350 protein-coding genes and 1 tRNA gene (1 of these 351 cut by a window edge) are annotated in these 427,043 nt (G+C 53.3%); 162 read left to right on the top strand and 189 right to left on the bottom strand.

All coding sequences use genetic code 11. The features are described 5' to 3' along the window. Positions 1-123 precede the first annotated feature (123 nt). Positions 124-1,461, bottom strand: coding sequence for a DNA phosphorothioation system sulfurtransferase DndC (gene dndC, locus ACYVHB_RS12115; protein ID WP_461051992.1), 1,338 nt, complete (start codon positions 1,459-1,461; stop codon positions 124-126). A gap of 196 nt (positions 1,462-1,657) precedes the next feature. On the opposite strand from dndC, the gene ACYVHB_RS12110 reads away from it, so the two are divergent. Both ACYVHB_RS12110 and ACYVHB_RS12105 read left to right on the top strand, forming a co-directional pair. Beyond that, positions 1,658-1,900, top strand: coding sequence for a hypothetical protein (locus ACYVHB_RS12110; RefSeq protein ID WP_461051991.1), 243 nt, complete (start codon positions 1,658-1,660; stop codon positions 1,898-1,900). Positions 1,901-1,942: 42 nt separating this feature from the next. Further along, complete coding sequence (locus tag ACYVHB_RS12105) at positions 1,943-3,421, top strand: amidohydrolase (RefSeq protein ID WP_461051990.1); 1,479 nt, start codon at positions 1,943-1,945, stop codon at positions 3,419-3,421. A 58-nt stretch (positions 3,422-3,479) separates the two neighbouring features. Here ACYVHB_RS12105 and ACYVHB_RS12100 read toward each other — a convergent pair whose 3' ends face one another. The 11 genes from ACYVHB_RS12100 to ACYVHB_RS12050 form a co-directional block, all read right to left on the bottom strand. Next, entirely contained in the window at positions 3,480-4,595 is a 1,116-nt protein-coding gene (locus ACYVHB_RS12100) for a hypothetical protein (protein WP_461051989.1), read from the bottom strand. 2 nt (positions 4,596-4,597) lie between these two features. Further along, positions 4,598-5,302, bottom strand: a complete 705-nt coding sequence (locus ACYVHB_RS12095) for a hypothetical protein (RefSeq protein ID WP_461051988.1) — start codon at positions 5,300-5,302, stop codon at positions 4,598-4,600. Continuing rightward, on the bottom strand, positions 5,274-5,846 hold the full coding sequence (locus tag ACYVHB_RS12090; protein ID WP_461051987.1) for an RNA polymerase sigma factor: 573 nt from the start codon (positions 5,844-5,846) through the stop codon (positions 5,274-5,276). Before ACYVHB_RS12090 ends, ACYVHB_RS12095 begins: the two co-directional genes overlap by 29 nt. Before the next feature lie 133 nt (positions 5,847-5,979). Beyond that, positions 5,980-6,561 carry a Uma2 family endonuclease gene (locus tag ACYVHB_RS12085; RefSeq protein ID WP_461051986.1) on the bottom strand — a complete coding sequence of 194 codons (582 nt, stop codon included), beginning with the start codon at positions 6,559-6,561 and terminating at the stop codon, positions 5,980-5,982. Positions 6,562-6,771: 210 nt separating this feature from the next. Next, positions 6,772-7,086 carry a PIN domain-containing protein gene (locus ACYVHB_RS12080; protein WP_461051985.1) on the bottom strand — a complete coding sequence of 105 codons (315 nt, stop codon included), beginning with the start codon at positions 7,084-7,086 and terminating at the stop codon, positions 6,772-6,774. Then, the gene (locus ACYVHB_RS12075; protein ID WP_461051984.1) at positions 7,067-7,309 is read right to left on the bottom strand and encodes a hypothetical protein; all 243 of its coding nucleotides are present in this window, start codon (positions 7,307-7,309) and stop codon (positions 7,067-7,069) included. The genes ACYVHB_RS12080 and ACYVHB_RS12075 overlap by 20 nt, the downstream gene beginning before the upstream one ends. A gap of 65 nt (positions 7,310-7,374) precedes the next feature. Next, entirely contained in the window at positions 7,375-7,773 is a 399-nt protein-coding gene (locus ACYVHB_RS12070) for a type II toxin-antitoxin system VapC family toxin (protein ID WP_461051983.1), read from the bottom strand. Then, positions 7,770-8,030: a type II toxin-antitoxin system Phd/YefM family antitoxin gene (locus ACYVHB_RS12065; RefSeq protein ID WP_461051982.1), complete on the bottom strand. Its 261-nt coding sequence runs from the start codon at positions 8,028-8,030 to the stop codon at positions 7,770-7,772. The genes ACYVHB_RS12070 and ACYVHB_RS12065 overlap by 4 nt, the downstream gene beginning before the upstream one ends. Positions 8,031-8,142: 112 nt before the next feature. Then, positions 8,143-9,984 carry a glutamine--fructose-6-phosphate transaminase (isomerizing) gene (glmS, locus tag ACYVHB_RS12060; protein WP_461051981.1) on the bottom strand — a complete coding sequence of 614 codons (1,842 nt, stop codon included), beginning with the start codon at positions 9,982-9,984 and terminating at the stop codon, positions 8,143-8,145. 94 nt (positions 9,985-10,078) lie between these two features. Further along, entirely contained in the window at positions 10,079-11,482 is a 1,404-nt protein-coding gene (locus ACYVHB_RS12055; RefSeq protein ID WP_461051980.1) for a DUF4270 family protein, read from the bottom strand. Then, on the bottom strand, positions 11,436-12,242 hold the full coding sequence (locus tag ACYVHB_RS12050) for a glycogen/starch synthase (RefSeq protein ID WP_461051979.1): 807 nt from the start codon (positions 12,240-12,242) through the stop codon (positions 11,436-11,438). The genes ACYVHB_RS12055 and ACYVHB_RS12050 overlap by 47 nt, the downstream gene beginning before the upstream one ends. A 137-nt stretch (positions 12,243-12,379) precedes the next feature. Here ACYVHB_RS12050 and panC point away from each other — a divergent pair, with 137 nt between their 5' ends. Continuing rightward, a complete protein-coding gene (gene panC, locus ACYVHB_RS12045) occupies positions 12,380-13,219 on the top strand; it encodes a pantoate--beta-alanine ligase (protein ID WP_461051978.1) in 840 nt (279 codons plus the stop codon). A 27-nt stretch (positions 13,220-13,246) separates the two neighbouring features. Then, a complete protein-coding gene (locus ACYVHB_RS12040) occupies positions 13,247-13,372 on the top strand; it encodes a hypothetical protein (RefSeq protein WP_461051977.1) in 126 nt (41 codons plus the stop codon). A 78-nt stretch (positions 13,373-13,450) separates the two neighbouring features. On the opposite strand, the gene ACYVHB_RS12035 is transcribed toward ACYVHB_RS12040, so the two are convergent. Both ACYVHB_RS12035 and ACYVHB_RS12030 read right to left on the bottom strand, forming a co-directional pair. Beyond that, entirely contained in the window at positions 13,451-14,533 is a 1,083-nt protein-coding gene (locus tag ACYVHB_RS12035) for a M28 family metallopeptidase (protein WP_461051976.1), read from the bottom strand. Positions 14,534-14,598: 65 nt separating this feature from the next. After that, complete coding sequence (locus tag ACYVHB_RS12030; RefSeq protein ID WP_461051975.1) at positions 14,599-15,303, bottom strand: M15 family metallopeptidase; 705 nt, start codon at positions 15,301-15,303, stop codon at positions 14,599-14,601. Between the two features lie 113 nt (positions 15,304-15,416). On the opposite strand from ACYVHB_RS12030, the gene ACYVHB_RS12025 reads away from it, so the two are divergent. Further along, complete coding sequence (locus ACYVHB_RS12025; protein ID WP_461051974.1) at positions 15,417-16,652, top strand: nucleoside recognition domain-containing protein; 1,236 nt, start codon at positions 15,417-15,419, stop codon at positions 16,650-16,652. A gap of 6 nt (positions 16,653-16,658) precedes the next feature. On the opposite strand, the gene ACYVHB_RS12020 is transcribed toward ACYVHB_RS12025, so the two are convergent. Continuing rightward, the gene (locus ACYVHB_RS12020) at positions 16,659-18,347 is read right to left on the bottom strand and encodes an amino acid permease (RefSeq protein WP_461051973.1); all 1,689 of its coding nucleotides are present in this window, start codon (positions 18,345-18,347) and stop codon (positions 16,659-16,661) included. Between the two features lie 118 nt (positions 18,348-18,465). On the opposite strand from ACYVHB_RS12020, the gene gldA reads away from it, so the two are divergent. After that, positions 18,466-19,419, top strand: coding sequence for a gliding motility-associated ABC transporter ATP-binding subunit GldA (gene gldA / locus ACYVHB_RS12015; RefSeq protein ID WP_461051972.1), 954 nt, complete (start codon positions 18,466-18,468; stop codon positions 19,417-19,419). Positions 19,420-19,498: 79 nt separating this feature from the next. Here gldA and ACYVHB_RS12010 read toward each other — a convergent pair whose 3' ends face one another. The 5 genes from ACYVHB_RS12010 to aroB form a co-directional block, all read right to left on the bottom strand. Then, on the bottom strand, positions 19,499-20,911 hold the full coding sequence (locus ACYVHB_RS12010; protein WP_461051971.1) for a SusD/RagB family nutrient-binding outer membrane lipoprotein: 1,413 nt from the start codon (positions 20,909-20,911) through the stop codon (positions 19,499-19,501). Between the two features lie 35 nt (positions 20,912-20,946). Then, the gene (locus tag ACYVHB_RS12005; protein WP_461051970.1) at positions 20,947-24,117 is read right to left on the bottom strand and encodes a SusC/RagA family TonB-linked outer membrane protein; all 3,171 of its coding nucleotides are present in this window, start codon (positions 24,115-24,117) and stop codon (positions 20,947-20,949) included. A gap of 122 nt (positions 24,118-24,239) precedes the next feature. Then, positions 24,240-24,842 carry a peptidylprolyl isomerase gene (locus tag ACYVHB_RS12000; RefSeq protein WP_461051969.1) on the bottom strand — a complete coding sequence of 201 codons (603 nt, stop codon included), beginning with the start codon at positions 24,840-24,842 and terminating at the stop codon, positions 24,240-24,242. A 229-nt stretch (positions 24,843-25,071) separates the two neighbouring features. Then, entirely contained in the window at positions 25,072-25,605 is a 534-nt protein-coding gene (locus ACYVHB_RS11995; protein ID WP_461051968.1) for a DUF4136 domain-containing protein, read from the bottom strand. Positions 25,606-25,734: 129 nt separating this feature from the next. Next, positions 25,735-26,781, bottom strand: a complete 1,047-nt coding sequence (aroB, locus tag ACYVHB_RS11990; protein WP_461051967.1) for a 3-dehydroquinate synthase — start codon at positions 26,779-26,781, stop codon at positions 25,735-25,737. A 113-nt stretch (positions 26,782-26,894) separates the two neighbouring features. Here aroB and ACYVHB_RS11985 point away from each other — a divergent pair, with 113 nt between their 5' ends. Together ACYVHB_RS11985 and ACYVHB_RS11980 are read left to right on the top strand one after the other, a co-directional pair. After that, a complete protein-coding gene (locus ACYVHB_RS11985) occupies positions 26,895-28,136 on the top strand; it encodes an MFS transporter (protein ID WP_461051966.1) in 1,242 nt (413 codons plus the stop codon). A gap of 115 nt (positions 28,137-28,251) precedes the next feature. After that, on the top strand, positions 28,252-29,160 hold the full coding sequence (locus ACYVHB_RS11980) for a manganese catalase family protein (protein WP_461051965.1): 909 nt from the start codon (positions 28,252-28,254) through the stop codon (positions 29,158-29,160). A 106-nt stretch (positions 29,161-29,266) separates the two neighbouring features. Here the strand turns inward: ACYVHB_RS11980 and ACYVHB_RS11975 are convergent, their stop codons facing one another. The 4 genes from ACYVHB_RS11975 to ACYVHB_RS11960 form a co-directional block, all read right to left on the bottom strand. Beyond that, the gene (locus ACYVHB_RS11975) at positions 29,267-30,421 is read right to left on the bottom strand and encodes a pyridoxal phosphate-dependent aminotransferase (RefSeq protein ID WP_461051964.1); all 1,155 of its coding nucleotides are present in this window, start codon (positions 30,419-30,421) and stop codon (positions 29,267-29,269) included. A gap of 93 nt (positions 30,422-30,514) precedes the next feature. Then, a complete protein-coding gene (locus ACYVHB_RS11970; RefSeq protein ID WP_461051963.1) occupies positions 30,515-30,991 on the bottom strand; it encodes a hypothetical protein in 477 nt (158 codons plus the stop codon). Between the two features lie 52 nt (positions 30,992-31,043). Continuing rightward, positions 31,044-32,501 carry a SusD/RagB family nutrient-binding outer membrane lipoprotein gene (locus ACYVHB_RS11965; protein ID WP_461051962.1) on the bottom strand — a complete coding sequence of 486 codons (1,458 nt, stop codon included), beginning with the start codon at positions 32,499-32,501 and terminating at the stop codon, positions 31,044-31,046. A 104-nt stretch (positions 32,502-32,605) separates the two neighbouring features. Continuing rightward, a complete protein-coding gene (locus ACYVHB_RS11960) occupies positions 32,606-35,794 on the bottom strand; it encodes a SusC/RagA family TonB-linked outer membrane protein (protein ID WP_461051961.1) in 3,189 nt (1,062 codons plus the stop codon). Here ACYVHB_RS11960 and ACYVHB_RS11955 point away from each other — a divergent pair. The 9 genes from ACYVHB_RS11955 to ACYVHB_RS11915 all read left to right on the top strand — a co-directional run bounded on the left by ACYVHB_RS11955 (position 35,793) and on the right by ACYVHB_RS11915 (position 46,247). Beyond that, positions 35,793-35,933 (top strand): hypothetical protein, encoded by a 141-nt coding sequence (locus ACYVHB_RS11955; protein WP_461051960.1) that lies wholly within the window; start codon positions 35,793-35,795, stop codon positions 35,931-35,933. The genes ACYVHB_RS11960 and ACYVHB_RS11955 overlap by 2 nt on opposite strands. Positions 35,934-36,419: 486 nt before the next feature. Beyond that, positions 36,420-39,479 carry a SusC/RagA family TonB-linked outer membrane protein gene (locus ACYVHB_RS11950; protein WP_461051959.1) on the top strand — a complete coding sequence of 1,020 codons (3,060 nt, stop codon included), beginning with the start codon at positions 36,420-36,422 and terminating at the stop codon, positions 39,477-39,479. Between the two features lie 107 nt (positions 39,480-39,586). Beyond that, positions 39,587-41,107, top strand: coding sequence for a SusD/RagB family nutrient-binding outer membrane lipoprotein (locus ACYVHB_RS11945; RefSeq protein WP_461051958.1), 1,521 nt, complete (start codon positions 39,587-39,589; stop codon positions 41,105-41,107). Between the two features lie 63 nt (positions 41,108-41,170). Continuing rightward, a complete protein-coding gene (locus ACYVHB_RS11940) occupies positions 41,171-41,896 on the top strand; it encodes a DUF4397 domain-containing protein (RefSeq protein ID WP_461051957.1) in 726 nt (241 codons plus the stop codon). A 13-nt stretch (positions 41,897-41,909) separates the two neighbouring features. Next, positions 41,910-43,148, top strand: coding sequence for a BamA/TamA family outer membrane protein (locus tag ACYVHB_RS11935; RefSeq protein WP_461051956.1), 1,239 nt, complete (start codon positions 41,910-41,912; stop codon positions 43,146-43,148). A gap of 112 nt (positions 43,149-43,260) precedes the next feature. After that, positions 43,261-43,959, top strand: coding sequence for a TIGR04283 family arsenosugar biosynthesis glycosyltransferase (locus ACYVHB_RS11930; RefSeq protein ID WP_461051955.1), 699 nt, complete (start codon positions 43,261-43,263; stop codon positions 43,957-43,959). A 3-nt stretch (positions 43,960-43,962) separates the two neighbouring features. After that, positions 43,963-44,949, top strand: a complete 987-nt coding sequence (locus tag ACYVHB_RS11925; protein ID WP_461051954.1) for an NAD-dependent epimerase/dehydratase family protein — start codon at positions 43,963-43,965, stop codon at positions 44,947-44,949. A 31-nt stretch (positions 44,950-44,980) separates the two neighbouring features. Next, complete coding sequence (locus ACYVHB_RS11920) at positions 44,981-45,844, top strand: SDR family oxidoreductase (protein WP_461051953.1); 864 nt, start codon at positions 44,981-44,983, stop codon at positions 45,842-45,844. Positions 45,845-45,950: 106 nt separating this feature from the next. Beyond that, positions 45,951-46,247, top strand: a complete 297-nt coding sequence (locus tag ACYVHB_RS11915; RefSeq protein WP_461051952.1) for a hypothetical protein — start codon at positions 45,951-45,953, stop codon at positions 46,245-46,247. Here ACYVHB_RS11915 and ACYVHB_RS11910 read toward each other — a convergent pair. Then, positions 46,242-47,258 (bottom strand): glycosyltransferase family 9 protein, encoded by a 1,017-nt coding sequence (locus ACYVHB_RS11910; protein WP_461051951.1) that lies wholly within the window; start codon positions 47,256-47,258, stop codon positions 46,242-46,244. The two genes, ACYVHB_RS11915 and ACYVHB_RS11910, sit on opposite strands and share 6 nt — an antisense overlap. Before the next feature lie 44 nt (positions 47,259-47,302). On the opposite strand from ACYVHB_RS11910, the gene ACYVHB_RS11905 reads away from it, so the two are divergent. Beyond that, positions 47,303-48,541 carry a M16 family metallopeptidase gene (locus ACYVHB_RS11905; RefSeq protein WP_461051950.1) on the top strand — a complete coding sequence of 413 codons (1,239 nt, stop codon included), beginning with the start codon at positions 47,303-47,305 and terminating at the stop codon, positions 48,539-48,541. A 105-nt stretch (positions 48,542-48,646) separates the two neighbouring features. After that, on the top strand, positions 48,647-48,973 hold the full coding sequence (locus ACYVHB_RS11900; protein WP_461051949.1) for a nucleotide pyrophosphohydrolase: 327 nt from the start codon (positions 48,647-48,649) through the stop codon (positions 48,971-48,973). Between the two features lie 107 nt (positions 48,974-49,080). Here the strand turns inward: ACYVHB_RS11900 and ACYVHB_RS11895 are convergent, their stop codons facing one another. Continuing rightward, positions 49,081-52,674, bottom strand: a complete 3,594-nt coding sequence (locus tag ACYVHB_RS11895; RefSeq protein WP_461051948.1) for a VCBS repeat-containing protein — start codon at positions 52,672-52,674, stop codon at positions 49,081-49,083. A gap of 125 nt (positions 52,675-52,799) precedes the next feature. Between ACYVHB_RS11895 and ACYVHB_RS11890 the strand changes: the two genes are divergently transcribed. From ACYVHB_RS11890 to ACYVHB_RS11870, 5 genes are all read left to right on the top strand, one after another. After that, complete coding sequence (locus ACYVHB_RS11890; RefSeq protein ID WP_461051947.1) at positions 52,800-53,420, top strand: RNA polymerase sigma factor; 621 nt, start codon at positions 52,800-52,802, stop codon at positions 53,418-53,420. A gap of 141 nt (positions 53,421-53,561) precedes the next feature. Next, complete coding sequence (locus tag ACYVHB_RS11885; protein ID WP_461051946.1) at positions 53,562-54,614, top strand: FecR family protein; 1,053 nt, start codon at positions 53,562-53,564, stop codon at positions 54,612-54,614. 11 nt (positions 54,615-54,625) lie between these two features. Further along, on the top strand, positions 54,626-58,072 hold the full coding sequence (locus tag ACYVHB_RS11880; RefSeq protein ID WP_461051945.1) for a SusC/RagA family TonB-linked outer membrane protein: 3,447 nt from the start codon (positions 54,626-54,628) through the stop codon (positions 58,070-58,072). A gap of 104 nt (positions 58,073-58,176) precedes the next feature. Continuing rightward, positions 58,177-59,751: a RagB/SusD family nutrient uptake outer membrane protein gene (locus tag ACYVHB_RS11875; RefSeq protein ID WP_461051944.1), complete on the top strand. Its 1,575-nt coding sequence runs from the start codon at positions 58,177-58,179 to the stop codon at positions 59,749-59,751. A 161-nt stretch (positions 59,752-59,912) separates the two neighbouring features. Continuing rightward, the gene (locus ACYVHB_RS11870; RefSeq protein ID WP_461051943.1) at positions 59,913-60,989 is read left to right on the top strand and encodes a glycoside hydrolase family 43 protein; all 1,077 of its coding nucleotides are present in this window, start codon (positions 59,913-59,915) and stop codon (positions 60,987-60,989) included. 136 nt (positions 60,990-61,125) lie between these two features. Here ACYVHB_RS11870 and ACYVHB_RS11865 read toward each other — a convergent pair whose 3' ends face one another. From ACYVHB_RS11865 to bshA, 3 genes are all read right to left on the bottom strand, one after another. After that, positions 61,126-61,773, bottom strand: a complete 648-nt coding sequence (locus ACYVHB_RS11865) for a sterol desaturase family protein (RefSeq protein WP_461051942.1) — start codon at positions 61,771-61,773, stop codon at positions 61,126-61,128. A gap of 85 nt (positions 61,774-61,858) precedes the next feature. Beyond that, positions 61,859-63,196, bottom strand: a complete 1,338-nt coding sequence (locus ACYVHB_RS11860) for an NAD(P)/FAD-dependent oxidoreductase (protein WP_461051941.1) — start codon at positions 63,194-63,196, stop codon at positions 61,859-61,861. Positions 63,197-63,365: 169 nt separating this feature from the next. After that, positions 63,366-64,502, bottom strand: a complete 1,137-nt coding sequence (bshA, locus tag ACYVHB_RS11855) for an N-acetyl-alpha-D-glucosaminyl L-malate synthase BshA (protein WP_461051940.1) — start codon at positions 64,500-64,502, stop codon at positions 63,366-63,368. A 203-nt stretch (positions 64,503-64,705) separates the two neighbouring features. Here bshA and ACYVHB_RS11850 point away from each other — a divergent pair, with 203 nt between their 5' ends. The 3 genes from ACYVHB_RS11850 (at position 64,706) to ACYVHB_RS11840 (ending at position 66,956) form a co-directional block, all read left to right on the top strand. Continuing rightward, positions 64,706-65,596 carry a geranylgeranylglycerol-phosphate geranylgeranyltransferase gene (locus tag ACYVHB_RS11850; protein ID WP_461051939.1) on the top strand — a complete coding sequence of 297 codons (891 nt, stop codon included), beginning with the start codon at positions 64,706-64,708 and terminating at the stop codon, positions 65,594-65,596. Between the two features lie 174 nt (positions 65,597-65,770). After that, positions 65,771-66,469 (top strand): TapB family protein, encoded by a 699-nt coding sequence (locus ACYVHB_RS11845; RefSeq protein ID WP_461051938.1) that lies wholly within the window; start codon positions 65,771-65,773, stop codon positions 66,467-66,469. A gap of 100 nt (positions 66,470-66,569) precedes the next feature. Continuing rightward, positions 66,570-66,956 (top strand): MerC domain-containing protein, encoded by a 387-nt coding sequence (locus tag ACYVHB_RS11840; RefSeq protein WP_461051937.1) that lies wholly within the window; start codon positions 66,570-66,572, stop codon positions 66,954-66,956. A gap of 167 nt (positions 66,957-67,123) precedes the next feature. Here ACYVHB_RS11840 and ACYVHB_RS11835 read toward each other — a convergent pair whose 3' ends face one another. Then, positions 67,124-70,591 carry a ThuA domain-containing protein gene (locus tag ACYVHB_RS11835; RefSeq protein ID WP_461051936.1) on the bottom strand — a complete coding sequence of 1,156 codons (3,468 nt, stop codon included), beginning with the start codon at positions 70,589-70,591 and terminating at the stop codon, positions 67,124-67,126. Positions 70,592-70,759: 168 nt separating this feature from the next. Here ACYVHB_RS11835 and ACYVHB_RS11830 point away from each other — a divergent pair, with 168 nt between their 5' ends. Beyond that, positions 70,760-71,491 (top strand): NUDIX hydrolase, encoded by a 732-nt coding sequence (locus ACYVHB_RS11830; RefSeq protein WP_461051935.1) that lies wholly within the window; start codon positions 70,760-70,762, stop codon positions 71,489-71,491. Positions 71,492-71,561: 70 nt separating this feature from the next. Here ACYVHB_RS11830 and ACYVHB_RS11825 read toward each other — a convergent pair whose 3' ends face one another. From ACYVHB_RS11825 to ACYVHB_RS11770, 12 genes are all read right to left on the bottom strand, one after another. Further along, complete coding sequence (locus ACYVHB_RS11825; RefSeq protein ID WP_461051934.1) at positions 71,562-72,656, bottom strand: cytochrome-c peroxidase; 1,095 nt, start codon at positions 72,654-72,656, stop codon at positions 71,562-71,564. A gap of 3 nt (positions 72,657-72,659) precedes the next feature. Further along, on the bottom strand, positions 72,660-73,511 hold the full coding sequence (locus ACYVHB_RS11820) for an MbnP family protein (RefSeq protein WP_461051933.1): 852 nt from the start codon (positions 73,509-73,511) through the stop codon (positions 72,660-72,662). A gap of 21 nt (positions 73,512-73,532) precedes the next feature. Continuing rightward, positions 73,533-73,736, bottom strand: a complete 204-nt coding sequence (locus ACYVHB_RS11815; protein WP_461051932.1) for a hypothetical protein — start codon at positions 73,734-73,736, stop codon at positions 73,533-73,535. 89 nt (positions 73,737-73,825) lie between these two features. Beyond that, positions 73,826-74,746: a DJ-1/PfpI family protein gene (locus ACYVHB_RS11810; protein WP_461051931.1), complete on the bottom strand. Its 921-nt coding sequence runs from the start codon at positions 74,744-74,746 to the stop codon at positions 73,826-73,828. 13 nt (positions 74,747-74,759) lie between these two features. Further along, positions 74,760-75,665, bottom strand: coding sequence for a hypothetical protein (locus tag ACYVHB_RS11805; RefSeq protein ID WP_461051930.1), 906 nt, complete (start codon positions 75,663-75,665; stop codon positions 74,760-74,762). Positions 75,666-75,673: 8 nt separating this feature from the next. Next, complete coding sequence (locus ACYVHB_RS11800) at positions 75,674-76,762, bottom strand: cytochrome-c peroxidase (RefSeq protein ID WP_461051929.1); 1,089 nt, start codon at positions 76,760-76,762, stop codon at positions 75,674-75,676. Positions 76,763-76,783: 21 nt separating this feature from the next. Next, a complete protein-coding gene (locus tag ACYVHB_RS11795; RefSeq protein WP_461051928.1) occupies positions 76,784-77,602 on the bottom strand; it encodes an MbnP family protein in 819 nt (272 codons plus the stop codon). A gap of 53 nt (positions 77,603-77,655) precedes the next feature. Beyond that, positions 77,656-77,898 (bottom strand): hypothetical protein, encoded by a 243-nt coding sequence (locus tag ACYVHB_RS11790; protein WP_461051927.1) that lies wholly within the window; start codon positions 77,896-77,898, stop codon positions 77,656-77,658. A gap of 35 nt (positions 77,899-77,933) precedes the next feature. Then, complete coding sequence (locus ACYVHB_RS11785; RefSeq protein WP_461051926.1) at positions 77,934-78,314, bottom strand: hypothetical protein; 381 nt, start codon at positions 78,312-78,314, stop codon at positions 77,934-77,936. Positions 78,315-78,418: 104 nt separating this feature from the next. Continuing rightward, entirely contained in the window at positions 78,419-78,898 is a 480-nt protein-coding gene (locus tag ACYVHB_RS11780) for a hypothetical protein (RefSeq protein WP_461051925.1), read from the bottom strand. Beyond that, on the bottom strand, positions 78,891-79,328 hold the full coding sequence (locus ACYVHB_RS11775; protein WP_461051924.1) for a DUF6010 family protein: 438 nt from the start codon (positions 79,326-79,328) through the stop codon (positions 78,891-78,893). The genes ACYVHB_RS11780 and ACYVHB_RS11775 overlap by 8 nt, the downstream gene beginning before the upstream one ends. Before the next feature lie 68 nt (positions 79,329-79,396). Then, positions 79,397-80,311, bottom strand: coding sequence for a helix-turn-helix domain-containing protein (locus ACYVHB_RS11770; RefSeq protein WP_461051923.1), 915 nt, complete (start codon positions 80,309-80,311; stop codon positions 79,397-79,399). Positions 80,312-80,384: 73 nt separating this feature from the next. On the opposite strand from ACYVHB_RS11770, the gene ACYVHB_RS11765 reads away from it, so the two are divergent. From ACYVHB_RS11765 to ACYVHB_RS11725, 9 genes are all read left to right on the top strand, one after another. Continuing rightward, positions 80,385-80,699, top strand: a complete 315-nt coding sequence (locus tag ACYVHB_RS11765) for a DUF6660 family protein (RefSeq protein WP_461051922.1) — start codon at positions 80,385-80,387, stop codon at positions 80,697-80,699. A 71-nt stretch (positions 80,700-80,770) separates the two neighbouring features. After that, positions 80,771-82,999 (top strand): TonB-dependent receptor, encoded by a 2,229-nt coding sequence (locus ACYVHB_RS11760; RefSeq protein WP_461051921.1) that lies wholly within the window; start codon positions 80,771-80,773, stop codon positions 82,997-82,999. A 2-nt stretch (positions 83,000-83,001) separates the two neighbouring features. After that, positions 83,002-83,946, top strand: coding sequence for a cation diffusion facilitator family transporter (locus ACYVHB_RS11755; RefSeq protein ID WP_461051920.1), 945 nt, complete (start codon positions 83,002-83,004; stop codon positions 83,944-83,946). 107 nt (positions 83,947-84,053) lie between these two features. After that, on the top strand, positions 84,054-84,974 hold the full coding sequence (locus ACYVHB_RS11750; protein WP_461051919.1) for a carbon-nitrogen hydrolase family protein: 921 nt from the start codon (positions 84,054-84,056) through the stop codon (positions 84,972-84,974). Positions 84,975-85,047: 73 nt separating this feature from the next. Beyond that, the gene (locus ACYVHB_RS11745; protein ID WP_461051918.1) at positions 85,048-85,587 is read left to right on the top strand and encodes a TetR/AcrR family transcriptional regulator; all 540 of its coding nucleotides are present in this window, start codon (positions 85,048-85,050) and stop codon (positions 85,585-85,587) included. A 41-nt stretch (positions 85,588-85,628) separates the two neighbouring features. After that, entirely contained in the window at positions 85,629-86,498 is an 870-nt protein-coding gene (locus ACYVHB_RS11740; RefSeq protein ID WP_461051917.1) for an SDR family NAD(P)-dependent oxidoreductase, read from the top strand. An 88-nt stretch (positions 86,499-86,586) separates the two neighbouring features. Next, entirely contained in the window at positions 86,587-87,048 is a 462-nt protein-coding gene (locus tag ACYVHB_RS11735; protein ID WP_461051916.1) for a Crp/Fnr family transcriptional regulator, read from the top strand. Positions 87,049-87,228: 180 nt separating this feature from the next. Next, positions 87,229-87,999, top strand: a complete 771-nt coding sequence (locus ACYVHB_RS11730; RefSeq protein ID WP_461051915.1) for an SDR family oxidoreductase — start codon at positions 87,229-87,231, stop codon at positions 87,997-87,999. A 183-nt stretch (positions 88,000-88,182) separates the two neighbouring features. Then, positions 88,183-89,958 carry an ABC transporter ATP-binding protein gene (locus tag ACYVHB_RS11725; protein WP_461051914.1) on the top strand — a complete coding sequence of 592 codons (1,776 nt, stop codon included), beginning with the start codon at positions 88,183-88,185 and terminating at the stop codon, positions 89,956-89,958. A gap of 4 nt (positions 89,959-89,962) precedes the next feature. Here the strand turns inward: ACYVHB_RS11725 and ACYVHB_RS11720 are convergent, their stop codons facing one another. Further along, positions 89,963-90,931 carry a quinone oxidoreductase family protein gene (locus ACYVHB_RS11720; protein ID WP_461051913.1) on the bottom strand — a complete coding sequence of 323 codons (969 nt, stop codon included), beginning with the start codon at positions 90,929-90,931 and terminating at the stop codon, positions 89,963-89,965. A gap of 134 nt (positions 90,932-91,065) precedes the next feature. Between ACYVHB_RS11720 and ACYVHB_RS11715 the strand changes: the two genes are divergently transcribed. From ACYVHB_RS11715 to ACYVHB_RS11705, 3 genes are all read left to right on the top strand, one after another. After that, a complete protein-coding gene (locus tag ACYVHB_RS11715) occupies positions 91,066-91,359 on the top strand; it encodes a putative quinol monooxygenase (RefSeq protein WP_461051912.1) in 294 nt (97 codons plus the stop codon). A 231-nt stretch (positions 91,360-91,590) separates the two neighbouring features. Further along, positions 91,591-92,364 carry a glucose 1-dehydrogenase gene (locus tag ACYVHB_RS11710; protein ID WP_461051911.1) on the top strand — a complete coding sequence of 258 codons (774 nt, stop codon included), beginning with the start codon at positions 91,591-91,593 and terminating at the stop codon, positions 92,362-92,364. Positions 92,365-92,452: 88 nt separating this feature from the next. Then, positions 92,453-93,037 carry a TetR/AcrR family transcriptional regulator gene (locus ACYVHB_RS11705; RefSeq protein WP_461051910.1) on the top strand — a complete coding sequence of 195 codons (585 nt, stop codon included), beginning with the start codon at positions 92,453-92,455 and terminating at the stop codon, positions 93,035-93,037. Between the two features lies 1 nt (position 93,038). Here ACYVHB_RS11705 and ACYVHB_RS11700 read toward each other — a convergent pair whose 3' ends face one another. The 4 genes from ACYVHB_RS11700 to ACYVHB_RS11685 form a co-directional block, all read right to left on the bottom strand. Beyond that, complete coding sequence (locus ACYVHB_RS11700; protein ID WP_461051909.1) at positions 93,039-93,452, bottom strand: DUF6069 family protein; 414 nt, start codon at positions 93,450-93,452, stop codon at positions 93,039-93,041. Positions 93,453-93,591: 139 nt separating this feature from the next. Further along, positions 93,592-94,161 (bottom strand): TetR/AcrR family transcriptional regulator, encoded by a 570-nt coding sequence (locus ACYVHB_RS11695; RefSeq protein WP_461051908.1) that lies wholly within the window; start codon positions 94,159-94,161, stop codon positions 93,592-93,594. Positions 94,162-94,191: 30 nt separating this feature from the next. Beyond that, positions 94,192-94,527, bottom strand: coding sequence for an antibiotic biosynthesis monooxygenase family protein (locus ACYVHB_RS11690; protein WP_461051907.1), 336 nt, complete (start codon positions 94,525-94,527; stop codon positions 94,192-94,194). Between the two features lie 58 nt (positions 94,528-94,585). Next, positions 94,586-95,383, bottom strand: a complete 798-nt coding sequence (locus ACYVHB_RS11685; protein WP_461051906.1) for an SDR family oxidoreductase — start codon at positions 95,381-95,383, stop codon at positions 94,586-94,588. A 160-nt stretch (positions 95,384-95,543) separates the two neighbouring features. Between ACYVHB_RS11685 and ACYVHB_RS11680 the strand changes: the two genes are divergently transcribed. Further along, positions 95,544-97,358, top strand: a complete 1,815-nt coding sequence (locus ACYVHB_RS11680) for a family 43 glycosylhydrolase (protein ID WP_461051998.1) — start codon at positions 95,544-95,546, stop codon at positions 97,356-97,358. Between the two features lie 2 nt (positions 97,359-97,360). Here ACYVHB_RS11680 and ACYVHB_RS11675 read toward each other — a convergent pair whose 3' ends face one another. Continuing rightward, positions 97,361-98,239: a bestrophin family protein gene (locus ACYVHB_RS11675; RefSeq protein ID WP_461051905.1), complete on the bottom strand. Its 879-nt coding sequence runs from the start codon at positions 98,237-98,239 to the stop codon at positions 97,361-97,363. 35 nt (positions 98,240-98,274) lie between these two features. On the opposite strand from ACYVHB_RS11675, the gene ACYVHB_RS11670 reads away from it, so the two are divergent. Next, a complete protein-coding gene (locus ACYVHB_RS11670; RefSeq protein ID WP_461051904.1) occupies positions 98,275-98,784 on the top strand; it encodes a GNAT family N-acetyltransferase in 510 nt (169 codons plus the stop codon). A 72-nt stretch (positions 98,785-98,856) separates the two neighbouring features. After that, entirely contained in the window at positions 98,857-99,936 is a 1,080-nt protein-coding gene (locus tag ACYVHB_RS11665) for a serine hydrolase domain-containing protein (protein ID WP_461051903.1), read from the top strand. 70 nt (positions 99,937-100,006) lie between these two features. Here the strand turns inward: ACYVHB_RS11665 and ACYVHB_RS11660 are convergent, their stop codons facing one another. Next, positions 100,007-100,468, bottom strand: a complete 462-nt coding sequence (locus ACYVHB_RS11660; RefSeq protein ID WP_461051902.1) for an RES family NAD+ phosphorylase — start codon at positions 100,466-100,468, stop codon at positions 100,007-100,009. Then, a complete protein-coding gene (locus ACYVHB_RS11655; RefSeq protein ID WP_461051901.1) occupies positions 100,468-100,698 on the bottom strand; it encodes an antitoxin Xre/MbcA/ParS toxin-binding domain-containing protein in 231 nt (76 codons plus the stop codon). Before ACYVHB_RS11655 ends, ACYVHB_RS11660 begins: the two co-directional genes overlap by 1 nt. 209 nt (positions 100,699-100,907) lie before the next feature. Between ACYVHB_RS11655 and ACYVHB_RS11650 the strand changes: the two genes are divergently transcribed. From ACYVHB_RS11650 to ACYVHB_RS11635, 4 genes are all read left to right on the top strand, one after another. Further along, the gene (locus ACYVHB_RS11650; protein WP_461051900.1) at positions 100,908-102,140 is read left to right on the top strand and encodes an MFS transporter; all 1,233 of its coding nucleotides are present in this window, start codon (positions 100,908-100,910) and stop codon (positions 102,138-102,140) included. Continuing rightward, the gene (locus ACYVHB_RS11645; RefSeq protein WP_461051899.1) at positions 102,124-102,687 is read left to right on the top strand and encodes a Crp/Fnr family transcriptional regulator; all 564 of its coding nucleotides are present in this window, start codon (positions 102,124-102,126) and stop codon (positions 102,685-102,687) included. The genes ACYVHB_RS11650 and ACYVHB_RS11645 overlap by 17 nt, the downstream gene beginning before the upstream one ends. A gap of 71 nt (positions 102,688-102,758) precedes the next feature. Then, the gene (locus tag ACYVHB_RS11640) at positions 102,759-103,271 is read left to right on the top strand and encodes a hypothetical protein (RefSeq protein ID WP_461051898.1); all 513 of its coding nucleotides are present in this window, start codon (positions 102,759-102,761) and stop codon (positions 103,269-103,271) included. A 59-nt stretch (positions 103,272-103,330) separates the two neighbouring features. Further along, on the top strand, positions 103,331-103,867 hold the full coding sequence (locus ACYVHB_RS11635) for a hypothetical protein (RefSeq protein ID WP_461051897.1): 537 nt from the start codon (positions 103,331-103,333) through the stop codon (positions 103,865-103,867). Here the strand turns inward: ACYVHB_RS11635 and ACYVHB_RS11630 are convergent. The 3 genes from ACYVHB_RS11630 to ACYVHB_RS11620 all read right to left on the bottom strand — a co-directional run bounded on the left by ACYVHB_RS11630 (position 103,813) and on the right by ACYVHB_RS11620 (position 112,522). Next, positions 103,813-105,963, bottom strand: coding sequence for a PAS domain-containing sensor histidine kinase (locus ACYVHB_RS11630; protein ID WP_461051997.1), 2,151 nt, complete (start codon positions 105,961-105,963; stop codon positions 103,813-103,815). The two genes, ACYVHB_RS11635 and ACYVHB_RS11630, sit on opposite strands and share 55 nt — an antisense overlap. A 142-nt stretch (positions 105,964-106,105) precedes the next feature. Beyond that, entirely contained in the window at positions 106,106-108,886 is a 2,781-nt protein-coding gene (locus ACYVHB_RS11625; protein ID WP_461051896.1) for a DNA methyltransferase, read from the bottom strand. A gap of 81 nt (positions 108,887-108,967) precedes the next feature. Further along, the gene (locus ACYVHB_RS11620) at positions 108,968-112,522 is read right to left on the bottom strand and encodes a carboxypeptidase-like regulatory domain-containing protein (RefSeq protein WP_461051895.1); all 3,555 of its coding nucleotides are present in this window, start codon (positions 112,520-112,522) and stop codon (positions 108,968-108,970) included. A gap of 243 nt (positions 112,523-112,765) precedes the next feature. Here ACYVHB_RS11620 and ACYVHB_RS11615 point away from each other — a divergent pair, with 243 nt between their 5' ends. Both ACYVHB_RS11615 and ACYVHB_RS11610 read left to right on the top strand, forming a co-directional pair. Further along, complete coding sequence (locus ACYVHB_RS11615; RefSeq protein WP_461051894.1) at positions 112,766-113,056, top strand: hypothetical protein; 291 nt, start codon at positions 112,766-112,768, stop codon at positions 113,054-113,056. After that, positions 113,053-113,547, top strand: coding sequence for a PIN domain-containing protein (locus tag ACYVHB_RS11610; RefSeq protein ID WP_461051893.1), 495 nt, complete (start codon positions 113,053-113,055; stop codon positions 113,545-113,547). The genes ACYVHB_RS11615 and ACYVHB_RS11610 overlap by 4 nt, the downstream gene beginning before the upstream one ends. On the opposite strand, the gene ACYVHB_RS11605 is transcribed toward ACYVHB_RS11610, so the two are convergent. Next, positions 113,531-113,836, bottom strand: coding sequence for a putative quinol monooxygenase (locus ACYVHB_RS11605; protein ID WP_461051892.1), 306 nt, complete (start codon positions 113,834-113,836; stop codon positions 113,531-113,533). The genes ACYVHB_RS11610 and ACYVHB_RS11605 overlap by 17 nt on opposite strands. A 65-nt stretch (positions 113,837-113,901) precedes the next feature. On the opposite strand from ACYVHB_RS11605, the gene ACYVHB_RS11600 reads away from it, so the two are divergent. Both ACYVHB_RS11600 and ACYVHB_RS11595 read left to right on the top strand, forming a co-directional pair. Then, positions 113,902-116,487: a M14 family zinc carboxypeptidase gene (locus tag ACYVHB_RS11600; protein WP_461051891.1), complete on the top strand. Its 2,586-nt coding sequence runs from the start codon at positions 113,902-113,904 to the stop codon at positions 116,485-116,487. Between the two features lie 126 nt (positions 116,488-116,613). Then, positions 116,614-117,585: an aldo/keto reductase gene (locus ACYVHB_RS11595; RefSeq protein ID WP_461051890.1), complete on the top strand. Its 972-nt coding sequence runs from the start codon at positions 116,614-116,616 to the stop codon at positions 117,583-117,585. Between the two features lie 98 nt (positions 117,586-117,683). Here the strand turns inward: ACYVHB_RS11595 and ACYVHB_RS11590 are convergent, their stop codons facing one another. Continuing rightward, positions 117,684-118,391 carry an SDR family oxidoreductase gene (locus tag ACYVHB_RS11590; RefSeq protein ID WP_461051889.1) on the bottom strand — a complete coding sequence of 236 codons (708 nt, stop codon included), beginning with the start codon at positions 118,389-118,391 and terminating at the stop codon, positions 117,684-117,686. Positions 118,392-118,527: 136 nt separating this feature from the next. Between ACYVHB_RS11590 and ACYVHB_RS11585 the strand changes: the two genes are divergently transcribed. The 5 genes from ACYVHB_RS11585 (at position 118,528) to ACYVHB_RS11565 (ending at position 122,967) form a co-directional block, all read left to right on the top strand. Continuing rightward, positions 118,528-119,262, top strand: a complete 735-nt coding sequence (locus ACYVHB_RS11585; RefSeq protein WP_461051888.1) for a fatty acid desaturase — start codon at positions 118,528-118,530, stop codon at positions 119,260-119,262. A gap of 73 nt (positions 119,263-119,335) precedes the next feature. After that, positions 119,336-119,791: a sterol desaturase family protein gene (locus tag ACYVHB_RS11580; protein WP_461051887.1), complete on the top strand. Its 456-nt coding sequence runs from the start codon at positions 119,336-119,338 to the stop codon at positions 119,789-119,791. Positions 119,792-120,201: 410 nt separating this feature from the next. Continuing rightward, positions 120,202-120,735, top strand: coding sequence for an MjaI family restriction endonuclease (locus ACYVHB_RS11575; protein ID WP_461051886.1), 534 nt, complete (start codon positions 120,202-120,204; stop codon positions 120,733-120,735). Between the two features lie 14 nt (positions 120,736-120,749). Beyond that, positions 120,750-121,676, top strand: a complete 927-nt coding sequence (locus tag ACYVHB_RS11570; protein ID WP_461051885.1) for a tryptophan 2,3-dioxygenase family protein — start codon at positions 120,750-120,752, stop codon at positions 121,674-121,676. A 106-nt stretch (positions 121,677-121,782) separates the two neighbouring features. Next, entirely contained in the window at positions 121,783-122,967 is a 1,185-nt protein-coding gene (locus tag ACYVHB_RS11565; RefSeq protein WP_461051884.1) for an ATP-binding protein, read from the top strand. Here ACYVHB_RS11565 and ACYVHB_RS11560 read toward each other — a convergent pair. Together ACYVHB_RS11560 and ACYVHB_RS11555 are read right to left on the bottom strand one after the other, a co-directional pair. Continuing rightward, positions 122,964-123,500 carry a DUF1905 domain-containing protein gene (locus ACYVHB_RS11560; RefSeq protein WP_461051883.1) on the bottom strand — a complete coding sequence of 179 codons (537 nt, stop codon included), beginning with the start codon at positions 123,498-123,500 and terminating at the stop codon, positions 122,964-122,966. The genes ACYVHB_RS11565 and ACYVHB_RS11560 overlap by 4 nt on opposite strands. 55 nt (positions 123,501-123,555) lie before the next feature. Then, positions 123,556-124,572, bottom strand: coding sequence for a helix-turn-helix transcriptional regulator (locus ACYVHB_RS11555; protein ID WP_461051882.1), 1,017 nt, complete (start codon positions 124,570-124,572; stop codon positions 123,556-123,558). A gap of 175 nt (positions 124,573-124,747) precedes the next feature. Here ACYVHB_RS11555 and ACYVHB_RS11550 point away from each other — a divergent pair, with 175 nt between their 5' ends. Together ACYVHB_RS11550 and ACYVHB_RS11545 are read left to right on the top strand one after the other, a co-directional pair. Then, entirely contained in the window at positions 124,748-125,179 is a 432-nt protein-coding gene (locus ACYVHB_RS11550) for a pPIWI_RE_Z domain-containing protein (protein ID WP_461051881.1), read from the top strand. A gap of 136 nt (positions 125,180-125,315) precedes the next feature. Next, entirely contained in the window at positions 125,316-125,777 is a 462-nt protein-coding gene (locus ACYVHB_RS11545) for a pPIWI_RE_Z domain-containing protein (protein WP_461051880.1), read from the top strand. Positions 125,778-125,872: 95 nt separating this feature from the next. Here ACYVHB_RS11545 and ACYVHB_RS11540 read toward each other — a convergent pair whose 3' ends face one another. From ACYVHB_RS11540 to ACYVHB_RS11510, 7 genes are all read right to left on the bottom strand, one after another. Then, positions 125,873-126,223: a hypothetical protein gene (locus ACYVHB_RS11540; protein WP_461051879.1), complete on the bottom strand. Its 351-nt coding sequence runs from the start codon at positions 126,221-126,223 to the stop codon at positions 125,873-125,875. 1 nt (position 126,224) lies between these two features. Further along, the gene (locus ACYVHB_RS11535; RefSeq protein WP_461051878.1) at positions 126,225-126,569 is read right to left on the bottom strand and encodes a hypothetical protein; all 345 of its coding nucleotides are present in this window, start codon (positions 126,567-126,569) and stop codon (positions 126,225-126,227) included. Positions 126,570-126,655: 86 nt separating this feature from the next. Next, on the bottom strand, positions 126,656-127,000 hold the full coding sequence (locus ACYVHB_RS11530) for a hypothetical protein (RefSeq protein WP_461051877.1): 345 nt from the start codon (positions 126,998-127,000) through the stop codon (positions 126,656-126,658). 10 nt (positions 127,001-127,010) lie between these two features. Further along, the gene (locus tag ACYVHB_RS11525) at positions 127,011-127,349 is read right to left on the bottom strand and encodes a hypothetical protein (protein ID WP_461051876.1); all 339 of its coding nucleotides are present in this window, start codon (positions 127,347-127,349) and stop codon (positions 127,011-127,013) included. A 27-nt stretch (positions 127,350-127,376) separates the two neighbouring features. Beyond that, on the bottom strand, positions 127,377-127,739 hold the full coding sequence (locus ACYVHB_RS11520) for a hypothetical protein (RefSeq protein WP_461051875.1): 363 nt from the start codon (positions 127,737-127,739) through the stop codon (positions 127,377-127,379). A gap of 221 nt (positions 127,740-127,960) precedes the next feature. After that, positions 127,961-128,686, bottom strand: coding sequence for a hypothetical protein (locus ACYVHB_RS11515; RefSeq protein ID WP_461051874.1), 726 nt, complete (start codon positions 128,684-128,686; stop codon positions 127,961-127,963). 87 nt (positions 128,687-128,773) lie between these two features. After that, complete coding sequence (locus tag ACYVHB_RS11510; RefSeq protein WP_461051873.1) at positions 128,774-129,142, bottom strand: hypothetical protein; 369 nt, start codon at positions 129,140-129,142, stop codon at positions 128,774-128,776. A 217-nt stretch (positions 129,143-129,359) separates the two neighbouring features. Between ACYVHB_RS11510 and arfB the strand changes: the two genes are divergently transcribed. Further along, on the top strand, positions 129,360-129,761 hold the full coding sequence (gene arfB / locus ACYVHB_RS11505; protein ID WP_461051872.1) for an alternative ribosome rescue aminoacyl-tRNA hydrolase ArfB: 402 nt from the start codon (positions 129,360-129,362) through the stop codon (positions 129,759-129,761). Between the two features lie 43 nt (positions 129,762-129,804). On the opposite strand, the gene ACYVHB_RS11500 is transcribed toward arfB, so the two are convergent. The 4 genes from ACYVHB_RS11500 to ACYVHB_RS11485 all read right to left on the bottom strand — a co-directional run bounded on the left by ACYVHB_RS11500 (position 129,805) and on the right by ACYVHB_RS11485 (position 135,443). Next, entirely contained in the window at positions 129,805-130,497 is a 693-nt protein-coding gene (locus tag ACYVHB_RS11500) for a 3-keto-disaccharide hydrolase (RefSeq protein ID WP_461051871.1), read from the bottom strand. A 128-nt stretch (positions 130,498-130,625) separates the two neighbouring features. Next, positions 130,626-131,621 (bottom strand): hypothetical protein, encoded by a 996-nt coding sequence (locus ACYVHB_RS11495; protein WP_461051870.1) that lies wholly within the window; start codon positions 131,619-131,621, stop codon positions 130,626-130,628. A gap of 88 nt (positions 131,622-131,709) precedes the next feature. Continuing rightward, positions 131,710-134,934, bottom strand: coding sequence for an FAD-binding and (Fe-S)-binding domain-containing protein (locus tag ACYVHB_RS11490; protein ID WP_461051869.1), 3,225 nt, complete (start codon positions 134,932-134,934; stop codon positions 131,710-131,712). Between the two features lie 230 nt (positions 134,935-135,164). Beyond that, positions 135,165-135,443 (bottom strand): hypothetical protein, encoded by a 279-nt coding sequence (locus ACYVHB_RS11485; protein WP_461051868.1) that lies wholly within the window; start codon positions 135,441-135,443, stop codon positions 135,165-135,167. Between the two features lie 105 nt (positions 135,444-135,548). Between ACYVHB_RS11485 and ACYVHB_RS11480 the strand changes: the two genes are divergently transcribed. Then, the gene (locus tag ACYVHB_RS11480; RefSeq protein ID WP_461051867.1) at positions 135,549-136,052 is read left to right on the top strand and encodes a biopolymer transporter ExbD; all 504 of its coding nucleotides are present in this window, start codon (positions 135,549-135,551) and stop codon (positions 136,050-136,052) included. On the opposite strand, the gene ACYVHB_RS11475 is transcribed toward ACYVHB_RS11480, so the two are convergent. After that, a complete protein-coding gene (locus ACYVHB_RS11475; RefSeq protein WP_461051866.1) occupies positions 136,012-136,350 on the bottom strand; it encodes a hypothetical protein in 339 nt (112 codons plus the stop codon). The genes ACYVHB_RS11480 and ACYVHB_RS11475 overlap by 41 nt on opposite strands. 97 nt (positions 136,351-136,447) lie before the next feature. Next, on the bottom strand, positions 136,448-137,524 hold the full coding sequence (locus ACYVHB_RS11470; protein WP_461051865.1) for a DUF4097 family beta strand repeat-containing protein: 1,077 nt from the start codon (positions 137,522-137,524) through the stop codon (positions 136,448-136,450). A 319-nt stretch (positions 137,525-137,843) separates the two neighbouring features. On the opposite strand from ACYVHB_RS11470, the gene ACYVHB_RS11465 reads away from it, so the two are divergent. Beyond that, on the top strand, positions 137,844-138,323 hold the full coding sequence (locus ACYVHB_RS11465; protein WP_461051864.1) for a hypothetical protein: 480 nt from the start codon (positions 137,844-137,846) through the stop codon (positions 138,321-138,323). A gap of 55 nt (positions 138,324-138,378) precedes the next feature. Here ACYVHB_RS11465 and ACYVHB_RS11460 read toward each other — a convergent pair whose 3' ends face one another. Then, complete coding sequence (locus tag ACYVHB_RS11460) at positions 138,379-139,740, bottom strand: amidohydrolase family protein (protein WP_461051863.1); 1,362 nt, start codon at positions 139,738-139,740, stop codon at positions 138,379-138,381. A gap of 234 nt (positions 139,741-139,974) precedes the next feature. Between ACYVHB_RS11460 and ACYVHB_RS11455 the strand changes: the two genes are divergently transcribed. Next, the gene (locus tag ACYVHB_RS11455; protein WP_461051862.1) at positions 139,975-140,637 is read left to right on the top strand and encodes a Rossmann-fold NAD(P)-binding domain-containing protein; all 663 of its coding nucleotides are present in this window, start codon (positions 139,975-139,977) and stop codon (positions 140,635-140,637) included. Between the two features lie 42 nt (positions 140,638-140,679). Here the strand turns inward: ACYVHB_RS11455 and ACYVHB_RS11450 are convergent, their stop codons facing one another. Beyond that, positions 140,680-143,913, bottom strand: a complete 3,234-nt coding sequence (locus ACYVHB_RS11450; RefSeq protein WP_461051861.1) for a PQQ-dependent sugar dehydrogenase — start codon at positions 143,911-143,913, stop codon at positions 140,680-140,682. Between the two features lie 359 nt (positions 143,914-144,272). Here ACYVHB_RS11450 and ACYVHB_RS11445 point away from each other — a divergent pair, with 359 nt between their 5' ends. Further along, a complete protein-coding gene (locus tag ACYVHB_RS11445; protein WP_461051860.1) occupies positions 144,273-145,382 on the top strand; it encodes a Fic family protein in 1,110 nt (369 codons plus the stop codon). 207 nt (positions 145,383-145,589) lie between these two features. Here the strand turns inward: ACYVHB_RS11445 and ACYVHB_RS11440 are convergent, their stop codons facing one another. From ACYVHB_RS11440 to ACYVHB_RS11430, 3 genes are all read right to left on the bottom strand, one after another. After that, positions 145,590-146,234, bottom strand: a complete 645-nt coding sequence (locus ACYVHB_RS11440) for an MAE_28990/MAE_18760 family HEPN-like nuclease (protein ID WP_461051859.1) — start codon at positions 146,232-146,234, stop codon at positions 145,590-145,592. Then, positions 146,231-147,334, bottom strand: coding sequence for a DUF262 domain-containing protein (locus ACYVHB_RS11435; RefSeq protein WP_461051858.1), 1,104 nt, complete (start codon positions 147,332-147,334; stop codon positions 146,231-146,233). Before ACYVHB_RS11435 ends, ACYVHB_RS11440 begins: the two co-directional genes overlap by 4 nt. A 205-nt stretch (positions 147,335-147,539) precedes the next feature. After that, the gene (locus ACYVHB_RS11430; RefSeq protein ID WP_461051857.1) at positions 147,540-149,150 is read right to left on the bottom strand and encodes a serine hydrolase domain-containing protein; all 1,611 of its coding nucleotides are present in this window, start codon (positions 149,148-149,150) and stop codon (positions 147,540-147,542) included. A 163-nt stretch (positions 149,151-149,313) separates the two neighbouring features. Between ACYVHB_RS11430 and ACYVHB_RS11425 the strand changes: the two genes are divergently transcribed. Further along, entirely contained in the window at positions 149,314-150,249 is a 936-nt protein-coding gene (locus ACYVHB_RS11425) for a sugar phosphate isomerase/epimerase family protein (protein ID WP_461051856.1), read from the top strand. Positions 150,250-150,330: 81 nt separating this feature from the next. Here the strand turns inward: ACYVHB_RS11425 and ACYVHB_RS11420 are convergent, their stop codons facing one another. The 3 genes from ACYVHB_RS11420 to ACYVHB_RS11410 all read right to left on the bottom strand — a co-directional run bounded on the left by ACYVHB_RS11420 (position 150,331) and on the right by ACYVHB_RS11410 (position 153,894). Then, a complete protein-coding gene (locus tag ACYVHB_RS11420; protein ID WP_461051855.1) occupies positions 150,331-151,632 on the bottom strand; it encodes a DUF6600 domain-containing protein in 1,302 nt (433 codons plus the stop codon). Between the two features lie 408 nt (positions 151,633-152,040). After that, complete coding sequence (locus ACYVHB_RS11415) at positions 152,041-153,060, bottom strand: N-acyl homoserine lactonase family protein (protein WP_461051854.1); 1,020 nt, start codon at positions 153,058-153,060, stop codon at positions 152,041-152,043. A gap of 42 nt (positions 153,061-153,102) precedes the next feature. Beyond that, entirely contained in the window at positions 153,103-153,894 is a 792-nt protein-coding gene (locus ACYVHB_RS11410) for a helix-turn-helix transcriptional regulator (RefSeq protein ID WP_461051853.1), read from the bottom strand. Between the two features lie 212 nt (positions 153,895-154,106). On the opposite strand from ACYVHB_RS11410, the gene ACYVHB_RS11405 reads away from it, so the two are divergent. The 13 genes from ACYVHB_RS11405 to ACYVHB_RS11345 all read left to right on the top strand — a co-directional run bounded on the left by ACYVHB_RS11405 (position 154,107) and on the right by ACYVHB_RS11345 (position 174,448). Then, on the top strand, positions 154,107-154,727 hold the full coding sequence (locus tag ACYVHB_RS11405) for a sigma-70 family RNA polymerase sigma factor (protein WP_461051852.1): 621 nt from the start codon (positions 154,107-154,109) through the stop codon (positions 154,725-154,727). A 59-nt stretch (positions 154,728-154,786) separates the two neighbouring features. Next, complete coding sequence (locus ACYVHB_RS11400; RefSeq protein ID WP_461051851.1) at positions 154,787-155,839, top strand: FecR family protein; 1,053 nt, start codon at positions 154,787-154,789, stop codon at positions 155,837-155,839. An 8-nt stretch (positions 155,840-155,847) separates the two neighbouring features. After that, on the top strand, positions 155,848-159,435 hold the full coding sequence (locus tag ACYVHB_RS11395; protein ID WP_461051850.1) for a SusC/RagA family TonB-linked outer membrane protein: 3,588 nt from the start codon (positions 155,848-155,850) through the stop codon (positions 159,433-159,435). A 20-nt stretch (positions 159,436-159,455) separates the two neighbouring features. Continuing rightward, positions 159,456-160,886 carry a RagB/SusD family nutrient uptake outer membrane protein gene (locus ACYVHB_RS11390; protein WP_461051849.1) on the top strand — a complete coding sequence of 477 codons (1,431 nt, stop codon included), beginning with the start codon at positions 159,456-159,458 and terminating at the stop codon, positions 160,884-160,886. Between the two features lie 99 nt (positions 160,887-160,985). Further along, a complete protein-coding gene (locus ACYVHB_RS11385; RefSeq protein WP_461051848.1) occupies positions 160,986-162,647 on the top strand; it encodes an FAD-dependent oxidoreductase in 1,662 nt (553 codons plus the stop codon). Between the two features lie 38 nt (positions 162,648-162,685). Next, the gene (locus ACYVHB_RS11380) at positions 162,686-166,582 is read left to right on the top strand and encodes a PVC-type heme-binding CxxCH protein (RefSeq protein ID WP_461051847.1); all 3,897 of its coding nucleotides are present in this window, start codon (positions 162,686-162,688) and stop codon (positions 166,580-166,582) included. Positions 166,583-166,640: 58 nt separating this feature from the next. Next, complete coding sequence (locus ACYVHB_RS11375) at positions 166,641-167,774, top strand: alpha/beta hydrolase family protein (RefSeq protein WP_461051846.1); 1,134 nt, start codon at positions 166,641-166,643, stop codon at positions 167,772-167,774. Positions 167,775-167,832: 58 nt separating this feature from the next. Further along, entirely contained in the window at positions 167,833-169,557 is a 1,725-nt protein-coding gene (locus ACYVHB_RS11370) for a GMC oxidoreductase (protein ID WP_461051845.1), read from the top strand. Positions 169,558-169,676: 119 nt separating this feature from the next. Further along, positions 169,677-170,867, top strand: a complete 1,191-nt coding sequence (locus ACYVHB_RS11365; protein WP_461051844.1) for an alpha/beta hydrolase family protein — start codon at positions 169,677-169,679, stop codon at positions 170,865-170,867. Between the two features lie 137 nt (positions 170,868-171,004). Beyond that, the gene (locus ACYVHB_RS11360; protein ID WP_461051843.1) at positions 171,005-172,279 is read left to right on the top strand and encodes a hypothetical protein; all 1,275 of its coding nucleotides are present in this window, start codon (positions 171,005-171,007) and stop codon (positions 172,277-172,279) included. 14 nt (positions 172,280-172,293) lie between these two features. Next, a complete protein-coding gene (locus ACYVHB_RS11355; protein WP_461051842.1) occupies positions 172,294-172,929 on the top strand; it encodes an MFS transporter in 636 nt (211 codons plus the stop codon). 19 nt (positions 172,930-172,948) lie between these two features. Further along, positions 172,949-173,824: a helix-turn-helix domain-containing protein gene (locus tag ACYVHB_RS11350; RefSeq protein WP_461051841.1), complete on the top strand. Its 876-nt coding sequence runs from the start codon at positions 172,949-172,951 to the stop codon at positions 173,822-173,824. An 87-nt stretch (positions 173,825-173,911) separates the two neighbouring features. Continuing rightward, on the top strand, positions 173,912-174,448 hold the full coding sequence (locus tag ACYVHB_RS11345) for a YceI family protein (protein ID WP_461051840.1): 537 nt from the start codon (positions 173,912-173,914) through the stop codon (positions 174,446-174,448). A gap of 626 nt (positions 174,449-175,074) precedes the next feature. Here the strand turns inward: ACYVHB_RS11345 and ACYVHB_RS11340 are convergent. The 3 genes from ACYVHB_RS11340 to ACYVHB_RS11330 all read right to left on the bottom strand — a co-directional run bounded on the left by ACYVHB_RS11340 (position 175,075) and on the right by ACYVHB_RS11330 (position 177,228). After that, positions 175,075-175,854 carry a DUF4386 domain-containing protein gene (locus tag ACYVHB_RS11340; protein ID WP_461051839.1) on the bottom strand — a complete coding sequence of 260 codons (780 nt, stop codon included), beginning with the start codon at positions 175,852-175,854 and terminating at the stop codon, positions 175,075-175,077. Between the two features lie 10 nt (positions 175,855-175,864). Beyond that, positions 175,865-176,524 (bottom strand): hypothetical protein, encoded by a 660-nt coding sequence (locus ACYVHB_RS11335; protein WP_461051838.1) that lies wholly within the window; start codon positions 176,522-176,524, stop codon positions 175,865-175,867. A gap of 125 nt (positions 176,525-176,649) precedes the next feature. Further along, positions 176,650-177,228 (bottom strand): Crp/Fnr family transcriptional regulator, encoded by a 579-nt coding sequence (locus tag ACYVHB_RS11330; RefSeq protein ID WP_461051837.1) that lies wholly within the window; start codon positions 177,226-177,228, stop codon positions 176,650-176,652. 277 nt (positions 177,229-177,505) lie between these two features. Here ACYVHB_RS11330 and ACYVHB_RS11325 point away from each other — a divergent pair, with 277 nt between their 5' ends. The 6 genes from ACYVHB_RS11325 (at position 177,506) to ACYVHB_RS11300 (ending at position 181,006) form a co-directional block, all read left to right on the top strand. Next, the gene (locus ACYVHB_RS11325; protein WP_461051836.1) at positions 177,506-178,210 is read left to right on the top strand and encodes a hypothetical protein; all 705 of its coding nucleotides are present in this window, start codon (positions 177,506-177,508) and stop codon (positions 178,208-178,210) included. A 40-nt stretch (positions 178,211-178,250) separates the two neighbouring features. Continuing rightward, positions 178,251-178,919: a hypothetical protein gene (locus ACYVHB_RS11320; protein WP_461051835.1), complete on the top strand. Its 669-nt coding sequence runs from the start codon at positions 178,251-178,253 to the stop codon at positions 178,917-178,919. A gap of 97 nt (positions 178,920-179,016) precedes the next feature. Next, complete coding sequence (locus ACYVHB_RS11315; RefSeq protein WP_461051834.1) at positions 179,017-179,451, top strand: DUF6640 family protein; 435 nt, start codon at positions 179,017-179,019, stop codon at positions 179,449-179,451. Between the two features lie 19 nt (positions 179,452-179,470). Then, positions 179,471-179,902, top strand: coding sequence for a nuclear transport factor 2 family protein (locus ACYVHB_RS11310; protein WP_461051833.1), 432 nt, complete (start codon positions 179,471-179,473; stop codon positions 179,900-179,902). Between the two features lie 57 nt (positions 179,903-179,959). Then, positions 179,960-180,397, top strand: coding sequence for a nuclear transport factor 2 family protein (locus tag ACYVHB_RS11305; protein ID WP_461051832.1), 438 nt, complete (start codon positions 179,960-179,962; stop codon positions 180,395-180,397). Positions 180,398-180,847: 450 nt separating this feature from the next. Then, positions 180,848-181,006, top strand: coding sequence for a hypothetical protein (locus tag ACYVHB_RS11300; RefSeq protein WP_461051831.1), 159 nt, complete (start codon positions 180,848-180,850; stop codon positions 181,004-181,006). A gap of 13 nt (positions 181,007-181,019) precedes the next feature. On the opposite strand, the gene ACYVHB_RS11295 is transcribed toward ACYVHB_RS11300, so the two are convergent. After that, positions 181,020-181,655 (bottom strand): IS630 family transposase, encoded by a 636-nt coding sequence (locus ACYVHB_RS11295; protein ID WP_461051830.1) that lies wholly within the window; start codon positions 181,653-181,655, stop codon positions 181,020-181,022. Positions 181,656-181,693: 38 nt separating this feature from the next. Further along, entirely contained in the window at positions 181,694-182,158 is a 465-nt protein-coding gene (locus tag ACYVHB_RS11290; protein ID WP_461051829.1) for a helix-turn-helix domain-containing protein, read from the bottom strand. A 237-nt stretch (positions 182,159-182,395) separates the two neighbouring features. Between ACYVHB_RS11290 and ACYVHB_RS11285 the strand changes: the two genes are divergently transcribed. From ACYVHB_RS11285 to ACYVHB_RS11235, 11 genes are all read left to right on the top strand, one after another. Then, a complete protein-coding gene (locus tag ACYVHB_RS11285; RefSeq protein WP_461051996.1) occupies positions 182,396-182,698 on the top strand; it encodes an NmrA family NAD(P)-binding protein in 303 nt (100 codons plus the stop codon). 6 nt (positions 182,699-182,704) lie between these two features. Then, entirely contained in the window at positions 182,705-183,214 is a 510-nt protein-coding gene (locus tag ACYVHB_RS11280; RefSeq protein ID WP_461051995.1) for an NmrA family NAD(P)-binding protein, read from the top strand. A 230-nt stretch (positions 183,215-183,444) separates the two neighbouring features. Further along, positions 183,445-184,041, top strand: a complete 597-nt coding sequence (locus ACYVHB_RS11275; protein WP_461051828.1) for a Crp/Fnr family transcriptional regulator — start codon at positions 183,445-183,447, stop codon at positions 184,039-184,041. A gap of 95 nt (positions 184,042-184,136) precedes the next feature. Further along, entirely contained in the window at positions 184,137-184,367 is a 231-nt protein-coding gene (locus ACYVHB_RS11270; protein WP_461051827.1) for a hypothetical protein, read from the top strand. A gap of 40 nt (positions 184,368-184,407) precedes the next feature. Continuing rightward, positions 184,408-184,860, top strand: coding sequence for a nuclear transport factor 2 family protein (locus ACYVHB_RS11265; RefSeq protein ID WP_461051826.1), 453 nt, complete (start codon positions 184,408-184,410; stop codon positions 184,858-184,860). Positions 184,861-185,007: 147 nt separating this feature from the next. Further along, positions 185,008-186,363, top strand: a complete 1,356-nt coding sequence (locus ACYVHB_RS11260) for an aldehyde dehydrogenase (protein WP_461051825.1) — start codon at positions 185,008-185,010, stop codon at positions 186,361-186,363. Positions 186,364-186,556: 193 nt separating this feature from the next. Then, positions 186,557-186,742, top strand: a complete 186-nt coding sequence (locus tag ACYVHB_RS11255) for a hypothetical protein (RefSeq protein ID WP_461051824.1) — start codon at positions 186,557-186,559, stop codon at positions 186,740-186,742. Positions 186,743-186,751: 9 nt separating this feature from the next. Continuing rightward, the gene (locus tag ACYVHB_RS11250) at positions 186,752-187,021 is read left to right on the top strand and encodes an ArsR/SmtB family transcription factor (RefSeq protein WP_461051823.1); all 270 of its coding nucleotides are present in this window, start codon (positions 186,752-186,754) and stop codon (positions 187,019-187,021) included. A 22-nt stretch (positions 187,022-187,043) separates the two neighbouring features. Then, positions 187,044-187,802: an FAD-binding oxidoreductase gene (locus ACYVHB_RS11245; RefSeq protein ID WP_461051822.1), complete on the top strand. Its 759-nt coding sequence runs from the start codon at positions 187,044-187,046 to the stop codon at positions 187,800-187,802. 522 nt (positions 187,803-188,324) lie between these two features. Further along, the gene (locus ACYVHB_RS11240; protein WP_461051821.1) at positions 188,325-188,537 is read left to right on the top strand and encodes a hypothetical protein; all 213 of its coding nucleotides are present in this window, start codon (positions 188,325-188,327) and stop codon (positions 188,535-188,537) included. 6 nt (positions 188,538-188,543) lie between these two features. Next, on the top strand, positions 188,544-189,023 hold the full coding sequence (locus ACYVHB_RS11235; RefSeq protein ID WP_461051820.1) for a helix-turn-helix domain-containing protein: 480 nt from the start codon (positions 188,544-188,546) through the stop codon (positions 189,021-189,023). A gap of 56 nt (positions 189,024-189,079) precedes the next feature. Here the strand turns inward: ACYVHB_RS11235 and ACYVHB_RS11230 are convergent, their stop codons facing one another. The 4 genes from ACYVHB_RS11230 to ACYVHB_RS11215 form a co-directional block, all read right to left on the bottom strand. Then, the gene (locus tag ACYVHB_RS11230; protein WP_461051819.1) at positions 189,080-189,436 is read right to left on the bottom strand and encodes a helix-turn-helix domain-containing protein; all 357 of its coding nucleotides are present in this window, start codon (positions 189,434-189,436) and stop codon (positions 189,080-189,082) included. A 47-nt stretch (positions 189,437-189,483) separates the two neighbouring features. Further along, positions 189,484-190,896 (bottom strand): Gfo/Idh/MocA family protein, encoded by a 1,413-nt coding sequence (locus tag ACYVHB_RS11225; RefSeq protein ID WP_461051818.1) that lies wholly within the window; start codon positions 190,894-190,896, stop codon positions 189,484-189,486. Positions 190,897-190,927: 31 nt separating this feature from the next. Next, complete coding sequence (locus ACYVHB_RS11220) at positions 190,928-192,229, bottom strand: alpha/beta hydrolase family protein (protein WP_461051817.1); 1,302 nt, start codon at positions 192,227-192,229, stop codon at positions 190,928-190,930. A 74-nt stretch (positions 192,230-192,303) separates the two neighbouring features. Further along, the gene (locus ACYVHB_RS11215) at positions 192,304-193,053 is read right to left on the bottom strand and encodes a 3-keto-disaccharide hydrolase (protein WP_461051994.1); all 750 of its coding nucleotides are present in this window, start codon (positions 193,051-193,053) and stop codon (positions 192,304-192,306) included. Between the two features lie 244 nt (positions 193,054-193,297). Between ACYVHB_RS11215 and ACYVHB_RS11210 the strand changes: the two genes are divergently transcribed. Further along, positions 193,298-193,891, top strand: a complete 594-nt coding sequence (locus ACYVHB_RS11210) for a hypothetical protein (RefSeq protein ID WP_461051816.1) — start codon at positions 193,298-193,300, stop codon at positions 193,889-193,891. Between the two features lie 68 nt (positions 193,892-193,959). On the opposite strand, the gene ACYVHB_RS11205 is transcribed toward ACYVHB_RS11210, so the two are convergent. The 4 genes from ACYVHB_RS11205 to ACYVHB_RS11190 form a co-directional block, all read right to left on the bottom strand. Then, on the bottom strand, positions 193,960-194,349 hold the full coding sequence (locus ACYVHB_RS11205) for a DUF4870 domain-containing protein (RefSeq protein WP_461051815.1): 390 nt from the start codon (positions 194,347-194,349) through the stop codon (positions 193,960-193,962). A 37-nt stretch (positions 194,350-194,386) separates the two neighbouring features. Further along, the gene (locus tag ACYVHB_RS11200; protein WP_461051814.1) at positions 194,387-194,740 is read right to left on the bottom strand and encodes a hypothetical protein; all 354 of its coding nucleotides are present in this window, start codon (positions 194,738-194,740) and stop codon (positions 194,387-194,389) included. Continuing rightward, on the bottom strand, positions 194,737-194,916 hold the full coding sequence (locus ACYVHB_RS11195) for a DUF4160 domain-containing protein (protein WP_461051813.1): 180 nt from the start codon (positions 194,914-194,916) through the stop codon (positions 194,737-194,739). The genes ACYVHB_RS11200 and ACYVHB_RS11195 overlap by 4 nt, the downstream gene beginning before the upstream one ends. A 78-nt stretch (positions 194,917-194,994) precedes the next feature. Continuing rightward, entirely contained in the window at positions 194,995-198,447 is a 3,453-nt protein-coding gene (locus ACYVHB_RS11190) for a pyruvate carboxylase (RefSeq protein WP_461051812.1), read from the bottom strand. A 246-nt stretch (positions 198,448-198,693) separates the two neighbouring features. Here ACYVHB_RS11190 and ACYVHB_RS11185 point away from each other — a divergent pair, with 246 nt between their 5' ends. The 3 genes from ACYVHB_RS11185 to ACYVHB_RS11175 all read left to right on the top strand — a co-directional run bounded on the left by ACYVHB_RS11185 (position 198,694) and on the right by ACYVHB_RS11175 (position 200,627). Further along, positions 198,694-198,909 carry a type II toxin-antitoxin system HicB family antitoxin gene (locus ACYVHB_RS11185; RefSeq protein ID WP_461051811.1) on the top strand — a complete coding sequence of 72 codons (216 nt, stop codon included), beginning with the start codon at positions 198,694-198,696 and terminating at the stop codon, positions 198,907-198,909. Next, positions 198,909-199,094, top strand: coding sequence for a type II toxin-antitoxin system HicA family toxin (locus tag ACYVHB_RS11180; protein ID WP_461051810.1), 186 nt, complete (start codon positions 198,909-198,911; stop codon positions 199,092-199,094). Before ACYVHB_RS11185 ends, ACYVHB_RS11180 begins: the two co-directional genes overlap by 1 nt. A gap of 159 nt (positions 199,095-199,253) precedes the next feature. Then, positions 199,254-200,627 carry an AGE family epimerase/isomerase gene (locus ACYVHB_RS11175; protein ID WP_461051809.1) on the top strand — a complete coding sequence of 458 codons (1,374 nt, stop codon included), beginning with the start codon at positions 199,254-199,256 and terminating at the stop codon, positions 200,625-200,627. Positions 200,628-200,807: 180 nt separating this feature from the next. Here ACYVHB_RS11175 and ACYVHB_RS11170 read toward each other — a convergent pair whose 3' ends face one another. The 4 genes from ACYVHB_RS11170 to ACYVHB_RS11155 form a co-directional block, all read right to left on the bottom strand. Next, positions 200,808-202,556: an alkaline phosphatase D family protein gene (locus ACYVHB_RS11170; protein WP_461051808.1), complete on the bottom strand. Its 1,749-nt coding sequence runs from the start codon at positions 202,554-202,556 to the stop codon at positions 200,808-200,810. A gap of 365 nt (positions 202,557-202,921) precedes the next feature. Further along, complete coding sequence (locus ACYVHB_RS11165) at positions 202,922-204,055, bottom strand: Fic family protein (protein WP_461051807.1); 1,134 nt, start codon at positions 204,053-204,055, stop codon at positions 202,922-202,924. 110 nt (positions 204,056-204,165) lie between these two features. After that, a complete protein-coding gene (locus tag ACYVHB_RS11160) occupies positions 204,166-204,567 on the bottom strand; it encodes a hypothetical protein (RefSeq protein WP_461051806.1) in 402 nt (133 codons plus the stop codon). A gap of 290 nt (positions 204,568-204,857) precedes the next feature. Next, the gene (locus tag ACYVHB_RS11155) at positions 204,858-205,001 is read right to left on the bottom strand and encodes a hypothetical protein (protein WP_461051805.1); all 144 of its coding nucleotides are present in this window, start codon (positions 204,999-205,001) and stop codon (positions 204,858-204,860) included. Positions 205,002-205,140: 139 nt separating this feature from the next. Between ACYVHB_RS11155 and ACYVHB_RS11150 the strand changes: the two genes are divergently transcribed. Both ACYVHB_RS11150 and ACYVHB_RS11145 read left to right on the top strand, forming a co-directional pair. Then, positions 205,141-208,317, top strand: coding sequence for an N-6 DNA methylase (locus ACYVHB_RS11150; protein ID WP_461051804.1), 3,177 nt, complete (start codon positions 205,141-205,143; stop codon positions 208,315-208,317). 285 nt (positions 208,318-208,602) lie between these two features. Beyond that, a complete protein-coding gene (locus tag ACYVHB_RS11145; RefSeq protein WP_461051803.1) occupies positions 208,603-209,532 on the top strand; it encodes a zeta toxin family protein in 930 nt (309 codons plus the stop codon). A 446-nt stretch (positions 209,533-209,978) separates the two neighbouring features. Here the strand turns inward: ACYVHB_RS11145 and ACYVHB_RS11140 are convergent, their stop codons facing one another. Continuing rightward, positions 209,979-210,560, bottom strand: coding sequence for a Uma2 family endonuclease (locus ACYVHB_RS11140; RefSeq protein ID WP_461051802.1), 582 nt, complete (start codon positions 210,558-210,560; stop codon positions 209,979-209,981). An 81-nt stretch (positions 210,561-210,641) separates the two neighbouring features. Next, positions 210,642-211,250 (bottom strand): hypothetical protein, encoded by a 609-nt coding sequence (locus tag ACYVHB_RS11135; protein WP_461051801.1) that lies wholly within the window; start codon positions 211,248-211,250, stop codon positions 210,642-210,644. A gap of 182 nt (positions 211,251-211,432) precedes the next feature. Here ACYVHB_RS11135 and ACYVHB_RS11130 point away from each other — a divergent pair, with 182 nt between their 5' ends. Then, complete coding sequence (locus tag ACYVHB_RS11130; RefSeq protein ID WP_461051800.1) at positions 211,433-212,614, top strand: DUF819 family protein; 1,182 nt, start codon at positions 211,433-211,435, stop codon at positions 212,612-212,614. A gap of 26 nt (positions 212,615-212,640) precedes the next feature. Here ACYVHB_RS11130 and ACYVHB_RS11125 read toward each other — a convergent pair whose 3' ends face one another. From ACYVHB_RS11125 to ACYVHB_RS11110, 4 genes are all read right to left on the bottom strand, one after another. Next, on the bottom strand, positions 212,641-214,467 hold the full coding sequence (locus ACYVHB_RS11125) for a sodium:solute symporter family transporter (protein WP_461051799.1): 1,827 nt from the start codon (positions 214,465-214,467) through the stop codon (positions 212,641-212,643). Between the two features lie 53 nt (positions 214,468-214,520). Beyond that, a complete protein-coding gene (locus tag ACYVHB_RS11120; RefSeq protein WP_461051798.1) occupies positions 214,521-217,397 on the bottom strand; it encodes a TonB-dependent receptor domain-containing protein in 2,877 nt (958 codons plus the stop codon). A 117-nt stretch (positions 217,398-217,514) separates the two neighbouring features. After that, complete coding sequence (locus tag ACYVHB_RS11115) at positions 217,515-218,111, bottom strand: beta-class carbonic anhydrase (protein WP_461051797.1); 597 nt, start codon at positions 218,109-218,111, stop codon at positions 217,515-217,517. A 46-nt stretch (positions 218,112-218,157) separates the two neighbouring features. Beyond that, positions 218,158-220,758, bottom strand: coding sequence for a TonB-dependent receptor (locus tag ACYVHB_RS11110; RefSeq protein WP_461051796.1), 2,601 nt, complete (start codon positions 220,756-220,758; stop codon positions 218,158-218,160). 220 nt (positions 220,759-220,978) lie between these two features. Between ACYVHB_RS11110 and ACYVHB_RS11105 the strand changes: the two genes are divergently transcribed. Then, complete coding sequence (locus ACYVHB_RS11105; protein ID WP_461051795.1) at positions 220,979-221,716, top strand: DUF2490 domain-containing protein; 738 nt, start codon at positions 220,979-220,981, stop codon at positions 221,714-221,716. Between the two features lie 34 nt (positions 221,717-221,750). Here the strand turns inward: ACYVHB_RS11105 and ACYVHB_RS11100 are convergent, their stop codons facing one another. Continuing rightward, positions 221,751-222,344 (bottom strand): YbhB/YbcL family Raf kinase inhibitor-like protein, encoded by a 594-nt coding sequence (locus ACYVHB_RS11100; RefSeq protein ID WP_461051794.1) that lies wholly within the window; start codon positions 222,342-222,344, stop codon positions 221,751-221,753. 165 nt (positions 222,345-222,509) lie between these two features. Continuing rightward, the gene (locus tag ACYVHB_RS11095; RefSeq protein ID WP_461051793.1) at positions 222,510-223,196 is read right to left on the bottom strand and encodes a hypothetical protein; all 687 of its coding nucleotides are present in this window, start codon (positions 223,194-223,196) and stop codon (positions 222,510-222,512) included. A 278-nt stretch (positions 223,197-223,474) separates the two neighbouring features. Between ACYVHB_RS11095 and aspS the strand changes: the two genes are divergently transcribed. From aspS to ACYVHB_RS11060, 7 genes are all read left to right on the top strand, one after another. After that, positions 223,475-225,241 carry an aspartate--tRNA ligase gene (aspS, locus tag ACYVHB_RS11090; protein WP_461051792.1) on the top strand — a complete coding sequence of 589 codons (1,767 nt, stop codon included), beginning with the start codon at positions 223,475-223,477 and terminating at the stop codon, positions 225,239-225,241. A gap of 260 nt (positions 225,242-225,501) precedes the next feature. Next, on the top strand, positions 225,502-228,489 hold the full coding sequence (locus tag ACYVHB_RS11085) for a sialate O-acetylesterase (RefSeq protein WP_461051791.1): 2,988 nt from the start codon (positions 225,502-225,504) through the stop codon (positions 228,487-228,489). Between the two features lie 135 nt (positions 228,490-228,624). After that, positions 228,625-229,764 carry a molybdopterin-synthase adenylyltransferase MoeB gene (moeB, locus tag ACYVHB_RS11080; protein WP_461051790.1) on the top strand — a complete coding sequence of 380 codons (1,140 nt, stop codon included), beginning with the start codon at positions 228,625-228,627 and terminating at the stop codon, positions 229,762-229,764. A 51-nt stretch (positions 229,765-229,815) separates the two neighbouring features. Then, a complete protein-coding gene (gene panD / locus ACYVHB_RS11075) occupies positions 229,816-230,169 on the top strand; it encodes an aspartate 1-decarboxylase (RefSeq protein ID WP_461051789.1) in 354 nt (117 codons plus the stop codon). Positions 230,170-230,292: 123 nt separating this feature from the next. Further along, entirely contained in the window at positions 230,293-231,354 is a 1,062-nt protein-coding gene (locus tag ACYVHB_RS11070) for a lysylphosphatidylglycerol synthase transmembrane domain-containing protein (RefSeq protein ID WP_461051788.1), read from the top strand. Positions 231,355-231,383: 29 nt separating this feature from the next. Beyond that, positions 231,384-231,863 carry a D-glycero-beta-D-manno-heptose 1-phosphate adenylyltransferase gene (gene rfaE2, locus ACYVHB_RS11065; protein WP_461051787.1) on the top strand — a complete coding sequence of 160 codons (480 nt, stop codon included), beginning with the start codon at positions 231,384-231,386 and terminating at the stop codon, positions 231,861-231,863. 164 nt (positions 231,864-232,027) lie between these two features. Next, positions 232,028-232,690: a zinc metallopeptidase gene (locus ACYVHB_RS11060; RefSeq protein ID WP_461051786.1), complete on the top strand. Its 663-nt coding sequence runs from the start codon at positions 232,028-232,030 to the stop codon at positions 232,688-232,690. 91 nt (positions 232,691-232,781) lie between these two features. Here ACYVHB_RS11060 and ACYVHB_RS11055 read toward each other — a convergent pair whose 3' ends face one another. Beyond that, on the bottom strand, positions 232,782-233,192 hold the full coding sequence (locus ACYVHB_RS11055; protein WP_461051785.1) for a phage holin family protein: 411 nt from the start codon (positions 233,190-233,192) through the stop codon (positions 232,782-232,784). An 83-nt stretch (positions 233,193-233,275) separates the two neighbouring features. On the opposite strand from ACYVHB_RS11055, the gene ACYVHB_RS11050 reads away from it, so the two are divergent. Both ACYVHB_RS11050 and ACYVHB_RS11045 read left to right on the top strand, forming a co-directional pair. Then, positions 233,276-234,004 carry a class I SAM-dependent methyltransferase gene (locus ACYVHB_RS11050; RefSeq protein WP_461051784.1) on the top strand — a complete coding sequence of 243 codons (729 nt, stop codon included), beginning with the start codon at positions 233,276-233,278 and terminating at the stop codon, positions 234,002-234,004. Positions 234,005-234,031: 27 nt separating this feature from the next. After that, positions 234,032-234,226: a hypothetical protein gene (locus tag ACYVHB_RS11045; protein WP_461051783.1), complete on the top strand. Its 195-nt coding sequence runs from the start codon at positions 234,032-234,034 to the stop codon at positions 234,224-234,226. Here ACYVHB_RS11045 and ACYVHB_RS11040 read toward each other — a convergent pair. Continuing rightward, positions 234,201-234,860 carry a DUF1345 domain-containing protein gene (locus tag ACYVHB_RS11040; RefSeq protein ID WP_461051782.1) on the bottom strand — a complete coding sequence of 220 codons (660 nt, stop codon included), beginning with the start codon at positions 234,858-234,860 and terminating at the stop codon, positions 234,201-234,203. The two genes, ACYVHB_RS11045 and ACYVHB_RS11040, sit on opposite strands and share 26 nt — an antisense overlap. A gap of 86 nt (positions 234,861-234,946) precedes the next feature. Between ACYVHB_RS11040 and ACYVHB_RS11035 the strand changes: the two genes are divergently transcribed. The 4 genes from ACYVHB_RS11035 to ACYVHB_RS11020 all read left to right on the top strand — a co-directional run bounded on the left by ACYVHB_RS11035 (position 234,947) and on the right by ACYVHB_RS11020 (position 239,761). Next, positions 234,947-237,967 (top strand): glycoside hydrolase family 3 N-terminal domain-containing protein, encoded by a 3,021-nt coding sequence (locus tag ACYVHB_RS11035; protein WP_461051781.1) that lies wholly within the window; start codon positions 234,947-234,949, stop codon positions 237,965-237,967. Then, positions 237,964-238,419, top strand: coding sequence for a DinB family protein (locus tag ACYVHB_RS11030; protein WP_461051780.1), 456 nt, complete (start codon positions 237,964-237,966; stop codon positions 238,417-238,419). Before ACYVHB_RS11035 ends, ACYVHB_RS11030 begins: the two co-directional genes overlap by 4 nt. A 184-nt stretch (positions 238,420-238,603) precedes the next feature. Then, positions 238,604-239,173: a hypothetical protein gene (locus ACYVHB_RS11025; protein ID WP_461051779.1), complete on the top strand. Its 570-nt coding sequence runs from the start codon at positions 238,604-238,606 to the stop codon at positions 239,171-239,173. Between the two features lie 81 nt (positions 239,174-239,254). Then, positions 239,255-239,761: a hypothetical protein gene (locus tag ACYVHB_RS11020; RefSeq protein ID WP_461051778.1), complete on the top strand. Its 507-nt coding sequence runs from the start codon at positions 239,255-239,257 to the stop codon at positions 239,759-239,761. A 187-nt stretch (positions 239,762-239,948) separates the two neighbouring features. Here the strand turns inward: ACYVHB_RS11020 and ACYVHB_RS11015 are convergent, their stop codons facing one another. From ACYVHB_RS11015 to ACYVHB_RS11005, 3 genes are read right to left on the bottom strand one after another with little or no spacing between them, the layout of a single operon-like run. Continuing rightward, the gene (locus ACYVHB_RS11015; protein WP_461051777.1) at positions 239,949-241,157 is read right to left on the bottom strand and encodes an FG-GAP repeat domain-containing protein; all 1,209 of its coding nucleotides are present in this window, start codon (positions 241,155-241,157) and stop codon (positions 239,949-239,951) included. Between the two features lie 55 nt (positions 241,158-241,212). Further along, positions 241,213-242,055, bottom strand: a complete 843-nt coding sequence (locus ACYVHB_RS11010) for an MBL fold metallo-hydrolase (protein WP_461051776.1) — start codon at positions 242,053-242,055, stop codon at positions 241,213-241,215. Then, positions 242,052-242,912 (bottom strand): SDR family NAD(P)-dependent oxidoreductase, encoded by an 861-nt coding sequence (locus tag ACYVHB_RS11005; protein ID WP_461051775.1) that lies wholly within the window; start codon positions 242,910-242,912, stop codon positions 242,052-242,054. Before ACYVHB_RS11005 ends, ACYVHB_RS11010 begins: the two co-directional genes overlap by 4 nt. A 131-nt stretch (positions 242,913-243,043) precedes the next feature. On the opposite strand from ACYVHB_RS11005, the gene ACYVHB_RS11000 reads away from it, so the two are divergent. Together ACYVHB_RS11000 and ACYVHB_RS10995 are read left to right on the top strand one after the other, a co-directional pair. Further along, positions 243,044-243,610 (top strand): hypothetical protein, encoded by a 567-nt coding sequence (locus tag ACYVHB_RS11000; protein WP_461051774.1) that lies wholly within the window; start codon positions 243,044-243,046, stop codon positions 243,608-243,610. Positions 243,611-243,773: 163 nt separating this feature from the next. After that, positions 243,774-244,406: a hypothetical protein gene (locus ACYVHB_RS10995; RefSeq protein WP_461051773.1), complete on the top strand. Its 633-nt coding sequence runs from the start codon at positions 243,774-243,776 to the stop codon at positions 244,404-244,406. 221 nt (positions 244,407-244,627) lie between these two features. Here the strand turns inward: ACYVHB_RS10995 and ACYVHB_RS10990 are convergent, their stop codons facing one another. The 21 genes from ACYVHB_RS10990 to ACYVHB_RS10890 form a co-directional block, all read right to left on the bottom strand. Continuing rightward, on the bottom strand, positions 244,628-245,728 hold the full coding sequence (locus ACYVHB_RS10990; RefSeq protein ID WP_461051772.1) for an ABC transporter permease: 1,101 nt from the start codon (positions 245,726-245,728) through the stop codon (positions 244,628-244,630). Between the two features lie 6 nt (positions 245,729-245,734). Then, on the bottom strand, positions 245,735-247,012 hold the full coding sequence (locus tag ACYVHB_RS10985) for an ABC transporter permease (protein WP_461051771.1): 1,278 nt from the start codon (positions 247,010-247,012) through the stop codon (positions 245,735-245,737). 105 nt (positions 247,013-247,117) lie between these two features. Further along, the gene (locus tag ACYVHB_RS10980; RefSeq protein WP_461051770.1) at positions 247,118-249,544 is read right to left on the bottom strand and encodes an ABC transporter permease; all 2,427 of its coding nucleotides are present in this window, start codon (positions 249,542-249,544) and stop codon (positions 247,118-247,120) included. 103 nt (positions 249,545-249,647) lie between these two features. Continuing rightward, a complete protein-coding gene (locus ACYVHB_RS10975) occupies positions 249,648-252,083 on the bottom strand; it encodes an ABC transporter permease (protein ID WP_461051769.1) in 2,436 nt (811 codons plus the stop codon). Between the two features lie 11 nt (positions 252,084-252,094). Further along, positions 252,095-254,584 (bottom strand): ABC transporter permease, encoded by a 2,490-nt coding sequence (locus ACYVHB_RS10970; protein WP_461051768.1) that lies wholly within the window; start codon positions 254,582-254,584, stop codon positions 252,095-252,097. Positions 254,585-254,596: 12 nt separating this feature from the next. Beyond that, the gene (locus ACYVHB_RS10965; RefSeq protein WP_461051767.1) at positions 254,597-255,229 is read right to left on the bottom strand and encodes a hypothetical protein; all 633 of its coding nucleotides are present in this window, start codon (positions 255,227-255,229) and stop codon (positions 254,597-254,599) included. 163 nt (positions 255,230-255,392) lie between these two features. Further along, positions 255,393-256,427, bottom strand: a complete 1,035-nt coding sequence (locus ACYVHB_RS10960) for an OmpA family protein (RefSeq protein ID WP_461051766.1) — start codon at positions 256,425-256,427, stop codon at positions 255,393-255,395. 127 nt (positions 256,428-256,554) lie between these two features. Next, positions 256,555-256,848 (bottom strand): hypothetical protein, encoded by a 294-nt coding sequence (locus ACYVHB_RS10955; RefSeq protein ID WP_461051765.1) that lies wholly within the window; start codon positions 256,846-256,848, stop codon positions 256,555-256,557. A gap of 12 nt (positions 256,849-256,860) precedes the next feature. Further along, a complete protein-coding gene (locus ACYVHB_RS10950; RefSeq protein ID WP_461051764.1) occupies positions 256,861-259,230 on the bottom strand; it encodes an ABC transporter permease in 2,370 nt (789 codons plus the stop codon). Positions 259,231-259,274: 44 nt separating this feature from the next. After that, positions 259,275-260,024: a GIN domain-containing protein gene (locus ACYVHB_RS10945; RefSeq protein ID WP_461051763.1), complete on the bottom strand. Its 750-nt coding sequence runs from the start codon at positions 260,022-260,024 to the stop codon at positions 259,275-259,277. A 35-nt stretch (positions 260,025-260,059) separates the two neighbouring features. Beyond that, positions 260,060-262,411: an ABC transporter permease gene (locus tag ACYVHB_RS10940; protein WP_461051762.1), complete on the bottom strand. Its 2,352-nt coding sequence runs from the start codon at positions 262,409-262,411 to the stop codon at positions 260,060-260,062. 42 nt (positions 262,412-262,453) lie between these two features. After that, complete coding sequence (locus ACYVHB_RS10935; RefSeq protein WP_461051761.1) at positions 262,454-263,323, bottom strand: alpha/beta hydrolase; 870 nt, start codon at positions 263,321-263,323, stop codon at positions 262,454-262,456. A 140-nt stretch (positions 263,324-263,463) separates the two neighbouring features. Beyond that, positions 263,464-266,103, bottom strand: a complete 2,640-nt coding sequence (locus ACYVHB_RS10930; protein WP_461051760.1) for an ABC transporter permease — start codon at positions 266,101-266,103, stop codon at positions 263,464-263,466. Positions 266,104-266,106: 3 nt separating this feature from the next. Next, positions 266,107-268,794 carry an ABC transporter permease gene (locus ACYVHB_RS10925; protein WP_461051759.1) on the bottom strand — a complete coding sequence of 896 codons (2,688 nt, stop codon included), beginning with the start codon at positions 268,792-268,794 and terminating at the stop codon, positions 266,107-266,109. Positions 268,795-268,805: 11 nt separating this feature from the next. Beyond that, positions 268,806-269,144 carry a PadR family transcriptional regulator gene (locus ACYVHB_RS10920; protein ID WP_461051758.1) on the bottom strand — a complete coding sequence of 113 codons (339 nt, stop codon included), beginning with the start codon at positions 269,142-269,144 and terminating at the stop codon, positions 268,806-268,808. Between the two features lie 197 nt (positions 269,145-269,341). Next, a complete protein-coding gene (locus ACYVHB_RS10915; RefSeq protein ID WP_461051757.1) occupies positions 269,342-271,780 on the bottom strand; it encodes an ABC transporter permease in 2,439 nt (812 codons plus the stop codon). An 11-nt stretch (positions 271,781-271,791) separates the two neighbouring features. Further along, positions 271,792-274,200 carry an ABC transporter permease gene (locus ACYVHB_RS10910; protein WP_461051756.1) on the bottom strand — a complete coding sequence of 803 codons (2,409 nt, stop codon included), beginning with the start codon at positions 274,198-274,200 and terminating at the stop codon, positions 271,792-271,794. A gap of 12 nt (positions 274,201-274,212) precedes the next feature. Continuing rightward, positions 274,213-276,630: an ABC transporter permease gene (locus tag ACYVHB_RS10905; protein WP_461051755.1), complete on the bottom strand. Its 2,418-nt coding sequence runs from the start codon at positions 276,628-276,630 to the stop codon at positions 274,213-274,215. Between the two features lie 12 nt (positions 276,631-276,642). Continuing rightward, the gene (locus ACYVHB_RS10900; protein WP_461051754.1) at positions 276,643-279,033 is read right to left on the bottom strand and encodes an ABC transporter permease; all 2,391 of its coding nucleotides are present in this window, start codon (positions 279,031-279,033) and stop codon (positions 276,643-276,645) included. A gap of 40 nt (positions 279,034-279,073) precedes the next feature. Then, positions 279,074-279,619, bottom strand: a complete 546-nt coding sequence (locus tag ACYVHB_RS10895) for a GIN domain-containing protein (RefSeq protein ID WP_461051753.1) — start codon at positions 279,617-279,619, stop codon at positions 279,074-279,076. A gap of 27 nt (positions 279,620-279,646) precedes the next feature. Then, positions 279,647-282,052: an ABC transporter permease gene (locus ACYVHB_RS10890; RefSeq protein WP_461051752.1), complete on the bottom strand. Its 2,406-nt coding sequence runs from the start codon at positions 282,050-282,052 to the stop codon at positions 279,647-279,649. Between the two features lie 36 nt (positions 282,053-282,088). Between ACYVHB_RS10890 and ACYVHB_RS10885 the strand changes: the two genes are divergently transcribed. Then, entirely contained in the window at positions 282,089-282,496 is a 408-nt protein-coding gene (locus ACYVHB_RS10885; RefSeq protein ID WP_461051751.1) for a hypothetical protein, read from the top strand. A gap of 34 nt (positions 282,497-282,530) precedes the next feature. Here ACYVHB_RS10885 and ACYVHB_RS10880 read toward each other — a convergent pair whose 3' ends face one another. The 5 genes from ACYVHB_RS10880 to ACYVHB_RS10860 all read right to left on the bottom strand — a co-directional run bounded on the left by ACYVHB_RS10880 (position 282,531) and on the right by ACYVHB_RS10860 (position 290,035). Next, positions 282,531-284,909, bottom strand: coding sequence for an ABC transporter permease (locus tag ACYVHB_RS10880; RefSeq protein WP_461051750.1), 2,379 nt, complete (start codon positions 284,907-284,909; stop codon positions 282,531-282,533). Between the two features lie 56 nt (positions 284,910-284,965). After that, the gene (locus tag ACYVHB_RS10875; protein WP_461051749.1) at positions 284,966-285,940 is read right to left on the bottom strand and encodes a gliding motility protein GldB-related protein; all 975 of its coding nucleotides are present in this window, start codon (positions 285,938-285,940) and stop codon (positions 284,966-284,968) included. Positions 285,941-286,041: 101 nt separating this feature from the next. Next, positions 286,042-286,719, bottom strand: a complete 678-nt coding sequence (locus ACYVHB_RS10870) for an ABC transporter ATP-binding protein (protein WP_461051748.1) — start codon at positions 286,717-286,719, stop codon at positions 286,042-286,044. Between the two features lie 95 nt (positions 286,720-286,814). Then, the gene (locus ACYVHB_RS10865; protein ID WP_461051747.1) at positions 286,815-288,065 is read right to left on the bottom strand and encodes an efflux RND transporter periplasmic adaptor subunit; all 1,251 of its coding nucleotides are present in this window, start codon (positions 288,063-288,065) and stop codon (positions 286,815-286,817) included. Between the two features lie 176 nt (positions 288,066-288,241). Further along, positions 288,242-290,035 carry an ArnT family glycosyltransferase gene (locus ACYVHB_RS10860; protein WP_461051746.1) on the bottom strand — a complete coding sequence of 598 codons (1,794 nt, stop codon included), beginning with the start codon at positions 290,033-290,035 and terminating at the stop codon, positions 288,242-288,244. Positions 290,036-290,147: 112 nt separating this feature from the next. Between ACYVHB_RS10860 and ACYVHB_RS10855 the strand changes: the two genes are divergently transcribed. Both ACYVHB_RS10855 and rhaM read left to right on the top strand, forming a co-directional pair. Further along, positions 290,148-291,512: a sigma-54-dependent transcriptional regulator gene (locus ACYVHB_RS10855; protein WP_461051745.1), complete on the top strand. Its 1,365-nt coding sequence runs from the start codon at positions 290,148-290,150 to the stop codon at positions 291,510-291,512. 72 nt (positions 291,513-291,584) lie between these two features. Further along, on the top strand, positions 291,585-291,899 hold the full coding sequence (gene rhaM / locus ACYVHB_RS10850; protein ID WP_461051744.1) for an L-rhamnose mutarotase: 315 nt from the start codon (positions 291,585-291,587) through the stop codon (positions 291,897-291,899). A gap of 11 nt (positions 291,900-291,910) precedes the next feature. On the opposite strand, the gene ACYVHB_RS10845 is transcribed toward rhaM, so the two are convergent. Next, complete coding sequence (locus ACYVHB_RS10845; RefSeq protein WP_461051743.1) at positions 291,911-292,651, bottom strand: lysophospholipid acyltransferase family protein; 741 nt, start codon at positions 292,649-292,651, stop codon at positions 291,911-291,913. Positions 292,652-292,811: 160 nt separating this feature from the next. On the opposite strand from ACYVHB_RS10845, the gene ACYVHB_RS10840 reads away from it, so the two are divergent. The 4 genes from ACYVHB_RS10840 to ACYVHB_RS10825 are packed head-to-tail and all read left to right on the top strand — an operon-like array spanning position 292,812 to position 295,817. Next, positions 292,812-293,786 (top strand): acyl-ACP desaturase, encoded by a 975-nt coding sequence (locus ACYVHB_RS10840; protein ID WP_461051742.1) that lies wholly within the window; start codon positions 292,812-292,814, stop codon positions 293,784-293,786. A gap of 16 nt (positions 293,787-293,802) precedes the next feature. Beyond that, entirely contained in the window at positions 293,803-295,140 is a 1,338-nt protein-coding gene (locus ACYVHB_RS10835; protein ID WP_461051741.1) for a sensor histidine kinase, read from the top strand. 37 nt (positions 295,141-295,177) lie between these two features. Beyond that, positions 295,178-295,486, top strand: a complete 309-nt coding sequence (locus ACYVHB_RS10830) for a nucleotidyltransferase family protein (protein WP_461051740.1) — start codon at positions 295,178-295,180, stop codon at positions 295,484-295,486. Further along, complete coding sequence (locus ACYVHB_RS10825) at positions 295,479-295,817, top strand: HepT-like ribonuclease domain-containing protein (RefSeq protein ID WP_461051739.1); 339 nt, start codon at positions 295,479-295,481, stop codon at positions 295,815-295,817. The genes ACYVHB_RS10830 and ACYVHB_RS10825 overlap by 8 nt, the downstream gene beginning before the upstream one ends. Here the strand turns inward: ACYVHB_RS10825 and ACYVHB_RS10820 are convergent, their stop codons facing one another. Next, entirely contained in the window at positions 295,818-296,564 is a 747-nt protein-coding gene (locus tag ACYVHB_RS10820; protein ID WP_461051738.1) for a Nif3-like dinuclear metal center hexameric protein, read from the bottom strand. Between the two features lie 314 nt (positions 296,565-296,878). Here ACYVHB_RS10820 and ACYVHB_RS10815 point away from each other — a divergent pair, with 314 nt between their 5' ends. From ACYVHB_RS10815 to ACYVHB_RS10795, 5 genes are all read left to right on the top strand, one after another. Beyond that, positions 296,879-298,264 carry an MATE family efflux transporter gene (locus ACYVHB_RS10815; protein ID WP_461051737.1) on the top strand — a complete coding sequence of 462 codons (1,386 nt, stop codon included), beginning with the start codon at positions 296,879-296,881 and terminating at the stop codon, positions 298,262-298,264. Positions 298,265-298,419: 155 nt separating this feature from the next. Then, positions 298,420-299,715, top strand: a complete 1,296-nt coding sequence (gene hflX / locus ACYVHB_RS10810; RefSeq protein ID WP_461051736.1) for a GTPase HflX — start codon at positions 298,420-298,422, stop codon at positions 299,713-299,715. A 64-nt stretch (positions 299,716-299,779) separates the two neighbouring features. Continuing rightward, positions 299,780-299,851 (top strand) — tRNA-Arg (locus tag ACYVHB_RS10805). 17 nt (positions 299,852-299,868) lie between these two features. Beyond that, positions 299,869-300,177 carry a hypothetical protein gene (locus ACYVHB_RS10800; protein WP_461051735.1) on the top strand — a complete coding sequence of 103 codons (309 nt, stop codon included), beginning with the start codon at positions 299,869-299,871 and terminating at the stop codon, positions 300,175-300,177. 37 nt (positions 300,178-300,214) lie between these two features. Continuing rightward, the gene (locus ACYVHB_RS10795) at positions 300,215-300,760 is read left to right on the top strand and encodes a hypothetical protein (protein ID WP_461051734.1); all 546 of its coding nucleotides are present in this window, start codon (positions 300,215-300,217) and stop codon (positions 300,758-300,760) included. 59 nt (positions 300,761-300,819) lie between these two features. Here ACYVHB_RS10795 and ACYVHB_RS10790 read toward each other — a convergent pair whose 3' ends face one another. The 4 genes from ACYVHB_RS10790 to ACYVHB_RS10775 are packed head-to-tail and all read right to left on the bottom strand — an operon-like array spanning position 300,820 to position 303,846. After that, positions 300,820-301,482: an endonuclease III domain-containing protein gene (locus ACYVHB_RS10790; protein ID WP_461051733.1), complete on the bottom strand. Its 663-nt coding sequence runs from the start codon at positions 301,480-301,482 to the stop codon at positions 300,820-300,822. A 38-nt stretch (positions 301,483-301,520) separates the two neighbouring features. Next, positions 301,521-302,258 (bottom strand): DUF1223 domain-containing protein, encoded by a 738-nt coding sequence (locus ACYVHB_RS10785; RefSeq protein WP_461051732.1) that lies wholly within the window; start codon positions 302,256-302,258, stop codon positions 301,521-301,523. 32 nt (positions 302,259-302,290) lie between these two features. Then, positions 302,291-303,103: a molybdopterin-dependent oxidoreductase gene (locus ACYVHB_RS10780; protein ID WP_461051731.1), complete on the bottom strand. Its 813-nt coding sequence runs from the start codon at positions 303,101-303,103 to the stop codon at positions 302,291-302,293. Continuing rightward, complete coding sequence (locus tag ACYVHB_RS10775) at positions 303,100-303,846, bottom strand: cytochrome b/b6 domain-containing protein (protein WP_461051730.1); 747 nt, start codon at positions 303,844-303,846, stop codon at positions 303,100-303,102. The genes ACYVHB_RS10780 and ACYVHB_RS10775 overlap by 4 nt, the downstream gene beginning before the upstream one ends. Before the next feature lie 180 nt (positions 303,847-304,026). On the opposite strand from ACYVHB_RS10775, the gene ACYVHB_RS10770 reads away from it, so the two are divergent. From ACYVHB_RS10770 to ACYVHB_RS10730, 9 genes are all read left to right on the top strand, one after another. After that, a complete protein-coding gene (locus ACYVHB_RS10770) occupies positions 304,027-304,611 on the top strand; it encodes a Crp/Fnr family transcriptional regulator (RefSeq protein ID WP_461051729.1) in 585 nt (194 codons plus the stop codon). A gap of 75 nt (positions 304,612-304,686) precedes the next feature. After that, positions 304,687-305,097 carry a DUF4267 domain-containing protein gene (locus tag ACYVHB_RS10765; protein ID WP_461051728.1) on the top strand — a complete coding sequence of 137 codons (411 nt, stop codon included), beginning with the start codon at positions 304,687-304,689 and terminating at the stop codon, positions 305,095-305,097. Further along, the gene (locus ACYVHB_RS10760) at positions 305,081-305,416 is read left to right on the top strand and encodes a hypothetical protein (RefSeq protein WP_461051727.1); all 336 of its coding nucleotides are present in this window, start codon (positions 305,081-305,083) and stop codon (positions 305,414-305,416) included. Before ACYVHB_RS10765 ends, ACYVHB_RS10760 begins: the two co-directional genes overlap by 17 nt. Before the next feature lie 50 nt (positions 305,417-305,466). Beyond that, the gene (locus tag ACYVHB_RS10755) at positions 305,467-306,345 is read left to right on the top strand and encodes an MBL fold metallo-hydrolase (RefSeq protein ID WP_461051726.1); all 879 of its coding nucleotides are present in this window, start codon (positions 305,467-305,469) and stop codon (positions 306,343-306,345) included. A 109-nt stretch (positions 306,346-306,454) separates the two neighbouring features. Continuing rightward, positions 306,455-307,234, top strand: coding sequence for a patatin-like phospholipase family protein (locus ACYVHB_RS10750; protein WP_461051725.1), 780 nt, complete (start codon positions 306,455-306,457; stop codon positions 307,232-307,234). Between the two features lie 392 nt (positions 307,235-307,626). Beyond that, complete coding sequence (locus ACYVHB_RS10745; RefSeq protein WP_461051724.1) at positions 307,627-310,929, top strand: SusC/RagA family TonB-linked outer membrane protein; 3,303 nt, start codon at positions 307,627-307,629, stop codon at positions 310,927-310,929. 42 nt (positions 310,930-310,971) lie between these two features. Next, positions 310,972-312,741, top strand: coding sequence for a SusD/RagB family nutrient-binding outer membrane lipoprotein (locus ACYVHB_RS10740; protein WP_461051723.1), 1,770 nt, complete (start codon positions 310,972-310,974; stop codon positions 312,739-312,741). A gap of 95 nt (positions 312,742-312,836) precedes the next feature. Then, entirely contained in the window at positions 312,837-313,541 is a 705-nt protein-coding gene (locus ACYVHB_RS10735) for a hypothetical protein (protein WP_461051722.1), read from the top strand. A gap of 71 nt (positions 313,542-313,612) precedes the next feature. After that, on the top strand, positions 313,613-314,854 hold the full coding sequence (locus ACYVHB_RS10730; RefSeq protein WP_461051721.1) for a monooxygenase: 1,242 nt from the start codon (positions 313,613-313,615) through the stop codon (positions 314,852-314,854). 120 nt (positions 314,855-314,974) lie between these two features. Here ACYVHB_RS10730 and ACYVHB_RS10725 read toward each other — a convergent pair whose 3' ends face one another. After that, positions 314,975-315,496, bottom strand: a complete 522-nt coding sequence (locus tag ACYVHB_RS10725; RefSeq protein ID WP_461051720.1) for a thioredoxin domain-containing protein — start codon at positions 315,494-315,496, stop codon at positions 314,975-314,977. A 281-nt stretch (positions 315,497-315,777) separates the two neighbouring features. On the opposite strand from ACYVHB_RS10725, the gene ACYVHB_RS10720 reads away from it, so the two are divergent. The 9 genes from ACYVHB_RS10720 (at position 315,778) to ACYVHB_RS10680 (ending at position 331,548) form a co-directional block, all read left to right on the top strand. Continuing rightward, on the top strand, positions 315,778-318,822 hold the full coding sequence (locus tag ACYVHB_RS10720) for a SusC/RagA family TonB-linked outer membrane protein (RefSeq protein WP_461051719.1): 3,045 nt from the start codon (positions 315,778-315,780) through the stop codon (positions 318,820-318,822). A 37-nt stretch (positions 318,823-318,859) separates the two neighbouring features. Further along, on the top strand, positions 318,860-320,230 hold the full coding sequence (locus ACYVHB_RS10715; RefSeq protein ID WP_461051718.1) for a RagB/SusD family nutrient uptake outer membrane protein: 1,371 nt from the start codon (positions 318,860-318,862) through the stop codon (positions 320,228-320,230). Positions 320,231-320,391: 161 nt separating this feature from the next. Continuing rightward, a complete protein-coding gene (locus ACYVHB_RS10710; RefSeq protein ID WP_461051717.1) occupies positions 320,392-321,291 on the top strand; it encodes a hypothetical protein in 900 nt (299 codons plus the stop codon). After that, positions 321,288-321,785: a hypothetical protein gene (locus tag ACYVHB_RS10705; protein ID WP_461051716.1), complete on the top strand. Its 498-nt coding sequence runs from the start codon at positions 321,288-321,290 to the stop codon at positions 321,783-321,785. Before ACYVHB_RS10710 ends, ACYVHB_RS10705 begins: the two co-directional genes overlap by 4 nt. Positions 321,786-321,788: 3 nt before the next feature. Further along, on the top strand, positions 321,789-324,149 hold the full coding sequence (locus ACYVHB_RS10700) for a M43 family zinc metalloprotease (RefSeq protein WP_461051715.1): 2,361 nt from the start codon (positions 321,789-321,791) through the stop codon (positions 324,147-324,149). 397 nt (positions 324,150-324,546) lie between these two features. Beyond that, positions 324,547-327,615, top strand: coding sequence for a SusC/RagA family TonB-linked outer membrane protein (locus tag ACYVHB_RS10695; protein WP_461051714.1), 3,069 nt, complete (start codon positions 324,547-324,549; stop codon positions 327,613-327,615). Positions 327,616-327,628: 13 nt separating this feature from the next. Beyond that, a complete protein-coding gene (locus tag ACYVHB_RS10690; protein ID WP_461051713.1) occupies positions 327,629-329,002 on the top strand; it encodes a RagB/SusD family nutrient uptake outer membrane protein in 1,374 nt (457 codons plus the stop codon). A gap of 110 nt (positions 329,003-329,112) precedes the next feature. After that, complete coding sequence (locus tag ACYVHB_RS10685) at positions 329,113-330,153, top strand: cyanophycinase (protein ID WP_461051712.1); 1,041 nt, start codon at positions 329,113-329,115, stop codon at positions 330,151-330,153. A gap of 126 nt (positions 330,154-330,279) precedes the next feature. After that, positions 330,280-331,548, top strand: coding sequence for an OmpA family protein (locus tag ACYVHB_RS10680; protein ID WP_461051711.1), 1,269 nt, complete (start codon positions 330,280-330,282; stop codon positions 331,546-331,548). A gap of 12 nt (positions 331,549-331,560) precedes the next feature. Here the strand turns inward: ACYVHB_RS10680 and ACYVHB_RS10675 are convergent, their stop codons facing one another. Further along, complete coding sequence (locus ACYVHB_RS10675; protein WP_461051710.1) at positions 331,561-333,990, bottom strand: family 78 glycoside hydrolase catalytic domain; 2,430 nt, start codon at positions 333,988-333,990, stop codon at positions 331,561-331,563. Positions 333,991-334,198: 208 nt separating this feature from the next. Here ACYVHB_RS10675 and ACYVHB_RS10670 point away from each other — a divergent pair, with 208 nt between their 5' ends. The 7 genes from ACYVHB_RS10670 to ACYVHB_RS10640 all read left to right on the top strand — a co-directional run bounded on the left by ACYVHB_RS10670 (position 334,199) and on the right by ACYVHB_RS10640 (position 339,521). Continuing rightward, positions 334,199-334,903, top strand: a complete 705-nt coding sequence (locus tag ACYVHB_RS10670; RefSeq protein WP_461051709.1) for a fasciclin domain-containing protein — start codon at positions 334,199-334,201, stop codon at positions 334,901-334,903. Between the two features lie 245 nt (positions 334,904-335,148). Then, on the top strand, positions 335,149-336,639 hold the full coding sequence (locus tag ACYVHB_RS10665; protein ID WP_461051708.1) for a xylulokinase: 1,491 nt from the start codon (positions 335,149-335,151) through the stop codon (positions 336,637-336,639). 39 nt (positions 336,640-336,678) lie between these two features. Further along, positions 336,679-336,924, top strand: coding sequence for a DUF433 domain-containing protein (locus ACYVHB_RS10660; protein WP_461051707.1), 246 nt, complete (start codon positions 336,679-336,681; stop codon positions 336,922-336,924). Then, positions 336,924-337,295: a DUF5615 family PIN-like protein gene (locus ACYVHB_RS10655; protein WP_461051706.1), complete on the top strand. Its 372-nt coding sequence runs from the start codon at positions 336,924-336,926 to the stop codon at positions 337,293-337,295. The genes ACYVHB_RS10660 and ACYVHB_RS10655 overlap by 1 nt, the downstream gene beginning before the upstream one ends. A 161-nt stretch (positions 337,296-337,456) precedes the next feature. Beyond that, a complete protein-coding gene (gene xylA, locus ACYVHB_RS10650) occupies positions 337,457-338,803 on the top strand; it encodes a xylose isomerase (RefSeq protein WP_461051705.1) in 1,347 nt (448 codons plus the stop codon). Positions 338,804-338,856: 53 nt separating this feature from the next. Next, positions 338,857-339,075, top strand: a complete 219-nt coding sequence (locus ACYVHB_RS10645) for a PLD nuclease N-terminal domain-containing protein (RefSeq protein ID WP_461051704.1) — start codon at positions 338,857-338,859, stop codon at positions 339,073-339,075. Then, on the top strand, positions 339,072-339,521 hold the full coding sequence (locus ACYVHB_RS10640; protein ID WP_461051703.1) for a nuclear transport factor 2 family protein: 450 nt from the start codon (positions 339,072-339,074) through the stop codon (positions 339,519-339,521). The genes ACYVHB_RS10645 and ACYVHB_RS10640 overlap by 4 nt, the downstream gene beginning before the upstream one ends. A gap of 54 nt (positions 339,522-339,575) precedes the next feature. Here ACYVHB_RS10640 and ACYVHB_RS10635 read toward each other — a convergent pair whose 3' ends face one another. Further along, complete coding sequence (locus ACYVHB_RS10635) at positions 339,576-340,409, bottom strand: enoyl-CoA hydratase/isomerase family protein (protein ID WP_461051702.1); 834 nt, start codon at positions 340,407-340,409, stop codon at positions 339,576-339,578. 109 nt (positions 340,410-340,518) lie between these two features. Between ACYVHB_RS10635 and ACYVHB_RS10630 the strand changes: the two genes are divergently transcribed. Beyond that, positions 340,519-341,628, top strand: coding sequence for a T9SS type A sorting domain-containing protein (locus tag ACYVHB_RS10630; RefSeq protein ID WP_461051701.1), 1,110 nt, complete (start codon positions 340,519-340,521; stop codon positions 341,626-341,628). A 31-nt stretch (positions 341,629-341,659) separates the two neighbouring features. Here the strand turns inward: ACYVHB_RS10630 and accD are convergent, their stop codons facing one another. Next, entirely contained in the window at positions 341,660-342,502 is an 843-nt protein-coding gene (gene accD / locus ACYVHB_RS10625; protein WP_461051700.1) for an acetyl-CoA carboxylase, carboxyltransferase subunit beta, read from the bottom strand. 98 nt (positions 342,503-342,600) lie between these two features. After that, positions 342,601-343,341 (bottom strand): DNA alkylation repair protein, encoded by a 741-nt coding sequence (locus ACYVHB_RS10620; protein WP_461051699.1) that lies wholly within the window; start codon positions 343,339-343,341, stop codon positions 342,601-342,603. Positions 343,342-343,853: 512 nt separating this feature from the next. On the opposite strand from ACYVHB_RS10620, the gene ACYVHB_RS10615 reads away from it, so the two are divergent. Both ACYVHB_RS10615 and ACYVHB_RS10610 read left to right on the top strand, forming a co-directional pair. After that, positions 343,854-355,760 carry an amino acid adenylation domain-containing protein gene (locus ACYVHB_RS10615; RefSeq protein WP_461051698.1) on the top strand — a complete coding sequence of 3,969 codons (11,907 nt, stop codon included), beginning with the start codon at positions 343,854-343,856 and terminating at the stop codon, positions 355,758-355,760. Between the two features lie 399 nt (positions 355,761-356,159). Next, the gene (locus ACYVHB_RS10610; protein ID WP_461051697.1) at positions 356,160-359,657 is read left to right on the top strand and encodes an RICIN domain-containing protein; all 3,498 of its coding nucleotides are present in this window, start codon (positions 356,160-356,162) and stop codon (positions 359,655-359,657) included. Between the two features lie 89 nt (positions 359,658-359,746). On the opposite strand, the gene ACYVHB_RS10605 is transcribed toward ACYVHB_RS10610, so the two are convergent. Then, positions 359,747-361,252, bottom strand: a complete 1,506-nt coding sequence (locus tag ACYVHB_RS10605; RefSeq protein WP_461051696.1) for a DUF1501 domain-containing protein — start codon at positions 361,250-361,252, stop codon at positions 359,747-359,749. A gap of 10 nt (positions 361,253-361,262) precedes the next feature. Continuing rightward, entirely contained in the window at positions 361,263-362,855 is a 1,593-nt protein-coding gene (locus ACYVHB_RS10600) for a DUF1800 domain-containing protein (RefSeq protein ID WP_461051695.1), read from the bottom strand. Positions 362,856-363,353: 498 nt separating this feature from the next. On the opposite strand from ACYVHB_RS10600, the gene ACYVHB_RS10595 reads away from it, so the two are divergent. Further along, entirely contained in the window at positions 363,354-365,717 is a 2,364-nt protein-coding gene (locus tag ACYVHB_RS10595; RefSeq protein ID WP_461051694.1) for a glycosyl hydrolase family 28-related protein, read from the top strand. A 137-nt stretch (positions 365,718-365,854) separates the two neighbouring features. Further along, positions 365,855-366,760 carry a hypothetical protein gene (locus tag ACYVHB_RS10590; protein WP_461051693.1) on the top strand — a complete coding sequence of 302 codons (906 nt, stop codon included), beginning with the start codon at positions 365,855-365,857 and terminating at the stop codon, positions 366,758-366,760. A gap of 69 nt (positions 366,761-366,829) precedes the next feature. Here ACYVHB_RS10590 and ACYVHB_RS10585 read toward each other — a convergent pair whose 3' ends face one another. The 13 genes from ACYVHB_RS10585 to ACYVHB_RS10525 all read right to left on the bottom strand — a co-directional run bounded on the left by ACYVHB_RS10585 (position 366,830) and on the right by ACYVHB_RS10525 (position 386,176). Then, positions 366,830-368,062, bottom strand: coding sequence for a glycosyltransferase family 4 protein (locus tag ACYVHB_RS10585; RefSeq protein WP_461051692.1), 1,233 nt, complete (start codon positions 368,060-368,062; stop codon positions 366,830-366,832). Positions 368,063-368,265: 203 nt separating this feature from the next. Further along, a complete protein-coding gene (locus ACYVHB_RS10580) occupies positions 368,266-369,096 on the bottom strand; it encodes a glycosyltransferase family 2 protein (protein WP_461051691.1) in 831 nt (276 codons plus the stop codon). A gap of 114 nt (positions 369,097-369,210) precedes the next feature. After that, on the bottom strand, positions 369,211-369,774 hold the full coding sequence (locus ACYVHB_RS10575; RefSeq protein ID WP_461051690.1) for a DapH/DapD/GlmU-related protein: 564 nt from the start codon (positions 369,772-369,774) through the stop codon (positions 369,211-369,213). Next, positions 369,771-370,907: a glycosyltransferase family 4 protein gene (locus ACYVHB_RS10570; protein WP_461051689.1), complete on the bottom strand. Its 1,137-nt coding sequence runs from the start codon at positions 370,905-370,907 to the stop codon at positions 369,771-369,773. Before ACYVHB_RS10570 ends, ACYVHB_RS10575 begins: the two co-directional genes overlap by 4 nt. 19 nt (positions 370,908-370,926) lie before the next feature. Then, positions 370,927-372,204 carry a glycosyltransferase gene (locus tag ACYVHB_RS10565; RefSeq protein WP_461051688.1) on the bottom strand — a complete coding sequence of 426 codons (1,278 nt, stop codon included), beginning with the start codon at positions 372,202-372,204 and terminating at the stop codon, positions 370,927-370,929. Between the two features lie 143 nt (positions 372,205-372,347). Then, positions 372,348-373,514 carry a glycosyltransferase gene (locus ACYVHB_RS10560; protein WP_461051687.1) on the bottom strand — a complete coding sequence of 389 codons (1,167 nt, stop codon included), beginning with the start codon at positions 373,512-373,514 and terminating at the stop codon, positions 372,348-372,350. Positions 373,515-373,585: 71 nt separating this feature from the next. After that, positions 373,586-374,794 carry a glycosyltransferase family 4 protein gene (locus ACYVHB_RS10555; RefSeq protein WP_461051686.1) on the bottom strand — a complete coding sequence of 403 codons (1,209 nt, stop codon included), beginning with the start codon at positions 374,792-374,794 and terminating at the stop codon, positions 373,586-373,588. A 31-nt stretch (positions 374,795-374,825) separates the two neighbouring features. Further along, a complete protein-coding gene (locus ACYVHB_RS10550; protein ID WP_461051685.1) occupies positions 374,826-375,896 on the bottom strand; it encodes a CgeB family protein in 1,071 nt (356 codons plus the stop codon). Positions 375,897-375,937: 41 nt separating this feature from the next. After that, positions 375,938-377,494 carry a hypothetical protein gene (locus tag ACYVHB_RS10545; RefSeq protein ID WP_461051684.1) on the bottom strand — a complete coding sequence of 519 codons (1,557 nt, stop codon included), beginning with the start codon at positions 377,492-377,494 and terminating at the stop codon, positions 375,938-375,940. A gap of 198 nt (positions 377,495-377,692) precedes the next feature. After that, positions 377,693-379,231 carry an MATE family efflux transporter gene (locus ACYVHB_RS10540; RefSeq protein ID WP_461051999.1) on the bottom strand — a complete coding sequence of 513 codons (1,539 nt, stop codon included), beginning with the start codon at positions 379,229-379,231 and terminating at the stop codon, positions 377,693-377,695. A 124-nt stretch (positions 379,232-379,355) separates the two neighbouring features. Beyond that, entirely contained in the window at positions 379,356-380,021 is a 666-nt protein-coding gene (locus ACYVHB_RS10535; protein ID WP_461051683.1) for a sugar transferase, read from the bottom strand. A 50-nt stretch (positions 380,022-380,071) separates the two neighbouring features. Then, entirely contained in the window at positions 380,072-382,402 is a 2,331-nt protein-coding gene (locus ACYVHB_RS10530) for a GumC family protein (RefSeq protein WP_461051682.1), read from the bottom strand. An 846-nt stretch (positions 382,403-383,248) separates the two neighbouring features. Beyond that, the gene (locus ACYVHB_RS10525; RefSeq protein ID WP_461051681.1) at positions 383,249-386,176 is read right to left on the bottom strand and encodes an ATP-binding protein; all 2,928 of its coding nucleotides are present in this window, start codon (positions 386,174-386,176) and stop codon (positions 383,249-383,251) included. A gap of 681 nt (positions 386,177-386,857) precedes the next feature. On the opposite strand from ACYVHB_RS10525, the gene ACYVHB_RS10520 reads away from it, so the two are divergent. Then, positions 386,858-388,237, top strand: coding sequence for a sigma 54-interacting transcriptional regulator (locus ACYVHB_RS10520; RefSeq protein ID WP_461051680.1), 1,380 nt, complete (start codon positions 386,858-386,860; stop codon positions 388,235-388,237). 104 nt (positions 388,238-388,341) lie between these two features. On the opposite strand, the gene ACYVHB_RS10515 is transcribed toward ACYVHB_RS10520, so the two are convergent. The 29 genes from ACYVHB_RS10515 to ACYVHB_RS10375 all read right to left on the bottom strand — a co-directional run bounded on the left by ACYVHB_RS10515 (position 388,342) and on the right by ACYVHB_RS10375 (position 424,378). Beyond that, on the bottom strand, positions 388,342-389,169 hold the full coding sequence (locus ACYVHB_RS10515; RefSeq protein WP_461051679.1) for an amidohydrolase family protein: 828 nt from the start codon (positions 389,167-389,169) through the stop codon (positions 388,342-388,344). Positions 389,170-389,181: 12 nt separating this feature from the next. Beyond that, positions 389,182-390,570 (bottom strand): dipeptidase, encoded by a 1,389-nt coding sequence (locus ACYVHB_RS10510; RefSeq protein ID WP_461051678.1) that lies wholly within the window; start codon positions 390,568-390,570, stop codon positions 389,182-389,184. 366 nt (positions 390,571-390,936) lie between these two features. After that, positions 390,937-392,022, bottom strand: coding sequence for a hypothetical protein (locus tag ACYVHB_RS10505; protein WP_461051677.1), 1,086 nt, complete (start codon positions 392,020-392,022; stop codon positions 390,937-390,939). Continuing rightward, the gene (locus ACYVHB_RS10500) at positions 392,000-393,121 is read right to left on the bottom strand and encodes a PLP-dependent aminotransferase family protein (RefSeq protein WP_461051676.1); all 1,122 of its coding nucleotides are present in this window, start codon (positions 393,119-393,121) and stop codon (positions 392,000-392,002) included. The genes ACYVHB_RS10505 and ACYVHB_RS10500 overlap by 23 nt, the downstream gene beginning before the upstream one ends. Continuing rightward, on the bottom strand, positions 393,114-395,237 hold the full coding sequence (locus ACYVHB_RS10495; protein WP_461051675.1) for a hypothetical protein: 2,124 nt from the start codon (positions 395,235-395,237) through the stop codon (positions 393,114-393,116). Before ACYVHB_RS10495 ends, ACYVHB_RS10500 begins: the two co-directional genes overlap by 8 nt. A gap of 5 nt (positions 395,238-395,242) precedes the next feature. Next, positions 395,243-396,559, bottom strand: a complete 1,317-nt coding sequence (locus tag ACYVHB_RS10490; RefSeq protein ID WP_461051674.1) for a hypothetical protein — start codon at positions 396,557-396,559, stop codon at positions 395,243-395,245. A gap of 4 nt (positions 396,560-396,563) precedes the next feature. After that, complete coding sequence (locus ACYVHB_RS10485; protein WP_461051673.1) at positions 396,564-397,244, bottom strand: hypothetical protein; 681 nt, start codon at positions 397,242-397,244, stop codon at positions 396,564-396,566. A gap of 57 nt (positions 397,245-397,301) precedes the next feature. Then, entirely contained in the window at positions 397,302-398,156 is an 855-nt protein-coding gene (locus ACYVHB_RS10480) for a hypothetical protein (RefSeq protein WP_461051672.1), read from the bottom strand. Between the two features lie 489 nt (positions 398,157-398,645). Then, positions 398,646-400,253 (bottom strand): hypothetical protein, encoded by a 1,608-nt coding sequence (locus tag ACYVHB_RS10475; protein ID WP_461051671.1) that lies wholly within the window; start codon positions 400,251-400,253, stop codon positions 398,646-398,648. 228 nt (positions 400,254-400,481) lie between these two features. Continuing rightward, positions 400,482-402,197, bottom strand: coding sequence for an IPT/TIG domain-containing protein (locus tag ACYVHB_RS10470; protein WP_461051670.1), 1,716 nt, complete (start codon positions 402,195-402,197; stop codon positions 400,482-400,484). Between the two features lie 31 nt (positions 402,198-402,228). Further along, positions 402,229-403,497: a glycosyltransferase family 4 protein gene (locus ACYVHB_RS10465; protein WP_461051669.1), complete on the bottom strand. Its 1,269-nt coding sequence runs from the start codon at positions 403,495-403,497 to the stop codon at positions 402,229-402,231. Next, entirely contained in the window at positions 403,494-404,771 is a 1,278-nt protein-coding gene (locus ACYVHB_RS10460; protein ID WP_461051668.1) for a glycosyltransferase family 4 protein, read from the bottom strand. The genes ACYVHB_RS10465 and ACYVHB_RS10460 overlap by 4 nt, the downstream gene beginning before the upstream one ends. 50 nt (positions 404,772-404,821) lie before the next feature. Continuing rightward, entirely contained in the window at positions 404,822-406,519 is a 1,698-nt protein-coding gene (locus tag ACYVHB_RS10455; RefSeq protein WP_461051667.1) for a GMC oxidoreductase, read from the bottom strand. Next, a complete protein-coding gene (locus ACYVHB_RS10450; RefSeq protein WP_461051666.1) occupies positions 406,516-407,397 on the bottom strand; it encodes an aldo/keto reductase in 882 nt (293 codons plus the stop codon). Before ACYVHB_RS10450 ends, ACYVHB_RS10455 begins: the two co-directional genes overlap by 4 nt. 42 nt (positions 407,398-407,439) lie before the next feature. Further along, on the bottom strand, positions 407,440-408,720 hold the full coding sequence (locus ACYVHB_RS10445; RefSeq protein ID WP_461051665.1) for a glycosyltransferase family 4 protein: 1,281 nt from the start codon (positions 408,718-408,720) through the stop codon (positions 407,440-407,442). Between the two features lie 4 nt (positions 408,721-408,724). Further along, the gene (locus tag ACYVHB_RS10440; protein ID WP_461051664.1) at positions 408,725-409,609 is read right to left on the bottom strand and encodes a glycosyltransferase family 2 protein; all 885 of its coding nucleotides are present in this window, start codon (positions 409,607-409,609) and stop codon (positions 408,725-408,727) included. Continuing rightward, entirely contained in the window at positions 409,606-410,865 is a 1,260-nt protein-coding gene (locus ACYVHB_RS10435; protein ID WP_461051663.1) for an O-antigen ligase family protein, read from the bottom strand. The genes ACYVHB_RS10440 and ACYVHB_RS10435 overlap by 4 nt, the downstream gene beginning before the upstream one ends. A gap of 4 nt (positions 410,866-410,869) precedes the next feature. Further along, entirely contained in the window at positions 410,870-412,036 is a 1,167-nt protein-coding gene (locus ACYVHB_RS10430; protein WP_461051662.1) for a glycosyltransferase family 4 protein, read from the bottom strand. Positions 412,037-412,069: 33 nt separating this feature from the next. Further along, positions 412,070-412,978, bottom strand: a complete 909-nt coding sequence (locus ACYVHB_RS10425; protein WP_461051661.1) for a glycosyltransferase family 2 protein — start codon at positions 412,976-412,978, stop codon at positions 412,070-412,072. A gap of 10 nt (positions 412,979-412,988) precedes the next feature. Continuing rightward, entirely contained in the window at positions 412,989-414,395 is a 1,407-nt protein-coding gene (locus tag ACYVHB_RS10420; RefSeq protein WP_461051660.1) for a flippase, read from the bottom strand. A gap of 16 nt (positions 414,396-414,411) precedes the next feature. Then, positions 414,412-414,756: a cupin domain-containing protein gene (locus ACYVHB_RS10415; protein ID WP_461051659.1), complete on the bottom strand. Its 345-nt coding sequence runs from the start codon at positions 414,754-414,756 to the stop codon at positions 414,412-414,414. Beyond that, positions 414,756-415,739 carry an NAD-dependent epimerase/dehydratase family protein gene (locus ACYVHB_RS10410; protein ID WP_461051658.1) on the bottom strand — a complete coding sequence of 328 codons (984 nt, stop codon included), beginning with the start codon at positions 415,737-415,739 and terminating at the stop codon, positions 414,756-414,758. Before ACYVHB_RS10410 ends, ACYVHB_RS10415 begins: the two co-directional genes overlap by 1 nt. Continuing rightward, positions 415,736-416,518, bottom strand: a complete 783-nt coding sequence (locus tag ACYVHB_RS10405) for a WecB/TagA/CpsF family glycosyltransferase (RefSeq protein WP_461051657.1) — start codon at positions 416,516-416,518, stop codon at positions 415,736-415,738. Before ACYVHB_RS10405 ends, ACYVHB_RS10410 begins: the two co-directional genes overlap by 4 nt. Positions 416,519-416,551: 33 nt before the next feature. Next, the gene (locus ACYVHB_RS10400) at positions 416,552-417,250 is read right to left on the bottom strand and encodes a sugar transferase (protein WP_461051656.1); all 699 of its coding nucleotides are present in this window, start codon (positions 417,248-417,250) and stop codon (positions 416,552-416,554) included. Positions 417,251-417,306: 56 nt separating this feature from the next. Then, positions 417,307-419,604, bottom strand: a complete 2,298-nt coding sequence (locus ACYVHB_RS10395; RefSeq protein ID WP_461051655.1) for a GumC family protein — start codon at positions 419,602-419,604, stop codon at positions 417,307-417,309. A gap of 47 nt (positions 419,605-419,651) precedes the next feature. Further along, positions 419,652-420,440 (bottom strand): polysaccharide biosynthesis/export family protein, encoded by a 789-nt coding sequence (locus ACYVHB_RS10390; protein ID WP_461051654.1) that lies wholly within the window; start codon positions 420,438-420,440, stop codon positions 419,652-419,654. Positions 420,441-421,083: 643 nt separating this feature from the next. Beyond that, positions 421,084-422,538, bottom strand: coding sequence for a right-handed parallel beta-helix repeat-containing protein (locus ACYVHB_RS10385; protein WP_461051653.1), 1,455 nt, complete (start codon positions 422,536-422,538; stop codon positions 421,084-421,086). A gap of 83 nt (positions 422,539-422,621) precedes the next feature. Next, positions 422,622-423,518 (bottom strand): glycosyltransferase, encoded by an 897-nt coding sequence (locus ACYVHB_RS10380; protein WP_461051652.1) that lies wholly within the window; start codon positions 423,516-423,518, stop codon positions 422,622-422,624. Between the two features lie 464 nt (positions 423,519-423,982). Beyond that, on the bottom strand, positions 423,983-424,378 hold the full coding sequence (locus tag ACYVHB_RS10375; RefSeq protein WP_461051651.1) for a LytR/AlgR family response regulator transcription factor: 396 nt from the start codon (positions 424,376-424,378) through the stop codon (positions 423,983-423,985). Positions 424,379-424,611: 233 nt separating this feature from the next. Here ACYVHB_RS10375 and ACYVHB_RS10370 point away from each other — a divergent pair, with 233 nt between their 5' ends. After that, positions 424,612-425,829 carry a hypothetical protein gene (locus ACYVHB_RS10370; RefSeq protein ID WP_461051650.1) on the top strand — a complete coding sequence of 406 codons (1,218 nt, stop codon included), beginning with the start codon at positions 424,612-424,614 and terminating at the stop codon, positions 425,827-425,829. A 22-nt stretch (positions 425,830-425,851) separates the two neighbouring features. Beyond that, on the top strand, positions 425,852-427,043 hold the 5' portion of the coding sequence (locus tag ACYVHB_RS10365) for a tetratricopeptide repeat protein (RefSeq protein WP_461051649.1). Its footprint extends 266 nt past the window's final position; only the first 1,192 of its 1,458 coding nucleotides appear in the window; its start codon is at positions 425,852-425,854; the stop codon falls past the right edge of the window.

Genomic DNA, 427,043 nt, shown 5'->3' with positions numbered 1-427,043 from the left:
TTAAAGAGTATGGTTCAACGTACACCATCAATTTCACAAAACTCATCATGAAAAATACTCAAACTAATATCAAACTTAATTCTGCTTGATTACTTAAAACTGATTTGGCAATTATACTGTACTTTAAGCCGGCTGCTTTGCAACTTCCTCTTTTGTAAACCGCTCAATCTTTTTATGAATATCATCAAAGATGTTTCGGCGACGCAGGAACGTAACAAAGTCCCGTTCGGTCATCATCAATTCGCGGATGTGGTCCGGGTTGAAGCCGTGTTCAGCAGCTACTTCGCGCAACAGGTCCAACTCCTCCCGTTCGCGCTCAGCCCCCAGCGAGTGGTCGAGCATAATTCGTTGGTTTTTAACCTGAAAGTAAATATCATCGACTGAATAATCAAAACATCCATCATAATTCCATTGCATCTGAATAGCTGCCAATTCATTGCGGCTAATCAGTTGAAGCCCGGCCTTGGTTTCAGCCTGTAACAGTCGAGCCAATAATTCGGCCCGAACGTCGTAGCGAAACGGTCCCATGTGATCTTTCCCGGCCCGGCTAACCTCCATTCGCTTAGTTGTGTCATTGCGATAATCGGCCAGCAGATTACGTAATTCCAGCAGAGGTAGCATCCATTCTTCACCGTTGTCAATCAAGTTTTCCATCGACTTGTCCCGGTCCACAACCGTACAAACCCAACACCCAAACCGGCTGCTGCCACAACTTGACGTGGATGTGTCAATTACCAATGGACACTCATTCGCGCCATCTGACGCGTTTCTGTACATAGCAATCAACCGTTTGTTATCTCCACCCCAAAAGTTGGGCACCTGCATTAGATACCCCCATACCTCCTGCGTTGTCAAATCTGAAATGGGTCCATACACCCAAGCGTTGGCCAGCGTGTGCTTACGCAACCGCTGGTTCTCGTTAATTGACTTCAGATCATATTTGTCAATCGACTGCGCCCGATTAGTCGATTCCTCCCTACGCGCTCCTAATACAATGATAGCCTTACCGTGTTTACTGACGGTTTGCAAGATGTAGTCATTTGTTGGATTAATTTTCATCCGTTCGGTACACCAACGGAACCAACGATTTGGGGCGGGGTAGCCTTTACCAATCAAATTAATCCAGAACCGGTCTTCTATTTTAGGAACCGACTTAAACACTTGAAACAAGTCTGGGCGGTGGCCAAACAACTTACTACGGCCAATGCGCTCAATCAGTTTCAGTTGCTGGTCAATGTAAGCTACCACGGCAGGGTTCTCAACCAGCGTGTCGTTCGACAGGACATGTATTTCTTTGGTAAGCTGCTCAGGGGGCAGTTTAGCCAGCGCGTACATAATCAGTTGCAATACAGCCGTTGAGTCTTTGCCTCCTGAATAACCAACAACCCACGGGGTATCATCAGAAAGGTATTGCTCACGAATCTCGTGCTGAATTGATTTTATCTTATCTACTAATGTCATGGGGACTGCTTTTGACAAAGCTATCCTGAAAGCAAGCAATTAACAAACCCTTAATTTCGTAAAAACCCCTTTTGAAGCGGGACTTTTCTGTGCTTTAGAAATAACACTTGACAGTCAGTGACTATTGATGAGCCACAAATTCTTTATTTTGCCAACTATATTCACTGACTGTCAAACGACACCAAACTAACCCAACATGTCCGAACACGATAAGGAACGCTTAGACCGGCTGGAGATGAAGCTGACCGATCTGATGATTAAGGTTGACCGTCATGAAGAGTTGTTGCAGGAACTTACGGCCCGCATTTCCCGGCAGGACCAACTACTCAGTCGCCTGCTGAATCTGCTCGGCCTGCTGCTGCCCGCCCTCGAAGCCGAAGACGGCACCCCCGCAAAGCCCCATTCGCTCCTCCTGCTGATGCGCCGAACGCTCAATTGACAACCCAAAATCTATCTCATAACCCTTCGATATCCAAACTGCATGACCACACGTCTCCTATTGCTTGCGTTATTACTACCCCATCTGCTCGTTGCGCAGAAGGCGAAAAAAAACCCCTCTGCACCCGACAAAGCTGACCGCAGCCCCGACAAACAAACGATCATCGCGAACCTCGACGGGCGGTTTGCCGAATACGCGGCCCTCTCGAAGCAAATCTGGGACTTTGCCGAACTCGGTTATCAGGAAGAAAAAAGCTCGCTACTGTTGCAGGAACAACTTCGCAAAGAAGGCTTTACCGTCACGGCGGGCGTAGCGGGCATTCCTACGGCCTTCGTTGCGCAGTATGGTGCGGGCAAGCCGGTAATCGGTATCCTCGGCGAATATGACGCGCTGCCCGGTCTGGCCACGGAAGCCAAACCCGAATTCACGCCCATTGCCGGACAGAAAGGCGGGCACGGCTGCGGGCATAACCTGTTCGGGACGGCGTCGGTGGCGGCAGCGGTCGAAGTCAAAAACTGGCTTAAGTCGTCGGGTCACGCTGGAACGGTCAAAATCTACGGATGCCCCGCCGAAGAAGGGGGCGCGGGCAAGGTCTACATGGTACGCGAAGGTTTGTTTAACGATGTAGACGTGGTGCTGCACTGGCACCCTGGTTCGCAGAATTCGGCTGATGCGGGTACGTCGTTGGCTAATAAGAACGCCAAATTCCGGTTTCGGGGTATTGCCGCCCACGCGGCAGCTTCGCCCGAGCGCGGCCGGTCGGCGCTGGACGGCGTGGAAGCCATGAACTACATGGTCAACATGATGCGCGAACACGTGCCGCAGGATACCCGCATTCACTACGTCATCACCAAAGGGGGCGATGCGCCCAACGTGGTACCGGCCTTCGCCGAAGTGTATTTCTACGCCCGCCATAAAGACCGCGACATTCTGCAAAGTGTCTGGAAACGGATCGAAAACGCGGCCGAGGGCGCGGCTAAAGGAACAGGAACTAAAGTCGACTGGGAAATTCTGGGGGGCGTGTTCAACATCCTGCCAAACGTGGCGCTGGCTGAAGTGATGCATCAGAACCTCAAAACCGTTGGCGGCATCACCTACACGCCCGAAGAAACAGCCTTCGCCGGAAAAATCAGCGAGACCCTGGGCGAGCAGAAAGTGCCCATTACCAACGCGGGGTTGGTTAAAGACTTCCGCGACGCGTCGGAAAGCGCGACCAGTGGCGGCTCCACCGACGTGGGCGACGTAAGCTGGGCCGTGCCGACCGTAGGTCTGCAAACCGCAACGTGGGTGCCGGGGTCATCGGCGCATAGCTGGCAGTCGACGGCCGCCAGTGGCATGAGCATCGGGCAGAAGGGCATGATCGTGGCGGCCAAAACGCTGGCTCTGACGGCGCTGGATTTGTACAAAACGCCCGCGCTTATCGAGAAGGCCCGCGCTGAATGGACGCAGAAACGCGGGGCTAATTTCAAGTACGAAGCCCTCCTCGGCGACCGCAAACCCGCGCTGGATTACCGGAAATAGGAAGTCGTAAGTCGAAGGAGCAAGTGAGTGGACAGCCATCGCTCATTTGCTCTTAATTTCACAGCCCCACCACTAATTTCAATCCAGGATACACTTTTTTGAAGAACCCGTTCATGTAAAGTTCGGGCTGCACCTTAAATAATCCCTTTTGGTAGGCTGTGCCGCCCAGTCGGATCGTGTTCCGGTCGACGTATAGCCCGCTGCGGTGCACGGGTACGCCAATGGTGAAGGCGGCAATCTGGCGGCTGAACGATGCGGCTTTGTCGTTTTTCTCTAAGTTGTAGAAGGCGACGCCCACGGTCAGAAAGTCGTTTCTGAATGATTGAAACCGTCCATCGCCGAGCGATTGCGAAAAGAAGAAATTAGACACGTAACCGATGCCGTAGCTAACGCTCCGATTTCGGTTAGGAATGAACTGGATATCAAGATTGAGCGACGGCACCCACTGATTGCGCACTAACCCAACACCAATTCCCGGTTGAATACTGATGAACGGAGCACGCGCCAGACCCGGCCCGATGAACTGCGCTTTCTGATCGGCTCCCTGCGTCATATCGAACGACATTTTCGGGTCCGTCAGGTCATGGCCTTTGTACTGCCGCACCGATTCGAGCGCCGTTTGCAGAGTACCATTAATACCGCCCCGCTTCAGCAACGCGTCAATCTCATCTACGCTGTTGACGAACAGATACAGGCTGAATTGCTCCGGCAAATCAACTTTCCTATTCTGTCTGTCAATTTGTGAATCGGACGCCCAAACGATCTGCACCGTATCCTGCTGGGTTTTCACTGCAAGCGGAGCGTTTTGGTTGCGAAACCGAAACGACTCGGTCAATTGTGGCGTGAAGCGGAGATCAAGCGTTCGGTCGGTTTCGCCCAGTCGAAATAAGGCGTGGGTTGTGCGCGTTGGGTTCTGCGTTGTGTCGGCTATTTTTCGGTAATCAGTTACGAACAGCCGGAGCACGGAATCCACGTTCTGCCGCGCCCGAACCTGCGCATACCGGTCTAAGCCGACGAGCAGCGCATTGCGTTGACCCAGATCAATTTCAATGTGACTCAGACCCTGAAACTTGTGTTTATGACCCGGAATGAGCAGGTGAGATCCCGATTGTTGGGCGATAGTAGTTCCGGTTACGCTCAACACGAGCATAACAATCTGATGGAGAATGCGCATGATTATTGGTTTGTATTGGTTAATGGCCAGGTAATTGTGGGATGAGCGGCTTCCGGCACAGGTTGCCCATTGTCTCCGATTCCCAGCCGAACAAAACGATCCGTCCGGTGCGGACTGGGGCGTATGGCTTCTTCGGCCTGTAGTTCGTTGAGATGCACCACCCGAAAACGGCGCTTCGGCGCAATGGCGGTGCTGGCAGCGGTTTCCGTTTGCGTCACCACCGGTAATTTCGTGTCCGCAATCATCGGTGAATCTGTCACGGCAGCTATCGACCCGGCCGATTCGTTGGCGGGTATAACAGTGGGCAAGGCCTTTACCATCCGCTCCGAATGCCGGGCAGATGGACGGAAAGACCGGCGGACATTTGTTGGGGGTACCGATTCAGATAGATCAGTTTTGGCCGTAGCGCCTTGTTCCGACCTGATCGACACCGGTGTGTTTAGGCGTGCAACGCTGGCCACCGTGCGACGCGTTGATTCTGGTTGCTGCTTCATCCACAACCAACCCAGCAGCACACTAACGAGGCAGGCCGCAGCCGCCCAGCCAACCCAGCCACGCCGATGGGTAGCCGGGTTTTGCAGTTCGGGCTGTAGCTGATTCCAAAGCCGCCCAGCGTCGAAGGTGGTACCGGGCGGGGGGGCGTCGGGCAGCCGGTCGAGCGATTGCCGCACCCATTGGTCAAGAGGTTCGTCGGGTTTCCCGTTCATAGCCGTTGGCGATTAATCGTTCCTGCAACAAAGCCCGCGCTTTGCTCAACTGTGATTTCGATGTGTTTTCGGAGATGCCCAACTGATCGGCGATTTCCCGGTGCGTGTATCCCTCAATGGCGTACAGATTGAATACCGTTCGGTAACCGGGTGGCAATTCACGAATCAGCGCGTAGATGCATTCTGCGTCCAGACCGGCGTCGGGCAGCGGGGCTGGATCGGGCCAGTCCAAGCCGGGTTGCCCATCGGCAGCGTCATCGGTTTGAAACACCGGCAGGCTCCGGTTAGCCCGCAGGTGTTGCAACGCTTCGTTGACAACGATCCGCCGAAGCCAGGCTTCCAGTCCGTTGCCGTCGCGGTACGTAAAGTCGCCGATGGCCCGAAACGCCTTCAGAAAGCCATTCATCAGCACCTCCTCCGCGTCCGGCTCATGGCTGACGTAGCGCAGGCTCACCCGAAACAACCGGTTAGCATACTGATCGAACAGCCGTTTCTGGGCGAAGGCGTTGCCCCGCTGGCACTGTTCGACAAGTTGCTGGAGCATGGTGGTGGCTGGTGGAATGGGATCGTTTCAATGACAGAAATGCCAACTCCGGCGAAAGGGTTGCCTGAGCCACAAAAAAAGACCACCGCTGCGTGGCGGTGGCGTGGTTCATGGTTTGTCTGAACGACTGCTCTTACAAGGCGAATAACTGGCTGACCGTCATTTCTAAACCCGGAACAGCCGGATCTGCACTGAACGCGTCGTCTTCAAAGTAGCTGGCGGCTGACCGAACGGAGGTAAACACCCGAATCATGCGCAGGGCCGGATGCACATGCCAGACTACCTGTACGCCCGCCGTGAAATACTCAATAATTTTCGTTTCGATCTTGTCGGATTTGTCGCCCGGCGAAATCAACTCTACGACAAACGAAGGGATCGGTTCCACGTCATCATTCAGCGATTCTTTGATTTGAGCATCCGTAAAAAACGCCATGTCCAGGATTCGTTTCTGGCTTTCTGTTACCCAAACGTCATTTTCTTCGTACAGATATGCGTCTTCTGCGAAAGCCGACGTTTTTCGAAATGCTTTCTGAATATTGCGAATGATGTACCGCTCTTTTTTCTTCATGCCTGTCGCCTGTACGGCAAAGCCGTTGTCATATTCGTATAAGAATCCCTCATCAGGATTCCATTGCAGGAACTGCTCTTTGGTCATTGAAATTCGCACTTCCCCGGTCTCGACAACGTCCTTCTTTTCCAGCACCGTCGCTTCCATAGTACTCGTCTTTTTTGTAAAGCTACACCACAAGGCTCTGAACAACAAAACGCCCAGCCACAGCAGCCGGGCGTTTACTGACTAACGACTGTAAACGATCTATTTTCTTGTTCCACCATCACTGACTTGGCTAAGTTCCTCGGCTGATCCACGTTGCGGCCCCGCATCACGGCTACGTCGTAGGCCAGCAGTTGCAACGGCACAGTTCGGTCAAATCGAGTCCAGAAACTCGTCGAACAATAGAATATTTCGGAAGCCTTTTCGGCGCACGCCCGTGTGCAACGGCTTATAAGAAACAACCGTTATCATGCCAAATATGTCGAAAACAAACCGTTGTAAGTCTCTTTCCGACAATTTGGCTTTAGCCCGAATAACTGCTTCATATTTCTTTATCTCATCATAAACGAAATCTATGGAACAGCAATTCGTATTCGATAGTACCTCACGATGATAGGCTTTACCACTAATGAGAATAGCCATTACTACATTGGCATCCAGCACGTAATTAACCCTGTCGGCTTCCATCAGCGGCTAATTTATGGCGCTGACGATAATCGCTCCAGGCTTCTTCGCGGGCTTTTTGCCAGTCAGGGTCATTCGTCAGGTCAATGTCTTTGAGGTCATCGGCCATTTGCCGGGCTAATTTGCGGAGTTCCAGCCGTTCAATGGTCTTTTTAAACTCCCGCTCAACCTCATCCCGGCCCAGGTCGGCCAGTAGCTGCTCGTCAATGTCGATGGTAATGCTCATGGTCGTATCAACTTATTTGCCCAAACATAACAACTTTCGGGCTGCTCAATGAAAGTGAAAACGAATTACCAGACTACCCGCAGGCCCTCACTTTTGTATTTCTTAACGGTTGAATCCTTACTGATTAGCCGAAAATCATGCTGAATGGCTTGCCAGATTAACATGCGGTCGAACGGGTCGCGGTGATGCGTGGCCGAAAGCTGGTGGTATGACCCGGCCGTTGTTCCATCCAAATTCAGTAAACGAAACCCAGTGTCAACGGCTGCTTTCGGAAAATCTTCGGGTGTCAAGCCCTCCAGCGTTAGTTTCTGAATACTGAACTTGAGTGAAATCTCCCAAAAACTAATTGCGCTTACCACAACGTCATTTGTGGTGTTCTCCAGAATAGTCTTCACCGTATCAGACAATTTCTGAGGCTTCGTAACTGCCCAGATCAGCGTGTGCGTATCAAGCAAATACTTCATACGCCCAGAAATTCATCTTCGGTAAGTTTGAAGTCAGGCGCAAACGTTACCTTTCCCGTCCCCGCCAACAGACCCAGTTTACGTTTGGCGGGTTGCCGGGCTGATCTGGGAATCAGATAGGCCACAATTTCCTTTTTTTTCCCAAAAGTGACAGCGATTTCTTCACCCGCTTTTATTCTCTCAAGAACCTCCGAAAAGTGGGACTTCAAATCCCCTACGGTCATTACTTCCATAATTCTCTGTCGTAATTTCATCATCAAACTTACTGTTTTCCTGACAACTTGTCAAGAAAATAGCGAATCGAGTAAGTGTACAGATAGGGTAAATTGGAAAAACTGGGTAAGAATCCCCCACTCACCCGCTGATCGTCTACTCCACCGTTACCGACTTGGCTAAGTTCCGCGGCTGATCGACGTTGCGGCCGCGCATCACAGCCACGTCGTATGCCAACAGTTGCAGCGGCACCACCGAAATCAGCGGCATCAGGATCTCGTGAACTTTCGGAATCTCAATCGTGAAGTCGACCATGCCGGGCAGGTTCGTGTCGCCCTCGGTCGTGATGGCGATGACGCGGCCTTTGCGGGCTTTCACCTCCTGAATATTGGAAACGACTTTTTCGTAGGACGAGTCTTTCGTGGCAATCACCACCACCGGCATGTCCTCGTCGATGAGGGCAATGGGGCCGTGCTTCATTTCGGCGGCCGGGTAACCCTCGGCGTGGATGTAGCTGATTTCTTTCAGTTTCAGCGCCCCTTCCAGCGCCACGGGGAAATTCAGGCCCCGACCGAGGTAAATGAAGTTTCGGGCGTAGGTGAAAATGTAGGCAATCTCTTTAATCTTATCAGCGGCCTGCAACACCCGCTCCACTTTCGCCGGAATGCTCTCCAACTCGGCCAGCAACAGCCGGAACAGCGAGTCGGAAATGGTGCCTTTACGTTGCGCTGTTGCCAGCGCTATCAGCGTCAGCACCGTTACCTGTGCCGTAAATGCTTTTGTACTGGCCACGCCAATCTCCGGCCCGGCGTGGGTATACGCTCCTGCATGAGTAGCGCGGGCAATGGACGAACCCACCACGTTGCAGACACCAAAGATGGTAGCGCCTTTGGATTTCGCCAGTTCAATAGCGGCCAGCGTATCGGCCGTTTCGCCCGACTGCGAAATGGCAATGACAATATCGCCTTCTTTGATGATTGGGTTGCGGTACCGGAACTCGGATGCGTACTCCACCTCGACGGGAATCCGGGCCAGTTCCTCAAAAATGTATTCGGCTACCAAGCCCGCGTGCCAAGACGTACCGCAGCCAACAATCACGATCCGCTCGGATTTGGCTAATTTATCCATGTAGTCCCGCAGACCGCCCAGTTGCACCATAGCGTCGTCGGCGTTGACGCGCCCGCGCATGGAATCGGCAATGGAGCGGGGCTGCTCAAAGATTTCCTTGAGCATGAAGTGGTCAAAACCACCCTTTTCGATGGCGGCCAACTCCATCTCAATCGTCTGGACGTAGGGCGTGGTAGTCGCGTTATCCAGCGTCACCACGGTCAGTTCGCCGTTTTTGATTACGGCAATCTCCAAATCATTCAGGTAGATTACGTCTTTAGTGTACTCCACGATGGGCGTAGCATCCGATGCCAGGAAGAACTCGTTCTCTCCCACCCCAATCACCAGCGGTGAGCCTTTACGGGCCGCAATGAGCTGGGTAGGTTCGGCCGCATTCATAACCACGATGGCATAGGCACCAACGACTTCCTGAAGGGCCAGCCGCACGGCTTCTTCGAGCGTACCGCCCGCGCTGTTCTCCCAGATATCCTCAATAAACTGGCCCAGCACCTCCGTGTCGGTCTCGCTCTCGAACGTATGCCCTTTCTTGAGCAGCGCCTGCTTAATGGCCGCGTAGTTCTCGATGATGCCATTATGGATAATGGCTAACTTCCGGTGAAACGAGTAGTGCGGGTGGGCGTTTACGTCGTTGGGTTCGCCGTGGGTGGCCCAGCGGGTGTGACCCATGCCGATGGTGGCATGCGTCTCACGACCCGCCAATTCAGCTTCCAGCGCAGCAACTTTGCCCTTCTTCTTGTAAACTTTCAGGTTCCCTTCATGCATCAGGGCAACACCAGCGCTGTCGTAGCCCCGGTATTCGAGTCGCTTCAAGCCTTTTATCACCAACGGACACGCTTCCCGGTGCCCCACGTATGCCACAATTCCGCACATAATTTTACTGATCGAATACAGTTTATTCAGAAAGTAAAGTAAACGTAAAAAGCCGGAATCTCCGGCTTTTTACGTTCATGCTGGGCTGGTTAACCTATTTAGAGGTCGTGTAAAACACCACTAATTTCACACTGGCATCGCCGTCGAGCACCGCCTGAAACACCCGGTCTGTCATGAAGTAATCAGGTGAAGGACTATTCTGCGAAATGCCTAATTGAGGAGAGCTTGCCGTTACGATAGCCAATCCATTGTTGGGCGTTAAGCCCGACAAAATGGACTGAAAATACCCACTCAACTCAAACGTGTATGATTTCGTACGGGCATCATACGGTGCCGCCTGGGGCGTGTTGAATGAACCTTCAGCCCGGTCAAACAGCGTTTGGGACTGGGGCACCAACTGCACCAGCCGACTTGGATTGGTACGCAGGATTCGGTTCTGCGCCGTAACCTCCGAGAGAGCTAAGTAGAACGGCAACGAGTAGCGGTTATCGGTTGTCGGTTTCGGCGTAATAATCAGGTCGGCCCGGTTGATGGCTACCCGGCTGTTTTTGCGGAGTTGATCCAGTCCTGGAAACATCAGTTTTGTTGTGACGCCCGCTGTCGACTGAATAACGGACTGCCCCTTTAATGCCGTCGCTGACAGTTCCTGATTAGCCGCAAGGCCAGCTAATGCCGTTCCGGTTCGGTCGGACAAAATCTGGTTGAACCGGCCCGCTTCAAAACTAAAATCTCTGAGTCGGGCGGTTGTCTCGCCCTCAACGTGGTAATACACGCCCACAAACGAGTTTGGCACAATACCAAACAAGGCTGCGTTGCTCACCAGCGCCGTTCTGAACGCCAGCCCTTTCATCTTTGCCTGAAACAGCGCCTGCGTTTTGCCGGTGTCGGTGTTAGCCAGCGCCAGCAGCTCGCGGCCAAAAGCGTCAGGTAGCCGTAGCCGCAACCCCCGCGTCGAGTCCTGCGTAATGGGTCTGGGCTGGATCGAAGCCCGCAGTAGTGGCTCACTCGCATACGCCACCGAGCTGTTGATGTCGTAATTTTTAGCCGCGTCGATTGCTTCCGTAAGCCGGTACACCTGTAACTCCTGGGTCTTCAGCGTATCGCCGTAGAAATAGCCGGAATAACCCGTAATCAGACGCGTTGAATCATAAATAATTCTTGCTGTTGGAATATCCTTCTTATCAGCATCCTGCACCGTAAACGGAACGCCTGCCAATGTCAACTGTGCATAGGCCGACGCTTTTACATTGCCAAAATACGGATCGGTATAGCTACCAATCAGCAGTTGACTGGTGTTGTAGGTGCGGACAGAGTCCAGTAGCACCGTCGACCGAAACGCACGCAGTGTATCGCTGTAGGATATCTCGACCGGTGTGGTGGGTGGTAAGCCAATTTCTTTGGGTTCTTCGCAGGCCAGTACGCCTGCTACCGTCCCAGCCAGCAGACAGAGTCTACCCAGCCAGTTGCGTGTAGAGGTTGTAATAGCGTACGGCAACATCTTCATCTTCGGCAGCATCAAATTTGTGTTCGGGTAAATCCGTTAAAATGGCATTTAAACTCTCACTGTACTCCTCCTCAGCCCGCACAACGGCATCGGCGTAGGTGCAGCCAATGCGGATGAAGCCGGGAAAATCGGCGGTTTTCAATTCGTTGAGCATCGAATCGTCGATGTCCATCATCCGGGCCTTCTCGATGATGTCGCCCTGAAAGCGGTGCTCAAATGAGTTGTTGTACACGGTGAACACCGACTTAGCGTCCTTAAACATTGGGTCATTCTTATAGGTCGTTTTGAGATACAGCGGAATCAGGGCCGTCATCCAATCATTGCAGTGGACGATGTCCGGCGCCCAACCGAGTTTCTTGACCGTTTCCAGCACCCCTTTGCAGAAGAAGATCGCCCGCTCGTCGTTATCGTCGTAGAACCGGTTCTCTTTGTCATGAAAAACGTACTTCCGCTGGAAATAGTCTTCGTTGTCAATGAAATAGACTTGTAGTTTAGCCGTGGGAATGGAGGCTACCTTGATTATCAGCGGTTTTTCTTCATCACCCACCGCGATGTTGATACCCGACAACCGGACTACTTCGTGCAACCGGTTTTTACGCTCATTGATCAATCCGAAACGTGGCACTAAAATGCGGATTTCCATACCCCGCTCCTGCATAGCCTGGGGCAGTTTGCGGACAAAATCGGCGACATCAGACGTTTTTAGAAACGGATTAATCTCGCTGGCAACGTAGAGGATACGTAGTTTGCTCATAGAAACGGGCGTAGTGCGTGTTTGAGTGACCTAAAAAATTTACAAAATTAGGCAATTTTTTCCCGCATTTCAATACATTTTGTCCAGAAAAGATACTGATCCCGTATCATTGCAGCCGGAAATAAAGCCGCTCCCCTATGACCCGCTTCGACACCATATCCGCGCTGCGCCAACACCTCGACACAGTCCGCTCCGGCAACACTATTGGTTTCGTTCCCACGATGGGGGCGTTGCACGAAGGCCACACAACGCTGATCGAAACGGCTAAGCAAGCGGGTGATCTGGTGGTTGCCAGCGTTTTTGTTAACCCGGTGCAATTCAACAATCCCGACGACCTCGCCCGCTACCCGCGCATGATAGACGACGACTGCCGGATGCTCGAAGCGGCTGGCTGCGACATGGTGTTTGTGCCTTCGGTGAGCGAGATGTACCCCGAACCGCCCGCGCTGCGGCTGAGTTTCGGTGAACTGGAAACGGTGATGGAGGGGGCGTTCCGGCCGGGTCATTTTAACGGCGTGGGCATTGTAGTGGCTAAACTGTTCAACATCGTGCAGCCCCATCGGGCGTATTTTGGGCAAAAGGACCTGCAACAGGTGGCGGTGGTTCGGCGGCTGATCGGCAACCTCAGTTTCCCCGTCGAGCTAATTCGGTGCCCCACCATCCGCGAGACCGATGGCCTGGCCATGTCTTCGCGCAACCGCAACCTCACGCCCGACGAGCGCGAACTGGCTCCGGCGCTTCATCAGGCCCTTACCCTCGCTCACGACCTGCTCACCGAAGGGCAGAGTCCCGCTCAGGCGAAAGCGGCCGTAACGGGTTTTTTCAGCAGCCGTTCCGGTTTTCGCTTAGAATACGTGGAAATCACGAACGCTGATACGCTTCAGCCCGCTGGCGAGGTGCTGGCTCCGGGCCAAACGGCCATCTGTTTAGCCGTGCAGTTAGGCACCGTGCGACTGATTGACAACGTGGTGTTTTAGGTATCTTCGTGTAAACCAACCGATAGTATGAAACCGACTAATCCGGAAGAAGCTCCCAACGCAACCATTTTGCTACTACGTCGGCTGGCTGCGGAGAAACGCGAAACGCAACGCCAGATACCTGAGTCGTTCAAAACCAACCCAGAAGTGTAAAAGGCTATAAAGGAGTTGGACGGACGTAATGCTAAAAGAAGAGATTGAAAGACTCAAGTTTGCGTTATTGTCTTAACTTTACTGAGTCGAATTAGCCACACTCCAGGCCGTTTGGAAAACCAGCGTTGCGCGTTTTTGCAATACGTCATAGTTTATTTTGTCGGCGGTATCAGACGGCCGGTGATAATCGGGGTGTTGCCCACTGGTGAATAACAAGGAAGGGATGCCTAATTTGGCGAAATTGTAATGGTCGGAGCGGAAAAAGTGCTGGTCCGGGTCGTTTTTAGTATCATATCCGCCCTCATTTAAGGTCAGATTAACTGACTGCCGATTGACGGTTTCAGCGATAAGTTGAAGCTCACTGCCCTGATTGCCCCTAATCAGGTAACAGTAGTCAGGTTTCCGGCGATGTGCCTCATCTACGCGACCGATCATGTCGACGTTAAGATCACACACGAACTGATTCAGCGGAATAGGACTGTTCATCAGGAAATACTGTGACCCAAGCAGCCCGCCCTCCTCACCCGAGAAAAGGACGAATAAAATGCTGCGACGGGGTCTGATTCCTTGCCGGGCTAAACTATCAAATACCGCTGCCACACTCAGAACTGTAGCCGTACCCGAAGCATTATCATCGGCCCCGTGAAAAATTTGTCTCCCGGAGCGCCCCAAATGATCGTAATGAGCGGACAGTACAACCACTTCCCGTTTCAAATCAGAACCGATGAGCAGACCCGCCAGATTGTCGCCAAACGACACGCGACTGCTGTCCTTAGCGGTGAGTGGTAGGGGTACCAACTCGTCCCGTTTGTAAGTGGGTTGGGCAGAGCCATACGTACGTGAACTGCCAAACAAAGCAACTTCGGTGACTGTAAAGGGATAGGTATGGCGAAAAGAACCCCGAACTGAATCGAGCCGAAAAACCGCCAGCAAATGACTTTGTCTGAATGAACTGGTGCAATGCAGAGCGGCTTTACGTTGGCCGGAAGTACCCGTTTTACGCCCTTCCAGACTGTCAGCAGCTAATGTAAAAACGTGTTTTTGGAGCAGTGAGGTCGATACTCTGACCCGCAACACGTCCGGCTGACCGAAACTCTGGGTACACGCAGCTAACCTGAGAAATAACGGAAGCAGCGCAATTGTAAACTTACTAATTCGCATAAATCAATGAACTGAGAGGCCAGGTATCATCACTGCTACCGGTAAATAGTGTACTTTGTTTTATGTTATTCAACAATCCGAAACATCGCTTTTGCTTTCTCCCGCGATACAGCGTTGAAGTGCCACCACTCATACGCAATACCGCTGAAACCACCCTGCCGCATGGCCGTCCGCAAGATTTGGCGGTTGTCAATCTGCGCTTTCGTCAACTTACCCGCTTTCAGCAATGCGGCTTCCTGCGACGGGTACGCCAATGGGCCGAAGTAGTCGTATTTCGTACCCATGTCCAACGGTTCTGGTGCGCCATTCCCGTCCACCTTCGCCACCGTCAGATCGACCGCGCAGCCATAGTTATGAATGGACCCTTTGCGCGGGTCGGCTACGTATTTCCGGCGTTCGCGTTCGGGCAGCTTAGGCAGGGCGTTCCAGAGGTTCCACTGAGCCGCGCGGGGACGGGCTGCATCATACACCAACAGCCGCAGGTTGGGGTGTTTGGTTTGCAGATACTTGCTGGCATTGGCGAGTTTACGGGCGGCCATCGGCTGTAAGTATGCACGCACGAGGTCGCCGTACACGTCTTTGCCGACGAAGTTATCCGTTGTCGAGTATTTCAAATCGACCTCAATCGTAGGCTCCACTTTCTGCACGTCGACTAAGCCCTGCTTTTGCATAGCGGCTTCGAGGGACTGGGCGCTGCTAATGAGCGGAAGAGCGAATGAGTGAACGAGCGCTGCAATGAATAGTGATAAGATGAGCAGTTGCCGATGCATGCGTATTGTTGTCTGCTGACTATTAAATGCTGAATATTGAACAGCGAATCTACGATCAACCGCGTTGCTGCGAGCGTTCACTCTGTCGCTCGTTCACCCTTTCGCTTGTTATTATGGCACTAAATTACATTTGGGTTGCTTTTTTTGTAATTGCTTTCCTGGTTGCCTTAGCCAAACTGGTTTTTTTAGGTGATACCGAAATTTTCCGAATCATTGTCGAGGGGCTGTTTGATTCATCGAAGGTGGCGGTGATGGATATTGCGCTGCCGCTGGCGGGCGTGATGACGTTTTTCCTGGGTCTGCTCAACGTGGGCGAGAAAGCGGGAGCTATCAATCTACTGGCCCGCATCATCGGCCCGTTTTTCAACAAACTCTTCCCTGAAGTGCCCGCCAATCACCCCGCCAACGGGCAGATGATTATGAATTTCTCGGCCAATATGCTGGGCTTAGACAATGCCGCCACACCCTTCGGTCTGAAAGCAATGGCGAGTTTACAGGAATTGAACCCTATCAAAGACACGGCTTCCAATGCGCAGATCATGTTTTTAGTGCTGCACACATCAGGCCTGACCATCATTCCGCTTAGTGTCATGGCGCAACGGGCCATCTTGGGAGCCAAAGACCCGTCAGACATTTTTATTCCGTGCCTGATTGCCACCTACGTCGCCACGGTCGTCAGCATGATTGTAGTAGCCATTAAACAACGAATTGACCTGATTAACGGTACTGTGATAGGTTGGCTGGGGGGCATTACCGGCCTGATTACGCTGGCGTTATGGTATCTATCGACCAAAACCAAAGAAGAGATTGAGGTTATCTCGAAAGTAACCGGCAACCTCATCCTGATGCTCATCATCGTGTCGTTTCTGCTGGGTGCAATGCGCAAACGAGTCAACATTTTTGACGCGTTCATTGAAGGAGCGAAAGGTGGGTTCGAAACGTCGGTCCGCATCATTCCTTACCTCGTGGCGATGCTGGTGGCCATCAGCGCGTTTCGCAATTCAGGAGCGATGGACTACGTCATTGGTGCGCTGAAGTACGGATTCAGCCTAACGGGCCTGAACACGGAATTTACTGACGCCCTACCTGTGGCGCTGATGCGGCCCCTGAGCGGATCAGGGTCGCGGGCGCTGATGATCGACGCGATGAAGCAATTTGGCCCGGATTCGTTCGTGGGGCGACTGGCGTGCCTATTCCAGGGGGCGTCTGAGACGACGTTTTACATCGTCGCGCTTTACTTCGGTTCGGTTGGTATTCGTAACTCCCGATACGCCATTCCGTACGGGCTGTTTGCCGATCTGATGGGCGTCATTGCCGGTATTGCGCTGGGGTATTTCTTCTTTCATTGACCGACATCACTCAGCATTCACAACGTTCTCCGCTCTCCGCAGCTTGCTGTGTCTGAAACCATACGAAAAATAGATAACCAGGCCGATAGCGAGCCAGATACCGAAGATCTGCCAGTTGCTGGCCCCCAGTTCGGTCATCAGGTACAAGTTCGTTAGAACGCCAACGACGGGCAGCAACGAGAAATTATGTCGGAATCCCTGCACGGCCAGCACTGCCCAGACACCCCAAAACACAATTAAAAGGGGCTTTTCCTCGGCGATGCCTAAAACGTGCCGACCGTGGGCAAACGCAAACGCCAGGATGAAAGCTAATCCGATAATGTACTTACCGTTTATGTAGGGCACTTTGAACTTGGCCTGAGCCGTCAGCCCTTTGGCATCTAAATACAAAATGCCCCCGCAAACCAGAATGAACGCGAAGAAAGTGCCGACACTGGTGAGGTCTACAAAAAACTTGAGGTCCATAAATAGCGACGGTATAGCTACTAAAAAACCTGTAATAATCGTTGCGAAGGAGGGCGTTTTGTATTTGGGGTGGATGGTGGAGAAGCGTTTCCAGAGCAACCCGTCGCGGCTCATGGTCATCCAGATGCGGGGTTGTCCCAGTTGATACACCAAGAGTGCGCTCGTAATGGCTACCACCGCGCTCACCGAAATGACGCCCGCTACGAAGTCCAGATTTACTTTCTGAAACACGTAAGCCAGCGGGTCGCTTACGCCCAGTTCCTTATAGTTGACCATGCCCGTCAGCACCAGTGTAATCAGGACGTAAAGCACCGTGCAGATGGCTAAGCAGTAAAGCATGGCGCGGGGCAGGTCGCGCTGGGGATTTTTGCACTCCTCAGCCGTGGTCGAGATGGAGTCGAAACCAATGAACGCAAAGAACACCGACGCCACGCCACTCAGCACCCCCGACACCCCGTTGGGCGCAAACGGTGACCAGTTGGCCGGTTTCACGTAAAAGGCCCCCACCCCAATAACCAGCGCAATCACGGCTAATTTGAGCACAACCAGGATGTTACTGGCCGCACGGGACTCTTTGATGCCGATGTACACCAATGCCGTAATGAGCACGGTAATGGCCCCGGCGGGCAGGTTGGCGATCAGGTGAACTCCGCCAAGCACGGGCGCGTTGGCGTAGGCATCGGCCAGCACCCGCGTGTTTTCGGGCAGATTGGCCAGCAGCCGACCAGCCCCGGCCTGCTTTGCCTGTTCGACGAGTGCGAACGCACGGGAAGCTGAACCGTAATCGGTTGCTAAGTATTTGGGAAATGTGATGCCAAATCCGCTCAACATGGACGTGAAATATTCCGACCACGAAATAGCCACGACCATATTACTAACGGCGTATTCCAGAATCAGCGCCCACCCAATTACCCACGCAAAAATCTCCCCGAACGCTACGTAGGCATAGGTGTAGGCACTACCACTGACAGGAACCGTGCTGGCAAACTGCGCGTAGCTGAGAGCCGTGAACACGCAGGCAATGGCCGTGAACACAAACAGCAGCGATACAGCCGGTCCGCCGTTGTAGCTGGCCAGTCCGATAGTGCTGAAAATACCAGCCCCGATAATGGCCGCGATACCAAACGAAGTCAGGTCGCGGACGCCCAGCGTCTTGACAAGTTTGCTGGATTCGCCCTCGGCGGCATCACTCAGGATTTGCGTTACGGTCTTTTTTCGGAAGAGGGACATGGCTGGAAGTAAGAACAGTGCCTATTTGCGTTAAACCGTTAAAAATAGAGATACTTTCCGGTTTTTTGTGCGTTCTACGTACTGGCGGCCTAAGTAGCCTGTACAACTTTCATCCAATATGTCAATCCGGGTTCAGAACCTGACAAAAGAATATCAGCGGTCAGGCGGCCTGCGGTCAGGCACTCCGGTCCAGAGAGCCGTCGACCAGATTTCGCTGACCGTGCAGCCCGGCGAGATTGTCGGCTTTCTTGGCCCCAACGGCGCGGGTAAGTCCACGACCATGAAAATCACGACGGGCTACCTCGCCCCCACCGACGGCACGGTAGAGGTGAACGGTTTCGACGTCCGAACACAGCCAATGGACGTGCGCCGGAGCGTTGGTTACCTGCCCGAACACAATCCTCTTTACCTGGAGATGTACGTAAAGGAGTACCTGCGCTTTGCCGGGTCGCTGCACGGGCTGAAGGGCAGCGACTTAAGCCAACGCGTCGCCAACATGATCGAGTTGGTCGGGCTGGGGCGCGAACAGCACAAACGCATCGCGCAGCTTTCCAAAGGCTACCGGCAACGCGTGGGATTAGCGCAGGCGCTGCTGCACAACCCGCCCGTACTGATTCTGGACGAACCCACCACGGGTCTTGATCCAAACCAGTTAGCCGAGATCAGGCAGGTAATTCGGGATGCCGGACGCGACAAAACCGTGCTGTTCTCCACGCACATTATGCAGGAGGTCGAAGCCATCTGCGACCGCGTGGTTATCATCAACCGGGGTAAGATCGTAGCCGACGGGCCGCTGAGCCAGTTACGGGCCGTATCGGCTGGTGATGGTGTGACGGTCGTGGCCGAGTTCGAGGGAGACCTGATTAAGCCGGACGTACTGGAAAGTATATCAGGCGTGGAGCGCGTGGAGCCGCTGGGACGAGGTCAGTACCGCATCGAGGCCGGGCCGAATACCGATCTGCGCGGAGCCATTTTTCGCCTTGCCGCCGACCAGAACCTAACCCTGGTAGGTCTGCGCCAACAGGAAAGTTCGCTGGAAGGTATTTTCAAGGAACTGACGAAGGGAGGATAATGTAAAATGAATAATGGTTAATGTATAATGGGTCTGCGTCAGCCATTATACATTAACCATTATTCATTTTACATTACTCTTATTTATCAAACCACTGGGGCGTGTCGACGGTCAGGCCGGTGGGCGTGTTGGGGTTTGAATTGATTTCTTCACTACGGTACAGCAGCCGACGCACCAAACCTGCCACGGGAGCACTGTTGGGGGTGTTCATAACCGGAATTTCCTGGCCAATTGGACCCGACCGGCGATGCTGCACCCAGCCCTCAATAGGTCTCATGAAAAGGTCTAAATATTGTTGCTGAGACAGTTGAGTTTTGTAATTAGCCGCCGTGAGCGCCGGTAAACCGTTAGCGTACCCGTCAGCCTGCGCGGCTGGTACACCAAATGACAGCATCGATTCTTTCACCCCCGCCCGGAACCGTTGCGTCGCCACCTCAAAACCACCCGGTGCAAAACCACGGGCAATGGCCTCGGCCTCGAACAACAATTGCTCCGAATACGAAAATGATACCTCAGGCAGGTCCGCTTTCAGTAGGTTCATGTTCACTAATGACGATTTGGGGGTGTATGTTTCCGTCGAGTTTAGAGCCATAAATTCATTAGCCGCAGCCCCCGGTCCCGCCTGGTAGAAATACGGAATGCGGGGGTCATTCAGCGATGCCAGTAAATCGTAGACGACTTTGGAGGTGTACCAGTCCGACTGAACGCCCCCCCGGAAAATAGCCGTGAACGAGAAACGTGGATTCTGCCGACCAGGCTGGTTGTAGTACCTGAACTGCATGGCGTCGGCACCGGAGGCAATCATGTTGTTGGCCGTTAGCAGTTGCCCAATCAAAGCTCCTTTCGACGCATCAGCGTCCACCATCGAAAACAGAATCCGTAACTTCAGCGAGTTGGCCAGCTTCACCCACTTGGCCATGTCGCCCCCGTAGTACAAATCGCTGGGGGCAATGATCCCTTTGCCCTTCGGGTCAATCAGGCCAATGGCTTCATCAAGCAGGGCCACGCAGCCGTTCAGTACGTCGGGCTGCTTATCAAACTTCGGCAGGTCTACTTTGCCCGTAGCGGCTTCCGAAAACGGAATATCGCCCCACAGCAGCGAGGTCTGGGCGTAGGCGAACGCCATCAGAATCTTGCACTGCGCCACGGCATTTTTGTTGACGGGCTGGGCAGTCTGCGCCACTTCAACGGCCACGTTGAGGTTTTTCAGGACGTCGGTATAGGTGCGGCCCCACGCAGTACGAACGCGTGTCTGGTCATACTGAGCCTGGGCCAGTCCCCAGCGCCCACCCGACGCCCACATCTGGCTCATCAGGGCAACGGGCCAGGTCAGTTCGCCCACGCGCAACAGCGACAACTGGGTAGAAGCCCCCGCAAACAATAGCGCGGGATCAACTGAAATGGAGCGATTCGGGTCAACGTTGATGTCGCTGTTCTTGAAACAGGCGGTTGTCGATAAGGCAATCAGGGCGGTATAAATGAGTTTTTTCATGATAATCAGTAAGTTAATAACTGAGTTTAGTAGATTCAAAATGACAGGCGCAGGTTCGCGCCAACCGTGCGGCTGCTGGGAATGCTGCCCCGTTCCAACCCCTCCCCAATGAGGCCAGTGCCGAGAACGTTGGCTTCGGGGTCAATGTGCGGTACGTTGGAATGAATAATCCACAAATTACGCCCTTCCAGCCCCAGCGCAATACCGCCAAAGGGTGTTCTATTGACCAAACTCCGGGGGAAATTGTAGGCCAGCCTGACTTCGCGCAATTTCGTATACGAGCCGTCGAACGTGTTATTTTCGGGACTAACCGAGTTATCCAACTGGCTCCAGTATTGTTGCACACTGGCGACAGTCTTGGTGTTGGGGCTGAAGGTCCCGTCGGCGTTGCGGATAACGCCGGGGTCAATGAACGGCGTCCGGTCGTTAACGGCGGTTTCGGCGGCTAAACCGCTGCCGCGCACAATGCTCACCGTTTGGGAGTTCACCACACCCCCCTTGCGCATGTCGATCAGGAAGTTGAAATCGAACCCTTTAAACGAAAACGAGTTGTTAATGCCCAGCGTCCAGTCGGGGTAAATCGACCCGAGTAATTTGCGTGGTCCCGGCGTCCGCAGCCCCGTAGTCGGGTTAATAATGATATTGCCCGCCGGGTCGCGCAGCCACCCCACCCCCTGTAGATTGAACGTTTCGCCGGGCCGGGCCACCACGAATATACCGAATCCGTCGCCCGAGGTGGTAATAAACTCGGTCAGGCCCGGTGCCAGCGACTCTACCCGGTTGCGGTTGCGGTTGAAGTTAAAAGCCGCGTCCCACCGAAAGCCGGAGCGGGTTTTCAGGGGCGTTGCCGTCACCATCGCTTCGACGCCCCCGTTCGAGATTTCGCCCACGTTGAGCCGCCGGGCCGAGTACCCCGTCGTTTGCGGTACGGCGATGGAGATAATCTGGTCGTAGTTCAGCGTCTTGTAATAGGTCATGTCCAAACCCAGCCGTCCACCGAAAAACTTCAGTTCAGCCCCGAATTCATACGAGGTTTGCTGCTGCGGACGCAGGTTGGTCGGGGGTAGCACGTTCGTCGCACCGAACGCCGATGCCCCGCCGATGGGATACAGAATGTTGAACGTGTAAATGTCGCTGGCCTGCGTGAGGGGATTGTAGGTGAACGACAACTGATACGGGTCTTCGTCGGAGCCGACATTGGCGTAGTTGGCCCGCAGTTTGGCGTAACTCAGAATATCCCGGCTCACAATGCCCAGTTTTGGGAACGCTTCAGTAAGCACAAACGACACACTGGCCGAGGGATAGAAATAGGAGTTGTTGCTCACCGGCAGCGTCGATGACCAGTCGTTCCGACCCGTGACGTTCAGAAACAGGTAATTCTTGTAGTCGAAGCTCACGTCGCCGTACACCCCGAAGATCTCCCGTCGGCTATAAAAATTCGACGGCACGTTCGACTGCGCATTGGCGAAGGTGTACAACTGATCGATGTTCAGCCCTTCCGACAACACCCGCGACCGCCGGATGGTCCGTTGATTAAACTGGTGTCCCACAATGGCTTTAAAGCCCCAACTCGGCGAAATCTGCCGCGTGACCGTCCCAATCAGGTCGGTTTGTAGTTCGCGCTCGTAAATTTCGTTGGTATCGAACTGCCCGTTCAGCCGCCCGCGCGTCCCCCGGCGCGTCACCGACCGGCGGTTCTCGGCAAAAAAATCCGACCCGACACGCCCCGTCAGGTTGAACCAGGGCGTGAGCGCGTAGTTTAAGCTCGTGCCGCCAAACACCCGGTCAACTGAGTTGGAGAAGCGATTGAACGTCGTTACGAAATACGGATTGTTCTGGATACCGTCGAGGTCAATGGCCCGCGCCAGGTCGCCGGTCCAACCCGCGGGTACGGCCTGCGTTGGCGTAGCAAACAGGTTGTTGCGCAGTTCGTTGATGTCCACCGTAATGGGCACACCGGCCAGAATAGTGGAAATGATATTCGTGGTGTTGGAACCTTGCTGCGGGCGACCGTCGCTGGTCGTGCGGACGTAGTTGAGCCAGGCCCGCGACTCCAGGCGGTCGGTGATTTTCTTACCCGCGTTAATGGCGAAAGTGTGCCGACTGAGTTCAGAGCCGGGTACCGTACCCGTCTGACGCAGGTTGGTGTACCCGATGCGGTAATCGCTCTGATCGCTGGCTCCGTCAATCGAGATGCTGTTGATGAACGTATTACCTGTCACAAAAAAGTTTTTCCAGTTCTGCGGATGCACCTGCAGCCCCTGCACCGTTTCCCCTTTATAATCCTGAACGGGACCCGTGATGCCCGACACTTTGGGACCCCAGCCATTGCCTAAGCGCGGATTATACACGCCGAGGTTGCCCTGCGCGTACTCCGTTTGCAGGTCAGGCACTCGCAGCACATTATCCGTGCGGTACGACGAGTTGAGCGTCACGTTCATCTTCTTCGCCCCCGGCCGACCGCGTTTGGTGGTCACCACAATAACGCCGTTGCGGGCGCGGGAGCCGTAGAGTGCCGAAGCCGCTGCGCCTTTCAGCACGGTCATCGTTTCAATGTCGTCGGGGTTGAGATCACTGGCGCGGTTGCCCACATCGACCCCGCCGGTGACGATGTCCGTCTCGGAGTTGTTGAATGATGAGTTCGAGATCGGGATACCGTCGACCACGAACAGCGGTTCGCTGGCGCTCGACAGCGAGTTGGCCCCGCGAATCATAACCCGGCTGGAGCCGCCCACCGACCCCGACTGCTGCGAAATGCGAACACCGGCCACGCGCCCGGCTAATGAGTTGAGCACGTTCGGGTCGCGGGCTTTCACCAACTCGGCACCCCCCACGGTCGCAACGGCGTACCCTAATTCTTTCTTCTCCCGCACGATGGCGTTGGCCGTCACCACCACTTCGTCGAGGTTGGTCAGGTCAGCGACCAGTTTCACGTTCACCGTGGTTTGGTCGCCCGCAACCACCTCGGCTGTTTTGTAACCAATGAACGAGAATACCAGGGTGCCGCCTTTGGCCGGAATAGTAATCTGGTACGATCCATCGGCTTTGGTTACCGCGCCGGTTATTTCTCCCTTCACCAGCACGTTCACGCCGGGAAGTCCTTCGTTTTCGGGCGACGTAACCCGGCCCGACACCGCTCGGCTCTGCGCCTGAATACGCCCCGTGACCAAAAAAAGCGACAACAAAATCAGTATTATTTTCTTCATAAACTATATGGGTTGTTAAAACTGGTGACCGAAAATGCGTTTGTGTGTGTAAGTGTTTACGTATCTGTTTATCAGCACTTATGCAAACACTCAAACACGTAAACACCCATACATCTGTACACTCACTTCACCCGCTCCGCTTTGCGGATGGCAATGGGTACTTTAAGTAATTGCAACGGGTTGGCATACGCGTTGGTCGGGCCGGGCGATCCAGTTTCGCCCTGTTGAATCCGGCGTACCACGTCCATACCGCTCACCACCCGCCCGAAAGCCGCAAACCCCTGCCCATCAGGGTTGCGTTTGCCGCCGAAGTCCAATTCGGGCTGGTCGTTGATGCAGATAAAGAATTCCGACGCGCCACTGTTGGGTTGGCCCCGCGCCAGCGAAAGCGTACCGTCGAGGTGCTTTAAACCGGTTTTCTGGGTTGTTTCCTGCGGAATTGGTGGGAACGCCTTCGTCGTGTCGTTTTGCAGACCGCCCTGAATTACTTCGATTTTAACGGGACTGTTCGCCTGATTGTCCAGGCGGACTACGCGGTAGAATCGTCCGCCATCGTAGCGCTTCTGATCGACGTAGCGGAGAAAATTAGCGACCGTGCCGGGGGCTTTGTCGGCATTGAGTTCGAGGACAATGCTGCCCGCTTCAGTATCGAGCCGAACCCGCTGAGCATCAGCCGCTATACACAGCACGGTAAATAATAAAGCTAAACGTATACTATTTTTCATATTGACGTATCAATGCCATAAACATACTGGCAAGGCGCTACTATTCCAAATAATATTCGGTTAGTAATAAAATTTTTTATAATAGTATAACACTGCTTCCTCAGTCGTCTCGACTAACGTTTATTTCCCCTGATACCAGTCGGTTTAACACGACAACTGCCCGGCTGACTTATCCATAAATGAATAAACCAACCGGGCAGTCGTTGCCTGACTATGTATGCGCCGAACCTTACCGGGCCGTTGCCATCAGCGGATACTGATCGAAAATGGACCGGACAATGCCTTTGAAGTAGTTGTTCTTGAAGTTCTGATTACGGAGCATTTTGGATGCGTAGCCTTTCCAGATCACCTGGTACGATTCGGCGTCGATGAGCGAAATCATCAGGGTGCCTTCATCGAGGTTGTAGTCGATGCGTTTGTAGGTAGCGTCATCGTCTTCGCGGACAACCCAGTCCTTGATAACGGGTTGCTGATAACCCCGAAAACGCAGATCAGAACGGAATATATTGTAAGAAATCAGCAGGTTAGGAGCGCGGTTGCTCACTTTATAACCCCGGGCTTCCATCTGGTGGCGGATCGCATCCTGAATATCGGAACAGAGCAGCGTCGAATCGACAAACTCGCACTCTAAAAAGTTAAACGATTCGTAGTTTTTGAAGTGACCTTCATAACTATAATCATGTTCCACAAACAACCGGCTGGGCGAGCAACTCGCCATACCGAGAACGGCCAGCGTAAACAGGATTCCGACAAATGTTTTCATACTGTACTTTGTAAAAGTTTTGCTACAATTGGTTGTATTTATGATTGATGAAGGATGGTTTTTGAAGGGTCGAACTCAAAGTTAGCCGTAAATGTTTGGCAAACAATAGCGTATTACCAAATTTTAATACTAAGGCTGCCCGGTATAATACGCGAGTCCCCGGCGCATTTCAGCCGTTGTAACGGGCACGTCGAATGCGCAGCTTCCCAACCCGTCGAGCAACGCCATCCGCACCTCCCGACCCCGGTTTTTCTTGTCCTGTAGCGTCAGCGCTAAAATAGATTCGACGTCCGCTTCCGTTAGTCGGGTATTTCCATATACGGCAAACACATATTCTTCGATTTGCGTCAGCAAAATTTCGTCAATCATCTTTTTTTGATGCGCAATAAACGCTTCGGCAATCATCCCAACCGCAATGGCTTCGCCGTGCAGTAATCGTTTTCGTGGCTGCGGTAAGAAGTGCGTTTCAACGGCATGGCCCAATGTATGGCCGAAGTTCAGAATCTTGCGCAATCCCTTCTCCGTAGGGTCCTGAGCCACAATGTGTTGCTTAATACCAATTGAATGCGCCACTAAGGCGGGCCAGTCCTGCTCATCGAGGTCGAGCCGACGGATATGCTCCCACATGGGCGCGTCGGCAATCAGGCAGTGTTTTATTACTTCGGCGAAGCCCGACCGGAGTTCGCGTTCGGGCAGGGTGGCCAGAAACATCGGGTCAACCAGCACGGCATCCGGCTGTTGAAACACGCCAATGTGATTTTTTAGCCCGTTAAAATCGACGCCTAATTTACCCCCCACGCTGGCATCAACCTGCGACAGGAGCGTGGTTGGTAGCTGGACAAAAGCAATGCCGCGTTTATAGGTAGCCGCGCAGAATCCGCCCATATCGCCAATGACGCCCCCGCCGAGGTTGAGCACGAGCGCGTGACGGTCGAAGTTAGCCCGCGTCAGGGCGTCCCAGATCAGTTCGCAGGTGGCTAAGTGCTTTTGCTCCTCGCCCGCTTTGATTCGGACAAGCGTGTGTTTGGGCAGTAACGCCCTGATTTCGGGATAGCAGAACCGAAACGTGTGGTTATCAACAATGACGGCGGCAGCCGAAAAGTCATACGAATCTAAGAAAGCAGGCAGGCTCTCGGCGAGGGGACCTATTTGGGTAGCAATGGTTACGGTCGACATAATGTAAAAGTACGCTGGTTGGGTATCGGTGCGAAACGACCACCCATATTTTTAGGGCAGTGACGCAATTTAGCCGTCGATTTCTACCTTCACAACTCGCTAATTACCTCCCAATGACCGTTCGCTACCGTGTTCTTACCGGTTTATTCCTGCTCTCGACGATTACCTACCTCGACCGCGTTTGCATGAACGTTGTCAGCAAGTACGTCAAAGCCGACTTGCACCTCGACAACCAGCAGTTTGGCTGGATTTTAGGCGCTTTCTCGTTAGCCTACGCTCTGTTCGAGATCCCGACGGGCACCCTGGGCGACCGCTTAGGGCCGCGACGAGTGCTGACGCGGGTCGTGCTGTGGTGGTCGGGGTTTACGATGCTCACCGGCACGGCCACTAATTTTCTGTATCTGTTAGTCGTGCGATTTCTATTCGGCATGGGCGAAGCGGGGGCCTACCCCAACGCATCCATTGCCATTGCGCGGTGGTTCCCGGCGGTGGAAGTAGGCCGGGCACAGTCGGTGATCTGGGCGGCCGGGCGGCTCGGCGGTGCCCTGACACCCCTGCTGGTGATTCCGCTCGTGCACTGGGCGGGCTGGCGCTGGGCTTTTGCCGTGTTGGGTCTGCTGGGCGTGCTGTGGGCCATCGGCTGGTACATCTGGTTTCGCGATGAGCCAGCCGAGAAGTCGGGGGTAAGTCCGGCTGAACTACAGGTTATCGAAACCGGCCGCAACCTTCGCCCAACCGACCACCGGATTCCATGGCAGACCATCCTGCGCAACCCCGATATGTGGGCGCTGATGCTGATGTGCCACCTGTTTTTCTACGGCTCGTATTTTTTCACCAACTGGTCGTCGGTTTACTTTCAGGAAGGGCGCGGCATGAGCGAAGATGATACCAAAAATTTTATCTCGCTCTCGTATTTCTTAGGTGCCATCGGCTGCTTAGTGGGTGGTTTGTTAAGCGACGCCCTCAGCAAACGCTACGGCCTTAAAATTGGTCGCCGGGCGGTGGGCATGGGTGGTTTGGGACTGTCGAGCGTGTTTTTTCTGCTGGCTGGTCTAACTACCGACAACCAAACGGCGGGCTATCTGCTGGCTACCTGCGTGCTCATGAAAGATTTAGCCCTGCCCGTTGCCTTTGCCGTGTGCGTGGACATTGGTCAGCGCAACGCCGGGGCCGTAACGGGTTCCATGAACTTCGCCGGGCAGTTGGGTGGTTTTTTTATTACCATTCTATTCGGGACGATTGTTGAGCAGACGAAAAACTTTAACTACCCCTTGTTTTTGATTGCCGGTTGCCTATTGGTCAGCGCCCTGCTCTGGCTTAAAATTGACCCGACCAAACCCGTGGCCGTACGGTAACAGGGGCCGTTTCCTCTGTTTATTGTCAACCTAACTTATTTTACAAACTTAAGTCTATTGGTGTAGTTGGTTGAATACGTCTCAACCCGTGTCAAACTAATAAAACCACGAAGCCATGATTTTAAAAATAGACCAGCTCCCTATCGAGTTACCTAAACCCACTAACCCGTCACCCAACAACGCAGCCGCCGTTCAGGAATTGCTGGGTGGTAAGTTCGGCGAAATGTCGACGCTGATGAACTACACGTATCAGTCATTCAATTTCCGGGGACGCAAAAAACTCCGTCCGTTCTACGACCTGATCTGTAGCATTGCCGGTGAAGAATACGGTCACATTGAGGTCGTCTCGTACGCGATTAACCTGTTGCTGACGGGTGCCAGCAAGCGGGGCGTAGACCCGACGACCACGCCGTTAGCTAATGGTGTAGACGCCCGCAACACCCGTCACTTCATTGCCAGTGGACAGACGGCACTCCCAATGGACTCGCACGGCGATTTCTGGACAGGGGCTAACGTATTTAGCAGCGGCAACCTCAAGCTCGACCTGCTCCATAACTTCTTTTTAGAGTGCGGAGCGCGGGCGAACAAGATGCGGGTATACGAGATGGTTGACGATCCAACAGCCCGAACAATGGTGGGCTACTTACTCGTGCGCGGTGGCGTTCACGTGGTGGCGTACGCTAAGGCGCTGGAGGCCCTGACGGGCGTTCAGGTGACTAAATTGCTGCCCATCCCGGACCTGAGCAATGATCCGTTCCCCGAAGCCCGTAAGTTCATGGATAATAAAATGCACTTGAAACTGTATAGCTTCAGTCAGGACGACTACAAACAGGCCGGGCTAATCTGGAACGGTTCGCACCCCGAAGATGGTCAGCCACTGGAGTTCGTCCACGGGGCCATTCCAGGACATACCCCCCCCGATCTGGACGAAGAGCCGCAGCTCAATGCGCCCGGTGCCGACGATTTCGATCCACAAATGTTCGCCGACATGGCGAAGAAAATGGGAGTTAGTTATCAGTATTAAGAAGAAGTCACAAGTCGAGAAGGTCGTAAGTCACAAGTGGCTGACGCGAGAGCAATGCTCGCGTCAGCCACTTGTGACTTACGACCTTCTCGACTTGTGACTTCGTTCAGGAAATAACCTTCAACCCTTCGGCAAATGCCTGCATCTGCGGCATTGTGCCCAAACTGACGCGGCACCAGTATTGCCCGTCGAACTTCCACTGGCGAATGCTCACGCCCTGCTCCATCATCCGGCCGACGAAATCTTCGCCCTTCATCCGAATCGGGAACATGACGAAGTTGGCACCCGATGGTAACGGCTCGTAGCTGTGCTGTTTTAAAACGCCCGCTAAGTAATCCTTCGACTCCTGGGTTTTTCCGAGCGAGTACTTAATGAACTCTTTGTCCTGCAAGCTGACGATGGCCGCCCGCAGGGTAGTCATGCTCATGCTGCTGCCGCCCGTGGCAAACTTGCTGATCTGCTCCAGCAGCTCGGGCTTAGCAATCATGTATCCCGTCCGCAAACCGGCAAAACCGTGAACTTTCGAGAAGGTCTTGGTTACAATTACATTCGACCCTTTTTTGACCAGATCGACCATTGAGTAACCCTTCGGATCGGGCGTATAGTCGATGTACGCTTCGTCGACCAAGATCGGCGTTTTCGCACCAACGGCCTCACAGAATGCCCGCAGTTTAGCAGGATCTACCGTGATGGCGGTCGGGTTGTTGGGATTGCAGAGGTAAACCATACCCGTCTGACTCCCCACGCGTTCGGCTAATTTGTTCAGGTTAATATCGTACCCATCGGCCGCCACCAGCGGAACCCGGTCCATCGTAATACCGTGCCGGATAGCCGCACGGGGCAGCGCATCGAACGTTGGATCGGGAGCCACAATGGTCCGGCCCGCGTTTGGCCGGTAAGCAGCCCAAAGTGAAGCGGCTGTCAGCAACTCGCCCGAACCGGCCCCCAATAATACGTGATCTTCGGGAACGCCTTCGGTATCGGCAACTAATTTTCTGAACTTCTTGGCGTACTCCATTGCGTAAAGAAACCCATCGGGCGCAGCTTCGGTAATGGCTTTGAGCGCCTTTGGTGAGGGACCGTACGGATTTTCATTCGCCGACAACCGGGCTTTCAGCGGACCACCGGGAGGAGCATAACCCAGGGGTACAATTGGTTCCGCTTCACAAAATGACATGGGCGCAGCAACGCCCGGCAGTGCGGCTAAACCCAGGCCGGATAACATACTGGCCCGCAGCCAGTCACGACGATTGATAGACATAGTTTTAATGGCTAATGGTTAATGCGTGATGAATAATGGTTAATGTATGATGAATAATAACCGAGGTTACCCGTGCGGTGCATTATCCATTGACTAATTAATTGCCTGTACGCGCGACAGTCTCGAAAAAGCCTGCCCCTTGTGCTCACCCGTCCACGTCAGCGATACGGTGCTGCCTGCTTTGGGAGCCGCAATGCCCAGTTCAGCCCAGGTTTTCGAGATGCTCGCTTTACCGGTTCCGTCGGTTGTCAGACTACCAATGGCTACCCCAGCACGGGTAGTGAGCTTAATAGCTAATGAACTCACCGGAATTGAGTCGATACCGACTGCTTTGTTCAGAATACCGCTTTTGTCGAGTTCGTAGATTTTAACGCCCAGCGTTACCGGACCGGCCACTTTCTGCGACACCACCGGCTCGCCCGTTTGTCCGCCCCCATCGCCCGCTACATTGTCGATCACAACCAGCACCGGCGCTACAAACCGATCCACAAACGGGTCATCCACCTTGGTGCAACTCGCCAGTCCTGTCAGCAGGAGTGCACTCACTATCAATAGTTTATATGGCTTCATTGTTTAGATTTCATTATTCGTTGTACATCACTCATTCTTCATTAGCCATTGCTTACTTCTCGGCCCACCATAATTTGGCTTTCGTGTCGTTCTTTCCACCAATCAGCGCGATACCTTTCGTATAATTCGCTTCGTTGAGCGATGCCTCAGAGGTTGGATACGGCAACCGGGTTGGCAAAACGCCGTCGTTCTCAAACACAGCGCGGAGGTCTTTGCCGGGCAGCACCGGCAAACCCGTCCGGCGGTATTCGGTCCAGGCTTCCAGACCCTGCCCAAACAAGGCAATCCACTTCTGCTCCATAATTTTCTCCTTCGTTACCACGCCAACCGTTTGCAGGTACACGGGTGTGACTTTCAGACCATACTGGTCAAACGAAGCCGTTATACCCTTCTCCAAGTACGTCTGTGCCGAGCCGCTTACGTCGCCGTCCTGAGTCGCTTCGGCCAGAATCAGATTCAGTTCGGCAAAGGTCATGATGATCTCGGGAGACGTTTTCTGAATGAAATACGAACCGATGTTCGAGCTGGTGCCGAGGTAGGTCGTTGCGATAGCGTCGGGTAACCCGTTGGCGTGACCTTCGTACTTACCCGCTTTGTTGGGCTGCGCGTAGACCGTGATGCGGGCATCGCCCAGTTCATTCAGCTTATCGGCCAGCGTTTTGCTGATGTTCCAGTCGGTGCGGCTGTCGTTAATCATCACCAAATAAAACTCATTATTGCTCGACAGAACCTCGGTCGTTTTCAGCGTGGCATTGTCGGCATTGCTGGTGAAGACCGGATATTTCGTCGCGTCGCCCAAAATTTCGGCCATGATCGCCTTCGACTCGGCTGGTTTCTTCACCGCCTGCCGGTTAGCTAAGCGCAGCCGCAGCGAGTTGGCAAATTTCTTCCATTTCAGAATGTCGCCGTTGTAGAGAATATCGCCCGACACGGCCGGACCACCCACGGTCAGCTTCTCATTCGCCGTTTTCAGGTCGGCCAGCAGCCCGGCGTAAACCGTCTCCATCGAATCGTAGGATGGCGTGTAAATCGGATCATTGACGGTGCCTTTCAGCGCGTCGGTGTACGGAATTGGTCCGTAGAGGTCAGTCAGCAGCGAGAATGTCCACGCCCGCATCACCAGCGCAATGCCTTCGTAGTTCGTATTCTGATACTGAGCGCCCGGTGCTGACAACGTAATAATGCGCTGAAAATTCACCAGTCCGTCGTTGAACAGCGCCTTCCAGTTGTTGTTGTAAAACGCCGGTGACAGACCGTAGTTATCGCCCTCGTTGGAGTAAATATTGCGCGTCAGGTACTGCATCCAGAGCATGGCCCCGTCGAGATTAAGCCGCTCGAAGCGTTCGCGGCCACCCCACGCCCGGTCCACAACCCGCTCAATGCCGTAGGGCAGCAGATACTGCGGGCTGAGCGCCGTGGGGTTGTTGGGGTCCACATTCATCTGATCGAATTTCTCCGTGCAGGACCCGGCCGTGATTAGGGTAAGTATAAAGAAGATAGTTCGTTTCACAGTGTTTTAATGTTTGTAGTTTGTCGTTTGTGGTTGGCTGACGCACCGGCAGACCGGCACGAACGACAAACCGCACCGGCGACCCGGCACAAACGACAAACTCATTAGAAACTAAGATTTAAGTTTACCCCCATTGTCCGCGTAGACGGCAATTCACCGTAGGCAAAGCCCTGCCGGTTGCCGCCGAAACGGTCAACTTCGGGGTCGAGGTGCGGGTGATTGCTGAACAGCATCAGCAGATTGCGACCCACGACCGACAGTTTCGCCGAGCGGATGAACCGACCCGCCAGCCAGGCCTGCGGCAGCGCGTACCCAATGGAAGCTTCGCGCAGTTTTACGTACGACCCATCGAAAATGGCCGCTTCGTGGTAGCGCCGGGGGTTGTTGTAGCTGTAGAGCGTAGTGGCCGGTACAATAACCGTGTTGGCCACATACTGGGGCGACTCAGCCGTACCGACGTTTACCACGCCTTTACCGATGATGCCTTCCTCCCGGCCAATCGCTGTTTCGGCATATTGCCCCGTCCAGCGGGCCGTGCCGGTGCCTTCATCGAAGAAGTCCCCACCAATCTTCGCGTCTACCAGGGCCGATATAACGATTCCTTTATAACTAAAACTGTTCAGCCAGCCGCCTGTCCATTTGGGCTGGATGTTACCCAGCGCACGGGGCACGGTTGACACCACCGGCAGGCCGTTGTTATAAATGATCTGACCGTCGGGGGCGTGCTCAAAACCAATCCCGAACAACGTACCGTACGCCTGACCAACGCGGGCTTCGGAGTTAAGCCCCCGCTGCTGATGCAGAACGTACGTAGTTAAGCCCTCGGCCAGCGCCACCACGCGGTTGCGGTTGCGGGCGAAGTTGAGCGTCGTTTCCCACGTAAAGCCGTTGGCCAATTTAAGGGGTGTACCCGTCAGCACCACTTCCACGCCTTTGTTGACCAATTCCCCGGCGTTCAGGATCCGCTGGTTGTAGCCACTGGCTTTCGAGATGTCGACCGCCAGAATCTGGTTGCGCGAGGTTTGGTTGTAGTACGTCACGTCCAGCCCAATGCGGCCTTTCAGGAAGCGCAGGTCAATTCCGAGTTCCTTGCCGGTAGTAATTTCAGGCTTGAGCGTCGAGTTAGAAATGGTGACGTTTTCGTAAAATTCCGGCACCGAACCGTTCCACGAGCCGCCCGACCGGAAGGTCTGCGCTAATTGGTAAGGATCGGCGTCGTTACCCACCTGCGCCCACGACGCCCGTACCTTGCCGAACGACAGAACGCTGCTCTGAATGCCCAGCAGGTCGGTCAGCACCGCCGATGCCGATACCGAGGGATAAAAGTAGCTGCGGGCGTTGCTCGGCAGCGTCGACGACCAGTCGTTGCGGGCCGTTCCGCTCAGGAACAGCGAGTTGCGCCAGCCGAACTCCGCCGACCCGAACAAGCTGTTCATCTGCGATTTTTGGATGGTACTTTCAACGGCGTTCTGGCTTACGTTGGAGTTCGACAGGTTATAGAGGCCGTCCACGACCAGTTCACCAACGTACGTATAATTACGCTTGTAGTAATTTAATCGCTGAATGGCGCCAGCCTGCACGTTGGCCGTAATCTGGCTCGTCAGCGCCTTGTTGAAGGTAAAAATGATGTCGTGGTTGGTTTCCTGCCGACGTAAAACTTCTTCGGAATAACGGCCCGGCGTGGCACTGCCATTACGAACCCGGGCGAAGTTCACCACATTAGCCCGCGTGTCGGTCCAGATGTCGGTGCCCGTGCGAGCCAGTACGCTCAGGTACGGCAGAATCTGGTAGTTCAGTGCAATGTTGCCCACCAACCGGTCTTTTTCGTTGGTATACGGCAACAATTCCGATGAGTAATACGGGTTCGTGAAGAACGTGTGCTGCCAGTTCGGTGGGTCGTTGTCGGCGGGTCGGCCGGCCACCGCCCGCTGAATGTGTACGCCCGTGTAGTCGCGCCAGTTCCGAATTTTGGTCCAGTCTGTTTGGCGGTGCGCCCAGATGAATTGCTGCCCTTCCTGGTAGCCCCGGTTACCGCCCGATTTTACATATTCGGCCGATACCGCCACGTTTAGTTTCGGCGTGAAATTGTAGGCGGTATTGAGTTTGAAGTTGTTCCGGTAAAAATTATTGAAGTACATGATGCCGTCCTGCGTCAGCCGCCCGACCGACATGCGGAAACTGCCTTTATCATTACCGCCCGACAGCGCTACGCTGTTGGTAAAGGTTTTGCCGGTTTGCCAGTAGTCGTCCCAGTTGTTAGAAGCGGGCGTCAGCGGGGCGACTTCCGTGCCACTCCACCAGTGCCGCACCAGGCGTCCGTCCATTGGCGAACCCCAGCTTTCGTCGGTGCCTTCGGTGCCCGTCAGCGGGGCTGTTGGATACACGGCGCGGTACTGCGCGATTTCGGCCGGATTGGTTATAGCCCCGCTCCAGCCATCGTTGTACCAGGTCCGGTAGCCGTTGCCCCCGCCGTAGGTATTCTGGAACTGCGGCTCAATGAACGGCCGCTCCATCTGAAAGTTAGAATTGATTTCGATGCCGATGCCTTTCGTGCCTGAACCGTTCTTGGTCGTCACGATAATGACGCCGTTGGCCGCCCGCGAACCGTACAGCGCGGCTGCGTTGGGGCCTTTCAGAACGCTGATGTCTTTGATGTTGTCGGGGTTAATTTCCGACAAGCCCCCGCCAAACTGTTTTTCCGACGCTTTGTCCGCGTTTGAAGTGCCACCCTGCTGAATGGGAACGCCATCCACGACGATGAGCGGCTGGTTGTTGCCCGATATGGAAGAAGCTCCCCGAATCTGAATGCCCGAACCACTGCCGGGTCCGCCGTTGCTGCTGATGCGCAAGCCCGCTACCTTACCCGACAGGGCGTTGGCCACGTTGGTGGCCCGCGCTTCGGTGAGCGCGGTTCCTTTAATCTCCTGGACGCCGTAGCCCAGTGACTTAACCTCTTTTTTCACCCCGAAAGCCGTTACGACGACTTCAGAAAGCGACCGAATGTCGGAGCGCAGGGTGTAATCCAGCGTCGAGCGGTTGCCCACCCGCATCTCATCGGTCGAGAAGCCGATGGAACTAAAGGTAACGACGGCATCGTCGCCGGGAACGCTGAGCGTAAATTTACCTTTCGCGTCGGTGGTGGTGCCAATGGAGGTGCCTTTGAGCACGACGTTAACGCCCGGCATCGGTCCTTCTTCCGACGTAACGGTACCCGTTAACAAGCGGTTTTGCGCCTGAGCCGACAGCCCCGCACAACACCAGAACAGCACATAAATGAGTAGTCGTTTTCGCATGGTAATCAAAGTAGAGTTAAAGCGACTGCCTGCGCCCGGCCGTCCGGGCGATGCCGAATACTGGCCGCCCGATTCCGAACCGCCCGAATCAACCGGGCGCAACGCAACTGCCCTCGCCAGCCATTTGGCCCGCGGGTGAAACACAGAGATAAATGCAGTAGAAAAAAGTACGCGTTGGCTGCTCCGGCCAAACACCGGGCAGTCCTGCTTATAAATGAGCGTTCCCCAGCCATCAGCCTGTACGGCTGTAACTCAGGTAAACCCATGACCCAATCCCTTGATGGTGGTCAAACGGAGTTGGAAATCAACCACCTGCTCCACAAGTGCGGCCAGTGAGCAGACGGTGTATGAAGATTGTTCTGTTGTACTCGAAATAATAGTTCAAATATAGGTATTTATGATAAAGTCCAAATACTATTCTGATATATTTTGCTTCAACCTATACTAAATTTCAAAAAATTAAACTTTACCAAAATATAATCTAAATTTCTCGATCAATTTTTTCTTGCTTTAATACAAATTACTATTCATTAGCCGCATGTACAGGCTTCTGTTGTTTCTTTACGAGTTGATACCCAATTTTGGACAATTTTTCTCATCTAATCATTAATTCACTAACCTTAATATGCCGTCATTTGTACGTAATCTATTGCTACTGTTGCTCACGTTGACCGGCGCGTACGCTCAGGATCGCACGATCACGGGCAGCGTCACCTCGGCGGACGACAACACGCCTATCCCCGGTGCCAGCGTGGTTGTTCGGGGTACCACGCGCGGTACTACAACCGACGCCAGCGGCAACTTTCAGATTCAGGCGACTAAAGGCCAAAGCCTGCGCATCAGTTTCATTGGGACTACCACGCAGGACATAGCCATCGGCAGCGCAGATGTTCTTAACGTCAAGCTGAAATCCGAAGCAAATGCGCTGAACGAGGTCGTCGTGACGGCCTTGGGTATTTCGGTGGAAAAACGGGGATTAGGCTATTCGGTGCAGCAAGTGAAAGGAACGGATCTGGCTCAGACGCAACGCGAGAACTTTCTGAACGCGCTGAACGGACGAGTTGCCGGGGCCATGATTACGCCTACGAGCGGCAACCCCGGCGCATCGACCTCTATTATGTTGCGGGGCATCAGTTCCATCGGTGGCAACAACCAGCCCCTGTTTGTGGTCGATGGGTTGCCGATTTCCAACAACACCTTTAATCAGACGGCATTGGTTTCGGATTCGCCCAACCGCAATAACGACTACCAGAACCGGGCCGCCGACATAAATCCTAATGATATTGAAAGCATCACGATTCTGAAAGGCCCCGAAGCGTCGGCCCTGTACGGTATCGACGCGGCTTCGGGGGCCATCATCATCACAACCAAAAAAGGAACCACCGGACGCGGGCGCATCACCTACGATAATAATTTCCGATTTGAAAACGCGTACCGGTATCCGGAGTTTCAAACGACTTTCGGGCCGGGCGACAACGGTTCCTTCACGACACCGACGCGCAACTATTTTGGACCGCGCTACCCATCGGACGTGGCGAAGTTCGATAATATCGGCAACTTTTTCCAAACGGGCGTTACCAACCGGCATAACCTCAGTTTGGAGGGCGGCAACGACCGAACGACGTACCGCCTGAGCACGGCCTACACCGATCAGACCGGTGTAATCCCCGTTACGCAGTTCAAACGTCTGTCGGTGCGGCTCACGGCCTCGACTAAACTAAACGACAAACTCGAAGCCACCGGCTCGCTGAACTACATCACAACGAACAACATCAAGGCAGGTAAAGGAAACGGCAGTACCCTGCTGGCGCTGCTATACTGGCCCACAACCGACGACGCCCGCAACTACCTCAACAGCGATGGTACGCGACGGCGTCTGAACATCAACAGCGACGCGCAGGACATTGACAACCCGTTTTTCGACGTGTACAAAAACAAGAACAGTGACCGGAACAACCGCATTCTGGGTAACGTCTCGCTGAATTATGACGTAGCGCCCTGGCTGAGTCTGAAGTCGATTACGGGCGTCGACGTGTACTCAACCATCGGCAATCTGCTGTTTCATCCGCAGTCGAACCGGGCGTTTTCGCAGCGGGGCAGCATCGAGAATTTCACAGAGGTAAACGAGCAGTTCAACGGGCAGTTCCTGGCAACGGCGAAAAAACAGTTCGGTAAAATCGGCACATCGCTGCTGCTGGGGTCGTCCATTGAAGACCGGCGCAACAACGTCGATGCCGTGCGCGGTGAGCAATTCTACGAACCGGATTTCAACGGAATCAACAACACGCCCCCCACCACGCAACGAGCCAAAAACACGCTGACGCGCCGTCGGTTGCTGGGTGCGTTTGGGCAGTTAACGCTGAACTACGGTGACGTGCTGTACCTGAACGTGACGGGCCGCAACGACTGGACCAGTACGCTGCCCATCGAAAGCCGCTCATTCTTTTATCCATCCGTAACCACCAGCTTCGTGCTCACCGAACTACCCGGTTTGCAGGGTGGCAAAGTGCTGTCGTTCGCCAAGCTGCGGGCGTCGTTTGCTGAAGTGGGGAAAGACGCGCCCGCTTACCAGACCCAGTCGAATTTAACGGCGCAGGTAACAACGGGCGGGGGGTTGGCCAATGGCTTCTTTGGCGGCAACCCGTTCCTGCGGCCCGAACGGACCCGTTCCTACGAAGTAGGTACGGATTTGCGGTTCTTCAACGGACGGCTAACGGCTGATGTAGCCTATTATAATCGGTCGGCGGTGGATCAGATCACGGCCCCGCGCCTGAGCTACGGTACGGGTTTCATTCTCCAATACATCAACAGCGGCACCATCGAAAACCGGGGTGTCGAGCTACAGTTAGGCGCTAATCCGGTGCGCCGGAACGACTTCAACTGGGACGTGCTGCTGAACTTCGCCCGCGTCACCAGCACCGTCAAAAGCCTGCCCGCCGACCAGACGGAGTTTTACCTGTCGGATACGTGGCTCTACGCCAACGTGCGCAACAGCCTGTTCGTGGGTCAGCCCGCCACCACGTTCGGCGGCTTCGACTACGTCCGCAACAACCGGGGCGACATCCTGATTAACCCCACCACGGGTTACCCCATCAAAACCACAACGTTCGTTCCCATTGGCGACCGCAACCCCGATTTCATGGTTGGTCTGACCAACACCTTCCGGTACAAAAACTGGAACCTATCGGCCCTGCTGGACATTCGCAAAGGGGGTGACGTGTTTAACGCCAACGAGTTGTACTTATACACGACCGGGCTGAGCAACCGGACGCTCAACCGCGAAACGCCCCTCATAGTACGTGGGGTACTGCGCGACGGCCGCGAAAACACCGACACCCCGACACCGAACACCATTCAGGTGACGCCGAGCACCCGCAACGATTTTTACAATGCCGCTTACGTAGAGTCCGATTTCATCGAGAAAGACATTAGCTGGATGCGGTTGCGCGACGTGACGCTTTCGTACACCTTTCCGCAGGCAATGCTTAGCCGCCAGAAGGTAGTGAAAGACGCCAGCGTATTTTTCACCGGTACTGACCTGTTTCTGCTCACGAACTACACCGGGGCCGACCCGGCCGTGAATGGTTTGAACGCATCGACAGGCGGCAGTGGCGCAGCCGGTTTTGACTTCGGTACGATAGCCGCTCCGCGTGGCTTGTCGTTCGGCCTACGCGTCTCTCTTTAATCGCCTTGTGCATCTCCTTTATCTGCGTGAATCTCTGTGTAACAACTATTTCGCAGAGATTCACGCAGATAAAGGAGATACGCAGAGGTCATCCTGAAACAAACACCATGAAAAAATACGCCCTGATCGCTACGCTCTTTCTCGGACTGAGCAGTTGCAGTGACTACTTAGACATCAACAAAAATCCCAGTACGCCCCAGGTAGCTTCGGCTCAAGTGGTGCTCCCGTCCATGTTCGCGCAGATGGCGCGGGGCGACCAGTTCGACAGCCGGTACGTGGGTCAGTACGTTCAGAACTGGGCCAACACGGGCATTGCCAACCTCTACGACCGGCACGGGTATAACGTGGGCACCGATCAGTTGGCCGAAAAATGGCGGTCGCACTACTTCGGTAACGGCAAGAACCTCGACCTTATCATCACCGATGCTCAGGCCACTAACCGCCCGACCTACGCTGGTATTGCGAAGGCAATCCGGGCGTGGAGTTTGCAAACGACGACCGACTTCCACGGCGACATGATCGTGACGCAGGCGTTCGAGTTTGGTCGGTATTCGTACGACTTCGACCCGCAGGAAGTGGCGTACGCCGAAACGGTGCGGATAGCCAACGAAGCCTTAGCCGACTTAGCCCAAGACGATGCGCTTTCGCCGGGTACGCTGGTGCGCTCCGATTTGGTATACGCCGGTGACCGCGCCAAATGGACCAAATTCGTATATGCCGTATTGGCCCGCAACGCCCACCACATCAGCAACAAAGCCAGCTACAGCCCCGACAAAGTTATCGAGTACGTGGATAAGTCATTGGCCAGCAACGCCGATAATTTGCTGGCCCCCATGACCGGCTCCAACACGGACGACGCCAACTTTTTCGGACCGCTGCGCAACAACCTCGGCGTTTACCGACCAACGGTTTTTGCCATGAGCTTGGTGGATGGCACGGTCTTCGGCGGGGCGGTCGATCCTCGTCAGGGGCTGCTATTCAACGCATCGGCCGACGGCGTGTTTCGGGGAATTTTGCCGGGGCAAGGTGACCCGAACATCAGCACCTCGCCCCGCTTCATCCCGACGTTTTGGGGCGGCACCACGGCCATCAACTCCGGTACGGGCCGAGGACTGTTCCGTGACAACGCACCCTACCCTATCATGACGTACACAGAATTGCAGTTTATCAAGGCCGAAGCCGCCTTCCTCAAGGGCGATAAGGCCACAGCCTTTGCCGCGTATCGCAAAGGAATCGAAGCCAGTCTCGACCTGCTCAACACGCTCGAAATTGATGTGGCCCGACGCATCACGACGGCGCAGCGCACGGCGTTTCTGGCCAGCAAAGCCGTAGCTCAAACCGCCGACCTGCTGACCATCAACGACATCATGCAGCAAAAATACGTCGCGCTCTATGGTCACGGGATTTTGGAAACCTGGGTCGATATGCGCCGGTATCAGTACAGCAACACGGTTTATGCCGGCTTCACGCTGCCGACTACGTTCTTCCCCGACAACAGCAACAAGCCCGTGCAACGCGCCCGGCCCCGCTACAACTCGGAGTACCTCTGGAACTCGGTTTCAATCGCTAAAGTAGGAGCCGACAAACCCGACTATCACACGGTTGAAATGTGGTTTTCTCAGAAGTAGACTGGTTTTTTACAATTTCACCCGCAGGGTTTCAGCCACGGGTGACTCAACCCATTCAACCCGATGCAAACCATTAAAGCAACCCTACTACCGTTTCTCGCAGCCATTACACTACTGGCGTGCGGGCCGGAGAACGACATTTTGCGCAATCAGACACCGGCGTCGGGAGCGCGGGTGAAGGTACTGCACACCATCCCCGACGGTCCCGCCATCGACCTTTTCGTGAATGACACCAAACTAAACGGCGCGGCTGTGACCTACGGAACGAATTTTCCTGGTAACGAATACGCCGTGCTGACACCCGGTTCAGCGGTGGTGCGGGTTAGTACGGTAGCATCGGGCACGGTGGTGGCCCAGACGATTCTGTCGGCAACGGCCCCAGTCGAAGCCGATAAATATTACACTGTTGCCGCTGCCGGAACCGCTGCGGCTCCTACGGCGGTGGTTTTCAACGACGACCTGAGTTTGCCCGACGCGTCGAAGGCATATTATCGCGTAATCAACTTAGTTTCGGGTGGTCCGGCAGTTGATTTCGCCATCGGAACCAGTGCACCGCTGATTACAAACGTGGCAACCGGAAAAGCGTCAGATTTTGTGGCGGTCAACCCGACCACCTCCATCAGTCCTTACTCGCTTCAGGTGCGGTCGACGGGTACGACCACGCTCATTGGCACGGCGATTGCCAACGCTACGGCTGGCGTCGGTCGCAAATACACGATTTTGGTGCGCGGCATTGCGGGCAGAATGGGAACGCAGGCTCCAACGGCGGGTCTTTATACCACCCGGTAGCTCTATCAAGTCAATGTCGAACGCGCTCCGACCCGAAAGCCGGAGCGCGTTTACAATATACAAACAGGCCAGCTTAGCGAAAATCCTCACCATTCGCTTATTCGTACATCACGACCCACCAGTTTACCTACTAATGAGGTTTCGTTATTTACTGATTCTTCTGCTTACCATCAGCCGTAACGAGTTACGCTCCCAACCGACGGACTCGACGCGAAAACAGGTCAGTATCTTCCCATTCCCAATTGTTTACTACACGCCCGAAACCCGGTTCGCTTATGGCGCGGTTCTTTCGGCTACATTCCGGTTCAACCGTGATTTTACTCTTGCCAAAGCAGATACGGCTACTCTAAATCCAAACCAGTTCAATGTACCCCGCCCCTCGAACGTGCAGTTCCTTTTGGCTTATACGCAGAACAAACAGGTGCTGCTATTTGTACCGTTTCAGGTATTTTACAATCAGAACAGATACTACGTCTACGGCGAAGCGGGCTATTACAAGTACGCGTATAACTTTTATGGCGTTGGGCAACGCGACGTGCCCGCCGAGAACTACGGGGTCAACTACCCCCGGATTCGGCTCAACGTGCTGCGCCGAATCCGATCCGGTCTCTACGCCGGGCTGCGGGGTGAGTACGAGAACTACGACATCACGCGCGTCGAACCAAGTGGGCTACTGGCGACCGGGACGGTACCGGGTGGTTTGGGAGGGCGAATGGCCGGACTTGGTTTAGGCCTTTTTTACGACACGCGGGACGTGGTTTTCTATCCCACTGAAGGCATCGTCGCCGACCTGACATACCTCGAACACGGTCGGGTTATCGGCAGCGACTTTCACTACAGCCGCTACGTAGTGGATGTCTCTTCGTACCACAAAGTACACCGCCGGGCAATCGTAGCGGTTAACTACGTCGTAAGTATGACGACTGGCGTAGCTCCCTTCAGTGCGTTGTCGCTGGTGGGCAGTGGCAGGCGGCTCCGGGGTTATTACGAAGGACGCTATCGCGATGATAATCTGGCACTGCTTCAGGCCGAGGTTCGCGTCAGCGTCTGGAAGCGACTGTCAGCGGTGGTCTTCGGCGGGGTGGGCATCTTGGGCAACGACGAGCGTTTGTTCCGGGTCGACGACCCAAAAGCGGCCTACGGGGCTGGTCTGCGCATTCGCATCAATAACGACAGGCTGAATATTCGCGCCGACTACGGGTTTGGCAAGCAGTCTACCGGGCTGTATCTGACCCTAGGCGAAGCGTTTTAAGTTAATGTAAAATGAATAATGAGTAATGGATAATATGGTAAACCAGCGAGGGTAATACTTCATTCAGAGCGCATTATTCATTGCTCATTGATCATTATACATTTTTCAAAAAGTGACTCTCAGCATCGTCATACCCACGCTCAACGAAGCCGATACAATCGGCCAGCTTGTCGCTGACCTGCAAACTCATGGCTCCAACAGTCTGACGGACTTGTTGGTGGTGGATGGTGGCAGCACCGACAGCACCGTTGAGCAGGCGCGGCACGCCGGTGCGCGGGTGGTTGTGTCGCCCCAGCCCGGACGGGCTAATCAGATGAATTACGGAGCCACCCGCACGTCGGGCGATGTGCTTTACTTCGTGCACGCTGACGTGCGGGTCCACCCCGATTTCATAAACGACATCAGGCAGGCGATCACCGATGGGAACGACGCGGGCTGCTACCGCTTCCGCTTTGCATCGTTGCACCCGCTGCTGCGACTGAATAGTTACGGCACCCGCTTTCCGGGTATCATGAGTCGAGGGGGCGATCAGACGCTGTTTATTACCCGAACGTTTTTTGAGCGGCTGGGTGGTTTTCGGGAGCGGTACGTAATCATGGAAGACTTCGACATCATCGTGCGTATCCGCGAGATGGGTCGCTTCTGCATCATTCCTAAAGACGTGATCGTGTCGGCCCGTAAGTATGAGACAAATAGCTGGCTGCGCGTACAAGTGGCCAATCTGACGGCGTTTTCCCTGTTTTTCATGAACGTATCGCCAACCCGCATTGCCCAAACATACAGACGAATGCTGAATCACCGGGCCAACTGACGAATGAAGACAGTGCTGCTCACGGGAGCAAACGGCTTTTTGGGTGGTCATCTGTGCCGTGAATTAGTCCAGCGGGGTTATTCTGTGCGGGCGTTCGTGCGGGCCGGTGCTGACCAGCGGGGGCTGGCTGGATTACCGGTAGGTGTTTGGACGGGTGACCTCCGCGATGCGACCAGCGTGCGGGCAGCTACCGACGGCTGCGACTACGTGATTCATGCCGGGGCGCAGGCGCAGGTTAATCCGGCCCGTTCGCAGGAAGTGATCGACATCAACGTTGGCGGCACAGCGGCTGTAGTAGCGGCAGGGGTGCAGGCGAATGTGGAGCGGCTCGTGTTTGTCGGAACGGCGAATGTTTTTGGTTTTGGCACAAAACAAAGACCCGGTGATGAATCGTACCCATACATGGGTAGTCGATACGGATCTGATTATATGGATAGCAAACGGGCCGCTACGGATCTGGTATCACAGGCCGTTGGGGCAGGCAATCTGTCCGCCGTGCTGGTACATCCAACGTTTATGATCGGTCCGCTGGATTATAAAGTTACGTCAAATGCTCTGTTGCTGGCGCTATACCGACGGCAGATAGTGGGGACACCGGCGGGAGGCAAGAACTATGTTCACGTGGCCGACGTAGCCACCGCCACGGTCAATGCCCTGACAGCGGGCCGGGTGGGGGAGTCTTACATCCTGGGCAACGAGAACCTAAGTTACCAGGAAGCCTTTAAGTTGATGACATCGATCATGCATGTTCAGGCCCCAACGTTACCCATATCACCCCTTTTGGCTACGGCAATTGGGTGGGCGAGCGACATGAAGCACAAACTCACCGGCCGACCAACGGCCCTTAATTCGAGCATGACCGCCATAGCCAACGACGGCCACTATTTTAATGCGACAAAAGCACTCAATGAACTCCACTTACCTCAAACGCCCGTCCAAACTGCCATTGACGAAGCCTTTGACTGGTTCCGACAGCACGGTTACCTCTGAACACTCGAATGGCATACCGGCAACTCAGTTAATGCCAACACCGGCAGACCAGGAAACTACGCGAACACCATTTTATGGTCAGTCGGGGTTTTTCGCTGGCAAGGTGGCCATTGTCACCGGTTCTGAGTCGGGAATTGGTCGGGAAACGGCCCGTGAGCTTTGTAAACAGGGCGCGTATGTAGTGCTCAATGGACTGAATACCGACCGGCTGGAGCAGACCCGGCAGGCATTCCAGCAGGCAGGCTATCTCGTGGTAAGCTGCGTAGCCGACGTGACCAACTATAGCCAGTGTGAAACGCTGATTGACACCGCCGTTCAAACGTATGGCCGCATCGACATCCTCATTACCAATGCCAGTATTTCGATGCGGGCTTACTTCGCCGATCTCGCGCCCGACGTATTCCGGCGTGTGTTGGACAGCAACGTCTGCGGGTCGGTTTATCCCCTCAAGGCCGCCCTTCCTTATCTGACCAAATCGGCGGGCGTGGTTACGTTCATTTCCAGTATCTCAGCCCTGAACGGAATGCCCAGCGGCTCGGCCTACTGCGCGGGGAAAGCCGCCCTCTCCAACCTAACCCACACGCTTAACCTCGAACTGCACGAAACGGGCATCCGCTTCGGCGTCATGCATCTGGGGTTCACCCAAAATGACACGGACAAACGCGTGCTCGACGCGGCTGGTCAGGCGGTGCCGATTGCGTACCGAAACCCACGCTGGCAGATGACCCAGTCGGAGGTGGCGCGGGCCATTCTGAAACACATCAGGAAACGCCGGGTCAAAACGGTGCTTACGCCAACGGGGTTTCTCATCAGCTTTATGACCCGGTATTTTCCCAAAACCGGCGACCGTATCATCTTGTGGAGTATGAAAAACTGGAAGCGGTTTTACGAATGAGCTGGGCGGGGCAAGCCACTTTTTTGTTGGTTCACAATTCGCTACGTTTGACCTATGAAAAAATGAAGACCGTATCTTGGAATTACTGGCCGAAACCCTGCAACGAATGGATCAATACAGCGAGCGATTCGACAAGTGGCAGGAAGAAATAAAGCGCCTACGCGAAGAGATGAAGACCCAGCAGGAAGCCATGATGCTTCAACTGGATGTCAATTCTGCCCTGATGACCAAAATTCAGCAGCACGATGCCCGTTTGGACCGGCATGAGAACGGTATTGATCAAATGAGGGAACGTACCGAATTGATGCGGGAGAGCGCATTAGAGCAGCAAAAGGCGTATCGGGAGATGACCGAGCTGTTGCTTTTTCACAACACCGCCCTGCGGCAGAAAGGCATTCTATAAGTTGAGGTCTTCAATCTGAACGCCCCACGCGCACCGAAAATGACCCAGCGGGCAACGCGACCGGCCATGCACCCCGCAGGGTTTACAATCGAGCGGCTCCGGCGTCTGCACCACGCGCGACTCATCGGCCAACGGCCCAAATCCAAACTCCGGCACCGTTGAGCAAAAGACAGCCGTCGTCGGCGCGTTCATGGCCGAGCACAGGTGCAGCGCTGCCGAATCGTTAACGTAGTTCATAACCGCGCCTTGATGCAGGGCCGCCGACCGCATCAAGTTCATGCTGCCCGCCAGATTCACTACGCTGGCCTCCCGCTCCGACATGTTACGAATAGTTTCGCAAAACGAGACATCCGTTGGCGCACCCAGTAAATAAACGGTCATATCACGCGGCAACGTCCGAATCAGTTCGGCCCAGCGTTCGGCGGGGTATTGTTTTGTGAACCAGACTGTTGTTGGGGCAATGCAAACGTAAGGTTTGTCCTGGTACGAACGGGCAATGGCGTAGTCGTCCGCAGACGGATAGAGCTTCGGCATCAGTCGGGGGCCGTAGATTCCTAAAGGGTGCAGCAGGCCAGCATTCCGATCTACCTCGTGAATACCCGGCTCAAATCGGTGGTCAACGCGGTAGGTGAAATAGCGGGACAAGGGATTTTGTGCAAACCCGATTGTCAGTTTAGCTTTCGACAGAGCCGTCAGCAGTCCGGTGGAGCCGTAGCGCTGTAGATTGAGGATCACTCCATACTGCCGGGCACGGACAAGGGTCAAAATCCGCCACAGGTCGCGGTACTTGACGAATAGGTCCCCGGTCTTTTTCTTTTCCCAAACCAGCACTTCGTTCAGAAACGGATGCCCGGCCAGCAGGCTCTCGTTTCCTTTGCGAACCAGCACGTCCAGCAGGGCATCAGGCTGAGCGGCACGGAGTTGTTCGAGCAGAGCCGTTGCCAGGATTACATCGCCAATAAAGGCGGTTTGAATGATCAGGAACCGGGGTGGATTGGTTGCGGTTATCATCAGTAAGCCAAACGCGTCGTCGTCGACAGCGCTAATAGCATCGAATGGAAGATTACGAAGTTTATACCCTGCCCAACGGTATTCGGATTGCGCACAAACAGATTCTGCACACGCAAATTGCCCACTGTGGCATCATGCTCGACATTGGGAGCCGCGACGAACGGCCCCACCAGCAGGGATTGGCTCATTTTTGGGAGCACATGGCCTTCAAAGGTACAGAGAAACGCAAATCATACCATATCATTACCCGGTTAGAAAACATTGGGGGCGAACTCAACGCCTATACAACGAAGGAAAAGGTGTGTTTCCATGCGTCGGTGCTGGGTGTTCATTTTGAGAAAGCCGCCGAACTGCTGTCCGATATCACCTTCCACTCGGTGTTTCCAGAGAAACAAATCGAGCGGGAGCGCGACGTAATTCTGGAAGAGATGGCCATGTATTACGACTCGCCCGAAGACGCCATTCAGGACGATTTTGACGAGTTGGTTTTCCCGAATCACGCCTTAGGTGGCAACATCCTTGGCACTACCGAAACCGTCAGTTCGTTCCGGCGCGAAGACCTGCAACGGTTCATTGCCGAAAATTATGACACCCAGCGGATCGTGTTTGCGTCGGTGAGCAATTTACCCTTCAGGCAAGTGGTGAAAGTGGCTGAAAAGTACTTCCGCGACGTACCCGCCCAGCATACCAACCGAAAAAGGCAAACCCCCACCGACTACGTTCCACAACGGACCCGCGTGGAGCGACCCATTACCCAAGCTCAGTGTGCGCTTGGCCGACCGGCCTACGGCCTCACCGACCCACGGCGACTGCCGTTTTTTATGCTCGTCAACCTGCTTGGCGGGCCGGGCATGAACTCGCGTTTGAACTTAAATCTGCGCGAAAAATACGGTCTGGTGTATTCCATCGACGCCAGTTTTACGCCCTACTTAGACACGGGTTTTCTGGGCATTTACTTCGGCACCGATCCTAAGAAGGTCGACAAAGCGCATTCGCTGATTATGAAGGAAATGAAGCGCCTGCGCGAGCAGCCCCTGACGACCCTGCAACTGCATCAGACCAAAGAGCAGTTGGTTGGGCAACTGGCGATGGCCGAAGAAAGTAATAACAGTTTTATGCTGATGATGGCCAAAAGTCTGCTCGACATCAACCGGGTAGAAGCGTTGAACGATATTTTCAGCGACATCAAAGCCGTTACGGCCAGTCAACTGCAAACCCTGGCTCAGGACGTTTTTGTGGAAGACCAGTTCAGTTCGCTGACGTTTGTACCGGAAGAGAAGTAGTCAGTTAGTCGATGAGTTGGTCAGTCGGTGAGTGGCTGACGCATGCTGTTCTTTTGCGTCAGCCACTCACCGACTGACCAACTCATCGACTAACTGACTACTTTCATGACCCTCCAAGACGCCCAAACCACCGTCGATACCTGGATCAAAACCGTTGGAGTTCGCTACTTCAGCGAACTGACCAACATGACCATCCTTACCGAAGAGGTTGGCGAAGTGGCCCGCATTATGGCCCGGCGCTACGGTGAGCAGTCCGAAAAAGAGTCGGACAAAGACAAAGACCTCGGCGACGAACTGGCCGATGTCCTATGGGTGCTCATCTGCCTCGCCAACCAAACCGGTGTCAACCTCACAGAAGCCTTTCAAAAGAACTTAGAGAAGAAAAACATCCGCGACGCCACCCGGCATCTGGACAATGAGAAGTTGAGGTAAACGTACCACGGTGCTTCAGCCCGTGTAGCCGAAGGCTAACTTCGTGGTGACTGTTCTGTTAACATCGCTTAGCCTTCGGCTACACGGGCTGAAGCACCGTGGTACGTTTACCGCGACGACTGGCTCAAATAACCTGATCCGTAATAGAATTCCACGCGCTGCGTCCGGCCGTCTTTATGCTTCACAAGTCGAAAAACTTCGCCTGGTTTGGCGGGTTGTGGTTTGATTGATTTTTGTGGTTTCAGTAATTGCACCGGGCCGTTGTTGTTCGAAAGCAAATACACGATTTCGTTGCCAGTCGAAAGGGCCGCGAGGGCTTTGGCATCTCCGTCGGCGTGAAGGCCGGTCATCTCTGGCGCCACCGCCCGGAAGTGTCCCCGGCCATCGCCCAGCAACACACACCCGCGCCCGGCATCGTGCCAGCCGGAGTACGTCTCCGATGCGTAGGAATTTCCCGTTAACAGTGCATCAGGCAGGCCGTCGCCGTTAAAATCGCCGGTTTGCATCCCAAAAACAGGAGCTACCTGTGCTAATCCGGGCAGCGGATGCATGGCAAACCGACCACCGCCTTTGTTTTCAAGGTAACAGCTTCGCAACTCATTTGCCCTTAGCACGGTAGCTCCGTCGAGATCGTCGCTGGTGAAAGCATCATTGAGCGATTTATCGGCGTAGGCCTGAAAGTTAGTGAAGCGTTTGCGTGAGAACGTCGGCATCTGATCGTTCAGCACGTCGCGGATGGGTACAATGTGTTGGCCGCCCTGCAAATACTGCGTCAGAATAGGGTCGATTTGGCCATTGCCATCAAAGTCTTTGGCGTAGACTTGCAACGGCTCCTTCTCCGAAACGCGATAGCGGGTATTTAGGCCAAGATTACCAGCGAGGTAATCAATGTCACCATCGAGGTCAAAGTCGGCCCCGGTGAGCGAGTTCCACCAACCGGACAAGGGCTGATCAGTACCAGTTTTCAGGGATTCTATCGTAAATTTCCCGGCCGTATTTTTCAGCAGCGTGATCGGCATGAACTCCCCAGCCAGCAGCAGGTCCGGGTCGTTATCGTTGTCATAGTCCGTCCAGAGAGCCGCGCAAACCATACCCGCGTGGCGAAGGCCGGGCGCGAGTTGATCGGTAACGTCGGTGAATTTTCCCCGGTCATTACGCAGTAGATAACACCTCGGAGCCATTGGATATCGGCCTACGTTCACCCGACCGGCGCGGAACAAATCCAGATCGCCGTCACCGTCAAAATCGGCCGCTACGACGCATGAACCGGATGACGTAGTGGGTGGCAGCACGTTCTGCGTCCGGGTGAGTTTGCCCGTCCCGTCATTCAAATACAGCCGGTCCTGATAAATACCGCTGCTGTCGGGCAGGCGACTGCCGCCACTAACGACGTATAAATCGGGATCGCCATCGCCGTCGGCATCGAAAAACAGCGATCCCATGTCTTCCAGATCATTGGCACCCTGCACCCGTTCCTGAAACCGGCCCGGACTGGTTTGCAGAAACAGGCTCCGCGTTTGCCCCGGATCAGCCCCCACAAACACGTCGTCTAACCCGTTTCCGTCGGCATCGGCAATGGCAATGGCAGGGCTGTTTTTAGCGTAAACCTGGGGTAGCAAGGGTGTCCGCTCAAAATCGTTCAGTGGGGATTCCTGGTGCCGAAATGTCAACCCGATGGTTGTTGCATCGGCTGTTATAAAGAGTTTGGGGGCCGTGGGGGGCACGGGGGGAGAAGTCGCCGTAGGTTTGTATGAAATCTCATGCAGCCGGTCGACAGTCAATTTTCCCACCGCCTGATAGGTCCCATCGGCCCAGCGCACCTCAACCGTGGCATCGGTGTGCTTGCCTAACCCGACATGCACAAACGGCTCCACCGACGATGCATACCCGCGAACGGGATGAGCCGCTACGGTTTGCGTCATTCCATCGGCCGTGCGCACCCGAACTTCGGCTCCCAGTCCACGCGCATCGGCGGGTAAGTGCAACCGCAGCCAGTGCTTATCGACGGGTTTACCGGGCCAGTTTGTTTCGTTCCTGTATAGGCCCGCTTCATCGTCCATGTTGTTGATAACCAGATCCAGATCACCGTCATTGTCGAGGTCGGCGTAGGCGGCTCCGTTGGAAAACGTTGGCTCACCAAATCCCCAAGTCTCGGATTTATCGGCGAACGTGGGCAGAGTAGCACCGACTTGGCCCGAGTCACTGGACTGCACGTCCCCCCCTGTATTTCGGTAGACGTAATTGTGCAGTTTGACATCAGGCAGTTTATACAGCTCCGCGAGTGACTTACGCCCAAAATCACGGTCACCTGATCGGCCAAAGCTCGACGCCGAACTGTTGAGGTAGGCCACATAATCGAGATTCGTAATGTCGCGCCGGTAGCCGTTCGTGATGAACAGGTCTTTCCAGCCGTCGTTGTCCAGATCGGCCAGCAGCGGTGCCCAGCTCCAGTCGGTGCGGAACACACCCGCCAGTTGCCCAACTTCACTAAAGGAGTTTTCTCCCATGTTCAACTGGAGCGTGTTTCTAACGTACTCATCCTGGTAGCCCTGCTGTCGGGCGAGGTGGAAAAACTCCCAGTTGGTTTTAATAAGCATCATTTTCTGACGGGCGTTGGTTTCGGGCAACATATCCACCACCATCACGTCGGGTCGGGAATCGTTATTAACATCCTGAATGTCAACACCCATGCTGTTGTAGCTGGTGTGTTTGAAATAGGCAGCCGCCCGGTCCGTGAACCCTGCGCGTGAATCATTACCCCCATTATTCACATACACGACATCGTTGGACAAAAAATCATTGGCGCAGTAGACATCCGGCCAGCCGTCCTGATTAATATCGGCGATGGTCAGGCCCAGTCCATAACCTTCTTTGAGAATACCAGCCTCGCGGGAAACATTCTTAAAGAGCGAATCGGACCGCCGAAGCGGAGTGAAAGAGCGAGAATATGAATTCGATTCGTCAGCCGCTCTTTCGCTCTTTAATTCCGCTTCGGCGGTCCGATTCGCTCTTTCTGTTGTCATATTACGATACAGCCGGTCCGTACTCAGACCTTCGCCGTTTATGCGCTTTGGGCGAATGGTATTGCGGCCGGTGCGTTCCATCGCGTTGTTCAGGATGTAGCAGTCGAGGTCGCCGTCGCGGTCGTAGTCGAAAAAGGCAGCCTGCGTATTCATGCCGCTGTCGTCCAGGCCGTACTCGTGCCCTAATTCCCGAAAGGTCGGCACGGCACCAATTTTCCTTGACGTATTGATGAACAGCAGGTTATGCCGAACGGCGCGATTTGTATCGCGCCCGGCAACGCTCACGTAAATGTCGGGCCAGCCATCCTGATTCACGTCGGCTACCGACACGCCCGTACACCACGCCCTGGTGGTGACGCCTGCTTTGGCGGTTACGTCATCAAAGCTAAAATTGCCTCTGTTGAGATATAGTCGGCAGGTGACGTTGTTGCCCGCAAAAAACAAATCCTGCTGACCATCGCGGTTGAAGTCGCCAACGCCCACGCCCGCCCCGTTGTACATGGGATCGTAGGTATTGGCGTTGAGCGTGTCGTTCTCGAAGGGCTGCATGGCGTTGTTGAACGTAACGCCGGATTCGGTAGAGCGGATTGTTGTAAACAGAGCGTCAGCGGCACGGTCAGTTTTGCAGGCCGACAGCGTGCTGACCAGCGCAAACACAAACAAAACGCGGGCTGACATGGATACTAATTGAGCTGACACAATAGCAGTATAGAAAGAAGAAATGGTAAAAATACGGCGAAAACACCGGATGTTTGTGAGCAGATTATCGTAGCTTTCGTACTGCATTTCGTAACCCGCTGACTGTGGACGGCTTATTCAAGTATCATCAGGCGTCGGACGCCAAAATTTGGGACGACTTCCTGCTCGGCAGCAAAGATGCCTATTCGTTTATGTATGAAAAGTACGCCCGTGTGCTCTACAATTACGGCTACAAAATTGCCCAGAATCGCCAGTTGACCGAAGACTGTCTGCAGGATTTATTTCTGACGATTCTGGAAACCCGTGAGCGCCTGAGCCATACCGATTCCATTAAGTTTTACCTGATGCGCTCACTCCGGCGCGATATTGTTCGCAAACTCAACGGCGGTACCCGACTGACCGGGCAATGGCTGGGGCAACACCGTTCGTTAGACGACCACGACGTCGATTTCAGGGTTGAGTTTCAGTATGAGCCAACCTGGCTCGATTCGCAGATCAGCAAAGAGCGCTCGGAATCCATTTTGCGCGAACTCAATCAACTGCCCGCCCGGCAAAAGGAAGCCCTTTTTCTGAAGTTTTTCGATAACCTCAGCTACGAAGAGATTGCCGGTATCATGGGCATCGAAACCACATCGGCCTACAAAGTTATCTACAAAGCCATCGCTGCCCTCCAAAAACGAATGCCGGTAGATTTGCTGGCGGTGCTTTTAGTTTGTGGTTTGTAGTTGGCTGACGTTGGTATGTTGACGCGTCAGCCAACCACAAACTCATTTGTTTCTATCACTTTCCCCTTAATTATTTTTCTCTTTCCGAGGGATAATTCACTGAGTAGTTTTCTTATGGTGGTATCTGAATACTGCCACCGCATGAGTAATCACTACCCCAACTTTACCAGCCGCGATTTTGTACTGGATGATGCGTTCCGCCGATGGGTACTCCAGCCCAACGAGCAGAGCATGACCTTCTGGCACACGTTCATGCTCAATCACCCGGCACAGCAGGCAACCGTTGACGAAGCGGCTTCGCTTCTCCTTCACCTGCGGGCTAATTACGACAATCTCACCGAGGCCAGTCAGGTGCGAATTGGGCAGGTGCTTAAACAGGCAGCGCTGGAACAGCAAATTGAAACGCCGGTTCTTCCGTTAACGGCCCGCCGGGGTACTCACGTCTGGCGCATGGCTGCGTCGCTGACGGGTGCGCTCCTGATTATGGGCGGGGCGGTTTGGTACGGGCTGCGGTCCGGCCAGCAACGTATCCATACGGCTTTTGGCGAAAACCGAAGCGTAACCCTGCCCGACGGATCAACGGTGCTGCTCAACGGCAACTCAACGCTCACCTTTGCCACCAACTGGGACGATGTCAATCGCGAGGTGTGGCTCGACGGTGAGGGTTATTTTAAGGTAGCTAAAAGACGGCATACAAGCGGGCGGACAGGCGTTCCGGTTAAGTTCGTGACTCACACCCCAACCTTGGACATTACCGTGCTGGGTACTCAGTTTAACGTCAACACGCGCCGGGGCGGTACGGCCGTGATGCTGGTAGAAGGCCGCGTTCAATTAGCCAAACCCGGCCAGCTTCGGCCCGGCCGCATCATTGAGATGAAACCCGGACAGTTGGCGTCGACCCTGCCGAATATCGAAAAAGTGGTCGTTCAAACCGAAAAGCCGCAACTGCACACATCCTGGACACAGCACGAGTTTGTGTTTGAGAACACGGCACTGACCGACATTGCCCAGCAACTCCGCGATACCTACGGCGTAAACCTTATTGTTGAGGATACCGAATTAGCCAACCGTCGTTTTACGGGAAATTTGTCAAACCAAAGCATTGAAACGCTGCTGACAACCCTCGCCATCACCTTCGACCTCAGCGTCCGGCACGATGGCGACCGGATTGTTCTGCAACGAAACCCCCAATAAACCAATATCCTATGAAAAATAAGTATATCTCTCTTTCCATGCTGCTGGTGGGAGTCGGCGTTTACGTACTGCCGCAATCCGCTGACGCACAGCTACTAACCCGCGCTCAGACGACTTACGAAGGCACGGCGTATCGTCAGCAAGCTGCGTCCGACGTGCGCCAGCGGTCACGGTCGCTGAAAAAAGCCCTTGCGGGTGTTGAAAAGCAATTCAACGTTAATTTTGCGTATGACGAACAACTGTTGACCGGCCGCCTGACAGAAATCGACGTAAATGGGCTTTCGCTCGATCAGGCACTGACGCAGCTCATCGAAACGCAGGGGTTGCGTTATCGGAAGGTAAATGACAATCTGATTGCGATTCAGGCAGCACCCTTAAAAAACGCTGATCTGGCAGTCAGTTCTTCAATGGCCAGTTCAGCCATCGAGTCAGGCCGGGAAACGACCTCCGAAGCCCCGCGGGCCAAGCGCATATCCGGCCAGATCACTGACGAAAATAATGCCGGGCTGCCCGGTGCGAACGTCATTGAGAAAGGCACCCAAACCGGCACCACCACCGACGCCAGCGGCAACTTCGTCCTGAACGTATCGGACGGAGCCACCACGCTGACGGTTTCGAGTGTGGGCTACATCAGTCAGGAGATAGCCATCGGCAGCCGCACGACGATCAACGTGAAGATGGCCCCCGACAACCGGACCTTGGACGAAGTCGTCGTGGTGTCGTACGGTACGGTGAAGCGGTCGAACCTGACCGAAGCCGTCAGCATCGTCAATACGGTGGAAGCCAAAAAAGTACAGGCCGCGTCGGTCGTTGACCAGATTCAGGGGCGTGCACCCGGCGTTACGGTAGCGTCGGCGGGCGGTGCGCCGGGTGCTACCGCCAGCATCAAAATTCGCGGGTCGAGCACATTCGGTTCCAATCAGGACCCGATTTACATCATCGACGGGGTCATTATAGGCAGCGCTGCCGCTGACTTCAACCCCAACGACGTGGAAACCATCACGATCTTGAAAGACGCAGCCGCCACCGCGCTGTACGGCTCGCGGGGCATGAACGGAGCCATTGTCATTACGACCAAACGGGGTAAAGCGGGGAAACCCTCCATCGAGTACAGCGGCTACTACGGCGTCCAGAACATTGCCAAACGCTTGCCGCTGGCGGGCCGGGAACAGTACATCCGCACCTGGACGGCCGCGTATCAGAATGGGGGTCAGCCCGTACCAGATTTTGGCGCGGGGGGCTACAACACCGACTGGCAGGAAGAACTGATTAAACCCGGCGCCATCACCGACCATAACATCAGCATCGCCGGGGGATCCGATAACGGAGGCAACAAATCGAACTACCGAATTTCCGGGGGTTATTTCGCGCAGGACGGCACCATCATCGGGCCAAATTTCAAGCGGTACTCAGGCCGGGTGAACGCAGGCACGACGCGAGGCAAATTCAGCATCGGCGAATCGTTGTACTTAGCCTACATCCGGGACAAACAGGTGAATGGCCAACCCTTTGATAACGTCATCCGGATGCCGCCCACCATCCCCGTGTTTGATGCCAATAACCTGAGCGGCTACGGATTTGGGGGCACCAACAACCCAACGTTTGGCACCAACCCGATTGGTCAGCAGTTGAAGGACGACCGGGTCGTTGACAGCTATAAATTGCTGGGCAATATTTTTGCCGAATACGCTATTCTGCCCTGGCTAACCTACCGCCTGAGCTTAGGGCTGGACTTCGCTCTGTACCAGAACAAGTACTTCCAGCGGCCCGGTGCGCTGAGCTACAACAGCCCCAACACGCCGTACGGCATTCTGGAGGACATCAATGGCCGATTCTTCAACACGCTGGTGGAGAACACGCTGAGTGCCAACCGGACATTTGGCAAACACACCATCAGTGGGCTGGTGGGGTACACCCGGCAGCGCGACAACCAGAACGAAGTGTTTGCCCGCACGGAAGGCATCGTCGGAGAATTTTATCAGCAAGCTGCCGGTACGCTCAATCCGCGCACCGATGGCTTCAATAACACGTCTGGCCTGATTTCGTACTTAGGCCGGGTTAACTACACCTACGCCGACAAGTATAACATTCAGGCCAATATTCGACGGGATGCATCGTCAAATTTCCCGACTAACAATCAGGTAGCTTATTTCCCATCGGTATCGGCCGCCTGGAACATCAACCGGGAGTCGTTTATGCAGAACGTTCCGGCCATTGGTGACCTTCGGCTGCGGGCCAGCTACGGATCGGTGGGCAACCAGGCCATTGCGCCGTACTCGCTGTACCCCACGATTCAGCCAAATCTGAACTACGTACTGGGGGGTGGTAATGAAATTGTAGCGGGAGCCGCTAACCGCCAGTTGCAGAACTCGAACCTGCGCTGGGAAAGCAAAACAACGACCGACGTGGGCATCGACGCTACGTTCTTCAACGGAAAAATTCAGTTGACGGCCGATTACTTCTACTCGCTCTCCAAAGACCTCTTGTTGCGGGTGCCCATCCCTATTTCGGCGGGTAATCAGGGCGATAACCCATTTGATAACCTCGGTAAGATTCAAAACAAGGGTATTGAACTGGGCCTGACCTATCAGGACAAGCGTGGTGATTTCCGGTACAGCATCAACGGGCAGATCACCAGTATCCAGAATAAGGTGCTCCAGTTGGTGCCAACCAACGGCAACCAGCCGTTGTATGGCTACGGTCAGATTACGCGAACGGCGGTAGGCGGTCCACTGGCGGCTTTTTACGTGTTCAAACAGAATGGCATTTTCCAGACCCAAGCCGAGATTGAAGCCGCCAACACGGCAAGAGATGCGACTGGCAATGTTATACCATTTCAACCGAACGTGACGCCGGGCGACGTGCGATACGTCGACACCGATGGTAATGGTATTATTAACAACGACGACCGGCAGATTGTCGGAACGCCGTTCCCTAAGTTTGAATATGGTTCTAACATCGCTGTTTCATACAAGAACATCGACCTCACCATCTTCTTTCAAGGCGTATCGGGCAACCTGCTTTTTAACCGCAGCCGTAACTGGACAGACCGCTTCGACGACGTGCAGAACGTGCGGTCAGACGTGACGTTCTGGACCGGGCCGGGCACCTCGACCACGACACCGAAACCCATTAAAGGCGACCCAACCCTGAACCCGGCCTTCAACACCGACCGGTGGGTAGAGAGCGGAGCCTACGGTCGGCTCAGGACGCTCCAGTTGGCCTACAACTTTCCAGCGCCCATGCTGACGCGGTTAAAAATGGGATCGGCCCGCGTGTACGTGAATGCGCAGAATCTGTTCACCATCACCAAGTACTCGGGCTACAACCCGGACGTAATCGGTGATGTAGGTGATCGGAACGCTCAAAATCGTGGTAATTACATTGGCCGGGGCATTGATCAGGGTAACTACCCCGTAGCGCGCACGATCAGTGCCGGTCTACAATTTAGCTTCTAACGTGAGCAATGAATTAAGGTGTATTGTCGAGATGGCTTATACACCTTATTTTGGTAAATTTGATAATCGAACGATTTCAACCAACGGTACCATACAGTATTCTCATGAACACAAAATCACTGGCCCTGACCGCCATCCTGACCGGGGGTATCCTGTTCAGTTGCAGCGAGAGCAAACTGCTCGATCAGGTCAACCCCAATCAGGCATCGACCCAAACATTCTGGAAAACGCCCGACGACGCCATTAAAGGTCTTAATGCTGCTTACAGCGGTATGCAGGATCGGCGGTGGTCGCTCTGGCAGCTGTTTCTGACCGATCTCTCCTCAGACGAAGGCTACAGCCAAAGCCCCTGGACGGACCTGGCCAACCTTGGCAAGTTTATCGTGACAAACTCTAATATTGAGATGAACCGCGAATCGTACGAAGCCGCTTATCAAGGCATCTACCGGACGAATCAGGTACTCGAAAACGTGCCGAACATCACAATGGACGCCGTATTGCAGAAGCGCATTCTGGCCGAAGCCAAGCTGATCCGCGCGTATTTTTATTACAGCATGGCCAACATCTGGGGCAACGTGCCGCTGGTGCTGACTTCGCAGCAGCCGTCCGACCGGCCCGACCAGGCCACGCAGGCGCAGGTATTTGCGCAGGTGATTAAAGACGCGCAGGAAGCCGCCGTCGATCTGCCCGAAAGTTACACGGGTCAGGATGTGGGCCGCCTGCACAAGTACAGCGCCATTGCACTGATGGGCAAGGCTCACATGCAGCAGCGCCAGTGGGCTGAAGCAGCAGCCGCGTTCAAACAGATTATCGACAAAACGCCAACGCGCTTCGACCTGATGCCCGATTTCAAGGACAATTTCACCACAGCTTTGGAGAACAATAAAGAGTCGCTGTTTGAGATTCAGTACTACGAAGAAAACCGGGCGGGCTTCCCAAACTACGACGTAGCGGGTGGTTCTGAATCGTCGGAACGGGCGCAGTTTTTTGGTTTGCGCAACACTAAAAACTTCAACGGCGGTGGCTGGTGCGACGGTCAGCCGACGAAGTGGCTCCACGACCAGTTTCTAAAGGAAAAAGACAAAGCGGGCAATGTCGACTACCGGCTCGACTATACGCTGTTCTACGGCGGTAGTTCGCTCAAGCCGTACGGCAAAACGTACGCTGAGTTTAATCAGTCGGCCGAGGGCACCGACTTTCTGGCCGACCGGGACCGGTTCTGGATCAAATACACCAATTACTTCAAAGCCAATGACAGCTACTTTTCGGGCATCAACAACCGCGTCATTCGCTTAGCCGACGTGCTATTGCTGTACGCCGAAGCCCTGAACGAGCAGGGCCAAACGGCGGTAGCTATTCCGTTTGCTAACCGGGTTCGGGCGCGGGTAAACATGGCCGATCTGCCGCTGACGTTGACGCAGGCCGCGTTTCGGCTGCAACTGCGCCAGGAGCGTGTGTTGGAACTGGCGGGCGAAACCCAGCGGTACTGGGATATGAAACGCTATGGCATCGTGGGACCGGAAGTAGCCGGAGCCGACGCAGCGACCAACAAACCCGCGAACACGGCGGACAACGACACGGATTTTAAAACGTTCGTGAAGGGCAAGAGCGAGTTGTACCCGATTCCGCTCTACGAAACCGACGCGAACACCAAGATCAAGCAAAATCCGGGCTGGTAAGAATGGTGTTTAGGTGATTGGGTGTTTACGTGTATGTGTGTCGTGGCCCGGTGCCTATACACGTAAACACTCAATCACCCAAAAAACTTTATTCTCATAGGTAAGTAATGCTCAAAACCGGTTCCGTAACGGGGCCGGTTTTTTATCGTACAAACAACGTCATGAACAAAAACCGTCTCCTGCTGCCGCTGTTGCTGGTCGTCCTGATGGGCGGACCAATGGCGTGTCGCAAAACGCCCACTTCTGGTACCACAGTTACACCGACGCCAACGCCCGTTTCCGACACGGCTACCACCTTCCGAAATCCGCTGCTGCCCGCCGGTCCTGATCCGTGGGTGATTTATCAGGATGGCTTTTACTATGTGATGCACACAACGGGGGGCAACGTGCGTATCTACAAAACCAAAAAAATGAGTCTGCTTAGTTCGTCGCAATACAGTGGCGTGTGGTCTCCCCCATCGTCGGGACCGGCCACGCGCGACATCTGGGCACCCGAACTGCACCGCGTTAATAACCGATGGTACATCTACTACGCGGCTGTGGTGGCCCCCAATACGCAACACCGGATGTACGTCCTCGAAAACGAAGCCGCCGACCCGCTCACGGGAACATGGGTCTTGAAAGGCGAACTGAAATTAGCCGATGACAAATGGGCCATCGACGGCACATTGCTACAGCAGAACGGGCAGTTATATTTCGCCTGGTCGGGCTGGGAGAACGCGGTCGACAACCGGAAGCAGAACGTTTACATCTGCAAAATGAAAGACCCCGTAACGGCCGACGGTCCGCGCGTGCTCGTTTCAGCGCCGGACTACGACTGGGAGAAGCAGGGAAACCCGGACGTGAACGAAGGACCGGAGTTTCTGACGCACGACGGCAAAGTATTTCTGGTGTATTCGGCCAGTCATTGCAGCACCGACGACTACGCCCTGGGAATACTCACCGCCAGTGCCACCGCCGACCTGACCAACCCGGCATCGTGGACCAAATCGGCGACACCCGTTTTTGGTCCAACGGCTGCCAACGGCACGTACGGTGTGGGACACAACAGCTTCTTCACCACGCCCGACAGCCGGGAGAACTGGATTTTGTACCACGCTAATCCGCAGGCCGGGCAGGGCTGCGACGACCGCCGATCGATTCGGATGCAGCGGTTTACGTGGAAAGCTGACGGCTCACCCGACTTTGGAAAGCCCGCGTCACTGACGGAGTTGCAGAAGCGGCCCAGCGGGGAGTGAGTGTAGAGCCGAATCTCTGGTTCGGCTGGTTGAAACTGATGTAAGTCGCCCGAACCCAGAACCCAGAGGTTCGGCCCTACAGTAAAAGCCCCGGCTGATAGGTATCAGCCGGGGCTTTTACTAAGTTGTGTACGTCCTACTTTTGAAACGACTTAAACACGTAGTCCCAGAGTGGAGAAGACACGCCGTAGTTGCTGTCGTGGTTTTTGTAGTGATGAACGCTATGATTAACCCACAACTGCTTGAAAAAATTCTTCGGTGGCGCGTACGCGTGGACGATAAAATGCACGGATAAATACCCGGTGTAACCGACCAGAAAACCAGGGAAGAACGCGTAAGCCGCTTCGCCCATCAGCAGGAAGAACAAGCCAAAAAACGCACCAGCTACGAAGATGGCTATTACGGGAGGCATGGCCAACCGGGTTTTATCCTTTGGGTATTCGTGGTGGACGCCGTGCATTTTGTACTGAATTTCGGCGCGTTGGGGCGTTGTTGGCGCTAAATGGTAGAGGTAGCGGTGCAGCACATACTCGAACAGCGAGAACACCAGCAGACCCGCCAGAAACAAAGTTGTGATGGTGCCCGTGCTCATATCGGTGTAGGTGAACGCGTACCAGCCTAAAAATGCGGACAGTACCACCCACATGGAAATCGGTACCATGATGTGCGTCCGCGAGAGGGCTTCCAGAATAGGGTTGTCGAACAGTTGTTTAGTGCCCGTATTCTTAGGCCGCGTCTTGCCGTGACCGGCCATTGTATGTAATTTCTCAGTCGTCGATTCCATAAAAAGAGTACGTTGGTAAATGGTATTGATGCAAAATTACGACGAAATAAGAATCGTCCGTTCGTCAGATAGTAAATTAGGTTGACTATGTTTTAACAACCTCCATCTGATCGGAAAGTTTCTCCTGCATAGCTGCCATATTGCCCTGAGGTAGTTTCTGACGAATAATCAGCCGTAGCGAGTTGTTGTAGGTCAGGTAATTAAACATCCAGTTGATGAAGATCGCAAGCCGGTTTTTGACGCCAACAATGGACATCAGGTGAACAAATAACCAGGTGAGCCACGCGAAAAATCCCTGAAATTTAAAAAAGGGCAAATCAACGACCGCTAATCCACGCCCAATAGTGGCCATAGTGCCTAAGTCGCGGTAGGTAAACTCCACCGGCGGCTCGTTGCGAAGCCAGCGCAACAAGTTCTTAGCCAGTAGTTTACCCTGCTGCATGGCGGGCTGCGCTACCTGCGGATGACCATTCGGCCATTTTTCTTCGGTCATCAGGGCTACGTCGCCAATGGCAAACACATCCGTAAAACCGGTTACCTGATTATAGCGATTCACCGTAATACGCCCGCCACGCCCAATCACGTCCGGCGGTAAACCTGCCAGCGGATTGGCCTTGACCCCAGCCGCCCAAATGAGGTTGTTGGTGCGAAGCGTCGATCCGTCGACCATGGTTACGGTGCGCCCGTCGAAATCTTTCACGCGGGTATTGAGCTTAACCTGTACGCCCAGGCCCTGCAAATAGTCGAGCGAATGTGTTTGCGACTGCACCGACATGGGTCCCAGAAGTTCGCCCCCCGACTCAATCAGGTAGATGTCCATGATGCCAAAGTCCAGTTCAGGATAGTCTTTGGGCAGTACGGTTTTGCGCATTTCGGCCAGCGTACCGCAAAGTTCAACGCCCGTTGGTCCGCCCCCCACGACCACCACGTCCATCAGACCCTCGCGCTCGTCGGCGGTTTCGACGCTCAGCGCATCCTCGAAGTTCTGCAGCATCCGGTTGCGCAGGGTAATGGCTTCTGCAACAGACTTCATTGGCAGCGCTTTCTCAATGATGTTTTGCTGGCCGAAGAAATTCGTGTCGGCCCCGGTCGCAATCACGAGATAATCGTAGGGCACCGGCCCCAGTTCGGTATCGACGGTTTTATCGGCAGTTCGCACACCGGTTACGCTCGTGATGCGGATGTGTACGTTTTTGCAGTTGCCAAACACGGCCCGCAGCGGAAACAGAATGGAATTAGCTTCCAGACCGGCCGTAGCGACCTGGTAGTAAAGCGGTTGAAATTCATGGTAATTGTGCCGGTTAATGAGCACCACCTGAAATTCCTTCCGGCTCGACAGCTTGCGGGCTAATTGCAGACCGCCGAAGCCCGCACCAACGATCACAACGCGCTTCCGGTCCGTTTTGGGTATGTTTGGGTTCATTTTTTGAATGAATAATGGTCAATGTAAAATGAATAGTGTACCGACCAGACAACCGGCGAGCAGGCTGCTCTAAATGAGTAATGTGCAATTAATAAGAGCGGGTAAACAAACAGATAGGTGTCAGTCTGCTATTCATTATACATTGAACATTACTCATTGTTCATTAATCTTATACATTGTTCATCACTCCCTGCAACACCCGCTCGTAATGGGCTTCGTAAAGGGGCAGGATACGCGATAACTCAAACTCTTTGGCCCGCACCAGCGCGTTTTGCTTGAACGTTGGCAGGTGCTCATCGTCTAAGATGTACAACGCGTTTTTCACCATGTCGGCCACGTCGCCCACGTTGCTCAGGAAACCCGTTACGCCCTGCACGTTTAGCTCGGGTAATCCCCCCGCATTCGATGTAATCAGCGGCACCTCGCAGGCTAAGGCTTCCAGCGCGGCCAAGCCAAAACTCTCGTTCTCGGACGGCATCACGAACAGATCGGCGACCGACAGCACCTCCTCAACGGCGTCTAACTTACCTAGAAACCGCACCTGATCGTAGATGCCTAATTCGCGCACGAGCCGCTCAATGCGGGCGCGTTCGGGACCGTCGCCCACGAGCAGAAGTTTGGCCGGAATCTGCTGCTGAACGTGGTGAAACATCATCACGGCGTCGTCAATGCGTTTCACGCGCCGAAAATTGGAGATGTGCACAATCAGCTTTTCGCCGTTGGGACAGATCGCTTTCTTAAAGTGCTCTTTCTTTTGCTTGTTGAAACGGCTCAGGTCGATGAAGTTTGGAATGACCTCAATGTCGCGGTGAACCTTGAAGTGGGCGTACGTGTCCTGCCGAAGATTCTCTGATACCGACGTAACCCCATCCGACTCGTTGATGCTGAACGTAACAACTGGTTCGTAAGACGCGTCTTTGCCCACAAGTGTAATATCGGTCCCGTGAAGCGTGGTGACAACGGGCACGTGGCGGCCCTGCGCCCGCAGAATCATCTTGGCCATGTATGCCGCCGACGCGTGCGGAATCGCGTAATGAACATGCAGTAAATCAACGTTCTCATTGAGCACCACGTTAACCATTTCGCTGGTCAGCGCCGTCTCATAGGGAGCGTACTGGAAGAGCGGGTACGACGGTATGTTTACTTCATGGTAAAAGACGTTTTCGTTGAAAAAGTCGAGCCGGGGCGGTTGCTGATACGTGATAAAATGAATTTGATGGCCGTTTTTGGCCAGCGCCTTACCAAGTTCAGTGGCGACTACACCACTGCCTCCAAAGGTTGGGTAGCACACAATACCGATTTTCATTCGAGTGGGAAGCCCAGGGGCCGGGAGCGGTTTTAGAACTGAACAACAAACGTACCTGAAAAGAATCCCGAAGGTGATTCTGAAGTCAGCAGGTTTGTGAGTTTATGGTTGCAGGTACGTTGCCGACGCGCTAACTAACCACAAACCAGACTACCACAGACTACGAACCCATAAAAACCCGTATTTTTAGGCAAAAAATGGTCATGGTCGCACGGCAGCCTGTTCCTTTTTCGGCTTTTGTTCTTGGTTTTCTGCGACTCATCCGGGTACAGAACCTGCTGATTGTTGTGCTGACGCAGTTTTTAGCCCGCATTTTTCTGATTGGACCCGAACCCGATGGCTCCCGTGCGGTCTGGCTGCGCATTTTGACCGATCCGACGATCTGGCTGCTTTCGTTCTCTACGGTCTGCATTGCGGCAGCAGGTTATATCATCAACGACTATTTCGATATCAAAATCGACCTTGTCAACAAACCGGAGCGGGTCGTCATTGGCCGTTACCTCAAACGCCGGGTGGCCATCGGTGCACACCAGTTGCTGAACGTAATTGGCTGTCTGATTGGCCTTTACCTGAGCAAATGGGTTTTTGTGATTGATGTCGTGTCGGTGTCGTTGCTCTGGTTCTATTCGGCCCTGTTTAAGCGGCAACCTCTGATTGGCAACGTCGTGATTTCACTGCTGACGGCTCTGTCTTTCATAGTACTGGCCGTTTACTACCGCCAAAACGCCCAGATGCTGCTTATTTACGCTTTGTTTTCGTTCGGTATTTCGCTCATCCGGGAAATCATCAAAGACATGCAGGACATCCGGGGCGACGCCCGCTTCGGGTGCCGGACGCTGCCCATCGTGTGGGGTCTGCGCCGAACCAAATACCTGCTCTACGTGCTTATCGGGTCATTTATCATGACTCTGTTTCTGATCGCTGGCTCACTCGGCAACCAGCATCTGAGTACTATTTTTCTATTGCTGCTCGTGCCTATCACCTACTTCACCTACCGGCTGGTGTTTGCCGATACCCGGCGCGATTTCGGTTACCTCAGCACACTCTGCAAATTCATCATGCTCATGGGCGTCATCAGCATGATGTGGGCGTGAAGGGAATGAATAATGCACAATGAATGACGGGCTGACTGTTCATTGTGCATTATTCATTAACCATTCGGGGCCGCCCGCGCGGTGCATTCAATACTCCGTTCCCTCAAGCATTATGAACATGAGCAGGTGTAGCGGCTATCTTTGATTTTTCACCCACTAAACCACGTTCGCTCCATGAAAACGCTGCTGATTACGCTCTTGATTTGTTCTTTGTCAACGGTCACCTGTTTAGCGCAGGACTGCTTAGGCATGACGTTTAAAAGCGGCATGAACTACGAACTTAGCACCTTCAACGCCAAAGACAAGCCCACTGGCAAAATTGTGTATCAGGTGAAAGACGTCCGGCGGGAAGGCCCGGCAACGGTGATGGACATTACGGCGCAGTTTCAGGATGACAAAGGCAAACAACAGCAGGCCTATACCATTCATTACACCTGCACGGGCGATGAACTCGTAGCCGATATGTCGGGCATGATGCAGTCGATGCAAAACAATATGAAAGACGCAGAAATGCGGCTGAAGTCGAACAAGTTGGTGTATCCAGGCAAACTGAGCGCGGGCCAGAAATTGCCCGACGGCCAGATGGAAGCCGAACTGGTCAATAATGGTAGTACCATGATGACAATGAACATGACAATGAGCAACCGGCAGGTCGAAAGCAAGGCCCCCATCACAACCCCAGCCGGGACGTTCGACACCTATAAAGTGACGTCGGACATGAATTTCGAGAATCGCATGATGGGCATTCCAATCCGGGGGACAATGCGCACGGTCAGTTACCGCGCGGCTAATCAGCTTTTCGACGTTAGGTCGGAGACGTATAACAAGACTGGCAAACTCATGGGCTATTCCCTGTTGACCAAAGCAAATTAAGTACTCCCAGTAAAAAGGTAAGTTTTCGCAACTAAGTTGCAAAAAAGAGAGTTAACGGAACGTACGATTTGTAGAAGCTTCGTAATTTTGTGCCGTGCTTATGAAAACAGACCTCTTCTCCCGCAAAGCCGATTACATTGGCATCACCGGTTCGGTGCTGTGCCTCGTTCACTGCTTGGTTACGCCGGTGCTGCTAATGACGACCGCCGTGATGCGCGATGAACACCTGCGGATTGGCTTCCTGAGTCTGGATTACCTGTTTATTGGGGTTAATATCGTAGCCGTGTATTTTGCTACAAGGTCTGATGTTTCGTTAGCCATCAAACGGGCACTGTGGGGTTTTCTGTCCTTGTTTACGGTTGCCATTTTGCTCGAAGACGTCAACGAAGCCTTTCAACTGCTCGGCTACGCAGCCTCGGCGGGTTTGGTTGTGACCCACCTCATCAACATCCGACAACACCGGCTGCAACACGCCAGATCGGCGTAGTTGTTCCCTAAAAAGCTTATAACAATAAAGGCGGTGCACATGCACCGCCTTTATTGTTATCTACGCCATCGCGACCAAATAGACTAAATTATCTCGATCCACTTCAACCGTTTGGCGGTCGCATCAACGTCAACGCTTAGTCACGAAAATGACGGTCGCCTAATAGCTTACTGCTCACTTGAATTCAGGACCGCTTCAACACCCATGACCACCATCAGGCTGCCCGAAGCCTCACTGGGATTGACAAAGACTAAGTACAAGTCGTGCGGTTTGTTGTCGATTGGAATGGGCAGCTTAATCGGGATGGTCAATTGAGATGGGGTAAAGTCCAGCTTATCCGAAGGCTCCAGATACGTCGACTCACCGATCAGTTTTCCGGTTGGGCTGTCCAGACGCAGTTCAACTTTACCACCTTTGGCGTTGAGCTGGGGTTTGGGAGCCGTCGCCATGACTCGGAACGCACTCACCCCGGCCAAATCGACCTGTTTAATCACCATGTGAGCGCCTGACTTACTGGGAATAGCTAAGTTATTGCCCCCGTAAGCCATCTTATTAACGTCTTCATACGTGTCGAAACCATGAACGTCCATGTTGGCATTGCGCAGCACAAACGTCTGTTCTGATTTCAACGAAGGCAGTCCGTTGGCCCCCTGATCTTCGTAGGCAGCGCGGACGATGAAAACGCCTTTGCCCTTGTCGCCAGACGGCAATTTGGCCGTGTAGCTCCCCTTCACTGGCAGCGAGTTGGCTTTCGGTTTTTCGTTGGCAATGTTCAGAATGTACTTCACCATCTCCGAGGCATCGGCGGTTGAAAGCTGCTGGTGGGCCGACATGGGCGTTTCGCCCCAAACGCCACTACCCCCGGTGATTACTTTCTTCGTCAGCCGCTCCAAAGCGGTGTTTTCACCTTTGTACTTCATGGCCACGTCGCGATAGGCCGGTCCAATCGACTTCTTCTCCACGCTGTGACACGCCTTGCAGTCGCTGGCTTCGAGGAGCCGTTTGCCCGCCGTAAACACCGCGTTGGCATCGGCCGACCGGTGCCCCTGGGCAATGGCGATCTTGTCGTACCCCTCGGCTAAGTAGTCGATGGTGACGGCTACCTGATCGGGGTTAATGCCTTTCCCCAGCGTACCGTCTTCCTTGTCTTTCACCTTAATGTCGTACTGGAAGGGCTTGTTGGCCGCGTAGAAAGTCTTGTTGCTCTTCGGCATGTCGAGGCTCAACACAGGTGGTTCATTGCCGACCGTTACTTCTATTGACTGCGTATTAATACCTCCTTTGCCGTCGTTCACCGTCAGCGTAGCGGTGTAAAGACCTACTTTGGTCAGCGTCAGGTTCGCGTCGGGGGCGTTAATCACCTTGCTAAATCCGTTTTTCGACCCTATCTTCCAAACATACGTCAGCGCATCGCCATCGGCGTCGGTGGTGCCTTTCGCCGACAATTTGAGGGGAAACGGCGCTGAACCACCCATCTGATTAGCTACCAACTGAAGCTGGGGTTTGCGATTGCCACCATTGTATTCAATCCGAATCAGGCGGGCGTCATCGTTGGCTGAAAACCAGCCCGAACCGTATTCGAGCATGTATAAGTCACCATTGTCGGCAAACTCCATGTCCATCGGGTTGGAAAATTTATAGCTGGGCATGAACCGCTCCATTGATTGGTAACTGCCTTCCTTATCCGTCGTGACGGCCATAATCCAGCCGCGCATCCAATCGTAGGTCAGCAGTTTTCCGTCGTAGTAGTTCGGGAAGGCGCGGGTTGCACGGGTAAAGTTTTCAGCATAAAATACCGGTCCAGCCATTGCGTTCCGGCCACCAGCCCCTACTAATGGGAATTCGGGCGACTCGGCGTATGGATACCAGATAAACGCTTTTTGAGCCGGTGGCAGCACGTTTAGCCCGGTGTTATTGGGGGAGGTATTTGTAGGCGCATTGACATCCCACATCTCTCCAGACTTGCTGGCCGCAAAATCGTATTTGTGGTAGGCTTTGTTATCGCCCACGAAATGAGGCCAGCCGAAATTACCAGCTTTACGCGCCTGCCCCACTTCGTCTTGACCAGCGGGGCCTCGGGTCGAATCTGGTTTGGCTCCATCGGGTCCTACCTCACCCCAGTAAACGTACCCGGTCTTTGGGTCAACCGAAATGCGGAACGGGTTGCGGTGGCCCATTGTATAGATTTCGGGACGCGTCCGGCGGTCGTCACCGGGGGCGGTGCCTTTCGGAAAGAGATTGCCGTCGGGAATAGTGTAGGTGCCGTCGGGCTGGGGTTTGATGCGGATGATCTTACCCCGCAAATCGTTCGTGTTGGCCGACGATTTTTGCGCGTCCCACGGTGCTCTGCCATCCCGCTCATCGCTCGGACTGTATCCATTAGAACCGTGGGGATTGGTGTTGTCGCCCGTGGATAAGTACAAATTACCGGCCCGGTCCCAGGCAATTGAGCCGCCCGTGTGGCAGCATTCCTCGCGTTGGGTCGGTACGTCGAGCAGAACCTTTTTCGAGTCCATCACCAGTTCGTCGCCCCGCAGTTCAAATCGGGCCAGCACGTTTTTAGACGCTTCGGGAACCGAATAGTATAGGTAAATCCAGTGGTTTTGCGCAAAGTTAGGGTCTTTATTCAGGCCCAGCAGCCCATCCTCGCCCATCGACTCTTTCCCCTCTTTGCTAACGTATTTGGTACTGACGGGAATTTTGGCGATGGTTTTCAGTTCATTGGTTTTAGTATTGAAAAGCCGTACCTCGCCTTTGCGCTGAATGAACAGGATTCGGCCATCGTTCAACACGCTCAGTTCCATTGGCTCGTCTAACTTCTCCTGCAATACTACCTTGGTAAACCGGTTCTCTTCGGGCCGGGCCTTCGCGAAATCCAGCGGTTTCGGCGCATCGCCCCCGGCGGTGTAGTCGATTCCGGCCCAGAGATGATTCAGAAACAGCGGTTCAGCGAAGGTTTCATTGGTATGTCCCATCGCGGTGTAGAACGACCGACCACCATCGAACTCCTGGTACCAGCTCATCGGGTGGAAATCCGGGTTTTTACCGCCGGTGTAGCTTTTTTCGTCAATTTTCAGGACGACGTTGATCTTCGGCGAAATATCCTTGAAGCTGTAAAATTCGTCGGTCCGGTCGAATTCGTCGGGCATCCCTTTGGTTGCCCAGTGGTTTTTGAGGGTTACGATGAATTTCCCTTTCTGCACGTTGCTGGGCGTCACGGGATGGTCTAAAAAATAGGCTCCCGCGAGTTTGCCGTACCAGGGCCATTCGTACTCGGTATCCGTAGCCGCGTGAATGCCCACGTAGCCACCGCCCGCCTGAATGTACCGCTCGAAAGCGTTCTGCTGCTCGCTGTTCAGCACGTCGCCGGTGGTGTTCAGGAAGACGACGGTATTGTACTTTTTCAGGTTGGCTTCAGTGAACTGGGTTGCTTCTTCGGTGAAATTTACCCCAGCCCCCTTTTCACTGGCCAGCTTCGCCAGCGCCTGCTTACCGGCGGCAATGGATTCGTGCCGGAAGGCGGCCGTTTTGCTGAAAACGAGCACGTTAATCTTCGGCGATTGGGCCAGAATGGGCTGCACGAGTAGCCAGAGTCCGATGAATAGATGGCTGATAAGGAGAAGTTTTGCTCGCATTTGGACAAGACGTTTTGCGGGTGATGAACAAAGGTAAAAAAGAAAAACTGTTATTGTCTAAATAATAGACAATGAATTTTTGTGCAATCGAATACCTTTACCGTGCTACCTTGATTTTACCCATAGCTGCGTTTGACCTTTATTTATTTGCTGATTAACCAACAGACTATGCATGCCCCGAGTGAACAAGGCTACATTCAACAGCTTTCGATTGATTGCGTCATCTTTGGATATCGGGAAAAACAGCTCAACGTGCTGGTTCCCAAACTCGATTTCCAGGGTGATTTCTGGGCGCTACCCGGCGGATTCATCCTACAGGACGAAGACATTGACCAGGCTGCCCTTCGCATTCTGGAAGATCGAACCGGCATCAAGGATATCTATCTGGAGCAGTTCAGGGTGTTTGGGGATGCTAAGCGGAATAATTTTCAGTTTTGGGAGCGAATGGTTCAGCTCAACCAGGAGAAATTGGGCGATGAACAATTCAACCGAAAAGAACTCGAATGGATTAGCCGACGCTTTGTTTCGATTGGTTATTACGCCCTGGTCGATATAAACAAAGTTGTTCCCCAGAAAAACGATATTGACGAATCAATTGCCTGGTACGACATCAAGGCGTTGCCTCCGATGATTATGGACCATACCGAAATCGTTGGACAAGCCCTCCAGACGTTACGGCTAAACCTCGACCAGAAACTAATTGCTTTCAACCTGCTGCCCGAAACCTTCACCATGAAGGAAGTGCAGGAGCTTTACGAAGCGATTTTTGATAAACCGGTGGCCCGCAATAATTTTCAGAAAAAGATTCTGGACCTGAAGGTGCTGGAACGTCTGGAGAAGAAGTTCACGGGAGCCGCCAACAAAGCTCCTTACCTGTACCGCTTCCAGCGACAGCCATAGTTTGTCTTACCTTAAAATTGGTTGCCAGTTTTCCCCAAGCCGATGGTTACTCAGGCAGAAGCACAAAACCTTAATTCGGTCCGAGCCGCCGGTCGTTAACGTAGCTGAGATCGGTTAAGGTGCGCAAAAAAGCGGCAATCTGCCTTTTTTCCGAGTCGGTGAGTGGAACGCCGGGATTACCACCATTGCGTAATGCCGGGTCCAGTTCGGGGACTTCCTGCACACCGCTGGCGTAGTGATTCAGCACCTGTTCGAGCGTTTGGAAACGGCCGTCGTGCATGTAGGGCGGTGATCGGTCGACGTTGCGCAGGCTGGGCACCTTGAACAGATACTTGTCTTCGGGCCGGAGCGTAACCAATGAGCGCCCCTCGTCCCGGTTGGCAGCCCGGCTCAGCCCATTATTTCGGAACGTTTGATCGGTAAATAGCTCACCCGCGTGGCAGGTCGCGCACTTCTGCTTGAACAGGGTCAACCCAGCCTGTTCGTCGGCAGTCAGTTCGCCCCCCGCTTCCTTCCGGGCGTATTTGTCGTAACGGCTATTGGCCGATACCATCGTCAGCATGAACTGAGAAAGGGACTTCAAGAATCGCTCGGTAGTAATGCTGTCGGTGCCGTATGCTGTTTTGAACAAGGCCGGGTACTTCGGACTTTTTCGCAGATTCGTCAAGAGCGCCCCCAGGTTATGGCCCATCTCGACCGGGTTTTCGATGGGTGCGATTGGTACAAGATCGAGGTCCGACACGCCCCCATCCCAGAAAAACGCCCGGTAAAACGCCAAATTTTGCAGACTCAGGTTGTTACGCGTACCAATTTTGTCATTTACGCCGTGGCTCAGCGCGTGGTCGGTATGCGCAAAAGCGGACGGCTGCTGATGGCAGAAGCCACAGCTAACCGTGCCATCAACCGACAGGGCATCGTCGTAGAACAGCGTCCTGCCCAGTTCCACGCCCTCAACCGTCATCGGGTTCTTCGCGAAGTTGTAGAGCGGGTCAGGAAAGTTGGCGGGCTTTTGCCAGCCGTAGGGCGTAGTTTTGTAGTCCACCGGCTTCGGTACGTCCGGCTTAATGGTATCACCCCCACCCGACGACGAATCCGGCTGGCACGAGACCACCGCGCCAAACAGCCCCGCGCTCACAAATAGTCCAATCAGCTTCCAGCGACGCATACGTTAGTTGACAGTGGTCGTTACGATTCCCTTGTAGTCCATCATCTGGGCGTAGTTGGTGGCTATCGTTTGGGAATATGACGATATCATCACCTCCGGATTTTTGGCAATGCTGACGGTTGCAGGTCCCTGGAAAATTTTCAGCACGTCGGTCTGTATCGTCACGGTGGGTCGCTGTTTCGGTGCGACCCTTGCTACGTCGTTGCCAAAAGGAATCGACGCTATTCTGAGGTTGTTGAGCGTGCGAGTGTCACGCCCACCGAAAAAGCCAATGTGGTACCGGAACGTGTTTTTTCCGGTGGCATCCGTTGGCGCACTGGGCGAAGTGCCTTCGAGTTTCAGAAAAATATAGCCCGAATTCCACGACCAGTACATGCCGTTGGCGCTCGTGTGATCGCCCCCTGGGTCCAGCACGCCCGTCCGTCGGCCAACCTCCATTGTACTACGCAGGCTATCGACGCCAATCACGAACGAAACTGACTTATAACTACCAGCCGGTACGTTTGGCAAGGTAACCGTCTGGGACGTCGGCACGTCTTCCTTAATCAGGAAGTAGCTGCTGTCCTGGGGAACTACGTACTCACGGCCATCGGTGCGGGTCAGCTTGATATTACTCACGAAGTAAGTGAACGTGGTGGGTGTGAACGACTCGCCCGATGCGTTGGTGTAGGTACCGGCGTTCAACTGCAAATCCTGATTGCCCGCCACATTGTCGAACACAATCCGAAACGTACCGGATGCATCCGAACTGAGCGATGGATTAAGTTCGGCCGTGCAGGCCCAAACCGCCAGACTGAGCAATCCAGCCGACAGAAACATTTTAAGTGACCGTGAAACAAATGTATTCGTTTTCATAAATGATTTGTTCTTATACAGTTACCCTAATTTATTTCGCCCAAACAGCACGATCACGGTGATGATTACTCCGCTGATGAGCATTAAAAACAACCAGACGACGGCATTGGTGGCGTTAAAGGGCTTCTGCAAAAACTCGCTGACCAAACCCACCACGGTTCCGATGAAGATGCCGATCATGCTGATAAAAATAAATTGAACGATGGGCGGTAGTCGGCGGAGCATAGCGCAGGGGACTATCAAATAACGACTGGCTCAGTAGACTATTTTTTAGCGTGGTCCTTTTTTCACGCCCGCAACCGCCCATCGGTCAATTAGTAACGTTTCATGTAAGCAGTCGGATTTTGTCCAAACCGCTGTTTGCAGATTTTTGAGCAAAACCCAAACCGCTTACCCGCGTAATGAGCTGTGTCGGCAACACCCGACGATACGCTCATGTGGCATACCGGGTCGGTGTCCGACGACAGCATGGCAGCCTTGACATTAATCGGTTTCGTCACCTTAACGGCGGTCGGCACACCCTGCGACGGACGGTGTTTCACCGCGCTGACACCCGCTTTTTTGCCGATGACTAAGCCGGACCCCGGGTGCCAGTTGTCGTACTCCATGATACGGGCAATGGACCGGGCGGCTTCGGCCCCTTTCAGTCGTGACACAACCTGTAGGGCACCGTCGATTCCCGCCGATACGCCAGCCGTTGTCACAACGGACCCCTGATCCACAAAGCGGACATGCTCCATTACCTTCGCACGGGGTGTCATCTGCTGTAGCATCTCGGTAGAGGCCCAGTGGGTCGTAACGGTTTTATTATCCAGCAAACCCACATTCGCGAGCAGGTAAGCCCCCGTGCACACCGACATCGTAATTTGCGTCTTGCTGCTCACCTGCCGAATCCACTTCATCAGCGCTTTGTTGGCGACCATCGCCTGAATGTGATCCGGCGAGGCTCCCGGAACAACCAGAATATCGGGTTTCGGGCAATTGGCCAGCGAATAATCGGGTTGAACGGTAAGCGTTTTTTTCATGACGGTGAGCGGTCCTGGCTCGGGCGCAACCGTGAACACCGTTGCGCCGTCCATCAGACTGAATACCTCGGTTGGCCCAGCAAAATCCAGCAACTCAACGCCGGGGTAGAGCAGGATAGCTACCTTCATACGGGGTGATTTCGACTCCGTTTGGGCGGGCAACCGCGTGAGTGTGCTTATCAATAAAAGAATAATAAGGACTAATTTCATCGTGTTGTTGATTTTAAATGAGCAACGTAACGTGCAGATTCAACCGGCTGTTGGCCCGCAGTTCACCGTTCGACAAGTTTTGTGTTACCGGTTTCTGGTAGTTGACCCCCATCGACACATTCCTGATATACCCCTCGATTCCGGCCGTCGCAAACGTCGTATAACCGCCGGTTCGGGTATTCAGCACCCCCAGATCGCGGTCGCGCCGGGCGTTTTCGTAGGCCACACCCGCGTTGGGCACCAGCGTGACCCCGCCCAACTGCCCGAAATACAGCACCGACGCATTGACCGTTGTCCGATTGCCGAACTGGTATCGGTTGCTGTTAGCGCCGTTCATTTTATAGGTCGCGTCGGTATTGATTCCCCATTGTCGGTAGCGGACCGTGTAAACGGCATTCACCAGCACGTCTACGCTGCCGGTGCCCAACTGAAAATTCGCATTCGCCACATCAGCATCGCTCAGTGGGTCGTAGCGGTAGCGGCCGGTGGGCAGTTTCACGCCCCCGCCCAGCAGCAGCGAATGGTCGATCTGATGGATCGTGCTGTCCATGAACGTGTTCAGCACGTTGTAATTGACCAGCACCGACGCATCACCCAGCCCGCTCAGCGTCTTTTGGTCGCCCGTTTCGAGGAGCGTTTGCCGATTCACGAAATACGGTACGAACGCCAGCACCTGTAGTTTGCGCATGGGGTAGAAACGGCCCCAAAGTTCGGCCTTCTGAAACGTTTCCTCCGAGCGCAGGTTGACGCTGGTCAGGTGGGACGCGTACGATTTGTAACCGTAGCGCACCCCGACAAAACCCCGGTGTGACTGCGGCAGAATACCGAAAAACGAACTTCCGTTGCCGCAACCGCAGATATCACAGGCTACACAGGGCAACGCTGTAAGCATTAGTACGCAGATGATTAAATTTTTCATAGCTCGGCTTATTGGGGGCTAAATCGGGGATTGGTCAGGAACGAGTGATCGGTCAGCGTTTTCAGGAAAGCGACTACGTTGCGCTTTTCTTCGTCGGTGAGCAGTATGCCTGGCCTGCCCGATTTGGTTAACAGCGGGTCGAGGTTTGGAGTAGCTGACACGCTTCTGGCGTAATGGTCGAGCACCTGTTCCAGCGTGGCAAACCGGCCGTCGTGCATATACGGTTTCGTCACCTCCACGTTCCGCAAAGAAGGCACCCGAAACGTGTATTTATCGGCATCACGTTCAGTGATGACCGCCCGGCCTAAATCATCAAACGGTTCCAGAAACTGCGTTTTCTGGCCATTCACGTCTTTGAAAATAAGCTGAAACCGCTCGATAGCGGGCAGGCCGTTGTTCCGAAAACTACCGTCGGTAAACAACTCACCCGCGTGGCAACTGGCGCACTTTTGCTTAAACGTGGTCAGGCCCGCCCGTTCCGCGTCCGTCAACAGAGTCTCTTCCCCACGCCGGAACTGGTCGTACCGCGAATTGTCGGACACCAGCGTCAGCATAAACTGAGAAAGGGCTTTCAGAAATCGGTCGGTCGTGATCGAATCGGAGCCATACGCCCGTTTGAACAGGGCCGGGTACGTTTTCGACCGGCGGAGCTTCTGAAGCACGTTGCCCGTTTTCTCATCCATCTCGACCGGGTTTTCAATAGGCACAATTGGAAACAGATCAAGATCAAACACGCCCCCATCCCACATCAGATTGCGCTCCCAGGCTAAATTTTGCAGGGGCAGTGAGTTGCGAACGCCGGACAGATTATCAATGCCATGGCTCAGGTCGTGGCCGTGGTGGGTGAACGCCACATCCTGCCGGTGGCACTCCCCGCACGACACCGATCCGTCGCGCGACAGACTACCGTCGTAAAACAGCGTCCGCCCCAGTTCAAACCCCGCCTGCGTAACCGGATTGCGTTCCAGCGCGTACACCGGCTTCGGAAAGCGGGCGGGCGCGTTGAACAACGGAGCGTCGGGTCCTGGCACTGGGTCGGAACACGACAGGAGTAGCACCAATCCCGGCACCAGCAGCAATAGTGATCGTAGTCTCATAGCGCCCGTCCAGTTTCGCTGTTACTTGTTGTTGTGAACATGATCGACCGAGAACATACCCGCGTAGTTGTCAGCAACGGGCGCGGCTAACGCCGGGTTATGAATGTTGTTTGTCTGCGCCAGTTTGATGGGCGTTTTACCATCGAAAATGGTCATTGCATCCACAAACAAATGCACTTCCGGCGCAATGTTGCCGCGAACCGTAGCCGGGCTTGTCAGTGGCAAACTCACGGAGCGCAGGTTGTTGGCCATTTTACTGGTCATGCCCCCAAAACCGCCCACGTGAATCTGAAACAGCTTGCGGCCATCGGTACGCGCGGGCACGACCGGCGACGTACCTTCGATTTTGAGGAAGATGTACCCTGAATTCCACGACCAGTACATGCCATCGTCACCGTAAGAAGCCACGTCAAGCACACCCTTTCGTAGGCTCACGTCGGCCACACTCCGGCTGCTATCGACCCCAACTATAAACGACACGTTCTTATAATCACCAGCCGGGACGTTGGGCAGGTCGGCAGTCAGCGTTTTAGCGTCGGCCTGACGCACCAGAAAATACTCGTTCGGAAACTTGATCACCGAACCGTCCGACTTGGTCAGAGCCACGTTGCTGACAAAGTAATTGAACGTCGTCACCGTAAACTCCTCCCCCGATCCGTTTTTGTAGATGGCCGTATTCAGCACCATTGGCTTGCTGCCGACGCGGTTATCGAACTCCAGCGTAACGGTATTTTTATCGGCCGGATTGATGGTTTCAACCACGTTTTCCGTACAGGCGACAAACAGGCTTAACGCCAGCAGAGTTACCAGCGAATTTTGAGTTAATTTATTGACAGTCATTGAGTTGATTTCTTTTGTACAATGGAGAATAATCGTCCGTCAGTCGGACGACATTAAGCGGTCAGGTGCTGAAACATTCGGGCGAAGCCCAGCAGAACGGCACCGTGAACCAGCACCAGCAGGCCCCAGATTATCTCGTCGCGCTCGAACCAGTTGGGCAGGGCGGACAAGTCGACACCGGTGCCGCTGAGCAACTTACGAAGCTGCGGGCGCGTCATGCGATGAATTGATTTAGCCAGAAAAATGGAAATACGGGCATTGGCCGGGTACCGGATGGCACCGACCGACGCGTTCACGAATCGGATCGAGACACCGATTCAGCGGGGGATAATCAGGCAAATTGGGGCGGATGCAACAACCCGAAGCAGGGGGCTGTGTATGCGCTGAGAAGATAATCGGGGAGCGAAACAACCGGCAGATCAACGTCCGACGTATTAAATTGAAACGGCTGATTCGTTTGGCAGAATAGCTGAAGCATGGGCGTATTCTGAACGCGTTTCGTCGTCTCTTTGTCCTGCTTGTCTTGCTGGGTTTTCAGCTTTTTGGCCAAATAGCACTGCCCGTCGCAGTGGAGTTGGGGCTTGTCGCGGTTTTCGCAGAGGACGCGGGCAATGTAATCCTTGTTGACCTGGTAATACGCAATGGTCCCCCACGGGCTGACAGTCGGCAGCAGCGTGGCAACGAGGAGGATATAGACCAGTGCGTTTCTCATTCCGGTGCAAAAATACGACCAGAATGATTACTGTTTACAGATTACTACTTTTTATACACCCCATCTGGTTTGATTTTGCTCAGCAGTGGACGTCAGCAAATTTTTCATGGGTAGTACGCCCGGAAATAGGGCCGGTTAGCCAGTGGTGAAAACGGCCACGGAATGGCCAGAAAAATAAGCAGAAGGGCAATGGAGAACCAAATTCCCATTATTTTGAACTTATCCCGGTCGGTTAATTTGCGTTTGGCCAGCGCCGAGCCAATGGTAATGACAACGATTGACACGAACATAAATCCGATGTGGACGACCCCAAAAAACGCGGTGTTCAAGTGCCGGACGGACTCACCCACGTTGGCGAAAAATGCTTTAACAACGGGGCTTTGAAAGTACAGCGTAAAGCCAATCAACAACTGAATGTGCGCGATGGTAGCCGTCCAGTGCCGGACGGAATCGTCACGTTTGGTAAACGCGCTGCCGGACGCGTAGCCCTGATAACCCCGGACGGTGGCATACAGCAAACTGACCAAAACCAGCCAGCGAAACAGCGAATGAGCGAATAATAAAGCTGAATACATGTTAGCCATTTAATGGGCTGGTTTGCTCCCGACGAAACCAGTTGACTACATTCGGAGCCTTGGCGAAAAACCACACCGCCAGAATACTATCGCAAATGGCGCAGCCCGCCGATGACGCCGGTTCAAACGGCACAATTGGGTTGCCATAGAGGTGATGCGTAACGTCCCAGGCGGTGTGCAGCAGCCAGCCAATACCGAGGAACGTGTAGTTGGTGAGTCCCTTATAGGCCACGAACGTCATCAGGGTACAGAACGCAAATTCCCACCCGCCCAAGCCTCCGCTCAGGTAAGCGGCCCCGGCTCCGGCCACGATAATGGCGCTGACCTTTTGGCGCTCCGGCTCTTTAATTAATGAGGACAGGAAGATGTAAACAAGCGCGATGCCTGCCGCGGCCAAAGCGTTGATCCATGTGAAATCGGGTACTACGTGCGTATTCATTTCGTCTTTATTTATGACGCAAAGGTCGCCACAGACGAGAAACCGGGATAGGACAGATAGGGCGACTTTTAGGCTATTTCAATCATTTTACGAAAAGCTAAGGGCGTGACGCCTTCGTATTTTTTGAAGAGCCGACTAAAGTAGGATGAGTCAACAATGCCTACGTCGGCCGCTACGTCGCTGATGGACCCGTTCGTTTGATATAGTAATACCTTGGCTTCCAGCACAATGGCTTCGTCAATCCATTTGATGGGCGACTTACCCGTAATGGCCCGGACGGATTTGTTGAGGTGGTTGGGTGTAATAGTCAGCAATGATGCATAGTCGGCAACCCGATGGTGGGTTTTGACGTGGGTAAAAAGCAATTCTTTAAACCGGTTCGTGATCGTGACGGCCGTGGTTTGCGCACCGGCCGACACCGGCTTGTAGCGTTCGTTGAGTTCGCACAGCAGGGCAATGAAGTACGATTGACTAATGTCCGGCCGGGTTAGTCCATGCGCCGAATACCAGTCCAACAGCCGATGGAATAACTGAGCTACGCAGGTCGATGTCTGGTCGTCTAAACTGATTCGGGGGTTACCCCAAACCCGCAGAAACTCAAAGTTCTTCAGCAGTTCAGCCCGGCCGAATTTACCGATGATGAAGTCGTTGTGAAAATTGCAGAGATAGCCATGATTGAGGTCGACCGTAGCGAAGGAAAAAACCTGCCCCGCCGGAACAACGAGACAGTCACCACGGCCAATTTTATACGTCTCCGAACCAATGGTCATTACGGCCTCGCCTTCCGTAAGATAAATCATCGTATGGTTCGTGATGCGCGTGGGCGGCACGGGTAATTTCATCAGGCGGGTCATGGCTTCGAGTTTAATGACAAAAAACTTCCCGAAGTCCGTTTTCAACAGACTACCCGCCGGAGACTCGGGCTGAATGTAGTTGTCCCGAAACGATTCGCCACTGTACGTTTTTATGTTGGTGGTTGTCATCTGATGCGTCCTTAATTCGTATTTTTTGTTTATGACTACCGGTTGCACGTGCCCCCGCTTTACTTTTGCCACCATGAACCGACTGATCTGGTTGTTGGCGATGTATGTGCTGGTGCTGACGGGCCTCCCCTGCCCTGACGGCGACTGCCATGCCCACGCGACTGCGACCGCTGTTCAGTCGTCGCACGCCGACAACGAGGATCACCAGGCCCCGTGCAGTCCGTTTTGTCACTGCGCCACCTGCGGTGGCTTCACGATACCTCAACCGTTGGTGGGTACTCTTCCTGCCAATCCCCCTTCCCTACTCCTCACTCGGTCGGCGTTTGCGTACCAGCCGATTCAGCCCTACGACGTGAGTAGCCCGGTCTGGCAACCGCCCAAATACTAAGCGTTTTTCATGGATTTTCCACCAGCCGATTCTCCATCGACTGGCCTGTTCCATTGTATCCGTTTTACAACATGAAAAGCGTTATCATAATTCTATTCCTGTGTCTGTCAGTGCCTGTGCTGGGCCAGGACACCCTGCGTGTTTCCGTTCGGAATGCGCTCACTAATCAACCTATTCCCGGTGCCGCCGTCTTACAAACGGGCACCACCAACGGCGCAGCTACCGACTCGGCTGGTTTTGGGCGGCTTCGTATCGTCCCAACCGGTACGCAGCGGCTTCGGGTATCGGCCGTTGGCTTTCTAACAGTCAACCAGACCTTTACCGGTTTCGGCACCGACACGCTGCGCATCGCGCTGGAACCCTCCGAGGAAGAACTTGAGGAAGTCATTGTCTCCTCCACCCGGTCGGGCCGGACCGTTGCCGATGAGCCTACCCGCGTGGAAGTGATCGACGGCGAGGAATTAGACGAAAAGGCCAACATGCAGCCCGGTAATATTTCCATGATTCTGCGGGAAAGCACCGGTATTCAGGTGCAGCAAACGTCGGTCACGTCGGCCAACGCAACGTTCCGGATTCAGGGTCTCGACGGGCGCTACACCCAACTGTTGCAGGACGGATTGCCGCTCTACAGTGGCTTTTCGAGCGGCTTGAGCATTCTGCAAATTCCACCGTTAAACTTGCAGCAGGTCGAAGTTATCAAAGGTTGCCAGTCAACGCTGTACGGCAGTGGAGCCATTGCGGGTCTGGTCAATTTAGTCACCCGAAACCCGACCGACAAGCGTGAACTGTCGTTCATGGTGAATGGCACCTCGGCGCTTGGCCTGGACCTGAATGGCTATTACGCCCAGAAGTACGGCAAAATTGGCATCACTCTCTACGCGACGCACAACCGGCAACGCGCTTACGATCCCAACGACGATCAGTTTTCGGACATTCCCCAAATCAGCCGGACGACGCTGCAACCCAAGCTGTTCTGGTATCCGAACGAAACGACGACACTATCGGCAGGGGTTATTCTCAGCGATGAAGATCGTACGGGTGGCTACCTGCCCGTCATTCGTGAACAGACGGTTGAAGGCTACTCTGAAGCAAACACGTCCCGACGAATTGCGACGCAGTTCCGTGTCGACAAACGATTCGCTAACTCATCGTCATTAACACTGAAAAACAGTTTTTCGCAGTTCAAACGGTCGATTGTGATACCCCGTTCGCTGTCCGGGGCTCCGTTCGCTGACTACCGCTTCGATGGAAATCAGCTTTCTACGTTCACGGAAATTAACTATTTCAACCACCGGACCAAAGCCGATTGGATTGTCGGCGCAAACCTGTGGACGGATGCGTTCCGCGACGAAAGCCCACAAGTTGCTTTCGTTCTGCCACTTGTGTACCGACAGGCCATTGCGGGCGTGTTCGTCCAGAACACGCTAACCTTCTCTGAGCGGCTGAGTCTGGAAACGGGTCTGCGGACTGATTTCGTCGTCACCCGGCCTAACCGCGCCAACACTAATCAACCCCAGGGCTTTTTGCTGCCCCGGTTCTCACTGCTGTATCGGGCATCGGAACACTGGACGAGCCGGTTTGGTGGTGGTTTGGGCTACAAAGCGCCGACGATTTTCACCGAAGATGCCGAGCGATTATCGTTTCGCAACGTCTCAACCCGCTCAATTGCCAGACTCAGGCCAGAAACGTCTGCCGGGTTGAACTGGGACGTTAATTACCAGACTGAGCTGGGCGACGAAACGACCCTATCGATCAACCAACTGTTTTTCTACACGCGCCTGAACAATCCGGTGATTCTGACCGGTGATGAAGTGATAAATGGTTCACTTGGATACTATTTCATCAACGCGAATGGCCACATCGACACGCGCGGCTTTGAAACGAATGTGCGGTTAGTTTACCACAACATTCACGCGTTTCTGGGCTATTCGTTCATTGATACCCGGCGGCATTATAACGGGCTGAACGACGTCTTACCGCTGACGGCCAAACACCGGCTTTACTCGACGACGCTGTACGAAACCGACCGGCTCAAAACGGGTTTTGAAGCGTTTTACACGGGTCGGCAACAACGCACGAACGGGACCACAACCCGCCCCTACTGGCTGCTGGGTTATATGATTGAGCGCAAATGGGCATGGGGGAGCTTGTTTATCAACTTTGAGAATTTTCTCGACGTCCGCCAATCCCGCTTTGAATCGCTGGTGACGGGACCCGTGGGACAACCCACGTTTGTCACGGATATTTACGCGCCAACTGATGGGCGAATTATTAATGGAGGGTTTAAGTTGAAATTGTAGCCATGACCCACGAACACGAACATTCCCACGCTGGTCACCATCATGGCATTGGCCACTCGCACGGCCCCGTGACGCTGACCAGCGTCAACCGCGCCCTGATTATCGGGGCGGTGCTGAACACGGTTTACGTTGCTGTGGAGTTTGGCATGGGCTTTTACCATAATTCGGTGGCACTCATTGCCGACGCGGGCCATAACCTCAGCGACGTGGCGGGCCTGCTGCTGTCGCTGCTGGCGTTCCGGCTGGCGCGGGTCCGGCAAACGCCGACGTTTACCTACGGCTACCGCAAAAGCACCGTACTGGCTTCGCTCACAAATGCGGTTATTTTGCTGGTCACCATCGGGGCTATTTTGTGGGAAAGCGTGGGACGGTTCAGGCACCCCGAACCCGTGGCGGGCGGGCCGGTGGCGTGGGTGGCCGGGCTGGGCATTGTCGTCAACACAGTATCGGCGCTGTTGTTTTTTCGCAACAAGGAACACGACCTTAACGTCCGGGGCGCTTACCTGCACTTGGCCGCCGACGCATTGGTGTCGCTGGGCGTAGTCGTGGCCGGTATCGTTATTAGTTACACCGGCTGGTTCTGGCTCGATCCGGTAATCGGGCTGGTTGTGGCGTCCGTCATTCTGGGGTCGACGTGGCGGTTGCTGAGCGAAAGTCTGCGGCTGTCGCTCGACGGCGTCCCGGCCGGTATTAACCTTGATTCTGTACTAACTGACCTGCGGGCCGTGGCGGGCATCCGCGATGTGCATCACGTGCACGTCTGGGCCATGAGCACCACCGAAAACGCCCTCACCGCCCACCTCGTGCTGGTGCCCGGCCTCAACAACGCGCAGGTAGCGACGCTCAAAGACGACGCCCGCCACCGCCTGCTGCACCGAAATATCAGCCACGCGACGCTGGAAACAGAAGTCGTGGCCGAAGCGGATTGCGGAGCGGAAAATTGCTAAAAGTAAATTCGGGTGTAGGTGTTTTTTAGTGTGTACGTATTTGACTGTGTAGTAGTATAGATCAACATACCCAGACACTAAAAATCCATATACCTAAACACCCAATAATGCCCAACCTCCTCTCCGTCCGTCCCTTGGTTCGCGTGGCGCTCGTACAGAGCGCACCCGTCGCGTTCGACCTTGCTCAAACGCTCGATAAACTTCAGGCGCTGACCACCGATGCCGCCCGGCAGGGTGCCCAATTAGTGCTCTTCCCCGAAGCGTTTGTGTCGGGCTACCCGCGCGGGCTGGACTTTGGGGCCGTGATCGGGTCGCGCACGGCCGAAGGACGCGAGTGGTATCGGCGCTACTGGGCCAGTGCCATCGAATTGCCCGGCCCCGATGCTGACCGTATTGGGACGATGGCCCGCGACGCCGGGACGTATCTGGTAGTTGGCGTGATTGAACGCGAGGGTGGTTCGTTGTATTGCTCAGTGGCGTTTTTCGGGCCAGATGGGGCGTACCTTGGCAAACACCGCAAGTTGATGCCAACGGCGGCCGAGCGCGTTGTTTGGGGACAGGGCGACGGCACCACGCTGCCCGTGTTCGATACTCCCATTGGCCGCGTTGGAGCGGTTATTTGCTGGGAAAACTACATGCCCCTGCTCCGAACGGCCATGTACGAACAAGGCATCGAACTCTACTGCGCCCCCACCGCCGACCACCGCGATACGTGGCTATTCAGTATGCAGCACATTGCGCTCGAAGGCCGCTGCTTCGTGCTGTCGGCCAATCAATTCGCCCGGCGCACCGACTACCCCGATGATTATCCGGCCTCGTTCGGGGATATGCCGGACGCCATTGTAAGCCGGGGTGGCAGTTGCGTGGTTGGGCCGCTGGGACAGGTGCTGGCCGGGCCGGTGTATGACCGCGAAACCATCCTGCTGGCCGACCTCGACCTGAACGATATTATCCGCAGCAAACTCGATTTCGACGTAACCGGCCACTATGCCCGGCCCGATGTATTTCGGCTGGTGGTGACTAAATGAGCAGCGCTTTTTTGTCAGCTTAGCTTGCTTGTTAGTGAATAAGTCATACTTTTGTGAGCGATTACTCACTTTTATGACCGAAAAGCAGGAAACCATCCTTACCGTTGCCCTCCGGCTGTTTGCCAGTCAGGGTTACGAGAACACGCCTACGAGTCAGATTGCTAAGGAAGCGGGTGTGTCGGAAGGATTGATCTTTCGTCATTTTGAAAACAAGGATGGGTTACTCAGGGCACTCATTGCCGACGGACAGGCTCGCGTACAGGTTCTGATGGACCGGATCGCGCAGGAAACAGACTCAAAAAAAATACTGGCACGCACCATCGACTTACCCCTTACGCTCATTAGCGAAGAACGGGAGTTTTGGACATTGCAGTTTATTCTGAAATACAATAACAAATACGCGGCTGCGCTGAAGGCAGAAAGCGATTATTACGGCACCCTGATCGGGGCTGTCGAGCAGGCGTTTGCTACATTGAATTACAGTGAGCCGAAGCGCGAAACAGAATTACTTATTCTGTTGCTCGAAGGATTCGGCAGCAGTTTGCTCATGCAGGGAGATTCTACGGACCCATCAGCGCTAATTCATTTTATTAAGTCGAAATACAACGTCTAATTTTTTCACAAATAAGTAAGTGATTACTCACATAAATGACTATGAATCAAAATCAGATTGTCTTGTTAACCGGCGCATCGACCGGCATTGGCCGGGCCACTGCCCTGCACCTCGATCAATTGGGCTACACCGTTTTCGCGGGCGTCCGGCGCGAACAGGATGGCTTTGAACTTCAGAAACAGGCATCGGGGCGTTTAAAACCAATTATCCTGGATATTACAAAACCGGATGATATCGCGAATGCCCTCGCTGTAGTGGGTCAGGCGTGTGGCAACAAGGGATTGGCAGGGCTGGTAAACAACGCGGGCTATAACTACAACGCGGCCTTTGAATTTACCGACGAAGCTAAAGCCCGTCAGATGATGGAAGTCAACTTTTTCGGCCTCTACAAAATGAGTCAGGCGTTCATTCCCCTGCTCCGCCGATACGCTAAACATACTGGTGAGCGGTCCAAGCTCATTAATATTGGCAGCATCGGCAGTGTGCTCGGTTTCCCATGGGAGTCGTTCTACCACGCCAGTAAATTTGCCGTACTCGGTCTGACCGAAAGCCTGCGTTACGAACTTCGCGACCAGCGTATTTCGGCGGTAGCGGTACTGCCGGGCGGCATCAAAACGGAATTCATGCCTAAAACCAGCGACGGCATCGACGCGGCTATTGCGGCCATGCCACCCGAAGGCAGGCAGCTTTACAGCAATGGGTTAACTAAAATGAAATCCATGATTGCCCAGGCAGTTCGGTTTGGGTCCGAGCCGGAGAAAGTGGCCCGTCGCATCGCCCGCGTTATTGAAGCGGCTAACCCGAACATGCAATACTTCGTTGGGGCCGACGCCCGGTTCTTTTTTGGATTAGCCCGTGCTCTGCCCATTTCGTGGCGACACGGACTCCTGCGCGGGCAGTTTGGGGGCTGAGCAAGCAGTCAAGTTAGCGTTGAGACAGTGCTTCTAATAAATTAAGATTCGCTATTTTTGGCTGTAGCCGTACTTAACGAACGGGCAAATGACTCGTCAACTGGTCCAGTATCTGAGCGCCCGAACCGAAATTGATGTGCAAACTACGGCATACATCGCAGGTCATTTTAAGCCGCTGATCACCAAACGGAATGCGTTTTTGTTGACGCCCGGCGAGGTGTGCAAACACTATTATTTTGTCAACAAAGGGTGTCTGCGGCTGTTCAGCGTTAACGATGCGGGCGAAGAAGGAACGCGTTACTTCGCCTTCGAGGGCAGCTTCGGCACTGCTCTGCCCAGCCTGATCGACCAGCAGCCCGCGTTTGAGTTTATTCAGACCATCGAACCGTCAGAACTACTGGTCATCGGGCGCGACGACTTTTTTCGGTTGGTCGATACCGTGCCACCGTTTGCCCGAATTTACCGCCAGATTCTGGAGGCCGCTTTCATCACGGCCCAGCGACGTATTTATGGTTTTCAGGGACTTGATGCCATCGACAAAGTGCGGTGAGTGATGGCCTACCAACCCAAAATTCTGAGCCGGATTTCTAACAAAATGGCGGCTTCATATCTGGGTATTAGCCCGGCCACGCTGAGCCGCATTAAATCGAAACTCTAAAAACGTTGACATAGAACAACGCTGAACCAACGGGTCTGTCCGAACTTTGCGGCCTACTTCAACCATCAATTTATGCAGATTTCAGGCAATACCATTCTGATTACGGGCGGGGCAACGGGTATCGGTCTGGCCCTCGCCGAAGCCTTCGTCAACAACGACAACGAAGTCATTATCTGCGGGCGACGCGAAAGCTCCTTGCGAGAAGCCAACGCTAAGTTTCCCCGTTTACACACCCGCGTCGCTGACCTCAGCACCCCTGACGGCAGGCAACAGTTAGCAGACTGGGCGCAGTCCGAGTATCCAACGCTAAATATACTGGTCAACAACGCGGGTATTCAGCGGGAGTTCCGGGTCAACCAGCCTAACGTGGCGGAGATGTTTACGCAGGAAAATGAGATCGACACTAACCTCACGGCTCCCATTCACCTGACGTTTCTGCTGCTGCCGCATTTGCTCAACCAGCCAAACGCAGCCGTCGTCAACGTGACCTCCGGGCTGGGCTACGTACCGAAAGCCATTATGCCGGTTTACTGCGCCACCAAAGCCGCCCTGCAATCGTTCACGCTATCGCTCCGCCACCAACTGAACGGCACGTCCGTGAAGGTGTTTGACATTGCCCCACCGATTGTCGACACGGATCTGGACCAGGGCGCCCGCCAGAAACGCGGTCAGACAAACGCCGGGATCAAGCCGGAGCAGGTGGCCCGCGAATCCATGCAGGCCATTATCCGCGACCGGTTCGACGTTCCGGTGGGAATGGTAAAAGCGTTGAAAATAGGGTCCAAAGTCGCACCAGGGTTCTTTTTTGGGGTTATCAATAAGCCCGAAAAAATAGGTAGTTAAGCTGATTCGGGCTGTTTGGAAGAGTCGTTGAGGGGGAGCCTCTTGAGCCGTGGATTGACGGGGTGGTGCACGAAAGGGGGCATCGACGGAATGATCGCCCAAAATCCTGCGTTACCGGCGAAGTAGGACCGGTTGGCGCTTTCCAACCTCCAGTACTAACTTCCACCGACTTCCCATCACCTCATGCAACTTCTCTACAGCTACCTGCGCCGTTACTGGGGTCTGCTGGCCCTCGCCCTGCTGCTGGCCGCCATCAACCAGATTTTCTCGCTCCTCGACCCGTACATCTTCCGCAAAATCATCGACCAGTACGTCGTCAAACCCGGCGGCACGACGTTACGGACGCTGGATTTCTGGAGTTTCCTGTCCAACGGCGCGGGATTGTTGATCTTGCAGGCGCTGGGCGTGGCAATGGTGAGCCGAATTGCCAAGAATTTTCAGGATTATTACGTCAACGTCATCACCCAGCGGCTTGGGGCGCGGCTCTACACCGACGGCCTGCGCCACTCGCTCGACCTGCCCTACCAAGTGTTCGAGGATCAGCGGTCGGGCGAGACGTTGGGTAAACTTCAGAAGGTGCGTTCCGACGTCGAAAAATTGATTCAGTCGTTCGTTAATGTGCTGTTTACGTCGGTAGTGGGCATCATTTTCGTGATGTGGTATGCCGCTACGGTATACTGGCCCATTGCCCCAGCTTATTTCCTGACCATTCCGCTGCTGGGTTTCGTGAGTTCGCTGCTGAGCAAGAAAATCAAGACGGTGCAGCAAACCATCGTGGCCGAAACCACCGCCTTAGCCGGTTCAACCACCGAAAGCCTGCGCAACATTGAACTCGTAAAAAGTCTCGGCCTGGCCCAACAGGAAACCGAACGCCTGAACGCAACGACCGAGAAAATCCTGAAGTTGGAACTGAAGAAAGTGCGCTACATCCGGTCGCTGTCGTTCGTGCAGGGGACGTTCGTGAATCTGCTGCGCAACGCGATCATGCTGTTGATGCTGTTTCTGGTGGTGCAGGGCAAAATTACGGTGGGTGAGTTTTTCTCGCTGTTCATCTACTCATTCGCCATTTTCGGCCCGTTGCAGGAACTGGGCAACATCATCAACATTTACCGCGAAACGGAAGCTTCTCTGGCTAATTTCCAGCAGATTCTGGATACCCCGCGCGACGTGAAACCGGCCCGTCCACAACCCGTCCGGCAGCTAAAAACCCTCGCCTTTGAGCATGTCCGGTTCAAACATCTCACCGCCCAAAACCCCGCACTCGACAACATTTCGTTCGAGGCCGAAGTCGGCGAAACCATTGCCTTCGTGGGGCCGAGCGGATCGGGCAAAACAACGCTCGTGAAGCTGCTGGTGGGCCTGTATCCGCCCCTGAGCGGACAGATCCTGTACAACGGCATTCCTGGCTCCGACATTGATCTGGACGAGTTACGCGAGCAAATCGGCTTTGTGACCCAGGATACGCAGCTTTTTGCGGGCACCATCCGGGAGAACCTGCGCTTCGTCGCTCCACAGGCCACCGACGCCGAATGCCTGACGGCCCTGCACCAGGCCGCTGCTGACTCATTGCTGTCCCGCGCTCCGCAGGGCTTAGATACAGTTATTGGCGAAGGCGGGGTGAAAGTATCCGGGGGCGAAAAACAGCGGCTGAGCATTGCCCGCGCCCTGCTTCGCAAACCCACACTGCTCGTATTCGACGAGGCAACGTCGGCGCTGGATTCGCTCACCGAAGAAGAAATCGGGCGGACGGTGCGCGAACTGTCCGGGTCGCGCCGACACATCACCATCCTGATTGCGCACCGCCTGAGCACTATTCTCCACGCCGACCGGATTTTCGTGCTGGAGCAGGGGCACGTAGCCGAACAGGGTCGCCACGCCGAGTTGCTGGAGCAAAAAGGATTATACTACGCCATGTGGCGGCAGCAAATCGGCGAACGCAAGGAAATGGCGGTGGCGTAGCGGATTACGGGACCAGCAGCAGTTTGCCCGTTGTACCCCGACTTTCCAGATCGCGGTGAGCCTGGGCCGCGTTAGCCAGTGTGTAGGGCGGCTGAATGAGCAACGTCAATTCGCCCGAGGCAATCCAGTTGAATACCGCTCCGGCACGTTCGAGCAGGGCCGAGCGCGTCAGCGTGTAATGCCCCAGCGTTGGGCGCGTAAACATCAGTGATCCTTTGGCCGCCAAAAGCGCCGGAGCAAACGGCCCCACCGCTCCGCTTGCGTTGCCGAACGATACCATTGTCCCAAGCGGCCGCAAACTGTTCAAGCTCCCCTCGAAGGTGCTCTGCCCCACCGAGTCATACACCACGTGAACGCCCTGACCACCCGTGAGTTTTTTGACCTCCTCAGCGAAGTCAGTCTGCGTGTACAAAATCACCTCGTCGGCCCCGTTCTGGCGCGAGAGGGCCGCTTTCTCCTCGGTCGAGACGGTCGTGATAACGCGGGCACCCCGACGCCGGGCCATCTGGGTCAGCAATAGGCCCACGCCCCCGGCCCCGGCATGAATCAGCACCGTATCGCCGGGGTGAATCGGGTAGGTCGTGTAGGCTAAATAATGGGCGGTCATCCCCTGCAACAGCGCAGCCGCAGCCTGCTGATCGGACAGGCCATCGGGAATGGGAACGAGTTTATCAGCAGGCACCACGGCATACTCGGCGTAGGACCCGGGACCCGTGGTATGCGCCACGCGCTGCCCGACCGTCAAACCAGTCACGCCGTCGCCCACTTGTTCAACGACGCCCGCACTCTCCGAACCCGGCACAAACGGCAGGGGCACCGGATACAGTCCGGAGCGGTGGTAGGTGTCGATGTAATTGATACCGATGGCCGTGAGCCGGATCAGCGCTTCGCCCGCTTTTGGCGAGGGTGTGGGCAGCTCGGTGAGCGTCAGCACGTCCGGCCCGCCCGTTTGGGTTAATTGAATGGCACGCATAGTCATATTGCTTTGTCCGGTAACGATGGGTCAATCGGGGGACGTTCAAAAATAAACCGAAAGTTTCAATGGGCCGTAACAACCAAGACTCATCGAATGCCGTATGTCTTTATTCACCTAAAACCCAATGCATTATGGCCACTGTGGGATTATTAGTACGATTGGAGGCTAAACCGGGCAAAGAGCAGGCAGTAGCCGATTTTCTACGGAGCGGATTACCCCTCGCCCAAAATGAACCGGATACGGTCACCTGGTATGGTATTCAGTTAGGACCATCTACGTTTGGCATCTTCGATACCTTTCCCAGCGATGCCGGGCGACAGGCGCACCTCAGTGGCCCAATTGCAGCCGCGCTAATGGCCAACGCGGCCGATCTGCTTGCCTCAGACCCCGTAATCGAGATGGTCGACATTTTAGCGGCAAAGTAACGCTAAACACCCTTTACGTTAGTTGTTACCCTGCCCGGTAAGCGCATGCTTGTCGGGCATTTTTGTGCTGCTCTATCGGGCGTGGCAATGGGTACGCCCGATCCGTGTCAAAAGTTATCCGCTGCGTGAAGCTGGCGAAATAAACATCCATACTTTTCGATATATTACTTGCTTCGGTCGATTTATTAAGGTTATCTTTGTTTTGGAACAATCATTCTAAAACAAGAGACTATGAATCGTTTACAAGGGAAAGTGGCCATTGTTACGGGCGGCAACAGTGGCATTGGCTACGCCACCGCTAAGTTATTTGCCGAAGAAGGCGCGCGTGTCATTATCACCGGGCGCGACCAGACAACGCTTGACGCAGCCGCAACGGAAATTGGAGCGGGCACGGTAGCCTTTAAATCTGACGTAGCGAATATGAACGATCTCAATCAGCTCTTCGCGCAAATCAAGCAGCAGTTTGGCGGATTGGATATTTTGTTTGCCAATGCAGGCGTGTTTCTCGGCAGTTCGCTACAGGACAGCACCGAGGAACTTTACAACCAAACATTCGACATTAACGTGAAGGGGGTGTTTTTTACCATCCAGAAGGCTGAACCGCTTATGCGCGACGGTGGGGCTATTGTTATTAATGCCTCAACCGTAATTCATGCAGGCATGCCGGGCGCATCGCTCTATGCGGCCTCCAAGGCGGCTGTCCGCCAGTTGGCCCGTAACTTGAGTAATGAGCTTGCCGAACGCAACATCCGGGTTAACGTAGTCAGTCCGGGTTACACCCGCACCCCAATCATTGGTCGGGCTGGTTATAACGATGAGCAGGTCGAAGGTTTCTTCGCCCACGTTTCCGGTGAGCTACCCATGCGTCGGCCGGGGCAACCCGAAGAGATCGCCAAGGCCGTGCTGTTCTTAGCCTCCGACGAATCGAGCTACATAATCGGCGAAGAATTATTGGTCGATGGTGGTTACGGCACGGTTGGCGCAGCGGGGGTTGCGCGGGCATAAGTCGATAATGAATAATGGGTAACGAACAATGAATGAGGAAAATAACCGTATTATTCATTGTTCATTACCCATTATTCATTATCGACTTATGCCCCGTCCTCGCGCCTTCGATGAAACGCTTATACTTGACCGCGCCCTAAACCTGTTCTGGCACCGGGGTTACGAAGCTACGTCCATGCAGCAATTAGTCGACGTACTTGGCATTAACCGGGCCAGCCTATACGATACGTTCGGAGACAAATATCAGCTTTACCGGCGGGCGCTGGATCATTACCGACAACACAACCACGCAGCCATTGGCAGTCTGCTTAGTCAGGCGCGGCCCGCCCCTGACCTGATTCGTGAATTCCTGGATACTGCGGTGACCAAATCAATCAATGACTGCCAGTCGAAGGGCTGTTTTTTTGTTAATTCATCCGTTGAACTGGCTCCCCACGACCCCGAGATTGCCGAGTTAGTGCTGGATAATCAGCGTACGCTGGAAGCGCAGTTGGAAACAGTTCTCCAGCGTGGGCAGATTGAGGGCGACATTTGTTCAACGCACAACGCAACTGATTTGGCCCGGTTTGTTTACAATACCTTAACGGGTTTGAAAACCACTGGCAAAAGTAACCGGGACGAAGCCGCTCTCCGAAGTGTAGTGACCGTAACGATGACAACGCTAACAACCTGATTTACCGATTGCTCAACCGGTTGAACGCGCCCAGCACAGCCCCGGCAACCACTACGTGCATCAGGTTCAGGATCACAACCATGCCAACTGGTACATTGGGAATGGAAAACGGGCTGGAAAAAGACAATACCAGCAGAATAATGGCGATAATGTTGAAGATGCGAAGCGGCCGTTTCGTGAAGCGATTCAACAGAGCCAGCAATAGTCCGGCCGCAATTGCCGGCACAAACGAAGCAACAATCACGGGGATGACGGTCAGGGGCTGCCCAGCGTTGGGAATGATTAAGCTGGCAGGGATAGCACCCGTTGCGGTGCCGATGTAGAACAGGACGGCATTAACGGCTGCGGCAATTAAGCCCGCGAGCGGGGCTACCGTCAGCAATCTGCGGTTATTGACCGGCGGTACGGTTAGCATTGTCATTTGAATGTTTATTAATCGATTATGTAAGATTGGTTTCAATCACTGCGTCGGCTGCTTATACAGCAGGTAACTAATGTAAAGTATCACTGATTTACAATGTAACACTGTTTCATTTAAATCAAAAATAAAAGGATTATAATCCTTTTATGAACCGGCTAACGGCATCTTCGACCAACTGGTCAAAGCGCCCGGCCTGTTCGGGATGACAGTCATGGCGGGCTAAAGCGACGAAGCCCTGCATCATGGCAAACCAGTGCATAAATACCGATTCGACGGGATCCTTGGTGAGTTGCTGTAATACATGTTGAATCTGAAGCATTCCCTCAGCAGATTCATTAGCGGCATCGTGCTGGCAAACGGCCCCGTCGAGGTTAAACATGAGTGCATACCGTTCGGGGTTTTCCCGCGCAAAATGCAGCATAGCCAGCGATACAGCCTTCAATTGCTTTTTGGGCTTTCCCTCACGCTCGGCCAGCGCAGCTAACTGAGCATTGGACAAGTGACGAAAACCCTCCCGTTGCAACTCAGTTAGTATAGCATCTTTACCACCAAAATAGTGGTAAATAGCCGTCGTACTGGTCTGGAGCCGGTCGGCAATCTTCCGGGTCGACACACCCGGCCAGCCTTCTTCGCCCGCCAGCGTGAGCGTGTGGCGGAGAATGTCGGTCTTCAGATCTTCCTGGTAGGTGGCTTTGCGGGACATGATTCTGTAACAGTGTTACAAAAAGAAAGTTCACTCACGCTCAAATCCGTAATCGCGCTCTACTTTGCAGATGCGCGTTTTGTAGGCTTCGTACCAGCGGTCGCGGCCCGTTTGCTGGGCAATCAGGTGTTCGGCGTGTTGTTTCCAGTTGCGAATCGCTTCTATACTCTCCCAGTACGAGACGGTAATGCCAACGGTTCGGCGCTCCGACGATTCACGCGCTGACTCGACGCCCAGAAATCCGGGTTGACCGTGGGCCAGTTCGACCATGCGGGTAGCCGTATCGCCGTAGCCTTCAACAACATCGGTACGGACGGAAGTAAAAATAACGGCGTAGTAGGGCGGTTGGGGAGTGTCAGCAAGCATGAAAAAGACCGATGCAGCTTTAAAAAACGGCATCGGTCCGGTAAAAATACCATAAAACTTATCCGATTAGCAACGATTCGGCCCCGTCAATCCAGATCGGTGTGCCGGTGATGTGGCGAGCGCGGTCGGAGGCCAGAAACAGCACCAGATCGGCTACTTGCTGACTCGTACCGGGTTTGCCATCGGTGAGTGGGATGCTGCCCTCCGGAAACTCGACGGGTTCTTTTTCCTGCTCGATGTCGCGCTTGGTGGTACTTTCGTCGATGTTGGTGTCAATGGCCCCCGGACAAACGACATTGACCCGAATCCTGTATTTAGCCAGTTCGAGCGCGGCCATCTGGGTGAATGCCACCTGCGCGGCTTTGGTGCAGGAATAAGCGGTGGCACCCGTATTGCTAAAGATGCGCGTGCCATTGACCGACGAGGTGATGATGATGGACCCGCCCTGCCGTTTAAGCATAGGCAAAGCGTATTTAACGGTCAGAAACGTGCCGGTGAGGTTGATGTCAATGGTTTTTTGCCACTCGTCGGGTTCCAGTTCGTCCAGCGGTGCCCACACGCCGTTGATGCCCGCGTTGGCAAACACCACGTCTAACCGGCCGTATTGCTGTTCTACGTCGGCGTACACCCGCTGCATGTCGGCGTTCTTTGAAATATCAGCCGCCATAGCCACACCTTCACCCCCGGCCTGCCTGACTTCGTCAATCGTCTGATTGATTTCTTTGTCTGTGCGACTGATGGCGATGACTTTAGCGCCTTCGCGGGCCATCAGCAGCGCCGTCGCCTTACCAATTCCTGAACCCGCGCCGGTGATGAGCGCCACTTTTCCGGATAGTTCTTTACGTCCTGTTTCCATGATTGCAGTTAGCTTGCTAACGAACTAAAGCCGCCACGTGACAAATTGTTAGGCCTTGACCATCAATTTTAGAAAAGGGTGCGTTGGCAACCCGGCTACGCCTTTTCATAGTAGCTACGCCTGCCTGTTTCGCTTTGGGGTAAAACAACAAGTGTATCCCATGCGGTTTTTCTGTCAATTATCCTTTTTTTCGGTGTGGCTCACGCTGGCGACGGCTCAGCAACCGTTGCCCCGAACCTACTGCAACCCGATGGACATCAGCTATCGGTATAATTTTGAGCAGCTAAACGAGAAGGTATCGTACCGCTCCGGGGCCGACCCCGTTATTATCAATCACAAAAAGGAGTATTACCTGTTTGTGACAATTCAGGGCGGCTGGTGGCACTCCAAAGACATGGTCAACTGGAATTACGTTGTGCCCGACAAATGGCCGATGGAAGACATGTGCGCCCCGGCCGCGTTGTCCGTGCGCGACACGATGTACCTGTTTCAGAGCACGTTTGAGCAACGCCCCATTTTCATCTCGACTGAGCCGGAGAAAGGCAAACTCAAATTTTATAACCGCTGGCTACCCCGCCTGCCCAAAGACATTGGCCCGTGGGACCCCGCCCTGTTTCACGACGACGATACCGACAAATGGTATATGTACTGGGGATCCTCGAACGTGTACCCGATTTTCGGGGCTGAATTGGACAAAAGCCGCAACCTGACCTACGCGGGCACGAATCCGGCGGAAGCCTACAAAGCCATGCTCTGGCTTGACCCTTACAAACACGGCTGGGAACGCTTCGGTCCGAATCACTCCGACCCGTTCAAACCGTTCACGGAAGGGGCCTGGATGACCAAACACAACGGCAAATACTACCTGCAATACGGCGCACCCGGCACCGAATACAACGTGTATGGCAACGGCACCTACGTCGGCAAAAGTCCATTGGGTCCGTTCGAATACGCGCCCTACAATCCCGTCGCTTATAAACCGGGCGGCTTCGCAACGGGCTGCGGCCACGGCAACACGTTTCAGGATAACTACGGCAACTACTGGAACACCGGCACCACCTGGATCGGTGTTAACTGGGGCATGGAACGCCGGATTGTGATGCACCCGGCCGGGTTCGACAAGGACGATCAGATGTACGCCAACACCCGTTTCGGCGATTATCCGCACTTTTTGCCAACCAAAAAAGTGACGAATCGCGATGAGCTGTTCACGGGCTGGATGCTGCTCAACTACAGCAAGCCTGTTCTGGCCTCGTCTACCCTGAAAGCCGCTCCCACCGACACGCTCACCGCCGACCGCGTCGCCGACGAAAACCCACGTACGTTCTGGGTGGCCGGACAGAACCGACCCGGCGAAACGCTCACCACCGACCTTGGCGCGGAACACGACATTCGGGCCGTGCAGGTCGATTATTTCGATTATAAACTCGACATCTTCGACTCCGACTCGACGGTTTATACGCAGTTCAAAATCCTGACCTCGACCGATGGCAAGAAATTCGATGTAGTAGCCGACCTCACCAAACAGCCGAAGAAAGACCATGCCTGCGCCTATGTAGAGATACCCATCCGAGCTGATGGTAAGCCCGTGCGGGCGCGGCATGTGCGCTACGAGCACGTTTACACGGCTGGTAAGCACTTAAGTATCAACGCGTTTCGGGTATTCGGTAATGGCCTCGGCAAAGTCCCCGCGACACCTGCTACCCTAACGGTCAAACGCCAGAAAGATCAGCGCAACGCGGACCTGACCTGGGCAAAAGTAGCCGGGGCAACGGGCTACAATATTCGCTGGGGTATTGCGCCCGACAAGCTTTACCAGACGTATCAGTTCTGGAACGACCACCCGAACAAGTTTGAACTACGTGCGCTGAACGTGGATGTACCTTATTATTTTGCCATTGAAGCGTTCAACGAAAACGGCGTGTCGGCGCTGAGTAAGGTCGTGAACGATGGGTCCGGTTTAGGAAAAAGGTGAGTTCAGATCAATTCGGCTACGGCCTTACGGATGCTGGCAGCCATGCGGTCGGTGGGCAGGTCGTTGGCGTCGACGCCGAACGGGTCTTCAATCTCCTCGGCGATTAACTCCAGACTGGCCAGCACATAGAACACAATCAGCACCACCGGAATAACCCAGTAGTGCAGCGACAGCACGTAGCCAACGGGCAGCGTGAGGCAGTAGAGCGCCACGAATTTTTTCAAAAACGACGAGTACGAATACGGAATGGGCGTGGTGTGAATGCGTTCGCAGATGCCGCAAACGTCCGTAAACGATTGAAACTCGTCGTTTAGCACCAGCAGGTGTTCGGGCCGGATAACCCCCCGCTGGTAGAGTTCGTCCAGCTTACCGAACAGCCGCATGGCCATCTGGTTGGGCGGGTGCCGGTCGGGTGGGACACTGGCCGGGTCGAAACCGGGGCACGCTTCCCATTCGTCGGGGCAAAAATCACCGCGCAGGTGGTTTTTCAGGGCGTAGGCGTAGTTGGGAATCATGGCCCGAAAAAACTGCCGGTCGGCCGGGTCCGATTCGCTCAGGATATGCGCCAGTTTAATGGCTAAGTTGCGCGAATTGTTGGTCAGACTGCCCCACGCCTTGCGGCCTTCCCACCAACGGTCGTAGGCAGTGTTGGTCCTGAACACGAGTAGGGTCGAAATCACGAACCCCAGCAGCGTGTGCATGATGGAGATGTTTTTCAGATCGGAGTTAGGACCGGGATGAACATACTCGATAATGAAGTAAGCAATGGCCGTGCAGTACACCAGCATACCCAGCAGCGTAGGCCCTAATTTGCGAATCGTGTCGCCCTTGTGGAGCGAAAAGATAGTGTGCAGCCACTCTTTAGAATTGTAATCAACCATACGGCAACCAACGAAAAGTACCGTAAACTTGCAACATGACTTTTAACTTTCGCAACGACCAGCCCGACGATTTTTTAACCATTCTCCGGGAAGTAGGCCAGTGGTTAACCGATACCAATCAGGAAATGTGGCCGTTGGACACGCTCACATCCGATAATCTACTCGATGAATACACGCAGAATAACTGTTACGTTATGTACGCCGACGAGACGCCGGCCGCTGCCTTTATTCTGCAATGGAAAGACCCTCTTTATTATCCCGACGTACCGGATAACACGGCGGGCTTCATCCATAAAGTAGCCATCCGACGCCAATTCAGCGGCCAGAATCTGTTCGCGCACGTACTGGATTTTTGCCGGAGCGAATGCTTGGCCCGCAACATTCACGAAATTCAACTGGAAACCGACGCCACCCGGCCAGCATTGCTGCGTTTCTACGAACGACACGGCTTCGCGCCAACCTACCAGAAACGGATCGTGGAATTCAGAGAATCATTCAAATTAAGACAATCGTTCGACTGTCAATTCTACGTGCTCCGGTTTTAGCGGCTCTGTTCATGCAAGCAGCCAATTGATGATCAGCGCGTTAAACCATCGGTCCACCAACCGGTCAATGGAATGAACGTACGCCCGGAAATCATGAACCTGCTCTACCCGTTAACGGCCCTGCTCCTGCTCATCGGCTGCAAAACTGACACGACACCCGCACCTGGCAACGCCGTGGCGTCTCCACCTTCGGAAGCGAATATACAGTTGGCGTGGCAATACGCCCGGCAGGTCAACAGTCAGACGATGCTGGTGATGCACGACGGCACCGTCATCTTTGAACAGTATGCCAATGGTGGCTCGGCCGCAAAACCGCAACCGCTGGCCAGTGGCTCCAAAAGCTTTAACGGAATTGTGGCCCAGGCCGCCGTTGAAGACGGTTTGATTCAATTGGATGAGCGCGTGGCCGACGTGGTGCCTACCTGGAAAACTGATCCGCAAAAGGTGCTCATCACGTACCGCCAACTGCTGACCCTAACCAGCGGCCTCTATCCCGGCGACTTTGGCGGAACGGCGGGCCTGTCGGGCTGGAGCGACGTATTGGCCGTGCCGATGGTAGCCGCACCCGGCCAGAAGTTTGACTACGGCGGCAACCCCTTCAACGCGTTTGCCGCAGCCCTCCAGCGCAAATTAGGCAGTGAGACGTACGAGAACTACCTGAAACGACGCATTCTTGATCCATTGGGCATTGCCATTACGTGGTTCGTTCGTTTCGACGATGGCAGCCCGCAGGTGGCGGGAGGAGCGGCCATGACGGCCCGCCACTGGGCTACATTTGGCGAGTGGGTCCGGCGCGAAGGGGACTGGAACGGCAGGCAGATTCTGTCTAAAACCCGATTAGCCGAATGTTTTGTGGGCACACCGCAAAACCCGGCCTATGGCTTATCGTGGTGGCTGCGCGAACCCGTCAGCGCCGACCTGCTCCGGTCCATTCCGCAGTTGCGCGACGAAGTGGGTGGCGGCATTGTCACGTCGACGTATCTGCCCGACGATCTGGTGATGGCTGCCGGGGCTGGCAAACAGCGGCTTTACGTGATTCCCTCGCTGAAACTCGTTGCCGTTCGGCAGGGACCCGTGCAAACGACCGGTGTGCAATTTGCGGATGAGGAGTTTTTGAGTCGGCTGCTGCGCGGCAAACCGGATGGGGAGTAGCAGATGCCTACTTTTATAAGTTTCCCATCACTCTACGCACCGGCAACCAAGCAAGCAAAAGAGCGTAAAATTATTCTTTGTGAAACAGTCGGTCGTTGAAAACAAATGGCTTAACATCCACAACACTAACAAAATGAGCCATTGGATGCAACGGATTGATTAACCAGTTTGACTCTTCAGGGTAAACGGCCGAAGGTACGATCAATACCAGTGCTTTATCCTCTTCAACCCAGTGACGTCCGATCTCCTTTGTTTCTGTTGAATAAGGAAACCGTTGCCAATCAACCGGCAGTTCACTTCCATTGATACGTTGAATTGGCGCTTCATCCGGTAGCTCAATGGTGAGCATCGAGAAGCTGCGTACATCGGAAATTTCAACATATTGTAGCACTTCAAGCACGGCCAATGACCCGTTCTGAGCCGTGTATACGACGGGCGTACCGGGGTAGTTCCAGCGTCCTCCGGCTCGTTTAGCTCCTTCGCCTGTCAAGTCGTAAGCGCGAACCGTCTTCGCCAGGCGGTATAGTAACATCAGTAAACGCCGAATTCAATACGAGTCAGTAAGTCATCAACCTCCTTAAATCCCCGCGCTGACGTTAGCAGGTCAATAGGACGTTTGCCGGATAAAGCTGTATTCGGCCGTTCGAGCCACGTTCGGAAGTTAGTTATTCCATCAAACACCGTTTCACCATGCCGGTACAATTCATAGATCAGCAAATGCTGACTGGCTAAACGACGACGGGGCGATGTGTTCGGTTGCATACAGATTCTTACTATTATGCTCTTTTACAAATCTAAGGCAATTTTTAATCTTCTGGTACGCATTTCCCTATCCAGCGCAGTTGCAAGAGGCATAACAACACGACATACACAGTTTAATGAGCGTTATGCCAGCACCGAAACCCCAAATTTAGCGGGGTGTACGAACGGACGGGCTCCCGCAAAAAGGCCTAAAACCGCTACCTTGCGGTATGTTTTCCAATCGCCGGTTACTGCACATTTACGCCATTATTTTCATTGACGTCGTCGTTGGCTCCGCTATTGGGCCGGTGTTGCCCGAGTTTGTGAAAGGCCACGAGCGGCCGCAACTGTGGCTGGCTCTGGGTACGGGCCTGTTTTTGGGCGTTCAACTGTTTTCGGCCCCGCTGCTCGGCAAACTTTCCGATGGCTACGGTCGCCGACCCATTTTCATCGTCTCGGCCATTGGCACCTTTCTATCCGACTGTATGCTGCTGCCCGTTCGGTTGGGGGCGCAGTTGGCCAACCGTTTCAGCGACGGCCTCACCAACGGCATGTACGCCACGGTCCGCTCGGCCATCACGGATATTTCGCGCAAGGAAGACCTGTTCAAAAATCTTGGCATCGAAGGCGCGATTCTATCGCTTGGTTTTGTAATTGGCCCGGCCGTAGCGGGGCTGCTGCTGACGGTGTTCGATGTTGTGCAGGCTGATCAGGCGCGGGTAGTGGTGGGCATGGCGATCCTGCTGTCGGCGGTGAACGTGCTGCTGAGCTGGACGCTCCGGGAAACCATGGCGAACCCGCCGGGCATAACAAAGGCCGAGTTGAAAGCCGAACTGGTGCAGTCGCTTAGTGTGCATACACTCTGGACGCGGCTGCTGGCCAAAGACCGCCAGTACAAAGGCCTGAAACAGTTGGTGCTGATGCAATTAGCCTTAACGCTGAGCACGGGCTACTACAATTACTTTGTCACGTTTATTAGTTTTGGTGCTCTACAAATGGACGCCAGGGCGATCTCCTACATGTTTATGTACTTCGGCGCGTTGAGCGTCGTCATCAACTACGTGTTCTATACCTACTTCGCCGACCGCATCAACCAGCGCCGGGGCATTATCTGGTTAGCCGCCCTGGGCGTACCGGTGGTGGCTGGTTACGGACTGGTTGGCACCTCGTTGGTGGGGTTCTACGTGCTCGTTACCATCGACTGCCTGACGCTGTCGCTCATTCAGGGACTCATTGAGGGACTGATGGCACAGCGCACCAGTGATGACGACCGGGGTGAAATTTTCGGTATCAATCAGGCGTTGCAGGGATTGGCCAGTTTCGGCACCACACTGGTGTTCGGTGCCCTCTCGCTGCTCGATCTGCGTGCGCCGTTTGCCTGGTTTGCTACTTGTTTGGCGATGGTAGCGTGGCTGGCGTGGCAAACTAAAAAGAGCCAATTACCGCATGGAGAAACTGCGTGAGTTTATTGAGCAACACGTGACGCTGACGGATGCGGACTGGGCCGAAGTACAGAGATGTGCCCACAGGCGGAGCATAGCCAAAAATCAGTTTTATCTGCGTCCGGGTCAGGTTAACGGCGAATTTATCTTTATTGAACAAGGCACCTTACGGGTATTTCAGACGGGGTCCGACGGCCAGGAATACACCGCCTGGTTGGCCGTGGAAGGCCAGTCCTTCTGCGATCTGGCCAGTTTCCGCGATCAGCGCCCTACCCGCCTTTCAGTTCAGGCACTTGCCGATACCTCCCTGATTGCGTTGTCTTACCCCAACATGCAGCACCTGTACGAGACCATGCCCGTCTGGCAGGAGTTTGGCCGCAAGCTGTGGGAAGACGTCAGCGTCAATCTGATCAACACGATCTTATCGTTTCAGTCCGAGCCCGCTGAGGTTCGCTACGAGCGTCTTAGCAACCAGCGTACATTATTGCAATCGGCCCCGCTCAAATACATCGCCGAGTTCCTGGGCATTACGCCCCACACATTGAGCCGGTTGCGCCGACGCCGATAGTGCTCCGATAGTCGCATACGATATTGCTTTTTGGCAATTTTGAGTAGTGGGCCGTGCCCGAACTTTACGGCATGAAAGCAACTCATATAACCCTCCGCTGGCTCAACTTCGCCCTGTTCGGGCTGGCCCTCTGGTTCTTCGGTAACCTCTACGAAGAAGTTATTCTGATGCCTAACTGGCTGGCGGCTCCTATCGACGTACTTCGGGTTCATAGTCGGTATACTACCGTTGTCGTCCAGTATCACTATTACGTCCCAACTACGCAGTTAGCCGTAATTACTCTGATTGTCCTGTGCTTCACCAACAACCCGGCCCGGCAACTCGCTCAGCCTGATCTGCGCCGGGCGGCTATCTGGGGTGCGCTGGGTGTTGCGCTGACGGCCTGGATCGTCCTGTCGCTAAATCTTGATCTGTTCATCGGCGAACTAAAACTGTCGGAAGCGGAAGCCCATCAGAAAGGCCTGATCTGGATGATTGGCAACGCCGTTCGGTTGTTCTGTGTTGGGTTGTCATTTGGTTACGCCCTTCGTGTGCGGGACCAACTCGTCCGGCTTAGCAGGTCAGTTAATTCAGTCTCGAATTAATTGCGCTACTACCTACCGGCTGGTATATTCGTGGTATCAACTGGCTCATTCCTGCTCCAATGCATTATACCCCGGCTCTGTTACTGCTAACGATGCTCTTATTGCTGACTTGCCAGCGCCCACAGCCGGACGCCGAGCCGAAACAGTACAGCGTTCCGGCCGAGGTGGAGCCATACGTGCAGCGTTTTCGCGACGAAATGCAGAAGCGCGGACAAACATTGGCGACGGATAACCTCATTATCACATTCGGCAAAACGCAGGGGGAGGATGTATGCGGGCAGTGTTCGCTGGAGTCCGGCAAGACGCCCCGGATCACGCTCAGCACCGACTCGTTCTGCTGGCAGGGGGCTAACCAAAACGAGCGGGAATGTTTGGTTTTTCACGAACTGGGGCACTGCCTGCTCGCCCGCCAACACCGCACCGACCGTTTCCCTACCGGCGCGTATGTGAGCCTGATGAACCCCGACGACGTGGGCGTGTATGCTACCTGCCGCTACCCCATTGGCAACGATGACTGCGACAAGCGCCCCCGTCGGGACTATTACCTCAACGAGCTGATCGACCCGGCGGCACCCACGCCTATCTGGGGAAGGTAAACACTAAACGTGGCACCCTGGCCGGGCTGGCTGGTTACCTTAATGGCTCCCCCGTGGTTCTCGACCACTTTTTGCACTATAGCCAGGCCAATACCCGTACCGCCAAACTCGCTCCGTCCGTGTAGTCGCTGAAAAACCTCAAAAATGCGGTCGGCGTATTTATCATCGAACCCAATGCCATTGTCGGCCACGTCGATGCAGTGGTAGGCGACCGTGTTGTGAATGGGTCTCACCGCAGGGGGCAGGTCGGATGCCATTAAAAACCGGCTGCTGACTGTGATAACCGGGGGCACATAGGCCCGGCGAAATTTAAGGGCATTACTCAGCAGATTTTGAACAAGCTGCCGCAGTTGCATCGCATCGCCCGCAACGATTGGCAACGGCCTGACGTCGACCAACGCCTTCGATTCGGCGATGGCCAGGTCCAGGTCAGCCAGCACCGCGCTTACCACATCGTCTAAGGGCACGGGAACGTTTGCCTCGCGCCGGGTTGAGATGCGGGAGAAATTCAGCAAATCCCGGATCAGAGTCGACATCCGGCTGGCGGCCGACTGCATCCGCTCCAGATAACCGACGCCCTCACCCAGCGAGTTGGCGTACTGAGTTCTCAGCAGATCGCCGAACTGCTGAATCTTACGCAGGGGTTCCTGAAGGTCGTGACTGGCGACGTAGGCAAACTTCTGGAGGTTGTCGTTCGAGCGGGCCAACAGGTGATTGGATTCGAGCAGTTCCTGGTTGATCACCCTCAACTCTTCGTTGGTAGCGGCTAACTCCTCGTTGGCTGCTGCCAGCTCTTCGGTGCGTTCATGTACCTGCTCCTCCAACCGAACGGACAGGGTTCGGTAGCGGATCTCGCTCTCTTCCAGCTTTTGCCGGGCCAGTACCTGCTCAGTTACGTCGGTGGCCGTTTCCAGTATGGCATACACCACCCCGGCCGCATCGCGAAGGGGTTTCAGGCTAAGATCAAAATAGTAGGTGCCCGGCACACCGTCAATCGTCAGTTCGGCGGGGGCAGCGGTGGCCCAAAAGGGATTGCCCGTGGCAAATACCTGGTCTAACAGGGCTATCGCCGAGGAGTCATCACCGGGCACTGCCAGCACCTCCCGAATTGGCTTACCAACAATAGACGGACCTTTTCCGAAGAAACGGATCATCGACTCATTCGCTACGGCAATAATCAGCTCCGGGCCGACAAACAGGGCCGTAGCCACGGGTGATTCATCAATCAGCGACCGGAACCGGGCTTCACTTTCTTCGATTTTCTGGCGGACGAGTACCTGCTCGGTGACATCAGTTACGACCTGAATCATCCCTACAATGTTGTCGTCTTCCCACAGCGGGCGATAAGCGAGGTTGTACCAGTGCTTCTGGAGCACCCCGGCCGTCGCATGAGTTACCGGCACTTCACGCCCGTCGAAGGAGACACCGTTTCGATAGGTGTTCTGAACCTGCTGCCAGGCAAATTCGCCTTCAAGCTCTGGCATGACGGTTAACAGGGGCTTACCAATCACGGTTTCCCCCTGCCCCATCTGGGCCATCATACTGTCATTGATCTGGTCAATTACGTAGTTGTCACCGTGCAGGACCATTGTGGCGGCTGGAGTTTGCTGAATAATGCTGCGAAAACGTGCTTCATCGGCTTCCAGTCTCCGCCGACCCATCAGGGCCTGAGTGGTTTCATTGCAAACGACCAGCACCCCGTTTATTTCACCCCCATCGCCGTAGGCCGGGCTGTAGCTAAACGTCCAGTATACGTCTTCCAGCCGACCGTTCCGGTAGATGGGCACGAGTTGGTCCGCGAAGAAAGTCGGTTCGCCGGTTTGCAGGACCCGGTCAATAAGGGGGCCGATGAAATTCCAGATTTCCGGCCAGACATCGGCCCCGCGTTTACCCACAGCCGGGTGTTTACCCTCGTCGCCCAGACTACCCCGGTACGCATCGTTGTAAAAACAGATGAGGTCGGGTCCCCAGAACAAAAACAGGGGGAAGGCCGAGTGCAAGACAATACCAACGGTGGTGCGCAAACTGAGCGGCCATTGGTCGGGCGTACCCAAAGCGGTTGTCGACCAGTCGTAGTTGCGGGTGAGGGCACCCATTTCGCCACCACCAGCTAAAAACGGGTATGAATTGGTCGTTGTCGTATCCAAAAGATCAGGTAATAACGTCGTTGCAAGGTAGTAAAGTCAGTGGAATTGGGTAAATAACCGGGTCAGGCCGGGTAGTGTTTAACCTGTTTGCCTACGCTGTTCGCTTCTTTTTCCGGCCCGATTCGGCTGCGGCCATCAACGGGGCGGTGTATTGCTCATACAACTCAAACAGGAACTCGATGCGCCGGGCTTCGTTCAAAAATGCCGCCGGGCGGTAACACTGGTCAACGGCCCGGTCGAGGTCCTGATGGGCCTTGACCAGCGCGGGCGGCATGGTGAGCGGGTCGTAGAGATCGGCGAGGCTGCTGCCGACGAACGACGCCCGCACGTCGAGCACCCGCTGCGCCCCCGTTTCCACCACCTTCACCTGCTTTTCCGTCGGCGATTGGGGCCACGGGAAATTGTTGTAAACGATGTGAATTGAATATGAATAATCGCTTTTCATACGGCCACAAACGTAACGGGTCCAAGACATGTGCATAACGGACGTAAGCACCCCAAACTGATACAAAGTAGCGTTGGGAAGCAAACGTAATTTATTGCTGGCCAACGTGTCCGGTTGCAAAAATCCGAATGGTATATATTGTCGACGTTCCGATGAAACTTCGGGCATGACCATGTAAGGCACATCTGGAATAAACTCAACGTGAAAGCGTGTCGGTATATCAGCCAGTTTTCGGGTTGGTGCGCTAACGCTATTCAATCGCTCTTGTCGAACAGCCTGTACGCGTTTCATCGCTTCGGGCATTTGACGCAGTTCGCCCGGCGGGCAATCACCCAGCCAAAGGCACCATCGTTCGTAGCCATTGATAAACTCATGCGCACCCAGCCAACGCCGAAACCATTTTGCTGACTGCGGTTCTTTCGCAATGAACGCCTGTTTCTCATCAATGGTGAACAGATAATGACCACCGTCGATTGGCTTGTTGCCGATTCCAATTTCAGGCACGTTGCAAAGCGGCTTTTGTCGGCTGCTGATTAGTATGTTACGCCCCTCAACCAAATACGGATTTATTGTTTTGACTGCTCGTTCAACAGGCTCACCTTTCACATCGGGGTAGTCATATAATATGCGGCTGTTTATTGTGTTATCATTGTCTAACCCAATGATAACACAATAAACAGCCGCATTGCCTTTGGCTTCGTTACTCCATCGAAACGTGCGGTGCGCAAACGAGATAGCAACCTTGTAATGCTTGAGTAACTCGCCCCAAAGTACGCCGACCTGTTCGCCCTGCGTGATAGAATTAGTAGAAACAAAGGCTGCTTTTGCCGCCGTTGCCTGAACAAACGCAGATGCTTTAGCGTACCAGCCCGACACATAGTCCAGCGTACCGGCTCCGTTGACGCCCGGAAAAATCGCCATAATATCATTCCGCTGCTCCTGGGTCATCATCTTGGAACCAATGAACGGCGGGTTACCGATGATGTAGCTGTAGTGCAGCGGTTCGTCGCCGTCTTTGGGTTCGGGGAGGAGCGATTGCCAGTCGGTGCGGAGGGCGTTGCCGTGGACGATGGTCGCCGACTTGGTGAGCGGCAGCCGGATGTAATACTGACCGAACTCCTCCGAGATGCGCATGTTCATCTGGTGGTCCATGAGCCACAGCGCCACCTGCGCAATCTGGGCCGGAAACTCTTCGTATTCGATGCCGCAGAACCGGTCTACGTCCACCAGCACGAGGTCGTTGACGCTCACGAACTGCTGCCCTTTTTGCAGCGCTTTGATCACGTCAATTTCCAGCAGCCGCAGTTCCCGGTAGGTGATAATGAGAAAGTTGCCGCAGCCGCAGGCCGGGTCCAAAAACCGCAGGTTGGCTAACTTGCCGTGAAACGCGGTGAGCTTGCGCTTGTCTTGCTGGATGCTCAGGAACTCGCGCCGGAGGTCGTCTAAGAACAGCGGCTTAATCACTTTCAGAATGTTCTTTTCCGAGGTATAGTGCGCTCCCAGATTTCGCCGTTCCACCGGGTTCATGACCGACTGAAACAGCGACCCGAAAATGGCGGGCGAGATGCGGCCCCAGTCCAGCGCACAGCAGTCGAGGAGCATCTGCCGCATGGCCCGGTCAAAGGTCGGAATCATCAACGGTTCGGCGAATAGCTTGCCATTTACGTAGGGAAACTGCGCCAGGGCATCGTCTAAGTTTTTGGGGCGTTTGTCGGCGGGTGTGTTCAGGATCTGGAAGAACATCGCCATCTGCGCCCCAAGGTCGAAGCCGTCCTCGCGGGTGTTCTGGCTGAGGTAGTCCTGAAAAATACCTTTGTCGAAAATGCTCGTGTCGTCGGCAAACAGGCAGAACAGCAGCCGCACCAGATACACCTCCAGCGAATGGCCGTCGTAGCCCACGGCTTTGAGTTTGTCGTGCAGGCTGCCCATCATCTGAGCGGCTTTGATGTTGACCGGGTCTTCTTCCTGATACGTCCGTTTCTGGTAGCCGAGCATAAACCCGAACTCTTTCACGTGCAGGTGCAGGTCGGCCAGCGGAAACTCGTGCGCTTCTGCTCCGGTCGTTTCGTCTAAGTCATAGAGCCGGAAGCGGGCAAAGTCCGACACCAGCACGTAGCGGGGTAGTTCGTGGTCTTTCAGCCCGACAAAATACGCTATTGCCTGACGGTAGGCATCGTCTAAGCTCCGCCCGCGTGATTTGTGCTCAACCACCAGCGTACCGGGCCAGAACAGGTCCACAAAGCCTTTGCTGCGGCCGGGCCGCTCCACGGCCTTCTCAAACTGCGCTAAGCGTCGGCGCGTCACGCCAAAAACAGCGAAGAAATCATCCCAGAACGACTTGGCTTCGGCATCTTCCGAGGCTTCGTCTTTCCATTCATTGGCAAACCGCAGAGCACGGTCTTTAATCTCAATCCAGCTCAGAGCCATTGGTGGTCGACAAGGAAACAGGTGAATACGCGGGCAAAATAGCAAATAGCCCCGACTATTGGCCTATTCCAGCAGACCACCTCACTGCACCCGAAACAAACCCTCGCCCACCACCGGCCGACCGTCGGCAGTGATGCCCTGCACCAGGACCCGTACCGTTCTGACCACGTCGGACAGGGGAATCATCAACTGGCTGCGGCCCTGACCGTCGGTTTGCATGAGGGGTTTCCAGTACAGCACGTCCCGGCGGTCGACTCGGGACGATTCGGCCGACTGAGTTGGTTCGGCATTACGCTCGTAGCGGGGCACGTAAAACTCGCGCTGCACCGATGGGTAGCCAATCAGTTGCAGGGGTGTCATGCCCGTTTTCGGCTTATTCGTCGCGGAACCGGATCGCCAGCTCTTCGTGTAAAAGGCAATGACGCCACTCCCACCCCGAACCCCATACGTAGCGGCTGATCCGGCGTTTTTCAATAACTCGACTCGTTCAATATCACCGGGATTAAAGGTTAGCAGCATTGTTTCGGCTTCGCCCTGAATCGCCACACCGTCCAGGAGAAACAACGGTTCTGTACTGCCATTGACGCTGCTAACACCCCGGATCAGCACCCGATAGCCTACCGGTGTTTGTGTCACATTCACGCCCGCCAGCCTACCCCGAATCATTTCATACAAGTTGGCAAACTGACCAGCATTGGCATCAAACACTATGGTCGCATCGGCCGCGCCGTGTAAACTTCTGCGCTGAATATCCTGGGGGCGTTCTTCGTATTTACGCGCCCGCACCGTCACTTCCTTCAGGAGTTTAGCGGTTTTGTCGCGGTACAAATCAGCCTCACCGTCCTGCCGGGTTCGGGCTGCGGCCAACTGTGCCCGTGTGGCACCCCAGTCAGGCATCGCACGAACTGTGTCCGGCTCCCACGACAGACCCGGCCCGTCGAGCACCAGGTGAGCCTCTTTGGCCGGAAGATCTTTTAACTGACGGTCGGCGAGTTGCACCATCAGTTTCACCGTATCGGCAATAGCCAACCCGGCCAGCCGGAACCGCCCCCGTTCATCGGCCCCCGCCGAGCGCACGAATGACGGTTTAGAAGTCGTCGACGCCACCACTACCTGCGCCCCGGCTACTGGCTGGTTGTTCGCGTTCAGCACCCGCCCCATCAGCGACACGCCCCCCAGGAGGTTGGTGGCAGGGGTGCCGCTCACCCGTCGCCAGCCCTGGGTAAGCAGTAAATCATCCAGCGCCCGGCGGGTTTCGGGTGCGTTATTTTTGAGGTATTCGTTCGGCTGTTCGACCCGCCCCCGCAGTTCACCCGTCAGCAGCAGGTGGGTGCGGACCGTAGCGGCCGCGCTGTCGTCGGGCACCTGTTCGGCATCGGTGATAGACGCCGACAGCACGGCTACGGCGGGCAGTCCATCGTCGTTCAGGGCGACGCTCAATGTAGCTGGTTCGCGGGGCTGGTAGTGGTCTTTGTTGAGATTGAGCACTACGCGGATGGGCGGCACCCGCTCCGGCACAAACACCAGCCGTTCGGCCTGCGGGCGGGCCCCGTCATCGAAAAGTGTAATCTGATTCAGGCCGGGGGGCAACGTAGTGGTTGGCAAACTTAGCCGCGCCGTACCGTTTTGCAGTTGAATTTTTCGCTGATCGACCAATCGGCCCTGCTGCTGAATCAGCACATAAACCGAATCCGCTGCGGACCGGTGCGTACCGGTAATGGTCAACACGAATCGGGTGCTATCGGTAACGGCATCGACCGACAGGCTAAACCCTTGTAATTCGGCCGGGGGCAGCGGCACTACCTGCTGCTGGCTGTTGTGAATCACTTCGGCGTAGTAGGTCCGGCCGGTCAGGGGCGTCACCACCACGCTGCCCATGCCCCGGTTGCTGGTCGTTACCCGGCAAATTTCCGTACCTGTGTTGTCCACAATTCGGCCCGTTGCCAGCAGTCCGCGTCCATCCGGCCCAACCACTTTGATGCCCAACCGCGATGGTACGCCCACCAGCCACCGTCCGCCTTCGGGCAGAATTTGCACGTCTGCCCGTTTTCGGATGATATCGGCTGTGCCAACTGTCGTGTTAGTGAGCAGGTTATAAACGGTGATGGCGCGTTCAAAAGCAGGGCGTCGCTGCCCGTCGTCCTCGTCGGTATAGGCCCGGAGCCGATACGTACCCGACGCTAATGAATCAGACAGTCGAAAATTACCCACCGCCCGCCCGTCGGCCACGCGCAGCCACTGATGCTGCACGAGCGTTCCGGTCGGCGCTACTACATCGACATGAATAGCGGTTTCGCCGGATAGTGGGCGATTGGTGGCGGCATCGAGCAAATAGGCACTTAACCACAGCCGGTCGCCGGTGGCATAAAACGGCTTGTCGGTATGCACAAACAGAACCGGGGCCAGCGCCTTAAACCGCTCGTTGAACGTAGTGGCAATTCGACCAAGCCGGGCATCGGCGGGCATCAGTTTTCCCTGCGTAATAAACGGTGCCGAAGTTGTGGAGTCGGCAGCGACCGGGTTGGGTTTCCAGTCGTCGGGCAGCAGCGTCGACAGGCGGTCGTCGGCCAGAGACCCCTGTAGCTCCATGCCTTCGGGAAGCGTAATCACACCATCAACCGTTAGCTGAATCTGACCGGCGGGCAACCGGATCTGCGTGTAGGCGAAACGGGCATCGGCGTAGGGCGAGTAGGCTGACATCGCAGGCGTATAAAACACGACGAGCTGGCGGTTCGATACCAGCCGCCGTTCAAACGGCAACCGCCCCGGTTGAATCAACTTCTTTATCTGGAGTGGTTTCAGACGCCCCCGTACCGAGTCGTTTGTCGCGATGGAGCCATAGAGCGTCGTTCGGTTCTCCCGGCTTTGGGCAATGGGCACCGTTATGTCTTCCTGATAAGCCAGAAAGCCCTGCTGTTGATACGTACTGTCGATTAAACTGGCCATCAGGTGCCGGGTTGAGCCGTTGTAGGCCCGCATTCGGTTGCGCTGGTAGCGGTTCGCCTGCCGCTCATCGGCGGCTTTCAATTCCTCGAAACGCGTTGTACCGGCGTAATATACTTTCTGATACGTTCCGTCGAAGTACCGCATATCGTAGTAAAGCCGATAGCCAAGCGCCTGGTTTTCAATGACCAGCGGCTCCGTAGCGGTAGCGGTCAAATGCCCGTTCTTCTCGTTGAAGTTGAGCACATCACTGTTCACGAGCTGGCACTGCCCACCAAACGGCTCACCGAGCAATTGCTTTTTGAACTGCTTTACGTGCCGTTGCCACAGTTTCAGATTTCCCCGGACCGTTACGGCAGCGAGGGTCTGGTCGTCGGGTTTGAGCCGAAAGTCAGCCCGCTCATTTTGGGTGTTGTCCAGCCGCAGGGTACGCCGTTGGGGTTGATAGCCAACGAACGAAGCCACAATTTCAACCGTGCCGAGCGGCACACTCGACAGGGCGTAATAGCCCTGCTCATTGGTGAGGGTGCCGCGCGTACTGCCGTTCAAGTACACATTGGCAAACGGCATCGCTTTATTCGTTGCCGCGTCGGTTACGTGACCGGTCAATGTGGTCGTTTGGGCAACCGACACCGCAGCCAGCCCGGTTAGCAGGCAGGCCATCAACCAACCGATAAAAAGTCGATGATTCATGGCGGTTAAGGCGGTGGTTCACCTCCCGCAAAAGGTGTGCTTCAGGTGCTTATACTCACAGTTGCTCCGGGCGGATTTCCTCCAGCCGCTCGCCCGAAAACGCCACTGGCTTCTCCGCGAAAAGCACTTTCGTGGCGGCCCAGGTGGTGCGAAACAGCTTTGTGCGTGTCTGCTTGTAAAGCTTTATCTTTGGGCGTTTTTCGCCGAACACTACGTAGGTTTGGCTATAAATAAAGAGAAGACATGGACATTCTAAGTATAAAGGAGGTCGTTAAAAACGGCGTTGCTTTCCTGAAAAATCTTTACGAAGATGCGGACAACATACTGGTGGAGGAGGTTGAGATGGACGATCAGCAGCAGTATTGGTTTATTACGCTGAGTTATAAACTTGTAGACGCGGGTTTCACAACTACAGAACCAACTACGTTGCAGAGTTTTTTGTACCCTGGCAAAGATCGGAGCTACAAAACCTTAAAGATTGATGCTAAAACGGGTGCTGTCTTATCTATGAAAATCAGAGAACTTCAGGGATGACCTTCCAGACATTCCGAAGCAAGGCCGGTTTGCTTATGGATAGCAACATTCTAACACTATATATTGTGGGATTGTATGACGTGAAGCGAATTGCAGAGTTTAAACGTACGAAAGGGTTTTATTCACCCGATGACTTCTATTTACTCAAAAACTTTATTGCTCTCTTCGACAACCGCTTAGTTACAACACCTCATATTTTGGCCGAAGTGAGTAATCTCCTCGAAGGCACTCGCTACCAGTATGGGCCGCTTCTCAACTCGCTGACCACCTTCATAAATATAGTTCAGGAAATACACATTCCCAGCAAAGAAGTTGTTCGCCAGCACCCACTGCTGTTCACCCGATTTGGATTAAGCGACATGGTAGCAGGTGAGTTAGTAAAACAAGATTACGTATTATTGACTGATGATCTTGATTTCAGTGCCTACTTAAGAAATAAGAATATGTCAGTTATAAACTTTAACAATATAAGGTTCAACTCCTTATATTGACCTCCTCCAGCCGCTCGCCCGAAAACGCCACTGGCTTCTCCGAGAAAAGCACTTTCGTGGCAGCCCAGGTGGTGCGGAACAGCTCACTCTGGCGGTAAGCTTCGAGATCATCGGCCGAATTCCACAGGCTGTAGGTCATGCGAACAGCCGGGTTGCCGGGGTCGGCCAGAAGTTCGAGGTGGTGGTTGCCGGGAAAGGCGCGGATGTGGTGTTTGGACTGGTCGAAAATGGCGTGAAAGTCAGGCAGGGCGTCGTCACGGAACGTCATGCGGACAATACGAACGAGCATAGTGTTGGGGTTGGCTATTTTTTCGCTAAGTTGACCGGTATTTCGCTCATCCCCTATCGTTCTTCATGATTCATTTTCTCCGTACCAGTCTGCTGATGAGCTTGCTGTGGCTCAGCCATGCCGCGTCAGGCCAAACCTCCTATTTCTTTCCCGGAAACAGCGGCCCGCTCAACCCGGCCATTCCCTCGCCCGAACAATTTTTGGGCTATCCCCTCGGTTCGCACATTACCCGCTACGACCAGATGGTGGCTTATTTCCGCGAACTCGACCGGCTCTCCGACCGCGTTAATGTTGACGTCATCGGCGAAACCTACGAACACCGGCCGCTCATTATGGCGTCGTTCACCAGCCCGGCCAACTACGCCAACCGGGAAACCATCCGGCAAAATCACCTCAAACAAGCCACGGGCGACGTGGGAACGAACGTACCGCTGGTGGTGCAGATTGGGGCCAACGTGCACGGCAACGAACCCTCCGGGGGCGAATCGACCCTGCTGACGGCTTATTATTTAGCAGCTTCGGAAAGCGACGAGGTAAAAAAATGGCTCGCCGACATGCTGATTTTTGTGGAGCCGATTCTGAACCCTGACGGCCGCGACCGTTTTGCCAACTGGGTGAACATGCACAAAAGCGACGCATCGGTGGCCGACCCCCTCGACCGCGAGCACAACGAGATCTGGCCGGGTGGCCGCATGAACCACTACTGGTTCGATCCCAACCGCGACTGGTTCCTCTGCGCCCACCCCGAAGCGCAGGCCCACGTTGCCTGGTTTCACCGCTGGATGCCCTACGTGGTGGTCGATCAGCACGAGATGGGCACCAACGCCACGTTCTATTTCGACCCCGGCAAGTACAGCAGCAACAACCCCGTGGTGCCCGCCTACCTCTACGATACCGTTTACCCCGCCTTCGGCAACTACTTTTCAAAGGCCATGAACGGCATCGGTTCGCTGTATTTCACCAAAGAAACCTTCGACAAACTGTATCCGGGCTATGGGTCCAGCTACGTCAATTTTTACGGAGGGGCCGGGTTTCTGTTCGAGCAGGCCAGTGCGCGGGGCATCGTGCAGGAAACTACCACCGTGCCCATCACCTTTGCGTTCACCGTCCGCAATCAGCTTACGGCCGTCCTGGCCACCCTTCGGGCGTCGATGGCCGAAAAACTGATGCTGCTCAAACTCCGCCGTGATTTTTACACGTCGGCCAGCGACCAGGCCCGCCGGAGCGCCGTGAAAGGCTACGTGTTTGGCGAACCCGCCGACCAGACGCGCACCAACGCCTTTGTGAACCTGCTGCGTCGGCACCAGATTGATACCTACACCCTCGACCGCGACGTAACGGCGGGTGGACGCACCTTCCGCAAGGGTCAGGCCTTTGTGGTGCCGGTCGAACAGCGAAATTACCTGATGGTGCGCTCGGCCTTTGAGAAGCAGATCACCTACGCCGACAGCCTGTTTTACGATGCCTCGACCTGGTCGCTGATTCACGCGTTTGGTCTGCCCCATGCCGAACTGACCACACCAACCGGCAAAGGGACTACGGCCACGCTACCGCTCGGTATGGCCGTTACGGAACCCTTAATGGCGTCGGCCGCGCCCGTTACCCGCAGTGCTTATGCCTATCTGATGGAGGTAACGGACTACAACGTGTACCGGGCACTGTACGCGCTGCAATCGGGCGGGGCGCTCGTCAAAACCAGTTTTAAGCCGTTCACGGCCCGCTCGGGTACAGAAAGCCAAACGTTTGGCTACGGTACGCTGGTGATACCGGTGCAGCAGCAAACCCTCCCGGCCGACTCGCTGTTTCGGTTGGTGAGCGCCGTGAGCCAGCGGACGGGTGTGGCGGTACGCGGTATCGAAACGGGCTTCAGTACGCAGGGCATCGACCTCGGCAGCAATCAGGTGCGCACCCTGCGCAAGCCCGAAGCGCTGGTGGTGGTTGGCCCCGGCACCAGTCCCTACGAAGCGGGCGAAATCTGGCACCTGCTCGACCGGCGCGTGGGCATGCCGATCACTAAACTCGATCTGGCCAACCTGGGCCGCGCCAACCTCAACCGCTACACCACGCTCATTATGGTATCGGGCGTTTATCCGACCGACAAAGCGGTGAGCGACAAAGTAAAGGCGTGGGTGCAGGCGGGTGGTACGCTGATTACGATTAAAACCGCCAGCGAATGGGCCATCAAACAGGGTCTGGTGAAAGAGAAACTTTTAGCCGCCGACACGACGAAGAAGGCGTTACGCTACGCCTACGACGAGGCCACTAACTACGAGGGGGCCAAAGCCCTCGGCGGCAGCATTTTTACGGCCGACCTCGACTTGTCGAGTCCCATTGGTTTTGGCTTTACGGACCGGCGCGTATCCCTGTTCAAAAACAACCAGACTATTTTGCAGGCCAGCCAGAGTCCGTACAATACCGTGGCTCAGTACATCGACAAACCCTTAGTGGGTGGCTACGTGCATCCATCCGTGCTGAAACGCGTGGCTAAGTCGGCGGCTATTCTGACGGCGGGCGACGGAGCGGGGCGCGTCATCCTGTTTGCCGACAACCCTAATTTTCGCGCCAGTTGGTACGGCACCAACAAGCTGTTTCTGAACGCCCTGTTCTTCGGTGGAGCCCTGACCGTACCCAGCATTGACGGCGAAGAGTAAGCTTTTTTTCATAAACACACAGAACAGGGAGTAAAGGCACGGAGTTACACAAAGAAGTAGGAATGAGCATAACGCTGTGTTCTCTGCGCCTTAACTCTATCTTCTCTGCGTTTAACCAATCGTATTATGAATTACCGCACCTTCGGCCGCATGGGCTGGCAAGTTTCTGAAATTGGCTACGGCATGTGGGGCTTAGCGGGATGGACCGGCTCCGACAAAGCCGAGGTTCTGCGTGCCCTGCAACGCTCGGTTGACCTGGGCTGCAATTTTTTCGACACGGCCTGGGGCTACGCAGAGGGCGTCAGCGAACAGATTCTCGGCCAACTGCTCAAAAACAACCCGGATAAACAACTGTATGCCGCCACCAAGATTCCACCCAAGAATCGGAAATGGCCCTCCAAACCGGACTTCAGGCTCGAGGCCGTTTTCCCGGCTGACTACATTGTTGAATACACCGACAAAAGCCTCAAAAACCTCGGCGTCGACACCATTGATCTCATGCAGTTCCACGTTTGGGAAGATGGCTGGGCCGACCGCGACGAGTGGAAAGAAGCCACTCAGCAACTCACGCAGGCCGGAAAAGTGCGGGCGTGGGGCCTTTCGGTAAACCGCTGGGAGCCGGACAATTGCCTCGATACGCTCCGCACCGGGCTGATTGACGCCGTGCAGGTCATCTACAATATTTTCGACCAAAATCCTGAAGATAACCTGTTCCCGCTCTGCCGCGAACTGAACATCGGCGTCATTGCCCGCGTCCCGTTCGACGAAGGCATACTGACTGGCACCTTCACCAAAGAGACGACCTTCCCCGCCGACGACTGGCGTTCGACATATTTCGTACCCGAAAACCTGAACAGCAGCGTCGACCACGCCGAGGCACTCAGGCCGCTGATTCCGGCCGGTATGACAATGCCCGAACTGGCCCTGCGCTTCATTCTCGCCAACCCCGACGTGCACACGACTATTCCCGGCATGCGCCAGATTCGCAACGTGGAAGCCAACATTGCCAGCAGCGATGGACAACCGTTGCCAGCGGGGCTGTTGAATGAGTTGAAAGCGCACCGCTGGGACCGTATGCCAACGGAGTGGAGTCAGTAGCGCAATAAGGATTACCAACGCTGAAGCAGTGGGCTGATATAAAACTTGACTGGCCCAGTTCATACTATCAGCCCACTGCTTCAGCGTTGGTAATCCTTTCAATACTCCTGCTCCAGTGGGTGCACCATAAATTCATCAACGACGACGTGGGCCGGGCGGCTGAGAATGAACAGCATTGACTCGGCCATGTCTTCACTTTGGAGATAACTTTTCGACGTTTCGTGGCCGTGGCCTTTTTCGTGAAAATGGGAATCGACCAGACCCGAATACACGCCTGTCACCTTAATGCCAAACGGCCGAATTTCCTTGCGCAACGCGCCCATGAACGCTTCCTGCGCGTATTTGCTGGCGGTGTAAAGCGACCCGCCCGCAAACGTCCGCTTGGCCACGTCCGAGGCCACGACCACCACATGCCCCGATCCTTGTGCCTTCAATGTGGGCAGAGCGGCCTTCGTGAGCAGAAACGTTCCTTTGACGTTGGTTGCCATCAGCTCGTCCCACTCATCGACGGTGATTTCGTCCACGTTTTTAAAGACGCCGTAACCCGCGTTGTTGATGACTGCGTCGAGTCGGCCGAAGCGGTCGAGGGCCGTTTGCACCACGCGCTGCATATCAACCTCGCTGGACACGTCGCCGGGCACGGCCACAATGCGCCCCTGCCCTTCGGTTTCGACCTGCTTCAGTTCGATGACGTTGCGGGCTGTAATGACGACGTTCGCGCCGTTTTGGGCCAGTAATAGGGCCGTGGCCCGGCCAATGCCGCGTGATGCGCCGGAAATGATAATGGTTTTGTTGGCTAACGTCATGGGTTTTGCTTAAGATTTGGACGTGCAAAGTAAGGCGGATTTTAGCTGACGTTACAAGAATATTAATCGAGTAGACTAAGCAGTTTGAACCATTTGGACTAAAAACCATTTTCTATTACAGACGGTTAAACCGCACATGTACATGACCTCAACGGTTCGGGTAAAGCCGATTCAGATCGGCACAAAAGGAATTTATATCGGACTGGCTATTTTGTTCAGTTGGGCGGGAATGCTGACGTTTTTGCTCAATTATACCATCCGGTGGAACGACCCGCTCGTTTATCTGTTTGCGCTGGTTCAAACGCACCTCTTCACGGGCGTATTCATCACCACCCACGATTCCATTCATGGCTTAGTGGCCCCGGAGCACCCACACGCCAACCGCTGGATTGGCCGTATGTCGGCGTTAATCTTTGCCTACAACAATTACGACAAGCTGTATAAAAAGCACCACCTGCATCACAAACATCCCGCATCGGACCACGACCCTGATTACCACAGCGGCAACCCAAATCTGCTGGCGTGGTGGTTTAGTTTCCTGCTCGAATACATATCGGTTTGGCAGGTGCTGGCGATGGCCACTACGTACACCGTGCTGAACATCTGGGTTCCGATGGAAAACCTGATCGTATTCTGGATCGTACCGGCCTGGCTCAGCACCATTCAGTTGTTTATCTTCGGCACGTATCTGCCCCACCGGGGCGACCATCACGCACCACCGCACCACGCCCGTAGTCAGGGACTTAACCATACCCTGGCGTTTCTGAGCTGCTACTTCTTTGGCTATCACTACGAACACCACGCTTACCCCTATCTGCCGTGGTGGAAGCTGGCCGAAGCCAGGGAGAAAACGGCGACTCAGGCGGGGTAGCCCAGTGGTCAACGACCTATTTTGTCCCCTATCTTTGCCTTAAAAACAGAACTGTAACACGCTGCTATTGACTATGATCTGGTTGCAAATTTCAATTGTTGTTGCCACGGTGCTGCTTATGGAGGGAGCGGCCTGGTTTATCCATAAATACATTATGCATGGCGTGATGTGGAACTGGCATGAAGACCATCACAACCACCATAAAGGGTTTTTTGAGAAGAACGATTACTTCGCCGTTGTCTTTAGTCTCGTGTCAATTGTGACGATTGCGGTTGGTTTGCGGGTCGAAAGCTTGTGGTTTCTGCTTTGGATCGGCATTGGTGTTTTGATCTACGGCGTCTTCTATTTTATTTTCCACGACATCATCGTTCACCGGCGGATTAAGATCAAATACTCAGCAAAACACCCCTACATGCGCCGGATTATGAACGCCCATTACATTCACCACCGCGTTCACACCAGAGAGGGCAGCCAAGCATTCGGCTTTCTGTTTGCTCCCAAAAAGTTTGCGCCAAAAGCGCGGGATTAGCCGTCATGATAGTCCCTTACTAACGCACAAAGCCCGGTATAAATCGGGCTCTGTGCGTTTTTCGATTGGTAGTGTGACGCGTCACTCTTGGCATTCATTGGGGCATAAATCCGTACTTTTGCCTTATGCAAACCACCCACCAAATTCATTTTGGCCTTGCCCAGCGCATGGACGCCATTGCCGATGCATCGGTTGATTTAATTGTTACGTCGCCCCCTTACCCGATGGTGGAAATGTAGGATGAGGGCAACTCTTTTATCTACTCGAATTGATGGTAGAATCCTTAGTGCAATGGACATTACTTAACAATGCGATTGTACTGGCGACTGTTTTACAATTTGATTTTGCCATATATTCAGCATAGACCTAACACCGAAACGTAGCCGTATGAATTTGAACTTCAAAATTTTATGATTACCAATTCACACCAAGAATCTTTACATCAGTATGTAGCCGAACATCCTGATTTTGCTGAATATCTTGGCGAACGATTGTACGACAAAATTAAGACGTTCGTCATCCCCGAATGGGAAGAGGCTTTTCGTCAACTTACCAAAGAGGACTGCATCGCTTACATTCATAATCTGACCATCAATCGAACCTTCGACGGATACGTCCGTGAAAAGTCAGTCGTGTACGACGGTCTCGCTAAAATCTTCCCTGATGTGAGGTTTGAAGAATCACCGCCCGAGCTTGATCACTCCGGCGACGTTGACTATCTTGGTTATGTGGGTGAGAAGGCGTTTGGCATTCAAATTAAGCCTGACACGGCCAAACCCAACTTTGGTAATTACTCCATATCAGAGCGTATGAAAAGCAGTTTTGCTCAATTCACTGAAGAATACTTCGGCAAAGTATTTATCGTATTTAGCCTGAAGGGTGAGATTGGCAACGCAGAAATCATTCAGGAAATTGCCGACGAGATCGCCCGGTTACAAGCCTAATTTTCTTCTATCTCATGCACGAATCGATTCCCGATAAACTGATCCAGTTGGAGCGGAAATTTGCCACTATGGGTCAGGATATGGCATCCTATCTCGAAGGCCTGCTTCAGGCCGATTACCTCACTTATTGGGACTATATCCACCTCGAAACGTTGCTATCGCTGCAAAACCCGAAAACCGCCTATCCCGACGAGTTGATCTTTGTAACGTACCACCAGATTACCGAACTGTATTTCAAGCTGATTCTGCACGAAATCGCCCAAATCGCCGACGCTCAGCTACTCACAACCGTCTTTTTTGTGGCCCGGATGCAACGGGTGAACCGCTATTTCGATCTGCTGGAACAGTCGTTTGGTGTCATGATTTCCGGCATGGAGCGCGAACAATTCCTGAAGTTCAGAATGGCGCTGCTGCCGTCGAGTGGTTTTCAGTCGGTGCAGTTTCGTGAAATTGAGATCGTTTCGACTGATTTTCAGCACCTGCTGTCTGAAGTTCCGGCTGAGCCGGGTTCCATCGCTGAGCAGTACAATACGATTTATTGGAAACGGGGCGCTACCGAATTGGCAACTCAGCAAAAAACGCTGACACTCAACCAGTTCGATCATAAGTACGGCACCCGGCTAATTCAACTGGCCGGAACTTACCAGGCTAAAAACCTCAACGTCCGTTTCCGTGAACTCCAACGGGCCGGTGAAACAACGCCCGAACTAACCAATACCCTGCGCGAATATGACCACCGCGTCAACGTCCGCTGGAAGCTGGCTCACCTGCGAACGTCGGTGCAGTATTTACGCGACCGGCCGGACGCTGTCAAAGCGACGGCGACGGGCGGCACCAACTGGCAAACGTATTTACCACCGGTGCAGCAACAACGCATGTTTTTTCCGACGCTATGGTCGGCAGAAGAATTAGCGGACTGGGGAAAGCCCGTGCGAACATAGAAGTGCTTTGTGTAATTAACATCGCGTTGATACACAATCAATTACAGTACATTAAATATTTTACTCAATGTATTGAGTAACTTTACTCAATACATTGAGTAAAGTTATGTTTGAGCGGATTGAGTTATTGAAACTGACCGCACGCGTTGGCGAGCCGCGACGGTTTATGCAGGTAATTCTGGGGCCGCGCCAAATTGGGAAGACCACGCTTGTCAGACAGTTGTTGAAGCGGGTAAGCCTACCCTCTTTATACGTGTCAGCCGACAGCGTTGGTTCAGCAAATGCAGTTTGGATTGAGCAACAATGGGAGGTCGCCCGGTTTCAACTCCGCAACGCGGGCGTAACTGACGGACTGTTAGTTATTGATGAAATTCAAAAGATTGATAACTGGGCCGAGACCGTAAAAGCGCAGTGGGACAAAGACACCTTTGACGGTCTGTCGTTGAAAGTAATTTTGCTGGGTTCGGCACGGCTGTTGATCCAGCGTGGTCTGAGCGAATCATTGGCCGGTCGATTTGAGTTGATGCCGTTGACCCATTGGACGCTGGACGAAATGGAAACGGCTTTCGGTTTTACGCCCGACCAATACGTTTGGTTCGGCGGATACCCAGGTGCCGCTCCGTTGGTCGGAGACGAAACGCGCTGGCGTGATTACGTACTGAACGCATTAGTAGAAACGACGCTTTCAAAAGATATTCTGATGATGACCCGCGTCGATAAACCCGCACTACTTCGTCGACTGTTTGAACTCGGTTGCAGCTACTCGGGGCAAATTTTGTCGTACACCAAATTACTTGGTCAGTTGCAGGACGCAGGCAACACAACCACACTCACTCATTATGCCCAACTGCTCGACTCTGCCGGTTTGCTCAGCAGCCTCGACAAGTATGCCGTTGACAAAGCTCGTCAGCGCGGCTCCATTCCAAAGTGGCAGGTACAAAACACAGCGCTATTCTCGGTGTTCGCGTCTCAAACCTTTGAACAGACCCGGACCAACCCGGTTGAATGGGGCCATTGGGTTGAAACTGCCATCGGTGCACACCTCAACCGAGCCGCCCGATTGGGCAACGTTGAGTTGTTTTATTGGCGCGACGGCAACGACGAAGTTGATTTCATAATCCGGCGTGGTCGACAGGTGATTGGGCTGGAAGTTAAAAGCGGTCGAACGCAAAGTGCTCCCGGCATAGTGGCTTTCCGGCAAAAAGCCCATCCCGACAAAGTATTGTTAGTTGGCAATAGCGGTATACCCTGGGTTGATTTTTTGCGGGCGGACGTAAATGCACTCTTCTAACGCATCTTCTTAAAATACCGGACCATTTCTCCATAGCCCAGGCCCATCGATAATCCCGTCACGGCCTGGGTAATGCGTTTGGTTTTTGTCTCGACCGTTTTTGCCTCTTCAATCCAGTTGCTGAAGTAATTCTGGTGACCTTTCGGCAGGGTGTTGAAGAAGTTCAGCGCGGCCGGGTCGTCGGCCAGACACGCCATCAAATCAGCCGAGAGCGGCAGGGGGTCATTGTCCACATCGAGGCAGACGCGCACCGTAGCGCCTTCTTCTTTCCGAATACCCCGTCGCATGGCCGCATTGACTGGCATAATGAATCCGCCATCCGTCTCGCCCGACTGTCCCATCGGAATCAGCGCAATCCGCTCGATGGCGTACTCATCCAGCTTCCCCTTAACTCGAAACGACGTCCGCTGACCGGGCCGGAGCGCTTCCGACACATCAACCGGAATGGCAACGTACGTCCAGCCAAGCGTGGCCCGGCCGGTTTTTTCGCCTTTCTGACCGAAGCGCTGGAGGAGTGCGGTAAAGGTTTGCATAGCTGTAGTTAAACCTGTAAGGTTTCTAAAAAACCTGCAGGTTTGAGCGAGTGAGTTAGTAACGCTCCAGCGCGGCCCGGAGCGACTCGGTCATGGCCTGAACCAAGCTTTGCGGTTGCATCACTTTCACATGGTCGCCGTAGGAGCGCAGGTGCATGAGCAGGTCACGGTTGGGCGCGAGTCGCAGCCGCACGACGCATTCGGCATCGGTATCGTTGACAACCTCCTGCGTTTGGTGGATGGGCTTGGCTTTCACGTACCGGCCGAACAGGGGTGAAAATGACAGCACGATTTCCTCCACAGGTCCGCTGCTGTCGGTGATGCCGTAGATATGCTCAAACAACTCGCTCACGTTCGTCAGCACGGCGAATGGTACCGCGCAGGGATCGTCGGTCAGGGTAAGGTCGCTCATCCGGTCGAGGGCAAAGGTGCGTTCCTTTCCCGTCGCTTCATCATAGCCAATCACATACCAACTGTCGGCCACTTCCCGCAGCAGAATCGGGTGCAGGCTGCGCAGTTTCGGTACATCTACGGGGGCGTTCACGTCGGCGTTTTCGTGTTTAGTATACCGGAACTGGATTTGTCGGTTCCGGTTAATGGCCCGAATCAACACGGGCACATACTGCCGGTTGCCACCCAGAATCCGCTCCTCCACATACACAATCCGGCGCGTCATAGCCTCCGTTTTTACTTCCCGAATGATATCTAAACTCTGCCGCACCTTTTGCAGCGCGTTGGTCAGTTCGTCGGCAACAGACGCGCCCTGCGTAGCGGCCAGTACCTCACGGGCGTAGTCGAGGGCGTCCATGTCGTCGGGCGAGAGCATGAGTCGCAGCAGCCGGAATTGCGGATTGGTGTAGTAGTAACCGTTGCGCCGTTTGCAGTAGGCGATGGGTGCATCGTGGTCTTCGCGCAGCCGCTGAATATCTTTCTCCAACGACGAAATGGAGCGAATGCCGCACGTTTCCTGACACAGTTCAAAAAGTTTTTGCTTGGAATACTGACGCGGGTATCGACTGATAATTTCATCAATCAGACGATAACGCTGGAAGGCAGAGCGGGTTATGGGCATGGCGGTTTGTGTAGAGACCGGGCGGAATGCCGCACCACCACCGATGCGGCAATACCTTGCGTCTCTTTTACAGCAAAAAACATCATTATTTCTTACACAAAAAAGAAGAACGTAAAAAGATTACGTTTTGGCCGGTAGAACTTTGTTCTGTCAATTTTTTTAAACGACCAGACTTATGAACACGTATTTCTTTCCTCAATCGCCAACCCCCGTGCTTTTCGGCCCGGTTCGTCGTTCTTCCGTATCTAAGCAATCAGCTTTGTCAACTGGTCAATTGCTGGACGTTGAGTTGGGGCTGTTTCTACTGTCGCAGCTGCTGCCCACGGCGCCACCCGACGCCTTACCTGCATTGATTGGTAATGGGAAACCGTCTTTCTCTGATCGCCCAAACTGGACGCCAAAACAGAATAAATACCTGAATCGGGGTCGGACACTGCTGGGCCATTGCCTGCAACCGGCTACCTGGAATGCACTTATCGAGCGATACGCAAGCGGGGCTACTACACTCAGTGCCTATGACGTTAGCCGGGATCGTAGTTGGTTTGGCGAGAAGACAGTCGGGTTCTCACGTAATCGCCTGACCGTACTCCGCAAAATGCTGGCGTGAGCTTCACTACGAAAGACGGTCTAAACACCGTCAGTAACATACCGGCAAAAAAAATGTACGGCTAAAAGAACAACGTAAAACTTTTACGTTCTGACGGTGTGAACTTTGTTCAGAACGGTAAACAACAACACTAAATATGAACACGGTCCTAACATCCACTTATCCGGCCATTCGTCCTGCGCTAACTAATCTGTTGCGCTGGCAGGAGCCATTAGCTACCCAGTTGCGCCACCGGCATGCCTTGCCCGGCCTGGTTGCAAACCGATTGCTCAACGTCGAACTGGGCTTGTATCTATTATCTGAACTGCTGCCTTTTGCACCACCCCACACCCTGCCCGACCTGCTCAATAAGCGGGGAGCCGGTTATCAGCAGCGGCCTATCTGGTCGCCCCGGCAGCACAGGGCACTGAGTCAGGCGCAAACGCTGCTGGCTCCGTATCGGGATCGTGCGGCCTGGTACAAGGCACTGGATAAATACGCCACGCTGTCGCCGGAGTTACGCACATTCGGAGTAAGCGGCCGGGGCGGCTGGAATCCTGACATCAGCAGTTACGTCCTGCGCGACCGGCTGAGTTTGTTTCAGCGGGCATTGGCGTAGAAGGGAAAGTGAGTGTATAGGTATTTTAGTGTATGCGGTCCTCAAACACGTACACACTAAAACGCCTATACACTAAAATACCCATTTACCATTGCCTATGAATTGCCTAATTGCCCGGCCAGCGAACGCAGGGTGGAAGAAACCGCTTCTAACCGGGGAGCAATGTCACCCTCCGACCCCATCAGCGTGCTGAATTCGGTAGTTTGAGTAGCGAGTGTTTCCAGCAGTTGGCTCAGTTCAGCAACGTCGATCTGATCGCTCTTCAGTTGGGTTTTCACCCGCTCCAGCAGATCCGTAATTTCGGTTGCATTCTCAACCTGGCGGAGTTCAACCAACCATTGATCAATGATACCCGTGCCGCTTTGGGGGGTAATGTTCGTGGTATCTCCTTCGAGGACGACCATCGTCGCGTCGAGCAGTTCGGTCGATTGTTCGTGTGAAATCATATCAGAATTGACTGCTAAAGTTGCGGAGCGCATCGGCTAACTGCCGAAGTTGATTATCTGTTTGTCCGTCGGCAACGGACGGTTCACCAGCAAGCGTAGCCGTATGACTGGCCATGCTCAGCAGCAGGTGACGAATCATATTACCGTCTGGTTCACCCGACGTGAGGTTGTCGCGCAGGGTTTCCAACTCCGCCCTGATGCGCTCGGCCCCCACATCGCCCCGCAGCGCATTGAGCCAGCCTTCGGCCAACAGAACACCCTGGTCGGGCGAGATCACAACGGCGCTGCCTTCGCCAAAGGCACCCAGCGTATCGGTTAGCATCCGCTGTTCCAGTGTTGCTTCCATACTATCGTGAATAGATCTGCGGTAAACAGTAGACTTCGGGTCATTACCTCAGGTATAAGGGCAGTTCCGCCTTGTCTACCGTCTGATTATAACCTGCTTCCGAAATTCCGCAATATTTTCGACAGGCTTTCCAATCCACCCGTCCAGGTTCCCTCTGCGTTGGGTCCTTCGGCCGCCTGCTGAGTTTGATCGGCCAAGCTTTCCATCAGTTGACGGATGCGCTGGCTATTCGGTTGCGCCACCTGTAGTTCGGCCCGTAGTTCATTAAGCTGAACGTCCAACTGGTTCAGATTTGGGTCACCCTGGAGCGCCTGTAGCCAACCGTCGATAAGCATAACCCCCTGCGCCGGTGACACGCCCGACTGGTTGCCGTCGCGGAATGTAGTCAACGTATCTTCGAGCATCCGCTCCTCCAATATGTTCGTTCCCATACTTGTTCGTTTAAAGTTGAGCGGCAAATAAGCGCAGCGAGGTCGCTACGTCTTCAAGCTTACCGGAGGTCTGTTCCTGCGTATTACGACTCTGTGCCACCTGCGAGGTGTGGTCGGCTAAGCTTAGCAGCAAGTCGCGAATCCGGTCGGTGTCGGGCGTGGCAACCTGCAACTGCCCGCGTAGTTCAAGCAAGCGCCCTTCAATAAGTCCGGCGCTGGTACTGCCTTCAACAACCTTTAGCCAGCCGTTGATAAGCTGCACACCGTCGGCGGGCGATGCGGTGGCCACGTTACCTAAACTGTCGGCCGTTTGCTCAAACAGCCGCTGATCCAATGCGTGTGAAGCCATAGTTTCGGTATGAGTACAATTCTGCGTTTAAACCACCGTCGACAGTTGACCAGCAAAATTACGCAGGGCCGTTGCCAGTGTTTCCAGGCGCGACTGCAAGTCGCCTTCTGCTTTAGGAGCGGCCTCATCGGTCAGATCGGCTAACTCGTTGAGCAACGTATGAAGCTTTTGATTGTCGGGGGCTCCAGTTTGCAGTTCGTTGCGCAATTTGGTGAGCGGCTCCATCAGGTCGCCGGTTTGGTGATTATTCTTGATGGACGAAAACCAGTCCGTAATAAGCGACATGCCTTCCTGGGGCGACGCGGCCTGACCCTGATCGAAAGCGGCTACGGTCGCGTCGAGCAGCGTAGTTGCCGACGACCCCGACGACGATGAATGTTGATTTGCCATGCTTGTTGAGTATAATTAATCCTGTTTGCTGAATAGAACCCACCGATTGGCGGTTTGTTTGGTCATCAACCGCGTAATTGACCGAATTGGTCCGTTGCAGATTGAGGTAACGGTTCGATGGATGCGCAGGTAGCTCCCCATCGAACCGTTACCTCAATAACCTCTTCAACGGCTCTCGCCCTGGGGTGGCTCCTTACCAAATCTGCCCGGCAGCAAGCCTATTAATACTGCGACCGACCACCCGACGAACCACTGCCCGACTCGGCCGAACCACCCGATACACCTGACGATTGGGTACCGGACCCGGCGCTGTAATCGTCGCCCCCTGACCCAGCACCGGTACTATAGCTATATTCTCCGCCATCTTTCCGTTGAGCGCCATCGCTGCCGGTCGTATCATCCATACCCGTTGCCGAACCATTTTCGGTGGTGCCACCGGTACGGTTTGCCAGTTGGTCATCGTCCCCGGTGCCCAATGCTGACGCTCCGCTGCCACTGTTGGTCGATTCGCCACCCACGGTGCTGGTCATCGGTGCCTGCTCACCCGACTCGCCGGGCATAACGGTATTCGACGGTTCGGTATTCATGGAAGCCATCTTCGACGACCCACCCAGTTGTTCGCTGAAGCCCTGTAAGGCGTCGGCTAATGAGCTTAGTTTGGCCTTCACATCGGCATCGGCCGACTCAGCAGTTCCTCTAACCTGCTCAGCCAGTTCTCCCAGTAGTTGCTGAATTCGGGATCCATCGGGGTTACCGCTCTGCAGTTCGGTTTTCAGTTCGTCCAGGCCGCTGGCTACTGGGTTATTATCGAGACCGCCGTCGCGTAAGGTGCTGGTCCAACTGTCGATGAGCGAGATACCGTCCATCGGCGAAACACTTGTTGAGTCGCCATTGAAGGCGTTTACGGTTGTTTCGACCAGATTGGCCGCGTGTTGATTGAGTGCCATATTAACGTTTGGTTAGGGAATGTATAATAAGTAATGAAAAATGCATAATGAACTGACACGCTGACCATTATACATTGTGATTCTTTATCATGCATTACTTAACTGGCGGTGCAGGTTTTCGAGCGTGGCGACTAACTGCGACAGTTCGGTTTGCTCGGCGCTGGCTTCTGCCGACTGCATCACGGCCTGAGTTTGCCCAATGAGGTCCTGCAAAATTTCAGCAATGGCTGTTGCATTGGGTTGGCCTTCAGTTTCGTCCGGGTCGAGTTCCGAGCGCAGTTCTTCGAGCGTGTCGGCAATTTCGTCGGTGGCATCGTCGCCTGCTTCGTCAAGCCGATCCAGCCATTTGTCGATGAGCGCTATCCCGTCTTGTGGTTCAACGGTGCTAATGCCGCTATCGAACGCGTTCACCGTTTGCTCAATCAGTGAAATCTGATTTTGGTCCTTTGATATCATAAAAGTAAGGTTGGCTTTTGACCCTGGTTCATACCCTGATTGCCCGTCGACCGACCGGCCCTTTTCCAACCTACAGTAATTCGATAATGTTTGTAGAATTGTATTTCCTTTCGATAAAATTTACCCGAAATCAGTTCATCTATTTTGCGAATTACGCAGCCGCCGGGGGAACGTTGATGAGTGAATGTTGTTTCCCATCACGTATAACCGCCAAATCATGAACTCGAATCAACTGCTTGCCGATGTTCAGTACCAGTTTGCCCGGAGTGGGGGTGCGGGTGGTCAGAATGTCAATAAAGTAGCCACCAAAGCTGAACTGCGCTTCAGCGTCCGGGATTCGGACCTGCTGACGGACGAGCAACGGGTTATTCTACTGGAGAAATTAGCGAACAAACTCACGACCGAGGGCGAGCTGGTGCTGACGCATCAAACCGAGCGGACGCAGTTGAGCAATAAGGAGAAGGTAACGAAGAAATTCCTGAGACTAATCGAAAAGGCATTCGAGATTCCCAAGCCGCGCCGGGCTACCAGACCGTCGAAAGCGGCCGTGGCTGAGCGCATTGCCGGTAAGAAGCGCAAGGGAGAGGTGAAAGAAAAACGAAAGAAGGTTGATTATTAAACACGAAGTGGTCCGCCATCGCAGACCACTCCGTGTTTGACAATTATAACTCCCGGATTTGTACGTTCCGGTACCAGACTCGCTCTTTGGGGCTGTGATTTTGCAGGGCAATTTTTCCTTTGGCGTGGGGCTTGGCGTAAGGCCAGTCAGCAAACTTGCTCTTGGCTACCATCGCTTTCCAGCCGTCAGAGCCGTATTCATATTCTACCACTTTTTTGCCGTTCAGGTAGTGTTCAACGTGGTTGTTATTGACCAGAATCCGGCCTTTGTTCCACTCCATCGCAGGTTTGACCAGGGTTAGGTCGGTGGGCGCTATCACATCATAATTGGCTCCGGTTAACTGGCTGCCTTTCAGTTTATACGGCTTGCCATCTCCATCTACGTAGCCTTTGTCGTCGATCACCTGATACTCCGGCCCCGACATATATGTCGTCTTGATATCCGGGTTATCAATTATTTTGTAGACCACGCCACTATTTGAACCTTTTGGAATTTTGAATTCAAATTCGAGTTCAAAATTCTCATATTCCTTATCCGTCACCAGGTCGCCCCCGGTGCCGTCGGGTGTCATGGCCCCGTCCTCAACGTACCAGCCAACCACGCCCTCTTTGTGGTAACTGTGCCATCCTTTGATGGTTTTTCCATCGAATAGACTGGTCCATTTCGACTTTTTGCCGGGCGGTGTTGCCAGGGCCATTGCGCTGAGCAGCAGACAGGGAATGAGTAGGTTTTTCATAAAAATGCAGGGTTTATCGGGTTAAAGATAAAACTTAGCCGTCTTTAACAATAGTGAGGACGGCAACTTTGCCAAAGTTTGGAACTTTGGCAAAGTTGCCGTCCTCACTATTGTTGAATTCTTCGTCTTTAGCTGGCCATATCACGGGCTGCCTGCGGGTCGTTGTAGGTGCGATCCAGCCCGTCGGTCGATTTCTGATCGGAGCGGTCCGGTCCCGAAATCATATCCTGCGCCGTGACGCTGCTTTCATCCATCATTTCGCGGGGTAGTTGCTGCGTTTCTTTCCCTTCTTCCGGGCGTTCGCCGGGTTGGTATTCATCGGCATCGTTGGCGCTAACATCATAACGGTGAGCCGAGTCGCCGGTGTCGGGCTTATCGGTCATGCCTTCCGCATCCGGTCCCGTTCCCATGCCTTCGTACTGGTTTCCCGGAACGGCTTCACCCGGTTCCACGTCCAATGCCGGGTTAGTTCCAACAACACCGGCTGTATGGGTTACGAAATTAGCGGCGGAGTTAATCTCGTGTGAGCGGTCGGGCTGGCTGGGTTCCTGAATTTCGGGGACGCCCGGCGAGGGGCTGCCGGGCAACTCTGGCACTTCGGGTCCGGGAATTGGATTGTACGGGGGCGTTTCGGGAATGCCCGGAACCGGCTGTAGTGGGTCGGGCGTACCGGGCGTGGCGGGAATCATGTTCCAGGCACCAAACGAACCCGTTGGTGTTGCGTCCTTATCCGGCTCGCTTTGGTCGGGGGCATTTTCCGAAGGCAGGCCGGTGTTCACCGTCGAGCCAGCGTCGGGGTTGCCCGTAATACCCGCAACGGCAATTGGGTCGTTGGGCATCACGCTCGGATCGAACATCGTGCCCGCCCGCAAAGCCGCATCCGAATTTTCGTACTTCTTTTTATCGTCGCCTGTCAGTGCCCGCTCTTCGTCACTACCTAAGCGAATACGGGGCATATCGTCGGAAACGTCACTTTCTGTATCGCCCATAGGCGTCAGCTTACCGTCGACCAGTTTGACCATGTTGGTTTCGGCCTGATCGGCGCTGAACATGGTCTCGGCGTGTTCGCTGGAAACGATGTCGGCCTGTTGGGCGCCATCGCTGAGGTTTGCGTTATTTTCCATAACCGTTGTGAATGTTTTAGGTCTATGAAGAACCAGTGGGGGCGCAAAAGGTTTGATGCCCTCAAGCGGTGCCGACATATTATCAGCGTTACTTGAGCGCGTCGAACAGAATCTCGGCGGGGTGTTGGGCGTAGCGGCCGGTGCCGTCTTTGATCTGGTGACGACACGATGTACCGGTGGCCGAAACGATAACCTCATCCGTTGTTTTACGAACGGCCGGGAACAACACCAACTCGCCAATTTGCATCGAGAGGGCGTAATGTTCCGTTTCGTAGCCGAACGAACCGGCCATGCCGCAGCACCCCGACGGAATCAGTTGCACGTCGTAGTTCGGCGGCAGCGACAGTACCGCTTTGACCGGCTCCATCGACGACAGCGCTTTCTGGTGACAATGCCCATGAACGATTACCTGCCGCGCCGAGGTGGTAAACAGGTCGCGGTCGATGCGGTTAGCGTTGACTTCACGGGCCAGCCATTCTTCAAACAGAAACGTATTTTTGGCAATGCGCAACGCATCTGCTTTCAGTTCGGTCGGAACGAGATCAGGATATTCATCACGGAACGTTAGAATAGCCGACGGTTCGAGACCAATCAGGGGCATTTCGTCCGTAACGATGTCTTTAAGCAGCGTTACATTTCGGATGGCAAGTTGCCGGGCGTCTTCCACCAGCCCTTTCGACAGGTACGTCCGGCCACTTTCCACGTGGTAAGGAATGCCGACCATATAGCCTAAGTGCTCCAATAATTGGGTGGCTTTTTGCCCTACTTCAACGTCATTGTAATTGGTGAACTCGTCGCAGAAAAGGTTCACGATTCCGGCGGGTAGCCGCCGACTCCGGCGGGCAGCCCGGTGGTGCACCCCCATACCAGCCTCGATTTGTTGCGCATACCAACGAGCCGTCCTGGACGAAGCATCCTGGCTGCTCCGCACTGAATTGGCGGTCCGGTAGGTTTCGGGGGGAAGCGTAGCAATAGCTCTTTTGGTCTTTGAAAACCAGCTTCTCAGCGTCGTCTTCATCAATTCCGGCATAGTCCGGTCGGGGTGGAAACCAACGACCCGGTTGGCAATCCGGCGCAGGGCAGGCGTATCATAAATGGCATTGTAGGCCCAGGGCACCAAACTCGCCAGCGACATCAGCCGGGTAAAATTGCCGACTAACCGCGCCCGTAACGGTACGCCGTTCTGACGGTACTGTTGCTGCGTAAACTCGGCTTTCATGCGCGTCATGTCCACGCTGCTTGGGCACTCCGACACGCAGGCTTTGCACGACAAACACAGATCCAGTACGTCCTTAACCGTCTCATACTCGTGATTGGTCCGGTCCCGCTCCGGCGTACCGGCTGATCCGGGTACCGTTTTGCCGCTGTAAAAATGCCGCAGAATGTTAGCCCGTGCCCGCGTCGTGTCGCGTTCGCGCCGGGTGGCCATGTAACTGGGACACATCGTTCCACCCGAAATTTCGGTTTTGCGACAGTCGCCGGAGCCGGAACATTTTTCGGCCGCTTCGAGAATACCGCCCACCGCTGAGAAGTCGAATACCGTTTTGGGTGGCTCAATGACCCTGTCGGCCTCCGACCGCAGCGATTCGTTCATGGGGGGCGTATCGACCACTTTACCGGGATTGAACACGTTCTGCGGGTCCCAGAGTGCTTTCACGTCCTTGCAAAGCTGGTAGTTTTCGGGGCCAAGCATAAAGGCAATGCACTCGCCCCGCAGCCGCCCGTCGCCGTGCTCACCCGACAGCGATCCACCATATTTTTTGACTAATTGAGCCGTGTCCATCAGCAAATTCCGAAACGTGGTCCGCCCCGCCGATGATTTTAAATTAATGAGTGGCAGCACGTGTATTTCACCAGCACCGGCGTGGGCCGAATATTCAAGTTTCAATCCGTGATTGTCCCACGCCATGCGGTCGAGTTCCTCGATGTAATCGGGCAGGTCATGCACGTCGACGGCCGTATCCTCGATGACGTTGGCTGGTTTTTCGTCGCCGGGAATATTATACATGATGCTCAACCCGGCCTTGCGCAACGCCCACGGCTTCTTGGTGTCATCGTCAAACAACGTCGGATAGGCGTAGCCCAGCGACTTCGTCCGCAGATCACTCACAAAGGCGTCGGCTTTATCCGAGACCTCGGCGTGGGTGTCGCCAAAAAACTCAACCATCAAAATCGCCTTTGGATCACCCTCCACAAAATGACGATTTTTCGATTGCTCGATATTCGTTTTGGTCAGTTGAAGAATGTAATCATCAACTAATTCCGACGCCGAGCAACCGTGGTCGAGTGCCACCAGATTGGCTTCGAGCGATTGGCGGATGGTAGCAAAGTGCGCACAGACCAGCGCGATTTTGGTCGGCGGCAGGGGCAGCAGGTTCAGTTTGGCTTCGGTAATAAAGCACAATGTCCCTTCCGAACCGGCAATGAGACGGGCGAAGTTGAAGGTCCTGCTACCCCCGGCCCCTCTCCCTCGGGGAGAGGGGTGCAAACCTTCGGATGTGACGCTCCCCTCTCCCACGGGGAGAGGGGCCGGGGGTGAGGGGGTGAAGAACCCCACCAGCGCATCCAGGGCGTAGCCTGTGTTTCTCCGCGTGACAGTCGGTTTTGGGTATCCATTAAGGATGTGTTGCTGGGTAGCTTCGTCAGAGAGCCAGTCGCGGAACTGGACATAGAGCCGCTGCTCGAGCGGGCTGACGACGTTTTCACCCCGGCACTTGGCGTCGAACTCAGGGCGGGTGAGCGACCCGAAGCTGACCTCGGCCCCGTCGCTGAGCACGGCCCGGACTTCGAGCAGGTGATCGCGGGTGGTGCCCCAGATGATGGAATGCAGCCCACAGGAATTATTGCCAATCATGCCGCCAATCATGGCCCGGCTGGCGGTGCTGGTTTCGGGTCCAAACAGGAGGCCGTGCGGTTTTAAAAACGCGTTGAGGTCGTCGCGGATCACCCCCGGCTGCACACGCACCCACCGCTGTTCGGCGTTGACTTCGAGTATCTGATCGAAGTGTTTAGAAATATCGACCACAATGCCGCTGCCAACGACCTGCCCGGCCAGCGACGTACCGGCCGCACGGGGAATCAGCCCAACTGAAACCCCCGACTTTCCATACTGTTTGGCAAACCGCAGCAGCCGCTTAATGTCGGCCACGGACTGGGGAATAGCTACAGCGACGGGCATCTCCTGATACACCGACGCATCCGTCGCGTAAAGCACCCGCTGGGCAGTGTGTTCGGGCGATTCATCGAAATACAGGTCACCCTCAAAACCGGGCAACAGGTTGGCAAAGGGCAGTTTTGGCGGCAGTCGGAACATGGGCGGCAGGCTTGAATCAGGCTCTAAAGATACGAAGAAACCGCCTTAGCTGCGCCCCGCCAGCCGGTATGCCCGAACCAGAAAAATGTCGTTGCTGATGAGCAGCAGGCCAAGACAAATGGAACCCACACAACCAAGCGCAGTTGAAAGTGAGCGGCCGTCTATACGGTACTATAACTCAACCAGGTCTCGTAGTGGGCTGGCAGGTTAGTCATTTCAGCAAAATGTGCTTATTCAGCAGCCATAAACTTCTTCATCTCGGCCGCAACGTCAACCGGTTCGTTGCGCTCCAACGCAGCCGCGATTCGGGCAATATCGTCGTAAGGAAGCGCGTAGTTCTGGACCTCGGTTTCGTCGTCTTCAGCTTCGTCACGGGTGGTCACATCAGTGGCTATTTCGTCGGGTTTGACGATGATCTGTACTGGCCGACTACCAAAATACGCCCGGATGCTTTCGGCGAGGTTTGGACCAACTTTGTCGGCGTCGACATGAAAAACGATAGAATCCATAGGCTTATACTTTCCTCAAAGATAACGGAATTGTACACCCACAGTTTTATATAGCTTTTATGGAATTGAGCCGATCCAGGCACCTTAGGTAAAACCGAACCTGCTATGAAAATTCGTCCGACCTACCGCCCAATTCGTATCGACATGGCACCTTTCGTCAGCATTGCGTTGTTGTTGATTGTCTTCTTCATATGGGTGAAACTGGTGCAGCGGCCCACTGTAATGAGTGGAAATATGGTGAGGGGCTGTCGCAAAGGAATTGAGCCGGATCGGTCAAAAAAGGTACTGGATATTCTCTTACTTGACAAAAACGAAATGCAGTTCAGTCATCATTCCGTTGGCTCGGTTTGTTGTGCAAATTTTGTTACGGACAACGCCAATCGTTCACACAAATTACGCCAGGCACTCCTCAGATACAGAGAGGAAGCGTTGATACCCGGCGAATTAGCCATTGTTATACATCCAATGCCGGAGTCAACATTTGGTAATTTTGTGGATGTACTGGATGAATTACGAATTTGCGGAAACCTTCCTTATCTGATTGATTTTTGGGTTTACACACGTAAATCTACCCCCGGTCCAGCGACCGCTTCAGCAAGCCGCCGATGAAGCTGCCCACAAACGTCAGGATCATGGAACCGTACAAACCAAAGGCTTCAACCTCACTGTCGCGGTGATCGACCGGTGCCGGAGCGATGAGCATGTAACCAAGCCAGATGATGGCGACCTGCGTAACGGCCAAAAGCCAGCCCCGGCGCGGCTCCAGGAAACCCAGGCCAGCCGCCAGTGCGGGCGTCACGAAGTAAGGCAAATGAATACTCGGCGTGATCTTGATGCAAACCAAAATCAGAATACTGCTGACGACCGTCAGGCCGAGGTTAAGGAGCAATTGGCGGTCAAAGTTCATAAGAGGAAGAGAATGTATACTGGTTAATGCACAATGAATAATGGGCTAATGAGCGACATTATTCATTGTGCATTAGCCAGTATACATTCTCTTCCTCTTACTGGTTCACATAAACGTTACCCATTCCCGCCGAGATGTTGACCGCAACACCCCCGCCGTTGAGCCGACCCCGAACGCGATTTTTCTCAATGTCTCCGTCAAACTTGGACAGCGACGACGGTATGTTGACCCGGCTGCCACTCAGATTCAGGTCCATTCCTTTGTTTAACGGCATGTCAACCCGCACACTACCAACGCTGGTGCTCAACCGGACGTATTCGCCCAACTTCACGATGCTTACATCTACGCTACCCGCGCTGGTGCTGGCGTCCACGCTGCCCGACACGTTGGACAATCGTACCGACCCACCCGACGTACCGGCTTTAATTTCGCCCGTCAGGTCGCTGCCCTGCACGCTGCCTCCGCTGGTCTGCGCGTCGATATCACCTCTGAGGTCGTTGAGCCGGATGCTGCCGCCCGACGTGTGGAGCCGCATATTGCCCGACGATGCCCTGGCTTCGATGCTGCCACCCGACGTTTGGAGGTCCATCCGGTCTTTGGTGCGGCACCGGTCGAGGTGAATGCTGCCGCCCGACGTTTGTCCGTTGATATCGCCCTCCACGTCAGTCACGTTCAGGCTTCCTCCGCTGGTGCGAAACCGCTGTCTACCCGATAGCTGGCTCAGGTTGATGCTGCCGCCCGACGTGCGCAGGTCAGTAGCCACGGCGCGGGGAGTGTAAAATTTGAAGCTAATGCTGAGCGACCGCTTCCAATCGTTGTTATTTCCGTTTCCCCGGCGTTTGGCGGTCGCCACAATCGTGCTGCCTTCCTGGTCTATACTGATATCATAGTCTCGGAGACGCTCTTCGATCTCCCCCTTGTCGAGGTTATCATTTCCATTGTTTGCCCGGACAAACATCTCGACTTTGGCGTTGCGGTCGGTACCCCCTTCTACGGTCAGGCTACCGCCCGAGGTTTCGGCCCGCACTGCGTTGATGCTGCCCGAAAAGGTTTTCGTTTGATAAGGACTACGGTCATCACGGTCGTTCCGTTGGGCAAACGTAGTGCCCGTAAGTGTCGTCAGCGAGAGTGCGCCCGCGCTCAATAGGGTCAGTAGAAACTGGTAGCGTTTCATAGCAATTGATTTGTTTATGTGACAATGATGACGTTGCCCGCCAGAAGGTTGCACGAAGGAATCAGTTTTACTCGACAGGCCAGTGGCATGGCAACTAATTGGATCCTATCAAGCAGCGCACCAATTATGTAATGCATTGATTTTCAGCAGTAAGCTCGTCAAGATACCGGTTAAGTGTGTCCGACATCGGACATTATTTGTTCGAGAGTGGACAGTGACTTACCCGTTTACGAAGATCCTGACTAAAGACGCGGCCGTTTGGTATTCCAGGCGTTTCTGACCAATTTTCGTCCGATATTAAAATCCCGCAGATACACACATGGAAAACACGCCAAAACCCACAGCTGGTGAGCAACTACAGACCGCCAAAACCACGGCCGCCGAAAAATTTGAAATGTTTAAAACCGAAGCGGGCGAACGCCTGAACACGGCCGCAGCTCAACTCGACGAACTAAAAGATCAACTGGTGGCCAAAGCGCAGGAAGTTGGCAAGGACATCGACATTGAGGGGTTGAAGGCCCAGGCAACGGAGCAGTTTGAAGCGACCAAAGCCGCCACCGCCGAAACCCTGACCAACTTACAGGCGCAGGCCGAGACGACGTTTGCCGCAGCCGCTGCCAAAGCCGATGAACTCGCCGACGTCGCCGAAGACAAGTTTGACGACTTGAAAGCCGAAGCGACCGTGCAGCTCGAAGCAGCCCAGGTAAAAATGGACGAGTTGAAAGCCGAAGCCGCCGTTCAGATCGAAGCCGCCAAAGAAAAGGCAAAGGGTCTCTGGAAGCAGTTCTTCGGTGAGTAAGCAGTTGTACGTTACGTAGCCTGGACGGTTACGTAACGTACACCAGGCAACCGGTTCAGTTCTTCTCCAGCTTCTTCAACTCCTTCTGGATGTAGGCCTTCGGCAAATAGTTTGTGCCGATCATCACGCCTTCGATGTTTCGGGTTTGGTTGATGTCGCTCAGTGGATTACCATTCAGCAAGACTAAGTCCGACACATTTCCCGTTTTGATGACGCCCGAATCGGGTTTGTTCAGGTAAGCCGCTACGTTGACCGTTCCCGTGCGCAAGGTTTCGTAGGGCGTCAGTCCGGCATCGACCATGTACTTCATTTCGTGGTGGATCGAGAAACCCGGTACGTTGAATACCTGGGGAGCATCGGAGCCTAATAACAACTCGACGCCATTCTTCTGACATTCGTAAATCAGCTTTCGGCGAATTTGCACCAGTTTCTCGGCGTGTTCTTTCGAAAAATTGGGGTTGCTGGTATAGGTGTTTTTTGCCTTCACCCAGTTTTGCACCTCCTGCGGCTTCATGTACTTCATTTCCGGATCGTCGGTATATTCCTCCGCCGGAAGTGAAGAAAGCCAGCGCTCAGCCAGGGCCTGCGTCGGCACAACCCGAATCCGCTTTTCGCGGAGTCCGTTGACGAGTTTCGGAATCAGCGACGCATCAGCCCGGTACGCAATCCAGGCCCCGAACAGACCCGTTTCCTGCTCGGCCAGCGTGTCGCTCCTCGGCGTGATGGCCTCGATAAACCCATCTAAATGGTCGATGGTTGAGTAGTTAGCGTCAATGGCCCGCCAAACGCCGACGTTGAACGAAACGTGGCCAACAAACGGAATACCCACCTCCTGCGCGGTTTTGGCAATGGCCGGAAAAGTTTGGTTGGTCAGACCGGGATGAAGTTTTAAGTAATCATACCCGGCGGCCTTCTGCTCCCGTACCATTTCGGCACCCCGCTCCGCCGTTTTCACCGACTGACCATTGAACGACGGACCCGTCGCGTAGAAATGCGGTCCCAAAATCTCACCGCTGTTGATTTTGCTGCGGAGTTCGAGGTGTTTCGGATGGCCGAGCATCCCACGAATGGTGGTAATGCCGTTTGTCAGATACAGCATCAACACGTCCTTCATCGGCTCAATATCGTCGATGGGCGGCACGTGCGCGTGGATTTCGGCCCAGCCGGGTGTCAGGTATTTCCCCTTCGCATCAACGACCAGCGCCCCATTCCCAAATTTAACGGCTGCGGCATTACCCATTGCGGTGATCTTGCCATTGCGAACGACAACCGTTTGGTTTTCGATAACCCGCTCCCGATCCATCGGAATCACGTTGACTCCTCGAAACACAATGTCGCGCTGACGATTGCTGACCAATTCCTGCGCAAAGCCGGAGGAGGTCAGAAGGACGAATAGACTAAGCAGGAGGTTTCGCATGGAATGAAGTAGTTTTTTATTCGCTAAAATAAGCTTTCGCGTTCAGTGATTTACCCGGACAGAAAAGCGGCTACGTTAGTTTATGCGGGGTAAGGGAGACAAAAACGGTGCATTTTTCATGTAAATCTTCCGAGGGCTGAAAGATTTACATGAATTTCAAGCTTTATTGAGGGCCTGCTGACTAATGCCGGGTGATCCGGTAAATTTATTCAATTCAATACGAACAAGCGATTCATGAAAATCAAAGCAATTATTACGGGTGCCACTGGCATGGTGGGCGAGGGCGTGTTGCACCAGTGCTTACAACATCCCGACGTCGAGCAGGTGCTGGTTATCAATCGCAAACCCGGTGGTGTCTCGCATCCGAAACTGCGCGAGATCATTCATTCCGACTTTTTCAATCTGACCCCAATTGAGAATCAGTTGATTGGCTACAAAGCGTGCTTTTTTTGCTTAGGTGTCTCATCCGTCGGCATGAACGAACCGGAGTATCGCCGACTTACCTACGACCTGACCCTCCATGCTGCCCAAACGCTGGCGAAGCTCAATCCCGACATGATCTTCGGCTACATTTCCGGGGCGGGTACCGACAGCACTGAACAGGGCAACAGCATGTGGGCACGCGTGAAGGGAGCCACCGAAAACGCGCTCATGCGGCTGCCTTTTAAACGTGCGTATATGTTCAGGCCGGGCTTCATCAAACCGACTCAGGGACTGAAAAATACGCTGGTGTACTACAAGTACATTTCCTGGCTCTACCCAATTGGCCGTGCGCTGTACCCAGCCGGATTTTCCACGATGCAGGAACTGGCACTGGCGATGATTAATTCGGTCAGGATTGGCTATGAGAAGCCGGTTTTGGAAGTGAAAGACATTGTCAGGCTGGCCAAAGCATGACCAGCCTGACAATGTCTTCATTCCCGTTAGCCAACCAGCCCGTTAGTTCCGGGCGAACTGAATCCAGTCGACAATCATCAGGTTTTTATCTTTCACCTGATCGTTGCGAAACACGAAGAACAGACCCGTTGAACCACTCGCATCGGCAATCGGAGCGGTAACGATTTGCCACTGCGGTCCTCTTCTGCCCGTACCTGTTGTTCCTGTGCCTGCTATTGCTGCCCTTGTTTCGGTTGGCGTTGCTACGTCGACGGTACTCAGCAGCCTACCCGTTGGTGAACCCGCCCGAATCTCAACCCGGCCTCCCCGCGATGCCATAGCGGCAACATTGAACTCCAGTTTCGCGATACCCGTCAGGTCAATATCGGCAAAGCCAATGTACGAGCCATCTTTAATATCGCCCACCCACGATTGATTGTTGCCATCCTGATGTTTGCGGTCAACGTTAGCCGACAGTGTGTACGATTCGGCCTGTACTTTGGGGTTGCGAAGAATAATTAGTTTACGCCCCGTCAGCGAACCGGTAACCGGATTTCCTTTATCCGCATAACTGGCCGAAATTACGTAGCTGCCTTCCTCTGTTGCATTGGCAGGCGGAACGGGCGTGTAGGAACCCACGAGCGGCAACCGCTGCGTTGCTTCGGCAGTCAGGGAGAAAATATACCGGGTCATTTCGGCCGTTTCGTCTTCGGTATGCTGCGGGTGCGCCGACATCACATTTTTGCCCCAACTGCCATTGCCGCCCGTAATTATTTTTCGCGCCAGCATCGGCACGGCGCTCTCCCCGGCCGGGCTGTAGCGTTTCGAGACGTCCATCCACGATGGTCCAATCGACTTCACGTTCATGGCGTGACACGATTTGCAGTCGCTGTTGGCTAAGAGGGTTTTTCCCTGAACGTATTTAGCGCCTACGTCGCCAAGGTTTTGGCTGTTCGAGGTTAGCAGCGCCAGATCTTTGCCTTCGGCTAAGTAGTCGATGGCGAACTTCACCTGCTTCGGCAAAATGCCTTTGTTCAAACTGCCATCTTCTTTATCGCGCACACTGACCGTGTAGGCTAAAGGCGTCTTGTCGAAGTAGAACGACCGATTGCCCCGAAGCGCGATGTCGACCTGTGGCGTTTCATTGCCAACCTTCACTTCCAGTTCAGTTGTTGAGCGCTGCCCTTCGGCGTCGGTTACCGTCAGTTTGGGGCGGTAAACACCGGGTTTGACGTAGGTGAACGTGGGGTTTAGGACACTCGATTTCTGGCCGTTACCGGACTCCCACTGATACGTAATTTTATCGCCCCGGTCATAGTCGAACGACGATGCGGCCGAGAGTTTGGCGGTCAGCGGGGCCGCGCCCACCGTTTTTGACGCGGTGATCTTCGCCACCGGCCGACGATTCCCTTCCGAGTACTCAATGCGGAGCAATTGCGAATCGGGGTTGCGGGCAAAGTAATTCGCGCCGTACGCCAGCACATACATGGCCCCGTCACGGCCAAATTTCATATCGATTGGTTTCGAGATAAACGTAGTCGGCATGAACGATTCGATCTGCTTCAGGTCCCCCGCATCGGTGAAGCTCAGCACCTTAATCCAGTTTCGTGCCCATTCGTAAATGAACATCTTATTGTCAAAGTACTTCGGGAACCTCACGTCTGACTTTTTATAATCGGTGAGGTAATAAAACGGCCCGGCCATGGCGCTCCGTGAGCCGGTTCCCAGCATCGGAAACTCGACTGACTTGTCGTACGGATACCAGATCATGGCTTTCTGCGCGGGTGGCAGCAGTTTAGACCCCGTGTTGTTGGGCGATTCGTTTCGGGGTTGGGCCGGGTCGAAGAGTGGCCCAATCTTGTTGGAGACAAAGTCGAAATCGGCGTACGTTTTATTGTCGCCCACGAAGTAAGGCCAGCCGTAGTTACCGGGCTTACGGGCCTGATTCCATTCGTCCTGGCTTTTCGGACCCCGCTCATTGGCGGTTCCGCCATCCGGCCCTACATCACCCCAATACAAAAAACCGCGCTTATCGACCCAAATCCGGTACGGATTCCGGGCACCCATTACATAAATTTCGGGGCGGCCCTGCGATCCATCTTTAGCAAACAGGTTTCCGTCGGGAATAGTGTAAGTACCGTCGGCCTCGACGTGAATGCGCAATATCTTACCGCGCAGGTCGTGGGTATTGCCCGACGATTTTTGCGAGTCGAACGGAGCACGACCGGGCCGCTCGTCCAACGGCGAAAAACCATCCGACTCTTTGGAGCTGGTGTTATCACCCGTCGACAGGTACAGATTGCCATCCGGCCCGAAGTACACATTGCCCGCCGAGTGGCAGCAAGTTTCGCGCTGCACCGGTACCTGCATCACCACCTTCTCGGAAGCCATCTGCAGGCTATCGCCGGTGAACAGGAAGCGCGACAAATTTTGCACCGGTTTGGTGCCAACGGGCGAATAATACAGGTAAACGAAGTGGTTCTTCTCGAAGTTAGGGTCCAGTTCCATCCCCAGCAGGCCATCTTCGTAGTTGCCCGTCAGTTGAACGGTCAGTTTGTTAATGACCTTCGTTGCTTTAGCAGTCGGGTCGTAAAGTTTGACATTGCCCCGCCGTTCGACAAACAACACCCGGCCATCGTCCATCACTTCCATTTCGATGGGTTCTTCCATGTATGAATCGAGCACAGTGGACGTAAAGCGATTTTCTTCGGGCGTCCGGGCGGTGTGCGCATTCCGATAGTTCATTGCGGGGCCATCCATCGCCTGTTTGACGCCATCCAGAATCTGTTTGGCCAGCGTCTGATCGGTGATGTTTCCGGCAGCGGCATAGAACACCGGGCCTCCGTCATACGTTTTCGTCCAGAAAACGGGTTGGTTAGCATCGGCTGGTTTATTACCCCCCGCCAGCATGTCGTTATACCACGGCCATTGATACGTAGTGAAGCCACCGGCATTGACAACGCCCATGCCCCCACCCGACTGCACAAACCGCTCCACGTCGTTCTGCTGCCAAGTGTCCAGCACGTCGGGCGAGGTTTGCAGAAAGATGATAGCGCGGTAGTTTTTCAGCGAATCTTCGGCGATGTAGGCGCTGTTCGATGTCGTATCAGCATCGATACCATTCTGGCTTACGAGGGCCATCAGCGTTCCGGCGGCTACGTTTGCCGTCGGTTGATTGGTGCTGTTTTTCAGGAAGACAAGAAGCTTATCTTCTTTGCGGGTGTGCCAGCCCATCAAGGCCAACACAAGCAGAATGCTGCAAACGGAGCTTACAAACGAACGGAGTCGCATGGTCATTGAGTGAGTCTATTCTTACCCTATTCACGTCCCGGAATATCTATATTACTATACGCTATACCGTACAATGGAACTGATAACAAGGATTGAGACAGCGTGTCGTGGCTGTTTATCCATAAGAGCAAATTATGGCTGATTGTTACTTAGTTGACGTTTTACTATTATTTTTAGCTAAATGAGTATTAATCGAATAGAAATTGAGTGTCACTTACCCGACGCACCCATGAGTATAGTAAGGTGATTTTTGTTCAATTGCTTACTGCTTAGCGCTTATGCATGTGCACTAATTCGACTACCGCACTCGTAGCAATGCGGAGATTAAGCACTATATTCACCGCATACTATGCGGTGAATAGGTCATGTACATTTATCAAAGGCGAGGGTGGCCTGAATTTCATTGGGATAAAAACAGGCTGATTGACTCCCTGGCAAGCCTACGTCACAAACAGGGGGAATTAACCGGGTACATGGCCGCGCTTGGCTTCTCGCTTCGGTCGGAAGCCACATTGCAAACATTGACCCTTGATGTGCTGAAATCCAATGAGATTGAAGGTGAATTCCTCAATCCGGAGCAAGTTCGTTCGTCCATTGCCCGGCGACTGGGCATCGACACGTTCGGCTTAGTGCCGGTTGACCGAAACGTCGAAGGCGTTGTTGACGTGCTCTTCGATGCAACTCAAAACTTTACAGCTTCCTTAACTAAAGACCGCCTGTTCAACTGGCATGGAGCGTTGTTCCCAACTGGCCGAAGCGGTATGTACAAAATCACGGTCGCTGACTGGCGCACTTTCGAGACGGGACCGATGCAGGTTGTATCTGGTCCAATGGGAAAAGAACGGGTACATTTTCAGGCTCCCGATGCTTCAGCCCTCGACCATGAAATGCAGTTGTTTCTGGACTGGTTCGACCGTGATGAACCCGTTGATCCGGTAATCAAAGCCGCTATTGCTCATCTCTGGTTTGTCACGGTTCACCCATTCGACGACGGCAACGGACGCATTGCCCGGACGATTGCCGACATGCAACTGGCGCGGGCTGACAGAAGTGCTCAACGTTTTTACAGCATGTCGGCGCAAATCCGCATAGAACGAAACGCCTATTACGATGCACTCGAACGAACACAGCGCGGTGATCTGGACATTACGGACTGGTTAGACTGGTTTCTGAGTTGCTTAGACCGGGCGTTATCCGCGACAGAGGAAACCCTGGCCAGTGTCCTCAGAAAGGCCCGCTATTGGGAATGGCTGGCTACCAAAACCCTCAACGAGCGGCAGCGGCTCCTGCTGAACAAACTCCTGGACGGCTTCACCGGAAAACTCACCACCTCCAAGTGGGCCAAAATTGCCAAATGCTCTCAAGACACAGCCTTACGCGACATTCAGCAATTGGTTGAACAGGGCGTTTTGGTGAAGGAGGAGGCAGGCGGACGGAGTACGAATTATGGATTAGCTGAATTGAGTGAAAATTAGTAGTATGAATAGCAGAACTCACGTTTTCACCAATAATTTCAGACGAGTATTACGATAGATGTACGGATATTATCCACACATTGGAAATGGCCACATCCATTACGTACTGACCAACGTCATAAATTTCGCATGTTATATTAATTATAATTTTTTAAATTTAACTTTATTGAAAGTTGCTATATTTAACAATTAAATAAACTAATTATTTTATTTGATACGCTTATATCTACCTTCTATTGCGGCATTACAAATAGCGTTTTTAATATCAATAATGATAGATATAATTTCATCATATATAATTCTAAATTCTGCTTGCTCCATTCCTAAATATTGTCCATGAGCGATTTCGTTTCTATTCTTCAACAACTTGATATCTATCAGATTAGCTTTTAGTTCGTATCCTAAATAGTCTAATCCTATTGTTGATAATAGTTCCTTTAGTACATCTGAGCTCAGATTTGATTTAGTATCAATTATACCTTTATATGGCATAATTGATCTTTCTTCATCATTATTTAAAATGTACTTCAAAACTTGAGTATGAACTGTATTTTTATTTGTTAATAAACAAATATCTAATTCTTTCTTAAAAATAAGGGCTATAAATGACTCGCTTAATTCGGAGTTTTTTAATTTTCTATTACTAACAAAGTTTAGATAAAGTTCGGCAGAATTTTTAACAAATCCTTCCCAATGAGCATATAACATCAACAACCCGCTCCTAATAGTAGTCTCTATAATTTTTCCATTAGCCTTCTCAACTTGAGAAAGAATTATAGTCAGATCTTTCCTTCTCCAAGCAAAATCTGAATCGATTCTATCATTGAGATCTTCAACAGTTCTAACTTTCATAAAGAAAATATTTCTTCGCCAAGAGGAATAAAATAAGGCAATCTTGTACTTGCTCTGGTTCCACTCCCAGATCGATGAATAAATACCTTATTGAGCCACACGTTTTTTATCTTATTTACCAACTCACTATTATCTTTTGTTATAGAATCTTTTTGAATGTTTTTACCAATACCCGTAGCAATTACTTCGAAAGCAGAGATAGAGAAAGCTCCTAAAAAAATGTCTTTGTCATGAAAATACTTCTTAAATGCATTTTCTCCAAGTTGCTTTGCAAGCAAATCGAATGTTTGTTTAAAAATGTCACTCTCAATTTTCAGATCAAAGTTTTGTTGCCTCGCAAACTGAATCATTTTCACTGTTATGAAATCTCCAATATCTTTTATAGTGTTTATTTCTTGTACTGTAGAATTTTTATAGACGAAAAACCTCAAAGCTAATTCAACATCATACTGTTCTTCCTTTGCTCTATCTGTTAGCGGAAGACATAATTGAAAACTATGATAAGAGCTTATACCCTTCAACCATTTATAGAAATCAGGATTAATCATAACTAAAATACAATTTCTAATCTCCTGATCCTCTAATTTTGTTCCCCCAGTATTCAGACGTTGGAATAACTCAAACTTAGTGTCAGGATCACTTTCTTTTTGAATAATACTAACATCAAATCTAGCCCTTTTAAATAACAGACGTTGAACTTGGGTAAACGAATCATCTTCATTTTCCTCATTATGCCAGTACTTATTTTCTAACATCGGCAAATATTCTGTAGCTAACAATTTACTCGCTGGCAGTAATTTACCGTGCTCGTCTCTTAGTATCCCTGCGAACTCAAAAATTGTGGATAACCTTTGCAAACCATCTATCACATCCCAAATACCATTATCTCTTTGCGAGACAAAAACTGGTGGGATAGGAATTCCCAAAAGAATGGATTCTATTAACTTAGATTTTTGTATTGGCGTCCATCTAAAAAATCGTTGAAACTCGGGATGAATATCCATCTCTCCACCAGTGTATAAAGACATCAATTCCCCAATTGACATTGGATATGATTCAGTATGTATTTCTTTACGTCTAGTATCAATTTCTTCTTGCAACGACATGCTGTGGTAGAGATATAATCTCCGATTTACGGTTAATAAAAATATTAAATTTTACAGGAAAAGGAAAAAAAAGAAACAATTATTTATATTAGAAACTTACGTTCATACATAACCAAGTCTAATTGTTCTTCCGAATTAGTTCAAAAGATATATCTATAAAACTTACCTAAATTGATTCGACTGTAACTACAAATAGTAGCTACCCCTTCGCCCCAACTGTTTCCGCCTGCAACTTACCCTCCAGCACCGGTCGCACGTCTTTTGTCTTATTGATTTTAGCTCGGCTTCCTTCAAAGGCGACCGCCATACTGTCATCGCCAAAGCGGCAGGTGACCGTATCGTAGTGGGCGGTTTCGATGAAGCGCCATGTCATCACAAACGTGTTCGCGTCCTGCCAGGTGCCGCTGCCCGCTACGCGCGTTTTGGTTTCGCCGGGGATGGGCGTTTGGGTCAATTTTAGGGGCAGGGCCGAGAACGTCGTGTCACCTTCGACCCAGCGGTTCAGGCCGCACGTAATCTGATGGTCGCCCCGGTCGTCGCGGAGTTTGAAGATGCAGCCATCTTTACCAAACGTCAGCGAAGCCGATTTTGCCTTCAGCGTGTTTTCATCGAAACCATACTTGTTTCCGCTAATCTTGGCGGCAATGGGCGAGGTTGATTCTATCACCGGCGGAGCCAGCGCCAAGGTTCTTAATTTTTGTTTCAGCGGGTCGGCGGCTGTTTTGTCGGCCGATAGACCAGTCCCCCGTAGCGCGGGCAGCACGTGATTCCAGACGGCATCGAGAATGGCCTGCATATCCGCCGTTTCTGAGGTAATAGCCACAACGGCGTCTTCATTAGGAAGCACAATACAGTACTGCCCCATAGCTCCGTCGCCCCGGTAGGTGTCGTGGCGGCACCGCCAAAATTGGTAACCGTATCCTTGTAGCCAGTCGTTCTCTTCGGCTTTGCGTTTCCCACCTACCGACTGCACCTGTCTACGGGTAGCATCGGCAATCCAGGATTCTGGAATGAGCCGTTTGCCGTTCCAGATGCCTTTTTGCAGGTACAACTGCCCGAACTTGGCAATATCCTCGGTGCGGACGCGCAGTCCCCAACCGCCGGTATTGATGCCGTTTGGATCGACCTCCCAGTCAGCGCCCTCAATGCCCAGCGGGTCGAACAGGCGGGGTTTCAGGTAGGCGAGTACGGGTTGGCCGGTAAGTTTCTGCACAATGGCGGAGAGCATGTACGTTGCGCCACTGTTGTAAACGAAATGCGTTCCGGGTTTGTGCTCAACGGGATGCGCCAGAAACAGCTTGATCCAGTTTTTGTTGCCCTCCGCCCGCATCGTGAGGGTAGGTTCTTTGTCATGGCCGGTCGACATGGTCAGCAGATCTTTTACCCGCATAGCCGCCAGATTGTCGCTGACGGTTTCGGGCAGATCCGCTTTGAAGAACGAAACTACTTTGTCCTCAACCGTCAGTTTCCCTTCGGCCACCGCCATACCAACGGCCGTTGAGGTGAAGCTTTTGCTGAGTGAATACAGTGTGTGCTTGAGTTGGGGGGCGTACGGTGCCCACCAGCCCTCGGCTACGACCTGTCCGTGCCGAACGACCATCATACTGTGCAGATTCAGGTCTGCTTTTTCGACCGTGTTCACAAAATCCAGTAAACCACCCGACGCGACGCCCTGGGCCTGGGGTAAACTACGCGGCAGTTTGGTCGAACGGGCTGGCGCATCCCAGCCGGTCAGGGTCGTGGCTATTGTGAGACCAGCGGCACCAAAGCCCAGTTGTTTAAGGAAGAGTCGGCGGTTGAGATTGACCACGTTGGGTAAGGTTTAGGGTTCAAAATCAAAAGAATAGACCCTGCGGTTTATACCTGCGAACTACCAGCGGAATAAGCAGTCGCAAATTCGCGCATCACTACGAATCGATTGGATACAAGTCGTTTTTTCTCGTAATTCATCCGCACTAAACCTTACTCCACCTATGTCACTTTCCCGTCGCGCTTTTATGGTCAGTAGCGTGCTGACAGCCGCCACGCCCGCCCTGGCTCAAACCCAATTATTGACGTCAACAGCGCCCGCCCCCAAATCCCGGATCAAGCTGGGGCTTTCGTCCTACTCCTACTGGCATTTTAAAACGGCTAAGGTGGCTATTGAGACCGTCATCGACGAAGCGGCCCGGCTGGGTGTTGAGGGAGTCGACATTCTGCACCGCCAGATGGAAGGGGAAGACAATGCGTATTTGCAAAAATTGAAACGCCACGCTTTTCTCAACGGCGTTGATCTGATTTGCCTGTCGATTCACCAGGGGTTTGTGTACCCTGACCCGGCCGAACGGCAAAAAAACATTGACCACACCATTAAGGGAATCGAAATGGCGTATAAGCTGGGCATTCCGTGTTTACGGCTCAACACCGGACGCTGGAACACCATCAAATCGTTCGATGAGCTGATGGCGAAGCGGGGCATTGAACCGATTCTGGCCGGTCATACGGAAGACGAAGGCTTTAAATGGGTGATTGACTCCATTGAGAAATGCCTGCCGAAAGCGGCCGAGTGTGGCGTTATGCTGGCGCTCGAAAACCACTGGGGCCTGTCGTCAACGCCGGAGGGTTTATTACGCATCCGCAAAGCCATTGACTCGCCCTGGATGGGTGTGCTGATGGACACGGGCAATTTCCTCGAGAATCCGTACGATAAATTGGAGAAAGTGGCTCCGCACGCCAGTTTCGTACAGGCGAAAACCTACTACGGCGGGGGTGAATGGTACTCGCTGGATCTCGATTATAAGCGCATTTTTGGTATTCTGCGCGATGCCAACTACCAGGGTTACGTATCCATTGAGTTTGAAGGCAAAGAAGCCGCCGAATCAGGGGTTCGTAAAAGCGTCGACATGATGCGAAATGCCATGCTTAGCTAATGCGTAAGCGCTTATCATCCCTCCTGTCGCACCAGCAGACCGGTTGGGATAATAAGCGCTTGCCGTATATGGCCTTTCTTTTTAACGCGGGCCACGTGAACCACCGCGCCGTTCGGGAGTTGAACCCTGCGGAGCCTGCACTTGCTCACGGCTTCGCGGTTGGTAGTCGCCCGGCCGCTGCGTCTGGCTGTTGGCAGGCTGGCTTTGGCTACTTTCGCGCTGAACAGTCGGCTCCTGACGACGGTTGCCCCGGCTCCCCTGACTTTGCGGAAACGATTCCTGACGACTCGACTGCGGGTATATCTGACTGCGTTCCGGCTGAGGAGCAGGCTGGCCCGGCTGCGTTTGCGGCTCATAACGGGAACCCCGGCCCTGATTCAACGGCGATGACGGCCCGCGTGATTGATACCGTGGCGTTTCGACGGGTTGGTTATTACGCGGAGTTCCGTTGTACGTTTCCGGGTTGTTGCGTTGATTTCCGTTATACGTACCCCTGCTTGGTGTGTATTCAGGGCGCGAATAGTCGCGCTGGTTGTTGGAGTACCGATTACCGTCGCCCCGCGAACTCCGGTTCATATCGGGACGGTAGATGCCAACCGAGTTGTTCCGAACAGTGGTCCGACCCGGCCGACCAGCGTTTTCAATCCGATAAACGGGCACACTCCGGCGAGTAACGTACTCGATCTCTTCCCGACGTGGGCCATAGGCGTACGACCGGTTGTTAGACCGGTACACGTTATTGATAATGGTCGTATTCTGGTAGATGTTCACCACGCGCGGCCGGGGTACACAGTAGGTGTACAGGCGCGGACTGGTGATGTAGATCTGCGGCACGAACGTCCAGTAATTGTACGGGATGTTGACGCTCACGTTAATATTGATACCCGGACCCAGCGGTGCCCAGCCGTAGTAGCCACCCCCCGAACGCCACGACACCCAGGCGGGTCCCCAGTCGTTACCCGGCACCCACGCCCAGCCCCGATAACGATCCTGATACCAGCGACCGTAGTGGAACGGTGCCCAGCCCCACGCGTAATCCGAGACCCAGGTGTTACCGTATTCCGTTACGACCCAGTGCCCGTTGGTAGCGTAGGGCTGGAAACCCGGCTCTACGTTAGGAATCCAGACGCTTCCGTATTCGGGCGTCTGTACCCACTGACCGTAAGGCCCTAATTCGTTATAGAAACTCTGACCATCGGGCTGATCGTATCCGGGCTGATTGTAGCCAGGTTGGTCATACCGTTGATCGTAATTCGGCTGGTTGTAGTCCGGCTGTCCATAACCCGGTTGGCCGTACCCCGGCTGTGCCAACGTTGCGGTTGCGCCCGTTAGACCGAGCGTCATGCTGACCAATACTATCCAGAGCTTCTTTGCTGTTTCCATCACCTTGTATTTTGGGCTTTCAGTGATTAGATGCGCTCAGCAGGCAAACGTTTAATCGGGTTTTTAACCATCATTGCAAAGGTTATATCCACACTAATTATGCACTGAGTAGTTAGTCCGACTACAGATCTTAAGTGTTGACTCAGTGTCCTTACCCCGTTTTATGAGCCAGTTTAATGGGGGGAGGTCATAGGCAATTACGACGTTCATCAAATAGCATTGGTTATCCTTTTGTTGGACGAAATCTGCCAGTTGAGTAAACGGGGAGCCTGCACATATATAAACAGATACGTTGTGTAAAGAACACGCATCGCAACCTATACAGTAAGCTTGACGAGGGGTTATCGAGTTATTCTTGCCTGAAGGAAAATGAGCAGTAGTGTACGCTAATAATCACTACTTTTTCGTTCACACAGCGGTTGGCACGACAAGCTGGTTCCCAAGTCGGTTAGCAGCATCAGCGTCATGGGAAGGCAGATACACCAGAGGGTGTTGAGCCGCATAAGCCAATACCTGCTGATAACTCTGGCGAGCCTGGTGCTGATTGGCATTGCCCCCGGCCAGTTCGCCCCGCAGCAACTGTCCCTGATTGTACGACATATCGCCGGCGAACAAATAGTGCACATCGTCGGCCTGGAACAAGACGGAACTGTGGTGGTGGGTATGGCCCGGCGTGGCCACCAGTAACACATCGCCCGCATCGGTCAGCGGAGCCGACTGACTGAATCCAGCGATCTGATCCGTTTTGTAATCCACCAGATGGGGTTTAAACCAGGAAGGGTATAGTTCGGGCAGGTTACTGTAGGGACGCTCAAATTCCGGGCGGGCCACCACGATTTCGGTCTTTGGAAAATAACGCAGCCCATCGGTATGGTCTAAGTGCAGGTGCGTCATCACGACCCGGCGGATGCGGTCGGGCGTTATGCCCAACTGCACCAGTTGCCGGTCGATTTCCTGCTCCCGCCCGATAGCGAACCGAAATGCTTTTTTATTGACAAAGCGGTTAATTTTCCCCGTTTTGTCGAAATAATCCGGCTTAAGAACATCGCTGGTTTCACCGGTATCGATCACAAGTACGCCTTCGGGGTGCTCGATCACCCAAACCCAGATGGGCATAAATTCGGTGAAATGACTATCGAGCAGGATGTTTGCTTTACGAAACAATTCGCCCCCTTTTGCCCGGCGGAACGACTGAGTGACGGCCACGCTTCCAGTACTGATGGCGTGAATTTTGACCGGTTGCCCGTTTTTCAATACGGTTGTCGTATGCACGCTTTTTTCCGAGTGAGGTGAAGTAAGGGACATGGTCGGAGGATTGTACTTAGGTGAGCGAGGTGACTGGGCCATTACCCGTTGGGTAAGTTGGGTAGCTACCAGCGTGGCTGCTGCGTAGCGACCTGTTTGCTGCATGAATTCACGTCGTTGCATGGTCTGTCGAGTTATAGTTGATTGACAGACACAAAGGTGAGGTCAACGGCACACCCGTGCTTGAACGAACTGGCTATTCTTGGTTAGCAACGACGGAGGCAAGCCGAACATCCGGGTGAAAGTGCGGCTAAAATGAGCCGAATCACTAAAACCAGCCTGATGGGCTGCTTCGGTCAGGTTATACCCCCCGGTTAGTTGCTGAATGGCCAGCAACAGTCGCTCCCAGAGCACATACCGCCGAATGGGTATGCCTACCTGTTCCTTAAACAGATGCGCCAGCCGCCCCTCCGACAGGCAGACTGAGTCCGACAATTCAGCCAGTGGAATAGGTTTCCCAAGCGATTCTTTAAGCAGGGTCTGCGCCTGAACGATGCGGTCGTCAAGCGGAATCACAGCTACGGGTCCGGCCAGCGTATCGGTCAACTCCTGAAGCTGCCGGGCTAAACTTAGGCAGCTTACCGATCCGCCCAGCGTTTGCCTCAACGCCGTAACAAATGGGATCGTAACGGCATCAGGCAACGATACAAACGTTGATTGCTCCAAATAAGTAGCTTTCAGAAAGCGTGCCAGCCGGGTTTCTGGGTCAAGGTTCAGAAACAGGATGGTACTTTGGCTGGCTAAACATTCGTGAGGCTGATCGGAAGCAATCAATACGGCGGAGTGGTGTTGCCAGTCTTGTTGGGGCGTTCGAATCTGAAAGGGCTTATCCAGACTGACCACGACCTGCAGTGCATGATGATCGTGGGTATGCGTATCCAGCGCTGGGCCGATGTATAAAAACTGGCCGGGCCAGAAAAACAGGTAAGCCCCCGCAGAAACCGGATGCGTCGTCATGCAAATGTAGTGTCTGGCCGAAAATTGACGTGATGATGAAATTTTTTATAAAATTAGTACAACAAGTGTAAGGGTTTTTACACCCTAAATGTGTCTACCTGTATTCGCCAACTATTCTCATAAGTCGACGAAAGGGTTTAATCGTTCATACTATGCGGCAAACAGGTATCACACGGGTAGAATTGGCGGTTGCCCCCATTCCTTTTCATAGCATGGACGCTGCATCACCAGACGAATTGGCTGCGCCCGACAACGAGTTATTCATCCGTCGGGCTTTTGAGCAGGATGCCCGGCTGGGGTGCGAATTACTGTTCCGACGGTACTACGATGCCCTGTGCAGTCATGCCGGGCGATTCGTCTCATCCAGGGCCATTGCCGAGGATTTGGTAGCCGAAATTTTCTGCCAGTTCTACGCCGAAAAGGTGTTCCAACTTATCACTACCTCTTATCGGGCGTATCTCTACAAGACCGTCAGGCACCGGGCCTACAACTACCTGCGCCAGACGATTCGGCGTGACACCGGCCTGGAAGAAGCGCAGTATCAGGGTGTGTCAGACGCTCAGCAACCCGATGCCATCACCCAATACGAAGAGCTTTATCAGGATGTGGAGCAAGCCATTCAGACGTTGCCCATCCAGCGTCGGCGCATTTACCTGATGCACCATTTTGACGGGAAAAAGTACGCCCAAATCGCCGATGAACTGGGGCTATCCCCCCGCACGGTGGAGGTACAGATTCGCCGGGCCAGCCATCACCTGCGCGATTTGCTGAAAGATAAGTGGTTTATGGGGACGCTGTGGGTGATTACGCGCTATATCCTGTCCAGCGAATAAGGGGTTTCAACCAGTCTGTGTCATCCAGCTAACGACAACCGCTCCAGCGGGCCAACAATATGAACGAACACATCAATAAACAACGAATTTTCGACTACCTCGCTGGGAAAGCGACGGCCTTAGAGAAAAAACAGATTGATGAATGGAGCCGTGAATCCGCACACGAAGAACAGTTTTACCGCTGGCTCGATGAGTGGGAACAAGCACACCTGCAATACACTGCCGATCAACCAAAAGCATTCGGCCAGTACTACAATTTTTTGTACGCTAACCAGTCGGGTGCACCCAATCCGTTGCCAGCAGAAGAGGTTTCATCCCGGTCTATCAGGCTATTCGGTCGACGTAGCTGGCTGGTATGGGCCGTAGCCGCATCGCTGACGTTTATGGTAGGAGCATTCGCCTTCCGGGAGCAACTGCTGACCCGGACTTACGAAACCGCATACGGTGAGACACGATTGGTGAACTTACCCGATGGCAGTGCCGTGACGCTAAACAGCAACTCGTCCTTACGGATTCCACGCTTCGGCTTTGGTAAGCAGTGGTTTGGTGCGCCGTGGTTCGGCATTCCGACCCGCGAGGTACGACTGACAGGCGAAGCTTTGTTTTCCGTAACGCATACCACTACCAACCAGCAGTTTGTGGTCAAGACGGCCAACGGTCCCCAGGTGGTGGTGCTCGGTACTGAGTTTACGGTGTTTGCCCGGCCACGCGGCACAAAGGTGGTATTGAACCGGGGTAAAGTAGAAGTACATTATCAGCAATCGGATCGCCAGTCGAAACAGGTAACGATGAAGCCCGGTGATCTGGTCATGCTCACCCCGCAAGGCGAAATAAAGCACCGGCAGACCCACCAACCACCCGCCAATCCCGCCTGGACTGAACATCGTTTTGTATTTGACAAAACCCCATTGACGGAAATTGTGGCGATACTCGGTGAGAACTACGGCCTGACCGCTGAAATCGCTGATGCCGAAACCGGCCAAATGACGATTTCGGGGGCGTATTCAGCCCAGACCGCCGATGAACTGCTACGAATCATTGCCGAGGTGCTTAACATCGACATCGACCGTAAACCCAACAAACTTATCCTAACTCAAAAACCGCTTCAATAATGTATACGATGAAACGAAAACTACGCCGATTGCAAATAATTGGGCTGGTGGGCCTGACCTTACTCGGCCTGCCGGTCGGCTTATTAGCCAAAATCAGTGCGCAGCCCACCCGAACTCCGGCAAGGCTTACCACTATTCCTTCGGCCCGGCCGGACATGATCCGACAACTCGGTGAGGTGCTGAATGAACTGAAAGAGCAATATAAGGTCGATATTTTGTACGGCGACCGGCTCGTTCAGGGCCTCACAGTATCCGGCGACGCCCTGAACCCAAAGGCGACGCTGGAACAAAATTTACAGGCGGTGTTACGCGAAACCGGATTGCGTTATCGCAAGGCTAAAAACGGCACTTATCTGATTACCGGCCAGCGAACCGACCGCAGACTAACGACCAGTACAGATATAGGTCCCGATCAAACCATCAACTATACCGATGGAATTTTAGCGACCAATGTCACGGCCATGTCGGTGGCCTCGGTGCAACCAATGCTGTCGGCTCAGCCGCAGGAAGTCGCTGACGAAACCGTGACCGGACGTGTGACGGGCGAAACGAACGAGGGCTTACCTGGTGTAAGTGTGCTGGTGAAGGGAACCAATCGGGGAACTACCACCGATGCCACGGGCAACTATCGAATTGCCGTGCCCACACCGGACCGCAGCAACGGGGATGCCGGTCCGCCGGAGCGGGCCTCCCGACCGATTACGCTGGTGTTTAGTTTTGTGGGGTATGTATCCCAGGAAATAGCGGTAGGTAGACGTACTACAGTAAATATTAGCTTATTACCAGATGATAAAACCTTGAACGAAGTGGTCATCGTTGGCTACGGTCAAGTCAGGAAAAGCGACCTGACGGGGTCGGTAGCAACCGTTCCGGTGGGCGAAATCCGCAAGTTGGCCGTCACCTCGCTCGATCAGCAGTTGCAGGGCCGGGCCGCCGGGGTACAGATCACCCAGAACTCCGGCGCACCGGGAGGAGCAACAACCATCCGAATCCGGGGCGGCAACTCCATCCAGGGCGACAACGAACCGCTGTACGTCATCGACGGTGTGCCTTTCAAAAACGACCCCGGCACAGCGGCCAGCAATGGGGCGAACAGCGGGTCGAATTTCAACGTATTAAGTACGCTTAATCCAAACGACATTGAATCGATTTCTATTCTGAAAGATGCCTCGTCGACGGCCATTTACGGGTCGCGGGGGTCGAATGGTGTCGTGATTATCACCACTAAACGCGGTAAGGCGGGCAAGTCGACGATCAACTTCGATGCGTATTACGGCGTTCAGGATGTCCGGCGCAAATACCCGGTGCTCAATGGCCGCCAGTATGCTCAGTTTGTGAATGATGCCAACACCAACGAAGGCCGACCTGCCGTATATACCCCGGCCCAGGTGGATGCGTTTGGCGAGGGTACCGACTGGCAGAACGAAATTTTCCAGCAGGCACCCATCCAGAACTACCAGCTTTCGTTCAGCGGGGGCGACGAGCGTACCCAATACGCCATCGGGGGCGGCTACTTTAAACAGGGCGGTATTGTGACGAACTCCGACTTCGACCGCTACTCGTTCCGCATCAATTTAGACCGCAAGCTGACCAACCGCATCAAAATTGGCAACAGCCTGACCGTTAACCGCACCCTCACTAATCAGTCACGTACCGATGGCGACCTCGGCAGTACGGGTCAGGTGACCATAGCAGCCCTGCAGTTCCCACCCATCCTGCCCGTTTACAACCCTGATGGAACGTACCTGCTCGGTGCGTCGAATTTCACGGCTGATAATCCGGCTGCCCTGGCTCGCGGGAGCAAAAACCGCAATACGGCCTTCCGCACGTTTGGGAACGTGTTCGGCGATTACCAGATCATCGACGGGCTGAACCTGCGCGTCTTGCTGGGCATTGATGCCGTCCTGCAAAAACAGGATAGCTACCTGCCCCGCTCGGTGTCGAGCGGCCTGGCGCAGGGCGGATCCGCGTCTATTTTCAACAGTTCGGCAATCACCTGGCTCAACGAAAACCTGCTGACCTATACCCGCACATTTGGCACGGTACACAGCGTGGGGGCCTTAGTCGGATTCACCCAACAGGCCAACCGCACCGAATCGAGTGCCGCTGCCGCCCGTAGCTTCGTCAACGACAACCTCGGATCGAGCAACCTCGGTACTGCGTCAGTACCCTTAACGCCTTCATCGGGAGTACAAACCTGGGGATTGCAGTCGTATCTGGCCCGCATAAACTATGGCTACAAAGACCGATACCTATTCACGGCCAGTTTCCGGGCCGATGGTTCCTCGCGCTTCGGGGCCAACAAACGGTACGGCTATTTTCCATCGGCGGCTTTAGCCTGGCGGGTGAGCGAAGAAGCGTTCCTCAAAAACAACCGCGTGGTCAACGACCTGAAACTGCGGGCTACCTACGGGGCAACGGGCAACCAGGATGGCATCGGGAACTACCCGGCCTATTCGCTGCTGAGTACCCAGAACTACGTCTTTGGTAACGTTGTCTCGACCGGCATTGGCCCCAACCAGATTGCCAACCCCGATCTGTCATGGGAAACCACCACGCAGGCCGATCTGGGCGTGGACATCGGGCTGTTCAACAGCCGCATCACCATCACCGCCGATGCCTACCTGAAACGAACGAGCGACCTGCTGCTGAACGTGACGATACCCAACACGTCGGGCTACGGGAGTGCCATCAGGAACCTCGGTCAGGTCGAGAACAAGGGCGTTGAACTCAGCATTTCGTCGGTCAACGTGGCGGGCGGTCCGGCGATCCGGTCACCCTCCACCGGAGCGTTCCGGTGGGGTACGGACCTGAATCTGGCGGCCAACCGCAACAAGGTGCTGGACATCGGCGGTGCTCCCCAGATTTTTGCCGGACAGTTTGCGAATATTGGCGCTGTTTCCGGTACGGGGGTCATTCGGGTGGGTGAGCCACTGGGATCGTTCTTCGGCTACGTGACCGACGGTCTTTACCAGACGACGGATGAACTGACGGCCATTGCCGATCCGCAGTCCCGCAAACCCGGCGACCGCCGGTATGCCGACCTGAACGGGGACAAGAAAATCGACGACAACGACCGGGCCATCATTGGGCGGGCGCAGCCGAGGTTCATCGGCGGACTGAACAACACCTTCTCGTACAAAGGGGTGGAACTGACCGTGTTTTTTCAGGGCGTATACGGGAATGATATTCTGAATGCTAACCGCTTTGAGCTGGAATACCTGAACGCGACCACCAACCAGACGAGCGATGTCCTGAACCGCTGGACACCGACGAATACAAACACCGATATTCCCCGTGCTTCGACCACCCGACCGGCCAACCGGATTTCGACCCGGCAAATTGAAGATGGTTCGTATTTGCGGCTGAAAAACATCCAACTGGCGTATAACCTGCCCCAGTCGCTGCTGCGAACCCTGAAAATTCAGTCGTTACGGGTGTATGCCTCCGCGCAGAATTACCTGACGTTCACGAATTATTCGGGCTATGACCCCGAAGTAAATCGGTTTGGCCAGGACAGCCGGAGCCAGGGGTTCGACTATGCCAGCTACCCGGCCGCGAAAACGATTCTCTTCGGCCTGAACGTTGGTTTCTAACCCCTACTCCTGACAAAATCATGAAAAAGAACTTACTTCTTATTATTCTGCTTTTGAGTGGCTTAACCGCCTGCGAGGTGCTGGAGCAGACCCCCGAGGCCAGCTTTACCCCGGCCAATTTTTACCTTAATGCCGACGATGCCAAAGCGGCTCTCAGCACGGTTTATGATCCCCTGAACAACGCCAATCTGTACGGCCAGACCATGTGGATTATCAATGACCAGGCCACCGACGATGCCGAGTGGGGCAACGGTCGCTCAACGGCCAATCAGCCCAAAAACGACATTGATCGGTACACCTTTACGCCTGCCACCCCCACCTTTCAATTGCTTTGGGGTACGGTTTATCAGGCCATCAACCGGGCCAACACGGTTATTGCACGGGTGCCGGGCATTTCGATGGATGAAACGTTGAAAGCCCGCTATGTTGCCGAGGCCAAATTCATGCGGGGGTTTTATTACTTCACCCTCGTGCGGCTGTTCGGTGGCGTGCCTCTGCAATTAACTGAAACCACCTCACTGAACAACCTGACCATACCGCGTGCCTCTGCCGATGATGTGTATAAGCAGGTGATTCAGGACTTCACCGATGCCGAAGGGGTACTGCCGGTTTCATTCACCGGCATCGACCGGGGCCGGGCCACGAAGGGAGCGGCTAAAGCATTTCTGGCGAAAGTGTATCTGACGCGGGGCGAGTGGGCCAAAGCGTCGGCCAAAGCCAAAGAAGTCATTGATTTAGGCGTGTACGACCTGTGGGCCACGTTCAACGAAGCGTTTTTGGTAGCCAATAAAAATGGTAAAGAGGCTGTCTTTGAGATGCAGGCCTTGGGCGGGGGCGTTGGCGAAGGCAGCCTGATGCAGGGCTACATGCGCCCCAACTTCGACCGGGTCAACGGCGCAGCGGGCTTCGGCGACGATCCGGTTACCGAGAATCTGTATAAAACGTACCTGCCGACCGACAAACGGCGTGACGTGACGATAAGGATATACTCGGCTACCAGTACGCCCGCTGCCCCGGCCAGCGTTTTGTTTCCCGGCTACGTCTATAAGTACTTAGACCTGACGGCTACGGGCAATGGCGACGGGGCCAACAACTACCCGATTATCCGGTATCCTGACGTGCTGCTGATGTATGCCGAAGCTTTGAACGAACAGGCCGCCGGAAATGCCGATGCCTACGCCGTTGTGAACCGAATCCGTAGTCGGGCGGGTTTATCCGCGCTGGCTGGGCTGACCCAGGATCAGTTTCGCGATGCGGTGCTGCTGGAACGGCGGCTCGAACTGGCCTTTGAGGGTCACCGCTGGTACGACCTGGCTCGCACCAAACGGCTCGTGGCCGCCGTGAAAGCGCAGAACCCCAGCATTGTGGTGCAGGATCGGCATTATCTGTTTCCGATTCCGCAAACTGAGCGCGACGTAAACCCCGCGCTGGAGCAAAATCCGGGGTATTGAGTAAATGTAAATAGCCAGGTAGCGATAAAGGCTTGTTTACCAAAGGCACTATCGCTACCTGTTTTTTTAGGCTGATGGTAGCTTATCCTGAACCCAATTATGAAATATATCACATATCTCTTGTGTTTCATCGCGCTGTTCCCAGCCACACTTTTTGCCCAAAAAGCCGTGGTACGCCGGGCTGACGTGATCATTTACGGCGGTACGTCGGCGGCTGTGATTGCGGCCGTGCAGGTCAAAAAGATGGGCAAGTCCGTCATCATCGTCTCGCCCGATAAACACCTCGGTGGGCTGTCGTCGGGCGGGCTGGGTTATACCGACACGGGCAACAAGGAAGTGATCGGTGGGCTGTCGCGCGAGTTTTACAGTCGGCTTTACAGCCATTACCAGAAAGATGCGTCGTGGAACTGGGAGAAGCGCGAACAGTTCGGCAACAAAGGGCAGGGAACGCCCGCCATCGACGGAGCCAACCGCACGATGTGGATTTTTGAACCCCACGCGGCCGAACAGGTATTCGAGGACTTTGTGAAGGAATATAAACTAACCGTTTACCGCGACGAATGGCTCGACCGCTCGACCAAGGGGATTAGCAAAAAAGGCAACGTCATTCAGTCGTTCCGAACGCTGAACGGCCAGGTTTACCAGGGCAACATGTTCATCGACGCTACCTACGAGGGCGATCTGATGGCCCTTGCGGGGGTCAAGTACCACGTGGGCCGCGAAGCGAACAGCGTTTATGGCGAAACCCACAACGGTGTACAGGTCGGCGTGTTTCACCACAAACATTATTTTGAGAAGCCGGCGGCCGGCGATCCGGTCAGTCCGTACAAAATTCCCGACGATCAAAGGAGCGGTTTGCTGGCCGAAATTTCGACCGATCCCCCCGGCGAAAACGGCGCGGGCGACACCAAAATCCAGGCGTATTGCTTCAGAATGTGTTTGAGCAATCACCCCGACAACCGCATTCCGTTCGCCAAACCCGACGGTTACGACCCGGCCCGGTACGAACTGGCCGCCCGTGTGTTTGATACCGGCTGGCGCCAACACTTTACCAAGTTCGACCCGATTCCGAACCGAAAAACCGACACCAACAACAACGGGCCGTTCAGCACCGACTACATCGGCAAAAACTACGACTATCCCGAAGCCACCTACGAACGCCGACGCGCCATTATCCGCGACCACGAGCTGTACCAAAAGGGCTTGATGTATTTTTTACAGAACGATGCCCGCGTACCCGCCGATGTACACGACGCCATGCAGCAGTGGGGGCTGGCGAAAGACGAATTTACCGACAACGGCGGCTGGCCGCATCAGATTTACGTGCGCGAAGCCCGGCGGATGATTGGCGGATTTGTCATGAAAGAAAACGACGCGCTGGGCAAAACCGACGTACCTAACCCGGTTGGCATGGGTTCCTACGCCCTGGATTCGCACAACATTCAGCGGTTCGTCACCAAAGAGGGGTACGTACAAAACGAAGGCGATATTGGCGTAAAACCCGACAAGCCGTATTCAATTGCTTACGGGTCTATTTTGCCGAAAGAAGCCGAGTGTAACAACCTGCTGGTGCCAGTCTGTGTATCGAGTTCGCACATCGCCTACGGGTCGATCAGGATGGAGCCGGTGTTCATGATTCTGGGGCAATCGGCAGCGACGGCGGCTGTGCTGGCCATCGAAAACAAGGTATCTCCGCAGAAACTGCCTTACCAGAAACTACAGCAGGTATTGCTCCGGGATAAGCAGCGGTTAACGCTTTAGTGTATCAATCAACTGTATGAATTTAACGCTGTGAAAACATGATACGAACCAGTATCACCTTACTCCTTATTGCTCTCATTGGTTGTGGATTCGCGTTTGTGCGGATACAAAGTCGTAGTCAGGAATCAGCTTCTGGTACGTCGCTTTCTAAAACAGTAGCGCCCAATCCAACGAAGTTGCGACTCGTTCAGGACACCAAAGCGGGAACGATTGCTGTCTTCCGGGTCGGTGGCAAAACACCCATCGTCACCCAGGAGGCAAAGGCCGATTTCCGGCCCTATCTGCATCCCATCGTAGCCCCTGATGGCAAAGGCGTAGTCACCGAATACTCGCCGGGCCACCACAAACACCAGACCGGACTGTACTGGGGCTTTACGCGGGTCAACGGCCGCGATTATTTCCACCATCCACAGGGCGATTACTGGCGACGCGTCTCGGCAAAAGTGTTAACTGCCACCGGGCAGACCGTGAAGTGGCAGACCGTCTACGATTTGCTGGATTCGACCGGGGCCGCTGTCCTGACCGAAACCCAAACCTGGACTATACGCGAGGTGCAGAACAAATTCCTGCTCGATCTGGAATGGGAAGGTGAAGCCAAAACCGACGTTACTATCGCCAAACATGACTACGGCGGGCTGTTTCTCCGGATGCCCTGGAAACCGGGTATTAAAGGCGAAGTAATCAATGCGGCCCGGCAACGGAACGCCAACGCCGAAGGGCAACGGGCCATGTGGGTCGATGCCGGGATGCAGGTCGAAGGACGCGACGACCTGGCGCACGTCGCCATCTTCGACCACCCCGAAAACAAAGGGTATCCCCAAACCTGGCGCGTCGACGAGCAAATGGGCATTGGCCCGGCGCGGGCCAGAACCGGTGCCTGGACCATTAAAAAAGGTGATACCGAGGTTATTCGTCACGAGATAGTTGTCTATACCGGGACGCTCAATGACGTTGAACTAACCAAAACCTGGGGGGAGTACAGCGGGCAGAAATCTACGGGTGCTCTGTGGGGAATCGCGCGGCAGGAAGGGCTGGCGGCCAAATTTCTGCCGCCCGAAGAGGCCGTTAAAAGTATGACTATGATGCCTGGTTTCAAGGTCAACGTGTGGGCTTCTGAACCAATGATGACCCAGCCCATGGCCTTTTGCTGGGACGACCGGGGGCGGCTGTGGGTGGCCGAGAACCGGGACTATGAATCGCGGGGCTACGGCTTTTCAAAGGCGGGTAACAGCCGCATTCTGATTCTGGAAGACACCGACCACGACGGCGTGGCTGACAGCCGGAAAGTGTTTTTGGAAGGCATTGCGTTTCCGTCGGCCATGGCAGTGGGGTTCGACGGGCTTTTTCTGGGCGCTCCGCCTAACCTGCTGTTTATTCCCGACCGTAACCAGGATGATGTCGCCGACGAGAAAGATATTGAGGTCAGGCTCACGGGCTGGGGCATCCGCGACCGGCACGAAACGCTGAACAGTTTCCACTGGGGACCCGATGGCTGGCTCTACGGCCTCCAGGGGTTTGCCACGCCTTCCAAAGTTCGCAAGCCGACCGGTAAAGGTCGTTTGTACAAACACAACGATCCATTTCCAGAGGATATCCTTAACGGCGAGGGCGTAGATATCAACGGGGGGGTCTGGCGCTACCATCCCACCAAGGACCGCTTCGAGGTGGTAGCCCACGGCTTCAGTAATCCCTGGGGCATCGACTACGACGCCAAAGGCCAACTCCTCATGAGTGCCTGCGTCATTCCCCACCTGTGGCACGTAGTACCCGGCGGTATTTATCACCGGCAGGGCGGGCAGCATTTCAACCCGTACGTGTATAGCGACATCAAGACCATCACCGACCACAGCCACCGGTCGGCGCACGGGGGCGCGCGGGTCTACCTGTCCGATGCGTTTCCCAAAGCGCAGCAGGGTCGCCTGTTTATGGCTAACATTCACGAGCACGCCGTTTTATCGGACATTTTGGAGAAAAAAGGATCGGGCTTCGTGGGTCACCACGGTGATGAACTGCTGCTGGCCAACAACGCGCAGTGGGTTGGTTTCAGCATGGAGCTTGGCCCGGAGGGGGCACTGTACGTACTCGATTGGCACGATGCCGACATTTGCGGCAAAGAAGTGCTGAATAGCGAGACGGGGCGAATTTTTCGGATAACGCCCCAAACGTCAGGGGCCGAAAACTGGCCGGGCCGCTACTCGGATTTGGTCAAAATGACCGATGCTCAATTAGTTGACCTGCAAACCGTTGCGAGCGACTGGCACGCCCGCCGGGCACGGGGAATTCTGCAACATCGGGCGGCTAAAGGCACCCTGGATAAAGCCACCCACGAACGGCTGCGCAAAATTTTTGATGCCCAGCCTGGATCGGTCTGGCCTGGATTGGCGACTGGCAACGCTGACTGGCGGCTCCGGGCGATGTGGGCTTTACACGTCACCGGTGGTTTTGCAGAACCAATGGGGCTAAAATCCCTCAATGATAAAGATGAATACGTCCGGGCCTGGGCGATTCAATTGCTGTGCGAAGATCGTTCGCCCTCGGCCGAAGCGCAAACGGCTTTTGCCCGAATGGCCCGCGAGGATGCTTCGCCGGTGGTGCGTCTTTATTTGGCGTCGGCCCTGCAACGGCTGGAACCGGAGGCCCGCTGGAACATCGCCGGTGCGTTGCTCACGCACAGTAAAGACAGTGCTGACCACAATCTGCCGAAACTCATTTGGTTCGGCATTGAACCGCTCGTAAAAGCCAATCCGGGCAAGGCACTGGAATTGGCCACTCGCAGCCGGATTCCAATGGTTACACAGTTCATTGGTCGTCGGCTGGTCGATGCCGATGAGGTGAAGCGGTTAGTGAGCACCCTCGGCCTGCTTAAAACGTCTGGATCGCTGGTTCCGCTGCTGGAAGGACTACGGGATGGCCTGGAAGGACGTTCGGATATGACGGCTCCAGCCAACTGGCCCGCCGTTTATGCCAAACTCAAAGGGACTAACCCCCAAGTGGCCAAACTGGGCACGGAAATAGCGCAGCTATTTGGCGATACGCAGGCCGCCAAGCAGAATCTGGCAAAGCTGATCGACAAAAAGACTCCTGTGGAGCAGCGTCGTCAGGCACTGCGGGCCATGACAACCCAACAGCGAACTGAACTCTCCGACCTGCTGCCGGGCCTGCTCGATGAGTCGGCTCTGCGCCCCGATGCTATCCGGTCCATCGCCGGTTACGACAGCGACGCATTGGGTAAACTGCTGCTCACGCGCTACCCAACGTTCAGCCCGTCGGAGAAACTCCAAGCGGTGCAAACCCTGTCGTCACGACCCAAGTACGGCTGGCTGTTGACGCAGGCGCTGAAGACGGGCAGCATTACCAAACGTGATGTACCCAGCTATGCGGCCCGCCAATTGCTGCGGGTCGTCGGCAGTGGCTTCGTCGAAGTGTGGGGACCCATTGAAGGGGACGGCGTGGATGGAAAAGCATACGCCAAATACGGGCGGCTACTGAACGACAAAGCGCTGATGGCCGCTAACGTGCAGAAAGGCAAGGCACTTTTTACCCGGACGTGCGGCCCGTGCCACAAGATGTACGGGCAGGGCGGCATTATGGGGCCGGACCTGACGGGTGCTAATCGGGCCAGCGTGGAGTATCTGCTGAGCAACATTCTCAACCCCAGTGGTGAGATTCAGGACGATTATAAAATGGTCGTCGTGACCACCCGCGACGGGCGTACTTACACGGGAAATATCGCCGGGGAAAACGAGCGTCAGCTCAGGCTACGCGTGGTGGGGCAAGACGTGGTTGTGCTCAATAAATCCGACGTTCAGTCGCGGGAGGAAACGCCGGTTTCGATGATGCCGACGGGTTTGCTGGAGACGCTGACGGAGGGTGAAATTGTTGATCTGGTGGGGTTTTTACGCACAATAGAGCCAATAAAGACAGCGAAGAAATGAGCTAAACTTCAGGCTTCATTATCGATGCCTTTTTACGACACAATAATTCACGAAAATCATGCGGATAGTAGCTACGTTATTCCTTGTTCTTAGTTTTCAATTGCACTGTACAGCGCAGGATAGTGTGCAGGTTGGCACGGCAGGACTGAAAGAACTGTACGGCGATGTAGTACCAGGTCGGTCGGTACAGTTTAATAGCGTACTCACATCAAGCCTGATTCTTCGGGATACCAAAGCGGAAGAATGGCCTGAACTTCGCAGCCGGATTTATAAACGAATTACGGGTGGCTGGGGTACTTCACCAGTGCCTTATCAACCTACTGTCAATAAATTTGAGGAAACCGGCCGCTACGTTAACCTTGGATTAACCCACATTCGGTATCGGTTTCATGTGCTGGACGACATCTGGATTGAAGCTGTCTGCGTGCTCCCCAAAGACTTCAAAGAGACGAATCAATATCAGGTTGTATTAGCCGTACATGGCACCAATGGAGCTATCGGGAAAGATGGTGCGCTGGGCAATCCCAAAAACAGGTCGTATGCCATTGAACTGGCCCAAAAAGGATTTGTAACCTTCGCTGCTGATTTGTACGGCTATGGTGCTTCGCTCAAAAACACAACCCAGGAACAAGTCTATAAATCGTTCTACGAGAAGTATCCCAAGTGGTCCATCCGGGGTATTCAGATGCTCTCCCTGATGCGGGGCGTCGATATGCTCGAGCAACTCAAATTTGTAAAAAAGGGCGCGTACGGCTCAATTGGTAATTCCTTGGGTGGGGGGTCGATTTTGTACCATACGGTTGTCGATAATCGGATTAAAACCGCGATTGTTTCGACGGGAGTAAGTCCGCTGTACACCAATATTTACCGCATCATGGGCCGGGGCAAAATTGACGAACCGCTGCGGGCCGAGAAGGTAGCCAAAGACGGGATACCTCCTTATGAGACCCACGAAGCGATCGCGCTGTGCGCGCCCCGGGCCGTGCTGTTTTTAGAACCCTTCAATGATCCGTATAACCCGGACAACATGGCCGTTTACAAAGCCGTTTACGATGCCAGCGCCGTGTATAAACTACTGGGAACGCCGAACCGGATTTCGATAGTGGTACACGGCGATGGCCACGACACGATAGACAACGTGCGGGATTATGCGTATAAGTGGCTGGACCGATTCTTGACGATTGGAAAATAGATTTTCAGTGATAGATTAGCTACCTGCTCTATTAACCAAACTCTTAACCTGAAATGATATGAATCTACTGGGCCAGGCCACTCAGCAAAATACGTATGATGCCATTGTTATCGGATCAGGTATCAGTGGAGGATGGGCTGCTAAAGAATTAACCCAAAAAGGATTACGGACTCTCGTGCTGGAACGCGGACGGCCTGTTGAACACGTCAAAGATTACCCCACCACCATGTCCAGCCCCTGGGAGATGACCCACCGGGGCCGCTATCCGCTTGAGGTGCTGGGGGCCAGTCCAACTCAAGCGAAAGTGGGCTATGCCTTCAACGAGTACTCAGGCCACTTTTTTGTGAAAGATACCGACCATCCCTACCAGCAGACCAAACCCTTCGACTGGATTCGCGGCTATCAGGTGGGCGGAAAGTCGCTGATGTGGGCGCGCTGGACGCAACGGTGGGCACCGTTCAATTTTGAGGATAACCTAAAAGACGGTCACGGTGTTGACTGGCCTATTCGTTACCCGGACCTGGCCCCCTGGTATAGTTACGTCGAGAAGTTCGCCGGAATCAGTGGCAATAAAGATGGACTCTCAACCCTGCCCGACGGGGAATTTCTGCCGCCGTTCGGGATGAACTGCCTGGAAAAAAGTGTGCGGGATGTCTGGAAAAAGCAATACTCAGATCGTCACCTGATTATCAGTCGGACCGCTAATTTGAGCAAGGCTCAACCTCATCACCTGGCGTTAGGCCGGGCTGACTGCCAGTCGCGCAACTGGTGCGGGCGGGGCTGCTTATACGGCGCCTATTTCAGCAGTAATTCGGCTACCCTGCCCGCAGCCGCTAAAACCGGTAAACTTACCCTCCGTCCATTCTCCATTGTTCATTCCATCATCTACGACGAGAAACGGGGCAAAGCAACCGGCGTTCGGGTAATCGATACCCACACAAAGGAAATGACGGACTATTACGCCCGGATCGTTTTCGTGAACGCAGCCACATTGAACTCCACGCTGATTTTGCTCAACTCGACCTCAACTCGATTTCCAAACGGGCTGGGCAACGATAGTGGAGCGCTGGGGCATTACCTGATGGATCACAACTACCGGGGGCGGGTGAGCGGAGTTTATGAAGGAGACGATCTGAACGAAAGTTATTATTATGGTCGCCGACCAACCGGTACGTATGTTCCTCGCTTCCGAAACGTACTGAATGACCGGCAAAACGAATTTGTACGCGGCTATGCCTATGCCTGTGGTGGCAGTCGGGTTGGCTGGGAACGGGGCAACGGTACGGACGGCTTTGGGGCGGACTTCAAGGACGCTTTAACTGGACCCGGAGACTGGTCGTTCAGCATGACGGCCATGGGCGAGATGCTGCCCCGTCACGAAAACCACGTTAAGCTGAACTACACCAATACAGATCAGTGGGGTATGCCTACTCTGGACATTGACTGCGGCTGGAGCGACAACGAAGACAAAATGACTACCGATGCTATCGAACAGGCTAAAGCGATGATGGAACAAGCCGGCATTCGGGTTACTGCCGCCTTCGACAATAAACAGGCGCCAGGGCTGGCTATTCACGAAATGGGAACCGCCCGCATGGGAGCAGACCCCAAAACGTCGATCCTAAACAAGTGGAACCAGCTACACGCGGTAAAGAACGTCTTCGTAACCGATGGTGCCAGTATGACTTCATCGGCCTGTCAGAACCCGTCGCTGACCTACATGGCTCTGACCGCCAGGGCTGCTGATTACAGTGTAAAAGCCTTAAAGCGAGGAGAGTTATAGTGCTTAGTCTCGCCTATTTATAATAAACGGAGGTAGAGCTCCGCCGAAAACGGTAGCACTGCCATGTCAACCAACATTCAAATAAGCTACTTGGTACACCGCTAAATCCAGCAGTTAAGATGATCTTAAATGCAATTAAACTTGTTTGTTTATCCCTTGTGCTTGCCGCGAGCAGTCAGGCGCAAAACTACGACGAAGCAAAGGTACCCAACTACACCCTGCCTGACCCGTTGCTTTCCCTGAATAAAAGCCGGATTAGTACTAAACAGCAGTGGGAATCGACACGTCGGCCCGAAGTACTGCGGCTTTTTGAAGATAACGTGTACGGAAAAATCCCGAAAACGTACTCCGCCATAAAATTCACGCTGACCAACGAAGACAAAACCGCAATGGGCGGTAAAGCCCACCTCAAACAAGTACAGATTTCAGTAACGCAGGGGGAGAAATTGCTCACGATCAACCTGATTTTGTTTATCCCGAATCAGGTAACAGGCCCCGCCCCCGCCTTTTTGCTGATTAACCACCGGGGCAAAGACAACACCGACCCGACACGAATCACGAAGAGCGATTTCTGGCCCGCCGAACTGCTCATCGACGAAGGATTTGCCATTGCCGCCTTCCACGTGAGCGACGTGGCAGCCGACGATAAAGCCACGTTTCAAAACGGGGTGCTGCAACTGTATCCTGAGCAGCTCGACATGAACAATGGCATGAGGGCGTTAGGGGCCTGGGGTTGGGGAGCCAGTCGGGTAATGGACTATCTGCAACAGGACGCCAGGATTGATAAGAATAAAGTGGCCGTCGTTGGGCATTCGCGGGGCGGCAAAGCTGCCCTATGGTGCGGTGCTCAGGATGGACGATTTGCGGTGGTTGTTTCAAGTTGTTCGGGTAATGGCGGGTCTTCATTGTCGCGTCGGCGGTATGGCGAAACCCTGAAACTGACCAATACGGCGTTTCCGCACTGGTTTGCGCCCCGGTTTCGCCAGTACAACGACCGCGAGGCCGCCCTGCCGATAGATCAGCATGAGCTGCTGGCCCTGGTGGCCCCCCGTGCGGTGTATGTGGGTACGGCAAGTGAAGACAAATGGGCCGATCCGCTGGGGTCGTTTCTGGCCCTGAAAAACGCCGAAAGTGTGTACGCTTTGTATGGCATCGGCCCGCTGCCTGCCACCATGCAGCCTGCGGTTAATGTGCCGGTTTTCAACACCGCGCTGGGGTATCACCTACGCGAAGGAGCGCATAATTTAACCCGCTACGACTGGCAGCAATACCTCACCTTTGCCCGGAACCATTTCAAAGAAAAAAAGTAATCCTGCTTCCACATTGATCTCCAAATCAGCAATCTGGGGAAACCACATTCGTATAAAATAGTCCAGCGAGTTTTAACATGATGGATATGCTGTGCTATAGGTATGGATGTAGAAATTTTACGGATAAACAAAAAATCATGTATCTAAACTTAGTTGATTTTTCAGCGAGTAAGAAAAAAGACGCGATGCTTAGACTCGTTGCTATTTTACTGATTGTTGGTGAATCATTTTCGGCGAAGGGACAGCCTTCAGGGATCAATGCTCAACATAAACAATCGTTTCAGATACCAAAAGACTACCTCACCGAACGAGAAACTATCCCGCCATTTTGGGTAAGCTCATCGGCAAAAGTGATTGATTTTATTAAGAATACTGTCCATAAAGGAAAGGTAGAAATAGTGGGTAAATCGGCGGGAGGAAAGCCAATTTATGCGGTTTTCTATGGAGCAGCCCGGCAGGGAAAAGGCACCTCTACGTTTTCAGGGGCACTTGGCTTTGGTAACGTTGCCGTTTATCGGGGGGCCGACCATGAAAAAAGAGTTTATATGGGTATATCGGGGGTGCATGGTGGCGAATTTGAAGGTATTGTCGGTACCATAAACCTGATCTCCATTATTGAAACAGGCAAAGATCTCCGGGGTCTTGACTGGCCGGAAATTTCAGCATCAGTCTCAAAATTAGATCGGCTGATTCTAATCCCAATCATGAACCCAGATGGTAGGAACCGCATTCCATTAGATATGGAGCTATTCAGAGGGCCAAATGGTGTCGTTCATGAGTACCTGAATACAGGTGGCAAGGCCGATGGTGGAATCACGGGATGGCCCATGATAAAAGAATATATCCCGTTGGATTTTGCTACCGTTGGCTTCCCCGGCGGTTATCCAAACGATGCAGGGGTAAATATTCAGCACGATGATTTTTTTGGCAAACGCCAACCCGAAACACAGGCTCTCTTCGATTTAACCGAGCGGGAAAAGCCAGACCTGCTCCTGAATATGCACACGGGGGCAACCTATGTCAATGCCATTCGTGCGTATTTAGAACCCGCTTTAGCCCCAACATTCGATACGCTTTATAGCTACATTCATACAGGATTGACCCTCAGTGGGCTTCAAAAAACAAAAGACCTCCAGATAGAAGCCAACCCACGCCGTGCCGGTGGTCCGGTCGGCTATAACCTTGATGGAGCGTTGAACTTACACAGTGGCGTATTGAGTGTGCTAATCGAGTCGCCCAGTCATGGGTTCTCAGGAAAAAATGATCGTGGCGAAGTGGTAACCCATACTCCTGAAATGCTGCTGAACGCACAACTAATTTGCCATCAGGCAGCCATGCAGTTCCTAGCCGATAAAGGCGGGCGTAGTCGCTGGACACCGGGACGCAATCAAAAATCAAAAAAAAGTGAATAGCTTATCCCTATACGATGACGCGTCGACACTACGCTGGTATTATCTTCCTGTTAGGGTTACTATCCGCCATCAGCCCGTTCTCCGTTGATATGTATTTGTCAGGATTTCCGGCCATTGCCCAAGACCTGCACACGCCAATTTCAACCGTCCAGCTATCCTTAACCGCCTACCTGATTGGCCTTTCGGGTGGTCAGCTTTTTTACGGGCCACTGCTGGATCGGTATGGCCGAAAGAGACCGCTCTATGTAGGCTTATGCGTGTATATGCTGGCATCAATTGCTGGCTGGCCTGGCATTAGTTGGTGGAACGTGGGGGATTGGTATAGCAAGAACAGCCTGATAATCGTCTTATTCTTGTTCTTTACCGGTCAGGGGTTGATCGGTCCCAATGCCTCTGCTCTTGCTCTGATGCCGTTTGTTCGCCATGCAGGCAGTGCGGTGGCCTTAATGGGTAGTTTTCGAATCGGTTTTGGTGCCTTCATTTCCGGTGCGGTCAGTGTTCTCCATAACAATACCGCAATGCCCATGGTGGCTGTGATGACGCTGTGCATCGTGAGTAGTTTGCTTATTCTGGGTTTTGGGCAACGAATGATTCAACAGCAAAGTCGGCAAATGGACGTAGAAAGGTTGTTAGGGGAGGGGTTACTGTAAGATCTTACTTGAGCAACGTATGCCTGCCCAGCCGATAACTACGCACCTAATCAAAAGCATACCCCGTCGGCCAGTGGCCTTCCGGCTATTGAACCTCAGAACGTACCTCGACAAACACAAGACGTTTACCAACCACCGACATGGCTTCTTTGAGTTGATCTTTATCGAAACCGGGTCGGGCATCCACACCGTCGATTTTGTGGATTATCCCATTCAGAACAGTACCCTGTTTCTGATCAGTCCGGGACAGGTACATACGCTTCAGCAGGGACAGATCGACAGCGGATTCATTCTAATTTTTGACCGGGACTACGTCATGCAGCAACCTCAGGATGCCGAACTCCTGATGAAGATTGTGGCCTGTTCGCTGCAACGTCCGCAACTGTTGATTAGCGAATCTGATAGAACCCTCTTCCGCTATGGGGAGGCCATCATGCGCGATGAATTAGCCCAAACGCAGCCCGACTATGAACTGGTCCGGTCGGCCCTGAAGATTATGCTCATTAAAGCACTACGGGTCAGTCAACGGCAACTAAGCCAAGGAACCTCCGAAACCGCCCGGCACAAAAAGTTATATTTTGATTTCCTCTGGTTCATCGAAGAAACGTACGACCAACGGCAGGAAGTGGCTTATTATGCCGATAAGCTGATGATTCCGCCCAAACAACTTACCGAACTAACCGGCCAGCTAACGGGCAAAACACCCCTGCAACTCATTCACGACCGGATATTGACCGAGGCCAAGCGCCTGCTGTTTTACAGCGAGTTAAACGTAAAGGAAATTGCCGTCCGGCTGGGTTTTTCCGACACATCCTACTTCAGCCGGTTTTTCACGCAGCGAATGGGCGTTTCGCCCAAAGTATTTCAGAAGCGCAATCCGAAACGTACCGCATAAGCCGCCTTTTGTCCATTTTTTGGTGATCCGGGTCGCCTGACCTTTGTCCCAGACTTAAACGCACCGGTTCGCCGGTGCCAACAAAACATGGAACAAACCACGATTGAACAAACCCGTTGGGCAATCGACAAAGCGCACACCAGCATCCGCTTTACTATCTCGCATTTTATGATAGCCAAGGTGGCGGGCCACTTTAGTGAGTTCACGGGTACGCTGACGGCACCCACCGAGGGTTTCGACGGGGCCAATATCGACCTGACCATTCAGGCCTCATCGATCAGCACCAATGATGAAGCACGCGACAAGCACCTGCGAACCCCTGATTTTTTCGATGTAGGAAACCACCCTGACATTCGGTTTTACAGCACGGCATTCCGGCTCACCGGGGTGGACCAGTTTGCCATTGACGGCTTGCTGACCGTCAATGGCATCGAAAAATCAATTATGCTCAATGCTACCTACGCCGGTCAGTTTGAGCATCCGGTTTACAAAAAAAACATCGCTGTTTTTGAAACCAGTGCCGACATCCGGCGGCTTGATTTCAACATCGGTACATCATATCCGGCAGCAGCTCTGGGAGAAGTGGTCAAACTGACCGGCACCCTTGAACTGGCCCGGCAGTAACCAATGGACAGGCATCCTTTGGCGAATCCGATCTCCACAGGGTTAAGCCACTAACGATCACCGGCCTTTACACGATGGCCCAATTATAGTGTGTGGCTACCATGTAAAGACCGGTGATCATCAACCTTGGCGGATATGCCAACAGATAAGATTTAACTGGTGATTTCGTCGGCACATTAAACTGAATTAAAAAGCCGCGTCCAGCTTCTGCTGGCACGGCTTTTCGTTAGACTGATTCTTTTGATACAGTTAGTTGGAAAGGGAATAAAACTCTCCTTCATTCCCCTTTCACCTCTTTGACAGTTCCGGCCGCAATCGGAGGGTTTCATGAACGATTTTAGCTGTAGTTGTTATAAACACAACCCATTCATTGATAGCAGAATAACGAGTTCATTAAATAGCTTTCGTTACTCTTTTACTGGACAAAAACGGTCAGTTGAGCATGAAGGGGGGCTGTACGGCTATAAACATAAAGAAAACGCGATACAACCTATACCAGAAGCCTGATGTGGGTTTATCGAGCTATTTCTTGCCTAAAAAAAGCTGTTCAGTACTGTTCTTCAATAATCATTACGTTCATCGTAAATCGTCTCCGTGACGGGTTGGCCAACTAACATAAATGCGGGTTAATGTACCGCATCGACAATCGCCACAGGATTAATTAATTGATGAACAGGGCGCAAGAACAGCAGCCACGCCCCGATCCCCAGCAGCCAGACTGACCAGCCGGTGTTGGCCAAAAAATTGATCGTGCCGTACAACTCCGCTGATGGCCCGCCGAAGTGTTCCCCGGTGCTCACCAGCAGGCCCGCACCAATCGGCAGGCCCAGCGCGGCAAACCACTGTTTCACCACACGGCTCCGAAGCAGCAACAGGGCCAGCAGGATGGTCCAGCAACCCATCGCCAGAAAACCCAGATGTTCGCCGATGGTCATACCAACGTAGCGGTTGAGCGTTTCGTAGAGCAGCCCAATCGCTGGCTGTTGGGTTGGTCGCTGGCCGTATTGTTCAGCCAGAAACGGGACAATAAACACCCAGCGGCTGAACCCAAGTGCCTGAAAAATGGCCGTTGCCAGGCCCGTTCCAGTCAGTGCCCGTCGTAAAGCCGACGATGAGCCGGGTTTAAGTACCGCACTGAAGGCGTACGATAAGGGCAAAAACAGCAGGCCCGATACCATGAAGATGTAGTAAGCCGGGACAATCACCGATTCGTTGGCGGCAAACAGGGGTAGGGTAACCGACGCAGGTTCGCGCAGAATGCCTGGGAAGCGAAAGTACATCGAAAGTACGCTGACGGGGGCGACAACGCTGGTAATTTCGGCCATGAGCAGGCCAATCAACCACAGTTTGGCGGGGGGGCGGCCGTACGTTACGGCCTGCGTGGATACATCAATGGCGGTTTGCATGGACGTACGGTCAGAAGCCAAGACCAATGTTCAGACTCACGTGGCTATTGCGGAACGGCTGGTCTTCGCCGATGCCCGTCACGTCGCCCCGTCGGTTGGCTATTTCGTAGTCGAAGTCGATGTTGAGAGCCGACCGTTTTTTGAACACTGGAATCGAGTAGCCCAGACCTGCCAGCAGCGTCGTACCGACGGCAAACTGATGCTCGTAGGTGCGTGAGTTGTTAAACTTAGTTTTCTCGGTCATCTGCCCGATGCCGAAACTGCTTTTCAGGCACAGTCCCTGGTTGAACGTTCTGGAAAGCAGGTAGTACTTGGCCCCTACGCCCACGTGGTAATAGTTGAACAGGTAGGTCTCGTTGTTATCACCATTGTTGGGTGTAGCAAAAAAACCTTTGATGCCCGTGCCGACGCCGAGGCCCTTCCAGCGGTTGGGGGCCAGGTAAAACCAAGTCGTCAGGGTGTTGCCCTGATTGCGGCCGTAGCCCCGGCCATCATTGATCGTTTCTTTTTGAGCCAGGGTGCCCGAAAAAAACGTGTTGCCGTAGCCGATGCTGATATTGGCATAGATGGGCAGTTTAGCCGGTGTTGGCTCGGTATCCTGCGCCTGAACGGCAACCGTGGTCAGTAAGGCCGTCAGGCCAGAGACTAAAAAAATAGGGGTCGTTTTCATCCGTGTCGGGTAGTTTGTTTGTGTCTGAACTACCCGACAAAGGTGCAGCCACGTCCCGGTCCCAGGCCTTGACCTGGGTTAAGTACGACAGGAACGATCTTGACCTGAGTTAAGAAAGAAGCGTTTTACCGATTATCAGCGAGTCGTTTCCGAATCCGGGAGAGGCTTTCGGGTTTGATGCCGAGGTAGGAAGCGATGTGGTGCAGGGGAATCCGCTCGATTACTTTTGGGCGGTCGCTGATTAAGTTGAGGTACCGCTCCTCGGGCGAATCGAAGAGCAGCGACGCGGTCCGGCGCTGGGAGCCAATGACCACATTTTCGGCCAGGACGCGTCCGAACCGCTCGAATTTAGGCAGGTCCGTATACAGTTTTTGTAAGTCACGGTGTTGCATGACCAACAACTCAGCATTTTCCAATGCGTCAAAATACTGGATCGATGGCTGACCCGTCAGGAAACTTTGGTACTCGCCAATCCAGGATCCCTCGAAGAAGAACTGACCGTTGAACTCAGTGCCATCCTTGAGGTAATAGTAGCGCAGGCAACCCTGGTTGATAAAGGCGATTTGGGTACACACCTCCCCGGCCCGCAGATAATGTTCGTGTTTGGTCAGTTTGCGGGGCGTCAGCAGGGTCACGAAGTGGATGAACTCTTCGGGGGTAAGGGGCAGTAAACGGTCTAAACTGGCTTTGAGTCGGTCGAACATGGTGTAATCACGTCAGCGGTTAAAGATAGTCATTTAGTGGGGTCGTCTCGACCGGCGGTGTCGATAATACCGCCAGCTTACACCCGGTATAAGTAAACCACGCAACAGCTCCCTCAACAGACGATCAGTAATTTACCAACCCGACCGTCTACCCTTTCTTAACCCAAGTCAAGATCCTTCCCGTCGTACTTAACCCAGGTCAAGGCCTGGGACCGGGACGCGGCTGCACCTTTGTAGCGTTATTCGTGACCAGTTCACCAGCTAAACAAACACGACAATGATACAACCAATTCACCGTCCGCTGCTGGCTACCCTCCTGATTGGTAGCCTGTTTTCGGTGCCCGCAACGGCCCAGAGCTTACTCGACGTCTCGGTGGGAACCTCCCGTCAGGACAACGTATACACCAACATCGCCCTGCGTCGGCAGTTCTCTGGCCGCTTTCGGGCGGGGGTAGAACTGCAAGTGGCGGCTCCCCGGTATCGATTTGTCGGCGGCAAGCTAATTACGGAAGGATACGCCTACACCATCGCCGTACCCCTCCTCTGGAAGATGTACGAACGGGACCGCGTTCGGCTGGACGTATATGGCCGGGCAGGCATTCGGCAGCAGGGGGTACTGGACCCCGATGGCAACGACCGTCGCGACGTTCGCCTGAACTCAACAGCGCTGGTCCTTGATCCAGGCCTACTGGTCAGCATCCGGGCCACTGACAAGCTACAGCTACAAAGTGGTGTAACGCTGCCCGTATTCGTTGAGATAGCCCCCAGTACGTTGCTGGAAAACAACGTAACCACGGTGCTGGCCGGTCTGAGCTACCAGGTATCCGATAGGAAGGTATTTTTTACAAAAGCACTTATGGGACCGGCCGCCGGGAGCGACGGCGATGCGCAAAAGTTCGTCTGGTCGGTCCAGGCCGGTTTCCGCTTCTCGCTCGGCAAGTCCCGCTCAACGGCTTCGCTCATCATGGAGCCTTCTTATTGATTCTCCGTTTTTATTTAACCGCTCAAAACGAAATAAGACCATGAAAAAGATACTGAGCCTAGTTTTCTGCCTACTGGTAACCAGCCTCTACGGGCAGGATCAGGAGACAAAACCAACCAAAGTGGGTTGGTTCGTTACCCCGGAGGTCGGCACCATGTTCCTCCCTACCCACATCGGTAAGACAGTTGGCACGTCGCTGGGCGTGAAAGTCTGGAAAAATAGGCTGAAAATAGGGGCTTTCGTCTACGGACGGAGTGGCCCCATCAACGGCAAGACGTTTTCAACTGCCCTGCCGGAAGGGGTTACCTATCGGGGTCAATCCCGGTTGAATCTTCGCGCCGATCACGCAATGTTCGGCCTGCTGGTAGCCCCAACATTCCGACTGAAGACAATTGAGCTGGATGTTCCAATTATGGTTGGTGGCGTAGGGGCCGGTTTTTACTTAGCGGGTGATGATCGAAAAACACCTGACGGAGCGCGGGTCAGCGAGTGGGAAAACAAACTTTTCAATGGAAAAGACGCTGGGTTTGTTAACGCAGTCGAAATTGGCCTTCGGGCCTACATACCCACTAAAATCCGGGGAGTGCAACTGGGGGCCGGTCTTCACTACACCATGACGCAGCGTTTAGAGACCTACTACGACCCCGCCGGAGACTTTTACAATAACCGGTTGCGGGCCAGTCTATCCGTAAATTTCAGTTCCCGGTAACCTGTCTTGGACTGGAATACTTGAGCAATTTTTCACAAGATTCTAAAGTAGAACACCCCCATTTTTGCCCTGTCTAACGTCCGAATCAATTCTGGTGGTGAAAACGGGGAAGCTTCTTATCTCTTTTGTAGCGGTTTTCACCGCAGTAGCACCTTATCTGGCCGATTGGAATCAGACCCACATTTATAATCCCAACTGGCCGCCCCATGCCAAGTTTCATAATGCGCAAACTATGATTTTCGGGGCTTATCTGGGCTTGCTTTCCTTGTGGGCATTGTGGGGTAGAAACCAAATCTCAGAAGCTGAAAAGCTCAACCAGGGTACGTTATTGGCTGCCTTGTACTGGCTGGCTCAAATGCCCGCCATTCTTTTTCCCGGAACTGCTTTCAATGATCCCAACGGCTTACCGATGCCGACACTCTTCGGTATGCAAACTAACCAGGTGTTGCTGGGTATCTTCGTCATTTTGCCGATCATTGGATGGGGCTATTACCTGGAACGAAAACGAATTCACCAACACCGCATTGTTTAACTGTTAACAACTCAATCCGATGGCCGAATCAACGCCAACCATGGAGACCGGTGCGATAGAGCATCCAAATGTGCAACTAATTCGCGCTTATCAGGCGGCCATGGCGCGGGGGGACTACGAGACAGGAGCTACCGTTTTCGACCCCGACGTCACCTACACCGTACCGGGGAATAATGTGCTGTCGGGCGTGTACAGAGGACCGACGGAAGTCATGGGCTACTTAGGTAAACTCATGGAGCTGACGAAGGGCACCTACAGCATCAGCGAAATGCACTGGTTAGTCAATGAAAAGCAACAGGTGGTACTGTTCATCAAAAACCACGCTGATCTTAATGACCACTCTTTTGCATGGGAAGAAACGATCCTGTTCGAGTTTAAAAACGGCAAAAAGTTTAATATCGAGCATTTCCAGTCCGATCAGATGGGCGTGGACGCGTTTCTGGGAATGTAAAAAAGGGCCATCGCCATACGCCAGTCATTGGTTTTCAACCGGTAAACTAACGCATAAATGGAAACACAGTATTTGGTGGCAACATCGGGCGATCCGACGTTTGAGCAGCTACCTGCCGTTAAGGTCATGCAGGCGTTTATTGACGCTGTTCAGCGGGGCGACACGGCCAAAGCAAAGGGCTTGCTCACGGACGATGTTGTCATGACGATCCATGGAAAAAGCCTGCTCTCGGGCGAACACCGGGGAGCCGACGGGGTGATAAACCTACTCAGCCGACTGAATGAACTGAGTGGTGGAACGCACAACATAGTGGGCACCATGGCATGGATGGTCCACGAAAACCACATTCACACCGTAGTGGCGGAGACGCCCACCCGGAATGGTAAAACGCTGCATTACAATCGGGCGCTGGTTTTTGAGGTGCAAGACGGCAAAATTGCCATGGGCCAGTCCTTTGAGGATGACCAGTATGCGTTCGATGCGTTCTGGTCCTGAGAACGGTGGTAAGCCAGTGCCGAGTCGATAGTTATCAGAACTGCCCCGACATCTGGGAGGTGAAGCGTTTGAAGCACTTGCTAAAATGAGCCTGGTCGAAACCTCAACAATTTGCTTTCCTTCTTTAAGCAACTTTTTAGCTTTACAGATTTTCAACTAGGTTTGGTAGTCATGAATGGTCATTCCCGTTTCTTTACCAAACGACCGTAGGAGATGAAATTTGCTTAGACAGGCTACATCGGCGAGGAGATCCAATGGGGTAGGCTGGGAAAAGTTGTCATCCAAATACGCTTTGACCGTTGTGGTGGCTTTTCGTTCGTTACCCACTGGTCTAATGAGTAGCTTTGAACTGCTCTGGTTGACCAAAACGGCGGCCATCCAAGTCAAAAAGCGGGTCTCTTGTTCAAGCTCGGAGAAATGCTGTTGAAGCGCTGAAAAGAACAAGGCCGTATGCTTCACCAGTTGATTATTAAGAAAATTATTTCTTACCAACAGTTCGTTAAAATCAACCTTAAACGGTTTGCCATCCGTCATCTCTTCAACGGCTTGACCAATCCGTTGGGGGTCGATAAAGGCGAAACAAAACCGGAGCGTTTGCTCACCTACTAGTGCTACTTAAAAGTTAAACGGTCGGGTACAGTTTGTGTAGTTTGATATGGGCATCTTTGGCGGTAAACTGCCAGTTCGCCTTGGCTTGTTTCGTATTTCGTTTCGATTGCCAGGCATTAATCTCAGCAACCAGCACTTCTTTAGTAGCAATGTGCCGATTCAGGCAATCACGTTGCAAAATAGAAAGTTCAATCTCAGCCATGTCCAGCCACGAACCATGCTTAGGTGTGTACACAAATTCCAATCGATCCAAATAGGCTTTGGCTTGTTCGGCCCCAAAGACCTGATAGAAGGCGCTTGGTTTGTGGGCACTCAAATTGTCACCAACTACCGTCATCTTTACGCACTTAGCATAAGCATCATCCAATAAATTGGCAAGTACGCCTACCCAGGTAATGGCCTTGTGATCGTCTTTAACGTCCACAAAACGCTGCCCCGCCAACGGCTCAAAGGCCATGTAAATCTCGCCAACCCCATGTCGGGTATATTCAGAATCTTCCATCCGAGTGCCATCGGATGCCCGATATTGGGTGATCTCGATGAGTTGTTTAGGCGATTCGTCCAAACAAACTACCGGAAACTGCTCAGTGTAAGGTCGTTCATAAACCGCCAATACCTGCTCCATATGACCGCATCGGCGGACCGACACAAAATCAGCATTTTGTTTGGGCGAAATTACCCAACCCTTCACCCGCCACGGCTCAACGGGGCCGCCCGGCGGTTCGTTTTTTTTAAAACGGTTGCCACACTTGTGTGGGAGAGTTTTTCAACCACCTGCAATTCGACTAAGCGATCTGCGATAGTCTGCAATTTCCAGCGGCTTTCACCCGTTGGTGGCTGGCTACAGGCAATGGCAATCAAGTGGGCTTCGACTTCCCCGGTGAGTTTTTTATCCGAGCGTTGTTGTCGTGGCTTGGGACTGAAAACGGCCATGCCCCGTTCACAAAAGTCTTTCCGAATCCTCTCAACACTGCGTGTAGATAGGTGGTAGGCGGCAGCAATATCGGTTTCACTTTGCCGCCCGATGATCTCATCGCTGGCCAATAAGACGTGAGCTTTCTGGACGATTTTGAGAGTTGCTTTGCCTTTCTGAACTTTAGTCATCAGTTGGGTTCGCTCGTCAGGTAGCAGCTTAATTCGATACTTTATCATGGTCAGAGGGCGTTTTCTCAAAAAGCGCTCTGACCTGCCATACTACCTTTTAAGTAGCACTAGTTACGCCGGAACTGGGCAGGGACGTCCTGTTTTTCACACACGAATCAACGTGTGCACTGGCTAATGTCGAGCCGTCTATTATCGAGAACAACGAAATCAGCAAAATTCATAGAAATGGAACGTTCAAAAAAAACAATACTAGTGACCGGCGCGACCGGTCACTAGGGTGGAGCCATAGCCCATCACCTTCTGCAACAAAACAAGTTCACGGTTCGCGCCCTGGTGCGGGCAGGAGAAGAGGGCAAGCCCAACGCGCAGGCACTCAGACAGGCGGGTGCCGAACTGATAGTCGGCGATCTGAATGACCCGCGTTCTCTCAGTCAGGTGTTGCAGGGATGCTACGGCGTTTTTTCGATGCAGGGCATTCAGGACGGCTTGGATGTTGAGATTCGGCAGGGCAAGGCGGTTATCGACCTGGCCAAGGCGGCTGGTATTCGGCATTTCGTGTACAGTTCGGTGGGCAGTGCCGAACGATAAACCGGCATTCCTCACTTCGACAGTAAGTTTCAGGTGGAGCAGTACGTCCGGGACAGCGGCCTCCCCTACACCATCATACGGCCGGTCTTCTTTTTTTTCAATTACGATGCCATGCGGCCCATGATCGAAGGCGGCACGCTTTCCCTTCCACTCAGTCCCGGCACGACGTTGCAGCAGCTTTCCGAAGACGATTACGGGCGGATGGTCGCCGAGGTGTTCGAGCGTCCCGGCGATTTTCTGAACCGGGAGCGGGAATTGGCCAGTGTCGAAATGACCCTGACGGAAACGGCGGCCAGCTTCAGCCGTGTGCTGGGCCGGACCGTCGATTACCAACAAACCTCGTTCGAGACTTTCGAGCAGCAAACCGGGGCGGAGAACCCCATCATGTTTCGCTGGTTCGAGAAGATTGGTTACCAAGCTGATCTGTCGGTGCTGGCCCGCGACTTCCAGCAACTGACCAGCTTGGAGGGGTATCTGCGCGACCACGGCTGGGCAACCGCGCCACCCAAAGCATGACGACCAGCATAAGTCGGCATTGTTCGATTGCTGGCTCAGTAACCAACGGTGTCCGTCAGGGCGTTGGTTACTGAGCCAGCGGTTTTGACGTAACTGTATCGCCCTGAACTAAGTTGACAGATTTGAAACCAGATCAGATCGCTCAGGTTATTGCGTAAACCCTGAACGGCTTCTTCTCGTTAATCGGAACAGGTACGTTGATTAGACGGGTGCCCGTTATAACTCAGGATATGCAACAGGAATGGAGCGAAATACGGGCTTTTCTCGACAACCTGATCGAATTGACCGACGAGATCTGGCAAGCTGTCGTCAGCATCGGGCATCCAACGCACTATGCCAAAAAGCAGCCAATTCTCCAGCCCGGACAGATCTGCGACCAGATGATCTTTATCCACCGGGGCACCATTCGCAGCTATCGCCTGCAGGAGGGCGTCGATACGACGTATTTTCTGTACTTCCCCCGCGAATTTCCTTTTGCCACCGAGTTCACCAGTTTCCGGACCAACCAGCCCACCGAGTTCTACTTGGAATGTGTTGACGACTGTCAGGTTACGGTCTTCTACCGCCGGGACATTGACGCCCTTTACGAGCGACATCATGCCATGGAAAAGCTGGGGCGGCTGATGGCTGAACAAGCGTACCTGATGCTGGATCGGCGCATGAGTCACTTTCAGTTCCACGATCTGCAAACCCGCTACTTATCCCTGTTAGCCGAAGAGCCAGGTTTACTCCAGCGGGTACCCCAGCATCTGATTGCGACGTACTTAGGCGTTACCCCGGAGAGCTTGAGCCGGATCAAGCAAGCCGTGGCCCGGCGGAAAAAATAAGCCCCCTGCGCTTCTTATCCTACATCAATGCACCCCGTTTGGGGCGCTGGTACCTTTGTGCCTGTCAACTAAATAAACTAAACGGATAGGCACTTATGAAAGCAGCCCAACAACGAAGCCTGATGCGGTGGATTCACCTGATCGGCGCAGCCGCCATTGGCCTCTATGTGTATGCCCCCTGGCGGGACGCCTTCTGGTTCACCCTACTGATGCAGGCCATTATCCTGCCCAGCCTGACGCTGACGGGCCTTTGGATGTGGCTGGGCCATACGCTCCGCAAAAAAGCCCCCGGCCGTCTGGCTACCCCGTCTCGCCACGCTAACTAAGGCCTCTTTCAGTTTCCATTCATCTAAACGAACAAAGACCATGTACAACGCAATCATCCGACACAACATCAAAAAGGCCTTTCAATTGGTGAACGATCACCAGTACGATGAAGTAGCCAAAAACCTGTCACCAGCCATCCGGCACCATTTTTCGGGCGACCACGCCTTAGGCGGTACCCGGCATGATCGAACGGCGGTCATGTCCTGGTTTGAACGGGTGGGCCGGTTACTGCCCGATCTAAAACTGACCATTACCCGGGTGATCGTGAAAGGCTGGCCCAACAACACGCTGGTCATTGCGCAGTGGACGGCGGCCGCTTCCTTACCGGATGGGGGAGAGTATCGTAATCAGGGCGTTCATTTCGTCACCCTCAAGTGGGGCAAGATTACCGATATGACGGTGTATGAGGACTCTCAGGCGGTCACGGATGCTTTAGAAAAGCAGTACCGCGCAGGCCTCCAGGAAGCCAAAGCGGACCCCATTGTCAGTTAACCATCCCCTCACGGCGTTACGATGTACGCTCCTATCCGCTTCCAAGTAGATGGATATCATCCGTATCAATTTCTTTCAAACGGGCAACGAAGCTTATTCAGCTCGCCAACCAACGAATAAAATAACTTAATCAAAACACGGTTAACCATGGAAAATGTAAGCAGTAATCAACGAAACTACTTCAACACCAATCAAACCAAGCCGGTTGCATTCCGATTGGCACAACTCCGCAAGCTTCGGGACATCCTGAAGGACAATGAAACCGCTGTTGAGGAGGCACTCTTTGCGGATTTTGGTAAGTCAGCCTTTGAAACAATTCTGGCGGAGCAGTACCCGGTTTATGAGGAATTGCGCAACGCCATCGAACAACTCAGCGGCTGGGCAGCCGTTAAACCAAAGTCTACCCATCAGCTAAGTTTGCCAGGGAAAAGTTATACGATGCCCGAGCCATTGGGGGTAAGCTTGATTATTGGACCCTGGAATTACCCATTTCAGTTAACCATCGCCCCCGTCATTGCTGCGCTGGCCGCTGGCTGTACGGTCGTGCTAAAACCCAGTGAGTTAACCCCCCATACCAGCCGGTTGTTAGCCCAGCTAATCAATTCCAACTTCAATCCCGATTATTTTACGGTGGTTGAAGGGGGTATCCCCGAAACAACTGAACTGCTCACCCAGCAGTTTGACATCATCTTCTTTACCGGCAGTGTTCCCGTTGGAAAAATAGTATACCAGGCGGCCGCTCAGCACCTGACGCCGGTGGTGCTGGAACTGGGCGGTAAAAGCCCCGTTATCGTTACCGCCGACAGTAATCTGGCGATCACCGTCAAACGCATGGTTTGGGCCAAACTTCTCAATTCAGGTCAAACCTGCATTGCGCCTGACTACGTCTATGTGCATAAAAGCATCGAACACGAATTTTTAGAACTCGTCGCCCGAGAAATTAAAGCAGCGGATTACCAGGCCGCCAACGGCAACCTGGTCAGCATAGTCAATCAACGGAATACCGCTCGTATTGCTAACCTGATCAATCCGGAAAAAATCTATTCAGGCGGTTCGTATGACATTCAGGAGCGCTTCATTGAACCGACCGTTCTGTCCGGTATTACCTGGGAGGATAAGGTGATGCAGGAGGAAATATTTGGCCCTCTCTTGCCGGTTATGACGTATGACCGGATTGACGAGGTGATTGCCGCCATCAAGCAGCGCGCTAAGCCGCTGGCACTTTATCTTTTTACGAACGATGAGGCTATCAAGCAGCAGGTACTGAGTGAATTAAGCTTTGGTGGTGGCTGCGTGAATGATGCAGTGGTGCATTCGCTGAACAACGATTTTGCCTTTGGTGGCGTGGGGGAAAGTGGTATCGGTGCTTACCACGGTGAAGCTGGGTTTCGCGCCTTTAGCCATTATAAAAACATTGTCGACAGGGAGTTTACGCCGGATCAGGATCTAAAATATTCGCCCTATACCGCCGAGAAATTAGCGATGCTGAAATCGTTTGTTTGAATGGTCTTTCTAAAAAATGCGAATCGGCCAACTAAGCCTTATTAACGAATCACAACTTAATTAGCTACCTCTATGAATACCAACGTCAAACGCGTCGTAACGCTACTTTTACCGGACTTGCCGTTGGCCTTGTGCTACTCAGCGGCATTACAAAACTAACGCACCTGCCCAGACAATCGAAACGCTTCAGGAAATGGGCGTCGTTCAGTACGTCACCTTGCTGAGCTTCATTCTGCTCTCCTGCTATTTCGCGGGTGCCTTAGCTACCGAACTTTCTCACCACGCACCCTTAGTTGCGTTGCTGCCATTGGTGCTGATATGGATCTCTGCTTTCCTGCGCGACAGCCGCGTCTTCCTACCCAGTATGAATAAACCGTAGCGTTTGACCATGACCGATAAGTTTGTTCAAAAAGCAGCCGCAGCGCTCGCCAATCCAACCCGGTTAGCTGTTCTGCTGGCGTTGAAAAAGCAGTCTGTCTTAACGGCCTTGCAGGTGATGGAACTGGTTGGCCTTTCACAATCGGCCGTTTCGCACCATATTAAGCAATTGGCGGATAGTGGATTGGTGAATCACCTCAAAGAGGGCCGGAACGTTCGGTTGCACTTAGATAAAGACGGAATCAGGCAACTGATGGCCTTTCTGACGACGCTGGTCTAAACGTTAACTCCACTCCAATATCATGGCTAATCAATTCTTTTTAGACGTAAAAGACATCGTTCCCGAAACGCCCGATGCCGTCACGATTCAGTTCTGGCACCCTCCTAATCAGAAACTCGCTTACCAGCCCGGACAGTTTCTGACCTTTCTGCTCAACGTCAATAATCAGACAGTGCGCCGGCCATATGCCCTATCCAGTTCACCCGATGTTGATGGATTGCCAGCCGTCCCCGTTAAGCGGCTACCGGGCGGGCTGGTTTCCACGTATCTATGGGGTCACCTCAAGCCGGGCGACAGGCTGGAAACACTCGGACCGATGGGCACCTTCTTCCCCAGGCTTGATCCCACCAACAACCGAACCGTCGTCCTGATCGGCGCGGGCAGCGGCATCGGCCCCCTGTTTTCCATCGCTAAATCGATGCTGGCCCGCGAGCCTACCAGCCGGGTCTGGTTGATCTACGGCAACCGCAGCCAGGAATCAATTATTTTCAAGACCCACTTAGACAATTTGGAACAGTCGTACGGCAGCGGTCGCTTCCGCACGACCCATTTGCTGAGTCAATCGGTGGCCAACACTGCCGAACTGGTAGGCTATCTGGACGAACGGGCGCTTATCCACCTGCTGGTTGAATTGCCCGCCCCCGAACGGGCCAGGGCTATCTTTTACATCTGTGCGCTCGAAGCGGTAACGCATCAAGCCCGTAGTGTGTTATCCTTATTCTGGATTCCTACTAATCAGGTGTTCACCGAAAGTTATCGCCCACAGCCGAGTCGTTTGTAGCGGTATGGTGGGTAGTCTGGCAAAGAGCGCTGAGAATCAAGTCATTCCTACCGTATAAAATTTGAATAACTGTCGACCTTTATCAGTAAGCCAAACTTTTTAATGGTTTACCTGATTACTTCGCCGACTACACTGACGTTACTAAGCACCAAGTTGCCCTTAATGGATCAGTAGCTGGCTGATGCTTATTCGATTTTGTATACACCCCGTTGCGCCTTACCCGTTAAGGTCTCTTATTTTATCGAAACTCAGGCTGAACATAGCCTGTTCTTACGCCATTACTCAATGACTCTTCTGTTCGATGCAAAAAATAGAAACCCTTGACCTGTTTTATCAGGACAAACTCAATCAGTAGGTGCAGGATTTAAGTCAGGAAGGATAAATTTCAACCTCTTTCCCTTCGACGATTGTGGCATTTTCCCGATTGAGTACCGACGACGAGACTATAACAAGGTAACGTTCGTAACCGGGGACTTCCTGATTCACTATGGCGACAAGACACTCAGCGTAAGCGGACCAACCTTGGCATTCTATAATCCCGGTATTCCCTACACCATCGAGTTTTTGGGTGGCACAACGGGCGGCTATTACTTTATCTTCAAAGAAGCCTATTTCGATGAGTTTTACCGCAGTGGTGTCAAAAGTTTACCCCTGTTGGCGCATGGCCATAAACCCGTTTATAGTCTTGACCTAAGGCAGGAGGTGGTAATTGGCAACTTGTTCGGACGAATGTAGGACGAATTGGCATCCGACTACGCCTACAAACATGACCTGATCCGCAGCTACCTCGTCGAACTCGTACATGTTGCCGCCAAATTTCAATCGGTTCAGACAACCTATCCGCACATGGATGCCAACGTCCGAATTACGTCGGTATTTCGGGAGTTACTGGACCGGCAGTTTCCCATTGAGTCCGCTAACCAGCGGTTCGCGCTACGGTCGGCTCGTGATTATGCCGACCGGCTGGGTGTGCACGTCAATCACTTGAACCGCGCCCTGCGGGCAACCACCGGCAAAACCACCACCGAACACATCTTTGACCGGCCGGTCAGCGAAGCCCAAGTTTTGTTGAAACATAGCCCGTTTTGCCAGCTACACGACGACCGAGACGAAAACGCTGGCAAAATCCACCGTTCCCGCCGGACAGATTCAGTTGGAGCCGAAGTCAGTCGTGACCCTAATTGGCACCTACGAATAACCCCCAACTGGCTTTTTCTGTGAGAAACTCATATTGCCGCACCGAGTCGGGCCGCAGGCACGAAGGCCAAACGTAGCGCTCAAGCCAGTAAAACGCTGGCTGGTATGCCCAGCTCTCTATGAAAAAGTTTAGCCATCTCCAGCGTCAGCGGTTTACGTCGGTTTAGCAAGGCAGACACGTAGCTTTTGCTGCCCAGCTTTCCTACAAAGTCTTTGTTCCTAATTCCTTTCTCTTCCATTTTTAACCGAATGGCTTCAATTGGATCGGGCGCGGGTATGACGTAGTGTTCGTCTTCATACGTCTTTACGAGCAGTAAAGCGACTTGCAACGTTTCACCCTCTGCGCTGTCTGGTCGTAGCTTCTGGTTAAACTGTTCATCCACCCAGGCCATCACATCGTCGTATTCTGCTTCTGTTTTGATGGGTTTTAGTTTCATGGCCTTTGATAATGCACTGTTGTTACGTCGATCCTGTCTCCGATTTCCTACGCCACGTTGCCAATCCGCATCTTCATGGGGTCCCAACTGACTATTTTCTTTTGAAAAAAGCTCATGTTTCCGCACTGGGTCGGGCCGCAGGCGCGAAGGCCAAACGTAGCATCTTCGATGTTCGGTTTTTTATCGCGCACGGAGTTGAAGAAGTTGACGAAGTGCTCATAGCGGTCGCCTTTGTAGTCTTTCGGAACCGTGTACTTGAATTCTTTTGGTCCTTCCATTTCGGGACGCGAGGGGTACATTTTGTTGTATTCCGCGATGAACAGCTCCTTTTGATCTTTGGGGAAGTTGTCGATTGACATCCCCGGTGCTTTGGGAAACTTATTCTTGCGAACCGTGAACGTATCGAAACCAAGCGACAAATCGCCTTCCGTACCCACTAACCGAACCAAGTACGTGCCGCCCCCACCGTCGACGAAGTTGGACCGGGTCGTCAAGTTGAACTCGGGGTGCTCGGCCGTCTTGGGGTAGTCGTAGATGCTCAACTGAATGTCGGGCACGTCGCGACCGTCTTTCCAGTAGCGCGTACCCCCGCTCGAATACACCCGGTTCGGGCCTTTCGAGCCAGTGATGGTGTGCAGCGTGGTGAGCAGGTGGACGTACAGATCGCCCGCAATGCCGGTGCCGTAGTCCTGGTAATTGCGCCACCGGAAAAAGCGGAGGGGGTCCCACGGGCGTTTGGGAGCACCGCCCAGATACGTGTCCCAGTCAACGGTTTGGGGCGATGCATCGGGCGGAATCGAATACTGCCAGGCTCCCTGTGCGCTGTGGCGGTCGTACTGCGCTTCGGCAAACACCAGTTCGCCGATGTCGCCCGCCTTCAGCAGTTCCTTGGCTTTGGCCACGATAATCGACGAGGCAAACTGGCTACCTACCTGGAATACCTTGCCCGTGTCGTTGGCAACTTTAATGAGCGTATGCCCATCCTCCACCTTCTGTACCATTGGCTTCTCGCAGTAGACGTGCTTGCCTTTCCGCATGGCATCAGACGAGATTTTTTCGTGCCAGTGGTCGGTTGTGGCGTTGATGACAACGTCGATGTCAGTGCGTTCCAGCAGTTCGCGATAGTCCTTGGTCACCGTGAGCGCATCGCCCCACAGTTCTTTGGCCCGGCGCAGGCGTCCGTCGTACAAATCACAGGCCGCCACCATCTCGGTGCCCTCAATCATTAATGCCGTTTGCGTATCGCCAATGCCCATGCCACCCGTGCCGATGAGTGCCATGCGGACCTTGCCGTTTGCCGACGTGCTGGCATGACTTTTTATCAGATTGAGGTACTGCGGACTACTTACGCCCGCTGCGTTGGCTTCCACAAGCGCGGTTGGTGCCGCAGCAGCCGCTGCACCGAGGGTTTTCAGAAACGTTCTTCTGGAATTGGCCGGTTGTTGATTGTTGTCGTTCATTATCAATTTGAATTAAGCATTGTCATTCAATTTAAGGCTTTGCGTGGCGCATTTCCAGCCCTACCGACGTACGGGGTTTGAATCCTGTCCATGAACTGTCATTCGCATTTTGGGGCAGATCAAGGTATTTCGCGTAGTCCATGCCCTTCAGGTGAATGCCCAGAAAGGCCGTTACGAAGTGCTGGTTGATATTGTTGATTCGTCGTTCGTTCCAGGCGGGTTCGGCATAGCGCAGGTATTCGTCCAATGGTAAGCCAGGCTTAAGTGACTCCGCCGGGGGCGGGTTCGGCGCTACGTTATGCCGGGCGTTGGCGTAGGTCAGTAAATAACGGTCGGCGTTAACCGCGCCCTCGTAGATTGCCTTCGTTCCTTTTTCGTAACCCGAAATATCGTCCTTACTACCCGCGACAAACAAGATGGGCCGGGTTAGTCCCGCGAGCCCGTCGGCATCCCAAACGCCACGCTCCATACCCCAGGGGGCAAACGCCACTACGACTTTGATGCGCGGGTCCTGCGAAGCCTTGTATTCCGGCGCGGCAGTCATTCGGGTTTCAAGGGCGGTGCTGCCACCAGCCAGTTGCCCAAAGAATTTAGCTACCTGCGCACTGTATCCTGCGCCAACGGCGTTGAGTGCGCCATACCCACCCATCGAATAACCAATTAGACCAGTATTGCCCGCATCGAGCAACCCCGCCAAAAACGTTTTACTCGTCTTCTCCCCTAACCGGGCCATTTCGTTTAGGACGAACAGGTCATCGAGTGAGCGGTTGAGCAGCGTACTGGCAAATCCACCCGCGTCGCGAAAGGTCGATTCAGCATGGTCGATAGCCACCACTACGTAGCCCTTCGACGCTAAGTTTTCGGTGAGGTAAGTAAGCAGCAGCCGCGAGCCTAAGTAGCCGTGCGACACGATTACCAGAGGATACGCGCCCGTGCCGGGATTGGGTTGGGCATCGCGCAGGGCACGTCCGGCAAAGGTGAACGGAATCAGTGGGCGTTTGGGATCGTTGGAACTACCCATCACCTGCTCATACGTCACCCGTTCAGCTTTGCCAGCCGGAATATGAGCCGGATACCAGACTTCCACCGTCAGGGGGCGCGAGTAACGGGGCGTTTGCCCGTCTTTCGCACGAAGCACATCCAACTGATCGGGATGGGTCAGCGTCAGGGTACGAACGCCAACCGTATATATCCCCCGTGCGGCCAGTTCCGGTGCGTCGGGCAGCAGGTCGCCAAATACAAACGCATTTTTATCGTCCTGCGCGTGCACGACGGGGGGTAACAGCAACAAGCCAGTCAGCAGAACGAAAAAAAACAGGCAATGAAAGCGCATAGTGTAAAGATAGCGGGTTAGCCGATCAGAATGGCCTTTTTCACTTATCCATCCGTAGCGCTGTGAATAGGTAATTAAAAGTCAGTATTTGCCTGTTTCAGATCCAGTTTACTGATCCAGATATTCCGATACAGCACATCGTGGCCTTCTGCCTGTAGTTTTATACCGCCGGGCGTATCGGTGACGCCTTTACCCCCATCGTTGCCGCCGTCGATGCCTGAATTCGGCCCGCCCCAAACCTGGTTGATGCGTTGGTTGGTATGCGCTTTCTTACCGTTCAGATACACCGTCGCCATGGCTGGTTCGGTGCGTTTGCCGTCCTGAAACCGGGCCGCCCGAAACTGAATATCGTACGCGTTCCACTTACCAATACCGGTGTAAAGTTTATACGGCGACGGACTTTCGTTAATAATTGCACCCAAACCGTGCGAGGTCGTATCACCGTCGACGATCTGAACTTCGTAGCGATTCTGCAGGTACACGCCACTGTTACCACCCGGCTTGCTGATAAAGAACTCGACATGCAGCCGGAAATCGCGAAACGTTTCCTTGGTCACAATGTCGGCGGCTCCGTACTTGCCCCCCGCTGCGGCCGGGTCGTTGGTGTTCATGACGGTGCCGGGGCCAGCCGGGTCTTTCTCGATTGCCCACTTGATAGGCATTGTCGCAGCCAGCCGGGGGCCTTCCCAGTAAATCCACTTTTCGTCGAGCATTTTGCGCGAACCGTCGAAGAGGACTTCCGCCCCTCTGGGCACTTTGGCACCTACGCCAACCGGTTCTTTGGCGGTCAGGGCCACGCCCGCGCTAACGGCCACGAACAGCATGGCCCAGCGTACATAGACCTGCTTAGAGATGAATTGCTTCATAATCGTGATTTTTTGCCTTGTTTAATGAATGAAAATAGGCCTTGTCATAAGAACGTTCATTGTCTCATCTACCCACTACTCACTACGGGCGCGTTCTCGGACAACTCATTATGACGACCGGCTTTTTCGACTGAATCATATCAACCCGCTTGTCTGTATCGTTGTAAGGGGGATTTTTGTGCTTTTATTCAACGACGACCTGATGCACCTTCTTGTTCGCTTTACACTACTATTCAGCTTCATCGGCCTGTTTGCCGCCTGCCAACGTCCCACTGCTTACTTCCAGCGCACACCGCACACACCCGCTGCCCGGCTACCCCTCGACCAGCCGATGCTTGCCGCCGAAACCCAGTCCGATTCTGTCAATAGCGAACCCTATTCGGTTAACGCCCCCGTTGAAACAAATGAGCCAGTCGTTGCCAGCCGGAGCATCCTGCCTATCACTGCCGACCCAAACAAAGCCCGCGTCGAACGGCGGATGCACCGGATTCAGTCAATGCTAACTCCGCCAACCGGGACGGTCGATAAGCAGCCACGCCCCAAGCCAAAATCCAAACAGAATCTGCGGCTCGGCAACCGCATCCGCTCGGAGCTGGGCATTCCATTGCGCAAAGAACTTAACTGGTGGCAAAAGATTAGCTGGAAGCTGAAAGCATCGGTAATTGTGATATTGGTAGCGGTCGTATTTGCCATAACGAACGTCACTATTCTGGCCATCATCTTCGGCATCCTCGGCGCGTTTCTGCTGATTACGGGCCTGAAAAAATCAATGAAAGTACGCCGACCGTGGTTTTAAGATCAAATGAATAATGATTGTGAAAGGGTCGCTACTCATTCTACATTAACCATTATTCATTTGGTAAATCACTTGATGAATCGAATCGTGAGCGGGTACTTATAATACTCACCGCTATTGGCCTTAATGGCAGCAATGACGGTAAAGATGAGCCATACCGCGCCAACGATCCAGATTAGCACCAGACCAATCAGCAGTAAGAACAGCAGGAATGAAACCGCAGCGGCAATGGCCATCGTAATTTGAAAATTGACAGCTTCCTTGCCGTGATAATCGACAAATGCTGATTTGTCCTTCTGAACTTGCCAGATGATAAGCGGAGCCACAATGGCCCCAATCAATACGAACGAGCCGGGCAACGCGCTCAGGTGCGTGAGCATTGCCCACATCCGCTCGTCGGGATGACTCAGGGGCATTCCGGTAGATGAAAACGGCGGGGTTGGGGGTTGATTTTCCATGAGAGTGGGGAGTTTACGTTTGGTATGAAGCAACGTATTATAGTTGAGTGTCAATCGGCACCAATCGGAATTCCTCAATGGGTCGGCTGACTTCGTATAAAACGTCCGGGTCGAATGAGAGCGGACTGCTTTGCTTCTCTGCTGCATTATCGTTAAAGGTCAAATGCTCAACAGTAACGTTGACCCAATGCAGCGTTTTTCCGTCCGCTACTGAAGCGTATTTGAACGTATCGTAATCAAATGGAGCGGCTTCCGGCTCATCGGGCTGAACATCCCACTGTTGAAATAACTGCTCAAAGTCAATCACTCGAATTTCGCCTGTTGTCCAGCGAACCGTTATCTTGAACGGCTCGACCTTGATGATTTCTGTGATGTGTGGTAATTTATTCATGCTCGTTTTTGTGAACGGACAAACTCATTTAGTAATAACTCCTGTTTACCCTCAGCCCAAGCTACTACTCGCTTGAGTTGTTTCCCCGGCAGTTCACCACGAAGCACTTCTAACGTCCGAATGTCAATCAACGCTTCATATTCGGCGTAAATCGCATGAACGTGTGGCGTCCGCAACGGCGTACCGTCTGTGATCGCGTGGATAGTGGATATAGGTACAGTTTTATACTGTCGATTGTTGTGATGAGCATAAAGTTACGCTAATTCAATCACGCAATCGTCCTGCTCGACGGTAGTGCTTTCTTTCAGTATCACCTTCGATACGGTGCCTTCTTTGAGGGCGGCCACGATGCTTTCCATTTTCATGGCTTCAATTACGAATAGGGGCTGATTTTTCTTTACCACGTCGCCTTCCTTGACCAGGATGCGCGTCAAACGGCCCTGCAACGGTGCGCCTACGTCACCATCTTTGCTGGCTTTGGCGTTCATCTGCTTCTCCACTTTCGAGGCCCGGTCGCGCATTTGCACCTGCCGACTCTGACCGTTCAGCTCAAACGTAATTGTCCGCATCCCGAACTCGTCTGGCTCCGACTTGAACAGCAGCCGCACGAGGATGTTCTTGCCTTCTTCAATGTTAATCAGAATCTCCTCATTCTCCTGCAAGCCGTAGAAAAACGCGGGTGTCGGAATCATGCTCACATCGCCGTACTGCTCAATGGCTTTGTAGTACTCATCATACACCTTCGGGTACATTTGGTACGACAGATAATCCACGAAACCATCGTTGAGCGGGTACTTTTCTTTGAACGTATTGAAATCAGCGTCAAAGTCGATTGGTTTCAGGTGCTCGTTGGGTCGGCCGGTGATGGGCTGTTCACCCTTCAACACCACCTGCTGCATGGCTTCGGGAAAGCCCCCGACGGGTTGGCCAAGTTCGCCCTTAAAAAAGCCTTTCACCGATTCCGGGAACGACAGCGACTCTCCTTTTGCCAGCACATCATCGGCGGTGAGATTATTGGCGGTCATGAAAATAGCCATGTCGCCCACGACTTTCGATGATGGCGTTACTTTCACAATGTCGCCGAAGAGTTGGTTGGCGACGACGTAGTTTTTCTTGAGCGTCTCAAACTTATCACCTAAGCCTGTCGCGATGGCCTGCGGTTTGAGGTTAGAATACTGCCCGCCCGGAATCTCATTTTCGTAGACCTCCGCGCTGCCCGCCTTCATGCCCGATTCAAACGGGTAATAATATTCCCGCACGTCTTCCCAGTAGTTGGAATAGGCATTCAGCGACGGCAGATTAATTGGACATTCGCGCTCGTGCCCCTGCATCATAGCCACCACCGAGTTGAAATTCGGCTGCGAGGTCAACCCCGACAATGCACCGAGCGCACAGTCCACAATGTCGACACCCGCGTCAATTGCTTTCAGGTAGGTAGCGGCCTGAATGCCCGGCGTATCGTGGGTGTGCAGGTGAATCGGAATGCTCACCGCTTTTTTCAACTCCGACACCAGCACTTCAGCCGCCAGGGGTTTCAGTAGTCCCGCCATGTCTTTGATACACAGCAGGTGTACGCCTTCATCTTCAAGTTGGCGGGCTAAGTCGAGATAATAGCTTAGATTGTATTTCTCATGCTTTTTCGGATCGAGCATATCACCCGTGTAGCAAATGGCTCCTTCACACAGCGCGTCGGTGCGTTCGCGGACGGCCCGGATGCTCACTTTCATGGCGTTGATCCAGTTCAGCGAATCGAAAATGCGGAATACGTCGATGCCGGACTGATACGACTGCTCCACGAACTTTTCGATCAAATTGTCGGGATACGCCGAGTAACCGACCGCGTTGGAGCCGCGAAACAGCATTTGCAGCAGCATGTTGGGCATGGCTTCACGCAGGGCCGCTAAGCGTTTCCACGGACTTTCGTACAGGAACCGCATGGATACGTCGAAGGTGGCCCCGCCCCACACTTCCATCGAAAACAGGTCGGGGTGATTTTTGGAAAACCCCTCGGCCACCTTCTGCAAATCCTGCGTCCGAACGCGCGTCGCCAGTAGCGACTGATGCCCGTCGCGGAAGGTTGTGTCGGTATACAGGACGCTCTTCTGGTCACGCACCCATTGCACAAATCCCTCGCGACCGAGTTCCTTCAGCCGGTCGCGGTTACCGGCCGGGTACGCGCCGTACACATCGAAGGGTGGAATGATGGGCGTGCGAAATACCCGACCATCGTGCTTCTTCTTTACTTCGGGATTGCCGTTCACAATCACGTCGGCGAGGTAGTTGAGCGCTCGTGTAGACCGGTCCTGCGGCTTGCGGAAGTTGAACAGTTCTGGGTGCGTTTCAATGAACGACACCCGCGCTTCGCCCCGCTGGAAAATGGGGTGGCTGATAACGTTGAGCAGGAACCCAATGTTGGTTTTGACGCCCCGGATGCGGAACTCCAGCAGGGCACGCGTCAGGCGCTGGGTAGCTCCTTTAAGCGTACGGCCCCGCGCTGACACCTTCACAATCATGGAGTCGAAATACGGCGAGATTTTGACGCCCGCGTAGCTGCTCCCCTCGTCTAAGCGAATGCCGAACCCAGCCGCATTCCGGTAGGCAATGATGGTCCCGAAATCGGGTTTGAAGCCGTTGGCGGGGTCTTCGGTGGTGATGCGGCACTGAATGGCAAAGCCGTTGAGCGGTATCTCGTCCTGGTGATTGATGTAGATACCGTTGTCGGACAGTTTATAGCCCATCGCAATCAGAATCTGCGTCCGAACGATGTCGATGCCCGTAATTTCTTCCGTAATCGTGTGCTCAACCTGAATCCGGGGATTCACCTCAATGAAGTAGATGTTCTCCTGCTTATCGACCAGAAACTCGACCGTACCCGCGTTGGAGTAGTTAACCGCCCGGCCCAGTTGCAGCGCGTATTCGTAAAGCTTGTGCTTGGTTTCCTGCTTCAGCCCAAACGACGGGGCCACCTCGACCACCTTCTGAAACCGCCGTTGCACCGAGCAGTCGCGCTCATACAGGTGAACGATGCTGCCGTGCTGATCGCCCAGTAGCTGCACCTCAATGTGCTTGGGGTCTTCAATGAATTTCTCTAAGAAAATGGTGTCGTCGCCGAACGCATTTTTCGCTTCGTTCTTAGCCTCGTTGAACGACTTCTCGAAATCATCGGCGTTCCGAACCACGCGCATTCCGCGCCCACCGCCCCCGGCCGCAGCCTTTACCATCACCGGAAAGCCAATGCGTTCAGCTTCGCTTTGCGCCCGTGCGGCTGTCATGTTCTCTTCCAGCGAGTCGGGAATGAGCGGTACTCCGGCTTTTTGAGCGAGGTTTTTAGCCCGCACCTTATCGCCGAGCGCGTCCATTGCTTCCGGCGACGGCCCCACGAAAATGATGTTTTCGTCGCGGCATCGCCGGGCGAGCGTCACGTTTTCCGACAAAAATCCGTAGCCGGGATGTATCGCGTCGATCTTGTGGCGTTTGGCCAGTAGGATAATGCCTTCAATGTCGAGATAGGGCTTGAGCGGGTCCTCGTCGCGCCCGATCTGGTAGCCTTCATCAGCTTTGTAGCGGTGGAGCGAATAGCGGTCCTCGTAGGTGTAAACGGCGACAGTGGTGATGCCCAGTTCGGTGGCAGCCCGCATGATGCGGATGGCGATTTCGCCCCGGTTAGCCACGAGCAGGCGGTTGATGGGGCGGATGTAGTCTTTCATAAGTTCGGGCAAAATCGGCTTCAGGCTGTAGCATTGTTAAACGACAAGGCAAGATTGTTGAAAATTCCGAAAAACGGGCAATCACCGGTAGAAACGATTGGAACAGAAGGAATTTTGTCTGGATATTGCCATCTAATGACCGTAACTATGAATTTTGACCAACGGGTCGGTTCAGTTAGCCCATAGCGAAGAGAATTGTGTAGGATGTTTTTCGTAAATTTCCTCGGAAAATTAACTTTAGTTAGGATGCAACTGACCGCTGTTTATTTAAAAGTGCCGGAAGGCTACGTTGGCTTTGTCGAAGAACTGCCCGGAGCTAATACACAAGGAGATACACTGGAAGAAGCCCGAACCAATTTACAGGAAGCTGTTCAGTTAGTTTTGGAAGCCAATCGGCTATTAGCTGAAGAAACAATCATTGGACAGGACGTCATTCGGGAGATGATGCCGCTTGCCACCTGATGAAGCGGCTCGATCTTATCCGGCATTTAGAGAAACAGGGTTGTGAATTACTTCGTGAAGGGGGCAGTCACACGATGTACGTAAACCGGGCCACGCAACGGTCATCGGCAGTACCGTGTCACTGGGAAGTAAACGATTTCTTGGCTCGCAAAATCTGCCGCGATTTGCAGATTATTGAGCCATAGCGATTAGATAACTACCCGCGCCTGACAAAAGAAGCGTTGCAGGCAGTGTTTGCTTACGTCCACGCTACAATGAAGGACAATCTGCTCTTGTTTCCAACGACCAACCTTCGCCAGGCTTCATGAAGTTTCTGGCCGACGAGAACTTTCCAATCATAGCCCATGAAAACTCTCCCCTTTACTCTAATCACCGCCAGCCTGGTAATCAGGCTGGCCTTTTCGGCTTCGGCCCAGAACACCACAAATGACCGAATGCGCATTGCCGCTGAGATGGAGAAGTCGATTCGTACCGAGATGCTCAACAAGTGGTATCCGCAGGCCGTTGACAAGGAGTTCGGCGGTTTTCTGAGCACATTCAGTCATGATTTCAAACCGACGGGACCACAGGATAAGATGATTGTGACGCAGGCCCGCCACACCTGGACAACGGCCAAAGCCGCCGAGCGATACCCCACCGTTACGTACTACAAAGAGAACGCCCGACACGGGTTTCAATTCCTACGCGATGTGATGTGGGATAAGCAGTACGGCGGTTTTTATAACTTAGTCGACCGGCAGGGCAAGGTGAAAGGCGAACCCAACAAAGAAGCCTACGGAAACGCCTTTGGGCTTTATGCGCTGAGTGCTTATTACCACATGTCGCACGACACAGCCGCGCTGAATCTGGCCAAAAAATCATTCGCCTGGCTGGAGCAGCATAGCCACGATTCGATCCATAAGGGTTACTTCCAGCACCTGCGCCGGGATGGTACGCCCATTCAACGCGATGCATCCGTAGCCTCTACTGCCAACACTGGCTATAAAGACCAGAACAGTTCCATTCACCTGCTGGAAGCCCTAACCGAACTGTACGGCGTATGGCCCGACAAACTGGTACGCGAGCGATTAGACGAAATGCTCCGGCTGGTGCGCGACGTGATTACGACGCCCAAAGGCAATCTGGTCCTGTTTTTTAAGCCCGACTGGACCCCGGTTTCGTTTCGGGACTCGTCGGAAGCCAGTGTGCTAAAGCACCGGAATCTGGACCATGTTTCGTTCGGCCACGATGTTGAAACGGCTTACCTGATGCTGGAAGCCTCGCTGGCGCTGGGCCTGAAAAACGACACAAAAACGCTACAGGTGGGCAAACGAATGGTGGATCATGCCTTAGCCAACGGCTGGAACAAAAAAGTAGGGGGTTTCTACGACCAGGGCTACTATTTTAAAGATAAACCGGGCATGACCATCATCAATGAAAGCAAGAACTGGTGGTCGCAGGCCGAAGGGCTGAACACGCTCCTGCTCATGGCCGATAAATACCCCGACGATCCAATGCGCTATTTCGACCAGTACAAGCTGCTTTGGCAGTACTGCCAGACGTATCTGATTGATCATCAGTATGGCGAATGGTACGAAGAAGGGCTGGACAAGGACCCCGAACGCAAAACGGCCTTGAAGGGTCATATCTGGAAAGCGGCTTACCATACCTACCGGGCCTTGTCAACCTGCGTCGACGAATCAACCAATAAACACGCCGATCACGCGACTCATAAGTAACGGCAGCGTATGCCTGGACGTCGAAGCCTACAGCACCGCCGACAAGAAATACAATGGCATGGAACGGGCGAACAAGAATCGGTAAGGGATTAATCGAATAGCCATACAGACCGCTAACTCGATTGAGTCGGCAGACCGTATGGTTTAAATGAATGAGTCAGGGGGCCGAAGTATCCCCAACTAACTCGTGATGGTTTCAGTACGCCCGACCGTCGTAGCCACCGTCGGCGTCGTAATTGTGGCAATGTAGCGCCACTCGGACTGGACCCGGCTGTTGCTGAAATTAACCAGCGTGTACCCTCGTCGGGACGCGTCTAAGTAATTTAGATCGTCGATCAGCAGGGCCAGCGCCTGTTCAAAACCGCTCAGAGCGGCTGGATTCAGACCCAAGTAAGCTTCGAAGCCCGGCGACGTTACCGAAGGCGTAGCAATTTCCCGACCCACCCGTGAGCCGTTAGCCGCCGTCAGGTCCGAATACCAGCCGTTGTGTGTGTCACCAGACAGGGCAACCAATTTCTTACCTCCTGCCAGCGCGTACACCGTTTCCCGCTCCACCGGGTAGCCATCCCAGGCGTCTAAATTATACGGCAGAACCGTACGGATGCGAGCCAGTTCCTGAGCCGTTAACGTAGGATCACTCGCTAAGGATCGGGCCTTGATCTGCGTTAAAGTCTGAAGGAGCGTCTGGAAAGCAGTGAACGTAGCCGGACTAACGGAACCGCGGGCATCGACCTCGCCGACAATCTGCGAAATAGACACCAACAGCTCTGCAGGAACGTACATCTTGCCCATCAGCACCTGCTGGCCCAGCACCTGCCACGTGGCTTTACCGGCGCTCAGGACTCCGCCCAACCAATTCCGTTGCTCGCTGCCCAGGATGGTTCGGGCGGGATCTAACCAGGCCCGCTGAAAAGCCGCAGCGTCTAACTGGCCGGTGCTGTTAAAATAAGTGGCGTAACTGAGTTGCTTGTCCCGCCCGATGATTCGGGTATCGAGCATGTGCAGGTTCAGGATGTTGCCGAAAGCGAAGGTGCGGTAGATTTTGGTATCGTCCGGCGTCCGTACGCCGATGTACTCGTGGTAGGCTTTCAGCGCATTGGCCTTCCGGACGTTGAAATCGCCTTCGCCGGGATTATGATTCTGCGCCCCGTCCTTGTAAGCATCGTTAGTTAGCTCGTGGTCGTCCCAGACACAGATAAACGGCTTTTTCTGGTGCGCCAACTGAAGTTGCGGATCGCTCCGGTACTGTTTGTGACGGGTCCGGTAATCGGCCAGATCAATGATCTCTTTAGCGGGCGAATGGGCACGGCCCAGCGCGTCCGTTGTCGGATTCGTGCCGTACTGCCCCGGCGCGTATTCGTAGATGTAATCGCCTAAGTGCACGATAACGTCGGCTTCGGAATTGGCCATGGCCCCGTACACATTGAACAAACCGTAAGGATAGTTTGAGCAGGAGCAAACGGCCAGCTTTACCTCATTCAGCTCATCGCCTTTAGGCAAAGTTTTGGTTTCGCCAATGGGCGATGTAATGGCCGTGTTGGTGATGGTGAATTTGTAGTAATACTTCATGTTCGACGTCAGACCGCTGATGTCGACGCTGACCGTGAAATCGTCGTTGACGGAAGCATCAATCATCTCGGTTTTGACGACCGAGTTGAACGCGCCGTCCGTGGCGATCTGGTACGTCAGCGTAACCGTAGGCGTTCCGGTGGCTGGCGTTACGCGCGTCCAGAGAATGATCTGATTATCGGTTGGGTCAAAACTGGCAACCCCGTAGTCGAAGCCACCCCGCTGGTTAGGGTTATTCGGATCGGGACCTTGGTGATCGGAGCAGCTTCCCACCAATACGGTCGATAAGACCAGTCCACCGACGCCTAAAGCGGATTTTTCGAGGAATTCTCTTCGCTTGATTGTATTCTTGTTTGCCATTGATCGGAGCCTTGGTTCAGGATACATTTCCCTTCGCAAAGCTACGGTTGGCGTATGTCCGCAACGTCACGGCAACTTTACTGCTACGTTAATCAATTACCCATGAACAACACGAAATTTTAACGGTAAAAACGACTGAATTCCTGGTCCGGCTTACGTCGAAACCCACAGCACAGCCGACAAGATTTACAACGGCATGGAGCGGTTCAACAAGAATCGGCAAATTCAATCAGTCCTTACAAAGCCCTCATCAAAATCGCCAGTGATTGTTCTTTCCGCTCAACTGATTGCCCGGTTCCATGCGTTGCGGGCGTTGAAAGATGAGTTGCGGATTAAGGGGTTGATTGGGTAATCGGTAACGTGTTCTACTCCGCTAAAATCGCGTATAACTCCCGATTGACGAAGTAATGATTACCGCCTACTATTTTACGCTCCAGTATCTCCAGTTCGACCAGTTTATTCAAATAGTCACGAGCCGTATTTTCGGAGAAAGTTCGGTCTTCGGTGAGATGCCGAATCCGGGTGACAGGTTGCGTAAATATCTTCTGCGTAAGTTGATCGGGCCGACGGATACTTTTGTGTTTAGCAATCAGGTCCAGCATAGCATCCCGAGCCGCTATGATACGATTGATTTTCTCATACGTCAGGTTTGCCGTTTGTTCCACAGCTTTGAGCATGTATAGCAACCAGGTTTGCCAGTCCCCTCGTTGCGAAACACCCGCCAATGCGCTATAATAGTCTTCTTTGTGGTCTACAATGTAGCGGCTCAGGTATAGAATAGGGTAATCCAATAACCCTTTGTGAGTCAAATAATGGATGCTGAAGACCCGCCCGATACGACCATTACCATCGCGAAACGGGTGAATTGCCTCAAACTGGAAATGGGCAATAGCCATCTTTAGCAGCGGATCAATCCGATAGGTCTGATCATCGTTCAGGAAGTCTGCTAAATTGTTCAGTTTAGCTTCCAGAATTCCCTCCCCACGCGGGGGCGTATACACCGGCTTACCGGCGTTCGGTCCACTGCCCCCCTGCCGAACATATACCTGTGAGAAAACGGGTCGGAATCCCTCATCCGACTGCTTGATCTCCCGAGACGTCTGAATGAAATAAGCTAACGTAAAGTTGTTCTGCTCCTGCAAGTGATGATAGCCTTTCCACAAAGCCTCCCGGTAGCGTAGTATTTCTTTAGTAGGTTCAGAAACTTGTTCCGGCGTGCTTTCGCTGAACGCCCGATACAACTCGTCATCCGTCGTGAATATGTTTTCAATGGCACTGGAATCTTTCGCTTCCTGCAAACTAATGGAATTGATTAGCAGCCCCTGATTGGGAATAGCCACACTACGTCCCTGCAAGCGGCCTAATGCCTCTTTTGCATACCCGAGCTGTTCAAAAACAGCAATCGTACGATACAAATCGGGGTGAATGGGTAGGTCCGGCAATGCATTCCAAGGTACGTTTCTATCCCGATTTATTTGGTAAAGCAGTCCATCAGCCATTAAAATTGACCTTTTTTAAGGTTAGCTGCACAAATGTACCTTAAAAGTAAGGTTGCGAATGGTAGCTAACCTTAAAAGAGAGAATTTTTAAGGTTAGTCTGTAACGACTTTCAAACTGTAGATGAATTTTTTTTCGTCAGGATCACAGCGGATTTCTGCGCCAGCAAAGCGGGCCTTATATCGTCGTCTTCATCCATACCCCAGATGTGAGCATGAGCCAGGTTATCAAAGCCATGTTCGGCTACTGTGCAGGGTTCATGAAACGTGGATAGTCCAATGGCGATTACATCAACATTGGATAGGGAAGCCAGTGCAAATTTGGTTAGGTCACGCACCGATTGCTCTGGCGTGGTCAGGCTGGCCACATCAACGGATAGTTTACCCTGATCTTTTGGGCGCATTTTGAAGTTCCGGGAGGTTGGTCGGCCATCGGGGTCAACATACTTATGCCAGGGAGTGCGGTATATGCTTCGGTAAAGTTGTTCGTCGTCTGCTACGGGGCTTTTATTCATCAATCATTACATTATTGGTTCAGCCACTGCAACGTCTCCCGTAACGACTCTGGTGTCAATGGTCCTTGTCGAGGTATCTCATCAGGGCTGATACAAACAAATTTGTTTCGCCCGCCCGGATACGCCAGAAGCTCGGCCGACTTATCGCCATTGCGGAGATTAATCATGACTTCGCCAACCGGCCCCGGCGACGTGTGATAAATGGGGTGACCTGTCACGGTCAGTAAAAGAGCAATATCAAGCGCTGACAGCACTGTTTGATGCGTAGGCGCAATGGCTCTGTCCTCATCCTAACCATCGGTGAGATGCTGGTACGAAACGATGGCGGTCAAATGCTGTCGATTCAATGAGGACACGCCAAAATCGTTACCAGACTGAACCGGGTTCGTTTGTTGCGTCAGTATATCCTGCGCGAAGTCGAGAGTGTCAAACATAAGTGAATTGAATTTCACGTATCATGCTCATTGCCGTACTGTTTCAGGCTGAATTTGCCAGTTTATAGGGCGTTTTCAAAGTTAGACACTTGTTAGTTGCTGTTGTATCTTGTCGGTCATAAGCGATCATCTACTTTTTATGAGCAGTCAATCCTCCGTTCTAACCTACTTACAAAACGTTAAAAAGGCCAACACCGAAGAAGCTAAGAAACAGCATTTCTATCTTTTACTCACCGAGTTGTTCGCAGGCGATGTTAACGCGCTAACTATTGTTAAACAGATGGCTGCCGGTGCCGAAAAAACCGTGTTTAATATTCCTAAAGCTGGCCGCACTAAAACCGGACGGGCAGACACGCAATACCGGCAGGTGATAATTGAGTTCGAAAACGATATTAAAAACACCGCCAAACGTGAACACGCGGAATATCAGCTTAAAGAATATTTTGCCGGTAATTATAACACCAATGCTCAGTTTGACTTTTACCTGATTGCTACCGACTGTATCCGCTGGAATATCTACGGCCCGAAGCCTGAAAGCTACCTGAATAAATCGAAGATTGCGCCCGACGATGTTCAGCTAAAAGTGGTGGATAGCTTTGTGCTGACCGAAACTAACGTGGGTGACTTTTTTGGTTTTATTGATCGCTACCTCTTTCGGTCAAGCAAGCAGATACCAACGCTCGATACCATACAGATTGATTTTGGCGACAGTTCGGCGCTCTTCATGGAGGTTTTTGCGGGTATGAAACTCCTGTATGACGACATCAGCGGGGAGCCTGAAATTCAAACAGCGTATCGGGAGTGGACTCGTTTCATGAGCGTGGCATACGGCAGTTTCAACGCATCGGGCGAGGTGTTCCTGGTGCATACGTACCTGAGTGTATTTGCCAAACTCATTGCTTATGAGGTGCTCAGTCGGGATGCGTACATTGATGCCACCGAAATGCGGGCCGTGTTGAACGGCACCATTTTTCAGCGGTATAACGTCGAAAACTTTGTCGAAAACGATTTCTATCAGTGGGTTACGGTAGACAACTATTTCTACCGGCTTAAACGGTATTTCAGTAAAATCGCCGATACTATTTCGGAATATGATTTTACCAATGTCCAGTCCGATATCCTGAAAGGAGTTTATCAGCACCTGATCGACCTCGAAACCCGCCATGCCCTCGGCGAGTATTACACGCCCGACTGGTTATGTGAGAAAGTAGTGGACCATTTCGACTTTGCCCGCGATGCTCAGATTCTGGACCCGTCCTGCGGTTCCGGCTCGTTTCTAATTGCCAGCGTGAACCGGCTCCGTAAACTACACCCCGACCTATCGCCCGAAGCCATTGCCGGACAGGTCGCGGGCATTGATATTCACCCGTTGTCGGTGCAGGTAGCCAAGACAACCCTGCTACTGGCCCTGGGCGAATCGCTGCGGGATGCCCGTCGGCCTGTTTCGTTGCGGGTTTATCTGGCTAATAGTCTCATCACGCCCCAATTGGGTGCTATCAATTTATTCGATGAAGAGTTTGGCATAACCATCGACGAGAAGCGCTACTACCTGCCAACCGGTGCGTTCGATGACCCAACCTTATTCGATCATGCCGTTTCGGTAGCCGATGGATTAGCCAACGACACCGCCGGTGGCTCGGCAGCCCCGGCAATGGCCCTGACCAACGCCGTCCGAAGTAGCTACCCTAAAACGTCCGATGGATTGTTGAGTAAGTTCTACGACATTTATCTGGCCCTAAAACGGGCAAAAGAAATGGGTCGCGACAGCATCTGGAAGTTCATCCTGCAAAACAGCTATAAGCCCTTTTTCCTCCGAAAGCGGTTTGACTACGTGGTTGGCAATCCGCCCTGGTTTACCTACAACAGTATCAAAAATGCTGATTATCAGCAATCACTACGGGTGCTGGCTACTCGCTATGACCTGATTCCAGCACAAAAGGCCCTGATGCCTCAGCTCGAAATCGCAGCTATTTTTATGAGCCACGTGAGCAGCTATCTGTTGCGCGAAAAGGGGAAAATGGCTTTTGTGCTGCCCCGTAGTTTTTTGAGTGCTACCCAGCACGAGAATACCCGGTCTGGCTCGGCCAAAGGCTTTCGGCTTACCGATGTCTGGGATTTGAAAGACGTAAAGCCGCTGTTCAATATTCCCTCCTGTGTATTGTTTGCTCAACAGGCCAACGTAGCTAAGTCCTTCCCTGCTGCTGGCTTGCCGGGCCTGGTAATTGCCGGTAATGTGGGCAAACACAATGCCACATTCAGCGAAGTAGCGGGAAAACTAACCCTGATGCCGACGCACTGGTACGTAGCCCGGCAACAAAAAACCTCGGCACTAACCACGGTCAAACCGGGTGTTGGCGGGCCAGTCATGACGAACTTTTACCGGGAACACTTCCGAAACGGGGCGACCATGTTTCCCCGTAACTTTTATTTCGTCAAACTTGAAGGGTCCGCGCCCCCCGACTGGCACGACCGGGTGTTGGCAGTTCGGTCTGACGATGCCAATGATAAAGACGCAAAAATGCCCTGGAAAGGCCTGAAACTGACCGGACGTATTCATTCGCAGTTTTTGTTTCGCACGGCCTTAGCGCGAAACATGGTGCCGTTTGCTCAACTTGCCCTACCCTTAGTGCTGTTACCGCTGGAAGTACAGAAAGTTCAATCATCGGAGGGCCATTCGCTGGAGCGTCTCAAACTGCTTGATTACAAAGACATTCAGCTACTGGGCCGCCTAGAAACGGCTCGTTGGTTTAAAGAAGTAGAGAGTACCTGGGTAAAACACCGCACGGAGAACAATGTCAAAATCAGCAGCACAGATTACTTGAATTGGCAGCATAAATTAACTGAGCAAAACCTTCACGCAAAATTTGCGGTACTCTATTCTGCTTCGGCGAAAGACGCCAATGCGTTTGTTTACGAGCGTGGTACGCTGGATTTGAAATACATCGTTGACAAGGCTGCTTACGCTTTCTACACCAACTCTGAGCAGGAAGCCCATTACCTGACGGCGTTTCTAAATGCTAACTCTACCAACTTCTCGATGAAACCCTTTCAATCGACAGGCTTGTTTGGTGCCAGAGATGTCTCCAAAAAAATCTTAGATGTGCCACTGCCGCAATTCAAGGCTGATAATCCGTTGCATGTTCGGCTGGCGGAGTTGGGCAAGGCGTGTGCCGGGTTAGTAGCCGGGTACATTGCTGTCAACGACTTAGCCAATCAGGCCTATAACGTCGGCCGGGAGCGCAGCGAGATCCGCAACCGGCTGCTGGCGGAGGAGCTACGGGAAATTGATGTGATATTGGGCAAACTAATTGGCTAACAAAGTAATCCCGTTGCACTCACCTATCTATCGTGGCTGACGTAAACGCTAACGCCGGTCTCCGCGTTTACGGAACTGAAACGATTTTTCTGACCGTTAACGATAAATAGTTGCTTTCGTCAGCGTTACTGAATATACTTGCCTGTCAACCCGTTTAGCTATTGATCTGTAAAGTAGTAGCTATTTGTCGGGCCGACGGCTTAACAGCGTTACGCTCCAAGCTGATTGTGTCAACGCATTACGGAACGGCGCGTTCGACATGACACCACATACAAGGTACAGTTTATGGTAAGGCCACTTTTGGATGACGATTTAGTGACAGGTTTTCTGGAAGGGTTATTTGGCCCCGGCAATGAGGTTACCCGATCACCAGTTGTCGCGAAGATTTACAACACCGAATTGGCACTGGAGGGAGGCAAGAGCCGGGATTTGTCGACGCTTACTCATGGCAGGTATCGGAGCCATCCTTACAAAAGCGAACCAGACCGTCGGCGGCTCAGAGAGCAGATAGTTCAGGAATTGTTGTTGCAAAAGCGGCTGGCCGATGACGATGCGATACAGTTAGGCGTGGGTGGAGCACTACTGTACACGCGTTGTAAGCACAAAAGGCAGGCCTACATCATCACCGGCCTACCGGCCTCCGGCAAATCGGGAATTGCGGCCAAGGTAGCAGACAAGCTGGGTGCTGCCATTATCGACTCCGACTATGCAAAGCGAAAACTACCTGAATACGACAGGTCAAGTTTTGGGGCTTCTCTGATGCACCGGGAGTCGGGCGCCATTGTGTTAGGTGATGGCTACCTCAACCAAACCGATTTTAAAACGTTATTTGACTACTTCTCCGAGAAAGGCACCAATGTTGTGTTGCCTAAGATCGGCGATACGGTAGAAAGTGTGCTGAAACTGGTTAATAAGCTGAAGACGTACAATTATGACGTTCATCTGACGCTGATTAGTTTAGATCGAAAAAAGGCAACAATTCGCGCTGTAAACCGATTTGATAAAACAGACCGGTATGTGCCCCTGAGTCTGATCTACGACGTATACGCCAACGAACCAATTCTGACCTATTACCGGTTAAAAGAGTCTCACCGGGACATCTTCAAAAGCATTGGCAAACTATCGACCGATGTACCGATGGGACAACCGTACCAGTTTCTGGAGAGTGACGGGGAGAATCCTGCTTTACTTTTCAAGCAAAAAATCGTAAATTGACCACTTCAAGTAGTGTAAATAGAATGGCAAGGAAACAAGTTAGTACAGGCCGAATCACCCGAAAGCGCACTATATTTTCCCGGATATTTTCTCGGCCAAATCAAGAATTTAAAGTGGCAAGATGGGCACCTATTTCGCTTCCCACCGTCGAAGCTCTGCCACGGATAGGCCACACAGATAAGTATGATCCTCACTTCGCAGTTACCCACACTCGCTATCCCTTGGTAACAGCCTCTCCTGTTACTTTTGTCAGATCTACAGAGACTGCCCGTCGATCAAAAAAGAAGATACGACAGGTAGCCGCAGCTATCCATGATCTCTACATGGAAGAACACAACGAGATTGAGGGCTTTGTGAATTACGTACCGGCTCACTTGAGGAAGCAAAAAAATAATCCGACAGCACAGCGATAAAACTGGTTTTATACCACTTAATACCCTATCCCCTCAAGCGAACATATCCGCCAGTATAAACTGTAGTTCCGGCACGACAGGAGACGCAGAAATGACGTCCTGCCCTTTGTACGTTTTGGAGTCGTCGGGGGAGGTGTACACGAAAATCTTCTGCCTTTTCGGAATGATGTACCAGACTAATTGCGCTCCACCGTCGAAATAGTCCTCCAACTTGTCGAGGATGTCGTCGTAGGTTTCAGAATCGGATAGGATTTCGATGGCGAATAGCGTTTTTACCTTCTCGCCCCGGCGAATCGCCTGCCGCTGTTCCTCCGAAAAGTAAGTCAAATCGGGCCTGCGTCGACGGGTTAAATCGACATAGGCATCCAATTCAGGTAATAGCGTATGTTTCTGCGCAAATTGGGGCGTTTGTATGAACTGCCGGAGCAGAAAATCGGCAATGTCTGCTTCATTTTGTTTTATGGCGGGTTTGGGGATAATCTGGCCGGACACAAACTCGTAGCTGCCTTTGAGCGGGGGCTGGCGTTCCCACGCTTCAAATTCATCGATAGTCTGAAAATGAGTTGGCAGAACGGTGTTGGCTTCGGTAGTCGGGGTCTCGGTGATGGCGATCATAGCGCGGTTTGATCTACTTGTTTATTGACGAATTTACGCGAAATAATGCAGCCTTTTCACGCTAAGTATTGGCAGAAAGTTTCAAACCAGTTCCGTTCTATACTGATTGATAATATCGACGAATAAGGCCAGTAACTCGCCAATTTCGACCAAATAATACTTGCGCGTGTCAATCACTAACTCGTTATCGGCTAAGCGCATGAATACCCATTCGTCGGCGGTAGTGACGCAGCCGTACAGGGTGGAGATAGTCACCCCTTTCTTTTCATTGAAAATTCTGGCCCCCACTAATTGAGCCGCACATTGGGGTATGCCAATGTCAAGGTCGTTCTTTTTGGCTTCCACCACCGACAGAATTGGGTAGTTGATGTCAAAAGTGCCCGTGTTTTTGGTGAGAATAAAATCACACTCACCCCGAAGTCCGGCTTCCTCGTCAGCGTTTAGATTGTCGCCAGAATAGATGGTAAAAAATCGGTTGGTCAAGTCCCGGAGTTCGAGCAGAACAGGAACTACAATGAGTTCTGAGCGGGCTTTTTCGGTTCGTATCGGCAGGTCGCGGGCGCGGGCCAGTGCTTTTTGCAGATCAGCACTGACCGGCAGGGGCGGCAACGGGTCAAACAAAGCCCGCTGTTGATTCTTCACGCCGAACTTTTGCTCGATAATCGCCAGTGTAAAGTCGGTATAGGCCATTTTTGGTTCATTTACCCAAATTTACGCAAAATAATACGTCACCCCTACGTTCGCGGTCGTCAGCAAACCAGTCCCGGACAGATCACCATTGACTGACAATACCGTCAACTGACAATTTTGATCACTGGGTGAACCTGTTGATTTGGTTGTATATTCCGCCTTTTAACCCGCCCCATATATCCATGATTCAGGACCCATTGGCCATTTTAGCCGTATTGATGGGGAACATCCTCGTCGCCGATTGGTTGACCCGATTTCCCGTTTTTCGCCAACTCGGTACGTCGCTCACGGTTATTATTCTGACGGCCGTGACGGCTAACCTGGGCCTGATTCCAACCTCCACCAACGCGCCACCGCTCTACGACGGCATTTTCACCTACCTCGCGCCCATCTCAATTTTCTTCCTGCTGCTGGCCGTTGATCTGCGCAGCTTGAAACGCGCCGGTTCGCCGATGGTGCTCTGCTTTTTCATTGGCGCAGCGGGTACGATGCTGGGCGTTTTGGCTGGTATGTGGGCTGTGGCAGGCCCAGAAGGATTTGGGAAATTGTATTACGCCCTGGGCGGCATGTTTGCCGGGACCTACACCGGCGGCAGCAGCAATCTCAATGCCATCGCCCTGCATTACGGCGTCAACAAAGCGGGGAATCTGTATGCCGCGGCCATCGCAACCGACAACATTGTCACGGCGCTGTGGATGGGCGTTACGCTGCTATTACCACAACTCCTCGACCGCTACTTTCCCCGACAACTGAAATACGACTGGACACCTGCTGAGAAGGAAAGGTTAGACGCCGAAGCCAATGCCCAGATCAGCGACATTGAGACCGTAAGTCCAACCGATCTGGCCCTGCTGATTGGACTGGGTGTGCTGGGGTTGTTCATTGCCGGACAAATAGCGGTCTGGATACCGGCCATTCCCAAAATCTTGTCCTTAACCACGCTGGCGTTGCTGCTGGCCCAATGGTCTCCCATTCAGAAACTACGGGGCGTCCGGGTAATTGGGATATTTTGCATTTACCTGTTTCTGGCCGTCATCGGGGCGTACTGCGACATTGCGGCTCTGCTGAAAGACGGCCATTTGGCCCTGATGATGCTTATTTTCGTGAGTGTGCTGGTGGCGGTTCATACGGTGATTCAGTTCGGCGTCGGCGCATTGCTGCGTCAGGACTGGGCCATCATCAGCGTGGCGTCCCAGGCCAATCTGGGTGGATCAGCGTCGTGCTTAGCTCTGACCAAAAGCCTGAATCGACCCGATCTGCATTTGCCGGGCATTTTGGCCGGGGCGCTGGGGAATGCCGTTGGCACCTACTGTGGTTTGCTGGTAGCGGAATATCTACGCGGGGCAAGCTGGCTGATGGGTTAACGAAAGCCGGTGAAATCTTGGTGACTCTATGCAAAATAATACAGCACCCCCACGCTCGCGGCCGTTAGCAGTCCCGCCCAGAGCAGATCGCCGTCGAGGCTGACACCCGCCTGCACGACCGTAATCAGCTTGGTTTCATCGACCGATTTCTTCGGCAACAAAAACAGCCCGAATGTGGCTAATGCTGCCCAAATCGCGACGTTTTTCGGGGAGAAACCACCAACGAAAATTAGGCTTGCAAACACGGCCTGCACCAGCAGAAACAGGCCCACCGCCCGCGCTAATTGCCCGGCGTTGAGGTCCACGCGCAGCCGCTCGAAACCCGTAAGGTTGCGGTTGGGGAAAGTTGTTCGGCTGAGGACGATGAGCGTGGTCAGGCTGAGCACGAACGTCAGGAAGACGCGGTGCATAAAGTTGAGCTGTACGCCAAACACGGCGGCAATAGCAGAGTTGGTGCCGAGGAAGTTATTGTAGATAAACTCGGTCAGTAAGCCATAAATTGGGGCTGCCGCCATCGCAATCACGGCCGCCCGCGCCGAAGCTCCGCGCCAAAGAACGCCAACGAAAAACGCGACCATGATGCCCGGCGTGAAATAGGACAACTGCGCCGATACTTTCAGCATGAAGTTGTTGGTCCGGTCGGGCGTGTACGTTGCTAATGCCAGCCCGATACTGGCAATGACCATCACCACGATCATCAGCCGCCCAAATCGTACAATCTGCTTATCGCTGGCCTTCGGGTTGACGTATTTCTGATACACATCCACCGTGAGCAGTGTTGTGGCCGCGTTCATCATCGAATCGACGGAGGAGAACGTCGCGGCCGTCAGCCCGGCCAAAATCATTCCCACCAATCCTGTTCCAGCAGGAATCACGATTTCAACCAATTTCAGGAACGCGTTGTCCGAGTTGAAGTCCATAGACCCAAAGCGGGCACGAAACAGGTAAAAAGCCGCGACGCCCGCCGAAATGCTGAAGAACGGGATCGTCAGTTTCAGGAATCCACTGGCAATAACCCCGCGCCGGGCATCCTGATCGGAGTTGGCAGCCAGGACGCGCTGTACCAGAAACTGGTTGGTGCTGAAGTTGAAACAGTGCTGGAGCAACAGGCCTGTAAAAATACCCGTCCACGGTAAGTTGGGGTGATTACTGGGCAAGTACAGGTGCATTTTCTGCTCGGCGCGGGGCTGAGCCGCATCCAGATCCAGCAGACCCCAAAAACCGCCAATTTCGGGTTGGCTAAGCGTAAAATACGCCACGGCGGTTCCGGCTGCCAGCATCATCACGGTCTGGATGGTGTCGGTCACGACGATGCTTTCCATGCCGCCCCAGATGGTATAGGAGCAGGTAATGAGACCAATCAGCAGCAGCCCAGCCGGGTATGACATGGCAAAACTCGTCCCGCCGAACAGCCATTGAAGCGTAATGCTGCCGACGTAGAACGAGCCGACGAGTTGCACCAAAATAATCAGGATCAGGAGAATCGTGTAGAGCAGCCGCGCTTTGTCGTCGTACCGGACTTCGAGGTATTGTGAGAGGGTAAACACGTCCAACCGTCGGTAGGAACTCAGAAACACGAAGCACAACAGCAAAATTGCCGGGAACACAATCTCGTAATGCGCCTGCACGAAGCCAATCGAGTAGCCAATGCCGAGCATCCCGATCAGGTGAAACGACGAGATATTCGTCCCAAACACCGACCCCGCCACCGCCCACCACCGAATGTTTCGCCCGGCCAGAAAGTAATCTTCGGCCGTCTTTTTGCGGAGCGCAATGATGATCCCGGCCGTTGGCATGATGGCCAGCATCAGCACAAGAACGACGATGTCGATGGTAGACAGTTGGGCGAGCATTGGGCGGTACGAGTAGTCTGTGGTGCACGTTGAGCCGGTATGGCGTCAAAAACCTACCGCATCAACTCGTCGAACGTAATGCTCACGTAGTACAACCCGCCAATGCGGGCCAGGCCGTAGCCCTGCGCGTAATACTGGTTCAGGATATTGGTACCGCCGAGTTTAACGACCGATTTAAACGTGGGTACGCGGTAACTTACCTGTGCGTCTAAGCTCGTCCAGGATGGCAGAAAAACGTCGCCCTGCGTTGTCCCCTGCTCCACCCACATCCGGTCGGTCCAGCGGTAGGTGACAGCCGCCCCCAGCCGGTCGGTCAGGCGGGGATTAGCTAAGCTAAGGTTATAGCGGTGTTCGGGCGAGATAAAGAAGTTGCGGCCCAGTTGCGACACCTCAGGATTGCTCATCTTGCGCTCCACAATGGGAACGCCCGCCCGGTCGTTGCGGATGTTGCCCCGCGCGTCGCGCAGCGTAATCAGCCCGGTTTGATAGGCATAATTACCACTCAGCGTATAGCCCCGGCCAAGGCCGTATTCCAGCCCGATGCCCGCGCCCCGTACGAAGATTTCATTCGTGTTGTTAAAATTGACCTGCAACGACCGGTAATTTGTCGGCGTCAGCAGGGCGGCAGGACCACCGCCCGGCGTTAGCAACTGAAACACGTTTTGCGCGGCAATGAAATCAGTGTAGCGGCTGGCGAAGTAAAACGCATCGACGTAGAACTTGTTGCTGATGAGCGTTTTGTAGCCCACTTCCCACGTTCTTATTTTCTCGGTCGTAAACTGGGTCGGGTCAATCACAAAGGGTTGCGGAACGGCCGCTGCGGTGCTACTTTGGTAAGGCGTCACTTCGACCTGCAAATAGCCCGGATTAGCGTTCAGACCAGCCCCGTTGTAGGCTTGCGGTAAGCCCCCGATCTCACCCGCTAAGCCAGCCGCTGGAATGGCGAACAACTGCCCCGGCGACGGGTTGCGGAACGCCGACTGCCACGAGGCCCGCACGTTGTGCACACCATAGCTTACCACCGCCGACGCGCGGGGCGTGAAACCACCCGTGAGGTACTGGTTTTTGTCGTACCGAATTGCCACCGTCGGTTTCACCGTCAACCGGTTGTCTCCAACGCCAAAACCCACTTCTTTTGATGCCTGCACGTAGGCCCCGTATTCGTTGATCGTATATTCCGACCCATCGGCCCGGCGCGGGAAGGCCGTACCGCCCGATTCGAGCAGAAACCGACGCAGACTGGCCCCGGCAATTACATCAACCACCTTCAGTAGCTTCGAGAAGTTGTACATTCCCTCGTAGTGGAACAATTGCGAGTCATCGCGGAAACGCAGGCCCCGCACGGTGGTTGAGCCGGGAATAAAGTCCGTAGTGAAGGTATTGGCATACGCGTCGCGCACGGTAATGAACTGAGCGGAGCCGGGCAAATACCGCCCCCGGTCGGCTACGGCACGGGCTTCCTGAATGCTCACGTTTTTGCCTTCCACGTAGGCTTGCCCAAACTCGGCTCCCCACTGGTTAACCGGCTTCCAGGTGTTGTTAATGGCCCGCGCTGTTTGGCCAATGTTCCAGCCCTCGGCTTGCTGCTGAGTGGTGTACGCCCGCAAAAAGAAGTTGTCACCCCGCAGTTCGGCTTTGAACTGATGACGGTTGTAGTTGGGGAAGTACTCCCGAAAACCCGCCGTGCGAATCAGGTTGCCGTTGCCGTAATACCAGCCCAGCGATGCCTCAACGGTACGGCCCACTTTGTAGTGCAGCGAAACGTTGGCGCGGTTGTTAAACACCTTGCCGTTGTTACCCAGCACGTCTAATTCCGTGTAACCCGTGCGCGTTACCAGCTTACCCTGCAAACTGGCAGTGCCATAGTTAGCCGGAAATCGGAACGCCCCTGCGTTGTTGATATCGTCGCCGTAAATGTTGACGCCATCGTACTCAAAGTTTGTATTCGGATCATTATTGGGTACGTAGGCAATGCCCGTGGCAATGCCTCCCCGACCGGCATCGGTGCGGAAAAATCCAGTGCGGGCGCTGGTTGAGCGGTCGTTATAGTCGTCGGCGATGAAGTCGGTGCCGCTCAGCCGTTGAAAACTCGCTTTAAACGCAAAACGCGTACCGAGTTGTTTAGCATACCGGATCGCCAGATCCGCGTAACCCTTCGGCCCAAAATTGTCCTTTCCAAAATTATTCGCGCCCACCTTCACCTGAGCGCTCAATCCCTGATACGTAAACGGGCTTTTGCTCGTAGTCAGCATCAGGCCCTGCAACGCATCGGGGCCGTAGAGCGCCGACGACGCGCCGGGGATTAGTTCGATGCTTTCAATGTCCAGATCCGAGATGCCCGCCACCGAGCCGAAGCCAAAGCCCAACCCTGGTGAGCGGTTGTCCATGCCATCGGTGAGTTGCACAAACCGGTTGTTGTTATTGGCCCCGAAACCGCGCACGTTCACCGATTTAAACGTCAGGCTCTGCGTCAGTAAATCGACGCCTTTCACGTTCTGAAGCGCATCGAACGGGTTGGCGGCTGGTGAGTTGGCAAACTGCCGGGCACCCAGTTTCTCCACTGTTACGGGCGCTTTGCGAATATCCTCCGGAACGCGGCTCGCCGACACCACTACTTCATCGGTCAAAATAGCTTCCTCCACCAATTTGACGTTGAGGTCACGAAAGTTGCTGCCGGTGGCCTGGACATCCTGCCGCCGGTAGCCAATGAACGACACGCTGATGGTGAAGGGCAGCGACGCATCGGTCTGGAGCGAAAAACGCCCGTCGGCCTGCGTAATGGTGCCCGTGTTGGTACCCCGGATAATGATCGTTACGCCCGCCAGGGGTTGATTTTTTTCATCCGTAATCAAACCCGCCAGAGTCGTCTGCGCCCGGACACCCAGCGACGTGAGCGTTGTTAGTATAAAAAATAAGAAGAGCTGTCTCATGTTTATGTTAGAAAAAGCGGTTTGTTGACTGATGGGTGCAAAGATTGTGAAAATACAAAAGCTGTCTGCATCAATGCAAACAGCTTTTGTTAACTCGATGTTGATTACATGCTGGTATCAATTAATACGACCCGCCTGAGTAGCCTCCGGCACTTCGATCAGCCGTCCGGTTTTCACGTCGTAGATGTAGCCATAAACGGGGATGTCCTGCGGCACCAGCGGATGGCGCTTGATACGCTGCACGTCTTCGGTCACGCTATCGGCGAGGTTCTTAATCGTCAGAAATGAAATAAAACGGGCTTCGTCCGAACCGCCTTCTTCCGTTACGTTGTGCCAGCCGGTTTCGTCAACCCGCGCCGTCAACAGGCTCTTCGACAGCAAGTCCCGTATAATGTCGTCTGTGAAATATTCCATGCCACAGTCGGTGTGGTGAATGACGAACCACTCTTTTGTACCGAGCAGCTTCTGCGAAATCACTAACGACCGAATCGCGTCGTCGCTGGCGCGGCCTCCGGCATTGCGGATTACGTGAGCATCGCCTTCAGCCAGACCCGCGTATTTTGCCGGATCGAGCCGGGCGTCCATACACGTCAAAATCGCGAAATGCCGACCCGGTGGCAATGGTAAACTGCCTTTGTCGCCAAACGAATCGACGTACGCTTCATTGGCGTTCAGCACTTCGCTTAGCACCTGACTTTGTGTTTCTGTTGCCATGATTGTTACGCTGTTTTACTTGTGGTTAGGTAGTGGTAAATGGTCGTTAGAATGAATACCGCAGCGTAATGCCGTAGGTGCGGGGATCGCCCAGCACCGCGCCGTACTGACCGGCATTGCCGGGGGCCGCCAGCAACTGCTCAAAATAATTTTGATTCAGCCCGTTGCGCGTCCACAAAAAGATCGACGTGCCGTTGGAGGCCCGGAAACCCATGCGGGCGTTCACCAGCGTATAACCGTCAATGTTCAGGAACTGCGAGGGCGAGGGACTCGACGAGAACCCAGAGCGGAAGTAGGCATCGGCGGCAAAGAAGAAACGGCCGTCCTGAGCCAAAAACTTCCCGGCTCCACTCACCTCGCCCCCCAGCGAACCTGCCCACTTAGAGACGCCCGGCAGGTCGCCCCCCGAAATGTCTTTGAAAGCCCGTTCACCACCGGTTTCCTCAAGAGGCACTGGCGCATCTTTGAACGAGACGTACTTGGCGTCGGTATAGGCCAAAGCGCCGTACACGGAGAAATTATTGCTCACCCGCAGGTTTCCGTCCACTTCCACACCCCGTACCCGCACTCGCTCGGCATTGGCCAGATAGCCCCGGTTTACGCCCGGTTCGGGCGTTTGCACCTGCGTCTGGTAGTCCTTGATGTCGGTGTTGTGGAAAACCACGTTCAGGATGGTGCTGGGCGTGGGCCGGGTTTTTATCCCAAGCTCGTAGTGGGTCACAAATTCGGGTTTCACTCTGGCCAGTTCGGTCAGCACCCGGCCGTTGGCCGTGGGCAGCCCGGCGATATTGACCCCCACGGGTTTATAGCTGAGCGAGTACGTTCCAAAGGCGTTAAATCGAGCGCTGGCTTTGTATTGAGCCGTCAACTGGCCCGAAAAATTGGTTTCGTCCACCTCGGTGTCGAACGCCTGATTGGTGTAGACGGCGTTTTTCAGCGCCAGCAGGGCCGGGTCGGTGGTTTGCAGCCCCCCGTAGGTTTCGCGTTTGTAGTTGGCGATCTTCTTGTCGTAGTTGTAGCGAATGCCGGGCAGGATGTGAAACTTGTCGCTCACAGTCCAATCCAACTGTCCAAACACGGCCGCGCTGGTGCTGCGCAGCCTGTTGGTGGTCTTGATGCCGAAGTTATCGAACAGGCCGGGCGTTTTCCACAGGGCGCTGGTCGAGCTTTGAGCAAACCGCCACTGGGCCGCGCCCGCTTCTTCAGTCTGCACCGGGTCCGACTGCAAATCCTGGTACAGACCAAACACGCCGACGACCCCGCTCAGCCGCGACGAAATGTCCCCCGCGTAGCGAATCTCCTGCGAATACTGATCGTGTTTGGAAGCGGCCGCTGAAATCGTAAAGACCGGCAGACCGATGTAGTCCCGGTCGTTGAGCGGTCCCCACTTCCAGTACCGCCAGGCCGAGGTGGACGTCAGCGTACCCGACCCCAGTTTGATGTCGGCGTTGAGCGACACTCCGCCCAACTGGTTATCCGCTTTGGAGGGCGTGTCGTGGTCAATGATCCGGTCGAAGGGGTTGGTGGTGGGCAGTTTGTAGCCCAGATCGGCAATGATGGCGTTGAACTGCCGGTAAGCCGCCCGTTTGGTCGTTACCACCCCAGCCACCACCTGCGCATAGCCGTTGGGCTGCTGGTCGGTAACGTCGCCGATGAGCGTGAGTTTAACGTTATCGCTGGGCGTGTAGAGCAATTGCCCCCGGAAGCCGAGATTGTTGAGCGTATTGACCGACTGGTTGGTGCGGACGTTGGTCAGTGTGCCATTGCGCTGCGTACCGGAAAACGAGGCTCTGGCGGCTAACTTCTTGCTCAGCGGCCCCGTTATGGATGCCTTGGCCTGCACGAAGTTGTAGTTGCCGTAGCTGACCTCGAAGGTAGCACCTGGTATAAAACTGGCCGCCCGCGTAGTGATGTTAAAAGCCCCGGCGGTGGTGTTCTTGCCAAACAGGGTGCCCTGCGGTCCGCGCAGCACTTCGATCTGGTCGATGTCCACAAAGTCGAGCGCCGTCACGGCCGGACGGGCAAAATACACGCCATCGACGTAAAAGCCCACGCCGGGGTCGATACCGTCGTTGGTCAGCCCGAAGGTTGAACCTAATCCCCGGATGTTGAGGGTGGTGTTGCGGGGATTCGATGCGTAGAGTTGCACCGATGGAACGAGTTCTTTCAGGCGGTTAACGTTGAACGCACCAGCATCTTCAACAAGGGCACCCCGCAGAACCGAGATCGGAATGGGAACGTCCTGGGCCGACTCCTGACGGCGTCGGGAGGTGATTGTTACATCGGAAAGCTGATTGGCTCCCTCGCTGAGTTTAATTTCTGCGTTGTCACCGCTGAGCAGCACTTCGCTCGTCTGGTAACCCACGTAGGATACGATGACCGTAAACGGAAGTTTTTGACCCGTAATGAGCGTAAACTGCCCGTTTTGATTTGTTGAAGAACCATTGGTTGTTCCTTTGATGGAAACCGTGGCTCCAATTAAGCTTTTGCTGGTACGCGCATCAATGATTTTTCCCGATACCGTTGCATTAATGATGGGTTCGTTCTGAGCAGTTGCAACGAAAGGCAACAACAATAGGCCAATCCAGAAAGTTAACTTCAAACGCTGTTTCACCCTTACCTGGGTTTGGTGTAGTGTTAATTTCATGACAGTATATAGTGTACGTTTGCAATAACCCTACTACTCCCGGTGTTAGATAGACTATTAGTAGTTATAATCTATTGGTTTTGTAGAGTTTACAAAGAAACGATTATCTTGCTGCTACTTCCAAACGGAGTAGTCTTAATTCCGGCGTATGGTTTGTTATTCTTGCTTTAAAAATAAGTATTCACTTAAAAAGTCAATTCCCGCCTTTCGCGCAATCCATATGAAAACAGCAGTACTTGTTCTACTTTCTATCATTTACAGCTTTGCTTTACAGGGACAGCCGGTAAAAACCGTGCAAAAGCAGGAACAAGTCTGGTTGGGCTACCTTAATCAGACCCGGTTTAGTACGCATTGGGGATTGTGGGCGGAGGTTCATCTCCGGCGTACCGACTTCCTCGACCGCTGGAATCAGCACCTGTTTCGGGCTGGATTAACGTATTACCTCGCCGACAATGTCCGGCTCACGGCAGGCTACGCCTACATAGGATCGTATCTGTCGCCCAGCGGCACCATACGGCCTGAACATCGTCCCTGGCAACAGGTTTGGTGGTCGGGTCGCAGCAAACGGCTCAATTTAGTGCAGTGGATTCGGGCTGAGGAGCGGTTCAACCGTCGTATTCGGGGCGATCAATTAGCCGATGGTTATGGATTCAACTGGCGGCTGCGCTACAATTTCCTGCTCCAGATTCCGCTGAAGGGCGAAACGATTCAACCTGGCGTACCGAATTTTGTATTGCAGAACGAAGCGTTTATCAATCTGGGCAAGCAGATTACCTACAACTACTTCGATCAAAACCGCTTTTTTGTTGGCGTATCCTACCCATTCAGCAAGTCGCTGACGGTGCAGGCGGGTTACATGAATCTGTTTCAGCAGCAGGCGGCCGGTAATACGTTCGTCAATAACCACGTGGCCCGGCTGTTTCTGTTTCACACGCTCGACTTGCGCAAACAGCCGTAACTGGCCTGCGTTAACGGTAACGGCACGAGGTCTGTTACTGAAAATAGCCCGTCAGTTCACCGTAGCCCAATACGTGGCCCTTCATACTGTCCAGAACATCCTGTTTATCGGGCGAGTCCGTAAATGACAGCAGTTGATCGAGCGCGTACACCCGGAGCACGTAGGCGTGTCGGCCAACCGGTGGGCAGGGGCCAATGTAGTTCGCGTCGCCGGTGCCGTTTCTGCCAACTTTACCACTCAGCAGCCGCATCTGTTCGGCCGTGACGCCCTCCGGTAAGCTCCGCACCGACGCGGGCAGGTTATAGACAACCCAATGGGAAAGGTTGTAAAGGGGAAAAGCGGGCGTTGGCACGTCATAATCGGTCAGCAGCACCACATACGATTCGACAGCAGGACTGCTGTTTTCCCAGCGCAGCGCAGGCGACGCTTCTTCTCCTTTGCAGCTGCAACTGATGGGCATGTCACCATTGGGAGGAAACGAACTACTGGACAGGACCACCGTTTTGCTGAGCGTACGGAGGTAGGCGAGCTCAGCCTCCCGACCGCGTTTGGCCAACGCATACAGTCCAAACGCCACGAACACAAGTCCGATGACCAGTCCTACCAAAATTCGAAGAAGTAAGCGCATAAAAAAGCCGGTAGGTACGTGAGGGTATCCAACCGGCTAATTAAGCGTAAAAACCGTTACGTTTGCTTACTTGCGTATGAACAGTAGATGAACAGCGTCACTATAAATCTCCGTATACCTATGGTATGGCCTGATAAAAGTAGACTCTGACAACACCCTGTTGCCCTACGCAGCCCGACTACTCTGCGGACGGCGCAGAATGGTAGAACGCAACGGCTGGCCACTGCGCGACTCTTCAATAACTTGCTCCGATACCAGCCCGGCGTGGTTAGCCCGTTTCAGGACGTAGTCGAACGGCAGGTTGTAGTAATTGACCACTTCGCTGCGGAAACTGTCGGGAAAGCGCGATAGCCGCAGTCCAAAGAACTTTCGAATCTCGTCTTCCGGCAGCATGGCTTCCAGGGCCATTCGCTCGGCTTCGGCCAGCAGTGCCGGACGCGACGGGTACAAATGCTCCAGCCCAACGGAGGCCGTCAGAATATTCAGAAACAGATTCTTGTACATAGCCGACAGCTCGGCGGGCAGAATGACCCAGCCCTGCTCCCGAAACTTGGCCGAGAAACCCGTCAGGCCCTGTTCGCCACGAATTTCGCCCGCAATCAGTTCAGTCGGGAATTGCAACCGGTCGGGATCGGTTTTCTGCAGCCGGAACACCACGGCTTCAACGGGGCTTTTCTGGAACAGTAGATCGGCGGGCATAACCTGGGTATTTTCCCATTGATCGGTCATGCGCATAAACAAACTTTCGTTAACAGGCAGTTTTTCGGGGCCGCCTAAACTGATGAGCATCCGGCGGAAATTGGCCAGAAAGTCGATCTGAAGTTGATTGGGATTATGTCGTCCTCGCTTCATGCGGTTTGGGCACCGATTCACTGATTTTCAGGCCAGTTACCGGTGTCATTAGTATGGTTGTTTGTCCTGAATTGGGGAGGTAAATATACGAAACAAAACGCTGATTTGGAAAGGCAAACCGGAAAGATAACGGTGCTGTACGCGCAAACTTCCTACCTTTGCGGCTTTCATTTTAAAGAGCGAAAGAGTCAATACGTGAAAGAGCGGAACGCCATGGCGAAGCGGAACATGCGTCAGCCTTTCACTCTTTCGCTCATTCACTCTTTCGCTCGTTGAAAATGCTCAGAACTCACACGTGCGGACAACTCCGCCTACCCGACGCTAACACTACCGCCACCCTCTGCGGCTGGGTTCAAACCGTCCGCGACAAAGGCGGTGTTCTCTGGATCGACCTCCGCGACCGCTACGGCATCACTCAACTTTTGCTCGAAGATGGCCAGACCGCGCCCGAACTATTCACCACGGCCCGTTCGCTCGGCCGCGAGTTTGTGGTGCAGGCCACGGGAACCGTGATCGAGCGGAAGTCGAAGAACCCCAACCTGCCCACCGGCGACATCGAAATCAAGGTTACGGCGCTGAGCGTGCTGAACCCGGCCAAAACGCCCCCGTTCCTGATCGACGACGAAACCGACGGGGGCGATGACCTGCGTCTGAAATACCGGTATCTGGACCTGCGCCGGAATCCCGTTCGGCGTAACCTCGAACTGCGCCACCGCATGGCTCAGCAAACCCGACTCTACATGGACGGGCAGGATTTCATTGAAGTCGAGACGCCGGTGCTGATTAAATCGACGCCGGAAGGAGCACGGGATTTTGTGGTACCGAGCCGTATGAATCCCGGTGAATTTTACGCGCTACCGCAGTCGCCCCAAACGTTTAAGCAACTGCTGATGGTATCGGGCTTCGACCGCTATTACCAGATTGTGAAGTGCTTCCGGGACGAAGATCTCCGCGCCGACCGCCAGCCCGAGTTTACCCAGATCGACTGCGAGATGTCGTTTGTGGAGCAGGAGGATATCCTGACCATGTTTGAGGGGCTGGTCCGGCATTTGTTCAAAGCGGTGAAAGGCATCGACTTAGCCGAAGTACCCCGCATGACCTACGCCGATGCCATGCGACGCTACGGCTCCGACAAGCCCGACACGCGGTTTGGAATGGAATTTGTGGAGCTGACCGACCTGGCACAAGGCAAAGGTTTCCCTGTTTTCGACTCGGCCGAACTCGTCGTCGGTATCAACGCGCCGGGCTGTGCGCACTACACCCGCAAACAACTGGACGAACTGACCGAGTGGCTCAAACGCCCGCAGGTTGGGGCAAAAGGGCTAATCTACGTTCGGTATAACGAAGATCGCGACGGCGAACCGGGGTCGCTGAAATCGTCCGTCGACAAGTTCTATTCCGAAGCCGATTTGACAGCCTGGGCAGAACGCCTGAACGCGAAACCGGGCGATCTACTGCTGATCGTGTCGGGGGATGCGAACAAAGCCCGCAAGCACCTGAGCGAGTTGCGTTTGGAAATGGGCAGCCGACTTGGCCTGCGCGACCCGAATACGTTCAGCAGCCTGTGGGTGCTCGATTTCCCCCTGCTCGAATACGGCGAAGAAGATTCGCGCTGGTACGCCATGCACCATCCGTTCACGTCGCCCAAGCCGGAAGACATTCCACTGTTAGACAGTGACTTAGGGGCAGTTCGGGCCAACGCCTACGATATGGTTATTAACGGCACGGAAGTTGGGGGCGGATCGATCCGGATCTTCAACCGGGATCTGCAGGCCCGGATGTTCAGTATTCTGGGTTTTTCGGACGAGGAAGCCAAAGCACAGTTTGGCTTTCTAATGGATGCTTTCGAGTACGGGGCGCCCCCCCACGGTGGTATCGCGTTCGGCTTCGACCGCCTGTGTTCGCTCTTCGGCGGGGCCGAATCCATCCGGGATTTTATTGCATTTCCCAAGAACAACTCCGGGCGCGACGTCATGATCGACTCACCGTCGGCCATTTCTGCCGCCCAGTTGACCGAATTGAACATAAGGACAACGGCTTCTTAGGTTGCTGTGTGTATGAGCGTTGAGGGTGCTAATTGCACTGATAACCAACTACCTGCATACCAGTAACCCACCAATAACTACTTAAATACAGTTTGCCCGGACAGGGGCGGCATCAACAGTAGCCCTGTTGATGCCGCCCCTTTTTGTTACTGGCAGACTTAGTAGGTCAATTATTCTCTTCCGGCACAAAAGTTGGTACAAAGAGCAGGTAAAGGCAATAGTAAGTCTCCTCATTCTACACCATTCATTGTATCGTTCCTATGCGCTCTCGTCTCCGTTGGCTTTTGCTGACCCTATCCTGTCTATTGCCGTTCATCTCCTTCGCTCAATTACGGATTACAAATCCGGTTCCCCGGATGGTTTTCCAGCGAACGCTCCACAACGATGCGAACCTGATTGTGACCGGCATGGCTCCGTCGGGCGCGACGCTCGTCGAAGCGCGGTTTGTACCGTTGGCCATTAACCAAGGCAGTGTAACCGCCTGGAAACAACTCGACCTGTTGGCGGGTTCGTCGGCCTTCCGGGGTCAGGTGACCGTGTCGACCGGCTGGTACCGGTTAGATGTTCGGGCAAAGGCGGGAACAACCCTACTGGCCGAAACAAAGGTTAACCGCGTGGGCGTGGGTGAAGTGTTCGTGGTGGCGGGCCAGTCGAATGCGTATGGGGGCTTCGAGCGGATTCCCAACACGGTCGATGATCGGGTGTCGTGCGTCGATTTCCGGCAGGACGATCTGGCCGAGCAGTTGCTGCCCATTCAGTTCAGCCACACCAGTTACGGAACCAACATCGGTCCCAGCCAGCCTCCTCATATCTGGGGGCCATTGGGCGACAGACTGGCCCAGCAGTTTAATGTACCCGTGCTGTTCCTGGGGGCCGCTCTGGGGGGCACCGACAGTTATCAGTGGCAGCGGTCGGCGGCTGGCATCATCGGGTCAACTCCCGGCTCGTCCGTCTACCGCCGTTTGGGCGCGGCTCTGCTGCACTACATCCGGCGCACGGGCGCCCGGGCCGTGCTGTGGCATCAGGGCGAAAGCGACAAGTTCAACGGTACCTCCTCCCAGGCTTACTTCGACAATATCCGGTACGTGATCGAAAAGAGCCGTCAGCAGCTTGGCGGGGCTTCCCTGCCGTGGGTAATGTCGCGGGCGAGTTATATTTACGGACAAGGCAGCCCCGCCATCATCAGCGCCCAGAACCGGCTCATCAACGAAGTACCAAACGTTTTTCCGGGACCGGAAACCGACAACATCACCGGCCCCGAAAACCGCCCTGATGATATTCATTTAATCGGGGCGGGTTTTTTCCGGTTTATTGAAAGCTGGGAGCAGCGCCTGACGACGGCGTTCTTCGCGAATGCCGTTCCGTTTACGCCCGCCGACGCATCGACGCTGATTACGAGCGGGTACACCTTACCCCTGACGCGCCGACCGGGAGAAACACTGGTGGCTTCATCAGTCCGCAACGATGCCCATGAAGCCGACAATCAGTATATCGTTCAGGTGTTACGAACCGATAACGGAACCACCGTTTATGAATCACCACCCAGCACCAGCAACCCCATACTGGTAACGCTGCCCGGCAACCTGCCCGACGGCTCCTACCGGCTGCGGACGCTCTCGACCCACCCCGTCACGACGGGTGCGCTGGGGGAGCCGTTTATGGTTCAGCAGTCAGCCCCCGCCACGCCCGCGCCCCCAAACCAACTCCGTAATCCCGTTTTCGGGGGCACGGCCGATGTAGCTCTGCTTAAATCAGGTTACCGCTACGAGTCCGATAGCCACGGTTTTTTCTTTATGGTTCGGGCCGATGCCCCCATGGAGGTTAAGCTGGAGCCGATTGATGGGGGCCAGTTCAACGACACGGGCTGGTATCTGGCCTCGCCCAGTTCGCAGTTCCCGGATTACGAACAGTTTGCCGATTTCAATTACGTGCGCAGCTATCCACCACCAACGGCGTTTGTGGATGGGGTAAGGCCAGGGCGGTATCGGCTGTCGGTCCGGCGGCAGGGCAACACTGGGGCGGGCCTGTGGGTTGACGCCGACCTGATCGACGGGCGGGTTATTCTGTACTACCCCATGGAACCGATTGGCCCTATTCCACCCGTTGTTACCATCACGAACCCGGCCGCATCAACCTGCATCATTGGCTCGTTTCCGGTAGCGGTCGAGGTAACAGACGGCACCCTGAACGGCGGCAACACGTTCAGCGTCCGCCTGTCCGACGCCAACGGCTCTTTTGCGGGCGAAACCATCATTGGCAGCGGCTCAACCAGCCCTGTTCAGGTAACGCTGCCAGCCTCCCTGCCCGCCGGAACCAATTACCGGATTCGGGTCGTGGCCAGCAATCCGGCCGTAGCCAGCGCCCCCAGTCAGCCATTTTCCATCTGTACCGACGCTGCGGATTTGTCGTTGTCCCTGCGCGTCAGCAACCGGACGCCCGCCGTCAATCAGCCCATCACGGTTACGCTCGTGCTGACCAATGCAGGACCGCAAGCTACCAATGGCGTAACGGCGGGCGCGCTGCTTCCCGATGGCCTGCTTTTTGTGGATTCGGCCTCCCCGTTCGTCAGTGGGTCGTCCGGGGCGGTTACCCTCAACGCGGGCACCTTAAACGGCGGGGAAAGCCGGTCGGCTGCGTTTCGGGTCAAAGCCACGCGGTCGGGCAGTTTCGCCACGGCGGCTCAGGTAACGGCGAGCAGCACCGCCGACCCCGACTCCCAGTCCAATTCGGGCACGGGCGACGGGCAGGACGATGCGGCATTCGCCGACCTGCGCACGGCCGACGGCGGGGGTACGCTCACGGTATCGCCCAACCCAAACCAAACGCCCCTGCCGCCCGTGCAATCCAACCAGCCCCCAACCAATCCCGCCACCGCCGACCTGAGCCTGAGCCTCTCGTCGAACCGCCTGACACCCGTCCAAAATGAGGTTCTTCAACTAACGCTGCGGGTTAGCAACCGGGGCGGGGCGTCGGCCAGCAATGTCGCGCTCCAGACGCTGCTGCCAACGGGCTGGCAACTGACCGATACCAACGGCTTGATGGTGAATGGCCAAACCGTAACGGGTACGATTGCTTCTGTGGCAGCCGGAGGGTCGGCCACGCTCACGCTCATGGTGCAGGCAAACGGGGCGGGAACGGTGCGGGCGCAGGTAGCGACGGTGACCCCGGCCGACCCCGACTCCACACCCGGCAATGGCTACGCAACCGGCGAAGACGACGAAGCAACTGTGAGCATACGGACGCGGTGAAGGGCTTTGTTTGTCAGACACTTGTACCCATTCGTTGAAATAATCGGCAGGATGCGCGAATTGAGCGCAATTTTCACGAACTAAAATCTGTTGGAGTATAGCAATATCGTTTTGGATTGCTCAACCACCCAACCCATGGAAGCCACGACGCTCGTACCCGCCGAAAAGCAACGCTATCAGAAACACCTGAACCTGCCCGAAATAGGGCAGCAGGGTCAGCTACGGCTTAAAAACGCCCGTGTGCTGGTGGTGGGTGCCGGTGGGCTGGGCTGCCCGGTACTGTTGTATCTGACGGCCGCCGGCGTGGGCACCATTGGCGTTATCGATCCCGACGTGGTGGACCTGAGCAACCTGCAGCGGCAGGTCATTTACACCACCGACGAAGTGGGCCAGCCCAAAGCTAAGGCCGCCGTCACGCACCTCAACCGGCTCAATCCCGGCCTCACGTTCGACACGTACACGATGGCGCTGGAAACCGGCAACGCCCGTTCCATCATTAACACCTATGACATTGTGGTGGACTGCACCGATAATTTTAAGGTCCGCTATTTGGTCAACGACGTGTGCGTAACGCTCGGCAAACCGTTTGTGTACGGAGCTATTCACCGGTTTGAAGGGCAGGTAGCGGTGTTGAATGCCGACCTCGGCGATGGGCAAAGAGGACCTACCTACCGATGCCTGTTTCCCGAATACCCCAACGATATTGAAATTCCGAACTGCAATGATACGGGCGTATTAGGCGTGCTACCGGGCGTTATTGGCACCTATCAGGCCAACGAAGTCATCAAGCTCATCACCGGCATTGGTCAGTTGCTGAGTGAACACCTGCTGATGGTCGATCTGCTCGCCATGAGCCAGCAAAAGATCAAGACCAAACGCCGACCCGACGCCGAAGACCTCGCCCGGCAGGGACTCGCATCGGCCGGTATGCGGCCGGTGGTCACGACGTCGGGACCGCAGAAAATGTCGACGCAGGAATTAGCGAATCGACTCGCTGCGGGCGAAGACCTGTTTCTGCTCGACGTGCGTGAGCGGCCTGAGTATGACCTGTGCCATTTGGAGGGGGCCGTTCTGATTCCGATTGGCATGATTCCTAACAACCGCAAGCGCATTCCCACCGACCGGCCGGTGGTTGTTTACTGCCATCACGGCATCCGGTCGGCCAACGTTGCCGAGTACCTGTACGCCCAGGGCGGCCTGACGAATCTGTATAATCTCGACGGCGGCATCAACGCCTGGGCGCGGGACGTGGAGCCGGAGATGGCGGTGTATTGACTCCTTTTTACCCCTATCTTTGCCGCGCCGTTTGGCATCACCGAAACAATCATGTTCGTCAACGTACTAAAATCAAAATTACACCGCGTCAAAGTCACGCAGGCCGAGTTGAACTACGTCGGCAGCATCACCATCGACGAAGACCTGATGGATGCGGCTGGTCTGCTCGAAAATGAGCAGGTTCACATCGTCAATAACAACAACGGGGAGCGGCTCATCACGTATGTCATCAAAGGGGAACGTGGTTCGGGAATCATTTGTCTCAACGGGGCCGCTGCTCGCCGGGCACAGGTTGGCGACATCGTCATCATTATTTCCTACGCCATGATGACGCCCGACGAAGCCCGAACGCACACCCCAACCGTCGTTTTTCCGGATGATAACAATCGGTTGGTTCGCGCCTGAGTCAGACCCGTTCACAAACCATTAACAGCCATTTCACCGAAACTCCGTTACTTTGTGACGGAGTTTTTTACTACGACGCGGCCAGTCGGCGCTCCGCTGGAAGGCCACGTTAGCTATTATTCTATGAAGTTTACAAACGTTCTCAAATACCTTATTTCGCTGGCCATTGCCGGGGGGCTGCTCTGGTTCACGTTCACGCAAAGCAACCTCGACGCGGGCGACCTCTGGACCAAAATCAGCGCAGCCGATTACCGCTGGGTGCTGGCGTCGGCGCTGTTGACCCTTATTGCCCACTGGAGCCGGGCCGAACGCTGGCGCATTCTGCTGGAACCGGTAGTGCCCCAGCGTCCAACTTCACTCGACGCCACAGTCAGTGTGCTGACGGGTTATCTGGCAAACCTTGCGCTGCCCCGCGCGGGTGAAGTAGCCCGCTGTGGCACGTTGTACCGCCTTTCCAATGTACCGGTCAACGTCAGCTTCGGGACGGTGGTGGCCGAGCGGCTCTTCGACGTACTGCTGCTGCTGATTTTATTAGCCGCCACGTTCGTGCTTGAGTTCGACCGGCTGAGTCAGTTCTTCATGGAGTTTTTCGGCAACAAAGTAGGTGGTCAGGGCAGCGGTTCGGGGGGTTCAGGGGTGTTGCTGGTGATTGGTGCCGTGCTGGTGGGATTGGCCGTGCTGGGCTGGTTTCTGTACGGCCGCTACCGCGACGCACTGGGTCGGCACCCGCTCTATCAAAAAGTAATGGCGTTCACCAAAGGGCTGCTCGAAGGGTTGCTGAGCGTTCGCAGGCTGCGCCGACCGGGGGCGTTCGTGTTTCATACGCTGCTGATCTGGACGATGTACTACCTGATGTCGTACACGCTGTTTTTTGCCATGCCTGCCACGGCTAACCTCGGTCCGCTGGCCGGTCTGACCATCCTCGTCGTGGGATCGCTGGGCATGGCCGCCCCCACACCGGGCGGCATCGGTTCGTTTCACCTGCTGGTGGGACAAGTGGCGCTCTTATATGGCCTGACGAGCCAGGACGGGCAGATTCTGGCGACGTTTATCCACGGTGTCTCAACCCTGATGATTATTATTCTGGGCGTTCTGAGCCTCCTGGTTGTGCTGCTCCGGCGTAATAAAACCGCCACTACCACCGACGTATTAACCGACCCAAACGCCGTCCGGCTGGAGCGCTAATTAGTCATATTTGTAAAAACAGAACAGCAGTGACCGAATCCAAAATTCTCTCCCGTGAGCAGGCCGTTGAGCAAGCCAATCAGTGGCGGGCCGATGGCCAGTCGATTGTGTTTACCAACGGCTGCTTCGACATTGTCCACCTCGGCCATATCGACTACCTTGAAAAAGCCCGTGCTCTCGGTCAGCGGTTAATTCTGGGTCTCAACACCGACGCGTCCGTTAGCTGCATCAAAGGTCCCCTGCGCCCCGTTGTTAACGAATATGCCCGCGCCCGGCTCATGGCCGCCCTCGAATTTGTCGACGCCGTTACACTTTTCGGCGAACCAACACCCCTCGAACTGATCGAAGCCGTTCGGCCCGACGTACTGGTAAAAGGTGACGATTACACGGTAGCCACCATCGTTGGGGCTGATTTCATCCTGGCTCGCGGTGGACGCGTCGAAACGGTAGCCCTCGTGCCGGGCTACTCGACCACCAAACTCATCGAGCGAATCAAAGCGGGTTACTAACCTCCGTATAGAACGCTTGTTAAAAGGACCACTTGCTTGATAAACGGTTAACAGATCGGGATACTTTTCCGGCTTTTCTGTTGTTTTACTGATAACGGGCGGATACGTTGCCCCATATAAACTTAAAACCTGACCAACAAACCATGGCTTCTCCCTGGATATTAATGCTTGTCATCTTCGGTCTCAGCGCATTTGTGAGCTGGCGGCTACGGAGTAAATTTAACGAGTACTCACAAATTGGACTCAGCAATGGCCTGAGTGGGGCTGAAGTAGCCCAGCGGATGCTGCGCGAAAACAACATTTTCGACGTGCGTGTCCTGTCCGTCGAAGGAATGCTTACTGACCACTATAACCCGGCCGACAAGACCGTCAACCTGAGTGCCGATGTGTATTATGGCAAGAGCGTGGCTTCAGCAGCCGTAGCGGCTCACGAGTGTGGGCACGCCGTGCAGCATGAGGTAGCTTACGCACCCTTAAAGTTGCGGTCGGCGATGGTGCCGGTGCTGACAGTTTCGTCGCGCTATATGCAGTGGATTCTGTTGGGCGGCATTCTGCTGTTGCAGACGACACCGCTTCCTTTGGCAATTGGCGTGGGCCTATTCGCGCTGACGACCCTGTTCAGTTTCGTGACGCTGCCCGTTGAGTTCGACGCCAGCAAACGGGCATTAGCCTGGATTCAAACGAACGGAGTCGTGAACGAGCGGGAGTACACGTTTGCTAAAGACGCCCTGTGGTGGGCTGCTATGACCTACGTCGTTGCCGCGCTGGGTTCGCTGGCCACGCTCATGTACTATGCCAGTATCCTGCTGGGCGGTCGCCGGAACTAAGCTCGTTAACTTAACACGGTTCGTTCTGATTCACACAAAAAGCCGCGTCAGCAACGACGCGGCTTTTGCGTGAACTGAAATCAGAAGCAATTTAAGCGAATAGCAGACGCGACGACTGGCTGACTACGTAGCCGGAGTCGATCATCCGCTGCTCCATTTGCTGCGTTGGTGCCGACCGGTCGATCAGCGTACCCGCTACGGCCACGGCAATGGCGATGACTAAGGCGGGCCAGAAACCGGCGATGGTGAAACTGTCCAAAAATTTGTCGATCAGCTTCAGCAAAATGGCCGTCACAATAATACGGACGATGCCCGACAGCAGGAAGAGCGTAACCAAGTTGAGGGGAAACCGGATGATCCAGCCAACGAAGAAATTCAGCAGTCCCAGCAGCACCGCAATGAGCAGAGCAGTTCCAAAATTTTTGACGTCGACCTGGGGCATGAAATACGCCAGTCCAAAAATCACGGCGGCATCGAGTAATAGGTGTAGGATAAGGTTCATGCGATAAACTGGGATAGTTGATTCGTTTCCAACAACTGTTTTCGTCCACCGATAGTTTAACCCCTACAACCAGCACTCAACGCATGTATCGTCTTTGGATTTTAGCACTCACATTTCTGATGGCCTGCGGGCCGGGTTCATCGCAGCAGGCGGCAACGTCCTCCCCCACCGATTCGGCGAAGGTGTACCGCTTCAGCGAAGCCAGCCGCGATGGCATTGGTAAATTTTATCAGGGCCGCGAAATTGCGCACGTGATGGGTCACCTCGGCGCGTCGTGGCTCGAACGCCCGGAGCGCGAACGAGAAGAACGCACCGATTTACTGTTGGCCGCCCTTGACCTCAAACCGACCGACGTCGTGGCCGACATTGGTGCTGGAACGGGCTTTTTCACGTTTCTGATGGCCTCGGAAGTGCCTAAAGGAAAGGTGCTGGCGGTGGATATTCAAACCGAAATGATCGACTACCTGAACGAAGGCAAAGCAAAGCGGAAGATCACTAATGTACAGCCGGTTCTCGGCACCGAGTCCAACCCAAAACTACCCGCCAACACTGTTGATCTGGCCATTTTGATCGACGCATATCATGAGTTTTCGTACCCCCGCGAGATGATGAGCCAGATTGCTTCATCCTTAAAGCCGGGTGGGCGCGTGGTGCTGGTAGAGTACAGGGCCGAAGACCCAAGTGTACCCATCAAAGAAATCCACAAACTGAGCGTGGCACAGGCAACCAAAGAGATGAAAGCTGTTGGGCTGAAACTATTGAAGAATGACAAGCGGTTACCGCAGCAGCACATTATGTTCTTCGGAAAGTAAGCGCTTACGGTCACAAACCCATTACCAATGAATATTACCCAGGTCCGCGAACACCTCCACCGGCTCATTGACGAAGTTGACGACATCTATGTACTGAACGGGCTATACCGTAACCTGCTGTCCGACAAACGGCAGCGCGAACAGTATGAACAGGAGCAGCGGGAGAAAGCCAAAAAAGCGTCGCCCGACAGCCGGTCTAAATCACCCCGGAAAGGCCACTGATCGTCAGTGCGATGATGATGGCATTGAATCCGAACGACAATATACCATGCACTAAAACCGTCCGGCGCATGGATTTGGCGCTGATCGTTACGTCGGATGTTTGACTGGTCATGCCGATAACGAACGAGAAATAAGCAAAATCAAGGTAGTCCGGTTCTGGTTCGTCGGGAAACTCCAGGCCACCGGGTGGTTTGGTTTTACGGGGGTCATCGCCGTAGTACAGGTGAGCGTACCGGAGCGTAAAAACCGTGTGTACCAGACCCCACGCGCTGGCTACCGCCAGAATCGCCAGCGCGGTGTGCGTAATGCGGTTCTCCTGACGCATGGAATCCAGCACGGCAACAACGGCAAACAGACTGGCCACGGCGGCCACGACCACAAATGCCAGAATCTGAACCCGGCTCGAATCCTGTAGCCGCGAAACACGGGGCAGGTCGCGCGGATGGTCATTCACAATCGTTAGCCACGTCAGGGCCAGCACCGTCAGGGCGTAAACGACCCAGGCAAATGTGAGCCGCACCGGCCAGCCCAGTGTGCCGGGCACCAGGCCGAACGCCAGGAACGCAACCCCTAACGCAATCAGCAACCGGTGGTGCGCATCCAACCCGCTAATCCGGGAAATCAGTGAAGCCATAGCAAGATTCGTAACGAGGGGCAATGTAGGGCTGAACTACATTCCTTTTCGTATTTTTGATGCTTCACGACCCAATCCATTCGCCCATGACCCCGTGCCGGTCTCTGTTTGCCACCGTATTCAGCCTTCTTTTTTCTCTTTCTGCGCTCGCCCAGACCACCCTGCCCACGTTTCTGCAAGCGGGCAACCGCTACGGAGGACCACGCGTGAACCGGTGGGCGGATTCGGTATTTGCCACGCTCACCCCCGACGAACGCATTGGCCAACTGATTATGGTCGCGGGCTACTCGAACCGCAAGCCAGCCTACGAAGACTCGCTGGTGACGCTGGTTCGGACCAATAAACTCGGTGGGGTCGTTATGTTTCAGGGTGGCCCCATCCGGCAGGCCAAGCTCACCAACCGATTGCAGGCGCTCTCGACGGTGCCGCTGCTGATTGCCATGGATGCCGAATGGGGCTTAGCCATGCGCTTGGACAGCACCGTCCGGTATCCCTACCAGATGACGTTGGGGGCCATGCCGGGTAATGATTCGCTCATTTACCGGATGGGCGCGAACTTAGCCAAACAGGCGCGTCGGCTGGGCGTTCACGTCAATTTTGCGCCAACGGTCGATATCAACAACAACCCCAACAACCCCGTCATCAATTTCCGTTCGTTCGGCGAAGACAAGTACGCTGTGGCCCGCAAAGCCTTAGCCTACGTGCGGGGCATGGAGGATAACCGGCTGTTAACCAGCATCAAACACTTTCCCGGCCACGGCGACACCGGCACCGATTCGCACTACGACCTGCCACTGATTAATAAAAGCCGGGCCCAACTCGATTCCCTCGAACTGTACCCGTTCCGGCAGCTTATCAACGCCGGGGCATCGGGCGTGATGGTTGCGCACCTGAGCATTCCGGCCTTAGACACCACCCGCAACCGCCCTTCGACGCTCTCGCCCAACATCGTGACGAACCTGCTCAAAAACGAACTGGGCTTCCAGGGACTGATTTTCTCCGACGCCATGAACATGAAAGGCGTCACGAAATACTTTCCATCGGGGCAGGCCGATCAGTTAGGCATCGTAGCGGGGATGGATGTGCTGGAGTTTACGGAAGACGTTCCGGCCGCGTTAGCACTCATCAAACAGGCCGTGGTCGACGGGCGCATCACGCAGGAATCCTTAGACGCCCGGTGCCTGAAAGTGCTGCGGGCCAAAGCCTGGGTTGGTCTGGATCGATACAAACCCATTGTGCTCGATAACCTCGTCCGCGATCTGAACCCCGTGCAGGATGTGCTCCTCAACCGCCGGTTTACCGAGGCCAGTTTGACGGTGCTGAAGAACGAGCGAAACCTGCTGCCGCTGAAAGGGTTAGACACGCTCCGTATTGCATCGGTAGCAGTGGAAAGCGAGAAACTGACGGCGTTTCAACAGATGGCGGGCAACTACACACGGGTTGACCATTTCCGGATGAACTCGAAAATGCCTGATTCGACCGTGGCGCGGGTGCTGGATTCGCTGCGTATGTACAACCTGTTACTGGTGGATGTTCATCTGAACAACATCCGGCCGGGTGCCAAATACGGTATGCAGGCCAAAACGGCTACACTGGTTGGTAATTTAGTGGCGACGGGCAAGGCCGTTGTCACGGTGTTTGGCAATGTGTACGCATTAGATAAGCTGACCTTTCCTGCCGACTCGGCCCGGCCCGAACGCAACATTGAGCGGGCGCGGGCCATTGTCATGCCCTACCAACTCACCGATTACACCGAGGAGTTGTCGGCACAATTAATTTTCGGGGCCATTGGCGCGTCGGGAAAGCTGCCCGTGACGGTGAATCAGCGGTTCCGGCTCGGCGATGGCATCACCGTTCAGCCCATTGGCCGGATGAAATACACCATTCCTGAAGAGGTCGGCATCGACGGGCAATTGCTGACGCAGCGGGTGGATTCATTAGTGAACGTTGGGCTGGCGCAAAAGGCGTTTCCGGGCTGTGTGGTGCAGATGGCCAAAGACGGCAAGGTTATTTTTCGCAAAGCGTACGGCAAACATACGTATGATGCGTCATTAGGGGCGGAACCTAAGACGGTGCAATTGGACGATTTATACGATATGGCGTCGGTGACAAAGGTGAGCACCTCAACACCCGCCCTGATGCGCTTAGCGGACGAAGGCAAATTCAACGTAGACGGCAAAATGGCGGATTACCTACCCGACTTCAAAAAGTCGAACAAGGCCGACCTCGTCTGGCGCGACGTGCTGACCCATCAGGCCCGGCTGAAGGCGTGGATTCCCTTCTGGCGCGATACCCGAAGTGCAGACAGCACTTGGAAGCCCAAAACCTTCAGAACCAAACCCAGCGCCCGCTATTCGATTGAAATAACGGACAGTCTGTATCTGTTCAGACGCTACCCAAAAACCATCTTTGAGCAGATTCGAGATTCGCCGTTGAACGCGAAAAAAGAATACGTGTACTCAGACCTGTCGTTTATCCTCTACCCGCAAATTGTGAAGCGGCTGACGGGTCAAAACTTTGAAGATTACCTTAAAAGCACATTTTACGGCCCGCTCGGCGCGACTACACTAACCTACAACCCACGGCGGCTTTACTCGCTCAACCGCATCGTGCCCACCGAATATGATTCGCTGTTCCGCAAAACGCTCATTTGGGGACGTGTGCACGACGAAGGAGCGGCCATGCTCGGTGGCTTGTCGGGGCACGCGGGCTTGTTTGGGTCGGCCAACGATCTGATGAAGGTGTTTGAGATGTACCGGCAGAAAGGCGCTTACGCCGGACAGCAGTACATTTCGGCCAAAACTATCGCGGAGTTCACGCGCTACCAGTTCCCTGAGTTAGGGAACCGGCGCGGATTGGGCTTCGAGAAACCGTCGTTCGCGTACACCGGCAACGCCCCCCGTTCGGCCACCAAGGCCAGTTTCGGACACTCGGGTTTCACGGGCACCTTTACGTGGGTCGATCCTGACCCGGCCTACAACCTGACCTACGTGTTTCTGGCCAACCGCGTCTATCCCACCCGAAACAATAATAAAATCAGCACGTTGAATACCCGTACCTACGTTGCCGAAGCGTTATACGAAGCAATCAAGCGCGGCATTCAATGAAAAACTTCCTGATTCACCTGCTTAACTACGAACTCTGGGCTAACCAGCGCATTATCGACGCCCTCGAAACGCTGGACAATCCACCAGCGCGGGCAGTAGCCATTATGGGCCATATTTTGTCGGCGCAGCAGGTTTGGCTGGGGCGGGTGCTTCACGAAACGACGTTTGTCTCTATCTGGGAGGATACGCCAGTGGGATGGATGAGCGAAACCGCCGAGCGGCAGCACCGCAAAGTAGTAAGCTACCTGAGTGCGCTGGCCGAGTCGGAATTGACGCAACCCGTTGACTATCATAACTCGAAACAGGTGGCGTATCAAAGTACACTGCTCGACATTCTGACCCACATGAGTCACCACGCGGCCTATCACCGGGGGCAGGTGGTGCAACTAATCCGACCCATGCTGGATGAACCCCCGGTAACGGATTTCATCGTCTGGACGCGGGAAGGGTGAGTGTGTGTACAGTTCAATTAGCTATTCGATTCGCTGATGAATGGGCAAAAAAAGTTAAACACGACCGAAATTATGTTTAATTTTTCTCTCAGGTTAACATAAGCCTCATTATACAACAAAAGGACCTGCATCACAATAGCATCACCCTATCAAAAGTTAGTGAAGAGTAAACACCTGATAGGATATGAACATTAAGCTACTTTTCACTTTATTGCTATTACGCTCGATACAATCATGGTCTCAATCAATAGCCACTAATCAAACGGATAAAGAGTACTGTCTACATAACAGGCGATTAAGTTATATACACCCGAAAGATTTTATCCGTCGCCAAGCCGTTTTAGATTCGGTCAACAGGCTTTTGGTTGGTCGATGGAAACTTATTGATATTGGTACCCAGACTTACACCGTGATGCCCATTCCAGCAGACTCTATTGAGATGAGCGTAGATGGGAAAGGAAATTCTATTGTCTATGCACGAGGAAAACAGATAGTTGATTTTCAATTAGCTGTGGGTATAAACTACGGTAACCTACGATGTGTAATTAGTGAGACGGGTAGAGCCTATTTTCGCTTCAGAACGCCACGAGTGAGGGCCGGTCAAAGAGACATGAATAACGGGGAAACCATCTATCCTAATGGTCTTCGAGTCTGTGAAAAGTATTTAGAAATCTATGCTTTCACCTCGGCTGGCCCGTATTACGTCTTTAAACGGTTAATGTCTATCCAACTAGAAAATAAACCCAGAAACTAACATATTTGCTACTTATACAACAGCACTGTAGAACAATCGTAAGAGCAAGGAGTTTTAACAATTGCCTAAACACTTGACAGGATGAAAAAGCAACTTATCATTTTGGGAATCACTCTGTGTACCGCCTGTAAACACGATGCGCCAGTCGTTCAACCGATACTGGCTCCCGATGCCGCCAGAGTCATTACAGGCACTTATACGGCTAATCTATCGCGTATTCCTACTGTGAAGTCCTACCCTATCAATGGTAAGACGATAACGTTTCAGGTTGAGCGCATTTCATCTGACAAGGTGCGAGTTAAAGTACAAGCCCCTGCTAACGGCTTCTACTCGCCCGCCAGAGACACCACTTATGAGAATGTGTATGTGCTGACAAAGCCACAGGGGTACTACCTGACGTTAGAAACAGACACAACACAGCCGAATAATCAGTTAGGAAGCGAACTTGTTATTGCACCACCTTCTGCACCTGATAACTCTCCGAATTGGGCTGCTTACATGTTTGCCCCCCCAACCTATACGAGTGGTACATCAGAACTACCAAAATATGTGGCTCGTATGTCAGTCGAGTTCACAAAGACTAATTGAAGTATTCTTAGATTAGAATTCAATAAATGATTGCATTCTTCTGAAAATAGTCGAATAACATAAGATTAGTTATGAAACTTGGCTGGGAATAGTGCAATTAGTATAGGTTGCCAGACAGTCATGGAAATTCACTGGGGCAGTAACGGCTGACCATTTGTGCCGTACGATTCTGTAAACAAACCCTCCCTTACGGCTTCTGCCCATTCCAATAAATCAACACGTTCAGCGTAGCCCGGCCGGACGCAATCAGGTCCAGATCGCCGTCGCTGTCGAGATCAGCGGCTTGCAGGTCTTCGCAGGCCATTCGGACGCTATCGTCGAGCACGTAGCCCGCAAAGTTATCGGCCTCCTGCGGAATGAATAGCCGCACCCCAACTTTGCCGCTTTTGTCCGGGTTGCGCCAACCCACGATAATCTGATCGCGGCCGGTCCCCAAAAAATCACCGCACACGAGCGCATGACCCTGACTCAATTCGTCGGTCAGGATATTGATTTCTTTGTCAGACACGTCGGCGCGGGGGCGTTTGGTTGAATAATAGCCGTTTTCAGTTTGCAGCAGGGTCCCGTGCATGGGCTGGATGGTAGCGATGCCCGCGCCCTTGTCGTAGCGTCGGATTTCGCCAATGCCGTCGGTGTTGTTGGTCAACAGGCCCAGTGCGTTGCGGGCGGCTTCCTCGGGCATGTACCGCCACTGTCCCGACTGCCACTCTAAAACCTTGCCGCCTTCTTTACCAGCCAGGATGAGACCGGTAATGGGACCATCTTCCCAGAGTTCAAAGTTATGCGTCAGGTGTAGCGTCGAATCCACTAAATACCGTTTCCACGGACTGCGTGGATTCTTCGGGAACTCGTACCCCCACACCCGAACGCCCCGGCCCTCCCCTTTTTGGTTGCCCAGGCCGTGCAGCGGCACCACAATTAGCTGGTAGGTGTTGCCGGTTTTGGCCCAGCGCATCCGGTGCGTCGTTACTTCGTGGGACAACCGCACCGGTTCCCAGCGTTGTGTCGGGTCCTGCGGGCGAACCAGGTAAAACACGGCCCCGGATTTGGTGCTGTCAGCGGTTTCGGATGGATTCCAGCCCGCACCCACGGCCACCTCCACTCGCCCGTCGCCATCGAGGTCGCGGGCGGCAATGCAGACATTATCCTGCGGGGTCAGGTTCTCGGCCATAACGTGGCGTTTCCACGCCCCCGTTTTGCTATTGGGGTTTTTGTACCAGACAATCTGTTTCTGATCGGCCAGCAGAATGTCGGGTTTCCGGTCGCCGTCCACATCGCCAATGGCCAGCCCGTAGCCAATGCTGATCTGGTTATCAACAACCTGGATTTTAAAGTTGGGTTTGGGGGTTTGAGCGAGGACCCATAGAGGGCAGAGGAACAGGCAAAGTAGTTTCATAACGGGAAGTAGTTTCTCGGCCTTGTAGTAAGATCAGGAAAGGTGCATTTTACTCTCAGAGTGTGATTCCCTCGCCCAACTGCATCACGTGGTAAGGGGTGCCATGTCGCTCGCAGGCCTGCATAAAGTCGGCAGGGTCGGCGGTGTTGAAGGCGAACAGGTCGTAGTGGTGGGGAATAACGAGTTTCGCACCGATGTCGCGGCCAAGCCGGGCGGCTTCGTCGGGGTCGAGGTTGCCCGCCACGCGTCGTTCGGGTTTATTGCCGTTTATGGGCAGAAACGCCACGTCCACCCTGAACGGCCTCAGCAGGTCCACCATGCCCTCGTACCAGAGCGTATCGCCGGAATGATACACTCGGTACGGGCCTGCTTCAACCACATAACCCATGAATTTACAGCATCCCCGCCCATCGCGTTCGAGTTCGTTGTGCGCGGCCGGAACGCCATGAAACACAAAATCGCCAACAGTTGCGGTTTGACCGTCGGTTAATCCCACCGGCCACGTCGGATCAGTGCCGAGCCGGTCAGCTATAAACGAACGGTTGGCTTCGGGAATCACGAACTGTAGAGCCGGGTTAGCGGCAATCAGCGGAAGCAGCGTATCGGCGTCGAGGTGATCGGTATGGTTGTGACTGGAGGTCATAACGTCGATGCTATCGAGATGCGCCGGGTCGATTACCCGTTCCGACAGGCGGACGTGCGGTTTATCGGTGCTGGCGTATTTTCGCGACAGCGAGTCGGACAGGTACGGGTCAAGCAGCAGGTGTTTCCTGTTGTATTGCAGCAGAAAACCGCTTTGGCCGAGCCACCATATATGCAGCTTACCGGGCGTTTGGGTGGCCTGTTCAATGTCAGTGAGCAGGGCATGGTCTTTCTGAAAAGCGGGTTTTACTATCATTTCTGAGGAGTTAAACCACTAATTCGGCCAATGAGCCAGTCGAACGTTTTGGCGGGCAACACCCGGGGGAGCGTCCAGCCGATTAGCTTCTGAGGCACAACGGCGTACCGGATGCTGGGGCGGGGCGTTTCGTGAATCTGCACAATACGCTCACCGAGGTATTCGACCGAAAAACCCCGGCTTTCGGCCGCCCGCACCTGCTTCTGAAACCGCTGCATGGCCGGGTAGTAGGCCGTCTGTTCGTAGGCGTCGATAGGTGTGTTCTTACCCCAGATTGGCGTTTTCACGGCTCCCGGACCCACAATAATCACCTTTATCCCGTACAAATTTAACTCCCGGCGCAGACTGTGCGACAGTCCTTCAACGGCGTGTTTGGAGCCGACGTACGCGCCCATAAACGGAATAGCCACCTGCCCGTTTACCGAGCTGATATTCTGAATGCGGCCCGGCCGAACGGGGTGGTTGTCCCGCGCCCCAAGCAGCGGCAGAAACGCCTGCGTCACGCGCAGCAGCCCCAGCACGTTTACCTCGAACTGTTGCTGAATAACGTCCATTGGCTGGTGTTGCAGCGGTCCGCCAATGGCGATGCCCGCGTTGTTGATGAGTCCGCCCAAACCGCTGCCCGTTAGCCGGTCGGTGAGCAGTTGGGCAGCCGCGTTCACGGCGTCGGTGTCGGTCACGTCGAACAGCAGCGGCACAAAGTTTACGCCCAGTTCGGTTTGCAGCCGGTCGGCGTCAGCTTGGGTGCGAACGCTGCCGAAGACGGTGTAGCCTTTTCGAATAAATTGCTTGGTGGCCCCGTAGCCGATGCCCGTTGAAGCGCCGGTAATAAGGATATTGCGAGAAGTGGGTTTCATAGCGTCCAAGTTAAGTTATATCGCCAGAATATGCCCTAACGAACCCGGCTTAGGTTCAACAATCGCGTAAAGTTTGACGTTATCTCCCCGGTTGGCCAACCCTAAAACCACCGGGCCGACGGCTATGAATCATGCAGGACATTGAACCCTTCTACGGCTGGGAAAAATACTACAACGCGTCGGAAGACACGCGGTCGCCGTTTCACGAGCGGGAGTACAACATGCACCAGTACGAGAATGATATTTACGGCTACTACATCCACCCCCTCTGGGACGAAATCGGCTCCGAAACGCTCTATTGTAAGATTCTCTTCGCCAACTACGACCGGCAATTCGTGGTTATCGAACTCTTCGGCGAGTGGAACGACACGCTTCACAACGACATCATGTACCTCAAACGGCAGGTGGTAGACGTACTCGTCAATGAAGGCATCAAATACTTTATCCTCATCAGCGAAAACATTTTCAACTTCCACGGCTCCGACGACAGCTACTACGAAGAGTGGTTTGAGGACGTGGAAGACGGCTGGATTGCGGCCATTCACTCGCCCGAATTCATCGAACGTGAGTGGAAAAAATACCGGCTCGATTACTACATCAATTTCGGTGGCACGCTCGACATTGCCAACTGGCGGACGCTCCAGCCCGCTGCCCTGTTTGAGTTAGTCAACAGCCTGCTGATGCGCCGGTTAGGGTAAAGAGTCAGGTGGGTAACTGGCCGAAATGCCTGCCTATTCGGTCGCTTTATTTCCAGTATTTCTACGGGATCAATTCGGATACTTTTACGCTAAAGCGAGAAGAGTTCATGTATAATCTTTGTCGGGCCATTCACCATTGAATGTAGCCTAAACCAACGGTATCATGCCTCTTCTGTCAACTTTTGAGCTTTTAGTGAAGCGCATCGCGCCTACGCCGGGCGGACCTGCCAACCCCGCCAACGCACCATTCAGACGAGTTGTTCAGGGTTATTTTCTGACAATTTCGCACATTCCCGACGCCAATTCAGGGCCGCTTTCGCTTCAGATGCGTTTCACGACGAATATTATCGACGAAGATATTTTAAACCCGAATAACCGTTTTTACCGTGGCCTGATCGGCAGCACGTTACAAAATTCAAATCACTCCTTTGTAGTGGATAACGCCGGTGCGCAAACAACCACCCTGTTAACCGCCCTGCCCCCATTAGTTAGTTCGCAACCGTTCGAGAGCACGCCATTCACCATTCAACCCGGACAAACCATTGCGGCCGCGTTATTTCCTAATGTGGGCAATGCGTTTGTGTTGAGCACCGAGAATCTGGCCGTGCGGGGCTATGCCGAAATAGTAACTGCCAACGATGTCATCGCGAATGAGCAGTTACTTATTTCTGCCGAACAGCGCGGGACGTTCCTGGATAACGATTATCCCCTTTTCAATAATCCGGATATGCTCGATTTCGACCAGATCAGCTACTCGCTCGATTTAGCGGGAGGCCGGGCGCTGGTTCGGGTTTAGTACGCCTGTTTACTGACCAAATAATGCCCGTACAAATGGGTAGAATTGACCGATCAGGACTGCTTCGATGTCCTGAAAGCACACTGTCGACCTGAGCGGTTGACAGCGTTAATTTGGAGGTAATTGCGGAACATCTGTAGTGCCGAAGCTCCGGCTTCAAGAGTATAGTTAGTTGTCACTCCCGAAGCCGGAGCTTCTGGGGCGCCGGACCGGGCACTACATCATTCGCTTCGTAAACTTTTGACCGGGTTCATCAGCGCGGCTTTCACGCTCTGAAAACTAACGGTGATGAACGCAATACCCGCTGTGGCGAGTAGTGCCCAGACGAAAGTTTCTACGCCAATATCGGTCTTGAACTTAAAATCGGCCAGCCAGGCATTCATAAGCCACCAGGCCAGTGGGGCAGCCAATACAAACGCTACCAAAATCAACCGGGTGAACTCCTGACCAAAGATCCAGATGATCTGGGCGATGCTGCTGCCGAGGACTTTCCGGATGCCAATTTCCTTGGTTTTTTGCGCGGCCATGAACGACACTAACCCGTATAGCCCTAAGCAGCCGATGAACAACGCAAGGGCCGAAAAGACCTGAATGAGTTTCAGCATCAGCGATTCAGTTTTGTAGAAGGTGGCGATGTCGTCGTCCAGGAACTCGTATTCATATAGTTTGTCGGGGTGATTGGCGCTCCACGTTTTTTTGAGAGCGGCCATGGTAGCCGCGACGTTGCCCGTATTGATTTTTACAGCGTAATTGAAATAAAGGCCGGGTGCGGTAAAGATGCCAATTGGGTTGATTTCCTGATGAAATGACACATCGTGAAAATCTTTCACGACGCCCACTATTGTCCCTTTGGTGTTGTTAATCATCAGCGGTTTCCCCAGCAATTCCCCGGCTGATTTGATATTCAGCTTTCGGGCAAAAGCTTCATTGACGACAAACTCCCGTGCCGAGTCGGCGGGAAACACGTTGCGACCCGCCACGAGCGTCAGGCCAAAGGTTTTGAGGTAATCGGCATCCGCTGCTTTCACCGCCACCCGAAACGTCTGCTCGTTGGGATCGTTGTTGTAGTAGGGCGTCGTGGTCCAGTTGTTGTTATTGGTAGCGGGTGCGCCAAAGCACAGGGCCACGCCGTCCACACCTGTTAGTTTCTCAAATTCTCCCTTCACCGTTTGCGCTTTCTGGTAATCGGAACCAATCGGAATCATCACGACGGCATCTTTGGTGAACCCCAGGTCCGACTGCTTCGCATAATTCATTTGTTTGGCAATGACAATCAGGCCGATGACCAGCGCCTGCGATAGGGCAAACTGAGCGATGATCAACGCTCTTCAGGTGTTGAAACCACCAATGTTTCGTTGCGACAGCCTGCCCCGCAACGCGACCACGGGCTGAAAACCCGCCAGAATTAAACCGGGATACGAACCCGCCACAAACGTTACAAACAACACCAGTAGGGGAATAAACACCATCAGTTGTCCGTCATGCAGCAAATCGAAACGAACGTGTGCCGTAAACCAATCATTGACAAACGGCAATGCCGCCAGCGACAGAACAAAGGCTACTCCCAACGCGAGCACCGTAATGACTCCGGTTTGAGCAATGAACTGCCAGAAAATCTGGCCTCGTAAACTACCCATCACCTTTCTGACCCCCACTTCTTTAGCCCGGTTGAGCGCCTGTGCGGTAGCCAGATTGACAAAATTGACGCAGGCCGTTACAAGAATGAATACACCGATGAACGATAATACCCACAGGTTCTTTTTGTCCATCGGCCCACCATAGCGTGCGTCGAGATGGACCTTCGACAGGGGTTGGAGTTTATAGTGATGGACGTTGGTACTGGTTGGTCGGTGCTTAGTGACGTAGGCCGGAAAAACGGCCTCAACCTGCGCCACCGAAATGGGCGGGCGCAGGCGTACGTAACACTTCATAACATCGTTTATGCCGCCCCAAGCATCGTCGCTCGCCAACCATTCATCCTGCTGTTTCAACGTAGAATAGGAGACAAAAATCTCGGCTTGCTGATGCGAGTTTTCAGGTATATCTTTCAGTACTCCCGTGATTTTGGCTTTAATACTTTTCCCGAATTGGATGGTTCTATTGATTGGATTTTTGCTCCTGAAGTACTTTTGAGCGAGTCGTTCGGTGATGATCGCAGTGTTGGGTTCCAGCAGGGCAGATTGTAGGTTGCCAGCAATGAGTGAAAAGTTGAAGATGTCAAAGTAGGCGGGTTCGGCAAAGGCAAAGCCACCTTCCTGCTTGAATTTTTCTCCTTCTTTTCCCGTGTTGATCGTAATGACGGCATCGTCGTAAGTAGCGATGCGGGCAACTTTCTCGGCAAAATCATAATCGTCCCGAAACGCCTTTCCCAGCGGACTCGGTACACTGGATTCATACTCGATAACATCGCGGTGCTCCTCGGTGACAATGCGGAAGATGCGGTCGGCATTGCGATGGAAATTATCAAAACTGAGGTGGTATTTCACCAGCATGAAAATGAGCAACCCACAGGTCATACCCAATCCCAAGCCGAAGATGTTAATGGACGCATACGCCCTGTTGCGAACCAAATTACGCCAGGCGATTTTGAGATGATTTCTGATCATGATAGTAGCGCCCGGTCCGGCGCCCCGGAAGCTCCAGCTTCGGATGTGGAAACTATATATTCACCCGAAGCTGGAGCTTCCGGGGCGCCGGACCAGGCGCTACTGTTATTCACTTCGCAAACTTTTGACTGGGTTCATTAAGGCGGCTTTTATACTCTGGAAACTTACCGTCAGCAGGGCAACGCTCAGTACCGACAGGCCAACTAGGCCGAAGAGCCAACCCGTTAAGTCCATTCGATACGCAAACGTATTGAGCCAGTAACGGGCCGCATACCATCCAATGGGTGTAGCAATTAGAAAGGCAAGCAGCACTAATTTCAAGAAGTCGACAGACACTAATTGACCGACTTCCAGGACACTGGCTCCCAGTACCTTTCGAATACCAATTTCCTTGTTCCGCTGTTCAATCGTCAGCGATACCAGGCCAAACAGACCCAGTCCGGCAATCAGGATAGCCAGCCCGGCAGCATCGGTGATGAGTTGTTTCCAGCGGGCATCGTCGGCGTAGTCTTCGAGTCGGTCGGCCTCCATGAAATGGTACGAGAACGGCTGGTACGGAATCAGTTTTCTAAAGTTACTTTCGATGGTTTGCAGTCCGGCCTGCGTTTGGCCATCCGTCAGTTTGGCGTAGAGTTGATTCATCTGTTCGGGCTTGCCAAGCTGGAGTAAGACGGGTTCCGGTTTGTCGCGCAGGGAGCGGAACTGATAATCGCGCACCACGCCCACTACCGTCAAATTGCGCCGGACATTGTTGTCGTCTTCCCACTGAATCACCTGCCCGACGGCGGATTGATTAGCCTCCAGAAACCGCTTCACGAAGGTCTCATTCACCAAGATATTGGATAGGCTGTCGGTGGGGTTCGCATTGCTCAGCCCCCGACCCGCTACAATCGGCACGTTCACGAAGCTCAGGTACTGGTCGTCAATCCACTCGCGGCCCGATTTGATCGGTTTATTGCTCACGTAGTAGGTGCCTGACTGATGGCCTCCCGACTTCCGGGCGACGGCCTCGATACCGGGCTGTCCCCGCAACGCCTGCTTTACCAGTTCGCCCTGCTTCTCGCGGCCCCAGGGAACATAAATCCGCACCCGGTTCGCTCGTTCATACCCTACATCGGCGGTCTGGATGTAGTTGAACTGACCGTGCAGCACGGCCGTCCCAATCAGGAGCACAATAGCAATTGTGAACTGCAGGACCACCAGCGATTTCCCGAACTGGTTACGACCACTGAGCCGCAGACGACCGTATAAAATCTGCGTCGGATTGAAGCCCGACAGCACCAGAGCCGGGTAAAAACCGGCCAGTACCGTAACCACGATCACCAATCCGGCAAACAAACCAAGCGTTTGTGGGGTAAACAGAAAATGGAGTTGCAGGGCTTTGTTGGCGAGGGCCGAGAATTGGGGCAGCAGGACGTACACCAGTGCGATTGTCGGCACGAAAGCCAGCAGTGTCAGCAGAAACGTTTCGCCCATAAATTGCCCGATGAGCTGCCGACGGGTGCTGCCCGTCACCTTCCGAATACCGATCTCTTTGGTTCGGCGCAGGGAGCGGGCCAGCGTCAGATTCACAAAGTTGATGCAGGCCAGTAGCAGAATCAGTCCGGCAATGCCACTCAGGATGTAGGAATACACCGACGACGATCCCCGCGCCAGACCGTTATTCATGTCATAACTGGCATCGAGGTGCATGGCCGTGTACGGTTGCAGATGATACGCCAGACTGAATGTACCATATTCCCGACGAACCTGATCCAGTTGTCGGCGGGCATACTTCGTCACTACCGTTGCCATCTTGCGCTCGACCGCAATGGGGTCGGGAAACGCCCCGCTGTTGCGGTCGGTATGTACTAATAGAAACGTGTTCAGAAAGCCTTCTGCCCACTCATGTTGGCTCCAGTGTTTGCCATCCGGGGGCAGCGAAGCCACGAACGGGCGCAGTACGTCGAAGCGAATGCTCGAATTCATCGGGGGCGTTTTCACGACACCTGTAATGCGGTAATTTTCAAAATTACCCCCCGCGTCGATGGTCAGCGGTCGGTTCAGCACGTCGGTCGTGCCGAAGTACTTGCGGGCTATTTCCTCCGTGACAACCACACTACCCGGATCATTCAGCAGCGTTCTACTATTTCCTGCCAGTACGTCGAAACTGAACAGCCGAAAGAAAGACGTGTCCACGTACAGTACCTGTTGGTAGATAGCCTCCTCTTTTTTGCGAAACAACATTTCGTAGCCCTGAACCCGGCAGAAATCAGCTACTTCGGGCAATTCAGCGGCAAAGGCTGGCCCTTCCGGAACCCCCGTGGCACCGGTTTTGACTTCATTACCGTCAGCGTTTGTCGTGTTCAACACCACCCGGTAAAGCCCATCGGCACGGGCATGAAACCGGTCATACGATAGTTCATCCTGCACGAACAGCAAAATGAACATAACGGCCGCCAGTCCCGCGCTCAGGCCGATGATATTGATTGTGCTGAGAACGCGGTTGCGCAGCAGATTTCGCCAAGCGATTTTGAAGTAATTGCGAAACATAGTTGTAGTGCTTGGTCCGACATTCTGTAGTCCAGCATCCCGGAAACTCCAGCTTCGGGTGTGAAGTCAATTATACGCCGAAGCTGGAGCTTCGGCGCTACAGTCATTCACTTCGCAGACTTTTCACCGGATTCATCAGGGCGGCTTTCACGCTCTGGAAGCTGACCGTCAGCAGGGCAATACTCACCGCCAGCAAGCCCGCCCCCACAAACACCCACCACTCGATGTCGATCTTGTAGGCGAAGTCCTGCAACCAGCGGTTCATGGCAAACCACGCCAGGGGCGACGCAATGACGATGGCGATCAGCACCAGTTTGAGGAAGTCTTTTGATAACAGTGTTACAATACTGGTCACACTCGCGCCTAACACTTTGCGAACCCCGATTTCTTTGGTGCGTTGCTCCGCCGTGAAAGCCGCCAAGCCGAATAATCCTAAGCAGGCAATGAGAATAGATAAGGCCGTGAACAGGCTGAACAACTTCCCAAAGAGTTGTTCGGAGCGGTACAGTTCGGCAAACTGCTCATCCACAATCTGATACTCAAAGGGCCAGTCGGCAGCCCTGGTTTGCCACTCCTGTTTCAGAAACGCCAGCGTCGCCGTCAGATTGGTCGGTTGCACCCGCAATACCATGCTCGAAAACACTGGCGGAAATACGTGCATGACCACCGGTTCAATTTTCTGGTGCAAGGATTTGTAATTGAAATCCTGCACTACGCCAATCACCCGACCCCGCTTGAGGGTATCGGTTGGGCTACCGGGTACCCATTTATTCCACACAATTTCTTTACCCAACGCTTGTTGTGGACTGACTAAACCGAAGGTACGCACGGCGGTTTCGTTCAGGACAAAGCCTTCGTTCAGGTCCGTGCCAAACGTTCGGGAGAAATTTCGACCAGCCACCAGTCGCATCCCCATCGTGGGAATATAATCGGGGTCAATGAGGAACATATTGGTCGTTATTTCTGCGCCTTTTCCCGGCAGCCGAATGCCATCCCCGGCGAAGGTACCACCCGGTATACCGTAGCAGGCAGTGGCGGCCCGGATACCGGGGTTGCGCAGCAAATCGGTTTTGAGAGCCTCATAGCCTTTTTGCATGGCCTCGTTGCGCAGGGGCAATACAATAGCCTGCTCATCAGCAAATCCGAGATCTTTCTGCTGGATGTAGCGAAGCTGGGTAAACACAACCGCCGTACCGATAATTAGCACCGTGGATGCGGTAAACTGCAGCACGACCAGCGTTTTACGGAGCGAAACGGCTCCCGTTCGGGGCAACCTGATCCGGCTACCGGTCAGCACCTGCACCGGCCGAAACCCCGACAAAAAGAAGGCTGGGTATACACCCGCCAGTACGCCAACTACCCCAATGACCAGCACTAATCCGACCAGAAACTGCGGTTGCACCAAACTCGCCACCGATAGAGGTTTGCCGACCCAATTGCTGAAAACGGACAGGGAAAGACCCGTTATAGCTAAAGCGATAAGCATGGCGAGGGTCGTTAGCAGCAGCGATTCGCCGATAAACTGTCCCATCAACTGGCTCCGGTGGGCACCTACTGCTTTACGCAACCCTACTTCTTTAGCGCGGGTTAGCGAACGAGCCGTGCTCAGGTTCATGAAGTTGAAACAGGCGATCAACAGTGCGAACAAAGCAATAGCCATGAGGGCGTATACGTACCGGATGTTGCCCTTCTGCACGTTGTCGTACTCCAGGTCCGACGAGCGCAGGTGGACGTCCAGCAGCGGTTGCAACCGACTCTGGTACGTTATCCCTATCTTATCCAATTCGGGTTGCGCGTAGCGGACCAGCAGGGATGGTAACTTTGCCTGTAACCGGGCCGGGTTGTAGTGCTGGGGCAATACAACATAAGTGTAGAATTGCTGCCAGCGCCAGTTTTCCAGCCGACCCGGCTCAACGAGGGATTTTAATGTACTGAATGACCCAACCGCGTTCATTTTCAAATGCGATTGCGCGGGCAAGTCTTTCATGACGCCCGTTACGCGGAAGAGAATGGCGCCACCGTCCGCAATAGTTAGTTGTTTATTAATCGGGTCCTGATCGCCGAAATACTTACGGGCCATCGATTCCGAAATGACCAGTGTATTCGCTCCCTTCAGGACCTGCGCCGAACTGCCCCGCGTCAGTGGGAAGGAAAATATGTCGAAAAAGGTAGAATCGGCGAGCAAGATATCCGTCTCAATGAATTTCTTATCTTGGTACTTGACTAATGGTTTGTTACCCAGCGCAAACAGCCGCACCATCTGTTGCACCTCCGGAAAGTTGGCCTTTAGCGTGGGGCCGTATGCCGGGGGCGTAACGGCCATCTGACTTTGCTTGCCCTCCGCCGTGCGTTGGTTGATAACCCGGTATATTCGGTCTGCCTTCGCATGAAACCGGTCGTACGCAAATTCGTCTTGAACAAACAGGTAAATACTTAAACAGCAGGTCAGTCCAACCGATAGGCCAATTAAATTAATCAGCGAAAAACCCAGATGGCGCAGCAGATTCCGCCAGGCGATTTTGACATAGTTTGTTAGCATGGTTTTCAGGGTTATTCACTCCGCAACGACTTCACCGGATTCATCAGGGCGGCTTTCACACTTTGGAAACTTACCGTCAGCAGTGCAATACTCACCGCCAGCAAACCCGCCAACGCAAATACCCACCACTCAATGTCGATTTTGTAGGCGAAGTCCTGCAACCAGCGGTTCATGGCAAACCACGCCAGGGGCGATGCGATGACAATAGCAATCAGCACCAGTTTGAGGAAGTCTTTTGATAACAGGGTTACAATACTGGCAACCGATGCGCCCAATACTTTCCGAACGCCAATTTCTTTGGTGCGTTGCTCAGCGGTGAACGCAGCTAAGCCAAATAAACCCAGACAGGCGATGAGAATAGCCAGCGAGGCCGCCGTGGTGAATATCCGGCCGTATTGCTGTTCGGTTTGGTACTGCTTGCTGTACTGCTCATCGGCGAAGTAATAATCGAACGGATTACCGGGAAAGTATTGCCGATACAGGTTCGACAATTGGGCAATGTTGGCTTGAATCTGTCCCGTTGTAAGCTTGAGCGCGAAAAAATATTCGTTATAGGCTGGTTGAAAAACAATAGGGCCAATAGATTGCTGCAACGACTGGTGATGATAGTCTTTCACCACGCCGACAACTTCTGACCCGTCCTGCCACGTAATTTGCTGGCCAATGGCCGCCTGTGCAGAAGCAAATCCAAGCGCTTTGACCGCCGTTTCGTTTAGCATCACCCGGTGGCTCGACCAGCCTTTTTCCGCTTCAGCGGGTGTGATATTACGCCCAGCGGCCAACGTAATGCCAAATGTGGGTAGGTAATGATCGTCCACAATGGCCATGTTGTAGTTCGTTTTGTCGTCGTCGGGGCGGGCGTTGCGTTGCTTAGTGATGCCCGCCGTGCTGAAATTGTAATACTGACCCGGTACGCTGCCGGTGAGCGAAACGCGCTGCACAAACGATTGCCCAGCCAGTTCGTTGCGGAACGCCGACGACCGCTGTTTGTACGTCGAGTCTTTGCCTACCTCCGGCCCCCGAATAACCAGCACCTGCGCCGTAGTGACGCCCAATTCCTGAGTCTGCATGTATTGCAACTGCCGGTAGAGAATTACCGTCGACACGATGAGCGCAATGGACACGGCAAACTGAAACACCACCAATGACTGCCGCAAGGCTCCGCCCCGCCCGGGACTGCCGCCCCATGACCGGTATCGCACCGGCGCACCGGCCGGAGCGGCACCAGCCGAACCATTTCCCTTGAGCGTACGGATTGGCGACATACCCGACAGCGCAAACGCCGTGTACCCGCCCGATGCCAGCGCCCCAATGAGTAAAAAGGCCAGCCCTACTACCCAGAGATTACCCGATGCCAGGACGCTCAATGACAATTGCCTGCCAACCAGATCATTGAACGGTTTTTGCAGCAAGCTCAGGAGCAACAGCCCCACGCCAAAACCCAGTATGTTCAGTAGCAGGGACTCACCCAGAAACTGCCCGATTAGCGCCCAGCGTGTGGCCCCGGCAACCTTGCGAACACCTACTTCTTTCGACCGCTTCAGTGATGCCACCGTGGACAGATTCACGTAGTTGAACCACGCGATGAGCAGAATTAACAGCGCAATTCCGCCCATGAGGTACACAAAGCTCAGCTTACCCGTCGTGGGGTAGGTGTTAGCCAGACTGTCGGCGAGGTGCATCTGGCGGACGGGCTGGAGGTTTATAGTCGCTTTCGTCTCAGCAAAGTTCGGACTTCGCTGCCTAATCAGCCGGGTCAACTTGCTTTCCAACGCCGACAAATTGGTCTCGTCGGGGAGTTGCAGGTAGGCTTGCAGAAACCCATTATTTAACCCCTTCAGATCAACCCAGTCAGCATTGCCCAGGTTGGCCGGGTTATTCAGCGTAGCCAGCGAAAAAATCAGGTCGGTCTGAATATCGGAGTTGGGCGGCATATCGGCGTAGACCGCCACCACGGTATAGGGCGTTTTTCCGAACTGGTTATTGAGTGTCAGCACCTGACCCACAGCCGGTTTGGCATCGAAATAGTTGCGGGCCGCCGTTGCCGACATAGCCACCGTGTTGGGCTGCGTCAGCCGCGAGACCTGACCCGTTAGCACCGGGAATGAAAACAAGTCGAAGAAACTGCCGTCGGCCAGCAAAACGCCCTCTTCCCGGAATGAGCGCAACGTGACGGCTCCATTGGCCGTTGTGACAATGCCCTGCCCAATACCCGACGCCACGCGGCAATAGTTAGCGACCTCGCCAAACTCAGCTTTGACTAATGGCCCCACACCCGGCGCTGTAAGCTCACTCGACTGCCCTTCTTTAGTAGTGGTCAGCAGCCGGTAAAGATTCGGTAATTTCTGATGAAACTGATTGTAGCTACGCTCAAAACTAACGTATTCCAGAATGAGCAGAAACGCGGCAATCCCCACCGCCAGCCCGGCGATATTGATGATGCTGAACACCCGACTTTTGCGGAGATTCCGCCAGGCGATTTTGAGGTAGCTTTTGTACATGGTGCGTTCTGTTTACTTAACAACAACGGTATTTTCCTGACCCGATTTTACCATGAACGTCGACTGAATCTGTAAGACGTCGTTCTGGAAATACGTCAGGCGGTACTCGCCCGGCGGCAACGGAAGCTGATACGGAAAGAAGCGTTTCTGACTGTCGATTTTGGTGTCCCGCTCAACTGAATAATCGCCCGTCGACCGGGTAAGGGTCAGCTTGATTTTGCCCGTGCAGGTTTCGCAACGGAAAGTTACGTCCTGATCCTCACTGGTATCAGACTCGTCGTGGGTGGTGTCACTTTCCGACCGACCGGACAAAGTTGGTGGCAATGGGGGTTTAGGGGGCAGTGGGGGCTTGGGCGAATCCACCGCACCGGCGGGGGTGCGGCCTTCCGACCGGCGGGCTGGTTCTCCAATGCCGAGTGAATCGAAAATGCGGTGTTTGAGGTCGTCTTTTGCCCGATCACTCAGCCGGGCCACGTCGAACGTGCGCTGGTAGTCGATAGCCCGGCCATCGACCTGCCCTTCCACGCGGATAGACATCGTCTTGCCATCGTCGTTGATTTGTGAATGGGTTGTCGACTGGCGCGACGTTTGGGCCATAGCCGCAACGCCAACGTTGAGCAGAATCAGGGTGAGAAGCGATTTCATTGATTGAAAAATAGGATACTGTCACTCTTCGCTCAACTGTCGTGCCACACCCTGAAATGGCCATTTGCAGGTCAAAAACGGCCCTATCGTTTACGGCACCGTCCGAAAGTGGACACCCACTCGTCCGATAGTGAACGCATGGACCCGCCCCGACACGCGGCTGTTAGCGAACCGTGATTTCAACCCGGCGGTTTTTAACGCGCCCTTCCTCGGCCGCGTTATCGGCAACGGGATGCGTACTGCCGTACCCTTTGGCGTTGATGCGCTCTTCGGCAATGCCGCGTCGGGTCAGGTAGTGCGCAACCACTTTGGCGCGGTTCTCCGACAGGGCCAGGTTCAGGCGTGCGTCGCCCACATTGTCGGTATGACCCGCAACTTCGATGCGCCATTGCGGGTTCCGGTTCATCACCTGCACCAACTGGTCCAGTTCGGCCGATGAGCCGGGCAACAGCACATAGCTGCTTTGAGCGAACTGAACCTGGCGCAGCGCAACCGTTTCGCCCGTTACCAGGCCATCCAGGGGGCCAGTAACGGGTTGGGGAGCCACAACCGTAACCGCGTTCGGTTTGGTCACGGTGACGGCACTAACGGCAACTGGCGGGATAACGGCCGCTTTGGTTGCAGTTTTGGATGGAGGAGCAACTGGTTCAGTGACTGGCTTAGGCCCAGCAACCACAACCGCACGGGGCGACCTAACAACGGGCTTCGGCAATTGGGTGGCCGGTGGGTCGGGCTGCCGGAAAAACTGAGCGGTAACGGGCGTTCCGGGCGTATCGGAGAAGCTGAACAACGGCTTCTTTGCATCAGGCCGCTCCCAGAACAACTCGATCACTCCGCCGTACATCGCGTTGAAAAACTCCACTTTCAGGTCGTAGGAACGGCCTGCCTGCAACACCACACTACCCGTATATTTTTTGGAGTCGTTGAGTTGCCAGACGTCCATTACGGTTTTGTTACCCACCCAAATTCGGATGCCATCGTCCACCTTCGCGTAGAACGTATAGCGGCCCGACGCGGGAGCCAGCAGCTTACCCGTCCAGCGCACCGAATAATACGACCGATCAATACCGGGGGCCGGGCTTCGGTCTACCCACGTAAAACTGAGTTTCGGGTCAACGCGGGTCAGGACTTTTCGCTCGAAATTCGTGCCGTTGTAATACTCCCCTTTCAGTCCCGGTTGCGCCCTTACTGGTGTCATTAGTAACCAACCTGTTATTCCCATCAGCAGGCGTATCGTCTTCATCAATTCATCGGCTTGTGCAACCGAAAGATGCCCATTTTATCGACAGCGCCGTCTGATTCAGGATGAGTGGCCGTTAACGAGGTCAGGCGAGTTGACGGAGCCGTCGCTGGAAAGCCAAATCCTCTTTTTTGACAAAAGCAATGGGCACAAAATCATCCGTTGGCGTACCAATGTAGTACAGCGACCAGTCGCGGTCGTAAGTAGCCAGCACGTGCCGGATACATTCTACGCGATCAAAAGAAGGCACGGGGCAGTCGGCCCAGTAGAACAGCTCGACCCGGTAATGGAGGGCCTGCTTCTGCCCATTGATGGACACCTCGATTTCGATGTCCTGTTTGCCGGGCATCGAAGGGATAGGAATTGCGATGTAGGCCATGTTCGTATTGGTTTATTCGCTTCTCAATGATTTCACCGGATTTGTCAGGGCCGCCTTCACACTTTGTAAACTCACCGTCAGCAGGGCGATGCCCACCGCCAGCAGGCCCGCCCCGGCAAACACCCACCAGTCAATGGCGACCTTGTACTCAAAATTCTGCAGCCATTGATTCATCGCGTACCAGGCCATTGGCGTAGCAACCACAATGGCAATGAGCACAAGCTTGAGGAAGTCTCTGGAAAGCAGCGTAACGATGCCCGCTACTGATGCGCCCAGCACTTTGCGAACCCCAATTTCTTTGGTTCGTTGCTCGGCGGTGAAGGCGGCCAGGCCGAATAATCCTAAGCAGGCAATGAAAATAGCTAAGCAGGCAAAAACCGAAGCCAGCGTGCCAATGACGGTTTCGCTTCTATACAGCTTTTCATAGTCAGCATCAACGAACGAGTATTGGAACGGAAATTTCGGATTCATTTGTCGGCAAAGGGATTCGACACTGGCCAATGCCTGTTTGGTCTGACCGGGTTGGGTGCGGACCAGAATGTTACCCCAATGATCGTCTTTCTGAAACCGAATGATGAGGGGTCGAATGGCGACGTGCAGGGAGTTGAAATGAAAATCTTCGATCAGCCCCACGATTTTTCCCGGCTTACTCCAGAAAGTAAGCGGCTTTCCAACCGGGTCTTTGTAGCCGATGCGTTTAGCCGCAGCCTCGTTGATGAGGTAATTTGTGGAATCGGTGCCAAAGGCGGGCGAGAAGTCACGGCCCCGGATGATCTTCATACCCATCGTCCGGGCAAAATCGTAGCCTACCGATGTACCATTAAACTGAATGGCAACCGTAGGGTCTTTACCCACCCAGTTCACTCCGTCGGTCGTATTCCCGTTTTGCAATGGGTTGGTTTGCAAAAAGGTTACGGACTGAATGCCCGCCATTCGGGTTAATTCCTGTTTAAATAAGGGGAACTTCTGCCCCAGTTCACCTTCGCTCCTGATTCTGATTAAGTTTTCGCGGTCATAACCCAGGTTCTTCGTCTGAATGTACTGAAGTTGCCGGTAAACGATTACCGTTCCCACAATCATCAGCATCGACAGCACAAACTGGAACACCACCAACCCGCGCCGGAACAACTGCGCCCCGGCTCCAAACCTCAGGGTTCCTTTCAGTACCCGCACCGGATTGAGCGACGACAGAAATAGGGCCGGGTAACTACCGGCTAAGCCCCCCATCAACACCAGCAACGCCAACAGGATGGACCAAAACACGGGCTGGCTAATCGGCAGAACCAGTTGTTTATCGGTCAGTTGATTAAACACGGGCATTAGCACCGCCACTAATGCCACCGCCAGCACCAGGGCCATACTCGTGAGTAGCATGGCTTCCCCCATGAATTGCCCGATCAGCGATGCCCGTTCTGCCCCGACTACTTTCCGAACGCCAACCTCCCGCGCCCGCTTCACCGACCGCGCCGTTGCTAAATTCATAAAATTGATACCCGCGATCAGCAGCAAAAAAACCGCGACGATCACAAACAGCCACACGTATTCGATACGGCCACCGTCGCGCTGTCCGTTTCTGAAATTAGAGTACAGGTAGGCTTCGGTCTCCGGTTGCAGAAATAACTCAACGTTGTAACTGGCATTGAGATCCTTGTTACGGCCTTTCAGAAATGTTTTCAGCTTGGCATTTACGTTAGTCACATCCGCATCGGGGCGGAGTTGCAGCCGGGTCCGGGGGCCGGTATTCTCCCAAACTTTGGTCCAGGGTTCCCGTCGTTGGTAATCGGCCCAATTCAGCACGTACTCATACGGTTCGGGCGTACTGGCGGGCAGATTGGCAAAGACAGCCGTTACCTGATAGTTGAGCCAGTTGTCGAACCGAATGGATTTGCCCACCGCTTTTTGTGGACTACCAAAGTAGATATGGGCCATTTTCGCGGAGATCGCTACGCTTCCGGGCGTGTTGATGGCGGTTTCGGGTGTGCCGATCAGAAGCGGAACGCCGTACAGCCGGAACCAGTCGGCTCCGGCATAGTGCCCTATTTGCCGGGCGGTTTTCCCGCCTGCCGTCAGTACGTGTTGTTCCAGGTCCGACCTAACAGCAGCGTATGCCACTTCGGGAAACTGTTTTTTAAGTTCCTCGGCCAGAATGCCGGGCGTATCTTCGTCGGTAACGATCCGTCCGTCGGCAATTTCGTTTTCCATCACCCGGTATAACTGAGAGGCATTCGGGTAGTGGGTGCCCACGCTCAGTTCATCCTGAACCCAAAGCAGAATCAGCAGGCTACTCGCCATTCCCAGCGCCAGCCCGGCGATATTGATGGCCGAAAAGGTCTTATTGCGGATCAGGTTCCGCCAGGCTATTTTAAGGTAATTTTGTAGCATACGATAAGACCATTTTACTGGGCTAATTGCTGAATAAGCGGGCGTTATTCCGTCCGGCGAATCGTCACCTCGCCAACTACCAACCCTTTGTGCAGTGAAGCACCACCCGCGTACCGGATGTTGGATTCACCGAACGCCATGACACCCATCCGGTCTGATGCGTAAACCCGCAACTGACTGTCGCCGTAGGCATGAGCGGAGACCGTTTTGCCAGTCAGGCTTTCGGTGTCAAGCCGGTTCTCACCGTAGATACGGTATTGCTGCCTGTCGGCTTGGCCAGACATAATCGTCACCTTGTTTTCTCCGTACAGTTTGGCTTTGAGGACATTCGTTTTCAGAGACGTCAAAGTAACTGTTGCCTGACCATATACCCGCAGCCGGAACGCGTCGCTGATTAGCTCATCCCGGCAGGTCGCTTCCTCTTCGCCCCGTAGTTGCAGGCTTTTCAGTTGCCGGTAGGTTATGTAGGCAGTCACCTTTACGTCCCGGTCGTAAACCGACCGGTTGTAGTCGTGATCGCCTTCTTTCCATTTCCGCTGTTTATCCGTAATTCGGGCATCGTCGAGGTAAATACGCAGTGTATTGTGGCGAACGACGTAGTTCACCTTCTCCGGCGCAACGTTCTGATACGCCAACCGAATACTTTCCCGTTCACCAGCCACCAGCACTACGCTGACATGGGGGCTGGCGATGACTTTGTCGAACGACGGCAATGTCTGCGGTGTTTGGGCCTGCGTTAAACCAGCAGCTATCGTTAAGCAAACGGCAATTTCTATCTTAAGTGACTTTTTCATGGGCAGTGTATTTTTGGGATAGTACGACGCTTAATTTATTGATTCCGCAAACTTTCCACCGGATTCATCAGGGCGGCTTTCACACTTTGGAAACTCACCGTGAGCAGTGCAATACTCACCGCCAGCAAGCCCGCCCCGGCAAATACCCACCACTCAATGTCGATTTTGTAGGCGAAGTTCTGTAGCCAGCGGTTCATGGCAAACCAGGCAATGGGCGAGGCAATGACAATGGCGATGAGCACTAACTTCAAAAAGTCTTTAGATAACAGTGTTACAATACTGGTTACACTCGCCCCCAGCACTTTACGAACGCCAATCTCTTTGGTGCGTTGCTCGGCGGTGAAGGCGGCAAGGCCGAACAAACCAAGGCACGAAATCAAGACGGCTAAGGTTGAGAAATACAGTACGATCTGGCCGGTTCGCTGTTCGCGCTGGTACTGCCGGTCCAGTTCCTGATCGACGAAGCCGTATTGCAGCGGACTCTCCTTTTCGTATTGTTTGTACAGTTGCGCGATGCGTTCGAGCGCTTCCGCCGTACGCCCAGGACGGGTTTTAATCAGGAGCTGAAAGTAAAAATCCCCTGGTCCGTAACGAAAAATGAAGGGCTGAATCGGTACGTTCAGCGGGCGGAAGTGGAAGTCGCGCACGACGCCGATGATGGAGCCAGTCTTACCCCAAAACGTTACCCGCTTGCCCACTGCCGACTGCACGGTATAGCCCATACGCCGGGCCGCCGTCTCGTTAATTAAGTACGTCTGGTTTGTATCGGTAGCGGCCTTTTCCCGGAAGTTGCTGCCCCGCGCCAGCTTCATACCAACGGTTGGCAGAAAGTCGGGGTCCACATTCATCTGAGTTATAAAGAAATCAGCTTTGCGTTGCCGACCCTCCCACTCAATATCCGACTCATTGGCCACGTCGACCAGCGTAGCGGTGGTGGTTGAAGCGGTCTCGATGCTCGTCTGTTTCAGAAGTTCCTGCTTAAACTGAGCCGCCTTTTTTTTCAACTCCCCACCCATTCGTACGTACAGCAATTGCGCCTTGTCGAAGCCAAGGTCTTTCTGCTGCATGTAGCGCAGTTGATTATAAATGAGAATACTACTCGCAATCAGCACCAGCGACAGGACGAACTGCCCGACCACCAGCGTTTGCCGGAAGGCCGCGCCCGCCCTTGCATTCATTATTCCCTTCAGCACTTTGGCAGGCTGAAATGACGACAGCAGAAACGCCGGGTACAACCCTGCCAGCAAATCAATTAAGCCGGTCAGCCCAAGCAGCACGAACCAGAGCAACAGACGGGTCAGGTCCAGTGTCAGGACTTTGCCGGTCAATTCATTGAAGACGGGCAGCAGCGCATTGGCCAGCAACAGTGCCACGCCCACCGCCAGGCCTGTCAGCAGGAATGACTCGCTCAGAAACTGAAAAATAAGGTGATACCGATGCGCCCCCACCGTTTTGCGAACGCCTACCTCCATTGCCCGGCGCGATGAGCGGGCAGTAGCTAAGTTGATGAAATTAACGCCCGCAATCAGCAGCACAATCAGGCCCACCAGCCCGAACAGCCGCACGTAAAAGATGCTGCCCCGTTTGCCCCAGACCGTCTCGGACGCATCGTAGAGGTAGATGTCGGTCAGGGGCTGAAGTTGCAGCGTCGTTTTGGTCTGGGGGTCGTAGCGCTGGTACTGCCCGGCCAGCTTCTGGTCAAAAGCCGCCCGGTCGGTTCCGGGTCGCAGCCGCAGGTAGGTGTGGTAGCTCTGCCAGTTCCAGCTATAGAGAGACGGGTCCTGCTCCGCGTTTTTGAACGACAGCAAGATGTCGAACTGAAGGTGCGAGTTGGCCGGTACGTCTTTCAGAATGGCCACCACCCGGTAATCGCGCTCGTTGTTGAGCCGCAGCAGTGTACCAATCACGTTCGGGTAACGTTGCCAGTTCGGGCCGAAGTACCGCCGGGCTGTCGTCTCGGTCATCACGAGTTCATCGGGGCGGGTGAGGGCCGTGACCACGTTGCCGCGCAGGACCGGAAAGCCGAAAAGCTGCAGCAGTCCATTGTCGGCGAAAAACAGATTACTCTCCCCGAATGACTGTTGACCATAGCGCATCACGCCGTTCCAGCGGCCAATTCGCCCAGCTTCCACCACTTCCGCGAAGTCGGTTTTGAGCGACGGAGCCAGCGGACCGGGCGTTACCGACGTGTTCGGTTGGCGGGGCGTTACCCGGTACACGTCGGTGGCTTGGGGATAGAAGCGGTCGTAGCTCCATTCGTCATACACGTACAGCGCAATAAGCAGGCAACAGGCAATGCCGAGGGCCAGCCCACCGATATTCAGCAGGCTGTAGAGCCGGTTTCGCCACAGTTGACGAAAGGCGATTTTGAGGTAAGAACGAATCATCGGAGCAGTGCCGCCCGTCCCGGTCGGCGGGGATTAGATCAGTCACTTAGGGGCTGCTTCCAGATTAGCAGCTCCACAATACGCCCATTTAAACGCCTGCAACATTGTCGGCTGAATACCGGTCAGGTGGTTCAAATCGGGCAAAATTGCCGTGTGCAACCGCAGCGACGGATACTTGCGTGAGGCCAGTACATCGCCAAATTTTTTGTCGTCGTCAATCAGATTTTCATCCTTCTCGCCCACCGATAGCCAGACGTTCATGGGCAGGTCCGTATGAGAACGGGCGTAGTTTGGCTCGACTGTTCGCAGGATCACGGCATCATCAGCCCAGATCGACGGACTACCGATCAGTATGGTTTTAAACAGCGCTGGCTTCGTCAGCAGCGCGTACGAAGCGAACAGTCCGCCGTAGGAATAGCCATACAGCGTACGGTTAGCCGTAACCGGGTACGTCTTTTCCACGAATGGGATTACTTCCTGCTCAATAAATTGCAAAAACTTTGGGCCACCGCCCCCGCCACTTGAACCCCAACTGGTTTTGAAGGCAGTCGGAGTGAAGTCGCGGTCGCGTTTGTTGCCCGGCTTGCCAATCATCGCGCCGTCCGAGATGCTAATTAGCAGCGGTTCATTGTACCCTTTTTCACACTCCCCGTGCAGAATGCCGAGGCAACTGATGGCCATTGGAAACCCATCCAGTCCGTCGAGCACGAACAGCACATCATAGGTTTTCTGCGCGTCGTAATTATCCGGAAAGTGAACAAGAAGCTGATACGACTCGCCGTTCAGAACGTTCGACTTGAGGGTACGCACCTCGGTTCCGGGCAGCGAAACGGGCGGGTTCGTTTGTGCATCAGCCACCAGGGCTATCCCTACTAACAGGGCAAATAGGCAACGGGTAAAGCAGCACATCATACAGTAGCGTTAACGTATTGCTTTATTGGCTCAACTCCCGTGCCACGACGACGAAAAGCTCTTTCAGCCCAACCAGCACGTTCTTCACCCCTGGCCTTTGTCCGCAAACGGACAAACACTGACCGTTTGCGGACTACTTCCTACTCACTCCGTAAGCTCTTGACCGGGTTCATCAGGGCCGCTTTGATGCTCTGGAGGCTCACCGTCAGCAGCGCAATGCTAATCGCCAACCCACCGGCCAATACGAACACCCACCAGTCGATGTTGATTCTGTACTCAAAATTCTTCAACCATTGGTTGATCCCGTACCAGGCAATCGGTGAGGCAATGATGATAGCTGCCAGAACCGGCTTCAGGAAGTCTTTAGACAGTAAGGCAACGATGCTGGCAACTGATGCGCCCAGCACTTTGCGCACCCCAATCTCCTTCGTGCGTGATTCAGCCGTAAACGTAGCTAAACCGAACAGCCCTAAACAGGCGATCAGGATGGCGACCAACGTGGCGGTCTCGATCAGTTGCGCCGTTCGGGTTTCGTTCTGGTATGCCTGAGTCAGCGTTTCATCCAAGAATTCGTACGTAAATACCTTATTGGGAAAGGTGGTTTTCCAGACATTCTCAATCGTTGCCAAGGCGGCTCTGAGCGATTCTGACGACAGGTTCTCGGCCTGTAGTTTAACGCCCGCTTGATAGAAGTGCTTAGGCATCACTCGTAGCAACGTCGGGTCGATGCCCTGGTGCAGTGAGTTGACGTGAAACGTTTTCACGACGCCAATGATGGGTGCCGATTCTTTACCGTCGCCAGAATGGATTAACTGACCAACGGCTTGCTCAGGGCGGTCAATGCCCATGCGTTTGAGGAATCCTTCGCTGGCAATGTACTTGGGCAGCGTGTCACCCTCCCGAAAGGCTTCTCCGGCAACCAGTTTGATGCCGTACGTAGTCAAAAAGTGCGCGTCCACAAGCTTCATCTGGGTTTTGATGTCAATGGGTTTAGCTCCTTTACGGTATTGCATACCCCACATCCAATTACTCTCCGCCGATGGGCTGTTAGCAGAAAAACTGACATCGTTGATCTGCGGTGACTCCATCAGCTGATTGCGCAGCGTTTGCAGTTTTTCGGGCTGGTTGCTGGGTAGGCCGACGGTGATGATAGCGTTTTTGGTAAAACCGAGGTCAGCGTTTTTGAACAGCGACAGTTGCCGGTTGATCAACAAAGTGCTGCTAATGAGAATCATCGACACCGTAAACTGAACCACAACTAAGCCCTGACGTAACGTAATGCCTCGCTCACCATGTGGCAGCTTACTGTTGTTCAACGCCCGGATCGGCGGCATGCCCGACAGGCGGAAGGCGGGATAGGTTCCGGCCAGGAAGGTAGTCAGGACCAACAGTATGGCTACAAAAGCACCAACCTTCCAGGAGAACAGATCCGGCGTTGTCAGCGGAAGGCCCATCATACTGGCGGCTGCCGGAAGGGTTATCCAGGCAAGCACCAGCGACAGGATGGTCGACAGCACTGTGAGCAACCCGGCCTCGGTCATGAATTGATAGATGAGCGCCAGACGGTTGCTGCCGATGGCCTTGCGAACCCCGATTTCTTTGGCTCGTTTAAGTGCTTTGGCAGTGCTCAGATTAATGAAATTGATGCAGGCAATCAGCAGTACAAATGCGCCGATGAGTGACAGTATGTTCAGTAGTTTCGGGTTTGCCTGTCGGCCGCTGAAATTGTAACCGTAATGAAGCTTTGCCAGCGGGCCTAATACAAACCGTTGGCCTTGACTCGTTTTCTGGTCCTGATATTTGGTTTGTATTGCCCGAAAGCGCTGAGTTAACTGCTCCGGCTTAATGCCTGTCTTCAGTAAGACATACACTTGATAGTTATCGCCGAAGCCATTCCAACCATACGTGTCATAATCGGGATTCACCCGCTTCAGGGTAGGCAATGAAACCAGCACATCAAACGGAAAATTGGTAGTTGCCGGGTGGTCTTTGAGCACCCCCGTTACGGATAGGTCCTGATTATCACCGTACCGAATGGTTTTGCCAATAATATCCGTCGTACCGAAAAACTTCTGAGCGTAGGACTCCGTCAGTATAACCTGATTCGGTTGGGAAAGGGCGGTGCGAGCCTCGCCGGTCACCCATTCGTAGTCGAGCAGGCTGAATAGGCCATTGTCAGCGAAGGCAACCGGTTCTTTGAAAAACTTACCTTCGGCAGGAATGGAGAATGACTGCCCCCACTCGTGCCAGATCGGCACAACAGTTTCGATCTCGGGCACCTCGTTTCGTAGGACAGCACCCATTTCGGTGTACGTTCCGGGATGAGCGTCCCCACTACCAACTTCGGCAGTTTCAATCCGGTACACCCGGTCGCCGTTTTTGTGGTGCTGGTCGTAACTCGTTTCGTGGTTGACCACCACAAAAATCAACAGCGCGCAGGCTAAGCCGAGGGTCAGGCCAAAGCCATTGATGAGCGAAAACGCCTTGGCGTGGACCAAATTCCGCCAGGCGATTTTGAGATAGTTGCGGATCATGTCAGGAGTCAGTAGAAAGGGTTGAGGGTAATCGCTTGTTCGTTTCAGTTTGGCCAGCGGCCGTAATAGCTTCAACGCGCTCAGGCCATAGCGCCAATTGGCCCGCCGTTGACCCACCGTCCTGACCCAATAGTCGTACAGTTCGAGCAGGTCGCCCTGCACTTCTTCGCGTGTGTTGGGGTCGCCCCACCAGCTTAGCAGGGTTGACGCCCAGCGGGGTGGTCTGATGTGTCCAGTCGACGTCATAGTTTACTCAGATCGGAGTGATTTGACCGGATTCATCAGCGCGGCTTTGACGCTCTGGAAGCTCACCGTCAACAAGGCAATCAGGATGGCCGCCAACCCAACTCCCACAAAGACCCACGGGCTGATGGCGATACGCGACGCATAGTTATCCAGCCATGTTTTCATCCCGAACCAAGCCAACGGCACTGCAATAGCCAGGGCAATGAGTACCAGTTTGACAAAGTCGCGGGAGAGTAGCAGTACGATACTGGGGATGCTGGCACCCATCACTTTCCGAATGCCGATTTCTTTGGTGCGCTGCTCGATCACCAGCAGGGCAACGGCAAACAACCCGATGCACGACAGCAAGATGGCCATACCCGATGCCAGGCTTAAAATTTGAGAAAGCTGGGCCTCGTTCTGGTACCACGCATCCACGTTCTCATCCAGAAACGAGGCCATAAACGCTGATTGGGGAGCAATTTCGGACCAGACCTGTTGCAGTTTATCCATCGAACCGGCCAGACTCAGTGGCGAGACCCGAACGAAGATGTAGTGGATAGGCTCAGTGTTGGAAATGTGCATGGTAACCGGTTTAGACTCGTCGGCTACGGAGTACAACTGAAAGTCGGGAACAACGCCAATAATCTGGGATTTAGTGCCGGTGCTATCGTCATCGTCGCCGAGTAAACGGCCCACCGGGTTTTTCTCCCCAATCATTTTCGCCATGCTTTGCGTGATGATCACCCGGTTTACCGAATCGCTCGCGTAGGCCCGGTTGAAATCACGACCGGCTACTGGTTCAATATTCAGCGTTTTGAGGTAGTCAAAATCGACCAGCAGAACATCGGTTGACACGTCTCTGCCTTTATAAGTGAACCCGGATGTACTCCGTGAACTAACGCGGTCTTTACCCTTACCCAGGTTCACGTTCGTACCCGTTATGGACAGCACCGCAGGGTCGCTGGCCAACTTGTTCCGCAGCCGTTGCAACACCTGCCGACCATTTACCTGATTACCCACCGGAATACTGATGACCTGCTCTTTGTCGAAACCAAGCGGGCTTTGGCGCAGATGCCCTACCTGCTGAAAGGCAATGACGGTGCAGCAAATCAGCAGGCAAGACAAGGCAAATTGAGTAACGATGAGGGCGTTGCGCAAAACGCCGGGCCGTTTCGTCGTGACTTTCCCCTTCAGCACAGCCACCGTATTGAACGTAGCCATTTGCCAGGCCGGATACCCGCCAGCCACCAGCGTAACCAGAGCAACGACGCCCACGCACAGGGCCACGAAACCCGGCTGTAAGGCGTCGGCCAGTTTCAGTTTAGCCCCAAACGTAGCATTGAAAGTGGGCATTAGCCCGTAAGCCAGCCCCGAGCCAGTCAGAACCCCAACGCAGCAAATCAAAGCTGATTCGCTCCAAATCTGAATAAACAATCCACTTTTGAGGGCACCCAACGATTTCCTGACGCCTACTTCCCGCGCCCGGGTGAACGACCGGGCAATGCTCAGGTTGATGAAGTTGATGCAGGCAATGAGCAGGATGAACAGGGCCAGGCCCAACAGCACATAAATCACCGCTACGGGCGTGCCTTTGCTATCCGATAGTTCGCGATTGAAATGGACATCCAACAGGTTCTGCAAGCGAATGGCAAACACGTCTCCGCGCTGATCGGGCTTTGCTTTTTTCTTGCTAAGCTTCTCGATTGGCTCCGAAAAATACTTCTGGGTGAAGGGCTTGAGTCGGGTTTCAAACGTCGCCTGATCGACCTGTGGGGGCAACTTCAGGAAGACACCGTACGAAAAATCGCCCCAGTTTGCTTGATTCCCCTGATACGACGGCGCGTTTTCAACCCGTACCAATGCATCGTAATGAACCGACGAATTATCCGGTGCATTGGCCAAAATACCGGTGACAATGTAGTCTTTTTCGTTGCCGTTATTACCGATCCGCAAGCGTTTACCCATCGGGTCTACCGTGCCGAACAGGTCTTTCGCCGTGTTTTCGCTCAGCACGACGCTGCTCAACTCACGCAAGACGAGACTCCGGTTGCCCTCAAGCAATGGAAACGAGAAAACCGTCAGGAAATCGGGGTCGGTGAAGTTGATTAGTTTATCGAAATACTTGCCATTCACTTCAACCAGGCTCCGGCGTCCCTCCACTACGCGGGTAGCCCCTTCCAGTTCTGGAAATTCGGTTTTCAGGGCGGGGACCACCGGCAACGGCATTCCCCCCGACTTGGTTGCCTGTTCAGGGTCGTTGGCGAACAGGTACGTCTGAAAAATACGGTTACCATCCTGGTGAAAAGAATCGTACGTCAGGTGCAGATACGCCGTCAGGAACAGGAACACGCAGATGCAGAACGCTCCGGCGATGCCTATTACATTAATGGCGGCATAGCTCCGGCTTTTCCAGAGGGTACGAACAGCGATTTTGAAGTAATTCCGAATCATATCAGGACTTAGTAGAAAAGGTGACGGGTATTCATCAAATCGTTGAACCGTCGACTGTTTTGGATTAGCCAGTGGCCGTAGCAGCTTCAACGCACTCAGGCCATAGCGCCAGTCTGCACGTCGTCGGCCCACGGTCCTGACCCAGTGGTCGTATAGCTCCAGCAGGTCGCCCTGCACTTCTTCCCGCGTGTTGGGGTCACCCCACCAGTTGAGCAAGGTTGACGCCCAACGGGGTGGTTGTTTGTGATTGGTTTTCATGCGCGATTGGATCAGTTACCCATCAGTTGCAGCGTCTGTGGAGGCAGCGCATCCCACAACTGCGCACGAACTTGCTTAACTTCCCACAAGGCTTTCCTTCCGGTTGCCGTGACCGAAAAAAACCGCTTCCGTCGACCACCCCGCTCGGCGGTGGCCCCGCCCATCCGGGACTTTAAATAGCCTTTCTCCTCTAAGCGTTGCAGCGTCGTATGGACCGTGCTGAAACCAACTGCGCGGCCGGTTTTCTGCTCAATCTCCTGCGTGACGGTCACCCCGTAAGCGCCTTCGTCAAGGACGGCTACGGTCAGCATGACCACCTCTTCAAACTCTCCCAGAAAGGCTCGTTTCATCGTATCTTTATTTTATACGATAATGCCGATCAAATGCCATGCCAAGTGAAGAATACTACCCTGATTGCCACTAAACGCAATTTTTACGAAAGATTGACCAGTTCATCTGTCCGCTTTTGGACAATCGACGTACTAAAACGGACAAAGCAATCCCACACGGAATTGCTCTGGCTTGGGTAAACAAGAAGAAGGTTAATTTACTCACCACTCTGTAAGCTCTTGACCGGGTTCATCAGAGCGGCTTTGATGCTCTGGAAGCTCACTGTCAGCAGCGCAATGCCCACCACCAGCAAACCCGCCAACGCAAACACCCACCACTCCATGTCGATCTTGTGGGCGAAATCCTGCAACCAGCGGTTCATGGCAAACCACGCCAGGGGCGAAGCAATGACGATGGCAATCAGCACCAGTTTAAGGAAGTCTTTGGAAAGTAACGCGACAATACTGGCCACGCTGGCCCCCAGCACCTTCCGTACGCCGATTTCTTTGGTGCGCTGCTCAGCCGTGAAGGCCGCCAGCCCGAACAAGCCCAGGCAGGCGATGAAGATGGTCAACCCGGCAAAGACGCGGTAGAGCAGGCCTGTCTGCTGCTCGGCTTCGTAGTACTGGTTCAGGCTTTCTTCATAAAAACGGCCTTCAAATGCCACCTCCGGGAACACCTGCGCATAAACGGCTTTGATACGCTCCACCGTCTGCGCTACGTCCGGCGACCGCAGCCGAACGCTGCCGCTCCAGTAAAACTTTGGTAACGACTGGATGAGCAACGGTTGAACACCCGACCGGGCGGAATTAGTATGAAAATCTTTCACGACGCCCACAATTGGAGCAGGGTTACTGCCCCCCCCTATTTTGAGTTGGCGGCCAATTACCAGCGCCGGGTTTTTAATATTTAGTTTTCTCAGAAGCGTTTCATTTACCACTATTTTCGGGATCGTATCCCCGACCGCGTATGGGCCACCAGCCAGAAAGGTAATGCCGTGTGTAGCGAAATAATCGCCGTCGGCCATTTTCATCGAAATGGGAAAACCTTCGTCTTTAGACAGGTTGGTAAAGGCAAAATTGCTCGACCATTTGTTATCCGACGACGGCAAATCCGACGAAAACGATACGTTGCTGACGCCCGGAATCCTGAGCAGCTCACCATGCAACGTAGCGTAGCGGGAGCGGTATTCGGTGTCCACTGGAAAATTATATACGCCTTCCTTCGTGAAACCAAGGTCCATGCGGCTGAGGTAGGCCATCTGACGCAGGTTCACCACCGTACTAATAATGAGCACCAGCGCCGTGGTGAACTGCACCACAATCAGGCTTTGCCGCAGCGTAACGCCCCGGAACCAGCCGCGTCCTACGCGCCGACTGAAAACGTCCAACGGCGAGAACGAAGACAACACCAGGGCCGGATACAGCCCAGCCAGCCCTGTGAGCACCACCAACAGGCCCAGCAGCGCCAACGCTAAGTCGGGCCGGAAATACAGCGATGCATCCGCCGGAACGCCGAACATAGCCGTTAGCAGCGGCAGTGCTGCGTAGGCCAGCCCCACGCCCAGCGTCACCGACGCCAGCACCATCAGAAACGTTTCGGTCATGAACTGCACTACCAACTGACTTCTCAGGCTACCCAGCACCTTCCGCACACCCACCTCCTTAGCCCGCTTGGTAGCCAGTGCCGACGCGATGTTGACGAAATTGATGCAAGCCATCAGGAGCAGTAACACACCTACCGTAGCCATATTCCAGATGCGCTGCCGGGGTACGGTGTGGTCGGCCATGTTGTCGAAATGGCCGTCGTGGTGGAGGTCAGCCACGGGGCTTAGAAAGTGTGTTTTCCTATCGTTATCCTGCCGACCATCGTAGTGTTTACGCGAAAATTTCTCCAGCAATGTATTAGCCTGCGCCACGGAGAAATTGGGCGGCAGTTTTACGAATAGCTGGTCGCTGCTGCTGTCATTACCCCAATCATCGAACCTTCCGAAACCGAACAACTCCGGCTTGGCTCGCTTGGATGCATACGAAATGACCAGATTGAGCGGAAAGTCGGTGTTTTTCGGCGAGTCGGCCAGTACGCCTGCCACCCGCATTGTAAGCTGATTATTGATGCGAATGAATTGACCCACTGCCTGCTGCGCCCCACCAAAATACTTTTGGGCGTAGGTTTCCGACAGCACCACTACGTTTGGCTGAGCCAGTACGTCGGGTGTACCAATGCGGAACGGAAAATTAAACAGACGAAAAAACTCCGGCCCTGTCAGTACGCCCTGATTACGCTCGGTAAACTTGGTGGCGTAGTCGCTGGCGTCGGGTTTGTTGCCGAGTACCGTAACCTGCGGGTCGAGCGTCCCGAAAATGGGTACTACGGTCTCAAACTGCGGGATGTCGGCTTTAAGAGCGGCCTCGACCGGCAGCGGGTTGCCCGGCGTATAATTTTCGCTGCCGTTGGTATAGGTCTGCTTTCGCACGACGCGGTAAATGCGGTCGCGGTCGACATGGAAGGTATCGAAACTAAGTTCGTAGCGTACGCTCATGAATAGCAGCAAGGCCGCAGCTACGCCAACGCTCAAACCCAGCACGTTCAGCACGGTGACACTTCGGTTGCGCTTTAAGCCGCGCCAGGCAATTGTCAGATTATTGCGAGTCATAGTCGTGCGGTTTATTCACTTCGTAGTGACTTCACCGGATTGGCTAAAGCCGCCCGGTAGGCAATTACGGCCACGATCAGCGCCGTTAAGCCGAAAGCCAACAGGCCGATAACGGCGAAAGCAATTTGCTGTATATCAATACGATAGGCAAAGCTGTTCAGCCATTTGTCGATTGCATAAACGGCAATGGGCCAGCTAATCAGCAGGGCGATCCCGATCAGGTACGTATATTCTTTCGTTGCCGACCCAATAATCGACAGCGACGAGGCTCCTAATACCCGGCGAATGCCAATTTCTTTGGTACGGGCTATGGTCAGGAAAATCGTAATTCCTATAATGCCGATAGCCGCCAGCACAATAGCAATCAGGTTGAACCAGACAAGCAGAGTAGCCGTCTGACGATCCTGTGCGTAGAGACTCGTTACTTTCTGGGTCAGGAATTCTATTTCCAGCGGCCTTGGCTCGTTCAGCCCGGCGTAGACCCGCCGGATATCCGCCAGCGTATTGGCAGTTGTGGCGGGGTCGTACTGGACGATGGTGCGCCCGTCCATGCGCAGGTTGCGGGAGACGGTGATGAAATAAGGTTCCACTTCTTGGTGCAGTGAAAACACGTTGATGTCCTCGAAAGTACCCGCCACCGTAAACGGAATACCAGCCCGCCCGTTCTGGTCCACGTATTCGGGTTCGGTGATAATGGTTTTGCCAATCATCGACTCGACCGGTATCCCCTGTTGGGACGCTAGTTTTTGGGCCGCTGTCCGGTTAATGAGCGTGAAGGGATTGGGCCCGGTGCGGCCCGGACTGACCTCGCCCAGGGTAGTTTTGAGTCCGTAAGCGGTCAGGGCAGCGGGATCGAGGTAAAGCTGCCGGGCATCGTCGAACACCGCATCGGATTCCGGTAGTTTGTAGGTCATTTGATCGAACGGCTCAATGCCGAATGAGGAGCCGTTCCCCACCGACTTAATGCCGGGAAGTTGCCGGAGTTGCTGCTGAAAGACCGTCTGCTTTTCAGGCGAGGAATAGGCATAGAGAATACCCTCCTGCCGAAAACCGAGGTCTTTATTGGCTACAAAATCAATCTGTTTTGTGATGAAATACGACACCGCCGTAATGCCGATCAACAGCACGAACTGACTAACGATCAGATAATTACGCACCGGAAAAGCCTGTCGTGTCTGGCTGCGTAGCCTATCATTGAATAGGGAGAGAATCGGTTTCCAGGTTAAACTGATCGCCGTCAGGCTCGATACCGCACCCAGCCCCACGGCCAGCAAAACCAGCGTGAGCAACGTTTGCGAATCCGTGAAAACGTTGGTTGGAATGGCAACCCCCATCTGTTCGTTGAACAACGGGATGCCGACCGCAATTAGCCCGGCGACGAGGGGCAGCGTGAGCAAGGCCAGCAAAACCCCCTCGAACACAAACTGAGCCGCAATGGACGAGGTCAACGCTCCCAATGCCTTCCGCATCCCAATCGACTTGCTTTGTTTCGACTTGATGGCCAGCGACAGGTTGGCGTAGTTAAAGAGGGTAATCAGGCAGATAAATACCGCAAAGCAGCCAATCAGCACCATGTAGAGCCGGTTGCCGGGCGGCTTCAGATCGTAGAGAATATTGGGGGTCAGGTGAATGCCGGTGAGGGGCTGCAACTGGTGCTGTTTATAAAGCGGATCGGCAGCTAACTTCGGATTGAACGAGGCAATGGCCGCGTTTACGTTTGCCGTAACCAATTTACTATCAACATTTTTGTTGGCCTGAATATACACCCGGCTCCCCCAATACGGCAGGCGGGGTTTGCTCAGAGCCACCGTAAAATCAACGTGCGAATTAAGCGGTACGTCGTCGATGATGGCCGCGATGGTGTAGTAATCCAGACCGATTTTCAGCCGTTTCTGCACCGCGTTTTCTACGTCGTCGCCAAACAGGCTTCGGGCGATACGGGCGGTCAGCATGGCCTTGTTGGTGCCGTCGGCGAAGTTCTGAAACGTACCTTGTTTGAGCGTCCACGTAAACACCGAACAAAACGCCCCCGGTGTATTGGTGGTTAGCAGATTGGCTGCCTGAATACGCCGACCATTGGCTTCCACGAACGTTGGTGCATCGGAGGTGATAAACTGAGCGGCATCGACCACGCCGGTCGTGTTTTTGAGCGCGTCGAGCTGCTGTTGCTGCGCCCGGTTAGTAGCCGCGTCCCAATTGGCAAAGCCGATCACGCTGTAATCCTGCGAGCGGTAGGTGCGGATGAGCCGATAGACCGATTCGGCATTCCGGTGAAACGTATCGTAGCTCAGTTCGAAGCGGATGTAGCTAATGGCGGTGTAGGCCACAAACAGGCCAATGGTCAGACTCAGTCCGTTCAGTCCCGTAAACGCCCGGTCGCGGACGTACCCACGCCACGCCAGTTTCAGATTGTTTTGCATGGTTGTCAGAGTTTATTCGCTTCGTAATGATTTGACGGGGTTCATCAGGGCAGCTTTTACACTTTGGTACGAGACCGTCAGCAGCGATACCAGCAGAACGGCTAAGAACGGCATGACAAAGAGCCACCACGGGAGATCGGTGCGAAAGGCATACCCCCGCAGCCATTGCGTCACGGCGTACCAGGCCAACGGCGTGGCAAGGACAAATGCGATTAGAATCAATACGGCAAACTCCCGGTACAGCATCTGCACGATTTCGCCAACCGATGCACCAAGCGCTTTTCGGATGCCAATTTCTTTCGTACGTTGCGCCGTTGTGAACGAGGCCAGCCCGAACAAGCCCAAACAGGCCACCAAAATGGCCAGCATGGTGAAAAGACCAAACACCTGACCAAACCGCTGATCGGCCCGATACTGCTCGTTGAAGCGTTCGTCCAGAAACGAGTATTCGAACGGGTTGCCAGGAAAGAAACGGTTCCATTCTGTTCGTATGGTGGCGATCTGATTAGTCATATCGTTGGTAGCCAGTTTAATGGAAAAGAAACCGCGCACGTCTGGACTTAAGCGTAAAATCAGCGGCTCATAGGCATCGCGCAACGACTGCTGATGGAAATTATCCGTTACGCCAACAATGGTGAAGATCTCGCCCCAGAAGTCGATTTGTTTGCCAATAGCCTGCGCGGGATCGGCGAAGCCTAATTGCTGAATGGCCATTTTGTTGAACACCACTGCTTTGGGATCGCTGCCAAAGTCTTTCGAGAAATTGCGGCCTGCCAGAAGCTTCAAATCGTAGGCTTTGATAAAATCGTGGTCAATACCAATAACCCGGTACTGCTTGCCCTTGCTCTCGTCGACCCCTTTCAACCGGATGCCACCCACGTTAAACTCTGATCGCTGCCCCGGAACAATGGATGAAGCGGCCACGTATCGAATTGTTGACTGACGCAGCAACTCCTCTTTAAAAGCCGCCATCTGCCGCATAAAGGTGGAGTCGTTGGCCATAATCGGCGGATTAAGCACCAGAGTCTGGTCGATGTTGATGCCCAGACTTTGTTTTCGCATGAAGCTGATTTGCTGAAACACCGCCAGCGTACCCACTAACAGAAACAATGAGGCCGCAAACTGAAACACCACCAGCGACTTGCGCAGATTGACACCCTGTCGCGATGCACTGACTTTCCCTTTTAATACGGCCACCGGTTTAAACCCGGATAGAACGAAAGCTGGATAGAGACCCGAAAAGAAGCTTCCCACAAAAAACAGTCCGGCCAGCGGTAACCAGAACAACCAGCTTCCCAACAGCGCAAAGCCTACCTGTTGACCCGACAGTTCATTGAAGGTTGGCAACGTAAGCCCTACCAGCACCAGCGCCAGCACTACAGCCAACCCATTGAGCAGCACCGACTCAGTCATGAACTGCCCAATGAGTTGACCCCGCAGCGACCCAACCGCCTTGCGAACCCCAACTTCTTTGGCCCGGTTGATGGCGCGTGCCGTAGCCAGATTGATGTAATTGACCCAGGCAATAACGACGATGAAAAAAGCAATGGCCAGCAGCAGGTAAACCGTTTTGCCGTCGCCGTTCGGCTCGGCTTCCATCAGGAAATGGGAGTACAGATGGATGTTCCGCAACGGCTGGAGCAGATACACCGCAGCCGACCCGTATTTCCGGTGTTCTGCACCCGCCAGTTTATCGACCAAGGCCGGAAACTTGGCTTCGAGCGCCTGCGGATCAACGCCGGGACGAAGTAACAGGTAGGACAAGGCTCCGTCCCACTGCCAGGCCGTATTCGGATTATTATCGGCACCGGCCTGGCTCACAAACGTAGCGTGGGGAATAATGTAATCGGGCTGTAGGTGCGTATTAGCCGGAAAGTCCTTGAAAACACCCGTCACCTTCACCGCTTCTTTGCGATTCTGCTGAATCGTTTTCCCGATCGGATTTTCACTACCAAACAGCCGCCGGGCTACGGTTTCTGAGAGAACAACGGTATTCGGTTCGGCCAGCGCGGTAGCCGGATTTCCCGCCACCAATGGGTAGGAGAACAGAGTGAAAAAGGACTGACTGGCGATATAAATTCGTTCAACTTTCAGGCTCTTTTCCTTATAGTCGATTACTGCCGAGCGCATCCGCAAAACGTTCACGTAGTCCTCCACCTCATTGAACGCTCCCTTGAACGCGTAACCGGCGGCTTGTGCCCCGGCAGCCCATTGGGTGCTTAGTTTCCCTTCATTATAGCGATCCTGCCGGACGCGGTAGATCCGGTCGCCTTTCGCATGAAAATTATCGTAACTCAATTCAAAAGCTACGTACTGCAAAATGAGTACACAGGCCGCCACACCAATCGCCAGTCCCAGAATGTTGATGGCCGAAAAGGTCTTGTTGCGGACGATATTCCGCCAGGCGATTTTAAGATAGTTGGTGAGCATAGTTGTTGTGTTTTATTCAGAACGTAGTGATTTAACGGGGTTCACCACGGCGGCTTTCACGCTCTGGAAGCTGACCGTTAGCAGGGCAATGCCCACCGCCAGCAGGCCTGCACCGGCGAACATCCACCACTCAATGTCGATCTTGTACGCAAAGCCCTGCAACCACTTGGTCATGGCCCACCACGCCAGGGGCGAGGCAATGATAATGGCGATCAGCACTAATTTCAGAAAGTCCTGCGACAGCAATCCGACAATACTACCCACGCTGGCCCCCAGCACTTTGCGAACGCCAATCTCTTTAACGCGCTGCTCAGCGGTGAACGTCGCCAGCCCAAACAGGCCGAGACACGAGATGAAAATGGCCAGGAAAGCAAAGTAATTGGCGAGACTTCCCACGACGGTTTCGCTTTTGTAGAGCTTCTGGTACTCGTCATCGGCGAAGCGGTATGAAAACGGAAACTTCGGGTTCTGTTGTTTCCACAAGGCTTCAATACTGGCCAGCGCCTGCTTCGTCTGGCCGGGTTGCGTTCGAATCAGAAAACTTTGCGAACCCGGTCCGGTGCTTAGCCGGAGAATCAGCGGGGCGATGGGCGTGTGCAGTGATCGGAAATGGAAGTTTTCAATCACGCCAATGATCTTACCCGGTCTCTCCCACATCGTAATGGGCTGCCCAACTGGCTCTTTAAAGCCCATGCGGGCAGCCGTGGCTTCGTTAATGATATAATTGCTGGTATCTGTGCCGAATGCTGGCGAGAACTCACGGCCCGCCACCAATTTTGCCTTCAGCGTTTTTACCAGATCATAGCCAACGGAGGTCTGATTAATTTCGATATTGACGTTCGGGTCTTTCCCCGTCCAGGTGACGCCCCCCGTGCTGCTGCCGATATTGGTCGGGGCTTCCTGCATCGACGACATCGACTGAACGCCCGGCATCCGCAGCAACTCGTCTTTGAATGTTTTGTATTTGGTCACCGTGGCGATTTCGCCTTCCACCGGCACGTAAATCAAATTCTCGCGGTCGTAGCCTAAGTTTTCGGTTTGGATAAAGTCCACCTGTCGATACACCACAATGGTGCCGACGATGAGCACGATCGACAGCACAAACTGAAACACAACCAGCCCCTGCCGAAACAGCTTTGCTCCCGAACCAAACGTGAGCCGTGAGGAGCCGCTTCCTTTCAGGACCTGTACCGGATTCAGCGACGATAGGAACAGGGCTGGGTAGCTGCCCGCCACAAAGCCGGTAATCAGCGCCGTGCCGAGCAGCAGCAACCAGAACGAAACGTCGGTGAATTGTAGACTGATGTGTTTGCCCGCCAGCGAATTGAAGGCGGGTAGCAGGACCAGGACCAATAGTACGGCTATGATTAGAGCCAGCCCCGTAAACAGGAGTGCTTCACCAATGAACTGCCCGGCCAGCAAACTCCGCATCGCGCCGAGTACCTTCCGAACGCCCACTTCCCGCGCCCGTTTGACGGAGCGGGCTGTTGCCAGATTCATAAAATTAATGCAGGCAATTAACAGCAAAAACACTGCCACCACGCCAAACAGCCGTACGTATTCGATGCGCCCTCCGTCCTGCTGACCGTTTTTAAAGTTGGAGTACAGGTACCCGTCGGAGTAGGCCTGTAGGAAAAGCTGCGCGTCGAAACTTTTGTCAATGTCCTCGTTGTATTTCCGCAGAAACGGCAGGAGTTTCGCCTGTACATTGGCCACGTTGGCATCGGGGCGGAGCATGATGCGCGTGTGCGGGCCGTTGTTATCCCATTGTTTCATCCAGGGATTGCGGTTCAGGCAATCGGTCCAGTTGATCAGGAAATCGTACGTATCCGACGAGTTCTCCGGCAGGTTTTCAAACACCGCCGTCACCTGATAGTCACCTTTGTTATCGATGCGGATGCTCTTGCCAAGAGCCGCTACCGGGTTGCCAAAATAAAAGTCGGCCACTTTGCGAGAAATGGCCATACTGGTGGGCGAATTTAGTGCCGTTGCGGGCGTACCAGCCAGCAGCGGAATACTAAACATCTTAAACCAGTCGGCCCCGGCCCAGTGTCCGGCTTCTTTATTAATTTTATCACCAACGGCAAACGTCATCTGGGCTTCCCAGCCGGTGTAGCCTGCCGCGTATAAGATTTCAGGAAATTGTTTTTTCAATTCGTCGGGCAACACGCCCGGTGTGAAACGGCCCGCTTCGGCTTTGCCATCGTACAGTTGCCGTTGCATGACGTTGTACAATTGCGGCCCGTTGGCGTGGTAATTATCCACGTTCAGTTCATCCTGAATCCACAGAAAAATTAGCAGGCTGCTGGCCATACCCAGAGCCAGACCTAAAATATTAATGGCCGAAAACGCCTTGTTGCGGATTAAATTCCGCCAGGTGATTTTAAAATAGCTGCGTAGCATGGTCTTGGTATGTTCAGCAATGTTGTTTTCAGATGAAACCTTACTTAGAGGTAGTCAGTCCCGTTTTATCCAAGCTGCCACGGACACGGCCTCGGGTGATGATCTTCTCGGATTTTGCCTGGCCTGCAATCGTCAGGTTGCCTGCGCCCTCCATCGAAATACGGAGCGCATCAACGTCAACGCTCAAAAAAGCATCCCCCGCTCCATGGGTGGCGATGTCCAGCGTTTTGCCTTTGATAACTGACTTCCCGACTACTTTTGACGCTCCGCCCACCGCAATGCTTTTCAACTGCCGGTAGGTAACATAGACTTTTATGTCTTCGCCGTTGTGGTTTCCTTGCGTCTTTACCGTCAACAGCCCATTCTCCACCTGGGTAACGACATCCTGTAAGGCAATGCCTTTAACCGCCAGCCGAACGTTTTCTTTTTCTCCCTGCTGGAGGTACGCCTGCACTAAGCCATCCGTTTTAATGCCCTCAAATGGTTGAAGCGGCCTTATTTCCGTTGCCTGCCCGTAGCTCTCCGCCAGCGTTATCAGAAGCAGGAGCACAATGCCTAAGCCATTACAATTTTTTGCGGTATTCATCCTTACTGGTTGTTGATTAACGTATCCTTACTCAGATCGTAAACTCTTCACGGGATTCATCAGGGCGGCTTTGACGCTCTGCACACTTACCGTTAGGGCAGCGACCAGCACCGTGGCCACAATGGCGATTACGAAAATGCCGGGGCCGAGGGTGATCTTGTACTCGAAATCCTGCAGCCAGCCGTCCATCACGTACCACGCCAGCGGAGCCGCCAGCACGAACGCCACCGCAATGAGCCGGGCGAACTCTTTACCGAATAGCCACAAAATGCTGCCTACACTGGCCCCCAGCACTTTGCGGACGCCAATTTCTTTGGTCTTTTGCGTAGCCATGAACAGTACCAGCCCGTAGAGGCCCAGGCAACCGATGAGCACGGCAATCCCGGCGAAGAAGTTAACGAGTTTGCCCATCGTCTGCTCTTGCTGGTAGCTGCGCTCGATCTGCTCATCCACGAACCGATGCGTGAAGTAAGAGTCGGGGTACACCTGATTGTAGTACTTCTCCAACTGGCTAATGACACGCTGAAAATTACCGCTTCGCAGTTGCAGGTTGGCGGCATGATAGTTGGACGCCTGCGTGGTCATAAAGAGCGGATCGATGGCGTCCTGCAGCGTCACCTGATTGAAATCCTTCACCACCCCCACAATTTCCACATGACGCGTATTATCACTCAGGTGCAGCATTTTTCCCAGTATCTGATCGGGACTGCTGATGCCCAACTTCCGCACGAACGTTTCATTGACGAGGGCTTCGCGGGCGGTGTCGGAGGGATACAGGTTACGCCCGGCCACGAGCTTGATGCCGTACAGGTTCAGGTAGTTCACGTCGACACCTTTGCGATGGGGCGTAAATTTCTCCTTCTCAGGCCGGGTATCATAGTACACGGTCGTCTGGCTCACCCAGCCCGACTGCGGGGCACCACTCATCGAATAGCTAAACTTCTCCACGTCGGGAATGCGGGTTGCAAGGTTACGAAACGTGCTCATTTTAGGCACGTCCTGTTGCGCAACATCCGGCAGTTCAACGGTCAGAATGGCGTTTTTTCGGAATCCTAAATCTTTTTCCTGCACAAACCGGAGTTGACTGGCCACCACCACCATGCCAATGATGAGCATCTGCGAAATGGCAAACTGCGCCACCACCAACCCCCGGCGCACTGAGAAGCCCCCCACCTGCCGCGCCGTGATTTTACCCGCCAGCGCCATCACGGGTTTGAAGCCCGCCAGCACCAGGGCCGGGTACACACCCGAGAGCAGAATGACACCCAACACCAGCAAGGCTAACCAGCCAATTACCGACGCGTCGAAGTAGAACGTGAACTTGAACGCCCCCGACAGATTTTGCTGAACCAGCGCCTGACCGAACTGGAATAACCCAAGCGCAATCACCGTGGCCACCAGCGTGATCAAGGCCGTTTCGCCCATGAACTGCGCGAATAACTGACCCTGTGTGCTACCCATCACTTTCCGAACGCCCACCTCCCGCGACCGGGTCAGGGCCTGCGCCGTGGCTAAGTTGACAAAGTTGATGCTGGCCGTCACGATCAGGAAAATGCCAATAATGAACAGCGATACGATCAACCCTTTACTCACTCCGTTGTAATCGGTCGAGAAGTGAATATCGGCCAGGGGCTGCATTGGATACCGGGTTTTTTGGGCTTCTTTCGGGTTATATTTTTTCACAAAACCCAGCATCTGCCGGTCCCAGTCGGCAGCCGTAAACCGGTCGTTGAGCAACACAAAGCATTGCGAACTGCTGTTGGTGTTACCGAAATCTTCATCGGTTCCACCCCGGTACTCCTTCAGCGTAGCGTAGGAGGGCATCACCGAGTAAGGGAAATCGGTATTGTCCCGATAGTCCTGGAAAACGCCGACGATGCGGGCGTTGATGCGCCCGTTGATTTTGAGTGCTTTACCAATTACGCCATTGGTCGTACCGAAGTATTTCTGGGCGTTTTCGGCACTGATAACTACCGTATTCGGCTGGCTCAGGTCCGCTGGCCCGCCCGCGATCCAGTCGTAGTCGAAGATGCGGAAATACGACGGCTCCACAAATGCGCCGATGCCATCCTCATTTTCTTTAAACTTCTTGTCTGGTCCGCCCGTAACGGGCACCGACACCATTGGTTCTTCCCACTGCTCAATCATGGCAAGCTGCTCCACATCCGGAAAATCGTTGCGGACCGCTTTTCCGAGCGGATACGGCACACCGGGCGTGTGAAAATCACCTTCGGAGGAGATGAATTTCGAGACGATGCGGTAGGTCCGGTCGTAGTTGCGATGGTGGGTATCGGTGGCGAAGTGGTAGCGGACGAGCGCAAAAATCAGCAGCGCGCAGCCCATGCCGAGAGCCAGCCCCGTTACGTTGATGAGGGCGTAGGTGCGGTTCTTGCGCAGGTTGCGCCAGGCGATTTTGAGGTAATTGCGGAACATGGTGATTTTCGTTACGTTTGTTAAAAACGGGTCATTATGTATTTTCCTTCAGCTACGCAGCCGCCTTCGGTTGGCGAGGACCAGGGTATTTGGGCACCCATTGACCATCAGCGGGTGATTTCGTTACTGACTATTGGCTTAGATGTATTGTACTACCGTGAGAAATCTATTTCATTAGAACCCCTGCCCGACGTATTATTGCGTGATAATGAAACCGATGAAACACCGGTCATCATTGAGGTGTGTAAAACGACTGGATTAAAATCTGATCTACAGAATGTCATTCAGCTTATTGATGGCGATTTATACGGCATTCGTGAGGGATTTATCTACAATTACAAAACCTCCAAGTGGCTTCGGTATCATTTTGGCGACGGCGGCCTGACCCCTCCCACGTCATTCTCGGATGTATTAGACCTTGACCTAAACGCCTTTCTCTTATAGAGCCGCAAAATCTTGCCGGTCCGCCGTGCAGGATCTACTCGCTCCGTAAACTCGTCACCGGGTTCATCAGGGCGGCTTTGACGCTCTGATAGCTCACCGTGAGGAAGGCAATTGCTACCGCCAGTAAACCCGCCACACCGAAGATCCACCAAGTCAGTTCGGTCTGGTAAGCGAACGTGCCAAGCCATTTGCTGACCGCCCACCAGGCCAGCGGAGAAGCCAGCACCAGCGCAATCAGAACCAGCCGCAGAAAGTCGGTTGATAACAGGGTTACAATACTGGCCACACTCGCACCCAGCACTTTACGAACACCAATCTCTTTGGTCCGTTGCTCAGCAGTGAAGGCAGCTAACCCGAACAAACCCAGACACGAAATCAGGATGGCCAGCAAGCCGAAGTAGTTGACTAAGGTGCTGACCTGCTGCTCGGCATTGTACAACTTTTCATAATCTTCGTCCAGGAAATGGTAGGTGAAGGGGTAGTTGGGGTTAAACTGCTTCGTGAGTTTTTCTAAATCAGCGATGACCTGTCCGGTTTGTCCGGTGCGGGTTTTGACAAGCAGCAACTCATTTCCCTGCGGACTATACATCAGAACCAGCGGACTGATGGCCTCGTGCAGTGATTTGAGGTGAAAATCTTTCACTAGGCCCACCACGCGTCCTTTGCCCCGCCAGAATTTAATTTCTTTACCCAACGGGTCCGGCATACTCATCAGTTTAGCAGTGGCCTCGTTAATAATGTAATTCGCAGAATCGGCCAAGCTACTCGTCCTGAAATCACGACCAGCGAGAAGTTTGATGTTCATTGTTTTGAGGAAATCTCCGCCTACTCCCATCGGCGCGACGCTGGTTTCCATACCGGGCGTTTTACCGGGCCATTCCAAATCGCCCGACGAGCCCTGAATATTGATAGGGAGGTCACTTGTCGTTGTGGCTGATGCAACCGAAGGCAGTCGCATTACTTCCTGTCGGAAGGCTTCTACTTTTTTGGATTGGGCAATCTCTCCTTCCAGCGGAATATAGACCACGTTTTCTCGGTCGAGACCGAGGTTTTTAGTGCGCAGATAATTCATCTGCCGACCAACGGCCAGCATGCCCACAATCAGGAATACAGACAGTACAAACTGAAACACCACCAGCGTTTTTCGGAACAAAGCCGGGCCAAAACCAAACTGAAGGCGACCCCGTAAAATCTTGATGGGCTGCAAACCTGACAAAAACAAAGCTGGGTAGCTGCCCGACAGGAAGCCCGCAACCAGTACCAGAACCCCAATGATGCCCCAGCCTGTTGGCTCTGCCAGATTGAGTGTCAACTGCTTCTCAAACACGGCGTTAAAAGTAGACAGCACCAGCCAGACCAGCCCCAATGCCAGCCCAACAGCCAGCAAACTCGTCAGTATCGACTCGCTCAGAAACTGTCCAATCAGCGACGACCGTCCGGCTCCGACTACCTTGCGAACGCCCACTTCTTTGGCCCGCGTCGCCGAGCGGGCGGTAGCTAAGTTCATGAAGTTGATACAAGCAATGAGCAGAATGAATAGCGCCACGATGGAGAAGATACGCACGTACTCGATGCGCCCGCCAACGGGTCTGCCGTTCTTGTAGTCACCGTACAGATGCATATCCGTGATGGGTTGCAGAATCGGTACACCCGCTCCGCCATTTTTGTCGGCATAACGCGGATAAATACCGGCCATTACAGTTTCGGCCTGTGCCTGAGTGGTGTTGGGTTTTAGGCGCACAAACGTTCTAAACGAATTGTTGCCCCAGGTTTTCATCCAGTCCTGTTCCTGTACTTTCCAGTTAACAAGCCAGTCGAAATGAAGTGTTGAATTGGTTGGCAGGTCTTCGATAACGGCCCCGACAATGTAAAATTTATCGTTGTTAAGTTGCAGGGGTTCACCTAAAGCCAAGCCGTTCGGGAAGTATTTTTCGGCCAGTTTCCGGGTAATTACAATCTGATTGGTTTGTGCCAAAGCCGCTTTGGGGTCGCCATAAACAGCCGATAGGTCGAACACGTCGAAAAACTGGTCGCTGACGAACTGCCCACGTTCCTTACCAGCCTTCCTGCCAACCAGGCCGTTGGTTACGTTAACGAGCGTTTCGTTTTCCCAGGTCATTTTGGTACTTGCCACTACCTGCGGAACACTTTGGGCAATGGCTCCCTGTAAGGGACCGGGCGTAGGGAAGTTTGTGCCGATCTCGCCGGTGTTGGAATTGGTGTAATTGACCCGCACGAAATACACGTTTTCCGCATCAGGCAGGAAGCGGTCGTAACTCATCTCGTCGCGCACCCACAGGCCAACGAGCAGCGCGCACGCCATGCCCAGCGCCAGCCCGAAAATGTTGATGCTCGAATAGAGTTTGTGCTTCAACAGACTCCTAACGGCGATTTTGAGGTAGTTGCGGAACATGGCTTGTCTGATTTTCGGTTGAATGACCTATGAGTTAGCTTACCCGGCTTAGGGGCTTATCTTTTGGGTCCGTCGTAGCCAGAATCATGCAGAAACTTTTCGGCGTTTTCGTCGGCCAGGTTTAGACCAATCATGTGATTCAACGCTTTCTTTTTGTTCCTGGCCTTTTCATAATAGCTCTTACAGATTTGGTACCCTACAAAATAGCCTAAATCCCGGCTCGACTCTCCGTCAATTTTTCGCACCTTGTATAGCCAACCTCGGTCTCCATTAAACTCCTGATTCATCTCTTCCTTAAACTCCGTCCAAATTTGTTGCTCATGTTTTAAGCCAAATGCTATGTAGCCGTCGGGCGTAAGCTGGTCTAACCGTTGCCCCAACAGTAACTCCGCTACGAAATCTGCCATACCTTCCATGAGACACGGACCGAGCAGATTTTTGTGCGTGGCCTCGTACTTCTTCATGAGTGTTGTATCACCTGTTAGCTTGGCAAAATTTCGCTGATCGTATTGCTGCGTGTGTGTAAACTCATGAAGCACCAAATAAACCGACCAGTTAGGCCTGGCACTCGCGGCTACTTCGGTGCCTATGTAAACGGTATGATCGCGTATCGTACCGCCTGAATTACCAATTCCGACGCAGAAGTATATATCGCCGTCGCGAAAGTCAGGATAGTATCTTTTGAAGAGAGCAACCTTCTTTAAAATCTCAGATTCCTGATCGAGGACAGAGAGTATCTGCGGTCTTTTTTTTGCCAAATCTTCTTTATTGCTCTCAATGTACTTCCTCCATTTTTGAGTATTTCCACCCCTCAAATCCATGAACTCCTTCAGTCCCGAACTGGCTTTGTCAACGTAAAGCCGTTGAATGAAATCAGCCTGTTTTATGGTGTCGGTAGTTGTCATTACACTGTCGAATGCCGCATAAAAACGGGGTAAATCTTCGGTGTGTAATTTTATCTGTCCGTGTACATTGGCAGCAGCAGATAGTAAAAGAAGGACAAATACAAGACGTAAATTATGCCTGTTCATCTGACGTAACTTGTTACTAATTTGCTTTCAATTGTGTGACATTACCAGCCGCTATTTCCGAATTCATTCGGTAGCTTAATCCGGCAGTTCAGACGTTCCGGTCAGACATGAAAGTTCTCAGTCACTACTTTGCCGTCAAATAGGTTCACGATCCGGTGGGCAAAACCGGCGTCATACGGGGAGTGCGTGACCATGATGATCGTCGTGCCTTCGTCGTTCAGCTCACCTAAGAGTTTCATTACTTCCTCCCCATTTTTTGAGTCAAGGTTACCCGTCGGTTCATCGGCCAGAATCAGCTTGGGTTTGGCCACCACCGCCCGCGCAATGGCCGTGCGTTGCTGCTGACCGCCCGACAGTTGCTGCGGGAAGTGATTACGCCGGTGCATGATGGCCATACGCTCTAAGGCGGTTTCAACGCGCGTTTTACGTTCCTCAGCGGGCGTTTTCAGGTACAGCAACGGCAGTTCCACGTTCTCATACACCGTCAGTTCGTCGATCAGGTTGAAGCTCTGAAACACGAAGCCAATAGAGCCTTTGCGAAGCTGCGCCCGCTGCCGTTCGGTCATTTTGGCAACCTCAGTGCCGTAGAAATTGTACTCGCCCTCACTGGGATTGTCGAGCAGGCCGAGGATGTTGAGCAGCGTCGATTTACCGCAGCCCGATGGGCCCATAATGGCCACGAATTCGCCGTCTTTGACATCCATATTGATGCCGTTCAGGGCGGTGGTTTCTACCTCTTCCGTAGCGAAGAGTTTCTGGAGGTTAATGGTTTGGATCATAATTGATTATGGACCGCAGATCATTATGATTCTTAAGACAAAAATTGATCTTTTTAAATCTTAAAAATCATAATAATCTGCGGTCTATTGTTCGGTTAAAATTCTAAAACTTCGTTATCACCAAAATTCTCGTAGCTGCTCGTAATCACCTGTTCGCCGGGTTGCAAACCTTCCAGTACCTCGTAGAATTCGGGGTTCTTGCGGCCCAGCGTAATGCTGCGTTTTACGGCCCGCTTGCCCGACGACTTATCCACTACGTAGACCCAGTTGCCGCCCGTGTCGGAGAAGAAGCCACCCACGGGCAGCAGCGTGGCTTTGGCCGCTTTGCCAAGCTCCAACTGAATTGGCGACGATTGTCCGCGCTTGATGCCGTCGGGTGTTTTAGCGGGGAACGTCATATCAACTTCAAACCGGCCACTGCGTACTTCGGGGTAGACGCGCTTGATTTCCAGTTCGTGCGTTTTACCGTTGAATTCAAATGACCCTTTCAGCCCCGGAAACACGCGGCTAATGTAATGTTCATCGACACCCACGCGCATTTTGAAGCCGTTCAAATCGTCGATCTGCCCAATGTTCTGACCCTGGTTGATGTTGGAACCCACTTCCACGTCGATACTCGACAACTGCCCCGAAACCGGCGCTTTCACGACTAAGTTGTTCAACGTTTGCTGCCAGAGCGATACGTTCTTCTGCGTCCGGGCGAGGGTGCCCTCCAGCATCTGAATCTGCGTTTTGGAGTTCTGTTCCTGGTACTTCTGCGACTCGGCTTCGATTATGCGCTGCTCCACTAACCGCTCATAATCCAGCTTGGCTTTCATATAATCCTGCTCCGAAATCACCTTGTCTTTGAATAGCCTGGACTGCCGATCAAATACATCTTTAGTCTGATTGATCTGAAAATCGAGGTCGGACAGTGTCTTGCGGAGCGAGTATCGTTCCACGCGCAAGCGCTGCCGGGTATTCTGCAAATCATTTACGAGCCGGTTCGCTTCCGTTTCGGACTGTAGGAAATTAAGCCGCAGGTTCTGATTTTCCAGTCGCAGCAGCACATCACCCTGCTTCACGGTCGTGCCGCCTTCCACCAGCTTTTGGGTGACATAACCGCCCGCGATGGCATCGAGCCGGATGGTTTTGAGTGGTTGCACCACCCCCGTAACGGCAATGAAATCTTCGAACGGTCCCGTCGATACGTTAGATACGGTGATCTTATCTTTTTCGACGTTTAGTTTCGAGCGTCGGTCGGCAAAGAAAATTGTGTAAGCCAGCAGGCCAGTTAGCAGTACACTGCCGCCGGAGAGCGCAAGGCGCTGGTTGGTCCAGAAACGTTTGGGTAAGGCGCGATCCATGTTCAGATAAAGAGCAAAAGAGTGAAAGAATGAGTGAGCCAATGTGGCGTCTGGCTCATTCGTCGGTAGGGGTAAAGCTAATGCCGTGCCATATTTATTTCTGTACTGATAATGAATGATTTAGCTATCATCTGCATCTTATAAGTTGTCCGCTTTCGGACAAAATCTGTCCGCTTTTAGTGCTCAGCTACTCGTTCACTAACTGACACCACCACATACGGCAACAGCGTTCCGGCCCGCGTGTCGCTATTCAGAAACGCATACGTCAGTTTGCTGACGTGGTAGTACGGAAACACCGCCACCCGTTGAACGCTAAGCCCCCGCGTCGCCAGCGAGTCAGCAAACTCGGCGCTGGTAAATACCCGCTGCGGGCCGCGTTGTACATGAACCCGCAGGGCCGAGTCGGAGCGAACGTACTGAGTTGGGCCGCTGGCGTAAAACTCATACGACCAGAAACTGCCTCCGCCAACACCCGTGCCGGGCATGTATAACAGCGTAGGACGCAGCGCCGTACCGGGCTGATCGTTCACATACCGGGCGGCCGTCATGCCTGCCTGATACGGCATAATTGTTGGGTAGATGAGCAGATTCAGGACACACGCCAGTAGCAGCAGGACACCCACCATCCGGCCCAGCAGCGAGAGCAAAACCGTCCGCCGGAACAGAAAAGACGTAGCTGCGACAAGCGTGCTGATCCACACGAGCGAAACAGTCATCCGGGCAGGTTCGACAAGCACAACCAAACCAATAGCGCAGACGATTAATAGCCAACCAAGAATAGTCTGCCCAATGGTCCACCGGCGCAGCGCAGTCGGCGTCAGGCTGACCAAGAACTGCGCCGTCAGAATAGCGAAGAATGGAAACACGATGTTCATGTAGTGCGGTAACTGAAAGCCCGACAGCGAAAACAACACGAACGTTGCCAGCCCCGACCCCAGCGATACATATTCGGGCTGAGCCATGCGTCGTTTAATCAGATCGGCCAGCATCTTGCCCACGCCGACGTAAAGCGGCAGCGACCACGGCAGAAACGCCCACAGCAGCGTGTGAACGAAGAAAAATTTGTCGCCCCTTCCTTTGATCGGCCCCGTATTGAAAAACCGACCAAACTGGCTGTCCCACAAAAAAAAGCGGATGCCGGATACATTTCTTGCTCCAAAAACAATCTTTTCCGGGTGCCCATCAAACTGCTGATACAGGCAATAGATCTCGGGCAGCGTGAACAGCAGCGACAGCCCAATAGCCACGTACCAGCGCGGCTGCAACAGTTCGCGCCACTGCCCCGTCAGCAACCAATGAACCACCAGCCCCGCCCCAATCGGCACCAGCACGAACACACCTTTGGTCATCAGGGCGCAACCCGTCAGAAGGGAGCCGAGGAGGAGATTGCCCCAACCCCTCCCCGTGAGCGAGGGGCTGAAAGAACCCGGATGTTTTAGCCCCTCCCTCACGGGGAGGGATGGAACGGTCGGCTGCTGCCGTGGGGTAAGTTGCCAAAAATGATACACCGCCCCCATAATCAACCCCATCAGGTACGGCTCAGCCCGTACGTCGACATTGGAGAGCACACCATGAAAAGCCGTCAACAACACCAGTGCGGCTACCTGGGCAACGAGTTTGGGGTATAGCAGCCGGGCAAATCGGTAGGTATAAACCACGCCCGCCAGAAAAAACAGTAGCGCGGGGAATTTGTAAGCAAACGTGTTGATGCCGAAAATCCGAAAACTCACAGCCATCACCCAAAATGGAAAGTGCGGTTTGTCGAGCCAGTCGGTGCCAACGGCGTAGAGGTTGACAAAATCGCCCGACTGCGCCATTCCTTTGGCAATGTTGGCATACAGTGCACCATCGGGTTCCAGGATTGGAGGAAACAGGCCGGTGGCGTTCAGTAGGACACCGGCAGTGGCCAGCGCATAGAACCAGCGATTGGGAAGAGGTGACGGAATAATGCGTTGTTCAGAACCGGACATCTGTAAAAAGGACCTACTTATTAATACCGTCAAAGTACGCAGGAAAACCCCAATATGCCGTTGTCGATGGAAGAGCGTGCAACATTCCACCTCACCCAATTATCTTTGACCTATGCAAGATGCCAAACTTCTCATTGTCGACGACGACCCCGACGTATTACTGGCGGCCCGGCTGCTGCTCAAGCGGCACGTTGGTACGGTAGACATCGAGAAAAACCCCGAAAAACTGCCGTTTCTGCTCAATAATAACCGCTACGACGCTATTGTGCTGGACATGAATTTTCAGCGCGATGTGAGCAGCGGACGCGAAGGATTCGCTTGGCTCGACCGCGTTTTAGACATTGACCCCAACGCACGGGTTGTGCTCTTCACGGCCTATGGTGACGTTGAAATGGCCGTTCGTGCCATTAAAGCCGGTGCGGCCGATTTTGTGCTGAAACCGTGGCAGAACGACAAGTTTCTGGAGACCATCCGGGGCGCTATCAATAAGGGGGGCGGTAGTGCGCCAACCACTGAAACCGGTAAACAAACAACCCGCAACGGCGTTGGCGGAGCGAAACAGACCAACATCATTGGCTCGGCCATGCGCCCCATTCTGGATACGGTGGAGCGCGTGGCCCCAACGGATGCCAACGTGCTGATTCTGGGTGAGAACGGCACGGGTAAGGACCTTATTGCGCGGGTCATTCACGAGCAGTCGGCCCGACACACGGGACCTTTTGTGAGCGTGGACGTGGGCGCACTGACTGAAAGCCTGTTCGAGAGCGAACTCTTTGGCCACGTTAAGGGGGCCTTCACCGACGCCCGCGACGACCGCGCCGGGCGGTTTGAAGAAGCAACCGGCGGCACCATATTCTTAGACGAAATTGGCAATCTGACGCCCGCCCAGCAGGCCAAGCTCCTCACCGTTTTGCAGCAGCGGCAGGTGACGCGTGTAGGCAGCAACAAAGCCCGGCCGGTAGACGTGCGGCTCATCTGCGCCACCAACGCCGACCTGACTGAACGGGCCGGAGGGTCAGCAGGATTCCGGCAGGATTTGCTCTACCGCATCAACACCATCGAACTGACCCTGCCCCCCCTGCGTGAGCGCCCGGCCGATGTTGGACCGCTGGCCGAGCATTTTGCGAAGAAGTACGCCAAACAGTACAACCGGCCGGTGGCGTCAATCAGTACCGCGCTCCTGGCCGAAATGAAGCAATACCGCTGGCCGGGCAACGTTCGGGAGTTGCAGCACGCCGTGGAGCGGGCCGTTATTCTGGGGCAGGGAAAGACGCTGGAGCCGGGCGACTTTGTATTCCGGAAGGATGCTTCGGCAACGTCGTCGCCGGTGAACGAGACGCTGCAATTAGAGGATATGGAACGGCAGTTAATTCAGCAAACGATGCAGAAATACCGGGGCAGCATCACCGATGTGGCGCGGGAGCTGGGCCTGTCGCGGCAGGCACTGTACCGGCGATTGGAAAAGTTCGGGCTGTGAGTCCATTCATCAACTGCATTGCCTTTGTTCTGACACTCATAAGCGTCTGACAGGCTGATTAAGACCGACACGATGGAAGAAATTGCGTTTATAATGAAGCTTAAGCCGGGCACAGAGACTGAATACGAACGTCGGCACGATGAAATTTGGCCTGAGCTGTCGGCGACCCTGACCGAAGCGGGCATTCGCGACTACTCTATTTACCTCGACCGGTCCACCGGAACATTATTTGCCGTGCAGAAGCGACTGGCAAGCCACACCGCCGATGCGTTACCGATGTTGCCTCTGATGCAGCGCTGGTGGGCGTACATGGCCGACCTGATGGAAACCAACCCTGACTTCTCACCAATGGTCACACCCTTGGAACGAGTATTTCGCCTGGATTGAACGGAGCTGCGTCACGCTACCTTTCCTAACTCTTCGGCAATGGCTTCCTGCGCCAGTTGTACGACAATTTCGGGCGTTTGACCGGCCGGTTCGATGCCGGGCAATACCGTCCACGACATTGACGAAAATGACCGCAGCGGAAACAGCCCTTTGGGGTTGAAGCGGCCCGTGCCCCGAATTACCACCGGCACAACGAGCGCATCCGGTGCCCGTTTGAGCAGTACCGCTAAGCCCCCCGTGGCAAACGGTCGCATCTGCCCCGTCGCCGACCGCGTTCCCTCCGGAAAAATCACGGCTGCGTGTTTCTTCTGCTGAATGTGTTTCCCCAGGCGGGCAATTTCGGAAATGGCCTGCTTGGCATCGTTGCGGTCGATGAGGGCAGCCCCGCTTTTGCGCAGGTTATAGGAAATGCCGGGAATGCCGTGCGAGAGTTCAATTTTGGAGACGAAAATGGGGGTGTGCCGACGTAAAAACCAGATAATCGGTGATATGTCGAACATGCTTTGGTGGTTAGCTACGAAGATAATCGGTCGGTCGGTGGGCAGGTCGGTCAGCGGCCGGTAGGCAATCCGGCTTCCGGTCAAATACCAGCCGTAGGCAATGAACGCGTTCATTACATCTACCGTTTTCTTGTGGGCGTCTTTACCAAACAAATGAAAGGCGCCAACCTGAAAGACATGAAACACCAGCAATACCAGACTAAAGTAAAGCAGGTAAACACCGCTCAGGACGTAATTGAGTAGTTTTTTCATATAAGCTGTTCCAACACCGCAGCCATTAATTTTGGGTCAAAAGTAGCAATCAGTGGCTTTTTGTTCGGCAGAAAAAGGTAAACCTCGCTAAATCTGCCCTTTGTTTTAACCGTACCTTGTCAATGATTAGATCAACTATTTACTCTTTATTGATTTTAACATGAGCTTATCAGGCAGCCGTTTGGACGTAATGCGTTTCGTCGGCGAAAAAATAGATACGTTGATGGGTGACTACCTCAAACCCGTCGAAACCAACTGGCAACCAACCGACTTTCTGCCCGATCCTACGCAGGAAAACTTCTTGGATGAGGTCAGGCTGCTGCGCGAAAGTACCCGCGAACTGCCCTACGACTACGTAGCCGTGCTCATTGGCGACACCATTACCGAGGAGGCCCTCCCCACCTACGAATCGTGGCTGATGGATATGGAGGGCGTCGATCAGGGTGAAGCGAATGGCTGGAGCCGCTGGATTCGGGGCTGGACGGCCGAAGAAAACCGCCACGGCGACCTGCTCAACAAGTTCCTGTACCTGTCGGGGCGGGTGAACATGCGGGCCATGGAAGTATCGACGCAGTACCTCATTGCCGATGGATTCGATATTGGCACGGGCCGAGATCCCTACCGCAATTTTGTGTACACCTCGTTTCAGGAATTAGCAACCAACGTCTCGCACCGCCGGACGGCCACATTAGCCAAACAGGCCGGATGTACGCAACTGTCGAAGATATGCGGGGTCATCGCATCCGATGAGATGCGCCACGCCAAAGCGTATAAAGCGTTTGTGAACCAGATTTTCGAGGTCGACCCGTCGGAAATGATGCTGGCGTTCGAGGATATGATGCGCAAGAAAATTGTGATGCCCGCTCACTTCCTGCGCGAAACGGGCGTTAAAATCGGGCAAACGTTCAGCCACTTCTCCGACGCAGCCCAGCGCATGGGCGTTTACACAACGCAGGATTATATCGACATTGCCGACGCGCTGCTGACCGACTGGAACATTGCGGCTCTGACCGATCTGAACGACGCCGGGCAACGCGCCCGCGACTACCTCATGGCGCTGCCGAACCGCCTGCGCCGGGTGGCCGAGCGCACCAAAGTACCCGTGCTCGAATACCCGTTCAGTTGGATTGCCTAAGAACTATGACGAACGCATGACTCGTTTCGCCTTCGGCCTTGGCTGGCGTATTGTCACCATCGTTGTCCTGACGGGTGCGATAGTGACACTATACATGCGCCAAACAAACCTATTCTGGCTGTTCCCATTATTCATTATCCATTTTTCATTATCCATTAACCTGTACCAGTACGTCACGGGGCTGAACCGCAAACTGACCCGTTTTCTGGAATCGGTGCGGTACTCGGATTTTACGGTCGCTTTTCGCGCCGACAGCAACATGGGGCCGTCCTTTCGCGACCTGAACGATCAGTTTAACGAGGTGCTGGATGCGTTTCGGGTGGCGCGGGCCGAAAAAGAAGCCAACCTCCACTACGTCAACACCATCGTTCAGCACGTCAGCGTTGGCCTGCTCACGTTCGACGCAGCCGGGCAGGTCGAGTTGGTCAATCAAACGGCGTTGCGGTTGCTGGGGATCTACCGGCTCCGCACCCTCACCGACCTGAACGCCACCCACCCCGACCTGGCCGGGCTGCTCCGGTCGGCCACCAGTGCGTCGGCCCCGGTTGCGTATCAAACCGGTACAGACGGCGAATTGTCGGTTCGGTGCACGGCCGTGCGGCTGCGGGGACGGCTGGTTACGGTGGCGTCGCTGCAAAACATCCGCTCTGAGTTGCAGCAGCGCGAACTGGACGCCTGGCAGAATCTGACCAAAGTGCTGCGCCACGAGATCATGAACTCCATTACGCCGATTGTGTCGCTGGCGGGTACCATGCGCGATATTGTGGAGACGGATCTGGCCAAACCCGTTGCCCACGACCCCCAACTGACCGAATCCGTCAACGACCTGCGCGACGCCCTGACCACCATTGAGCAGCGGGGCGCGGGCGTCATGCAGTTCGTGGATGCGTACCGCCACTTTACCACGATTCCGCAACCCGTTTTTGGCGATGTATCGGTCGAGAATCTGCTGCGAAACGTCGCCCAGCTCGCCCAGCCCGACGCACACAAAAGCCGCATAACCATCACGACTGCGTCGCCGAATTTAACCATCCGCGCCGATACAGGTCAGATTGAAATGGTGCTCCTAAACTTAGTCAAAAACGCCGTGGAGAGTTTGGATAATACCGCAACCCCGGCTGTGCGGCTCGAAGCCGCCCCCGACGGTCCGCACGTTGTCATCCGCGTGTCGGACAATGGGCCGGGCATTGAGCCGGAAGCCTTAGAGCAGATTTTTATTCCGTTCTACACTACGAAGAAAACCGGTTCAGGAATTGGGCTGAGTTTATCGCGCCAGATCATGCAACTCCACGGGGGCCAGCTCACCGCCGAGTCCACGCCGGGTCAGGGCAGCACGTTTAAGCTGGTGTTTTAAGACTTTTAGCTATACTTGCGACGAAACGACAATTAATATGATAAACCCCGTATTGGCTAATGCGTTGCCGACTGTTACCCGTATTCTGCGGGAGAACGGCGTGAAACGGGCGTATGCATTTGGTTCCGTTTGTACGGACCGCTTTAACGAAGACAGTGATATTGATTTGCTCATCGCCTTCGATGAATCGTTGGATCCAGTACGTTACGGCGAAAATTATTTTGTCATCGCTGATGCATTGGAGTCTGTACTAAAACGACCAGTCGATTTGGTAACGGAACGGTCATTACAGAACCCTCACTTTATTGCCACAGTAAATAAGACAAAAACGGCTATTTATGAGTGAGGAAGTCCGTAAATGGCTATCTGATATAGCTGGCGCAATTGAAAATATAGACATTCACCTCAACGGCGAACGTGATTTCGTAGTCTACCAGGCAAACATTACTATCCGGCGGGCTGTCGAACGCGAGTTGGAGATCATTGGCGAAGCCATAAATCGAATTCTGAAAGTTGACAGCACTATTGCTATATTCAATGCCCGGCGTATCGTTGATCTACGGAATCGCGTAATTCATGCTTACGATGCAGTGGATGATGTCATTGTCTGGAGCGTCGTTATAAGAAGTTTGCCTGGCTTAAAACTCGAAATTGAACAGTTGCTGGCGGACGCATAATCACGCCGAAGCCATTAAAAACAGATCCGGCCAGCGTTCGTGCAGTATATTGGTTAGTGTCCGCAAGCCCCACTCCTCGCTCCGGCGATGCCCCACGGCAACTACGGCGATGCCCGTTTCGTCGACCGCTTCCTGCGCCGACGGTCGGTATTGACCGGTTAGGTACAGGCCCGCGCCACGCCCGGCTGCTTCGTGGATGAGCGCATCGTTCATCGCGCCTACCACCGCAACGCACCCGACCGTCGTTTGTCGGCCCGATTCGGCCCGGTCACAGCCACCGAATAGCAGTTGCGTTTGGCGAATCCAGTCCTGCACATGCTGGTCCTCGGCCTCGACCAGCATTCCAATGGGTCGTTGGAGCAGCAGTTCGCCGGTTGCGCGGGTGGCCTGTTTATAACCCAGCGGTTCGAGTGAACCATTAGCTCCGAGTTGGGTAGCCAGCCGGGGGTTGTAGCTCATTGTCAGGTGCTCATCGAACGGTAAATGATTGTAGATAACGCCGATGTCGGGTGGCAACGTGGTCGGGTCGAGTTGCCACGGGCGGTGCAGCCACAACGCATCAAACTGATTATCAATGACCCAGGTCAGCAATTGAGGAAACGGCTCCAGCGCCAGACCAAACCGCCGAACGGGTCGCCCGGACGCTTTATAAACGCCCCCCTGCTCACTGTCCGGGTAGCGGTCAACAGCGAACTCGTTCCGTAAGAAATCGACAATATCGTTGAGTGAAACAGGCTGAACATTCATAATTGATCCCACAACTTCAGTTGTGGGCTGATAAATTCCTTATGCTCGTTCTCTAACAAATGGCGACTGAACACGTACACAGGCCATAAACGCCAATAAGCTGACCGTTTACTCAATACAGTTTGGTGGTTTACAACGCTTTTTAATACGTTTGCAGTCTCAAAGCGCTATACGCCGATGAAGCTCCCCTGCTAAAGCCCTCCGTGGGCTTTCTTCTCCTCCAGTTTCTGCCGCCCGTCCGGGTGGTCACGCTTTCCTTTCTTCATCGGTCCACTACCGACTCTTATCGGGTTGTGGTTTAGTCTTTTCATTCAATGACCAGATTCTTTCGGTTATTTCTGGCCGCATTGCGCGGTTCGGAGACCAATTTCACGTCCGGCAGTATCAACCGGGCCATTTTCATGTTGTCCGTACCCATGATCCTCGAAATGGTTATGGAGTCCTTATTCGCCGTTGTCGACATATTTTTCGTAGCTAAAATTGGTTCTGAAGCGGTAGCCATAGTGGGCCTGACAGAGTCGGTGCTGACGCTGGTTTACTCGGTAGCCATTGGACTCAGCACGGCTGCCACGGCGCTGGTATCCCGGCGCATCGGTGAAACGAATGCGCGCAAAGCGGGTACAACGGCCGGACAAGCCATTCTCGTATCGGTTGTAGTGGCGCTGGTAATGGGTTTGCCGGGAGTACTCTTCGCCGAGTCGATTCTGCGGCTGATGGGCGGCAACGCGCAGTTAGTCGCTAACGGTTCTGGCTTTACCCGGATGATTTTCGCCAGCGCACCAGCCATTGTTTTACTTCACACGCTGAGCGGCTGTTTGCGCGGGTCGGGCGATGCATCGGTGGCCATGCGGTCGCTGTGGTTAGCCAACGGCGTCAACATCGTGCTATGTCCGGTGTTCATCTTCGGACTGGGGCCAATTCCTGCGCTGGGTGTGCTGGGGTCAGCCGTGGCCACGACAACTGGCCGAACCATTGGCGTTTTGTATCAACTCTACGCCCTGACGCGCCGGAGCGGGGCCATGCAGATTCGCCGGGCTGACTTAACGCCTGACTCCGGCATTATCCGCAATCTGTTGACGGTAGCGGCTGGCGGCACAGGGCAGTTTCTGATCGGGTCGGCCAGTTGGGTGTTTCTGACGCGGGTCGTGTCCACCTTTGGCAGTGAGGTTGTGGCGGGCTACACGATTGCCATCCGAATTCTGATCTTCACTATCCTGCCTTCGTGGGGAATGGCCAACGCAGCCGCCACACTGGTAGGTCAGAATCTGGGGGCGGGTCAGCCAGAACGGGCCGAAACATCGGTTTGGCGGGCGGCTTTGTGCAACATGGTTTTCCTGTTGCTGGTTGGCATACTGTTTTACACCGGTGCGCACGAAATCGTTGGCCTGTTCGACCGCACACCGGGCGTGGTAGCCGTGGCGGTACAGTGTCTGCGAGTATTCTGCATCGGCTACGTGGCGTTCGCGTATGGCATGGTCGTTAGCCAGGCGTTCAACGGCGCGGGCGACACCCGAACGCCGACGCTCATTAACATCGTGTGTTTCTGGATGCTCGAAATTCCGCTGGCCTACACCCTGGCCCACTCGTTGAACTGGGGGCCGTCGGGCGTATTCTGGTCGGTAGCAATCAGCGAAACGCTCCTAGCCGTTATCTCAATCTGGGTGTTCCGGCGCGGCCATTGGAAAACGGTTCAGGTTTAGGCGGAAAGGGGTCGTTATGGCTGAATAAACCGCCGAAACTTTTACCAAAACCGGCCCGTTATACTCTTCCGGGGCCTGAAGTTTACATTTTTAGGGAACAGTCAGCAACAACTGGCTTAAGGCTTGAAACCCAATAACCACCTTAAAGAAACTATATGAACGATACACATACACCATCAGAAACTGCTGTTCTGGTCGCGCTGATAACGCAGAAACAAACCGCCGAACAAACCAAAGAATACTTAGACGAACTGGCGTTTCTGGCCGAAACATCGGGCGTCGTCACTAAGAAGGCGTTCACGCAGAAACTCGACCGGCCCGACACCCGCACCTTCGTGGGAAAAGGTAAACTGGAAGAGATTCAAACCTACGTTCTGGCCAATCCGGTCGACATCATCATTTTTGACGATGATCTGACTCCGTCGCAGGTGCGGAATTTGGAGGATGCCTTCAAAGATGTGAAAGTGCTTGACCGCAGTCTGCTGATCCTGAATATTTTCTCGATGCGGGCACAAACGGCGCAGTCACGGGTGCAGGTCGAACTGGCTCAGTATCAGTACATGTATCCCCGGCTGACTCGGATGTGGAGTCACTTAACCAGCCAAAAAGGGGGCGTGGGTATGCGGGGACCGGGTGAGAAAGAACTCGAAACCGACCGCCGGATTGTGAAAGACCGGATTGCTTTTTTGAAGGAGAAGCTCGAAAAGATCGACCGGCAGAGCCAGACGCGCCGGAAAGAACGCGACCGGCTCGTGCGGGTGGCGCTCGTGGGCTACACCAACGTGGGCAAGTCGACGCTGATGCGGACGATGGCAAAAGCCGATGTGTTTGCCGAAAATAAACTCTTCGCTACGGTCGATTCGACGGTGCGCAAGGTGACGCTGGGCAATATCCCATTCCTATTGACCGATACCGTTGGGTTTATCCGTAAGCTGCCAACCATGCTTATTGAAGCTTTTAAATCCACGCTCGACGAAGTGCGGGAGGCCGATATTCTGGTTCACGTTGTGGACGTATCGCACCCGCTGTTCGAGGAGCAGATTGAGGTTGTCAACGCCACGCTGGCCGATATTAAAGCCGCCGACAAACCGATGGTGCTGGTGTTCAACAAGATGGACCAGTTTGCACCTAAGAATGAATGGTTGGAGAAAGCAACGCCCGCCGACGAGGAAGATGATGAATTTTCGGACGATGGTGTTTTGCAGCAGGAGGTAGAAATTCCGGTGGCGGTTCAGAAAAAGACGGCGTTGGAATACCTCAGAAAAACATACCTCGCCCAAAAAGCTGACCACGTCGTATTTATCTCGGCTCAAACCGGCGAGAACGTGATCGAACTGCGCGAGTTGCTGTACTCTTTGGTGAAAGAGAAGCACTACTACATTTATCCCAACTGGGTAAACGTACCGCTGTCTGAATCGGCTGAGGAGTATGGCGACGGTTTGGCGAGTTGACGGATTTTCGGCAATTTTGCATTCAAACCTGCCGGGTTTAAGATCTGGCAGGTTTTTGATTTTTGGTTGCGTAGTTCAACGGATAGAATAGACGTTTCCTAAACGTTAGATATGGGTTCGATTCCCGTCGCGACCACTTAGAAACAAGCCTTTATGAACCCCAGCGAGCAAAATCGATGGATTGAAATTGTGGCCGAACTGCTGATTGAAGTGCAGGGTATGCGTCAGGAGCAGATTGGCACGAACGCGCGGCTGGACGGAGCGATTCAAGAGCAGATTGGTATGCGCAAGGAACAGCGCGAAACCAACATCTGGCTGGACCGGCTGGAGAAGCGAACGGAGCAAAACACGGCGGCTATTGGCGAACTCCGGGTATCGGTAATGAAAATGGCAGATAAACTTGACGAGCTTATCGACCCGCGCAAGCGGGTTCAACGCCTTGAAAATAAGGTTTTCTCGTAACCATAGACTCCCGCAGCCCGCTGGGACCACTACCAGAATGAAAGCGTCACTCTTATTTTTCCTGTTGATTCCGGCTGTAGCCTTGGCCCAGGTTAAACTCCCAACGAGCGAAGCGGGGCAGGTGCAGTATCAGGAAATCGTGCGCATCGGCGATGGCAAAGGACCAGCCCGGCCTATATTCGACCAAATACGCACGTGGGCCGGACAACGCTACCCATTGGCGAACGAAGCAGAACTGCATTACGACCAACAACACGGTATTGTGTTTGTCCGATCATTGTATTCCATTGATAATCAAACCGTCCGCTACACGCTTACCATTGAAGCGAGGATCGGGCGTTACCGGGCGACGATCACGGATTTAGTTGCCGAACAAGGTGGTCTTATTCAACCCGTTCGTCCCGTTAGTTCCTCAGCCGACGAGATGGAACAGGCAGCGGCCGACTCGGTCAAGAATAGTGGCATAATCAAGCAGATCGCGGCTAATCAGGCGGACGTTTATCGACAAATTGATGAAGCCTGCCGCACTACATTAGTCAGTCTGAAGCAGGCTATGACGACATTGGCAGGTGAAAAAGAGTAATGTGTTTTGAGTTGCCAGCGCACCAAAACACATGCACTCAAACACTAACCTACCTATCTTCACCGGTGCCGCTCTACCCCTACCTGTTCGCAGAAATCCAGCACGGGACACGTTGAACAATGTGGCAGTGTACCTGTGCAAATATGTTTGCCAAAAGGCATTAGTAACCGGTTAATGTTGACCCACTGTTCGCGTGGCACCTGCGTTTCTAATACTTTTAGCGTTTGTTCGGGTTGCTTCGTCTGCACGTAGCCCCAGCGGTTCACCACCCGGTGCACGTGAATGTCGACGCTGATGGCGGCCTGCCCCGTTGCCACGCCAAGGGCTAAATTGGCGCACTTCGGTCCCACGCCTTTCAGCGACGTAAGCGTAACAAAATCGGCGGGTAGTTCGCCCCCAAACTCGTTCACGATCCGGTCGGCAATACCCCGCATGGTGTAGGCTTTCTGGTCGGGATACGTCGTTCCGTACAGTAATTGCGTCAACGTTGGAATGTCGAGTGCGAGGAGTTGTTCTGGCGTCCGGGCGGCCTCAAACAAGCGCAGCGAAACGGGAATGGTCGTTTCATCGAGTGTTCGGATCGAGACGATGCACGAGATGAGTTGCTCGAACAGGCTGCCGTAACCCCGCTCCGCTAATTCAAACATAGCCGCTTTTGGGTACGGGCGAATCGCATCTTCAATCCGGTTGAGAACAAAGCTCAGGTCGAAATTGGCATTCATTCAAGGGGGTAGTTGAGTTTGTTATTTGTAAATATCCCTCACAACATTTTCGCCCCCACCACCTGCCCAGTATCAACCCGTTGAACATAAACCAGCACCGACGTTTGGTTAGGTTTCAAACCGCTGGGAAACGGTAAAACTAAACTACCTGACGTGCCGGACTGTTCAACCGTTTCGAACTGGCGCACGACGTTGGTGTTCACGAGCGTCCGGCCGCCGTTTTCGCCGTTTCCGACAACGGTGCGGGCTTCTTTCTGCACCAGCGCCACGTTCACCCGGTACGTCCCTGCCGCCGATAACTCGTAGTTGACAGTCACTTGCTTTGCATCGCGAATAACGCTGCCGTCGACGCCAATAAATGACGATGCGGGTTGCTTCTGAATCGTCTGAATTGCCTGCTCAATCTTTGCTCGTTGGCCGCCAATCACGTCCTGACGCCCGTTGATGATGAGTTGGGGCGTATAGGTCTGGCTGTTCAGAGCGCGGTCGTACAATCGCTGCCGGTCGGTGAAAAGTTTATTGCTGAAGGGGTCCTGCCAACCGAGCCGGTTCCAGTAATCGACGTGAAACGATAGCCCATACACGGCCTGCCCAGCGCGGGCGGCTTTCTCAGTTAACTCCTGCAACGTGCGGTCGGCGGGCGGGCAACTGGAGCAACCCTGCGAGGTAAAAAGTTCCAGCACCACAACGGGCTGAGTGGCCGGTTTGACCGGTTCTTTTATAGTCGACGATGCGGCCAAACCGGAAACGAACAGAAAAATCAGCAAGTAATTCATGTGTGTTTGTTGATGAAGTTTGGGCGTAATCGTTACAGCCCTACGTAATAATCATAGCCCCGTTCGGTCCAGAAATCGCGGGGACGGGTGTCTGAGAAGAAAATCCGGCCGATGCGTTTGAGGTTTTTGACGCCGTACTTGACCGGAATAATCAGCCGAACGGGTGCACCATGCTGATTATTGATCGGCTGTCCGTTAAGTTCGTAGGCCAGCAGCGTTTGCGGGTGCATCGCGCTTTCCATATCGATGCCGACGTAATAACCTTTGTCGGGCGTTTCCATACCGACGTGTTTGAACAGATCGTCCGGGTTGTCGGGATCGGGCGCGTTACCACTGTGCGAACCAAGTTTGTATTTCACCAAAAAGTCCGACAGTCTCGCTCCGCCCCAGTGCTGAATCTGGCTCCAGCCTTCCACACACTTGAAATCGTAAATCAGTTCGTGCTTTGGTAAGGCTCGTATATCATCCATCGTCAGTAAGAGCGGTCCATTATCGGCACGATCTATCTGTAGTTTCCAGTCGGCGGGCAGGGGAGCACGCATACCGTCGAACCCATTGACGCGGGCGTTTTTCACGGCGGCCTCGGCTGGGAACGTCTTCACTAAATTGGCATTGCTGAAATACGTGCGGGAGATGCTTTCGTTGGCGTCGAGCACCCGGCGCAGCGGTTTTTTGGCTCCCAACAATTTCGGGCTGGATTTGATCCAGGAATACACGCCAAACGGCACCGCTGAAGCCAGCGCAAACCAGCCAAACGATTTAATCATTCGCCGACGCACGGCCGATTCAGCAACGTCCCTTTCGGGCAGGTGCGGCTCGTTGCTTGGTTGGTTAGTTGGATTCATGACAGAGCAGGGGTTGGACCGGGTTGGACCGGCGTATGAGTCGGGTCGGGATCAGGTGTGGAATTAGTCATGACTGGACGGTTGGGGGCGTTGGGTTTAAGCACTTCGAAGCCCGTAATCATACTCTGAAAGTTATGCCATCCAGCCCGGACGACCTGCGCAATATGAATCAAAAAGAACAACACGTAGCCAATAGTCAGCGCGAAATGAAGGAGCCGGGCCGTTTCGTAGCCGCCCGTCAGGGCCGTCAGCCAGTAAAACTGCGTTGGTTTATAGATGGCGTAACCCGTCAGCGCCGAGCCAACGCCCATTAGCATAATCGAGAAATACGCAATCTTCTGCGCTCCGTTGTACTTGATAAATGACGGCTGAGTTTTGCGCAGACCAAGGTCATAAAGCGTCACCTCAATGGCCTCGCGAAACGACTTCCGGTCGGGTACCAAATGCCGCCACTCGCCCGAAACGAACGTGTAGCCAACGTAGAGCAGACCATTGAGCAGAAACAGCCACATGAACGCAAAGTGCCACGCCATACCCTCCGCCAGCCGACGCGACCACCCCAGCGCTTTGTAGAACCAGTCGGGGAAGAACGACACGAGCGTCCAGTCACCAATGGTGATTTTATAGGGGTCGTAGGCCCAATAGATGAGCATCCCGCTCCAGATCATAATGAGCAACACCGGAAAGTTGATCCAGTGAAACCAGCGGATGGCCAGCGGGTGTTTATGGACGATTCGTTTCATGGGGAGTACAGGAATAGGTTTATTGATTGTTACGAGTAAATCAGGCAATAAGTTATCCGTTTTTTATAACATTTTCCGGCTGGGGGCCTATTATATTTCGGCTTCACCGCATACCCATTCAACATAATGTTTAGGATGGTCGTGCCGATAACCAACCCTATTTTTAGTAAGACGAGTAGTATGACCATCGCCCCATTGCTAAATACCATTCGGCAGTTCATCCCCCTCTCGACCGACGAAGAGCAAATCATTGAGCACCTGTTTGAGCGGCATACCATTGGGGCGAATGACTTCTTTCTGCAAGACGGTGAGGTGTGTCGTTACGTGGGTTTCGTGACCGGAGGATTGCTGCGTTACTACGTACTCGACGACGGTGAGGAACACACCTATGACTTCTCGACCGAACAGACGTTCGTTTGTAATTACGAGAGCTTTCTGACCCAAACGCCATCTACCCGCTTCATTCAGGCCCTCGAAGCGACTACCCTGCTGCGCATTAGCTACGACAATTTGCAAAAACTCTACGAAACGCTGGAACACGGACAGCAATTTGGGCGGTTAGTGGCCGAACAACTCTTCGTCGTAACGCTTCAGAAACTGACCTCGTTTTACCGCGAAACCGCCGACGAACGCTACGATAATTTCCTGCGCCTGTTTCCAGGCGTTGCTGATCGGGTACCGCAGTACGTGGTGGCCTCTTACGTCGGCATCAAACCGCAGTCGTTGAGCCGCATTAGAGCGCAACGCGCGGGCAAACGCTATTGAGCGTTCTTCACCTACGTGAATGTGGTCGTTCGGGCGAAGACTGACCTTTGCATTGTCAATTAAACAAATACGACAATGCAAACGAAAAAACTGCCCTTGTGGGCCAAAATTGTAGGGTGTCTGTTCGGCTTCGGACTGATCTTTATTGGTGCTCGCTTTCTGCTGGCGCCCGAAGTGGCCGAGCGTGGTTTCGGATTAGTCTACGGCCAGCCAACGAATTCGTTTCATTACATCAAAGGGATTCGCGATCTTTTCTCCGGCTTAATCCTGACCAGTTTCACACTTGCCAACTGGCGAAAACCGCTGGCTGTAGTGGTACTGATTGGATCGTTGATTCCGCTCGTGGATATGCTGGTTGTGCTGATTGCGCCAAACGCTGTTCCCGGAGCCGAATGGATACACGGAATAACGGTGGTCGTCTCGTGGGTATTTGGGTACTTTCTGGTTCGTCCTCAAACTGCCCCGCGTCATGCTGCTACTGCTTAATGCGATTCTGTACACCCACTACATCGCCTTTCTGGTGTATCTGGCTGCGCTACTGCGTCAGTGGGAACGGCCCGTTAAACGCACCAGCAACGTAATGCTTTACTGCGGAATAACCTTACTGATAACCGGCATCGGATTAGTTGCCATTCGGTATCCAGCTATAAACTACTGGAAAGTTGTTCCGAAAAGTCTGCTCTTAGTTATCATTGCCAGCATCACAGCCGCGCATCGGGAGAAGATCGTCGCGAAGCAAACATGGCAGTTGTTAATTAGTCTAACCGTATTGACCGCACTTATTGCCCTTTGGCGAACCGTCTGAGTTATTCGGTAAGGGCTTTACCTTTGCCGAATAACTTTCCACTGTACTCCATGACCATCCAAACCCTCGATACCGGTCCCTTTAAACTCGACGGTGGGGCCATGTTCGGCGTAGTGCCGAAAACCCTTTGGCAACGCACCAACCCCGCCGACGACCGCAACCGCTGCGACTGGGCCTTGCGCAATCTACTCGTTGAAACCCGCGACGCCTATGGACGGTCCCGGCTAATGCTGGTCGATACGGGTGCGGGCGATAAACAGGATGCTAAGTTCTTTGGTTTCTACGACCTGCCCAACGGCAAAACCCTGACGAATGCCGTTGAACAGGCTGGTTATTCAGTCAACGACGTAACTGATGTGCTGCTTACCCATCTGCACTTCGACCACGCGGGCGGTGCCGTGCGCTGGGCCGATGCCGGGCGTACGAAGCTCGAAGCAACGTTTCCGCAGGCAACCTACTGGAGCCATAGTGGACAATGGGACTGGGCTACCAACCCTAACCCCCGCGAACGGGCCACTTATCTACGCGACAACTTTATGCCGCTGCATGAGAACGGTCAACTGCGCTTTACCGACCGCGATGGCCTGAACTTACCGGGCGTCGAGTTGCTGTACCTGGATGGACATACCGAAAAAATGACACTACCCTTGTTTCGGCTGGGCGATGGTAACGGCCATCAGCCGCGCACGGCTGTATTTTGTGCCGATCTGATTCCGTCGGCGTCGCACATACCGGTTCCGTATGTGATGGGCTACGACGTTCGGCCGCTGGTAACGATGGATGAGAAGACGGACCTGCTCAACCGAGCCGTTGACGAAAACTGGCTTCTCCTCTTCGATCACGACCCTACCTGCGAAGCGGCTACTGTGGAACGAACCGAGAAAGGCATCCGGGTCAGGGAAAAGGGAACACTGGCGGAGCTGCTGTAGCGTGGGTGATGAGTGGCCGTCGGTATGCCCCACCACCAGGATACACCCTACCGCCAAACCAAATTTCGTGCCCTGCCGTTATTAATCAGAGCATTTACACAGGGCGAATATGAAAATTGGATTGGTCTTATCGGGGGGCGGAGCGCGGGGTATTGCGCACTTAGGTGTTATAAAAGCGTTGCAGGAGATTGGTATCCAGTTCGATCAGATCGCGGGTACGAGTGCGGGCGCCATAACGGGCGCGCTGATTGCCCAGGGCTACTCGCCCGACGAAAGCCTGAAAATTATTGAGTCGTCCTCCTTTGTGCGGCATCTGCGCCCCGCGTGGAACCGAATGGGTCTGCTACGCATTGATACAGCCGTCGATTTATACAAGAAATACATACCGCACGACTCGTTCGAGGGCTTACAAATACCGCTACACGTGCTGGCCGTGGACCTGAACGATGGCGAACAGGTCGTTTTTGAACAGGGCGAACTCATTCGGCCCGTACTGGCCTCCTGCTGCCTGCCCGGCATGTTTGAGCCGATGCTTATCAACAAACGCCAGTTTGTGGACGGGGGCGTGTTGAATAACTTACCCGTTGAAATTATTGAAAATAAGGTGGATGCCATCATCGGTTCCCACTGCAATGTGCTGGGCCCGCGCAAGCCTGTTACGTCCATGCGGGGCGTTATCGAGCGGAGTTTGGTGCTGGCCGTTCAAAGCAAAACAAAGGAGCGTTTTGCAAAATGCACCGTACTCATCGAACCTCCTCAATTGGCGCAGTACGGCACAATGGACATCAGCAAGGCACGCGAACTGTTCCGCATTGGTTACCAGCATACCCGATCAATGGCCGTTCAGATTGAGAAAAGCTTGGCCCAACCCATTGTTGAAATGGACTGAACGGAGACTGGCCCCGCAAGTTGATCTTACAGAACCCGGTGCCAGCCTGCTTTGCACGGCACAATTCCGTTTTGAACACATAATAATCTGAGCCTGGAACCGCCCGTGTACGCTGGAGTTCTGAAAATCACCGTTTGAACTATTCAAATTATTAGTGAACTTATTTCAGGATATACTTAGATCACTTAAATTTTGAAAATGGCAGTTTTACTTGCTGCCTGATTTCTACAGTAAACTACCAATGCTCATTTAACAAAATATTATTCTGCCATACTCAGCAAGCCTATAATAATAGTAGGCAACTTATAATTATGACAAAAAGTTTGTAAGGTTTTTCGGTTTGATTAGTTTTGCAGATAGTAATGTAATCTTAATCTAAACGTAATCTTACTATGAGTAGAATTCTACTGGTGAGTATGCTCCTTGTGTGCTCACTCTGTGTTCCCGCGTGGGCTCAGGAGCGAACAATTTCGGGTAGGGTGCTGGCCTCTGAAGACGGAACACCGATGCCGGGTGTGTCGGTCGTGATTAAAGGCACAACTCGGGGCGCTAACACCGATGCCAACGGTGCCTATTCCATCACGGCTCCCGACAAGGGTGGCCGGTTAGTGTTTAGCTTCGTCGGATCGGCCTCGCAGGAAGTCGAAATTGGGAACCGGTCGGTTGTCGACATCAAACTGGCTAATGACTCCAAACAACTTGGTGAGGTGGTGGTGACGGCTGTCGGTATTCAGCGCGAGAAACGAGCACTTGCCTACGCCGTCTCGAACGTGAAAGGCGATTTGCTCCAGCAGCGCTCTGAGCCGGACCCGCTGCGGGCCTTATCGGGTAAAGTGCCGGGTGTGAACATCGTTTCGGGTGGGGGTGCGCCGGGTCAGGCAACCAAGATCAACATCCGGGGCAATAACTCGTTCACGGGCAACAACCAGCCGCTGTTTGTGGTCGATGGTATTCCGTTCGACAACTCCTCGAACGGCAACTTCCCCGGCGACACCCAGAACGGCTACGCCAGCAACTCGGTTGTGTCGAACCGGGCTTATGACATCGACCCCAACAACATTGAAGCCATGACTATTCTGAAAGGGGCGGCTGCTTCGGCGCTGTATGGTTCGCGGGCGGCCAACGGGGTTATCGTCATCACGACCAAGTCGGGCAGTAAAACAGCCCGGAAGGGCCTGGAAGTGACCTACAACGGTTCGTATTCGACCGAAAAAATTTCGACCATTCCCGATTATCAGGATACCTATACGCAGGGGTCCAACCAGCAGTACAACGGTGGTTTCATTGGTAACTGGGGAACGGTGTTTCCGGCGGAAGTTGACCGCGTAAACGCGCAATTGGGCTTTAACCGCTACACCAAAACGATTGTAGAAGGTTACCCTGAGGGCACTATACCGCATCCCCTCGTTGGGGTCCCTTACACGGCCGCCCGTTACCTGTCGATCTTCCCGCAGTTCCTGGATGCCAGCGGTAAAGCCATTGCCGACCCGCTCGTTCCCTACGATATCATTGGTGGCTTCTTCAAGCAGGGCAGCGTTATCGAAAACGGGGTCAACATCTCCTCGACGGGCGACAAAACCTCGCTCAACGCGGGTATCTCCCGGACCACCAACCAGGGTATCATTCCCAACTCGAACACCAAGCGGACGTCGATCAACTTCGGTGGCAATGCTACGTTGGTGAATGGGCTGGGTATATCGGGTAACGTAAACTACGTCAACACGCAGCAGCAAAGCCCGCAGTCGGGTGCGTCGTATTTCACCGATTACAGCTCCGGGTCGAGCGCGTCGATTTATGACCGCCTGTTCTACCTGCCCCGTAACTACAACCTCAATGGCTATCCGTTCGAGAATCCCGTTGATGGATCGAACGTGTTTTACCGGGCATTAGATAACCCGCTCTGGATTGCCAAGTACAACATCTACAACTCGAACGTGAACCGCATTTTTGGCAACATGGCACTTACGTACGACGTAACGCCGTGGCTGAACCTGACGGCCCGGGGCGGGGTGAACGCCTACAACGAAACCCGCCGGAACAACATCCGTCCCGGTGGCACAGTGTATCCGCTGGGCCGGGCGTCGCGAACGGAGTTGAGCCGGAATGAAACCGACCTGACGTTTTTAGCCACGATATCGAAAGATTTCTCGGAGCGCTTTGGCGTTAAGTTGCTGTTGGGCGTCAACGCCAACGAACGGCGTTACAGCCGGGCCGACATGCTGGGTGAGCAAATCATCGACCCCAACATAACCAACGTAGGAAGTACCCTGACGCAAACAGCACGGGAGTACAACGAGAAACGGCGGCTGTACGGCATCTTCGGCGAACTCTCGCTGTCCTACAACAATTACGCGTTTGTGACGGCCAGTGTTCGAAACGACCACTCATCGACGTTGCCAACCAGCAACAACAGCTATTATTACCCGGCGGTGTCGGGGTCGCTCGTCTTCACCGACGCGTTGAATATGCCCAAAAACATCCTGAATTTTGGTAAAATTCGGGCCAACTACGCCACGGTGGGTAAAGATGCGGATCCGTACAGTGTGGCCACGGTCTTCAACTTAGACCGGGCATTCGTGAACGCCAATCCCAACTCGATTGCGGTGCTACCCCAGACTCTCAACAACGCGAATCTGAAGCCGGAGTTTACCTCGGAAGTGGAGGTTGGTACGGAACTGCAGTTCTTCAACAACCGCATCAACGTTGATTTTGCTTACTTCGACCGGAAATCGACTGACCTGATCGTGCCGCGCCGGGTACCCGCGTCGACGGGTTTCTTTAATGAGTTCATCAACGCCGGTCGGATCGACAACAAAGGCATCGAGTTGGCTCTGACAATCATCCCCGTCCGGCTGAACAATGGGTTTGAATGGGCCTCAACAGCCGCTTTCACCCGCTTACGCTCGAACGTGGTTGATGCCGGTCCGTCGAACGAGATCTTCCTCGGTGGCACGGGCCTGTCGGCATTAGGGACCATGCACCGGGTAGGCAACCCGTTCGGGATGATTTACGGAACGGTGAACGCCCGAAGCGCGGAGGGAAAACTGCTTATCAACCCCAACACGGGACTGCCCTTCACGTCTCCCCAATCGCAGTTGATTGGGAATCCGATGGCTGACTTTACGCTGGGCTGGACAAACACGTTTACCTGGAGAGGCTTTAACCTACAGGCACTGATCGACTACCGGCAGGGTGGCAAGATCTTCTCGTCAACGGCGGCTTCGTTACTGCTGCGCGGTCAGTTGAAGAATTCAGAAGATCGCGAAGGCATGCGCGTCATTCCGGGCGTACTGGGCGATCCAGCTACGTATAAGCCACTCTTAGACGAAGCCGGTAAGGAGATCAGGAACACCATTCCGATGACGGCGTTCCAGTATCACTTCACGAGTGGATTTGGTGCGTACGGAGCCGACGAAACCAACGTGTACGACGCTACGGTGGTTCGTCTGCGGGAAGTGTCGCTGAGCTACACCGTGCCGAAAGCCTTCCTGAACAAGTATACCAAGTTCTTTGGCAGCCTGCGGGTGTCGGCATCGGGCCGGAACCTGTGGTTCTACGCGCCCAACATGCTGGAGGGTCTTAATTTTGACCCCGAAGTGCTGTCGAGCTACCCCGATCTGAACATTCAGGGTTTCGACCTTGGCGCGGCTCCTTCGACCCGGCGGTTTGGTTTGAATGTGACGGCTACGTTCTAATAACCGGGTTATCGACTCAATTGACAAAACGACTTTCAACCAATGAATAAATACACAACTTTTATTAAAACCGGGTTGGTAGTGGGTTGCATCTGGCTGCTGAATGCGTGCCAGATGACCGAACTCAACATCAACGCCGATCCCAACCGGCCGGCTTTGGCTGCGCTTCGGTTACTGTTACCGGCCGCCGAACTGGCAGCCATTGGCATCGCCACAAAGGGAACAGGGGCTGACGAAGTTAATCCAGTCATCGAAACCGTCAACAATGATGCGATGGCATTTGCCGGGATGGGGTTTGGCAATGGTAATGCGGATTACTACAACCTCACCAACAATTCGTATAACGGCGTGTGGAACAACTTCTACCGCAACATGCAGAATGTAGAAGAGTTGCTTAAATCAACTGAAGATGGCCAAAATCCGCGGTACCGGGGTATTGCACTGGTATTGAAGGCATATGCTGTTGGTAACATGGTCGATCAGTTCGGTGATATTCCGTATTCGCAGGCCTGGAAAGGAAACGTAGCCGGTTCCGACAAAGCCCCGGCGTTCGACAAGGATTCAGAGATCTACGAAGACCTGCTCAAACTCTGCGATCAGGCCGTTGTCGAATTGGCGAAAGCGCAGCCGGTAGCGGTTTCGGGCGATTTCATCGGGGGCGGCAACGCCGTTACCTGGACCCGTTTGGCCAAGACCGTGAAACTGCGGTTGTTGTTCAATTCGCGCAAAGGACGGGCTACGGGCAACGCCGATCTGGTGAAAGCATTTGCCGACGGCGGTTTTATTACCACGACGGCTCAGGATTTCGTCTATCAGTATTCAACGCAGGCGTCTCCCGCCGAAGATCGGCATCCCTGGTTCACGGGGCCCTACACCGGAACGGGTGACCCCTTTTACATCAACCACCAGTTGATGGGCGAGATGATCCTGAACAAAGATCCGCGTTTGCCGGTGTATTTCTTCCGGCAGGCCACGCGGATTCTGGACCCAACCAACCCCACCGACCGGGGCACCCTTCCGTTTGGCGGCACCTACCTGCCCCAGCGCCCGGCGTTTTTAACCGAGTACAAGCGGGTGTTCTACGAGGACAAGCAGGAGCCGACAGCCGCCGACCTGTTGTACTTAGCCGGTTTCTTTGGCCGCGACCGTGTCGACTTCTCGGGCGCACCCGCCGACGGTCCGCTCCGGGCGGCTCCGGGAGCCTACCCCGCCGGGGGTTATTACTCGGGCCGCGAAATACCGGCCAGGGCCTTAACGGGCAACAACCCCGGTGGCAATGGTATCTGGCCGCTGTTGACCAGTTGGAACGTGAAGTTTTACCAGGTTGAAGCAATCTTAGACGCAACTGGCGTACCGGGCGATGCCAAAGTGCTGTTTGAAACGGCGATGCGGGAGCAAATTGCGTTCGTGTACAAGTACGCGACGACCGCCGATTCAAGGACCGTTCAGCCCACGACCGCGTCGATCACCGCCTACGTGAGCGAGTGGCTGAAGCTGTATGATGCTGCGCCAACCAACCAGGCGAAACTCAACGTCGTAGCCAAGCAAATCTGGTTCTCGTCGTGGGGTCAGGGGGCGGAAATCTGGAACCTGCTGCGCCGGACGGGTTATCCCGTACAGGGTCAGTTCCGGCAGTTTTCGGTGGGCATTCAGGCTCCCCTCCTAAAACCAAGCCGTCAGATTGCCCTGCGCCTGCCGTATCCAACTCAGGAAGGCAACCTGAACCCCAACGCGGCTAAGTACATCGCGGATGTTATTTTCGACCGTGACCCGGTGTTCTGGGACAAAACCAAAGTGAAGTGGGAATTTTAAACTGAACATCAGATGCGATGGACGTTATTAGTTCTGAAGTGTAGAACAAAGGAACTGGTAGCATCCATCGTGTCGACCAACCGATATAACTGACAATGAAAAAAATACTGACATACGCGCTTTCGTTTGGTATGGTGGCTTTGCTGAGCTGCCGCGATGAGGCTCTAAACCCCGTGCCGGGCTGGGATCCGGGCGTTCATGGGTTTGGCATATTTGCCGACGTTCCAGAGCCGAAGGAGGGAGCTAACACCCGCCCCAATACCCTGGCCAATGCCGCCAACTTTCCCGTTACGGGACAGGCTGCGGCCAAAATGAACTTTAAGCTCCGCTGGGTTTCGCTGGACAATAAATTAACTGTTAGCAAAATTGAGGTGTTTCTGGATATGATCGAGTCGTATAACGATGCGAACGGCAACCCAAAAACAGCTTCGCTCGGTGGCGGGGGCAAACTGCTGACAACATTTGAACCGTCGGCGGCTAACCGGCAGTGGAACACGTTCAGCGTCACTCCCGCTGATATTACCAAACTATTTGGGACGGCTACGATAAAATACGACGGAACGAATGCAGTATCGGTATTCAATAACCCGAAGCGGCCTCGTCCGGCGGGTGCTGAACTGGCCGGAGCCACGCGCATCGACGGTCTGCCGGTAGCGGCTGACCGCTTTGTGATAACCTGGAGGCTCACTACGAGCGATGGCTTAGTGTTCAACGCCTGGAACCCCGAAAGCATCTGTAGCGATCCGACTCAGTACAATCAGGCATCGGCCAATTGTAACCTAACCTGGACGGTGCGGTAATTGATCTGTTTGTTTTATAAAACAGCAGGTTCCGAAACGGACCTGCTGTTTTTTTATGTATCTTCGGAACGATGCGCACCGTCTTCTTCATCCTGTTGCTCACCATTGGCGGCTTAGTCCGAGCACAAACGCCCACTTTCAGCGTCGATATTCAACCAATTATTGTTCGCAACTGTGCTGCGCCCTGCCATCACCCCGGCGGAGTGGGACCATTCAATTTGCTCACCTACGAAGATGTGGCCAAGCGCGGCAAGTTCATTGCGAAGGTGACACAGAGCCGGTACATGCCGCCCTTCCCGGCCGACCGGCAGTTCCAGCATTACGCCAACGAACGCGGTTTGTCCAACACCGAAATCAACACCATTCAGGCGTGGGTAAAGGAAGGAATGCCTGAAGGCAAGAAACGACAGGGTAACCGGGCGAAGGAAATAACTACGAGCCAAAATTCCATTGATCAATTCCTCCTTCCCGACCTTGTGCTTCGCATGAAACCGTACCTCATCAAAGGCGATGGGCGCGAAGATTTCCGGTACTTTCACGTGCCGATGAACTTGAAAGAAGATATCTGGGTCGAAGCCATCGAGTTTGTGCCGGGCAACCGAAAACTACTGCACCATAGCCGCTTAATGGTCGATTCGACGGGGACGATGGCCGCAATCGACGGGATTGCCGAAGACGATCCGCACCTGCGCGATTTTCAGCGAACGCCCTTAGCCGACGAGTTTTTATACGGCTGGGTGCCAGGCAACGACCGGGTTACGTTCCCACCCGGTTCGGCCAAGCGCATCCGGGCGGGCAGCGATTTACTCCTGAACATTCACTACGCTCCATCGGCCAAAGCGGATATTGACCAATCGGAAGTACGACTGTACTTGGCCCGGACACCCGTCGAGCGTGTTGTACAAACGTTGTCGCTCACCGAAAACAGCGTGACCAATCAACCATTCCTGCTCTCGGCCAACACCAAGCCGACATTTTTCATGAATTACGGCCCGTTGCCCGACACCATTCGGCTGTTGTCGGTGCTGCCCCACATGCATAAGCTGGGCCGGTCGGTGAAGGCGTTTGCCATTACACCCGACGGTGACGCCATCAATTTGATTAATGTTACTGACTGGGACTACAACTGGCAACTGACTTATTTTTTTCGGGATATGCTTGTGCTGCCCAAAGGATCAACCATCCTTGCCGAAGCGCATTACGACAACACCGACCAAAACCCGCTCAACCCGAACCGCCCCGCCCGAACCATCAGTTACGGCTGGAACTCCACCGATGAGATGTTGAATCTGGTCTTTTATTACGTGAAGTAAGGGGAGTATCCTGGTTGTGTATCCTGGTGGTACGGCATACCAACGGCCACGTCCGGGCGTAAAACAGATTTCTTCTCGTCCGGACGTGGCCGTCGGTATGCCGTACCACCAGGATACAACCTACTCCACCAAACACCCCACCGCGTCTGTTCTGGCAACTACCACGTCTTTCCCAGCCAGCACCGCATCGAGGGCATCACGAAGATAGTGTTGCATAGCTTCGGACCGGTGTTTGCCCAAGGCCACATACCAGTCGTCGATCGCTCCCTGATACTGAATTTTGCCCGTAGAGTCCATCACTACCACTTCGGGCGTAACGCGTACCCGCAACTGCCGGGCGAGTCGCGCACCGGGATCAGGTTTCCCGGCTAACGACAGCCTGTATTCGGTCTGAAACCGGCGAATGGTACGGGGCGAGTCGGTGCGCAGGGGAAACCAAGCCTGAAACCGGACCCCTGACGAATCGTACTGCCGCTGTAGGTCGGTGAGTTGCCGGGTGTACTGTTGACTAATCGGGCATTCGGTACTCAGGAAAACATGCACCGTTAGGCCGGGCGATGGTACTGGACGGAAAAGCGCGTGGTTCACTACTGCTGATGTAATCAGCAGGAACAGTTGACACAGACCGAGAACATAGCGCATGGCATAAAGGGACAATCAGGTTGAGAAATACAAAGTCACAAGTACGTAACAAACGCGGTGATGATTTGGAAACACAAAATTTCTGGTCTTTGACAACTGATTATTCCGTATTTTTCTGAATATTGTTTGGCTAAAAGACAGAATAATCAACTCGCCATCGTTAGTAATAAAATTGACTGCCTGTTTACGAACCTGGATGCAGTACGAAAACCACCCGGCAACACGTTTCGTATATCGTCGGGCATCACTTTGCTACTAAGAGCGACATTTTCACCCACTCTATGAGGAAATACTACGGTACTATCATTTTCGGAGTCTTGTGTTTACTGCTGTCGGGCAACCTGATGGCGCAGGGCATTCGCATCTCCGGGCGGGTGACGTCCGCAGGCGACGGTCAGCCGCTGCCCGGCGTTAACGTGCTGGTTAAAGGCACCACCAACGGGATTAGCACCGACGCCAACGGAAACTACAGCCTGACCATTCCGGCCGGGTCAGCTACGTTGCTGCTCACCTCCATCGGTATCGTGACGCAGGAGGTAGCCGTCGGCAACCGCACCGTCATCAACGTGCAAATGGTGGAAGCGATCAATGAATTGACTCAGGTAGTCGTGACGGGCTACAATACTACCCAGCGCAAAGACATTACCGGCGCTATCACATCGGTCTCTCCCGAAAAATTCAAGAACATTCCCGTTACCAGCTTCGACCAGGCCCTTCAGGGGCAGGCTGCCGGAGTAAATGTAACGCAGTCATCGGGTACGCCGGGTGGGGGAATCAACGTTCGGGTGCGGGGCAGCACCTCCATTTCGGCCTCCAACCGCCCGCTGTTCGTGGTCGATGGCGTTCCGGTGGAAGACGGTGGACTGACAAATCGGGAGTTTGGCGGGCAGCAGGACAACGCGCTGGCCCTGTTCAACCCCAGCGACATTGAAAGTATCGACGTACTGAAAGACGCATCGGCGAAAGCAATCTACGGGTCGCGGGCGGCTAATGGTGTCGTGCTAATTACGACCAAGAAAGGCCGGTCTGGCCAGAAAACGACGTTCACCGCCGACGTTCAGCGCGGCATGATCGACATGGTTCGTCGGCCCGATCTGCTTAACGCATCAGAACTGCTCGATTTACAACGGGAGTCCGTCACCAATGCCGGGCAGGACCCTGACAAGCTGGGTTTGATCAAAGGCGTGAACGACGGCATCAATACCGATTGGGTTGACGCGATAACCCGGCGGGCCATCTTTCAGCAGTATCAGCTTTCGAGTCAGGGGGGCAACGACAAGACGCAGTTCTACCTCAGCGGCAGCTACCGAAACGAGGAGGGGGTGCAACTGAACAACCAATTCGGTCGCTACACGGGTCAGTTCCGGTTCGATCACAAGGCGACGTCGCAACTCTCGTTCGGCATGAACATTACGTTGTCTCGGGCCAAGAACAAGCGCGTCAAAGGCGATAACTTTTTGGACGGCGTGTACTCCGCAGCGATCAAAAGCCTGCCCTACCATTCGCCCTACGACGAATTTGGTCGGCTCTACGGCCCCAGCGATCCCAACTACGCCGGTTTTCCTAATTTCAACCCGGTTGGTCAGGCCGTGCTGCCCCGGTTTGAAAGTTACACCGCCAAACTCCTCGGCGGGCTGTATGCCGAGTACGAATTTATCCCGAACCTACGGTTTCGTTCCAAGGTTAGCGTCGACTACAACAACATCACCGAAGACAACTTTGAACCGTCGACAACGGCCATCGGTGGTTTTCTACCCAGCGTGGGTGGACAGGGTTACGGAGATTTTAGTAACTCGACTTACTCGACGCTGATCAATACCAGTACACTGACGTATAATTTCCAGGTTGCCAGTAAGCACAAAGTCAACGCGATGGCCGGGTTCGAGGTGCTGCAACGGGAGGAAGTATACGGAAACCTACAGGGACGGCTTTTCCCGAGCGATGATTTTACCTACATCACCTCCGCCGGGGTCGTTGACCAGGGTGAATCATTCCGGGTGAATAGTGGATTGGTTTCTACACTGGGCGAGGTTCGGTACAATTACGATGAGCGGTACTTAGCCACCCTCACGGCCCGTTATGACGGTTCGTCGCGGTTTGGGCAGAGCCGCCAGTTTGGGCTGTTCCCGTCGGGGTCGCTGGCGTGGCGCATTTCGGCCGAGCCGTTCATGCAGCGATTCACCTTCCTGAGCGATTTGAAACTGCGGACCAGTTTCGGTTTCACGGGGAATGAACGCATCGGCGATTTTCAGTATTTGGGTACCTGGTCGTCGGTAACCTATAGCGGTTCAACGGGTGTGGGGCCAGCGGCTCTGACCAACCCACTATTGCAGTGGGAACGCACCCGCGAAGCGAACGTTGGTTTGGACGCGTCGTTTTTTAGCGGTCGGCTCACGCTAACCGCCGACGCCTACAGTAACCTGACCGACAAGCTCCTGTTTGCGCAGCCCATCCCACAAACGACGGGTTTCAGCAGTGTGCAGGGTAACATTGGCAAGGTATCGAACCGGGGCGTCGAACTGACGATCAACACGGTGAACATCGACCAGGGGCCGGGCGGCATTCGCTGGAGCACCGACCTGAACCTGTCGCGGAATGAGAACAAAGTGGTGGAACTGACGGGCAGCGAACCGATTTTTCGGGGCTATACCGGTAATGGTGTTGCGCGAACGAACGTCATTCTGCCCGGTCAGCCGCTGGGCACGTTCTGGGGGTTGAAATTCCTCGGCGTTGACCCCGCCACCGGCGATGCCATCTACGATGATAAGAACGGCGACGGCCGCATCACCCCCGACGACGGGCAGGTAACGGGCAATGCGCAGCCCAAGCTGGCTGGCGGCTTCACCAACCGGGTTAGCTGGAAAGGCATCGAACTGAGCGGTTTCTTCCAGTTCACCTACGGCAACAGCATCCTGAACCTCACGAACCAAACGTTGGTGAATACAGGCGACGACCTGGAGAGCAATCAGTCGCGGAAGGCGCTTCAGCGGTGGCAGAAAGAGGGCGATATCACCAGCGTACCGAAGTACGTGTACCAGAACACGTATAACAATTACCTGAGCAGCCGGTATCTGGAGGACGGTTCTTACGTCCGGCTGAAAAACGTAGCCCTTGGTTACAACTTGCCTAAACAGTGGATTTCGCGTTATAAATTGACGAACGTGCGGGTCTACGCGTCGGGCACCAATCTCTGGACCCTGACGCGTTACTCCGGTCCCGACCCGGAAGTCAGTACGCTCGACGGCTCAACGGTATCCCAGGGTATTGACTTTTTTACCTTCCCCCAGGTCAAAACCGTGATTGTGGGGCTGTCAGTAAACTTCTGATCTTCATCTCATTTTGTTGACTGAATACTCTCATTTTATGATTCGTTTTATTCGATATAGCCTGTTATTCATTTTGTTGGGAGCCGGAGCCTGCCAGGAGATACTGGAACCAAAGCCCGTTAATCTGCTGGTCGATGAGCTGGTGCTCAACGAAGTTGCCGACGTTCAGCCCGTTCGATTAGGGATGTATAACGCCCTGCGCGGAACGGCTGCGCCAACGATTATTGCCGGGGATTTCACCGCTGATTACGTCCTGTTCAATGGGACGTTCAACGACTACCGCGAACTGAGTACCAAACAAATTACGGCGGCTAACGGGGCCGTTAACGCATTATGGAACGGCCTGTACCGGACCATTTACGTGGCTAATTTCATGCTCGAAAACCTGCCCAACGTAACGGGTGTACCCGAAGCCACGCGGAAGCAGGTGGTCGCTGAAGCCCGGTTTTTGCGCGGCTACGCTAACTTCATCGGTACCAACACCTACGGCGACATTCCGGAGGTGACCACGACCGACCAGGTCGGCAACCGGGTTATTGGCCGCACGGCAAAAGCTACGATTCTGGCGTCGGTACTGGCCGATTATGAAGCGGCCCTGACCGACTTGCCCAGCGTAGCGGCCGGCTCGACCAACGTCACGACTAACGCTACGTATCTCAATAAAGTAAACTGCCGGGCGGCAATGGCCCGCTACTACCTGTACCAGAAAAACTGGGCGAAGGCCGAAGAATTAACCACGCTGGTAATCAATTCCGGTGTTTACAGTTTGGAGCCTAACTACGTAGACCTGGTGACGCAGGATTTCACAAGTGAAGCAATTTTGGAAGTGGGCTACAATCTGTCCGACGATCCGGGGACCAGTTCGTTCGGATTGAACAACATCCTATCTGCACGGCGGGAGTTAATTCCGTCAAATCAGTTGGTCGTTTCGTTGATCTCGGCGGAGGCTGGTACGCGCCGGGAAACGATTGGTTTCAGCACCCAGAACCTGCGCGGCAGCGACAATGGCTGGACGGTGCGTAAGTACGGAACGGCGTCGGAAGACAACAACAACATCGTGCTCATCCGGCTGGCCGAAATGTACCTGATCCGGGCCGAAGCGCGGGCGCAGCAGGGTAAACTCGCTCCGGCCGTTGCTGACCTGAACGTGCTGCGCACCCGTGCCAAAGCACCAGCCATTGCCGTTGCGGCTCAGGCTGAGATGTTGCTGGCCGTGGAGCGGGAACGGGTCTATGAACTGGCTTTTGAAGGGCACCGCTGGTACGATCTGGTCAGAACGGGCCGGGCGCAGGCAGTGGTATCGGCGTTCTCGTCCAACTGGAACAGCCGGTATGAACTATGGCCTATTCCGCAGAGCGAAATTCAGCAAAACCCCACGCTGAGAGGGCAGCAAAATCCAGGGTATTGAAGGGAGTTGGTGAGTTAGTAAGTGGTGCGTATCCTGGACGGCCACGTCCGGGCGAGAGCAAATTAGTATTACGCCCGGACGTGGCCGTCCAGGATACACCGCTCCACCCAGCCGAGCTAAATACCCGCGAAATTCTTAACCGATTTCGTCAAAAACAGGACATGAAACACGATATAGACAATAAAAAAACACGGGCGGGCTGGGCCGGTTTGCTGATCGCAGCCATCTTTGGTCTGGCGGCAATTGGTTGCGAAGAACAGGATCTGGATCGTACGTTTGCGGGTCCCTACTTCGTGCGGTTTACCGACTCGACGCTGACGGTCAAAGAAAGCAATACCCAGCCCATTGCCATTCGGGTGCACAACGCGGGGCCGATTCAAAATCAGGCCATCACCGTCAATTACGCCGTGAGTGGATCGGCCCGCGAAGGCAAAGACTACACGATTGCAGGCACCAAAGGCACGGTTGTGATTCCGGCTAACAAAAGCTTCGGCGAAATAAGTGTGCAGCTCATTAACAACGCCAACAACATTCTGGAGATACAGTCACTTGTTTTCACGCTGACGGGTGTTCAGCCCAGTTCGCTGCAGGTGGGGTTTGGCAAGGACAACGCCGTGGGTCGAAAGCTGTCGCTGACCATTCAGGATGAGTGCCTGTTTGGGGGTTTGTACACCGGCAGTGGCCGCGTTCGCAACCAGAACGTTTCGGTTCGAGACGTGGAAATCACCAGCACGAACTGCAAAGACTATACGCTGACCAACTGGAACATCGGTTTGGATAATTTTATACTATTCGGAAACTCAACGCTGTTCGGTTTTCAGGCAACCAAACCAACGCTCACGTTCATTGATAATGGCGACAACACGCTCACGGTGGCTCCGCAGTCGAATGCTGAATTCGGGTCGAGCGACACCTTACAGGGGAATGGTGCCTGGAACCCCCGAAACCGGCAGATAACGCTGAATCTTCAGGCTAAAATCAGACTTGGCTTCAGACGCGATACCGTGATCACGTACCGCGACACGACGTACTTCTTTACCCAGACATACATACCGCAATGATGCGAACCGTGCTACGCTTTCTGCTGATTCCCGCCCTATTTGGCGGACTCTTTGGTGGTTGCTCCGAAAAGATCGAGCCAACCCCAACCACCTATAGTCAATTGCTCACCGGCACTGAAAAGAAAACCTGGCGCATGGTGTCGCTCCAGATTCTTGACAATGGCCAATCGAGTGGCGTCACGCCCGTTACTCAAAGTGGTGTGGATCCGTGCATTTACGATGATTTATGCACGTTTTACGCGAATGACGAGCGTAAATTCGAGGCTACTGAAGGGTCAACCAAGTGCAACAACGCCGACCCGGACCTGTACCTGACCGATAACTGGACGCTCATCAACGCCGATGCCTCGCTGGAATTTTACGTGCCCGTTGTGAACGCTAAATTTCCGTGGACCATTAAAAACCTAACGGCTCAGGTACTGACGATTGAATACTTTTTTCCGGATATCAACGCCAGTTACCGCTTTACGTTTAACGCAACCACGACGAAATAAGCTATGATCCGATTTATACTCAGCGGATGTCTGCTCGTTTGGCTACATACCACCCTATCAGCCCAAACGATCCGTAAACCCGAACAGTGCGCCACCATGGAGATGGATAGTCTGCTGCGGGCGCGGAATCCGGAGTTGGGGACACTTAACGAGTTTGAGCGGGCACTGCAGCTTAAAGTGCTCGACATCAAAAAGAAAATGCAGTCGGGCCGGTTGGCCGCAACAGTCATTACCATTCCGGTCATTGTTCACGTCGTGCACAACGGCGAGGCCGTGGGCGCGGGCCGCAACCTGAGCGAAGCGCAGGTGAGGGCACAGATCGAAACGCTCAATGAAGATTTCCGGCGGAGGCCTGGCACGCGCGGTTTCAACAGCGACCCAGCCGGTGCCGACATTGAAATTGAGTTCTGCCCGGCGGCCGTTGACCGGCAGGGCAGGGCAATGGCTGAGCGAGGCATCGACCGCTACAACGGTAACCGCGCCAACTGGGACCGCGACGAGATCGAAGGCGTCCTGAAACCCAGCACCTACTGGGACCCCAATAAATACTTCAATATCTGGGTACTGGAGTTCAACAGTGCCGACCGGTTGCTGGGCTACGCGCAGTTTCCGAGCCAGTCCAACCTGCCGGGCATCCCCACCAATAGTCCTGCCAGTACTGACGGCGTCGTGGTCAACTACCGCTCGTTTGGTAACGCCGAAAAAGGCAACTTCCCAAACATGCAGGCTCCGTATAATCTCGGCCGGACGCTTACCCACGAGGTTGGGCACTGGCTCGGCCTGCGTCACATCTGGGGTGATGCCAACTGCGGAGACGATTTCTGCTCCGATACCCCCCCGCAGGCCTCCGAAAGCCGGGGCTGTCAGGTGGGGCGGGTAAGCTGCGGGGGTGCTAACATGGTGCAGAACTACATGGACTACTCCGACGACGGCTGTTTTAACATCTTCACCAACGACCAGAAAGCCCGCATCCGAGCGGTCATGGAGATTAGCCCGCGCCGGGGTAGCCTGCTCACGGCTAACGTGTGTGGTACGCAGGTCGTGAGTCGCCCGTCAGCCAACTTCCGGGCCGAAACCCGGCGCGTGTTGCTGGGCGGTCAGGTCCGGTTTACCGATCTGTCGGCCAACTTCCCCACGCGCTGGGAGTGGACGTTTGAAGGCGGCACACCCACTACATCGACCGAGCAAAACCCGACCGTTGTCTATACCACGCCGGGCAAGTTCAAGGTTACGCTTACCGTATTCAACAGCGTCGGGCCGTCGGAGCCAGTGGTACGGACGGAATTTATCGAGGTGCTGAACATGGGCCTTTGCGCCGACCTGACTAACTTCAACGGCACCGCCACCGTGCTGCGCGAACCGGGCGGCACGGGCTACGTAGCCGGGCAGAATAGCCGCCGGACGCAGGCCGTTTCGGAGTTTTTCGACAACTCGTTGAGCTACAGCAATCTCGCCGGAACATCGCTCCAGTTCGGGGTGGCCAAATCGGTCCGGGGCGCGGCTTCTGAAGCGGTTGTGACCGTCACGGTCTGGAACGGGCGGGGCTTCCAGAACGGGCCGGGTGCTATTCTGGAGCAGAAAGACGTACCGTTGCGCATAATTCTGGACGACGTTGCCAACAACCGCCCCACTGCCGTCACCTTCGACCGAAACGTGCCGCTGAATGGGCTGCCGTTTCACATTGGCATCACGCTGCCGTACGTAGCCGGTGACACCGTCGCGCTGACGACGACCCGCAACGGGGAATCGGTTTTCGCTACTGCCTGGCGACAGAACCGGCAGGGCGACTGGCTGCGCTACGCCGATAGTCTCGGTCTGAACGTAGCCCATAACATTGCGGCCCGCGTTGGCATGAAAGCGTCGGTGCAGGTGGCTACCTCGTCGATATTCATAAATCCCGGCGAAACCGTTACGCTCAACGCACGTGGTGCCAGCGTATTCACCTGGACGGGTACGGGCCTGAACACCGCACTCGGCCCGCAGGTGGTAGCGCAGCCAACTCAGTCAACGTCTTACACGGTATCAGGGACAGGTTTGGATTTGTGTACAAGCCAGGCCGTGGTGCAAGTGTACGTTCGGGCGGGCACCGTTACGGCTGTGCCCGAACCCATTGAACCGGCCCTAACCGTGTCGCCTAATCCCAGCGATGGTCCGCTCACAGTATCGCTCAGTAGTCCACAGCGGGGTTCACTCACGCTGTCGGTGCGCAGCCTGACCGGGGCCGAGGTCATCCGGCAAAAGCACCAAAAAAACGCGGAGCTATTCCAGCAGCCGCTCGATTTACGAACGGCACCGACCGGGCTGTACGTGCTGGAGGTACTGGTTGACGGGGTCCCGTTCAGGCGAAAATTGCTGAAGCAGTAAGGTGAATGTATGAACAACAGGAGGAGCCGTTCTACAAAAACGGCTCCTCCTGTTGTTTTAAGAGCTATTCGTACAGGAGACTGTAGACGGACAATTAATTGGTTAGCCTGTTCAGCAACGGATTGATTTATTGGTCAGCCATTAGATATAGATTATTCACAGTCGCCATTACTGATAGACTATTCAGCAGAGTCATTTACCAATGTTAAGGAATAGGTGATCGTACGGCGCAATGGTACATACTAAGGGCTTTTTTGCATTAAACAAATAGTAGAAAAAACGCACTAATTGAACACTGCACCTATTTCAACGGTTTGCACATTTTTTAGGTATGAAGTTGAGTTAACCAATTATTAATCCGTATTTTGCCTTATTGTCATCCATAAAACTTCACTATATGAGACATTTTGTACTGTTTATGGTACTATTTATCGGTGCTATATTCACCAACTCAGCACTTGCGCAGGAACGGCAGGTGACGGGTAAAGTTATCTCAGCGCAGGATAATGCGGCACTTCCAGGGGTGTCTGTTGTGGCGAAGGGTACTGCGCGTGGTACGCAGACTGATGCCGACGGAAATTACACAATTACGCTACCGGCCAATATCGGTACATTGGTCTACAGCTTCGTGGGCGTCACGACGCAGGAGATTAACGTGGGCAACCGGGCGGTTGTTAACGTAACGTTAAGCAATGATACCCGTTCGCTCGACGAAGTGGTCGTAACGGGTTATGGTGCCCAGTCGAAGCGCAATTTGACGGGTAACATTGCCCGGGTTGCCTCACGAGACATTGAAAACATTCCGGTGCCCAGCGTTGAGCAGGCTATTCAGGGTAAAGTGGCCGGTGTTCAGATCACGTCATTGAATGGCAAAGTGGGGCAGGGACTGCAGATTCGGGTGCGGGGCAATTCGTCCGTAACGGCCAGTAGCCAACCCCTCTACGTTGTTGACGGTATCCCCATTACCTCGGGCGATCAGTCGTCGACAACCGCACCTACCAACCCCATTGCCGACCTGAACCCGAACGACATTGAGTCGCTGGAGATTTTGAAGGATGCCTCGGCGTCGGCTATTTACGGCTCGCGGGCGTCCAATGGCGTGGTGCTGATTACGACCAAGAAAGGCCGCGTCGGCAAGACCACTTTCGAGGCCTCGGCCTACACCGGCAGCAGCGAACCAACAAATCTGAAAGGATTCCTCAATACACAGCAGTACGTCGAGTTGTTTGAAGAAGCCCGCGCTAACTCCGTCGCCTTAGGGATTATTGGAACAACGGCCACCGCCCTGCAAAACCGGTTCACGCGCTATGCCGCCGGTGACCGCACCGGTTGGGAAGGCCCGAACCCGAAGTATAATACTGACTGGGAACGGCAGGCGTTTCAGGATGCGCCGTCGCAGCAATATGACCTTAGCGCCCGGGGGGGCGACGCCAAAACGCGCTTTTTTGTGTCGGGGCAGTACTTCGACCAGAGCGGAATCATCATTAAGAATCGGTTCCGCCGGTTGAGCGGCCGGGTTAACCTCGACCACAGCGCTACCGAAAAACTCACCATTGGCGTAAACCTGAACGTGGCGCACTCCAAAAACGACCGCGTTTCAAACGACAATGCGTTCTCAACCCCGATGCAGATTGTGGCGCTGCCGCCCCTGCACCCGGTCATTGACCCCCGCACCAATCAGATCAGCGGTGATTACACCTTGTATTATAACCCGTTGCTGAACCGCGATTTTGCTTCTCTACAGGCTCGCGTGTACCGGATATTCGGCAGCGCCTATGCCGATTATAAACTATTGCCGGGCTTATCGTTCCGCACGGAGTTTGGCACGGACATTTTAAGTCAGCAGGAAGACGAGTACTACGGCCGCGAAACGGCCCGCAACACAGGTGCCCCCAACGGTCTGGGTACGAATAGCTTCCGGCAGGTTATCAATAACACAACGAATAACTACTTCAGCTTTGGCCGGACGTTCAACGAAAAGCACGATGTCGATGCCACACTGGGTATGTCGTATCAGGAGTCGCGCTCGAATTTTAACAGCGTAACGGCGCAGCAGTTTCCGAGTAATGCCTACAAGCAGATCGTTTCGGGTGCTAAAGTCACGGCGGGCACGGGTACCGAAACGCGCTTCAACTTCTTATCCTACTTTGCGCGGGCCAACTACCGGTTCAACAATAGATACCTGCTAGGCGTGTCGGGCCGGGTCGATGGGTCGTCCCGGTTCGGGGCCAACAACCGGTACGGCTTTTTCCCGGCTGCGTCGGTGGGCTGGATCATTACGGAGGAATCGTTCATGAAGAGTTTACCCGTGCTAAGCCTGCTGAAACTGCGTGCCAGCTATGGACTGACGGGTAATGCCGAAATCGCTAATTTCGGATCGTTGGCATTGTATTCAGCCGAAGCGGCCGGTTATGCCGGAATTCCCGGTCAGGCACCTGACCAGATTGCTAATCCCGATCTGACCTGGGAAAAAACCCTGCAAACTGATATTGGGCTGGAGTTTGGCCTGTTGAACAACCGCCTTTCGGGTGAAATAGATTATTACGTCAAAAACACCACGGGCCTTTTGCTGGGCGTTAACGTACCTGGTTCGTCGGGCTTCCGAACGCAGTTGCGCAACGTAGGTGAGATGGAGAACAAAGGCGTCGAATTCGTTTTCAATTCAAGCAACCTGACGGGGGCCTTCAAGTGGAACACCTCCCTGAACATTGCCTATAACAAAAATATCGTAACGAACCTCGGGGGCACCACCATCAACGGAAGTTTCCTTAACCGAGCGCAGGAAGGGCAGCCGCTGGGCGTATTTGTTGGACCGGAATACGCCGGTGTCGACGTGCAGAACGGCGACGCGTTGTACTACCTGAACACCCAAAACGCCGACGGAAGCCGTGACCGCACGACGACCAACGACTACAACGCGGCCGAATTCGTACCGCTGGGCAATCCGTCGCCCAAGTTCATTGGGGGCGTTACCAACACGTTCAGTTTCAAAGGCATTGATTTGAGTGTGTTGTTCAATGGACAGTTTGGCAATTACATCTACAACGGGGGAGGAAAGTTCCAGTCGGCCAATGGCGACTTTTACGATAACCAGACGACCGATCAGTTGAACCGCTGGCGGAATCCGGGCGACGTAACGAACATCCCGCAGGCCCGTCTCCTGAGTGGTAACGGAACGGGTGAGTCGTCGCGTTATCTTTCGAAGGGTGACTTCGTCCGGTTGCGGACCATCACCCTGGGCTACTCGTTGCCAACGACCCTTGTCAACCGCGTTAAACTAACTCGGGTACGGCTTTACGTAACGGGACAGAACCTGCTGACCTTCACCAATTACAACGGCTGGGACCCTGAGGTTAACTCGGATGCCTACGTTACCGGAGCAACCGGCCCCATTAACATTGGCGTTGACTTCTACTCGGCTCCCCAGCCCCGCACCATCATTGGTGGTTTACAGATCGGATTTTAACGAAAGCATAGCGATGAAAACAAATCAAACTATTGTATTCCTGTCCGTCATGACGGTTAGCCTGTGGCTGACTTCCTGCGGCAACAGATTAAATATTGACCCGGTCAACACCGTAGCAACGACACAAGCTCTGAGCACACCCGATGATCTGAACGCACTGCTCATTGGTGCCTACAACAGCCTGGGCGATGCTGACCTGTACGGCGGTAACCTGCAACGCGACGCCGAGTTGCTGGGCGACACCGGTGAAGTTGAATGGACCGGTACGTTCACCGCTCCGCGCGAGGTTTACGGCAAACGGCTGCTGGTTACCAACGACCAGGCCAACATTACCTGGACGGACGCCTACCGGACAATTAACATCTGCAACACCGTGCTGGCCAACCTCAACCTGGCCCTCGAAGCCAACCGCCCTAACGTTGAAGGCCAGGCCAAGTTCATCCGCGCGTCGATGTACTTTGAACTCGTGCGGCTCTTCGCCCGGGACTGGAACGACGGCAGTGCAGCCACCAATCCGGGCGTTCCCTTAGTAACCGCCCCAACAACGGTACTCGACGCCAGCAGTGCTGTTGGGCGCAGTACAGTGGCGGCTGTTTATGATCAGGTAATCGCTGACCTGACCGACGCCGAAACGAAGCTGGGCGATACGGATGACGAATACGGCTTTCTGGCAACGAAGGGGGCCGCAGCCGCTCAGTTATCGCGGGTGTACCTCCAGAAAAGCGATTTTCCGAATGCCGCCAATGCGGCTAACCGGGTTATCACCGGCCAGCAATATCAATTAGTAGACATTGAGGAGGTATTCGATCAGCGCACGAACATAAATGGAATCAACACAGACGAAACGATTTTTGCCCTCCAGATAACCGATCAGGATGGAACGAACAGTCTGAACACCTTCTACGGTGCAACGGACGTTGGTGGCCGGGGCGACATAAACGTCACCGAAGCCCACTTAGCCCTGTATGGAGCCGACGATGCCCGCAGTCAACTGTTCTACGAAGATGGCGACGGACAAATTCGGACGATAAAATTCAGAAATCAGTTTGGTAATATTCAGGTGCTGCGCTTAGCCGAAATGTATTTAACCCGGGCGGAGGCTAACCTTCGTGCGGGCACGTCGGTTGGCGCGGCTCCTTTGGCAGATGTTAATTTGATTCGTGCCCGGGCGGGCGCGGCTCCACTGACGGCGGCTCAACTGAACGTCAACGCTATACTGGCGGAGCGTCGGCGCGAACTGGCTTTTGAGGGGACCCTGATCTATGACCTCAAACGTACGAGGCAGAACGTTGGCGCACTGGCTTTCAACAGTCCACGTCTGATTTTTCCGATTCCACTTCGCGAGGTGACAACGAATGTTGCGTTAGTGCAAAACGAAGGCTATTAAGGTATAGCGCTGAAAAGCTGATCGTACGAATGCCAGTTAATTTGCGCTGAATAGACGCAAACTAACTGGCATTCGTCAGTCTACACGTATTCCAACCATTTCCAAAGCTGATGAAAAACGCATATGCGGCTGGTTTGCTACTGGCTTTTGTCTTGATTTGCCCGGCTTGCCAATCGCAACAGGCTTCGGTATTAGCCTCGCGGCCCGCCGGTCAACCGCCACAGCCGAACTACACAGCGTGGGTTGTGGGCGATACGGCCGATGCGAAAACTCAGCCGTTGGGTGGGGTAGTGCTGGCGGGAGGCAGTGCCGACGTTGACGAGGCTATGCGCTGGTTTTTACAGCGGGCGAACGGGGGCGACGTGGTCATTATTCGGGCTTCGGGCAGCAACGGCTACAACGACTATTTGTACCAGAAACTGGATGTGAAAGTTAATTCGGTGGAGACGATTTTAGTCAACAGCCGCGCTCTGGCCAGTGACACCGATATTATCAGAAAGATGCGCAACGCCGAAGCCCTTTTCTTCGCCGGGGGCGATCAGGCCAATTATGTAAATTTTTATCAGAACACACCCCTCGCCGACGCCTTCAACGACCGCATTGCGCAGGGAGCCATAATCGGCGGTACCAGTGCGGGCTGCGCTATTCTGGGCCAGTTGTATTTTTCGGCGAAAGAAGGCTCCATCGACTCCAATGAAGCGTTGTCCAATCCGTTCGACACCCGCGTTACGATTGGTACCAGCAACTTTCTGAAACAGCCGCTATTGGTCAATACCCTCACCGATCAGCACTACACGAACCGCAACCGGCACGGTCGGCATCTGGTATTTCTGGCGCGGACCGTTACAGATGGGGCCGCGCAGCCGCGTGGGATTGGCATTGACGAAAAGACGGCCGTTTGTGTACTGACGGATGGAACTGCCCGCGTATTCGGCCAGGGCGAGGCTTATTTTCTACTACCCGCCCCTGCTAAACCCGAAACCTGCCGGGCGGGTCAGCCACTAACCTGGTGGGGCGATGGCAAAGCCGTTCGCGTAACGGTAATACCCGGTTCGGCAATGGGCACCACGGGTTTCGATTTGAAAACGTTTACGGGGCCAGACAACCTGAAAACAGAGTATTGGTCCGTAGAGAACGGGCAACTAAAATAAGGTGGTTAGGTGCCGGATTATCGTGTGGTGATTGGCTCTGAGATTCAGAAAAAGTAGGCGATTAAACCCTAAACTACGAGGCCGGTCTAACCGTTTAAGAGATAAGTTCTCTTGTAAACAACGACCATGAACCGCCGATTACTCTTCTTTTTGTTGCTGGTGCTGGCCGTACCTGACTTGCGGGCGCAGGTTCAGCACACAACCGAACAGCCACGCACGGACGATGCCAATACCCGGGACGTGCGCATCCGGCGGGTTGAGCTTACGAGTCATTACACCATTATTTACATGACGCACGTGCTGTCGGATAACGAAAGCAATGCGCACACCATTGGTTTTCAGCCGTCGTCGCGGTTGTACGTCAATCAGGGCGAACGGTCGTATAAACTAATCCGGGCGGAAAATATTCCGGCCGAAACCCGTCGGTTGGTGCAGCCGGGTGAGCGCGTGGATTTTGTAGCGTATTTTGAGCGGATTGACCCCGGCTACACTGTGTTCGATCTGTTCGAGTGCAAGGATTACATGACCCGCACCAGCAAAATTACCTGCTTCAACTTCTGGGGTGTTCACATTATCAACCCCGCCCGGAAGCCGAAGGATACGTTCGCGCAGCGCAGGCCAGTTCCTAAACCGGTTCCGCCCGTCGCCAAACCTACCCCCCGCGTAGCCGAAAAGAAACCACCCTACACCCCCCGCACGACGCCCGGCGTTGGCACCACACCCGATGACACGCCCGCTAAACCAGAGACTGAGGTAGCTCCTGCACCAACGGCTGTTGCCATCAACGGCCTCACGCGCGACGCCAAGACTAAAAAGCCCATTGCAGCTACTGTTACGTACCGGCTTATTTCAGGGGCCGAAGCCACCGGCGATGGTCCCGCCGACTCCGTTTCAAGTACGCTACCCGGCGGGGCGTATAAAATTCCGGTTGATGTTCGCGGTGTGTATGCCGTGACGGCCTCGGCGAAGGGCTATTTTAGTCAAAGCGACACATTGGCCACGAACCGGGTCGACGTGACGCGCGACTTCAACTTGGTGCCCATTGCGGCTGGCACGAAAATTACGCTGCGGGCGGTTTACTTCAACGTCTCGAAGTATGATCTCAAACCCGAATCGTTCCCCGAACTCGACGGCTTAGTGACGGTTATGCAGGACAACCCGACGATGACCATCAAGCTCGAAGGCCACACGGATACCGTCGGTGATTTCGATGCCAACGTCGAACTTTCGCGCAACCGGGTTAACGAAGTAAGGCGGTATTTGGTGTCGAAAGGCATCAGCGGGGGGCGGATCGAAGCCATTGGTTACGGCCCCTCGCGGCCCATCAACACGAACCGGAGCCTGAAAGAACGGCCCGAAAACCGACGGGTAGAAATGGTGGTCGTGAAGGTGTAAGCACTTGCCATTTCATAGGCTTATTGGCTGCTTCCCGCCCGTGAGCGGCAGCGTTTTCCCCTGCCAGCGTAGTGTGCCGGTCAGGCTGGCAGGCAGCGTGACGCTACCGGTTAATCCACCCGTCGGGGTTTTCTGAAACTGCACGACAATTTCGCCCAGCGGGTGCGGCATCCGGCCATCTACGGTTGTCAGATCGCCCAGAAACGGTTCGATGCGCACCGACCGGAAACCCGGCTCGGCGGGGCGGATACCGCAGGTTATCGACAAAAACTCGTAGAGCGGGGAGGCACTCCACGCGTGGCAATCAGACCGGGTCGGTTCGGGCTGTTCGGCGAAGGTGGTCAGGCCCACCGCCAGCATGTCGCGCCAGGGTTTTAGCTGCGGGATAAACTGATCGCCCAACCCCGTTTTTTTGAGGGCTTCGAACAAATAGAATTTAAAGTAGAATGTAGCCTGTGTGATGCCTGGCTCGGTCATGGTTTTAGTCAGCAAAGCCGTTTGCTGAGCCACTGGTACGGCATCGGTCAGGACGGCGAGGATGTTGGCGTGTTGACTGAACGAATTTTTAGCCGGAGTATCGGCCATCAAACCGCGACCCGCATCCCAGCATTGAGCGTACACCGCTTTGTTGAGCCGACGGCCCAGTTCACGGTAGTGTTCGGCGCGTTCGTTTTGGCCGAAGTGGGCCAGCAGATCGCCCGCCCGGACGTAGGTGTAGGCTTGCTGCAGGGTCAAAATACTTGACCCACCTGTTCGGGCACCGGCCGGAACACCCCCAGCGACTTCGTCTTTGGCGTTCTCCCAACTCGACCAGTCCACAAAATTCCACCACGCCAGCGGGCCGTTCAAGCCAGTTTTGGCGAGCCGCTGCTCGTGCCAGTCCAACACGCCCAGCATACCCGGCAGCATCGACTTGACAAACGCATCGTCGGTGCGGTGCATCCAGTAATCGTGAATCATGCACACCCAGAATAGCGAAAACGTCGGAATCACCTGAAAGTCGGCGGAGGGGTAGCGGCTCTGCGTCAGGCCCTCGTTGAACCGGCTGTGGTCGTAGTCCAGAATGGCTTTGCGCATCAGCCGGTCATCGCCCGACACATACAGCGAAATCAGCGACTGGATACGCGTATCGCCGGTGTACTGTAACTGTTCGTAGTAGGGGCAGTCGTAGTACGTTTCGCCCGCGCAGAGCCGGGCCGTGCGCCAGCCCACATCCCAAATGGCCCTGAGCGTGGTGTCGGCCGGAGCGGTGGATGAACTGGCCGTAAACTGCGCTTTCTGCTCGAATGGGTAACCCGTAAACTGCCCCATCAGGTCTTCCAGAACAATCGGTTCCTCCTTCGTTTCGACCGTCAGTTGCAGGTAGCGGTACGTTCGGAACAAGAGCGGCCGGAAGGTACGCCGATCAGAGCCGTCCGCCACAAACTGATCCTCAAAACCGCGTACCGTCCGGCCATCTACCTCATTGCGGTTTCCTTTCTGGTTTTTAGCATCGACCAGTGCTTCGGCGTAGGCCAGCGTTATAAGAGTGCCCTTACCCTGGCTCACCGTCAGTTCGGGATAGGCGTTGGTCAGCACACCGTTGTCCAGCAGGAACACTGCTTTTGTGTCGGCCCGAACCGTCACGGGCGTTTTACCCTGCAAGAAACCGGCGTTCATAGTGCCGTTTTCGGTGCGCCGAACCGTGGCTAACCGCTCCGTACGCTCCTCCATCATGGGAATCTGGCGCGGCACGAGTCCCCAGTTCCCATCGGTGCCCAGACCGCGCGGCTTGGCCGGGTAGCCAAACGGTTTAGCCGCCAACCAGTCCTGATCGTTGAAACCCAGTTGCTCCCATCCCCACGGATAGCGGGCTGCTTCGACCCGGTCGCCATCGCCAATAACGATATACGTACGGAGTTTGGCGTTGTCGTTTTTGACGGGTGAGTAAGCCAGGTTCTGATATACTTTCCAGCTACCGTCCGTATTTGCCACTTTCTCGGCTTCGCCATCGCCCTGCACCACAAAACCCGTCTGGTAGCTCATCTGCGCAAACGGTGTGCCCTCGCCCATGTTCCAGACCTGCGCGGCCAGTATGTTGCGGCCCGTTTGCAGGTAGGGCGCGAGGTCGAGCGTTTCGTAGTTCCAGTTTTGAAGATCCGAGCGGGCCGGTCCCGTTGCCACCACCCGGCCGTTAACGAACAGCCGATAGCGATTATCCGCCGATACGTGCACCACAAAACGTGTTGGTTTCTGAGACAGGTCAATGGTTTTACGGAAGTGGAAAACGCCATACTGCTTAGCCGGAGCCGTTGGGTGAACGATCCATTTAGCAGACCAGTAGGTGTTGGTCCAGTAGGTGGGTGATGGTGGGGGCGTTTGCGCGTGGAGTGACTGAGTCGTTCCACTACTCACAATGAACAGGAAAAAGATGCGGTTCAGGAATGACGACAAGTTGGTCATGCGTTCAATTTCTCGCGAAGATGGTCAACGAAGTTGCACAATAATTTTTGCTTGATGGCTAAAGCTGATTCAATTCTACGTATCCCATTCCGCACCGGTCGAACACGTTCAGACTGACATTAACAAATTGCTTTTCTGCAAACAATCTTGATAAACAACAAATTATGTATTGTTGAATCTCACATAGTCAATTCAAAACAGTCACTTTATGATCAAGCAAGCAATCTTCGGGTTTGTTATGATGGTAGGCGCAACCGGCATGGTAGTTGGCCAAACAACCAGCACGACAACACCTCGTTCGCAAACGACGGGGTCTACTATGTCCAATTCGCAGACCAGTACCAGTGGTATGTCTTCTATGACCGGCACATCGGGTATGTCGAACTCCTCGGGCACGATGTCGCCCGGTTCCCAAACTGGCACATCAGGCATGTCGTCGTCTTCGGGCAGCATGTCCTCATCGTCGGGCACGATGGGCGGCTCTACGGGTAAAGATTTAGCCGCCAGTGCCGGTTTGTCGTCGGAGCACTCCACGCTGCTGAAAGCCTTGGTAGCGGCTGGTCTGGCTGACCAGGCCAAAGGAACGGGTCCGTTCACCGTTTTTGCTCCAACCAACGCAGCCTTCAGCAAACTGCCCTCAGCAACGCTGACTGATCTGCTGAAGCCGTCGATGAAGACACAGTTAGCCGGTATTCTCTCATATCACGTGGTGCAGGGTAGTTTCAAAGCCGCCGACCTGACGGATGGCCAAAGCATCAAAACCGTTACCGGTGGAACGCTGACAGTTAGCAAGCAGGGCGGTAAAGTCATGATTAAGGATGCCAAGGGTGGTTCAGCGACGGTAACGATGGCCGACATCGAAGCGACCAACGGCGTTGTGCATTCGATTGACTCGGTACTGATGCCGAATTAAGCCTTCTCATTTCGACAATAAAAAGCGGCACCAGTTTAGACTGGTGCCGCTTTTTATTGTATGATACACTTACACCTATTAACCTGAGATATAATTGAAAGATACATCATCAACACCTTCGTGTTTCTGTTATGTGAATGGGCTTCTTATCAACTTTATAGTTAGGCCAGCAATGATTCGGGCGTCAGAGCCGCCGAGATTCAGTATTTTGCGCCTGCATCCAGCCCTTTAACCAGTTACCGATTATGTACCTTCTTGGATTTGATCTTGGCTCCTCATCCGTCAAAGCGTGTTTGCTCGATGCCGAAACGAGTAGGGTCGTCGCGACGGCGTTCTTTCCCGAAACCGAAATGGCCATCGACTCACCCCAGCCGGGCTTCGCTGAGCAGCACCCGGAAAACTGGTGGTTAAGCGCCTGCCAGGCCAGCAAGGCCGTGATGCGGCAAGTGGGCATCCGCCCCGACGACGTAAAAGCCATTGGTATTTCGTACCAGATGCACGGCTTAGTCATTGTCGATAAGGATTTAAACGTACTGCGGCCGTCGATCATCTGGTGCGACAGCCGGGCCGTGTCCTACGGCAACCGGGCCTTCGACGATCTCGGTCATGAGCGTGTACTGACGCACCTGCTCAACTCACCGGGCAACTTTACGGCCGCCAAACTCGCCTGGGTCAAAGCCAATGAGCCAGGCGTGTATGCCAATGTGGACAAATTCATGCTGCCCGGCGATTACCTCGCGGCCCGCATGACGGGCGAGATTGTGACCACCGCGCCGGGCCTGTCGGAGGGGGCATTCTGGGATTTCCAGGCCAATCAGCCCGCCCAGTTCCTGCTCGACCACTTCGGCTTCGACCCGGCCCTGATCCCCACCATCAAACCCACCTTTGGCGAGCAGGGTCAGTTGACCGATGCAGCAGCCGCTGAACTGGGTCTCGCGGCCGGAACGCCCGTAACCTACCGGGCGGGCGACCAGCCTAACAACGCGCTGTCGCTCAACGTGCTGGAACCGGGTCAGATTGCGGCCACGGCCGGAACGTCGGGGGTGGTGTACGGCGTCAGCGATCGGACGAACTACGACGCCAAATCACGGGTCAACACGTTTCTGCACGTCAGCCACACGGTCGATGCGCCCCGCTACGGCGTTCTGTTGTGCGTGAATGGTACGGGCATTCTCAATAGCTGGCTGCGCAATCAGGTGCTGCGTGGGTCGGTCAGCTATGCAGACATGAACGTGCTGGCGCAGGAAGCCCCCGTTGGAGCCGATGGGTTGGTGTGTTTACCGTTTGGCAACGGAGCCGAGCGGATGCTGGAGAACCGGGACCTGGGCGCGTCGTTCCACGGTCTGCAACTCAACCGCCACGGCCTGCCGCACCTGATCCGGGCCGCGCAGGAAGGGACCGTTTTTGCGCTTTACTACGGCATCAGCATCATGGAAAGCGTGGGCGTGGGCCTGCAAACGATCCGGGCGGGCGAGGCCAACATGATGCTCAGTCCGCTCTTCCGCGACACCCTGGCCAACCTGACCGGCGCAACCATCGAACTTTACAACACCGACGGCGCACAGGGAGCCGCTCGCGGGGCAGGCATTGGACTCGGCTACTACAAAACCGCCCAGGAAGCCTTTACGGGTCTGCACGTGACGAAGACCATCGAACCCGACCTGCGGGCGCAGGAAGCCTACCGGGAAGGGTATGAACGGTGGTTGGCAGCGTTAGAGGCAACAAACACACTTTAGTTGATTTGTTTGTAATTTCGCCTAAACCACTGATTCATCATGAAATACGTCCATCCCAAATATTCGCGTATTACGATTGACCCTGATGTATGTACGGGAAAACCGTGTATTCGGGGTATTCGATTTCCGGTGACTTCTCTGTTAGCGTATTTAAGCAGTGGAATGACCTACGATGAGTTGCTGGCTGAATTTCCTTTTCTGGAGCGCGAAGACATTTTAGAAGCGCTATCGTTCTCGTCCGAAATGCTGCACGACAACTTTTTTCCGCTTCAGAAAGCAGCTTGATGAAGTTTTTGCTTGACGTGAACATACCCCCTTCGCTGGGCAAAAGCCTGAAAGCGCTTGGGCATTCGTATCGATGGGTGCCTGACTGTATGGACCCGACAAGTAGTGATTTGCAGATCATTCGGGAAGCTACCACGACTGGCGAAATCATCTTAACGCATGATACAGATTTTGGTACGCTGTTATCGTTTTTCGCTACGACCAAACCATCCGTTGTCCTGTTTAGGATTGACAAAGTTGATACGGATCTTTTCTATAGGCTACTGACGGAAAATTGGGCGTCAATTAGCCAGCCATTGGAAGAAGGAGCTTTAATTATTTTTCAGGATGACAAATTTCGAGTTCGGTCTCTACCTATTCAACGACGGTGAGTTGATCTGCGCTTCTACAGAATAGCTGCCTGTAGACGAATTTTATCCCTTCGTCCTGACCCGATAGAGAGAAAATCAGCCTATCCGCCTTTTTTAGTTGACAGGTAACCCAAAAGTGACTGACCTTTGGGTTACCTGTTTGTTTATAACTTTCAACACACATGTCTGAAACAACCTTAACCCTCGGCGATACGCCTTATTTTCCGTTCGTCGAGAAACCAATTGCTTACGAAGGCCGCGAGTCCGACAACCCGATGGCGTTCAAGTTTTATGATGCGAACCGCACCATTCTGGGCGTGCCGATGCGTGACCTCTTCCGGTTTGCCACGGCCTACTGGCACACGTTTGTCAACACCGGCGGGGACCCGTTTGGGCCAGGGGTTAAGCATTTCCCGTGGGATGCCAACGCCCATACCGATCCGCTCGGCGCAGCTCATCAGAAAATGGATGCAGCTTTCGAGTTCATCACCAAAATCGGTATGGAGTATTACTGCTTCCACGATGTCGACGTAGCGCCCGAAGGAAACTCAAATGCGGAATTCGAGAAAAACCTCCGCGTCATTGTCGACTATGCCAAGCAGAAACAGGCCGCCAGTGGCGTGAAGCTGCTGTGGGGAACGGCTAACCTGTTTTCGCACGAGCGCTACATGAACGGGGCCAGCACCAACCCCGATTTTCACGTGCTGGCCCACGGCGGCTGGCAAGTCAAAAACGCCATCGACGCGACCATCGAACTCGGCGGACGGGGCTACACCTTCTGGGGCGGTCGCGAAGGCTACATGTCGCTGCTCAACACCAACATGAAGCGCGAGACGGAGCACCTCGGCAAGTTCCTACAAATCAGCCGCGACTACGCCCGCAAGCAGGGTTTCACGGGGGCGTTTTATATTGAGCCGAAGCCGATGGAGCCGACCAAGCACCAGTATGATTTCGATGCGGCAACGGTGGTTGGCTTCCTGAACCGCTACGGCCTGCAGGACGACTTTGAACTGAATATTGAAACGAATCACGCTACGCTGGCGGGTCATACTTTCGCGCACGAGCTACAGGTAGCGGCCGACAACAACATGCTCGGCACCATTGACGCTAACCGGGGCGACTACCAGAACGGCTGGGACACCGACCAGTTTCCAGTGGACGTTTACGAACTGACCGAAGCCATGCTGGTGATTCTGGAAGCGGGCGGTTTCAAATCGGGTGGGGTCAACTTCGACGCCAAAACGCGCCGGAACTCCACCGACCTCGAAGATATTTTCATTGCTCACATTGGCGGCATGGATACGTTTGCGCGGGCGACCATCGCAGCCGAAGCGATCTTAGACAAATCGCAATACAAGAAGCTGCGTCAGGGCCGTTACGCCAGCTATGACTCGGGTGACGGAGCACGATTTGAGCGGGGCGAACTGACCCTCGACGATCTGCGCCAATACGCCATGACTAACGGCGAACCAAAGCAGGTTAGCGGCAAGCAGGAATTGTACGAAATGATTGTGAATCAGTATATTTAGTCAGTCGAATCGGGCAGTCGACCGGACTGCCCGGTCTTTTAAACAACATCCGTATGTATGCATTCATGGGTTTGGGCGGGCAGGAATTGTTATTCATTCTACTCGTTTTAGGTGTCCTGTTTCTGCTGCCGATCATTGCGCTTGTGGACGTGATTCGCAGTGAATTTCGCGGCTCAAATGACAAGCTGATCTGGGTAGTCGTCATTCTTTTTTTGAATGTTATCGGCGCTTTGCTGTATCTTTTTATCGGCCGTAATCAACGCGTTGCATGAAACACCTTCTTACACTAACTGGCTTTTTGATAGCCAGTTCAGCGTTAGCCCAAACGTCGGACGAGACGGCGGTGAAAACCACGATTACCCGCCTGTTTGACGGAATGAGTAAGGCAGACTCAACCGTGCTGAAACCGCTATTCGCGCCGGGCGCAAGGTTGCAAACCGTGCAGAACAAACAAGGTACGGTATCCATAAAAGAGGACGCAATTGCGGGCTTCATTGCATCGATTGGGAAAGCTAAAGCTGGAGCGTTGGACGAACGGCTGTCGGGTATGGACATCAAAATCGACGGCGACCTGGCCACCGCCTGGACGCCCTACTCGTTTTATTACAACGGTGCCCAAAGTCACTGCGGAGCCAACGCCTTCACACTCGTTCGCATGGCTGGCGACTGGAAAATTCAGAACATTATCGACACCCGGCGGAAGTGTAATGAAAAATGAATAATGGACAATGTATAATGACTCTAATGACAGCCATTGTTCATTGACCAGTATTCATTTTTCATTGTCACTCCCCCACATCGGCGTCCGCTTCTCCACAAAAGCGGCCATGCCTTCCTTCGCATCGGGCGTTTGCTGAAGCTGCTGAAATTGCTCGTATAAGTAAGCCTGCTGTTCGTGAGACGGCAGGCTTTTTAGTTGCTGAGCTGCCCGCAAACCAAACTGCATGGCCGTGGGCGAAAACTGTTTTAGCTCGTCGGTCAGGCGCGAAACGGCCGCGTCCAGCCCAGCAGCGGGTAAAACGTCGGTGACTAAGCCAATCGCCAGCGCGTCGGTGGCGGAGAGCGTTCGGGCGCGGAGACACAGGTCGAGAGCAGTGCGGGCGGGCATACTATCGAGGAGCACCGCCAGCACCTGAAACGGAAACAGCCCGCGCTTCACCTCCGGCAGGCTGAACGTTGCCGAATCAGCCGACACGACGTACGTGCTGCCACCAATCAGCAAAAACCCACCAGCATAAACCGGGCCGTGCACCCGCGCAATGCACGGCTTGTGCAACCCCGCCATCAACTCGCCCAGCCGCACGGGTTGATCCGGTTCAGGAACGGAGGTGTGTCCTGTTTCGTCTACGGACCGTGCCAATGCCTTTAAATCCATACCCGCGCAGAATGTGTCGCCCGCTGCCGTCAGCACCACGAGCCAGACAGCGGGCGTGTGATGCGCGTAGGCCAGCGCAAAGGCCAACTCGGCCAGCATGGGCAAATGGAGCGCGTTCTTTTTTTGGGGCCGGTTAAGCGTGACCGTGAGTACGTGATCGTTGAGCGAAACGAGCAGAAAATGAAAGCCTCCGGCGGGCAGTTGTGCTACTTGCTGAGCGGTGTAGAGCATAGCCGAAAAGTACGAAAATACCGTTTACGAAATCTTTATGCGTATTCATACGACGATATATCCAGGGACAGTTATCTCAATAAATCTGGCTATTTATCCTTACTCAAATATGAAAACGTTTACAGCGCTGTGTCTGATGCTGCTTGGCATTCAGTCTTACGCGTCACACCTGCGGGGTGGCTACATCCAAACCCGGTCCATATCGGAAACGGCGCTGACGTACGAGATCACCATAACACTGTACCTCGATGGCCCTCAGGGTACAAACTCAACTACCAGCGATGACCAGGTGTCGCTCTGTCTCGGCGACGGCAGCACTCAATCGGTAGTTCGACTGGCACGTGTTCTCTCAACCGACCGCACAACCAGCATCAACACCTACCGACTTGTTCATACCTACGCCGGACCGGGGACCTACACGCTGACGACTACACTGTCCAACCGGACAGCAGCCAAAAACATTACTGGAGCTGAGGAGCTACCAATGACACTGACCACGACGTTTTCAACCACGAACGGAATTAACCGTACGCCAACACTTTTATTTCCTGAGAACGGCTTCCTTGTCGCCACCAATCAGCAGTTGAATTTTCCTTTACAAACGACTGACGCCGAGGGCGATAGTCTGGTTTACGCCCTCACCCGACCGCTGACCAGCAGTGCCAATAATGCGTGTACCGGTCGTGCTGTGGCTACCTATCAATACCCCAACGATCTGACGCGCCGGGGTACGTTTACGTTGGCCAATCGAACCGGCAACCTGACGTGGAACGCCCCCGTTGAGTCAGGAAATTACAGCGTAGCCGTGACCGTTGGCGAGTATCGAAATGGCCTTTTAATCAGCCAGACCTTAATTGAAGTATCCTTGGTCGTGGTGGACCGGCCCGGTACGCCCGGTGTTATTCCGCCCTACGAACCAGCACTGGAGGGCGGTGTTGTAACGGCTCTGCCCGGCTATCGCGATGAAGACATTACGCTAAGCGTGTTTCCCAACCCGGTCGATGATCGGTTGCAGGTCGTTGTTCAAACCAGCAATCCGGCTACGGCCCGGATACAGTTGCTGGATAGCAATGGTCGAACGCTGCACGAAATGACCTTTGGTCGGTTGACCCGTCGGCATGAGCAGGTAATCAGCATGGGTAGCCTGACGCCCGGATTTTACGTGCTCCACGCCAAGGTGGGCGACCGGACGCTGACTCGTAAGGTGGTAAAAAAGTAGGCTACAAACACCTACTGAATCGTGTTCCGGATTACACCAACATGCCGAACAGGTTGGACAGTTTATCTTTCAGATCCTTGCGGTCGACGATAAAGTCCAGAAAGCCATGGTCGAGTACAAATTCGGCGCTTTGGAAGCCCCTGGGGAGGTCTTTACCAATGGTTTCGCGGATCACGCGCGGTCCCGCAAAACCGATGAGCGCTTCTGGCTCGGCAATGTTGAAATCGCCCAGCATGGCGTAGGACGCCGTGACGCCCCCCGTTGTCGGGTCGGTCAGCAACGATACGTAAGGCAGTTTGGCCTGCGACAGCAACGCTAATTTTGCTGATGTTTTGGCCATTTGCATCAGCGAAAACCCAGCTTCCATCATCCGGGCACCCCCCGACCGCGATACCATCAAAAACGGTGTCCGCTGTTGAATAGCATGGTCAATGGCACGGGCGATCTTTTCCCCCACTACCGACCCCATTGAGCCGCCAATAAAGTTAAAATCCATAACGGCCATCGTCACAATCGACCCGTTTACGGGACCGTATGCCGTCCGAACGGCATCTTTCAGGCCCGTTTTATCCATCGTCGCCTTCACCCGCCCCGGATAAGCCTTTGTGTCGGTGAACTTCAGCGGATCAGCCGAAGTCATGTTTTCATCGAGTTCGGTAAACTCGTTCTCATCGAACAGAATGGAGAAGTAAGCCTCAGACCCGATTTTTTCGTGGTAATTGCAATGAACGCAGGTATAGGCGTTGAGCTTGTGTTCCCGCGTGTGCATCGCTTTTTTGCAATTCGGACATTGATACCACAACCCGTCGGGGGCCTCCCGTTTCATTTCGGTTGGGGTTTGAATGCCCTTATCTTTTCGGACGAACCAAGACATTGTCAGTAGTTTTCGGTTTGACGTTCACGGCTGTCGGTCGATGGCCACTTCCGCAAACGGGCTGTAAAGATACGAAGGCCCCTCACCAATTTATCAATTTACAAGTTCAGATAATACCGCCGACGAGCTGGATCGAATCGGTAGATAGCACCCCGCAGGGCCGTGCGCGGGAGAGATCGGATATGATCGTGCAGAAACTCCTCCAGCGCGGCTTCGTTCCGTTTGCCTACCTCGCGCAACATCCAGCCAATGGCGCTCTGCACTAAGCCGTATTCACTGGCAAACAGTTGTTCAGCCAACGCGAAGGTATCGGTAAACTGCCCTTTTCGGATAAACGCCAGCGTTGCTACCAATGCAATGCGCTGCGTCCAGAGGTGGTCTTCGTCGGCCAGTTCCGTCAGCAGCAGCCGGTCGCCGGTCAGCAGCGTTTCGCCCACGAGGGCCGTAGCCGATGAGTCAACCAAATCCCAGTTGTTAACATACTGCCGGTTGGCCAGATACCGCTCCATGATGGCGATTCGCCCCACGGGTTCAGCCTTGCGAACTGACCGGGTCAATCCAGACCGGGTCAGTCCAGACCGGACCTGATAAACCCAGATCAACAACGCTGTCATGCGGCATTCATGATACGGATCGCGCAGCAACTGCTCAACCTCACCGGGTGTTACAGTCAGAAACTGCTTCGCCACCGCATGCTGCTGCGGCATGGAAAGTCCCAAAAACTGGTCACCTTCGCCGTATTCGCCTGCTTTTGCCTGGAAGTAACGGGCCGCAAACGAGGCCCGTTCGGGTTGTTTAAGACTCACCAGTGCTTTCCTGACATCAGCGTACGTGCTCATTAATGATTATAGTAATCAACCAATTGTCTATATAACATTACCATGCATCCTACTTCCGTTGACCCCTTTAAGAGATTGGTAACTCAGTCTAAGGGTAATTTGTGAATATAACATTATTAAGCGCCAGTATAATAATATCAACTACCCTTTGCTACCGCCTAATAAATATACTTCCTGACTACATAGTACACATATCTTTTTAGCTATATAATAATAATACAAAATATTATCTGATTAATTTAATGAGTCAATTAGCTGAATGTACGTCAGATTCAACTTTGTATTTACTATACCAATAATACGATATACAGATATTGTAATCCTATACGGATGAAAATGCGATAGATCAAGTGCTGATTTTTTATAAGGTAAATTTATTTATAATATTTCTACTGGTTTCCCTAAACTAACCAAATACGTACCGTCTGGATGGGTGAGACTATAATTAGCCAATCCACTGAAAGACAACTGTGAACCTCCACACCTACAAACTCAATTTATAAACCAAAAATATGAGCAATATATACAGTACGAATGCGATTAGAATTGCTCAGTTGCCGAAGATCGATGTAAGTAACGAGACAATCGTTGATTTATTCGCTCGGCAAGTATTGAAGACCCCGGACAACGTAGCGGTACTAATTGGGGGCAAAAAAATTACCTACCAGGAATTAGATACGAAATCGAATCAACTGGCCAACTATTTAAGAGGGTTGGGGGTGAAGGAAGAGCTGTTTGTGCCTATTTGCATCAACCGCTCTCTGGAGATGATTGTTGGCATACTGGGTATACTGAAAGCAGGAGGAGCCTATGTTCCTATCGACCCCGAGTATCCCAAAGGTCGAATTGACTACATGATTGAGGATACAAATAGCCGTATTGTGCTTACGGATGTCAATTCGACCGATCTATTAAAAAAATGCGAAAAAGAACTTGACATCATCTGTTTAACTACTGATTGGGAGATTATAGCGCAGGAGTCAGAAGAACACCCAAAAAATTCGCTGACGTCAAAAAACTTAGCATATCTAATTTACACGTCCGGTTCGACTGGTCAGCCAAAAGGTGTCATGGTTGAGCACCAGTCAGTCGTCAATGAGATTGGAAGTTACTCGGCAATTTTTAAATTTGATTCTACCGATAAGCAATTAGTACTGGCCAATTACACATTCGATGCTTCGGTGGAACAAATTTTTGTTCCACTCATTAGCGGAGCCTGTGTCGTCCTGATTTCTAAAGAAGACCAATTAGACTCTGACAAGTTAACTACTGTAATTGAGGAAACGGGAATTACTCATTTTCAAACTACTCCTTCTTTTCTTAGACGCATAAAGCCCCGATTCTATTCGTCCCTAAAAAGAATCTGTTCAGGGGGAGAAACGTGTCCGGTTGATCTGGCCGTGCAATGGAGCCAATACGTTGATTTCTTCAACAAGTATGGCCCCACTGAGGCTACCGTGAACGTATGCTACCATTTCTATGATCGGCAGAAACAGTATGCGGGGCAACTGCCCATTGGTATGCCTTTGCCAAATAACAAGTTATACATTCTGGATGCCTGTAGCAACCCAGTTGCAGTAGGCGAAACCGGTGAACTGCACATTGGTGGTGTGCAGGTAGCCAGAGGGTATTTAAACAAACCCGAATTAACAGCGGCTGCGTTTATTGCCAATCCATTTAGTGAAGACGGCGCACGCCTGTACAAGACGGGAGACTTAGCGAAATGGCTGCCAGACGGTAACATAGATTACATAGGCAGAACAGACGATCAGGTAAAGGTTAGAGGGTATCGCATTGAATTGGGTGAGATTGAAAGCACCCTTCGTCAGCATCCGTCGGTTCGTCAGTGTGTGGTAGTGGCCAAAGACGACGAGGCTGGCGACAAGCGGTTAGTTGCTTATGTGGTGCCTGAAACCCAGCTTGACACGGTCGCGGTTAGGCACCATTTGGTGAGTAAGCTGCCTGATTATATGGTTCCGGTTCTAATTGTGCAGTTGCCTGCTTTGCCATTAACCCTCCACGGCAAAATAGATCGGGCATCCCTGCCGGATGTGTCGTCGGAACGACCCGAATTAAGCGTGCTTTATAAAGCCCCTGAAACAAGTACAGAAAAACAAATTGCTACCCTATGGGCCTCGTTATTACAGCTCGATAGAGTAGGCATAAACGATAACTTTTTTGAGTTGGGCGGCAATTCTTTATTGGCCGTGAAAGCTATAGCTACCCTGAAGGAGCGGTATAACTACCGGTTGCCAGTTGCCATTTTATATCAGTATGCCACTGTCAGGGGTGTTGCTCAATTCCTGAACGGCGTAACACAAAATATCCGTCCATCAGCTACCAAACAACCCGTCCCGGACGCGTCTGTTCACGACGTAGCCGTGATTGGTATGGCCGGCCGCTTTCCAGGTGCCAATACGATTGATGAACTTTGGCATGTGCTGAAAGAAGGTAGAGAAACAATTCGGTTTTTTTCAGATCAGGAACTGGATCCAACGATAGCGCAGTCTATAAAAACCGACCTAAACTATGTGAAAGCCCGCGGCATAATCGACAGAGCGGATGAGTTTGATGCGGCTTTCTTTGGTATCAATCCAAGAATGGCAGAGTTAATGGACCCGCAGCAGCGTATATTCTTAGAAATCGCCTGGGAAGCCTTAGAAACGGCGGGTTATACACCCGAAACGTACAAAGGCTCCATCGGTGTTTTTGCCGGTTGTCGATTTAACTCCTACTACCTGAACAACGTTGCTTCGCATCCGGATTTGATTGAAAAAGCGGGCTTCTTACAGGTAATGACCTTTAATGACAAAGATTACATTTCCTCGCGTACGGCTTACACCCTCAATTTAGATGGTCCGGCCGTAACCGTGCAGTCGGCCTGTTCAACGTCTCTACTGGCGATTGCTCAAGCGGTAGAAAGCATTCGGAAAGGTCAGTGTACAATGGCACTCGCCGGGGGCGCAACCGTCACGGCACCCATCAACAGTGGCCATCTATATCAGGAGGGAGCCATGCTGAGTGATGACGGCCATTGCCGCGCATTCGACGCGGATGCCAGGGGAACGGTGTTCAGCGATGGGGCCGGTGCCGTATTACTGAAGAGCAGAAAGCAGGCGGAGCAAGATGGCGACACTATTTACGCCATCATTAAAGGGGTTGGCATAAATAACGATGGAGGCAGCAAAGGCAGTTTCACGGCCCCCAGTTCGGAAGGGCAGGCTGGCTGCGTACGAATGGCCATAGACGACGCGGGCGTAGCAGCGTCGTCTATCTCGTACATTGAAGCGCATGGCACGGCCACCCCATTGGGTGATCCGATAGAAGTAGAAGGATTGAAAAAAGCGTTCGGCGCACAGGACGAAAACCAGTTTTGCGCTTTAGGGTCCATTAAAAGCAATATGGGCCATCTGGTGGCGGCTGCGGGTGTTGCCGGGTTCATAAAAACTGTCCTGAGCTTGTACCACCGGCAGATTCCGCCTTCTTTATTTTACGACAAGCCAAACCCCAATATTGATTTTGACAACAGTCCTTTCTACGTCAACGCCACCTTAAAAGACTGGAATTCAGCCGGTACAAGACGGGCCGGTGTCAGTTCGTTCGGCGTTGGCGGCACCAATGTTCACATTGTACTCGACGAGTATGCCAACAAAGTTCCGGTGCCAACTCCAAAAAAAGGCCGACCAGTCCAGCTTATCACGTGGTCGGCAAAATCAGCGGTTAGCCGCGATGCCTACGCGCAGCAGTTGGCGGCTTATGTGCAGCAGAACGATCAGGCTCAGGCAGCAGACATTGCTTTCACCCTGCAAACAACGCGGGCGGCCTTCAATCATCGTCGGTTTGTACTGGCAGCTACGGGCGGTGAACTGACCGAAAAACTACGCACAGACGACGCTTCGTCAACGCAGGTAAAAACGTTGAAACAAGCCACGGACGAGGTAGTTTTCCTGTTCCCTGGTCAAGGTTCCCAATACCTCAACATGGGCCGTGAACTGTATGAAAGCGAGCCTGTGTACCGGCAGGCCATCGACGAATGTGCCGAACTGCTCAGTGACCACCTGAACGTAGATATCCGCCAGATTATCTACCCGGATGCGCTAAACGGAGCAGCCGAAGAACGCCTGAGAAACACCCACTATACCCAGTCTGCACTGTTTGTTACCGAGTACGCGCTGGCGAAGTTGTGGATGAGCTGGGGCATTGAACCATCGGCGTTTTGTGGACACAGTATCGGTGAGTTTGTAGCCGCTCACTTGGCGGGCGTTTTCACCCTCGCCGATGCGCTAAAGCTGATTGCCGTTCGGGGTCGGTTGGTGAGTGAACTCCCCCGCGGCAGTATGCTTTCGGTGCGGTTAGAGGCCGACAAAATTGGCGCACTCATGCCGGAGCCTTTGTCCATTGCGGCCATCAACAGCCATAAACTATGCGTCGTTGCCGGGCATGACGAAGACATTGCCGCCTTTGCCAGTGTCCTGGACGAGCAGGGAATACCCAATCGGGTCCTACTAACGAGCCATGCGTTTCATTCGGCCATGATGGACCCAATCGTCGGTGATTTTGAGAAGGTCGTCAGAGAAATTCCCTTAAATCAACCGCAAAAACCAATCATATCTTCCGTCAGCGGTACCTGGCTAACAAAGGAACAGGCTACCGATCCAGCCTACTGGGCGAAGCACCTGCGGTTAACGGTACGTTTTGCCGATGCGCTCGACTTCATTTTCGGGTTGAACCAACCCCTTTTACTGGAGGTAGGACCTGGCAATGGTGCAACAACGTTTTCCCGCCAGCAGGCAGGTTCCAGACCGGTAACTGTATTGACCAGTTTAGACAAAAAAGGGGCGCAGACCGAGTACGAATCAATCCTGTACGCCTTAGGTCAAACCTGGCTAAACGGCCTGGAGCCAGACTGGAAGGCGTTTTACGCTACCCAAAATAGAAACAAATTAACGCTGCCAACCTATGCTTTCGACCGAAAGCGCTACTGGGTTGATCCGGCACAACAGCTCCAACAGGTCACCCACACCATGACTACGCTGACAGAACAGGCGTTACCGGTTAGCCAACCAATTGAAATTTATCCGCATTCCGCTATCATGCGAAAAGATGTGCTGCTCGGCAAGGTTAAAGAAGTGCTGGAAGATGCATCGGGCATCGAGATGGCAACCATAACGCCTGACATGAGTTTTCTGGAGATAGGACTCGATTCACTACTGCTCACCCAGGTATCGTTGACGCTCAAAAAAGAATTTAACGTTGCCATTACGTTTCGACAACTGAATGAAGAATACGCTACGCTGAATACGCTGGTTGATTATCTTGATCGGGCCTTACCTGCCGACGCTTACCAACCCGCGCCAATGCCTCAGCCAACGGTTCAGCCGATTGCTTCGCCGACACCTCCTGTGTCGATCCAGGCCAGCAACGGGGCCGCGCCAACCCAGAGTCTTACAGTGCTGGACCTGATGGCGCAGCAACTGCAAATCCTGTCGCAGCAGGTCGCCCTGATGCAGCAGGGCGGCCCGTCTCCCGTTTCCCCAACGACGACGATACCTCCGGCACCGCCAACGCCCGCGCCTGTCCTGAATGGTCACAGCAAGCTTACACCTTCAACACCAGCGGAGCTAAGCCCGGAAGAAGCCGCCGAAATCAGGAAGCCGTTTGGCGCAGGTGCCCGCATTGAGCGGCAAGCAACCGAACTCACCCCGCAGCAAGAGGAATTTATAGCGCAGCTTACGCAACGGTACACCCTCAAAACGGGAGGCAGCAAAGCCTACACACAGAAACACCGGTCCTACATGGCTGATCCACGAGCCGTTACGGGCTTCCGGCCGCTAACCAAAGAAATCGTTTACCCAATTGTCGTCGACCGGTCTAAAGGCAGTCGGTTGTGGGACATTGACGGAAACGAGTACATTGATATTCTGAGCGGGTTCGGCTCGAATATGCTGGGATATCAGCCCCAGTTTATCGTTGATGCACTGGTCCGGCAGGCGACGAATGGGTATGAAATCGGGCCGCAGCACGTCCTGGCCGGGGAGGTCTGCAAATTGCTCTGCGAGTTTACGGGATTTGACCGGGCCGCGCTGTGCAGTACGGGTTCGGAAGCGGTGCTGGGTGCAATGCGAATTGCCCGGACCGTAACCAACCGATCCCTCATTGTGGCTTTTACGGGTTCGTACCACGGCATCAACGACGAGGTCATCATTCGGGGCAGCAAAAAGCTGAAATCGTTTCCGGCCGCGCCGGGGATCATGCCCGAAGCGGTGCAGAACATGCTGATTCTGGACTACGGCACCGACGAAAGCCTGCGTATCATTCGCGAACGGGCGCATGAACTGGCGGCCGTATTGGTGGAGCCGGTCCAAAGCCGTCGGCCCGAATTCCGGCCGGTCGAGTTTATGAAGCAGCTCAGGACCATTACGGCGGCCTCGGGCACGACTCTGATCTTCGATGAGATGATTACGGGGTTTCGCCTGCATCCCGGCGGGGCGCAGGCCCTGTTTGGCATCAAGGCTGACTTAGCCACCTACGGCAAGGTTATCGCGGCTGGCATTCCCATCGGCGTCATCGCCGGTGACAAAAAATACATGGATGCGCTCGACGGCGGTTCGTGGCAGTACGGCGACGATTCGTTTCCCGAAGCGGGCGTCACCTACTTTGCAGGCACCTTCGTCCGGCATCCGCTGGCGCTGGCCACCGCCAGGGCATCGCTGACGTATATGAAGGAAAGAGGACCGGCGCTGCAGCAGGGTCTCAATGTCAAAGGAGACCGGGTGGCCAACGCGCTCAATGCTGAATTTGAGCGGCTTCAGTTGCCGATGTACGTGGCTCAGTTCGGGTCGGTCTGGAAGATTAAGTATAAGGAAGATATCCCGTACAGCGAACTGCTCTTCACGATGATGCGCGAGAAAGGCGTTCACGTGTGGGACGGTTTTGCCTGTTACATCACCGAAGCGCACACGGACGCCGAACTGGACCGGGTAATCAGCCTCTTTGTCGAGAGCACCCATCAGATGATGGCGGCTGGTTTTTTCAAACCGGCCTCAGCCCTCAGTGCTGGTCAGGAGCCAGCGTCCGGTGCGACCCGTGCCTTCCCGGCCGTCAGCGAACCGCCCGTACCCGGCGCGAAGCTGGGCCGGGACCGTGACGATAATCCAGGCTGGTTTATGCCCAGCCCGGACCCATCGGGCCGGTTCCTGCGCGTGGAGACAGGCGACGTTATTCGGAGCGAAGCGTACTTCACCGTCGTTGACTACAACCCGTTTACGGGTCCCGAAATCAGCCATTTGGCACCGACAACCGAACCGCAGTTAGAGATATGGGCGGCCTGCCGATTGGGGGGCGACGATGCCAACCGATCCTACAACGAATCAAATTCGCTCCACTTTCGGGGACGGCTCGACCGAGTGGCGATGGAGCGGGCGGTGCAGGCCCTTTTCCAGCGGCACGAAGCGCTGCGGTCCGTTTTCAGCGGGAACGGTGAGCAGATCTGCTTCTTAGCCCGGCCGACAAACGGACTCCTCTACCGGGATTTTTCCGGTGAGACTACTATCGACGGCGAACAGTTAGTCCGTGACTACGTCGCGCAGGAGATGCAACACGTATTCGATTTAGCCAACGGTCCCCTGCTCCGGGCCAGTTTGCTCAAACTGTCGGACGACGAACATTACCTTGTCTTAACGGGCCATCACATCATCACCGATGGCTGGTCAACGCACGTCATCCTGCAGGATTTGGGCAAACTGTACTCCGCTTATTTTCAGGGTAGCCCGGTTGACCTACCACCGGCTCCGTCCTACGCGCAGCACGCGATTGAACAGGCTCAGTTTGTGAAGAGCAAAACCTACGAGCCGGTTGAAAAATTCTGGCTTAACCAGTACGCGGGCAACATACCCCTTGTCAACTTACCGACAGACCGGCCCCGCCCGGCTTCGCGTACCTACCAGGGGCATCGCATCGACTATGCAGTAGACGCCGAACTGGTAGCGGCCATTAAGCAGATGGGCGTGGGAGCGGGCACCAGCTTCGTGACGACGCTGATGGCGGGCTTCGAGGTGTTCCTCCACCGGGTGACCGGCCAACAGGAATTAGTGCTGGGCTTACCAGCCGCCGGGCAATCGTTTACGGGTAACACCCGCATGGTCGGTCACTTCGTCAATATGCTGCCCCTGCGCAGCCATGTAAAGCCCGACGAGCGGTTCGTGGATTACCTGAAGCAGCGCAAAACGGCGATGTTCGACGCCTACGAACAGCAGCAGATCACGTTCGGCAGTTTGCTGAAGAAGCTAAACCTGACCCGCGACCCATCGAGGATACCCTTAGTGCCGGTGATCTTTAACATCGACATGGGTAAGGCGGTTGGCGTTAATTACGCCGGGCTTACGTACCAAATCACCAGTAATCCGCGCGCGTACGAAAACTTCGAACTGTTCCTCAACGTCACCGATGCGGAGTCAGTTCTGACGCTGGAGTGGTCCTATAACACGCATCTGTTCAAGGCAGCTACCATCGACCGCCTGATGCGCGAGTTTGAGCAGTTGCTCAGGGCGTTGGTCGCTGATCCGTCCGTTCGCATCGGCGCGGTGCCCACCTTATACGATTCTGAGCGGCTGGCCCAACTGGCGCGGTGGAACCAGACCGAAGCCGATTATCCCCGCAACATAGCGCTGACCCAGTTAATTTCCCAAACCGCAGCACAGTATCCGGCTAAAACGGCCATTACGTGCAACGGGCAGGCACTGAGCTACCAGGCTATGGACGAACGGGCAAATCAACTGGCCCATTACCTCGTGCAACAGGGCATCCGCGTCGGCGATTTAGTCGGCGTCGCGCTGGACCGGTCGCCCGATATGCTGGTTACGCTGCTCGCCGTTATGAAAGCCGGGGCGGCTTATATTCCCCTCGACCCCGCCTACCCGCAGGACCGCATCCAGTTCATGCTGACCGATTCACAGGCTAAACTGCTCATCACGTCCGAAAAGCACAGCCGTCGATTAGCCAGCGCGACGGCACAGGTATTGCTTGAAAGCGCACTGGCCGAGTCGGCTCAGTACCCGAAAACAAAGCCCGATGTTGCGGTTTCGGGCAACACATTGGCCTACGTCCTGTACACGTCCGGTTCGACCGGTAAGCCCAAGGGTGTACTGATTACGCACCGCAACATCGTCAACCTGTTGTGGAGCATGCAGACCTGGCCGGGTATCGGCCAGGACGACGTCCTGCTGGCCGTCACTACGATTTCGTTTGACATTGCGGGGCTGGAACTGTACCTGTCCCTAACTGCGGGCGCTACTGTGGCTCTGGCCGATGCCGAAACCGCAAAGGACGGGCGGGCGTTGGTCCAAATCATCCGGGAGCAACCCATTACGTTGATGCAGGCAACGCCAGCGACGTATAAAATGATGCTCGACGCGGGCTGGGAACCAACGACCACCCCCGGTGGGTCGGCGCTCAACATTCTGTGCTGTGGAGAGCCAATGTCGATGGATTTAGCCCATAAACTACTTCCCCGCTGCCGCACCCTCTGGAATATGTACGGCCCAACGGAAACGACAATCTATTCGACGGGCAAGCAGATTCTGGCCAGTGATCCGGTTATTACCATTGGCCGTCCGATCCAAAATACCCAGGTTTACGTGCTGGACCCGTCGTTGCGGCCAGTCGCCGAAGGTATGGATGGCGAAATCTACCTCGCGGGAGATGGGGTTGCGCAGGGCTACCTCAACCGGGCGGAACTGACCGCCGAACGCTTTGTCGACAACCCGTTTGGCGGGGGGAAAATGTACCGGACGGGCGATCTCGGCCGGTTCGTGAACGACGGGGAAATTCAGTGTCTGGGCCGCATCGACAACCAGGTGAAACTGCGCGGTTACCGCATTGAACTGGGCGAAATCGAGAACACCCTCAATACGTTCGAGGACGTGAAGGAAGCCGTAGTGATGGCACGTGAGGATAATTCGGGCGACCAGCGCCTGGTGGCTTATGTCGTGCCGGAGTCAGCGACCAACAGCTCCGATAAAATGCTTAGCTGGCATGACCAGTGGGACCGAATCTACCGCACAGGTGAAGGAATCACCGCGCAGGTTAGCGGCCGGGATGTGTTTCAATTTGAAGTTAAGGAATGGGAAGGGCAGGCGGTGAAACGCGTGCAGGCGCTCAACCCCAAACGCATTATGGAACTCGGCTGCGGGGCTGGTCAGATGCTGTTTCCTTTAGCGCCCGAGGTCGATCAGTACATCGGCACCGACTACGCCGAGTCGGCCATTGATACCATCCGGCAGAAGATGGCCGTTCAGCCGGAACGCTGGCAGCACGTGTCTGTTGCCACAGCCCCGGCGAGTGATTTCTCCTTAGTGAAAGAGCCATTAGACCTGGTTCTCATGCACAGCGTGGCGCAGTACTTTCCGGATGTGGATTACCTGCTGCGCGTCATTGAAAAGGCCACTACGGTTGTGGCCAAAGGTGGCTGTATTTTCATCGGCGACATGCAGACGAAAAGTACGCTGAACATGCTCCACACGGCGGATCAGATTTCACATTCGGCTCCGGACGTGACCCTCCGAAAATTTAGGCAAATAATCGACAGGCGAATTTTCCTCGAAGACGAGATGATGGCCGATACGGCTTTCTTTTACCGGCTTCCTGAACTGATACCGGCCATTAAAGGCGTTGACGTTCAACTCCGCGAAGGGCAGTACAGCAACGAAGCAACCAAGTATCACTATGACGTTTGGCTTTACGTCGGCGAAGCGCCCCAGGTTGTTGACGTAGACCAGACAATTTATTGGAATCCGGACTACGGGATGAATGACCTGGAAGCGGAATTACGGGCAAACGCAGACCGGGTGGTTGAGCTGAAGGCGGTGGCTAACCGGAGAACCGCGTCGGACTACGCCCTGTTTCAGACAATTGAATACCTCGACGAAAATCTATCGCTGTCCGAGATGAAGCAGCGAATCCAGCCCGTTGTCGAAGGTGTCGATCCGGACGTTTTCCGAACGGTTGGCGAAACGCTTGGCTTCAAAACGCATGTGCGGTGGGCCAACGACGGAGCCGATCAGCGCTTTGATGTCATTTTCATTCCCATCCAACTTAAAAATGCTATTCCTGCCGCGCCCGCATTCCCTGACCTAAACTACGCGTCTGCAACGGATTACGTCAGGAATCCATTCAAAGCCGATCAGGTCGTTTCTACGGAACAGATTCAGGCGTGGAAACAACGGGCCTTACTCTCTCTGCCGGACTATATGGTGCCCAGCCAGTTCGTTGTCCTGACGAAGCTGCCCCTGACGCCGAACGGCAAAATTGACCGGAAGGCGCTGCCCGCCCCCGGTTCGGAAAAGACAGCGCGTAAAGATGAGTACGTGGGTCCCCGCAACGAGCTGGAAAAATTAGTGACGGCGGTTTGGTGCGACCTTCTGAAATTAGAGCGAATCAGCGTATTCGATAATTTCTTTGAACTGGGCGGGCACTCGCTGATCGCCCTTCATATCATGGTCCGTCTGGAGAAAGAGAGTGGCAGACGGTTACCGTTGGCGGCTTTGCTTGAACATTCGACCATTGAGAAGTTAGCTCTGTTACTTCAAACAGACAGTGATTCGGTGAACTGGGATTCCTTAGTTCCCATAAAGCCGGAAGGCACTAAAATTCCGCTGTACATAGTGCATGGAGCGGGTTTGAACGTATTGCTGTTCAATGCGTTAACGGCTCACTTAGATCCCGAACAACCTGTTTTTGGTTTGCAGGCAAAAGGGTTAAACGGTGTAGATGAGCCATTGACCAGTATTGAGGAGATTGCAGCTCATTACATCGATTGCATTATGCGACAAAACCCCAACGGCCCTTATGCTTTAGGGGGCTACTCGTTTGGCGGAATTATAGCCTATGAAATGAGCAAACAACTATTGAACAGGGGCAAAGAAGTAAAGTTGCTGGCTCTCTTTGACACGCATGCTGATCAGTCGGATTATTTTGATCCCTGGCTATCTAAGCAATGGAATAATATGTTACTCGGCGTAAAAAAGTACTCGTATACGTTCGTGTTGTTGAAGAAAGATTTTCGGGGAACAATCAACTACAAGAAAAATTCGGTAAAGCGCAGAATAACTGGCTTATACAGCAAGGTGAAATATGGAGAGGATTTCTCTAAAGTGCACCGGGGCAACAATTATAAAGTTTATGAAGCCAACAGTATCGCTGCCCGTAAGTACCGGTTGTCTCCTCATGAAATAACCATTGACTTATTCCGCGCCAAACAACGCATGTATTACTGGGAAGACTTTGAGTATCTGGGCTGGAAACCGTTTGCTCTGAAGGGAATTAACGTTCACGAAGTGCCGGGAGACCATGCTAATTTATTTTATCCGCCAAACGACAAAGACGTTGCCCGTGTTCTGCAGAACGTTTTGAATGGCCTATGATATAACACCTACGCAATTGTAGGTTGTTTCTTACCGATGAACACGTTCAACGAGCTTACTCATATACTGACGGCATATGAGTAAGCTCGTTGAACGTGTTCATTGGTAGGGCCTGCCACCATTGATCAAAGCACACAGACTTGTGAAGAATGAACTGTTTACACTGGTCAACAGGCTACAGGGAAGAAATCGGTCAATCACACACTGGTGAGTGTGCATAGCCTGCTTCCAAGGGACACATCAAATATATCGGTTTGATTCTAAATTTTACCTTTCAAACTCGATTTTACAATTTTTTTCAGTTTATTTGTTTAAAATTCTTATCGAAAGATAATTTTTTTAAACGTTTTGTGCATTAATTTTTATTTTTTTAAACTTAAGCTTTATCCCTCTTAATGTATGCTTTATCGTCTCCTGTTACTCACCTTACTCACTCAGTTCACTTATGGACGGATGGCCCTTGCCCAAATCGCCATCTTCAATGCCACCAATTCAGCCTTACCTAATCAAGCTGTTAGCCTACAGGGCAACTTTGGCGCTAACGTCAGGGCGTTCATGCTGGCGGGTTCGTCTACCTCCCCAACTCCGTTAGCCGTCCTGGCTCAGAGCGCTGATCATGTTTCCGTCAAGATACCTTCTAACGTTACCCATGATCTCTACCAGATCTGGGTTGAGGATCAGGGCCAGCGAAGCAACACGGTCTTTGTTAACCAGGCCTTAGCCATGCACCCCGACTCCCCCCTGATTAGTCCGGGGGGACCCCTGCGCATCTTCGGCCGTAACCTTAAACTGACTGCGGGTACACCTCAGATTCGTTTAGTAGCCCAAAACGGTGGCCCCACCCTGGAGGTCGGCGTCGACCTCAACCAGAGCGATGCCTACAAGCTCAGCCTGACGATGCCAACGAACCTCCAGCCCGGCGTGACTTATGACCTGCAGGTCAACAACGGCCAGGGTGGCCCGGCTGGCCAGACCCGGATGCCCCAGACCCTGACGGCGGTGGCCGCTGGTCAGGATTACTTCCAACTGGGAGTGGGCTGGGCGGCTAAGCTCGACTTTTACCGGAACGTTTATAACGTAAAGACCGATTCCCGTCTGAGCAAGAAGGCTATTGGTGATGGCAACGCTAACGATCAGCCCGCAATTCAGGAGGCCATTAATCGGGCCCATGCCGACGGGGGGGGCATTGTCTACCTGCCAGCGGGTACTTACTCGCTCTACGAACAGTATTTTGAATTCATTCAAATGCGTAACCGGGTAGTTGTCCAGGGTGCGGGCAAAGATCAGACCATCCTCAAGTTTGGCTACCGGCTCAACGTTGACCACGTGGGCGTTCATTTTCCAACCGCCACTAACCTGTCAGGTTTGGCGGACCTGTCCTTACTCAATATAGACAACACCGGTAGCGCGTCGATGGGCAACCTGCGGGGCGGCCGGGTTAGTGAGGTTTTCTTCCAGCGCATCCGCTTCGACCTGAACCGGGGGGACTGGATGGACCTGGCAAACTCGGATAAGTTGGTGATCGCCAACTCCGACTTCACCCAGGGAGTAAGTGAGAAAAGCAATTACCGGGGGCCGATCAACCTAACCGCCTGCACCAACTTTGTCATTGCCCGCAACTCGTTTACGTTTGCCGTCCACGGGTTAGATGTGAATTACGCCCGCGAAGGTGTGTTTGAAAACAACCGGGTTTACCGCGATGGCTCGGCCCGCTATCCCGGCAATCTGATCAACCACGTGCTGATCCTCAACTTCACCCAGAACATTGCCGTGCTCAACAACCTGTTCAAGGTTATAAACGGCCCCACTCGAAACAACAATGATGGGGAAACAATCTTCGCCGAAGGGGGTGGTAATAGTTCGGACCGCGTCGATGAAGATGCAGGAACCGTTAGCGGTGCTACGGCCACCACCCTGCAGGACAACAGTAAAAACTGGGGTAATCTTCGTCATCGGCCGGTGGTCGCCATCGTTAGCGGGAAGGGCATGGGTCAGTGGCGCAGCATCGTCAGTCGCAACGGCAACACGCTGAATCTGGACCGGGCCTGGGATGTGGTACCGGAGCGGGGCTGCAACTATGCCATTTTCAACTGGGGTGCCCGCAACTGGCTGGTGCAGGGTAACACCCTGGAAGGTAACGTGCAGGGCATCATGCTGTATCACAATGCAACGACCCAGGTCGCCATTGCCAACAACACGCTGACTAACAGCGGCTCAATTGAGTTAGCCCCAATTCAGCAGGAGTACAACGGTTATCAGCAGTTCACGCCTATGTACAACAACCAGATTGTGGGCAATTCGGTGGCCAATACAGACCGGTCCGGTGAGGTCTTCATTGGTGTACATACGGTACAGCACGGCCAGGAGAGGACGTTTGGCACTTCGGTGATTGGGCTGGACGTGCGCAACAACAGGCTGTCGGCGGGTCGACCCGCCGTACGGGCTGTGATGAATGACTCCTATCATCCGGAAGGCTATTTGAACTACTTAGAGTATCATCAGCGGGGCGTCTATGTCGACGAGCGAATACCAGCCGTGCTGGGCAGCATTTTTGAGAACAACACGGCTACTAACTGCGACAATGGGCTTTATCTCAACTCGGGCTCCTACAACACGGTTGTATGCAACCTGGAGTTGGTTAATACCCCGAACGCAGTTAAGGACACCCCCTTAGACAAAATTGACCATTGGTCGGTGGGAACGGGGTCCTGTAATCCAATGGCACCGTCGAGCCCCAACTCACCTGTTGAATCGGGTGCTATCTACACCATTACCGCCAAGCATAGTAGCAAGGTCCTGGATGTGTATGGCAGTTCCCGAGAAGATGGCGGAAAAATCGTTCAGTGGGGTCCTAACGGCGCGGACAACCAGAAGTGGATATTGACCGACCTGAAAAACGGATACTACGTGATCAAGTCGTCACTGAATGGCAAAGCGCTGGATGTGAGCGGATCCTCGATGAGTGACGGTGCTCAAATTTATCAATGGTCGACTCAGCTTGGCGACAACCAGCAGTTCAAGTTGGTCGATGCGGGTGGTGGTTACTACAACGTGGTCGCCAAACACAGCCAGAAGTACCTGACCATCGAACGGAACTCCCCCAGTGACGGAGCCTACATTCAACAGTGGTCCAACAACGGCGGTGATAATCAGAAGTTCCGCTTCACGAAGCTAATTGCACCATCGGAGACAAGCCAACCCATTGCAGCAAATGTCACCTACACCATTACCGCCAAGCACAGTAGCAAGGCGCTGGATGTGTATGGCAGCTCCCGAGAAGATGGCGGAAAAATCGTTCAGTGGGGTCCTAACGGCGCGGACAACCAGAAGTGGATATTGACCGACCAGAAGAACGGATACTACCTGATCAAGTCGTCACTGAATGGCAAAGCGCTGGATGTAGGCGGATCTTCGATGAGTGACGGTGCTCAGGTTTTTCAATGGTCTATACACCTTGGCGACAACCAGCAGTTCAAGTTAGTCGATGCGGGTGGTGGTTACTACAACGTGGTCGCCAAACATAGCCAGAAGTACCTGACCATCGAACGGAACTCCCCCAGTGACGGAGCGTACCTACAACAGTGGTCGAACAACAACGGGGACAACCAGAAGTTTCGCTTCACCAAGTTAAATGGATCAACTGGCAATCTGCTGGGTGAAGGTGATCTGGCCAGCGTAAGGGTTTATCCCAATCCGGCGTCTGATGTAGTGCGAGTAGAGGGAGTTGCGGGAAGCGAGGTATCCGTTGTGGACATGCTGGGCCGGGTATGCACCATAGTGGTAAGCCGTGAAGATAATTGCCAACTCGACGTATCTGCTTTAGCTTCGGGCTTGTATCTATTGCAGATAAAGAAAGCAGGATCGGTCACTAATCGCAAGTTGGTAGTAACCCATTAGATTTAAACGTTTCCGGCGCTGGCAGGTGATAACCGGATAAAAACAGCTTAGTTTGATCCGTAAATGGTACGGATCAAACTAAGCTGTTTTTATCCGGTTATCACAACTGAGTGGTTTCCGGTGAATTGCAATTTTCCTTGCAACTGAATGTTCTTAGCCATCACAGTCTGACCGGCAGTAATCGTATGACCGAAGTTGATTCTCACGCGTTCATTCGCTAAGGGCATTCGCCCAACTGACCACGTGGACGCATCAGTCCAGTTACCCGACGCGACCGTTTCAATCGAATCCGAGAACAGTGATGTCGTTGGAAAACTACGGTACAATATCGCGTTGGTTGTTGTAGGATCCGTGCCAAACCAGTCGTTGATTATGTCGGAATATACCCGGCGGAAATCAATCTGCATAGGAACGTCTCTATTCGCACCAGTGCCTGATAAAGCAGATAAATCAGGGACAACGCCAATAGCAGGATGGCGGACACTGGAGCCGAATACGAACAGAGGAGCCGCTACACCATGATCAGTACCTTTAGATGCATTGGAGTTAGCCCGTCGGCCAAACTCAGAAAATGTCATGCCAATGACTTTGTCTTCGAGTCCCTGAAGTTTTAGATCCTGCTGAAAACTCGTGATGGCTGCCGACAATTTGCTCAACAAATCAGCGTGTCGGCCTTTGGTTGAGTCAGCATTGTCAACTTGCCCGGCGTGGGTATCGAAACCGTCCATCCTGACAAAGTAGATTTTTGTTTGCATCCCTCCATGAATCAGACGAGCGACAATTTTGAGTTGCTCAGCCAGTTCATTCTTATCGGTCGAGGGCGGATAGGCCCCCAAATTTCTACCGGCACCGGCGGCCCGTTTGATTTCAGCAGCGTACCCTGTGGCCAGTTTTTGCTGCTGACGGACGAACGAAATTAGCGCTCCGCCATTGCAACACGGTAAACCCGTTGGCGATGTGGTCGACGCAGACCCGGTCATCTGGTAAACTGCATTGGGATCGTTAATGGCAACGCCCATGGACTGCTGACTACCCAGCAAAGCAGGCGAAGTCTGAAGGCCAATCTGGATGGCTAACGGATCTTTCATCTGGGGATTAGGGTAATTAGCTGGATAGCCCGGAAAACGAACATCCAGATAACGCCCAATCCAGCCCGTCTGGGCAATTTGGTTGGCACCCAATGCCGTCATCCAAATCTCGGTGGATCGGTCGTGTGACTGGTTCGGATCAGGATACCCTACCGAGTGAATAATGCTCAATTTACCATCGTTGTACAAACCCCTTAAACCAGTCAAGGCAGGGTGTAATCCAACTGTAGAATTACCGATCAAGGGTAATACGCGGTTTTCAGGGATCGCAATGTTACCTCGTAGTGCTGTATAAGCGGATAGCTGGTCAAGCGGAATTACAGTATTAAGTCCATCATTTCCACCGTTTAGCTGAATAATTACGAGTACCCGGTCGCTGAAATTGGTAGCGTCGGGTACGGATTGCAGCCAGGTTAAAGGCTTTCCGCCAGCCCTCAGACTGAAGCCATTGATGGTAAGGGGCAGCAAACAAGTTGAAGCAGCCGTCAGAAAGTCTCTGCGTTTCATAAAGAGTCGATCAAAAAACCTGATACTCTGCCATTTGTAACATGAACTTGATCAGTGTTGTCAATCGCGCTGTCACAGCCTGCTTTTTGGCAGCATCGGCAGGCGCACTTCGGTAAGCGTTCCATTCAACGCTCCACAACGTGCGCGGAGCGTTCTGCATCATTACTGTGTCAATCAGAAAATCTTTTTGGCTTTCCAGCAGACTGATGGCGAATAGATTCGCTAAAAACGCGCTTAAAACCTGCTCACAGGTTATGGCAGGCGCAGCGTTTACTGCATTAAAGTTTGGTTGCAGAGCCATAATCCACGCCAGCGGGTCGATTCCCAACCTGCGACCAGGTTTGATTTCTACAACCCTGTCGACCAAGGTATCCGTAAAGTTATTTCGTACGGCTAATGTGCTGCTGCTTATCCAGGTTTTAGAAGTGCCTATTTGATAGTACGGTTCGTAACCAGATTCGTTCGGTTGATTTAATACCTCAAGCTGCATACTGAGCATCATGTTGTGCACAAACTCAAAATAGTTTTCAAAAGCGGCTGAATCGGCAGCCATATTCGGGACGGATTGATTGAAGAATCGACACGATCCTAACACAAATTCCAATGGTGATTTTATGATAGCTCCAATAGCGGCATCGTCGAAGAATGACTGGCTCGTCAGCAGCTTCTCAATTACCGGCCGAACGGCGTAGTTGTTGTCTGCGCTGGCGAAGTAAGCGGCCAAAGGAATGATAACATTAGCCTCGATGTCCGGAGTTATGTTTGGATTTACGTACCAACGGTATAATTTTCGACAGATGAACCGGGGTGTTTGTGGGTGTTTGAGCAGCATCGTTACCAGGTCAGCCAGTTCAGCATCGCCCGCTGTAGCAAACCCCGCAGGAGCACTGGCCCGACCGGTAATTATGGTGTTGTTATAGCTGGCCGAGAAAAATTTGTTAGCCGTGTCGTGTTTAGCACCGTCGAACTCCGATTCAATTGACGTTGAACCCGCTACAGCATAGTTCTTATGGGTCCAGCCGGTTAACACGCGTGCGGCTTCTTTCACATCCTGCTCGGTATAGTTAGCAGCGCCGTCTACAGTAGTAATCCCTACGGTGAATAACTCCTGTAATGCGCGGGCATAATTTTCATTCGGCTTGCTCTTGTCGTTTTCATTCCCGTTCAGATAGAGCAGCACAGCCGGGTCCTTAGTAATTTCCATGATTAATGTCCTGAAGTTTCCCAGGGCATTATCACGCAGTAGTAGTAGATAGCGGTTGACAAAACGGTATTCATCCACCACTTCGCGGGCAACAGAAAAGTGATTTTGCCAGAACAGCGTTAGCTTGTCCAACAAACCTGGTGGTTTGTCCTGAGTAGTCATTAGCGCCAGCCACCAATAGGCGATGCTTGTGAGGTACGGGCCGTTGCTGTCACTGTGGTAAGCCTTGTGAAGAAATGGCTGGCCAACGGTGGTTGATGCTGAACTATCAATGCTGACTGGTGAGAGTGGCGAATAATTACTGTTCGTGATTAATTGCCGAACGGCCTGTACAGCCGTCAAACCAGTAAAAGAAGCGATTTCCGTTTGAGTTGGGCCGAAGGTTACCCGGCGTAACAAGTGAGACGCTGTTTGAGCCGTAAGTGGCAACGTATGTACGTCTAAGTAAGGCAAGTTAGGAAGTAGTTCTTAGTTTACTATATTTAAATAATATATACCTTTTGTTACCTTATCAAATTTAATGCCAACACAACTTCAACCGTTGATGCATGCAAACCGTAAATCTGTAAAGTGCCTGCGGTTCATAAAAATCAGTGTCTCAGCAAAATCAGTTGCCCGTAGAGAAGAAAACCGACATTAAATGCACCAAGACTAATTCTACAAAGTTAAAAATCTGAAAAGATAATCCGGTTTGTCAGCCCGCCCGACAAAACCAATGCAATGAGAAGCAGACTGGCACCATAGTTGTCACTGGCGCTACAACTTACTACAGCAGTTGCACTGGTATCCCAGTAATACCGGCTGGGACGCCAACAGTTTGCAAATGGTTGCGCTTGCATTGATAAAATGTGAACCTATTTTAGTTACCAACCTACTTTTCAACAGATTGATCGCGTCATGACAAAAGACGAGCAAATAGCCGAGGTTGACCAGCGGCTTGATTACCGAGCAGGTGAACTCCCGTTGGCACGAGCAGGCAGTTCTTTTCTCCAACCTGTCTCAACCGATTTGCACATTTTTTGGGCGAGCGAATCAGCCGGTCCTGGGGAAGAGATTGCCGTTCAGGGTCATTTTTCAATCCAGGCCCAATTACATCTGTCAGTGGGAGACAGTCCCCCCTACGGTCAGGTAACAATACTATCCCAGGCATTTGGGTTTATCAAAGCTCAAATTCCCGGCAATCTGCCATTTGGCGTCTTTCAGATTTGGATTCAGCAGGATGGAAGCCGTAGCCGGTCCCGTTTCATCAACCGAGCCGTTGGTGATTGTTTCGACTCACCTGAAGTGTACCCAGGGGCAAACGTATCCATTAAAGGCCGCGACCTGGTACTACCGGGGGGAACGCCAACCATTCGGTTTGTATCGCAAAGTGATGGGGCCAGCCAAAACGCCGTCTACGTACCTACCGGCTCAAATCGGTTCAAATTAAACTTTACGGCCCCATCCAACCTACCCGCTGGAACTCGCTATAGTGTATTCATCAGCAATGGGTATGGCGGCAGTGTATCAGAAACACTGGTGGATGATACATTATTGGCCATTCACTCAAATCCGGATACTTATGAAATAGGTTTAGCCTGGAGTGCCTACTATACGACAATAATGACCACCAACCGCTATAATGTTAAAACAGATAGCCGACTGAATACAAAAGCGGTAGGTGATGGAATCGTCAATGATCACGCTGCTATTCAGAGCGCCATGAACTTAGCCGGTTCGAATGGGGGGGGCGTTGTCTACTTACCCGCTGGCACTTACAAATGCGAAGATTCAGGCTTTGTTGGATTAGATATACCCACAAATATCGTTTTGCAGGGAGCGGGAAAGACATCGACTATAGTAACTTACGGTACAGGCCCAAGGGTTGAAAAATTTACGGGTTCTTATCAAAAACTGACAATTGGCATCTGTGATCTTACTATGAAATGTATAGACACGTCGGGAGCATATGCAGCAGGATTATTTGATCAGGTAAAAAATATATTTTTCAAAAATGTGCGTTGGGAGTTGCAAAGAGGAGCTCGTCTGGAAGTTATCAATTGCAAAAAAGTAGCTATAATAAATTGCGAATTTTTTCAAAGAGACAATCCCAATTATCATGGACCCACTACGACTACTAATTGTGAATATTTAACTATAAAAGGTACTACGTTAACATTTGTGACTACGGGTATTAATACAATTGGGTCAAGTAAATGCTTCATAGAAGGTAATACCCTGATTCGGGACATATCCATTCCAATGCCAGCAGGCAGTATAGTTCATTTAATGACCTGCGATTTTATGCCAAAAGCTTTAATAGCAAATAATAAATTTTTGTTAGCAAATGGACCAATACCGAGAGGAGCAAACGGACTTGAATTAAACAACGATGGAGAGACCATCATTTCGGAAGGGGGTGGAGCTGTAATACCCGATCTGGACTACGGGCAAGTCACGAGCGCAACAATCAGTACATTGACCAACGATAGTAAGAACTGGCCTGTTACGTTTAATCGAAAGCCAATGGTAGCTATTATCAAAGGCAAAGGCGCAGGCCAGGTGCGTAAGATTGTTTCCAGAACAAACACAACATTAACACTTGATACTACCTGGGATATTGTCCCTGATAATACGTCCAGTTACTCTATTTTCAACTGGGCATTAGAACAGGTAGCATTTGTCAATAACGAAATTCAGGATCAGCAACGGGGCATCTACATGTATCACAACGCAATGCACCATGTGGATATCATCGAAAATAAGCTAATTGATTCAGGAGCGATCAATATTGAACCTATTCAACAAATCAGAAGCAATGGTGTGCACCAATTTATACCCGTTTATAACATAGAAATTGTCGGCAACTACGTTGATGGAGCTAACGATCCATACAATGGCGTTAGTATAGGGGTAAATAGTATTCAATTTGGAGTTTTCCAGAGTTGGGGTACTATTTGTACCAACCTTAGAATCAGCCGAAATACGTTAATTGGAGCCGTACCGAACAAAGACGTTACCCAACACCGGCAATTTCCATCGGGTTACCATGCTTATGCTTTACTACAGGCAAGCTTTTACCAAGATGATGGCGTACCTGTAATTTTGGGCACTATCCTTTGCGACAATACAGCTAAAGATCTAAAGAAAGCTATTTTTATTAACTCAGGCAGTTATCATACCTCGGTCAGTCGCACGATTCAAATCAACTCACCTGATTTAATTGACAATCAACTTCTACCAGGAACAAATCACGGTGGTGTTAGTATAGTTACGCTTTGATAGCAAACACAATTAGTGCCCTCTGTGGATCGCTAACTGCAACTGGTACGGAGAGTAAACAGCTACTCATCGTACAGCTTGTATTTGTAGTATTTTATTTCTAAGCTTGTCATGAACAAAACAAGTTTATTCATGTAATGAAGAAGCTAAAAATCGTTTTCGTATCAATAGTATCCCTGCTAATTTTGATTGAGATTACAACGAGATACTTTGGTCTGCATCAGTACCCGCTTTTTATAGAGAGTACGGAGTTCGAATACATTCACAAACCAAACCAAACAACTAAAATATATGGCAATAAATTTAGTACTAATGAGTACTCAATGAGAAGTAAATCAATCTCAACGAACGATACATCTGTCATTTTACTAATAGGCGATTCTGTGCTCAATGGCGGAAACACAATAGATCAGGAAGACCTGGCATCGACAATAGTAGAAAATGAGCTCCACAAAAAATTAAAAAAGCGTATAAGAGTACTAAATGTTTCCTCCTACACCTGGGGACCAGACAATATATACGCTTATTTGAAAAAGTATGGAACATTCAACGCTGATCTACTAATTTATATCTGTAACAGTGGTGACGCTTATGATCCAATGACATTTGAACGGATTGTAGGTGTAAGCGATACACATACAAAGCACAATTACAGCCTTGGCACGATTAAACTGGCTGAAAAAGTATTGAATATGATAAAAGATAAGTTGAATAAGAAAGTTGATGCTGCGAAACAGAAACCGCATCGATTAACTACTGGCTTTTCACATATCAATGATTTAGCCAATAAACTAAGTATACCTTTGCTGATTTATATTCATCCTGATACGCAGGAAATTGATAAAAAAGAATATAATGAAGAAGGTGCGTCAATCATAAATTTTTACAAAAGTAAAAATAGGACAGTAATAAAAGAATTGTATTTAGGCATAAAAAAGGACTATTATAAAGACAACATTCATTTTAATGCCACAGGGCAGCAATTCATGAGTAAAGAATTACTCGCAGCTATTTTACAAAATTCTCGGGTAGATACGTTTTAGGAACCGCATTTTAAGGCGCTTGACAATTTAGTTTATTATGCACTAAACTCCTATTAACGGCAAAAATCTTTACTCCCGTAACACAGTTTTGAAGAGGCTTGACAATACCAATCCTCTATCATATTGCCTAACAAACTTAACAGATTCAGCTTTGTAATAATCTACTTGAGGTTGATTTTCGATAGTGGCATCTATGTGGCACTTCAGGGCGTCCGTGTCATCATAATCAGCTACGAATGCTAAATTGTTTTCTTTCATTACTTTATATAATTCAGAATTATTATCTGCACTAATTATCAACAATTGCCCAACAGACATTATACCTAACAATTTTGATGGGAAGTACACATCGAACGGAATTTTCATCTGCGAAATGAAAATAGCATTTACATCCGCTAAGTATTCTTTGTACTCCTGAGCATTCAGAAAAGGAAGAAACCGGACATTAGTACCTCCTTTTTGAGCCGCGTAACTTTTCAAAGAGTCAAGGCCCGACCCTTCGCCTATCACTAAAAACAAAACGTTTGGCTGTTTTATATATTTATCCGCTATATCAATAAGTACCTCCAAACCTTGCTTCTTCCCAATATTACCAGCGTAGGCAATCAGGAAGCTTGTCTGATCAATCCCAAATCGTTGCCGAAATAAGCCTTTAGCTGGTAGATTAAACTCACTATCTTTATTTTGCAACCAATTGGGCCACAGTAATACTTTTTGGGGGTTCAATTTCTTTCTATCAGTCAGCAAGCGAATCATACTGTTTGAGATACTTGTTACATAATGAGCCTGGTTATAACTCCACCGTTCAAGCTTGTTGATAACGTTTAATATTACAGATCCTTTGAGCATACCGAGGGAATAAGCAGCTTCTACCTGAAAGTCCTGGACGTTAATAATCAATTTTCGCTTCCAGAATAGATTCATAAAAGCGGCAACAACACCTATCAGAACTGGCGTTGTAAACACAACAATTACATCCGGCCTTTTTACCCGGAATGAGTTGATGAGTGCAAATAACGCTAATGTAAGCTCATGCAGTATTCGCTGAAACGATGAAGGATTTTTTGCAACGTATATATAACCTCTATAAATAGAAATGCCTCCTGTTGTTTCTTTCGCAAATAATTTACCTTTGTCTTCTTTTCTTTTCTCCCATTGCGGGTAAAACGGAAATCCTGTAATTACATCAACCTGGTATCCATTTTCAGCGCAGTAGAAGGCAAAATCGGATGAATAGATGGGAATACCACTGTGGTCAGGAAAAAAAGCCTGGCTGTAAATAAGTACTCTTTTATTTTCCATCAAGGAATGATTTCAAATTTTCAAAAAATTAATATTTTAACATAAATACGGCACTTAACCCTTGAAAACCAATTGACTTATTCCGTATTCACGTTATTTTAAATTTACATAGCCAAGCACAGCTTAGAGCTAAATAAAGGATATTTGTTCACTTGACGTAATAACAGTCACTGCTTGGTTACGACATATATCAATTGCAACTATTAGAAAACTGTTTTTTCTTTTTGTAACAATTCTCTCGTTTTTAAGACGATGAAATATTCGTAAATAGCCTGAAGTGTTGCATTAGCCATCCCCGCTCGTCCATCAAGAAAAGAGAATCGCCAAAGTACCATATACAGCCACTTAATCAATGGCCGTCCCGGTATTTTATAAAATATACCCTTCTGATGATACCGTTTCTCGCTGAAGTCACGGCTAAATAACGCCTTGCTTACGGAGAAATTTATTGCTCCTTTGTGTTCATCAATCCACCGTTGGGCTTCCATTGATGAATATTGATTGTGTTTGTGAAGCCAGTGCTTCAGACCCTTTGAAAAAGGATAATGGTCAAAATAGCCGTCAATATCTTCTACACTGCCGTCAACGTTTAGTACCTCATTGATTTCCCGGTGGTAGTATACTTTGCCTAAGCGGATTAGGCGAATATAGAATGGTGTCATTTGAGAGTGCTTAAGCCATGTATTGCCCATGTAGTCACGCCTTCTGATGCGAAAGGCACTTACGGAATCCGTTACCTGTTGAATTTGCTGCTTCAGTTGAGGGACAAGCTGCTCAGGCGTTCGCTCATCGGCATCTATGATTAGTACCCACTTATGTTTATACTGAATGTCGTTTAAAGCTGAATTCCGTTGTGCAGCATAATTATCGAATTTGCGTTGTGTGACCTTTGCCCCTGCTTTTCTTCCAATCTCAACCGTCCGATCATCACTATACGAATCAAATACGTGTACATCATCACACCAGGCAACGGATTTTAAACATCCGGGCAAATCTTGCTCTTCGTTTTTGGTGAGTATTAAAACAGATATCATTGGTTAAAGATTTTAATCTGCCCTTTACGAGTTTTTGCTATAGCCAAACATCTTTCCAGCTTTATATATCCTATTTTTTGCCATTAAATTTCTGAATGTGGGTTGACTAATCCCTTAATAGGCAGTTAAATTTGAAAGGTTACGCGCACCAATTACGTGAGCAGGATTGCCAACTACTATTGTATTAGCCTTGACGCTTTTAGTTACTATACTACAGGAACCAACCACTGCATACTCGCCAATAGTGATGCCAGGCATGATAAAAGCTCTGGCCCCAATGAACGCATGTGCTCCAATATAAATTGGGGCGGTAATCAAGTTCATCGCCGGGTGCTCAAAGGCGTGTGTGCCCGTGCAGATGTACGCTTCCTGGGCAACGGTAGCGTGTTCATGGATAACTATTCTTCCTAATGAGTAGGCATTGGCCCGGTCACCAAGACACGCACGGTCGTAAAGTGTTAAATTCCACGGAATTTGGATACGGGCACGCTGGTGAACGAAGGGATAGCCATGAATTTCGGCACCAAACAGTTTCAGCCAGGCGATTCGCCACGCGTTAGCCGGTTTAGGGGTCCACGAACAGAATAGAAGCCAGACATATTCCCACAAAAGCATTTTGATGCGCTGACTGGTAGTCCAGGGGCTATCGTAAGGACTCGTTTGCGTATGGACATTCATGAAACAGTCTGTTTATGCATGTTCCGCTCATTCGTGTGCCGCTCAAACTTGCTGATGAACTGCGACGCCACAAAAGCAACTGAATGACTCTGACGAACCTGGAGGGCCTGCTGCGCTAATTTGTACCGGAAGTTTGCTTCTCGTTGTAAACGCTCAATTTGCTGGCTCAGCAGACGAACAGCATCATGACTCCGATGGTCAAATATTAATCCGTTTGCTTCATTATCAATAAAATCCCGAAAGCAGGAAAGGTTAGAAACCACCGGTACACACCCCCACGCCATTGCTTCTAAAGGAGCAAGGCCAAACGTTTCACCTTGTTCGGCAATTGAGGGATATACGAATATTGAAGCTTCAGCGTAAAACTGATTCAGTAGATTCATGTCGAACACCGGCCCGGTAAATTCAATGTTAGCTTCACCGGCAAGCCGCTTTAGTGACTCCAAATAAGGCGTACCTCCCCCGCCGGTACTTACATCTGACGGCCCGACAATCCTGAGCTTCCAATCGGCATGGAGTGTTTTAAACGATTTAATTAGTAACTCAATTCCTTTCTCGGGATGTAGTCGACCCACGTAAAGTAACACCCGTTTCTTTTCACTAAAATCAATCGGTGGCACCTGATGGAAAGGTAACGGGTTTGGAATGGTTATTACCCGCTGATGCTGATCAGATGGCAGTTCCTGGCGGATTGCCTCAGCAACCGGCGTAGAGTTAGCGCGTAGAATAGAGGCATGTCTATAGAGCCACATCTGCCCCTTCGGGAGTCGTTCTACGCTTACGCACAGCTTTTTACGAAGTTTCGAGTTTAGTAAGACCGGAGACCAGAATGTATTCGTAACCACAATGTCAGCATCTTTCGGAATTTCTTTTACCGCCCGGATCGAGTACAGTAAATCCAGCCACTTTAACTTAATAATAGACGCTGGAGTATCATAACCAGGTATTCGGATGTAGTTGACACCGCAGACGGTTTCGTTCGCTGATAAATCAGCATGAGAGCGTCCGATGTGCACCACTTCATGACCGAGGGCGGCAAATTCCTGGCCCATTCTGTACCATATTTTTTCGACCGCTCCACCCTGAACGGGTGGAACTGATAAAAAGGCACCTTGTATAATTGCAATTTTCACGGCCAGGCGTTTAAGAGATTTACCCCAGGAGTTTGGTACGCGCAGGTACCGGTGTAATGGCATCGATCATACTTTTTGCCGCAGGCTCAACCGCGTAGTATTGCCGGTACAACTTCAGTGTTTGCTGCCTGATCGTTTGCTTCTCATCGTCGGACAAGTTCATCCAGTCATCCAACAGTTGCTCTGTTCCTTCTAAAGAATCGGCGGCAACAAGGCCAGCTCCGGCGGTTTCGATTTCCTGCCAGATATTTACCTGATCAGAAATTAACACGGGTTTCTCACAGGCCAGTGCTTCGACAACGGCAATCCCAAAATTCTCCTGATGGCTCGGCAGCACGAACGCTTCACACCCGTAAAACGCCCCCCATTTTGCATTGTCAGTGAGCATGCCGGGAAAGAAAATGCTGGTTGTACCATCCTGGAGCCGGGACGCTAATTGCTGCATTTCCTGGCCGTAAGGCGTGTCTAAGCCGGGGCCAGCAATAACAAGCTTAGGCATATTCATCCTTCGGCTTAGAACGCTAACTTCCGAACCTTTTTTCGAATAAGCGCCCGATTCAGCTACTGAATACTTTTGCGCTAATTTGCTGTAGCTCCTGATTAACAGATCCACTCCCTTCTTTTCGTGGATACGGCTAAGGAATAGAAAATAAGGCGTGTTCGCAAGTTCGGGACATCTCTCCAGAAAGGCTTCCCGCATGGCCGGTAAGTAGGCGGGAGGTTCATCGACACCCAGGCCAACTACCTGCTCGCTTTTGGGCTGATAGGGTCGGAACGGCTCACGGGCAAGCTGTAGCTCTGCTTCGCAGGTGAACAGCAACCCATCGGCCTCAGCAACGACTTTACGTTCTATCAATTTCCAGTAAACCCAGTTGCGTAATGCTTTGGTCTTCCGGCCAGAAGCTCTCTGGAACCAGGGATCAAGCATACCGTGGGGCATAACAAAGAACCTGGGATGCGTTCCGTTCGGCTGCTTTCTTTTACACATCCGAATGGCTTTGTAAGCCGCATATCCGGGGTAAAGCCATAAGCCGTGAAGGAGAATAACCGTGTACTGAGATGCGTTCTCAACGAGCCAGGAAACAAGGCCTGGATTGTAGCCCCATTGTCCTTTTCTGGGACCAAGGGCATGAACATGGAAGGGGTCATTAGCCAGAAAGGGAGCATCAGGTGGGTCTAAGCTGACCACTTCGTTGCTGACACCTTCTCTGTCAAGACCGCTTATCATTGTTCGCACCGCCTGAGATACACCGCCCCGTTCAGGGTCAATCTCCGCTATGACGTGAAGTATTCTCATCGTTTAGAATTTACCTAAGAGATTTTACCACGTGTCAGAAGTTGATACACGATAAAGTCAGTACCAGCGTAAAACAGAATGCTTATCCACACACGGATGTCCATTCTTTGTTGATCAGTTTGCCCTCTGTTCTGTGCCTGAAATTAGCCTCCGTCTACAATCTTCTGATATACCTGTTCGATTAGGTCCAGCGTATTCTTCGGGTTAAAGCGTTTCGAGTTCATAAGTCCCCGTTCAATGACTACTTCACGGTCGGCAATTGGGAGGCTGAGAATTTTCTTAACCGTTTCTGCTCCTTCATGCGCCCATACTGCAGTTTTTGACGAGTCGAGCGGACGACGTGGAATCAGAAAACCAGCTTCACCCGCCACTTCGGTCATTGGCGCTTCATTGGTCGTGAGCACCGGGCAACCCGAAGCCATGGCCTCGGCTACGGGCCATCCGAAGCCTTCGGCAAGCGAGGGAAAAACAAAAACCGAAGCACCGGAGTACGCTAACCTGACATACTCGTCTTCAATACCACTAAGAAAGTGAATGTCGCCATTGAAGGAGGATAATTTCTGGCGATTCAGCAAATTGGATTCCGGCACTTCACCAATCATCAGAAGCGGTAATTTTAGTGTATCTATTGAGCGCCAGGCATCATATATCTCAATAACCCCCAGGCGGTTTTTATACCACACATTACCGCCAACATGCAGCAAGTATCCTGTAGTCAGATTAAGTCCAAATCTTCGGCTTAGCAAACGTCTGGCCTTGTTTGGATCAGTTGGTGAAAAGGATTGATTTAAGCCGTTGTACACTACTTCTGAGCGTAGCGAAGTTGCCGGGAGAAGTCGACGAAGGTCTTCATTTGTTTTATGAGAAACAGCAATGAACCGCTTTCCTTTCGAGTAGCCACGGCGAATAAACGCCTGATAATTTCGTCCGGTCCAGCCAACTGGATTTTCCGAAATTTCACCCAGCGCCGAGCGTTGGGCCAGAAAATCGTGACAATGAATTATATGAGGCCGATCAGCTACAGTAGGCACATAAGGCCCTAACGCATTGTCGGTGATGACAAAAAGTGTATCCGGTGGACAGTGTTTTAAAAGGGCTTGTACTTCGCGGGGAAACACGATGTACTGATCGACATAACCCAGCCACTTCCGCATTACCGGCAATGCAGTAAGGCGAAAAAACCGTCCTTGCGGAGACCACAGCTCCACTGTGTGGCCGCGCTCCCTCATTCCATCAGCCAGCATCGCCACAAATCGGGGTATGCTCTGGTGGTTAAGAAACGATGGATGAGAGAAAAAAACAATGTGCATACATTCGTTACTATGAATAACCTTACGCTAACATACAGCGCCACTTAAACCGCACGCTTATAACAAACCAGTCAGACTGTCTGTACTGGCAATTCGTCAGGTCGGAGGGTTTGTAACTCCTGCGTAATAGCCCCGGCAACAGCATTTAACGAATACGCCCGCAGCTTTTGCGTTGCCCAGTCAAAATCTCTGGGGAATCGGGCCAGATCAGTAATGTGGTTTGAGAGCGCTGTGGCATCTTCTCCTGAGAACACACGGAACCGTTCCCAACTTTTAAAATCAGCACTGCAACCAACGGCGTCACTTACAACAACACCACAACCAGCCTGCATGGCTTCGTTTGCGACTAACCCCCAAGTTTCTCCCATTCTACGGGAAGGCAACACCATTACATCCATAGCTAAATAATGAGCGGCCAATTTCGACTGGTTAACGAATCCGGCGAAAAAACTGCGTACGCCAAACGTCTGTAGCGCTTTGGCTGCTTCATCCCGTAAGGATTGTTCAAGTTCTCCGCTGCCAAGAAAATAAAGGCACGTTCGGATACGCAATTCTTCAGGTAGTGTGGCCAGCATTTGAAAAAAAATCTCCGGATTTTTTTTGGGAATTAGCTTTCCCGAAAAGCCTATCACGAAATCTGTGTCGGAAATTCCGGCTTTTCTCCTTTCTAATTTCCGCTGTTCTTTCTTTTCAACTTCTTTTAAATCAATGAAGCGATCAACTGTTCCGTAGTGAGCTGGCTTAAGCTTCGATTCGGGCACACCGTGTCGAAGGTAGTGCTGCCGATTAAGCTGACCGATATAAAAAAAACGATCAAATCCCTGATAAATAACACGATACAATAGTGACCTGATTATTCCCTTACCCTTTGAACGATGAATGGCTTCGTCCTGAGTCTCGCAACGTAACCATACCGGAATGCCGCGTCGGCGAGCCGCCACGTAGGCGGTCAAATCATACAAATAATTTAGCCCGGTCAGTAATACAGCTTTAGGTTTCAACGTATCGAACATCGCCCCTACCCCATTGCCGGTTAGGGACCGCCAACCAGAAAGTGGAACTCCCTTTTCACAATTAAGAATAGTATGATCATAACCTTCTAACATCGGCTCATCCCAACTAATAGTTACACCAAATTCTGTATCTGCATGCCCCCGTACAGAACAATCCGATGCATATACTACGTGTATACTTCCAGGATTCTGGCTTGCTATTTTACGCCAGACAGGAACTCTATACTGAACTGGGTGAGAATCAAAAACTATTAATTCGCTTGACATAACTTAACTGTACAGTTATAAATTACAGGTATCACTGGTATGAAGATTCAGGAAGAATAGGCCTGCCAAAAGCTGCATTGAGCACCTCTTTACACACATCTTCATTACCTACCCTAAGTTCACGAACGCGATGCATTCCCGACGAGCGAATAGCTTCCCTCCGACTGGCATCATCAAGTAATTGATGACATATACGGGCGCATTCCTGTGCATCTGACCAAAAAACCGCGTCAATTCCTTCCCGATACATAGCCAGATGCTCGGATGTTCGTTCGGCGCACAGTAAACCACCGGCGAAAGGTACTTCGAGCGACCGTTGCGTATGTAAATCACGATTACCCTTTGACAGAAAGCCGAGGCAAATTTTAGTCCCTTGCACGGCTGCTACGTAATCGCGTCCGGATAGCGCACTGCCACAATAAGCGACCTGTAAGGCTTTCCAATGAGGTGACTTCTTCCAGCTATTACCCCAAATACTAAGCGGTACGCCCTGTCGAATGAGTTCCAGAAGAAATTCATCCCTCTTTTCGTTTCTCATCCAAGTTCCAACAAAAGCTACGTTAGATTGATAAGCTATGGGTATATCGGAAACTTGAGCGAATGGCTGATGAGCGACTTCATCATACGACATGTAAACTTTCAAAACATGATGAGCACCCTTTGCTTTGTATTCCGGTATGTTTATCCCCCGCATGACGGCACATAAATCGTAGTAGGGCAATGCCTTTAGTAGTAGATCAAAGCGCCGTCCGTCACGTCCACCAGTTGGGTCATCATTATTGTATAAAACAATTGGGCACGAAAATTTTTTCAAAAGTTTGAGACATTCCTTTCCCAATAATTCACCACCACTCACCCAGATTAAATCAGGCTTATCAATAGTGTTTACCAATACTTGTACCCAACGAACAAGCCTATGCTGTAAAAATCGATATCCAGTACGGTAGTGTAACGGCTCAATAAACCTCAGTCCGGGTGATTCCGAAATAATTTTGTTCGGATCTTTAACCACGACGGTGTGGCCTAATCGAATAAGGGCATTAGCCCGATGTGCGGACGTTGTATTGGGATCAGAATCGCCTAAATAAAGTATTTTAGCCACCGGGTTAACTTTTTTATTTTGCTTATTGATTTGATCTTCTGTTATACGCCGAGTTGGTTCAACTGAACTGATTGTACATCTTTATGAATAGCATTGCTTATTAAACGAGTAACATGATAAACCAAAAAATACAGCACCACACTTTGAATCCATCCTCTAAGAAGAAAAGACCCTATTGCTTCGACGCTCTCGGCAGGTAGAAACTGAAAAATAGACGTGAGCGTCAGCAATCCGCAGAAACTGAAACGTACGTTTGATTGCTGCCTGAACGCTGAGGAAGGCCTATTGGAAGTCTCTTTGATACAAAGTTTATCTAACAAGAAAAATACAGGCAGCATACCGATTCCCAAAAGCGCTAAATACCACCATCCAAAAGCTGCCATACCCGTACCGGAGAAGTGCCCGGTACGGTAGCCCCCAAGCGCGTAGGGGTTCCCACTTACTTTATAATAAAAATAGTCTCCATACGAAACTGAGTTAACTGCGTTCTTATTCACATCTAAATCAAAAAACTCCAAAACTGGCAGAGGAAATATGGAAAGAAGATGGTCGATAGTAAAGTTGTACATGTCAGGACTATGATCGCCAGTCTTTGCAGCCATAATTAAGCTTAAATCAATGTACTTTATATTTGAAAACCGTTGAATAAATATATTATCCATGTATGTTTCGTCCCAGTCCTCCTTTTGTGTAGCGTCTACTATTCTTGCCCGTTGGATTGCTTCCTTATCGTTGTATGCCTTTAACGTTAGTTGAATCAGCTCAGTATAAGAAATATCAAGTCGCTGCCCACGCACAATGACCATTGCTGTACTGATATCAGCTACGGGTCCTGTAATTAACCATAGCCCGGCAACGCCAATACATACGTTCCGTATCGTGAAAAAACGGGGCTTAAAATAATCATGTAATACACCTAAGCTGTATGCAAATCCGACAGAAGCAAATCCGATCATGAAGCCAGACCGGCTATTACGACCTATACTCACCATGAAGATCAGAATCGTGAACGCTACTAACATGATGATCAGACTCCTCCTTTGCATCTTACTCCTACCATACAACCGGCCAAAAGGAATGAAATAAGGCGCGTAGGTAAATGGAATCAGGGCCTGAACGATCTTATCCGACGCCGAACCCGTTACTGACCAACCAATTGATGGGGAGTACAACCAAACGTAAGCCGTGGCAGCTACACCAGCAACACCCATGATCCATAGTTGCATATCACTTGGAGGTTCAAAAAAACCTGCTTTGCTCAAAAATGATTTTGATACACTGAGCGAGTTTTTAGCTATCAACTGATAGATCACATGCGCTAATGTTAGTACGAGTATTGATAGTATGGAATGCAGGAATACATCAAATGGAAGCTCAAGCTTATAAACAATTGGATTACCATCAATTAATGTAAATAATAAGGGTAAATAGAATTGGGTAACAGAAAAACCAATGATTAAAAAAGTGGATAAAGGGTAATTTTTAAGGGTCCTCGGTTGAAGAAAAAAAGATGTAGTGATTAGCCAGGCCAGTAGTACACACCCAACAGCCACAAAATTAGCTAAGCTTCTAAAGAGTATGCATTGTAGCGATGACACGCCAATAAGTATAATCCAAGACCAACGTACAACAGTATATACCGACCGCTCCTCAACTCGTCGAATAGAATGAGTTGAGCTCAAGTAAGCTTTGCCCATGTGTGGCGTTGAAACATTAAGCAATTTGGAAGTCATAAAGTCAACTCATAAAGAGATAGAATTCAGATTTATAAATGCGTTACTAATTTGTGAAATTGACTATGCATGATATAAACCTTTTATAACAGGCAAACCAATAATTAATTTTTTTGCTCGTTGCGTAGCAAGGTCAGGCAAAATCAGCCAGTACCGCTGAAAATTCCATCCCAGAAGCAACATTGATAAGGCAAGGATAAGCCAGGTAATCTGAGAAAGCCAGATCATGAATCCCATAGAAACAGCCGCGATACAAACCGAGGTAATGGCTACAATAAACGAGCGTTCGGGCCATGATAAGCCCATTCCATGCAGCCAGCGCCGAGCCACAATCCAATACCCAATTGTGGCAACTATTTCGGCAATTAACAGGGCAATCCCCCCCCCAAGAATTCCGACAACCGGCACTAAAATACTGAGTCCGACAATAGCAACACCAGCGCCTAATGTCGAGATCACTAATTGGGGCTTGAGCAGGTTATTTCCGATTACCACCGCCATTGCGGGCTGCGCAACGGCATACACAAGAACGCCCAGTGATAAAAGGGCAAACAGAAGTGGATCAAATGGAATTTTGCCGCGCGTCCATAGCATGTATAGTGGTTCAACAAATGCCTGCAGCAACACCACAGCCGGAGCCATCAGAGCTACCACAATAATCCATACGATTCCAAATGCAACGTCGACACGATCCTGATCCCGTTGATTCAGGAATCGCATTAATTCGGGCATTAACGGATTTGTGATGGTTTTTACGCCCTGTAGAGCAACATTCGCTCCTGTGCGCATGGTAGAGAAAGCAACTAAACCAGCGGCTCCTGATAAAGGAGCCATAATGAGACGTATTCCATGGCCACGGGCCATTTCAAGCAGTATTTTGCCGGTGATCGCTAACGATTGGAAAAAATTTCTGCTGGCGAGTTGCCAGGACGGAAAGCTGAAACTAATTTTTTCCCGGCGCAACACACGAAATAAATCAATGTAAATAAACACACTAAGCGTTAACCCCGTACAGGCGGCAACGATCCCTGTTATTAATAAATCTGCACCAAGGATCACTGCTATCAATGGCGGTATTATAGATACAATTGAACTGAATAAATTCCACCAAGCCATCCTGGGGTAGTAGCCAAAAGGCACTAATACCCGAAAAAGTAAACCAGTTACGCTTGAACAGATAAGCCAGCTAACGCCCTGTAAGAATAAGACGTACTTAGTAGCACGAATTAACGCCGGATCTAAGTGGGTAGATTCTCCCAATAAGGCTGGTAATGCGCTACTGTTTACAAAAAAGATAATCAGCAGCAGTTGTATGAGGCTTATAATAATACCAGAACTTATACCTGACCAAAGGCAGGTACTTAATGTTAATCGATTATCCTTTCCTATTCGTAGAAATTCGTAGGAAAGAAACTCCTGATGACCAAAATCCAATATAGTTATGAGTGATACTAAAGCCTGAATGGAAAGCCATACCCCGTAGGTTACCACATTCCAGTGGGTCAGGTAGATAGGAACTAAAGCTACCTGAGCTACCATTGTGACTCCAATCTGTGCCCATGATGCTGCACTTCCAGAGATTAGCCGCGACGCTGTTGACATGCTCAAGTTAGATTAACTTAGATTCAGAGATTGACAACCGTCGGATTATTGATTTCATACACATAAATTTAACTTCATTAACTACAAAAGCGAATTGTAAGAAATACATAGCTAAGCTTAGCTGTTAACATGCATTTTCATCTCCTCTAAACATGGCTTTCAAAGTCCACCAACAAATCTGTACATCCTGCCATAATGTGCGTTTCTTTATGTAAAATAGATCGTACCGCAGCCGGTCCTGCATCTTGGAAGTATGTTCCGTAATACCACGTGCCCCCCGAACCTGGGCCAAACCAGTTATGCCAGGAAGAACACTGTAACGTTTTGGATAATTAGGTAATTTGTGCCAATACTTAGCGTCATGGTCAATAGCATGTGGTCTTGGACCAACAATGCTCATGTTGCCTGCCAGCACATTCAGAAATTGTGGCATTTCGTCAATGTTGGACTTTCTTAAATATTTACCCAGGCGAGTTACTCGGGCATCTTCATGGACGACTTGCTCAAAAACAGCGTTACGCTCGTAAGTCATCGTCCGGAATTTGAGGCAGCGGAAGCGTCGGCCGTTTCGCCCCGTTCGTACTTGAATAAATATAACGGGACCTCGGGATTCGAGTGTGATAAACAGACCAAGTATAGGAATCAACCAAACAAGAATTAACAGTGTTACCAGACCAGCAATGAATAGATCGAAGCAACGCTTCAAAATTATATAATTCTTCTCTTGCTTAACATACGTTTCCTGCTCCAGCTCTGGCCGAAACCCTTGGACATCAATAGAAGTTAGCATGACCGAATGGTGATTATGAAACAACGTTAAAATAGAAAACTAACGATTTATCATCGACGAGATATCCGATTTTTATTATCTACTTGACGATAGAAATAGCTGTTATTTTGTCCATTGCCGTAGAGGTAAGAATTACTGCCATCTGTTGCATTAAGAACAATGTTCATATTCTGAAACTTCTGCTCCTGGTAAAGCTTATTAATCATCTTAAGATGATTTCTTTGCGTTACGTCATGGCGTATTATAAAGAAAGTAGCATCGGCGCAGGGAGCGATAATTCGCGCATCTGAAACAAGTCCGACGGGAGGGGTATCGAGAATAACGTAATTGAAGCGTTCGCGAAGCTCCTGAACCAACTGGCTCAACCGTGCACCACTCAATAACTCAGATGGATTCGCAGGTAAGGCCCCACTCGGAATAATAAAGCAATTCGGATAGCCTGGTACGGGTTGAATAACAGCATCTAACGCAGCATCACCTCTTAAATAATCACTCATACCAATTGAATTGCTGAGGTTAAATACCTTATGCAATTTGGGCATTCGCAAATCTAAATCGACAACAATGGTTGGTTTGCCAATAGAAGCCAGACTTGCGCCTACATTCATTGATACGAAGGTTTTACCTTCACCACCAATGCTCGACGTGAACAGTATAACCTGACTTTTTGCAAGGCCATTTTTCATGGATTGCAAATCGGTTCGTAACATTCGGATTTGTTCAGCAATAAGTGAATTCGTGTTGTACGCCATAACCGGTGACCTTGACTGATTTTCTTTCACCAGTTCACCCAGTATTGGCACCTCTGTTATCTCTTCCACATCTATTCGTCGCATTACGCGATCATTCAATGCATTATGACCAGCTATTGCCGCAATTGGCAGCACGAGTCCCAATAGACCAAACAAGGCATATAAAGTGAATTTTGTCGGTTTAATGGGGTCCTCATCACTCAAAGCGGGGTCAATTGTCCGGGTGTCTGCAATTGTTGAAGCAAATGCCACCGCTGTTTCTTCACGCTTTTGGAGCAAATACGTATACAGGTTATTCTTAATAGCCTGCTGCCGGGTGATATCCATCAGTAATCGCTCCTTTTGCGGTATCGTGCGGATTGCTCCTTCTACCTGACCATTTTTGGTCTGGTATTGGCGTTGAGTGCTGACTAACATAGTTTTCATAGTACGTATGTTGCCAGCCATATTGTTTTTTGTCGTCCTGATTTGACTGTCAATCGTTTGCAGCAGGGGATTTTGAGCTGAGGTTGTGCGTGCCAGTTGTTCCCGCTGCTGTTCCAGTTGAGTCAGATTAGTAATAAGGCCCAGCAATACAGGATCATTTATGCCCACCACCGCCGGCGTATTACCTTGATTTCCCGTATTATCATCTACGTATTTTTGCAGATCGTTAAGAGCCGCCAGTTGAATAGTCACCTGATTTAGCAGGGCATCGTTCTGCTGCACGGTTTCCAAAAACGACTGTGCCTGCACACTAAGATCTGTAATGCCCTGGTTGGATTTATACGACTCAACATTCTTTTCGACAGTAGACAACTCACGCGATACAATTCCGAGTCGATTTTCAATAAATTTTAGCGTACTGGCGGCTACCTTATTTTTATCTATCAGCGTTGCCTGATTATATTCCGTAATTAATTGATTAAGAACAGCTTCTCCTTTCACTGGAACAGCATCTTCGAGAGAAAGCTGAATTATGGACGAGTTTTTCCCAACCGGAGTAGCACGCAGGTTAGCCAAATATCCTTTAACGGTAGATGATCGCTTCGACACCTGAATGGTTAATTCAGTAATGCGATTATCCGCATTCTTTTTTGACGAAAATTTGAGTCGTCCGTAAGGAGTTTCCACAAACTTGTTGAGTGGGTAGGTACGCTCACTTAGCCGCACCGTCCGATTACCGGGTAAGGATATTTTTAGTGGCTTTTCGTATAATGCTGATTTTCCCTCCTCAATGAACAGCTCTATTGGCGATTCGTCATAAATTTCACGTTTCCCAAAGGTGGCAGATTGAAAATAGCGTACGTCTAAATTAAGCCTGTCTACTACACGGTTCATCAGTGTGAACGAATGTAAAATTTCGGTTTCATTATCGACAACCTGATTTGGCGTAAACACACCCAGTTCTTTCAGCGAGTTGGTTTGGTCACTACCTTTTTGCTGATCTTGTACAAGTAAACTCGCTTTGATACTGTAGACTGGTTGCTTCCATAATAGATATATATGTGCAATACCCAACATTACAGTTACAGAAAGTATGAACCACGGCCATCTCTTTATGTATCTCATAAGAACCTCACGCAAGTTTGGTCCTTCTGAATCTATTGATTGATACGGAACATAAGAGTATGAAGAGTTATTATCCATAGTGTTAATATTGTTTTTCTGACTTTTCGTGACTATAAATCATCGTTAGTGTATAAGTGAATAGAATTGGATTATTTATACACCAACTATGATCGGTATGAAAGCACCTGCTTACTGCGATTCCGACTGTATTCCTATTTTCATTCACCAAATCTGAAGAAAGGGTAACAAAAAACAACTTTACCAGCCATTGTTGTGCAACACATCTCATTCGGATATACAATACCCGTTTATTAACAATAACTATTAATCTTTTTTAGAACATATACCCAAGAAGCGTACAGATTTTGCTGAGTTAGTTCATTACACACAAGTTTTCAATTAGATCTCAACCAATATGCAATTTCAACTATGGGCTGTTTCATTTGCAGATGTAAAATTAACTTGTATACATTACGCGGCATTCACTTGCTTTACAACTGGTCTATGAATTAAATCCCTCTCCAAATATATGCTACTGCCTTATAAGGTCTGGATCATATTAATTAATTGGTATAGTCTTTATTTTTAATATATAATTACGTCTTCTAACCATTAACAGTCAGTAGTGAATAAAATGTTATTGTGTGATAAATGAAAATAACGTCCGATTAAAACTTATTTGATACCATTTATAACTTTACCAATAACATCCAGCTAAAAAATTAACTTTTCATAATAACTAATCTATGTTTAAAATAAGAATTACTATGATTATGGTCTACGTACGAGCCAAAATGGGACAACTGTATTGAACTCGCTCTGTATCTGTTGTCTAACTTTGGCGATTTTCTGATCCGTACTTAACACGGCCTGGTCGATCCATGCCTCACATAGTGGGAGCAAAAGAAAGTATAGGGTAGTTACTCAGACGGTTCGACTGATAAATTCAGTTGGTGTCATTTGGTATTGTTCTTTGAAGCAATGACCAAAGTAGGTTACACTCTCAAACCCGACGGTGTAGGCCGTTTCGGTTACTGTTTTACCCGATTGTAACAACTCCCGACCTCGCCGAAGCCGGTACGTCCGAATCAACGCGTTGGGTGACAGTTGAATTTTGCTCTGTAATTTTCGGTAGAGCGTCTTTCGATCCATTGACAGTTGGTCGGCCAGCCACTCCACACCCAGTTGCGGATTATCCAAATGAGACTCCAGCAGGCTGTAAATATGCTCCAGGAAAGGATCATCCGGACCTGTGGTTATCACCTCCGGCTCCATAATGGGTTGTGTTAACTGTAGCCGATAGTAGGCCTGCAACTTCAGCCGACGGGTCATTAAGTTGCCGAGCCGCAGCCGCAACTCGGCCAGGTCGAATGGCTTCACCAAGTAGTCATCGGCTCCTGCCTGAAGGCCCTCCAGCCGATTATCGTGGGAACCTCTGGCCGTTAGCAACACCACGGCGATGTGGTCGGTGGTGGCACTGTTCTTGATGAGGCTGGTGAGTTGAAGCCCACCCATGCGGGGCATCATCACATCCGAAATAACCACGTCGGGCAGGTGTTGCTGGGTCAGTTCCCACCCCTGCTCACCGTTGTGGGCCGTTAGCACCCGGTAGCGGGCCGATAGCTCGTCGGCCATGAACTGGCAGAGGTCAGCATTATCTTCCGCAACCAACACCAACGCCCGGTCATCGTCAACAGCACCGAGGGCCACTTCTTCGGCAAAATCAGGCTTTGTTTTTGGCGTGGGCTGCACGGCTACCGATAGCTGTAGCGGTTCAGTAATTAATGGACTGGTCGGCGAAGCGGCTTCCAGGGGCAACCGTACGGTGAACGTGCTGCCTTCGCCAAGCTGACTTTTCACGCTCACCTGACCACCCAGCAGGTTAGTCAACTCACGCACCAACGCCAGTCCAACGCCAGTGCCCTCAAACGAGCGGGTGGTATTGTCATCGACCTGGTAAAAGCGGTCAAAGATGAAGGGTACTTTGTCGGCGGCAATTCCAATGCCCGTGTCCTGCACGGTGAGTTGAGCCTGGTCGTCTTCCAGAACCAGGCCAACACGCACCCGCCCGCCCGCAGGGGTAAATTTAAGGGCGTTGGCCAGCAGGTTGTACACAATCTTACCCCATTTGTCGGTATCCATCAGACACGGACGGTCATCGCCCGAACTGCTAACCAGCATGTTTATTTGGTCGGCTTCGGCCGCCGAGCTGAACAGATCAACGAGTTGAGCGGTGAGTTGCCCCAATCTGACGGGTTGCAGCGTCAGATGCATACGGCCGTCCTCGATGCGGGCAATGTCCAGGAGTTGATTGACTTGATTGAGCAGGTGGCGGGCATTACGGTCGACCGTTTGCAGAGGTCCCTGCACGTCGTGGGATAAGGTGGGCGATTCGAGCAGTTTGGCAACCGGCGAGATAATCAACGAGAGGGGTGTGCGGAATTCGTGGGTCAGGTTGGTCACGAATCGGGATTTGACCTCGTCCAGTTCCCGAAGTCGGTTGGCCTGTTGACGAAGCTCCTTAGTTCGCTCGTCAACCTGTTGCTCTAAGTGTTCGTTCTGCTCAGCCAGCAGTCGCTGCCGATACTGCTGCTGGGCCAGATTACGGGCCGATAGATCTTCTACTTCCTGCAATTTGAGGCTAAGCTGCCGACTGACCCAGCCATGCTCCAGCGACAGCCGCAAGGAGAGCGCCAGCGGAATGCACAAAAACGAAAGATTAAAGATCAGGTGAAACAGCCACTCGTTACCGAGTATAGGCAGTTTATAGGTTATCACCACCAGATAGTTTAAAACGCTCAAACCCAGGTTGCAGAGAACGCCAATGGTAACAATGCGGGCACCCAGCAACTTACGCTTCGTAGCCAGTACCGAAATTCGCAGCAGTTCGAGGGGTATGTAGTAGGAGAAAAGAACAGATAACCAGTTGTATTCGGCTGGAATTGGCAACAAAGTCATCGCTATGCCACCGATTACCAGCCAGAACGGCCAGCCTTTTCGCAGGTTGAAGACACTGTAAAAGATCAGCACCATCAGTCCGGTAATCCACGGGGAGAGGACCGTGAAGTAGTGAAGCACCATGCGGGCTTCTACAGAATGCATCAGATCATAGGCGGCCCGCAGCACAAACTGAACGAGCATCAGCAGGTACATGACCGCTGCGTAGAGATTGGCGAGTTGTTGGCGGTAGGCAATGAACAGACTCAGGTGCAGAACAAGCAAAATAAAGCAGATTCCGATCTTGAACGTGTCCAAGTACACCGATTCTATATTGAAAATAGGAATGGCCGGTATTTCAGCCGCCGGAAAAAAGTTGAACCGGACCACTGAAGGCTGGCGTCCGAGGTAACTTTTGGCGTAGTCGATACCCGGCTGGTACGCGATCCGCATCGCTACTACGTGCTGCGTGGCGGGCCGGAGCGGCAAACTGAATGCGGCATACGGATTATAGGCCCGTACGCTGTCTGGATCAGTGCTGATTGTGCCGAACCGATAAAGCAGCCGACCATCCAGATACACATCCGAAGCGACCGACTGGAACATGTACGCCAGCACGGGCGGCAAATTCGGGCCGGTCGTTATGTGCAGCCGAAGCCAGCTAATTCCGGCCCGCTGCACCTGCGGCAAGTCTTCAATAGCCTTTGTGGGGTCAATAGATTTCCACCGGCTATCATCCAGGCCGGGTTTGGCCCAGCCTGGGTTATCGCCCGGATGAAACCGCCAGCCCTGATTGACGAGGACGCCCTGAGTCGGTAAATTCGTCAATTGAAAGGCAGTCGCCGGAGGTTGTGCATAACCCACCGTGGTCATCAGCACCAGCAGAAGGCCCTTGATGAAACACCCTGCTTTCATCGAAGGCGAATCACTTTTTCCGTTTGGTTTACCAGTTAACGCGCTGAACTTCTCCAAGTTGATGGGTCGCTTTCAATGCGTAAGATAATCATAAACGGCACATCCGCACCCAAGTCTCTTCGGCTGTTACCTGCGTTCATGGTGGGCAGGCTACCGGAAGGCCTTAGCTGTTCGCCCGCCGTTAGCTCCTTCACCTATCAGCCGTCGACCGTTTGCTCAATAGTACTCCGGTATACCCCAAAATTCACACAGGTTGCCCCAAATTCTGGAGTGGGTTAATCCATAAAATCCGACCCTTGTCTGGGGGTAAGGGGGCAAGTAGTGAAGCAATAGAACGCGCTGGTTTGCGAGAGGCACCTTCTGTGGTAACCTTATTTAATGAATTACTACTCTCGTGCCTGAGGAACTTAACCGATAGATAAATAGTCGAAAACTTGATAAACGCAGGTTATGGTTTAGCCACCGTTTCGTTTACTTTTAACCTACTGATCTCGAGCGATGAATGGGCTTACGTACGTACTGACCATCATTTATTGCTTTGAACAAAATAGTTACTTGCTCTCCCACAAGTAAGCACCCCAGTGGTCTCTTCTCCCAGTGACCCATGGTCCTTTTGCCGGTTTCCATTCATTAGCCCCTGAGTACAGATAGTACTTGTTCAACTGCTTAACCGCATTCGCTATGGCACGGTCTTCCTTGTGGTTTCAATCGTTCACCCGCCAACGTACTCATTTAGTCGACATCATTGATGCGTTGGACAAAGCAGATATTAACCTGCGGGCATTGCACCTGAACGACGTACCCGCCGGTGCGGGTGTCCTGTTCTTAGACAGTTTTTCCCGGTTAGATGAGGTCCAGGAAGCCATTGATACCTGCCTGCCCTACACCGAACATAAACTTATTGCCGTGTCGGTAACGCCCCTACCCACGTCATTCACCTGGATGCTGCTACAGAGCGGGGTGACGGAAGTGTTCTCCTGGTTCGACGTGGCCAGGCCGGTACAAATTATAGCGTCGCGGCTCGACTACTGGATAGTGCTGGAGAAAAGCGTGGCGGGTTTGCAGCAAAGCTTGGTTGGCAAAAGCAAGCTCTGGCTCGACACCCTCCGGCAGATTGTTGATATGGCCCTCTCCGACTGCCCTATCCTGATAATGGGCGAAAGCGGCACGGGTAAGGAGTTGGTCGCTCAGGAGATTCATACCATCGACACCCGCCCCGAGAAGCGGGACTGTATTGTGGTCGATTGCACCAATCTGGTGCCTGGCCTGTCGGGTAGCGAGCTGTTCGGCCACGAAAAAGGGGCCTTTACAAACGCAATCAGCACCCGCGACGGGGCCATTGCCTTAGCCCATCAGGGTACGCTTTTTCTGGATGAGTTGGGCGAATTACCCCTGCCACTGCAGGCTGAGTTTCTGCGGGCTTTGCAGGAGGGAACCTACAAGCGAGTGGGTAGTAACACCTGGCGAAAATCGCAGTTTCGGCTCGTTAGCGCAACGAACCGGGATTTAGCCGAGGAAGTTAAGAAAGGAACCTTTCGGCAGGACTTATTCTACCGAGTGTCCGGCTGGACGTGCCAGCTGCCACCGCTTCGGGAGCGCAAAGAGGATATTCCCGTCTTGGCCGAGCATTTTTTCAGAGAACACCACCGCATTCAGCAGCCCATTGACCGGCAAGTCTTTGACTTTCTGCAACTTCGCGATTATCCGGGTAATGTGCGGGAACTACAGCAGTTGGTCAATCGAATTGCCAATAAGCATCTGGGCGGAGGGCCAATCACCGTCGGCGATATCCCGCAATCGGACTGGCCCGACTTCCGCAAAATGACCACTCCCCCGGTGAACAATGAACTCAAGGTGGCAATCAGCAGCCTGATGTTCAACGGATTGGGTTTGAAAGAAATTAAGGACGTCGTTACCGAGATTGCCAAGAAAGCAGCCATCGACCAGGAAAATGGCAATTTGAAAATGGCCGCTCAGCGGCTGGGGTGCAGCGAACGCATTCTGCAGATGCACCGAAAGGTAGAGCCTATGCTCGTGCTTTCCATAGCTCAAACGGCCTGACAACAGCAGGACTGTTTTAGCTTACTTGCTTGGGTTAGATTCGCACAACTATTCTTTCAAGTCAACTAATCATCCAATTAATTTGCTTCTTCGAAAATCGTCGGTCACTGACGTATCAGCCAGGGGTCGCGCCAGGTTCTGGAGGGACTCACTTCTTTTGACACTGGAATGGGCCGTGCCTTTCCGGGCTGGAGACCACGATTGACCTGACTGATTAGCTTGAGCAGATTTCCGGAAAGAACCTTTTTAACCTCATGAGCGGGCAGTTTCAGCGCGGCTATTTTGGATAATTCAACGCCCGGATGCAGCCAGGGACCGTCCGAGCCAAACAGAAACTTGTCGGCCCCGGCGCGGTCAACGGCCCGCTGGAGCAAATCGAACCGTCGAACTCCGGATGTGTCGGCATAGATGTTGGGGAAACGAACCAAGTAGTCGATCAGGCCTGCCTGCGCCCGCCAGTCGTCGGAAAAGCTGCCTAAGTGAGGAATAATGAAGTTCACGTCCGGGTATTCCTGAGCCAGCAGTTCGACTACCGAAATCTCACCCACGACGTCGTAAAGCACCGGCAACCGGAACTGACGGGCCGTTTCGCAAACTTCCCGGCTGATGCGGGCGTCGTAACGGTGGAGTTTGATGCCACAGAATCCGTAGTCCTGCACCGCCCTTCGGACCATCTCCGGTACGCGCCCCCGGTCGCGGACGGCGTGGACGAAGGCAAAGCCATAGAACCGGTCGGGGTTACCCTGCACGATGCGCGCCACCTGCCGGTTGGCCAGCGCGTAGTCGGAGTGAAAAGCTGCGAACAGCACCGTTTTTTGAATACCGGCGTCGGTAGCCCAGCCGAGGTACGGCTTCAACGGAGCGTCGGTATCCCAGGGGCCGGTTAGCCCGTCGCCCTTTCCGGCGTGGCAGTGGCAGTCGATGATGAGCATACACAAAGAAGGTTAAGCGGTTGCCCGACCAAGTTCACGCATAAACGCTACACTGGTCTGGATGCCGCGCTGAAACGTGGGGAGATGAAGAAATTCGTCGGGGCCGTGTTTACCGTCATCCGGAAGTCCAAATCCCATCAGTACAGTGGGTATATTCAGGAGCCTCTCGAATAGACTGACCACCGGAATAGTACCGCCCGAACGTTGCAAAACCGCCGACTTGCCGAAGCCTTCCCGGTAGGCTCGTTTGGCCGCATTCAGCACCGGATGGCCAGGCGGTACGGTATAAGGCATGGCGTGGAGTTGAGCCGTAACATTCGTTTTTACCTGCGGTGGTGTTAGCGCTCGGATATACCGCTTCAGGAGAGCTTCTATTTGGTACGGATTCTGGTTCGGCACTAACCGAAAATTCAGTTTAGCATTGGCCGTCGGTGGAATAACCGATTTTACTCCTTCGCCCTGATACCCACCCATAAGCCCGTTGATGCTGAGCGACGGACGAATGGTAGTTCGTTCGTACAAACTGTACCCCATTTCGCCCCAGCCCATCCGAATTTTCGCTTCCTGCATCAGTTGGGCATTCGACGTAGCCCGTTGACGCAGATACTGCCGCTCCCGCGGGGAAACTGCCTTTACCGCGTCGTAAAACCCCGGAATGGTGATGCGCCCCGAATGGTCGTGCAGGTTGGCGACCAGTTCGCACAGGGCCTGTAAGGGATTGTAAACCGCCCCCCCAAAATTACCCGAATGCAGTTCGGCCTTTGGCCCCTTCACCTCGATCTCGACGCTCAAACTGCCCCGCAACGCATATGTAAGCGACGGCTGCTCTGCCGAAATCATATTTGTGTCGGACAATACGGCCCAATCGGCGCGGAGTAACTGCCGGTGTGCATTAATAAATTTGGCCAGGTTGGGGCTACCAATTTCTTCTTCGCCTTCGAGCAGAACCTTAACATTAATGGGCAGCTTTTTATGCGTGTCAAGAATCTGTTCAATGGCTTTGAGGTGAGCAAAAAACTGCCCCTTGTCGTCTGAGGCCCCCCGGCCATAGAGTTTGTTTCCTTTAATGACGCCTTCAAACGGCGGAACCGTCCAGGCGTTCAGCGGCTCAACCGGCTGCACGTCATAATGGCCATAGATGAGCAGCGTTGGCAAGCGCGGATTTTCGACTCGTTCAGCATAAACGACGGGATGAAGCTGGGTCGGGAAAAGGGTCACGTTACGCAGCCCAATCCTTTTCAGATGCTCCGCCAGCCATGTTGCACAGTCCTTCACCGCCCCGGCATACCGCTTGTCGGTGCTGATGCTGGGAAAGGCAATGAGTTGCCGGAGTTGCCGGACGAACCGCTCTTCACTATGTAGATGCTCTGTTTTTTCTCGTTTTTCTGATACGTAAATCATTCTCAAAGCATCTACAATTTACGCGCAAACAACTCTGTAAATGCATAATCGTCGGTCGCTAAAACCCTCCGTACAGAAACTTGTCTTTTTAGGTGTCCATTTCTCTTCGGTCAGGATGTTTGTTTGACTTTGCTCGCACAATCATCAAATTACCCTCGGCTCTCAGTGTGTTCTCAAGCGTTCTCAAGCCTACGTTATTCTGACGCGCCTGCATTAGCAAGTCTTGACGGGCGGACAAATTATTTGCTATTCTTCCTAATTCGGCTCCTACCCTTGAATCAATCAACGAACGGACGTTACTTCCTGACCTCCCCTTCTTCGAAGTACTCGAGATTAACCCATTTCTAAGTGTCCGAACAAGTGCTTTTACAATTGCTGTTGCTGCTCGGTTTCATCTTCCTGATCTACTTCCGTAGCGAACGTCTCTGCCATGATTTCGTCCAGTACCCGACCACCAACTTCCTGTTGCGTTTTTCCCGCTTGTTTTCTCCGGGCCGCAGCGTCTTCTTCAAGTTTCCGTCTGCGCTCCTGCTCCGCTTTACTGTGCTGAACCCAGGCTTTCGTGGTGTCGATGATGGGCTTGGCAACCGAGTCGTGGGGGGATGCGAAGGTGAGCACACCCGCCAGCAATGGCGCGGCTAAACGCTTATACCACTCGTCTTCAGACTCCTGCGCGTTACCGTTCAATATCTGGTCAAGCTCGGTCTGGATGAAAGGATTATTTTTTTCAAAGCCCCAGCCATGCCCTTTCGACCCGATCTCATCACTCGTGGCTGGTTCTGTATCTGCCGTTGGTTCTCCCGGTGTTTCTACGATGGGTTCCTCTACGGCAGACGCCGTATGAGCGCAGTTGCAGGCCAGTGCGGGTTCTGGATCGGGAACGCTATACGGAAACAGATCAGGCTGATAGCCGGTAATAAGTGGTCGCCGGAGAATATGCACAACCGAACGGCCTCTGCGTGAAGGAGTGGGCGTCCCTGGCATTCTCCTCCGGCTCCGCTGGGCGGTTCGTGATCGTCCCGCTGGTTGAGGCCGACGGCGACGCGAAAGTTCCTGGTCATTTTCCGGGTCAACCTCCCGACTGATCGTCCTGATTGTCTGTTGCTGAAAAACACCCGCATTCGATTGACGGGTACCCAGCCGCAGTTTCCCGACCAAGTTGTATCGGTATAAAAAACTGGTCAGGATGCGCTGACAATTGGCACACGGTTCCTGGTCAGCCAACAGCAGAATGGTTTTGACCAGCACCGGAAAGCCGGGATTAGCTGCCGACTGGCGCGTGAACCAGCGGATAAACTGCCGTTCTGGTTTTTGGCTACAGGTGGTGCAGGCGGCCGATGGAGTCGCCCGAAGCGGTACCCGAATCGAGCGGCCATCTTTGGTATACACCTTTGCCAGCGTACCCGTTTTCCGTCGGACTGGGGGTGAGTTAGGAATCAGCGAAAGGTTCATGAGCAATGAGGTTGGATGATTGGGGATGGAGAACGGAGTCGTTTTCGGCTATGATGGTATTGATCTGACGGCAGGTGTGCACAATAGCGGCTGTCGGGTGGTCGGCCCGGATGCAGAAGGCAACCTCCGGCACGGTTGGTTGCCAGTCGTTAGCGAGCAGCAGCGGTTGAACACCCGCCTGCCTTAGTTGATGATAAAGCGAAAAAACTGCCTTTGCATTCGATAATGCCAGTTTCTGCACCGGAAATAAACCGCCTGTAGTTGCAACCGACTGAAGTGTCTGCTTAAACAGCGCGACATTCTCGTAGAGCTGCTGCCGCAACGCGTCGCCCTTTGAGCGGTCATTTTGCAGCGCCTGCCAGGCCACCCAGGCGTGGAGGTTCGAGACTGGACTGGTATGTACCCGTACGTCACTGCGTTGCCGGTAGCGGCTAATCTGTTGGGTGCTGCCTGCTACTACCGCCACCGGGATGCCCAGCCCCTTGGCGAGCGAGGTTATCGTCAGGATTTTTGGACTTTGCAGGCCCAAATACGGCAAAGAGCCGCCCCCGCCGGTTCCATAAGGCAACCGGACGGTTGGGCGCTGCCCCAGTATGCCAAATGCCTGAGTATCATCTACAAGCAGAACGCTCCCCTTGCAGGACTTGAGCAAGGCCAGATACAGCCCCAGCGGAGCCGGTTTGCCCTGCGCTACGTTCCAGCCATCGGTAACAATCCAGGGAATTCGATGCTGCTGACGATACGAATGAATCAACCGGGTTAACCGCTCTGCATCGTCCGCCGGAAACGACGCCACCGGGACGCCCCGCAGCGCGGCCCGCAGTACGCCCCAGCGCCCGACCGGGTACATCGCTTCATCCATCAACACCGCGTTTGAGCGGCCCAGCGAGGCAACAATGTCCCAAAACACGTGCAGCGTTGAGGGGGCCAGCAATCCGCTTTCGAGTCCCTGTTTCCGGGCTACTTCCTGCGCCACCACCTGGTGTAAACGAGGCTCATACAGCGCAGCCGGTTTCCCCGTCGTAACGGACAGATGGTGCGGAAAAGAAACCGCGAAAGGTTGCTGGCCCAGATACAACGCCGACGTGAAATCAACCATTGTACTCCTTACGAATAAGCTGGGCGTTCGGGGGAAGTTGCGCGTTTATCGACGGCCCACTTACCTGTTTAGGGCGCATTTGTCCATTCTGTCGCATGGCCACCTGCCGTTCAATCAACTGCGCAGGTTGCTGATACCGGTCCTCATTGGCGGGCAGCGAAATGCGGGTGTCCACAATGTCGGAAGCCAGATCAACGCCGGTTACGGCCTTGTAGGCGTGGATATACCGCTGAATTTCGGCCCGCCAGTAGTGCGCCCAGTTGGCGGCATTCTGCCCACCCAGCGTTGGGTCGTTCCAGCTTCCGTAGCGGATCGACAGCAGCAACTGCTCGCCAAAAACGCCCAGATCGCGGAAGTGAGTAATGTTGGTCGGGTTCCAGCCCTGTAGCTGCTTCATGTTGTCGACCCGGTCCATCCACGGCTCGGTGTAGGGCACCATGATGCGCCCACCGAGGAACTCGCGCACCTCGGGCCGGGCCAGCAGCCACTGCTGCGATAGCATTTCCACGCGGGCCGTCCAGGGCAGATCGCCATACTGGTTGTGTGCGCCTTCGGCCAGCATCAGGTGAACTTCGCGCAGGTGATTCAGAATCGGGAAACCGTCGGGAATGACCGTTGTGAAGTTAGCCTGCTGGTAGAACTCAACGGTGGCCCGGAGCAGTTCGTGAAAGCCGCGCAGGAAGTTGGTGCGGTGTTCGGCCACAGGAATGTTCTGCACGGCCTTGCCAATCAGTGAGATGCCGTATTCATACTGGTATTCCAGATTGCGCCGGTTGATAGTCAGCCGGTTGCGCTCGTCTTCGATGTAGCCCCACAGCAGGTTACTCAGCGGACGCAACGGGTCGATGGCCAGATTGGCCAGTGGGTCGCGGTCAACGCCCCGCCGAACGTTCTGGAAACGCAGGCTGAGGGCATTCAGCGTTTGTACTAACCCGCCTTCTTCGTGCCAGTAGGACCAAATCAGTTCCAGCAGGGGCGGATTCAGCAGTTTCGATTGAAGAATTCCGTAACAGGCGTCGTAGGCTGCGCCGGGCAGTTCGGTGATGTTTTTAAGGGGCAACTCAGACAATTTCTGCCGTATGATCTTGAAATACGGCAAGGCTCTACCGCCTTCACCTTCCAGTTCATCGAGGTACTCATCCCGCAATTTAATGATATTGACGCTCGATAAGTTGGGTCGGGCCGAACGTCGTGATTCATCGCGCATGGAAGTACCCAATGATGTTCTTGGTAGTTGATTAGGCTTGGGTCGCGCGTTGACGTTACTGACGTTGTTATTCGTTCTTATGTCCGTATCCGGCTGTATGTCTAACAGATCAAGCAGTTTATCTGAAGGCACTAAGCCTGCTTCCTGCATCAGATAAAACTCGGTGGCGAACTTGAGCATATTGTAGGAGGCCGTCCGGTTGAACCCCATAATCCGCTGCTGTCCGTAGTTTCGGGCTTCGGCCTCGGCTTCACCAATTTCCTGCGAGCACATGACCTTGTCGATAAACCCCCGGTACCGGTTGAAGTCAATGGTACGGTTACGGATCAACATCCACAGAAGCTGGTCAGGGGTGTCTTCTCGTTTGGCCTCCCGCAACGACACGTTGAGCACTTCGGCGCTGTCCTCCATGACCTTTAACTTTACCGTTGGAAAGTCAATGCTTATGTCCCCCCGGCTGGCCCAGTTCGCTACGCCCTGATCAGCAATAAATGCATTAACGATGTAGGTGCCAGCCAGGTCCCATTCCCGAATTGAGAACGAAAGATTTATGGGTAGCTTCTCGTCCAGGGGCAGGGTAATCACTTCAGCGATCGTTCCCGGAATGATTCGCCGGAATAGTCGGGTTACTAACGTCAACGCGGAGCCATCTAATTTGGTCAACTTTAACGTTGGCGGAGTTGGGGGGTTATTGGTCGGAACGCCCGGCGTGTAGGTGTATTCGAGCAGGGCCGTTTTATCATCCGACAAGTTATCAATAACAAGATACAGGCTTCCCGGATTGCCATTTTTATCCTTAAAAACAGCACCTGGCTTATCACTATTTGTTTCTTTGCTCACGTCCAGAGTCAACGTCGAGCTATCCCCGATGTAAACCTGTTGTTCGTCAATGCTTAAATCGCGTTTCATAATACTTAGTTACCGTTTAACGTTCGTGTCAGTTGTCCATTCAATGCGGGCTGTTTGGCCGGTTTGGCCGCTGCTCCGTAGCGTTTCGCCCGTTCCAAGGCCCAGCGGGTCAGAATCCGGATCAGTAACCGCGATTCTTCCTCTGCCGTGATGACCGCATCCGCTTTGGCCTGGCCAATCACGGCGAAGACCAGCGAAGGGGCGCTCTTTTCCATCAGACCCGGTTGCTGCTGCCACTGGGTATAAAGCTGCTGTAAACGCACCGGCTGCCGCTCCGCTACGGAGAAAATATCTCCCAATCTTTTCCCGTGCAGCGAAGCGGGCCGGTGGTTAATCAGCAGGTTTGCAAACTGTGGCAGCACCTTTTTCAGGGCCTGAATAATCTGTTGCTTGGCGGGCGGCTCCCCCTGCGTTGGGTAAAGGGATTCCCACTGTTTCGCTAGTGCATTCCACTGCGGATGCGGATAAAGCGCTTTCCCCAGCGCGATGCTGACCTGCACCCGAATCCACGGAAACGGGTGTGGGGCGTCGGTGGCAATGCGAAAGACAAAGTAGCTCGGCAAACTCACCACGCTCATCAGGCCATAGGTCGCGCCAACGCCAATGTGCGCCATGGCCCAGAAGTCGGACAGGATTTCGTTCAGCCAGCGCTGGTATAGTTGCCAGGGCATAACGTCTCCACCTTTGGCAATAATCTGGTTGATTTCGTCCTTGATCGACTGCGTCAGGCCGAGCAACTCCGACCCCTGATGGCCAACTTCGTGGATAAGCGACGACGCAATGCCGCTGCCAATCATGCGCTCGCGGGGAATCTGAATCACGCCCACCGGGTTTTCGTCGCCACCGGGCAGGCGGGTTCGCGCCCGCCGGATGGCCGCCCCGTGCCCCCGTTCCAAAAAGCAGATCAGGGGCGGGGGATCGTAGTAGTTGCCCGCCAGAGTCAGGGCATCTTGAGCCAGCACATCTAAGCCCGCCATCCAGGTGCCGGTGCCGTGTTCGCCCCGTTGTAGAAGCACGTCGGAGAAAATGTCCAACTGATCGAGCAGATTATTGTACCGTAGCTTCAGCAGCGCGTACCGGGCTTGTCCTTTGTCGGAGGGGATGTCCGGGTTTTTCACCCACCGGATAAACTCGCGAAGCCGAAACCGCAGGTCAAAAGCAATTTTGGCCAGGTGGTCGTTGATGGCCCCCTGCGCCGGAGCCGATACGGCGGCAGCCAGCACCATGGGGGTGTTCAGCGAGAACGACTGCACCGTTTGCAAGCGATTGAGTAACGACTGCGTTTCGTTGACCAGAAACTGGGTGTCGGCTGCATTTTTCATGGTATTACAGTTGAATCACCAACGTATTACCGCGCCGTACCCAACTGCCCTGCGTGGCCCGCTTGCGCCGGGCACCGCCCTGCCCCCCCGCTGTTGGCTGCAACAGGCCGGGTGCGTGTTGCTGAGCGGCATCGGTCAGTGCCTTTTTCAGAACGGCCTGCGGGTTAGCCGCACCCTGCTGCTGCAAACTGGCCGCGTTGTTAACGGCTGCGTTGGCGAACCGGACGTAGGCACGGGCCATTTCATACTCCTGATCTTCGGGGCTGAGCCCTTCCAGTTCCAGTTCGAAGAGGTTGCTGGCCATACCGCCCAGTTTACCCCCAATGGCTCCACCGATGGGACCGCCGACGAATGTGCCGAGAGCACGGCCCGCAATTGGCAGCGCTGTTTTTGCTACGCCTTTGAGCGCGCCAATCAGGCCTTTACCGATGGACGAACGGGCAAACCCACTGACCGCCCGCCCGGCCCGCTTCACCAGACTGCCAAGGAACATGTTGAGTTCTTCCTCGTTGGAAACGCTGAGCAGCTCGTGCGCAAACTCCAGTTCCTGAGTTTCGTCGAGTTCGCCATACAGTTCGTAGTTCTCGCCATTGGTTTGGCCCATGAACTCCTGATTGAATTCGTAGGAGCCGTTCTCGTAGCCGAGACCCTGCTCAAACTCCAGTTCAAATTCGTTATTGTACATGATTGTAGGTATTTAAGATGATAAGGAAGTGATTGATACGTGATTGGTCGGGACTATTCAGGCTCCGTAGACAAGAAGGGTGTTGCCGCGCCGAACCCAGGTTCCGCCCCCGGCTTTGCCCGTTTTGCCGCCCGAGGCCGGGCGCGGGGCGTTGGCTAACAGGCCCGGCGCATATTGTTTGGCCGAGGCTGTAATTGCCTGCTTGCCTACTTGGCCTAAGCTTATGGTTGGGTTCTGCCGCACCGCCTGACTGGCCTGCCGGGTGAGGTCGCTGGCGAAGCGAACAAACGAACGGGCGATTTCCAGTTCCTGATCTTCGGGTTGAAGGGCTTCAAACTCCAGGTTGAAGATTCGCTGCGCGTTGGATGCGATGGCGTTGCCCGCTTTGGTGCCCGCCCAGTTACCCGCTTTGCTACCCGCCCAGTCGCCGGCTTTCTGGCCGAGCCAGCCGCCTGCTTTACTGCCCAGCGGGCCTAACCGTCCGCCTAATGCTGCCCCGGCGCGTTGTCCCAGCGCGCCCCCGGCCTGCCCGCCATATTGGGTAGCCAGCTGAGGCAGCGTTTGCTTGCCAAAATTGACTAAATACTGACCTACGCCTTTGCCCGTCGGCGAATTGATAAAGCTTGTAGCAGCACTCTTGGCAGCTCCCAGCGCCTTGCTCATCAGCCCACCCAGAAATTGGTTTAATTCATATTCGTTGCTGACCTCCAGCAGTTGGTACGCTAATTCCAGTTCCGGGTCCTGTTCGAGTTCAAAGGTCTCATCGTTTTCATAATTGGCCTCCTGACCAAACGACTGCTCAAAGGCTTGGCTAAATTCGCCATTTGCACTGAACTCAAACCCGTTCTCATACGCTCCGTTCATGCCGGAGCCTGTTTCCAGTTCCTGTAGCGTGCGATCAATGTGATGCATGATTGACAAAAATTAAAGGATGAATACTAATTCTCCGTCTATTTGCCAATCACCGTGCCAGTCTGAAAAAGCTTGTTTTTAGCGTTTTCAGGGGGGTAGGTGCCGAAACGGATTTCGCTAAATGAGTCATTGACCTGATTTTAGCGAAATCCGTTTCGTGCTTAAATCATAGTTTTACAAGTATTATGAATAAAATTGGATGTACCGTTAAGAGAAAAGTCAATGCACAAAAAAGCCGCACTCAGTTCTAACTGGCGCGGCTTTTAAACAGCGGGATATATACTTATGCCCTACTTTGCAGTTTCAATTAACAGGAAACTCATCCACGCCCGCAGGACCCGCGAAAATTGTCCGGTTTCGTCAGGTTTACAATTTACGCACCACCTCGAAAAATCGCTCGCATCCACCGGGATGCCGATGTAGGGCGTCCGCTTGAAGAGCCGGTAGAACTACTTGTAGAGGAAGTAAACCTGCGAAAACATCCCGCGTCTATAACCGTACACATTCCAGTATGCGGTGGCCTTCGATTGGAACCGGAATAACCTTCAATACTTTGATGCGCTTGTTGGCAATGAAATACTCGGCCTGATACCGGCTGGACTCGTCAACGATGTAGAAACGCGGAAATCGCTCTTTCGTGAACTCCGTCGACCACACGATTTCCCGAATGTCATACCTCTCGCGCATGGGTACCGACAGGTTATAATCCGTTGATGAGTTCTTCAGATTCCCTTTGGTCAATACCGTTTTGCGGTGCATCAGGTAATGGGCATTGGCCAGCTTGTGGTGCCAGATGGGCAGAAAGTAATCGGACGATTCAAAAAAAATGGGGTAGTTTGCTTCATTCCGGGGCAGGTAGTCGAGAATGCCACTCGGAAAATGCACAATCTTCCGGTTCTGATAGAAAACGAAGCCCATCACCAGAACAACATACAGCGGCACGAAACGAACCAACTGGGCTGGAAACCTGACGGCTGGCGCTACGTGATAAAAGGCGTACACCAACTGAAATAACAGCAGCAGGTGACTGGGCCACTGATAACGGGGTAAAAATACCGACAGGTAGGCGTACGATACCACGACGGTGCCACCGGCGGTCAACACGGCGATACAGCCCGCCAGCAGGTAGAAACTAAACGCATCGTCATTAACGACCGACTGAAACCCCCGCTTCACCCGTGGAATGGCGATGTATAAAAACAGGCCCAGCACGAGCGCAACGCGCAGTATGGGTAGGAAGGCCATTATTGGTCGCTGCTCCAGACGGGACGATAGCGTCGGTATCAGTTCGCCAACCATTTGGAAGAATGAAAAAACTGTCGGCTCTGGAATCCACGAATAAGGTTTACCCACCAGCGCCTGAATCTGAAAGTTGGCATACCATAAGACTATCCACACGCCGAAAATAAGCAGGTGCGAAGCCGCCACCCACCAATAGGCATGCCACCGGGACCAGAGGTACAGCCCCGCGAAAAAACAGAGTGAGGCCGCCACGTAGAAAGACCCGAAGTTGTGCGTCATCACCAAGACTGATCCCGCCAGAAAGTGTAGGCCCAGAAAACGCAGGTTACTGGGATTTTTGACGAGTTGATGGGCCGTAATAAAATACAGGCAGCTCATCAGCAGGTACAACCCGTATGGCCTGATCTGATCTGAAAGTATGAAATTCAGGTACGTCAGGCTGATAACCGCTGTAAACAGGATAAAATTGATGAGGGGCGTACCAATCAAACGCGTTGTATACCGATAAAATACAGCAACGGTCGCAGCGAACAACGCAATAGATATTGACCGCAGAAAATACTCGTTCAGGCTGATGCCCTGGGCGAGTGTCCAGACAAAATTGAAATACACGGGTGGGTTAGAATCCAAACCACTCACGATCACCTCATTCATGTGCGCCCGCGACGGATCGGACAGTAGTATATAACTCAATACTTCGTCCATCCAAAGCCACCGTTCTTTAAAGAACAGTGATCCCGTTAAGCTAATCAGCAGCAGCAGCCCAATCACCACGCTTAGCAACGTAGCCTGGCGGTTTGCCCGGTTCCTTATGCTACCCGCTGAACCCCGGAGGGTTGTCTGATTGTCTACCATTATTCTTAAGCTCCGGAAATTAGTTACCTGACGATCTTAAGCTTCTTCAGTACAGGTTACGTATGCTGGTGGTTCGGCGTTCCGACGGCCTCGTCCGGGATACAACCACCAGCATACGTAACCTGCAGTGAAGCCCCCCTGAAAGAATCTTCGATGGTCATTGATATACAAGCAGTCCCATTCACAGCCCCTGAGCAAACTCCAGCCGTGAGCCAGCGGCTCCGTTTACTACCGGTCGTAGTCTACGTTTTGCGGATTGAAGTTTGTCCAGCCCGTCGTCCAGTCTTCCGTTCCAAACGCACCCCGGAACGTCACGGGCGTAAAAAATGAGTTGGTCAGTTTGCCGCCCGTGACCGCTCCCGTCAGCAGGGGCGAACCCGCCTGGGGCAAAAAGCTGGGGGCATTGGCCGTATTGAAGTTATTCAGGAGTAACGATGCCAGCTCCGACGCGGGAATGATTCGGTTGGCCCGCTCGGCCGCCGTGAAATACGCGGTTGCCTGATCGTTGGTAATCACGCCCCCACCCGTCACGGGCGTCAGCACGTTGGCCAGCACGATACCTTTCAAATCAATCGTGCCACTTGTCAGGCTGGACGCTGCTTCGGCCGCTTCCAGCCGTACGCCCTCGGGATACCCATAATAGAGCGAGTTATAAATCGAGATGGGTGCGTTCCGGCGCAGGTACAGGCCCGCCTGATAAGCGCCGGTTCCGTTGGCGCTGTTGGTAGTGGTTGGCGTAGTGCCAAAGGCGAAACTGCTGATGTTGGCAAAGACGGGCGCAGTCTGCTGGAGACCATTTGCCAGCACAACAGCGGGCGCGTCAGCGTTCACCGATGGCTCAAAGTTTTCCAGTTCAACGGCGTTCGACCCGGATAAGTCAGCTACCTGCGGGTTACGAACAGCCACGCCAAACTGCGCGTTGCCCACGTAACCCCAATCCGCGCTCCAGTCATCGTCGAAGCTGTAGTAAGCAACCAGATTTTTCAGGTTTGCGGTGCCACCAAACCACGTAAAGGCGTCGCTGCCGCTGTAGGAAACCTGAACGTGGTCGATGCGGGTGGTGTTGCCAACGCCGTACATGGATAGCCCGCCAAGTCGGTTGCCAGACCCACTCGGCTGGGCGGCACCGGCGTATTCAATGCGCACGTACTGGAGCGTGCCAGAGTTGTCGTTGAACTCCGCATACCGCTCAACCGTACCGCGAACACCACCCGGATTGGGCGTTGTGCCGAGTTTGTTCATGGGCGCTTTACCCACCAGCACCAGCCCGCCCCAGTCGCCATAAGCTCGCTGACCCACCGGCCTGGCCGACGTGAACACAATAGGTTGAGCAGGTGTCCCCTGCGCAATAATCTTGCCGCGCCGTTCGACAATGAGCGTACCCGCCATATTCTTTTTTTCGGGGTCCTGCTCGGGTCCGGCACCTTTAATGACCGTTCCCGGCTCAATGGTCAGCGTATAATCGGCGGCTACGTAGACCATTCCCCGTAACAGATAAACCTTGTCCCTGGTCCAGGTTTGATTGGCGAAGATTGTCCCGGCAACTTCTACCACAGGTTTAAGCGACGCTACCGGGGCAACGAACACCGTAAACACCGACTGACTCTGCGCCGTTTGCCCCCCGGCCGTTACGGCAACGGGTCCGTTGGCAGCCCCGGCGGGAACGACAACCACAAGGCGCGTGGCCGAAGCCGACACCACCGTTGCCGTAACGCCCCCAATGGTGATCGTGTTGCTGGCCGGGTCGGTGCTGAAGTTGGTGCCCGTGATGGCAATTGTGCTGCCAACCGGAGCCGTCGCCGGGTCGATGCTGGTAATGCTGGTGACGGGTTGCGGCTGCGGAGCCGGGTCCGGCGTGTCAACGCTCTTCTTGCAGCTTGTGATGGCTGCCGACAGGCCCAGCACCAGGAGCAGCATGGGCAACAGTTGTTTGAATCGGTTCATGGTCTATTCATTGTTAGATGGTGAAAGTCAATTAGCTAACCGCACGTTGCGGACGCTTTTTTCGCCCGGCGGTACCGTCTACCGAATGCGAACTATTTTTCCGGTAGAGGTCGAGGTATTGATCGGCAATAGTTTCGATGGAAAAGCGCGTTTTGACCGCTTCAACGGCATTTTTGGAAAGCTTTGTGTACAGCACCCGGTCGGACAGGAGTTTGTCGACGGCGGTAACCAGCTCGTCGATGCGGGTAACGTCGACCAGCAAACCGCCGTCTTCCACTACCCACGGCACGGCCCCGCTGTCCTTGCCCGCCACCACCGGCACCCCATAGCGCATGGCTTCGGCCAGCACCATGCCAAACGATTCTTCGAGAGACGCGTGGAGTAGCACGGTGCTCTGCGCAACTTTTTCGAGTACGTCGGCGTGGCGCGTCTGCCCGAACAGCACGACGTTGGAAATCTGGTGCGTCTGGCAAAAATCAGCGGCTTCGGCCCCCGGCTCAAACGCGGTGCCGAACGCCCACAACACCGCGTCGGGATGCCGCTGCTGAATCCCTTTGAAGGCCAGCAGTGCGTTTTTGCTGTTTTTGCGGTCGTCCCAGCCGTTCACCACCATGCTGATAACGGGACCCACTGGCTCAGCCAATCCAGCCTGTTTGGCGGGCACCAGCACGGGATTTGGCACAACGACTACTGGCTGCGTCGCCCAGCTCTGCACCGACTCAGCCATGTACCCCGACACGGCCGTGAACCGGCGCCCCCGGCTGAATACGTACCGGGCCATAAGCAGCATAAAAAACCGTTCGAGCGTCCGCACGTACCGGAAGATTATCCGGGCGTTATCGTGCACCGTAATGAGTGCGTCGGGTGTGTAGGCCAGAGCCGCCAGCGCAAACTCATACGTCCAGTGGGCATGAACAACCTCCGGTTTGTAGTGCTGCAGAACCCGCAGTAACTGCCCCCGCTCGAACCGGTAGAAGTCGGCGGTGCGTCCCGGTCGTTTCCCATTGGGCCGGAACGTGTGTTTGCGGGCGGGCACAACCACGTACGTCAGCAGACCGTCCTCGTGCACAAAGGGCGGCTCATCGTCCGGTAATTTAGGATCGGTAGTGATGGCCAGTACCCGGTGACCGCGTGCTATGTATTCATGGATGAGGTTCGTAATCAGGGGCGCTCCTTCCCGACCTTTGGGGTAGGTGCCAAGCCGTTGCCGGGCCAGTTCAGGCAGCAGATCGTTGGTAGCAATGGCCCCTAATACACCGATGTACATCGTGTTGCGTTGTTTAAGCGACTGGTTCATCATTCAGTAGTCAGACCAACAGCGACGGCTAAGCTGGTGCCTTGCTCCACGACCGACATGACCGAATTATAATACGTTTGAACGATGTGGCGAACCTTCGACTCCCAGTTCTGCCGCTGGGCAAAATGGAAAGCGTTCCGTCCCATTTCGATTCGCTCGTCTTCGTTATGGTACATCCATTCAATAGCTTTGGCTAATTCGGCGGCCACCGTTTCCGGCTCAGTGACGGGCACCCGGATGCCCGTTGACGGATCGACCAACTCAGCCTGCCCGTGTAAATCGAGGGTAACCACCGGCAGCGAATACGCCATGGCTTCCATCAACTGAGCAGGCCCTGTATCGCGCAGACTGGTGAACAGAAAGACGTCCGCTTTTCGGTAATAATCTTTTACCTGCTCATAATTGACTTTACCAACCCACGTAACCCGGTTCTCTAACTGATAACTGGCAATGTATTCGGGCATGTATTTACCCATCTCCCCATCGCCCACCACGGTTAAGTGAATGGGGAGTTGTGGGTTCACTTTGCTGAAGCCGTGCAGCGACAATTCGAGCGCTTTGCGCGGCATCAACCGGCCAACCCACACCAACTGCAGAATCTTGTGCGAACGCCGATGCGCAGGCTCCTGGGGAATGAAGTGGCGGCTAACCCCGCCAAACTCCTTTTCAACGCCCGTTGTCCGGCCAAGAGCGTTAATCATCCGCCGGGTGTCTTCATTCCAGGCCAGCACATAGTCGGCCTGCCGCACCGACTGGTAGCAGCCGGGATTGAACCGGAGCATGAGTCGACTCACCAATGACCTTAGTTTCTCTTTGGCCCAGTACTCTTTGAAATACCGGCGCATGGATTCGGGAGCCTCCTGCCCACCGCCCACGGGTCCGTAGATGAAAGGGCGTTTGAGTTTATACAGAAAACTGCCCAACTGAAGACTGGTGTAACTCACGTGATGGACCAGATCGAACCGGTGCTTCTTACTGAGCTGCTTTGCCACTTTCAGCGTAGCCCACTGCCAGTACAGGTAGTGGAAATACATGCCGAGCAGACCCCCGTGATACGCTTTGTCGATCCAGCGGGGCACGGTCACGTAAACGAACGTCAGGTTGGGGTGCGGAGACTGTTGCAGCTTCCGTTCAATTTCGGCCTGCCCAACGTTCCGCGTCAGACACCAGACCTGATAGCCCTGCTGACTGATCAATGACGAGTAAAACCAGCCGTTGCCTTCTTCCGAACCTCGGTCTGGAATGCAAGCGTAGGCAGAAATTAATATCTTTTTCATAACGTGAGGAAGTAAACTTATTCCGTACTCCGGCCGACAAGTGAATTCTATTAAACGTTGCGGATCAACTCAGCCTGCCTGTCGCGTCGCCTGCTTTTAAGTTGGTCGGCAAGCAGCAGCGCGTGGGCAACGATTGTAAACGTGGGGTTGGCGTGTCCACCAGTTGGAAAAACGGAGGAGCCGGCCACGTATAAATTCGACAGCCCGTACACTTTAGACCGCCGGTCTACCACGCCCGTTTGCGGATCGTCCGACATTCGGGTTGTGCCTATGTGATGCGATGACGAATTAAAATTGGCTAACCGACTGCGCAGGTATTGCCGAAAACCCGCTTCGTCGTAGTATATGTCGCCAAGCTTTTTCTCCTTGAAATTGCTGACGAACAGCGTGTGTATAGCCACAATAGAATCAATATCGCTGTCCAGAAAAACCAGTTTAACCTCAGCTCTGGGAATGCCAAACGCATCGCTCTGCGACCGGGACAAATGGACCCGGCTTTCCCGGTTTGGTGCCTGCTCCGTCTGAAAATACAGCCCCCAGTACTCGCTCCGTTTTGAGGGCATCAGAAACGGCAGCCGACGTTTACCCATCCGCTTCAGGCCCAGTTTAATGAGGTCCGGCACTTCGGAAAGGCCGTTTTTAGCAATGGTAGCCGCGTGTTCTTTCAGCGAGGGCATGAGTTGCTTTGCCTTGCTGACGGCCCGGCCCACTGACTTTTGACGAAGGATGGAGAGAACTGATTTCGCCACGAACCGCGACGAGAACAGCACGTCGCGGTGCCCGTTGGTGGGGTTGGCGTGGTACAGGAACAGGACGCTGTTCAGCAGTTTGTGCGCTTCCTGAGCGGGTTCGGGAAACCACCAGCGCCGACGGCAGTATACCCCGCCACTGTCCCGCTCAAAATCGGCTATCAGCTTCTGTTTGTCGTGCAGTTTTAGTTCGGCATAGACCCCGCTGAAGTGGACCATGTAGTACCGCCCCACGTTATCGTGCTGATTGCCAAGTCCGTTGGGAAAGTGATCGTTGGTGGAGGTCAGCAACAGACGGGCGTTTTCGATGCCGCCAGTGGCCAGCACAAAATCGCGGGCCGCAACCGTCAGCCGGGTTCCCCCCATGCTCACGGCAACGTGGCTGACAGTGTGGTTATCGTCCTCCGTTTCAATTGAAAGCACGTGCGCGTTCATCAGCACCCGAATGTTGGTGCTGCGCTCTAAGGTTGCCCGGTAGGCTTTCCCAAAATGAACCGGGGGACTCCACCGTTCCAGCGGATATGAAATCAACTCCTCCGAGTCCAGCCCGTCCAATATTTCGCGTTTACTACCCGGAAATGCTTTTTGCGCGTCGAACTCAAAGCGGCCAATCTGGCACAATTCGGCGGCTTTATGGTAGTGTGGTAACAGGTCATCATACGAAATTGGCCAGCCACTGTCCGGTACCCACGAGCGGGTTTTGAAATCAATGGGTTCAAATGGAATGCAGCGCCCACCCCAGGCTGATGAAGTGCCGCCAAACTGACGTCGGCGGTTTTCTTCCAGCGGCTCATGGGAACCAGCCGGAAACACATCACCCCGGTATAAGTCCTGATTGGCAATCGTTTCCGACCAGCCCCCGCCCGTCAGCATAATAACGCTGAGCGGGGAGCCATCGAAGCTCAGCGCCATCGAAATAGCGGCCGGGCCACTGCCAATGATACAGATGTCGGCGTTCAACGTTTGCCCGGACAGGAACGTGTTTTTCGTTACGATCATGATAGCAGTTGATTAAGTGTCGGCAAGGCCGGGGGCAGGTGAGACACGTAGCGTAGCGAGTCGATGTTGTGCGCCAGGTGGGCGGAATTACTGGTTCCAAACAGGACCGCATCGGCTTTTTTATCGGCCAGCACAGCGGCAATCAGCAACTGCACCAGCGACATGTTTGCCAATCCGTTCAGTTGCCAGACCGCATCGGCATGCTGCACAAAGGCGGGTTGCATTGCTTTATAGGCTTGCAGCGCTTGGTTTGCCAACACCGGAATGCGGTGGGAACGGCACAAGGCAACGATGGGATTGTCGCTGCGCCAGCTCACTGCCGTTTGCACTAATTGCACCTGCCCGCTGCGGATTCCTTCCTCGGCAACCCGGTAATCATTGGTTGACACGCCGGTATAGCGGGCCAGCCCCTGCTGCCTGATTTTGGCCAGACCGTCCCACGAGTCGGCATCGGCAATATCGTCCCAGTTTGGTTCGTGCAGCAGCAGTGCATCGGCCGCTTCGACACCCAGCCGTTTGTTGCTTTTCTGGACGCTGTCGATCAGGTAGGCCGACGTGTAGTTATTTTTCGCTCCGGCCCGCTGCTTTATCTTTTTACCGATCTGATTCAGGGGCGACAGCCAGCCGGGGGTGTGTACACACGGCAATCCCGCCTTGGTAACCACGAAAAACGGGTAACTCGTCGTTTTGAGGCACTTACCAATCAGCCGTTCTGAATCGCCGGAGCCGTAGAAATCGGCCGTGTCGATTAGGTTAACACCTCGTTCGGTAGCAATCTTTAGAAATGCCGTGAACGCATCGGCCGACAACCGGCTTCCCAGCGAGGCAGCCCGGCTCGTTCCAATTCCTACCGACGACAGTTGATCTAAAGAAATCATGTAATAAAGCGTTAACGTTTGTCATTTACGATAGCAGCCAACTCAGACACCTACGCCCGTTTGAGCGCTACCGGCTGGCTCATCGACGATCTCACCCAGCACAGCCGGGTACAGCTCATCAACGAACCGGCGAATTTTGGCTTCCCACAGTTGCGACTGGGCGAACTTGTAACCGGCCTGCCCCATCGCTAACCGTTCGTCGGGGTGCGCGTACATCCACTCTACCGCCCGCGCCAGGTCCAATACGACCTGTTCCTCGTTCGTTACCGGCACCCGCAGGCCCGTTGCGTAGCTCACCAACTCAGCCTGTCCGTGGAGATCCAGCGTCACTACGGGCAGCGAATAAGCCATAGCCTCCAGCAGTTGGTGGGGACAGGAGTCGCGCAGACTCGTGAAAAAGAACACGTCCGACTGCTCATAGAAATCTTTCACCCGCTGGTAGGACACGTGACCAACCCAGTTCACCCGGTCGCGAACCCCGTACCGGTCGATGTAATGCGTCACCTGATCGGCCATTTCGCCCTTTCCCCCCACAATAGTCAGCGTTACCGGCAGGTCAGGAGCCACCTGACCCAGCGCCTGAATCGTTAATTCCAGCGCCTTCCGGGGCAGCAACCGCCCCACCCACAGCAGTTTCAACGTTTGGCCGGGGTAGTGCTGAATGGCCGTTCGGGGCAGAAATGACCGGCTTAGTCCAGCATCCCAGATGCGCTCAATGGGCAAGTCGGGGCGCAGTTTTCGGGCCAGCACATACGTGTCTAAGTTGGTCACAACCACCCGGTCGGCCTGCCGCACCGTTTTGTAAAAAGCCGGGTTGGTGTATTGCAGAATTATACCGACCCAGTCGCGCATCCACTCGCGCGACCAGTACACGCCGAAGTAGCGCTTCAGCGCTTTGGGTGCCCGCTGCCCCCCACCCACCGGTCCGAAAATGAACGGTTTACGAAGTTTGTACATGAAGCTGCCCAGTTGAATGCTGCCGTAGGTAACGTGCTGCACCAGGTCGAAATGCTGCGTTCTGTCAAGTTTCCGGGCCGTTTTATATGCCTGCCACTGCCAGTAGATGTAGTGGAAGTACATGCCAATCAGCCCTTTGTGGCAGAACGCGTTGATCCAGTCGGCCAGGACGACGTAATGCACAGTCAGGTTTGGAAACGCGCCATTAGCCAGAATTGGGTCGATCACTTCCTTCCCGTCGATCAGCGTCAGGCAGTGAACGTTCAGGCCGTTCTGGCTCAGGGTTGTGGCATAGGTCCAGCCAGTGGCCTGTTCGGAGCCATGATTCGGTATGCAGGCGTAAGCCGATAGTAATACGTTCTTCATGGCGTTACAGTGGTTTCATGAGCCTGACCTTACGTAGCAGAAAACCAGTGCAGATTCGCGCAACGTCGAAGCAGAAGTAGACAACCTTCGTCCGGGAATGGGCAATGGCAAAATTGTAGCGCACTTTCAGATTAGTGGGCGACTTGATCGACGTGAAGCCCCGGATAAATTCTTTCAGACTAATGCCCCGTTCCACCTGAATTCCCGTAGCGCTGGTGTATTCGTAGACTAGGCTGGCCACGTTGACAATAAGCCGGTAACCCGCCTTGCGTGCCCGCACCGAAAACTCAATGTCGGACATGTAGTGGATGTAATTTTTCGAATCGTACAATCCAATCCGGTCAAAGACATCCAGCGGAATCAGCGTTCCCCGACCCGGTAATGACTGTGATTCCACGTGGTCAACCCGGCTGGCTAACTCCCGGTAGTTGTAGTGGTAATCTTCGGCCAGATGCCGTCCGCCAGCGGTGTACAATTCAAAGGCAGCACCGGCGTATTCGAGCTTTTGCGGGTTGTCGTTGTCCACGCTGACGGAGCCAACCAGACACGGCTTGTGTTTACGGTAAGCATCGAGCATGGTTTGCAGGTAGTCCGGGGCCACGCGGGTATCGTCGTTGAGGGTTAGCACGAAGTTTTCCTGCCGCCGGTCGCGGTGCTGGAGCGCATAGCGAACACCCCAGTTCGTGGCTTCCGTCCACCACAAATTGCCATCGCCTTTCATCACCAGTACGTCCGGGAACTCCTGCTCGATCATGATGTCGGTGCCATCGGTCGACCCATCGTCGACCACAATGATCTGAAAATTTCGGTACGTCTGGGCGGATAGACACGCCAGACACTGACGCGTGTAGTCTCTCCGGTTGTGGACGGGAATAACGATACTAATCATGAGTTCAGTTGATTTTCGGCGAAGGCGACCGGGTGAACGACAACGTCCGGCTCCGCCTGTTGGGGTGGATAACTGATTGACATGTCAAGGTTTGAATGATTCAGGCCGTAGTGCATACCGATACCCACGAAGCCCCAGTAGTACACCGGAAGCTGATAGGAAATGGCGAACACAAGCCCACTGGCGATGAAGCCGAACAGCACGGCCTGTTCGGTGGTGAACGTGCGGTTCCGGCGGTAGATGGTTATTAGCGTGCCTAAAATCAGAAGCAGGTTAATGGCAAGACCAACGGCTCCGTAGTTGTAGAGCATATCGATGTACTGCGAGTGAATGATGGTCCCTTTCTCGGGGAAGTCTTCATTCTCCATAATTTCGCCCCGGTCATAGCCGTCGTAGCGCCAGCCAAACAGCGGCCGTTCTGGAATCTGGCTCAGGTAATAGGTTGATTGTTCGACGCGCCAGCTACCCGTGTTATCTTCCTGCGGGTCGAGCATGCCCGCCATACTCTCCATAAACGAGGCCGTTTTTGTCTCGGGCAGCAGGCTCAGAGACGGAATCACCAGCGTGAGGATAATGGCAAAAACGGCTACCGTCCGGCCGATGGGCATACTCGTAACCATCAGTCGGCCAACAACCAATAAACCAAACACGAGTACGCCCGCAACCACCACCGTTGAAATGACCGACCGGTGCAGGAGAAATACGATAAAGGCAAGCGTGAACAGGGTTACGGTCAGGTGCACCAGCCGGTGATGCTTCAGGTAAAGCACTAAGTAATACAGAAACGGAATGACTAAGTACAGCGCTTCAAAGGCCGACGTTGTGCGGCTTTCGGAACTCAGGCTGTACTGAAAAATCTGGCCCAGCAGGATCTGGTTAATAAAGAAGAAGCCGAAGATTAGGTAAACGACGTATTCAAATTTAAACGGCTCTATTCTGCTGATGGCGTAATAAGCGCTGAGGGCTAAGCCGCAGTAAACGAAGCGTTTGATAACGAAGTACGAGTAGACGAACTGCCCGTATTCATACCTCGACTCCAGCACCAGCCCAATCACGCCGAGCACCAGCAGCCACGCAACGACTTTGTACAAACCGGGCTGACCAGCGTACAGCAGCACCAGAGCCGGAATCCCTACGAGGGCGATGCCATTAACGGCCATTGTCAGTAACGGGCTGCCCTGATTGCCGCCGTAAACCAGCGCACTCACGCCGAACAGCAGCATAAACAGCACAAACCGATGAATCCAGGTTATCATATACTTACGCTTCGATGAGCGGCTCTTGAGCGTGACTCGTTTGCTGACGACCAATAGCCGCCCGGTAAAAAAGGATGTGTTTGTCGATCATGATGTCCAGCCGGAACCGGTCACAGGCGTACTCCCACTGCTGATCGGCCAACTGACGTCGGGCGTCGGATGAGTGATAGCGCAGGATAGCATCGGCCAGTTCGGAAGCAGTCGTCTGCGCGGGCAGCAAGCCCCGATGGTGCGCGTCGAACTGTTCGGGGATGCCCCCCGTTGCCAGCGCCAGCACGGGCGTTCCGGCGGCCATTGCTTCGGTGATGGTGTAGCCCCACGATTCGTTCCGGGCGGTATGCACGTAGAGCGAAGCGCGTTGCAGGAAATTCATCGGGTTGGGTTGATAGCCCAGAAACGACACGCATCCCTCCAGGTTTTTCTCCCGGATCAGCGCTTCCCACTCCGTCCGTTTCGGCCCATCGCCCAGCAACCAGACCTGAAAATGGGTGAAACCCCGGTTGCGCAGCTCGGCCGCAGCGTCAATTAGCAGGCGCTGATTTTTGCGGGTCTCAACGGTGCCGATGTTCACGATGGTAAATAAGGTATTGTCGGGACGGTCTGTTTTTTGCCCAAACGTCACGCCGTTGTGAATGACGGTGCAGGTAGCCTGTTGCGGACGCAAAAACGCCGACGCCCGTTTAGTGTAGTCCGAAACGGTGATGAACGAATCCAGTTGCCGAAACAGAAGCCGATACCAGCGTGCCAGTTGCCGGTGTGTCCAGTCGTTCAGCGTATACTGATCCCGGTATTCGGTCAGCGGGTCGTCGTTGAAATGGCAGGTCACGGCAACCCGGTCTTTGCGGGAAAGTGCCCGTGCAGCCGCAGCCCCGGAGGTAACATCCTGGGCGTGAACAAAGTCGAACGAGTGCGCGCCCTTCCAGCGAATAGATACCCAAATGCTCAGGAAGTTTTCCAGTTCGAGGTAGAGAACCCGGCCGTTCGGACCAAACAGAGCCGCCACGCGCCGGAACGCGCCCAGCACTTTTTTGGCCACAACAGGCGTGTCGGCTGGGGTTATGAGCTGAACATCGTCGACCCGGCCAGACAGGTGCGCCAGCAGCCGGTTGTAATGCGCCGTAACGCCCGTCCTGGAAGTCTGTGTAGCGGATGCAACGAGTAAAATCCTCATAGCTAAATCACTGATTTACAATAAATTGCCGTTCTACTTGTGCAGCATTCGGTATAATTTCACGGTCAGAATATTGCCCGGCTTCTTGCGGAAGTTGTTGGACAAACTATCGAGAGCGGCTTCGCTGTAGAGCAGGAAATTGTACAGCCGGTTGGCCCGTTTGTCCACCGCCTGCGCCATTGTCTCCTTCAGCGACCAGCTCATGAAAACCATCAGGCCGTACTTGTTGCCGTGGATATTCTGAAACACCCGGCGCTGATTCCGGACGGCGTAGTATTGCTTCCACGCCCCCGGCCAGGGAATCCCGTTCCGGTCGAACGAAGGCGGGTGATAGAACACCGAACGGGGCACGGTAACGACCGGATACCCCATTTTCTGGACGCGGGTCATGTATTCTACTTCGTCGCCCCAGATGAACAGTTTCTTGTCGGGCAGGCCCACATTCCTGACGACTTCCGAGCTGATTAGCGTACCATTGAAGAAGAACGCAACACCGTAGACCAGGTCAAACGGCGTCATATCGGCCACTTTGCGGTAGCTGCGGTTGGGGCGGTCCACGTAAAAAGCCAGTTCGCTGCTGTCCTTGTTACTCACCGACACGCAGTTTTTGATGCAAGGACCAATATTGGGCGACGCTAGCAGGGCTTCGAGCGCGTCGGGAGCGGCTAAACAATCGTCGTCCATGCACCATAACCAGTCGAACCCCGCCCGGTAAGCCGTGTCGATACCGGTGGCAAAACCGCCCGCCCCTCCCAGATTCGGCTGAGTGACGATTTGCAGGCTCGTTTGTTCAGCCAGCCATTCATCCGTGCCGTCTGTGCTGCCGTTGTTTATGACAACAATGGCATCCAGCCGTCGCGTTTGTTCGCGTAGACTGGCAATGCACTTTTTCAAATCGGCGAGCCGGTTGTAGGTCACAACCACAGCAGCTACAGTTTCCATCTTATGTTGTTTACTTGAACAGGGTAGCCAACCGGGTTTTGCTGAACACCACAGCCTCTCGCAGATACGCCCGTTGAATTACCTGTATGCCTTTGGCAGACAGGTAGGCATACATGGCCAGCGCAATAAATGATTCGGTTCCAACCCAGGCGTAGGCAGCTCCCACATAGCCCATTTGTTGAATAAACAGGGTATTGAGCAGCAACCCAATGACTGAACCGGTGAGGGTGATGCCGAAAAAAGCACCGTCCATTCGGAGGTTCAGCATGGTATGAAAACCCAATAAATTGCTGATGCCAATCGTGATGGGTAGCAGCGCGACAATCCGCAACACCTGGATGGCATCATGAAACTGGGGGCCATAAAACAGGGTCACAAATGCCGGAGCGATTACCCACAAACCCACGGACACCAGTGCCATGAAGGCAAGCAGCGGGAAAAATGTGGTCCGAACCACGCGCAGTCCCTGGTCCCGACCCTGCCCAAACGCACTGGCAACGATGGGGAAAAACGCCTGATTCAGGCCCATCGTAACAAACGACCGGGCAATGGCTTCGAGCCGGGTACCAGCCGCAAAAATGCCCACGTCATAGGCGTTGGTTAATAGTCCGAGCAGAAAAACGGCCGATCCCGCGTACAGCGTGATGGTAACGGACGAGAAAAACAAGGTACTGTTATCCCGAAACCGCTGAAGCAACTGCGCAACGGTCGGCCAGGTGAATGTTAAGCGAAACCGGCGCAGAGCGACCCGGAACGCAACGACACTCACCACCACCTGCGCCACACTCACCGACAGATTCTGATAGATATAATCGTCTGGTTGCCGGATCAGTAGAAACACTGACAGCGTGAACAGAATTTTCACGCCTAAATTAAACAAGGCCACCCGGCCTAAATCTTCCATTGCCTGATAGAGCCAGGTCGGGAAGAGCACAATACCAATGCAGCTTAGGTAGGTGCAGGTATGCAACAGCAGATGCACCCGAAACTCAGGACTGAACCAGGTGATGCCCGCGAAAATAATCGTCGACAGCAGCCACAACAGGGCTTTTCCGGCAATGACCTCGCTGAACGTCTGGTTTATTAAGGCCTTATCCGTTCGGTTGGCCGCAATGGTTCGGACGGCGGCCATGTCGAAACCGTAGTTGATGAGCAGCGTGAAGTAAGCCACATAGGCCATCGAAAAATTGAGCAGCCCCAGCCGCTCCGGGCCAATGATGCGCACCACATACGGCACCGTCAGCAACGGCAGCAGCATATTGGCCATCTGGACGCTGAACAGCGACGCGACGTTGATAGCAAAACGCTTCAGCACGGACCTCGACAAAACCCCATGCCGGGCCGCCACCGGAGAAGCAGGTGGTGCTTGTCCGGTGGCTACGTCTGCATCAGTTTCCATCACTTCGTTGCTAAGCATTTTGCGTGTTGTTTCATCAATCCGTAGCTACACCAAAATAAACGTATTCCAACGGCTCAGGTCCGGTCGCTTCCAGCCGGTGCGGAACGCCAGCCGGAATTCTGACAAACACGCCGGGCTGCAGATCAATAGACTGGCTGTCAACCGTGTACACGCCCGCTCCTCTCATAAAAAAGAAGCACTCTTCCATGGTTGGGTGCGTATGCAGTTCGCAGAAATCCGTTTCCGAGAATGTGCCGTAAGCCACCTGCGTGACGCTCGTGGGTGTGTCGCCATTTCGGAGAAAAACCTGCTTAACGCCCTGAGCGTGAGCGGTAAGCTCACCCTCAAGATCCGCTAAGGAAGCCGTAATGCGTTCCATTAGGCTTCCACGAGTTCGGGTACTTTTTTGCGGATCTGCTCCGAAATCCAGTCGTAGGTTTTCTCCACGCCCGTGCGCAGGGGTGTCGAGGGTGCCCAGCCCAACTTTTCCTGAATCAGGTGATTGTCGGAGTTACGGCCACGCACGCCAAGCGGACCCGAAATATTGTTGATAGTCAGACTTTTGCCCGATATGCCGATCACCATCCTGGCGAAGTCATTGAGCGAAATCATCTCTTCCGAACCGATATTGACGGGTCCCGAAAAGTCGGAATTCATCAACCGCCGGATGCCTTCTACGCACTCGTCCACGATCAGGAACGAGCGGGTTTGCTTGCCATCACCCCAGATGTCTATGGAGCCACCGTCTTCGGCTATGGCTACTTTGCGGCAAACAGCAGCGGGTGCTTTTTCGCGGCCACCGTCCCAGGTTCCCTGTGGACCGAAGATGTTGTGGAAGCGGGCAATGCGGGCTTCGATACCGTGGTTTTTCTGATAGGCCAGAAACAGCCGCTCCGAGAAGAGTTTCTCCCAGCCGTATTCGCTATCGGGGTTGGCGGGATACGCCGAATCCTCCGAGCACTTCGGGTTGTTGGGGTCCATTTGGTTGTGCTCCGGGTACATACAGGCCGACGACGAATAAAAAATGCGCCGAACGCCTTTGTTTTTGGCGGCTTCCAGAATGTTCAGGTTGCACAGCACCGAGTTGTGCATGATGGCCGCGTCGTTGGTGCCGGTAAACACAAACCCCGCGCCCCCCATGTCGGCGGCAAGCTGATAAATTTCGTCGAGGTCGTCGGTAACTACCTCATTGGCTACGTCCGGGTCCCGCAAATCACCGATTATGAACTCATCGGCGTTATCATTGTCGTACTCATTAGCCTTCACGTCGACTCCCCGAACCCAGTATCCCTCTGACTTGAGTCGATTAATCAGGTGGCCCCCAATGAAGCCACCGCCACCACAGACGAGCGCTTTTTTCATAGTTTTTGATCCGCCGAAGCGGTTGATTGTTTAGTAGGTGATAAAATTTCCTTTAGGTTGAGCAGAATAAACAGCGGCACCACTTCTAAGTAGCGCTTATACAGTCGTTTAGGCTCTTTGGTAAGCCGAAAAAACCATTCCAGCGAGAGTTGCTGCATCCAGCCGGGAGCCTGCGCCACGCGGTCGGTATGAAAATCGAAAGCCGCCCCAACCGTCACAATGAAATTGACATTGGTCCACTGCGCCAGCCGCCGGGCAAAGCGCTCCTGCTTGGGCGTACTCAGACCGATCCAGACAATGTTGGCTCCCGATTGGTTAATGGTTTGAGCCAGTTGCCTGAACTCATCGTCCGACATCTCGCGGAAGGGCGGGCAGAAGGTTCCCACCACCCGGTAGTTGCCGAATTTGCGGCCAACGGCGGCTTTCAACGCATCGGCGACGCCTTCCTGACCACCGCACAAAAAGTGGCTAATGGGTTTAGCCGCGCTATTCTCGAACACATCCCGAAAAAAGTCGGGGCCATAACACCGCGTCATCTGCGTAGCGCCTTTCAGCTTGCCAACCCAGACACCGGGCATCCCATCTGGCAAATTCCAGTGAAACGAATCCAGCACGGTCTTAAACTCCGGTTCTTTAAAAGCCGTGACCAAACCGTGTGCGCCCGTTGCGCTGATGCATTTGTTCTGGCGGGGCAACGTCGGTTCAGACTGCCGGATCACATCCCGCACGGCGGTGTGCAGCCCGGCATCGTAGAGTTCGACTTGTAATACTTTTGTCATTGCATCCGAATTTTTAACGCTCGACATGACCGTTTACCAAACCTGTTTATTGCCGCGTACAGCCGCCTTAACCGTCCACCAGCAGATCCTGACGTCTAAGCGCGACGATTGACGACGGATATAAAGCCGGTCGTAGCGCACCCGAATCTTCATTTTGTACAATTCTTCGGTTTCCCCCCGCGCACCCCGTGCCTGAGCAAGCCCGGTTATCCCCGGCCGGACGGTGTACCGCTCCCGGTAGCCCGCCAGGGTGTCCCAATGCTTGGCATCGAGGGGAAGTGGGTGGGGGCGCGGCCCAACGACGCTCATGTGCCCGGCCAGCACGTTGAAAAACTGCGGCATTTCGTCCAGACTCGTCTTGCGCAGGAAGCGTCCAAGGCGGGTCACGCGCAGGTCGTTGCGCGTAGCCTGCCGAAACTGAGCGTCCTTTTCATAGGTCATCGTCCGGAATTTCAGGCACGGAAACACACGCCCATTTCGCCCCGTTCGCTGTTGTACGAACAGGGCCGGGCCGGGCGAGGTCGCCTTTATCAACAGGACAAGTAGAGGTACAAGCCAAATGAGAATCGACAGGGTCACCAAACCGGCCACCATTATATCAAATACCCGCTTTTTTGAATCGGCCAGCAGCCCTCTCAGGGTATGCGACCTTGCCTGAGCATCGCGGCTCAGGTACATGTGAAACGTTTCTCCGTCAGTAGATGAAGCCTGCATAGCCGATTGGATTTCCATGCATATAAGTTGAGTAAGTTCGGCCTTTCAGCCGGGCAAAAGACCACTTGCGTGGTTTAACGATAGGAATAGCTGTTCTTAATCCGGTCGTTGAAATGGTAGGCTTCACTGCCACCCACCGCGTTCAGAATCACACTCAGGTTTTGAAAACGCTGCTCACGGTACAGCGTATCGAGGAGCTTGAGACTATGTTTGGGCGTTACGCCGTGACGAATCACGAACAGCGTTGCATCGGCAACGGGGGCAATCACCTGAGCGTCCGTAACAATGCCAATCGGTGGCGCGTCGAGCAGGATAAACCGAAACTGCGTCCGGAGTAACTCGATCAACTGCTTTAGATTGGGTCCGCCCAGCAATTCCGACGGGTCGTAGGGCAGTGGACCGCTGGGAATAATGAAATAGTTGGGGTGCCCCGGCACCGGTTTAAGGATTTCGGTCAGCGTAGCCTGTCCATTCAGGTATGAACTGAGACCGACTGTGTTATCGATGTCGAACAACTGGTGCAGACGAGGCATGCGCATATCCAGTTCCACAATAACCGTTGGCTGATTGGTCAGGGCTAAACTCGCGCCCAGATTCAGGGATACGAACGATTTTCCCTCACCACTCATGCTGGACGTAAACAGCAGCACCTGCTTGGGGTCAGTTTCATCATTCCAGACCTGGAGATTCGTCCGAATAGACCGAATCTGTTCGGCAACGACGGACCGTTGATGGGGGGCCACCACCAGAATGTCGCGGTGGCGCTTGTTCATTACCTCGCCGAGGATGGGCACCTGCGTCATCGTCTCGACATCCGTCCGGCGCGTTACCCGCGTGTTGAGCGCGTTTTTACCCGCAACGGCGGCTGTTGGCAGCAACAACCCAACCAAGCCAAAGAGGGCATAAATCACGATGCCAACCGGCTTAACGGGCGCTCCACTGCTTTTGGCCACGTCGAGAATCCGGCTGTCGGCAACCGAAGCCGCAAAAGCAACGGCCATCTCTTCGCGTTTCTGAAGCAGGTACGTATATAAATTGTCTTTGATGGTTTGCTGCCGGGTCTTATCCATCAGCGTCCGTTCTTTGAGGGGGATACTGCGGATATTGTCTTCGATCTTTTCGTTTTCAGCAACGTATTCCTCTTTCGACCGGGTCAGCATGGATTTCATGGTTCGCACATTCTGACTGATGTTATTTTTCGTTGCTTTGATCTGACTGTCAATGGTTTGCAACATCGGATTTTCGTTCGACGTAGTTTGAGTCAACTTGTCGCGCTCCAGTTCGAGCTGCGACAGTCGGTTGATCTCGCCCAGCAATACGGGGTCGCTGAGACCCACCGTGGCGGGGGTGCTGCCCCGCTTGTCAGACTGTGTCGTAATGAACTCCTGCAAATCGTTGAGGGCGGCCAATTGAATGTTTACCTGATTGAGTTGCGCATCGTTACGCTCGGTTGTTTGCAACAGCGACTCGGCCTGAGCGCTCAGGTCGGTAATGCCCTTCTCCGATTTATATTGTTCAACGTTTTTCTCAACCGCTGCCAATTCGCCGGATACCATGCGCAGCCGCTTTTCCACAAACTGGAGCGTGTTGGCGGCCACCTTATTTTTGTCAGTGACAGCCGCCTGGTTGTAGGCAGCAATCAGGGTGTTGAGAATGGCCTCGCCCTTTTGCGGCACGGCATCTTCGAGCGTCAGGCGGATAACCGTCGATGTTTTGCTGGTTGGTTCAACTTTAAGATTGCTGACGTACATACCCGCAGCATCGGCCGGTGGCATCGCCTGAATCAGCACCGATTCCGTTTGGGGACCTACCGGCTGGCGCGTCAGAATGCGCAGCGATCCGTAGGGCGTTTGAATGCGCTGATTAAGTGGGTAGGTTTGCGCGTCGATTCGTACCGTTTTGTCGGTTAGAAATTGCAGCGTCAGCGGCTTTTTGTACAGCGTCGGCGTGGGGGATTCTACCAGCATCCAAACCGGCGATTCGGTATAAATCTCCCGCTTGCCAAACGCCGTTTGCCGGAAATAGCGGGCATCCAGATGAAGCTTAGCCACAACCTGATCCATCAGCGTGGACGATTTGAGCACCTCCAGCTCATTTTCGACTACTTTCTTGGGCGCATACACTTCCAGTTCTTTCAACGGGTTTGTCTGGGTGTTACCCCGTTTTTCGTCCTGAAGGAGCAAACTGGCCTGAATCCTGTAAATGGGTTGCTTATAGAGCAGATAAACGTAAGCACCCGCCAGCGCCAGCCCCACCGACAGCACGAACCAGGGCCAGTGGCGAAGGTTGGGGAGCAGATACGTCCGGAGCGCCGAGTTTGGTGATTCGACGACCTGGTAGGGGGTATACGTGTGAGCCGATTGTACAGCCATGTTGATGAGAAGTAACGTTGGTTAGTAACGACGAGGTGTCTTGCTGCTTAACGGGGCCGGGTCGCGATGATGGCGATGATTGATAAAACCCCGGTCACGATGGGGGCCAGTTGATAGGCTCTGTCCACACTAGTTACCCGCACTTTGCCCGGTTCCACATACACCACATCATTCGGGCGGAGCTGGTAATACGGAGATTGAAAGGCGTCGCGCCGGGTGAGGTCGAGCCGGGCAAAAATGCGCTGCCCCCCCACCTCCCGGATAATCAGCACGTTGTCGCGACGGCCGTAGATTGTCAGGTCACCCGCCAGACCCAGTGCTTCGGGCAGCGATATCTGCTCGTTGGGAATGGTAAACAAAGAAGGCCGGGACACCTCGCCCAGTACCGAGATTCTAAAATTTAGATTACGAACGTTAACCGTCGGTTCCTTGAGGTACGCTTTGAGCTTGTCGCTGATCAGCTCGCCAGCCTTAGCGGTTGTCAGGTCGACCACGGTTACCTGGCCAACAAGCGGCAGTTTAATGGTGCCATCGGTGGCCACTAAGTAGCCCGACATTCGACCCAACGAGTTGTTGTTGCCTGCGGCAGCACCGTCGGCCATTGATGCCGGGTTAAAATACGCCGACGCTTCCGTATTAAGACTGCTTACCTGAACCGACAGCACATCTCCCTTTTTTATGGCAGGGATAAATGGCTCCGGTATGCTCATTGTGTCTTCGCGCGTGGATGTTCCTTGAAAATAGACTACTTTTCTGGCCGACGTGCACCCTTCTAAGGATACTACCGAAAGTAGGATGGCCACAAATCCGGCCAAAACACTGACTCGTGCGCTCACTCTTTTTTCTATCACTTTATATACTATTTATCAAGGTGTGGTAACGCAGCCTGCCCGATTGATGATTAAAGAAGGGCGCTCTTTTTTATCTGCCTTTCACGGTTACTTTCTGTAATTGACGGACCGTCTGCACTGCTCACATCAGGCACTGACCACTTGATAATTGCACTGATATGTACTCTAAAGTTAGGCAGGTAGTTTCCGACGTCAAAAGCGGCTTCGTTAACAGATGATATCTGTCATTATATATATAATTGATATGTATCTACTATATTTTTGAGTTGTGCGTATTAGTTTACTTTATGCATAATATACCAACATTTTACTTGTACATATTTGATGGTAATTTGGATAAAATTTACTTATGCCGACAAAGAAATTAACCAATGCTTCACCTCAAAATAGGACAATAGTTATATTCCTGACTTTAATAATTATAAGTCGCTTTTACTACCGTAATGACTTACTTTTAAACATTTCATGAAAATATCGTATCTGTTTTTAATGAATCAGCTTCTTGAGCACAAATAGCTTCGTCCATTACGAAAAACCGCCGATAGCTTTATTGCTATCGGCGGTTTTTCGTAATGGACCGTTAAATTGCACTAAATGGAATGGATACCTATCCTCACACGTGAGCCTGTTAGGGGATCAGAGCCCCCGTTTCGTCGTAGTTCATTGATGCCTCGCAGCTACCACCCAATACGGCGTCATACGGTTTCCCTCCCGTACCTTTTATGAGCTTATTATTAGTCAATACGTTATTGGTAGCTCGGCTACCGTAAGCCATAAATGTCGCCTGGTTTTCGCTGCTGTTCTTGTTGGAGATGGTATTATTGGTGAATGTGTTGTTGGGGGAGTTATCACAAATCACAGCTTTGTTAGACGAGCTTTCAATGGTATTCTCCGTAAATGTTCCTCCCTTAGTCGAATGGGCCAACTCCAGAATACCCGACATTCTAAAAACGTTTTTGCTAAATGCCACAGCACCGGCGTTGAAAAGCTGCACCCCGCCGGTGCACACTCCCACCGTTGAATTATTGGTGATGGTCATGCCGCCAATCACAGACCCGTTCCCCCCCCCATCGTTGGAGCCTTCGAGAAACTTGTCGAACGTACCCTCAAAGCGGTTGTTCGTAATGCTGACGCTCCGGGCGGCTCCGGCTATTTCAATACCGAACAGGCTGCAGTCCTTCACCTGGTTGTCATCAACCTTAATCTGCTCCAATGGTCCCGAGAGCGAAAGTCCAAAGCGGCAGTTGTAAAACGTGTTGCCCATAACAACGATGTTCTTTCCGGCGTAGACATTATAGTTATCATGGTTAAAAATCTCACAGGCCATGCGCTTCGCCCGAACGGTGTTGTTCAGCACACGAATGTCCTCACCCGTTTTTCCGGCTTGAATCTTCACGGTCAGCCAGTTCGTACTGTCTTTAGCCGCCACGTCGGCACTGGCGCAGTTTTGAACCGTCAGGTTCTTTATGGCGGGACCATCGATATAAATCACCCCGTACCGGCCATTCTGCTTAGAAGTTACGTTCCAGGTCAGGCCGTCGAGTAAAACGTTTTCGAGGGGTAAAGTCGGGTCTTTGGCATTAACGAACGAGATGTAGGATTGCGGAAGCGTAATGGTCACCTTTCCCGGATTGCCCCGAATACTCAGGTTACTGCGCAAGTGGACCTCCGTCAACTGCGTGTACGCCCCATCGGGAATCATCAAATCACCCGTAGCGCTGATTGCTTTCTCCAGCGCTGGCCCGATGTCGGCATCGGACGGCTTTACGCCGAACCAGAATAGGTTTGCAGGCCCTGTGAAGTCACGTTTGTACCGGTATCCTTTACTGGTAACTAAGGTAATACCCGTGTTATCGACACTGCTGCGGTCGGCAACATCGAGACTAAAAACCCCCTCGCTGCCCGCATCCGTGATCCGAATCCGGCTGGGAACCGATGTACCACCAAACGCCCGTAGCCGGTCGATGGTGAGCGTGTCTTCCCGCTGCACAATGGTATCGGGCACGGGGTCGGTCGGCTTGCAGTAGGATAAAAGCGTTAGGGCAACAAATGCACTTAACCCAAGCAAAATTGACTGCTTCATAATGACGAATGTAAAATATAAAACGTTGATCCACAATGCCTTATTCCAGTGGCATTGTGTGAGATTACAGGATATGTGCACAATCAGCGCACACCGGCCAGCGTCTTTAACCGGTTGTAAATCCGGGTGGGAACGCTATAACGCTGCAATGTTTTATGGTGATAATAATCAGTCGTTTCAACGGTAGCCGGTAGTTCAAAGACCCGTTGCGTACCCTCATCCAGTGTTGTTTTGTAGCGGTTATATATATCCGTGTGCGTCGCGTCGCTGCCGAACCCAATGTTCTGCACTTTCGACACCGTTGGGTACACGCTTAACCCATTCTCTTTAAAGCGATTATAACAGAACCGAATATCCCACGCATCGGCCCGGCCTTCCATCTGATCCCGTAACATGCCAACCAGGTCGGAGCCACCCTGCATAAAGGCTTTCTGCTGCCGTTTGTCTTTTTCAAAAGCCGGGTAGTCGGTCATCGCCCAGTCAACCGACTGCCAGCGATCAGCCCAGGTAGCCCAGCCCCAGGGACTATGACGGGGGATGAAATAAGCATCCGACCCGTATTCAGATGGCTTTGGAAACGGCATTGTATAACCAGCAGCCGAGTAAACGCGCCGGTTATCGGCATACTGGTTCAGACATTGGTTCATGAAGTCCAGGAAGTTCGGCGTCGTCACAATATCATCTTCCACGACAATAACCGATGCGTGCGTGGCCAACACCTGAGAGATGCCCCGAATAATTGAATCAGCGCAACCAATGTTCGATTCTGCATAATCCCGATGAATGGTGCGGAACCCAGATGCGCCATCCATAATTTTGTGAACCTGAGCTACTTTATGCGCATCTTCCGGTCGCTTGGACGCGTCAACGAAGATGTATAAATCACTTTGGGCTGCTAAATAATTGGCCTGTAAAGCCTTAAGCGTTGCTAACGACTCCACAGGACGCTTGTAGGCGAATAAAAGCACGGGTGCATTCATAAAAATAAATTGGGGAAGAGTTGGGCTATACGGTCAAGCAGTCAATTCTTACAAAAACGAATAGCTATGCATACGCAATTGATTACGTTACCGATCTGATTATGAATCTAACGTAGTAACCGCATCGAATAAAGAATAAATACCTCTCCGCTTAATTTAATAATATATATAAAAGCTATTTATAGATATTGTATTGATTTATATAGTAAAACACAGTAAACTATACATTGATTTGGTAACAACTTATTAGAATTCTTCTTAGAGAAAATGTGAAGTTTCTATATACTACCTGTTAAAAAATTAACGTTCGTTATGCCTTAATAAGACCGTAAGTTTCAAATCTACAGAGTGACACTACTCGCAAATTTTCGTCAAAAGGCTAAAAGAAGGTTAATAAAAAACCTACTTTTCAGTGCCACGGTAGATCGGGAACAGAAAAGCAGGCTGCTAACCGACGCCTAAAGTTATGTACCGAAGATTAACTTCAACTCATTATTCTGATTTTCGATAAATGGCAAATTATGCATACCGGTTAAATTGAGTTGTGCAGCGGTGTGTTCAAGACGAGCGCGGGACACTGGAATAATCACGTCGTCTACCAATCGAATCGAACCCGACCGCCCCTTTTTGTACAAGAATTCCTGTACATACATGGGATTGATGATCGCGGATCGATGCACCCGAATGAAGTTGAGGTGTTGCTCAAACCAGAAGAGTGGCTGAGCGACAACCAAAACGCTGCTATCCTTGTGATGAATGCGGGTATAGTTCGCATCACCCTGTAACCAAACAATTGAGTCGATGATTACCGGGTCCGAGTAACCCACTAATTGTATGCTGTCCATGTTAATACGTTCCATACAGGATTTGTTGAGTGATGTACATACGGAGGTGATGGAAATCCGGTTTCGTTCGCCCAGACGTATGTGTAACAGCGTTTAGGCAAGCGTTTGACTCAGTTGTCAGGCTTTGTAACTTTGATTGTATTTATCGAGTTAGATTTAAGCAGGGGGTAATTAGGCAAAATTTGTCTATTTGCTGTGTGGTGTTGGTGTAGATGCGGTTTTGTGTATCCTGATAAATTCATCCTATAATGCCTATACGGAAGCCGGTTGAACGAACCATCCGTACTGACGATTTCCGGGACAAAGCGTACAGCTTTGTTGTGGAATCGGCACTCGGACCGGAGCAAACCCCCGGCGTAGTGCTGTTAAGTGCGTCGGCGGGCTATTTATTGACGACTTCAGCGACGAGTCAGCCAAAGCGGGAACAAGTTGTTCGCTACGACCGACAAGTTGACAATAGCTGGGTGGCTACGGCTACCGTTACCGTTACCTTAGTAGCGGCCGACGAGTTACCCGTTGATGGAACAGTCGTTATTCACGACTCAGGCGGTGAAACTGCCGTTTTGACGGTTAATACGGTGTCTACGTCACTAAAGCGCTTAGATACCCCTTTACTGACCGTTAGCCAGCCGGCGCTGACCTTTATCGGCGCATCGCCTGACAAGCCGGACTTTCGGGTGATCGCCATTGCCCAGCGTGGCTCCAGCGAACCGGTTACGCTCACGACGGATGCACCCGCTTATTTTCAGTTGGCCAGCGACAATCATCCGGCGTTTTCTCCTTCGCTGACGCTCACGCCATCGCCCGTGGGAACGTATGTACATATTCGTTATGCGGCCAGCCGATACGGTTCGCACACGGGACAGTTGCTCATTCAGGGGATTACCGGACAGGAGACGGTGACTTTAAAAGGAAATAACGCAGGCCCGTTTGCCTTTCTGAGTTCTGTTAACCAGGCAACTCTGGTGAAACGGAGCGGTGAGTTGCTGGCATTGGTGCTTGTTACCGGATTGGCTTACGCTGGGTACAGCTACCGTTGTCAGTTCTTTCCCGCCTTATGCCAGCAGGAAACACTAAACCAAACTACGAATACGGTAGCACCCGCCCCGCCAGCAAGCACCCGTTCTGTGTTTACCGAACGGAAACCAGCCAGTCGGGAAACAATACCCACAACCGGGACTGAAGCAACGGAATCGTCTGGTTGGCAATTTTCCGGTGGTGAGCGTGAACCAGTAGAACGCCCTGCTGAACAGCCGGTTTATAAGGAAAATGTAACGATTACTAACAATAATGTATCTTCGTCCAGCAACGCGGTGTCCGGCAGTTCGGACAGGCGCAAAAAAGTAGTCAACCGGAACACAGCTAACACCGCCGATGAACGGCCTCGTCGGCGGGTAAAAATACCTGTTCCACTAACCGAAGAGAGTGAACTGGAACGGGAGCTTAATCAAAATTCACAAAACTAAATCTGATTAACACATGAACGTTATGAAATGTATTTTTACGCTGTCAACGGTCGTTTGCTTTTGGTTTACACCCGCGTTAGCCCAGGATGCCCGCACACCCCTACAGGCTGTTCAGTTCATCAAGTTAGCCAATACTCTTCGTGAAGTCGACAAATCGCAGGAGTCGATCAGCTTGTTGATGCGTGCCATGCCCGCTGTTCGGTCAAAGAACTTGTATTGGGAAGCCGTGGCGAACGAACTGCTGGGTCTTTCCTACAACGACTTAAAAGACACCACCAATGCGTTGCGGTATCTGGAGCGTGCCAGAACTCAATATACCAACCTTAAATACGTGGCCAGCGGCTGGGGGGTTAACGAAATCATCCGCAACATCTCCGGTAAAAATGTGTATGCGGGCATTCAGATTGGTGCGTCAGTTATCGACGTGGCCATTTTCAAGACAAAGTACGAGACCGACTTTTACGACAAGGACGTCAAATCAACGTTCTCAATTCCAAACAGCCCGCAGTTTTTTGCCGACGCATCCGGTTCGTTCAGGGCGGGGCAGGATGCGCTTCGGGTTGGGCTGGATTCGATCCGACGCTACAACATCCCGAATGAGCGCATTTTCATTGTGTTCAACAGTAATCTCGACGAAGAGCTGTCCCGAACACCCGAAAAGCGACAGGCTTTCTACCGCCAGCTGGTGCGGGTGTTACCCAATGCTTCGTTGCGCATCGACACCACGCTGACTCCGGCTCGTGAAGCTGAATTGTTCACGATTGGCACCATTCCCCGGAAAGTGTGGCCAACAACATCGGCGCTCAACCTGGGGAATACCAGCACCATGGGTGGGTATTTTGACCGCGATGCCAGCCGCCGAAACTATACCAATTCAACGAAATCATTCCATAAAATCAGTTTCCCCATCGGCGTCAACTCCCTCGTCAGCCGAATTGAAAGCAAACGGGCATTGTCGATGGATGCCTACCGGCGGGAAGCCCAGCGGGTGGTTCAGGCCGTGGCCGATTCAGCACTGACGGCTCAATTAGGCACGGCCAATTCGGGTTTGCAGGAGCGCCGAACCGTTGGCATTGGGGGCGAAATTGTGCTGGCATTGGTGTCCTACCTGCACCCCGAACGGGCTAATGTCACCGCCGTTCCCGTTTCAACGGCCGATGTTGAGCAGTTTAAACGGTTAGCTCTAACCGATTACAAAGCCCTCACCCGACCCG

It is taken from the genome of Spirosoma arcticum (assembly GCF_054779955.1).
The sequence above is the reverse complement of the archived record's forward strand: the minus strand, read 5'-3'. Positions and strand labels throughout refer to the sequence as shown.

Coding starts and splice junctions, on each gene's coding strand:
- dndC (WP_461051992.1), bottom strand. CDS start 1,461: ATGACATTAGTAGATAAGATAAAATCAATTCAGCACGAGATTCGTGAG.
- ACYVHB_RS12110 (WP_461051991.1), top strand. CDS start 1,658: ATGTCCGAACACGATAAGGAACGCTTAGACCGGCTGGAGATGAAGCTG.
- ACYVHB_RS12105 (WP_461051990.1), top strand. CDS start 1,943: ATGACCACACGTCTCCTATTGCTTGCGTTATTACTACCCCATCTGCTC.
- ACYVHB_RS12100 (WP_461051989.1), bottom strand. CDS start 4,595: ATGCGCATTCTCCATCAGATTGTTATGCTCGTGTTGAGCGTAACCGGA.
- ACYVHB_RS12095 (WP_461051988.1), bottom strand. CDS start 5,302: ATGAACGGGAAACCCGACGAACCTCTTGACCAATGGGTGCGGCAATCG.
- ACYVHB_RS12090 (WP_461051987.1), bottom strand. CDS start 5,846: ATGCTCCAGCAACTTGTCGAACAGTGCCAGCGGGGCAACGCCTTCGCC.
- ACYVHB_RS12085 (WP_461051986.1), bottom strand. CDS start 6,561: ATGGAAGCGACGGTGCTGGAAAAGAAGGACGTTGTCGAGACCGGGGAA.
- ACYVHB_RS12080 (WP_461051985.1), bottom strand. CDS start 7,086: ATGGAAGCCGACAGGGTTAATTACGTGCTGGATGCCAATGTAGTAATG.
- ACYVHB_RS12075 (WP_461051984.1), bottom strand. CDS start 7,309: ATGAGCATTACCATCGACATTGACGAGCAGCTACTGGCCGACCTGGGC.
- ACYVHB_RS12070 (WP_461051983.1), bottom strand. CDS start 7,773: ATGAAGTATTTGCTTGATACGCACACGCTGATCTGGGCAGTTACGAAG.
- ACYVHB_RS12065 (WP_461051982.1), bottom strand. CDS start 8,030: ATGATGAAATTACGACAGAGAATTATGGAAGTAATGACCGTAGGGGAT.
- glmS (WP_461051981.1), bottom strand. CDS start 9,984: ATGTGCGGAATTGTGGCATACGTGGGGCACCGGGAAGCGTGTCCGTTG.
- ACYVHB_RS12055 (WP_461051980.1), bottom strand. CDS start 11,482: ATGTTGCCGTACGCTATTACAACCTCTACACGCAACTGGCTGGGTAGA.
- ACYVHB_RS12050 (WP_461051979.1), bottom strand. CDS start 12,242: ATGAGCAAACTACGTATCCTCTACGTTGCCAGCGAGATTAATCCGTTT.
- panC (WP_461051978.1), top strand. CDS start 12,380: ATGACCCGCTTCGACACCATATCCGCGCTGCGCCAACACCTCGACACA.
- ACYVHB_RS12040 (WP_461051977.1), top strand. CDS start 13,247: ATGAAACCGACTAATCCGGAAGAAGCTCCCAACGCAACCATTTTGCTA.
- ACYVHB_RS12035 (WP_461051976.1), bottom strand. CDS start 14,533: ATGCGAATTAGTAAGTTTACAATTGCGCTGCTTCCGTTATTTCTCAGG.
- ACYVHB_RS12030 (WP_461051975.1), bottom strand. CDS start 15,303: ATGCATCGGCAACTGCTCATCTTATCACTATTCATTGCAGCGCTCGTT.
- ACYVHB_RS12025 (WP_461051974.1), top strand. CDS start 15,417: ATGGCACTAAATTACATTTGGGTTGCTTTTTTTGTAATTGCTTTCCTG.
- ACYVHB_RS12020 (WP_461051973.1), bottom strand. CDS start 18,347: ATGTCCCTCTTCCGAAAAAAGACCGTAACGCAAATCCTGAGTGATGCC.
- gldA (WP_461051972.1), top strand. CDS start 18,466: ATGTCAATCCGGGTTCAGAACCTGACAAAAGAATATCAGCGGTCAGGC.
- ACYVHB_RS12010 (WP_461051971.1), bottom strand. CDS start 20,911: ATGAAAAAACTCATTTATACCGCCCTGATTGCCTTATCGACAACCGCC.
- ACYVHB_RS12005 (WP_461051970.1), bottom strand. CDS start 24,117: ATGAAGAAAATAATACTGATTTTGTTGTCGCTTTTTTTGGTCACGGGG.
- ACYVHB_RS12000 (WP_461051969.1), bottom strand. CDS start 24,842: ATGAAAAATAGTATACGTTTAGCTTTATTATTTACCGTGCTGTGTATA.
- ACYVHB_RS11995 (WP_461051968.1), bottom strand. CDS start 25,605: ATGAAAACATTTGTCGGAATCCTGTTTACGCTGGCCGTTCTCGGTATG.
- aroB (WP_461051967.1), bottom strand. CDS start 26,781: ATGTCGACCGTAACCATTGCTACCCAAATAGGTCCCCTCGCCGAGAGC.
- ACYVHB_RS11985 (WP_461051966.1), top strand. CDS start 26,895: ATGACCGTTCGCTACCGTGTTCTTACCGGTTTATTCCTGCTCTCGACG.
- ACYVHB_RS11980 (WP_461051965.1), top strand. CDS start 28,252: ATGATTTTAAAAATAGACCAGCTCCCTATCGAGTTACCTAAACCCACT.
- ACYVHB_RS11975 (WP_461051964.1), bottom strand. CDS start 30,421: ATGTCTATCAATCGTCGTGACTGGCTGCGGGCCAGTATGTTATCCGGC.
- ACYVHB_RS11970 (WP_461051963.1), bottom strand. CDS start 30,991: ATGAAGCCATATAAACTATTGATAGTGAGTGCACTCCTGCTGACAGGA.
- ACYVHB_RS11955 (WP_461051960.1), top strand. CDS start 35,793: ATGGTAATCAAAGTAGAGTTAAAGCGACTGCCTGCGCCCGGCCGTCCG.
- ACYVHB_RS11960 (WP_461051961.1), bottom strand. CDS start 35,794: ATGCGAAAACGACTACTCATTTATGTGCTGTTCTGGTGTTGTGCGGGG.
- ACYVHB_RS11950 (WP_461051959.1), top strand. CDS start 36,420: ATGCCGTCATTTGTACGTAATCTATTGCTACTGTTGCTCACGTTGACC.
- ACYVHB_RS11945 (WP_461051958.1), top strand. CDS start 39,587: ATGAAAAAATACGCCCTGATCGCTACGCTCTTTCTCGGACTGAGCAGT.
- ACYVHB_RS11940 (WP_461051957.1), top strand. CDS start 41,171: ATGCAAACCATTAAAGCAACCCTACTACCGTTTCTCGCAGCCATTACA.
- ACYVHB_RS11935 (WP_461051956.1), top strand. CDS start 41,910: ATGTCGAACGCGCTCCGACCCGAAAGCCGGAGCGCGTTTACAATATAC.
- ACYVHB_RS11925 (WP_461051954.1), top strand. CDS start 43,963: ATGAAGACAGTGCTGCTCACGGGAGCAAACGGCTTTTTGGGTGGTCAT.
- ACYVHB_RS11920 (WP_461051953.1), top strand. CDS start 44,981: ATGCCAACACCGGCAGACCAGGAAACTACGCGAACACCATTTTATGGT.
- ACYVHB_RS11915 (WP_461051952.1), top strand. CDS start 45,951: ATGGATCAATACAGCGAGCGATTCGACAAGTGGCAGGAAGAAATAAAG.
- ACYVHB_RS11910 (WP_461051951.1), bottom strand. CDS start 47,258: ATGATAACCGCAACCAATCCACCCCGGTTCCTGATCATTCAAACCGCC.
- ACYVHB_RS11905 (WP_461051950.1), top strand. CDS start 47,303: ATGGAAGATTACGAAGTTTATACCCTGCCCAACGGTATTCGGATTGCG.
- ACYVHB_RS11900 (WP_461051949.1), top strand. CDS start 48,647: ATGACCCTCCAAGACGCCCAAACCACCGTCGATACCTGGATCAAAACC.
- ACYVHB_RS11895 (WP_461051948.1), bottom strand. CDS start 52,674: ATGTCAGCCCGCGTTTTGTTTGTGTTTGCGCTGGTCAGCACGCTGTCG.
- ACYVHB_RS11885 (WP_461051946.1), top strand. CDS start 53,562: ATGAGTAATCACTACCCCAACTTTACCAGCCGCGATTTTGTACTGGAT.
- ACYVHB_RS11880 (WP_461051945.1), top strand. CDS start 54,626: ATGAAAAATAAGTATATCTCTCTTTCCATGCTGCTGGTGGGAGTCGGC.
- ACYVHB_RS11875 (WP_461051944.1), top strand. CDS start 58,177: ATGAACACAAAATCACTGGCCCTGACCGCCATCCTGACCGGGGGTATC.
- ACYVHB_RS11870 (WP_461051943.1), top strand. CDS start 59,913: ATGAACAAAAACCGTCTCCTGCTGCCGCTGTTGCTGGTCGTCCTGATG.
- ACYVHB_RS11865 (WP_461051942.1), bottom strand. CDS start 61,773: ATGGAATCGACGACTGAGAAATTACATACAATGGCCGGTCACGGCAAG.
- ACYVHB_RS11860 (WP_461051941.1), bottom strand. CDS start 63,196: ATGAACCCAAACATACCCAAAACGGACCGGAAGCGCGTTGTGATCGTT.
- bshA (WP_461051940.1), bottom strand. CDS start 64,502: ATGAAAATCGGTATTGTGTGCTACCCAACCTTTGGAGGCAGTGGTGTA.
- ACYVHB_RS11850 (WP_461051939.1), top strand. CDS start 64,706: ATGGTCGCACGGCAGCCTGTTCCTTTTTCGGCTTTTGTTCTTGGTTTT.
- ACYVHB_RS11845 (WP_461051938.1), top strand. CDS start 65,771: ATGAAAACGCTGCTGATTACGCTCTTGATTTGTTCTTTGTCAACGGTC.
- ACYVHB_RS11840 (WP_461051937.1), top strand. CDS start 66,570: ATGAAAACAGACCTCTTCTCCCGCAAAGCCGATTACATTGGCATCACC.
- ACYVHB_RS11835 (WP_461051936.1), bottom strand. CDS start 70,591: ATGCGAGCAAAACTTCTCCTTATCAGCCATCTATTCATCGGACTCTGG.
- ACYVHB_RS11830 (WP_461051935.1), top strand. CDS start 70,760: ATGCATGCCCCGAGTGAACAAGGCTACATTCAACAGCTTTCGATTGAT.
- ACYVHB_RS11825 (WP_461051934.1), bottom strand. CDS start 72,656: ATGCGTCGCTGGAAGCTGATTGGACTATTTGTGAGCGCGGGGCTGTTT.
- ACYVHB_RS11820 (WP_461051933.1), bottom strand. CDS start 73,511: ATGAAAACGAATACATTTGTTTCACGGTCACTTAAAATGTTTCTGTCG.
- ACYVHB_RS11815 (WP_461051932.1), bottom strand. CDS start 73,736: ATGCTCCGCCGACTACCGCCCATCGTTCAATTTATTTTTATCAGCATG.
- ACYVHB_RS11810 (WP_461051931.1), bottom strand. CDS start 74,746: ATGAAATTAGTCCTTATTATTCTTTTATTGATAAGCACACTCACGCGG.
- ACYVHB_RS11805 (WP_461051930.1), bottom strand. CDS start 75,665: ATGAAAAATTTAATCATCTGCGTACTAATGCTTACAGCGTTGCCCTGT.
- ACYVHB_RS11800 (WP_461051929.1), bottom strand. CDS start 76,762: ATGAGACTACGATCACTATTGCTGCTGGTGCCGGGATTGGTGCTACTC.
- ACYVHB_RS11795 (WP_461051928.1), bottom strand. CDS start 77,602: ATGACTGTCAATAAATTAACTCAAAATTCGCTGGTAACTCTGCTGGCG.
- ACYVHB_RS11785 (WP_461051926.1), bottom strand. CDS start 78,314: ATGAGAAACGCACTGGTCTATATCCTCCTCGTTGCCACGCTGCTGCCG.
- ACYVHB_RS11780 (WP_461051925.1), bottom strand. CDS start 78,898: ATGGCTAACATGTATTCAGCTTTATTATTCGCTCATTCGCTGTTTCGC.
- ACYVHB_RS11775 (WP_461051924.1), bottom strand. CDS start 79,328: ATGAATACGCACGTAGTACCCGATTTCACATGGATCAACGCTTTGGCC.
- ACYVHB_RS11770 (WP_461051923.1), bottom strand. CDS start 80,311: ATGACAACCACCAACATAAAAACGTACAGTGGCGAATCGTTTCGGGAC.
- ACYVHB_RS11765 (WP_461051922.1), top strand. CDS start 80,385: ATGAACCGACTGATCTGGTTGTTGGCGATGTATGTGCTGGTGCTGACG.
- ACYVHB_RS11760 (WP_461051921.1), top strand. CDS start 80,771: ATGAAAAGCGTTATCATAATTCTATTCCTGTGTCTGTCAGTGCCTGTG.
- ACYVHB_RS11755 (WP_461051920.1), top strand. CDS start 83,002: ATGACCCACGAACACGAACATTCCCACGCTGGTCACCATCATGGCATT.
- ACYVHB_RS11750 (WP_461051919.1), top strand. CDS start 84,054: ATGCCCAACCTCCTCTCCGTCCGTCCCTTGGTTCGCGTGGCGCTCGTA.
- ACYVHB_RS11745 (WP_461051918.1), top strand. CDS start 85,048: ATGACCGAAAAGCAGGAAACCATCCTTACCGTTGCCCTCCGGCTGTTT.
- ACYVHB_RS11740 (WP_461051917.1), top strand. CDS start 85,629: ATGAATCAAAATCAGATTGTCTTGTTAACCGGCGCATCGACCGGCATT.
- ACYVHB_RS11735 (WP_461051916.1), top strand. CDS start 86,587: ATGACTCGTCAACTGGTCCAGTATCTGAGCGCCCGAACCGAAATTGAT.
- ACYVHB_RS11730 (WP_461051915.1), top strand. CDS start 87,229: ATGCAGATTTCAGGCAATACCATTCTGATTACGGGCGGGGCAACGGGT.
- ACYVHB_RS11725 (WP_461051914.1), top strand. CDS start 88,183: ATGCAACTTCTCTACAGCTACCTGCGCCGTTACTGGGGTCTGCTGGCC.
- ACYVHB_RS11720 (WP_461051913.1), bottom strand. CDS start 90,931: ATGCGTGCCATTCAATTAACCCAAACGGGCGGGCCGGACGTGCTGACG.
- ACYVHB_RS11715 (WP_461051912.1), top strand. CDS start 91,066: ATGGCCACTGTGGGATTATTAGTACGATTGGAGGCTAAACCGGGCAAA.
- ACYVHB_RS11710 (WP_461051911.1), top strand. CDS start 91,591: ATGAATCGTTTACAAGGGAAAGTGGCCATTGTTACGGGCGGCAACAGT.
- ACYVHB_RS11705 (WP_461051910.1), top strand. CDS start 92,453: ATGCCCCGTCCTCGCGCCTTCGATGAAACGCTTATACTTGACCGCGCC.
- ACYVHB_RS11700 (WP_461051909.1), bottom strand. CDS start 93,452: ATGCTAACCGTACCGCCGGTCAATAACCGCAGATTGCTGACGGTAGCC.
- ACYVHB_RS11695 (WP_461051908.1), bottom strand. CDS start 94,161: ATGTCCCGCAAAGCCACCTACCAGGAAGATCTGAAGACCGACATTCTC.
- ACYVHB_RS11690 (WP_461051907.1), bottom strand. CDS start 94,527: ATGCTTGCTGACACTCCCCAACCGCCCTACTACGCCGTTATTTTTACT.
- ACYVHB_RS11685 (WP_461051906.1), bottom strand. CDS start 95,383: ATGGAAACAGGACGTAAAGAACTATCCGGAAAAGTGGCGCTCATCACC.
- ACYVHB_RS11680 (WP_461051998.1), top strand. CDS start 95,544: ATGCGGTTTTTCTGTCAATTATCCTTTTTTTCGGTGTGGCTCACGCTG.
- ACYVHB_RS11675 (WP_461051905.1), bottom strand. CDS start 98,239: ATGGTTGATTACAATTCTAAAGAGTGGCTGCACACTATCTTTTCGCTC.
- ACYVHB_RS11670 (WP_461051904.1), top strand. CDS start 98,275: ATGACTTTTAACTTTCGCAACGACCAGCCCGACGATTTTTTAACCATT.
- ACYVHB_RS11665 (WP_461051903.1), top strand. CDS start 98,857: ATGAACGTACGCCCGGAAATCATGAACCTGCTCTACCCGTTAACGGCC.
- ACYVHB_RS11660 (WP_461051902.1), bottom strand. CDS start 100,468: ATGTTACTATACCGCCTGGCGAAGACGGTTCGCGCTTACGACTTGACA.
- ACYVHB_RS11655 (WP_461051901.1), bottom strand. CDS start 100,698: ATGCAACCGAACACATCGCCCCGTCGTCGTTTAGCCAGTCAGCATTTG.
- ACYVHB_RS11650 (WP_461051900.1), top strand. CDS start 100,908: ATGTTTTCCAATCGCCGGTTACTGCACATTTACGCCATTATTTTCATT.
- ACYVHB_RS11645 (WP_461051899.1), top strand. CDS start 102,124: ATGGAGAAACTGCGTGAGTTTATTGAGCAACACGTGACGCTGACGGAT.
- ACYVHB_RS11640 (WP_461051898.1), top strand. CDS start 102,759: ATGAAAGCAACTCATATAACCCTCCGCTGGCTCAACTTCGCCCTGTTC.
- ACYVHB_RS11635 (WP_461051897.1), top strand. CDS start 103,331: ATGCATTATACCCCGGCTCTGTTACTGCTAACGATGCTCTTATTGCTG.
- ACYVHB_RS11630 (WP_461051997.1), bottom strand. CDS start 105,963: ATGGGTGCCCTCACCCGCAACTACGACTGGTCGACAACCGCTTTGGGT.
- ACYVHB_RS11625 (WP_461051896.1), bottom strand. CDS start 108,886: ATGGCTCTGAGCTGGATTGAGATTAAAGACCGTGCTCTGCGGTTTGCC.
- ACYVHB_RS11620 (WP_461051895.1), bottom strand. CDS start 112,522: ATGAATCATCGACTTTTTATCGGTTGGTTGATGGCCTGCCTGCTAACC.
- ACYVHB_RS11615 (WP_461051894.1), top strand. CDS start 112,766: ATGGACATTCTAAGTATAAAGGAGGTCGTTAAAAACGGCGTTGCTTTC.
- ACYVHB_RS11610 (WP_461051893.1), top strand. CDS start 113,053: ATGACCTTCCAGACATTCCGAAGCAAGGCCGGTTTGCTTATGGATAGC.
- ACYVHB_RS11605 (WP_461051892.1), bottom strand. CDS start 113,836: ATGCTCGTTCGTATTGTCCGCATGACGTTCCGTGACGACGCCCTGCCT.
- ACYVHB_RS11600 (WP_461051891.1), top strand. CDS start 113,902: ATGATTCATTTTCTCCGTACCAGTCTGCTGATGAGCTTGCTGTGGCTC.
- ACYVHB_RS11595 (WP_461051890.1), top strand. CDS start 116,614: ATGAATTACCGCACCTTCGGCCGCATGGGCTGGCAAGTTTCTGAAATT.
- ACYVHB_RS11590 (WP_461051889.1), bottom strand. CDS start 118,391: ATGACGTTAGCCAACAAAACCATTATCATTTCCGGCGCATCACGCGGC.
- ACYVHB_RS11585 (WP_461051888.1), top strand. CDS start 118,528: ATGTACATGACCTCAACGGTTCGGGTAAAGCCGATTCAGATCGGCACA.
- ACYVHB_RS11580 (WP_461051887.1), top strand. CDS start 119,336: ATGATCTGGTTGCAAATTTCAATTGTTGTTGCCACGGTGCTGCTTATG.
- ACYVHB_RS11575 (WP_461051886.1), top strand. CDS start 120,202: ATGATTACCAATTCACACCAAGAATCTTTACATCAGTATGTAGCCGAA.
- ACYVHB_RS11570 (WP_461051885.1), top strand. CDS start 120,750: ATGCACGAATCGATTCCCGATAAACTGATCCAGTTGGAGCGGAAATTT.
- ACYVHB_RS11565 (WP_461051884.1), top strand. CDS start 121,783: ATGTTTGAGCGGATTGAGTTATTGAAACTGACCGCACGCGTTGGCGAG.
- ACYVHB_RS11560 (WP_461051883.1), bottom strand. CDS start 123,500: ATGCAAACCTTTACCGCACTCCTCCAGCGCTTCGGTCAGAAAGGCGAA.
- ACYVHB_RS11555 (WP_461051882.1), bottom strand. CDS start 124,572: ATGCCCATAACCCGCTCTGCCTTCCAGCGTTATCGTCTGATTGATGAA.
- ACYVHB_RS11550 (WP_461051881.1), top strand. CDS start 124,748: ATGAACACGTATTTCTTTCCTCAATCGCCAACCCCCGTGCTTTTCGGC.
- ACYVHB_RS11545 (WP_461051880.1), top strand. CDS start 125,316: ATGAACACGGTCCTAACATCCACTTATCCGGCCATTCGTCCTGCGCTA.
- ACYVHB_RS11540 (WP_461051879.1), bottom strand. CDS start 126,223: ATGATTTCACACGAACAATCGACCGAACTGCTCGACGCGACGATGGTC.
- ACYVHB_RS11535 (WP_461051878.1), bottom strand. CDS start 126,569: ATGGAAGCAACACTGGAACAGCGGATGCTAACCGATACGCTGGGTGCC.
- ACYVHB_RS11530 (WP_461051877.1), bottom strand. CDS start 127,000: ATGGGAACGAACATATTGGAGGAGCGGATGCTCGAAGATACGTTGACT.
- ACYVHB_RS11525 (WP_461051876.1), bottom strand. CDS start 127,349: ATGGCTTCACACGCATTGGATCAGCGGCTGTTTGAGCAAACGGCCGAC.
- ACYVHB_RS11520 (WP_461051875.1), bottom strand. CDS start 127,739: ATGGCAAATCAACATTCATCGTCGTCGGGGTCGTCGGCAACTACGCTG.
- ACYVHB_RS11515 (WP_461051874.1), bottom strand. CDS start 128,686: ATGGCACTCAATCAACACGCGGCCAATCTGGTCGAAACAACCGTAAAC.
- ACYVHB_RS11510 (WP_461051873.1), bottom strand. CDS start 129,142: ATGATATCAAAGGACCAAAATCAGATTTCACTGATTGAGCAAACGGTG.
- arfB (WP_461051872.1), top strand. CDS start 129,360: ATGAACTCGAATCAACTGCTTGCCGATGTTCAGTACCAGTTTGCCCGG.
- ACYVHB_RS11500 (WP_461051871.1), bottom strand. CDS start 130,497: ATGAAAAACCTACTCATTCCCTGTCTGCTGCTCAGCGCAATGGCCCTG.
- ACYVHB_RS11495 (WP_461051870.1), bottom strand. CDS start 131,621: ATGGAAAATAACGCAAACCTCAGCGATGGCGCCCAACAGGCCGACATC.
- ACYVHB_RS11490 (WP_461051869.1), bottom strand. CDS start 134,934: ATGTTCCGACTGCCGCCAAAACTGCCCTTTGCCAACCTGTTGCCCGGT.
- ACYVHB_RS11485 (WP_461051868.1), bottom strand. CDS start 135,443: ATGGATTCTATCGTTTTTCATGTCGACGCCGACAAAGTTGGTCCAAAC.
- ACYVHB_RS11480 (WP_461051867.1), top strand. CDS start 135,549: ATGAAAATTCGTCCGACCTACCGCCCAATTCGTATCGACATGGCACCT.
- ACYVHB_RS11475 (WP_461051866.1), bottom strand. CDS start 136,350: ATGAACTTTGACCGCCAATTGCTCCTTAACCTCGGCCTGACGGTCGTC.
- ACYVHB_RS11470 (WP_461051865.1), bottom strand. CDS start 137,524: ATGAAACGCTACCAGTTTCTACTGACCCTATTGAGCGCGGGCGCACTC.
- ACYVHB_RS11465 (WP_461051864.1), top strand. CDS start 137,844: ATGGAAAACACGCCAAAACCCACAGCTGGTGAGCAACTACAGACCGCC.
- ACYVHB_RS11460 (WP_461051863.1), bottom strand. CDS start 139,740: ATGCGAAACCTCCTGCTTAGTCTATTCGTCCTTCTGACCTCCTCCGGC.
- ACYVHB_RS11455 (WP_461051862.1), top strand. CDS start 139,975: ATGAAAATCAAAGCAATTATTACGGGTGCCACTGGCATGGTGGGCGAG.
- ACYVHB_RS11450 (WP_461051861.1), bottom strand. CDS start 143,913: ATGACCATGCGACTCCGTTCGTTTGTAAGCTCCGTTTGCAGCATTCTG.
- ACYVHB_RS11445 (WP_461051860.1), top strand. CDS start 144,273: ATGTACATTTATCAAAGGCGAGGGTGGCCTGAATTTCATTGGGATAAA.
- ACYVHB_RS11440 (WP_461051859.1), bottom strand. CDS start 146,234: ATGAAAGTTAGAACTGTTGAAGATCTCAATGATAGAATCGATTCAGAT.
- ACYVHB_RS11425 (WP_461051856.1), top strand. CDS start 149,314: ATGTCACTTTCCCGTCGCGCTTTTATGGTCAGTAGCGTGCTGACAGCC.
- ACYVHB_RS11420 (WP_461051855.1), bottom strand. CDS start 151,632: ATGGAAACAGCAAAGAAGCTCTGGATAGTATTGGTCAGCATGACGCTC.
- ACYVHB_RS11415 (WP_461051854.1), bottom strand. CDS start 153,060: ATGCAACGACGTGAATTCATGCAGCAAACAGGTCGCTACGCAGCAGCC.
- ACYVHB_RS11410 (WP_461051853.1), bottom strand. CDS start 153,894: ATGACGACGCATCCGGTTTCTGCGGGGGCTTACCTGTTTTTCTGGCCC.
- ACYVHB_RS11405 (WP_461051852.1), top strand. CDS start 154,107: ATGGACGCTGCATCACCAGACGAATTGGCTGCGCCCGACAACGAGTTA.
- ACYVHB_RS11400 (WP_461051851.1), top strand. CDS start 154,787: ATGAACGAACACATCAATAAACAACGAATTTTCGACTACCTCGCTGGG.
- ACYVHB_RS11395 (WP_461051850.1), top strand. CDS start 155,848: ATGAAACGAAAACTACGCCGATTGCAAATAATTGGGCTGGTGGGCCTG.
- ACYVHB_RS11390 (WP_461051849.1), top strand. CDS start 159,456: ATGAAAAAGAACTTACTTCTTATTATTCTGCTTTTGAGTGGCTTAACC.
- ACYVHB_RS11385 (WP_461051848.1), top strand. CDS start 160,986: ATGAAATATATCACATATCTCTTGTGTTTCATCGCGCTGTTCCCAGCC.
- ACYVHB_RS11380 (WP_461051847.1), top strand. CDS start 162,686: ATGATACGAACCAGTATCACCTTACTCCTTATTGCTCTCATTGGTTGT.
- ACYVHB_RS11375 (WP_461051846.1), top strand. CDS start 166,641: ATGCGGATAGTAGCTACGTTATTCCTTGTTCTTAGTTTTCAATTGCAC.
- ACYVHB_RS11370 (WP_461051845.1), top strand. CDS start 167,833: ATGAATCTACTGGGCCAGGCCACTCAGCAAAATACGTATGATGCCATT.
- ACYVHB_RS11365 (WP_461051844.1), top strand. CDS start 169,677: ATGATCTTAAATGCAATTAAACTTGTTTGTTTATCCCTTGTGCTTGCC.
- ACYVHB_RS11360 (WP_461051843.1), top strand. CDS start 171,005: ATGTATCTAAACTTAGTTGATTTTTCAGCGAGTAAGAAAAAAGACGCG.
- ACYVHB_RS11355 (WP_461051842.1), top strand. CDS start 172,294: ATGACGCGTCGACACTACGCTGGTATTATCTTCCTGTTAGGGTTACTA.
- ACYVHB_RS11350 (WP_461051841.1), top strand. CDS start 172,949: ATGCCTGCCCAGCCGATAACTACGCACCTAATCAAAAGCATACCCCGT.
- ACYVHB_RS11345 (WP_461051840.1), top strand. CDS start 173,912: ATGGAACAAACCACGATTGAACAAACCCGTTGGGCAATCGACAAAGCG.
- ACYVHB_RS11340 (WP_461051839.1), bottom strand. CDS start 175,854: ATGCAAACCGCCATTGATGTATCCACGCAGGCCGTAACGTACGGCCGC.
- ACYVHB_RS11335 (WP_461051838.1), bottom strand. CDS start 176,524: ATGAAAACGACCCCTATTTTTTTAGTCTCTGGCCTGACGGCCTTACTG.
- ACYVHB_RS11330 (WP_461051837.1), bottom strand. CDS start 177,228: ATGTTCGACCGACTCAAAGCCAGTTTAGACCGTTTACTGCCCCTTACC.
- ACYVHB_RS11325 (WP_461051836.1), top strand. CDS start 177,506: ATGATACAACCAATTCACCGTCCGCTGCTGGCTACCCTCCTGATTGGT.
- ACYVHB_RS11320 (WP_461051835.1), top strand. CDS start 178,251: ATGAAAAAGATACTGAGCCTAGTTTTCTGCCTACTGGTAACCAGCCTC.
- ACYVHB_RS11310 (WP_461051833.1), top strand. CDS start 179,471: ATGGCCGAATCAACGCCAACCATGGAGACCGGTGCGATAGAGCATCCA.
- ACYVHB_RS11305 (WP_461051832.1), top strand. CDS start 179,960: ATGGAAACACAGTATTTGGTGGCAACATCGGGCGATCCGACGTTTGAG.
- ACYVHB_RS11300 (WP_461051831.1), top strand. CDS start 180,848: ATGCTTCACCAGTTGATTATTAAGAAAATTATTTCTTACCAACAGTTC.
- ACYVHB_RS11290 (WP_461051829.1), bottom strand. CDS start 182,158: ATGATAAAGTATCGAATTAAGCTGCTACCTGACGAGCGAACCCAACTG.
- ACYVHB_RS11275 (WP_461051828.1), top strand. CDS start 183,445: ATGCAACAGGAATGGAGCGAAATACGGGCTTTTCTCGACAACCTGATC.
- ACYVHB_RS11270 (WP_461051827.1), top strand. CDS start 184,137: ATGAAAGCAGCCCAACAACGAAGCCTGATGCGGTGGATTCACCTGATC.
- ACYVHB_RS11265 (WP_461051826.1), top strand. CDS start 184,408: ATGTACAACGCAATCATCCGACACAACATCAAAAAGGCCTTTCAATTG.
- ACYVHB_RS11260 (WP_461051825.1), top strand. CDS start 185,008: ATGGAAAATGTAAGCAGTAATCAACGAAACTACTTCAACACCAATCAA.
- ACYVHB_RS11255 (WP_461051824.1), top strand. CDS start 186,557: ATGGGCGTCGTTCAGTACGTCACCTTGCTGAGCTTCATTCTGCTCTCC.
- ACYVHB_RS11250 (WP_461051823.1), top strand. CDS start 186,752: ATGACCGATAAGTTTGTTCAAAAAGCAGCCGCAGCGCTCGCCAATCCA.
- ACYVHB_RS11245 (WP_461051822.1), top strand. CDS start 187,044: ATGGCTAATCAATTCTTTTTAGACGTAAAAGACATCGTTCCCGAAACG.
- ACYVHB_RS11230 (WP_461051819.1), bottom strand. CDS start 189,436: ATGAAACTAAAACCCATCAAAACAGAAGCAGAATACGACGATGTGATG.
- ACYVHB_RS11225 (WP_461051818.1), bottom strand. CDS start 190,896: ATGAACGACAACAATCAACAACCGGCCAATTCCAGAAGAACGTTTCTG.
- ACYVHB_RS11220 (WP_461051817.1), bottom strand. CDS start 192,229: ATGCGCTTTCATTGCCTGTTTTTTTTCGTTCTGCTGACTGGCTTGTTG.
- ACYVHB_RS11215 (WP_461051994.1), bottom strand. CDS start 193,053: ATGCTGTTCGTGGCCGTTAGCGCGGGCGTGGCCCTGACCGCCAAAGAA.
- ACYVHB_RS11210 (WP_461051816.1), top strand. CDS start 193,298: ATGCACCTTCTTGTTCGCTTTACACTACTATTCAGCTTCATCGGCCTG.
- ACYVHB_RS11205 (WP_461051815.1), bottom strand. CDS start 194,349: ATGGAAAATCAACCCCCAACCCCGCCGTTTTCATCTACCGGAATGCCC.
- ACYVHB_RS11200 (WP_461051814.1), bottom strand. CDS start 194,740: ATGAATAAATTACCACACATCACAGAAATCATCAAGGTCGAGCCGTTC.
- ACYVHB_RS11190 (WP_461051812.1), bottom strand. CDS start 198,447: ATGAAAGACTACATCCGCCCCATCAACCGCCTGCTCGTGGCTAACCGG.
- ACYVHB_RS11185 (WP_461051811.1), top strand. CDS start 198,694: ATGCAACTGACCGCTGTTTATTTAAAAGTGCCGGAAGGCTACGTTGGC.
- ACYVHB_RS11180 (WP_461051810.1), top strand. CDS start 198,909: ATGAAGCGGCTCGATCTTATCCGGCATTTAGAGAAACAGGGTTGTGAA.
- ACYVHB_RS11175 (WP_461051809.1), top strand. CDS start 199,254: ATGAAAACTCTCCCCTTTACTCTAATCACCGCCAGCCTGGTAATCAGG.
- ACYVHB_RS11170 (WP_461051808.1), bottom strand. CDS start 202,556: ATGGCAAACAAGAATACAATCAAGCGAAGAGAATTCCTCGAAAAATCC.
- ACYVHB_RS11165 (WP_461051807.1), bottom strand. CDS start 204,055: ATGGCTGATGGACTGCTTTACCAAATAAATCGGGATAGAAACGTACCT.
- ACYVHB_RS11160 (WP_461051806.1), bottom strand. CDS start 204,567: ATGAATAAAAGCCCCGTAGCAGACGACGAACAACTTTACCGAAGCATA.
- ACYVHB_RS11155 (WP_461051805.1), bottom strand. CDS start 205,001: ATGTTTGACACTCTCGACTTCGCGCAGGATATACTGACGCAACAAACG.
- ACYVHB_RS11150 (WP_461051804.1), top strand. CDS start 205,141: ATGAGCAGTCAATCCTCCGTTCTAACCTACTTACAAAACGTTAAAAAG.
- ACYVHB_RS11145 (WP_461051803.1), top strand. CDS start 208,603: ATGGTAAGGCCACTTTTGGATGACGATTTAGTGACAGGTTTTCTGGAA.
- ACYVHB_RS11140 (WP_461051802.1), bottom strand. CDS start 210,560: ATGATCGCCATCACCGAGACCCCGACTACCGAAGCCAACACCGTTCTG.
- ACYVHB_RS11135 (WP_461051801.1), bottom strand. CDS start 211,250: ATGGCCTATACCGACTTTACACTGGCGATTATCGAGCAAAAGTTCGGC.
- ACYVHB_RS11130 (WP_461051800.1), top strand. CDS start 211,433: ATGATTCAGGACCCATTGGCCATTTTAGCCGTATTGATGGGGAACATC.
- ACYVHB_RS11125 (WP_461051799.1), bottom strand. CDS start 214,467: ATGCTCGCCCAACTGTCTACCATCGACATCGTCGTTCTTGTGCTGATG.
- ACYVHB_RS11120 (WP_461051798.1), bottom strand. CDS start 217,397: ATGAGACAGCTCTTCTTATTTTTTATACTAACAACGCTCACGTCGCTG.
- ACYVHB_RS11115 (WP_461051797.1), bottom strand. CDS start 218,111: ATGGCAACAGAAACACAAAGTCAGGTGCTAAGCGAAGTGCTGAACGCC.
- ACYVHB_RS11110 (WP_461051796.1), bottom strand. CDS start 220,758: ATGAAATTAACACTACACCAAACCCAGGTAAGGGTGAAACAGCGTTTG.
- ACYVHB_RS11105 (WP_461051795.1), top strand. CDS start 220,979: ATGAAAACAGCAGTACTTGTTCTACTTTCTATCATTTACAGCTTTGCT.
- ACYVHB_RS11100 (WP_461051794.1), bottom strand. CDS start 222,344: ATGCGCTTACTTCTTCGAATTTTGGTAGGACTGGTCATCGGACTTGTG.
- ACYVHB_RS11095 (WP_461051793.1), bottom strand. CDS start 223,196: ATGAAGCGAGGACGACATAATCCCAATCAACTTCAGATCGACTTTCTG.
- aspS (WP_461051792.1), top strand. CDS start 223,475: ATGCTCAGAACTCACACGTGCGGACAACTCCGCCTACCCGACGCTAAC.
- ACYVHB_RS11085 (WP_461051791.1), top strand. CDS start 225,502: ATGCGCTCTCGTCTCCGTTGGCTTTTGCTGACCCTATCCTGTCTATTG.
- moeB (WP_461051790.1), top strand. CDS start 228,625: ATGGAAGCCACGACGCTCGTACCCGCCGAAAAGCAACGCTATCAGAAA.
- panD (WP_461051789.1), top strand. CDS start 229,816: ATGTTCGTCAACGTACTAAAATCAAAATTACACCGCGTCAAAGTCACG.
- ACYVHB_RS11070 (WP_461051788.1), top strand. CDS start 230,293: ATGAAGTTTACAAACGTTCTCAAATACCTTATTTCGCTGGCCATTGCC.
- ACYVHB_RS11060 (WP_461051786.1), top strand. CDS start 232,028: ATGCTTGTCATCTTCGGTCTCAGCGCATTTGTGAGCTGGCGGCTACGG.
- ACYVHB_RS11055 (WP_461051785.1), bottom strand. CDS start 233,192: ATGAACCTTATCCTACACCTATTACTCGATGCCGCCGTGATTTTTGGA.
- ACYVHB_RS11050 (WP_461051784.1), top strand. CDS start 233,276: ATGTATCGTCTTTGGATTTTAGCACTCACATTTCTGATGGCCTGCGGG.
- ACYVHB_RS11045 (WP_461051783.1), top strand. CDS start 234,032: ATGAATATTACCCAGGTCCGCGAACACCTCCACCGGCTCATTGACGAA.
- ACYVHB_RS11040 (WP_461051782.1), bottom strand. CDS start 234,860: ATGGCTTCACTGATTTCCCGGATTAGCGGGTTGGATGCGCACCACCGG.
- ACYVHB_RS11035 (WP_461051781.1), top strand. CDS start 234,947: ATGACCCCGTGCCGGTCTCTGTTTGCCACCGTATTCAGCCTTCTTTTT.
- ACYVHB_RS11030 (WP_461051780.1), top strand. CDS start 237,964: ATGAAAAACTTCCTGATTCACCTGCTTAACTACGAACTCTGGGCTAAC.
- ACYVHB_RS11025 (WP_461051779.1), top strand. CDS start 238,604: ATGAACATTAAGCTACTTTTCACTTTATTGCTATTACGCTCGATACAA.
- ACYVHB_RS11020 (WP_461051778.1), top strand. CDS start 239,255: ATGAAAAAGCAACTTATCATTTTGGGAATCACTCTGTGTACCGCCTGT.
- ACYVHB_RS11015 (WP_461051777.1), bottom strand. CDS start 241,157: ATGAAACTACTTTGCCTGTTCCTCTGCCCTCTATGGGTCCTCGCTCAA.
- ACYVHB_RS11010 (WP_461051776.1), bottom strand. CDS start 242,055: ATGATAGTAAAACCCGCTTTTCAGAAAGACCATGCCCTGCTCACTGAC.
- ACYVHB_RS11005 (WP_461051775.1), bottom strand. CDS start 242,912: ATGAAACCCACTTCTCGCAATATCCTTATTACCGGCGCTTCAACGGGC.
- ACYVHB_RS11000 (WP_461051774.1), top strand. CDS start 243,044: ATGCAGGACATTGAACCCTTCTACGGCTGGGAAAAATACTACAACGCG.
- ACYVHB_RS10995 (WP_461051773.1), top strand. CDS start 243,774: ATGCCTCTTCTGTCAACTTTTGAGCTTTTAGTGAAGCGCATCGCGCCT.
- ACYVHB_RS10985 (WP_461051771.1), bottom strand. CDS start 247,012: ATGATCAGAAATCATCTCAAAATCGCCTGGCGTAATTTGGTTCGCAAC.
- ACYVHB_RS10980 (WP_461051770.1), bottom strand. CDS start 249,544: ATGTTTCGCAATTACTTCAAAATCGCTTGGCGAAATCTGCTGCGCAAC.
- ACYVHB_RS10975 (WP_461051769.1), bottom strand. CDS start 252,083: ATGCTAACAAACTATGTCAAAATCGCCTGGCGGAATCTGCTGCGCCAT.
- ACYVHB_RS10970 (WP_461051768.1), bottom strand. CDS start 254,584: ATGTACAAAAGCTACCTCAAAATCGCCTGGCGGAATCTCCGCAAAAGT.
- ACYVHB_RS10965 (WP_461051767.1), bottom strand. CDS start 255,229: ATGAAATCGCTTCTCACCCTGATTCTGCTCAACGTTGGCGTTGCGGCT.
- ACYVHB_RS10960 (WP_461051766.1), bottom strand. CDS start 256,427: ATGACACCAGTAAGGGCGCAACCGGGACTGAAAGGGGAGTATTACAAC.
- ACYVHB_RS10955 (WP_461051765.1), bottom strand. CDS start 256,848: ATGGCCTACATCGCAATTCCTATCCCTTCGATGCCCGGCAAACAGGAC.
- ACYVHB_RS10950 (WP_461051764.1), bottom strand. CDS start 259,230: ATGCTACAAAATTACCTTAAAATAGCCTGGCGGAACCTGATCCGCAAT.
- ACYVHB_RS10945 (WP_461051763.1), bottom strand. CDS start 260,024: ATGAAAAAGTCACTTAAGATAGAAATTGCCGTTTGCTTAACGATAGCT.
- ACYVHB_RS10940 (WP_461051762.1), bottom strand. CDS start 262,411: ATGATTCGTTCTTACCTCAAAATCGCCTTTCGTCAACTGTGGCGAAAC.
- ACYVHB_RS10935 (WP_461051761.1), bottom strand. CDS start 263,323: ATGATGTGCTGCTTTACCCGTTGCCTATTTGCCCTGTTAGTAGGGATA.
- ACYVHB_RS10930 (WP_461051760.1), bottom strand. CDS start 266,103: ATGACGTCGACTGGACACATCAGACCACCCCGCTGGGCGTCAACCCTG.
- ACYVHB_RS10925 (WP_461051759.1), bottom strand. CDS start 268,794: ATGAAAACCAATCACAAACAACCACCCCGTTGGGCGTCAACCTTGCTC.
- ACYVHB_RS10920 (WP_461051758.1), bottom strand. CDS start 269,144: ATGAAACGAGCCTTTCTGGGAGAGTTTGAAGAGGTGGTCATGCTGACC.
- ACYVHB_RS10915 (WP_461051757.1), bottom strand. CDS start 271,780: ATGACTCGCAATAATCTGACAATTGCCTGGCGCGGCTTAAAGCGCAAC.
- ACYVHB_RS10910 (WP_461051756.1), bottom strand. CDS start 274,200: ATGCAAAACAATCTGAAACTGGCGTGGCGTGGGTACGTCCGCGACCGG.
- ACYVHB_RS10905 (WP_461051755.1), bottom strand. CDS start 276,630: ATGCTCACCAACTATCTTAAAATCGCCTGGCGGAATATCGTCCGCAAC.
- ACYVHB_RS10900 (WP_461051754.1), bottom strand. CDS start 279,033: ATGCTACGCAGCTATTTTAAAATCACCTGGCGGAATTTAATCCGCAAC.
- ACYVHB_RS10895 (WP_461051753.1), bottom strand. CDS start 279,619: ATGAATACCGCAAAAAATTGTAATGGCTTAGGCATTGTGCTCCTGCTT.
- ACYVHB_RS10890 (WP_461051752.1), bottom strand. CDS start 282,052: ATGTTCCGCAATTACCTCAAAATCGCCTGGCGCAACCTGCGCAAGAAC.
- ACYVHB_RS10885 (WP_461051751.1), top strand. CDS start 282,089: ATGTATTTTCCTTCAGCTACGCAGCCGCCTTCGGTTGGCGAGGACCAG.
- ACYVHB_RS10880 (WP_461051750.1), bottom strand. CDS start 284,909: ATGTTCCGCAACTACCTCAAAATCGCCGTTAGGAGTCTGTTGAAGCAC.
- ACYVHB_RS10875 (WP_461051749.1), bottom strand. CDS start 285,940: ATGAACAGGCATAATTTACGTCTTGTATTTGTCCTTCTTTTACTATCT.
- ACYVHB_RS10870 (WP_461051748.1), bottom strand. CDS start 286,719: ATGATCCAAACCATTAACCTCCAGAAACTCTTCGCTACGGAAGAGGTA.
- ACYVHB_RS10865 (WP_461051747.1), bottom strand. CDS start 288,065: ATGGATCGCGCCTTACCCAAACGTTTCTGGACCAACCAGCGCCTTGCG.
- ACYVHB_RS10860 (WP_461051746.1), bottom strand. CDS start 290,035: ATGTCCGGTTCTGAACAACGCATTATTCCGTCACCTCTTCCCAATCGC.
- ACYVHB_RS10855 (WP_461051745.1), top strand. CDS start 290,148: ATGCAAGATGCCAAACTTCTCATTGTCGACGACGACCCCGACGTATTA.
- rhaM (WP_461051744.1), top strand. CDS start 291,585: ATGGAAGAAATTGCGTTTATAATGAAGCTTAAGCCGGGCACAGAGACT.
- ACYVHB_RS10845 (WP_461051743.1), bottom strand. CDS start 292,651: ATGAAAAAACTACTCAATTACGTCCTGAGCGGTGTTTACCTGCTTTAC.
- ACYVHB_RS10840 (WP_461051742.1), top strand. CDS start 292,812: ATGAGCTTATCAGGCAGCCGTTTGGACGTAATGCGTTTCGTCGGCGAA.
- ACYVHB_RS10835 (WP_461051741.1), top strand. CDS start 293,803: ATGACTCGTTTCGCCTTCGGCCTTGGCTGGCGTATTGTCACCATCGTT.
- ACYVHB_RS10830 (WP_461051740.1), top strand. CDS start 295,178: ATGATAAACCCCGTATTGGCTAATGCGTTGCCGACTGTTACCCGTATT.
- ACYVHB_RS10825 (WP_461051739.1), top strand. CDS start 295,479: ATGAGTGAGGAAGTCCGTAAATGGCTATCTGATATAGCTGGCGCAATT.
- ACYVHB_RS10820 (WP_461051738.1), bottom strand. CDS start 296,564: ATGAATGTTCAGCCTGTTTCACTCAACGATATTGTCGATTTCTTACGG.
- ACYVHB_RS10815 (WP_461051737.1), top strand. CDS start 296,879: ATGACCAGATTCTTTCGGTTATTTCTGGCCGCATTGCGCGGTTCGGAG.
- hflX (WP_461051736.1), top strand. CDS start 298,420: ATGAACGATACACATACACCATCAGAAACTGCTGTTCTGGTCGCGCTG.
- ACYVHB_RS10800 (WP_461051735.1), top strand. CDS start 299,869: ATGAACCCCAGCGAGCAAAATCGATGGATTGAAATTGTGGCCGAACTG.
- ACYVHB_RS10795 (WP_461051734.1), top strand. CDS start 300,215: ATGAAAGCGTCACTCTTATTTTTCCTGTTGATTCCGGCTGTAGCCTTG.
- ACYVHB_RS10790 (WP_461051733.1), bottom strand. CDS start 301,482: ATGAATGCCAATTTCGACCTGAGCTTTGTTCTCAACCGGATTGAAGAT.
- ACYVHB_RS10785 (WP_461051732.1), bottom strand. CDS start 302,258: ATGAATTACTTGCTGATTTTTCTGTTCGTTTCCGGTTTGGCCGCATCG.
- ACYVHB_RS10780 (WP_461051731.1), bottom strand. CDS start 303,103: ATGAATCCAACTAACCAACCAAGCAACGAGCCGCACCTGCCCGAAAGG.
- ACYVHB_RS10775 (WP_461051730.1), bottom strand. CDS start 303,846: ATGAAACGAATCGTCCATAAACACCCGCTGGCCATCCGCTGGTTTCAC.
- ACYVHB_RS10770 (WP_461051729.1), top strand. CDS start 304,027: ATGACCATCGCCCCATTGCTAAATACCATTCGGCAGTTCATCCCCCTC.
- ACYVHB_RS10765 (WP_461051728.1), top strand. CDS start 304,687: ATGCAAACGAAAAAACTGCCCTTGTGGGCCAAAATTGTAGGGTGTCTG.
- ACYVHB_RS10760 (WP_461051727.1), top strand. CDS start 305,081: ATGCTGCTACTGCTTAATGCGATTCTGTACACCCACTACATCGCCTTT.
- ACYVHB_RS10755 (WP_461051726.1), top strand. CDS start 305,467: ATGACCATCCAAACCCTCGATACCGGTCCCTTTAAACTCGACGGTGGG.
- ACYVHB_RS10750 (WP_461051725.1), top strand. CDS start 306,455: ATGAAAATTGGATTGGTCTTATCGGGGGGCGGAGCGCGGGGTATTGCG.
- ACYVHB_RS10745 (WP_461051724.1), top strand. CDS start 307,627: ATGAGTAGAATTCTACTGGTGAGTATGCTCCTTGTGTGCTCACTCTGT.
- ACYVHB_RS10740 (WP_461051723.1), top strand. CDS start 310,972: ATGAATAAATACACAACTTTTATTAAAACCGGGTTGGTAGTGGGTTGC.
- ACYVHB_RS10735 (WP_461051722.1), top strand. CDS start 312,837: ATGAAAAAAATACTGACATACGCGCTTTCGTTTGGTATGGTGGCTTTG.
- ACYVHB_RS10730 (WP_461051721.1), top strand. CDS start 313,613: ATGCGCACCGTCTTCTTCATCCTGTTGCTCACCATTGGCGGCTTAGTC.
- ACYVHB_RS10725 (WP_461051720.1), bottom strand. CDS start 315,496: ATGCGCTATGTTCTCGGTCTGTGTCAACTGTTCCTGCTGATTACATCA.
- ACYVHB_RS10720 (WP_461051719.1), top strand. CDS start 315,778: ATGAGGAAATACTACGGTACTATCATTTTCGGAGTCTTGTGTTTACTG.
- ACYVHB_RS10715 (WP_461051718.1), top strand. CDS start 318,860: ATGATTCGTTTTATTCGATATAGCCTGTTATTCATTTTGTTGGGAGCC.
- ACYVHB_RS10710 (WP_461051717.1), top strand. CDS start 320,392: ATGAAACACGATATAGACAATAAAAAAACACGGGCGGGCTGGGCCGGT.
- ACYVHB_RS10705 (WP_461051716.1), top strand. CDS start 321,288: ATGATGCGAACCGTGCTACGCTTTCTGCTGATTCCCGCCCTATTTGGC.
- ACYVHB_RS10700 (WP_461051715.1), top strand. CDS start 321,789: ATGATCCGATTTATACTCAGCGGATGTCTGCTCGTTTGGCTACATACC.
- ACYVHB_RS10695 (WP_461051714.1), top strand. CDS start 324,547: ATGAGACATTTTGTACTGTTTATGGTACTATTTATCGGTGCTATATTC.
- ACYVHB_RS10690 (WP_461051713.1), top strand. CDS start 327,629: ATGAAAACAAATCAAACTATTGTATTCCTGTCCGTCATGACGGTTAGC.
- ACYVHB_RS10685 (WP_461051712.1), top strand. CDS start 329,113: ATGAAAAACGCATATGCGGCTGGTTTGCTACTGGCTTTTGTCTTGATT.
- ACYVHB_RS10680 (WP_461051711.1), top strand. CDS start 330,280: ATGAACCGCCGATTACTCTTCTTTTTGTTGCTGGTGCTGGCCGTACCT.
- ACYVHB_RS10675 (WP_461051710.1), bottom strand. CDS start 333,990: ATGACCAACTTGTCGTCATTCCTGAACCGCATCTTTTTCCTGTTCATT.
- ACYVHB_RS10670 (WP_461051709.1), top strand. CDS start 334,199: ATGATCAAGCAAGCAATCTTCGGGTTTGTTATGATGGTAGGCGCAACC.
- ACYVHB_RS10665 (WP_461051708.1), top strand. CDS start 335,149: ATGTACCTTCTTGGATTTGATCTTGGCTCCTCATCCGTCAAAGCGTGT.
- ACYVHB_RS10660 (WP_461051707.1), top strand. CDS start 336,679: ATGAAATACGTCCATCCCAAATATTCGCGTATTACGATTGACCCTGAT.
- ACYVHB_RS10655 (WP_461051706.1), top strand. CDS start 336,924: ATGAAGTTTTTGCTTGACGTGAACATACCCCCTTCGCTGGGCAAAAGC.
- xylA (WP_461051705.1), top strand. CDS start 337,457: ATGTCTGAAACAACCTTAACCCTCGGCGATACGCCTTATTTTCCGTTC.
- ACYVHB_RS10645 (WP_461051704.1), top strand. CDS start 338,857: ATGTATGCATTCATGGGTTTGGGCGGGCAGGAATTGTTATTCATTCTA.
- ACYVHB_RS10640 (WP_461051703.1), top strand. CDS start 339,072: ATGAAACACCTTCTTACACTAACTGGCTTTTTGATAGCCAGTTCAGCG.
- ACYVHB_RS10635 (WP_461051702.1), bottom strand. CDS start 340,409: ATGCTCTACACCGCTCAGCAAGTAGCACAACTGCCCGCCGGAGGCTTT.
- ACYVHB_RS10630 (WP_461051701.1), top strand. CDS start 340,519: ATGAAAACGTTTACAGCGCTGTGTCTGATGCTGCTTGGCATTCAGTCT.
- accD (WP_461051700.1), bottom strand. CDS start 342,502: ATGTCTTGGTTCGTCCGAAAAGATAAGGGCATTCAAACCCCAACCGAA.
- ACYVHB_RS10620 (WP_461051699.1), bottom strand. CDS start 343,341: ATGAGCACGTACGCTGATGTCAGGAAAGCACTGGTGAGTCTTAAACAA.
- ACYVHB_RS10615 (WP_461051698.1), top strand. CDS start 343,854: ATGAGCAATATATACAGTACGAATGCGATTAGAATTGCTCAGTTGCCG.
- ACYVHB_RS10610 (WP_461051697.1), top strand. CDS start 356,160: ATGCTTTATCGTCTCCTGTTACTCACCTTACTCACTCAGTTCACTTAT.
- ACYVHB_RS10605 (WP_461051696.1), bottom strand. CDS start 361,252: ATGAAACGCAGAGACTTTCTGACGGCTGCTTCAACTTGTTTGCTGCCC.
- ACYVHB_RS10595 (WP_461051694.1), top strand. CDS start 363,354: ATGACAAAAGACGAGCAAATAGCCGAGGTTGACCAGCGGCTTGATTAC.
- ACYVHB_RS10590 (WP_461051693.1), top strand. CDS start 365,855: ATGAAGAAGCTAAAAATCGTTTTCGTATCAATAGTATCCCTGCTAATT.
- ACYVHB_RS10585 (WP_461051692.1), bottom strand. CDS start 368,062: ATGGAAAATAAAAGAGTACTTATTTACAGCCAGGCTTTTTTTCCTGAC.
- ACYVHB_RS10580 (WP_461051691.1), bottom strand. CDS start 369,096: ATGATATCTGTTTTAATACTCACCAAAAACGAAGAGCAAGATTTGCCC.
- ACYVHB_RS10575 (WP_461051690.1), bottom strand. CDS start 369,774: ATGAATGTCCATACGCAAACGAGTCCTTACGATAGCCCCTGGACTACC.
- ACYVHB_RS10565 (WP_461051688.1), bottom strand. CDS start 372,204: ATGAGAATACTTCACGTCATAGCGGAGATTGACCCTGAACGGGGCGGT.
- ACYVHB_RS10560 (WP_461051687.1), bottom strand. CDS start 373,514: ATGCACATTGTTTTTTTCTCTCATCCATCGTTTCTTAACCACCAGAGC.
- ACYVHB_RS10555 (WP_461051686.1), bottom strand. CDS start 374,794: ATGTCAAGCGAATTAATAGTTTTTGATTCTCACCCAGTTCAGTATAGA.
- ACYVHB_RS10540 (WP_461051999.1), bottom strand. CDS start 379,231: ATGTCAACAGCGTCGCGGCTAATCTCTGGAAGTGCAGCATCATGGGCA.
- ACYVHB_RS10535 (WP_461051683.1), bottom strand. CDS start 380,021: ATGCTAACTTCTATTGATGTCCAAGGGTTTCGGCCAGAGCTGGAGCAG.
- ACYVHB_RS10530 (WP_461051682.1), bottom strand. CDS start 382,402: ATGGATAATAACTCTTCATACTCTTATGTTCCGTATCAATCAATAGAT.
- ACYVHB_RS10525 (WP_461051681.1), bottom strand. CDS start 386,176: ATGAAAGCAGGGTGTTTCATCAAGGGCCTTCTGCTGGTGCTGATGACC.
- ACYVHB_RS10520 (WP_461051680.1), top strand. CDS start 386,858: ATGGCACGGTCTTCCTTGTGGTTTCAATCGTTCACCCGCCAACGTACT.
- ACYVHB_RS10515 (WP_461051679.1), bottom strand. CDS start 389,169: ATGCTCATCATCGACTGCCACTGCCACGCCGGAAAGGGCGACGGGCTA.
- ACYVHB_RS10510 (WP_461051678.1), bottom strand. CDS start 390,570: ATGATTTACGTATCAGAAAAACGAGAAAAAACAGAGCATCTACATAGT.
- ACYVHB_RS10505 (WP_461051677.1), bottom strand. CDS start 392,022: ATGAACCTTTCGCTGATTCCTAACTCACCCCCAGTCCGACGGAAAACG.
- ACYVHB_RS10500 (WP_461051676.1), bottom strand. CDS start 393,121: ATGGTTGATTTCACGTCGGCGTTGTATCTGGGCCAGCAACCTTTCGCG.
- ACYVHB_RS10495 (WP_461051675.1), bottom strand. CDS start 395,237: ATGAAACGCGATTTAAGCATTGACGAACAACAGGTTTACATCGGGGAT.
- ACYVHB_RS10490 (WP_461051674.1), bottom strand. CDS start 396,559: ATGAAAAATGCAGCCGACACCCAGTTTCTGGTCAACGAAACGCAGTCG.
- ACYVHB_RS10485 (WP_461051673.1), bottom strand. CDS start 397,244: ATGTACAATAACGAATTTGAACTGGAGTTTGAGCAGGGTCTCGGCTAC.
- ACYVHB_RS10480 (WP_461051672.1), bottom strand. CDS start 398,156: ATGCATCACATTGATCGCACGCTACAGGAACTGGAAACAGGCTCCGGC.
- ACYVHB_RS10475 (WP_461051671.1), bottom strand. CDS start 400,253: ATGGTAGACAATCAGACAACCCTCCGGGGTTCAGCGGGTAGCATAAGG.
- ACYVHB_RS10470 (WP_461051670.1), bottom strand. CDS start 402,197: ATGAACCGATTCAAACAACTGTTGCCCATGCTGCTCCTGGTGCTGGGC.
- ACYVHB_RS10465 (WP_461051669.1), bottom strand. CDS start 403,497: ATGATGAACCAGTCGCTTAAACAACGCAACACGATGTACATCGGTGTA.
- ACYVHB_RS10460 (WP_461051668.1), bottom strand. CDS start 404,771: ATGAAAAAGATATTAATTTCTGCCTACGCTTGCATTCCAGACCGAGGT.
- ACYVHB_RS10455 (WP_461051667.1), bottom strand. CDS start 406,519: ATGATCGTAACGAAAAACACGTTCCTGTCCGGGCAAACGTTGAACGCC.
- ACYVHB_RS10450 (WP_461051666.1), bottom strand. CDS start 407,397: ATGATTTCTTTAGATCAACTGTCGTCGGTAGGAATTGGAACGAGCCGG.
- ACYVHB_RS10445 (WP_461051665.1), bottom strand. CDS start 408,720: ATGAAGAACGTATTACTATCGGCTTACGCCTGCATACCGAATCATGGC.
- ACYVHB_RS10440 (WP_461051664.1), bottom strand. CDS start 409,609: ATGATTAGTATCGTTATTCCCGTCCACAACCGGAGAGACTACACGCGT.
- ACYVHB_RS10435 (WP_461051663.1), bottom strand. CDS start 410,865: ATGATAACCTGGATTCATCGGTTTGTGCTGTTTATGCTGCTGTTCGGC.
- ACYVHB_RS10430 (WP_461051662.1), bottom strand. CDS start 412,036: ATGAGGATTTTACTCGTTGCATCCGCTACACAGACTTCCAGGACGGGC.
- ACYVHB_RS10425 (WP_461051661.1), bottom strand. CDS start 412,978: ATGGAAACTGTAGCTGCTGTGGTTGTGACCTACAACCGGCTCGCCGAT.
- ACYVHB_RS10420 (WP_461051660.1), bottom strand. CDS start 414,395: ATGCTTAGCAACGAAGTGATGGAAACTGATGCAGACGTAGCCACCGGA.
- ACYVHB_RS10415 (WP_461051659.1), bottom strand. CDS start 414,756: ATGGAACGCATTACGGCTTCCTTAGCGGATCTTGAGGGTGAGCTTACC.
- ACYVHB_RS10410 (WP_461051658.1), bottom strand. CDS start 415,739: ATGAAAAAAGCGCTCGTCTGTGGTGGCGGTGGCTTCATTGGGGGCCAC.
- ACYVHB_RS10405 (WP_461051657.1), bottom strand. CDS start 416,518: ATGACAAAAGTATTACAAGTCGAACTCTACGATGCCGGGCTGCACACC.
- ACYVHB_RS10400 (WP_461051656.1), bottom strand. CDS start 417,250: ATGGAAATCCAATCGGCTATGCAGGCTTCATCTACTGACGGAGAAACG.
- ACYVHB_RS10395 (WP_461051655.1), bottom strand. CDS start 419,604: ATGGCTGTACAATCGGCTCACACGTATACCCCCTACCAGGTCGTCGAA.
- ACYVHB_RS10385 (WP_461051653.1), bottom strand. CDS start 422,538: ATGAAGCAGTCAATTTTGCTTGGGTTAAGTGCATTTGTTGCCCTAACG.
- ACYVHB_RS10380 (WP_461051652.1), bottom strand. CDS start 423,518: ATGAATGCACCCGTGCTTTTATTCGCCTACAAGCGTCCTGTGGAGTCG.
- ACYVHB_RS10375 (WP_461051651.1), bottom strand. CDS start 424,378: ATGGAACGTATTAACATGGACAGCATACAATTAGTGGGTTACTCGGAC.
- ACYVHB_RS10370 (WP_461051650.1), top strand. CDS start 424,612: ATGCCTATACGGAAGCCGGTTGAACGAACCATCCGTACTGACGATTTC.